This is a genomic window from Chitinophaga cymbidii, assembly GCF_007992715.1.
Classification (GTDB): domain Bacteria; phylum Bacteroidota; class Bacteroidia; order Chitinophagales; family Chitinophagaceae; genus Chitinophaga; species Chitinophaga cymbidii.
Genome location: NZ_BKAU01000001.1, coordinates 1,784,127 through 2,245,499 on the forward strand (window position 1 = coordinate 1,784,127; position 461,373 = coordinate 2,245,499).

At 52.0% G+C, this 461,373-nt stretch carries 410 protein-coding genes, 1 tRNA gene, 2 pseudogenes and 1 riboswitch (2 of these 414 running past the window's edge); of the genes and pseudogenes, 231 read left to right on the forward strand and 182 right to left on the reverse strand.

The genetic code is table 11. The annotated features are described in order from the left end of the window. Positions 1-227 carry the 5' portion of a septal ring lytic transglycosylase RlpA family protein gene (locus tag CCY01nite_RS26850; protein WP_146859195.1) on the reverse strand. 130 nt of this gene lie to the left of the window's left edge, so 227 of the gene's 357 nt are visible here — the first part of the coding sequence; the start codon lies at positions 225-227; the stop codon falls past the left edge of the window. Continuing rightward, entirely contained in the window at positions 224-706 is a 483-nt protein-coding gene (locus CCY01nite_RS07265; protein ID WP_146859197.1) for a GNAT family N-acetyltransferase, read from the reverse strand. Before CCY01nite_RS07265 ends, CCY01nite_RS26850 begins: the two co-directional genes overlap by 4 nt. A gap of 60 nt (positions 707-766) precedes the next feature. Here CCY01nite_RS07265 and CCY01nite_RS07270 point away from each other — a divergent pair, with 60 nt between their 5' ends. Continuing rightward, entirely contained in the window at positions 767-1,837 is a 1,071-nt protein-coding gene (locus tag CCY01nite_RS07270; protein WP_146859199.1) for a lipase family protein, read from the forward strand. Here CCY01nite_RS07270 and CCY01nite_RS07275 read toward each other — a convergent pair. From CCY01nite_RS07275 to CCY01nite_RS07295, 5 genes are all read right to left on the reverse strand, one after another. Next, positions 1,834-2,391 carry a putative glycolipid-binding domain-containing protein gene (locus tag CCY01nite_RS07275; RefSeq protein WP_186830952.1) on the reverse strand — a complete coding sequence of 186 codons (558 nt, stop codon included), beginning with the start codon at positions 2,389-2,391 and terminating at the stop codon, positions 1,834-1,836. The genes CCY01nite_RS07270 and CCY01nite_RS07275 overlap by 4 nt on opposite strands. Before the next feature lie 25 nt (positions 2,392-2,416). Continuing rightward, complete coding sequence (gene ypfJ, locus CCY01nite_RS07280) at positions 2,417-3,259, reverse strand: KPN_02809 family neutral zinc metallopeptidase (RefSeq protein ID WP_146859203.1); 843 nt, start codon at positions 3,257-3,259, stop codon at positions 2,417-2,419. Between the two features lie 317 nt (positions 3,260-3,576). Further along, positions 3,577-5,052, reverse strand: a complete 1,476-nt coding sequence (locus CCY01nite_RS07285) for a glutamate synthase subunit beta (protein WP_146859205.1) — start codon at positions 5,050-5,052, stop codon at positions 3,577-3,579. Between the two features lie 91 nt (positions 5,053-5,143). After that, the gene (gene gltB, locus CCY01nite_RS07290; protein ID WP_146859207.1) at positions 5,144-9,673 is read right to left on the reverse strand and encodes a glutamate synthase large subunit; all 4,530 of its coding nucleotides are present in this window, start codon (positions 9,671-9,673) and stop codon (positions 5,144-5,146) included. 299 nt (positions 9,674-9,972) lie between these two features. Further along, on the reverse strand, positions 9,973-11,511 hold the full coding sequence (locus tag CCY01nite_RS07295; RefSeq protein ID WP_146859209.1) for a glycoside hydrolase family 10-like protein: 1,539 nt from the start codon (positions 11,509-11,511) through the stop codon (positions 9,973-9,975). A gap of 160 nt (positions 11,512-11,671) precedes the next feature. Between CCY01nite_RS07295 and CCY01nite_RS07300 the strand changes: the two genes are divergently transcribed. Then, a complete protein-coding gene (locus CCY01nite_RS07300) occupies positions 11,672-12,835 on the forward strand; it encodes a DUF3500 domain-containing protein (protein ID WP_146859211.1) in 1,164 nt (387 codons plus the stop codon). 143 nt (positions 12,836-12,978) lie between these two features. Here CCY01nite_RS07300 and CCY01nite_RS07305 read toward each other — a convergent pair whose 3' ends face one another. Further along, positions 12,979-13,431 (reverse strand): methylglyoxal synthase, encoded by a 453-nt coding sequence (locus CCY01nite_RS07305; RefSeq protein ID WP_146859214.1) that lies wholly within the window; start codon positions 13,429-13,431, stop codon positions 12,979-12,981. Between the two features lie 18 nt (positions 13,432-13,449). On the opposite strand from CCY01nite_RS07305, the gene CCY01nite_RS26605 reads away from it, so the two are divergent. The 5 genes from CCY01nite_RS26605 to CCY01nite_RS07325 all read left to right on the forward strand — a co-directional run bounded on the left by CCY01nite_RS26605 (position 13,450) and on the right by CCY01nite_RS07325 (position 17,312). After that, on the forward strand, positions 13,450-13,623 hold the full coding sequence (locus tag CCY01nite_RS26605) for a hypothetical protein (protein ID WP_186830953.1): 174 nt from the start codon (positions 13,450-13,452) through the stop codon (positions 13,621-13,623). A gap of 197 nt (positions 13,624-13,820) precedes the next feature. Next, positions 13,821-14,402 (forward strand): NifU family protein, encoded by a 582-nt coding sequence (locus CCY01nite_RS07310; protein WP_146859217.1) that lies wholly within the window; start codon positions 13,821-13,823, stop codon positions 14,400-14,402. Between the two features lie 96 nt (positions 14,403-14,498). Further along, entirely contained in the window at positions 14,499-16,169 is a 1,671-nt protein-coding gene (locus CCY01nite_RS07315; RefSeq protein WP_146859219.1) for a PNGase F N-terminal domain-containing protein, read from the forward strand. Positions 16,170-16,176: 7 nt separating this feature from the next. After that, positions 16,177-16,800, forward strand: coding sequence for a nicotinamide riboside transporter PnuC (pnuC, locus tag CCY01nite_RS07320; protein ID WP_146859221.1), 624 nt, complete (start codon positions 16,177-16,179; stop codon positions 16,798-16,800). Then, on the forward strand, positions 16,797-17,312 hold the full coding sequence (locus CCY01nite_RS07325; protein WP_146859223.1) for an AAA family ATPase: 516 nt from the start codon (positions 16,797-16,799) through the stop codon (positions 17,310-17,312). Before pnuC ends, CCY01nite_RS07325 begins: the two co-directional genes overlap by 4 nt. A 154-nt stretch (positions 17,313-17,466) precedes the next feature. Here CCY01nite_RS07325 and mtgA read toward each other — a convergent pair whose 3' ends face one another. Then, a complete protein-coding gene (mtgA, locus tag CCY01nite_RS07330; RefSeq protein ID WP_146859225.1) occupies positions 17,467-18,207 on the reverse strand; it encodes a monofunctional biosynthetic peptidoglycan transglycosylase in 741 nt (246 codons plus the stop codon). Positions 18,208-18,300: 93 nt separating this feature from the next. On the opposite strand from mtgA, the gene CCY01nite_RS07335 reads away from it, so the two are divergent. Continuing rightward, positions 18,301-18,918, forward strand: a complete 618-nt coding sequence (locus tag CCY01nite_RS07335; RefSeq protein ID WP_146859227.1) for an L-threonylcarbamoyladenylate synthase — start codon at positions 18,301-18,303, stop codon at positions 18,916-18,918. Positions 18,919-18,983: 65 nt separating this feature from the next. Here the strand turns inward: CCY01nite_RS07335 and CCY01nite_RS07340 are convergent, their stop codons facing one another. From CCY01nite_RS07340 to polA, 3 genes are all read right to left on the reverse strand, one after another. Further along, a complete protein-coding gene (locus CCY01nite_RS07340) occupies positions 18,984-20,129 on the reverse strand; it encodes a C1 family peptidase (RefSeq protein ID WP_146859229.1) in 1,146 nt (381 codons plus the stop codon). Between the two features lie 51 nt (positions 20,130-20,180). Beyond that, positions 20,181-20,735, reverse strand: coding sequence for a GNAT family N-acetyltransferase (locus CCY01nite_RS07345; protein ID WP_146859231.1), 555 nt, complete (start codon positions 20,733-20,735; stop codon positions 20,181-20,183). 155 nt (positions 20,736-20,890) lie between these two features. Next, positions 20,891-23,710, reverse strand: a complete 2,820-nt coding sequence (polA, locus tag CCY01nite_RS07350; RefSeq protein ID WP_146859233.1) for a DNA polymerase I — start codon at positions 23,708-23,710, stop codon at positions 20,891-20,893. Between the two features lie 128 nt (positions 23,711-23,838). On the opposite strand from polA, the gene CCY01nite_RS07355 reads away from it, so the two are divergent. Next, positions 23,839-24,198, forward strand: coding sequence for an arsenate reductase family protein (locus CCY01nite_RS07355; RefSeq protein ID WP_146859235.1), 360 nt, complete (start codon positions 23,839-23,841; stop codon positions 24,196-24,198). 13 nt (positions 24,199-24,211) lie between these two features. Here CCY01nite_RS07355 and CCY01nite_RS07360 read toward each other — a convergent pair whose 3' ends face one another. Continuing rightward, positions 24,212-25,312, reverse strand: a complete 1,101-nt coding sequence (locus tag CCY01nite_RS07360; protein ID WP_186830955.1) for a glycosyltransferase — start codon at positions 25,310-25,312, stop codon at positions 24,212-24,214. A gap of 438 nt (positions 25,313-25,750) precedes the next feature. Between CCY01nite_RS07360 and CCY01nite_RS07365 the strand changes: the two genes are divergently transcribed. The 3 genes from CCY01nite_RS07365 to CCY01nite_RS07375 all read left to right on the forward strand — a co-directional run bounded on the left by CCY01nite_RS07365 (position 25,751) and on the right by CCY01nite_RS07375 (position 28,256). Beyond that, complete coding sequence (locus tag CCY01nite_RS07365) at positions 25,751-25,999, forward strand: hypothetical protein (RefSeq protein ID WP_146859239.1); 249 nt, start codon at positions 25,751-25,753, stop codon at positions 25,997-25,999. 156 nt (positions 26,000-26,155) lie between these two features. Then, the gene (locus CCY01nite_RS07370) at positions 26,156-27,295 is read left to right on the forward strand and encodes a formimidoylglutamase (protein WP_146860934.1); all 1,140 of its coding nucleotides are present in this window, start codon (positions 26,156-26,158) and stop codon (positions 27,293-27,295) included. Positions 27,296-27,377: 82 nt separating this feature from the next. Continuing rightward, complete coding sequence (locus CCY01nite_RS07375) at positions 27,378-28,256, forward strand: alpha/beta hydrolase (protein WP_146859241.1); 879 nt, start codon at positions 27,378-27,380, stop codon at positions 28,254-28,256. Positions 28,257-28,331: 75 nt separating this feature from the next. Here the strand turns inward: CCY01nite_RS07375 and CCY01nite_RS07380 are convergent, their stop codons facing one another. Together CCY01nite_RS07380 and CCY01nite_RS07385 are read right to left on the reverse strand one after the other, a co-directional pair. Continuing rightward, positions 28,332-28,961: a GDSL-type esterase/lipase family protein gene (locus tag CCY01nite_RS07380; protein ID WP_146859243.1), complete on the reverse strand. Its 630-nt coding sequence runs from the start codon at positions 28,959-28,961 to the stop codon at positions 28,332-28,334. Between the two features lie 12 nt (positions 28,962-28,973). Beyond that, positions 28,974-29,897, reverse strand: coding sequence for a hydroxypyruvate isomerase family protein (locus CCY01nite_RS07385; protein ID WP_146859245.1), 924 nt, complete (start codon positions 29,895-29,897; stop codon positions 28,974-28,976). A 220-nt stretch (positions 29,898-30,117) separates the two neighbouring features. On the opposite strand from CCY01nite_RS07385, the gene CCY01nite_RS07390 reads away from it, so the two are divergent. The 3 genes from CCY01nite_RS07390 to CCY01nite_RS07400 all read left to right on the forward strand — a co-directional run bounded on the left by CCY01nite_RS07390 (position 30,118) and on the right by CCY01nite_RS07400 (position 33,946). Beyond that, positions 30,118-31,083 carry a formylglycine-generating enzyme family protein gene (locus CCY01nite_RS07390; protein WP_146859247.1) on the forward strand — a complete coding sequence of 322 codons (966 nt, stop codon included), beginning with the start codon at positions 30,118-30,120 and terminating at the stop codon, positions 31,081-31,083. Between the two features lie 112 nt (positions 31,084-31,195). Next, positions 31,196-32,536, forward strand: coding sequence for a Gfo/Idh/MocA family oxidoreductase (locus CCY01nite_RS07395; RefSeq protein WP_146859249.1), 1,341 nt, complete (start codon positions 31,196-31,198; stop codon positions 32,534-32,536). Between the two features lie 108 nt (positions 32,537-32,644). Continuing rightward, positions 32,645-33,946: a D-alanyl-D-alanine carboxypeptidase/D-alanyl-D-alanine-endopeptidase gene (locus CCY01nite_RS07400; protein WP_146859251.1), complete on the forward strand. Its 1,302-nt coding sequence runs from the start codon at positions 32,645-32,647 to the stop codon at positions 33,944-33,946. 58 nt (positions 33,947-34,004) lie between these two features. On the opposite strand, the gene CCY01nite_RS07405 is transcribed toward CCY01nite_RS07400, so the two are convergent. Continuing rightward, on the reverse strand, positions 34,005-36,146 hold the full coding sequence (locus tag CCY01nite_RS07405) for a S46 family peptidase (RefSeq protein ID WP_146859253.1): 2,142 nt from the start codon (positions 36,144-36,146) through the stop codon (positions 34,005-34,007). Between the two features lie 105 nt (positions 36,147-36,251). Between CCY01nite_RS07405 and CCY01nite_RS07410 the strand changes: the two genes are divergently transcribed. Together CCY01nite_RS07410 and CCY01nite_RS07415 are read left to right on the forward strand one after the other, a co-directional pair. Continuing rightward, positions 36,252-36,731 carry an META domain-containing protein gene (locus CCY01nite_RS07410; protein WP_146859255.1) on the forward strand — a complete coding sequence of 160 codons (480 nt, stop codon included), beginning with the start codon at positions 36,252-36,254 and terminating at the stop codon, positions 36,729-36,731. Between the two features lie 32 nt (positions 36,732-36,763). After that, the gene (locus CCY01nite_RS07415; protein WP_146859257.1) at positions 36,764-37,204 is read left to right on the forward strand and encodes a sll1863 family stress response protein; all 441 of its coding nucleotides are present in this window, start codon (positions 36,764-36,766) and stop codon (positions 37,202-37,204) included. A 91-nt stretch (positions 37,205-37,295) separates the two neighbouring features. Here CCY01nite_RS07415 and CCY01nite_RS07420 read toward each other — a convergent pair whose 3' ends face one another. Further along, positions 37,296-38,744 (reverse strand): Gfo/Idh/MocA family protein, encoded by a 1,449-nt coding sequence (locus CCY01nite_RS07420; protein WP_146859259.1) that lies wholly within the window; start codon positions 38,742-38,744, stop codon positions 37,296-37,298. 222 nt (positions 38,745-38,966) lie between these two features. On the opposite strand from CCY01nite_RS07420, the gene CCY01nite_RS07425 reads away from it, so the two are divergent. Next, on the forward strand, positions 38,967-40,607 hold the full coding sequence (locus CCY01nite_RS07425; protein ID WP_146859261.1) for a peptide MFS transporter: 1,641 nt from the start codon (positions 38,967-38,969) through the stop codon (positions 40,605-40,607). A gap of 6 nt (positions 40,608-40,613) precedes the next feature. On the opposite strand, the gene CCY01nite_RS07430 is transcribed toward CCY01nite_RS07425, so the two are convergent. Next, positions 40,614-41,300, reverse strand: a complete 687-nt coding sequence (locus CCY01nite_RS07430; protein ID WP_146859263.1) for a gluconate 2-dehydrogenase subunit 3 family protein — start codon at positions 41,298-41,300, stop codon at positions 40,614-40,616. A gap of 4 nt (positions 41,301-41,304) precedes the next feature. Continuing rightward, positions 41,305-43,041 carry a GMC family oxidoreductase gene (locus CCY01nite_RS07435; RefSeq protein WP_146859265.1) on the reverse strand — a complete coding sequence of 579 codons (1,737 nt, stop codon included), beginning with the start codon at positions 43,039-43,041 and terminating at the stop codon, positions 41,305-41,307. A 99-nt stretch (positions 43,042-43,140) separates the two neighbouring features. Between CCY01nite_RS07435 and CCY01nite_RS07440 the strand changes: the two genes are divergently transcribed. Next, the gene (locus tag CCY01nite_RS07440; protein ID WP_146859267.1) at positions 43,141-44,628 is read left to right on the forward strand and encodes a gluconokinase; all 1,488 of its coding nucleotides are present in this window, start codon (positions 43,141-43,143) and stop codon (positions 44,626-44,628) included. Between the two features lie 5 nt (positions 44,629-44,633). Here the strand turns inward: CCY01nite_RS07440 and mutL are convergent, their stop codons facing one another. Next, positions 44,634-46,469 (reverse strand): DNA mismatch repair endonuclease MutL, encoded by a 1,836-nt coding sequence (gene mutL / locus CCY01nite_RS07445; RefSeq protein ID WP_146859269.1) that lies wholly within the window; start codon positions 46,467-46,469, stop codon positions 44,634-44,636. A gap of 266 nt (positions 46,470-46,735) precedes the next feature. On the opposite strand from mutL, the gene msrB reads away from it, so the two are divergent. Beyond that, complete coding sequence (gene msrB, locus CCY01nite_RS07450; protein ID WP_246129877.1) at positions 46,736-47,200, forward strand: peptide-methionine (R)-S-oxide reductase MsrB; 465 nt, start codon at positions 46,736-46,738, stop codon at positions 47,198-47,200. Between the two features lie 93 nt (positions 47,201-47,293). On the opposite strand, the gene CCY01nite_RS07455 is transcribed toward msrB, so the two are convergent. Beyond that, positions 47,294-47,575: a YciI family protein gene (locus CCY01nite_RS07455; RefSeq protein WP_146859273.1), complete on the reverse strand. Its 282-nt coding sequence runs from the start codon at positions 47,573-47,575 to the stop codon at positions 47,294-47,296. 172 nt (positions 47,576-47,747) lie between these two features. On the opposite strand from CCY01nite_RS07455, the gene CCY01nite_RS07460 reads away from it, so the two are divergent. From CCY01nite_RS07460 to CCY01nite_RS07475, 4 genes are all read left to right on the forward strand, one after another. Then, positions 47,748-49,463 carry a DUF4836 family protein gene (locus CCY01nite_RS07460; protein ID WP_146859275.1) on the forward strand — a complete coding sequence of 572 codons (1,716 nt, stop codon included), beginning with the start codon at positions 47,748-47,750 and terminating at the stop codon, positions 49,461-49,463. A 107-nt stretch (positions 49,464-49,570) separates the two neighbouring features. Then, entirely contained in the window at positions 49,571-50,221 is a 651-nt protein-coding gene (locus tag CCY01nite_RS07465) for an ATP-binding cassette domain-containing protein (protein ID WP_186830956.1), read from the forward strand. A 2-nt stretch (positions 50,222-50,223) separates the two neighbouring features. Then, positions 50,224-51,411 (forward strand): transporter, encoded by a 1,188-nt coding sequence (locus CCY01nite_RS07470; protein ID WP_146859280.1) that lies wholly within the window; start codon positions 50,224-50,226, stop codon positions 51,409-51,411. Between the two features lie 26 nt (positions 51,412-51,437). Then, on the forward strand, positions 51,438-51,896 hold the full coding sequence (locus CCY01nite_RS07475; RefSeq protein ID WP_246129878.1) for a Dabb family protein: 459 nt from the start codon (positions 51,438-51,440) through the stop codon (positions 51,894-51,896). An 18-nt stretch (positions 51,897-51,914) separates the two neighbouring features. Here CCY01nite_RS07475 and CCY01nite_RS07480 read toward each other — a convergent pair whose 3' ends face one another. Genes CCY01nite_RS07480 through CCY01nite_RS07490 form a run of 3 tightly spaced genes read right to left on the reverse strand, consistent with a single transcriptional unit; the run spans position 51,915 to position 56,802 of the window. Then, positions 51,915-54,455, reverse strand: coding sequence for a DUF3857 domain-containing protein (locus CCY01nite_RS07480; RefSeq protein ID WP_146859282.1), 2,541 nt, complete (start codon positions 54,453-54,455; stop codon positions 51,915-51,917). Between the two features lie 20 nt (positions 54,456-54,475). After that, the gene (locus CCY01nite_RS07485; RefSeq protein ID WP_146859284.1) at positions 54,476-55,567 is read right to left on the reverse strand and encodes a DUF2891 domain-containing protein; all 1,092 of its coding nucleotides are present in this window, start codon (positions 55,565-55,567) and stop codon (positions 54,476-54,478) included. Continuing rightward, positions 55,564-56,802 (reverse strand): NAD(P)/FAD-dependent oxidoreductase, encoded by a 1,239-nt coding sequence (locus CCY01nite_RS07490; RefSeq protein ID WP_146859286.1) that lies wholly within the window; start codon positions 56,800-56,802, stop codon positions 55,564-55,566. The genes CCY01nite_RS07485 and CCY01nite_RS07490 overlap by 4 nt, the downstream gene beginning before the upstream one ends. 66 nt (positions 56,803-56,868) lie before the next feature. Here CCY01nite_RS07490 and CCY01nite_RS07495 point away from each other — a divergent pair, with 66 nt between their 5' ends. Next, positions 56,869-57,183: a YbaB/EbfC family nucleoid-associated protein gene (locus CCY01nite_RS07495; RefSeq protein ID WP_146859288.1), complete on the forward strand. Its 315-nt coding sequence runs from the start codon at positions 56,869-56,871 to the stop codon at positions 57,181-57,183. Between the two features lie 77 nt (positions 57,184-57,260). On the opposite strand, the gene typA is transcribed toward CCY01nite_RS07495, so the two are convergent. Further along, positions 57,261-59,075 carry a translational GTPase TypA gene (gene typA / locus CCY01nite_RS07500; protein WP_146859290.1) on the reverse strand — a complete coding sequence of 605 codons (1,815 nt, stop codon included), beginning with the start codon at positions 59,073-59,075 and terminating at the stop codon, positions 57,261-57,263. 168 nt (positions 59,076-59,243) lie between these two features. Here typA and CCY01nite_RS07505 point away from each other — a divergent pair, with 168 nt between their 5' ends. Continuing rightward, positions 59,244-60,233, forward strand: coding sequence for an alpha/beta fold hydrolase (locus CCY01nite_RS07505; protein ID WP_146859292.1), 990 nt, complete (start codon positions 59,244-59,246; stop codon positions 60,231-60,233). On the opposite strand, the gene CCY01nite_RS07510 is transcribed toward CCY01nite_RS07505, so the two are convergent. Together CCY01nite_RS07510 and CCY01nite_RS07515 are read right to left on the reverse strand one after the other, a co-directional pair. Beyond that, complete coding sequence (locus tag CCY01nite_RS07510; RefSeq protein WP_146859294.1) at positions 60,202-62,466, reverse strand: patatin-like phospholipase family protein; 2,265 nt, start codon at positions 62,464-62,466, stop codon at positions 60,202-60,204. The two genes, CCY01nite_RS07505 and CCY01nite_RS07510, sit on opposite strands and share 32 nt — an antisense overlap. Before the next feature lie 66 nt (positions 62,467-62,532). After that, positions 62,533-63,561, reverse strand: a complete 1,029-nt coding sequence (locus CCY01nite_RS07515; RefSeq protein WP_146859296.1) for a COX15/CtaA family protein — start codon at positions 63,559-63,561, stop codon at positions 62,533-62,535. A 96-nt stretch (positions 63,562-63,657) separates the two neighbouring features. On the opposite strand from CCY01nite_RS07515, the gene rnhB reads away from it, so the two are divergent. From rnhB to recA, 4 genes are all read left to right on the forward strand, one after another. Next, complete coding sequence (gene rnhB / locus CCY01nite_RS07520; RefSeq protein ID WP_146859298.1) at positions 63,658-64,269, forward strand: ribonuclease HII; 612 nt, start codon at positions 63,658-63,660, stop codon at positions 64,267-64,269. 12 nt (positions 64,270-64,281) lie between these two features. Then, positions 64,282-65,769 carry an RNA polymerase factor sigma-54 gene (gene rpoN / locus CCY01nite_RS07525; RefSeq protein WP_146859300.1) on the forward strand — a complete coding sequence of 496 codons (1,488 nt, stop codon included), beginning with the start codon at positions 64,282-64,284 and terminating at the stop codon, positions 65,767-65,769. A 6-nt stretch (positions 65,770-65,775) separates the two neighbouring features. Then, entirely contained in the window at positions 65,776-66,438 is a 663-nt protein-coding gene (locus tag CCY01nite_RS07530; RefSeq protein ID WP_146859302.1) for a hypothetical protein, read from the forward strand. A 281-nt stretch (positions 66,439-66,719) separates the two neighbouring features. Beyond that, complete coding sequence (recA, locus tag CCY01nite_RS07535; RefSeq protein WP_146859304.1) at positions 66,720-67,721, forward strand: recombinase RecA; 1,002 nt, start codon at positions 66,720-66,722, stop codon at positions 67,719-67,721. A gap of 308 nt (positions 67,722-68,029) precedes the next feature. On the opposite strand, the gene CCY01nite_RS07540 is transcribed toward recA, so the two are convergent. Next, entirely contained in the window at positions 68,030-68,791 is a 762-nt protein-coding gene (locus tag CCY01nite_RS07540) for a DUF72 domain-containing protein (RefSeq protein WP_146859306.1), read from the reverse strand. Between the two features lie 187 nt (positions 68,792-68,978). On the opposite strand from CCY01nite_RS07540, the gene CCY01nite_RS07545 reads away from it, so the two are divergent. Further along, positions 68,979-70,187: a DnaJ domain-containing protein gene (locus CCY01nite_RS07545; RefSeq protein ID WP_146859308.1), complete on the forward strand. Its 1,209-nt coding sequence runs from the start codon at positions 68,979-68,981 to the stop codon at positions 70,185-70,187. Here the strand turns inward: CCY01nite_RS07545 and CCY01nite_RS07550 are convergent. From CCY01nite_RS07550 to CCY01nite_RS07560, 3 genes are all read right to left on the reverse strand, one after another. Further along, a tRNA-Thr gene (locus CCY01nite_RS07550) sits at positions 70,187-70,260 on the reverse strand. The genes CCY01nite_RS07545 and CCY01nite_RS07550 overlap by 1 nt on opposite strands. A gap of 8 nt (positions 70,261-70,268) precedes the next feature. Continuing rightward, positions 70,269-71,276, reverse strand: coding sequence for a GTPase ObgE (gene obgE, locus CCY01nite_RS07555; protein ID WP_146859310.1), 1,008 nt, complete (start codon positions 71,274-71,276; stop codon positions 70,269-70,271). A 208-nt stretch (positions 71,277-71,484) separates the two neighbouring features. After that, positions 71,485-72,078 (reverse strand): adenylate kinase, encoded by a 594-nt coding sequence (locus CCY01nite_RS07560; protein ID WP_146859312.1) that lies wholly within the window; start codon positions 72,076-72,078, stop codon positions 71,485-71,487. Positions 72,079-72,423: 345 nt separating this feature from the next. Between CCY01nite_RS07560 and CCY01nite_RS07565 the strand changes: the two genes are divergently transcribed. Next, positions 72,424-75,444: a serine hydrolase domain-containing protein gene (locus CCY01nite_RS07565; RefSeq protein ID WP_146859314.1), complete on the forward strand. Its 3,021-nt coding sequence runs from the start codon at positions 72,424-72,426 to the stop codon at positions 75,442-75,444. A 203-nt stretch (positions 75,445-75,647) separates the two neighbouring features. Here the strand turns inward: CCY01nite_RS07565 and CCY01nite_RS07570 are convergent, their stop codons facing one another. The 3 genes from CCY01nite_RS07570 to CCY01nite_RS07580 all read right to left on the reverse strand — a co-directional run bounded on the left by CCY01nite_RS07570 (position 75,648) and on the right by CCY01nite_RS07580 (position 81,305). Next, a complete protein-coding gene (locus CCY01nite_RS07570; RefSeq protein WP_146859316.1) occupies positions 75,648-76,109 on the reverse strand; it encodes a hypothetical protein in 462 nt (153 codons plus the stop codon). Between the two features lie 350 nt (positions 76,110-76,459). Then, a complete protein-coding gene (locus CCY01nite_RS07575; RefSeq protein ID WP_146859318.1) occupies positions 76,460-78,217 on the reverse strand; it encodes a RagB/SusD family nutrient uptake outer membrane protein in 1,758 nt (585 codons plus the stop codon). A 10-nt stretch (positions 78,218-78,227) separates the two neighbouring features. Next, a complete protein-coding gene (locus CCY01nite_RS07580) occupies positions 78,228-81,305 on the reverse strand; it encodes a SusC/RagA family TonB-linked outer membrane protein (protein WP_146859320.1) in 3,078 nt (1,025 codons plus the stop codon). Positions 81,306-81,511: 206 nt separating this feature from the next. Between CCY01nite_RS07580 and CCY01nite_RS07585 the strand changes: the two genes are divergently transcribed. Beyond that, on the forward strand, positions 81,512-82,153 hold the full coding sequence (locus CCY01nite_RS07585) for a hypothetical protein (protein ID WP_146859322.1): 642 nt from the start codon (positions 81,512-81,514) through the stop codon (positions 82,151-82,153). Here the strand turns inward: CCY01nite_RS07585 and CCY01nite_RS07590 are convergent. From CCY01nite_RS07590 to rlmD, 8 genes are all read right to left on the reverse strand, one after another. Further along, a complete protein-coding gene (locus tag CCY01nite_RS07590; RefSeq protein WP_146859324.1) occupies positions 82,146-82,763 on the reverse strand; it encodes a DNA-3-methyladenine glycosylase family protein in 618 nt (205 codons plus the stop codon). The genes CCY01nite_RS07585 and CCY01nite_RS07590 overlap by 8 nt on opposite strands. A gap of 3 nt (positions 82,764-82,766) precedes the next feature. Further along, positions 82,767-83,729, reverse strand: a complete 963-nt coding sequence (locus CCY01nite_RS07595) for a M28 family peptidase (RefSeq protein WP_146859326.1) — start codon at positions 83,727-83,729, stop codon at positions 82,767-82,769. Between the two features lie 16 nt (positions 83,730-83,745). Then, positions 83,746-85,242 (reverse strand): cysteine--tRNA ligase, encoded by a 1,497-nt coding sequence (gene cysS, locus CCY01nite_RS07600; RefSeq protein ID WP_146859328.1) that lies wholly within the window; start codon positions 85,240-85,242, stop codon positions 83,746-83,748. A 280-nt stretch (positions 85,243-85,522) separates the two neighbouring features. Further along, positions 85,523-86,638, reverse strand: coding sequence for an endonuclease/exonuclease/phosphatase family protein (locus CCY01nite_RS07605; protein WP_146859330.1), 1,116 nt, complete (start codon positions 86,636-86,638; stop codon positions 85,523-85,525). 71 nt (positions 86,639-86,709) lie between these two features. Then, on the reverse strand, positions 86,710-87,804 hold the full coding sequence (locus CCY01nite_RS07610; protein ID WP_146859332.1) for an endonuclease/exonuclease/phosphatase family protein: 1,095 nt from the start codon (positions 87,802-87,804) through the stop codon (positions 86,710-86,712). 47 nt (positions 87,805-87,851) lie between these two features. Next, positions 87,852-88,814: a rhomboid family intramembrane serine protease gene (locus tag CCY01nite_RS07615; RefSeq protein ID WP_146859334.1), complete on the reverse strand. Its 963-nt coding sequence runs from the start codon at positions 88,812-88,814 to the stop codon at positions 87,852-87,854. A 38-nt stretch (positions 88,815-88,852) separates the two neighbouring features. After that, complete coding sequence (locus CCY01nite_RS07620) at positions 88,853-89,680, reverse strand: rhomboid family intramembrane serine protease (protein ID WP_146859336.1); 828 nt, start codon at positions 89,678-89,680, stop codon at positions 88,853-88,855. A 24-nt stretch (positions 89,681-89,704) separates the two neighbouring features. Next, on the reverse strand, positions 89,705-91,114 hold the full coding sequence (rlmD, locus tag CCY01nite_RS07625; protein ID WP_146859338.1) for a 23S rRNA (uracil(1939)-C(5))-methyltransferase RlmD: 1,410 nt from the start codon (positions 91,112-91,114) through the stop codon (positions 89,705-89,707). Between the two features lie 42 nt (positions 91,115-91,156). Here rlmD and CCY01nite_RS07630 point away from each other — a divergent pair, with 42 nt between their 5' ends. The 4 genes from CCY01nite_RS07630 (at position 91,157) to CCY01nite_RS07645 (ending at position 95,091) form a co-directional block, all read left to right on the forward strand. Continuing rightward, a complete protein-coding gene (locus tag CCY01nite_RS07630) occupies positions 91,157-92,554 on the forward strand; it encodes a TlpA family protein disulfide reductase (RefSeq protein ID WP_146859340.1) in 1,398 nt (465 codons plus the stop codon). 102 nt (positions 92,555-92,656) lie between these two features. After that, the gene (locus tag CCY01nite_RS07635) at positions 92,657-93,358 is read left to right on the forward strand and encodes a porin family protein (RefSeq protein ID WP_146859342.1); all 702 of its coding nucleotides are present in this window, start codon (positions 92,657-92,659) and stop codon (positions 93,356-93,358) included. A gap of 85 nt (positions 93,359-93,443) precedes the next feature. Continuing rightward, a complete protein-coding gene (locus CCY01nite_RS07640; protein WP_146859344.1) occupies positions 93,444-94,067 on the forward strand; it encodes a porin family protein in 624 nt (207 codons plus the stop codon). A 322-nt stretch (positions 94,068-94,389) separates the two neighbouring features. Continuing rightward, a complete protein-coding gene (locus CCY01nite_RS07645; RefSeq protein WP_146859346.1) occupies positions 94,390-95,091 on the forward strand; it encodes an outer membrane beta-barrel protein in 702 nt (233 codons plus the stop codon). Positions 95,092-95,288: 197 nt separating this feature from the next. Here CCY01nite_RS07645 and metF read toward each other — a convergent pair whose 3' ends face one another. Next, positions 95,289-96,242 (reverse strand): methylenetetrahydrofolate reductase [NAD(P)H], encoded by a 954-nt coding sequence (metF, locus tag CCY01nite_RS07650; RefSeq protein ID WP_146859348.1) that lies wholly within the window; start codon positions 96,240-96,242, stop codon positions 95,289-95,291. Between the two features lie 181 nt (positions 96,243-96,423). On the opposite strand from metF, the gene lptB reads away from it, so the two are divergent. The 3 genes from lptB to fabG all read left to right on the forward strand — a co-directional run bounded on the left by lptB (position 96,424) and on the right by fabG (position 99,552). After that, positions 96,424-97,188 carry an LPS export ABC transporter ATP-binding protein gene (lptB, locus tag CCY01nite_RS07655; protein WP_146859350.1) on the forward strand — a complete coding sequence of 255 codons (765 nt, stop codon included), beginning with the start codon at positions 96,424-96,426 and terminating at the stop codon, positions 97,186-97,188. 28 nt (positions 97,189-97,216) lie between these two features. Continuing rightward, the gene (locus CCY01nite_RS07660) at positions 97,217-98,740 is read left to right on the forward strand and encodes a GH3 auxin-responsive promoter family protein (RefSeq protein WP_146859352.1); all 1,524 of its coding nucleotides are present in this window, start codon (positions 97,217-97,219) and stop codon (positions 98,738-98,740) included. A gap of 62 nt (positions 98,741-98,802) precedes the next feature. Beyond that, positions 98,803-99,552, forward strand: coding sequence for a 3-oxoacyl-[acyl-carrier-protein] reductase (gene fabG, locus CCY01nite_RS07665; protein ID WP_146859354.1), 750 nt, complete (start codon positions 98,803-98,805; stop codon positions 99,550-99,552). Between the two features lie 57 nt (positions 99,553-99,609). Here the strand turns inward: fabG and CCY01nite_RS07670 are convergent, their stop codons facing one another. Further along, complete coding sequence (locus CCY01nite_RS07670; protein WP_146859356.1) at positions 99,610-100,488, reverse strand: SMP-30/gluconolactonase/LRE family protein; 879 nt, start codon at positions 100,486-100,488, stop codon at positions 99,610-99,612. Positions 100,489-100,547: 59 nt separating this feature from the next. Between CCY01nite_RS07670 and CCY01nite_RS07675 the strand changes: the two genes are divergently transcribed. After that, on the forward strand, positions 100,548-101,600 hold the full coding sequence (locus tag CCY01nite_RS07675; RefSeq protein WP_146859358.1) for a nucleoid-associated protein: 1,053 nt from the start codon (positions 100,548-100,550) through the stop codon (positions 101,598-101,600). Between the two features lie 4 nt (positions 101,601-101,604). On the opposite strand, the gene CCY01nite_RS07680 is transcribed toward CCY01nite_RS07675, so the two are convergent. From CCY01nite_RS07680 to CCY01nite_RS07720, 9 genes are all read right to left on the reverse strand, one after another. Beyond that, positions 101,605-102,996, reverse strand: a complete 1,392-nt coding sequence (locus CCY01nite_RS07680) for a rhomboid family intramembrane serine protease (protein WP_186830957.1) — start codon at positions 102,994-102,996, stop codon at positions 101,605-101,607. 229 nt (positions 102,997-103,225) lie between these two features. Beyond that, positions 103,226-104,704 carry a PSP1 domain-containing protein gene (locus CCY01nite_RS07685; protein ID WP_246129880.1) on the reverse strand — a complete coding sequence of 493 codons (1,479 nt, stop codon included), beginning with the start codon at positions 104,702-104,704 and terminating at the stop codon, positions 103,226-103,228. Positions 104,705-104,960: 256 nt separating this feature from the next. Next, entirely contained in the window at positions 104,961-106,097 is a 1,137-nt protein-coding gene (locus CCY01nite_RS07690) for a DNA polymerase III subunit (RefSeq protein ID WP_146859364.1), read from the reverse strand. A gap of 51 nt (positions 106,098-106,148) precedes the next feature. Then, on the reverse strand, positions 106,149-106,688 hold the full coding sequence (locus CCY01nite_RS07695) for a hypothetical protein (RefSeq protein ID WP_146859366.1): 540 nt from the start codon (positions 106,686-106,688) through the stop codon (positions 106,149-106,151). Between the two features lie 6 nt (positions 106,689-106,694). Continuing rightward, positions 106,695-107,216, reverse strand: a complete 522-nt coding sequence (locus CCY01nite_RS07700) for a glutathione peroxidase (protein WP_146859368.1) — start codon at positions 107,214-107,216, stop codon at positions 106,695-106,697. 64 nt (positions 107,217-107,280) lie between these two features. After that, positions 107,281-107,907 carry a recombination mediator RecR gene (gene recR, locus CCY01nite_RS07705; RefSeq protein ID WP_146859370.1) on the reverse strand — a complete coding sequence of 209 codons (627 nt, stop codon included), beginning with the start codon at positions 107,905-107,907 and terminating at the stop codon, positions 107,281-107,283. A gap of 19 nt (positions 107,908-107,926) precedes the next feature. Next, a complete protein-coding gene (locus tag CCY01nite_RS07710; RefSeq protein ID WP_146859371.1) occupies positions 107,927-109,384 on the reverse strand; it encodes an Ig-like domain-containing protein in 1,458 nt (485 codons plus the stop codon). Positions 109,385-109,437: 53 nt separating this feature from the next. Then, positions 109,438-112,599 carry an ATP-dependent helicase gene (locus CCY01nite_RS07715; protein WP_146859373.1) on the reverse strand — a complete coding sequence of 1,054 codons (3,162 nt, stop codon included), beginning with the start codon at positions 112,597-112,599 and terminating at the stop codon, positions 109,438-109,440. Between the two features lie 3 nt (positions 112,600-112,602). Continuing rightward, the gene (locus tag CCY01nite_RS07720) at positions 112,603-113,721 is read right to left on the reverse strand and encodes a DUF3298 and DUF4163 domain-containing protein (RefSeq protein ID WP_146859375.1); all 1,119 of its coding nucleotides are present in this window, start codon (positions 113,719-113,721) and stop codon (positions 112,603-112,605) included. A gap of 98 nt (positions 113,722-113,819) precedes the next feature. Between CCY01nite_RS07720 and pdxH the strand changes: the two genes are divergently transcribed. Then, the gene (pdxH, locus tag CCY01nite_RS07725) at positions 113,820-114,467 is read left to right on the forward strand and encodes a pyridoxamine 5'-phosphate oxidase (protein ID WP_146859377.1); all 648 of its coding nucleotides are present in this window, start codon (positions 113,820-113,822) and stop codon (positions 114,465-114,467) included. A 77-nt stretch (positions 114,468-114,544) separates the two neighbouring features. On the opposite strand, the gene CCY01nite_RS27095 is transcribed toward pdxH, so the two are convergent. The 5 genes from CCY01nite_RS27095 to CCY01nite_RS07750 form a co-directional block, all read right to left on the reverse strand. Continuing rightward, a complete protein-coding gene (locus CCY01nite_RS27095; protein WP_120517705.1) occupies positions 114,545-114,661 on the reverse strand; it encodes a 30S ribosomal protein THX in 117 nt (38 codons plus the stop codon). A gap of 97 nt (positions 114,662-114,758) precedes the next feature. Next, a complete protein-coding gene (locus tag CCY01nite_RS07735; protein ID WP_074241463.1) occupies positions 114,759-115,028 on the reverse strand; it encodes an HU family DNA-binding protein in 270 nt (89 codons plus the stop codon). 296 nt (positions 115,029-115,324) lie between these two features. Continuing rightward, positions 115,325-115,627 (reverse strand): DUF4286 family protein, encoded by a 303-nt coding sequence (locus CCY01nite_RS07740; RefSeq protein WP_146859379.1) that lies wholly within the window; start codon positions 115,625-115,627, stop codon positions 115,325-115,327. Positions 115,628-115,629: 2 nt separating this feature from the next. Next, the gene (locus tag CCY01nite_RS07745; protein ID WP_146859381.1) at positions 115,630-116,394 is read right to left on the reverse strand and encodes an exodeoxyribonuclease III; all 765 of its coding nucleotides are present in this window, start codon (positions 116,392-116,394) and stop codon (positions 115,630-115,632) included. Between the two features lie 109 nt (positions 116,395-116,503). Continuing rightward, complete coding sequence (locus CCY01nite_RS07750) at positions 116,504-116,785, reverse strand: hypothetical protein (RefSeq protein WP_146859383.1); 282 nt, start codon at positions 116,783-116,785, stop codon at positions 116,504-116,506. A 383-nt stretch (positions 116,786-117,168) separates the two neighbouring features. Between CCY01nite_RS07750 and CCY01nite_RS07755 the strand changes: the two genes are divergently transcribed. The 3 genes from CCY01nite_RS07755 to CCY01nite_RS07765 all read left to right on the forward strand — a co-directional run bounded on the left by CCY01nite_RS07755 (position 117,169) and on the right by CCY01nite_RS07765 (position 120,323). After that, entirely contained in the window at positions 117,169-119,064 is a 1,896-nt protein-coding gene (locus tag CCY01nite_RS07755) for a sensor histidine kinase (protein ID WP_146859385.1), read from the forward strand. Positions 119,065-119,182: 118 nt separating this feature from the next. Further along, a complete protein-coding gene (locus CCY01nite_RS07760) occupies positions 119,183-119,383 on the forward strand; it encodes a hypothetical protein (RefSeq protein WP_146859387.1) in 201 nt (66 codons plus the stop codon). Positions 119,384-119,816: 433 nt separating this feature from the next. After that, positions 119,817-120,323, forward strand: coding sequence for a hypothetical protein (locus CCY01nite_RS07765; protein ID WP_146859389.1), 507 nt, complete (start codon positions 119,817-119,819; stop codon positions 120,321-120,323). A 255-nt stretch (positions 120,324-120,578) separates the two neighbouring features. On the opposite strand, the gene pyrH is transcribed toward CCY01nite_RS07765, so the two are convergent. The 6 genes from pyrH to CCY01nite_RS07795 all read right to left on the reverse strand — a co-directional run bounded on the left by pyrH (position 120,579) and on the right by CCY01nite_RS07795 (position 125,268). Next, positions 120,579-121,292 (reverse strand): UMP kinase, encoded by a 714-nt coding sequence (gene pyrH / locus CCY01nite_RS07770; protein ID WP_146859391.1) that lies wholly within the window; start codon positions 121,290-121,292, stop codon positions 120,579-120,581. Positions 121,293-121,488: 196 nt separating this feature from the next. Further along, complete coding sequence (gene tsf / locus CCY01nite_RS07775; protein ID WP_146859393.1) at positions 121,489-122,313, reverse strand: translation elongation factor Ts; 825 nt, start codon at positions 122,311-122,313, stop codon at positions 121,489-121,491. 122 nt (positions 122,314-122,435) lie between these two features. After that, the gene (gene rpsB / locus CCY01nite_RS07780) at positions 122,436-123,416 is read right to left on the reverse strand and encodes a 30S ribosomal protein S2 (protein WP_146859395.1); all 981 of its coding nucleotides are present in this window, start codon (positions 123,414-123,416) and stop codon (positions 122,436-122,438) included. 42 nt (positions 123,417-123,458) lie between these two features. Continuing rightward, positions 123,459-123,848, reverse strand: a complete 390-nt coding sequence (gene rpsI / locus CCY01nite_RS07785; RefSeq protein ID WP_119077863.1) for a 30S ribosomal protein S9 — start codon at positions 123,846-123,848, stop codon at positions 123,459-123,461. Positions 123,849-123,861: 13 nt separating this feature from the next. Next, on the reverse strand, positions 123,862-124,305 hold the full coding sequence (gene rplM, locus CCY01nite_RS07790; protein ID WP_146859397.1) for a 50S ribosomal protein L13: 444 nt from the start codon (positions 124,303-124,305) through the stop codon (positions 123,862-123,864). Positions 124,306-124,575: 270 nt separating this feature from the next. Continuing rightward, a complete protein-coding gene (locus tag CCY01nite_RS07795; protein WP_222614326.1) occupies positions 124,576-125,268 on the reverse strand; it encodes a zinc metallopeptidase in 693 nt (230 codons plus the stop codon). Positions 125,269-125,835: 567 nt separating this feature from the next. Here CCY01nite_RS07795 and radA point away from each other — a divergent pair. Beyond that, on the forward strand, positions 125,836-127,212 hold the full coding sequence (gene radA / locus CCY01nite_RS07800; protein ID WP_146859399.1) for a DNA repair protein RadA: 1,377 nt from the start codon (positions 125,836-125,838) through the stop codon (positions 127,210-127,212). Between the two features lie 12 nt (positions 127,213-127,224). Next, a complete protein-coding gene (locus CCY01nite_RS07805) occupies positions 127,225-127,902 on the forward strand; it encodes a ComF family protein (RefSeq protein ID WP_146859402.1) in 678 nt (225 codons plus the stop codon). A gap of 173 nt (positions 127,903-128,075) precedes the next feature. On the opposite strand, the gene CCY01nite_RS26610 is transcribed toward CCY01nite_RS07805, so the two are convergent. Continuing rightward, complete coding sequence (locus CCY01nite_RS26610) at positions 128,076-128,252, reverse strand: hypothetical protein (RefSeq protein WP_186830958.1); 177 nt, start codon at positions 128,250-128,252, stop codon at positions 128,076-128,078. 440 nt (positions 128,253-128,692) lie between these two features. Here CCY01nite_RS26610 and CCY01nite_RS26615 point away from each other — a divergent pair, with 440 nt between their 5' ends. Then, complete coding sequence (locus CCY01nite_RS26615) at positions 128,693-129,709, forward strand: homocysteine S-methyltransferase family protein (RefSeq protein ID WP_186830959.1); 1,017 nt, start codon at positions 128,693-128,695, stop codon at positions 129,707-129,709. A 26-nt stretch (positions 129,710-129,735) separates the two neighbouring features. Next, positions 129,736-132,444, forward strand: coding sequence for a methionine synthase (gene metH / locus CCY01nite_RS07810; protein WP_186830960.1), 2,709 nt, complete (start codon positions 129,736-129,738; stop codon positions 132,442-132,444). A gap of 41 nt (positions 132,445-132,485) precedes the next feature. On the opposite strand, the gene CCY01nite_RS07815 is transcribed toward metH, so the two are convergent. Further along, positions 132,486-132,995, reverse strand: a complete 510-nt coding sequence (locus CCY01nite_RS07815; protein WP_146859404.1) for a hypothetical protein — start codon at positions 132,993-132,995, stop codon at positions 132,486-132,488. Positions 132,996-133,270: 275 nt separating this feature from the next. Next, on the reverse strand, positions 133,271-135,250 hold the full coding sequence (ispG, locus tag CCY01nite_RS07820) for a (E)-4-hydroxy-3-methylbut-2-enyl-diphosphate synthase (protein ID WP_146859406.1): 1,980 nt from the start codon (positions 135,248-135,250) through the stop codon (positions 133,271-133,273). A gap of 145 nt (positions 135,251-135,395) precedes the next feature. On the opposite strand from ispG, the gene CCY01nite_RS07825 reads away from it, so the two are divergent. Further along, a complete protein-coding gene (locus tag CCY01nite_RS07825) occupies positions 135,396-136,250 on the forward strand; it encodes a helix-turn-helix domain-containing protein (RefSeq protein ID WP_186830961.1) in 855 nt (284 codons plus the stop codon). A gap of 166 nt (positions 136,251-136,416) precedes the next feature. On the opposite strand, the gene CCY01nite_RS07830 is transcribed toward CCY01nite_RS07825, so the two are convergent. From CCY01nite_RS07830 to kbl, 4 genes are all read right to left on the reverse strand, one after another. Next, a complete protein-coding gene (locus tag CCY01nite_RS07830) occupies positions 136,417-137,178 on the reverse strand; it encodes a tetratricopeptide repeat protein (protein ID WP_222614327.1) in 762 nt (253 codons plus the stop codon). Next, positions 137,178-138,218: a VWA domain-containing protein gene (locus CCY01nite_RS07835; protein ID WP_146859410.1), complete on the reverse strand. Its 1,041-nt coding sequence runs from the start codon at positions 138,216-138,218 to the stop codon at positions 137,178-137,180. The genes CCY01nite_RS07830 and CCY01nite_RS07835 overlap by 1 nt, the downstream gene beginning before the upstream one ends. Positions 138,219-138,325: 107 nt before the next feature. Then, a complete protein-coding gene (gene blaOXA, locus CCY01nite_RS07840) occupies positions 138,326-139,129 on the reverse strand; it encodes a class D beta-lactamase (protein WP_146859412.1) in 804 nt (267 codons plus the stop codon). Between the two features lie 126 nt (positions 139,130-139,255). Further along, positions 139,256-140,455: a glycine C-acetyltransferase gene (gene kbl / locus CCY01nite_RS07845; RefSeq protein WP_146859414.1), complete on the reverse strand. Its 1,200-nt coding sequence runs from the start codon at positions 140,453-140,455 to the stop codon at positions 139,256-139,258. A 137-nt stretch (positions 140,456-140,592) separates the two neighbouring features. On the opposite strand from kbl, the gene CCY01nite_RS07850 reads away from it, so the two are divergent. The 7 genes from CCY01nite_RS07850 to CCY01nite_RS07880 all read left to right on the forward strand — a co-directional run bounded on the left by CCY01nite_RS07850 (position 140,593) and on the right by CCY01nite_RS07880 (position 147,652). After that, positions 140,593-140,787 carry a hypothetical protein gene (locus CCY01nite_RS07850; RefSeq protein ID WP_146859416.1) on the forward strand — a complete coding sequence of 65 codons (195 nt, stop codon included), beginning with the start codon at positions 140,593-140,595 and terminating at the stop codon, positions 140,785-140,787. 55 nt (positions 140,788-140,842) lie between these two features. Further along, a complete protein-coding gene (locus CCY01nite_RS07855) occupies positions 140,843-141,361 on the forward strand; it encodes an RNA polymerase sigma factor (RefSeq protein ID WP_246129881.1) in 519 nt (172 codons plus the stop codon). 27 nt (positions 141,362-141,388) lie between these two features. Then, complete coding sequence (locus tag CCY01nite_RS07860; RefSeq protein ID WP_146859418.1) at positions 141,389-142,546, forward strand: hypothetical protein; 1,158 nt, start codon at positions 141,389-141,391, stop codon at positions 142,544-142,546. 43 nt (positions 142,547-142,589) lie between these two features. Further along, on the forward strand, positions 142,590-143,519 hold the full coding sequence (locus CCY01nite_RS07865) for an outer membrane beta-barrel protein (protein ID WP_146859420.1): 930 nt from the start codon (positions 142,590-142,592) through the stop codon (positions 143,517-143,519). An 82-nt stretch (positions 143,520-143,601) separates the two neighbouring features. Continuing rightward, complete coding sequence (locus CCY01nite_RS07870) at positions 143,602-143,931, forward strand: hypothetical protein (RefSeq protein ID WP_146859422.1); 330 nt, start codon at positions 143,602-143,604, stop codon at positions 143,929-143,931. A 114-nt stretch (positions 143,932-144,045) separates the two neighbouring features. Continuing rightward, a complete protein-coding gene (locus tag CCY01nite_RS07875) occupies positions 144,046-146,982 on the forward strand; it encodes a M16 family metallopeptidase (RefSeq protein ID WP_146859424.1) in 2,937 nt (978 codons plus the stop codon). 115 nt (positions 146,983-147,097) lie between these two features. Further along, entirely contained in the window at positions 147,098-147,652 is a 555-nt protein-coding gene (locus tag CCY01nite_RS07880) for a L,D-transpeptidase family protein (RefSeq protein WP_146859426.1), read from the forward strand. A 122-nt stretch (positions 147,653-147,774) separates the two neighbouring features. Here CCY01nite_RS07880 and acs read toward each other — a convergent pair whose 3' ends face one another. The 4 genes from acs to CCY01nite_RS07900 form a co-directional block, all read right to left on the reverse strand. Continuing rightward, positions 147,775-149,688, reverse strand: coding sequence for an acetate--CoA ligase (gene acs, locus CCY01nite_RS07885; RefSeq protein WP_146859428.1), 1,914 nt, complete (start codon positions 149,686-149,688; stop codon positions 147,775-147,777). Positions 149,689-149,803: 115 nt separating this feature from the next. Next, the gene (locus CCY01nite_RS07890; protein WP_146859430.1) at positions 149,804-150,949 is read right to left on the reverse strand and encodes a tetratricopeptide repeat protein; all 1,146 of its coding nucleotides are present in this window, start codon (positions 150,947-150,949) and stop codon (positions 149,804-149,806) included. 127 nt (positions 150,950-151,076) lie between these two features. Next, on the reverse strand, positions 151,077-151,361 hold the full coding sequence (locus CCY01nite_RS07895) for a hypothetical protein (RefSeq protein WP_146859432.1): 285 nt from the start codon (positions 151,359-151,361) through the stop codon (positions 151,077-151,079). A gap of 65 nt (positions 151,362-151,426) precedes the next feature. Next, positions 151,427-151,669 (reverse strand): hypothetical protein, encoded by a 243-nt coding sequence (locus tag CCY01nite_RS07900; RefSeq protein ID WP_146859434.1) that lies wholly within the window; start codon positions 151,667-151,669, stop codon positions 151,427-151,429. Between the two features lie 124 nt (positions 151,670-151,793). On the opposite strand from CCY01nite_RS07900, the gene CCY01nite_RS07905 reads away from it, so the two are divergent. The 7 genes from CCY01nite_RS07905 (at position 151,794) to CCY01nite_RS07935 (ending at position 161,914) form a co-directional block, all read left to right on the forward strand. Further along, the gene (locus CCY01nite_RS07905) at positions 151,794-152,375 is read left to right on the forward strand and encodes a helix-turn-helix transcriptional regulator (RefSeq protein ID WP_146859436.1); all 582 of its coding nucleotides are present in this window, start codon (positions 151,794-151,796) and stop codon (positions 152,373-152,375) included. Between the two features lie 259 nt (positions 152,376-152,634). Beyond that, positions 152,635-153,078 (forward strand): hypothetical protein, encoded by a 444-nt coding sequence (locus CCY01nite_RS07910; RefSeq protein ID WP_146859438.1) that lies wholly within the window; start codon positions 152,635-152,637, stop codon positions 153,076-153,078. A gap of 108 nt (positions 153,079-153,186) precedes the next feature. Beyond that, complete coding sequence (carB, locus tag CCY01nite_RS07915) at positions 153,187-156,003, forward strand: carbamoyl-phosphate synthase large subunit (protein WP_146859440.1); 2,817 nt, start codon at positions 153,187-153,189, stop codon at positions 156,001-156,003. Positions 156,004-156,077: 74 nt separating this feature from the next. Further along, a complete protein-coding gene (locus CCY01nite_RS07920; RefSeq protein WP_146859442.1) occupies positions 156,078-158,261 on the forward strand; it encodes a ComEC/Rec2 family competence protein in 2,184 nt (727 codons plus the stop codon). A gap of 13 nt (positions 158,262-158,274) precedes the next feature. Next, the gene (gene purH / locus CCY01nite_RS07925) at positions 158,275-159,789 is read left to right on the forward strand and encodes a bifunctional phosphoribosylaminoimidazolecarboxamide formyltransferase/IMP cyclohydrolase (RefSeq protein WP_146859444.1); all 1,515 of its coding nucleotides are present in this window, start codon (positions 158,275-158,277) and stop codon (positions 159,787-159,789) included. A 92-nt stretch (positions 159,790-159,881) separates the two neighbouring features. Next, positions 159,882-160,424, forward strand: a complete 543-nt coding sequence (locus tag CCY01nite_RS07930) for an RNA polymerase sigma factor (RefSeq protein WP_246129882.1) — start codon at positions 159,882-159,884, stop codon at positions 160,422-160,424. Beyond that, positions 160,424-161,914 (forward strand): carboxypeptidase-like regulatory domain-containing protein, encoded by a 1,491-nt coding sequence (locus tag CCY01nite_RS07935; protein WP_146859446.1) that lies wholly within the window; start codon positions 160,424-160,426, stop codon positions 161,912-161,914. Before CCY01nite_RS07930 ends, CCY01nite_RS07935 begins: the two co-directional genes overlap by 1 nt. Before the next feature lie 49 nt (positions 161,915-161,963). On the opposite strand, the gene CCY01nite_RS07940 is transcribed toward CCY01nite_RS07935, so the two are convergent. From CCY01nite_RS07940 to mutY, 6 genes are all read right to left on the reverse strand, one after another. After that, positions 161,964-163,340 carry a LutB/LldF family L-lactate oxidation iron-sulfur protein gene (locus CCY01nite_RS07940; RefSeq protein WP_146859448.1) on the reverse strand — a complete coding sequence of 459 codons (1,377 nt, stop codon included), beginning with the start codon at positions 163,338-163,340 and terminating at the stop codon, positions 161,964-161,966. A gap of 32 nt (positions 163,341-163,372) precedes the next feature. Continuing rightward, the gene (locus CCY01nite_RS07945; protein WP_146859450.1) at positions 163,373-163,948 is read right to left on the reverse strand and encodes a DUF3109 family protein; all 576 of its coding nucleotides are present in this window, start codon (positions 163,946-163,948) and stop codon (positions 163,373-163,375) included. A gap of 7 nt (positions 163,949-163,955) precedes the next feature. Beyond that, positions 163,956-164,555 (reverse strand): gliding motility lipoprotein GldD, encoded by a 600-nt coding sequence (gene gldD / locus CCY01nite_RS07950; RefSeq protein ID WP_146859452.1) that lies wholly within the window; start codon positions 164,553-164,555, stop codon positions 163,956-163,958. A gap of 7 nt (positions 164,556-164,562) precedes the next feature. Next, a complete protein-coding gene (gene gldE, locus CCY01nite_RS07955; protein ID WP_246129883.1) occupies positions 164,563-165,867 on the reverse strand; it encodes a gliding motility-associated protein GldE in 1,305 nt (434 codons plus the stop codon). Between the two features lie 172 nt (positions 165,868-166,039). Further along, positions 166,040-166,504 carry a single-stranded DNA-binding protein gene (locus tag CCY01nite_RS07960; protein WP_146859456.1) on the reverse strand — a complete coding sequence of 155 codons (465 nt, stop codon included), beginning with the start codon at positions 166,502-166,504 and terminating at the stop codon, positions 166,040-166,042. Between the two features lie 164 nt (positions 166,505-166,668). After that, positions 166,669-167,727 (reverse strand): A/G-specific adenine glycosylase, encoded by a 1,059-nt coding sequence (mutY, locus tag CCY01nite_RS07965; RefSeq protein ID WP_146859458.1) that lies wholly within the window; start codon positions 167,725-167,727, stop codon positions 166,669-166,671. A 225-nt stretch (positions 167,728-167,952) separates the two neighbouring features. On the opposite strand from mutY, the gene CCY01nite_RS07970 reads away from it, so the two are divergent. The 4 genes from CCY01nite_RS07970 to CCY01nite_RS07985 all read left to right on the forward strand — a co-directional run bounded on the left by CCY01nite_RS07970 (position 167,953) and on the right by CCY01nite_RS07985 (position 172,989). Then, on the forward strand, positions 167,953-168,240 hold the full coding sequence (locus CCY01nite_RS07970) for an HU family DNA-binding protein (protein WP_029464490.1): 288 nt from the start codon (positions 167,953-167,955) through the stop codon (positions 168,238-168,240). Positions 168,241-168,264: 24 nt separating this feature from the next. Beyond that, positions 168,265-169,113 carry a tetratricopeptide repeat protein gene (locus CCY01nite_RS07975; protein ID WP_146859460.1) on the forward strand — a complete coding sequence of 283 codons (849 nt, stop codon included), beginning with the start codon at positions 168,265-168,267 and terminating at the stop codon, positions 169,111-169,113. A 440-nt stretch (positions 169,114-169,553) separates the two neighbouring features. Next, entirely contained in the window at positions 169,554-171,104 is a 1,551-nt protein-coding gene (locus CCY01nite_RS07980; RefSeq protein WP_146859462.1) for an Rne/Rng family ribonuclease, read from the forward strand. A gap of 211 nt (positions 171,105-171,315) precedes the next feature. Continuing rightward, a complete protein-coding gene (locus CCY01nite_RS07985; RefSeq protein ID WP_186830962.1) occupies positions 171,316-172,989 on the forward strand; it encodes a L,D-transpeptidase family protein in 1,674 nt (557 codons plus the stop codon). Here the strand turns inward: CCY01nite_RS07985 and CCY01nite_RS07990 are convergent. Beyond that, positions 172,975-173,742, reverse strand: coding sequence for a CPBP family intramembrane glutamic endopeptidase (locus CCY01nite_RS07990; RefSeq protein ID WP_146859466.1), 768 nt, complete (start codon positions 173,740-173,742; stop codon positions 172,975-172,977). The genes CCY01nite_RS07985 and CCY01nite_RS07990 overlap by 15 nt on opposite strands. Positions 173,743-173,860: 118 nt before the next feature. On the opposite strand from CCY01nite_RS07990, the gene CCY01nite_RS07995 reads away from it, so the two are divergent. The 7 genes from CCY01nite_RS07995 to CCY01nite_RS08025 all read left to right on the forward strand — a co-directional run bounded on the left by CCY01nite_RS07995 (position 173,861) and on the right by CCY01nite_RS08025 (position 179,022). After that, positions 173,861-174,241: a RidA family protein gene (locus CCY01nite_RS07995; RefSeq protein WP_146859468.1), complete on the forward strand. Its 381-nt coding sequence runs from the start codon at positions 173,861-173,863 to the stop codon at positions 174,239-174,241. A 4-nt stretch (positions 174,242-174,245) separates the two neighbouring features. Then, complete coding sequence (locus CCY01nite_RS08000; protein ID WP_146859470.1) at positions 174,246-174,902, forward strand: 3-hydroxyacyl-CoA dehydrogenase family protein; 657 nt, start codon at positions 174,246-174,248, stop codon at positions 174,900-174,902. Next, positions 174,880-175,653 (forward strand): tRNA (adenosine(37)-N6)-threonylcarbamoyltransferase complex dimerization subunit type 1 TsaB, encoded by a 774-nt coding sequence (tsaB, locus tag CCY01nite_RS08005; protein ID WP_146859472.1) that lies wholly within the window; start codon positions 174,880-174,882, stop codon positions 175,651-175,653. The genes CCY01nite_RS08000 and tsaB overlap by 23 nt, the downstream gene beginning before the upstream one ends. Positions 175,654-175,957: 304 nt before the next feature. Next, positions 175,958-176,317, forward strand: a complete 360-nt coding sequence (locus CCY01nite_RS08010; protein WP_074241384.1) for an ArsR/SmtB family transcription factor — start codon at positions 175,958-175,960, stop codon at positions 176,315-176,317. Between the two features lie 156 nt (positions 176,318-176,473). Beyond that, the gene (locus tag CCY01nite_RS08015) at positions 176,474-177,880 is read left to right on the forward strand and encodes an MBL fold metallo-hydrolase (RefSeq protein ID WP_146859474.1); all 1,407 of its coding nucleotides are present in this window, start codon (positions 176,474-176,476) and stop codon (positions 177,878-177,880) included. A 229-nt stretch (positions 177,881-178,109) separates the two neighbouring features. Next, positions 178,110-178,604 carry a BON domain-containing protein gene (locus CCY01nite_RS08020; protein WP_146859476.1) on the forward strand — a complete coding sequence of 165 codons (495 nt, stop codon included), beginning with the start codon at positions 178,110-178,112 and terminating at the stop codon, positions 178,602-178,604. 43 nt (positions 178,605-178,647) lie between these two features. Then, positions 178,648-179,022 carry a LysM peptidoglycan-binding domain-containing protein gene (locus CCY01nite_RS08025; protein ID WP_146859478.1) on the forward strand — a complete coding sequence of 125 codons (375 nt, stop codon included), beginning with the start codon at positions 178,648-178,650 and terminating at the stop codon, positions 179,020-179,022. A 109-nt stretch (positions 179,023-179,131) separates the two neighbouring features. Here CCY01nite_RS08025 and CCY01nite_RS08030 read toward each other — a convergent pair whose 3' ends face one another. Genes CCY01nite_RS08030 through CCY01nite_RS08050 form a run of 5 tightly spaced genes read right to left on the reverse strand, consistent with a single transcriptional unit; the run spans position 179,132 to position 185,054 of the window. Next, the gene (locus CCY01nite_RS08030) at positions 179,132-180,016 is read right to left on the reverse strand and encodes a lysophospholipid acyltransferase family protein (RefSeq protein WP_146859480.1); all 885 of its coding nucleotides are present in this window, start codon (positions 180,014-180,016) and stop codon (positions 179,132-179,134) included. A gap of 24 nt (positions 180,017-180,040) precedes the next feature. Next, positions 180,041-181,639, reverse strand: coding sequence for an L-aspartate oxidase (nadB, locus tag CCY01nite_RS08035; protein WP_146859482.1), 1,599 nt, complete (start codon positions 181,637-181,639; stop codon positions 180,041-180,043). A 26-nt stretch (positions 181,640-181,665) separates the two neighbouring features. Further along, on the reverse strand, positions 181,666-182,331 hold the full coding sequence (locus tag CCY01nite_RS08040; protein WP_146859484.1) for a lysoplasmalogenase: 666 nt from the start codon (positions 182,329-182,331) through the stop codon (positions 181,666-181,668). Between the two features lie 40 nt (positions 182,332-182,371). Continuing rightward, on the reverse strand, positions 182,372-183,706 hold the full coding sequence (locus CCY01nite_RS08045; protein WP_146859486.1) for a sensor histidine kinase: 1,335 nt from the start codon (positions 183,704-183,706) through the stop codon (positions 182,372-182,374). A 1-nt stretch (position 183,707) separates the two neighbouring features. After that, positions 183,708-185,054: a sigma-54-dependent transcriptional regulator gene (locus CCY01nite_RS08050; protein ID WP_146859487.1), complete on the reverse strand. Its 1,347-nt coding sequence runs from the start codon at positions 185,052-185,054 to the stop codon at positions 183,708-183,710. A gap of 313 nt (positions 185,055-185,367) precedes the next feature. Here CCY01nite_RS08050 and CCY01nite_RS08055 point away from each other — a divergent pair, with 313 nt between their 5' ends. The 8 genes from CCY01nite_RS08055 to CCY01nite_RS08090 all read left to right on the forward strand — a co-directional run bounded on the left by CCY01nite_RS08055 (position 185,368) and on the right by CCY01nite_RS08090 (position 194,722). After that, positions 185,368-186,615, forward strand: a complete 1,248-nt coding sequence (locus tag CCY01nite_RS08055; RefSeq protein ID WP_146859489.1) for an efflux RND transporter periplasmic adaptor subunit — start codon at positions 185,368-185,370, stop codon at positions 186,613-186,615. 18 nt (positions 186,616-186,633) lie between these two features. Further along, the gene (locus tag CCY01nite_RS08060; protein ID WP_146859491.1) at positions 186,634-187,323 is read left to right on the forward strand and encodes an ABC transporter ATP-binding protein; all 690 of its coding nucleotides are present in this window, start codon (positions 186,634-186,636) and stop codon (positions 187,321-187,323) included. A 4-nt stretch (positions 187,324-187,327) separates the two neighbouring features. Further along, the gene (locus CCY01nite_RS08065) at positions 187,328-187,522 is read left to right on the forward strand and encodes a hypothetical protein (protein ID WP_146859493.1); all 195 of its coding nucleotides are present in this window, start codon (positions 187,328-187,330) and stop codon (positions 187,520-187,522) included. Positions 187,523-187,531: 9 nt separating this feature from the next. After that, on the forward strand, positions 187,532-189,931 hold the full coding sequence (locus CCY01nite_RS08070) for an ABC transporter permease (protein WP_146859495.1): 2,400 nt from the start codon (positions 187,532-187,534) through the stop codon (positions 189,929-189,931). A 12-nt stretch (positions 189,932-189,943) separates the two neighbouring features. Beyond that, entirely contained in the window at positions 189,944-190,606 is a 663-nt protein-coding gene (locus CCY01nite_RS08075) for an ABC transporter ATP-binding protein (RefSeq protein WP_146859497.1), read from the forward strand. Between the two features lie 136 nt (positions 190,607-190,742). Beyond that, a complete protein-coding gene (locus CCY01nite_RS08080; RefSeq protein WP_186830963.1) occupies positions 190,743-192,185 on the forward strand; it encodes a TolC family protein in 1,443 nt (480 codons plus the stop codon). A 28-nt stretch (positions 192,186-192,213) separates the two neighbouring features. Beyond that, entirely contained in the window at positions 192,214-193,581 is a 1,368-nt protein-coding gene (locus tag CCY01nite_RS08085) for an efflux RND transporter periplasmic adaptor subunit (RefSeq protein WP_146859501.1), read from the forward strand. A gap of 121 nt (positions 193,582-193,702) precedes the next feature. After that, entirely contained in the window at positions 193,703-194,722 is a 1,020-nt protein-coding gene (locus CCY01nite_RS08090) for an NAD(P)H-dependent glycerol-3-phosphate dehydrogenase (RefSeq protein WP_146859503.1), read from the forward strand. A 44-nt stretch (positions 194,723-194,766) separates the two neighbouring features. Here CCY01nite_RS08090 and hemW read toward each other — a convergent pair whose 3' ends face one another. Then, positions 194,767-195,891 (reverse strand): radical SAM family heme chaperone HemW, encoded by a 1,125-nt coding sequence (gene hemW, locus CCY01nite_RS08095; protein ID WP_146859505.1) that lies wholly within the window; start codon positions 195,889-195,891, stop codon positions 194,767-194,769. A 139-nt stretch (positions 195,892-196,030) separates the two neighbouring features. Between hemW and CCY01nite_RS08100 the strand changes: the two genes are divergently transcribed. The 9 genes from CCY01nite_RS08100 (at position 196,031) to CCY01nite_RS08140 (ending at position 206,572) form a co-directional block, all read left to right on the forward strand. After that, positions 196,031-196,912, forward strand: coding sequence for a DUF4271 domain-containing protein (locus CCY01nite_RS08100; protein WP_146859506.1), 882 nt, complete (start codon positions 196,031-196,033; stop codon positions 196,910-196,912). A gap of 133 nt (positions 196,913-197,045) precedes the next feature. After that, complete coding sequence (locus CCY01nite_RS08105) at positions 197,046-197,735, forward strand: uroporphyrinogen-III synthase (protein WP_246129884.1); 690 nt, start codon at positions 197,046-197,048, stop codon at positions 197,733-197,735. 239 nt (positions 197,736-197,974) lie between these two features. Continuing rightward, entirely contained in the window at positions 197,975-200,020 is a 2,046-nt protein-coding gene (locus tag CCY01nite_RS08110) for a thioredoxin domain-containing protein (RefSeq protein ID WP_146859510.1), read from the forward strand. 434 nt (positions 200,021-200,454) lie between these two features. After that, on the forward strand, positions 200,455-201,711 hold the full coding sequence (gene porK, locus CCY01nite_RS08115) for a T9SS ring complex lipoprotein PorK/GldK (RefSeq protein ID WP_262713319.1): 1,257 nt from the start codon (positions 200,455-200,457) through the stop codon (positions 201,709-201,711). 120 nt (positions 201,712-201,831) lie between these two features. Beyond that, positions 201,832-202,560 (forward strand): type IX secretion system motor protein PorL/GldL, encoded by a 729-nt coding sequence (gene porL / locus CCY01nite_RS08120; protein WP_246129886.1) that lies wholly within the window; start codon positions 201,832-201,834, stop codon positions 202,558-202,560. A gap of 56 nt (positions 202,561-202,616) precedes the next feature. Next, positions 202,617-204,149, forward strand: a complete 1,533-nt coding sequence (gene porM / locus CCY01nite_RS08125) for a type IX secretion system motor protein PorM/GldM (protein WP_146859514.1) — start codon at positions 202,617-202,619, stop codon at positions 204,147-204,149. 23 nt (positions 204,150-204,172) lie between these two features. Next, positions 204,173-205,222, forward strand: a complete 1,050-nt coding sequence (gene porN / locus CCY01nite_RS08130) for a type IX secretion system ring subunit PorN/GldN (protein WP_146859516.1) — start codon at positions 204,173-204,175, stop codon at positions 205,220-205,222. An 86-nt stretch (positions 205,223-205,308) separates the two neighbouring features. Further along, positions 205,309-205,881 carry a Crp/Fnr family transcriptional regulator gene (locus CCY01nite_RS08135; protein ID WP_146859518.1) on the forward strand — a complete coding sequence of 191 codons (573 nt, stop codon included), beginning with the start codon at positions 205,309-205,311 and terminating at the stop codon, positions 205,879-205,881. Positions 205,882-205,945: 64 nt separating this feature from the next. Next, entirely contained in the window at positions 205,946-206,572 is a 627-nt protein-coding gene (locus CCY01nite_RS08140; protein WP_146859520.1) for a DinB family protein, read from the forward strand. 272 nt (positions 206,573-206,844) lie between these two features. On the opposite strand, the gene uvrC is transcribed toward CCY01nite_RS08140, so the two are convergent. The 4 genes from uvrC to gpmI all read right to left on the reverse strand — a co-directional run bounded on the left by uvrC (position 206,845) and on the right by gpmI (position 212,297). Continuing rightward, positions 206,845-208,656, reverse strand: a complete 1,812-nt coding sequence (gene uvrC / locus CCY01nite_RS08145) for an excinuclease ABC subunit UvrC (RefSeq protein WP_146859522.1) — start codon at positions 208,654-208,656, stop codon at positions 206,845-206,847. Continuing rightward, positions 208,653-209,243 (reverse strand): hypothetical protein, encoded by a 591-nt coding sequence (locus CCY01nite_RS08150; protein WP_146859524.1) that lies wholly within the window; start codon positions 209,241-209,243, stop codon positions 208,653-208,655. The genes uvrC and CCY01nite_RS08150 overlap by 4 nt, the downstream gene beginning before the upstream one ends. Before the next feature lie 109 nt (positions 209,244-209,352). Continuing rightward, positions 209,353-210,624 (reverse strand): LVIVD repeat-containing protein, encoded by a 1,272-nt coding sequence (locus CCY01nite_RS08155; RefSeq protein WP_146859526.1) that lies wholly within the window; start codon positions 210,622-210,624, stop codon positions 209,353-209,355. A 149-nt stretch (positions 210,625-210,773) separates the two neighbouring features. Then, the gene (gene gpmI, locus CCY01nite_RS08160) at positions 210,774-212,297 is read right to left on the reverse strand and encodes a 2,3-bisphosphoglycerate-independent phosphoglycerate mutase (RefSeq protein WP_146859528.1); all 1,524 of its coding nucleotides are present in this window, start codon (positions 212,295-212,297) and stop codon (positions 210,774-210,776) included. Between the two features lie 224 nt (positions 212,298-212,521). Between gpmI and CCY01nite_RS08165 the strand changes: the two genes are divergently transcribed. The 4 genes from CCY01nite_RS08165 to CCY01nite_RS08180 all read left to right on the forward strand — a co-directional run bounded on the left by CCY01nite_RS08165 (position 212,522) and on the right by CCY01nite_RS08180 (position 215,111). Further along, positions 212,522-212,917 (forward strand): DUF4783 domain-containing protein, encoded by a 396-nt coding sequence (locus CCY01nite_RS08165; RefSeq protein WP_146859530.1) that lies wholly within the window; start codon positions 212,522-212,524, stop codon positions 212,915-212,917. Positions 212,918-213,014: 97 nt separating this feature from the next. Continuing rightward, a complete protein-coding gene (nadC, locus tag CCY01nite_RS08170; RefSeq protein ID WP_146859532.1) occupies positions 213,015-213,875 on the forward strand; it encodes a carboxylating nicotinate-nucleotide diphosphorylase in 861 nt (286 codons plus the stop codon). A 4-nt stretch (positions 213,876-213,879) separates the two neighbouring features. Further along, positions 213,880-214,764: a diacylglycerol/lipid kinase family protein gene (locus CCY01nite_RS08175; RefSeq protein ID WP_186830964.1), complete on the forward strand. Its 885-nt coding sequence runs from the start codon at positions 213,880-213,882 to the stop codon at positions 214,762-214,764. Between the two features lie 11 nt (positions 214,765-214,775). Then, a complete protein-coding gene (locus CCY01nite_RS08180) occupies positions 214,776-215,111 on the forward strand; it encodes a translation initiation factor (protein ID WP_146859536.1) in 336 nt (111 codons plus the stop codon). A 12-nt stretch (positions 215,112-215,123) separates the two neighbouring features. Here CCY01nite_RS08180 and CCY01nite_RS08185 read toward each other — a convergent pair whose 3' ends face one another. The 4 genes from CCY01nite_RS08185 to CCY01nite_RS08200 all read right to left on the reverse strand — a co-directional run bounded on the left by CCY01nite_RS08185 (position 215,124) and on the right by CCY01nite_RS08200 (position 218,381). Continuing rightward, positions 215,124-215,438 carry a helix-turn-helix transcriptional regulator gene (locus CCY01nite_RS08185; RefSeq protein WP_146859538.1) on the reverse strand — a complete coding sequence of 105 codons (315 nt, stop codon included), beginning with the start codon at positions 215,436-215,438 and terminating at the stop codon, positions 215,124-215,126. After that, entirely contained in the window at positions 215,425-215,991 is a 567-nt protein-coding gene (locus tag CCY01nite_RS08190) for a hypothetical protein (RefSeq protein ID WP_146859540.1), read from the reverse strand. The genes CCY01nite_RS08185 and CCY01nite_RS08190 overlap by 14 nt, the downstream gene beginning before the upstream one ends. A gap of 228 nt (positions 215,992-216,219) precedes the next feature. Then, complete coding sequence (locus CCY01nite_RS08195; protein WP_146859542.1) at positions 216,220-217,203, reverse strand: aldo/keto reductase; 984 nt, start codon at positions 217,201-217,203, stop codon at positions 216,220-216,222. A gap of 410 nt (positions 217,204-217,613) precedes the next feature. Beyond that, positions 217,614-218,381: a biotin--[acetyl-CoA-carboxylase] ligase gene (locus CCY01nite_RS08200; protein WP_246129887.1), complete on the reverse strand. Its 768-nt coding sequence runs from the start codon at positions 218,379-218,381 to the stop codon at positions 217,614-217,616. 126 nt (positions 218,382-218,507) lie between these two features. Between CCY01nite_RS08200 and rsfS the strand changes: the two genes are divergently transcribed. The 4 genes from rsfS (at position 218,508) to CCY01nite_RS08220 (ending at position 222,504) form a co-directional block, all read left to right on the forward strand. Continuing rightward, a complete protein-coding gene (gene rsfS, locus CCY01nite_RS08205) occupies positions 218,508-218,912 on the forward strand; it encodes a ribosome silencing factor (RefSeq protein ID WP_146859543.1) in 405 nt (134 codons plus the stop codon). 73 nt (positions 218,913-218,985) lie between these two features. Further along, a complete protein-coding gene (gene ftsH, locus CCY01nite_RS08210) occupies positions 218,986-221,019 on the forward strand; it encodes an ATP-dependent zinc metalloprotease FtsH (protein ID WP_146859545.1) in 2,034 nt (677 codons plus the stop codon). A 6-nt stretch (positions 221,020-221,025) separates the two neighbouring features. Next, a complete protein-coding gene (locus tag CCY01nite_RS08215) occupies positions 221,026-221,664 on the forward strand; it encodes a LutC/YkgG family protein (protein ID WP_146859547.1) in 639 nt (212 codons plus the stop codon). A gap of 27 nt (positions 221,665-221,691) precedes the next feature. Beyond that, complete coding sequence (locus CCY01nite_RS08220) at positions 221,692-222,504, forward strand: UDP-2,3-diacylglucosamine diphosphatase (RefSeq protein WP_246129888.1); 813 nt, start codon at positions 221,692-221,694, stop codon at positions 222,502-222,504. On the opposite strand, the gene recO is transcribed toward CCY01nite_RS08220, so the two are convergent. Then, positions 222,501-223,235 (reverse strand): DNA repair protein RecO, encoded by a 735-nt coding sequence (recO, locus tag CCY01nite_RS08225; protein WP_146859549.1) that lies wholly within the window; start codon positions 223,233-223,235, stop codon positions 222,501-222,503. The two genes, CCY01nite_RS08220 and recO, sit on opposite strands and share 4 nt — an antisense overlap. Before the next feature lie 18 nt (positions 223,236-223,253). Beyond that, a complete protein-coding gene (porZ, locus tag CCY01nite_RS08230; RefSeq protein WP_146859551.1) occupies positions 223,254-225,425 on the reverse strand; it encodes a type IX secretion system anionic LPS delivery protein PorZ in 2,172 nt (723 codons plus the stop codon). A gap of 98 nt (positions 225,426-225,523) precedes the next feature. Here porZ and CCY01nite_RS08235 point away from each other — a divergent pair, with 98 nt between their 5' ends. From CCY01nite_RS08235 to CCY01nite_RS08260, 6 genes are all read left to right on the forward strand, one after another. Beyond that, complete coding sequence (locus tag CCY01nite_RS08235; RefSeq protein ID WP_146859553.1) at positions 225,524-227,920, forward strand: efflux RND transporter permease subunit; 2,397 nt, start codon at positions 225,524-225,526, stop codon at positions 227,918-227,920. Positions 227,921-228,167: 247 nt separating this feature from the next. After that, the gene (locus CCY01nite_RS08240; protein WP_146859555.1) at positions 228,168-228,869 is read left to right on the forward strand and encodes an IS1595 family transposase; all 702 of its coding nucleotides are present in this window, start codon (positions 228,168-228,170) and stop codon (positions 228,867-228,869) included. 445 nt (positions 228,870-229,314) lie between these two features. Then, on the forward strand, positions 229,315-232,524 hold the full coding sequence (locus tag CCY01nite_RS08245) for a SusC/RagA family TonB-linked outer membrane protein (RefSeq protein WP_146859557.1): 3,210 nt from the start codon (positions 229,315-229,317) through the stop codon (positions 232,522-232,524). A gap of 107 nt (positions 232,525-232,631) precedes the next feature. Continuing rightward, the gene (locus CCY01nite_RS08250) at positions 232,632-234,071 is read left to right on the forward strand and encodes a SusD/RagB family nutrient-binding outer membrane lipoprotein (RefSeq protein WP_146859559.1); all 1,440 of its coding nucleotides are present in this window, start codon (positions 232,632-232,634) and stop codon (positions 234,069-234,071) included. Positions 234,072-234,226: 155 nt separating this feature from the next. Further along, positions 234,227-237,067, forward strand: coding sequence for a SusC/RagA family TonB-linked outer membrane protein (locus CCY01nite_RS08255; protein ID WP_146859561.1), 2,841 nt, complete (start codon positions 234,227-234,229; stop codon positions 237,065-237,067). 18 nt (positions 237,068-237,085) lie between these two features. Continuing rightward, on the forward strand, positions 237,086-238,477 hold the full coding sequence (locus CCY01nite_RS08260) for a RagB/SusD family nutrient uptake outer membrane protein (protein WP_146859563.1): 1,392 nt from the start codon (positions 237,086-237,088) through the stop codon (positions 238,475-238,477). Positions 238,478-238,536: 59 nt separating this feature from the next. Here the strand turns inward: CCY01nite_RS08260 and CCY01nite_RS08265 are convergent, their stop codons facing one another. Both CCY01nite_RS08265 and gatB read right to left on the reverse strand, forming a co-directional pair. Next, the gene (locus CCY01nite_RS08265) at positions 238,537-239,682 is read right to left on the reverse strand and encodes a TlpA disulfide reductase family protein (RefSeq protein ID WP_222614328.1); all 1,146 of its coding nucleotides are present in this window, start codon (positions 239,680-239,682) and stop codon (positions 238,537-238,539) included. Positions 239,683-239,868: 186 nt separating this feature from the next. Further along, positions 239,869-241,335, reverse strand: a complete 1,467-nt coding sequence (gatB, locus tag CCY01nite_RS08270; RefSeq protein WP_146859565.1) for an Asp-tRNA(Asn)/Glu-tRNA(Gln) amidotransferase subunit GatB — start codon at positions 241,333-241,335, stop codon at positions 239,869-239,871. Positions 241,336-241,425: 90 nt separating this feature from the next. On the opposite strand from gatB, the gene CCY01nite_RS08275 reads away from it, so the two are divergent. Beyond that, the gene (locus tag CCY01nite_RS08275; RefSeq protein WP_146859567.1) at positions 241,426-242,799 is read left to right on the forward strand and encodes an aldehyde dehydrogenase; all 1,374 of its coding nucleotides are present in this window, start codon (positions 241,426-241,428) and stop codon (positions 242,797-242,799) included. Positions 242,800-243,178: 379 nt separating this feature from the next. On the opposite strand, the gene CCY01nite_RS08280 is transcribed toward CCY01nite_RS08275, so the two are convergent. Together CCY01nite_RS08280 and alaS are read right to left on the reverse strand one after the other, a co-directional pair. After that, the gene (locus CCY01nite_RS08280; protein WP_146859569.1) at positions 243,179-244,162 is read right to left on the reverse strand and encodes a PDZ domain-containing protein; all 984 of its coding nucleotides are present in this window, start codon (positions 244,160-244,162) and stop codon (positions 243,179-243,181) included. Between the two features lie 227 nt (positions 244,163-244,389). Then, entirely contained in the window at positions 244,390-247,062 is a 2,673-nt protein-coding gene (gene alaS / locus CCY01nite_RS08285) for an alanine--tRNA ligase (RefSeq protein WP_146859571.1), read from the reverse strand. A gap of 252 nt (positions 247,063-247,314) precedes the next feature. Here alaS and CCY01nite_RS08290 point away from each other — a divergent pair, with 252 nt between their 5' ends. The 3 genes from CCY01nite_RS08290 (at position 247,315) to CCY01nite_RS08300 (ending at position 249,417) form a co-directional block, all read left to right on the forward strand. After that, positions 247,315-248,286, forward strand: a complete 972-nt coding sequence (locus CCY01nite_RS08290; protein WP_146859573.1) for a M23 family metallopeptidase — start codon at positions 247,315-247,317, stop codon at positions 248,284-248,286. 92 nt (positions 248,287-248,378) lie between these two features. Beyond that, positions 248,379-248,897 (forward strand): MerR family transcriptional regulator, encoded by a 519-nt coding sequence (locus tag CCY01nite_RS26860; protein ID WP_246129889.1) that lies wholly within the window; start codon positions 248,379-248,381, stop codon positions 248,895-248,897. 10 nt (positions 248,898-248,907) lie between these two features. Next, positions 248,908-249,417, forward strand: coding sequence for a hypothetical protein (locus CCY01nite_RS08300; protein ID WP_146859575.1), 510 nt, complete (start codon positions 248,908-248,910; stop codon positions 249,415-249,417). 54 nt (positions 249,418-249,471) lie between these two features. On the opposite strand, the gene CCY01nite_RS08305 is transcribed toward CCY01nite_RS08300, so the two are convergent. Further along, positions 249,472-250,572, reverse strand: a complete 1,101-nt coding sequence (locus CCY01nite_RS08305) for a mechanosensitive ion channel family protein (protein ID WP_146859576.1) — start codon at positions 250,570-250,572, stop codon at positions 249,472-249,474. After that, entirely contained in the window at positions 250,565-251,713 is a 1,149-nt protein-coding gene (locus tag CCY01nite_RS08310) for an amidohydrolase family protein (protein ID WP_146859578.1), read from the reverse strand. The genes CCY01nite_RS08305 and CCY01nite_RS08310 overlap by 8 nt, the downstream gene beginning before the upstream one ends. A 109-nt stretch (positions 251,714-251,822) precedes the next feature. Between CCY01nite_RS08310 and prfA the strand changes: the two genes are divergently transcribed. The 3 genes from prfA to CCY01nite_RS08325 all read left to right on the forward strand — a co-directional run bounded on the left by prfA (position 251,823) and on the right by CCY01nite_RS08325 (position 254,427). Further along, positions 251,823-252,899, forward strand: a complete 1,077-nt coding sequence (gene prfA, locus CCY01nite_RS08315) for a peptide chain release factor 1 (protein ID WP_146859580.1) — start codon at positions 251,823-251,825, stop codon at positions 252,897-252,899. Positions 252,900-253,026: 127 nt separating this feature from the next. Next, the gene (locus CCY01nite_RS08320; RefSeq protein WP_146859582.1) at positions 253,027-253,602 is read left to right on the forward strand and encodes a hypothetical protein; all 576 of its coding nucleotides are present in this window, start codon (positions 253,027-253,029) and stop codon (positions 253,600-253,602) included. Between the two features lie 141 nt (positions 253,603-253,743). Next, entirely contained in the window at positions 253,744-254,427 is a 684-nt protein-coding gene (locus tag CCY01nite_RS08325; protein WP_146860968.1) for a YiaD family glycine zipper/OmpA-like lipoprotein, read from the forward strand. 74 nt (positions 254,428-254,501) lie between these two features. Here the strand turns inward: CCY01nite_RS08325 and CCY01nite_RS08330 are convergent, their stop codons facing one another. Then, complete coding sequence (locus CCY01nite_RS08330) at positions 254,502-255,686, reverse strand: aspartate aminotransferase family protein (protein WP_146859584.1); 1,185 nt, start codon at positions 255,684-255,686, stop codon at positions 254,502-254,504. A gap of 34 nt (positions 255,687-255,720) precedes the next feature. Here CCY01nite_RS08330 and CCY01nite_RS08335 point away from each other — a divergent pair, with 34 nt between their 5' ends. Both CCY01nite_RS08335 and CCY01nite_RS26620 read left to right on the forward strand, forming a co-directional pair. Then, positions 255,721-256,242: a gamma carbonic anhydrase family protein gene (locus CCY01nite_RS08335; RefSeq protein WP_146859586.1), complete on the forward strand. Its 522-nt coding sequence runs from the start codon at positions 255,721-255,723 to the stop codon at positions 256,240-256,242. Positions 256,243-256,290: 48 nt separating this feature from the next. Continuing rightward, entirely contained in the window at positions 256,291-256,440 is a 150-nt protein-coding gene (locus CCY01nite_RS26620) for a hypothetical protein (protein ID WP_186830965.1), read from the forward strand. A 172-nt stretch (positions 256,441-256,612) separates the two neighbouring features. Here the strand turns inward: CCY01nite_RS26620 and rsgA are convergent, their stop codons facing one another. Genes rsgA through CCY01nite_RS08360 form a run of 5 tightly spaced genes read right to left on the reverse strand, consistent with a single transcriptional unit; the run spans position 256,613 to position 261,477 of the window. Then, positions 256,613-257,542, reverse strand: a complete 930-nt coding sequence (gene rsgA, locus CCY01nite_RS08340; RefSeq protein ID WP_146859588.1) for a ribosome small subunit-dependent GTPase A — start codon at positions 257,540-257,542, stop codon at positions 256,613-256,615. 18 nt (positions 257,543-257,560) lie between these two features. After that, entirely contained in the window at positions 257,561-258,571 is a 1,011-nt protein-coding gene (locus CCY01nite_RS08345) for a vWA domain-containing protein (RefSeq protein ID WP_146859590.1), read from the reverse strand. A 7-nt stretch (positions 258,572-258,578) separates the two neighbouring features. Next, positions 258,579-259,577: a hypothetical protein gene (locus CCY01nite_RS08350; RefSeq protein WP_146859592.1), complete on the reverse strand. Its 999-nt coding sequence runs from the start codon at positions 259,575-259,577 to the stop codon at positions 258,579-258,581. Between the two features lie 18 nt (positions 259,578-259,595). Beyond that, positions 259,596-260,462 (reverse strand): DUF58 domain-containing protein, encoded by an 867-nt coding sequence (locus CCY01nite_RS08355; protein WP_146859594.1) that lies wholly within the window; start codon positions 260,460-260,462, stop codon positions 259,596-259,598. 13 nt (positions 260,463-260,475) lie between these two features. After that, positions 260,476-261,477, reverse strand: a complete 1,002-nt coding sequence (locus tag CCY01nite_RS08360; protein WP_146859596.1) for an AAA family ATPase — start codon at positions 261,475-261,477, stop codon at positions 260,476-260,478. Between the two features lie 248 nt (positions 261,478-261,725). Between CCY01nite_RS08360 and CCY01nite_RS08365 the strand changes: the two genes are divergently transcribed. The 5 genes from CCY01nite_RS08365 to CCY01nite_RS08385 all read left to right on the forward strand — a co-directional run bounded on the left by CCY01nite_RS08365 (position 261,726) and on the right by CCY01nite_RS08385 (position 264,247). Continuing rightward, entirely contained in the window at positions 261,726-262,061 is a 336-nt protein-coding gene (locus CCY01nite_RS08365) for a hypothetical protein (RefSeq protein WP_146859598.1), read from the forward strand. Positions 262,062-262,066: 5 nt separating this feature from the next. Continuing rightward, a complete protein-coding gene (locus CCY01nite_RS08370; protein WP_146859600.1) occupies positions 262,067-262,729 on the forward strand; it encodes a peptidylprolyl isomerase in 663 nt (220 codons plus the stop codon). Positions 262,730-262,772: 43 nt separating this feature from the next. After that, positions 262,773-263,153, forward strand: coding sequence for a glycine cleavage system protein GcvH (gcvH, locus tag CCY01nite_RS08375; protein ID WP_146859602.1), 381 nt, complete (start codon positions 262,773-262,775; stop codon positions 263,151-263,153). A 33-nt stretch (positions 263,154-263,186) separates the two neighbouring features. Then, complete coding sequence (locus CCY01nite_RS08380) at positions 263,187-263,570, forward strand: VanZ family protein (RefSeq protein ID WP_186830966.1); 384 nt, start codon at positions 263,187-263,189, stop codon at positions 263,568-263,570. Positions 263,571-263,821: 251 nt separating this feature from the next. After that, a complete protein-coding gene (locus CCY01nite_RS08385; protein WP_146859606.1) occupies positions 263,822-264,247 on the forward strand; it encodes a helix-turn-helix domain-containing protein in 426 nt (141 codons plus the stop codon). Positions 264,248-264,354: 107 nt separating this feature from the next. Here the strand turns inward: CCY01nite_RS08385 and CCY01nite_RS08390 are convergent, their stop codons facing one another. Next, positions 264,355-266,775: a DUF5686 family protein gene (locus tag CCY01nite_RS08390; RefSeq protein WP_186830967.1), complete on the reverse strand. Its 2,421-nt coding sequence runs from the start codon at positions 266,773-266,775 to the stop codon at positions 264,355-264,357. A 542-nt stretch (positions 266,776-267,317) separates the two neighbouring features. Here CCY01nite_RS08390 and CCY01nite_RS08395 point away from each other — a divergent pair. The 3 genes from CCY01nite_RS08395 to CCY01nite_RS08405 are packed head-to-tail and all read left to right on the forward strand — an operon-like array spanning position 267,318 to position 268,725. Further along, positions 267,318-267,974 carry a hypothetical protein gene (locus tag CCY01nite_RS08395; protein WP_146859610.1) on the forward strand — a complete coding sequence of 219 codons (657 nt, stop codon included), beginning with the start codon at positions 267,318-267,320 and terminating at the stop codon, positions 267,972-267,974. 28 nt (positions 267,975-268,002) lie between these two features. Then, positions 268,003-268,299 carry a winged helix-turn-helix domain-containing protein gene (locus CCY01nite_RS08400; RefSeq protein WP_146859612.1) on the forward strand — a complete coding sequence of 99 codons (297 nt, stop codon included), beginning with the start codon at positions 268,003-268,005 and terminating at the stop codon, positions 268,297-268,299. A gap of 54 nt (positions 268,300-268,353) precedes the next feature. After that, a complete protein-coding gene (locus tag CCY01nite_RS08405; protein WP_146859614.1) occupies positions 268,354-268,725 on the forward strand; it encodes a diacylglycerol kinase family protein in 372 nt (123 codons plus the stop codon). A gap of 51 nt (positions 268,726-268,776) precedes the next feature. Here the strand turns inward: CCY01nite_RS08405 and CCY01nite_RS08410 are convergent, their stop codons facing one another. Then, positions 268,777-272,145, reverse strand: a complete 3,369-nt coding sequence (locus tag CCY01nite_RS08410) for a ShlB/FhaC/HecB family protein (protein ID WP_146859616.1) — start codon at positions 272,143-272,145, stop codon at positions 268,777-268,779. A gap of 57 nt (positions 272,146-272,202) precedes the next feature. On the opposite strand from CCY01nite_RS08410, the gene CCY01nite_RS08415 reads away from it, so the two are divergent. Then, positions 272,203-272,865, forward strand: a complete 663-nt coding sequence (locus CCY01nite_RS08415; RefSeq protein ID WP_146859618.1) for an MBL fold metallo-hydrolase — start codon at positions 272,203-272,205, stop codon at positions 272,863-272,865. A 14-nt stretch (positions 272,866-272,879) separates the two neighbouring features. On the opposite strand, the gene CCY01nite_RS08420 is transcribed toward CCY01nite_RS08415, so the two are convergent. Both CCY01nite_RS08420 and arfB read right to left on the reverse strand, forming a co-directional pair. Next, positions 272,880-274,361 carry a lipopolysaccharide biosynthesis protein gene (locus CCY01nite_RS08420; protein WP_146859620.1) on the reverse strand — a complete coding sequence of 494 codons (1,482 nt, stop codon included), beginning with the start codon at positions 274,359-274,361 and terminating at the stop codon, positions 272,880-272,882. Positions 274,362-274,381: 20 nt separating this feature from the next. Next, a pseudogene (gene arfB, locus CCY01nite_RS08425) lies at positions 274,382-274,768 on the reverse strand (alternative ribosome rescue aminoacyl-tRNA hydrolase ArfB); the annotation flags it as partial. A 121-nt stretch (positions 274,769-274,889) separates the two neighbouring features. Between arfB and dtd the strand changes: the two are divergent. The 4 genes from dtd (at position 274,890) to CCY01nite_RS08445 (ending at position 278,528) form a co-directional block, all read left to right on the forward strand. Then, positions 274,890-275,342, forward strand: a complete 453-nt coding sequence (gene dtd, locus CCY01nite_RS08430; protein ID WP_146859624.1) for a D-aminoacyl-tRNA deacylase — start codon at positions 274,890-274,892, stop codon at positions 275,340-275,342. Between the two features lie 25 nt (positions 275,343-275,367). After that, on the forward strand, positions 275,368-275,694 hold the full coding sequence (locus tag CCY01nite_RS08435; protein WP_146859625.1) for a nucleotide pyrophosphohydrolase: 327 nt from the start codon (positions 275,368-275,370) through the stop codon (positions 275,692-275,694). 69 nt (positions 275,695-275,763) lie between these two features. Then, positions 275,764-277,194 (forward strand): glycine--tRNA ligase, encoded by a 1,431-nt coding sequence (locus tag CCY01nite_RS08440; RefSeq protein WP_146859627.1) that lies wholly within the window; start codon positions 275,764-275,766, stop codon positions 277,192-277,194. Positions 277,195-277,289: 95 nt separating this feature from the next. Continuing rightward, positions 277,290-278,528 (forward strand): ATP-binding protein, encoded by a 1,239-nt coding sequence (locus tag CCY01nite_RS08445; protein ID WP_146859629.1) that lies wholly within the window; start codon positions 277,290-277,292, stop codon positions 278,526-278,528. An 11-nt stretch (positions 278,529-278,539) separates the two neighbouring features. Here CCY01nite_RS08445 and CCY01nite_RS08450 read toward each other — a convergent pair whose 3' ends face one another. Continuing rightward, positions 278,540-279,265 (reverse strand): ferredoxin--NADP reductase, encoded by a 726-nt coding sequence (locus CCY01nite_RS08450; RefSeq protein WP_146859631.1) that lies wholly within the window; start codon positions 279,263-279,265, stop codon positions 278,540-278,542. 109 nt (positions 279,266-279,374) lie between these two features. Between CCY01nite_RS08450 and mfd the strand changes: the two genes are divergently transcribed. Both mfd and CCY01nite_RS08460 read left to right on the forward strand, forming a co-directional pair. Then, on the forward strand, positions 279,375-282,746 hold the full coding sequence (mfd, locus tag CCY01nite_RS08455; protein WP_146859633.1) for a transcription-repair coupling factor: 3,372 nt from the start codon (positions 279,375-279,377) through the stop codon (positions 282,744-282,746). Between the two features lie 176 nt (positions 282,747-282,922). Beyond that, a complete protein-coding gene (locus CCY01nite_RS08460) occupies positions 282,923-283,606 on the forward strand; it encodes an SIMPL domain-containing protein (RefSeq protein ID WP_222614329.1) in 684 nt (227 codons plus the stop codon). A gap of 190 nt (positions 283,607-283,796) precedes the next feature. Here CCY01nite_RS08460 and CCY01nite_RS08465 read toward each other — a convergent pair whose 3' ends face one another. The 3 genes from CCY01nite_RS08465 to CCY01nite_RS08475 all read right to left on the reverse strand — a co-directional run bounded on the left by CCY01nite_RS08465 (position 283,797) and on the right by CCY01nite_RS08475 (position 288,367). Beyond that, entirely contained in the window at positions 283,797-284,297 is a 501-nt protein-coding gene (locus CCY01nite_RS08465; RefSeq protein ID WP_146859636.1) for a hypothetical protein, read from the reverse strand. 258 nt (positions 284,298-284,555) lie between these two features. Continuing rightward, the gene (gyrB, locus tag CCY01nite_RS08470) at positions 284,556-286,535 is read right to left on the reverse strand and encodes a DNA topoisomerase (ATP-hydrolyzing) subunit B (RefSeq protein ID WP_146859638.1); all 1,980 of its coding nucleotides are present in this window, start codon (positions 286,533-286,535) and stop codon (positions 284,556-284,558) included. A 143-nt stretch (positions 286,536-286,678) separates the two neighbouring features. Then, the gene (locus tag CCY01nite_RS08475) at positions 286,679-288,367 is read right to left on the reverse strand and encodes an AsmA family protein (protein ID WP_146859640.1); all 1,689 of its coding nucleotides are present in this window, start codon (positions 288,365-288,367) and stop codon (positions 286,679-286,681) included. A 112-nt stretch (positions 288,368-288,479) separates the two neighbouring features. Between CCY01nite_RS08475 and CCY01nite_RS08480 the strand changes: the two genes are divergently transcribed. Then, complete coding sequence (locus CCY01nite_RS08480) at positions 288,480-289,406, forward strand: helix-turn-helix domain-containing protein (protein WP_146859642.1); 927 nt, start codon at positions 288,480-288,482, stop codon at positions 289,404-289,406. A gap of 634 nt (positions 289,407-290,040) precedes the next feature. Here the strand turns inward: CCY01nite_RS08480 and CCY01nite_RS08485 are convergent. Next, a complete protein-coding gene (locus tag CCY01nite_RS08485; protein WP_146859643.1) occupies positions 290,041-290,505 on the reverse strand; it encodes a PepSY-like domain-containing protein in 465 nt (154 codons plus the stop codon). A gap of 230 nt (positions 290,506-290,735) precedes the next feature. On the opposite strand from CCY01nite_RS08485, the gene ileS reads away from it, so the two are divergent. Beyond that, positions 290,736-294,059: an isoleucine--tRNA ligase gene (ileS, locus tag CCY01nite_RS08490; protein ID WP_146859644.1), complete on the forward strand. Its 3,324-nt coding sequence runs from the start codon at positions 290,736-290,738 to the stop codon at positions 294,057-294,059. On the opposite strand, the gene CCY01nite_RS27020 is transcribed toward ileS, so the two are convergent. Next, positions 294,039-294,692, reverse strand: coding sequence for a hypothetical protein (locus tag CCY01nite_RS27020; protein WP_307726076.1), 654 nt, complete (start codon positions 294,690-294,692; stop codon positions 294,039-294,041). The genes ileS and CCY01nite_RS27020 overlap by 21 nt on opposite strands. On the opposite strand from CCY01nite_RS27020, the gene CCY01nite_RS26870 reads away from it, so the two are divergent. Then, complete coding sequence (locus CCY01nite_RS26870; RefSeq protein WP_146860971.1) at positions 294,691-295,134, forward strand: TraR/DksA family transcriptional regulator; 444 nt, start codon at positions 294,691-294,693, stop codon at positions 295,132-295,134. The two genes, CCY01nite_RS27020 and CCY01nite_RS26870, sit on opposite strands and share 2 nt — an antisense overlap. 549 nt (positions 295,135-295,683) lie before the next feature. Here the strand turns inward: CCY01nite_RS26870 and CCY01nite_RS08500 are convergent. From CCY01nite_RS08500 to CCY01nite_RS08510, 3 genes are all read right to left on the reverse strand, one after another. Further along, positions 295,684-295,953 carry a hypothetical protein gene (locus CCY01nite_RS08500; RefSeq protein ID WP_146859645.1) on the reverse strand — a complete coding sequence of 90 codons (270 nt, stop codon included), beginning with the start codon at positions 295,951-295,953 and terminating at the stop codon, positions 295,684-295,686. A gap of 181 nt (positions 295,954-296,134) precedes the next feature. Beyond that, positions 296,135-297,655: a glycosyltransferase gene (locus CCY01nite_RS08505; protein WP_186830970.1), complete on the reverse strand. Its 1,521-nt coding sequence runs from the start codon at positions 297,653-297,655 to the stop codon at positions 296,135-296,137. A 134-nt stretch (positions 297,656-297,789) separates the two neighbouring features. Then, on the reverse strand, positions 297,790-299,622 hold the full coding sequence (locus tag CCY01nite_RS08510) for an ABC transporter ATP-binding protein (RefSeq protein ID WP_146859649.1): 1,833 nt from the start codon (positions 299,620-299,622) through the stop codon (positions 297,790-297,792). A gap of 120 nt (positions 299,623-299,742) precedes the next feature. Here CCY01nite_RS08510 and rbfA point away from each other — a divergent pair, with 120 nt between their 5' ends. After that, the gene (rbfA, locus tag CCY01nite_RS08515) at positions 299,743-300,108 is read left to right on the forward strand and encodes a 30S ribosome-binding factor RbfA (protein WP_146859651.1); all 366 of its coding nucleotides are present in this window, start codon (positions 299,743-299,745) and stop codon (positions 300,106-300,108) included. Between the two features lie 4 nt (positions 300,109-300,112). Continuing rightward, positions 300,113-301,345, forward strand: coding sequence for an FtsX-like permease family protein (locus CCY01nite_RS08520; protein ID WP_146859653.1), 1,233 nt, complete (start codon positions 300,113-300,115; stop codon positions 301,343-301,345). 101 nt (positions 301,346-301,446) lie between these two features. Here the strand turns inward: CCY01nite_RS08520 and CCY01nite_RS08525 are convergent, their stop codons facing one another. Continuing rightward, positions 301,447-302,283 carry a transketolase gene (locus tag CCY01nite_RS08525; protein ID WP_146859655.1) on the reverse strand — a complete coding sequence of 279 codons (837 nt, stop codon included), beginning with the start codon at positions 302,281-302,283 and terminating at the stop codon, positions 301,447-301,449. A gap of 159 nt (positions 302,284-302,442) precedes the next feature. Between CCY01nite_RS08525 and CCY01nite_RS08530 the strand changes: the two genes are divergently transcribed. Both CCY01nite_RS08530 and frr read left to right on the forward strand, forming a co-directional pair. Beyond that, a complete protein-coding gene (locus CCY01nite_RS08530; protein ID WP_146859657.1) occupies positions 302,443-303,591 on the forward strand; it encodes a glycosyltransferase family 4 protein in 1,149 nt (382 codons plus the stop codon). Positions 303,592-303,684: 93 nt separating this feature from the next. Continuing rightward, on the forward strand, positions 303,685-304,248 hold the full coding sequence (gene frr / locus CCY01nite_RS08535; RefSeq protein WP_146859659.1) for a ribosome recycling factor: 564 nt from the start codon (positions 303,685-303,687) through the stop codon (positions 304,246-304,248). Between the two features lie 45 nt (positions 304,249-304,293). Here frr and CCY01nite_RS08540 read toward each other — a convergent pair whose 3' ends face one another. After that, positions 304,294-305,163 carry a DMT family transporter gene (locus tag CCY01nite_RS08540; RefSeq protein ID WP_146859661.1) on the reverse strand — a complete coding sequence of 290 codons (870 nt, stop codon included), beginning with the start codon at positions 305,161-305,163 and terminating at the stop codon, positions 304,294-304,296. A gap of 68 nt (positions 305,164-305,231) precedes the next feature. On the opposite strand from CCY01nite_RS08540, the gene CCY01nite_RS08545 reads away from it, so the two are divergent. From CCY01nite_RS08545 to CCY01nite_RS08600, 12 genes are all read left to right on the forward strand, one after another. Continuing rightward, positions 305,232-305,984, forward strand: coding sequence for a PPK2 family polyphosphate kinase (locus CCY01nite_RS08545; protein ID WP_146859663.1), 753 nt, complete (start codon positions 305,232-305,234; stop codon positions 305,982-305,984). Between the two features lie 45 nt (positions 305,985-306,029). After that, on the forward strand, positions 306,030-306,404 hold the full coding sequence (gene mscL / locus CCY01nite_RS08550) for a large-conductance mechanosensitive channel protein MscL (RefSeq protein WP_146859665.1): 375 nt from the start codon (positions 306,030-306,032) through the stop codon (positions 306,402-306,404). Between the two features lie 80 nt (positions 306,405-306,484). Beyond that, positions 306,485-307,426 (forward strand): DUF3078 domain-containing protein, encoded by a 942-nt coding sequence (locus CCY01nite_RS08555; RefSeq protein WP_146859667.1) that lies wholly within the window; start codon positions 306,485-306,487, stop codon positions 307,424-307,426. 64 nt (positions 307,427-307,490) lie between these two features. Beyond that, complete coding sequence (locus tag CCY01nite_RS08560; RefSeq protein ID WP_146859669.1) at positions 307,491-308,282, forward strand: segregation and condensation protein A; 792 nt, start codon at positions 307,491-307,493, stop codon at positions 308,280-308,282. Between the two features lie 10 nt (positions 308,283-308,292). Then, complete coding sequence (locus CCY01nite_RS08565; RefSeq protein WP_186830971.1) at positions 308,293-309,195, forward strand: helix-turn-helix domain-containing protein; 903 nt, start codon at positions 308,293-308,295, stop codon at positions 309,193-309,195. A 109-nt stretch (positions 309,196-309,304) separates the two neighbouring features. Continuing rightward, positions 309,305-310,180 (forward strand): pirin family protein, encoded by an 876-nt coding sequence (locus CCY01nite_RS08570; protein WP_146859673.1) that lies wholly within the window; start codon positions 309,305-309,307, stop codon positions 310,178-310,180. A 39-nt stretch (positions 310,181-310,219) separates the two neighbouring features. Continuing rightward, on the forward strand, positions 310,220-310,747 hold the full coding sequence (locus CCY01nite_RS08575; protein ID WP_146859675.1) for a YceI family protein: 528 nt from the start codon (positions 310,220-310,222) through the stop codon (positions 310,745-310,747). Between the two features lie 44 nt (positions 310,748-310,791). After that, complete coding sequence (locus tag CCY01nite_RS08580) at positions 310,792-310,980, forward strand: nitroreductase family protein (RefSeq protein WP_146859676.1); 189 nt, start codon at positions 310,792-310,794, stop codon at positions 310,978-310,980. 127 nt (positions 310,981-311,107) lie between these two features. Then, complete coding sequence (locus tag CCY01nite_RS08585; RefSeq protein ID WP_146859678.1) at positions 311,108-311,518, forward strand: OsmC family protein; 411 nt, start codon at positions 311,108-311,110, stop codon at positions 311,516-311,518. Positions 311,519-311,642: 124 nt separating this feature from the next. Beyond that, positions 311,643-312,356, forward strand: coding sequence for a pirin family protein (locus tag CCY01nite_RS08590; RefSeq protein WP_146859680.1), 714 nt, complete (start codon positions 311,643-311,645; stop codon positions 312,354-312,356). A 198-nt stretch (positions 312,357-312,554) separates the two neighbouring features. Next, entirely contained in the window at positions 312,555-313,499 is a 945-nt protein-coding gene (locus CCY01nite_RS08595) for a mechanosensitive ion channel family protein (RefSeq protein WP_186830972.1), read from the forward strand. 208 nt (positions 313,500-313,707) lie between these two features. Then, a complete protein-coding gene (locus CCY01nite_RS08600) occupies positions 313,708-314,082 on the forward strand; it encodes a hypothetical protein (RefSeq protein WP_146859684.1) in 375 nt (124 codons plus the stop codon). Here CCY01nite_RS08600 and CCY01nite_RS08605 read toward each other — a convergent pair. The 3 genes from CCY01nite_RS08605 to dxs all read right to left on the reverse strand — a co-directional run bounded on the left by CCY01nite_RS08605 (position 314,071) and on the right by dxs (position 318,381). Continuing rightward, a complete protein-coding gene (locus CCY01nite_RS08605) occupies positions 314,071-315,255 on the reverse strand; it encodes a PAS domain-containing protein (RefSeq protein ID WP_146859686.1) in 1,185 nt (394 codons plus the stop codon). The two genes, CCY01nite_RS08600 and CCY01nite_RS08605, sit on opposite strands and share 12 nt — an antisense overlap. A gap of 49 nt (positions 315,256-315,304) precedes the next feature. Then, on the reverse strand, positions 315,305-316,357 hold the full coding sequence (locus CCY01nite_RS08610; RefSeq protein ID WP_146859688.1) for a ferredoxin--NADP reductase: 1,053 nt from the start codon (positions 316,355-316,357) through the stop codon (positions 315,305-315,307). A 95-nt stretch (positions 316,358-316,452) separates the two neighbouring features. Continuing rightward, positions 316,453-318,381: a 1-deoxy-D-xylulose-5-phosphate synthase gene (gene dxs, locus CCY01nite_RS08615; RefSeq protein WP_146859690.1), complete on the reverse strand. Its 1,929-nt coding sequence runs from the start codon at positions 318,379-318,381 to the stop codon at positions 316,453-316,455. Positions 318,382-318,559: 178 nt separating this feature from the next. On the opposite strand from dxs, the gene CCY01nite_RS08620 reads away from it, so the two are divergent. Together CCY01nite_RS08620 and CCY01nite_RS08625 are read left to right on the forward strand one after the other, a co-directional pair. Continuing rightward, positions 318,560-319,585 carry a sensor histidine kinase gene (locus CCY01nite_RS08620; protein WP_146859692.1) on the forward strand — a complete coding sequence of 342 codons (1,026 nt, stop codon included), beginning with the start codon at positions 318,560-318,562 and terminating at the stop codon, positions 319,583-319,585. A 209-nt stretch (positions 319,586-319,794) separates the two neighbouring features. Then, on the forward strand, positions 319,795-320,523 hold the full coding sequence (locus CCY01nite_RS08625; RefSeq protein WP_146859694.1) for a LytR/AlgR family response regulator transcription factor: 729 nt from the start codon (positions 319,795-319,797) through the stop codon (positions 320,521-320,523). A 545-nt stretch (positions 320,524-321,068) separates the two neighbouring features. Here CCY01nite_RS08625 and CCY01nite_RS08630 read toward each other — a convergent pair. Continuing rightward, a complete protein-coding gene (locus CCY01nite_RS08630) occupies positions 321,069-321,830 on the reverse strand; it encodes a phosphoglycerol geranylgeranyltransferase (RefSeq protein ID WP_146859696.1) in 762 nt (253 codons plus the stop codon). Between the two features lie 289 nt (positions 321,831-322,119). Between CCY01nite_RS08630 and CCY01nite_RS08635 the strand changes: the two genes are divergently transcribed. After that, positions 322,120-325,440, forward strand: coding sequence for a vitamin B12-dependent ribonucleotide reductase (locus CCY01nite_RS08635; RefSeq protein ID WP_146859698.1), 3,321 nt, complete (start codon positions 322,120-322,122; stop codon positions 325,438-325,440). A 688-nt stretch (positions 325,441-326,128) separates the two neighbouring features. On the opposite strand, the gene CCY01nite_RS08640 is transcribed toward CCY01nite_RS08635, so the two are convergent. Further along, positions 326,129-326,875, reverse strand: coding sequence for a Dph6-related ATP pyrophosphatase (locus tag CCY01nite_RS08640; protein ID WP_146859700.1), 747 nt, complete (start codon positions 326,873-326,875; stop codon positions 326,129-326,131). Between the two features lie 86 nt (positions 326,876-326,961). Between CCY01nite_RS08640 and CCY01nite_RS08645 the strand changes: the two genes are divergently transcribed. From CCY01nite_RS08645 to CCY01nite_RS08655, 3 genes are all read left to right on the forward strand, one after another. Then, positions 326,962-328,314 (forward strand): alkaline phosphatase D family protein, encoded by a 1,353-nt coding sequence (locus tag CCY01nite_RS08645; protein ID WP_146859702.1) that lies wholly within the window; start codon positions 326,962-326,964, stop codon positions 328,312-328,314. A 194-nt stretch (positions 328,315-328,508) separates the two neighbouring features. Next, entirely contained in the window at positions 328,509-329,003 is a 495-nt protein-coding gene (locus CCY01nite_RS08650; RefSeq protein WP_146859704.1) for a hypothetical protein, read from the forward strand. 43 nt (positions 329,004-329,046) lie between these two features. After that, complete coding sequence (locus tag CCY01nite_RS08655; protein ID WP_146859706.1) at positions 329,047-329,550, forward strand: YcxB family protein; 504 nt, start codon at positions 329,047-329,049, stop codon at positions 329,548-329,550. On the opposite strand, the gene CCY01nite_RS08660 is transcribed toward CCY01nite_RS08655, so the two are convergent. Together CCY01nite_RS08660 and prs are read right to left on the reverse strand one after the other, a co-directional pair. Further along, positions 329,526-329,957, reverse strand: coding sequence for a GNAT family N-acetyltransferase (locus CCY01nite_RS08660; protein WP_146859708.1), 432 nt, complete (start codon positions 329,955-329,957; stop codon positions 329,526-329,528). The two genes, CCY01nite_RS08655 and CCY01nite_RS08660, sit on opposite strands and share 25 nt — an antisense overlap. 9 nt (positions 329,958-329,966) lie before the next feature. Beyond that, the gene (prs, locus tag CCY01nite_RS08665) at positions 329,967-330,899 is read right to left on the reverse strand and encodes a ribose-phosphate diphosphokinase (protein WP_146859710.1); all 933 of its coding nucleotides are present in this window, start codon (positions 330,897-330,899) and stop codon (positions 329,967-329,969) included. Between the two features lie 119 nt (positions 330,900-331,018). Between prs and CCY01nite_RS08670 the strand changes: the two genes are divergently transcribed. Further along, positions 331,019-331,774, forward strand: coding sequence for a carboxypeptidase-like regulatory domain-containing protein (locus tag CCY01nite_RS08670; RefSeq protein ID WP_146859712.1), 756 nt, complete (start codon positions 331,019-331,021; stop codon positions 331,772-331,774). Here the strand turns inward: CCY01nite_RS08670 and CCY01nite_RS08675 are convergent. The 5 genes from CCY01nite_RS08675 to CCY01nite_RS08695 all read right to left on the reverse strand — a co-directional run bounded on the left by CCY01nite_RS08675 (position 331,755) and on the right by CCY01nite_RS08695 (position 338,336). Continuing rightward, positions 331,755-332,414, reverse strand: a complete 660-nt coding sequence (locus CCY01nite_RS08675) for a hypothetical protein (protein WP_146859714.1) — start codon at positions 332,412-332,414, stop codon at positions 331,755-331,757. The genes CCY01nite_RS08670 and CCY01nite_RS08675 overlap by 20 nt on opposite strands. Before the next feature lie 74 nt (positions 332,415-332,488). After that, entirely contained in the window at positions 332,489-332,671 is a 183-nt protein-coding gene (locus CCY01nite_RS08680) for a hypothetical protein (protein WP_146859715.1), read from the reverse strand. Positions 332,672-332,767: 96 nt separating this feature from the next. Then, positions 332,768-334,096 carry a TolC family protein gene (locus CCY01nite_RS08685; RefSeq protein ID WP_146859717.1) on the reverse strand — a complete coding sequence of 443 codons (1,329 nt, stop codon included), beginning with the start codon at positions 334,094-334,096 and terminating at the stop codon, positions 332,768-332,770. A 14-nt stretch (positions 334,097-334,110) separates the two neighbouring features. Then, entirely contained in the window at positions 334,111-337,239 is a 3,129-nt protein-coding gene (locus tag CCY01nite_RS08690) for an efflux RND transporter permease subunit (RefSeq protein ID WP_146859718.1), read from the reverse strand. A 20-nt stretch (positions 337,240-337,259) separates the two neighbouring features. Then, a complete protein-coding gene (locus CCY01nite_RS08695; protein WP_146859720.1) occupies positions 337,260-338,336 on the reverse strand; it encodes an efflux RND transporter periplasmic adaptor subunit in 1,077 nt (358 codons plus the stop codon). Positions 338,337-338,815: 479 nt separating this feature from the next. On the opposite strand from CCY01nite_RS08695, the gene CCY01nite_RS08700 reads away from it, so the two are divergent. From CCY01nite_RS08700 to rnc, 3 genes are read left to right on the forward strand one after another with little or no spacing between them, the layout of a single operon-like run. Next, entirely contained in the window at positions 338,816-339,052 is a 237-nt protein-coding gene (locus tag CCY01nite_RS08700) for an acyl carrier protein (protein WP_012788038.1), read from the forward strand. A 23-nt stretch (positions 339,053-339,075) separates the two neighbouring features. After that, the gene (gene fabF / locus CCY01nite_RS08705) at positions 339,076-340,329 is read left to right on the forward strand and encodes a beta-ketoacyl-ACP synthase II (protein WP_146859722.1); all 1,254 of its coding nucleotides are present in this window, start codon (positions 339,076-339,078) and stop codon (positions 340,327-340,329) included. A 55-nt stretch (positions 340,330-340,384) separates the two neighbouring features. Further along, positions 340,385-341,062 carry a ribonuclease III gene (gene rnc, locus CCY01nite_RS08710; RefSeq protein WP_246129891.1) on the forward strand — a complete coding sequence of 226 codons (678 nt, stop codon included), beginning with the start codon at positions 340,385-340,387 and terminating at the stop codon, positions 341,060-341,062. Positions 341,063-341,065: 3 nt separating this feature from the next. On the opposite strand, the gene CCY01nite_RS08715 is transcribed toward rnc, so the two are convergent. Then, the gene (locus CCY01nite_RS08715) at positions 341,066-341,668 is read right to left on the reverse strand and encodes a GyrI-like domain-containing protein (protein WP_146859726.1); all 603 of its coding nucleotides are present in this window, start codon (positions 341,666-341,668) and stop codon (positions 341,066-341,068) included. 58 nt (positions 341,669-341,726) lie between these two features. Then, a complete protein-coding gene (locus CCY01nite_RS08720; protein ID WP_146859728.1) occupies positions 341,727-342,716 on the reverse strand; it encodes a helix-turn-helix transcriptional regulator in 990 nt (329 codons plus the stop codon). A 689-nt stretch (positions 342,717-343,405) separates the two neighbouring features. On the opposite strand from CCY01nite_RS08720, the gene CCY01nite_RS08725 reads away from it, so the two are divergent. Then, positions 343,406-345,460, forward strand: a complete 2,055-nt coding sequence (locus CCY01nite_RS08725) for an ATP-binding response regulator (RefSeq protein WP_146859730.1) — start codon at positions 343,406-343,408, stop codon at positions 345,458-345,460. A gap of 9 nt (positions 345,461-345,469) precedes the next feature. Here CCY01nite_RS08725 and CCY01nite_RS08730 read toward each other — a convergent pair whose 3' ends face one another. Together CCY01nite_RS08730 and CCY01nite_RS08735 are read right to left on the reverse strand one after the other, a co-directional pair. After that, the gene (locus tag CCY01nite_RS08730; protein WP_146859732.1) at positions 345,470-345,688 is read right to left on the reverse strand and encodes a hypothetical protein; all 219 of its coding nucleotides are present in this window, start codon (positions 345,686-345,688) and stop codon (positions 345,470-345,472) included. Between the two features lie 65 nt (positions 345,689-345,753). Next, on the reverse strand, positions 345,754-346,137 hold the full coding sequence (locus CCY01nite_RS08735) for a response regulator (protein ID WP_146859734.1): 384 nt from the start codon (positions 346,135-346,137) through the stop codon (positions 345,754-345,756). A 368-nt stretch (positions 346,138-346,505) separates the two neighbouring features. After that, positions 346,506-346,701: riboswitch (cobalamin riboswitch) on the forward strand. A gap of 142 nt (positions 346,702-346,843) precedes the next feature. Here CCY01nite_RS08735 and metE point away from each other — a divergent pair. The 3 genes from metE (at position 346,844) to CCY01nite_RS08750 (ending at position 351,762) form a co-directional block, all read left to right on the forward strand. Beyond that, complete coding sequence (gene metE / locus CCY01nite_RS08740) at positions 346,844-349,150, forward strand: 5-methyltetrahydropteroyltriglutamate--homocysteine S-methyltransferase (protein WP_146859736.1); 2,307 nt, start codon at positions 346,844-346,846, stop codon at positions 349,148-349,150. A gap of 200 nt (positions 349,151-349,350) precedes the next feature. Next, on the forward strand, positions 349,351-350,673 hold the full coding sequence (locus tag CCY01nite_RS08745) for a PQQ-dependent sugar dehydrogenase (RefSeq protein ID WP_146859738.1): 1,323 nt from the start codon (positions 349,351-349,353) through the stop codon (positions 350,671-350,673). Positions 350,674-350,988: 315 nt separating this feature from the next. After that, complete coding sequence (locus CCY01nite_RS08750; protein ID WP_146859740.1) at positions 350,989-351,762, forward strand: DUF4350 domain-containing protein; 774 nt, start codon at positions 350,989-350,991, stop codon at positions 351,760-351,762. 177 nt (positions 351,763-351,939) lie between these two features. Here CCY01nite_RS08750 and CCY01nite_RS08755 read toward each other — a convergent pair whose 3' ends face one another. Continuing rightward, the gene (locus tag CCY01nite_RS08755) at positions 351,940-353,019 is read right to left on the reverse strand and encodes a metallophosphoesterase (protein WP_146859742.1); all 1,080 of its coding nucleotides are present in this window, start codon (positions 353,017-353,019) and stop codon (positions 351,940-351,942) included. A gap of 258 nt (positions 353,020-353,277) precedes the next feature. On the opposite strand from CCY01nite_RS08755, the gene CCY01nite_RS08760 reads away from it, so the two are divergent. After that, positions 353,278-354,726, forward strand: a complete 1,449-nt coding sequence (locus tag CCY01nite_RS08760; RefSeq protein WP_146859744.1) for a capsule assembly Wzi family protein — start codon at positions 353,278-353,280, stop codon at positions 354,724-354,726. On the opposite strand, the gene CCY01nite_RS08765 is transcribed toward CCY01nite_RS08760, so the two are convergent. Both CCY01nite_RS08765 and CCY01nite_RS08770 read right to left on the reverse strand, forming a co-directional pair. Continuing rightward, the gene (locus tag CCY01nite_RS08765) at positions 354,723-355,103 is read right to left on the reverse strand and encodes a response regulator (RefSeq protein ID WP_146859746.1); all 381 of its coding nucleotides are present in this window, start codon (positions 355,101-355,103) and stop codon (positions 354,723-354,725) included. The two genes, CCY01nite_RS08760 and CCY01nite_RS08765, sit on opposite strands and share 4 nt — an antisense overlap. Positions 355,104-355,129: 26 nt before the next feature. Beyond that, positions 355,130-356,209 (reverse strand): sensor histidine kinase, encoded by a 1,080-nt coding sequence (locus CCY01nite_RS08770; protein ID WP_146859748.1) that lies wholly within the window; start codon positions 356,207-356,209, stop codon positions 355,130-355,132. A 351-nt stretch (positions 356,210-356,560) separates the two neighbouring features. Between CCY01nite_RS08770 and CCY01nite_RS08775 the strand changes: the two genes are divergently transcribed. The 21 genes and pseudogenes from CCY01nite_RS08775 (at position 356,561) to CCY01nite_RS08875 (ending at position 379,621) form a co-directional block, all read left to right on the forward strand. Further along, positions 356,561-357,193, forward strand: a complete 633-nt coding sequence (locus CCY01nite_RS08775) for a response regulator transcription factor (protein WP_146859750.1) — start codon at positions 356,561-356,563, stop codon at positions 357,191-357,193. Positions 357,194-357,444: 251 nt separating this feature from the next. Continuing rightward, a complete protein-coding gene (locus tag CCY01nite_RS08780) occupies positions 357,445-358,155 on the forward strand; it encodes a polysaccharide biosynthesis/export family protein (protein ID WP_246129892.1) in 711 nt (236 codons plus the stop codon). 89 nt (positions 358,156-358,244) lie between these two features. After that, positions 358,245-360,584 (forward strand): GumC family protein, encoded by a 2,340-nt coding sequence (locus CCY01nite_RS08785; protein WP_146859754.1) that lies wholly within the window; start codon positions 358,245-358,247, stop codon positions 360,582-360,584. A gap of 155 nt (positions 360,585-360,739) precedes the next feature. Next, complete coding sequence (locus tag CCY01nite_RS08790) at positions 360,740-361,249, forward strand: UpxY family transcription antiterminator (protein WP_146859756.1); 510 nt, start codon at positions 360,740-360,742, stop codon at positions 361,247-361,249. Between the two features lie 22 nt (positions 361,250-361,271). Beyond that, on the forward strand, positions 361,272-362,288 hold the full coding sequence (locus CCY01nite_RS08795) for a mannose-1-phosphate guanylyltransferase (protein ID WP_186830973.1): 1,017 nt from the start codon (positions 361,272-361,274) through the stop codon (positions 362,286-362,288). A gap of 11 nt (positions 362,289-362,299) precedes the next feature. Beyond that, entirely contained in the window at positions 362,300-363,253 is a 954-nt protein-coding gene (fcl, locus tag CCY01nite_RS08800; protein WP_146859760.1) for a GDP-L-fucose synthase, read from the forward strand. 105 nt (positions 363,254-363,358) lie between these two features. Then, positions 363,359-364,693 (forward strand): UDP-glucose dehydrogenase family protein, encoded by a 1,335-nt coding sequence (locus CCY01nite_RS08805; RefSeq protein ID WP_146859762.1) that lies wholly within the window; start codon positions 363,359-363,361, stop codon positions 364,691-364,693. Next, entirely contained in the window at positions 364,690-365,787 is a 1,098-nt protein-coding gene (gmd, locus tag CCY01nite_RS08810) for a GDP-mannose 4,6-dehydratase (protein ID WP_146859763.1), read from the forward strand. The genes CCY01nite_RS08805 and gmd overlap by 4 nt, the downstream gene beginning before the upstream one ends. Positions 365,788-365,841: 54 nt before the next feature. Next, positions 365,842-367,332 (forward strand): lipopolysaccharide biosynthesis protein, encoded by a 1,491-nt coding sequence (locus CCY01nite_RS08815; RefSeq protein ID WP_186830974.1) that lies wholly within the window; start codon positions 365,842-365,844, stop codon positions 367,330-367,332. A gap of 18 nt (positions 367,333-367,350) precedes the next feature. Further along, positions 367,351-368,349: a nitroreductase family protein gene (locus CCY01nite_RS08820; RefSeq protein WP_146859767.1), complete on the forward strand. Its 999-nt coding sequence runs from the start codon at positions 367,351-367,353 to the stop codon at positions 368,347-368,349. After that, entirely contained in the window at positions 368,346-369,590 is a 1,245-nt protein-coding gene (locus CCY01nite_RS08825; RefSeq protein WP_146859769.1) for a polysaccharide pyruvyl transferase family protein, read from the forward strand. The genes CCY01nite_RS08820 and CCY01nite_RS08825 overlap by 4 nt, the downstream gene beginning before the upstream one ends. Continuing rightward, a complete protein-coding gene (locus CCY01nite_RS08830) occupies positions 369,587-370,741 on the forward strand; it encodes a glycosyltransferase (protein ID WP_146859771.1) in 1,155 nt (384 codons plus the stop codon). The genes CCY01nite_RS08825 and CCY01nite_RS08830 overlap by 4 nt, the downstream gene beginning before the upstream one ends. Next, a complete protein-coding gene (locus tag CCY01nite_RS08835) occupies positions 370,734-371,987 on the forward strand; it encodes a hypothetical protein (protein ID WP_146859773.1) in 1,254 nt (417 codons plus the stop codon). The genes CCY01nite_RS08830 and CCY01nite_RS08835 overlap by 8 nt, the downstream gene beginning before the upstream one ends. A gap of 460 nt (positions 371,988-372,447) precedes the next feature. Then, positions 372,448-372,588 (forward strand): annotated as a pseudogene (locus tag CCY01nite_RS27100) (DapH/DapD/GlmU-related protein); the annotation flags it as partial. Positions 372,589-372,613: 25 nt separating this feature from the next. Beyond that, positions 372,614-373,399: a glycosyltransferase family 2 protein gene (locus CCY01nite_RS08845; protein ID WP_186830975.1), complete on the forward strand. Its 786-nt coding sequence runs from the start codon at positions 372,614-372,616 to the stop codon at positions 373,397-373,399. Positions 373,400-373,404: 5 nt separating this feature from the next. Beyond that, positions 373,405-374,562, forward strand: a complete 1,158-nt coding sequence (locus tag CCY01nite_RS08850; RefSeq protein WP_146859778.1) for an XrtY-associated glycosyltransferase XYAG1 — start codon at positions 373,405-373,407, stop codon at positions 374,560-374,562. Further along, the gene (locus CCY01nite_RS08855; RefSeq protein ID WP_146859780.1) at positions 374,559-375,467 is read left to right on the forward strand and encodes a glycosyltransferase family 2 protein; all 909 of its coding nucleotides are present in this window, start codon (positions 374,559-374,561) and stop codon (positions 375,465-375,467) included. The genes CCY01nite_RS08850 and CCY01nite_RS08855 overlap by 4 nt, the downstream gene beginning before the upstream one ends. 13 nt (positions 375,468-375,480) lie before the next feature. Next, on the forward strand, positions 375,481-376,107 hold the full coding sequence (locus CCY01nite_RS08860; RefSeq protein ID WP_146859781.1) for a WcaF family extracellular polysaccharide biosynthesis acetyltransferase: 627 nt from the start codon (positions 375,481-375,483) through the stop codon (positions 376,105-376,107). After that, a complete protein-coding gene (locus CCY01nite_RS08865; RefSeq protein WP_146859783.1) occupies positions 376,100-377,326 on the forward strand; it encodes a WcaI family glycosyltransferase in 1,227 nt (408 codons plus the stop codon). The genes CCY01nite_RS08860 and CCY01nite_RS08865 overlap by 8 nt, the downstream gene beginning before the upstream one ends. A gap of 4 nt (positions 377,327-377,330) precedes the next feature. Next, positions 377,331-378,716, forward strand: coding sequence for an undecaprenyl-phosphate glucose phosphotransferase (locus tag CCY01nite_RS08870; protein ID WP_186830976.1), 1,386 nt, complete (start codon positions 377,331-377,333; stop codon positions 378,714-378,716). Between the two features lie 200 nt (positions 378,717-378,916). Next, positions 378,917-379,621: a nitrogen regulation protein NR(II) gene (locus CCY01nite_RS08875; RefSeq protein ID WP_146859787.1), complete on the forward strand. Its 705-nt coding sequence runs from the start codon at positions 378,917-378,919 to the stop codon at positions 379,619-379,621. A 2-nt stretch (positions 379,622-379,623) separates the two neighbouring features. Here the strand turns inward: CCY01nite_RS08875 and CCY01nite_RS08880 are convergent, their stop codons facing one another. Together CCY01nite_RS08880 and CCY01nite_RS08885 are read right to left on the reverse strand one after the other, a co-directional pair. Beyond that, on the reverse strand, positions 379,624-380,835 hold the full coding sequence (locus tag CCY01nite_RS08880) for a M56 family metallopeptidase (RefSeq protein WP_146859789.1): 1,212 nt from the start codon (positions 380,833-380,835) through the stop codon (positions 379,624-379,626). Beyond that, positions 380,832-381,200, reverse strand: a complete 369-nt coding sequence (locus CCY01nite_RS08885; protein WP_146859791.1) for a BlaI/MecI/CopY family transcriptional regulator — start codon at positions 381,198-381,200, stop codon at positions 380,832-380,834. Before CCY01nite_RS08885 ends, CCY01nite_RS08880 begins: the two co-directional genes overlap by 4 nt. A gap of 103 nt (positions 381,201-381,303) precedes the next feature. Here CCY01nite_RS08885 and CCY01nite_RS08890 point away from each other — a divergent pair, with 103 nt between their 5' ends. Continuing rightward, entirely contained in the window at positions 381,304-382,788 is a 1,485-nt protein-coding gene (locus CCY01nite_RS08890) for a glycosyltransferase family 39 protein (protein WP_146859794.1), read from the forward strand. A gap of 40 nt (positions 382,789-382,828) precedes the next feature. On the opposite strand, the gene CCY01nite_RS08895 is transcribed toward CCY01nite_RS08890, so the two are convergent. The 6 genes from CCY01nite_RS08895 to CCY01nite_RS08920 form a co-directional block, all read right to left on the reverse strand. Then, entirely contained in the window at positions 382,829-383,953 is a 1,125-nt protein-coding gene (locus tag CCY01nite_RS08895) for a DUF4998 domain-containing protein (RefSeq protein WP_146859796.1), read from the reverse strand. An 18-nt stretch (positions 383,954-383,971) separates the two neighbouring features. After that, positions 383,972-385,138, reverse strand: coding sequence for a DUF4959 domain-containing protein (locus tag CCY01nite_RS08900; protein ID WP_146859798.1), 1,167 nt, complete (start codon positions 385,136-385,138; stop codon positions 383,972-383,974). A 26-nt stretch (positions 385,139-385,164) separates the two neighbouring features. Continuing rightward, positions 385,165-387,057 carry a RagB/SusD family nutrient uptake outer membrane protein gene (locus CCY01nite_RS08905; RefSeq protein WP_146859800.1) on the reverse strand — a complete coding sequence of 631 codons (1,893 nt, stop codon included), beginning with the start codon at positions 387,055-387,057 and terminating at the stop codon, positions 385,165-385,167. Positions 387,058-387,069: 12 nt separating this feature from the next. Further along, positions 387,070-390,519, reverse strand: a complete 3,450-nt coding sequence (locus CCY01nite_RS08910) for a SusC/RagA family TonB-linked outer membrane protein (protein ID WP_246129893.1) — start codon at positions 390,517-390,519, stop codon at positions 387,070-387,072. Positions 390,520-390,672: 153 nt separating this feature from the next. Continuing rightward, on the reverse strand, positions 390,673-391,629 hold the full coding sequence (locus tag CCY01nite_RS08915) for a FecR family protein (RefSeq protein WP_146859802.1): 957 nt from the start codon (positions 391,627-391,629) through the stop codon (positions 390,673-390,675). A gap of 179 nt (positions 391,630-391,808) precedes the next feature. Next, complete coding sequence (locus tag CCY01nite_RS08920) at positions 391,809-392,393, reverse strand: RNA polymerase sigma-70 factor (RefSeq protein WP_222614332.1); 585 nt, start codon at positions 392,391-392,393, stop codon at positions 391,809-391,811. 231 nt (positions 392,394-392,624) lie between these two features. Between CCY01nite_RS08920 and CCY01nite_RS08925 the strand changes: the two genes are divergently transcribed. After that, complete coding sequence (locus CCY01nite_RS08925; protein ID WP_146859806.1) at positions 392,625-395,618, forward strand: glycosyl hydrolase; 2,994 nt, start codon at positions 392,625-392,627, stop codon at positions 395,616-395,618. Here the strand turns inward: CCY01nite_RS08925 and CCY01nite_RS08930 are convergent. The 7 genes from CCY01nite_RS08930 to CCY01nite_RS08960 are packed head-to-tail and all read right to left on the reverse strand — an operon-like array spanning position 395,597 to position 403,633. Beyond that, positions 395,597-396,169, reverse strand: coding sequence for a nucleotidyltransferase family protein (locus CCY01nite_RS08930; protein ID WP_146859808.1), 573 nt, complete (start codon positions 396,167-396,169; stop codon positions 395,597-395,599). The genes CCY01nite_RS08925 and CCY01nite_RS08930 overlap by 22 nt on opposite strands. Positions 396,170-396,175: 6 nt before the next feature. Beyond that, a complete protein-coding gene (locus CCY01nite_RS08935) occupies positions 396,176-397,303 on the reverse strand; it encodes an XdhC family protein (protein ID WP_146859810.1) in 1,128 nt (375 codons plus the stop codon). Positions 397,304-397,318: 15 nt separating this feature from the next. Next, positions 397,319-398,491 carry a cysteine desulfurase family protein gene (locus CCY01nite_RS08940; RefSeq protein WP_146859812.1) on the reverse strand — a complete coding sequence of 391 codons (1,173 nt, stop codon included), beginning with the start codon at positions 398,489-398,491 and terminating at the stop codon, positions 397,319-397,321. Next, positions 398,488-400,617, reverse strand: coding sequence for a xanthine dehydrogenase family protein molybdopterin-binding subunit (locus CCY01nite_RS08945; RefSeq protein WP_146859814.1), 2,130 nt, complete (start codon positions 400,615-400,617; stop codon positions 398,488-398,490). Before CCY01nite_RS08945 ends, CCY01nite_RS08940 begins: the two co-directional genes overlap by 4 nt. 8 nt (positions 400,618-400,625) lie before the next feature. Continuing rightward, the gene (locus CCY01nite_RS08950; protein ID WP_146859816.1) at positions 400,626-401,078 is read right to left on the reverse strand and encodes a (2Fe-2S)-binding protein; all 453 of its coding nucleotides are present in this window, start codon (positions 401,076-401,078) and stop codon (positions 400,626-400,628) included. Between the two features lie 3 nt (positions 401,079-401,081). Next, positions 401,082-403,175 carry a xanthine dehydrogenase family protein molybdopterin-binding subunit gene (locus CCY01nite_RS08955; RefSeq protein ID WP_146859818.1) on the reverse strand — a complete coding sequence of 698 codons (2,094 nt, stop codon included), beginning with the start codon at positions 403,173-403,175 and terminating at the stop codon, positions 401,082-401,084. Between the two features lie 17 nt (positions 403,176-403,192). Continuing rightward, complete coding sequence (locus CCY01nite_RS08960; protein ID WP_146859820.1) at positions 403,193-403,633, reverse strand: (2Fe-2S)-binding protein; 441 nt, start codon at positions 403,631-403,633, stop codon at positions 403,193-403,195. 110 nt (positions 403,634-403,743) lie between these two features. On the opposite strand from CCY01nite_RS08960, the gene CCY01nite_RS08965 reads away from it, so the two are divergent. From CCY01nite_RS08965 to CCY01nite_RS08980, 4 genes are all read left to right on the forward strand, one after another. Then, positions 403,744-404,325, forward strand: coding sequence for a hypothetical protein (locus tag CCY01nite_RS08965; protein ID WP_146859822.1), 582 nt, complete (start codon positions 403,744-403,746; stop codon positions 404,323-404,325). A 63-nt stretch (positions 404,326-404,388) separates the two neighbouring features. Then, positions 404,389-404,922, forward strand: coding sequence for a hypothetical protein (locus CCY01nite_RS08970; protein WP_146859824.1), 534 nt, complete (start codon positions 404,389-404,391; stop codon positions 404,920-404,922). Between the two features lie 57 nt (positions 404,923-404,979). Continuing rightward, on the forward strand, positions 404,980-405,879 hold the full coding sequence (locus CCY01nite_RS08975; RefSeq protein WP_146859826.1) for an IS1595 family transposase: 900 nt from the start codon (positions 404,980-404,982) through the stop codon (positions 405,877-405,879). A gap of 88 nt (positions 405,880-405,967) precedes the next feature. Continuing rightward, positions 405,968-406,159, forward strand: coding sequence for a hypothetical protein (locus tag CCY01nite_RS08980; protein WP_146859828.1), 192 nt, complete (start codon positions 405,968-405,970; stop codon positions 406,157-406,159). 2 nt (positions 406,160-406,161) lie between these two features. Here the strand turns inward: CCY01nite_RS08980 and CCY01nite_RS27105 are convergent, their stop codons facing one another. Further along, positions 406,162-406,380: a helix-turn-helix domain-containing protein gene (locus CCY01nite_RS27105; protein WP_222614333.1), complete on the reverse strand. Its 219-nt coding sequence runs from the start codon at positions 406,378-406,380 to the stop codon at positions 406,162-406,164. A gap of 100 nt (positions 406,381-406,480) precedes the next feature. Here CCY01nite_RS27105 and CCY01nite_RS08990 point away from each other — a divergent pair, with 100 nt between their 5' ends. Beyond that, the gene (locus CCY01nite_RS08990; RefSeq protein ID WP_146859830.1) at positions 406,481-406,867 is read left to right on the forward strand and encodes a hypothetical protein; all 387 of its coding nucleotides are present in this window, start codon (positions 406,481-406,483) and stop codon (positions 406,865-406,867) included. A gap of 957 nt (positions 406,868-407,824) precedes the next feature. Here the strand turns inward: CCY01nite_RS08990 and CCY01nite_RS08995 are convergent. The 6 genes from CCY01nite_RS08995 to CCY01nite_RS09020 form a co-directional block, all read right to left on the reverse strand. After that, positions 407,825-408,574: a hypothetical protein gene (locus CCY01nite_RS08995; protein WP_146859832.1), complete on the reverse strand. Its 750-nt coding sequence runs from the start codon at positions 408,572-408,574 to the stop codon at positions 407,825-407,827. Between the two features lie 127 nt (positions 408,575-408,701). After that, positions 408,702-409,619: a helix-turn-helix domain-containing protein gene (locus tag CCY01nite_RS09000; RefSeq protein WP_146860983.1), complete on the reverse strand. Its 918-nt coding sequence runs from the start codon at positions 409,617-409,619 to the stop codon at positions 408,702-408,704. 17 nt (positions 409,620-409,636) lie between these two features. Beyond that, complete coding sequence (locus tag CCY01nite_RS09005; RefSeq protein WP_146859834.1) at positions 409,637-410,401, reverse strand: SDR family oxidoreductase; 765 nt, start codon at positions 410,399-410,401, stop codon at positions 409,637-409,639. Between the two features lie 17 nt (positions 410,402-410,418). Further along, positions 410,419-411,321, reverse strand: a complete 903-nt coding sequence (locus CCY01nite_RS09010) for an NAD(P)H-binding protein (RefSeq protein ID WP_146859836.1) — start codon at positions 411,319-411,321, stop codon at positions 410,419-410,421. A 144-nt stretch (positions 411,322-411,465) separates the two neighbouring features. Continuing rightward, entirely contained in the window at positions 411,466-412,086 is a 621-nt protein-coding gene (gene folE, locus CCY01nite_RS09015) for a GTP cyclohydrolase I FolE (protein WP_146859838.1), read from the reverse strand. Between the two features lie 3 nt (positions 412,087-412,089). Continuing rightward, positions 412,090-412,464 (reverse strand): hypothetical protein, encoded by a 375-nt coding sequence (locus CCY01nite_RS09020; RefSeq protein ID WP_146859840.1) that lies wholly within the window; start codon positions 412,462-412,464, stop codon positions 412,090-412,092. A gap of 122 nt (positions 412,465-412,586) precedes the next feature. Here CCY01nite_RS09020 and CCY01nite_RS09025 point away from each other — a divergent pair, with 122 nt between their 5' ends. Together CCY01nite_RS09025 and CCY01nite_RS09030 are read left to right on the forward strand one after the other, a co-directional pair. Continuing rightward, positions 412,587-413,228 (forward strand): sigma-70 family RNA polymerase sigma factor, encoded by a 642-nt coding sequence (locus tag CCY01nite_RS09025; protein WP_146859842.1) that lies wholly within the window; start codon positions 412,587-412,589, stop codon positions 413,226-413,228. 190 nt (positions 413,229-413,418) lie between these two features. Beyond that, entirely contained in the window at positions 413,419-414,915 is a 1,497-nt protein-coding gene (locus tag CCY01nite_RS09030; protein ID WP_222614334.1) for a Fic family protein, read from the forward strand. Between the two features lie 309 nt (positions 414,916-415,224). Here the strand turns inward: CCY01nite_RS09030 and drmB are convergent, their stop codons facing one another. From drmB to CCY01nite_RS09060, 6 genes are read right to left on the reverse strand one after another with little or no spacing between them, the layout of a single operon-like run. Next, positions 415,225-417,102 carry an MrfA Zn-binding domain-containing protein gene (gene drmB / locus CCY01nite_RS09035; protein WP_146859846.1) on the reverse strand — a complete coding sequence of 626 codons (1,878 nt, stop codon included), beginning with the start codon at positions 417,100-417,102 and terminating at the stop codon, positions 415,225-415,227. A gap of 2 nt (positions 417,103-417,104) precedes the next feature. Continuing rightward, positions 417,105-420,473, reverse strand: a complete 3,369-nt coding sequence (locus CCY01nite_RS09040; RefSeq protein WP_146859848.1) for a helicase-related protein — start codon at positions 420,471-420,473, stop codon at positions 417,105-417,107. 1 nt (position 420,474) lies between these two features. Then, positions 420,475-422,211: a nuclease-related domain-containing DEAD/DEAH box helicase gene (locus tag CCY01nite_RS09045; protein WP_146859850.1), complete on the reverse strand. Its 1,737-nt coding sequence runs from the start codon at positions 422,209-422,211 to the stop codon at positions 420,475-420,477. Continuing rightward, positions 422,211-424,751, reverse strand: coding sequence for a DrmE family protein (locus tag CCY01nite_RS09050; RefSeq protein WP_146859852.1), 2,541 nt, complete (start codon positions 424,749-424,751; stop codon positions 422,211-422,213). The genes CCY01nite_RS09045 and CCY01nite_RS09050 overlap by 1 nt, the downstream gene beginning before the upstream one ends. A gap of 21 nt (positions 424,752-424,772) precedes the next feature. Continuing rightward, positions 424,773-426,077, reverse strand: coding sequence for a DNA cytosine methyltransferase (locus CCY01nite_RS09055; protein WP_246129894.1), 1,305 nt, complete (start codon positions 426,075-426,077; stop codon positions 424,773-424,775). Continuing rightward, entirely contained in the window at positions 426,032-426,490 is a 459-nt protein-coding gene (locus CCY01nite_RS09060; protein ID WP_246129895.1) for a very short patch repair endonuclease, read from the reverse strand. The genes CCY01nite_RS09055 and CCY01nite_RS09060 overlap by 46 nt, the downstream gene beginning before the upstream one ends. Before the next feature lie 161 nt (positions 426,491-426,651). Between CCY01nite_RS09060 and CCY01nite_RS09065 the strand changes: the two genes are divergently transcribed. Both CCY01nite_RS09065 and CCY01nite_RS09070 read left to right on the forward strand, forming a co-directional pair. After that, positions 426,652-427,668, forward strand: coding sequence for a recombinase family protein (locus tag CCY01nite_RS09065; protein WP_146859856.1), 1,017 nt, complete (start codon positions 426,652-426,654; stop codon positions 427,666-427,668). Between the two features lie 151 nt (positions 427,669-427,819). Next, positions 427,820-428,125 carry a hypothetical protein gene (locus tag CCY01nite_RS09070; protein ID WP_146859858.1) on the forward strand — a complete coding sequence of 102 codons (306 nt, stop codon included), beginning with the start codon at positions 427,820-427,822 and terminating at the stop codon, positions 428,123-428,125. Positions 428,126-428,717: 592 nt separating this feature from the next. On the opposite strand, the gene CCY01nite_RS09075 is transcribed toward CCY01nite_RS09070, so the two are convergent. The 6 genes from CCY01nite_RS09075 to CCY01nite_RS09100 all read right to left on the reverse strand — a co-directional run bounded on the left by CCY01nite_RS09075 (position 428,718) and on the right by CCY01nite_RS09100 (position 431,891). Further along, positions 428,718-429,746, reverse strand: coding sequence for an SDH family Clp fold serine proteinase (locus tag CCY01nite_RS09075; protein ID WP_146859860.1), 1,029 nt, complete (start codon positions 429,744-429,746; stop codon positions 428,718-428,720). 64 nt (positions 429,747-429,810) lie between these two features. After that, complete coding sequence (locus CCY01nite_RS09080) at positions 429,811-430,002, reverse strand: DUF2158 domain-containing protein (RefSeq protein ID WP_146859862.1); 192 nt, start codon at positions 430,000-430,002, stop codon at positions 429,811-429,813. Between the two features lie 75 nt (positions 430,003-430,077). Then, positions 430,078-430,446 (reverse strand): hypothetical protein, encoded by a 369-nt coding sequence (locus CCY01nite_RS09085; RefSeq protein WP_146859864.1) that lies wholly within the window; start codon positions 430,444-430,446, stop codon positions 430,078-430,080. 92 nt (positions 430,447-430,538) lie between these two features. Beyond that, the gene (locus CCY01nite_RS09090) at positions 430,539-430,790 is read right to left on the reverse strand and encodes a type II toxin-antitoxin system RelE family toxin (protein WP_146859866.1); all 252 of its coding nucleotides are present in this window, start codon (positions 430,788-430,790) and stop codon (positions 430,539-430,541) included. A gap of 1 nt (position 430,791) precedes the next feature. Further along, positions 430,792-430,992, reverse strand: coding sequence for a hypothetical protein (locus CCY01nite_RS09095; RefSeq protein WP_146859868.1), 201 nt, complete (start codon positions 430,990-430,992; stop codon positions 430,792-430,794). 119 nt (positions 430,993-431,111) lie between these two features. Beyond that, positions 431,112-431,891 (reverse strand): helix-turn-helix transcriptional regulator, encoded by a 780-nt coding sequence (locus CCY01nite_RS09100; protein ID WP_186830977.1) that lies wholly within the window; start codon positions 431,889-431,891, stop codon positions 431,112-431,114. Positions 431,892-432,051: 160 nt separating this feature from the next. Here CCY01nite_RS09100 and CCY01nite_RS09105 point away from each other — a divergent pair, with 160 nt between their 5' ends. The 21 genes from CCY01nite_RS09105 (at position 432,052) to CCY01nite_RS09205 (ending at position 444,824) form a co-directional block, all read left to right on the forward strand. After that, positions 432,052-432,288: a hypothetical protein gene (locus CCY01nite_RS09105; protein WP_146859871.1), complete on the forward strand. Its 237-nt coding sequence runs from the start codon at positions 432,052-432,054 to the stop codon at positions 432,286-432,288. A 1-nt stretch (position 432,289) separates the two neighbouring features. Next, positions 432,290-432,496, forward strand: a complete 207-nt coding sequence (locus tag CCY01nite_RS09110) for a hypothetical protein (RefSeq protein WP_146859873.1) — start codon at positions 432,290-432,292, stop codon at positions 432,494-432,496. A gap of 99 nt (positions 432,497-432,595) precedes the next feature. After that, positions 432,596-432,826, forward strand: a complete 231-nt coding sequence (locus CCY01nite_RS09115; RefSeq protein ID WP_146859875.1) for a hypothetical protein — start codon at positions 432,596-432,598, stop codon at positions 432,824-432,826. Continuing rightward, the gene (locus CCY01nite_RS09120) at positions 432,826-433,266 is read left to right on the forward strand and encodes a hypothetical protein (protein ID WP_146859877.1); all 441 of its coding nucleotides are present in this window, start codon (positions 432,826-432,828) and stop codon (positions 433,264-433,266) included. The genes CCY01nite_RS09115 and CCY01nite_RS09120 overlap by 1 nt, the downstream gene beginning before the upstream one ends. Beyond that, positions 433,263-433,673, forward strand: coding sequence for a hypothetical protein (locus CCY01nite_RS09125; RefSeq protein ID WP_146859879.1), 411 nt, complete (start codon positions 433,263-433,265; stop codon positions 433,671-433,673). Before CCY01nite_RS09120 ends, CCY01nite_RS09125 begins: the two co-directional genes overlap by 4 nt. 8 nt (positions 433,674-433,681) lie before the next feature. Next, positions 433,682-434,032, forward strand: a complete 351-nt coding sequence (locus CCY01nite_RS09130; protein ID WP_146859881.1) for a hypothetical protein — start codon at positions 433,682-433,684, stop codon at positions 434,030-434,032. Beyond that, complete coding sequence (locus CCY01nite_RS09135) at positions 434,025-434,324, forward strand: hypothetical protein (RefSeq protein ID WP_146859883.1); 300 nt, start codon at positions 434,025-434,027, stop codon at positions 434,322-434,324. Before CCY01nite_RS09130 ends, CCY01nite_RS09135 begins: the two co-directional genes overlap by 8 nt. Before the next feature lie 31 nt (positions 434,325-434,355). After that, positions 434,356-435,204: a phage replication initiator YdaU family protein gene (locus CCY01nite_RS09140; RefSeq protein WP_186830978.1), complete on the forward strand. Its 849-nt coding sequence runs from the start codon at positions 434,356-434,358 to the stop codon at positions 435,202-435,204. Then, complete coding sequence (locus CCY01nite_RS09145) at positions 435,204-437,003, forward strand: toprim domain-containing protein (RefSeq protein WP_146859886.1); 1,800 nt, start codon at positions 435,204-435,206, stop codon at positions 437,001-437,003. The genes CCY01nite_RS09140 and CCY01nite_RS09145 overlap by 1 nt, the downstream gene beginning before the upstream one ends. Position 437,004: 1 nt before the next feature. Next, positions 437,005-437,319: a UBA domain-containing protein gene (locus tag CCY01nite_RS09150; protein WP_146859888.1), complete on the forward strand. Its 315-nt coding sequence runs from the start codon at positions 437,005-437,007 to the stop codon at positions 437,317-437,319. A gap of 314 nt (positions 437,320-437,633) precedes the next feature. Then, on the forward strand, positions 437,634-438,647 hold the full coding sequence (locus CCY01nite_RS09155; RefSeq protein ID WP_146859890.1) for a glycosyltransferase family protein: 1,014 nt from the start codon (positions 437,634-437,636) through the stop codon (positions 438,645-438,647). After that, positions 438,644-439,168: an RNA polymerase sigma factor gene (locus tag CCY01nite_RS09160; protein ID WP_146859892.1), complete on the forward strand. Its 525-nt coding sequence runs from the start codon at positions 438,644-438,646 to the stop codon at positions 439,166-439,168. The genes CCY01nite_RS09155 and CCY01nite_RS09160 overlap by 4 nt, the downstream gene beginning before the upstream one ends. 268 nt (positions 439,169-439,436) lie before the next feature. Further along, complete coding sequence (locus CCY01nite_RS09165; protein WP_146859894.1) at positions 439,437-439,766, forward strand: hypothetical protein; 330 nt, start codon at positions 439,437-439,439, stop codon at positions 439,764-439,766. Beyond that, positions 439,756-440,301, forward strand: a complete 546-nt coding sequence (locus tag CCY01nite_RS09170) for an LbetaH domain-containing protein (protein ID WP_186830979.1) — start codon at positions 439,756-439,758, stop codon at positions 440,299-440,301. Before CCY01nite_RS09165 ends, CCY01nite_RS09170 begins: the two co-directional genes overlap by 11 nt. After that, entirely contained in the window at positions 440,298-440,681 is a 384-nt protein-coding gene (locus CCY01nite_RS09175; RefSeq protein WP_146859898.1) for a DUF7448 domain-containing protein, read from the forward strand. The genes CCY01nite_RS09170 and CCY01nite_RS09175 overlap by 4 nt, the downstream gene beginning before the upstream one ends. Further along, positions 440,678-441,409, forward strand: a complete 732-nt coding sequence (locus CCY01nite_RS09180) for a glycosyltransferase family 2 protein (protein ID WP_146859900.1) — start codon at positions 440,678-440,680, stop codon at positions 441,407-441,409. Before CCY01nite_RS09175 ends, CCY01nite_RS09180 begins: the two co-directional genes overlap by 4 nt. Positions 441,410-441,561: 152 nt before the next feature. Continuing rightward, the gene (locus CCY01nite_RS09185) at positions 441,562-442,011 is read left to right on the forward strand and encodes a terminase small subunit (protein WP_146859902.1); all 450 of its coding nucleotides are present in this window, start codon (positions 441,562-441,564) and stop codon (positions 442,009-442,011) included. Further along, entirely contained in the window at positions 442,011-443,177 is a 1,167-nt protein-coding gene (locus tag CCY01nite_RS09190) for a PBSX family phage terminase large subunit (protein ID WP_146859904.1), read from the forward strand. Before CCY01nite_RS09185 ends, CCY01nite_RS09190 begins: the two co-directional genes overlap by 1 nt. A gap of 11 nt (positions 443,178-443,188) precedes the next feature. Further along, positions 443,189-443,419 (forward strand): hypothetical protein, encoded by a 231-nt coding sequence (locus CCY01nite_RS09195; RefSeq protein WP_146859906.1) that lies wholly within the window; start codon positions 443,189-443,191, stop codon positions 443,417-443,419. Then, the gene (locus CCY01nite_RS09200) at positions 443,419-444,027 is read left to right on the forward strand and encodes a hypothetical protein (protein WP_146859908.1); all 609 of its coding nucleotides are present in this window, start codon (positions 443,419-443,421) and stop codon (positions 444,025-444,027) included. Before CCY01nite_RS09195 ends, CCY01nite_RS09200 begins: the two co-directional genes overlap by 1 nt. Before the next feature lie 143 nt (positions 444,028-444,170). Continuing rightward, complete coding sequence (locus CCY01nite_RS09205) at positions 444,171-444,824, forward strand: hypothetical protein (protein WP_146859910.1); 654 nt, start codon at positions 444,171-444,173, stop codon at positions 444,822-444,824. Here the strand turns inward: CCY01nite_RS09205 and CCY01nite_RS09210 are convergent, their stop codons facing one another. After that, entirely contained in the window at positions 444,825-445,214 is a 390-nt protein-coding gene (locus tag CCY01nite_RS09210) for a hypothetical protein (RefSeq protein ID WP_146859912.1), read from the reverse strand. A 27-nt stretch (positions 445,215-445,241) separates the two neighbouring features. Here CCY01nite_RS09210 and CCY01nite_RS09215 point away from each other — a divergent pair, with 27 nt between their 5' ends. The 14 genes from CCY01nite_RS09215 (at position 445,242) to CCY01nite_RS09280 (ending at position 460,099) form a co-directional block, all read left to right on the forward strand. After that, a complete protein-coding gene (locus tag CCY01nite_RS09215) occupies positions 445,242-446,444 on the forward strand; it encodes a hypothetical protein (RefSeq protein ID WP_146859914.1) in 1,203 nt (400 codons plus the stop codon). Positions 446,445-446,489: 45 nt separating this feature from the next. Beyond that, the gene (locus CCY01nite_RS09220) at positions 446,490-448,679 is read left to right on the forward strand and encodes a hypothetical protein (RefSeq protein WP_146859916.1); all 2,190 of its coding nucleotides are present in this window, start codon (positions 446,490-446,492) and stop codon (positions 448,677-448,679) included. A 65-nt stretch (positions 448,680-448,744) separates the two neighbouring features. Further along, positions 448,745-449,233 carry a hypothetical protein gene (locus tag CCY01nite_RS09225; RefSeq protein WP_146859918.1) on the forward strand — a complete coding sequence of 163 codons (489 nt, stop codon included), beginning with the start codon at positions 448,745-448,747 and terminating at the stop codon, positions 449,231-449,233. A 1-nt stretch (position 449,234) separates the two neighbouring features. Beyond that, on the forward strand, positions 449,235-451,232 hold the full coding sequence (locus CCY01nite_RS09230; RefSeq protein ID WP_146859920.1) for a phage tail tape measure protein: 1,998 nt from the start codon (positions 449,235-449,237) through the stop codon (positions 451,230-451,232). Positions 451,233-451,248: 16 nt separating this feature from the next. Further along, on the forward strand, positions 451,249-451,845 hold the full coding sequence (locus CCY01nite_RS09235; protein WP_146859922.1) for an XkdF-like putative serine protease domain-containing protein: 597 nt from the start codon (positions 451,249-451,251) through the stop codon (positions 451,843-451,845). A 70-nt stretch (positions 451,846-451,915) separates the two neighbouring features. Further along, positions 451,916-452,545, forward strand: coding sequence for a hypothetical protein (locus CCY01nite_RS09240; protein ID WP_146859924.1), 630 nt, complete (start codon positions 451,916-451,918; stop codon positions 452,543-452,545). 67 nt (positions 452,546-452,612) lie between these two features. Further along, a complete protein-coding gene (locus tag CCY01nite_RS09245; RefSeq protein ID WP_146859926.1) occupies positions 452,613-453,581 on the forward strand; it encodes a hypothetical protein in 969 nt (322 codons plus the stop codon). Between the two features lie 54 nt (positions 453,582-453,635). Then, positions 453,636-454,160 (forward strand): hypothetical protein, encoded by a 525-nt coding sequence (locus CCY01nite_RS09250; RefSeq protein WP_146859928.1) that lies wholly within the window; start codon positions 453,636-453,638, stop codon positions 454,158-454,160. A 173-nt stretch (positions 454,161-454,333) separates the two neighbouring features. Continuing rightward, complete coding sequence (locus CCY01nite_RS09255; RefSeq protein WP_146859930.1) at positions 454,334-454,684, forward strand: hypothetical protein; 351 nt, start codon at positions 454,334-454,336, stop codon at positions 454,682-454,684. Further along, positions 454,674-456,545 (forward strand): hypothetical protein, encoded by a 1,872-nt coding sequence (locus tag CCY01nite_RS09260; RefSeq protein WP_146859932.1) that lies wholly within the window; start codon positions 454,674-454,676, stop codon positions 456,543-456,545. The genes CCY01nite_RS09255 and CCY01nite_RS09260 overlap by 11 nt, the downstream gene beginning before the upstream one ends. Then, positions 456,542-457,108: a DUF6712 family protein gene (locus CCY01nite_RS09265; protein WP_146859934.1), complete on the forward strand. Its 567-nt coding sequence runs from the start codon at positions 456,542-456,544 to the stop codon at positions 457,106-457,108. Before CCY01nite_RS09260 ends, CCY01nite_RS09265 begins: the two co-directional genes overlap by 4 nt. A 60-nt stretch (positions 457,109-457,168) precedes the next feature. Then, positions 457,169-457,597 carry a hypothetical protein gene (locus CCY01nite_RS09270; protein WP_146859936.1) on the forward strand — a complete coding sequence of 143 codons (429 nt, stop codon included), beginning with the start codon at positions 457,169-457,171 and terminating at the stop codon, positions 457,595-457,597. Positions 457,598-458,114: 517 nt separating this feature from the next. Next, complete coding sequence (locus CCY01nite_RS09275; protein WP_146859938.1) at positions 458,115-459,080, forward strand: sigma-70 family RNA polymerase sigma factor; 966 nt, start codon at positions 458,115-458,117, stop codon at positions 459,078-459,080. A gap of 20 nt (positions 459,081-459,100) precedes the next feature. Continuing rightward, complete coding sequence (locus tag CCY01nite_RS09280; RefSeq protein ID WP_186830980.1) at positions 459,101-460,099, forward strand: sigma factor; 999 nt, start codon at positions 459,101-459,103, stop codon at positions 460,097-460,099. Between the two features lie 104 nt (positions 460,100-460,203). Here CCY01nite_RS09280 and CCY01nite_RS09285 read toward each other — a convergent pair whose 3' ends face one another. The 3 genes from CCY01nite_RS09285 to CCY01nite_RS09295 all read right to left on the reverse strand — a co-directional run. Continuing rightward, entirely contained in the window at positions 460,204-460,476 is a 273-nt protein-coding gene (locus tag CCY01nite_RS09285) for a helix-turn-helix domain-containing protein (RefSeq protein WP_146859942.1), read from the reverse strand. Positions 460,477-460,484: 8 nt separating this feature from the next. Continuing rightward, positions 460,485-460,748 carry a hypothetical protein gene (locus tag CCY01nite_RS09290; protein WP_146859944.1) on the reverse strand — a complete coding sequence of 88 codons (264 nt, stop codon included), beginning with the start codon at positions 460,746-460,748 and terminating at the stop codon, positions 460,485-460,487. 240 nt (positions 460,749-460,988) lie between these two features. Continuing rightward, a protein-coding gene (locus CCY01nite_RS09295; protein WP_146859946.1) for a tyrosine-type recombinase/integrase crosses the window boundary here: on the reverse strand, positions 460,989-461,373 show its 3' portion. 869 nt of this gene lie beyond the right edge of the window; the window shows 385 of its 1,254 coding nt (coding positions 870-1,254); its start codon lies beyond the right edge, outside the window — the gene reads right to left on this strand; it ends in the stop codon at positions 460,989-460,991.

Consider the following 461,373-nt stretch of genomic DNA (forward strand, 5'->3'; position numbering starts at 1 on the left):
ATGCTGCGGCCGTTGGAAAGATTGGTGACCCGCACCTTCGTGCCGAAAGGCAGGGTTTTGTGCGCCGCGGTCATCCGGCGCTGCCGGAAGATTTCCCCGCTGGCCGTTCTGCGGCCCTGGAACTTGTCCGCATAATATGAAGCTTTGCCGCTTTCAGTGATCTTGCGCGCGCAGGAGGAAAAGAGGAACAGGGAGATGATGGAAAGTAGGTAGAGTAGTGGTTTCATAGATCCATTTGCATGATAGTATCGTTCATAAAATATCCGTTGCCGATATCGATGTCTTCTTCCCCGGTTTTTCTGAAGCCGAACCGCTCATAAAATCCGGTGGCTTTGTTATGGCGGTTTACGTTGAGCCATACCTGTTGCATGCCCGCTTCCTTTGCGATGCGCGCCACTTCCGTGAGCAGCGCTTTGCCCACGCTTTTGCCCTGCATCGAAGGGAGGATGTAGATCTTGTGCAGCTTGCACACCGCTTTTCCCTGGTAGTTCAGTTCATACGAAGCAAAGCCGCCTGACTCCGCGAGCAGGAATACATGTCCGCTGCGCATCTGCCGCCGCAAAGAAGCGTCATCGTACATCATCTGCAGCATATAGCGGATCTGCTCCGGTGAAAGAATGTCCCTGAATGTCTCCGGCCAGGTGTTCCGCGCGATCTCCTGTATCTGCGGAATATTTTCTTCCCCTGCCTGAATGATCGTTAACATGTCCGCAATTTACGGCTTATCAACATTGCCCCGTCTTTTTTGTTATTTTATAAAAAAAACATGCGCAGCTTTCTATGTGGACTACTGGCCTGCATCTATCTGCCATTGCAGGCGCAGCACCTTCAACCCGGATTTGACCCTGAAGAATGTATGGGGCTGATACAGCTACCCATGCAGGAAGACAGCATCACGAATAAAAAATATCCTGAAAATTATACGCCGCTCTACATCAGCCCCGAGGTAGGCTTCTACAACCGCTGGTTCCTGTGGAAGCGGTCGGACGGGGTGGCTGTTATACAGATCCGCGGTACCATTGGCAAGCTGGAAAGCTGGCTGGCGAACTTCTACTCGGCGATGATACCCGCGAAAGGTTCGCTGCAGCTGAATGACAGCACCCGTTTTGATTATCAGCTGGCGGCGGATACTGCAACGGCGTTCGTGCATGTGGGGTGGACGATGGCGCTTGGCTTTATGGCGCCGGATATTGTGGCGCATATCCGGGAATTGTATGCGGAGGGGGTGAAGGAATTTATCATCACCGGTTACAGCCAGGGCGGAGCGATCGCTTTTCTCACACGTTCTTATCTTGAATACCTGCCGGGCATGCCGGAAGATATTGTGTACAAAACATATTGCTGCGCCGCGCCGAAGCCCGGCAATCTTTATTACGCATATGATTTCGACCTGATCACCCGCAATGGATGGGGATACCGTGTGGTGAACAGCGCGGACTGGGTGCCGGAAACCCCGCTGTCGCTGCAGACGGTAAAAGATTTCAACGCCGTGAACCCTTTCATCAATCTGAAAAACGGCCTGAAGAAACAGAAATTTTTTGTGCGGCTGTACGGCAACATGGTATATAACAAACTGACACGCGCCACCGACCGATCTGTGCGGCGCTTCCGGAAATACCTCGGCGGCACGGTGTACAAGATCTCCTCTAAAGGTCTGCCGCAGTTAAAGCAACCGGCATACGCCCACAGCAATAATTACATGACGGCCGGCACGCCCATCATCCTGATGGCGGATGAAGCCTACCACCAAAAATTTCCTTTTGACGGGGAGAATGTATTTGTGCACCACATGCCTGATAAGTACCGGTACCTGCTGAAGCAGTATTATCCGTACTAGATCTTGTTCAGCCGGACGAAAAGCCCCTCATAGTTTTTCACCAGGCCCTCGTCGTCTACCGTGATCTCGGCTTTGAAGTCTTTCGCCACGCCTTCGTAGAGGTATTTGTTGTCCGCGAGGCGGGTATACCATTGTTTGACGGGTTTGATCTCGCCCTTGAAGATGTTGATGTAGAGCACTTCTATTTGCCGGCGTTGCTGCAGCTCCTGGGAGAGGCGGCGGATGGGAAGGGTGTTGGTGAGCGGGGTGAGGGAAATATCGATGTCGATGCAGTCTTCCCATTCAGGGCGGCTGTGGCCGCTTTGGGTCCAGTGTTCGCCGGGCTCGCGCTGCAGCGAGACCCAGGAAGTTTCGCCCGATTTTTCGATGGCCATTTCGAGGGAAGTCACCTGCCAGAGCCGGTCCGTGATAATGTCATACGTAACGGAAAAAGGCGTGTCTTCCCCATAGCCGACGATCGTGCCGTCAATTCGTATGTCTGTATCCGTTATTTCAACGTTACAGTATTCCATCATCTCGTAATGTAAAGCTTTCCAAACGAGTTGTCTTTTCATGTCAGCCTTATTGGTAGATGTGTGATCATTGCAATTCGTTAAATGTATCACCCTGGCGTATATCGCCGGTATCAAATCCTTTCTTGAACCAGTACATGCGTTGTTGTGAGGTGCCGTGCGTGAATGCATCCGGCACCACATATCCCTGCGCCTGTTTCTGCAGGCGGTCGTCACCAATGGCATTGGCCGCGTTCAGCGCTTCTTCTATATCGCCCGGCTCAATGATGTTCTGCAGTTTTTGCGTGTGATGCGCCCATACGCCGGCGAGGAAATCCGCCTGCAGCTCCAGTTTTACGGAGAGCTTGTTATATTCCGCCTGGCTTACACGGCCGCGCATGTGCTGCACTTTTTCAGAGATGCCGAGGATGTTCTGTATATGATGCCCCACTTCATGCGCGATCACATAGGCCATCGCGAAATCCCCCGGGGCATTGAGCTTGTGTTGCAGCTCGTCGTAAAAAGAAAGGTCGATGTACACCTTTTCGTCGGCGGGACAATAGAACGGCCCGGAAGCGCTGCTGGCATTGCCGCAGGCGGATTCCACGAGGCCGGTAAAAAGCACCAGCGTTGGCTCCCGGTATTGCTGGTTCATTTCCGAAAAGAGCTTGTTCCACACGTCTTCTGTTTCAGCGAGCACCACTTTCACGAAACTGGCGGCTTCTTCTTCAGCGGCCTGCTGCTCCGGGGAAAGTTGCTGCTGGGGGCCGGACTGCTGCATGTTCATGACCTGGGAGGGGTCGCCGCCGAGGAAATAGATCAGCAGGGCTATAACAATGCCGCCAATGCCGCCGCCAGCGATGAGCCCGCCACGGGAACCGCCGCGGCGATCTTCTACGTTACCGCTTTCGCGGCGTCCTTGCCAACGCATATGGGATGAGGTTTTGGTTAGTTGTATAAAATTAAGAAATAAAGTACATGTAAAGACGGGGCGGGACTTAACACCCGGCATAAAAATGAATAAAATGAACAGCGCGCGGGGTGTGGACTTCCAGTAAATTGCTCCTGTAATTCATAGGCATAGATTCCATAAGTGGGGTTTAACATTTTGAATCTTGGCGGGCCGGTATCTACCGCCCGCTTGTTTTTGGAGGATCACCCAAAGCAAAAGGCCGGGTAAAAACCCGGCCCGGCTGAAGGTTACAACAAAATCTAAACCTGCTTATGAGAAATCTTGAAAAAATCTTTTTAAATGGACAATGCCATCACCGAATGGTCCTTGCTTTCCAGCTGGGAGCTGCCCATCAGGAACTCGTCCACCTTCCTTGCACATTCCCGGCCTTCGCTGATCGCCCATACCACGAGAGACTGGCCGCGGCGCATGTCGCCGGCGGTGAACACCTTCGGAATGGAAGTCTGGTAAGCCTTTTCGGTCGCTTTCACATTGCCGCGGTCGTCTGTTTCCACACCCAGGTCGTCCAGCATACCTTTATGTTGCGGGTGGAGGAAGCCCATGGCCAGGAACGCCAGCTCGCAGGGAACTTCCCTTTCAGAACCCGGCACCTCCGAAAAGCGCGCCGGCCGGCCGTCTTCGCTGGAAGTCCATTGCAGGTCTACCAGCAGCAAACCTTTCAGGTTGCCTTTATCATCACCCACAAAAGCCTTGGTGGCAATCGCCCACTGGCGGTCGGCTCCTTCGTCATGAGAAGAAGAAGTTTTCAGCACCATGGGATAAGTGGGCCAGGGCATGTACGGCGTACGTTCGCCCGGAGGTTTCGGCAACAGCTCCAGCTGCGTGATGCTCACCGCACCATGACGGTTGGAAGTGCCCACACAGTCGGAACCGGTATCACCGCCACCGATCACCACCACATTTTTGCCTTTGGCAATAATATCTTCTCCTTCTACTTTTAAATTGCTGACACGTTTGTTCTGCTGCTTGAGGAAGTCCATCGCAAAATGCACGCCTTTCAGCTCACGGCCGGGGATCGTAAGATCACGCGGGATCGTGGAGCCGCCGGCCAGCACAACCGCGTTGTATTCACGCAGAAGGTCGTTCACACTAACGTTCACGCCTACGTTCGCATTGCACTGGAACACAATTCCTTCTTCTTCCATCAACGTGATCCTGCGGTCGATCACCCATTTTTCCAGCTTGAAGTCAGGGATGCCGTAGCGGAGCAGTCCGCCGGGCTTGTCGTCACGCTCAAACACGGTCACGTTATGGCCGGCGTAGTTCAGCTGCGCCGCCGCGGCCAGTCCAGCGGGACCGGAGCCGATCACCGCCACTTTCTTGCCGGTGCGTACGCGCGGCACTTTCGCTTTCGCCAGTCCTTTATCAAATGCGATCTCGATGATATGTTTTTCTATTTCCTCGATCGCTACCGGCGGCTGGTTGATGCCCAGTACGCAGGCGCTTTCGCAGGGGGCCGGACAAATACGGCCGGTAAATTCGGGGAAGTTGTTGGTGGACGTAAGAATATCATACGCCTCCTGCCAGTCCTTCCGGTATACGGCATCGTTAAATTCCGGGATCACATTGCCCAGGGGGCATCCGCTGTGGCAGAAGGGTACGCCGCAGTTCATGCAGCGCGCGGCCTGCTGGTTCAGCTTCGGCTCCGGGAAGCGTTCCACGAATTCATTATAATGTTTGATCCGCGCTTTCGGATCAGCCTTGCCGGGAAGCTCCCTTGTAAATTCCAGAAATCCTGTAGGTTTACCCATATCTCTTTGCCCCGTGAGGGGACGCTTTTTAAAAGTGAATCAAACCGTTCATCGCCTGCGCCCGTCCGGCGCACCGATGATGAAAACCGCGTCAGACCTTGTTCTTCACGCCTTTTTGCGCTGCCGCTTTCAGCGCCGCCTTGTATTCTTTCGGGAATACTTTCACGAAGTGACGGAGCTGGTTCTCCCAGTCTTTCAGGATGAACTTCGCCACCGTACTGTTCGTATAGGCGTGATGTTTGGTAACCAGGTCCTGCAGTTGCGCTGCATCTTCCTCGTCCAGCGGGTCCAGATCGATCATATCTTTATTGCAACGGCCGGAGAAGGTGCCATTCACATCGTACACGAAGGCGATACCGCCGCTCATGCCCGCACCAAAGTTGCGGCCCGTTTCACCGAGGATCACCGCCTTGCCGCCGGTCATGTACTCACAACCGTGATCGCCGGTGCCTTCCACCACTACGGTTGCGCCGGAGTTCCGCACGCAGAACCTTTCGCCGGCCTTGCCGCGGATGTATGCCTCACCGGAAGTAGCGCCGTAAAGGGCCACGTTGCCGGCAATGATATTTTCTTCAGCCTTGAAACCCGCTTCGGTAGACGGATAGAGCACCAGCCTGGCGCCGGACAGCCCTTTACCGAAGTAGTCGTTCGCCTCACCTTCCAGCTCCAGCATTACGCCTTTTGTATTGAAGGCGCCGAAGCTCTGCCCCGCGGAGCCATTGAATTTGAAGTGAACGGTATCTTCCGGAAGCCCTTCGCTTTTATAGCGCTTGGATATTTCGTTGGAAAGAATGGTGCCGATGGTACGGTCCGTGTTCTTTACCTTGAACTGTCCGAATACGCGGGTCTTGCTTTCCAGCGCGGGTTTGGCGGCTTTGAGCAGCTGCCAGTCCAGCACTTCTGCCAAACCGTGGTCCTGTTCTTCTACTTTGTACAGCGCGGTATCGTCGGAAGCCGGCTCGCGGTACAGGATCGGAGACAGGTCCAGGTGCTTGTATTTCCAGTGGGAAATATTATCCCGTACTTTCAGTGCTTCCACTTGTCCCACCATTTCCTGCACGGTACGGAAGCCCAGTTCCGCCATGATCTCACGGAACTCCGCCACCAGGAAGTGGAAGAAGTTCACCACGTGCGTGGGGTCGCCGGCAAAGCGTTTACGCAGCTCGGGGTCCTGTGTGGCTACGCCAACGGGACAGGTGTTCAGATGGCATTTGCGCATCATGATACAACCTTCCACCACCAGCGCGGCGGTAGCAACGCCCCATTCTTCGGCGCCGAGGAGGGTAGCGATGGCAATGTCGCGGCCGGTTTTCAGCTGGCCGTCCGTTTGCACGGTTACGCGGCCTCTTAATTTATTACGGACAAGTGTTTGATGTGTTTCCGCGAGGCCCAGTTCCCAGGGCAGGCCCGCGTGCTTGATAGAGCTGATCGGAGATGCGCCGGTACCGCCGTCGTGGCCGGATACCAGGATCACGTCCGCATGCGCTTTGGCAACGCCTGCGGCGATGGTGCCTACGCCGGCCTTGGATACCAGCTTCACGCTGATGCGGGCCGCGCGGTTCGCGTTCTTCAGGTCAAAGATCAGCTGCGCCAGGTCTTCGATAGAATAAATATCGTGGTGTGGCGGCGGGGAGATCAAACCTACACCAGGTGTAGCGTGACGTACCTTGCCGATCCACTCGTCCACTTTATGGCCCGGCAGCTGACCGCCTTCACCGGGTTTCGCGCCCTGCGCCATCTTGATCTGCAGCTCGTCCGCATTCGTGAGGTAATAGCTCGTTACGCCGAAACGCGCGGAAGCTACCTGCTTGATCGCGGAGCGCATGGAATCGCCGTTGGGCAGCAGCTCGTAGCGGATTTCATCTTCACCGCCTTCACCGGTATTGCTTTTCGCACCGATGCGGTTCATGGCGATGGCCAGCGTGGAGTGCGCTTCGTGGCTGATGGAGCCAAAGCTCATTGCGCCGGTAGCAAAACGTTTCAGGATGCTTTCAGCGGATTCCACTTCTTCCAGCGGCACAGAAGGACGGGTACGGTTGAACGTAAACATGCTCCTGAGCGTAGCGGCTTTTTCGCTTTGGTCGTTGACAGCCTTGGAATATTTTTTAAAGATGTTGTAGTCGTTCATCCGTGTTGAATACTGCAACAGGTGGATGGTGGTGGGATTGAAAAGATGGAACTCGCCTTTTCTTTTCCACTGGTACACGCCGCCGGTGTTGAGGCGCTGAACGGGCGTTTCCTTGCGGCCATAGCTCGTCCAGTGCTTTGCCAGCGTTTCCTGTGCGATCTGGTCCAGCCCCATGCCCTGAATGCGGGAAACGGCGCCGGTGAAGTATTTGTCAACAACAGATTTATTAATACCGAGTATCTCGAAGATCTGCGCGCCCTGGTAAGATTGCAGGGTGGAGATGCCCATTTTGGAGAAGACCTTCAGCAATCCTTCGCAGATCGCTTTGATGTAGTTCTTCTTCAGTTTGTCCACATCCAGGTCTGTCTGGATCTTGCCGTTGAGGCGCATGTCGCGGATAGTGCTCAGCGCGAGGTACGGGTTGATGGCCGTAGCGCCGAAGCCGAGCAGGCAGGCGATGTGATGCACTTCCCAAACGTCGCCGGCTTCCACAATCAGGCCAACCTGGCCGCGGTAACCTTTGCGGATCAGGTGGTGATGCACAGCGGAAAGCGCCAGCAGCGAAGGAATGGCGGCGTGCTCGGAATCAATGGCGCGGTCAGACAGGATGATCACTTCAAATCCGTCTTCCACCGCATCCACCGCATAACGGCACAGACGGGCGAGACCTTTTTCCAGGGAACCTGGCTTGCCGTCCGCCTTGAAATAAGTATGGAGCGTTTTAGCCTGGAAGATGCCGGTATCAATGCTGCGGATCTTTTCCAGGTCGTAATTGTTCAGGATGGGATGGGGGAGCGCAACGCTGTGGCAGTGCAGCGGATCTTCATCCAGCAGGTTGCCGTTGTTGCCCACGAACGTAGCGAGCGACATCACCAGTCTTTCCCGGATGGGGTCGATCGGCGGATTGGTCACCTGCGCGAACAGCTGCTTGAAGTAGCTGCTCAGGTGCTGCGGCTGATCGCTCAGCACGGCCAGCGGCACGTCCGTACCCATGGAACCGATCGGTTCTTTACCGTCGATCGCCATCGGCGCGATAATGGTTTCCAGGTCTTCCGTGGAATAACCGAAAGCGCGCTGGTATTTGAAGATCTGCTCCTGCTCGAGGTGCGTGAAGGTCACGCGCGGTTCGGGCAGCTCGTCGATGCGGATCTTGTATTTATTGAGCCATTCTGCATAAGGCTGTTGAGAGCAGATGGATTGTTTCAGTTCCTCATCACCAATGATGCGGCCCTGTTCCATGTCTACCACGAACATCTTGCCCGGCTGCAGGCGGCCTTTTTCTTTTACATTTTTCGGATCGATGGGTAATACGCCGGCTTCAGACGCCATGATCACGCGGTCATCTTTCGTTACCACAAAACGGGAAGGGCGGAGACCATTACGGTCCAGCGTTGCGCCGATCAGCTTACCGTCTGTGAAGGAAATGGAAGCCGGGCCGTCCCAGGGCTCCATCAGGGAAGCGTGATATTCGTAGAACGCTTTCTTCACCGGGTCCATATCCTCGTTGCCGTCCCATGCTTCGGGGATCAGCATCATCATTACATGAGGGAGGGAACGGCCGGTAAGGTTCAGCAGTTCGATCACATTGTCCAGGCAGGCGGAATCGGACTGACCATCTTCCACGATGGGGGAGAGCATTTCCATCTCTTCACCGGAGAAGTATTTGGTCAGGAAGCTGCTTTCGCCGGCGCGGAGCCAGTTGAGGTTGCCTTTGAGCGTATTGATCTCCCCGTTGTGCGCAATGAAGCGGAACGGATGCGCCAGCTTCCAGCTGGGGAAGGTGTTGGTCGCAAAGCGGGAGTGGATCAGCGCAAAAGCGGAAACGGCGCGCTCGTCGCGGAGGTCTGTATAATAATGACCTACCTGGTAAGTGGTCAGCTGGCCTTTATATACAATGGTCCGGGAAGACAGGGAAGCGAAATAGATCTCCGCTTTGTCTTTCGGAATGGAGTTGCGTACCGTTTTGGTAATATAATTACGCAGCACGAACAGCTTGCGCTCGAATTCGTCCTGGTCGGAGATCTGGTAAGGGCAGGCAATGAACAGCTGTTCTATTTCCGGTTCAACGGACAGCGCGGTTTCACCGATACCATCGGGACGAACGGGCACCTTCCGGTAGCCGAGAATGTCCAGGCCGATCTTTTCCGCACAGCGTTGTATGATCTCGCGGCACTCTTCGCGCCAGCGCGGTTCTTTCGGAAAGAATACCATCCCCACACCATATTTACCGGTTTCAGGGAGGCGGATACCGAGTTTAAGACATTCGGCATAGAGAAATTCATGGGGCATCTGGATAAGGATGCCGGCACCGTCGCCAGTAGTGCGTTCACATCCGCAGGCGCCACGGTGTTCCATGTTTTCCAGCATTGTTAAAGCATCCTGGATGATCTGGTGGGATTTGCGTCCCTTGATATGGGCGGTAAAGCCCGTACCGCAGGCATCATGTTCAAATTCCGGTCTGTACAAACCTTGCAATTGGCTCACTTCACGCATTGGCTTAGATTTTTTTTCCTTTATCAGATACCACTTCACGGCAGGCATTGCCTTTCGTGGAACAGTACCGTAATTGTCTTGGGAACGTTTAAAGATACTAATAGAATGCGGTATTTTTTACAGAACGTGCTATTAAACCCTAAAAATTTAGAAAAATATAAAAACGGGCGGGAGTTTATTTAAAAAATATCAAAAATTAAACGGTCATTTCGGGGCTGGCGGGCGCAAAAAAGGCGACGGCATAAAGATGAAAACGGCCTTCGGAGAATCCCCGCTAATGAAAATTTTGCCGTTGATGATCAGGGATCAAAGTGGAATTTCGGCCTGCCGCCGATGATTTCCATCCATAAAGGATAGCTCTGGAGGCTCTCGTTTTGCATACGGTCCAGCGCCGTAACCACATAAGTATATACCCGGCCTTTAATGTATGTGCGGTCCATCCATACGGGGTCCGGCATCTGCGGTACGATGGCCAGGATCTTTGTGGGATCGTTGAGGTTAGCGGGTTGTTGCGCATCGAAGCGGTATAATACATATTGACGGGTTTGTCCGGACGTATCATCGTCTGACCAGTGGATCTCCAATCCTTCCGGTCTTTCGAACGCATCAATAAAATAGGGGGCTTGTGGCGCTACATCGTCCAGCCAGGGCATGGTGGGGCGCAGGGCGGGGTAGCGGTAGAAATGGTTCCGCAGGGAATCCGTAAAGCCCAGGGGATTGTCCGCGAAGGATTTGGAGCTGTAGAAAATGCTGCCTTGTATGGTGTTCAGGGCGCGGGTGGCCTGTATCTGGCGGGGCATTTCCTGCGGGCTTCTCCAGCCGGCGGAGCTGCCGATGCGGTAGGGGGCGTGGCCAATATACATATGACGGCCGTACGCATGCTCCGCCCACCAGTTCACCAGCACTTCAAACGGCACCAGGCGGTGGCCGAATTCCCAGTAGAGCTGTGGCGCGAGGTAGTCGATCCAGCCGAGGCGCTGCCATTTGATCACGTCTGCGTAGAGGTCGTCGTAGTTGGTGAGGCTTCCGGTGGTGGGGGTGCCATCGGGATCTTTATCGCGGCTCCGCCATACGCCGAACGGGCTGATCCCGAATTTCACCCAGGGCTTTTCCGCCTTGATGGCGGTGCCCAGCATCTGTATGATCGTGTCTACATTCGAGCGCCGCCAGTCCGCCACATTTTTCCCGCGTCCGTACATGCGGTAGGAGCGGCTGTCCGGGAAGTCGCGGTTGGCAATGCGGTAAGGGTAGAAATAATCGTCGAAATGTACGGCGTCGATATCGTAGCGGCGGACAACGTCGCGGATCACATTGGTAACGTAGGTGCGCGCTTCGGGGATGCCCGGATCGAAGTATTTGTTATCGCCGTACGTCACAAACCACTGCGGTTGCAGGATGGAAATGTGATTGGGCGCTATCCTGGCCGTGCGGTAGTTGATCACGGCGCGGTAGGGGTTGAACCAGGCATGGAATTCCATTCCCCGTTTATGCGTTTCCGTGATCATGAATTCGAGCGGGTCGTAATACGGTGAGGGGGCGCGGCCCTGTGCGCCGGTAAGGTATTCGCTCCAGGGCTCGTATGGCGATGGATAGAATGCATCCGATGCCGGCCTTACCTGGAAGATAACGGCATTGATACCGTCGCGCTGGTAATCGTTCAGCAGTTCGATCAGCTCCCGTTGCTGTTCCGCGGTGCTCAGACCTTTACGGGAGGGCCAGTCGATATTGCTGACGGTGGCGATCCACACCGCCCGGAACTCCCGTTTGGGCGGCATCTGCGCCCTGCCTTGCTGTATAATGCCGCATATGATTAATCCTGCCAGAAGAGATTTCAACATTAACTGAACTGTTTTACCGGAAATGGTTATGCCCTAAAAAAGTGCGAAAATAAATGTCTGCGGCTAATTCCCAATACGGAAGCAGCTCATTTCCAGCAAAAGAAGCGCCATATTTTACAAGCGGTAAAAGATTTGTACTTTGTTGGAAGCATCCGCGGTTATGAAACGAAATCCTTTGCATTATGTTGTTGCGGCGTTGCGCCGGTTCTTCATCCGTGCTGTGCATCTCGCCGGCAACGTTATTTGCCGCCCGCAGCAGGCGTTGTACAGGCTCTTCTGCTTTATTGGAAATATTGGAAAGCCTCCTGCCGCTATTCTGCTTGTTTCCGGGATGCTTTTCCTGTATTCTTTTCCAGCCCTCGCCCAGTCCACTTCCCACGATATGGAGGTTGCCGCACAGCAGTTCATCCGCTCGCTGGATACTACATTACGCGCGCAGGCTTGTTTTTCCTGGGAGGATAATGAGCGGTTCAACTGGCATTTTGTGCCGAGGGAGCGGAAGGGGCTGCCGCTGAAAGCAATGAGCCCGGCGCAGCGGGATAAGGCGTACCGCCTGCTGAAGATCTGCATGAGCAACAGCGGGTACCTCAAAGCGCAGGCGATCGTGGCGAATGAAGAAATACTGCGGGCGCTGGAAGGCCGCGGAACAGATGACGGTTACCGCGATCCGGGGAAATATTACTTTACGGTCTTTGGGAACCCGGCGCCGGGGAAGCCCTGGGGCTGGCGCATGGAAGGCCACCACCTGTCCCTCAATTTTTCGGCGGTGGATAAAAGCCTCGTGGCCGGCACGCCCGCGTTCATGGGCGCCAACCCCGCCATCGTTCCGGACGGCCCCGCAAAAGGCCGGCAGATCCTGAAAGAAGAATCCTCCCTCGCCTTCGATCTGCTGCATTCGCTGGACAGCGGGCAGCTCCGGCAGGCGCTCATCCAGGAAAAAGCCCCGGCGGACATCATCACTGGCAATAAAAGAAAAGCCTGGCTGCTGGACCCTCCCGGCCTCGCTTACAGCCACCTCACAAAAGCGCAGCAACAGCAGCTGAAACGGATTGTGGCGGTGTATGTGGACAGATACACGAAACTGATGGCGGACATTCTCTGGAAAGAAATAACGGCCGCCGGCTGGGAAAACCTTCATTTCGCTTGGGCGGGGGCGCGGCAGTGGGGAGCAGGGCATTACTACCGCATTCAGGGACCCACCTTTGTAATAGAATATGATAACACGCAGAACAATGCCAACCACGTGCACACTGCGTTCCGGGATTTAAAGAATGATTTCGGGGAAGACATGCTGCAACAGCATTATGAGAGGTCGCACCGGTAAAAGGCGGAAAAGCGGAACGTCCGGGGGAAATCCCTCGGGACAAGGCGCGAACGCTACAGCGTGGTAAAAAGCAGGCTCCCACTGCTCTGCAACATCATGAACAAGTTTGTGGAATTTTGCCGGAAAGTCTTACTCCCGTGGGCCTAGACCTTTCTGCCGAGGTATTGCCCGTAATCCGGAAGAATGGCGTCATACTCCTGGTGCATCAGCGGCGAGGTCAGCAGAAAATCCGCGGAAGCCCGGTTGCTGGCCATGGGGATGTTCCATACCACACCGAGCCGCAGCAGGGCCTTGATGTCCGGGTCATGCGGCAAAGCCTCCATCGGGTCCCAGAAAAAAATGATCACATCTATTTTTCCTTCGGCCACCAGCGCGCCGATCTGCTGGTCACCCCCCAAAGGCCCGCTTAACAGCTTGCGGACAGACACGTCCAGCGTATCTTCCAGTAGTTTTCCCGTGGTTCCGGTGGCATAGAGCTCGTGGCGCTTCAGAACGGTCTTGTTATAAACAGCCCATTCCATCAGTTCCGCCTTTTTGTGGTCGTGCGCAATCAGAGCGATCCTTTTGCGTGCTTGCAGGGTCTTGGTTTGTACCATATCACAAAAATAATCAAATTGATCACAGTTGGATGGCCGTCCTCTGCGGGCAGTCTCCGCGCCAGCAGGCGTTCGGCGGACAACAATGATATTATTTTGCGCCACCTGCCGGAGACCTGCCTGCCGGATGCCGGACAAGGCCGGGAATCGGCCATGGTCACTGATGGAGAAGACCAGGTATGGTGGACGTGAGGTGGAGATGAGGTGGACTTGATCTGCCATTGACCCATGTTAATATCCTATCAGACAGGACTTCCGGCTTTTATCAGCCCCTGCGCCGGCGGCGGCAAAACAACAAAAAGAAGTTTCGACTGAAACTCCTGCCGTTGCGATTTAGCCCGGGAACTCTCGTCAAATTTTGCTAAATTTGCAGTAGAAAATTGTTAATAATGATTAAAACAGGAAATCCCATCATCAGTATCTATACGGAAATGACGCCAAACCCGGAAACGATGAAGTTTGTGGTGAACAAGCTCCTGTATCCGAATAAATCGATAGATTTCCCTGATGCGGCCAGCACCGGTCCGTCTCCCCTGGCGGCCGAGCTGTTCACGTTCCCCTTCATTCGTGGTGTGTTCATCTGCAGCAACTTTGTAACGCTTACAAAAACGGCTGAAACAGACTGGACAGATGTTATCCCGACCATCAAGCAATTCCTGAAGGAATACCTGGAAGATAACCGCGCGGTTATCAATGAAGAAGATATCGTGTCCAACATCACCCTGAGCGGCGATGAAACCGAAGTGGTGCAACGCATCAAGGAATTGCTCGAGAACTACGTGAAACCTGCAGTTGAAATGGACGGCGGCGCCATCCAGTTCAAGGATTATCACGAAGGTGTGGTAACCCTCGCCCTGCAAGGCTCATGTTCAGGCTGCCCCTCTTCCATGATCACCCTCAAAGCCGGCATTGAAGGCATGATGAAGCGGATGATCCCGGAAGTAAAGGAAGTGGTGGCCGAAGCAGAATAAGCCATAGTTGAGTGAATGATAGTGTTATAAGCGCAGCAGCAGGCTGCGCTTTTTTCGTTTATGATCCTTAGCTTTACAGCCTTCAAACAACCAGCTATGAGAGGAATTATCATCGCCTGTGCGCTGTGCCTGCTGGCAGCACCACTGTCCGCGCAGCAGGAAGCCGTGGTCACCTACGGTTTCCGCAATAACGGGAAGGCGTCCAGGGGAGAGCAGCAGCTGTACATCCGCGGTAACAGGATAAAAGTAGGAAATGCCGGCAGGCAGATGGAGCAGCAATTCCTGCAGCTGGCGGACAAAGCGAGCTACCAGGTACTGAAAAGTAACGGCGCCGTATATACGTTCAAAAAGCCGTTCAGTGAATATATCAGGCCGGAACTCCTGCCCGGCGTGGATACCATCCTCGGCATCCCCTGTAAAAAGGCAAAAGCGATCATCCGCTCCAACACCATCGAGATATGGTATACGGATGCGCTGAAAATAAAAGGCACGCCGAACATCACGGTGGCGCCGGGCCTCGGGCTGGTGCTGAAGATCGTGCGCAACGGCAATTCGGAGACCTTCGCCAAAAACATCGAATACCGCAAAGTGAGTGATGCGGAACTGGACTGGCCCGCGCAATGGGGGCGCATCGTGGACGAGCCCACTTACCAGCGCCAGATCATCGAAAGCAGGTATACCACCCTTACTATCTTTGACCGCGAGCAGATCAGCTTCGGCCATGAAATTAAAAACCCCGCAGATGATCAGCGGGATGTGACCTACCGTTTTTCCGGCGGCACGGTGATCCTCAAAAAAGTAAAGCTGCCCGCTGCAAGGCGCGGCCAGCAACTGTTTGCGGAGCTGGTGCAGTATTCCAACGGCGATGCGTACGACCGCACGGGATCTGTATTCATGATACCCGCGGACCAACCGCTTTCTTTCCTCAACGGACTGAAAGATGGCGTAGCCGCATTGCCGGTGTATGCCGGGCGTAACGGCAAAAAATACCAGGGCGTTGTTGCTACGGAAAACTATCTGCCGCCGCTGGAGCTGATGCGTTTCTTCACGCCTTTCGGCGTGCGGCATTTCAATGCGCAGGCAAAGATCAAAGGATACGACTGGGCGGATTCCGCGGTATACAAACAGGATATTACCGCGCTGCTGCCGCGCCTGCAGGGCGATGTGTGGATCGGCGTGTTCATCGGGAATTACGATAAAGGCGGGCACAAGGCCAGCCTTCAGTTCAAATACTATCCCGGTTTTGGAGATGGAGAGGCGCCGCCGGCGGAAAATAAAACCTGGCTGATGCCGGTTTTCAACAGCACGAATATCATGGAAATGGCGGGACAGGAGTATGGTACGATGTTCGACCAGGATTCGCTGACCGTTACGGTAGATATTCCCGCGGGACTGAAGAACCTGAAGCTGCGCTACATCACTACCGGCCACGGCGGATGGGGCGGAGGAGATGAGTTCAACCCGAAGCAGAACGAGATCTTCGCGGATGGCAAAAGAGTGTACCACTTCATTCCCTGGCGGGAAGATTGCGGAACCTACCGTTTCCTGAATCCCGCTTCCGGCAACTTTGGCTCCGGCCTTTCGTCTTCCGACCTGAGCCGTTCCAACTGGTGCCCCGGTACGCTGACCCTGCCGGTAGACATTCCGCTGCCTGACCTCGCGCCCGGAAAGCACACGCTGCAGGTAGCCATTCCTTTAGGTAAACCGGAAGGCGGCAGCTTCAGCGCCTGGAACGTGTCCGGTGTTTTGATCGCAGAAAAAGAATAATCCCTTCATGGAAAATATCTGGCAGGAAATTATGACGGGCTTCCAGCACATGACCTGGCTGGAAGCGGTCGCCGTGCTGTTCGGTGTGCTGAGCGTGCTGTGCTCGCGGCAGAACAGCGTGTGGGTGTACCCCACCGGGCTGGTAAGCACCGGCATCTATACCTATATGCTGGCGCAGCAGCATTTCAGGTTGTACGCGGAAGCGGCGCTGAATGCCTATTACTTCATCATGAGCGTGTACGGCTGGTATTACTGGGCAAGAAAGAACCCGGCAAAAAAAGAAACGGCTATAACGCGGATGGATAAACGTGAATTGGGTATCGCCACCGGCATTGCGGGTATCGGGTGGATCGTGATCTATACCCTGCTGCGCAATTTCTCCAATTCGGACGTGCCCGTGCTGGACGCCTTTGTGTCCGCCACCGCCTGCAGCGGCATGTGGCTGCTGGCAAAGCGCAAGGTAGAGAACTGGATATTCCTGAACATTTCCAACTTTGTGGCGGTGCCGTTGTTGTTTTACAAACATCTTGCGCTAACAGCGCTGCTCACCATTTTTTTATTCATCGTAGCAGTGACGGGATATTTCCACTGGTTGAAGATCTACCGTCAGCAGCAATTGGCAGAACATTGAAAAAAGTAGTGGTCATCGGTCCGGAATCTACCGGCAAAAGTACGCTCAGCGAACAGCTCGCCAGTCATTACAAAACGGTCTGGGTGCCGGAGTTCGCACGGGATTACCTGGAAACGCTCGGCCGTCCGTATACACAGGAAGACCTGCTGCGCATTGCGGAAGGTCAGCTGCAGTCGGAAGATGACATGGCGGTAAAAGCGAACGGGCTGCTGATCTGCGATACGGACCTGCAGGTGGTGAAGGTATGGAGCGAAGCGAAGTATGGCGATTGTGATCCACGCATTTTAGCGCTGATCGCCTCCCGGCAATACGATCTGTATCTGCTGACCTATATTGACATGGACTGGGTGGACGATCCCCTGCGGGAGCACCCCCATCCGGATGAACGGGCGCACTTCTATGCCGTGTACCGGGACATTGTGGTGAACGCGGGCCTGCCCTGGGCGGACGTTCGCGGGAGTTATGCGCAGCGGTTGCAAACAGCGATCGGAGCGGTAGATAAAATATTATAAGATGAGAAGATCAACGAGGTATATTCCGATGATCGTTTTGCTGGTATTTCTGGCGATAGCATTGATCATTGTGCTGGTAAGCAGATGATATCTTTTACGCAGGGATGGAAGGTGGCCGTTAGCCGGAATGCAGATAATTGCAGGGGTTGTTTTATCATGGCTTTTCCTTGCCCGAAGCGGGTTTCGGGTCCGTCACCAATTCCGCGATATCCGGGTCAGGCGCAATATTGCGCATCTGCAGCAATATCCTCCGCTGCCGCCACACGGTGATCCTGGCAGGCGGAACTACGGTATATTTAATAGGGTTCGGCAGGCAGGCCGCTATCATGGCCGCTTCTTCACGGTTCAGCCGCCCGGCGGGTTTATGATAATAATTTTGCGCCGCCGCTTCAATGCCAAAGATCCCTTCTCCCATTTCGGCTACATTGAGATACATTTCCAGGATACGCCGCTTGCCCCAGATATGCTCGATCATAAACGTAAAATACACTTCCAGCCCTTTCCGGAACCAGCCGCCATGCTGCCAGAGAAAAACGTTCTTGGCCACCTGCTGGCTGATGGTGCTCGCGCCGCGCATGTTCTTGCTTTTCCGGTTATGCTTCATCGCTTTTTCAATCGATTTGAAATCAAAACCATTATGGTCCGGGAACAGCTGATCTTCACTGGCGATCACCGCCAGCCGGGCATGCTGCGAGATCTCCTCCATATCCACCCAATCCTTTTGCAATGATTTATCCGTTCCCCACAGGCTGAACCAGCTGCTGATCATAGTAATGGTCACAGGCGGGTTCACCCAGCGGAGCAGGACGATGTACAACAGTTGCGCAATAAAAAGTACGATGAATATTTTCTTCAGTAACCTCCAGGTTCTGGGGACAATACCTTTTAATTTCATACCGGCCGGCAAGTTAGGAAGATTAATTCGTATTTTCCGGCAGGCAACCTTGCGCTGCCGCCGATTGTTATAACTGTAGCTAAAACCAGGATCATGCTGTTAGAACTTCACCCGCAGAACCCTCATCCGCGAAATCTGAAAACGGTCATCGAGTGCCTGAAAGACGGCGGGATCGTGATTTACCCGACCGATACGGTATACGGAATGGGCTGCGATATTTTTTCGGGCAGTGCGGTTGAACGGATATGCCGGATCAAGGGGATCGATCCGAAAAAAGCGCATTTTTCTTTTATCTGCTACGACCTCAGTCACCTGACCGACTATACGAAAAGTGTGGACACGCCGCTCTTCCGCATACTGAAGAAGGCGCTGCCGGGGCCATATACCTTCATCCTGCCCGCGAGCCGTCAGGTGCCGAAAATGCTGAAAGCAAAGCGAAACACGGTGGGCATCCGCGTACCGGACAACCTCGTTTGCCGCACCATCGTGAAAGAACTGGGAAACCCCATCATGAGCACTTCCCTGCCCATCGAGGAGTATGTGGAAGAGTATACGGACCCGGAGATCATCCATCAGAAATTCGGGCATCTCGTGGATATTGTGATCGACGCCGGCGCGGGCGGCTTAACGCTGTCCACCGTGATCGATTGTACGGGTGATGAACCGGAGCTGGTGAGGGAAGGAGCGGGAAGCTTTGAAGCGCTGGTGTAAAAGAACCGCCAAATAAAAACGGGGCGCACCATTGCTGATACGCCCCGCATCCATTCAAATATTTTTTACAATCCCATTTTCTTCGCAATATCTTTCGGGATCGCCTTTTTATTCACCATAAAACAGGTGGTCTTGTAAGCGAAATAAGGCATGGACGCAAAGAAATAGCCGTCACATTCATTCGCGGTGCCCCAGGAGTTCTTCACCCGGAAGAACTTGTTGCCCTGCTGGTCTTTCACGATGCCGGTGATATGCATGCCGTGATCGTCCTGCGTTTCAAAATTATCGAATGCCAGCTGGCGGTTTTCCTGCGTGATCACTTTTTCCTTTACGGGGCTGGTGAACAGGTCGCGGCGCTCGGCTTCCGTATAGTCCGCCCAGTCTTTTTCCGGCACGATCGCCAGGCCATCCTTGAAAGAAAATCCCCTTTCGCTCACATCCGCGGCCCAGGCCAGCGTGTAGCCGTTCAGCACGGCCTGCTCGGCGATGCTGGTGAATTCTTTCAGGGGAACGTTGTATACTTTTTCCCAGTTCCAGTTATCCGGCACTTCCAGCACGAACTGTTCGTAAAAAGGATGATGGGAGAAAGAAGAGATGATCACATAATCATCCGCATTCAGCCCAAGCTCTTTGGCGAAAGATTGCGGCGTGTATGTTTTACCGTTATACTCGAATTTCTCGGGAGTTGCGCCGATGTACGCATCCAGCACGCCATCGAAAGCTTTTTGCCAGTTGGGGTTGACTGCTTTGGCATCGCCGAGGCTTTTCACCATTCCTTCCAGCAGGCCCACCATTTCAGCGTGGTTGTAGGAATCTCCGCGGTTGCCGTCGTATGCTTCCTGCGGCACGAGGCCGTAGTTTTTCAGGCAAAGCAGGTCATCCGGAAAGCCGCCGCCTTCACCGAAGTTGGCTTTGCCGTGCATGCGCACATAGTTCGTTGCTTTCAGCGGGTACATTTTGCGCACCACGAACATTTCGCTCAGGTTCAGGTTTTTGCCTTTGCCGTTGCGCAGCAGCTCGGATTCAAAAAAGGAAAGCCCGGAAAAAGACCAGCAGGTGCCGGTTCTGCCCTGGTTCTGCACATCAAAGGCATCCTGGCTTTTGAGAACGGTGAATTGGTATTTGCTACCCTCTTTGTTGGTAAGGGTTGCATCCTGTGCAACCGCGGCCATGCTGAACAGCAGGGCTGCGCCAACCATCAATTTCTTCATGCGGTTTAGTTTGTTGTTAAATGATGACAGCAAATGTAATGGTAAAACGCATTATTGCAGCCCCGAGGATTGATGAGCGGTAGCGGCGGCCTCATATTGTTCCCGGGTGATCTCCCAGCGCCAAAGCTCCCCCACGTCCGTTCCGTTCACCGCACCGGCGAAGCGGAGGCCGCATTTCTGCAGCACTTTTACGGCCGCGTTGTACTCTTCCAGCGTATGCGCGATCACTTTGGAAACGTAAGGATGGCTGAATGCAAAGCGGATCAGGGCCAGCCCCATTTCTGTGGCGTATCCCTGCTCCCGGTAGTCCGGCGACACCTCATAGCCGATCTCCACAACCCCTTCGGGCGTGGGCCGGCCTTTAAAGCTGGCAGTGCCAATGAGACGATTATCAGCCTGGTGTACGGCCAGGTAAAAAAACCATCCCGTCAGGGACGGATCATTGCGTAATTTATCATAAGCCACCAACACCATTTCAGGATATTCGGTCCAATTTTCTGGCACGTCTACCCCCAACGTTTGGGCCAATGCTTCATTCCCGTGCAACAACGCCTCAAAATGCTGTAACGTGCAAGTCAACAATTGTAACCTCAAGGTTTGGATCATATGCGAAAACTAGTAAACGATTTTGGGAAAAACAAGGGGCTTACCGGGAAGTAACCAGAGATTTTTTATCAGGAAAAAAGACCGGCGGAATTGGTAAAGCGGGTGGACTAAATTGCGCCCGCATACAGCATTCCGCCGGCCTGTAAAAATCATTATCAGTGGGCCTCCAGCCAGTTTTTGCCGGTGCCGATCTCCGCTTCCACGGGCACGGCGAGCGGCATGGCATTCCGCATGCCTTCGATGATCAGCGGTTTGATGGTTTCCACTTCATCGATGTGGGCGTCGAACACCAATTCGTCATGCACCTGCAGGATCATGCGGGAGCGGAGGTTGTGTTCTTTGAAGGTTTTGTGCAGGGAGATCATGGCCAGCTTGATCATGTCTGCCGCCGTGCCCTGTATGGGCATGTTGATGGCGTTCCGCTCGGCATAACCGCGCACCACGGCGTTGGAAGAGTTGATGTCTTTCAGCCAGCGCTTGCGGCCCAGCAGCGTTTGCACGTAGCCGGTTTTCTGCGCGAACTTCACCTGGTCTTCCATGTATTTTTTGATGGAGGGATATTGGGTGAAATAGTTATCGATGAGCACTTTCGCCTCGCTGCGGGCGATGCCCAGGTTCTCGCTGAGGCCGAAGGCACTCACGCCGTAGATGATGCCGAAGTTCACGCTCTTGGCGTTGCGGCGCATGTCAGGCGTAACGTCCGCGATCTCCACGCCGTACACCTTGGCTGCGGTGGCGGTGTGGATGTCCAGCCCGCTGCGGAATGCCTCGATCATGTTGGCGTCTTCGCTGATGGCGGCGATGATGCGCAGCTCGATCTGTGAATAGTCCGCGGAAAGCAGCGTGTATTCAGGGTTCCGCGGCACAAAAGCCTTGCGCACTTCGCGGCCTCTTTCCGTGCGGATGGGAATATTCTGAAGGTTCGGGTTGTTGGAACTCAGCCGTCCCGTTACCGCCACCGCCTGGTTGTAGGACGTGTGCACCCGCTGTGTGCGTGGGTTGATCATTAACGGCAACGCATCTACGTAAGTGGATTTCAGCTTGCTCATTTCCCGGAACGTGAGGATGTTTTCCACGATGGGATGTTTGCTGGCGAGCTTGGAGAGCACGTCTTCTCCGGTGGCGTACTGGCCGGTGCGGGTTTTCTTGGCCTTGGGGTCCAGCTGCAGCTTTTCGAACAGCACTTCCCCGAGCTGTTTGGGTGAGGCGAGGTTGAAGCGTACGCCGGCTTGCTGGTACACGCTTTCCTCCGCTTTGCGGATCTCGGTTTCCAGCTCGCGGGAGTAGTCCGCCAGCGTTTGCGTATCTATTTTGATGCCTTCATATTCCATGTCGGTCAGCACCTGCACGAGCGGATTTTCCACATCGTAAAACACTTTTTCCACTTCGCGCTCTTTCAGCAGCGGCTGGAATTTGCTTTTCAGCTGCAGGGTGATGTCCGCATCTTCGCCCGCATATTCCTTGACCTTTTCAATTTCCACGTCCCGCATATTGCCCTGTCCTTTTCCCTTTTTGCCGATGAGCGTTTCGATGGAAACCGGCATGTACTGGAGGTACTGGGCGCTGAGCAGGTCCATGCTGCGGCGGCCTTCGGGCTCAATGAGGTAGTGGGCGAGCATGGTGTCGAAGAGCTGGCCTTTTACCGCAATGCCGTACCATTTCAGCACGATCATGTCGTATTTGATATTCTGGCCTACGAAGACAACGTCTTCGCGGTCAAAGACGGGCCTGAACCGTTCGAGGATATCGCGTACGGCGGACTGGTCCGCCGGCAGCGGCACGTACCAGGCTTCGCCAGGTTTCACGGAGAAGCTCATGCCCACGATCTCGGCGATGTTGGGATCGGTGCCGGTGGTCTCGGTGTCGAAGCAGATCTCCTTTTCCTTCATCAGCGCGGCCACGAGGGCGTCATATTTTTCGGGCGTATCCGCCAGTTCGTAGTTGTGCGGAGTGTTTTCGATGTTCTTGTCCGCCGCCAGCCCGAAATCCAGCGTTTCCGCTGCGGGTGCGGCCACAGGTGGGGCGGGCGCTTCGGTGGCGTTGCCGAAGAGGTCCGTCTGCACCGGTTTTCCGGCAGCGGGCTCGGCGCCGAGGGCGCTGTAGCCTTCTCCGAGTATCCTTTTGCCGAGGGTCTGGAATTCCAGCTCCGCAAATATTTCCGAGAGCTTTTCCCTGTTCAGTTCCGTGCAGCAGTAATCATCTTCATGAAAGCTCACCGGCACGTTGGTGATGATGGTGGCCAGCTTTTTGGAGAGGATGGCGCTTTCCGCGCCGGCGCGGATCTTCTCGCCCATTTTGCCGCTGATCTTGTCCGCGTTCGCCAGCACGTTTTCCAGCGAACCCCATTCCGCCAGCAGTTTCATGGCGGTTTTCTCGCCCACGCCGGGAATGCCGGGGATGTTGTCCACCGCATCGCCCATCAACCCGAGAATGTCTATTACCTGGTTGACATCTTTGATCTGCCAGCGCTCGCAAACCTCTTTGGGGCCGAGCACCTCCACTTTGCTGCCCAGGTAAGGCGGCTTCCAGATGAACACATTATCTTTTACCAGCTGGCCATAATCCTTGTCAGGCGTTACCATGTATACTTCATAACCCTGCGCGGCGGCCTGCCAGGCCACGGTGCCGATGATGTCGTCCGCTTCATAGCCGTCCACTTCCAGCACCGGGATGTTGAACCCTTCAATGATGCGTTTGATGTCCGGCAGCGATGAAAGAATATCTTCCGGGGCCTCTTCGCGGTTGGCTTTGTAATCCGCAAAATCCGTATGCCGCTCGGTAGGGGCATGCGTATCGAATGCCACTGCTATGTGTGTGGGTTTTTCCTTGTTGAGCAGGTCCAGCAACGTAGTGGTAAACCCGAACTGGGCATTGGTGTTGCGCCCCTTGCTGGTGAGCCGCGGGTTCCTGATCAATGCATAATAGGCGCGGTAGATAAGCGCCATGGCGTCTAGTAAGAAGAGTTTTTTGCTCATGCGGTAAAAGTAAACAATTACCGTTATGCGCAACACCGGATTTCCTAATTTTGCGCCTGGAAACCAGAACGGTTTGCCGGATAAAGCGGGATGCCCGTCCGGCAAACGGAACGACAAACAATTATCGAATGAAGAGGATGTATTATTTATCGACCTGCAGCACCTGCAAAAAAATACTGGAAGAAACGAACGCAGTAGGAAAGGGGTTTGCGTTGCAGGACATCAAGAAGGAAAAGATCACGCCGGAGCAGCTGGACCAGATGAAGGAAATGACCGGCAGCTATGAATCGCTTTTCAGCAGGCGCTCGCAGAAATACAGGCCCATGGGGCTGGATGAGCGGGACCTGACGGAGGAGGAATACCGGTCGCTGATCCTGGAAGAATATACTTTTCTCAAACGCCCGGTGACCATTGCGGGCAAAAAGATCTTCGTGGGGAACGATAAAAAGACGGTGGAAGCGCTGAAAAATTTCGTTAATCAATCGTGAATGCCGCTTTTTTCTAAAGCGTTTTTACGAAGTCCGCCACTACTTTTTTATAGGCTTCCATGTCCTGCCCATGTTGAAAAGTGGCAAACGGAAAAGATTTAACATTTTCTAAAGCTTTGGCGAGCGTGAACTGATGCTGAGGCACGCTGTAGAAGTAGCCCTTTTCCATCAGGTATCTGCCGAGGTATTCCTGCTCGGACTGGCCGGGCGTGGGGATGAGGATGGCTTTTTTGCCGAGCTTGGCGAGGTCCATCAGCGTGGTGTACCCGGAGCGGCTCAGTACCATGTCCGCCGCCAGCATGGCTTCGTTCAGTTCTTTTGCATTGAGGTGGCTGACCTGCCAGATGCCCGGCGCCACTTCTTTTTTCTCCGCCTGGTCAGGCCGGCCGCTCACTACGAGGGCGGAAATGCCGGGCATTTGCTGCAGCTGGGCCAGGAGCAGTTGTTCCAGGTTGGTGCGCTGTGGCTCGGGGCCGGAGATCAGGGCAAGCAGATCGTATTTGCGGGGCACGCCGGCGATGGGCTCGAAGCGGGACAGGCAGCCGAGGTACGTCGTATTTGGTGGGAGGCTCGTGGGATGGGCCAGTTCGCCGCTGAGGTTGGGCTCGCCCGCGAAATCGGGTATCCAGCAGGCGGAATACCGGCGGATGAACCGGTAGTTGATCTGCTGCAGCAGGCGCTCGGTAAAGCCGCCGAATGGCGTTTTGATGAGCAGCTGGTGGGAGATGAAAATACAGGGGATGTCCCGATGATAAAGCCCGAAGCGGTTGTCAGAGATCACGGCGTGAATGCCAAGCTCCGCCACTGTTCTGCGCAGCCAGGCCTGCTCGTACTGCACGGCGCGCCAGATCTTGGGGATCTGCCGGATGATCTTGAGGCCGAAAAAGAGGCCCTTTTGGGAATAGCGGATGTTGTAGCCGGGCAGGGGAAGAATGGTGAGCTGCGGGAACTCCCGGGACAGCAGGGCGGCGTGCTTTCCTTCAGCAGCAATAACCACCTCGCAGCCAGCGTTTAATAGTTCGTGGATCAGCGGAATGTCGCGCGTGGCGTGACCAAGCCCCCAATCCAGCGGTACGATGAGGACTTTTTTTTGCACCTGGGAGTATGTGGACAAATAAATAGAAATTTTTTGCGAAAATAGTTTAATTTAGAAATGACCATTGTTAAGAAAAGGTAAACTCTCTCATCGTACGGCTGACTTTATTGAAGATTTTCTATCATGCAATACGGAACGACCGGGCAGAGAAGTTTCCCGAAAGAGGGAATAAAAGCAGAGAAAATAAACTGCCCGGTAAAAACAACGATGAACAGATGAAAAAGTTTAAATGGTTATTATTATTTTCCCTTTTCGTAGGGAGCGTAATGTGGGAAGGTTGCAGCGTGTTGAAGAAAAATGATTGCGGATGCCCATCCAGTCCCAAAGGGCGAATGAGACATTAAAAAATCAAACACACTATACCTGGCTCGAACTGAAAACCTGAAAAGTAAAACAGGGAGGGTACACGTTATGAACAATGTCAACAAAAAGAGAAACTATCAAACGTAATTAAGCATGAAGCCTGTAGAGAGGGATTTACTCATCTTGTTACATGAAGACCGTTACAACGAGCAGGAGATCCAGCACGAAGTGAAACAGATCAGCGATATGTTATCGTCTGTTGAAACCATGGAATACCTGACAAGCGCCACAGAAGTGGCCGACTGTAACAGGCATCGCGTCAGCAGCAAGCGCCGCGTGCTGGAGCGTGCGTTCTTCCGCAAGGAACCCAAAGCATTTGAGTTCATCATCCACAAAAACTAACCGGTTTTTCCTGTCTGTCCGGCCGGTAAATCCCGCCCTCATTTCTGTCTTATCTATTCACGCGGCCCGGTCTCTGCATCGACCGCCAGCATATACCCCTGTGTTTTTTTCTGAAATTCTTGTTGTAGGTTTGCGACCAAACCAATATCCGTTGTGATGATAGATTTTACGCACTTACAAGACTTCCTGACGCCGGTTTCCAAAGCACAGCTGAATGACGATGAAGTTTATGACGACCTGCAGATCGGCCGGATGATCGATCTTTATGAAGACGATCACATCCCCGACCTGGACGCAGCGGACGTAGTGCTGCTCGGCGCGAACGAAGCCCGCGGCAACGGCATGCCCAACAGCAAAAAATCCACTCCGGACATCATCCGCCGGCAATTCTACAAACTCTATCACTGGCACCGCGATGTACGCCTCGCGGATGCGGGAAACCTCCAGACAGGCCGCTCCGTAGCGGATTCCTACGCCGCCCTGAAAGCCGTGGTCACCGAACTGATAGACGGCGGCAAAACGGTGATCATCCTCGGAGGCTCCCACGACCTAACCTACGCACAATACCAGGCCTACGCCACCAAGAAATATATCATCGAGGCTACTGTGGCGGATGCGTTGATAGACCTGCAGGAAACCTCCTCGCTCCGGTCAGAACGCTTCCTGCTGGACATGTTCATGGAACAGCCCAATTACCTCCGTCACTATAATCACATCGGCTTCCAGAGCTACTTCGTGCAGCCGCGCATGCTCGAAACGCTGGACAAGCTGCGGTTCGACTGCTACCGCCTCGGCAAGGTACGCGAGAACATCGAGGAGATAGAACCGGTGCTGCGCAATACCGACCTGTTGAGTGTGGACATCAATATGATCAAACACACGGATGCGCCCGCCAGCTCCCTTTCCCCCAACGGCTTCAGCGGCGAGGAAGCCTGCGCGCTTTCCCGCTACGCCGGCATGAGCGCACAGCTCAGCACCTACGGCATTTACGGATACAACCCGGAAAAAGACAAAGACGACCTCACCGCCAAACAGATCGCGCAGATGCTCTGGTACTTTATGGACGGGCGTTCCGTAAAGAACAAGGAAGCACAGCTGACCGAACGCGAATCCTTCCTGGAATTTCATATAGCCTTTACCGATATAGACACCGTATTCCTGAAAAGTAAAAAAACAGGCCGCTGGTGGATGCAGCTGCCGGACAAGGAATTTGTTCCCTGTGCGTACAGCGATTACCTGCTGGCCAGCAATAACGAGATCCCCGAGCGGTGGCTGCGCAGCCAGGAGCGGTTGTAACTCCGGCCAAAGTAGTCCCGCGCCATGATGGTATTGAAAAAGCCGGGGAAAAAGCGTTTATTGTGAAAACAAATTCCATCAGATGAAACACAGCATCGCCGCAGCACTGCTTATGATGACCATTACCGCATCCGCACAGGAAAGAATCGACCTGTACCCCGGCCAGCCGGAGCTGCAGATCGCAGGAGGACGAAAAGTGGCAGATGTGCCGCATATCGATTACTACAAAGCTCCCGCCGATAAGAAGAACGGCGCGGGCATACTCATTTGTCCCGGTGGCGGCTACACGCACCTTGCCACCGGCCACGAAGGAAAAGACATCGCGGAATTTTTCAACGCACAGGGCTATGACGCCATCGTCCTGCATTACCGCCTGAACGACAGCGAGCAGAAAGGCTCCCGCTTCCCGGCGCAATACAACGATGTCACCAATGCCATGCGCCTCGTGAAATCCAAAGCGGCGTCCTGGCAGATCAACCCGGACAAGATCGGCGTGATCGGCTTTTCCGCAGGCGGGCACCTTGCTTCCACACTGGCAACGATGATCATCCCCGCCAGCCAGCAACCGAAGAACGAGCTGGAGAAATGGAGCAGCCGCCCCGCTTTCGCCATTCTCATATACCCGGTAATCAGCATGTCCGCCAGCTACATGCACAAAGGCAGCATGCTCAATCTGCTCGGCCCGGATGCCAGCGCCGCCATGAAAGATTCGCTGTCCACAGACAAACGGGTGACGGCACAAACGCCGCCCACCATGCTCGTGCATTCTACAGACGACAAGACGGTTCCCGTAGAAAACAGCCTCTCGTTCTACAGCGCATTGAAAGCGCATAAGGTTTCCGCTTCCCTGCACGTGTATGATCACGGCGGGCACGGCTACGGCATGGCGCCGAAAGACGCTGTGCTGAACAGCTGGCCGGGTCTGTGCATCAGCTGGCTGAAGGACGTAGTGTTCAAATAATATAGCTCCCAACCGGAACGGCATAAAAAAGTCGGGCACAAACAGACGTGCCCGACTTTTTTTATAGAAGATATCTTAGCGGATCGCTTTGTGCACCGCCTCCGCGAGCAGCACCGCGCCCTGCTTGTTGGGATGCACACCATCCGGGAACAGGTTTCCATGCCCCGTCAGCGCCTTGTACAGATCGATCAGCTTCACCTTTTCCGCTTTAACGATCTTTTTGATGGCGGGAATGATCTCGTTTTTCACCACCGCTTCGCGGATGCTGAAATTATCCTTGAATACCGGCACCGGGTAGCACACATAGATCTTCGGTTTGGAAGCCAGCGTTTTCCATTCCTGTATGAACGCCCGGTAGTCCGGAATAAAGTCCGCTTTGTTGGCGTCCCAGTTATGCGGTTTGGAATCGTTGGTGCCGAGTTTGATGATCACAATATCCGGCTGCCACTCCTTCGCTTCGGTAAATTTCTTTTCGATCCAGTAGGGATGATCGCCTTTTTTCAGCAGGGTCCTTGCGCCGATGCCATAGTTGCGCACGTCGTAACCCTCGCCCAGCAAGCGTTGCAGATGTTTGGGATAGGTGCTGTCTCCCAGGCCACGGCCCGCGGTGATGCTGTTGCCGATGCAGGCGACCTTGATCTTTTGCTGCGCCTGTATGGAAAGTACGCTGCATACGAGTAGCAGCAGGAAGCATATTTTTTTCATGCAGAATATTTATCAGAGAAAATTATCGCTGTCGCGGTAAGCTTTTATCAGCGCCTGTTCGCCTTCTTTTCCGGGTTTTGCATTGCCATGCTCCATGCCCATCACACCTTTGTAGCCTTTGTTATAAAGATGTTTAAAGACGTTCCTGTAGTTGATCTCGCCGGTGCCGGGCTCTTTACGGCCGGGGTTATCGCCGATCTGGATGTAGGCGATCTCGTCCCAGCACAGATCGATATTGGGGATCAGCTGCCCTTCATTTTTCTGCATGTGGTAGATGTCGTAGAGGATCTTGCAGGAGGGGCTGTTCACGGCGCGGCAGATCATGTACGTCTGGTCGGAGGTGCGGAGGAACAGCTCGGGGGTGTCGCTGAGGGGTTCCAGCACCATGGTGAGACCGCCTTTCTCCAGTATTTCGGAGCCGCGGCGCAGCGCGTCGATCACGTGGCCGGTCTGCACGCCAATCGGCAGTTTCCGCTCAAAAAAGCCCGGCACCACGGTGGCCCATTTGGCATTCACACGTTTTGCCAGCTCCACGGAGCGTTCGCAGGTTTTCAGGAACACGTCCAGGTGCTCTTTTTTGCCCGTTGTGAGCGACACTTTCCAGTTTTCGCCGCCGTCTATCACAAAAACGCCCATCCGCATGTTCAGTTTGGCCAGCAGGTCGCCGATCTTGTTCTGCAGGGCCGTTTCGCGGCCGAGCATGCCGTTGTCTTCAATGGAACGGAAGCCCTGGTCGTGCATGAAGCGTATCTGGTCCAGGAAGTCGTCTCCCGCACTGTTCTTGAACATGCCGGCATGCGGCGCGTAGTCCAGGTTAAAGGTCTTTTGCGCAGCGCCCTGCCGGGTTTCTGCGGCGGCTGCCGTTGCGGCGCCTCCGAAAGTAAGGGCTGAAATGCCGGCCAGCGTGCTTTGCTGGAGGAAGGTTCTTCTTTCCATAGCGTGTTTTAATTGGATAAAGGGTGGATGATCGTTTGCGATCCGAAATTTAATCGCTTTTAAAGGGAAAACCCAGCGATTTGATAAAAAAATCCCGAATGAGCGAATTTTGATATAAAATGCAAGGATTTTACCGTTTTGTTGACGCTCATAAAAAAAAGGTTGCTTTCATACCCCGGAATTGATAAATTCACACGCTTAATATTTCAGCAGTATATCAATGACAAAGAAAACAGTGGCCATGTTGCTCGGTGGACTCATCACCAGCGCAGCCTTCGCACAGAACGGGGAATCATTTGAAGCCTACGAGCAAAAGATCCCGGGATCGGACGTAAGCATAAAAATGGTACCGGTAAAAGCAGGCGAGTTCCGGTTTGGAAGCCCTGCAAAGGAAAAAGGCCGTAATGCGGACGAAGGCCCTCAGAAGAAAGTGAAGGTAGATGCTTTCTGGATGGGCGCTTACGAAGTCACTTTTGATCAGTTTGATATTTATGCCGATGCGGAAAAGGATAAAACGCCGCTGCCCGACGGGATGACCCGGCCCAGCCCTCCTTATATCGACCTTACGCTCGGCATGGGCAAGAGCGGCGGATATCCCGCAAACAGCATGAGCCAGTACAGCGCGCTGATGTATTGCCGCTGGCTGTACAATAAAACAGGCGTGTTCTACCGCCTGCCCACGGAAGCGGAGTGGGAATATGCCTGCCGCGCCGGATCGTCCACAGCCTACCCTTTCGGGGACGATAGCGGGCAGATCGATGAATATGCATGGACGGCCGCGAACAGTGGCGAGGTATACCATAAAACAGGCGAGCTGAAGCCCAATGCCTGGGGGCTTTATGATATGCTCGGCAATGTGGCGGAATGGACGCTGGACCAGTATGATGAAAAAGGCCTGCAAAAAGCGGAGGCTTCCAATCCCTGGAACAAGCCCACGGACAAAACGCCCCGCACCATCAAAGGCGGGCATTACCTGGATGCCGCTTCGGCCACCCGCAGCGCTTCCCGCCTGAAATCCGAAGAGTCCTGGAACTTCCGCGACCCGCAGATCCCCCGCAGCAAGTGGTGGAATGCAGACGCTCCCTTTGTGGGCTTCCGGCTGGTACGCCCGCTGAAGCAGCCTACCAAAGAAGAAGCGGAGAAATTCTTCGCCGATGTGGTGGACAAATTCGTAGGCGCCCGTTAAGCCCTCCATTTGTAAAATCTCTGCGAACGCATGGATTTACCAAAAGGATGTTGTAATTTCTAAGCACGATCTTTCTTAATCTAATACGCTTCCCGGTAAAAAAATACCCAACATGGAAAACGAAAAATTACCATCATTCCACGATCAAAGCCGCAGAGACTTTGTAAAGAAAACTACCGTACTGGCAGGCGGGCTCATTGCAGCACCATACCTGTCTTCCCAGGCTAATTACTTTTCCGGCGCACCGGACGTTATTAAAATAGCGTTGATCGGTTGCGGCGGACGCGGCACCGGCGCCGCCGTACAGGCGCTCAGCACCAAGCAGAACGTGCGCCTTGTTGCCATGGCGGACGCTTTCCGCGACCGGCTGGACGGCAGCTATGAGAACATCAAAGAAGCCACCAAGGCTACGCCGGACCGTTTGCAGGTGTCGGAAGAAAATAAATTCATCGGCTTCGATGCCTATAAAGAGGCCATTGCCAAAGCAGACGTGGTGATCCTCACCACCCCTCCGGGTTTCCGCCCCATTCACTTTGAGGAGGCCATCCGCCAGGGCAAGCACGTGTTCATGGAGAAACCCGTGGCCACAGACCCCGCCGGTATCGCCAAAGTGCTGGCCACCGCGGAGATCGCCAAGCAAAAGAAACTGAACGTGATCGTGGGCCTGCAGCGTCATTACCAGACCTCGTACCGCGAGCTGTACAAACGCCTGAAAGACGGTATGATCGGAGATATTCTCTCCATGCAGGTATGGTGGAACCAGGGCGCGCTGTGGGTGAAACCGCGTAAACCGGAATACACGGAAATGGAATACCAGATGCGTAACTGGTATTACTTCAACTGGCTTTGCGGAGATCATATCGTAGAGCAGCATATCCACAACATTGACGTGGGCAACTGGTTCATGGGCGAAACACCCGTGACCGCCGTAGGTATGGGTGGCCGCGCCATCCGCACCGGTAAAGAGTATGGCGAGATTTACGATCACCACTTCGTGGAGTACCGCTACAAGAACGGCGTGGTGATGAACGCGCAATGCCGTCACTGGAAAGATTCCGTAAGCCGCGTGGACGAAGAGATCGTGGGCACCAAAGGCCGCATGATCTGCGACCGGGGCGTGATCCTCGACCACAAAGGCAAAACGCTTTACCAGTTCGACCGGAAACAGCACAACCAGCCTTACCAGCAGGAGCACGATGAGCTGTTCGCCGCCATCGCGAAAGGAGAGTACAAGTTCGCAGACGCGCAAAGAGGCGCCGAAGCAACTTTGTCCGCCATCATCGGACGTATGGCTACCTACTCCGGCCAGTCTATCGCGTGGGACAAAGCGCTGGCTTCCGGCATCAACATCCAGCCGGAAAAATATGCGTTTGACGCGCCGCCGCCGGTAATGCCGGATGCAGACGGTAACTACGCCTATGCGAAGCCGGGGATTACGAAATACTTTAGCTGATTTATCAACGAACTTAGGATAAGAGATGGCCTCCTGTATTACAACGGGAGGCCATTTTATGTTTCCCAGCCCACCCATCTTTCCGATAAATGTTTTAACTTGATAAGCATGAGATCATTCCTGCTTTTCCTTCCCGCATTCCTGCTCATGGCCGCGGCACAGGCGCAGCCCAAGAACATCCGGAAATGGGCCAACGAAGAGATCCTTCTGAAAAAAGACATCCGCAACGCCCACACCGGCATCTGCATCCTCGACCCCGCCACCGGTAAATACTGGCTGCAGTACCAGGACGATAAATTCTTCATGCCGGCATCCAATACGAAGATCTTCACGCTTTTCACGGGGCTCCGGCTGCTGGGGGATTCCCTGCCCGCCATGCGCTACGCGGAAGACGACACCGCCGTGTACATACAGGGAACGGCAGACCCATCCTTTCTCCACCCTGATTTTACCTATCAGCCTGTAAAAGATTTCCTAACACAAACGGATAAACGAATTTGGCTCGCCCCGGCCATCATCAAAAATAAACGCTTCGGCCCCGGCTGGGCCTGGAGCGACTACGCGGATTACTATCAACCCGAACTGAACGCCTGGCCGATGTACGGGAATGTGGCCCGCATCAATATCACCGGCAGCGCGTACACGGTAACGCCGGAATATTTTGCGCGGGACCTGCAGCTGGTGCGGGAAACCGCGCCAACGGAAGTGCTGGCGGACAGGGATGAACGCAGCAACCGTTTTGTTTTGCATTACCGTACGGACGACCGGAGCAGCCACGACTTTGAAGTGCCGTTCATCACCGGCGGAAACGAACAGCTGGCGCAGCGCCTGCAGGACACGCTGCGGAAAGCAGTAGGATTGCTCGACAAACCCGTGAGCGCGCAAAGCAGCATCCTTAAAAGCATTCCGGTGGATACGCTCTTTGAACCGATGATGCACCGCAGCGATAATTTCTTCGCGGAGCAGATATTGATGATGTGCTCCACCATGCTCGGAGATACCATCGATACACGGAAGACGATCCGGTACATGCTGGACAGCGTGCTGCAAGACCTGCCGCAGCCGCCGAGCTGGGTAGACGGTTCGGGCCTTTCCCGTTATAACCTGATCACGCCGCGCGATTTCGTATATGTGCTGGAAAAGATGTACAAGACCTATCCCAAAGAAAGGCTGTGGCCGCTGTTCCCGGGCGGCGGCAAGGGCACGCTGCGGAGTTACTACCAGCAGCTGCCGGGGCGGTTGTATGCGAAAACGGGCACGCTCAGCGGTTGCGTGGCGTTGAGCGGATACCTTGTAACGAAGTCGGGAAAAACACTGGTGTTCAGCGTTCTGGTCAACAATCACGATACAACGTCTACGGTTGTACGAAGAGCCGTGGAGCGCTTTCTGCTGAAAGTGGCGAATGGATAAAAACGAACAACCCGGCCTTTAAGCGAGGCCGGGTTGTTCGTTTTACCTGTAAAGCGGGTTACTTCACCAGCTTCAGTTCATCGATAATATTTTTCGCGCCGCCGAGCTTGTCAATGCACCAGAGCACATAACGCACGTCCACGCAAATGGTGCGGTTGTAGGTTTTGTCGAACTGGATCTTGTGGCTCAGCGCTTCGTAGTTACCGTCGAACGCAAGGCCGATCAGCTCGCCGTTCCCGTTGATAACGGGAGAGCCGGAGTTACCGCCGGTGATGTCGTTGGTGGTGATGAAGCCTACCACGAGATCTTTTCTTTTCGCATCGATATACTGGCCGAAATCTTTTTTCTTCACCAGCTCCGCAAAGCCCGGCGGCAGGTCAAACTCATAATCACCCGGCACGTATTTTTCCATCACGCCTGAAATAGTGGTCACATAATCATACGCCACCGCATCGCGGGGTGCGTAGGGTTTTACCTGGCCGTAGGAAAGGCGCATGGTGAAGTTCGCATCCGGGTAGCGGGATGCTTTGGGCTGCTGCTGCATCACGCCTTTCAGGTACTGGCGGCCCAGCTCGTTGTTTTCGGCGGTGAACTGCTGGTAGAGCGGCAGGTATTTGCCTACATAGTTTTTCATGAAAGCGGAAGCATAGGCGTAGGCCGGATCTTCCTGGAGCACCACGGCATCCGGGTTAGCGGTGAAAGCCTTCCATTTTGCATCGTTGAAGATCATGGTATTGGCGAACACGGAAGCCGCCCAGGTCTGGTAGGTTTTTTCCTCGCTCAGGCTGCCGTAGGATTGCAGGCTTTCGTAGAAGCCGATGGGATGCTGGTCTTTCGGAATGTCCTGGTAATACCGTTGCGCCATGGCCGCGAGTATTTTCTGGTCGCTGGGTTTGTTCTCGTCTTTCAGGAAGTTGGCGCGCGCGGCGTCTGCCGCTGCTACGGCCGCTTTCACATCACCTTTCCCGAGAATGGCGTTTTCCACGGCAGCCAGGCTGGAAGCGTAGGCTGCGAGTGGAGAGCCGAAGATGCCTTCGTTCAGGTACACACGTACTTTGGCGTAAGGGGCCCAGGCTTTGTAGATCTTTTCGTATCCGGGGAAGACGGATTCAAATTCAGGCTTGCCTTTGGCCCACTGGATGAAGGCGGCTTCCTGCTTTTGTTTGTCTTCGTACACATGATATTTGATCAGCTGTTTGCTTTCGCCGTCGTAGAACTTCCAGTAGTTGGCGATGCCGGCGTAGGAGGGCGCCAGCTGCAGCTTTACGGCCGGGTCTTTTTTCATTTCCTCGAACATGTACTTGAGGCGGATGTCGCGGAGGCTGACGGTGGAGGGGTTTTCCACATCGAGCTTCAGCTTTACGCCGTAAGAAGTTTCATAACGGTTGGTGCCGCCGGGATAGCCGAAGATCATGGCGTAGTCGTTTTCCTTTACGCCTTTGATGGATACGGGCAGGAAATATTTCGGCTTCATGGGAATGTTGTCCGCCGCATATTCCGCGGGCTTGCCGTCCTTACCGGTGTACACGCGGAAAACGGAGAAGTCGCCGGTGTGGCGGGGCCACTCCCAGTTATCGGAATCACCGCCGAATTTACCTACGCTCTCGGGCGGAGTGCCTACCAGGCGGATATCTTTATAACGCTCGTACACGAAAAGCAGGTACTGGTTGCCTTTGAACATGGCGTTCACGCGGGCTTCGTAACCATTGCCGCTGGTCGCCGCCTCAATGATCGCGCCCGTTACGGCCTGCAGCTTTTGCGCACGTTCCGCGGAGGAAGCGTCTTTGAGCGCGGAATCTACTTTGGCCGTCACATCTTCCACCCGTACGAGGAATTGCACGGAAAGACCTTTGGACGGAATTTCTTCCTGTTTGTTACGGGCGTAAAAACCGTCGCGCAGATAATTTTTTTCCATGGTGCTGGCGCTGGCAATGGCGCCGTAGCCGCAGTGGTGGTTGGTGAAAATGAGCCCTTCCTTGCTTACTATTTCGCCGGTGCATCCGCCACCGAAGATGATGATGGCGTCTTTCATGGATGATTTGTTGATGCTGTACAATTGTTCTTTGGACAGCTTGAGTCCTTTTTTCACCATGTCCGCATACACTTGCTGGCCGAGGAGGTAAGGCAGCCACATGCCTTCATCCGCCCTTACCAGCTTCACGGAAAGCAGCAGGAGCAGGAGAAACAGATTTTTCTTCATATTGCAGGTTTTGTAAAAAGAGGCCCCAAACCTACCGAATTTTCGGAATATTCAACAATAAGGCTTGATTCTTGTTAGGATTCGATATACCATAAAACCAATGCTATGAAGCAATTATTAAGCTGTTGCACCATCGGCCTGACGGCCCTGCTTTTCGCCTGCCAGGGAACGAACAAACCCACCGGGCAGGACACTACCGCCATGAAAGACACTGCTGCGTCTATGGACTGGAAGCTGGAAGGCACCCGCTGGAAGCTGAAAGAATTCCCTGCCCGCACCACCCCGTTACCCGCCATGGAAAAGGAAGTGTTCATGGTCTTCGAAGATTCCACCTCGGCTGTGAAAGGCTTCCTGGGATGTAACGGTTTTGGCGGCAAGTACGTGGCGGACGCCAGCGGCGGGCTGGTGATCACGAACGTGATGCATACCATGATGGCCTGCCCCACGCTGGATGTGGAGAATGAATTCGCCAAAGCGATGGAGATCACCAACCGCTATACGATCGAAAAGGACCTGTTGCGCCTGCAGAAAGGAGATTCCGTGATGGCCACCTTTGAAGCCAGGCCCGCGCAACCCGTAGAATAAAACCCATCATTCATCACCAAAATAAACAAGTCATGCAAAAGTATTTTCTCTTCCTGGCCGCGGCGACTTTAATGGCCTGCCAGGGAAACAGGAATGCCAACTCCTCCGATACCGCTACTGAAAAAATGCAGGAAGGCGTGGAGGAGATCCGGGAAGGCGCTGAAATGAAAGCGGATTCCGCCGGCGCGTATTTCAGGGAGCAGCGGGACAAAGCCGCAAAAGAGATGGAAGAAAGAAAGGCGGAGCTGGATGCGAAGATCGAGGAGCTGAAGAAGGACGGCAGCGCGAAAAGCGAGAAGGCCCGCAAGCGGCTTGAAAAGGTACGCGATGATCTTGGACAGAAGCTGGAAGAAGTGAAGAACAGCACCGCGGAAACGTGGGACGATACAAAGAAAGGGATTGACGAAACGATGAAGAAAGCGGATGACGAATGGCAGGAATTCAAACGTGATTTTAAAGAGCTGTTCCGTTAGTTGCAAAAGCTTCATTCCTATTAACCGGATACAAAAAAAACGCTGCGAACTAAAGCTCCGCAGCGTTTTTCTATTTCAGATACCGGAGTGCTTACACACCCAGTGACCAGCCGTCGCGGTAAGTACGCTTCACGAACTGGTTGGCATCGTCGAAGTTGGTGATCTTCATGTTCGGGCCATCCCACATCAGTTTGATGTAACGTCCGGGATAGTTGAAGCCTTTGCCGTCTGCTTTCGGCTTGCGAACGTCGTAGCTGCGGATCGCGAGGTTGCCCATCAGGATGGTTTCTGTCAGCGGGCCGGAGATATCGAACGGAGCGCTCAGCTCTTTCTTGCCGTAACCGGCGATAGCGGCGTTCACCCATTGCACATAGTGACCTTCGGGTACGCGGGCGATCGTTTGTTTCACATTCACTTCCTTGTTGCGGGAAGAGGGCAGCAGGGAAGGATACATACCGTAGGTGCCGCACATCATCTTTCCTTTTGAACCGATGAAGATGGCGCCGTTGCCGCCGTCGCCCATTCTTTCGTTCGGGCCCAGCTCTTCGGGGCGCGCGGGCTGAATGCCGCCGTCCATCCAGTGCAGCTTGATGTCCGGTTTACCGTTCTTGCCCTCAAAGTTCATGATCACGTGGGAAGAAGGAGGACAGCTGTCCGGGAAATATCCCTGTTTGAATTCATCTACGTATACGCTGCCCACGCTTGCTTCCGCGGAAGTGGGGTAGCCCAGGCCCAGTACACGGAAAGGCGGTTCCACGATGTGGCAGCCCATGTCGCCGAGTGCGCCGGTACCATAATCCCACCAGCCGCGCCAGTTGAACGGCACCAGCTTGTCTACATAATCCTTTTTCGGCGCAGTACCCAGCCAGAGGTCCCAATCCAGTTCTTTCGGAATTTCCGCTTTCTGGGAAGGCCAGGGAAGGCCCTGCGGCCAAACGGGACGGTTGGTCCAGCAGTACACGGTATGCACGTCACCGATCAGGCCGGCGTTGTACCATTCCATCAGCTGGCGTACGCCGTCTCCGGAAGCACCCTGGTTGCCCATCTGGGTCACCACTTTATATTTTTTGGCAGCTTCGGTGAGCATGCGCGCTTCATAAATATCGTGTGTGAGCGGTTTTTGCACATATACGTGCTTGCCCAGCTGCATCGCGGCCATGGCCTGAACGGCGTGGTTGTGGTCGGGCGACGATACGGTTACCGCATCGATGTTCTTGTGCTCTTTTTCGAGCATTTCACGGTAGTCCTTGTAGTACTTCGCTTTCGGGAAGCGCTTCACGGAACCTGCCGCGCGGCGGTCATCCACGTCGCACAGCACAACAATGTCAGACGGGCCTTTAGAGATCTCGGACAGATCGCTTTCGCCTTTACCGCCGACGCCAATGCCGGCCACTCTCAGTTTGTCGCTGGGTGCGGTGTAGCCTTTACCTCCTAGTACATGACGTGGAACGATCATAAAACCCGCAGCCGCCGTGGCGCTGTTCGTTAGAAATGATCTACGAGAAATCTGGTTTCTTTTGTTATTTTTTTCCTGAACCATGATTTTATAAATTTTCGTTCAATATAATAGAAAAATAGTCGCGATTATTAAAAATATCTATGAGTGGCAGAACGTGCTAAAACGATTTTTATAACGGTCCTGTGGCAAAGGCTTTCGCAAACGGCCATCCAAGTTAATAAATTGACGAATTAAGCAATCATTAAATTTGGCCCCAATGCTGTTTGTTGTTATTTTTAGCAGATCACCAAAACAGGTCCCGATATGCCATCCAACCAAAAACATCCGGCCGCGCTGCCTTTTCTGTTCTTTTCCGAAATGTGGGAGCGGTTCGGTTTTTATCTTTTGCTGGCCATCCTGCAGCTGTACCTGACGGATGCGGAAACCGGCGGTTGGGCAATGGACCGGAGCAAAGCGGTAGACATTTTCGGTACCTTCATCGCTTTTGTATACCTCACGCCGTTCGTGGGCGGCCTGCTGGCGGACCGGAAGCTCGGGTACGTCAGGTCCGTTATCATCGGCGGCATTTGCATGGGCATCGGGTATATGGGCCTGGCCGTGCAAAACCTCACGGTGTTTTATCTTTCGCTGGCGCTGATCTGCGTGGGCAACGGTTTCTTCAAACCCAATATCTCCACCCTGCTCGGCAATGTGTACAACGATGAAAAATACCGCGCCCGCAAGGATACGGGCTACAATATCTTTTACATGGGCATCAATATCGGCGCCTTCATCTGTACGTTTTTCGCCGCCTACCTCCGGAACAGCATCCACTGGGGCGCGGCGTTCATGGCGGCCGGCATCGGGATGTTCCTGGGCGTGGTGATCTTTATCGTGGGGCTGAAACATTACCGGCATGCGGACGTTCGCAAACCCGAGCAGCCGGGAGACATGCCGCTGGGCAGCATCTTCGCGCAGGTGTTCCTGCCCGTGCTGGTGGCAGGCTACATCGGCTGGCTGATCCCCGGCGATATTTTCGGGTCCGATTCCACGGACGCTTTCATCTTCGCCTGTCTTCCCATCATCTATTTCTTTACCAACCTGCTGCGCAAGGCCAGCGCGGGCGACAAGCAGCCGGTGAAAGCATTGCTCGCCATCTTTGCAGTGTCTGTCATGTTCTGGGCGGTGTTCAAGCAGAACGGCACGGCACTCACTACCTGGGCGCAGTTCTATACGGACAGGGAACTGCCTGCGGCCATAGAAGGCCCGGCCAGGGGGCTCTACCTGGCGGGAACGGTGACCAATAAAACAGATACGGTAGTGGCGTACGATGAAGAATTCAGGGTGATCAAGGATGCGCAGGGCGAGCCGGTAACAGAAATAGGCAAGCCGGTATATCTGAAAAATGTGGCGCCGGAAAAAATGCCGCCGGAAGGAGCCACCATCGGCGTGGTGAACACAGAGCTTTTCCAGTCTGTGAACCCTTTCTTTGTAATTGTGCTCACGCCGCTTATTGTGGCGTTCTTTGCGATGCTGCGGAGGCGCAACCGCGAGCCATCCACGCCCACGAAGATCGCGTGGGGATTGCTCATTTCTTCCCTCTCTACTTTCATGATGGTGGGAGCGGTCGTTTATTGCAACAACGGCGCGGAGAAAGCTTCGTTGTGGTGGCTGTTCGGCTGTTACGGCGTGATCACGGTGGGAGAGCTGCTGCTAAGCCCTATGGGCCTTTCGCTGGTATCAAAACTAAGCCCGCCGCGGCTGACTTCCCTGATGATGGGCGGTTGGTTCCTGGCTACTTCTATCGGGAACAAGTTGTCCGGCATCCTCGCTTCGATGTGGGATACCTATGATAACAAGGTGAATTATTTCCTCGTGAACTTCCTGCTGCTGGGCTTTGCGGCGGGACTGATATTCGTGATGCTGAAGTGGCTGAACAGGATCTTCCGGGAGCATACCACCTGAGTTACATCAGGCCTCGTTCCAGGTCATGAGCTTGCCCCTGTCTTCCGGCTTCAGGCATTCCTGCAAAGTTTTCTCGTCATACGAAAGATCGTACTGCGCCAGCACTTCCGCGGGCACGCCGTCCCATACGTTGGGCTGATTGCCTTTGTATTCCAGGTCTTTAATGCCCATTTCACTGGTGAAAAAGCCGGTGGCCGTGAGATTGCGCATGGTGCTGAAGAAAGCAACGCCCTGGCTTAGCTCCGGCGCGGCGTTGTATGGATAGGCGATCTGGTCGATGATCTTTTTCTGCTGCTCTTCGGACAGTTCGGAAAAGCCTTTATTGTGGGCTTTCAGGCTGAACATTTCCAGCCAGCGCAGGCCGCCGCGCATCGGCGTCTGGTATTCGGGCATGTCTTTTACGATGAAGGCGATGAACTCCGGCACTTTTGCATCCGATGCGCTGCCGGAGCGGTCGTCTTTCGGAATGATGATGTCCGCCAGGATGGTGATGGTTTTCATTTCCGCATCGGTGAAAAAAGTTTCATCGGCAAGTTGCCCGTCGCGCTGCACTTCATCCGGCGTGCGGCCGTAATCTTTGAACACGCCTTTGCCAACGGGTCCTTTATCACCCTTTGGTTCGCAGGCCGATAAAATAACGCCGGTGGATACGGTGCCTACCAGCAGGGCTTTCAGCGATTCTCTTCTGTCCATCTTCTTAAAGATTTTGTTTTTTCAACTCACTTACAATGTATTCAGATGCGCGCATGGACAATGCCAGGATCGTCCACGTGGGATTTTTATCCGCCTGCGAAACAAAAGCGCCGCCATCCACCACAAATACGTTCTTCACATCATGCGCCTGGTTGTATTTGTTGAGCACGGAGCGGGAGGGATCGTCGCCCATGCGGGTGGTGCCTACTTCGTGAATGATGCGGCCGGGATTTTCGAGACCGTACATCGTGTCCGCGCCGGGCTTTTCACCCAGCGGTACGCCGCCCATTTCGTGGATGAGCTTTTCAAAAGTATCCTGCATGTGTTTCGCCTGTTTGATCTCGTGCTCGCTCCAGGTGTAGTGGAAGCGCAGCACGGGAATACCGAATTTGTCCACCACATTGGGGTCGATCTCGCAGTAGTTATCCGCCCGCGCAATGGCTTCGCCTCTGCCCGCGAACCCGACGGTAGAACCCCAGAACCGGCGATAGTCGTCTTTCAGCGAAGCGCCATAGCCACCAGGCATCTGGCTGGCCGCGCGTTTGGGATCGTTGCGCTGCAACCGCTCGATACCGAATCCGAAGCCGTACATGGGCATGGAGAGGCCGCCGCCCATTTCTATGTGATAGCCGCGCGCGAAGTCCAGCTTCTTGTTATCCAGCCACCAGGGCACATACACATGCATGCCGCCCACACCGTCTTCGTTATACCGCTTGCGGTCCATCAGCCTGGGAATAAATGCACTGCGGCTGGCGCCGGTGGAATCATGCAGATATTTACCCACCACGCCGCTGGAATTGGCAAGACCGTTCTTATGCACCGATGATTTCGAGTTCAGCAGCAGCCGCGCGGATTCGCAGGCGCTGGCCGCCAGTACGATCACGCGGGCGTTCACCTGGTATTCCTGCAGGTCGTTGCGGTCCACATAAGAAACGCCGGTGGCTTTGCCCGTGCTGTCTGTGAGCACTTCCCGCGCCATCGCGTCTGTATAAAGGTCCACGTTCCCGTTTTTCATCGCCGGCTTCACGAGGCAGGTGGAAGACGAGAAGTCGCCATACACCGTACATCCGCGGTTACACTGGCTGCAAAAGAAGCAGGCGCCGCGGTCTTTATTGACCGGTCTTGTGAGAATGGACAAACGGGATGCGATCACGGGCAGCCCCATCTTTGCGCCCGCCTGCCGGATCAGCAGCTCGTGCAGGCGCGGCTTCGGCGGCGGCAGGAACAGGCCGTCCGGCTCGTTATAGATACCTTCCTTGCTCCCGAACACACCAATGAGCTTGTCCACCCGGTCGTAATAAGGCTTCACATCATCATAAGAGATCGGCCAGTCATCACCATGCCCGTCAAGACTATAATGTTTGAAATCGTTCGGCCCGAAGCGCAGTGAAATGCGGCCCCAGTGGTTCGTTCTGCCGCCCACCATGCGCGAGCGGAACCAGTCGAACTGCGTACCGTTCTTTTTCGTGTATGGTTCACCGTTAAGTTCCCATCCGCCGTAGGCGGCGTCAAAATCCCCGAAGGGGCGGGTGGTGCCTGCGCCGCGGCGCGGAGATTCGTAAGGCCATTTCAGCTGCGTCTGTTGCTTTGGATCGGCGGGGTCGTATTTGGGCCCGGCTTCCAGCAGCGCTACTTTCAGACCTGCTTCGGAAAGGACCTTCGCCGCCATTCCACCGCCTGCGCCGGAGCCAATGATACATACATCATATGCCTTCGGCTGTTTTTTTATCTCGAATGCCATTGAAACGTGGATTTTGTAAAAGATTTGACCTGTAAGTATTTAAATCTATAAATTATATGCGGAAAATGGAAGCTGTTTTTTACTTTAGGCGTGTATTCTATGACAACTACTAACACAGCACCTTATATCCTTGGGGTAGATATTGGCACGGGAAGTGCAAAAGCGGTGGCGGTAACGCCATCCGGACAAATACCGGCGTCGCGCCGGCAAACGTATGCCACGGAACATCCGCAGCCGGGCTTCAGTGAGCAGGACCCGGAAATCGTGATCGCCGCTATCATCGCCGCCATCCGCGAGACCGTAGCAGAAATGGGCAGCGCCCCCGCGGCCATCGCGCTGAGCTGCGCTATGCACAGCTTTATGGCGGTGGATGAACATGGAAAAGCACTGACGCCGCTGATGCTCTGGTCGGACAGCCGCAGCGAATCATTCGCCGCCGCGCTGAAGAACAGCGAAGCGGGCATGCGGATCTACAAGGCCACGGGCACGCCCATCCACCCGATGTCCCCATTCTGCAAGCTGCAATGGATGAGGGAACATGAACCGGAGATATTCAAAAAAGCGGCCTGTTTTATCGGCATCAAGGAATTGTTCCTGCACCGCTGCTTCGGGGAATTTATCATCGATCATTCACTGGCTTCCGCTACCGGCATGTTTGACATCCGGGCGCTGGACTGGCATGCGGAAGCGCTGGAAATTGCCGGCGTTACAGATGAGCGCCTGCCGATACCGGTGGAAACGACACGTTTACTCATAGGCATGGACCCCGCTATGGCGGAGGCTTTGGGCGTAACGCCGGAAACGCTGATCCTCGCGGGCAGCAGCGACGGTTGCCTGGCGCAGCTGGGCAGCGGGGCGGTGCAACCCGGACAGGCGGCGCTGACCATCGGCACCAGCGGCGCCATTCGCATGATGACGCCACGGCCCGCGGAAGATGCCGGGGAGCGTTTGTTCTCGTATGCGCTCACGCCTTCGCATTACGTGTGCGGCGGCGCGATCAACAACGGCGGCGGCGCTTTGCAGTGGTTTACGCAGAATTTCCTGCCCTGGTCTGACTACAACACTTTCGTGAAAACCGCGCTCTCCGCGCCCCCTGGAGCGGATGGGCTTTTATGCCTGCCGTACCTGCTCGGGGAAAGAGCGCCCGTTTGGGATAGCCGTTCCCGTGGCGCCTTTGTGGGCGTGCAGCAACAACATACCGCGGCGCATTTTCAGCGCGCGCTGATAGAAGGCATTTGCTTCGGATTGTATAATGTGGGCGAAGCGCTGGCGCAATCATTGGTGCCGATCGAGGAGGTGACCGTCAGCGGCGGGTTCACCGCTTCACCGCTCTGGATACAATTGCTGGCGGATATTTTTCAGAAGCCGATGCTGCTGCACCAGGACGAAGACGCTTCGGCCCTTGGCGCCGCGCTGCTCGGCTGGCATGCGCTGGAAAAGATAGACGCATGGAAATTCAGCCCCGCCGCGGCCGCGCGCGTGTTCGAACCGTCGGAAGAACATCATGCGGTATACATGCGGAATTACAAAGCGTACTCCTTACTCTATCATCAGTTAAAAGATGTGATGGAAATATTGCGCGGATAAAAAAACTATGCCCCCCGCTCAAACATCCTTTCCAGGTCATTCAGCTTGAAGGAGATGAACGTGAACCGCCCGCCCGGGGAAACATTGGGCGTGGAGCAGGCGAACAGCTCATCGATGATGTTCTGCATTTCCCGCGTATCGAGCGATCTTCCGGGGGGAATGGCGTTATTGCGCGCCATGGAACGCACCAGCTTTTCCCGCCGGCTGAGCTTCAGTTCGTTGCTGAAGTGCTTGAATTGTTCCAGCAAACCTTCTATGCTGGCCTGTTCATTCCCTGTTTGTATGTCCGCCGGTGTGCCGCGGACCACGAAAGTGTGCTGGCCGAAGGGTTCCAGGTCGTATCCCAGCGCCTGCAGGTCCGGCAGCATTTCCGAGATGATGATGGCGTCCGCGGGCAATAGCTCCAGCGTTTGCGGGAAGAGGCTTTGCTGCGTGGCCATCGGTTTTTCGGCCAGGGCGCGCTGATAGCGTTCGTAGAGAATGCGTTCGTGCGCGGCGCGCTGGTCTACCAGGATGAAGCCTGATTTTATTTGCGAGAGAATGAATTGCTGGTGTACCTGTACCGGCACTTTGTGATCGGTGGCGGCTTCCTGCCAGCGCTCGTCTATGACGGAGGCCGTTTCCGTATGCGCATGCGTTGGTTTCTCGGGGGCAGGGGGGCCTTCATAAAGGTCTTTCCAGTGACGGAGATTGCTGGCCTGGTCGATGACATGCGCCTGGTTGGCGTGCATGAATGTTTTGTAGATGGAAGTGTTGGCGGACTGCGCTTTCTTTTGCTCGGTGAAAGGTTGCGTGACGGCATCCAGCTGCTGGATGCCCGGGTCCAGCTCGAAGTCCAGCGCCGGTGTTACGCTGAATTGCGCCAGCGCGTGTTTGATGGCGGACTGCACAAAGGCGTAGAGGATCTTTTCGTCGTCGAACTTGATCTCCTGCTTGGTGGGGTGCACGTTGATGTCTATATGCGCCGGGTCCAGGTCAATGAAGAGCACGTACAGGGGATAGTTCTCCGCGGGGATCATTTCGGCGAAGGCGTTCATCACGGCATGATGCAGGTATCCGCTTTTGATGAAGCGGTTATTGACGAAGAAGAACTGGTCGCCGCGTGTTTTCTTGGCGGTCTCCGGTTTTCCTACGAACCCGTTGATATTCATGTAGTCCGTGCTTTCTTTCACGGTCACGAGCTTGGAGTTGTAATGCTGCCCGAGGATGGCGATCACCCGTTGCTTGAGCGAGCCTTTTTCCAGGTGGAACATTTGCTGGCCGTTGCTGTTGAGCGAGAACTGGAGGTGCGGGAAAGCGAGCGCTACGCGGATGAACTCGTCCACAATATGCCGCATTTCCGCGGCGTTGCTTTTCAGGAAGTTACGCCGGGCGGGCACGTTGAAGAAGAGGTTCTTCATGGCGATGCTGGTGCCCACGGCGGTCTGGCAGGGCTCCTGGCGCTTGACGAAGCTGTTGTCTATTTCAATGAAAGTGCCGATCTCTTCCGTGTGCATGCGGGATTTAAGCTCTACCTGCGATACCGCCGCAATGGATGCGAGCGCTTCGCCGCGGAAGCCCATGGTGCGGATGTGGAAAAGATCGTCGATGGACTGGATCTTGGAGGTGGCATGACGTTCAAAGCACATGCGCGCATCCGTTTCGCTCATGCCGCTGCCGTTGTCGATCACCTGCACCAGCTCTTTGCCGGCGTCTTTTATAAAGAGTTGAATTTCCGTTGCTCCGGCGTCTACGGCATTTTCCAGCAATTCCTTGACTGCCGATGCCGGCCGCTGAATAACTTCGCCCGCTGCTATCTGATTCGCTATGTTGTCCGGTAACAAATTGATAATATCCGCCACTTGCCTGCCTTTTGGCGTAAAGTTAGCAAATTTTACGCAGGCGAAACCAGGCGTGCCGCTCGGGAAAATATTGTTAACGGGAGCTGCGGGGCAAACTATACGCCGGTTCGTTTCGTACCTTTAGTATAGACACATTGACCAGGTGTTAAAACATAGTTAACGCACAAGCACAGATTGAAATGAGGGCCAGGAATCTTCTAATTTTGGGGCTGACTTTATTTACCAGCCATTGTACATACCCGCAAAACGGAGTTAAAAACAAATCGATGGAAGAAAAAAAGAATCCGGTGTACTCCCGCACGGATACTAGTAAAGTAAACCTTACAGACGCAGAGTGGAAAAACCTTTTATCAAAAGAAGTGTATGATATTGCCCGCGAAAAAGGCACAGAATGGGCGTTTACTGGAAAATACTGGAATCACAAGGAACAAGGCACCTATTATTGCGCAGCATGTGGTAATCCGCTGTTTGTATCGGATACCAAATTCGAAAGCGGCTGCGGATGGCCGAGCTTTTACCAGCCGGTCAGCAAAACGAGTGTGCTGTATGCACCGGACAATTCACATGGAATGCAGCGAACAGAAGTAGAATGCGGAAGATGCAAGGCCCACCTGGGCCATGTTTTTGACGATGGCCCGCCGCCAACAGGGCTGCGCTATTGCATTAATTCCGTGATCCTTGACTTTGACAAGGCGCAGGACGCGGAGAAGAAGTACAAGGAGAAAGAATGAAGGCCCTGCAGTGCTTATGAAAGAGGTTTCAATGCCAGCTCCTCCTGCATAATCATAATGATGCTCCCCCGCAGAAAAGTGGATTTTCGTTTATCATGAACTGATGCCGGCCATCTCGAAGGTGTTCGGCTCGAACTCGATGATGTCGTACACGGCCAGCTGGAATTTGTCGAGCGGATCTTCCGCGAGAATGTTTTCTACCTCCCGCCTGCTGGCGGCCTTGCAAAGGATGATACCACCTGTGCGGGGCTTGCGGCGGCCGGAAAGAATGAAGCGGCCTTCGCGGGCCTGCTTTTCAAGGAACGCATTATGCGCGTCAATGTAGTGGTCTATAGCCGCCACCGGGCGGATATATTGTACGAGGATGAGGTACATAGCTTAGCGGTCTTTCAGTAAGTAAATGGTTAAAAATCAGAATATTTGCAAAGGTAGATAAATTGTTGATAGTAGCCGCTTTCCTGCCGGATATCAATAAAATTAAACGTATTAGCAAAAAACCTTGTATTTTTACCCGTAATTTTCAAATCCATTTAACATTCACCTCTTTATGAAAAGAACGCTTACAAGGGCACTCCTCTCTATGACCGGAGCCGCCATGCTGTTGTTAGCCGCATGTTCCAAAACCCCCGAACAAGGAAAACACATTCCGAAATCGGCAGCACTGGTACTCGGGATCAACTCCAAACAAATACAGCAAAAGCTGGTGACAGAAGGCCTCACTGTGGAAAAGCTCTTCGAATCCCTCCAGCAGAAAGATACCAGCAACGCAATGACAAAAGCCATGAAGGAAGCGGAAAATTCCGGCGTGGACCTGCAAAGCGATGTGTATGTCGCCATGGTGCCCGGTGAAAGCGGACCGGCTTATATTGCTGCATACGCTGCCCTGAAAGACGCTTCCAAATTCGAAGCGTTCATCAAGGAAAAATCAAAGAAAGAAGTAAAAGCCGGTACCGACTTTAAATATGTAGCGGATGAAAATGGCAATGGTGTGCTGGGTTTCGACAAGAACATGGTCATCGGCATTTTCGGCTTCGACCCGAACAGCGCCCGCTTTGGCGGCAGAGATCAGACCCCCGGCGGGCTGGACGAGAAAAGCGCTACCGACATACTGAATAACCTCTTCCATATGAAAGCGGACGAATCCATTGCGGGCGTTGAGTCTTTCAAAGCGGTACACAAAGAAAAAGGAGACGTGGTATTCTGGATGAGCAGCGAGCAGATCTATGCCTTCAATCCCGGTACGCCTACCGGTATGGGAGCGCTCATGTCCAACAATATGAAAAAGCTCACCGCCGGCTCTTTCCAGACAGCCGCCGTGCATTTCGAAAACGGCAAGATCCGGGTGAACAGCCTCTCTTACGCCGGCAAGGAAATGCAGGATATCATGAAGAAATACCCGATGGAGAAAGTGAACATCAGCATGCTGGAAAACTATCCTTCAGAGGATATCTTCGGTTTTGCGCTGCTGAACTTCGACCTCCGCATGATCGGCGATATCATCAAGCTCGTTGGAATGGACGGCCTCGCGAACGTGGGCCTGGCGGAAGCCGGTCTTACGCTGGACGATATCCTGAAAGCCTTCAAAGGCGAACTGGCGCTCATCGGCTCTGACTTCTCCGTGAAAAGCCAGCCCTCCGAATGGGACTCTTCCTATAAAGTGACCAAGCCCGAACTGAAATGGGTATTCAATATGAAGGTGGGCGATAAAGCCGCTTTTGAAAAAGTAATGAACTCCCCGATGGTGGGACAAATGTTCACCAAACAAGGTGAGGAGTACGTGCCGAACCAGCCGCTCGGTCCCGTTGCCGTGTCTATCAACGACAAACGCATCCTGGCTGCTTCAGACGCATCCCTGCTCTCTGCTTACGATGCCGGTAAAGGCAAGGCCAACGTGGAAAGCAGTGTGCTGAGCAAAACGAAAGGAAGCGTAATGAGCATGTACCTGAGCGTGGAAAAACTGGTGAACAACATTCCCGCGGAAGAAATGAAGCTGCCGGACAGCGTGCTGAACGATCTGAAAGGTCTGCTGAAAGATTTCACCGTGGTAACCGAGCCTTCCAGCGGAAAAACACAGAAATCCGTACTGGAACTGAATTTCAAGAACGAAAATCAGAACACGCTCGTGCAGATCACCAACTTCACCACCAAAATGTACAACTACTACATGGCGAAGAAAGCGGAAGAAGATGCGATGTGGGGCGAACCAGTAACCGACACTACAACGGCCATCGTGGATTCTGCCATTGCGGTACCAGCTCAATAAAAATATCCGATGTTATAGAAAAGAGGATGTCCAGGCTGCGACATCCTCTTTTTATTTGCCCGTATTTTACTTTATATTTATTCTTCATCGCCCATCAAACAGATAACATGGAGATCCAGCTTTCTGCGGTGGTGCCCGTTCCGCTGCGTGAAAAAGTGCTACAGCAGCAGTCGGACATCTGGAACCGCGACATCCGTTTCCTGCCCGCACAGACCATCAAGATAAAAGCGCCCTCGGGCACCGGCAAAACCACGCTGGTGCACTATCTCTATAATATCCGTTACGATTATACCGGCAGCATTTCGGTGGATGGAAAGCCCTGGTCTTCCTTCAGCAAAGATCAGCTGGCGGCCATCCGGCAGCAACAGATCAGCGTGGTGTTCCAGGACCTGCGCCTGTTCGATCAGCTGACAGCGCTGGAAAACATCGAGCTGAAAAGAGTGATGAGCCCGCAGCCTTACCATCCGCAGGAAAAGATTCGCGAAATGGCGGACCGCCTCGGGGTCAGCCATGTGCTGAACCAGAGCAGCGCCACTTTGTCCTACGGCGAAAAGCAGCGCATCGCCATCATCCGCGCGCTGATGCAGCCGTTTCAATGGCTGATGATGGACGAGCCTTTCAGCCACCTGGACGAAGCCAATACGGAAAAGGCGGCGAAGCTGATCGCCGAGGAATGCCGCGCCCGCAATGCGGGCTTTGTGCTCACGGACCTGGACCACGATAACCATTTTGATTACCAAGTGACCTATCTTCTTTAGCCATGCATTTTTACCAGATACTGAAAAAGATCATCCGCACCGGCGTTGGAAAAGGGCGCTTCCTCATGGCGGCCGTCGGCCTGGGAATAGCCATGCTGCTCATCCTGGTGGCGCTGCAGGTACATCATAATTTCAATGAGCTGCTTTATGGCGAACGCAACCAGAATGAGCGGGCGGACTTTCTGGTGATCAATAAAACGATCACCAATGAAATGATGGGCAATAACGCGCTGAGCACATTTACGCCCGCGGAGATCGACGATTTTAAAAAGCAGCCTTTTGTAGATGACTTCGGCGTTATCACAGCGGGCGCTTACAATGTAAAAATGGTGGCGAACCAGCTGGGCTTTTCCACCGAGCTTTTCTTTGAAGCGGTGCCGGACAGTTTTATTGATGTGAAAACGGACCAATGGAAATGGCAGCAGGGCCAGCAGGAAGTGCCTGTGATCGTGCCCAGCGATTTCCTGGATATGTTCAACTTCGGTTTTGCGATGGGCAACAACATCCCGCAGTTCTCCGAAGAAACCGTGTCTTCCCTCTCACCCGGCATCGTCATCAGCCAGGGCATGCGCAGCAGCCAGTTCAACGGGCGCATCGTAGGGTTTTCAGACAGGATCTCTACCGTGCTGGTGCCTTTGTCTTTCATGGAGTGGGCGAACAGCGTTTACGGGGAAGGACAGGCGAAACCACCTTCGCGGGTGATCATCAAAACAAAAGACCCCAGCAATCCCGTGCTGACGGATTACCTGGACCAACACGGCTATTCCACCAACAAGGAAAAGACCAAATACAGCAAAGTCCGCGTGATCGTGCAGACGATCGTAAGCGTGGTAGGGTTCTTCGGCATTGTATTGCTGATGTTCGCCCTGCTGGTGTTCAGCATGTTCATTCAGCTGGTGATCGCTTCCTGTAAAAAGGAAATACGGCTGCTGATCACGCTGGGCGCGGCGCCGCGGCAATTGCAGCGCTACCTGCTCAAACAGTTCGTGCCGCTTTACATTGTGATCGGCCTGCTGGCACTGGTGCTGGTGGCAGGGCTGCAGTGGTGGGCAGCGGGGCTGCTGGCCAAACACCAGATGTTCGTGCCCTCGCTGCCGGGTGTGATCACCTTCGCGGCTGCCGTGACCATCCTGGTGCTGGTGTATCTCGTGAACCTGTTCGCCGTGAAAAAGCATATCGCCGGAATGTAAACACTTCAATCATCAAATACTGGACAATGAAAAAAGCCCTTATCGTTTTATTCACCCTTGCCGCCTGCCAGAGCGCTCCCAAAGAGGCTGCGCAGCAGGACAGCTTGACTTTTCAGGACGGAAAAGCTAACTTGTCTCCCGTTCAAAATACATTAGCCATGCCCGCAACAAAAAAATTCGTGCACGTTGTAAATTTTTATCTGAAACCGGGCCTTTCTCCGGAAGACGTAAAGAAGTTTGAGGACGGTGTGAGCACGCTCGGTAAAATTGAAAGCCTGCTGGTGTTCAACGTAGGCAAACCGGCGGGCACAGACCGCCCGGTGATCGATAAAAGCTACAGCTACTGCCTGCTCACGGTGTTCAACGACAAGGCCGGCCATGACCTTTACCAGGAAGCGCCCATCCATCTTGAGTTTATCAAGAACTGCGAGCATCTTTGGGAAAAAGTGGTGATCTTCGATTCGGAAACGATCGACTACCAATAATACGGAAACGGGGTCTTGTCAGGCCCCGTTTTCTTCTTCATAGGGCACTACAAATGTGTGTTTCGACCGTTCGGAAGTAAGCAGGTAAGGCACGCAGAACGCGGCGGACACCACGGGCAATACAAGGTCTTTGTTGTGAAGCGCCAGGTAGCTGCCGCCCTGCAGGAGATCCGTCAGCACATAATCCAGTATCATGGCCGCGGGGCTGAAGATCAGCAGAAAACTGAAAGTGCGCGGGAAAAGATCGCGGCGCCGGAAGAACAGGAGCACCACAAAGCCGGCGAGCACCAGCATAAAAACCGCGAACACGGCTTCCGCCAGCATCAATAGCTGTATCACTGAAATGTTCCTGCCGGGATTGGAGGCATACAGGTTTATCCAGTACCGGTTCTGAAACGTTTCCATGTCCAGCACCGTTGCGAACATAACTAACGGGTACAACACCACGAAAAACCCGATCACCACCATGCCGCGTGTGATGTCCCACGGCTCCTGCGTGGGATATACCTGCGGCACGGAACGCCGGTAAAAGCGCCGGCATCCATAGATAAACAAAGCCGTGCAGGCGATCGCTACGCCCAATACCATCCAGTTAAGGCCGCCACCCACGGTTTTCCCCACTGCACCAGGCTTCCAGGTAAAGCGGAACCCGCACAGCTTTTGCAGCTTGTTCATATCCCGCACGTATTGCGTTATCTCGTCCGGCCGCAGATGATCCCTCAGCGTAACGAGCTGGTATTGCAGCGATACGGAGTTTTCATATACTTTGGGCGCGAAGGTGAGATCGTATGCCGCTTGTTTGATGGACAAAGGAGGATCGGCCAGGCTCCATTTTTTCGGGAATTTGATGTGGATGTACTGTTTGATGTTGCAGGGATAGGGGAGGCCCAGCGGCTCCGTGCGGCTGTCGTCCGTACTTACGATCTTGTCCGTCAGCAGATGCGCGGAGGTGTTGAAAACCCAGAGGTCAGGCTGCAGGCTGTCTGCTTTCCAGGGGTTGCTGATCCGGTAGCGCTCCTTCACCCGGATGATATTCTCCACTTCATCATCTGCAATGCTCATAGAATCTTCCAGCTCCGCATCGCCATACAGATCAGAATAGAAATCCCTGTAGGAAGTTTGCAGACTGTTCCGGCTTTGCTCCGCGAGAAGGTTGCGCAGGTTGTCCGCATGATACCCGGAGTACTCGGTGCTGACTTCCAGCATGGCTTCGCCATTTCGTGTATCCGGTAGTGTTATATTCTCTTCCGCGAAGATGCCGCCGGTTTTCCTGACCGGTATCTGCGAAAGGCTTGTGGTGGTATCCGTAATCACCAGCGCCAGTCCGTATGCGGGATTATACCGGTCTTTCAGCCGGCCGCGCTGGTAGCTGGCCGTGGCGTCTACCCAGTACGTATCGTCATGGAGGCGGATGCGGGTGATCGCGTGATTGAAGCGGTCCGGGCTGGGCAGCTTGCCGGCTATTTTATCGCGGTATTCGGTGTGCACGTAGGCCATATCGGCTTCGATGCCCACGGCGCGGAGCAGGGCGCAGAGCAGCAGGGATTTATCCTTGCAGTCGCCGAAGCGCTGTTTGCAGACTTTCTCCGGGGCGTTCGGCTGATGCGAGTATTCGCCCATTTCAATGCCCATGTACCGGATATCGTCCTGCACAAAGCGGATAGCGGCCAGCAGGTATTTTTCCTTGCTGCCGTCCGCCTGTTTTTTAAGCGAGGCCACCCGCGCGTTGATCTCCGGGCCGGACAGCGGGATGTTGCTTACCTGCAGGCCCCATTCCGCCACCTCTTTCCAGTTCTGAAACTCGCTGACCTGCGTATGCGGATAACTGGTATACCAGCGCGGAAGGTTTCCCCGATCGTCGTCCGTTATGTGAACGGTATCCTGCAGGTCCCATTCATACAGCACCAGGCCGTTATAATTTCTTTTTTCCGGTTCCGGCGAGCCGTTGATCTTTTTAAAAGACAGCTGCCGGGATGGACTGACCAGCATCGTCTTGTAAAAATTCATGATCGGCTCATAAGCGGTGAAGTAGAACGTATGGCTGAATTTGTTTTTGTAGATGGGGTTTTCGCCGATGATGGAATAGGCGTATTCGATCTGGTCGCCTTTGCGCACGTCTTCCACGATGAGATAGGCGCTGTGGATGCCGCTGTAGATGAACATGGACAATTCCGTTTCCTGCTGCAGCACCTTGAATTTGGAGGGGTCCAGCCGGTTGATGACCTGGCCGTTGCGGCGGATGACCACCTGGTGAAACTGCAGCTTTTCGTAGGAAGGGTCATATTCCACGGTGATCTCCGAGCCGTTCTGAATCCCCGCTTCCGACACGATCTGGCGGATGATATGGCGGTAAACGGTCTGCTTTTCCACATGCCGCTGCTCTTCGAACAGCAGCTGGTAATATCCTTCGCTGATCTCTTTCAGATTGGCCCTGCGCGTGAGGTCCGGCTGATAGGGCACCAGCCAGGCTGGTGCCGGCGCGGTGGAAAAGTTCCTGCCCTGTGCGCACAGCAGCGCAGGGAGCAGCAGGAGGCTTAGCAGGAAGGGATAAAGGCGCATGAGATAAAATATATCGTAAACTAGTATTCTACCGTCAACGCATATACGGCGAAAGTGGCCAGCCAGTGTTCACCGGCATAGTCGCCACTGGCTACATGCGGCAGGGCTGCATGCAGGTGGCGGTTGGCCATTTCCCGGATGGCGCCGCTATTGGCGCCGGCGTGCCGTGCAATGCCGTAGAGGCACCACGCGCGGCTCAGATTCAGGCCGTCCAGGTGCACCAGCTTGCCGTCCGTACGGTCATTCACGGTAGCGGTCTGGAACAGTGATGTTTCTTTTTCGAACAGTCCGGGCAGAAATGCTTTTACCCAGCGCTGGTATTCGCCGGCCGGCAATATCCGCCACATCAGGTCCGCTTCTTCGAGGCAGGGAGAGAGGAAGTCGTAGCCACCCGGTTCCCAGGCAGCGGGACAATCACGGTCCTTTGCATAGAAGCGCATCGCGGCATCGCGGATGGAGGATTGCAAGGCGGTATCTTTCGTGAGGCTTGCGTAATCCCAGGCCAGGCGCAGGCCAAAGGCCAGGTTGGTATGCTCGCCCACACGGATCGGGTAAGCGATCTTTTTGAGGAAATCCTGGTAGGCCTTGCTGAAGAACCACGCCAGCGGCGCGATGTTGCGCCGTAGTTCCCTGGCCATCGGATCGTTCCAGGTGATCAGCTCGGACTGCAATTGCAGCAGCCAGCTCCAGCCGTAGATCCGTTCAAAGCCTTTGTTATCCTTGCTCCGGAAGATCTCCAGTTCTGTGCGGATGTTTTCGGCGGAGAGATTTTCCGCCAGCTTTTTTCGTATCAGCGTGGCATTCGGCATGTCCGGAAAGGTCTTTAATAACCGTATCAGCATCCAGTGGCCATGCACGCTGCTGTGCCAGTCGAAGCAGCCATAAAATGCAGGGTGATAGGTTTTGGGCGATTTGATCAGGGAAGTGTCGGGGAACACGATGCCCGTTTTGTAGGGGAACTCGTGCTGCATGCACTTCAGCGGCAGCTGTGCAAAATGCATGGCGCCTTCGGTGGTCAGGCGCAGTTGCCCGTTCTTCTCTTCGTATAACGGCGTTTGTGCGTAAACGTTTGCCGCGAAAAAGCAGGTGATCAGCAGGGATGGAAATTTCATCGGTTCAATAAAAGTTTGAAGTAAAAAGACGGCCTGGTGAGCTTCTTGCGAAGGTCTACTTCATAGAACATGCAGGAGATCACGTCCTTCAGTTGTTTATTTTTCATGCCCATTTTCATCAGCCAGTTGAACAGGCGGGGATATCTTACCAGCTGCTGCAAACGGTGGCTGAGCTTCAGTTCCGGGCCAAGCACGCGGTATACGCTTTCATCATATGCCATCATCGCTTCGCCGGAAAAATTGCCGGCTTCCAGGCAGGCGGCGGCCTGTTTTGCCGCAATGGCGCCGCTGTACACGGCATTGCCGATGCCTTCGCCCGTAAACGGATCGATCAGGAAAGCGGCATCGCCCACGAGCATGTAGCGTTCGCCGGAAAGGCGGCGTTTCCGGGAGCCGAGCGGGAGGCCGTAGCCATCCAGGCTGCTGGTCATTTCAGCATCGCGGAAGCGTTCCGCAAAGATCGGGTCCTGCTTCAGTGTATCCGTGAGGAGTGTTTTCAGGTTTACTTTCCGGTCGCGCACGGCGTCACTCAGCATGTCCATGCCTACATTGGCTTCGCCGTTTGGCAGCGGGAAGATCCAGAGATAGCCCGGCAGCAGGTTTTTCAGGAAGTGCAGTTCTATGAAGCTGTCCGCATGCATGCCCTTCACGCCTTTGTAATAGGCGCGGATGCCGGCCGCGTAGTATTTCGGTTCCATGCGGATGCCTGCTACGTCGCGGGTGAAGGAGGAATGCGCGCCGTTGGCGATGATGATGAGGTCCGCTTTCACGGTGAAGGTCCCTTTTGCGTCGGAGAGGAGGTAACCGTCTTCTTCCTGTGTATATTTATCGATGCTAACGCCTTCGAATAAACGAATATTTGGACTGCGTTTCAGTTCGTCCACCAGGAAGTTGTCGAAGTGGATGCGTTTGCAGACGAAGCCGATGGGGGCGTCCTGTGTTTTGTTGTAGTTCGGTTTGTAGGGAACGTCGAGGCGCTGGCGGCCGGGGGAAACGAAGGTCACGCCCCAGCTGTTCTCTTTTTCAATGAACTGCCGCAGGCGTTCCGCGATGCCTTTATCGATCTTTTCCAGGCCGGTGATCACTTTGCCGCTCAGGCCGTCTCCGCAGACCTTGTCGCGGGGAAAAACAGCCTTGTCCACGACCACGCAGGAAATCCCCAGGCGGTCCAGCTGCAGCGCCGCCGTTGCGCCACCCGGGCCTGCGCCGATAATACATACTGATGTGGTTATCATAATTCGCCAAGATACGTATTCTGCCGCCGCGGAGGAAATATATATCTTTGCCCGAAACCTATCAATATGTTCGGAGATCTGTTTGGAAAGCTGCAGGAGGCGCAGCAGAAAATGAATGACAGTAAAGAGCGCCTGAAACACATCACCGTGGAAGGGGAGGCCGGCAGTGGCCTGGTAAAGGTGATCGTGACCGGTAACCGCGAAGTGAAAAGCCTGGAGGTAGATCCTTCGCTTTTGCTGGCGGAGAAGAAAGAGGAACTGGAAGACCTGCTCATTACCGCCCTGAACCGCGCTTTGAAGAATGCGGAGAATGCGTGGGACAGCGAGATGAAGAACGTTGCCGGGGGGATGCTTGGCGGGATGGGATTGCCGGGGATGTGATCCGTCCGTCATCGAAAACGAATCATAAAAAAAACCGGGCATAACACCCGGTTTTATATCCTTTAAATCTGAATTGCTTAACCTACCTCTTCCGCTTTCATCAGCTTCTGGAACTTCTTCCTTTCTTCTTCGTCCAGGATGGTCTTACGCATGCGCGTATGGTTCGGCGTCACCTCAATGCACTCGTCCTGCTGAATGTACTCCATACATTCTTCCAGCGTCATCAATATCTTGGGCGCAATGTTGGTGGCAGCATCACTACCGCTCGCACGCATGTTTGTCAGTTTCTTGCCTTCGTTCGGGTTTACCACCAGGTCACCAGGCTTGTTGTTCTCGCCGATGATCATACCTCTGTACACCTCTTCTCCCGGATCTACGAAGAACGATCCCCTGTCCTGTAATTTATCCAGTGAATACCCCGTGGTGGTACCGCCTTCTTTTGCGATCAGCACACCGTTGTTGCGGCCGGGGATGGGGCCTTTCCAGGGTTTATAGTCGTTAAAGCGGTGGGCCATTACGGCTTCACCGGCAGTATTGGTCAGCATTTGCGTACGGAGACCGATCAGGCCGCGGGAAGGGATCTCGAACTCCAGGTGTTGCATTTCACCTTTCGTTTCCATGATGAGCATCTCACCTTTGCGGCGGGTCACCAGGTCTATCACCTTGGAAGCGAATTCCTGCGGAACGTCTACTACCAGGGTTTCGTACGGTTCACATTTTTTGCCGTCTATTTGTTTCAGGATCACCTGCGGCTGGCCTACGGTCAGCTCATAACCTTCGCGGCGCATGGTTTCCACGAGCACGCCCAGGTGAAGGATACCGCGGCCATATACCAGGAAGCTGTCCGCCGAATCCGTATCTACTACGCGCAGCGCCAGGTTCTTTTCCGTTTCTTTCACCAGGCGGTCGCGCAGGTGGCGGGAGGTCACGAACTTGCCGTCTTTACCGAAGAAAGGAGAGTTGTTGATGCTGAACAGCATATTCATGGTCGGCTCGTCCACGCTGATCACCGGCAGTGCTTCGGGGTTCTCGAAATCAGCGATGGTGTCGCCGATGCCGAAATCTTCCAGTCCCACTACCGCGCAAAGATCACCGGGCTGCACTTCTGTTACACGCTTCTTGCCGAGGGATTCGAACACGTACAGTTCGCGTACGCGGGATTTCTTGATGGAGCCGTCTGCCTGTACGAGGGAGATGGGCTGGTTCTCCGCGATCTTTCCGCGGGTTACTTTACCTACGGCGATACGGCCGAGGAAGGTGGAGTAATCCAGGGAAGTGATCTGCATTTGCAGGGAGCCTTCGGATATTTTGGGTTCCGGCACGTGCTCGAGGATACCGTCGAGCAGCGGCAGAATGTCTTCGCGGGGGGTAAGTGAATCGTTGAACCAGCCGTTCTTGCCGGAGCCGTAGTAGGTCGGGAAGTTCAGCTGCTCTTCGGTAGCGTCCAGGTTGAAGAACAGTTCGAACACGGCGTCGTGCACTTCATCGGGACGGCAGTTTGCTTTGTCCACTTTATTGATCACCACAATGGGCTTCAGGTTCAGGTTCAGCGCTTTCTGCAGTACGAAGCGGGTCTGCGGCATGGGGCCTTCAAAAGCGTCCACCAGCAGGATCACGCCATCCGCCATTTTCAATACGCGCTCCACCTCTCCGCCGAAGTCGGCGTGGCCGGGGGTGTCGATCACGTTGATCTTCACATCCTTGTACACTACAGAGGCGTTCTTGCTGAAGATGGTGATACCACGTTCCTTTTCCAGGTCGTTGTTATCCATTATCAGCTCTCCCGTTTCCTGGTTGGAACGGAAAACGTTTGTAGAGTGGAGGATTTTATCCACCAGGGTAGTTTTACCGTGGTCTACGTGCGCAATAATGGCGATGTTTCTAATTTGCATGTGAGTTGTGTGTTTCAGCCGCTTTTTTTCCCGGCGGCCCTAAAAGAGGCGCAAAGGTACGAATAATAAGGAAACTTTGATGCAAACACGTCTTAAATAACTGTGAAATTACAGTCCGGACGGGCATCATATTTGCGGTGGACATTACTCATTTATAATCAATTAATTATGAGATTTTTATATGGTTTGATGGGCCTCCTGCTGGCAGCATCCGCTGTAAAAGCCCAGGAGTTAAAACCGCTGGACGCCGACCTGAGCACTTACCGCTATCCTTATCCTGTTAAATTTTATACCGTTCACGCCCAGGGACAGCAGTTGCGGATGGCGTATATGGATTTGCAGCCGGCGAAGGCGAGCGGGAAAACGGTGATGCTGTTGCATGGCAAGAATTTCAATGGCGCGTATTGGGACAGCACGGCCGCAGCCCTTGCTGCAAGCGGGTTCCGCGTGATCATGCCGGACCAGGTGGGGTTTGGCAAGTCTTCCAAGCCCGCCCATCTGCAATATTCCTTCCAGTTGCTCGCGCAGCAAACCAGGGGACTGCTGGATTCCCTCGGCATTACCAAAACGGCCGTGCTGGGGCATTCCATGGGCGGGATGCTGGCCACCCGCTTCGCGCTGATGTACCCGGAGATCACGGAAAAGCTCATCCTCGAAAATCCCATCGGGCTGGAAGACTGGAAAAGGGTGGTGCCTTACCAGTCCGTGGACCAGTGGTATAAAAACGAGCTGTCGCAGAATTTTGAAAAGATCAAACAATACCAGCTGACGAATTATTACGCCGGCCAGTGGAGCCCCGCGTACGATAAATGGGCGCGGCTGCTCGCGGGGTGGACGGCGCATCCCGATTACCCCAAAGTAGCCTGGAACGCGGCATTGACCTATGACATGATCTTCACGCAGCCCGTGGTTTATGAATTTGAAAACCTCAAAATGCCGGTGCTGCTCATCATCGGTCAGCGCGACCGCACGGCGCTGGGCAAGGCCAGTGCGCCGGAAGCGGTGCGGGAAAAGCTGGGGAATTACCCGGAACTGGGCCGCAGTACGGCAAAGAAAATTCCACAGTCAAGGCTGGTGGAGCTGGAAGGCGTAGGCCATTTGCCGCATATCGAAGCGTTTTCGCGGTTTATCGGTCCGCTGATAACTTTTCTGCAGTGACCGCCGGCAGGGCTTCCTGCAGCAGCCGGAAAGCCTGCTGGTTCGCGGGGTTGTCCAGCGCCCTTGCAATGTCCTGCTTCTCGCGCGGCGTCAGGTGCCAGCTAAGCGCGGCCGCTTTGTCTGCCTGCTGCGGCACATACTGGAAAATGAGGCGTTTGAACTTGCCGGGGAAATATCCTTCCATGTAATTGATCAGGTGGTCCTGGTGGAAATCCTGCATAGACATCCAGTGGGCCTGCATGGAGAACAGCGGCTCAAAGAGGAGGTCGCTGAGGTCTTTATGCTGTTTGATGGGCGTTACATCGTTCTTGCGGGTGTCGCGGATCTGTAGGAACACCACACCGCCGGTGTTTTCATTGATCCAGTTGCGGAACGTATACAAAAAGCGCAGGCTCGTTTCCTGCCCGAAGTTATCGCGGATGCCCGCGTCCATCACATCTACGATAGGGTTGCTGGGGAGAAAAACGTTTGGCAGCACGTAAGGGAATGTAGCGCTCATGCGGATCGCGCTCGTCACCTTCAGCTGGTCCGCATGCTGCCGTGAGAAGAACTGCAGGAAATCCACGCCGTCCACATCGCGCATGCTGCGGGTAGGATAGCGGTAGTCCGCCGCGCAGAGGTAGCTGACCGGTTGCGGGGAGATCAGCAGCCGGCGCCCGTCCGCATTGATGGTCGCGCACCAGATCAGCATGGGTATCCGCGCCTGGTATTCCGCTTCGCGGTAGGCGCCCACGGTTTTGTTCAGCACATTGTCCGTGTTGATGTTGAGCTGCATTTCAAAGGCGTACCCACGGTCTTTCGCGTAGGTGTTCTGGCCGATGCTGAAGTGCCGGAACGGCGTGATAAAATCGTTTACGGCAAAGGAGCTGAACACGGAATTGAGCAGGTCGCGGGAGATCTTTTCACAATAGAGGCTGTCGTACAGGTTCCGTGAAGTAGGCAGGTTGCTGTTGAGCTTCCGGAGGTATAGCTCGCGGAAATAGGTAGCGCCAAGCATGCCGCCGGAAGCGCCCGTCATCAGCATGGTATGTTTGAGCAGGCGGCCATGCAGCAAGCTGTCGTACCGCTGCAGTACGTTCATCGTCCATGCCGCGGAACGGCTGCCGCCGCCGCTGGTGTTGATGATGATCAGCGGAGGTTTCGTGCCCGCGGGGAATTTGGCTTTCCAGTTTTCGAGGATCTGCAGGGTATGCTTTTCATCCGCCTCGCTGCGGGGCGCTGTAAAAAACTCCTGCAGGTGATGCACACTATATTCCGGCCGGTCTTCCTTGTCCCGGTAATTCAGTCCGTACGCCTTGTTGCGGTTGTCGATCCACTGGTTCGTCACCATCCAGTTCAACCCGAGTATCAGCACCACCAGCACAGGGATGGCCCAGCTTTCCAGCAGGTAGGCATATGCGCCGGCCACGCCGATCAGGAATGCAAAGAAGATCAGCACGCTGGCGCCGGCGGGAATGCGGAAAGCATTGTAGTCCATCAGGTAGGCCATGACCACGAGGAACAGCAGCGCGAGGCCGACGGTGATGATGGCCGCGAAGTGATGCTGCCGGAAGATGTTATCAAGATAATGTTTGTTGTAATGGTCAACATTGCGGGCGCGCCGGATGCGCCAGGGGCTGGAAAAGTAATTGATGACCGGCAGCGCGTTCTCGTCTCTTTCCTGGTTGGGCTTCATCACCGTACGTAGGAAGTTGCGCGGGTTGCCGAACTTCTTCATCAGCCTGCGGCCGATATTTTTGTCCGCATTGAAAAAATAGAAAAAGGAAAAGAAGATCACTGCGAGATATCCGCAGATAAAACCTTCCGCCAGCAATAATATCTGCGGGATGGTATTCAGTTCCTGCCAGCGCTGGTACTGCCATCCGCGCCAGAGCAGGCAAAGCAGGAAAAGAGTGGGGATGATGGAATTATTGAGGCAGTAGCGGAAAAAAGGCTGCGAGGTGGTAGCGAGGAATTTGAAGCGGCCGCTGTGCAGGATGAAGGTGGTGATGTTCCAGCTCATGGTGAAAACAGCGGAGGCAACGCCCAGTACCGTGGTGCTGTAGAAGTTCACTTTGCCCAGGTATTCCGGCGCCAGGAACAGCGCATCTCCGCCGAACAGCTTGGCAAAGCCGCCATTGATGGTGCTGAATAGAATGGCCCAGAAGATCAGCAGTACCTGGTACTTGCGGAAATGCAGCAGCAGGAGCTGAATAGGGAAAGAATAGAAGGTCCTTGACCAGAATCGTTTCACTAAATTAAATTACGAATTATCCGCTACGAATAACGTAAGGATTTATATAATAAACAAATTCGTAATTTATTTTTTTGTCAGATACCGCGCCCAGACCATCACCATGAGCAGGAGCATGCCGGTGAACTGGTGGGCGAGCGCAAAGCCCAGGGGAATTTTCACGTCGCTGTTCATCACGGTCAGCACACCCAGGAAAACCTGCAGCAGCACTACCAGCAGCGCTATTGCGCGAACGGCGGTCAGCTGCGGATATACCCGGCTTTTAATGTACCAGATGGCGATCAGCAGGGTTAGCAGGTAAGCCAGTCCGCGGTGAATGAATTGAATGGTGATCTGGTTGTGCGTAATATCTTCCAGGAAACCGCCCTGCGCGAACATGCCCGCCGGCCACCACATGCCGTTGATGGTGGGCCAGGTGCTCGCCGCCAGCGCCGCGTGGAGCCCGGCCATGAAAGCGCCGTAGATCAGCTGCAGCGTCAGCAAGCCCAGTATCCAGCCGGAGAGTTTCCGGAGGGAGGGAGCGGAAACGGTCTGCTGTGGCGGAATGCTCAGCTTCAGCGCAAACCAGAGCGTGTACCAGAGCAAGCCGAGCGCCGCCATAAAGTGAATGGCTAAACGAATATGGCTCACATACAGGTCTTCCTCGTTCAGCCCGCTCTGCACCATCACCCAACCGATCAGCCCCTGCAGCCCGCCAAGCAGGAAAAGGACGATCATGGGGTTGATCATGCTTTTGTCGATCTTCTTCTTAACGATAAAATAAATGAAAGGCACCGCGAAAACAACGCCGATCAGCCGCGCCCAGTTGCGGTGCAGCCATTCCCAGAAATAGATCCATTTAAAATCGGCCAGCTCAAAATGGCTGTTCACATATTTATATTGCGCAATCTCCTTGTACTTTTCAAAAGCCGCTTTCCAGGCATCCTCGTTCATCGGCGGCAACGCGCCCAGAATGGGTTTCCACTCCGTGATGGAAAGGCCCGAGCCCGTCAGCCGCGTGATCCCGCCCAGCAACACCTGCACAATGATCATGGCCACGCCCGTAAAAAGCCAGATGACAATAGCTTTGTTCTGCTTATTTTGCTGTATCTCCATAAACCCTGCAAAATTAGGGGTAAATCGGAGAGCAGCGGGATGATTTTTGTCAATCCCTTTGATTTTGTAATTTTAGCGCCGACAAAAACTGTTAACTTGTTACTGCCATATTACCAGGATGCATTGACGGAAGCCGGCTGCGACGAAGCCGGAAGAGGTTGCCTCGCGGGACCCGTGTTTGCCGCCGCGGTAATATTGCCAAGGGATTTTCGCCACCCCCTGCTCAACGATTCCAAGCAGATGAAAGAAAGCGACCGGGATATGTTGAGAGTGGTGATCGAAAGGGAAGCGATCGCGTACGCGGTAGCCAGCGTATGCAATGAGGAAATAGACAGGATCAACATCCTGAAAGCCTCGTTCAAGGCCATGCACGAAGCTTTGGCACGATTATTGCTACAGCCCCAGATGTTACTGATAGACGGTAACCGTTTTCATCCCTACGGCAATATCCCGCATACCTGCGTTATCCAGGGCGACGGTAAATATGCATCCATAGCGGCAGCTTCTATCCTGGCCAAAACTTACCGGGATGAATATATGCACCAGTTGCACGAACAATTCCCGCACTATGGCTGGAGGGAGAATAAAGGATACCCGACCCGCCAGCACCGGGATGCCATCCGGGAACATGGAGATACGCCCTACCACCGGAGGTCGTTCCGCCTGTTACCGGACCCGCTGAGCCTTGACGAGGATGAAAAGTGGTAAAAGAAACGAGCCATGTTAAAGCAAACGCAACAACAGAAATTATTACAGAAATTATCTCCCCAGCAGATTCAGCTCATGAAACTGTTGCAGGTTCCCACGGCCGTGCTCGAAGAACGCATCAAGGAAGAGCTGGAGGAAAACCCAGCGCTGGAATACAGCGAAGACGGTCAGGAAGATGATTTCAAGGACAACAGCGAGGAATTTGAAGCAGGAGAAACGGAAGACGAGTTTGAACCCGATGGCAGCGAAAACGAATACGACAACATCGATATATCCGAATACGTTTCTGAAGGAGATGACGAGATCGCGGACTACAAGCTGCGCGACGACAATTACCCGGACCCCGACGAAAACCGCACCATCCCCATCCGCGTGGAAACCACTTTCCACGACCACCTGCTGGCGCAGCTCGGCATGCTCAGCCTGGACGACCGTCTGCAGCGCATCGCGGAGCAGATCATCGGCAGCATTGATGACGATGGCTACCTCCGCCGCGAAGTAAGCGCCATCGTAGATGACCTCTCCTTTTCCCAGAATGTGCAGACAGACGAAGAAGAGATCCGCCAGCTTATCAAGCTCATCCAGCAGTTCGACCCCGCCGGCGTTTGCTGCACAGACCTGAAGGAATGCCTGCTGCTGCAATTGCGGCGCAAGAACCCCGAAGATCCCGGCGCGATCACCGCCACCCAGATTCTCGACAATTATTTCGACGAGTTCACCAAAAAACATTACGAAAAGATCCAGCGCTCGCTCAACCTTTCGGACGAAGACCTGAAGGAAGCGATCGGACAGATCATCAAGCTCAATCCCAAACCCGGCGGCAATTACAGCGTGCTGAATAAAGCGGAGAGCTATGTGATCCCGGATTTTTTCATCCTCAATAATAACGGCAAGCTCGAACTGTCCCTCAACAGCAAAAATGCGCCAGACCTGCGGATCTCCGAAGGCTACCGCGAAATGCTCAAGGAATATGACCGGGGAGATAAAAAGGACAAACGCCAGAAAGAAGCCGTGCTCTTCATCAAACAGAAGATAGACGCTGCCAAATGGTTCATTGACGCCATCAAACAACGCCAGCACACGCTGCTGAGCACGATGGAAGCGATCATGAACTATCAGTACGACTTCTTCCTCACCGGCGACGAAACCACCATGCGGCCCATGATCCTGAAAGATATCGCGGATGTTACACAGCTCGATATCTCCACCGTCAGCCGCGTTGCCAACAGTAAGTATGTACAGACGGAGTTCGGCACCTTCAAGCTGAAGTTCTTCTTCTCCGAATCGCTGTCCACAGACAGCGGCGAGGAAGTATCCACCCGCGAGGTGAAAAAGATACTGGCCGATATGATCGGAGGGGAGAACAAACGCAAGCCGCTGAGCGACGAAAATCTCACCAAAATGTTGCAGGACAAGGGTTACAACATCGCGCGCCGCACCGTGGCGAAGTACCGCGAGCAGCTGAACATTCCCGTAGCACGTTTACGCAAAGAATTATAAATTTTCATGGAAGAGCGCACCAACGTTAGTTTTTCGCCCGGCTTGCGGGCAGCCGCACAGGTATTTTCTTACCTGCTGCATCCCCTGTTCATACCCCTGCTCATTACGCTGATAGCCGTTACCGCGCTGCCCGAGTACTTTGTGAGCTTCAAACAGATCAGCCTGCGCTTCCCGTACGACGCGCTCTTCATCCGCGTGATCGTCACCTGCCTGCTGTTTCCCTTGCTGGTAGTGGTACTGGCGCGGCTGCTGAAGTTTGTGGACAGCATACAGCTCAGCGGTCAGCGGGACCGCATCATTCCATATGTAGGCACAATAATTTTCTATTTCTGGGCTTTCTACACCTTCAAACGCCAGGGCCTCAGTCCCGGTTTTTATAACGCATTTTTCCTCGGCATCTTCATTTCCGTCGTCGTTTCCTTCGTAGCCAACAGCTTCGTGAAGATCAGCATGCACACGGTAGGCTGGGGCGGCGTGCTCGGCTTCCTGATGGCCCTGATGTGGGGCATGGGCATGAACGTGTCCCTGCCGCTGGCGGTGGCTTTCGTGCTCGCCGGTTTCGCGGCCACGGCACGCCTGGTGCTGAACGCGCACAGCCCGGGCGAAGTGTATGCAGGCTTCATCGTAGGCATTCTCTCGCAATTGATCGCGTACGCCATCGTCGGGTAATTTTTTTTGTAGTCAGCGGCTGTGCACGGCTCAGCCGCCGTTGCGTCGCACTCTTCAGCTTTCTTTTCGCTGTCCGGACAGCCTTCAAAAAATTTTTTTTCGCTGCGCATATTCCGTGCGTAAAAGCGATGCATCTTTGCATTGTCCGTTGCGTGTTACCCCAATTAAAACAAAACACCGGATACTATTAATATTAGCAAGGAAATGCTAAAATTTTTAGGACAATTCGAAAATTGAATTATATTTGCAAAACCAATAACTACTAACCTAAACGTACGAAGATGTCAAACGTTAATACTGATAAGCTGAAGGCCCTTCGCCTTACGATGGACAAGATTGAAAAGGATTTCGGGAAGGGTTCCGTGATGATGATGGGCGAGAAGGCAGAAGCCCCGATGGAAGTGATCTCCACAGGCTCGCTGGGCCTGGATATCGCACTCGGTATCGGTGGTTTCCCCAAAGGCCGTATCGTTGAGATCTATGGTCCTGAATCTTCCGGTAAAACCACGGTTGCTATACATACAATTGCCGAAGCGCAGAAGAAAGGCGGTATCTGCGCCATTGTGGACGCGGAGCATGCATTCGACAGCTCTTATGCCCGCAGATTGGGAGTGGATGTGGATTCCCTGCTGATCTCCCAGCCTGATCACGGCGAACAGGCCCTCGAAATAGCGGACCGCCTGATCCTCTCCGGCGCCGTAGATGTAGTGGTGATCGACTCCGTGGCCGCGCTGGTGCCGAAAGGCGAGCTGGAAGGCGAAATGGGTGAAAGCAAAATGGGTCTGCAGGCGCGCCTCATGTCCCAGGCATTGCGGAAGCTCACCGCCACCATTTCCAAAACAAACAGCTGCTGTATATTCATCAACCAGCTGCGTGAAAAGATCGGCGTGATGTTCGGCAACCCCGAAACCACTACCGGCGGTAACGCACTCAAGTTCTATGCTTCCGTGCGACTGGATATCCGCCGCATGAGCCAGATCAAGGACGGCGATGAAGCAGTCGGTAACCGTGTAAAAGTAAAAGTTGTTAAAAATAAAGTTGCACCTCCCTTCCGTCAGGCCGAGTTCGACATTATCTATGGCTTAGGCATCTCCAAAGTGGGTGAGCTGATTGATATGGGCGTGGAGTATGGTATCATCCAGAAAAGCGGTAGCTGGTTCAGCTATGAAGGCAACAAACTGGGCCAGGGCCGCGATGCCGTGAAACAACTGCTGCTGGACAACCCTGAGGTAGCCACCGAAGTGGAAACCAAGATCAAGGCGAAACTGGCAGAACAGGCATAAAGAATTGCTGGCAGCGCGACGCTAACCCTTTAACCAGGCGCTGTACAGAAGAAGAGTTTAAACGTTAACAGAAGATTAAACGTTTGTTTGGGTTAGTTAGTAAAAGGTCCGTTTTCCAGCGGACCTTTTCTTTTTCCTTTGTACCTCGCAGCGCCGCGCCGCTCCCGGAACGTCCGCACCAAACCTTCTCTTTTTCGCCGCATCCGCAGCTCTTCTCTTGCGCCGCTCCCGGAACATCCGCACCAAACCTTCTCTTTTTTTCCGCATCCGTAGCTCTTCTCTTGCGCGGCCCCCGGCTAATCCCCGCGTCATTCTCCTAACCCCTCACGGATATACTTTTCCAGCAACCGCGCATTCTCGATCGAATACCCGAAGTAGTCATTATTAAAAAAGATCCAGAGCTTATGCCCGTCCCGGAGCCACCGGACGCATTTGCGGGCGTAAGCCCGCATGGTATTGGGATGATATTTTGATGCATATAGTTTCCCCGGCCCGTGAAAACGCAGGTAAACATGCTTCGCCGTCAATATCTCATGATAAGGATAAGGCATGCCCGATTGCGCAATCACCAGGGAGATATCATACTGTTGCAATAATTGCACACTTTGTGGCTCCAGCCAGCTGTCATGCCTGATCTCCAGGGCAAATTCATAATCAGCATAACTTTTTTTCAACAAAGCAAAAAATGCTTCCGCCACATTTGCCTGAAAAGGCACCTGCGCCGGCAACTGAATCAGAACAGGCCCCAGCTTTTCCTTCACCGGATCAAAAAGGTCAAAGAACAGGCGAAGGCTTTCCTCCGCATCGTGGAGTTTCTGGTAATGGCTGATATACCGGCTGAGCTTGGGGCAAAAGCGGAAATCATCCGGCACCGCGATCGTCCAGTTGATCACCGTTTTTGCTTTCGGCAAATGATAAAAACTGGTATTGATTTCCACACATTTAAATTCCCGGCTGTAGTAGTGCAGGTATTGAATGGGCTTGAGTTTTTCCGGGTAGTAAAGCCCTTTCCAGTCCTTGTAGCTCCATCCCGAAGTCCCTATATGCACGTTTTTCATCAGGTTCCGCATACTGCCTTTTCGGTGATTGATCCAATATTGATGCCTGTTGCGCAACAGCCGCTGTTTCATATCGGCAGGTGGCGCAGCATTGAACAATCACGGGGTTCATGCCCCATCCACCTTCGTTCATTCCCGCGGCGGCGGGATAGCAATAAATGAAGGGATTATACCGTTCGTTTTTGTATGTTGTGTACCAATGCGTGATTTTTATTACATACTCGGCGTAGATGAAAACGCTTCCCCTGACCAGATCAAAAGCGCATTCAGAAAGCTATCTATGAAATTTCATCCCGACAAAAACAACGGGGAGAAATTCTATGAAGATCAGTTCAAAGCCATCCTGGAAGCCTGGGATACATTATCCGATCCCGCAAAGAAAGCACGTTACGATGAACAACTGAAAAGATACAAAGCCGCCGCGGCCAACATCGCTTACAAGGATGCACTTATCCGGAAATATGAAGAGGAGCTGAAACGGCGCGGTGGCGCAGCGCATGCGCCCTACCAGCCACCGGTGCAGCCATCAGCGCAACCAACATCACAGCCCTACAACATACCCCGGCAGATGGTTATTATTACCGGCGCCATCATGTTGCTGTTCTTCGTTTCGCTATACCTGTTCGCACCAAGGGAGAAAAGGCCCATTGTCCGCTATCAGGAAGTGAAATTGCCGGACACGACCCGCAGACTGTTCGTGACAAACAACGAAGCGCCTGTTCTTCCCGCAGACCCCTCGCTGGTGCTGGATGGTCAAACTTCCACATTAAAGCAGTTCCTTAACAACGAAGCGCACCTCCGCAGTAATTATTCGGTAACAGACATCGATAACGATGGCATGCCCGAACTGTTGCTGAGCTATCATACCGGTGGCGCGCATTGCTGCAATGTGGATCATCTTTTTGTATTCGGGGAAGGCGGCCGGTTTGACCTCGTCTTTTCTTACACCGGCGGCCTGTATGCATCGGGTAACAAACTGTCCCTGTACTATTACCAGGACATTGGCTATTACCACAGCTGCTACAATTGCACCATTACGGAAAAACTGCCGCGGCAGGACGTGAATGCCGAGATCAACATCATTTTTGACAAAGGAAAATTAACACCGGCCCCAACGAACGCGCAGCTCAATGAATCGATCGTTATCAACCTGGCCTATCTCTCCAGCCGCGGCATACCGGCGCTGGACGAAGAAGGATGGGACGATGGCAGCCGCAAGGAGATCATGCTGCATATGATCGCCTATCATTTCAATAACCGGGACATCACAGCAACAAAAGCATTGTTCGACCAGTATTATAGCTGGAATGATCGTGCGGACAGGTGGAAAGACCTGGTTGAACTGATCAGAAAATATGAGGAGATCATTTTCTCCAACGCCGCCTACCGGGAGAAGCGGACTTTCTGAGCCACCCATCGGGATCGAACCGACGACCTGTTATTTACGAAACAACCGCTCTGACCAGCTGAGCTAGGGTGGCTTGTAATTTTATAAGGAAGACGGGCTTACTTCCGCATTCAGCGCGTCCCACAAAACATCTTTCAATTCCTGCAACCCGGTTTGTGTGACCGAGGAGATGAACACATGTGGAACATTCGGCGGAAGTTCCGCTGCTATAGCGGTTTTCAGCTCATCGTCCAGCATGTCGCTTTTGCTGATGGCAACCAGGAACTGCTTGTCCAGCATCTCCGGATTATATTGTTCCAGCTCATTCACCAGCACATTGTATTCCTTGCGGTGGTCCGCACTGTCTGCCGGAATCACGAACAACAATACGGAATTTCTTTCAATATGCCGAAGGAATCTGTGTCCCAGACCTTTACCTTCATGCGCGCCTTCTATGATGCCCGGAAGATCGGCCATACAGAAGGATTTATTGTCCCGGTACTCCACCATGCCCAGCTGCGGCGTGAGCGTGGTGAAAGCGTAATTCGCGATCTTGGGTTTTGCTGCCGTGATGGCTGAGAGGAGGGTGGATTTCCCGGCGTTGGGGAACCCTACCAGCCCTACGTCCGCGAGTACTTTCAGTTCCAGCAGTTTCCAGCCCTCGCGGCCCGGCTCTCCGGGTTGAGCGTATTCCGGGGCCTGGTTGGTGGCGCTTTTGAAATAGGCGTTTCCGCGCCCTCCCTGCCCCCCGGGCATGAAAATCACTTCCTGCCCGTGTTCCAGTATCTCCGCTTCCACTTCCCCGGTTTCCTCGTCACGAACGATCGTGCCCAGCGGCACTTCAATGACAATATCTTTTCCGTTGGCGCCGGTACAATTGTCCCCGCTGCCGTTTCCGCCGTTCTCCGCGATCACGTTCTTATACCAGCGTAAATGCAGCAGGGTCCACAGCTGTGAGTTGCCCCTTAGGATCAGGTGACCGCCACGGCCACCGTCGCCGCCGTCCGGGCCGGCCATCGCCTTGAACTTCGTGCGCATGAAATGCCTGCTGCCCGCGCCTCCGTGGCCGGACTTACAAAATACCCTGATATAATCTACAAAATTCTCCATTGTTCAATATCACGCGCTTGTGACGGCTTCAAAAATAACCTGTAAAAGATCCGCCGCAAAATGCGCAAAAGCAAAACGCAAAGATCGTAAAGTTTCGCCTTACATGATCTTTGCGTTTTAAACAATTATAATTCGTTGCTTAAAGGACTATAGCTAACGCGATAGTTTCGCGTTCCGGCAAGGGGTCAAATCCACTGTGCCTGCCAGGTCAAACCCGCTCCCTTTCGCCTATCAGCTCGTCAATTTCCTTGCTGAGCAGCACGAAAGTGGCCTCGATGCTGCCATCGCCCTTCACTTTCCTGAATTTGCCGAATTTGGCGTAGTGGTCCGCTACCGGGGCCGTTTTGTTGTGATATTCCACGATGCGGTTCTTCACCACTTCTTCACTGGCATCGTCGCTGCGGCCGGAGGTCAGCCCGCGTTCCAGGAGGCGGCGCACCAGCTCGTCTTCCGGCACTTCCAGGCTCAGCACCATGGAAATAGATGTTTTCTTCAGGGCCAGCAGCTTGTCCAGTGCCTCGGCCTGAGCCGTTGTACGGGGAAAGCCGTCGAATATAAAGCCCCTTGCTTCGGGGTTTGAATCCAGTTTTGAGCTGATCATCCCGATCACCACTTCATCCGGCACAAGGTTGCCCTGATCCATGAATTTCTTTGCTTCCAACCCAAGCGGCGTTTTGTCTGCGATCTCGGAACGCAGCAAATCCCCGGTTGACAGGTGGAGAAGTCCGTATTTCTCAATAATGTTGGCACTCTGCGTTCCTTTCCCGCTACCGGGAGGGCCAAATAAAATAAGATTGACCATGTTCTTCTATAATGTGTTCAATTCGTAAGCCGGGGGCTTACCTGTAAGATAAACAAGTTACAGTTCTTCCGTAACTTCCGTAAGGTGCAAATATAACAAACAATTGAATGTATCGGTAATTAAAATTCAAATTGCTTAAATAACGAATAATAATAATGAAAAATAATAAATAGTATTCAATAAATCAAGCAAAACGATAGAGGAAATTAAAAACATTCTCGCTTAACACGGTAAACATTCCCGAGATGGTCTTTTATATGAAGCATGGCTGTAATGTATTAACCGCCAATCACTTTTATCGCTGCTCCGGCGCTTTTAGCAGCACAAATTTTGTAAGTTTATAGCATGATGAAGCAATTATTGGTATTAGGACTCTCCGGGATGCTACTCACCGCAAACGGGAACCCGGTCCCGGCATCAGATAACAAACCCGTATATTCCGATAAGCCCGCCGCAACGCCCGCAGAGCGTTGGGCAGACAGCGTGTTCAATACCCTCAGCCACGAGGAGCGCATTGCCCAGCTCATCATGATCCGTATGCATTCCAACTTGGGAGCGGACCATGTGGCGTCTGTCATGGCCGATATCCGGAACAATAAAATAGGTGGACTGGTTACTTTCCAGGGCGGGCCGGTAAGACAGGCCCACCTGATAAACAGGTACCAGGCCATCAGCAAAGTGCCGCTGCTGGTGGCGACAGACGCGGAGTGGGGACTCGGGATGCGGTTTGTGGACAGCGTGATCGCTTTTCCGCGCAACCTGATGCTGGGCGCCGTGCAGGACAGTACGCTGATCTATGAAGTGGGAAAGGCGATCGGGGAGCAGTGCAAGCGCATGGGCATCCAGTATAATTTCGCGCCGGTGCTCGACGTGAACAACAACCCCAACAATCCCGTGATCAACGACCGCTCTTTCGGGGAGGACAAATACCAGGTGGCACGCCACGGTGTGGCCATGATCAAAGGCATGCAGGACGTAGGCGTCATGGCCTGCGCCAAGCACTTCCCGGGCCACGGCGATACCGATGTGGATTCGCATTACGATCTGCCGTCCATCAATAAATCGTTGAAAGAGCTGGATTCGCTGGAGCTGTACCCTTTCCGCCGGGCCATTGAGGCCGGCGTAGGCTCCATCATGATCGCGCACCTTTACATCCCCGCGATCGATAGCAAAGCCAATACACCCACCTCCATTTCCTACAAAACGGTCACCAACCTGCTGAAGAAAGACATGGGGTTTGACGGGCTCGTTGTGACCGACGCGCTGGAAATGAAAGGGATCTCCAAATATTACAGCAAAGGCCAGGAATCCCTGCAATCCCTGCTGGCGGGCAACGACCTGATGGAACTGCCCTCCACGGCCAAAGGGAGCATTGCCGCCATCGCGCAGGCCATTAAAAAAGGCAGGATCAGCCGTGATGAAGTTTACCGCCGCGTGAAAAAAGTACTGCGCGCAAAATATGAGCTCGGCCTCGCCCATCTTCAACCCATCGACCCGGCCAATATCACCAACGACCTGAACGCCGCTGTGCTTCCCTTACGGGAACGCATATCCGAAAATGCCATCACACTGCTCCGCAACGATAATCATCTGCTGCCTTTCAAAACGGAGGACGCCGAACAGAAGATCGCCGTAGTATCTGTAGGGACGGACGGCAACAATACTTTCCTGGACGCGGTGAAGCAATACCGGAAGGACGTGGATTCCTATATATTCTCTTCCCGCCAGCCGGCGAGCCAGATACCCGCGATGGTAAAGCGCCTGAAAGACAACTACCAGGCGGTGATCATCGCGGTGCAGAACTACAGTCGCCGCCCGGCGAATAACTACGGGCTTAACAACGCTTCCCGCATGCTGATCAACCAGCTGCAGGAAGAAATGCCCGCTGCCACCATTGCGTTCGGTAACCCGTATGCGATCCGTTATTTCTGCGACGCCACTACCATTATTGCTGCGTATGAAGACGACAGCATCACGCATAAAGCAGTAGCCAAAGTGCTCTTCGGGCAACTGGAACCGAAAGGCAAGCTGCCGGTGACCGTTTGCGAAAACTATCATTTCGGAACAGGCATCACGTCCATCATTCCTCCCCCGCCGCCCGCATTACTGCAATCTGCGGCGCCCGAATCAGTGGGCCTGAACAGCCAGATACTGCAACGCATCGATTCGCTGGCGTATGATATGATCGACAAGGGCGCGGCTCCCGGCTGCCAGATACTGGCGCTGAAAGACGGCAAGATGGTCTATAACAAAAACTTCGGGTACTACGACTACAGCCAGCGTGAAAAAGTAAAGGAGAATTCCGTATACGACCTCGCTTCCGTGACCAAGATCTGCGCTACCACCTTATCCGTCATGCGCCTGTACGACGAAGGAAAGCTGGATCTGGACAGCACCCTGGGCAAATACCTCATATGGGTGAGAGGCAGCAACAAGGAAAATCTCCGCATCCGGGACATCCTGCTGCACCAGGCGGGCCTCGTAGCGTGGATACCATTTTACCGCGAAACGCTGTATCCCAACGGCTGGCCGGATACCTCGCTTTACAAACCCATCCTCGATTCCACACATACCGTCCGCGTAGCGGAAAGCCTCTACATGGCGCCCGCCTTCATCGATACCATTAAACGGCGGATACTGGACAGCCGGCTGCTTCCTCCCGGCAGGCATTACATTTACAGCGACAACGATTTTATTTTCCTCGGCAAAGTGGTGGAGTCCATCACGGGCATGCGCCTGGACCGCTACGTGCGGGAAACTTTCTATGAGCCGCTGGGCCTGGTGACAACGGGCTTCCAGCCGCGCAGCCGCCTGCCGCTGAAGCAGCTTGTGCCCACGGAGTTCGAAAATTATTTCAGGGTGCAGTGGATACGCGGCGATGTGCACGACCCGGGGGCGGCCATGTTCGGCGGTGTTGCGGGGCATGCGGGACTTTTTTCCAATGCCACGGACCTCGGTGTGGTGATGCAGATGCTGCTGAACGGCGGCAGCTTTAACGGGCAGGAATATATTAAACCGGAAACCATCCGGCTGTTCTCATCTTATGGCAGCAGCATCAGCCGGCGCGGACTGGGCTTCGATAAGCCTGAAAAAGATAATGCCATCCGCCGGCCAACCAACGCCTACCCCTGCAAAAGCGCTTCCCCGCTTACGTTTGGGCACACCGGATTTACGGGCACCTGCGTGTGGGTAGACCCGCAATACAACCTGGTATTCGTTTACCTGAGCAACCGCGTATGCCCTAACGGCGGCGCCAACACGAAAATATCGCAGCTGAACGTGCGCGGCAATATGATGGAAGTGCTGTACGATGCTATGGTAGACAGAAGTGCGATGAGCAACGGGCTTTTGTCCGGCAATTTTTAATAGCAGAAAGATACCTGCATAAAAAAGACTGCCGCAGCCGGCAGTCTTTTTCGTTCAACGGCTTCAAGGCTGCCTAAACGATTCGCATATTCAGCAACCTTTTCGTTCATAACTTCAAGGCTGCCGGAAACGCAGTCTTTGTCGTTTCATAAGTCCGGTAGCTGGGAGAAGCCGTTCGCATATTCAGCGGAACAGGGATCGATCTATTCTACAGAAGCCACGGAGGCTACGCGGTTGATGATGGTTTCCGTCCGGATGTCGATGGCTTTTTCCAGTTTGCTTTTGCCATTGCGGATCTCGAACGTGTACGCACCATCATCCAGCTTGTCCATTTTATAACGGGCAACAATCCTGGGTGAAGCCGGGTCCAGCACTTCTTTGTGCAGGGTGTTGTTATTGGCGTCTCTTATAAAGAGGGTCAGCTTTTCTCCGGCGGGGTTGTCGATCTGCACAACGAAGCGGAGATCTTCCACATTTTCCTGCTGGATGTTCAGCTTGTATCCTTTTTTGATCATGTCGTTGGTTTCCACAGGAGCAGCTTTTGTTTTGCTGCCCTTGCCGCCGGCGTAGGCAAAGGTTTCCTGCTGCGCGGCTGCCTGCAGGGAAAGGGCCAGTGCTGCGACTGTTAAAAGATGTTTTGGTGAGAAAACAAAACTGTGTTTCATGGTGATTTGGATATTTAATTAGTTAACTCTGCGGGTCCTGTAAGTAAGTTTTACAATGCAAAGTTCTGAGGCTGTCGTTAACGTAACATTAAGGGCGCATTAAGTAAATATGAGCAGATAGTTGTCTTAATGTTATGACCGGGCTGACGTGTCTTTTTATCGGGATTCTTCTTAAGCTATTTCTTTTCGATGAGGTTAATGTTTTGTTAACCGGAAAACGAAAGTACGATTTCCTGTGATTCAACAATCAAAATGAATAGAAAATTTTCAAAAACAAATGTGTGTTTTATACACAAACACTGGAGCCGGCCCTGAAGCAATTGCTCCCGGACCAGCCCCAGCGGCGGGATTTAATACAATGGATTCTGGATCATCTTGTTATTTCTTCTGATCTCTTCCGCCATGATGGGCAGGAGGTAGTGCTTTTCGGTGAACTTGCGTTCCTGCACACCGGATGTTAATACTTTGTAAGTGTAAACGAGTGTATTACCGTTCAGTTTGCCTTCGATGTCGATCGCCTTGGCGGGACCGCTGAACACGGTGGTGGCGATCAGCCAGCGGCGCGCGTCGAAGTAACGGTGTTCCTCAAAGGCCAGTTCATACCGGCGTTCATAGCGGTACATCTCCGTCAGCGCGTCACCGGTTACGGAAGCGGCCAGCGCCGGCATGCCCGCACGGGTGCGTACTTCGTTGATCGCACTGCGGGCGGAGGGCTCGTCGCCAAGTTCCAGGGAGGCTTCCGCGAAGTTCAGCTTGATCTCCGCATAACGGAAGAACAGCCAGGACTGGTCGCCGCGGAAGAACTGCGCATCCAGGTTGATGTCCATGAACTTGCGGAGATAGTAGCCGGTGTAGGTGCCGTTCCAGTTTTCGATGGGACTGTTGCGCGTATCCAGCCCGTTGACCATTTCAATAGTGCCGTCCGCTCTTCTCCGTTCATAGCGGGCCGTCTGGATAACGCCTACCGGGTCGTTGGCCTGCGCATCGCTGGGGCGTTTTTTCCAGGGAGCGCCATTATAAAGTATGGTGGCGTAAAAGCGGGGATCGCGGCCAACATAGGGCTGCTTTGCCATGTCGGGATTGTTCCAGTTGAACGGCGTGCCGTCTGCCATCTGGTATCCTTCCACAAAATTTTCCAGCGGAACGTTACCACCCCAGTTGTGATAGCCATTCGGACCGTTGTACAGATCATGCGAAGTGCCGAGTTGCTGGCGGTTGAAGTATTTGCAGAAGATCACCTCCGGGTTGTCTTTGTCAAGAAAGATCCGCGTATAGTTCTCCACCGGTGATGTGGAAGGTTTGTACAAGGAGAACACATTGCTGTCGATGATCGCTTTGGCGGCATCCCTTGCCAGTATCCAGCGGGCCTGGCGGTCACCGCCCACATACCCAAAGGCGGGCTCGGTATTGCCGGGCCGGTTGAACAGATCGCTGGCGGCATACAGCAGCATCCTGGCTTTCAGGGCCATTGCGGCGTAGTTGGTGGCGCGGCCGGTGTTATCTCTTTCATGTACTGCCGGCAGCAATGCAATGGCGCTGTCGCACTCATCGGTAATATACTTTACGCATTCTTCGAAGCTGTTGCGGGAGAGCAGCATGGCTTCCCCGTCATCCAGCTTGAATATCTGCGTTACCAGCGGAACGCCGCCCCAGTATTTCACCAGCATCTGATAGAAATAGGCGCGCAGGAAATGCACTTCGCCTTTGAGCCGCGTGCGCTGCGCATCATCTTTAAAAGGCACTTTATCTACCATTTCAAAAAAGATGTTGCAGTTGCGGATGGCTTTGTAATGATCGCCCCAAAGCCCGAAAAGGTTCAGCGCGCCGAGGTCTTCGGGAGACATGGCTTCGGTTACCGAAGTGGTGGTGCCGTAGTTGTGAATGAAACGACTTTCATCCGTCATGGAAGACAGCATGACTTCGTTGAACCCGTGCCGCATTTTGGTGTACAGGTCGTTCACATAAGCCTGTACCAGGTTCGGGTCATTCCATACATCGTCTTCTGTAAACTCGGTGAGTGGTTTCTTTTCCAGGAAATCCTTGTTGCATGCGGTGGTGAAGGCCAGCAGCGTAAGGGTTATGATGAATGTATTGATCGTCTTGTTCATAGCGCATGATTTAGAAGGTTACGTTGAGGCCGGCGTTGAAGATCCTTGTCTGCGGATAGAATTGTCCGCTGCCGGTGGGTGATTCAGGATCGAAGATCTTCACTTTGTCGAATGTGAGGAGATTCTGTCCGCTCACATAGAAGCGCAGTTCTTCCATCCCTACCCGTTTGCGCAGGCGCTCTGAAATAGAGTAGCCCAGCTCAACGGTTTTCAGGCGCAGGTAATCGGTATCCCACAGCCAGAAAGTGTTCTGGCGGCTTACCCAGTATTCGCGGTCGCGGTCATAAGGGCGCGGCATGGAGGCGTCTATGTTTTGCTCCGTCCATCTGTCCGCCGCGATCTTCATCGGGAAGTTGCCGATCAGTCCGGATTCCGTGCGGATGTACTGGCTGGAGCCGGTGGCGCCCTGCCATAACATGGTGAGGTCAAACCCTTTGTAATCGGCGCCCAGCGTGAGGCCGTAGTTCCAGGTCGGGTATTCGGAGCGGTTCACGCGGATGCGGTCCAGGTCGTTGATCACACCGTCTTCATTCACATCCCTGAAAATAACGTCACCGGGCACCGCGCCGCCGATGTGCGGATAGTCGTCTATCGCTTTCTGGTCGCGGAAGATGCCGATCGCATCGTAATAAAGGTTGGCGCCGATCTGTTTGCCGGTGGAGCGCTGCCACTCGGGCACATTCGGCACTTCATCCCAGAATACGATCTTGTTGCGGGCATGCGAGATATTGGCTACCACCTCGTAGGTAAATTTTTTCACCGTGCGTTTGTGCGTGAGATGCAAGTCGATGCCCTGGTTCTTCACTTTCCCGATGTTTTCATCCGGCAGCGTGAGGCCGGTGTAGATGGGGATGGAAGCGGATCTTGGGGTGAGGATGCTGTAGCGGTTGGTGTAGAAATATTCCGCTTCCAGGCCGATCAGCCCGTTGAAGAATTTCGTTTCGATGGCTATATCCAGGTTGTTCGATACTTCCCAGGTGATGTTCTCGTTGGGAATGCGCAGTGCGTAAATGCCCTGGTACACTTTTTCTCCGAATACCATGCCGCCGGCGGGGATGTTGAAGGTATTCAGGTACTGGAATGCGGCCACCTGGTCGTTACCCATTTGTCCGTATGAAGCGCGGACCTTGAAGTAATCCACCGTAGTGCCGATGGCGCTTTTCCAGAAGTTCTCGCGGGAAAGCACCCATCCGGCGGATACGCCGGGGAAGAAGCCGAAGCGTTTGTTAGACGGGAAGTTCTGCGAGCCGTCGTATCGCCAGTTGAAGTCGAAGAGATATTTCTCATCGAAATTATAGGAAAGCCTGCCGAAGTAGTTGAGGCGCGCATAATCGAAACCGCCGCCGGTGTTATCCTTTTCTTCATTGCTGCCGGCGAAGAGCTGATCTACGGCGTCTGACATGAAATAGCGCCTTCTGGCCCAGAGGTTATCCCCTTTCGATTCATTGCGTTCGATTGCGACGATGGCGCCGACATTGTGTTTGCCGAAACTACGGAGGTAATTGATCTTGGCGTTGATGGTGATGCTTTGGTTCTGGTTAAACCATTCCTCCAGTTCGGGTGAAGCAATGCCGCGCTGGGAGGCTTCGAGCTGCGGCTGGTCGTTGGCGTCGAATCCCTGCAGGGTGTAGAGCGTCCAGGGTTTGATGAAGCGCTTGTTGAAATTGAAGTTCTGGTCCAGCGCAAAGTTGCCGTCCACAAAAAGCCCTTCCACGCCCGGTATGTACAGCATCACGCCGAGGTTGGAGTTGATGACGTAGGTTTTGTCCCGCTGATAGCCGATCTCGTTGGTGCTGGTCACAACGGGATTATCACCGTACTCGATATCCGGACCGGGCAGTCCGTTCGGCCAGACGGCCGCTTCTGTGGGCCTGCCGCGGAGCAGGGCGCGGAAGATAGACCCGGCGCTGCGCGGCGGGAAGTTACGGTCTTCCAGCCTGCCCGCGAGGTCGAGGCGGATGGTGAGGTACTTGTTCACGTTCGCGTCCAGGTTAGCGCGGATCTGGTGCTGTTTGTAGTTGGTGGCGCTGTTCCTGTAAATGCCGTCCTGGAAAAGGGTGCCGAGCGAAACGAAGTACACGAATTTGTCCGACCCGCCGCGCAGCGAGAGGTCGTGCCGGCTTTGGCTGGACAAAGGCTTGACCACTTCGTCTATCCAGTCGGTGTTGGGATAGCGCCAGGGATCGGAGCCGTCCGCGAATTTCTGGATCTCTTCTTCTGTGAATTTGGGCTGATCGCCGCCATTCACGTTGATCTCGTTCACAATGCGCGCGTAGGTAGGCGCATCGGCCATCTCGGGCAGGCGGGTGGCTTGTGTAAGGCCCTGATTGAAGCTGTAGCTCAGCAGGGGTTTACCGGTGCGGCCGCGCTTGGTGGTGATGAGTATCACACCGTTGGCGGCGCGGGAACCGAAGATGGCCGCGGAAGCGTCTTTCAGCACGGAAACGTTCTCGATGTCGTTCGGGTTGAGGCGCTGGTAGCCGTCGCGCGGAATACCATCGATCACCACGAGCGGATCGGAGTTGCGGAAAGTGCTGCGTCCGCGGATGAGGATGCGGGAGCCGTCGTAGCCCGGCTCACCGCTGCTGTTGATGGCCATAAGACCGGAAACTCTTCCCACGAGCGCGTTTGAAACGTTCACGGTAGGAGCCTGCTTGATCTCCGAGCCTTTCACGGTGCTCACGGAGCCGGTCTTGGTCACTTTTTTGGTGGTGCCGTAGCCGGTCACCACATACTCGTCCAGCTGTTTTTCAGTTTCCTTCAGCAGAATGTCCAGCGAGGACTTTCCGCCTACAGGGTACTCCAATTGTTCATAGCCGATGAACTGCAGTACCAGCGTGGCTTGCGGGTCTACGTCCGTGAGGGTGAAATTCCCTTTTTCGTCCGTAGCAGTCCCTTTCTGCGTGCCTTTGACCATCACGGTAACGCCGGGCAGGGAAAGATTTTTTACGTCTTTCACTTTGCCTTTCACCGTGATGTTCTTTGATTGCTGGGCCTGCGTGTTCTGGGCCTTGGAAACGGGCATGTTTCCGAAAAGGGCGAATGCCGCCATCAGGATGGCGCCGCCATAACGTGGAATCGGTCGCATAAAGATTAGGTTGCTTTGGGTTAAAAAATAGTAACGATCACTGTTTGTTGCTGTTTCGTATGCTCTTTTTATGGTTTTTCAAACGGGTTATTCTTATCTAGTCAAGTTATCTAGTTTTTCTTTAAATTTTTTCGAAAAATAAGCGTCGTAAGTACGCCGTTTGTTAAAAAACATTGGGTAACTTCATTACAAGAATCCACAACGCTATGAAACTGAGGTATCTGCCTGGTTTGATCGCTTTTGTCGTTGTAGCTGCCTGCGGAAAGGAACAAAGCCTCGAGGGGCCTTACCGCAGCAATGTCTGCGACTATGCTCCTTATGCCGAGGGTTCTTTATTTGAGTACGAACAGACCGGCGGTACGCCGGCGGACACCATTCACTATACTTTACGGGCAAGCGGGGACACGTCTTTGAACGGGGAGCCGTATATTTTGCTGGAAGACGATGCTACGGGCGGGTTTTCCCTGTTCCGCTGTAATGGCGGCGAATACATGCAGCTGGTGGATGTGAGCAGCCTGCCCAATGCGCCGGAGGAACCGGTGAGAACGGTTTATCTGCGTGATGATCTGCCGCGGGGCGGAAGCTGGACGGAAACGCTGCCGCTGACGGTGCCCGGTCTTGGCGAATTAGCGCTGACGCTGCGGTATACCATCGTGGAGAAGGGGACGGTGAAAGTGGTGTTGGGAAAGGAATATAAAGATGTGATCGGCGTGCAGATGGACGTATCCATGCCGCCATTGGTGTTGCCGCAGGTGTTGAGCACGAGTTTTTTTGCGAAAGGGGTGGGGCTGATCCAGGCGGATACGGAGGAGGATACTACGCGGTTGAAGGCGTATACGATCAGGTGACCGGCACCGCATCTTTCCAGGCCCAGAGATACCGGCAGGCGTGCGTTCTGTAGGGCGCCCATTTTTCCGAGAGCTTCATCAGTTTTGCGCGATAGGCTTTTTTATCCGCCGTATCGAGCTTGTACAGCTTGTTCATGGCTTGCTGCAGGCCAAGGTCATCGCAGGCGAATACATCTTCCCGCCCGAGATAGAACATCAGCAACATCTCCACTGTCCATCTGCCTACGCCTTTGATCTGCGTCAGGTAAGCGATCACTTCATCATTACCAAGCTTGTGCAGTTTCGCGTCGGTGAGCTTTTCGGCGATCACGAAGCGGGCTACGTTGTGCACGTAGCTTACTTTGGCGTTGGAAAGGCCGATGGCGCGGAGGGTTTCCGGCGGGGTGTCCAGGATTTGCTGTGGTTTGGGTTCTTTGCCGCCATACAATTGCAAAAATCGTTTGTAGATCACCGCAGCCACTTTCACGGAAAGCTGCTGGCTCATGATGGAGCCGATGAGCTTCAGCGCGATGTTGCGGCGCACCGGTAATACTTCCAGCGGCCCCGGGATGATCGTTTTCAGTTTTTTATCCTTGTGCAGGTGCGGTATGTAAACGTCGTGCGGTGTCATGGGTTAATAATTGAAAGGCTGACCGTAGATCACGTTCAGGAGCGTTTGTCCCACTGCCTGCAAGGTCCTGCGGTCTATCACGGCAATATTGTCGTTCGTGGTGTGATGATGCGGCATGAAGTTCCCGTTCGGCTGTGTGGCAATGATGTCCAGCGTGGGAATGTTCGCGATCGTGTTGATGTAATAGTGATCATCTTCCGCGCCCGCGCCATTGTTCTCATACCGGAAATAATCCGAGAACCCGCTCCGGTTCCCCACGTCCCAGATCATTTTCATTTGCGCGGGGGCGTATTGCCGGGAGAAGCTTTCGTAGTAGAAAGCGGAGTTGCGTCCGCCCACCATGTCCAGCAGCACACCGTAATCCGCTTTATAACCGGGGATGTGCGGATGCTTTGCCCAGTATTGCGCACCGAGGCAGTAGCTGGCTTCCACGCCGGATTCGCCATAATCTTCCACGTCCGTCAGCAGGATGTCTATGCCCGCTGAAGGTTTCTCCAGCCCGAACTGACGCGCCATTTCCAGCAGTACGGCCACGCCGCTGGCGCCATCGTCCGCACCGTCGAATTGTTTGCTTTTATCGAAGGCGTCTTTATCCGCATATGGGCGGGTGTCCCAGTGTGCGAGCAGCAGGATGCGTTTTTTGGCGGCGGGATTGAAGGAAGCGATGATGTTGATGCAGGGCAGTGATTTTTGCTTCGGGGCCGTGACGGTAGTGCGTTGCACGTACACGGTATCGGCGAGCGCCCGCAGGTATGCGGTGAGCCAGGCGGCGCAGGCTTCCTGTTCCGGTGTGCCGGGGATGCGCGGGCCGAAGGCCAGTTGCTTTTCAACACAGGCGTAAGCTGAATCGGCTGAAAAGGCAGGAGCGGCCGCTGTTCCGGAATCGTTATCCGTCTGCGAGCCCTGCCGGTTGCCCTGGTTACAGGCAGCAAACGTGATCGCGGCCAGTATGATCATCCTCCTCATAAAATATTATGCTGATTTAGTCGATGGCATAACTCACGGTACCGTCTTTCTCGTCCTTCAACTGTATGCCGATGGAGAGTAGCTGGTTGCGGATCTTGTCTGACGTAGCGTAATCCTTTTTGCCTTTGGCTTCCTTGCGGATGTCTATCAGCAGCTGCAGCACGCCGTCCAGCTTGTTGCTATCCTGCGCTTTTTCCGGCTTCAGCCCGAGGATATCTATGAGATAGGTTTGCCAGGTCTGCTTCAGAAATTCAAAGGTGCTTTCATTCAGCTCGTGCATTTTCACCTGTCCGCCGCGGAGGGAGTTGATGACCGGCGCCAGCTCGAACAGGTTGGCGAGCACTTTGGCGGTGCTGAGGTCGTCGTTCATGGCGGTTTCACAATCGCGGCACCAGGCGATCACCTGCGCGTCCAGCTCTTCGTTGATGGCTGCGCCGTTGCTCACGTAGGTGAGTTTCTGCAGCACTTCGTAAGCGTGCCAGAGGCGCTGCAATCCTTTCTCTGCGGCCTGCAGGGCTTCATTGGAGAAGTCGAGCGTGCTGCGGTAGTGTGTTTGCAGGATGAAGAAGCGGATGGTCATGGGGCTGTAGCCTTTTTCCAGCAAGGGATGCTGGCCGGAGAAAAGCTCGGTGAGGCGGATCTGGTTGTTATAACTTTTGCCCATCTTCTTGCCGTTGATGGTGATCATGTTGTTATGCACCCAGTAGCGCGCCATCATTTCGCCCTGCGCAATTTCGCTTTGCGCGATCTCGCATTCGTGGTGCGGGAACTGCAGGTCCATGCCGCCGCCGTGTATGTCGAACTGTTTGCCGAGGTATTTGCTGCTCATGGCGGAGCATTCGATGTGCCATCCCGGGAACCCGTCGCCCCAGGGGCTTGGCCAGCGCATCAGGTGCTCCGGCGGCGCTTTTTTCCAGAGGGCGAAATCCACTTTGTTCCTTTTCTCGTCCTGTCCGTCAAGGTCACGGGTGGTTTCCAGCTGGTCTTCGATCACACGGCCGCTGAGGATGCCGTAGTGATGGCCTTCGGAATATTTTTTTACATCGAAATAAACGGAGCCGTTCACCTCATAGGCGAAGCCGGCGTCCATGATCTTTTTGATCATTTCTATCTGTTCCACGATGTGCCCGGTGGCGGTAGGCTCGATGCTTGGCGGGAGGGTGTTGAACTGCTCCATGGCCCAGTGGAAGAGGTTGGTGTACTTCTGCACCAGCTCCATGGGTTCCAGCTTTTCGAGCAATGCGCCTTTGGCGATCTTGTCTTCTGCCGCACGGCCTTCTTCCTCAAAATGGCCCGCGTCTGTAATGTTGCGCACATAACGCACCTTGTAGCCAAGGTGGAGGAGATAGCGGTACAATACATCGAAGGTGATATTGGGCCGCGCATGGCCGAGGTGCGATTCCCCTGAAACGGTAGGGCCGCACACGTACATGCCCACGTGGCCGGGATATAGCGGAGTAAAGATTTCTTTTTGCCTGCTTAGGGTATTGTGTAGTTTAAGCTGTTCTGACATATCTGATATTTCGGACCGGCAATTTCGGACTTTCTATCCCGAATTTCGAATTTTTTAAGCAAAAAGCTGCAGGATTTGTCAATTTCAAATGATGTACGGCATTTGCTGCGGGGGGGTCGAATGCCGGGTGCGGAGCAGGTATTCCCGCCTGCGCATGATACCGGCGGGCCGCCTGCAATCTGTCTGCAGCGGTGGTAGCGGTTCTGGGCATGCAGCCTGCTGTTCGTCTTGATCGGGGTAATGGTCGCCGGGTTTGCATCGGGCGTGCGGATGGCCCTCCTTATTTCCGCAGCGTCACGTTCGTGATCACTGGGTAGTGATCGCTCAGGTCCGCATGGAGCGTGCGGAATCCGTTCACCGAAAAACGTTTGTCGGCAAAAATGTAATCTATCCGCAATGTGGGTGAAAGACCGGAAAACGTTCTGCCGATGCCGCTGCCTTTCCGGAGGAAAGCGTCCTGCAAAGCGCCTTTTACGGTAAAGTAGGTGTAAGATGCGGGCGTGTCGTTAAAATCTCCGCAAACGATCACGGGATAGGGGCTGGTCTTGATGAAGTCCGCCACGATATTGGCCTGGCGGCTGCGGCGGATGTAGGCGTCGCGCATTTTATTCATGATGCCTTTGGCGGCCACGAGGCCGGTGTCTTCCTGTTTTTTTATTTTTTCGATGGATTGATAATCCTGGGCATTGAACCGGTAGGATTCCAGGTGCATGTTCACAATGCGCAGCGTATCCCCGTTCCGCACAATATCCGCATAGATGAGGCTTTCGCCCATCGGGCCGGGAGACATCTTCACTTTGTCCGACTGGATGATGGGATACCGCGAAAAGATGATGGAGCCCCAGTGCTGGCTGCCCTGCCGGTTGAAATCGCTCGAAAAAAAACGGTGCGGCAGTTTCATTTCTTCGGAAATGTCTTCGCGGTTGTTGAAATCGTCTTTCTTCTCACTGGTATAAAAGTCCTGCAGGCAAAGGATATCCGGTTTTTGCGCTTTGATCAGCCGGAACATGGCCTCGCGGGTGGGACGGCTGTTCTTTTGCGCGTACAGGCCAAACAGCGCTACGTTGTAGCTCATCACATTAAAGCTGCCTTCCGGTTTGTCGTTCGTGTTCCAGCTGGACGGCCAGCGGAAGGCGATGAAAGCGGAAACGGACTTCCAGCCGATCAGCAATGCGAGCAAGGGGATCAGCGCATACCTTGGGTGAAACACGAGCCAGAAGATGAGGAACAGCAACAGGATAACAAGCATGAACGGGAAGCCGAGCGTCAAAAAGCTGATAGGCCAGAACCGCACCGGTGAAATGAACGGTGCGAGGCAGGCCAACAGGAAAAATAGCACTGTAACAATGTTCACGATCAGGAAAAATCCCTTTGTAAAAAGTCGCAAAAATCTCAAAAGGCATATAGTTTGACCGCCATAAATTTAACGCATTAACAAACAACACGTTAATAAATTTGGGCCGGCCATTATTTCTGTATCGTTAATCTTGCCATGACGGGGAAATGTTCAAATCCCTTACTTCTCCATATTGAAAAATCTTCCACCGTTATCCGTTTGTCCGGCAGGATATAATCGATGCGGAGCGTGGGCGATAATGCGGCGAACGTCCGTCCGAAGCCGGCGCCCTTTTTCAGAAAGGCGTCCTGGAGATCGCCGCGGATGGTGCGGTAGGTGTAGGATAGCGGGATGTCGTTAAAATCGCCCACCACGATCAGCGGTTCCGTGGTCTGGTCTATTTCCCGCCGCATGAGCTTTGCCTGCGCGGAGCGCAGCCGGAAAGAGCGTTTCATTTTGGACATCACGCCTTTCACCTTGTCTTTGTCCGGCGTGGCCACCACGTTATAATCTTCCTGGTCCAGCCGGTGGCTTGCCAGGTGGGCGGATATGACGCGCACGGTATCTCCGTGAATGAGCAGCCGGGCGGTCAGCAGGTCTTCCTGGGATGATCCGCCGCCCATGTCTACCATAGACGAATCCACGATCGGGAACTTCGAAAAGAGAATGGTGCCGTAGTGCCAGCTTTTCCAGTGCGTCCGGTGCTTCACGAAATAGTGATACGGATATTGGAACTGCAGGCGGAGGCTGTCAAAATTATTGGTCTTCTCCGGGTGATCGTTGGTGTAAAATTCCTGCAGGCAAAGAATATCCGGACGGGCTTTATGTATTTCCTCGTATATCCGTGAACGTATGTGCTGGACGTTCTTGTATTCTTTCAGGCCCATGCTGCTGCAGTTAAACGACATGATGGTGAAAGAGCGGTCAGGAGGGTTGGAGGAGCTGCCCGGCAGGTGAAAGCCCCAGGTCAGCAGCAGCGCGGGAATGGTGAGCAGCAGGCCGGCAAAAGAGATCAGCCAGTAACGGAGGCGGTACAGCAATAACCATATGGCGGCCAAAAGGAGGCATGCGATCCAGAGAAAAGGAAATGTGAGACCGGCGAATCCGGCGATCCAGAAAGTACCCGGGTCCAGGTACCGGAGCCAGGCGGAGCAGACAAGGGCGATGACGAGGAGCACATTACCCCAGAGCAACAAACGCCGGATGATGACAGGGATGTATTTCACGTAAGGGAATAATTATGCAGATGAAAATAGGAAAAGTTGGGCGGAAATTAAAACTCGCCGCTCTTTTCCTTACTGGCGCGGAGCAATGTTTCCTTTTCTTCAGGAGTAAGGCTTTCCATTCCTTCCGCGTTGATCTTGTCCAGTATCTCGTTCACTTTTTGCTCACTCACGGAAGGTGCGCCTACTTTCGTGAACGGCGCCGGAGAGGTTCTGGCGCGGAAGGAAGCGCCGGGCGGGGGTGTTTCCGCTTTGCGGGCTTCCCGGATGGATTTGGGATGGAACAGATGGGAGATGGCAAAGAACAGGTTGTTGATGCCGTTGCCCCAGTTGTAGCCTCTTTTGAATTGCGCGATGAACATGTAACCCATGAACGCGCCGCCGAGCGTATACAGCAGGGACGTATAGCTGATTTCGGTGCTGCTGAAAATAGCGAGGCCGTTCAGGGCGAGATAGATCAGCGTGATGACCCACACGGGCATGCCGCCTTTCATCAATAGCGGAAATACGCGGTTGTTCGGCGCCAGTACGGTAACGCCAACGGCCAGGGCCATTACACCTGCTCCGGCGCCCATGATGCCGCTTCCGGCCACCAGGGGCTTGAAAGCAGGCACGAGGTTCATGCCGGCGATATAGAAAGCGAAGCCAGTGAGGCTTCCGAAAATGTATAAAGGCACTACGAGGCGGTGGCCGGAAATATTCTGCAGGAGGGAGCCGAAGCAGAACAGCCAGACGCCGTTGCTGAAAATGTCCCAGAACTGGATGTGTGCGAATTGTGCGGTGATGATGGTCCAGGGTTTCTGCAGCAGCAGCATGGGGTCAGCGGGAACGTGGGTATTGCTGAGAACGTCCCGGTTGAAGGCCGGTACGCCATAATCTTCCATCTGGTAAATGATCCTGATAAAATACAGCAGGATGAAAACGGTGATATTCAGTATAAGCAGCTGCGTCACCATATTCTTCTCCTCGCCGAGAGAAAGGCGGGGCATTCGCTCTTTTTCCGTTAACTGCATGGCTCAATAATTTGTATTACAAAATTAGGCATTTTGCCTCAATAGAACGTCCGCCGGTTGCGTTTGTTCCAGATCTTCAAAAGGATGTATGCAAATAGCACGCCACCAAGGTGTGCGAAGTGCGCAACATTGTCTCCCGCAGAATTCCGGAAGCCCAGGAACAGCTCCATCAGGATGTAAAAGCCTACAAAATATTTTGCCTTGATAGGGAAGGGGATGGGAATGATGAAGAGCATGGCGTTGGGGAACAGGTAGCCGAAAGCGAACAAGACGCCGAACACAGCCCCGGAAGCGCCGACGGTAGGCATGTTGCGGTATACCTCCAGGTATTCGCCGAGGTAATATTGGCCCAGCTTGATCATTTCGGGGCTTTCTGCCGGCCTGACGCTCCAGGCTTCGTAGAAACTCTGCAGACTCTGTATCTCGAATTTTTGCTGGAATGCCGCAAAGGTGTCAAAAGACGGATTGGCAAAATAAGCGGCTACGTAGTTGGAAAGCTGGATATTGTCATACGTGAGCACCAGCATATGGCAGAACGCCGCGCCGATGCCGCAGATCATATAGAAAATGAGGAAGCGCTTGGGCCCCCATACGTTTTCCAGCGTGCTGCCGAACATCCACAATGCAAACATGTTGGACAGCAGGTGGAAGAAAGTGCTCGGGTCGTGCAGGAACAGGTGGGTCACGAACTGATGAGGCATGAAAAGTTCCGAGCCCCAGTAATGGAGACCCAATAAAGCGGAAAGATCATAACCATTCATCTTTTCCAGCGTTATCTGCGCCAGGTATACCAATCCGTTAATGATCAACAGGTTCTTGATAACCAGGGGCAACATCTGGAATCTGCCGGGCCTAAACTCGCTCATTTTCGTGTATACTTAATCGTTAATCTAATATCTACGTTTCAGCAGCACTACATTTTCAATGTGGTGGGTATGCGGGAACATGTCCACCGGCTGTATTTTTTCTATCGTGTATTTTTCGTTCAGCAACGCCAGGTCGCGGGCCTGCGTGGCGGGATTGCAGCTTACATATACGATCCGCGGCGCGGCCACTTCCAGCAGCTTTGCCGTGAGCTTCTCGTGCATGCCGGCCCTGGGAGGATCTGTAATGATCACATCCGGCGCGCCGTGTTCGGCAAAGAACGCATCATCACAGATATCGATCACATCCCCTGCAAAAAACGTGGCGTTATTTACAGCATTGGCGGCGGCATTCTCCTTCGCATCGTCGATCGCTTCCCTGATCAGTTCTATGCCGATCACTTTTTTCGCCTGCCGCGACACGAATATGCCGATGCTGCCGGTACCACAGTAAAGGTCATACACCACTTCACTGCCTGTAAGCCCTGCAAAATCACGGGTAACCTTGTACAAAACCTCGCCCTGGTAAGTATTGGTCTGAAAGAACGATTTCGGACCGATCTTAAAAGTAAAGTCTTCCAGCTTTTCTTCCACATAACCTTTGCCGGCGTAAACTTTGGGTTCCAGGTCAAAGATACTATCATTCTTTTTGGGATTGATGGTATATAACAAAGTGGTAATACCGGGAACGGTTGCCAGCAGGTGGTCCAGCAGCGCAATGCGCGCCGCTTTGTCCTCATAATGGATAACGAGGTTCACCATCACTTCCCCGGTGGTGCAGATGCGCAGCACCAGGTTGCGCAGCCAGCCTTCCTGGCGGCGGATATCATAAAAGGAAAGCGAATGTTTTTCCGCCCATTCCCTTACGGTATTCTTGATAAGGTTAGCGGGCTCCTCCTGCAGGTGGCAGGTACGGATGTCCAGCACCTTGTCAAACAGCCTGGGTATATGAAACCCCAATGCGTTGCGTTTGGGCCACTCCTCGCCTGCAGCGCGGATCTCGTCGTCTGTCAGGTACGCTTTATTGGAAAAGGTGAATTCCAGCTTGTTGCGGTAGCGGCGGGTTTTGGATGCGCCCAGGATGGGGTACATGTCCGGGAATTCAAGATGCCCGATGCGCCGCAGATGATCTTCCACCTGCTGCTGCTTGTATTCCGCCTGTTTCTCATAAGGCAGCATCTGCCATTTGCAGCCGCCGCAGAGCCCGAAATGCTCGCAGAACGGCTCCACCCGCTGCGGAGAGTAAGTATGGAAGAGCTGTGCTTTCCCTTCCGCCCAGTCTTTTTTATTCTTGCTGAGCCTTACATCCACCACATCTCCCGGCACAACGCCTCCCTCGATAAAGATCACTTTACCGTCCACCCGCGCTAATGCCTTGCCCTCGGCGGCATAGCCTGTTACGGGAACTTTTTCCAGAACTACGTTTTTTTTCCTCACGGGTGCAAAGGTAGGACGGTTTTCCTTACTTTTATTGCACCTATGCAAAATCTGCTATGCTTATTATGCTGCCTTTGCAGCGCTTTCTCCCTGCAGGCGCAGGGATATGAGATCACCGTAAAGATCAGGGGTTATCAGTCGGGGTACCTTTACCTCGGCCACTACATGGGCAAAACGACCTATGTGATGGACTCCGCGCGCATCAACGAGAATGGCGTGGCCGTTCTGAAAGGTGCGGAAAAACAGCCGGGCGGCATTTACCTCATCGTTCTGCCGGGCAAGAAAAAGTATTTCGAAATGCTGATGGACGAGGTGCAGACCTTTTCCGTGGAAGCCGATACCAGCAGCCTGCTGGAAAAAACGGTATTTTCCGGCTCGGCGGACAACGAGATGTTCACGGCCTATAACCGCTTTTTATCGGCGCAGGGCCCCGCGCGCGAAGAGATACAGCGGCAGCTGGCCGCGGCCCGCACAGCGGCGGACTCGGCCAAAGTGGCCCCGCTTTCCGAACAACTCGGCAAAAAACTCCAGGAATACCGCAACAACGTAGTAGCCAAACATCCGAAGTCGTTACTGGCCGCCATTTTCCGGTCCATGCGCGAACCGGAAGTAAAGCCGATGCCAAAGAAAGCGGACGGCACGCTGGACTCCACCTATCCCTACCGCTATTACAAAGCGCATTACTGGGACGATGTGGACCTGGCGGACGGACGGCTCGTGCGGACGCCCATCATCGAAACAAGACTGAACCGCTACTTTTCACAACTGGTAGCGCCGGTGCCGGATTCGGTGATCTCGGAAGCGGACGCGCTGATCGCAAAAACGGGGAACGACAAGGAGAGCTTCAAGTTCCTGGTATGGTGGCTGACGCTGCATTACGAATCCTCGCCCATCATGGGCATGGACGCGGTGTTCGTGCACCTGGTGGAGAAATATTACGTTACAAAACGGGCTTACTGGGTAACGGACGAGCAAAACGAAAAGATCATCAGCCGCGCCTATACCATCGCTCCCAACCTGATCGGGCAGAAAGGCGCGCCCTTGCCACTGCAGGACACCTCCGGCAAATCCGCGTCCCTGTACGATATCAAGGCAAAATATACGATCCTCGTTTTCTGGGACCCAACCTGCGGGCATTGCATCACCGAAGTGCCAAGGCTGGACTCCGCTTTTAATGCCAGCTGGAAAAAGAAAGGCGCGGTGATGTTCGGCGTGAAAACGGAAGGAACGCAGGAAGAATGGCTAAAGTTTATCCATGATAAAAAACTGAAAGGCTGGATACATGCCTGGGACCCCGGCTATAAAAGTAACTACCGCCGCTTCTATGATGTTTACAGCACGCCGCTCGTATACCTGCTGGATGAAAACAAGAAGATACTCGCTAAACGGCTCGGTGTGGAACAACTGGAAGAATTCCTCCAAAGGTCATCCAACCACTAGTATATTTGTCTTGTAACAAAATGATTCTCAACCGGCTATAAGCCTTTAACATTCCTTTGGCACAGTCTTTGGATTTGTCTTCGTACATCAAAACTATTGGTTATGAAGAAAGAGATTGTGCTCTCACTACTGGCGGTTGGCGTTTCGGCGGCAGCCATGGCCCAGGTGCGGGTTGGTATCAAAGGCGGGCTTAACGTGGCAAATATCACCACTACCAACAGCGGCGCTGTTGACGACAGTAGGTCTTTATCATCTTTTCATATAGGCGCCATTGCGGACCTGCCTCTTTCCGAGATCCTTTCCATCCAGCCGGGCGTTTTTTATACCGGTAAAGGTTCCAAGCTGGAAAGAGGGGATGAAGGCAGCACCACCTATTTCAGATCAGAAACCAACCCCCGTTACATCGAGATTCCCGTAAACTTCGTCGGCAAGATCCCCGTAGGCGGTGAAACCAAGGTATTCCTCGGCATCGGCCCTTACGCGGCATTTGGCGTAGGCGGGCAGAATAAATACACTTTCAGCAACCCTGTTCTCGGCGAAGTAAAAGGCGAAGACAACATCAAATGGGACGACGATACCCCCTTCAACGACGACGACCCCAACCAGGGCTATGACAAATACAAACGCTTCGATTACGGCGGCAACATCCTGGCTGGCGTGGAGTTCGGCAATTTCCTGCTGTCTGCCCAGTATGGAATGGGCTTCGGTAAGATCCTGTCCGGTTCGGACGATGGCAATAACGACAAAAGCAAGAACAGGGTCTGGGCTTTCTCCGTTGGTTATCTTCTTGGAGGCAACCGTTAAACAATTTTTGCAAAAAGGCATTATTTAAATAGCATACCATTTCATCCTGACATATAAAGTTTTTCTAAAACAACAAAAGCAAATCATGAAAAAAGTACTGTTTTCCGTAGCTGCACTGCTCATCGCCGGTGCATCCTTTGCACAGGTAAAATTCGGCGTGACGGCAGGGCCCAGTTTCTCCAGTTACACAGGTAAAGAGGCAGGAGATAAAGAAACCAGCAAGCTGATCACCGGCCTGCGTGCAGGCGTAACCGTAGACCTGCCGCTGGCAGATGAGTTTTACATCCAGCCAAGCCTGCTTTATGTAGGGAAAGGCGGGAAATTGACAGATGGCGACGTGGACCTGAAGACCCGTCTGAATTATCTTGAGCTGCCTATCAACTTCATGTACAAGCCGGAGGTTGGAGCAGGTAATCTTTTCATCGGCCTTGGCCCCTACCTGGCTTACGGCCTTAGCGGCAAGACGAAAGTCGACGGTGGCGACAATGAGGCCAGCACCGACATCGAGTGGGGGAGTGACCCCGGTCAGCTCAAAAGGCTGGACGCCGGCGCTAACTTCCAGGTCGGATATGAATTTCCGATGGGCTTCAACGTGGGCCTGCATACAGACCTCGGACTGGTGAACGGCCTTGGTGATGGCGACAACGACAACTCCTTCCGGAACACTTCTTTTGGCGTGTCCGTTGGATATAAGTTCGGCGCCCGCTAATCCTTAATGAATTAATGATCCGGCTGGTTAGGCATTGCAATAATCTATAATGCCAGGCCAGCCGGTTTTTTTTACCACGTTATGAACCATTTCCTCTTTGCCGATGTTATAATAACCCTGGCACCCATGAACTGAGTTATTTTATTATTATTTGACCGTCGCTGTCTGAAGGGTGCTTTTATTTTGAATATTATTGCTGTATGTTTGACCTGAATTCTCGAGAGGCATACAGGACAGGCATACATCTACGATCTCCGTTGCATCCATATCCGCAGCGGCACTTACTTTCCTATTACTTAAACCCCCTATTAAAAACCTCCATATGAAAAGAGTTTTACTGCTTTTTATTGTATCGATCTTTACATTTCATTCAAAAGGACAGGTAAGTATGGGGCTGCGGTCCGGCTACACGGCGGCGGACCTGGAAATGACCGGGAAGACCGGCTCTAACCTCGATGGGGACCACACGACATTTCACGGCTGGCATCTGGACCTGGTCATCAACGTACCGGTGTACGAAGGACTGTACTTTCAGCCGGTGATCCGCTATATCACCAAGGGTACCAATTACAACGCCGAGCGGCCGGTGAAGCCTGAGCTGTCCGGCGCATACCTGCCTGCCGGAAGCAGGTTGCAACTCAACTACCTCGAGCTGCCCCTGAATTTCGTGTATAAGTTTACGTTACCCGGCGGCAAGATCACCGCGGGCCTGGGCCCATATATCGCAACCGGCCTGCGCGGGCGGTATCATTACGATATCGTTCAGAATGGACGTAACGTCAGCAACGATTCAAAGGAGGTGCAATTTTCACGCGAGGCGAACGATAACCTGGCCGTGGTGCGCATGAATCCCTGGGATGCAGGCGCCAACTTCGCGGTCGGTTTTGAATTCAATAACGGCATCATGCTCGGCGCCAATTACAGCCGGGGCATGACGGATGCGGACAAAAACGATCTTACTACCAGCAGGAACAGGTATTTCGCGGTAAGTGTGGGCTTTCTCTTCAACCGGGAGGATTACTGATCCGCGAAAAAATATAACAGGAAAGCCGTCCCGTTTTTGACGCGGGACGGCTTTCTTTTTTTGTGCCGGATGGGGGTAAAGACATCCTGCGGCGTCTTAATAGCAGCAATACATTCTTCACCAATAAGTTTTTCAAACAAAAGGTGTGACAGTTATAGGGAAAAAATGCCATCGCGTATCTACGCATGGCAATTTTTTTATCTGATAGCTTCTACTACTTTGCGGATCACATGGGGCTTGCCCAGGGTATAATAGTGGAGCACGGGCACGCCCGCGGCCTTCAGTTCTTTTGACTGCTGGATGAGCCATTCCGTACCGGCCTGCTCCACATCTTTGTCCGTTTTGCATTTCAGCGCTTCAACGGCCAGGTCATCGGGCATGTCCACATGAAAAGTGCGCGGCAATATCGTCAGCTGTTTTTTGGTGGTGAGCGGCTTGAGGCCGGGGATGATAGGCACTTTGATGCCCGCTTCGCGGCATTTGGCCACAAAATCGAAGAATTTCTGGTTGTCGAAGAACATCTGGGTGACGATGTAGTCCGCGCCGGCTTCTACTTTCCGCTGCAGGTACTTCATGTCCGTAGCCATGTTGGGGGCTTCGAAGTGTTTTTCCGGGTAGCCGGCCACGCCGATGCAGAATTTGGTTTTGACGCCGCCCATGAGGTCTTCTTCGAGATAAATGCCGTTGTTCATATGCGCAACCTGCTGAAGCAGATCGATGGCATAGCGGTGGCCGTTGGGATGGGGCTCGAAGAAGGTTTCATTCTTCGGTGCGTCCCCCCGCAGCACCAGCACGTTGTCGATGCCGAGGAAGTTGAGGTCTATCAGGGCGTTTTCCGTTTCTTCCTTGCTGAAGCCGCCGCAGATCAGGTGGGGCACGGCGTCTACCGTATAGTGGTTCATGATGGCGGCGCAGATGCCTACAGTGCCGGGGCGCTTGCGGATCTCCACCTTGTCGAACGAGCCGTCCGCCCGTTTTTTGAACATATGCTCGCTGCGGTGGTAAGTTACATTGATATACGAAGGCTTGAACTCCATTAAAGGATCCAGGTGATCGTAGATAGACTCAATGCTCTTGCCTTTGAGCGGCGGCAGTATCTCGAAGGAGATCAGCGTGTCCTTTGCCTGTGCAATATGTTCAGTGACTTTCATCAGTTAATAATTGATTTTCTAGCGACCTGATGGAACCTCGCATTATCATGCTCGGTTTCATATCAAAAAGGATGTTCGTCTAAAACCCCGCAAAAATAGTATTTAGCGCAATAATTAACTAATAGCGGCCCAAACCGCTCTCCATTCACCTATTTTGTTATTTTTGCTAAGTTTCAATCATATGGCATTAAGAATACATACGCAGCAGCTGGTAAAGCGTTACCGTACCAGGACGGTGGTCAACCACGTGTCCGTGGAGGTTACGCAGGGTGAGATCGTGGGCTTGCTGGGCCCGAACGGAGCGGGGAAGACCACAACGTTTTATATGGTGGTGGGGCTGATCAAGCCGGATGAAGGGGAGGTGTTCCTGAACGAGGAGAACATCACCAAGCTGCCCATGTACAAGCGGGCGCAGATGGGCATCGGTTACCTGCCCCAGGAAGCCAGCGTATTCCGCAAGCTGAGCGTGGAAGACAATATTGCCGCCGTACTGGAGATGACGAAACTGAGCAAGGCGCAGCAGAAAGACAAGCTGGAATCCCTCCTCAGCGAATTCCGCCTGCAACACGTGCGTAAAAGTCCGGGTGACGTACTGAGCGGCGGTGAGCGCCGCAGAACGGAGATCGCCCGTGCCCTGGCCGTAGACCCCAAGTTTATTCTCCTGGACGAGCCTTTCGCCGGGATCGACCCCATTGCCGTGGAAGACATCCAGGGCATCGTGGCGAAACTCAAGTACCGGAACATCGGCATCCTCATAACAGACCACAACGTGCAGGAAACACTTTCCATTACAGACCGGGCCTACCTCCTCTTTGAAGGCAAGATCCTCAAAGCCGGAACAGCCGAGGAACTGGCTGAAGATGAACAGGTAAGAAAAGTGTATCTTGGTCAGAATTTCGTTCTTCGCAGGAAAGATTACCTCGATGAAGCAGCTAAGAATCAATAACCTATCAAAACCCTAGTTAAAACCTGGTATGAAGATTTTAAGTCCAGCGCTGTCACAATTGGCCAGAATACGCATGGGCCGCATTGAGCACTTTATGCAATACCCGCTGCAGGTTCAGCAGCAGGTATTCCAGAACCTGCTCAGCGCTGCACAGTACACCGAATTTGGCAAACAATACGGTCTCTCCAATATCTTTAGACTGGATGAATTCAAACAAAGGGTGCCCGTTCACAACTACGAAGCCATGAAGCCCTACATCCAGCGCGTCATGGAAGGCGAACAGAACGTGATCTGGAACACCCCCATCAAATGGTTCGCAAAATCCAGCGGCACCACGGCAGACAAAAGCAAGTTCATCCCCATCTCCCGCGAAAGCCTCGACGAATGCCACTACCGCTCCGGCCGCGACGTTTTTTCCCTCTATTATAACAACTTCCCGGATTCCGATGTGCTCACCGGCAAATCCCTCGTGATAGGAGGCAGCCACCAGGTGAACAGGCTCTCGCCGGACAGCGACAGCTATTATGGCGACCTGAGCGCCGTGATGCTGCAGAACATGCCGTTCTACGGGCACATGATCCGCACGCCGGACCTGTCCATCGCGTTGATGGACGAATGGGAAGAGAAGATAGAACGGATGGCCAACGTGGTGATCCACGAAAATGTAACTTCCATCGCCGGTGTTCCCACGTGGACCATCGTGCTGATCAAAAGAATATTTGAGCTGACGGGAACGGACAACCTCGCGGACGTATGGCCTAACCTCGAACTCTACGCCCATGGCGGCGTGAGCTTCACGCCGTACCGCGAGCAGTTCAAAAAGCTGATCCGCAAGCCGGGCATGAGCTACCTGGAATCCTACAACGCTTCCGAAGGGTTCTTTGCCGCGCAGGACGTGATCGGTGAAGAAGGGCTGCTGCTGTTCCTCAACCATGGCATCTTTTACGAATTTATGCCGATGGAAGAATACGGGAAGGATTTCCCGCGTACCCTGCAGCTGCACGAAGTGGAGCTGAACAGGAATTACGCCCTCATCATCAGCACCAACGGCGGCCTCTGGCGGTACCTCGTGGGAGATACTATCCAGTTCGTTTCCCTGTCGCCGTTCCGCATCCGCGTCAGCGGCCGCACCAAATCTTTCATCAACGCATTCGGCGAAGAGCTGATCGTGGATAATACGGACAAAGCCATAGCGAAAGCCTGCGAAGAAACAGCCGCCACCGTGAACGACTATACGGCCGCGCCGATCTATTTCAGCGACGCCGGCAACGGCGGGCACGAATGGCTGATCGAATTCGAGAACAGGCCCGCCGATATGGAACGCTTCATTGATGTGCTGGACGGCACGCTGAAGGCCATCAACTCGGACTACGAAGCAAAGCGGCATAAAGACATCGCGCTGCACCGCCCCACCGTTCATGTGCTGGACGCCGGCACCTTCACGGAATGGCTGAAAAGCAAAGGCAAGCTGGGCGGCCAGCATAAAGTGCCGCGCCTGAACAATGAAAGGAACGTGCTGGAAGAGATCCTGCGTTTTATTGAAAAACACTGAACGATGGTATAATTTTCTATTACCTTCGTTCATCAAATTAAAGCTAAACCTATCTGTTAAAAATGAAATTACTCAACAACAAAGTAGCCATCGTAACGGGGGCCAGCCGCGGGATCGGTGAAGCGATCGCGCTGAAATTTGCGGATGAAGGCGCCCATGTTGCATTTACTTATGTTAGCTCGGACGAAAAAGCAAAAGCGCTGGAAGCGAAGCTCATCGCCAAAGGTGTGAAAGCAAAAGCCTATAAAAGCAATGCCGGCGTATTCGAAGATTGCGAAGCGCTGGTAAATGATGTGGTGAAAGAGTTTGGTACGGTTGACATCTGCGTCAACAACGCCGGTATTTCAAAAGACAACCTGCTGCTGCGCCTCAGCGCCGAGCAGTGGGACGAGGTGATGGACATCAACCTGAAGAGCGTTTTCAATATGACGAAACTGGTGATGCGCCCGATGATGAAAGCCAAAAGCGGCAGCATCATCAATATGAGCTCTATCATCGGCATCAAGGGAAATGCGGGCCAGAGCAGCTATGCCGCCTCCAAAGCAGGCATCATCGGCTTCTCCAAATCCATCGCACAGGAGATCGGCAGCCGCAATATCCGCGTGAACGCCGTGGCGCCCGGCTTCGTGGAAACGGACATGACCCACTACCTGAAAGACGGGGAAGGCGCGAAAGCCTACCTGGACCAGATACCGCTCGGCAAGTTCGGATCACCGGAAGATATCGCGAACGTGTGCCTGTTCCTGGCTTCCGATATGGGGGCGTATGTGACGGGGCAGGTGATCAGTGTTTGCGGGGGGTTGAATACGTAAGAATTTCTATCGCAATATTGGGCCGCGGGTTTTTAGCCTGCGGCTTTTTTTATGAAGTCAATACCCCTTCCCCGCAATCTCCACCCTGAACATCTCCATACACTTCCTGTCCTGCAACGTCACAAAAACCGTCTTCCCATCCTCACCCCCAAACACCAGGTTACTGCATAATTTCCCTTTCAGCGGTATCTCCCGTATCTGGTCACCGGCGGGAGAAAGCACTACTACGGTGCCTTTACCGTGACGGGTGATGTAGAGGTTGCCGGCTTTGTCGCACTTCATGCCGTCCAGGCCGAAGTCGGGGAAAACGGCCAGGAGCTTTTTGTTGGAGATGGCGCCGTTTTCCGCCACATCGTATCTCCAGACTTTGCGCTGCACGCTTTCGTTGAAGTACAGCACTTTTTCATCGGGGCTCAGCTCTATGCCGTTGGTGGTGCCCAGGCTGTCCGCCAGCAAAAAGGGGCGGCCGCCTTTGAGGATCGCCCAGATCTTGCCGGTGCCGTTCTTCCAGTTGGGGTCGGAGGCGTAGAGCATATCTTTTTTGTTGATGCACAGGTCGTTTGGCTGGTTGAATGCGGGATTGTGCAGGTAGGTGCTGATCTTTTTACTTTTCATGTCCACCTTCAACACTTTATGTCCCTTGAAATCCGCCAGGAACATATCTCCGCCCTTGCGGGAGAACTGAATGCTGTTTGCAACGCTCCCTTCCGGCAGGGTAACGAATACTTCGCCGGTGCCGTCTTTGCTGATGGCGCCCACGGTGCCGTCCTGCCCGAAATTCACGACGTAGAGATTCCCGGATTTATCAAAGGCGGGGCCTTCGATGTTACTGGAAAAAAGATTTTCTGCGGTAAAATCCTTCGCGGTGTACAGGGCGTCCTGGGCCGAGGCGGAGGTCACGCCAAGCAGGCAAATGGCGGCAAGTATATTTTTCATGGGAGTAAATTAATTTTTTTTGATGTAAAATTTCCAAATGCGCCTAATTTGCAGCCCGTATGATTCACGTATCGGACATAAAAGACCTGGAAAGGCTTACCATCCACAAGGTGGGCAACGCCACGAACGAAGATCCGCTGGTGCTGTCGCAACAGCCACTGGAGCTGAAAGACGAAACCATCGGCACCCTGCTGCTGAGCTATTTCATCCAGCCATTCACCAATAACGCGGAATATTTCAGGTTTTATCATGAGGCGGACATCCAGCTGAATGAAGTATATAAATATTGCAGCCTGATCTTCGACGACGCGGAAAACTTCCAGGAGCAGTCGGTCAACATCGCCAAGCATCTTTATAAACATTCCACCCACCCCAAGATCAAGGGCGGAGAGCTGTACATCGTGCATTTTTCCAAATGCCAGGTAGACGGGGAAGAGGTGGAAGCGATCGGCATTTTCAAGTCGGAGAACCGCGATACCTACCTGAAGGTCTTTCTCAGTAATGACAACTATGAAGTGAATTATGATGACGGGATCAACATCAACAAGCTGGACAAAGGCTGCCTGGTGTTCAATGCCGGCCGTGAGGAAGGGTACAAGGTGAGCATTGTGGACAGCATCAGCAAGCAGAACGAAGCGGTCTACTGGAAAGATGCGTTCCTGCAGGTGCAGCGGCGGGAGGACAGCTATCACCAGACCGAAACGATGGTGAACCTCTGCCAGCAGTTCATCCAGAAAAAACTGCCGGAAGAATTTGAGATGAACCGGGTAGACCAGATCGAGCTGCTGAAAAAATCCGCCACTTACTTCAAGGAAAAAGAGCAGTTCCAGGTGGAGGAATTTGCGGAAGAAGTACTGGGCCACCCGGATGCGGTGGACGCTTTCCGCAATTACCGCGAGCATTTCAGGGATGAATACCGGCTGGACGTGCCGGATGAATTTGATATTTCAAGCCCGGCCGTTAAAAAGCAGCAGCGGGTGTTCAAGAGCATTCTCAAGCTGGACAGGAACTTCCACGTTTACATCCACGGCAACCGTGAGATGATCGAAAGGGGGTATGATGATGAGCGGGGCATGCACTATTACAAGCTGTATTTCGAGGAGGAAAAATAAGCACTTACCAGTTCAGCTCTTTCCGCATCCTGCTCATGTCGTGCAGCGCGTCGATGATCTGTTTGTCGTACGCATTCCTGCCCTCGCGCAAGGTCTTGTAGCTGTAGGCGAACATATTCCGTTGCGTAAGAAAAAGCTGCCGCATGATCCTGTTCCGTTCACGGGCGTCCCTGCTAAGGGATAGCGCATCGATCTCGTCCATAATGCGCAGGTTTTCATCCATATAATAAATGCCGAAATTCTGCAGCCATTTTTCCCGCGCTTTTTCCGAGCCCACGCTGTAGCTGCCCTGTGCCATGGTGAAGTTATATCCGAGCGTTTGCACTTTTGTAATGTAGATGCTTACATCGCGGGGGAGGATGAAGTAAACGGAACCGGCTATCGCCAGAACGATGGAAGCCGCCGCCAGTGTGCTTTTTGCCTGATGAAGCGGATTATTCAGACCGGCGTACATGAGCTGCGCGAGGAGCATGCCTGTCAGCAGTCCGCTGATATGCGCCGCGTGATCGATGTGGCTGGCGAAGAAAACGAGGGACAGGCGCAGGGCGATGTAGATGCCGATGCTGATCAGCAAGGCGCGGCGCTCGCCGGGTGGCAGGAACCGGCGTAACAGCAAAGTGAAAACAAACCCGAACAGGCCGAACAGCGCGCCGGATGCGCCGATGGACGGCGTGATGTCGTACCACCAGAGGCTGCCCAGCCCCGCGATGATGGCGCAGGAAATATATACCAGCAGGTACCGTCCTTTACCCAGCAGCGGTTCGAGATACACGCCGCAGATCATGATACCGTACATATTGAAAAACAGATGCAGCACGTCCGCATGCAGGAAAGCCGCGCTGAGCAGGCGCCACGGCTCCCCGAACAGGGTTACTTCCTTGTAGTTGGCGCCGAACCTTTCCAGCAGCTCCGTATCGATCATCCACCAGGAACCTCCCCGGTACAGCGTGACCAGCGCCAGCAACAGGTATATGAAAACATTGATGCCGATGAGGATGGGGGTGATGAAATATCCGCTGACGGGTTTGAATACGCCGAATGGTCCCTTTACCACCGGCCTGCTGTGGCTCAGGCGGTGCGTGGCGATGGCGGGAATTTCCGCGGCTGCTTCTTCGGGCGTGAAGGTTTCCGCTACCTGCTCAATGGCGCCGAGCAGCCGTTTGATGTTCTGTCGGTTACGCCCGAAGTCGAGCACCTGCGCGCCGGTGGACGCGCTGAAAAGGCTCAGCTCGCCGTCTTCCGTGAATGCGGCGCTGACCTGCTCGTTCCAGGAACGGAAGCTGAAGCGGGTGAATGCGGTGATGTTTTGCGGGCTGACTTCGGAGATCTCCCATCCCAATTGCTCCATGGCCCTGCGGGTAATGCGCAATTGCTCCGCGGGGCTGCGGTCTTCCATAGTGATGATGGTACTATGCCGGGGAGGGAATCCGATCATGCTGAAAAAAGAGGATCAAAAGTAAATACAGGTCCTGTAAATCTCAGGAGCCTGAAAAAAACTTATGCGTAAATACCAGGCCCTGTAGATCGCATACACTGAAACCGGCGCTAAACAGGAACCCGAATAAAAAGAGGCTGTATCGATTGTTGATACAGCCTCATCCTATAATACGGTCTGATGGTAACTTTTATTGTTTGGCATCCGGTTTCCGTGGCGGCCGGTTGCGGTTCCTGTTGTTACCGCCTTGTCCGCCAGGCTGTTGCGGTTTGGGCTCACGCGGCTCACGTGGTTCGCGCGGCTCCCGGTTTTCGGGGCGCGGAGGGCGCTGTTCGCGGCCTTCCCGTTGTTGCGGGCCTTGCTCACGTTTTTGTTCACCGCGGTTCTGGCGTTGTTCGCCACCTTGCGGCTGCTCACGTTTCTGCCCTTGCTGTTCGCGCCTGTCGCCTTTCTGATCCGGACGGTCAGGACGATCGGGGCGCTGCTGCTGTTGCGGGCGTTCGCCGCCTTTTTGCTGCGGGCGTCCTCCTTCACGGGGCGGTTTCTGCTGGCGGTTATCCTGCCCACGTTGCCGTTGCTGCTCTTTTTGCTCGCCGCGGGGCTTTTGCTCTTGCTGTTTTTGTCCCCCTTTGCCTTTATTGTCTTTCTGCTGTTGCTCTTTGTGTTTCTCGCGGGATTTCTGCTTGCGCTTCTGCGAGGCTTTTTCCAGTGAACGAAGGCTGATCTGGCCTACCACGTCCGCAAAACCAAGATCGGTTTCCTTGGGTTTGGTGGTCACCACTTCCACGGCTTTCAGCTCTTCCGGCTTGATCCCCTGCTTGTTCTGCTGGCGGATCTCCTTCACGCGGGAAATGGTCAGCGGGTATTGCTTGCTGCTGTTGTCGTAGGAATACCACATCAGGCTCTTGAAGATATCGCGCTTCTGCAAGGTGGCCTTGCCGCCGGAGGTTTCTATGGTATCGCAGTCGTCGGGGAAATCTTTCAGGGCGTCCAGGTAAGTGTCCAGCTCATAGTTGAGGCAGCATTTGAGGCGGCCGCACTGGCCGGAAAGCTTGGCCTGGTTGATGGAAAGGTTCTGGTAACGCGCCGCGGTGGTGTTCACGGATTTAAAATCGGTGAGCCAGGTGGAGCAGCAAAGCTCGCGGCCGCAGCTGCCGATGCCGCCTACCTTGCCGGCTTCCTGGCGGGCGCCGATCTGGCGCATTTCCACCTTCACCCGGAATTCGGAGGCATAGATCTTGATCAATTCACGGAAGTCCACACGGTCGTCCGCCGTATAGAAAAAAGTGGCTTTACGGCCATCGGCCTGAATTTCCACTTCAGCCAGCTTCATTTCCAGCCCAAGATTGCGGGCGATCACACGCGCTTTGATAAGGGCGTCATGCTCGCGTTTCTTGTTCTCGGACATGCGGTTCATATCTTCCTGAGACGCGCGGCGCAGCAGTTTTTTCACTTCGGGCGTATCTTCCACCCGTTTTTTCTTCATCTGCAACTTTACCAGCTCGCCGGTAAGGTTGACCATGCCAATATCAAAACCACTAATGCCCTCCACGGCCACCATTTCGCCTTTTTCAAAGACCTGTTTGGTGGAATTGCGAAAGAAATCCTTGCGACTTCCGTTATTGAAACTAACTTCTAAAATGTCAAATGGTGCTAAGCTATCACTCAAGGGTATATTGGACAACCAGTCGAACACGTTCAATCTGTTACAACCTCCGCTGCTGCATCCTCCATTACTCTTGCATCCCGACGGCTTCCCTTCCGCACCCGTACCACATCCGGCACAAGCCATATATTACGGTTTATTTTTTTATGAAAAAATGATTATCCCTGCATTCCCAGGTCACTAAAAGTACATATTTACTTTCATAATCAAAAGTGAGCATAGGGAATGAAGGGACAAAGGTAAGGGAAATTGTTGATAGCTAGACCGGCAGGGGCTTTCCCTTAAAAATGTACTGCAGGCGGATGGACAGCGCATGGAAGAGGATCTTGCCGTTGGCGTTCCTTTCAATATGATAGAAAGCATTGTCCAGCGCCTCCATCAGCTGCTGCATCTGCCCGAGATCGGCCAGTTTTTTAAGTTTTTCCGCAAAATCCACCTCTTCGTCCGAGAAGGCCAGCTGGCTTTTGTCCATATACTGCAGGCGGAGGCTGTGTTCGAGCACATTGATAAAGTACCGGAGGAACTGTTTCTGATTTTCGCGGCCCATTTTGGCGCTGGCGATGTTATCCACCCATTCCTGCAACCCTTTCCGGTTTTGCATGAAAATGCAATTGAGCCAGGCGCGCAACATTTCGTGGTAATCGTTGTCGGAATGTTGCAGCAGTTGCAGCGCTTCGCGGTAATTGCCGGAAGCGATGGTGGCGATCTGCCGGGCGCGTTGTTCCGGCGCCTGGTTACGTTCCGTGAGGGCTTTTACCACGTCGTTTTTCGACAGGGGATTTATTTTGATGAGTTGCGTGCGGGAGAGGATGGTGGCCAGTATTTGTTCCTGGTTTTCGGCTACCAGTATAAAAATGGTTTGGGCCGGCGGCTCTTCTATCAGCTTCAGCAGGCGGTTGCCTTCATTGCCGAGGTATTCCGGCATCCACATCAGCAGTATCTTGAAGGGGCTTTCGAAGCTTTTCAGGCTGAGTTTGCGGATGATGTCCTGGCATTCATGCGCGGTGATATTGCCCTGTTTGTTTTCTGCCCCGATGAACTGCAGCCAGTCGTACGCATTGCCATAAGGCTGCTGCGCGATGAACTCCCGCCACTCGGCGGCATAGTCGCTGCTGAGGGGCTTGTCGCCGGCTTTACGGGGGATAACGGGATAGGAGAAATGAATATCCGGATGAATATACTGAGCGGCTTTCTTGCAGGCGGCGCATTCACCGCAGGCGTCCTGCTCCCGGCGGTCTTCACACACGAGGTATTGCGCAAAAGCAAGCCCTACGGGCAATCCCCCGGCGCCTTCGGGCGCCAGCATGATCATGGCGTGACTGAGACGGTTATGTGTAACGGCATGCAGCAGCTGTTGCCGCGTTGCATCCTGCCCGATGATGTCTGAAAAATACATGGGCGTAAAAATACTTCATTTTGCTATTCGGAAGGAGGATAACGCAGCGGCTTATTGTATGGAGAGAAAACAGACTTCCGAGAAATTGCCGGTGGCGGTCACTACCGGTTCAACGGTGCGGAGGTAATAGTTCCCCGACACGGTACGCCTTTCAATGTCTACGGCTGTGATGTTGACGGACGCGGAGTCCGTTGTATGATACCGGTATTCCTGCCCGCGCCGTACGCCGATCAGTACGCGCCCGGTGGTATCGCTGCCGGCCTTCCGGGAATAGGTGTACAGGCGTACGCCAATGGAATCCATGCGCAGCTGGTCGTTACTGAAGGCGGAAACATCCGCTACGTTGATCACTACTTTGACCGTATCTATATATGCTTCCACACTGAGCAGCTTGAACCGGCCCATGCTGCCGGCGGGCCGGAGGAGGGTGGAGCTGAGTATTTTCAGGGGATAGAACTGGTTGTTGACATGGATATTCGCCATTGAATTTTCGCAGTTTTGCAGCGAAGGATCATCGGATTTCGAGCAAGTGGCAAAAAACAGGATCACGCAGCCGAAGGCTACGGATAAGTACAGTAGGCGTTTGGTCATGTATGGTTATTTTTCGATCGCGGCAATTATTTCCGGCGAATCCGGTTGCGTCCGGGGCTTGAAAACGGCTATCAGCTCGCCTTTTTCATCCAGCAGGTATTTCTGGAAGTTCCAGGTCACCTCTTCCGGATCAAACTGTTTTTCCCGGCTTTCTTCCTGCAGCCATTTGTACAAAGGGTGAATATCGTCCCCCTTCACGGAAATCTTGGCCGCCATCGGGAAAGTAACGGCGTATTCCTTTGTACAGAAGGCTTTGATCTCCTGGTTGGAGCCAGGTTCCTGCCCACCGAAGTTGTTCGCCGGAAAACCGACGATCACCAGCTTATTTTTGTATTTCTTGTACAGCTTCTCCAACGCTGCGTATTGCGGCGTGTTCCCGCACATAGACGCGGTGTTGACGATCAGTATCTTTTTGCCTTTGAATTTAGAGAAGTCTATCTTACCACCTTCCAGCGATTCCACCTTAAAATCGTAGACATTGCCGAAGGCGAATGAAAAGAACGCGGAGAGTAGTATTAATTTGAACATGGCACGGATGATTTACATTGTATATCATAAAGTTAAACAACCTTGCTGTAAAATCCATGTTATTCTACCGTGATCCCTGCTGCAGGTAATTTTCCAGCGGCAGGCGGTTGGTCAGGGAGCGGGCCAGCGTCATTTCGTCCGCATATTCCAGCTCACCGCCGAATGCGATGCCCCGGGCGATGGTGGTGATCTTCACCGGCCATTCCTTCAGCTTTTTGGAAAGATAGTAGATGGTGGTATCGCCTTCGATGGTGGGGCTGAGGGCCATGATGACTTCTTCCACGCCCTGCTGCTGCACTCTTTCCACGAGGCTGTGGATGTTCAGCTGCTCGGGACCGATGCCGTCTATCGGGGAGATGATGCCGCCGAGCACATGGTACACGCCGTTGAACTGCTGGGTGTTCTCGATGGCGATCACATCGCGGATGCTTTCCACCACGCACACCACGTTCGTATGCCGCGCGGGATTGGCGCAGATGCTGCAGGTTTCATCGTCAGACACGTTGTGGCAATGTTTGCAGAATTTGATCTGCCTGCGCATGCGCGCTACCGTTTCGGAGAACAGCTCCACCTGTGCCGTATCCTGCTTGAGCAGGTGCAGCACCAGTCTTAACGCTGTTTTCTTGCCCACACCCGGCAGCCTGGCAAATTCATTAACGGCATTTTCTATCAATGCGGAGGAAAAGATCATGTCACAAAGTTACAGATAACTATAGATTCACGTTAACGGGTACCGTCCAGTTCTTTTTGATGTTGATCACGTCCCGGATGGGGAATACTATTTCCGGCTGTCTGCGGGGCTTGCGGTAGTAGGCGCCGGTGTCCCAGATGCCGTTGCCGTCGGTGTCAACGAGCACGCGGATCTCGTATTCGCCGGGCTGGACCAGTCCGCGTTCCCAGGCGCCGTTGCGGATCACGCCGGAGTATTTGATCTCTTTGTTGGATACCATCTGCACCACGAACTGGTAGCCGGTGTCCGCCGGCAACACCCTGCGGGCGCTGTCCCCGATGGTGAGCTTCACCTTCACGATCCCGTAATCGTCCAGCCCTTTTGCCGCAAAGTCAATGGTATCGGCTTTGGCCGCCTGGCCGGAGGTGTCTGTGGCAAACCCTTCCGGCAGAATGAGCCGGTAAGGCTTGGAGGGCTTCCAGTCGTACGCCAGCTTGAAATTTTTCGCGGTGGTATCCGCCCGGTGGAAAGCAAAGGTCACCGGTTTGAAGGTGGTGTCTTCCTGCAGCAGTATCCGCGAGGAGTCGATCGTGCTCAAAGGCAGGTTGAACTGCAGCACGAGGGAATCGCCCAGTTCCTGCTTGCCGCTGCTGAGCACGGCGCTGGCCTGCAGCTTTGGCTTCCGCGCGGGCTTTTTGTTGGCGGCGGAGCGGGGCTCTTCTTCCACGGGCTCTGGCGGTTCTTCGGGGTACAGCACGGTATCTCTTTCCTTGAAGAGCGCCAGGTTTATGTCGCTGAGATTTTCAGTGAGATGTACGAGGCTGTCGGAATACGCGATCAGCTCCGTGGGCTGTGTGTATTGAAAATCCCGGTCTTCTTCCTTGAGGGCGAAAATGCGGTAGGTGCCGGGTTTCAGGTTTTTGAAACGATAGATGCCGCTACCCTTGGTCTTTGCCACGTAGAGCGGTTTCTCTTTGGACACGGCGGAATCTTCCAGGTTGGCATACAGCATCACGGCCACGTTGCTGTCCGGCAGGCCGGTTTCCGCGGTGATCAGCTTGCCGGTGAGCTGCAGGGAATCCAGGTAGGTGCCGGTGGACACTACGTACTGGAAATCTTCTATCGGGTTGCGCTCGTTCACGTCCTTCACGGCATCGCCGAAGTTGAAGGTATACGTGGTATTGGGCTGCAGGGAGTCTTTGATCTCTATGGTGATGGTGCGCAGCTTGGCCGTGATGGTGGGTGTACGTTTGAGGGTGGGGGAAACGATGAGCTTTTCGATCACATTGTCCAGCTCCACATACTCATTGAACCGGAACACCACCTGCTTACTGGAAAAATTCAGCGACGAGTCCTTCGGCGCAACGCCCATCAGGCGCGGGGGCAGGGTGTCCCTGGGCCCGCCGCCCGGCGGCACGATGTTCGCGCATTGGGAAAGGCAACTGCATATAGCCAGTACGATCAGTGAGCAAATCCAGCCCCGGAGATTCAGATTCATTTTTTCCTAACCTGTGAATTAAATTTAAGTGCAAACTTACTGTTTGTTACCGATTATTCTTCTTCCTCCTCTTCCACCAGCGAATGCAGCGCCACCTGCAGCTTGTTGTCCTTCACGAAATTGCACCATTTGCAATCATCCTTTCCGCAACCGGTATAGAATTCCTTGTTCTGGATCTTCGCCCAGGTGTCTGTGATCTGCTGGGTGACAGTGGTGGTATCCTGCGGAGTGATGGTGATCTTCTCCCGGAAATATTCTTTTTGTTTGTTCGGCTCAATGAAATCAAATTCCGTGCTAACCACCTGCCAGTTCTTCTGTTTGTAATTATCTAACAAAATTTTATAAAATACGCCCTGCCGCCAGTAGTCGCCGCCATCCGGGTTACGCTCGTTGGGCGGATCGAATTTCTTTAGGTCTTTCTTCGTTTTTTCAAAGTCGCCCGTTTTATAATCCACCACGTTCACTTCCTTCCCGTTGAATTCCAGCTTGTCGATCTTGCCTTTCACGGGCACGCCGTTCACGATCACGTTGCGGATGTTCCGCTCGATGCTCACCACTTTATTCCAGGAATCGATGTACTTGTCGTAATACGCCGTTAAAATATCCTTCCCGTATTCCATCCTTCTTTCAAACGCCTCCCTTGTGAAGCATTCGCGGTTGCGCAGCATGCTGTAGGAGAAATCGCGGATGAACTCTTCTTTGGACGGGAAGATGTTGTTGTTGTTCTGCATTTTCTGGAAAAGCTTTTCCAGCGCGAAGTGCACGGCGGAGCCGAATTCCGTGCTTTCGGAACGGCCTACGGGCACCCGTACGAGGTTCTGGTAGAAGAAGGCGAGTGGACAACGGAGGTAGTTGTTGAGCGCGGTCACGTTCATGACGAAGTTGCTCAGCAGGGTGTCGATAAAAAGCTGGTCCACTTTCTCGATCTCCGGCGCGGACTCCTTGCCGTATTGCAGTATCTCGAACTGGAAGAGGTCTTCTTCCGGTAAAACGATCTTTTGTTCGGGGAGGATGTGCGATTGCAGTATTTCGGAGATGAACATGCTTGGCTCCAGCGGTTTGCCGTCCTGCCGGAACTCCGGGTAGCTGATGAACAGGTACTTTTCCGCGCGGGTCATCGCCACATAAAAAAGCCGGCGCAGCTCCTGTTCGTCGGTAGACGTGGCTTGTGTGGAGAAAACGGTATCGGGGAAATTGAAGCCCGAGGCACTGCGTTTCTTCTTTTCCCAGAGATGGGAGTTGGTGCCGGCCATGAACACATATTCAAATTCCAGCCCTTTGGCGCCGTGCGCCGTGAGCAGGTTCACGCCCTTTTCATTGCCTGCTACTTGTACCAGAGGGATGGGCAGGCTGTTGCTTTCCATGAGGGACACGGTTTCCATCAGGGTGATGATGTTCAGGTCCGGGTTGCGGTGCGTTTCTTCTTTCACAAAGTCGAACAGCGCCTGCAGCATTTTCATCAGCCAGATCTTTTCCGGCGAGGCCATGACGTAGGAAAGGATGCCGCCTTCGCTGACGATTTCGGCGAACAGCTGCTGAAGGGTAATGTTGTGGGCGTCGCCGATCCATTTCTCAAGGAGGTTGCCGAGGCGCATGGCTTCGTCGTGCGGGGCGAGGGAGAAGAGCGTAGGGTTGCGGGTCTTGTTCCAGTCCTGCAGGTATTTGCGGATGGAGGTCTTCTCGCTGTACCCTTTCTCCGCCACTTCTATGCTGATGCGCGCCGCTTCGATGGGCGGCAGCCTGTAGAAGTCATAGTGCATGATCTCGAACAGCAGGTCGTCACCGCTGTAGGGCGTTTCCAGCTCATTGGCGATGTACTGCAGGATGTGTATCACTTTGCGGGCGAAGGGCTGTTCGAAAAGATTGATGTTGCGTTTGGAATAAAAGGGGAGCTGCTTCAGGCGGAAGTATTGCGCCAGCTCTTCGCCGTATCTGTTCTCTTTGTAGATGACGGCGATCTTGCCGGGCTGCACGCCCATTTGCAGCAGCTGTTCCACTTCCAGGGTGATGGCGGCCATTTCATCGCGCGGGGTGTTGTACCGGCGGATGACGGGCGGAATGTCCAGCCCGTTGAGCTTGCCATTAGCCGCCACCAGCTGCTTGCTCAGGCCGGGCAACTGGTCTACCAGCCGGGAGCCTTTGTTGTTGCCGATGAGCGTCATGGACACGTCCAGCACGTTCTGCACGGAGCGGTAGTTTTGCGTGAGCACAACGGTGAGCAGGTCTTTTTCAAACCCTTCCGCAAACTGCTCCATGTTCTCGATATTGGCGCCCTGGAAGCGGTAGATGGACTGGTCATCATCCCCCACCACGAACACGTTCGGCTTTTCTTCGCCCGCTGTCAGCAGCGAGATCAGCCGGTTCTGGGTACCGCTGGTATCCTGGTATTCATCTACCAGTATATATTGGAACCGTTCCTTGTAATCGGCCAGCAGGTTGGGATTTTGCTCAAATGCCCGGATCACCCAGTTGATCATATCATCGAAATCATAGCGGTTGGCCTTGTGCATCAGCTGCTGGAAGATGTCGAACTGCTCTACGGCGGCCAGCAGCCGCGCCATCTTTTCTTTTTCACCGTTGAGCTTGTCTTCTTTCAGATCGCCTTTTTTAAAGCGTCCGCTGGCTCTTTTATAGATAAAGTCCTCGCGCTCCGGCAGGCTTTCCACGTATGCTTCCACTTTTTCGCGGATGAACGCCACGGTCCATCCTTCCCTTTTCATGGTAGAGAAAAGGTTGGCGAGGTTGCGCATGTCGAAATACACATCACCGCGGTAGCGCTTGAGCGGGTTGTCTTTGGAGAAGCCGTCGATGAGCGTTTTGAGCAGCTGTATCTTTTCGAGGTCGGAAATGGGGTCCAGTACGTTCTTTTCGAAGAGGGACAGGTTGTCCTGTATCACTTCATTACAAAAAGAGTGAAAGGTGTGGATGTTGACGCGGTAGGCATCCGGACCGATGAAATCCGTCAGCCGCTTGCGCATGGCCACGGTGCCGGCATCCGTATAGGTGAGGCAGAGAATGTTGTGCGGCAGGAAGTCCGTATCCCGCAGGATCTTGCCGATGCGGGATGCGAGTATCTGGGTTTTTCCCGTACCGGGACCGGCGATCACCATCACGGGGCCTTCGGTGTTGTCCACCGCCAGCCGCTGGCGTTCATTCAGCCGGTTATACACCTCTTCGAACCGTTGATTATATTGTTGCGGATCTCTTGAATTCATATGTTATTGCAGGTAAGCTTCATTCACAAAGTCTTTCACGTCGTTGAAAGGGACAAATAAATTGATCTGCCCGAAGACATAGGCGGCGATCTCATAGGGAGTATAGCAAAAGGTAACGCCTTTGCTGGTGATAAAAAAATTATCGTTCGGGCGGATGTTTTTTTCGAACAGGAAGCCGTCGCTCAGCGCTTCGCCGGCGGGCACTTTGTATTTTTTGCGGAAGGATGCTTCCAGTGCCTGGCCGATGGCTTTTTCGTATCCGGGCTTGAACACGTCGGCCGGCTTCAATACTTTTTTGCGGGAGAGGTCGATCACGGAAAAGATGCTGCCGTAGTTGCCGTGCGCGCCGCCGGTAAATTCATAGCTGGCGGATTCCAGCACCAGGAGCGGGTACTGGTTCCAGACGATGCGGGTGCGGGTTTCGGCGTTCCAGTTCCAGGAAGCGCCCATGCCGGATTTCAGCTCGTTGGTATCTACTTCGTCCCGGTTCTGTTTGTATTGCAGCAGGAAGCTGTCCACCGGCGCTTTTACGATGCTGTCGGGGTTGTTAAGCCCCTGCCCGATGAATTGCCGGACCACGGCGAGCGCTGCTTCATCGGCGCCGCCCACGGGCCATACGATACCGGCGGAAGCCAGGGCCATGGGAGATCGCGGGTCATTGTAAAACAGGTTGGCGGAGTCGGAAAAACTGAATACGTCAAACAGCACCGCATCTTTTTTATCTTCCTGAAAATCGAATTCAAACTGGCGGCTGCCTTTCCAGATGCCCTTGAAATGGCCGTCGTCCGTGAGCTTTCCGGTGAAGAACTGATTTTCATCCGGATCGGAATTTTCCACCAGCGTGATCTGGCCGGATGAATCCTGCTGATAATATAAAGGGATGGGATCGCCTGTTTTATCGTAATAATACCAGCCTTCATATTGCGCGTTGCCGTAGCGGATGAGCTGCATGGTGACAGGTTGGCCGGCCAGCATGCCTTTCAGCTGCGTGTAGAAAGCCGTGCGCTGCGTGAGCGGCGTGGCAGTGGCCGTGGTGTCCTGCGAGGCGGAAGGTTGCTTCGCGGGTTGCTGGCAGGCTGCGAAACACAGCAGGGAGGCTAATAAACAGGCGTATGTTCTCATGAGATCCGGTATTAAAACTGATGTAAATTACCATTTATACAAATACTGGTCAGCATCTGTGGATAGATATGTGTTAATTTTGAACAAATATTTGTTCCATGATCAATCAAAAGATAGCGGCGCTGCGGCAGGATTACAAAAGGGCGACGCTGGATGAGCAGCATGCGGCGGCAGGCCCTTTGCCGCAATTTGAGCGCTGGTGGCAGGAGGTGATAGACAGTGAGCTGGAAGAGCCTAACGCGATGACACTGGCTACCAGTACGGCGGACGGACGGCCGTCTGCGAGGATCGTGTTGCTGAAGAGCTTTAACGAGGAAGGGTTTCTTTTCTTTACGAATTACGAGAGCCGCAAGGGGCATGAGCTGGCGGAGAACCCGCGGGTTACGCTGTTATTCTTCTGGAAGGAGCTGGAACGGCAGGTACGTATAGAGGGCACCGTTAGTAAGGCAAGCGCGGCGGTGAGTGATGAATATTTTCAGTCGAGGCCGCTGGGCAGCCGGATAGGGGCGATCGCCTCGCCGCAGAGCCAGGTGATACCGGGCCGGCAGGTGCTGGAAGAAAAGGTGCAGGAGCTGGAAAAGGCGTATGCTGAAAACGGTCCGCAGCGCCCGGAGCACTGGGGCGGATATGTGGTGAAGCCGGAATTGGTGGAGTTCTGGCAGGGCCGCAGCAGCAGGCTGCATGACCGGTTGCGGTATGTGTTGCAGAAAGATAACAGCTGGAAGATGGAGCGGCTGGCGCCGTGATGTTGAAGCGGGGTGCCCGGACCTTAAATATTAAATCCCGGATACTTGTTTACAGGTACCCGGGATTTTTTTATCTGCTAGGCTTTCTTTTCAGCCTTAGGCGCAGCAGTTTTCTTGGTCTTGGCAGGACGGCTTTTGCCGAAAGACCCGTTAGAGATCTTGCCTTTTTTGGTTTTGATATCTCCTCTACCCATGATTTAAGTTATTAATGATGAATGATAATGTTCTGCAAAAATAAAAAAAGCAAGAAACAAAAATGTTCCTTGCTTAAATAAGTTGGGTCTCCAACTCCTAGAGCTTGTCAGACAGTGCTTTACCAGCTTTGAATTTAGCAACTTTCTTAGCTTTGATCTTGATGATCTGGCCAGTCTGGGGGTTTCTACCGTTACGTGCAGCACGTTTGGAAACAGAGAAAGTACCGAAACCAACCAAAGTTACTTTACCACCTTTTTTCAGGGTATCAGCAACAGCTTTAGTGAAAGAATCCAAAGCATCGTTAGCTTGTGTTTTAGTAACGCCAGCATCTTTGGCGAGTTTGTCGATCAATTCGGCTTTGTTCATAGTTAGTTAAGATTTAACTAGTGAGAAAATGTTTGATGTGAGCAAATATAAAGCGTTTTATGAGATTGCCAAATTTTTAAAATAAATTTTTACACGCTGAAAAACCCTACAGGTAACGGTTAGAGCAGATTGGGCCTTTTCTCCTGCTAAACTAAAAATCAATCACCGGCATCCCAATCCCTTTACTGCATTGAGTTTTAATGACTCTTGCTATAAAACGCCGTTATTCTTCAACTATTGTACCAAAGCCCGGAGCCCTTGAAAATAGTGAATTTCCTGTGGATAAGTTTGCCCGTCTACACCACCTGCATCACGGTTCTGAAGGCTACGAACTGATCTCCGAAAGCGTCGAAACTCTTCTGCCGCAGGAGGCTTGCGTGTTCCTGCAGGTACGTATGATAGTTTTCCAGCGTATCGGTGAAGTACTGCACGGCGTAGGTGGGCCCTTCGGAATCGTCCTGGTCCAGCAGCCTGCAGATGCGGTAGTCATGGAAAAGGCCGGTGGCCATGATCTCGGGGATATGTTCTTTTTTCATCCATTCCAGCCAGCTTTCATGGATCGCCGGCGATACTTTGATGGTTACATTATAGATGAGCATTCTTATGATTTCAGTTGGAGATAAACGGGGCAGTGGTCCGAATGTTTCACGTGCTGCCAGATGCTTGCGTCCGCGAGGCGGTTTTGCAGGGGGGCGGTTACATTGATATAATCGATGCGCCAGCCTTTGTTATTGTTCCGTGCGTTGGCGCGGAAGCTCCACCAGCTGTATTGGTCCGGCTCGGGGTGGAAGTGCCGGAAGGTATCCACGAAGCCGTTTTCGAACAGCTTGGTCATCCACGCCCTTTCTTCCGGCAGGAATCCGGAAGAATCTTTATTGCTTACCGGGTTGTGTATGTCGATCGGTTTATGCGCAATATTATAATCCCCTACGACCACGAGGTTGGGGCGTTCTTTCCGGAGCTGATCGAGGTATCCGTAAAATTCGTCGAGCCACTGGTATTTATAGGTCTGTCTTTCTTCCCCGGTGGTGCCGGAGGGGAAATAGGCGTTGATGAGGGTGATGTCCCCGTAATCGGCCCGGAGCACCCTTCCTTCGGCATCGCTTTGCATGTAGCCGTTGCCGTATTGAACGTGGTCTGGTTTTACTTTGGAAAGGATGGCCACGCCGCTGTAACCTTTCTTTTGTGCGGGGTACCAGAAGTCCTGGTATCCAAGCTTTTCGAACTGCAGGTAGTCCACGTTTTCGCGGTGTGCTTTCACTTCCTGCAGGCAGATGATATCCGCGGGATCGGTTTTGAGCCAGTCGCAGAATCCTTTTGTCATGGCGGAGCGGAGGCCATTCACGTTATAGGTGACGATTCGCATGGGAGTATGAGTTTATAACAAAAATAAAGGTTGTCCCGTTCAGAGACAACCTTCAGGTGTAATTCGGTAAAGGAATGTGGCGCCCGGAGGCGCCACGTTGATAAAATGATTACAGGCGCAGCAGACCACCGCCTAAGCCGCCGAGGAGGCCGTTCAGCAGGTTGGTTACCGGAGCCAGTAAATCTCCCAGACCGCCAAGGCCGGGTAAAGATCCGCCACCGCCAGTGCCGGGCAGGCCGGAGGTGAGCGCGTTAGTGTCCAGCTGGGCACCAACGGTGATCTTGCCGTCTACATTGGTGATGCTGAAGGCGAGAAATCCGCCGTTAACGTCTTTTGCATTGGTTGCGTCCAGTTCCTGGCAACCATAGTTGTGTGCTTGCAAGCTTTCCATATGATAGGATTTTGGTTAAAAACAGATTTAGGACATGGGGACCGGTATTTTCTTTTCAGGAAAACGAACCAGGTGTTTGAGGCGCCTGGCGTGGGGAACCATGATCATTTCTATGACGGAGCGAATTTAAGATACCAATAGTGTAAAAACGCTGTTCATTTTGTTCATTTTCAAAGGGTTGTCATCGTCATGTTCATTCCATCCAAAATCATCCATTTACAAATAATTAACAAAATATTTCAGAAATAGCCATGATATTGAGTTACATGATGGGTTTCCCGGCCTTTCAATACCAAACAACGCAATTTCGGCATACCTTGCGCCCCGGGAGCCTACAGCACCAGCATTAACATTTACTTAGCCTTGCATACTTGTATATAGATATGGGAAAGATCCTCCTCTTCTGCTTGTTGTTCTGCATGCCTTATACCCTCTTTGCACAGAAGCAGGTGATCCGGCAATTGAAAGAAACGCTGCCCGCGCAGGGGACGGACAGCCTTCAGTATGCAGACGCTCTCAACCAGCTTTCCCTGCTGTATCTTCCACAGCAGCTCGACAGCAGCTTCCGGTATGCACGGGCCGGCCATGCGCTCTCGCTCAGGCTGCGCTATCACAAAGGCATCGCGGACGCCAATATGAACCTTGGCGCCTGCTTCACGTTCCAGCATAATAACAAGCTGGCCTACCGCTTTTACCGGGAAGGTCTGCAACGCTACCAGCTGCTCGGCGACTCCGCCGGTATCTGCAAAGCCCTGTACAGCATTGGCATGTACTATCATTTCCAGCAGCGTAACGACCTGGCGCTGCCTTATATGAACGATGCGATGGGCATCGGCAGCCGCCTCCTGCATGATTCCGCCTGGGCGCCCATGCTGGCCAATTATTATATGGTGTTTGAATCCGACAGCACACGGCTGGATTCCATACAGTGGGCGCTCGGCAAGGCGCGGGAGATAGCGGGCAGGTATCACGACAAACGATTGCTCACCTATACCGGGTTCTTTCTTGCGAACGAACGGCTCCGTAAAGGAGAGCTGAAGCCCGCGATGCAGGATTTGCTCAGGCTGGCTTCCGGCGCGGAGGAAGATGGGTTTGTGTACCTCTCGGTGTATGCTTACGCGCAGCTCGATCTGTATGCGTCCTATTACCATCTGCCGGATACATTGCTGTACCGCCGGAAGATGATGGAGGCCGCTATGGAAGGCGGGTACAAGCAGCTGCTCATCCGGCCGGCGGCGTGGCTTTATAAATACTACAGGAAGCAGAGCGCCGCCGCTGCTGCTCCGTATGCGGATGTGCTTTGCGAGATCGTGGAACACCAGGAAGATATGCGCAGGCAGGGCGGCGAAGATTATATGGAAGAGTTTCTGCAGGAGCAGGAACGGAAGGCACAGCGCCTCAGCAGCGCGCTGCAGCAACAGAACCTGATACGGGAATCGCTGGAATCCCGCAACCGGAACATGCTTGTCGCTTTCTTTGTTGTGGGCGGCTTGCTGCTCGCGGGACTGGTGGTTGTCAACTACCTGCTGCTCCGTTCCACCCGCCGCAGCGCGAAGCGGCATGCAGAGCTGAACAGGAGCGTCAACGAGCAGAACAAAAACCTGAAACATCATGATGATTTCAAGAACAAGCTGCTGAGCATTCTGGCGCATGACTTCCGGTTGCCGCTCGGGCATATCATCAACGCTTCGCAGCTTTTTGCGCGGGAAGACATCCGGAACGAAGAGATGCGCGAGATCTCTTCCAGCATCGCGTCCATGGCAACCGAAACGCTTCACCTGTTCGAGAACGTATTGCGGTGGGTGAAATCGCAGCTGGCGGGCTTTGAATATGTGCCGAAGCCGTACCTGCTGCTGGACCTGTGGATGGAAGTGCAGGAGCCGCTGGCGGAGGATATCAGGGATAAAAAGCTGGAGCTTGCGCTGAATATTCCGGCGGACCTGGTGGTGCATGCGGACAAGGAAATGCTGCAATTCGTGAACCGGAACCTGCTGCATAATGCGGTTAAATTTTCTCCCCGCGGCAGCCGGATCATGATAGAAGGATATCATGAAAAAGAGCGTTTATTCGTTTCCGTTACAAACGAAGGCGGTGGGATTTCGGCGGTGGACATTCCTTATGTTTTTGACTACAAGATCGTGGGTCGCTATGCCCGTGAAACCGGTCGTGGTGCGGGTATTGCGCTGATCATCTGCAAGGATTTCGTGGAGCGGATGGGAGGGGTGATTACGGTGCGGAGCGACGGGAAGAACTTCACGACTTTCGAGTACATGCTTTAACTGCGGGTGTTAACACCCGCGATTTAAATGAATAAAATGAACGGCTTTTATATCGATCCTGCTCATTAAATTGCACCTGTTATAATTATTTGTTTAACCCGAAACCAGCATCTTTTTTATGAGCAAAGCCAAAACAATCTCTGTTTTAAATGGCCGTCTTTCGCAAAGTATTTTCCTGGGCGGCGTTCCTCCTGATCATGAACCGCGGAAAGGTTTAAGCAGGATTTTGATGCAGTTATCATCATCTTTTTTTTCACGTAAGGCATCTGTGGATAAGGATGCGGAGAACAGCAAATTATCCGGTGGCCGGCGGGAATAAATATTTTATGACCGGGATTTGATGCTCTGCTATTATCTCTTTTCCTCACCCTTCGGAGAAGTATTAATTATGGGTCTGCCTGTCATTCATGATGGGACGGGCAGGGGCGGCCTTTGGGTAGATGCCTGCGGATGGTATATGCTCATAATGGACGCCTGGGGAAAAGATTCCGGTCATATGAACGATCACAATTGTCAAAAGGCTTGCTGATGTTGGGTGGTTAACCCGCCGGCGGGCTGCATGGATGCGTGATAGCGTGGGAATTAGCATTCTTCATATCAAGGGGTTGTATTCATTGCATACGGGCGCATCTGCGCCGGCCATTAAAGCGGGAGGCCACCCGCCATCAGCAGCACTTTTGACTTTATCTGTCACCGCCTGCACCTGACCACCGTTGAACAGGGATAGCATGATATCCTTCATCTGAAAAAACATGGAACACTTTTCGGCCTGTTGCCGCCATGGGACGCTGCTGTTCCGTGACGACCACCATAAGCAGATCTTGCTGAACAGCCTGGCCTTTATGGCGCTGAACAAACGTATATGGCTATACGGTTTTGTGATCCTGGAAGACGAGGTTCACCTGCTTTGGGAGAAGCAGCCGGACTGGAAAGCGCGGAACGTCCGCCAGATGCTCCTGAAATTCACGGCCCAGCAGATCAAGCACCGGCTGCGGGATAACCGCTCGAAGGAGCTGGACCAATACAAGTGCCACCGGCATGACCGGCAGTTTCAGTTCTGGGAGCCAGCTTCATTCACCGTTGATGTGCCGGACAGGAGCACTGCAGCGGAGAAACTGACCCAGATGCATGAAGCGCCGTTCACCAGCGGGATCTGCCCGCCCGGAAGCCCGTACCCGTATTCTTCGGCGGCATTTTATCATTCCGGGGAAGATCCGCACAGGATCATGACGCACTATCATCAATACTTTCCACCTTGATCGCCTGGAAATTGGGGTAACATTATCCATCCTGGGTATATAACGTCTTTATGGATGGATGAAATGCCGGGAGAATCTTCTCCTGGCTTATCCTGTGCGGGGATGTAAGATCGTGAATGGAACAGCACGGGCGGCTGTGAGGAGCTTCCCGTATGCCGGTGATCAACGCAATGCATCCCCGCCAGGAAGTGAAGCCATAGAAAAGGCCGGGAATGTCAAGCATCCCGGCCTTTAATGTTGTATGCTGAAAAGCGGTTATCCTTTTACCAGGGTACCTACATTCTGTCCCATGATCACATGGAGGAGGTTTCCCGTTTTGTTCATGTCAAATACAATGATCGGCAGCTTGTTTTCCTGGCAAAGCGTAAAGGCCGTCATATCCATTACGTTCAGTGATTTTTGATAAACTTCAGAGAAGGTAATGGATTCGTATTTGGTGGCATTCGGGTCTTTCTCCGGATCTGCGGTGTAAATGCCGTCTACCCGTGTGCCTTTCAGGATCACGTCCGCCTGGATCTCGATTGCCCGTAGTGAAGCAGCGGTATCCGTGGTGAAGTAGGGGTTACCCGTACCGGCGCCAAAGATCACCACGCGGCCTTTTTCCAGGTGGCGGATGGCGCGGCGGCGGATGTAAGGTTCCGCTATTTGTTCCATCTTGATCGCCGATTGCAGGCGGGTGTACATCCCGGCCCTTTCCAGGCCGCTTTGCATGGCCATACCGTTGATAACGGTGGCCAGCATGCCCATATAATCCCCCTGCGCCCGCTCAATACCCGTTTCCGCTTCATTCATCCCGCGGTAAATATTTCCTCCGCCGATCACGATCGCCACCTGCACGCCAAGGTCGGTTACCGCCTTGATATCGTGCGCATACTGGGCTATTACTTTCGGGTCAATTCCATAATTACTATCTCCCATCAGAGATTCACCACTCAGCTTGAGCAGAATTCGTTTGTACTTTGGCAACATGTCAGCTATGATTATTGTAAGTTCTAATTCCTCTTTTCTCCCGAACATTCTTCAGCCGGATGTACCGTTGGGGTATTCCGGTGCAGCCTTCCGGTACTAAATATACAAATCCTCCTCAAAAATATTCCCCGGAAGTGTATATGCAAAAAAAAGGAGAGAATTTTTACATTCTCTCCTTTTGAATTATCTGGTAAGACTATCCCAAAGCCACGCGCTTGAAGGAAGTTACCTTCAGTTCGGCGTCCAGTGACTTCAGGTGGTCTGCTACGGACTTGTTGCCGTCTTTTACGAAGGCTTGCTGCAGCAGGGTGCTTTCTTTGTAGAACTTGTTGATCTTGCCGGCAGCGATCTTCTCGGCCATTTCAGCCGGTTTGCCTTCCGCCTTGATCTGTTCAACGGCGATCTCTTTTTCGCGCGCGATCAGCTCGGCAGGAACGCCTTCCGCATCTACAGCGATCGGGTTCATGGCTGCGATCTGCATGGCGATGTCTTTACCCGCTTCATCGGAAACAGGCTTGCTGAAACCAACCAGTACGCCCATACGATAGTTACCGTGGATGTAAGCGGTTACAGCGGCGGCTTCGATCCTTTCAAATTTGCTCAGGGTGATCTTTTCACCGATCTTGGCAACCTGGTCGTTCACTTTGTCTGCCACTGTAGCGCCATCCAGCGGGGCGGCGTTCAGTTCTTCGGCAGACTGCACGTTGTTGGCCAGTGCAAGGTCAGCAATAGACTGTGCGAATTTCACGAAATCTTCATTCTTGGCCACGAAGTCGGTTTCGCAGCTCAGCAGCACGATCACGCCTGCTTTACCGTCTGCAGTGGTCTTTGCGATCACCACGCCTTCTTTGGTTTCACGGTCGGAACGCAGTGCGGCTACCTTTTGTCCTTTTTTACGGAGGTAATCAACTGCCTTTTCAAAGTCACCGTCGGTTTCCACCAGCGCCTTCCTGCAATCCATCATACCAGCTCCGGTTTGCTGACGCAGTTTGTTTACATCAGCGGCTGTAATTGTTGCCATGGTATATAATTCAGTTTAGAGTTATTGTTATTGAGAGAGCCCCTTTCGGGGAATATTTATAATGTGAATCGTGAACGACAGTATCATTCACGATTCACATTATCCTTTATGTATTGTGCTGATTATCTGGAAGGACCAGGTCTGCCTGCACCGGAGGGACGGAATCCGCCACCACCGCCGGGGCGGTTGCCACCAGGACGGTTACCACCGGGGCGATTGCCGCCACCGCTTCTGCCGCCACCGCCACCGCGGTTGCCTGCTCCACCGCCACGGTTACCACCGGGACCGCCGGTTCTGCCACCGGGGCCGGGCCTGCGGCCTCTTTCACCACGCTCTTCGCCGCCTTCCAGCTCGAATTTGCGCAGTTTGTTGTCAGTTTCTTCTTCCTCTACCTCGTCGGTCTTTTCAACCGCTCTTTCTGCCAGACCTTCTGCAATAGCCGCAGCGATATAGCTTACGATGATCGCGATGGATTTGGTAGCGTCGTCGTTCGCGGGGATCGCGAAGTCAACTTTGGTAGGATCGGAGTTGGTATCCACCATACCGAATGTAGAAACACCGAGGCGTTTAGCTTCCGCCAGGGCAATGTGCTCATGGCTGATGTCTACGATGAACAGGGCAGCCGGAACACGTGCCAGCTGTGCGATACCGCCGAGCACTTTTTCCATTTTGTCCTTATCACGGGAAAGCGTCAGACGCTCTTTCTTGGTGATGTTGTCGAAAGTACCGTCCGTCAGCATCTTTTCAATGCTCTGCATTTTCTTTACGCTCTTGCGGATGGTAGCAAAGTTGGTCAGCATACCACCTAACCACCTTTCGGTTACGTAGGGCATGTTAACACGTTTCGCAGCTTCGGCAACGATCTCTTTCGCCTGCTTTTTGGTAGCAACGAACATGATCTTCTTGCCGCTTTTTGCGATGGATTTCAGCGCTGCCGCTGTCTCCTGCAGACCTTCAACAGTTTTGTTCAGGTCAATGATATGAATACCTTTCTTTTCTGCGAAAATATAAGGCAGCATCTTGGGATTCCACTTTTTCTTCAGGTGACCGAAGTGTACGCCGGCTTCCAGTAACTGCTGCTGTAATGAAGTATTATTTTCCATGTTGTTAAAGTCGAATTGATGTTCAGGAATTGAATGCAAACATTAACGTTTAGAGAACTGGAAGCTTCTTCTGGCTTTAGCTTTACCTGGTTTCTTACGTTCAACTGCTCTCGGATCACGTTTCAGCAGGCCGGCAGCTTTCAGCGCAGGGCGGAACTCGGGATTGATCTCGCACAGTGCGCGCGCAATACCCAGTCTTACTGCTTCAGCCTGACCTTTGATACCACCACCCTGTGCATTCACTTTTACATCGAATTTATCCAGCGCGTCAATGGTTTTGAAAGGTGCTTCTACCTGGTTCTGCAGGTAGATCAGGGAGAAATATGTTTTATAGTCCTTGTCGTTCACCAGGATGGTGCCGGTACCTTTGCTCACGTATACGCGGGCAACTGCTTCCTTACGACGACCGATAGTATTTTTTTGTTTTTCCATTATTCAGGTGTAATTAGAAAGTTAAAGTCTGCGGTTTCTGAGCAGCGTGCGGATGTTCAGCACCGGCGTAAACAAAGAGTTTTTTATACATGGCGCGGCCCAGACGGTTCTTCGGCAGCATACCTTTCACAGCCCTTTCAATCACCACTTCCGGACGGCGGCGGAGCAGGTCTTTCGCTGTTTCGGCTTTCTGGCCACCGGGGTAGCCGGAATAGGTCTGGTATTCCTTATCGTTCAGCTTGTTGCCAGTGAAAACCACCTTGTCAGCATTGATCACGATGATATTGTCGCCACAATCCGTGTGAGGAGTGTAGTAAGGCTTGTTCTTGCCTCTCAGGATCGCTGCGATCCTGGCGCTCATTCTGCCCACTGTCTGATTGGTAGCATCTACAATGTACCAGTCGCGCTTAACATAAGCGTCATTGGCAGATTTTGTTTTGAAACTTAAAGTATCCATTGCTTAATAGAATAAAATTTAATCTCGCCCTATTTGGGACGGCAAAGCTAAGATGGAAAAACAGAATAACCAGCGTTTTTGGGTTATTTTTTCCGACCACCTTTTATAATGAATTGATTTTCAATAAAAAATTTGACAAAGAATTATCAACAGGTTATGCAGGGCCTGTTTTTACTGGTGTTTTCGGGGGAGGAACGGACGTAATCCGCTGCCCGCAGGCATAAAAAAGGCGGGCCGGAGTGCAGCCCGCCTTTCAGATATCAATAATTTTTAATTGTTCCGGTCCCGCGCGCCGAGATATATCATTAAGTACTGGAACAGGATCACGATGGAGGATACGGCCGCCACCACATAGGTCATGGCCGCCCACCACAGCGCATCTTTGGCCTGCTCGTGCTCTTTCTGATAGGTGATGCCCGCATTGTCCAGCCACTTCAGGGCCCGGTTGGAGGCGTCAAACTCCACCGGCAGCGTGATCACCGAGAAAAGGGTGGTCACCGCGAACAGGATGATACCGCCCAGCAGCAGCTGCGGGAACACCTGGACGAGCAGAATACCCGCCAGCAGCACCCATTGCACCAGGCTGGAGCTGACCTGCACCACCGGCACCAGCTTTGAGCGAAGGGTCAGCCAGGTATAGGCGGTAGCATGCTGCACGGCGTGCCCGCATTCATGGGCCGCCACGGCCGCCGCCGCCACGCTGTTATTATGATATACCTCCGGGCTCAGGTTCACCGTTTTGGTCGCGGGGTTATAGTGGTCGCTGAGATGCCCTTCAACAGATACTACTTTTACATCATGTATACCGTTGTCACGCAGCATCTTCTCCGCTACCTCCCGGCCGGTCAGCCCCGCGGAGGTAGGTACCTCGCTGTATTTCTTGAATTTGCTCCGCAAACGGAAGCTTACCAGCATGCTGATCCCCACGAAGATCAGCGAAACGATCATTATTCCAGGTGTCATAGTTGTTCTCGAAAATTGAGTCCTTGTAAAATTACCCTTATCCTCTATCAAAACCCTTACCAGCGAGCAGATTTAACAATTTTTACAGGAAACCACCCGGTTACAGGAGTATTTTGACAGCAGCAAAAAATTAACACTGACAGTTTGGCGCAAGAAGCACTTTTCCACACCCTATACATGATGATTTTATATGTTTATTTATTATTATAATATATCGATATATTAATATATGAATGCTTGTGTTACCGCCCCTCTCTATCAATAATTTACGAAAGTTTGCGGAAAATTACTTGGAGGCGAAACAGGCTACAATAGGGGGTTACAGCCGATGGACTGCCAAAGGAATTAACACTTTAAAAGTTATTAACATCCTTCAAATAAACTTTTTTATTCTCATCCCATTTAGTAATTTAGTCCTGAATTTAATGGGTTAGTAAGTAGAAAGAGTCAGCGGAATCTTCCGTTGGCTCTTTTCTCATTTATGCATTTTCTGCTACCGTTTTTACTTCCTTCCATCAACACAAAATATATCGATGAGCGCGTTGCTTTATTATTTTACTTTGCTGCATGAGTAAAATCAGAACGGCATTTTTTTGTCAGAATTGCGGATATGAATCAGCGAAGTGGACGGGTAAATGTCCTTCCTGTAATCAATGGAACACATTTGTAGAAGAAAAGGTTCAGAAGGAAATACCCTTGCGGCAACAGGAATGGAAAACGGAAACGGCCGGCAACGCGCGCGCGCCGAAAGTAGTGAACCTCGAAGCGGTGGAAGGCATTGAAGAAAAAAGATGGCTTACGCCTGACGCGGAGCTGAACAGGGTGCTGGGAGGCGGCATTGTAGCGGGTTCGCTGGTGCTCGTGGGCGGTGAGCCCGGCATCGGGAAGTCTACCCTGTTCCTGCAGAACGCGCTTTCATTAAGCAACATCAAAACCCTTTACATCAGCGGGGAAGAAAGCGAACAGCAGATCAAAATGCGGGCGGACCGCCTGCGCATCCGCAACGATCAGTTTTACCTGCTCACGGAAACATCCACACAGGTCATCTTCCAGGAAATTAAAAAGCTGGAACCGCAGCTGGTGATCATCGATTCGATTCAAACACTGCAATCGCCGCTGATAGAATCCGCGCCCGGCAGCGTATCGCAGATACGGGAAACCACCGCCGAAATGCAGCGTTTCGCCAAAGAAACCAATACCCCTGTTTTTCTCATCGGCCATATAACGAAAGACGGCGTGATAGCCGGACCGAAAATACTGGAACATATGGTGGACACTGTGCTGCAGTTCGAAGGCGACCAGCATTATGCCTACCGCATTCTGCGCACCATCAAGAACCGCTTCGGCTCCACCTCCGAGCTGGGCATTTACGAGATGACGGGGCAGGGGCTCCGGCAGGTCAGCAACCCCTCCGAAATACTCATCTCCCAGCGGGAAGACATGCTGAGCGGCGTTGCCATTGCCGCTACCATTGAAGGTCTGCGGCCGATGCTCGTGGAAGTGCAGGCGCTCGTTACCCAGTCCGTGTACGGCACGCCGCAACGCACCGCCACCGGCTTCGATCTCCGGCGGCTGCAACTGCTGCTGGCCGTGCTGGAAAAACGCGGCGGCTTCCACTTCGGTGTGAAGGATGTTTTTCTCAACATCGCGGGGGGCCTGCGGGTGGAAGATCCTTCTATCGACCTGGCCGTACTTTGCGCATTGTTATCCTCTTACGAAGATGCCGGCATCCCGCACAAATACTGCTTTGCGGGCGAAGTGGGCCTCAGCGGCGAAGTGCGCGCCGTCAACCGCATAGAGCAGCGCATCGCCGAAGCGGAGAAACTCGGCTTTGAGAAAATTTTCATATCCAAATACCATAAAAAAGGACTCGATTTCAGTAAATTCAATATTGAAGTGGTGCCTCTCGGAAGAGTAGAAGAGGTATACCGGCTTCTGTTTTAAAGCAAACACCTTATGCTGAAACCATTGTTGCACCTGTTATACCCCCACACCTGCGAAGCGTGTGGCCTCGACCTGTCCCGCACGGAAGAGATATTATGCGCCGGCTGCGCGCACCGCCTCCCCGCCACCGGCTTCCAGCTTACGGCAGGAAACCCGGTAGAAAAAATATTCTACGGACGCATCGCGCTGCAACATGCCACTGCCGGCTATTATTTCGCGCGGCAGGGCAGCCTTCAGCAGCTGGTGCACCAGTTCAAATATCACGGGAGAAAAGACATTGCATTGTATCTCGGCCGGCAGCTCGGCCTGCAACTGCGGCAAAGCGGCTGGTGGCAAAAAATATCCACCGTCATTCCCGTTCCATTGCATGCCGTCAAACAACGGCACCGAGGCTACAACCAGGCAGCCCTGCTGGCGGCGGGCATCGCGGGCGTACTGGAATGCCACACCGCCGACGGCCTCGAACGCATTCCCAATTCCTCCACACAAACCCGCAAGTCAAGGACCGAAAGATGGGAAAACGTATCCGCCGCTTTTGCCTTGAAAGAACCCGCGCAGGGACATGTATTGCTGGTAGATGATGTGTTGACAACCGGCGCAACGCTGGAAGCCTGCGCCAGGGCCGTAATGTCTGCCGGGAATGTGGAAGTGAGCATTTGCAGTCTTGGTTATGCCAGCAAACAGGCATGAAAGGCATTCGCCAGCCTTACCCAGTGCCGGCAAACAGGTATGAAAGGGGCATTCCATCAGCCTTACCCAGCACCGGCAAACAGGCATAAAAAAATACAGGTGTTCGAAAACACCTGTCTCTGGTAACTATTCCACGTTATGAATACGCAATTGTTGCATTATGTCAACTACAGCTATGAGGAAGTATCTTTTTTCTTTTTACCAGGTACCGCAGCCTGCTGCTTCACCTGCTTGTTCACATACACCACCCTGAACGAATCGTCCGCCAGTGAATTCTCCACATACACCTCCCGCAACCCTAACTTCGCCAGGTCACGGCTCAACGCCCTTAATTCATTTTTAATAGTCATACTGATAGATTTACCGGTTTATAATTACTGTACCATCGCTGCATAAAATATCAGCAACACATGTAAGAACAACCGGCAGCAGAACGGTGGTGGTAGGAAAAAGCCCGCTGCTGGTAAACTCGACGTTGTTGTAACGTTTCTGAAAGCATGATCTGAAAAAGTTAATGGTTGGTTCTGATTTTAATTCCTTTCTAATACTCTACAAATTTAGTAGACTTTGTGGACTAACCAAAATTCTTTTGATATTTTTTTATGAATAAATTTATTTGTATTGAATATCAACGGATTGAGATTTGAAAAAAGTTGGAAGCACCGGGAAAAAATGCGTTATACGGTTATTAGCGGGGACTTTTCTATCTTTGCAAACGCCAGCAGGTAGATTTGTTTATTGTTCGGCCTGCGGGTTTGATTTTTAACCGTAACTAATAAACGTTATAGCCATGAAATCTTTGCAACAGTGCGCCAGCGAGCGCATCCTTATAATTGACGGTGCAATGGGCACCATGATCCAGCGCTACAAACTCCAGGAATCCGATTACAGGGGAGAACGTTTTAAAGACTATCACACGGATGTGAAAGGCAATTCCGATTTGCTCTCCATCACCCAGCCGCAGATCATTGAAGCGATCCACCGCGAATACCTGGAAGCAGGTGCGGACATCATCGAGACCAATACCTTCAGCAGCACCGTGATCGCGCAGGCGGACTACGACATGCAGGACCTTGCCGCTGAAATGAACACCGCCTCCGTGACCATCGCCCGGCGCGCTGCAGATGATTACACCCGCCGCAATCCGGACAAACCCCGCTTCGTGGCCGGCGCCATCGGCCCGCTCAACAAAACCCTCTCCATTTCCCCGGACGTGAACAACCCCGGTTTCCGTTCCGTTACTTTCGATGAAGTGGTGAACGCTTACTACGAACAGGTAAAAGCCTTGTCGGAAGCAGGCGCGGACATACTGCTGATAGAAACCATCTTTGATACACTGAATGCAAAAGGCGCCATCTTCGCCATTAAAAAATATTTCCGCGAGTCCGGCAAACCGGAATTGCCGGTCATGATCTCCGGCACCATCACGGATGCTTCGGGCAGAACATTAAGCGGCCAGACGCTGGAAGCGTTCTACATTTCAGTGATGCACGCAAAGCCCTTCTCCATCGGTCTGAACTGCGCCCTCGGCGGCAACCAGATGAGGCCCTACATCGAAGAGCTTTCACAGATCGCCGGCTGCTATGTCAGCTGCTATCCCAACGCCGGACTGCCCAATACATTCGGTGAATATGATGAACAGCCGCATGAAACGGCGCATATAATTGAGGAATTTGCCCGCGAGGGTTTTGTAAACATTGTTGGCGGTTGTTGCGGAACTACTCCGGATCACATCCGCCATATGGCTGAACACGTAAAATCCATTCAACCGCGTCCCTTACCGGTGAAGGAAGCTACGTTGGCATAATCAGCATATGAACCAGAGGAATTGTAATGAACACTACCCGTACGATCAAACCGTACTTACGCCTGAGCGGCCTGGAGCCGCTGGTGGTAAGGCCGGAAACCAACTTTATCAATGTCGGTGAGCGCACCAACGTTACCGGCTCCAAGAAATTCGCAAGGCTTATCCGCGAGGGATTGTTTGAGGAAGCACTGTCCGTTGCCCGCCAACAGGTAGAAAGCGGCGCGCAGGTGCTCGACGTGAATATGGACGATGCGCTGCTCGACGGAGAAAAAGCCATGACCACCTTCCTCAACCTGCTGGCCTCCGAACCGGACATCTCCCGCATCCCGGTCATGATAGACTCCAGCAAATTCAGCGTTATTGAAGCCGGTCTTAAATGCCTCCAGGGCAAATGCATCGTGAACTCCATCAGCCTCAAAGAAGGGGAAGAAAAGTTTATCGAGCAGGCCGTTATCTGCCAGAGCTACGGCGCATCAGTAGTGGTGATGGCCTTTGATGAGAACGGTCAGGCCGATACGCTCGAAAAGCGCGTATCATTCTGCCACCGCGCGTACAAGATACTGGTGGATAAAGTAGGTTTTGATCCGCAGGACATCATCTTCGACCCGAACATATTTGCCATTGCCACCGGCATTGAAGAACATAATAACTATGCGGTGGATTTCATCGAAGCGTGCCGGCAGATCAAGCAGCTGATGCCGTTAGCGAAGATCAGCGGCGGCGTCAGTAACGTATCTTTCTCTTTCCGTGGGAATGACGTAGTGCGCGAAGCGATGCACTCCGTGTTCCTGCTTCACGCGATCAAAGCGGGGCTGGACATGGGCATCGTCAATGCTGGGATGATACAGATCTACGACGAGATCGAACCGCAGCTCCGCGAACTGTGTGAAGATGCGATCCTGAACCGACGGGAAGATGCCACGGAAAGACTGATCAATTTTGCCGAAACCGTAAAGGCCAAAGGCAAAGTGGTGGAGAAAGACGAAGCATGGCGTAACGGCACTGTGGAAGAAAGGCTCAGCCATGCGCTGGTGAACGGCATTACAGATTATATCGAAGCAGATACGGAAGAAGCCCGTTTGAAATATCCGCGTCCCCTTGAAGTGATTGAAGGCCCGCTGATGGATGGCATGAACATCGTGGGCGATCTGTTCGGCAGCGGCAAAATGTTCCTGCCCCAGGTCGTAAAAAGCGCGCGCGTGATGAAAAAATCCGTGGCGGTGCTCACCCCTTACATCGAAGCGGAAAAAGCGAAGCTCGTGGCGGAGAATGGCGGCCAGATCAAGTCCGCCGGAAAAATACTGCTCGCCACCGTGAAAGGCGACGTGCATGATATCGGCAAGAACATCGTAGGGGTTGTACTGGGATGTAACGGATATGATATCATCGACCTTGGTGTGATGGTGCCGGCCGAAAAGATCCTGCAGACCGCGAGAGAGCAGGAAGTAGACATCATCGGCCTCAGTGGCCTGATCACGCCGAGCCTGGACGAAATGGTGCACATCGCGCGGGAACTGAAGCGCCAGCAATTCAACATTCCACTGCTCATCGGCGGGGCCACTACCTCCCGCACGCATACCGCCGTGAAGATCGCGCCGGAGTACGAAAATGGGGTGGTGCACGTACTGGACGCTTCCCGCAGTGTAACCGTTACCGGTAACCTGCTCAACAAAGCCCTCAACAAAAACTTCCTTGAAGAAGTTAAAGGCGAATATGTGAAGCTGAATGAAGCTTTCCGGAACAAAAGGCCCGTAAAACAATACCTGCCGATAGCCGAAGCCAGGAAGAACAAGGTGCAGATCGACTGGGAAAAGTTCAATCCCGTGAAGCCCGCGTTTATCGGAACCAAAACGTTTGATCATTACGATCTCGCGGAGATCGTGAAATATATCGACTGGCAGCCCTTCTTCATTTCATGGGAACTGCACGGCAAATTCCCGCAGATACTGGAAGACGCTGTGGTAGGCAAAGAAGCCACCCGCCTTTTCAACGACGCGCAGGAAATGCTCCGGCGTATCGTGGAAGAAAAATGGCTGCGGGCCAGGGCAGTGATCGGTATTTTCCCGGCTAACAGTAACGGTGTGGATACGGTGCATGCCACTACGGAAGACGGCGCTGTGATCCCGCTGGAATCCCTGCGCCAGCAGGTCAAAAAAGCACCGGGACAACCGAACTTCTGCCTGGCGGACTTTATCGCCCCCGCTTCCACCGGTAAACAGGATTATATCGGCGGATTTGCTGTAACCGCCGGCGAAGGCATTGAAAAGCATCTGGATAAATTCAAAGCGGAGCACGACGACTACAGCAGCATTATGCTGAAGGCGCTGGCTGACCGCATGGCGGAAGCTTTCACCGAGCTGATGCATGAACGTGTGCGGAAGGAGTTCTGGGGATATGCCAACCAGGAACACCTGAACAACGACCAGCTGATCAAGGAAGAGTACATGGGCATCCGTCCCGCTCCGGGTTACCCCGCCTGCCCCGAACATACAGAAAAGTACAAGCTGTTCGACATGCTCGGCGCAACGGAAGCCACCGGTATTATATTAACGGAATCACTGGCCATGTACCCGGCTTCCAGCGTAAGCGGATGGTATTTCGCCCACCCGGAATCCAAATATTTCGGGCTTGGTAAGATTGAAAAAGACCAGCTGGAAGATTATGCGGAAAGGAAAGGCTGGACGATTGAAGAAGCAGAACGCTGGCTGCGGCCCAGTCTTGAATACGATATTTAAAATGCGAAACGCCCGTTGTAAAGGAACAGCGGGCGTTTCAGTTATTTGTCGAGGTGAATGGTTTCTATCCGCTCATCTCCCCGGTAGAAATTTATCTTTTTCATCCCTTCAGATCTGGGCACGAACCCCACCCAGACAGCAGCGGAATTATGTGTTCTTTTCGGCGTATCGATTTTGATAGCGAAATGAAGGTTGGCCTCATCGGCCGTCTGCGTAGCGGAACGGAGCGTTAATTCCTGCGTCAGGCTGGATGGTGTGAGGGTTACGACCGCCATTACCTCTTTACTGAAATCCGGCGTGTCGATCACATTGTTCATGGTCTTTGCAATGCCCAGCACGCTATCCCTTTCGGCAGCCGTTTCAAGTACCCAGCAGGCAATCGTATCGTTCTGTTTGATATCGTTCCGGGCAAAGTAGCCCGCGGCGGGCTTTACAGTGAGCTCCTGTTGAACAGCACTGTCACTTGACGATACCCGTCGTTCGGAAGTCTGGGAAGTATTGGGGCCGCATGCCATCAGCAGCAGGGTTCCGGCGATCAGCAGATTTTTCATATAAGATCGTTTTTAATGGAGGAGCAAGCAGGATGCCAAATCTCAAACAACCATGCATCCTGAATAGGGGGAAAATACGCAACATTTTGCGTATAACTACGCTTGACCTACCCTCTGTTGGGTAGTATTTTTGTGTCACGCTATTAATGCTATTAACCCCAAATCCCTAACGGGAAAAGTTCAGAACAAAAAAAAGTTAAGGTACACACTGCTTTTGTTAACCCCAGTTACAGTTTTGGAGGCTGACCAGTATTGGCCGGCCTCTTTTTTTCCTGCTACTTTGCCTCCACCCACATACCGTTATCCCGGATCAGGTTGATTAGCTCGTCCACCGCAACATCGCTGCTGAGGCCGCGTTTCACCACTTCCTTACCGCGGTACAGCGTGATCTTTCCCACGCCGCTGCCAACATACCCGAAATCAGCGTCGGCCATTTCACCGGGACCGTTTACGATGCATCCCATGATGGCGATCTTCACGCCTTTCAGATGGTTGGTCACCGCGCGGATGCGGGCGGTGGTTTCCTGGAGGTCGAACAGCGTGCGGCCGCAGGATGGGCAGGAGATATATTCTGTTTTGGAGATCCTGGAGCGGGTGGCCTGCAGGATGCCGAATGCGATGTTGTTGATCAGCGCCGTTGGTTCGGTTACAGGAGCGGGTTGATGCTGAATGGTCAGATCAGGCTGCGCTTTCAGCCAGAGGCCGTCCCCAAAGCCGTCCAGCAGCAAGGCGCCGGTTTCTGTGGCGTAGTGGATCAGGTCTTCGTCCGCATTCCCGTGCCCGCTGTTGCAGAACAGGATAACGGGCTGGGCTATACGTTTTTCCATGATGCCGGCCAGCGCTCTTCTCACGGTAGCCATGGCATGTGAAGAATTGGAGTATACAACAGGTACTGTATCATCCTGCAGCTGTTCCAGGAAGGCAGTGGTTTCTGCTTTGACATAGTCATCCGCGTTCAGCGCCACGAAGTTGATCCTCGACAGGCGGTTGTTCGCGCGGGCGGCGAGGTAGCCGTGGATGTCCATCCAGGGAAAATATTTTTCCTTGTCTTCCGCCTGCAGCCAGGTATGATATTGTACGATCACCTTCAGCGTGCCCGGTAAAGCGAAGGGCAGCACCTGGTTGCCGGTGAAGATGTAGTCCGCCGCCGCATCGCCGATGGTCCATTTGTCGGTCGGCTCATCGTAGGTATAACCGATGGATGGCAGGTCTTTGTGTGTAATGGTATGCAGATGGCTGAAATCGGCCACTACGACGGGCACCTGTTTCCCGCCGATATTGTCTACGGCCAGGGTATCCCGGCGCCGGTAGGTGAAGGGGGAATAAGGCAGCTTGTTTTCGTTCAGTGGCTCGATGGCGGGATGAGATACCCGGTGTGTGTAGCGTTTCACCAGGTCGCGGCAAACGGGCAGCTCAAATTCGGGATCTTCCGTGAGGGACACACGGATGGTGTCGCCCACGCCGTCTTCCAGCAGGGTGCCGATGCCCACGGCGGATTTGATCCGGCCGTCTTCCCCGTCGCCGGCCTCTGTAACGCCGAGGTGCAGCGGGTAGGCGTGGCCCAGCTCCTGCTGCATGGTCTGCACCAGCAGGCGGTAAGCCTGCACCATCACCTGCGGATTGCTGGCTTTCATGCTGAGCACGATGTTCCGGTATTGCAGGTCTTCCGCGATGCGCAGGAATTCCATGGCGCTTTCCACCATGCCCATTGGCGTATCGCCGTAGCGGCTCATGATGCGGTCGCTCAGAGAGCCGTGGTTGGTGCCGATGCGCATGGCCGTACCATATTCCTTGCAGATCTTCACCAGCGGCGTAAAACGGTCGCGGATGCGGTCTATCTCTTCCTGGTATTCAGCATCGGTGTATTCCAGCAATTCAAATTTTTTCTTATCGACATAGTTGCCGGGGTTGACCCGCACTTTTTCCACGATGCGGGCCGCTATTTCGGCGGCGTTGGGTGTAAAGTGGATGTCGGCCACCAGCGGGGTATTGTAGCCCCGGCGGCGCAGTTCGTTCTTGATGGGAAGGAGGTTTTCAGCCTCGGATTTGCTGGGCGCCGTGATCCGCACCAGCTCGGCGCCGGCGTCTATACAGCGGATGGCCTGCTCTACGGTCGCCTGCGTGTTCATGGTGTCCGTAGTGGTCATCGTCTGGATACGGATGGGATGGAAATTACCGATCGTCAGGTCTCCTACCTTTACTTCCAGCGTAGCCAGCCGTTTATATTGAGTCAGTGAATGGCAATATAATTGCATGAATGATCAGAATAGATGTAGGGACAAAATTAGTAAATCCCGGCGGGACATACAGTTTTGTTATTTTATATGAACGGTAAAGAACATGACCGGGAAATGTCTAGTTTTACCCGGATACGCTGTTTGTAGCCATTATACTTATCTCGTGGACACCATACCCTATCAGCAATTGCCCTTCAGCGGGCAGTTCAGCATTTTTGAAGTGGAGCATTTCCATAGTGAGCTGACCACACAGCCTCACCGGCACCACGACTTCCAGATCGTGTGGCTGACCCGGGCTTCCGGCGAGCATATTGTTGATTTTGTGTCTTACGGGCTGGAGGACAATATGATCTTTTTACTGGGGCCGGGACAGGTGCACCAGTTGCTGGACGCCAGCATTTTCGGCTTCAGCGTCACTTTCACGGAGGAGTTTTATTTCAGCAACCGGCACGACCGGGAATCGCTATACGATTTTACCACCCTGTTCGATTCATCGCAGGCATATGCGCCGATACGGGTCAGCCATCCCGCGGCAGCCAATTTTTCGCAGCTGATCGCGCTCATGCGCAACGAGCTGTCCGTTCAGCTGGAAGGCAGCAACAGCAGCGTGATCAAGCATTACCTGAATGCTTTTCTTTTACTGGTGGAGCGGGAGCGGAAGCATAACGTAGCCAATTCGCCGGCGCTGCAGCATCACGACGCGCGCATCGTAAAACTGCGGCAGCTGGTGGAGAAGCATTTCCGCCAGGAGCATAAAGCGGATTTTTATGCGCAGCATTTTGCGTTGACATCCAAACGGCTCAACGAAATTACGCGGGAGGTGCTGGGTAAAACGGTAACGGATATGGTACATGACAGGTTGGTGCTGGAAGCGAAGCGGCAGCTGGCTTTTAGCCACCGGAGCGTGAAGGAGATCTGCTATGAGCTTGGTTTTGAGGACCCTGCGTATTTCAGCCGGTTTTTCCGGAATCATACCGCGTCTTCACCGCATGAGTTCCGGGAAGCGATGTTCAAATAGTACCATTCAATCGCCGGTTTGTCCAAACATCGGCGGCGTATACCGCGTAATTTTACATATCGTTTGAACGGAAACTATGTTTTGACGCGCGTTAACTCACGCGTTTTTTATTTGGAGAGGAAAGTACAGAAAGCCGCCTTGTTCACTGCACAGGCGGTTTTTCTATTTACCAATCCTTCTCCACCATGCCCGGACTTGCTTTCGCCTTCTTCATCTTGTCTTCCTGCAATTTCTTTTCCTGCTGCGCAAGGGCCTGCAACAAGCGCTTGGCCTCTTCCTGCGTCAGCTTGCTGGGTTTGGGCTGATTCTTTTGCTGCTCTTTATCCTGCTGCTCCTTGTCTTTCTGCTGGTCCTGTTTATCCTGATCTTTTTTGTCCTGGTTTTTCTGCTGATCGTCTTTCTGATCTTTATCCTTATTCTTCTGGTCTTTTTTATCGTTCTTGTCTTTATTGTTGCCGCCGCCCTGCTGCTGGTTTTGCTGCTTTTTCAGCATGGCCTGCGCGTAGGCAAGGTTATAGCGGGCCTGTTCATCCGCGGGATTGGCTTTCAGCGCGGCTTTATAAGATTTGATGCTTTCTTCCCATTTCTTGTCTTCCATGAAAGTGTTGCCGATGTTGTAATTGGCGTCTGCTTTCACTGCTTTGCCCGCTTCTGTTTTGAGCGTGTTGGCGTATTGCTGGCGGGCGGCCTCGAATCTTTTCTGTTCATATAATGAATTGCCGAGATTGTAATGGCCGGCCACGGATCTGGCGTTGCGTTCCAGCGCTTTCTTGTAGCTGGCTTCCGCGTCCGCATACTGCTGCTTTTTATATTGTTCGTTCCCTTTCCGGATCAGCTTGTTGGTGCCTTCCTGCGCGGATGCGGCGAGCGTGGAGCAAAGCAAAATACCGATAACGGCAACGGGCATATGAAATAAACGGTACCTCATTATCTGTTCGCGGTTTTTAATCCCGGCAATGCGTTGGCATCGGCGTTCTTTTTCCGGCCTTCCGGCACGAAAAATTCGAGCAGTATCAGCAGGAGGCAGATACCCAGGAAGTATTGAAAATAGCTGTTATAGTCGGTGAAGACGTTTTCCCCGAATTCTTTTTGTTCCATGCTGTCGATCTTCGTGGAGAGGGCTTCCACCACATCATCCGTATTGTTCATCAGGTGGAGGTACATGCCTTTTCCGGTGGATGCGAGGGATTTGAGGGCGTCTTCATTCAGTTTCGAGATAACGGTGTTGCCGTCGCGGTCTTTTTTCAGTCCGCCTGCGGCGGGATCGGGCAGCGGAGCGCCGGTGGGGGAGCCGATCCCTACGGTATTGATCACCACGCCATTTTCCAGCGCTTTTTTCGCTTCGGCCACGGCGCCTTCATTATGATCTTCCCCATCGGAAATGATGATGAGGGCTTTGTGCTTGCGTTCTTTTTTGTTGAAAGCCTCGTCGCTGATGCGGATGGCCTCGTTGATCTCCGTGCCCTGCTTCGGTATCAGGTCCGGCGTGATGCTGTTGAGATACATGCGGGCGGCGGAATAGTCCACCGTCAGTGGCATCTGGAGGTAGGCATTGCCGGCAAAGACCACCAGGCCCACCCGGTCGTTATCGAGTTTCTCCATCAGCCTGGTTACCAGCTGTTTGGCGCGCGTCAGCCGGTCCGGCTTGGCATCGGTGGCCAGCATGCTTTTGCTCACATCCAGCGCAATGATCACGTCTACGCCTTTGCGGGTGATCTTTTCCAGGCGGCTGCCTTTCTGCAGATTGGCGAGGCCGATCACGCCGAAGAAAAAGGCGACGAAGACCAGCAGGAACTTGATGGTGAACAGGCGGCGGGAATAGCCGCTGAACAGTTTTTCCACCATGGCCGGATCGCCCATGCGCCTTACGGAACGCCGCTTCCACCAGGAAACCCATGCGAAGGCCAGCACTAATACAATGAGGAGCACAAAGGCCCAGAGGTATTCTGTATGTTGAAATCTTAACATGGCTAAAATGACGCACCCCGGTCAGCGCCGGGGCGATAGTCAAAAATAATTTTTTTGTAACGTATTACAAGGGTGCGGGGGAAGGATTTATAAGTTTTTTAACAGGCTTATTTCTCTCCTTTGAAAAATCCTTCTTCGGCAAGAATGCCGCGCATCAGCTCGTCCCGCACCGCGGTAATGTCCAGCGAAGGGTCTTCTGTTTCGAAGTTCAGCACAAAAAAGCTGGGATGCCTGTTCTCTTCGATCCAGCCGGTCATCCAGCCGATATGTTTGGCGCCGGAAACGCCCCATCCGGATTTGTAGGCCAGCTTGTATTTGGGCGTTGATTCCTGCAGCATGACGGCGGACACCAGCTCCTGGGCGCGGCGCTGAAAGGGGAGCTGGTTGAAATAAAGCTGCTTTACGAGGCCCAGTTCCTCGTCCGGCGAAACCTGCAATGAATTATCCAGCCAGAAAGTATCGATGCGGCTGATCTTGCGGTTGCCGTACTGCACGGAGTCCAGCCAGTGCTGCATGGTATCGCGGCCGATGCGGCGGGCCACCTCCTGGAAGTAGGGTACGGAGGAAAGGCGGAAAGCCTGGGCCATGGTCAGGTCAGTGTTCCAGGAGGAGTTTTCCCGGGGAATGCTGTCCCAGGGGATGACCATGCTGGTATCGCGGATGGCGCCGGTTTGCAGGCCAACGAGCGCGTTGAATATTTTGAAGGTGGATGCAGGCGTAAAGCGTTGCTTGGCCCGGTCAATATTATAGACCTTAAAGGTGCCCTGACCATTGTCGAACAACATGAAACAGCCTTCCAGCTTGTATTTGGTAAAATACTTCTCCCAGCTTTTTTCTTCTTTCACGTTGTTGGGCGAGCAGGCGCCGAGAAAAAGGGCGGCGGCAAGCAGTAGCAGGCTGAACGGTTTCATGGGTGTTTGTTTTTCGATGATGTGCAAAAGTAAGGCTTGAAGAATGGATTTGGCGCAAAAAAGGGGACTGATTTTGGTCAGTCCCCTGTTGTGGATATTTTAATGGTGGTAGTATCGGTGATATCGCTAAGCGGTGGCGGCTTTCAGCACACCCAGCTCTTTGCCTACTTTGGTAAATGCCGCAATGGCTTTGTCCAGGTGCTCCTGTTCATGCGCGGCGCTGAGCTGTACGCGGATGCGGGCCTGGCCTTTGGGCACCACGGGATAGAAAAAGCCGATAACGTATATGCCTTCCTGCAGGAGGCGGTCCGCAAACTGCTGGCTGAGCTTTGCGTCGTAGAGCATGACGGGTACGATCGGGTGGTCGCCGGGTTTGATGTCAAAGCCGGCCGCGGTCATTTTCTCGCGGAAATATTTTGTGTTGAATTCCAGTTTGTCCCGCAGTTCGGTGGTTTCGCTGAGCATGTCCAGCACGGCGATGGATGCGCCTACGATGCTCGGGGCCACGGAGTTGGAGAACAGGTAGGGGCGGCTGCGCTGGCGCAGCATGTCGATCGTTGCCTTGCTGCCGCTGGTGAAGCCGCCGGAAGCGCCGCCGAGCGCTTTGCCGAGGGTGCCGGTAATGATGTCTACCCGGCCCATTACATTGCGGTATTCGTGCGTTCCGCGGCCCGTCTTGCCCAGGAAGCCGGAGGAGTGGCTTTCGTCTGACATGACGATGGCGTTGTATTTATCGGCGAGGTCGCAGATCTTGTCGAGCTGCGCAATGGTCCCGTCCATGCTGAAGGAGCCGTCCGTTACGATGATCCGGCTGCGGGCGCTTTGGGCTTCCTGCAGCTTAGCTTCGAGGTTGGCCATGTTATTGTGCTCGTAGCGGAAGCGCTGTGCCTTGCAGAGGCGTACGCCGTCTATGATGGATGCGTGGTTGAGGGCGTCGGAGATGATGGCGTCCTGCTCGGAGAACAGGGGCTCGAATACGCCGCCGTTCGCGTCAAAGGCCGCTACGTAGAGGATGGTGTCTTCAGTGCCGAGGAACCTGGAGATCTTCTGTTCCAGCTCGCGGTGAATGTCCTGCGTGCCGCAGATAAAGCGCACGCTGCTCATGCCGTAGCCATGGGTGTTGATGGCTTCTTTGGCCGCTTCCACCACCTTGGGGTGGGATGAGAGGCCCAGGTAGTTGTTTGCACAGAGATTGATCACCGTTTTTCCGCCCACTGCGATCTCCGCGCCCTGCTCGGACGTGATGATGCGCTCATGCTTGTACAGGCCGGCGGTCTGTATCTCCTCCAGCTCCTGCTGTAACCGTTTGATAAATTCCTGGTTCATTTGACAAAGTTATGGCATTAAATGTATCCCGTATTTTATATGTGTAACGCGGGATTTTGCGGAACTGTAAAAAGTTTGACCGATGTGTAACATTTATCCGCCGGTTTGCGTCATATTATTATCATGGACGGTAGATTATGACGAAAAGTACTGTACGTTTACTCATCCGGAGGTGGCCGATATTTGTCTGTACGGCAATACTGGCGGGCTTCCTGGTGCTGACCTGGTTCGCTACGGTGCCAGGAATTCCCTGGAAAACCGGGGAAGAACGTCAGTTGCCGGAGATCGTCAGAAGCCTGCGCATCGTTGAAATATTGTCATGGAGCTGGTAGAAAGGGCCATTTGCGCCATCCTGGTAAGGGGCTAAGGCGAGGCTTTTCAACCAAAATGTCGGAAATTGCACAAAAGACCTGCCACCGGATGACGGAAAAGGAGTACAACAAATGCGTGGACCTGTACAGCGATAACCTCTTCCGGTTCATAGTTAAGAACCTGGAGCATGCGGAAGATTCAAGGGACGTGGTACAGAATGCGTTTGAAATATTATGGAAGCATTGTAGTGATGTGCCTTTTGAAAAGGCCAAGAGCTATTTGTTTACCGTAGCGTACCATAATATGATCGATCATGTGCGGAAAGTGAAACGGATCACGCTGGTGGAAGAATTCAAGGAAGAAGCGCGGGTTTCGGAGCAGAAAGTGCACAACGCGCGGAACGTCATAGAAAAGGCGCTGAAAAAACTGAGCGATGTACAGCGGTCCCTCATTCTCCTGAAAGATTATGAAGGGTACAGCTACGAAGAAATTGGAGAGATCATGCAGCTCAACCCTTCGCAGGTAAAGGTATATTTGCACCGGGCAAGGGCTCATTTGAAGGAATACCTGGTAAGAATGGAAAATGTGATCTGACAACAGGTATTCATCAAACAACATTTTATGTCGACAGACATCAACATATCAAACTACGAAAGCTACCTCTACTGTTATGTGGACGGAGAGCTGAACGCGGACGAAAAGGCGGCCCTGGAACGCTTTGCCGCCGCAAATCCCCAGGTACGCGCGGAGCTGGACCTTCTCCTGGCCACCCGCCTGCAGCCGGAAAACATCGTATTTGATAACAAAGCCTCCCTGTACCGCGGGAGCGAGATCCATTTACAGAATTACGAAAGCTACCTGCTGAGCTATATCGACGGGGAACTGAACCCTGAAGAGGAACTGGCCTTTGAACAGTTCATGGCCCGCCATCCCAAAGTACGGCAGGAGCTGGTGATGTGGCAGGGCACCAAGCAGCATGCGGACCCCTCCATCCGGTTTGAAGATAAATCACTCCTTTACCGTCATACCAAAACCCGCACCATACGGATGCGCCCGGCCTACTGGTGGGCCGCCGCGGCGATGGTAGCGGGAGTGCTCGCGTTCTTCCAGCTGTCTGACCGGAGTGTGGCGGATCAAACGCCGGTGTTGGCGGATGTGGAAAAAGTGCAGCCGGCAACAAAAGAAGAGGGAGCAGGCGGGCAAAAGACGGATCAAGCGCATTCCGCGGTAACGGACGAACCCGGCGGACAGGCTGCCAGCCCCGAATCCGGCAATCCGGCAGCATTGGCCGCAACATCAGACAACAAGCCGGACGAACAGGTGGCATATCAAAAGCCCGCAACAAAAACGCCGTCAGGGAATCAGACAGCGGATGACAAGCGATCATTGCCCGCAAAGCCGCCTGTCGCCACAAAACAACTCATAGCCGCCGCGCCGCAGGCAAAACAGCCGGAGGTTACCGGGGAAGCGCCGGCAACGTCTATGGACCTGGCCAGCATCCGGACAGAAAAAACAACGGCGATCGAAATAGACAAACAACAACTGGAAGCCACCCTGAGAACACCGCTGAAAGAAGTGCCCCGCACGGAAACAGCCATGGCGTCCGGCGCGCGGCCATCCCTTGAAGATCAAACACCGCCGGCAACGCTGGCAACACCAGCTCCCGCGCCTGCGCCACCGGGAGAGCTGATCATGTCCGTTACCGGTAACGGGCTGGAAAGCAAGGTGCTGGACAAAGTGACGAACGTGGCAAGATTTTTTGCCCGGAAGAAAAAATAATAACAAGCGGAGTTGCCGCTTATGAGAAAACAGGCACAACAATATGAAGCATAAAATTTTACTCACTCTCCTTACCATGATCCTGGTGCTGGGCGCAAAGGCCCAGCAGGCGGCGCTGGACACGATCCAGATAAGAGGGTTGATCATGGTGAAAGGCAAGGACGCCGCCGGCAAGAATATTTTCAGGGCCTACCAGGATACAGCATATGCCCGCAACAAGCTCAAAAGGAACCTGCATACCCGTTGGCTCGTGTTTGACGTGGGATTCAATAATTATCGCGACCGCAGTGATTACAGCGCGGCGATGATCATGTCCCTCTACTACCCCGGGCAGCCCAACAACCTTCCGGCATATGCGGATTACATTGTTGCCGACAAGCGATATGATTATTCCGGCAGCGCGCTCAATACCTTCGCGCCCCGGAATGCCAGTGAACCGCTGACGCCTTCGGAGTTCAAGCTCATCCCCGGCAAGTCCATGAACTTCAACATCTGGCTGCTGATGCAGCGGCTGAACATCCACAAACACAAGCTGAACCTCGTTTATGCGCTCGGCGTGGAAATGAATAATTACCGGTATGCGCGCAGCATCACCTATGTGCCCGGTTATCCTACGACCATTATCCGGGACTCCATCGAATTCTCCAAGAACAAGCTGTTTGCGCAATACCTGACCATCCCTGTCATGCTGAACTTCAACTCCAACCCCGCCCGCCCCGGACGCTCCTTTGAGCTGAGCCTCGGCGTTTCCGGAGGCTACCTCCTGAAATCCCGCACCAAACAGGTAAGCGAAGAAAGAGGAAAAATGAAGCGTACAGATGATTTCAACCTGAATAAGTGGCGTTTTGGCCTTACCGGCGAGATCGCTTACGGCCCCATCAAGCTGTACAGTAATTTCGCCCTCACGCCTTTGCACGACTACGGCCTGGAGCAATATCCTTTTGCTGTAGGCTTCCGGTTTAACGGTTTTTAGAAAAAAAGAACCAACTTAGGGGTAACAATTCGCCCGGCGTATTTATCCTATTTAAAACTATAGAACCAAATCCAAGACCATTATGCGTTCAATCCTGTCATTTGTAGCCGTTGTGAGTGGAATCATCTTTATCCATGCCAGCAAGATCAAACTACCCCAAACCCCCACCCCGGAACGCCCTGCGGAGAACCTGAACATTCCCGGTTCCATGCACAAGCTGCCCGCTCCCGCCGCCACAGAAGCGCTGGTATACATGGACGACAGCCTTTTTCAGTCGTACCGCGGAAGCCGCGGCTTCTTTGTGACCAACCACTACCATGTGCTGTATGTTAAAACAGACTCTGTGTACATCACCGCCCAGTCCCCCGCATCCCGCAGATACGTGAATACCCTCCACCTCCTATACCAGTAATTCCCCCATTTTTCCGTTTATCCAGCCCCTGCCATAAAAATTGCTGCCCGGCGCGCCGAATGTGCCGCGGCATTTTTATATTTGGAAGAACAATAAAATTTCAAACCCAACCACATGAGAAGCTTTTCACTTTTTTTATTCCTGGCCCTTGCCGCTTCGCTGCAATTGTCCGCACAGGGCAAATACGAATGGAAGGAAGCCAGCTCAGGAGGCTATACATACCGTTATGTTACCGGCGATCCCATGCAGGCCCGCTATTACAAGCTGAAAAACGGGCTGACCGTTATTCTCAGCGTAAATAAAAAAGAGCCCCGCATCCAGACGCTCATCGGCGTGCGCGCCGGCAGCAACAGCGACCCGAAAGACCATACCGGCCTCGCCCACTACCTGGAGCACCTGCTCTTCAAAGGCACCGCGCAATACGGGTCGCTGGACTGGTCAAAGGAAAAACCGTACCTGGAACAGATCGAAGGGCTGTACGACACTTACAATAAAACCACGGACGCCGCGCAGCGCAAAGGCATCTACCGGCAGATCGACAGTGTTTCCGGCCTCGCCGCGAAATATGCCATCGCCAATGAATACGACAAGATGATGAGCAATATGGGCGCGCAAGGCACGAATGCCCATACCTGGGTGGAAGAAACGGTGTACCAGGAAGATATTCCTTCCAACTCCATCGATAAATTCCTGACCGTGCAGGCCGAACGCTTCCGCGATCCGCAGTTCCGCATCTTCCACACAGAGCTGGAAGCCGTATATGAGGAAAAGAACCGCGGGCTGGACAATGACGGCCGCAAGATGTACGAAAAAATGCTGGAAACGCTGTTCCCCACCCACAACTACGGGCAGCAATCCACCATCGGCACGGTAGAGCACCTGAAGAACCCTTCCCTGAAAGCGATCCGCCAGTTTTACAACGAATATTACGTACCCAATAACATGGCGATCATTTTCGCCGGTGACTTTGATCCCGACTACGTGATCAAGCGCGTGGACGAGAAGTTCAGCTATATGCAGCCGAAGCCCGTGCAGGAATACAAAGCACCCGTTGAAGCGCCCATCACAGCGCCGATCGTGAAAGAGGTGTTCGGTCCGGATGCCGAGAACGTAAACCTCGCTTTCCGCATGCCCGGCGCGCTGGATACGAAAAATTCCGTTATCCTTACGGTGATCTCGCAAGTGCTTTCCAACGGCAAAGCCGGTCTGCTCGACCTTAACCTGAACAAGCAGCAGAAAGTTCTCGGCGCCGGTGTTAGCATCATGCCCTGGAAAGATTATACGGTATTCGCATTGAGCGGCCGCGCAAAGCAGGGGCAGTCGCTGGACGAGGTGAAAGACCTGCTGCTCGGCCAGCTGGAAATACTGCGCAAGGGCGAGTTCGATGAAACCCTCATCACCGCGATCGTCAACAACTTCAAGCTCTACGAGATACAGGGCCTGGAAAGCAACGGCAACCGCGCCAACACGCTGATGGACGCTTTCATCAAGCATCGCGGCGATAACTGGCTGTACGATGTAGCTTATATCGATGACATGAGCAAGGTCACCAAACAGCAGATCGTGGATTTCGCCAACACCTGGCTGAACAACAATTACGTGCTGCTCTACAAACGCAAAGGGGAGGATAAGAACATCGTGAAAGTAGACAAACCGCCGATCACGCCGGTGGAAGTGAACCGCGACGCACAATCGGAGTTCCTGCAAACCGTAGCGGCCATGCCCGCCACCGCCGTGAAGCCCCAGTGGCTGGATTACAGCAAAGACATCCAGAAAGGCAAAGCCGGCAATGCGGACATGCTCTACGTGCAGAACAGTGACAACAGCCTCTTCCGCCTGTATTATCATTTCGATATGGGCGCATGGAACAATAAGAAGCTGCCCTTCGCCGCGCAATACCTGCAATACCTGGGTACCGACAAATATTCTTCCGAAGAGATCAGCAAACAATTTTATAACATCGCCTGCTCTTTCAACATCTCCGCCGGCTCCGAAGAAACAACCGTTTCCATCTCCGGCCTCCAGGAGAATTTCGACAAGGCGGTAGCGCTGTTCGAGCACCTGCTGCATAATTGCAAGGCAGATGACGAAGTGCTGGCCGGTTTCAAGAACAGGATACTGAAACAACGGGCGGACAACAAGCTGAACAAAGGCCAGATTCTCAACGGCCTTCGTTCTTACGCCACCTACGGCGCTAAAAACCCGTTCAACAACCAGCTCAGCAACCAGGAGCTGGAAGCCGTGACAGCCGCGGAACTGGTGAACATCCTGCATGATCTTCCCAATTACAAACACACCGTGATCTATTACGGCCCGCAAAGCCTCGCGGACGCATCCGCCGCTGTGAAACAGATGCACACGCTGCCGGCTTCCTTTAAAGCATATCCTCCCGCACAAAAATTCGAAAAATCCGTACAGACCGCCAACAAAGTGTTCTTTGCGGATTACGATATGGTGCAGGCGGAAGTGAGCTGGGTGCGCAACGGCAATGTGTATGATCCCGCCAATACCGCTGTGGTGAACCTTTTCAACAACTACTTCGGCGGCGGCATGGGCTCTATCGTATTCCAGACCATCCGGGAATCCAAAGCGCTGGCCTATTCTACATATGCTTATTATGCAACGCCCAACAAGAAGAACGACCGTTACGGCGTGATGGCCTACGTGGGCAGCCAGGCCGATAAAGTGAATGACGCGATCGCGGGGATGAACGAATTACTCAATACGCTGCCGCAATCCGAAAAAGCATTCGAAACCGCGCGCAGCAGCATGAAGAAGGATATTGAAACACAGCGCATCACGCAGGACGGGATTATCTTCAGCTACCTGAGCGCCCGCAAACTGGGACTGGATACAGACATCCGCAAAAGCGTTTACGAAAGCATCGATAAGCTGAAATTTGACGATCTTAAAAAGCTGCATCAGCAGAATATCTCCGGGAAACCTTATTCATACTGCATTGTAGCTTCCGAAGAGCGCGTGAAGCCGGAAGACCTGAAGAAATATGGTGAGGTGCAGAAGGTGACGCTGGAAGAGATATTCGGATATTGATAATTATTTTTTACTATACAAAGGGGCGGCCGCTGATAATATCGGAGGCCGCCCCTTCATACAATATTCGCTTTACCCCCGCCGTTAAATGTTTCGAAAAACCTCCTGAGCAACCATGTGGCGCTATTGCTTCCTGATCGTCGTGTTACCTTTATTTGCGTTTGAGCATAACGCTGTGGACCTGTATAATGTACGCCTGAACCCGTCATCCATCGATGAAACAAAAGTTTTTCTGCTGGTGGATAAAAGTGATTACAGGATGTACCTGTACGAGGACGCTACCCTGCTGAAGATCTATAAAGTTGTTTTCGGCAACAGGGATATCTCCGATAAATATATGCAGGGCGACCGGCGCACGCCCAACGGCACTTTCCGTATTCTTTCCAAACGGGCGGACAACCGCTGGAGCCGCTTTCTGCTGCTGGATTATCCCAACCAGGAATCTTACCAGCGCTTTCAGCAACGCCAGGCGCAGGGCCTGATCAGGAAAGATGCGGACATTGGCGGCGGCATCGGGATACATGGGGTGGAAACGGCGTCAGGCATCCGCGATTATTATGTGGACCGCCGCATCAACTGGACGCTCGGATGCGTGAGCATGAAGAACAGCGATGTGAATGAATTGTATAACGTGGTGATCGTTGGAACGCCGGTGGTGATACGGCCGTAAAAATATTGGGAGAACTAAAAAGTAAAAAAGGGCTTTAAGAATCGTTTAGGCGATGACAGCCGCCATCAGGTACCCGAAAAAATTAGGGCTGACCATTTCCTTCCTGGCCAGCCCCATTCTTTTTATAATCTTCCCTGTTTGATCTCTTCCACCACCGCAGGGTCCAGCAGGGTGGAGGTATCTCCGAGGTTATCCAGTTCCCCTTCCGCTATCTTTCGGAGAATGCGGCGCATGATCTTGCCGGAGCGCGTCTTCGGAAGCCCCGAAACGAACTGTATTTTGTCCGGCTTCGCAATAGGCCCGATGATGCGGGAAACCGTCTGAATGATATCTTTTTTCGTCAGCTCCAGGTCGTGATGCTTTTTCTCCGTGATCACGAACGCATAGATGCCTTGTCCTTTAATATCGTGCGGATACCCAACCACGGCGCTTTCTACCACACCTGCGTGCATGTTGATCGCATTTTCCACTTCGGCCGTGCCGATGCGGTGGCCGCTGACATTGAGCACATCGTCCACACGGCCGGTGATGCGGTAGTAGCCATCTTCGTCGCGGAGGCAGCCGTCGCCGGTGAAGTAGAGGTTTTCGTAAGTCGCGAAATAGGTGGTGCGGCAGCGTTCATGATCGCCGTAAGTGGTGCGGAGCATGCCGGGCCAGGGGAATTTGATGCAGAGGTTCCCGTTCACCCCGTTTCCTTCTATCTCGTTGCCGTTCTCATCCACCAGGATCGGCTGAATGCCGGGCAGCGGCAAAGTGGCGTATCCGGGTTTTTCTTTCGTGATGCCCGCCAGCGGCGCGATCATGATACCGCCCGTTTCGGTTTGCCACCAGGTGTCGGTGATGGGCGCCTTGCCTTTGCCGATCTGGTCTTTATACCAGTGCCATGCTTCTTCGTTGATCGGCTCGCCCACAGTGCCCAGGGTGGTGAGGGAACTGAGGTCCTTGTGGTTCACCGGTCCCAGCCCGAAGCCCATGAGGCTGCGGATAGCGGTTGGCGCGGTGTAGAGCACGTTTACACGGAACTTGTCCACAATATCCCAGAACCTGCCCGCGTCAGGGTAAGTGGGAATGCCTTCAAACAGCACGGTGGTGGCGCCCGCGCTCAGCGGACCGTATACAATGTAGCTGTGGCCGGTGATCCAGCCGATATCAGCCGTACAGAAGTAGACCTGGCGGGGCTTGTACTGGAAAGTGTTGATAAAAGTATAGTTGGCGTATACCATGTATCCGCCGCAGGTGTGCACAACGCCTTTGGGCTTGCCGGTGGAGCCGGAAGTGTAAAGGATGAAGAGCGTGTCTTCCGCATCCATTTCTTCGGCGGGAGCGGGAGGATTGCCCATCGTTTCTACCTGCTTGATCTCGTCTTCCCACCATACGTCGCGGCCTTTGAGCATGCTCACCGGGGTGCGGGTACGGGTGCAAACGATCACTTTCTTAACAGACGGGCAGGCCATCAAAGCGTCGTCAATAACGGATTTCAGAGGGATGTCCTTGCCGCCGCGGAAAGCGCCGTCGCAGGTGATCACAAGGCTTGCCTGTGCGTCCTGTATACGGTCGGCGATGGATTGGGCGCTGAAACCGCCGAACACCACCGAATGGATAGCGCCTACGCGGGCGCAGGCCAGTACGGCGATCGCCAGCTCGGGGATCATGCCCATATAGATACAAACCCGGTCGCCCTTCTTCACCCCATTATTCTTGAGCACGTTGGCGAACTGGCAAACTTTGTTATATAATTCGCGGTAAGTAAGAATGCGATGCCTTTCTTCCGGATCATTCGGCTCCCAGATGATGGCCGGCTGATTGCCGAGGGTGCCGAGATGCCTGTCCAGACAGTTTTCCGTGATGTTGAGCTTCGCGCCGGTGAACCATTTTACATCCGGCTCTTTGAAATTCCATTCCAGCACTTTGTCCCATTTACGGCGCCAATAGAAATGGTCCGCCACATCGGCCCAAAATCCTTCCGGGTCTGTTACACTGTGCTGCCATGCTTGCTGATATTCTTCGAAATTCTTGAGTTGGTATGGGTACGACATGATTCCCAAATAGATTTAAAGAGTTTATACAGTTTTTTAACGGGGCTTAAATTTAATAAAATAATCCCGGCTTTTTTTAGCCGGGATTTTAGCATGATCGTGTCCATAGTTGTGTTTACAGCGTTTTGACCCTTTCTTTTACATAAGCATGGATGGAAACTTCGTTCTTGCTTTCCGGTTTGGCGAGCTTGAGGTATTGCTGATAATGCCTTTTGGCTTTCAGCGGGTCCTGAAGGGACTGGTCATATATTCTGCCGATGCCGTACAGCCGCATGGGGTCTTTAAAAAGATAGTAGGCCGTATCGTAGTGTGCGATCGCTTTTTTGAACTGTTTCATCTGCTCGAAATTATCCGCCATGCCCGCATAGTACGAATCCAGGTTCTTTGATTTCGCGAGGTCTATGCAGGCCAGGTACATCTGGTTGCTCTGATCGTATTTGCCAAGAGCGGCATATGCCACCGCGGCGTAGTACATCACGGATTCCGGCGCACCGTCCGCAAGTGCTATCATTTTATCATGCACACGGATGCAGCTGTCGTATTTTTTCGTTTGCAGGTAAGTAGCGGCCAGGTAGATGCAGGTCATCGGGTCGATGATATTGGCGCTTAACAAGCTTTCACCATATTTCACGGCCTCCGCATATTTCTTTTCCAGGAAAGATAGTTTCACCAGTAACGCGGTGATGCTGAGCTGGCTGCTGTCCATAGCATAATAGGTTTTCAGCACGCTGTCCGCTTCCGCATTTCGCTTCCGCGTCATCAAACCCGCCGCCATGGAGGATACCACAGATACATCTTTCGGGTTAAGCCGGTACGACTGCTGCAGGAAATAAAATGCTGTATCCTGCAAAATGGCGATATCCTCACAAACACGGCTGAGTTGTTTATAGTACGCCGCGTTGCTGGGCCGCAGCGCCACCAGCTTTTCAAAATGCACGAAGGCGGTCATCATCTGCCGCCGCTGCTTCGCGATGTTGCCCAGATTCTGATGCGCTTGGATGTGATTGGAATCCTTCGCCAGCACCTGTTCATAATATTTCTCCGCCTCCGGCAGCTGTCCGTTCTGATAATAGGCGTAAGCCAGCAGCCCCAACCCGTAAGCCTCTTGCGGCTTCACCGTTTCTTCGAGGTACAGGATCGCTTTGTCATATTGCTGCTCCTGGAAGTAGTCCATGAGCAATGTCTTGTCCAGCTGATCCTGCGCTACGCCCGCCATGCTGCCGGCCATGAGGATCATCAAAAGAAAGGTAATACGGCTCATCAGTTCAAGTTTCTATAAAACTAACAATTTAGTTTTAAAAAGAAAAAATTAGTTGAACGATGGCATAAAAAAAGCTAAAAAGCGGGAAGTGCTTTTTAGCTTTTTCCATAATGTGGAGCATGGTTGGTCAGGCTGGCTGCTTTTGGTTGTCGGTAGCCACCAGCGTGATGGTGCTGGAAATAGGAGCTTCCACGTCCATATCCTGGTAGGAAAGGGTGGTAACTCCCTGTATTTTCCTGACGGAAATGGCGTTGACGCTGCGGCTATCGGAGAAAAATGCAGGGTCGCCGTGCAGGGTAAGCGTTACATGGCGGATTGCATAGCCGCCGACTTCATAGAGCTGTTGAATGAACCGTGCGATGATATTACGCAGCTGTTCTTCTTGCAGGGATGATTTGCTGATTGTTTGCATGAGTTTGAAGGTTTACGCAATGGAAATGCTCATAGTGTGAGGGATTTTTACGCTTTTGTGTTCAGCTAACGCCCTCTGAGTTTGTTGTTCTGCTCCCAGACACTTTTTAACAAGGTGTCTGCTACTGCCAGGATCTTTTCTTTTTCGGCGTTGCTGAAAGTGTTTTTTCCTTTGGTCTTTCTGTAGAACGTAGCCTCGCTCCAGCCACACTCCTCGCAGACGCTATCCCGGAAGCTCCTCGGAAGCTGTATCAGCCCCGAGTGCGTTTCCATGAGCAGGTTGGTGGATGAAAGTTTCTTCGCTTGCATTTGATAGAAATTTTATCAGTTTAACAATACAATTATCCAAATGTCAATAAAAATGTTATATTGATATAGAGATCGTCATACAATCCCTTGACATTCAGTACAAGTATAACAAAATTTATTTACAGTGGAAGCTGTCTCCAAAAATATTATTCATGAAGGCGCGCGGTTGAAACAAATTGTGCGGGACAAGAAGATGAAGATTCTTGCTTTTGCGGAGACCGCCGGTTTTTCCAACCAGATAGCCCATTATTATTTTCGCAAGGAAGCCATCAAGCGGTCCACTTTACTGGAGTTTTGTACGCTGCTGGGCATAAGCCTGGAAGAATTTTATGCCTGGAATCATCCCCGCAAGTTATCGCCGTCTCCGCCCGATTTTCATCATGGCCAGCGGCTTGGCGCGCTCATCGAAGAAAAGGGATTGAACAAAACGAAACTGGCGGAACGCATGGGGCTGAGCCGCCGCGCGCTGTACAACCTGCTGGAAAAAGCGGTGTTCACGCCCGAGCAGCTTAAAAAAGTTTGCCAGGTCATGGAGATTACGCAGAAAGAGTTTTACGGCAACTGGCAAACGGACGATGGGGGCGAGGATATGCAGGAAGTGGATAGCTGGAAGGACAAGTATTACAGGTTGCTCGAAGACCACAACAAGGCGCTGGTGGAATTAGCGCGGTTGAAAGAACAGCTGCAGCAAGGCCCGGTTAAATAATCGCCCCTAAGAAAAGATGCCATTGCGCAGGCAATAGCATCTTCAGGGTTATCATGGGTAAGGAAGATGAAGGGTTTGTTGTTAACATAGAAAGGATGAACGATGGGTGCAAGTTAGGAGCCTTCCTGTAAATACAGTCCTCCGATCGGGAAAATATTATACGATCGCTACCCCCTGCAAATCAATAAATTTTTTTAAAATTCATACAATTTTACATATATTAGCAATAATATATCTGTAACCACCTATCCCTGTGACTATGAAATGCGGTTTACTATCCCTGTTTCTCTGCCTGCTGCTCCTCGGCGGAAAAGCGCAAATGCCCGATGAGCCCGCCCTCAAGGAATTTGAAGCCTTCTGGAAAAAACTGTATACAGCTATCATAAAAAAAGATTACTCCGCCGTCAGCCAGTATATCGAATTCCCTCTCGTGGTCAAGGAAAACCTGGCGGATACCTCCGTTCAGATCATCCATAAAGAAGAATTCAGCAAATTCTTTAATATCTACCTCGCGCTGCCCACCGCGGAAACATTCCCCAACAAATACGAGCTGCTCCGCGCCCGGAAAAGCCTTACTGACGACGATCTCGCCCTCCTTTCCGACGACTCCGCCACCATCGGGGACTTTGAATTCCAGAAAATAGACGGGGAATGGAAACTCGTATACCTCTACGCCACAGACGCCCCCTCCGCCATTTTTTAAAATTTAATCTCCCTAAAAACCAATTATTCCCGTAATTTTGCACGATTTTTTTGTACGATCGTACAGGAGATCGCATGGTTTTTCATTATCAATAGCTAATAAAAAAAAATGCCCAGAGACACCTCCATCAAATCTGTCCTTATTATCGGCTCCGGTCCCATTATTATTGGTCAGGCCTGCGAATTTGACTATTCCGGCTCCCAGGCGGCACGCTCGCTGCGGGAAGAAGGAATTAAAGTGATATTGATCAATTCCAACCCGGCTACTATTATGACGGACCCGATGATGGCTGACAGGGTGTACCTGCTGCCGCTCACCGTGGAAAGCATTGAGCAGATACTGGAGGAAAACGAGATAGACGCAGTGCTGCCCACCATGGGAGGCCAGACCGCCCTCAACCTCTGTAAGGACGTGGACGAGCTTGGAATATGGGAGAAAAACAATGTCCGCCTCATTGGGGTAGACATCAAAGCCATCGATAAAGCGGAAGACCGTGAACAGTTCCGCCAGTGGATGATCGAGCTGGGCATCCAGGTAGCGCCGGCCCGCACCGCAAACTCCTTCCTCGAAGGCAAGGAGTTTGCGCAGGAGATCGGCTTCCCGCTGGTAATCCGCCCTTCTTTTACACTCGGCGGCACCGGCGGCGGCTTCGTACATACGAAAGACGACCTGGACGAAGCGCTGGACCGCGGCCTGAAAGCATCCCCCATCCACGAAGTGCTGGTAGAAAAAGCCGTACTGGGATGGAAAGAATATGAACTGGAGCTGCTGCGCGACATGAACGATAACGTGGCGATCATCTGTACCGTGGAGAACCTCGATCCGATGGGCATCCACACCGGCGACTCCATCACCGTGGCCCCCGCCATGACCCTCAGCGATACCGCTTACCAGGACATGCGGAACAAAGCCATCGAAATGATGCGCAAGCTCGGCAACTTCGCCGGCGGATGTAACGTGCAGTTTGCCCTCAATCCAGAGAACGAAGAACTGATCGCCATCGAGATCAACCCCCGCGTAAGCCGCTCCTCCGCGCTGGCGTCCAAAGCAACGGGTTATCCCATCGCCAAGATCGCCGCAAAGCTGGCTATCGGCTACAGCCTCGATGAACTGAAAAACCAGATCACCAAAACCACCTCCGCTTACTTTGAGCCCGCGCTGGACTATGTGATCGTGAAAATGCCCCGCTGGAACTTCGACAAGTTCAAAGGCGCGGATGATACGCTCGGCCTGCAGATGAAATCCGTAGGTGAGGTGATGGCTATCGGCCGCACATTCCCCGAAGCCATTCAAAAAGCTTGTCAAAGCCTCGAAAACGAAGCGGTAGGGCTTGGCTACTACGGCAAATCGCTGATGAAAAGCGAGCAGCTGGTAGAAAAGCTGAAACGCCCCACCTGGGACCGCATCTTCCGCATCAAAGACGCGCTGATGGAAGGGATGTCCGTAAAATCCCTGCACCAGGCCACACAGATAGACCGCTGGTTCCTGCACCAGATCAACGATATCGTTACCATCGAAAAACAACTGATGGAACATGACCTCGAATCCGTACCGGAGGGCCTGTTGAAAGAAGCCAAGCAAATGGGCTTCTCCGACAAACAGCTCGCCCTGCTGTTTGGCAACTGCGAGGAAGAGGAAGTATATGAAAAGCGGAAAGCCGCCGGCATCGTGCGCACCTACAAAATGGTAGACACCTGCAGCGCGGAGTTTGAAGCGAAAACACCGTATTTCTATTCCGCTTTCGACACCGAAAACGAAAGCATCCCCACCGAAAAGAAAAAAGTGATCGTGCTCGGCTCCGGTCCAAACAGGATCGGCCAGGGCATTGAGTTTGACTACTGCTGCACCCACGGCCTGCAGGCCATCCAGGAATGCGGTTACGAAGCCATCATGGTGAACTGTAATCCCGAAACAGTGTCCACCGACTTCGATATGGCGGACAAGCTGTACTTCGAGCCCGTATTCTGGGAACACCTCTGGGAGATCATCGAACTCGAAAAACCGGAAGGCGTGATCGTACAGCTCGGCGGGCAAACCGCGCTGAAGCTCGCCAAACACCTCACTGAAAAAGGAATAAAGATCATCGGTACGTCTTTCGATAATATGGACATCGCGGAAGACCGCGGCCGTTTCTCCGACCTGCTGAAAGAACTGGGCATCCCCTACCCGAAATACGGCACCGCTTACAATACAGACGATGCGATAGAAGTGGCGAAAGAAGTGGGATACCCCGTACTGGTGCGCCCCTCTTACGTTTTAGGCGGTCAGCGCATGCGGATCGTGATCAACGAAGAAGAGCTGGAACAATCCGTACTGAGCCTGCTGAAACACCTCCCCGGCAACAAGATCCTGATCGACCACTTCCTGGACCGCTGCCAGGAAGCCGAGATAGACGCCATCTTCGACGGCGAGAACTTCCACGTGATGGGCGTGATGGAACATATTGAGCCCGCCGGCATCCACAGTGGCGACAGCAACGCCGTGCTGCCAGCGTTCAATCTCAGCCACATGATCGTTACCACGATGGAATATTATGCGGAAAAGATCGCCAGGGCGCTGGACATCCGCGGCCTGATCAACATCCAGTTCGCCATCAAGGACGGACAGGTATTCGTGATCGAAGCCAACCCCCGCGCATCCCGCACCACGCCGTTCATCGCAAAAGCGTACCAGGTGCCTTACCTGAATATCGCTACCAAAGTGATGCTCGGCGCCAACAAGCTGACCGATTTCAAAATAGAGAAGAAGCTGAAAGGCTTTGCCATCAAGGAACCGGTGTTCTCTTTCAATAAATTCCCGGGCGTGAACAAAGAGCTCGGCCCTGAAATGAAATCCACGGGCGAAGCCATCCGCTTCATCAAAGACCTGAGAGATCCTTACTTCAGAACGCTCTACAAAGAAAGGAGCATGCACCTGAGTAAATAAATTTTCAAGAGGCGTATCAAAAAAAGGTACGCCTCTTTTTTTCCGTACCTTGAAGTAACAAAACCATTGTTTGCATGTTTGTTAATCTCTGGAAACGCGCGCCGTTCCTGCGTTTGATCATACCGCTCATCAGCGGCATGATCGCCGGCCTGTATATTCGGCTCCCTTTTATTCCCATCTGTTTTATTGTTTTCATAACGGTATCGCTGCTGCCGATGCCCGTCACCTGGCGCTTTGCGCTGCGGAATGTCCGGGGCGCTTGCCTGCTGCTGGCCGTTGCCTGTTTCGGGCTGTTGCTCATGCAATGTGCGGACGCGCGGCGTTATCCCGGTTGGGTAGGGCACCATGCAAAAGATACCTGCCGCCTGATCGCCGTGCTGCAGGAGCCGCCGGTGAAAAAAGCAAATTCATGGAAAGCGGAAGTGGAAATTACCGCGCTGGTGCAGGATGAAAAAGTGCAGCCCGTACGCGGCCGAGCCTTGTTTTACTTCCGCGAAGAACCGCCGCTGCAGTATGGCGACCGGCTGCTGGTGCACACGGTGTTGCGACCCATCAAAGGAATGGGCAATCCCGGTGAGTTCGATTACGGCAGGTATTGCAGCTACCGGAATATCTTCCACCAGGCTTTCCTGCGTAACAGCCAGTGGCGGCAGCTGCCAGGCACCGAAAAGAACTGGTTGAACGACCGGCTTTTCCGCGCCCGGGAATTTTGCCTGCTGACGCTCCGAACGTATATCCCTCACCGTGAGGAATACGGCATTGCGCAGGCATTGCTGATAGGCTATCGTGAGGAGCTGGACAAAGAGATCGTGCAAGCCTATACGAACACCGGCGTCGTGCATATCATCGCCATTTCCGGTCTGCATCTCGGGCTGATCTATGTAACACTCCTGCAGTTATTAAAATGGATGCCGAAAAGAAGATGGATGGAAGTATGTAAGGCACTGCTGCTCATACTCGTGCTGTGGGCCTTTTCGCTGCTCACCGGCGCTTCCGCCTCGGTGCTGCGCTCCGCCGTAATGTTCACCACCATCGCGGTGGGCCAGTTCATGATCTCCCGGCATACGAACATTTACAATACGTTGGCCGCAGCGGCTTTTCTCCTGCTTTGCTATAATCCCTACTTCCTGCTGGACGCGGGTTTCCAGCTGTCTTTCCTCGCCGTGGCGGGCATCGTCCTTTGTTACCGGCCGGTGTATGACTGGTGGATGATCAAAAACAAATGGCTGGACAAGCTCTGGCAGATGATCGCTGTTTCACTGGCGGCACAGGTTTTCACATGGCCCGTTTGTCTTTATTATTTTCATCAGTTCCCCAATCTTTTTCTGCTGGCAAATGTCATTGCCGTACCGCTTTCCACGATATTGTTGTATGCCGAAATATTGCTGATGTGTTTTGCCGCCTGGCCGTTGATCGCGGGCTGGTTGGGCAAGTTGACGGAATGGGGGATTATGGCGATGAACACCCTCATTCAGTGGATCGATCGCATTCCCGGCGCGGTAACCAGCCAGATTTATATCGACCTGGTGCAAACGATTTGTCTGTATGGAATGACGATAGCCTTGTGCGCCTGGCTGCTGGCAAAATGGAAGGCCGGCTGTTACTGGCTGCTCGGGATCAGTTCGGTCTTTGCCGGGTGGCTGGCATCCGTGCGGATTTCAGCGAAACAGCAGCAGCGGATTATTGTCTATAATGCACCGCGCCTGACGGCTGTTGAATGTGTAAGCGGGCAAACAAGCAGGTTGTATGCGGACAGCCTGCATTTATTGCAGCGGCAGACGGAGGCTGCCGCCGCGTTTTACCGGGTAAGACATTCTTCCGTTATACAAACGGCTGCCAGGGAGCAGCTATCGCCAGCTCATCAAAGCATTAGATACCTTTCCGGCCAGGCCGCTAATGCATCCTACCGGCCTTCCGTTAACAAAAACCGTGTACCCGTCCTTTACCATGAGATCAACTCCACTTCGTATAGCCATCCCAGTGAATTGATCTCCTTTGGCAACAAAACTCTGCTCCGCCTGACCCAGCCGCTGCCTAAAAGATCACCCCTCCGTCCCATGCGGATAAATTATATTTTATTATCACACAATTCAAAGGTCGATATCAGTCGTTTGCACGATTTTTTTATATACGACGTAATAATTTTTGACGCTTCCAACGCAGCTTTCCTCATCCGGAAGTGGAAAAATGCTTGTAACGAACTACCTTTGCGCTGCTTTTCGGTTCCGGATGAAGGGGCCTTTGTTATAAATCTCTAATTATAATTGTTGCATGCAGAAGCAAATCAAATCGGCTTTGATCTCCGTATTCTATAAAGATAACCTGGAGAATATCGTTAAAACATTGGGCCAGCAGGGCGTGACCATTTATTCCACCGGTGGTACGCAGAAATTTATTGAAGACCTTGGCGTGAAATGTGTAGCCGTGGAAGATCTGACTGCTTACCCTTCAATCCTCGGCGGACGGGTGAAAACCCTCCACCCTAAAGTGTTCGGCGGTATCCTCGCGCGCCGTGAGAACCCCCAGGACCTGGAACAGCTGAAACAATACGAGATACCTGAAATAGACCTGGTGATAGTAGACCTCTATCCCTTCGAGGAAACCGTAAAAAGCACCAGCGAAGAGCAGTCCATCATAGAAAAGATCGACATCGGCGGCGTTTCCCTGATCCGCGCGGCCGGCAAGAATTATAAAGACGTGGTGATCGTGGCGTCCAAAAACCAGTATGCGGACCTGGAGAAAGCACTGGTAGATGGCAACGGCTCCACCACCCTGGAACAGCGCCGCAAGTTCGCCGCAAAAGCTTTCGAAGTGTGCGCCCACTATGATGTGGCTATCGCCGGCTGGTGGATGCGCGACGAAGAAAAAAACAACTTCCAGCTGTCCGCGCACCCCGGCCAGGTACTCCGCTACGGCGAAAACCCCCACCAGAAGGGAGTTTTCTACGGCAACCTCGATGAGATATTCGACAAGCTGCATGGCAAGGAGCTTTCCTACAACAACCTGGTAGACGTAGATGCCGCCGTACAGCTGATCGCTGAGTTCACCGAAACTACTTTCGCCGTTATCAAGCATACCAACGTTTGCGGCATTGCCAGCAGGCCCACACTGGCCGCTGCATGGGAAGCCGCACTGGCCGGCGACAAGGAAAGCGCCTTTGGCGGCGTACTGGCCTGCAACAAGCCCGTAGATGCCGAAACAGCTAAAGCCATCAACGAAATATTCTTCGAAATACTGATCGCGCCCGCATTTGAACCCGCGGCGCTGGAAATCCTCCAGGCAAAGAAAAACCGCATCCTGCTGCTGCAGAAACAACCGGTGAAAACGCCGCAGATGTTCAAGAACGTGCTGAACGGCGTACTGGTGCAGGATAACGACAACGGCAGCTTCGATACCTGGAACGATACCGGAGCGCAACCCGCCACCGCCGCCCAGAAAGCGGACCTGGAATTTGCCAACATCGTTTGCAAGCACCTGAAATCCAATGCTATCGCACTGGTGAAAGACCAGCAGCTGGTAGGTAAAGGCTGTGGCCAGACCTCCCGCATCGATGCGCTGCGCCACGCCATAGAAAAGGCGCATCAGTTTGATTTCAGCCTGAAAGGCGCTGTCATGGCCTCCGACGCATTCTTCCCCTTCGACGATTGCGTACGCATCGCGCATGAGCAGGGTATTAACGCTGTAATCCAGCCCGGTGGCTCTATCCGCGACAATGATTCCATCAACTACTGTAAAGAAAACGGTATGGTGATGGTGATCACCGGCATGCGCCACTTCCGTCACTAAAAAATGGTTCCATAGCATATAGGAAAGGCTGTTGAAAGACAGCCTTTTTTTATGTAGTATTGCCAACACAGATGCCTTTCCTGCAGCAACATATGATGAAGGATGCCGATGACGCCGAACTGGTCCGGAGCTACAAAGAAACCGGCCAATTGGAGTTCCTGGCAGCGTTGTATGAACGGTATATGGACCTCGTGTATGGCGTCTGCCTCAAGTACCTCGACGAAGAATCCGCCAAAGACGCCGTCATGCACATTTTTGAAGAGCTGATCGGCAAAGTGAAACAGCATGAGATACAAAATTTCCGGGGCTGGCTTCACGTGCTGAGCCGGAACCATTGCCTGATGAAGATCCGGGCCACCAAAGGCAGGACCGTTTCCATTGACGAGCACGTATTTATGGAAACCGGCGAAAATAATCATCCTGATAACGGATTCAGCCTGGAAAACAACCTCCAGGCCATGGAAAAATGCCTGGATATCCTGCCGGAGGAGCAAAAACGCAGCGTAGACCTGTTCTACCTGCAGGAAAAAAGCTACCGCGAGGTGGCGGATATTACGGGATACGAAATGAATAAAGTAAAAAGTTATATTCAGAACGGTAAACGGAATCTGAAGATCTGCATGGAGAAAAATTAATGGCTGATAATAAATTACATATCACCGCCGCGCTCATCCGCCAGTACCTCGAGGGAAAACTGGATGACCGGACCATGCATGCCATTGAAAGGCAGGCGCTGGACGATCCCTTCCTGGCGGAAGCGCTGGAAGGATATGCCCGTCAAAATGCCGATCAGCGCCCCGCTTTGGCCGACCTGCAAAGCAGGTTGGAAAAACGGGTGCAGCCACCGAAATCCGGCGGCATCCTGCGGAAAATGGAATACCGCTGGCTGGCCGCGGCTTCCGTACTGATACTGTTATGCATTACGGCTGTTATGTTGATGAACAGGACGGGACGGAAGGATGTGGACATTGTGCAGGCCGATCCGCTGAAGAAGGAGGATACGGCTGTAACGCGGGCGGAAGAAAAAGATACAGCCGTTCCACGGCCGATGCCGCCCGGCGAGCAAACCCCGGCGCACCAGCCAACGCAAACAACGGCACCGGATTTAGCGCAGGCGTCTGAACAGCAACCGGAACAAAGCGCCGCTAAAAAACAGGCCGCCGCTAAGAAAACACCACCGCCTGCTCCCGTCAGAACAGACGAAAAACAGGAGGCGGCTGACCTCGCCGGCCTAAACACGGCCCGGCAACAGGAAGCAGCTGACCTTGCTCGCGCAAACGCTGCCCGGCAACAGGAAGCAGCGAAAGCCGCCCGCGTAAACACTGCCCGGCAGGAAGCCGCAGCAGACATCGCCCGCGCAAACGCTGCTCCATCCGTCATGGCAAAGCAACCCCGAAAGATAGATACCATCATGATCCGCGGCATATCATCGGTGCGGGACAGCCAGCAACTGATCGCCAAAGAAGGCGAAAAAGTGGAAGGATACATTTCCGGCGAACCCTCGAAATATTCCAACGCCCATACAGATGAAAACGTTCGCCTGATCAGCGGCGTGGTGATCGATGAAAAAACGGGAAGCAGGCTCCCCGGCGTAATTGTATCTCTCAGCGGCACCAACCGCGGCGTGATAACGGATACAGCCGGCGGATTTGCATTGCAGGTGGACAAAAAGGAAAAAGTGAACCTCGCCTTTTCTTATATAGGATATGAGCGGAAAAATGTGACGGTTGCGCAGAACACCAGCAAGGTAAACGTTGCGCTGCCCGCAAATGACGCCGCCCTGAACGACGTAGTGGTGGTAGGATATGGCGGCAAAGCGAAAAAGCCCGTCATCCCCCCATCGCCGGCAATCGGAGAAGATGCGTATCAGGCTTACCTGCAATCAAAGAAAATAATACCGGTAGAAGGGAATATAACACCGGTTTCCGGAGAAGTACATATATCCTTTACCGTTATGCCGGACAGCACGCTGCGGAATTTCAGGGTCATCCGGAGCCTGAGCCGGGAAGCGGACAAGGCGGCCATCAACATCGTTAAAGAAGGCCCGAAGTGGAAGCCTGCCGCCGGCAAAAGGCGCGGGACCGCGGAGGTGAAGGTGCCCATCGTTATACAGCAACGACCATAAAAAAAGGCATCCTCTTAAAGAACGCCTTCCCTGAATATCCTGATCAAACTTATTTATTCCTTTCCTTCCACAGCTGGTTGAAAGACTTCGGCGCAAATACCGGCAGCGCGCGATCATCCCCCCATGCTCTTCCGAACAATTTCCCGATCACCAGGTTCTTCGTTTTCCCGCCTACCAGGTTCATCATCCTGCGGCTCAAACAAGCCTGCTTCCAGCCATACCAGCCGATCTTTTCACCGCCGGAAGTATGATGCTCCTCCACGGCCTTGTGGCGGTTATGCAGCAGCAGTTCGTGCAGGTTGATACGTACCGGGCAAACCTCCGTGCAGTTACCGCAAAGGGAAGAGGCGAAGCTCAGGTGCATGTATTTTTCGATACCCTGCAGGTGAGGCGTGATCACCGCGCCGATGGGACCGCTGTAAGTGGTCTTGTAAGTATGCCCGCCGATGTTCTTGTAAACGGGACAGGCGTTCAGGCAGGAGCCGCAGCGGATGCAGTACAGGCTTTCGCGGGCCACTTCGTCTTTCAGGATGTTGGTGCGGCCGTTGTCCATGAAGATCACGTACATTTCTTCCGGTCCGTCTATTTCACCTTCCTGGCGCGGGCCGGAGAGGATGGTGTTGTAGGAGGTGATCTGCTGGCCGGTGCCGTAAGTCGCCAGCAGCGGCCAGAACAAAGCCAGGTCGTTGATGGAAGGCAGCACTTTCTCAATGCCCACCAGCACGATGTGCGTTTTTGGAAAGGAGGTGCTCAGCCTGGCGTTGCCTTCATTTTCGGTCACCGCAATGCCGCCGATGTCCGCAATGATAAAATTGGCGCCGGTGATGCCCACTTCCGCGTCCAGGTACTTCTGGCGGAGCTTGTCGCGGGCTACGAGCGTGAGCTGTTCCGGGTTGAAGGAAGGGTCGCTGCCGAGCTTTTCGTGGAAGAGCTGCGCGATCTGCTCCTTGCTTTTATGCATGGCCGGGGTTACAATGTGGTAGGGCGGCTCATCGTCCAGCTGCTGGATGTATTCGCCGAGGTCCGTTTCCACGCTCTCGATATTGTTTTTCTGAAGGAAATCGTTGAGATGGATCTCTTCGGTGGCCATCGATTTGCTCTTCACAACGGTCTTGCAGTTTTTCGCTTTACAGATGGCGAGTATCTCTTCCCGCGCCTGTTCCGCGTTCTCGGCCCAGATCACCTTTCCACCTCTTTTCATGAAGTTCATCTCGAAATCTTCCAGGTGTTTGTCCAGGTTCTCGATCGCCTTCCACTTCACGTTCTTCGCCCGCTCACGCGCGGTGGGCAGCTCGGCGAACTGCAGCTTGCCGTTTTTTACCGCGGCGTTGTATTTGCCGATGTTGAAGTTGATCGTATTGCGGTGACCGAGATCAGCCGCTTTTATTTCACTTTCGGAAAGAAAGGTGCTTGCCGTCTTATTCATGTCTGTAAAGATAGTCAAAAAGTGATCCGCTGTTATCCTGCACTGTACTGCTTTTGCGCTATTTTGTCCAGCACCTCGTAGAACTCCGCGCCATACTTGCGGGTAATGGCTTCCTGCAGAAATTTGTAAACCGGTACCTGCAGCTGATTCCCCAGTTTGCAGGCGGGCTTGCAGATGCTCCATTTATCGTAGTTCACCGCGTCGAAGCTCTCGTACTTTGTGATGCGGATGGGGTAGAGGTGGCAGGAGATGGGTTTTTTGAAATCCACCACGCCGTCCTTATAAGCCTTTTCGATGCCGCAGCCCACATGGCCGCCTTCATCGATGGTAGCGTAGGCGCAGATGGCGCCGTTCACGATCGGCGTTACATGGCCGTGCTCATCGTCCCACGTGTGCAGGCCGGTTTGCTCTATTTCCCGGATGCCTTCTTCGCGCAGGTACGGTTTGATCTTCGGGTAGATCTTTTTCAGTATTTTCAGTTCCGCTTCTTCCAGCGGCGCGCCGCAATCTCCCGCCACGCAGCAGGCGCCCTTGCAGGCCGTGAGGTTGCATACGAAGTTTTTCTCCACCACCTCGTCACTGATGTATTTATCATCTATCACTATCATCGTTCTCTCAGTTAGCTTTCCATTTCAGCGTTTCCACCATATGCCACATGTCTTCCTCCAGGAATTTGTGCATCGGCGCCAATGAATCCGCATTGGGCGGTGCGTAAAAATACAACGCTCCGCGCAAAAAATGGCGGGTGGAATCCGTTACAAAGAACTGCTTTGCGGAAGCGGCGTTACCGCCTACTTCGTAGAACAGCCCGTGGGCATGGTTGGTGGTATTGATGTCGCTTTCCTCGATGGATTCCGCTTTGGCGGTATGCTTGTAAGTGAGCTTGAACGCATCGCGGACGAGGTTGTCCAGCGAATTTTGCGCGCCGATGGCTTTATAGCTCATATAGATCTTTCCGTTCAGTTCGGGGAAATCCACGTTGATCCACCAGGGATTTTCGGCCTTTGCATCGAAGAAGAGCGTGTCTTTCACGATGTTGGCGTAAACGGGATATTCGAAGGAGTAGGGGTAGCCGGGCTCGTCGAAGAGGCGGTATTGCTTTTCAGGAAGATCGATCCTGAAATACCCGCGTGGCTTGGGCGTGAAGCTTTGCTGCTGGCAGGCGGTAAGGGCGGGCAGCAGGGCCGCGATGAAAATGTAAATTACTTTGTTCACAACTCGCTCATTCAGTTTCCGTTCCGGGTTTGAAGCTCACCTGCACTTTCTGGATGCGCATCTTCGTCACCTCGAGGATGGTGAAATCATATTGCTCATAGCTGAGCACGCTGTTCTCTTCGGGAAACTTCCCGGAAAGCTCGAGGATCAGTCCGCCGAGGGAATCGCTTTCGCCTTTGACGGCTTCGAAAGTATCCGGCGCAATGTTCATGATGCGGCAAACGTCATTCAGCATGGTCTTGCCTTCAAACACGTAGGTATGATCATTGACTTTTGAAAAATTGAATTCCTCTTCATCAAACTCGTCCTTGATATCCCCGATCACTTCTTCCATGATGTCTTCCAGCGTAACAATGCCGGAAGTGCCGCCAAACTCGTCTACCACCACGGCGAAGTGCATATGGCGGGTCTGGAATTCATTGAGCAGGTCTTCGATGAGTTTGTGCTCGTGCACGAAGAACGGCTGGCGCAGCACTTCATGCCAGTCGAAGTTGTCCTGTTTGTTGAGATGCTGCAGCAGGTCTTTGGTATGTACAACGCCTACAATGGTATCCAGATTGTTTTTGTACACCGGCAGGCGGGAGTAGTGGAGATCGGCTACGGTTTTGATGACCTCGCGGAAGGGCATGTCGTATTCGAGGCCGCTTACGTCCAGCCGTGTGCGCTGGATCTGCTTTACGGCGATGTTGCCGAATTTGAGGATGCCGCGGACGATGTTCTTTTCTTCCTGTGAGGCGCCCGGCTCCACGCTCATTTCGATCACTTCATCGATCTCGTGGTAGTTGATGGGGCGCGTGCTGCGGTGGAAAAGCCGCGCTTCAATGCCTTCGCTCATGCTCACAAAGAAATTACTGACGGGTTCCAGCGTGGCGTGAATGATATGCACGAACCAGGCGAAGTAGGTGGCAAAGCGCATGTTGTGCTGCGTGGCCCATACCCTCGGCAGTATCTGCCCGAAGAACAGCAGTACCAGGGTGATGATGGCAATGCGCACGATGAAGGAAAGGAACTCCCAATCCCGCAGCGATTCCACCTGCGCTATCAGGTAGTTGGTAATGAAGATGAAAGCGATGTTGAACAGGATGTTGGCGATCTGGAGGGATGCCAGCAATGATTTGGGTTTTTCGAGCAGGCGGGTGATCATTCTGCCGGCGTTGCTCTGCCGGGTTTTCAGCACGTTCAGGTCCTTGTAATTGAGGGAAAAGAACGCCACTTCGGCGCCGGAAACAATGAAGGTCAGCAGCAGCAATGTGAATATGACCAGCAAAAACACGACCACGTTGGGCGCAGGTGCCGCCAGATCTTGTAACAAAACACTCTTGAATGGTAAAATGCTAGCCGATAGGTAAGCCAAGATATTTAAGCTTTGGTCAAAAATAATGGGAAAGTAATTCAGGTCTTGAATGATTGAATCGCTTTCCCGCATGCAAATATAAAGAATGTACCGTTACGGAAGATAGTATGTAAAAACTTAATTTGATGGGTCAGAAGGGCAGGTCATCCGCGGGTTCGCTCATGGGCGGTATTTCGACGCCTGTGTATCCTTCGCCGTGTGATCCGGAGCCTTGTCCGCCGCTGTGGTGATGTGCGGCCGGGTGGTCTCCGTTGTTAACGTCCATCCGTTTGTCGAGCATAACAAGGTTATCGCCTACCACTTCGGTAGCGAATTTTTTATTGCCTTCTTTATCTTCCCAGCTGCGCGTACGCAGGCGTCCTTCGATGTAAACAAGGCTGCCTTTATGGAGGTATTTTTGGGCAAGTTCGGCCAGTCCCCTCCATAGCACAACGGTATGCCATTCTGTTTGTGAGATCAGTTTGCCGGCACGGTCTTTAAAAGTTTCTGTTGTGGCCAGGGAGAATTTGGCCACGGCGATATTGCCTTCCAGGAATTGAACATCGGGGTCTCTGCCAAGATTGCCAATCAGGATTACTTTATTAACACCTCTCATAATTGTAGGTTTTAATCTGTCCTATTAATAATTCTTCTCTACGGTCAACCTTTCTAAAGTTAATGCTTTTTTCAAATCAACGAATAGAATTTTTGCCGTTCGCATTGGCCGCTAACGCCTTGCCAATGCGCTCTTTGTGACAATCTTGCTAAAAGCATGCCCGTTTACCGCTGGAGGTAGTCAACAATGATCTTGGGGAAGGCGTACTTTTTCAACTGGGTGGTTGCAACGGGCTGAAAGCCGTCCGGCGCCGGGAAAGCGGCGCCTACGGAAAGCCGGATGAAGCGGGCGTGAATGGTCTGATGCGTCAGCTGCTGCTTTATTTCCGCAGTGGAACCGACGATCCTGTAGCGGTGTTTCCCCAGGAGGCGGCGGCATGCGGGGGATTGGAGAAGGTCTGTATCATTGGCGGGCGCGGGTGTTTCCAGGAGAATGAATTCATGGAGGTTCTGCCAGATATCTTTTTCGGTGCGCTTGCGGATGTACACGTGGTCCTGCTGTTCCAGGAGCAGGTAGTGAAAGAATCTTTTTTTGATGACCAGCTTTTTGGATTTCACCGGCACCAGGTCCGTCAATCCCTTTTGATGGGCCTCGCAGCGGGAGGCGAGGGGGCATGCTGTGCAAAGCGGCTGCTGCGGCTTGCAGACCACCGCGCCGAAATCCATGATGGCCTGGTTATAGGTCGCCGGCTGGTCTTTGGCCAGCACTTCCTGCGCCAGCTGTGTGAAGAGTTTCTTGCCGGCGGTCGTATCCGTAGGCGTATCGATCCCGAAGAAGCGGGCCAGCACGCGGTACACGTTGCCGTCCAGCACGGCATGCGGGAGGTTGAAGGCGAAGGAGGCGATGGCAGCTGCCGTGTAGGCGCCTACGCCTTTCAGGGAAGTGATGCCTTCGTATGTATTTGGGAACGCGCCTTTATGTTTGCCGGCGATCTCCCGCGCCGCGGCCAGCATGTTCTTGCAGCGGGCGTAGTATCCGAGGCCCTGCCAGAGGCGGAATACTTCTTCTTCCGGAGCCGCCGCGAGCTTTTCCACCACCGGGTAATTTGTTATAAAGCGTTCATAATAAGGCCAGCCCTGTTCTACGCGGGTTTGCTGCAGGATGATCTCTGATAACCAGATCTTATAGGGATTTTTTTCACCTTTCCAGGGCATGCTGCGGCTGTTATGGAGGCGGTTCCAGGTAAGGAGACAGTCCGTAAAAAATCTCTTTGTATCGGTCATTTGCCCAAAATAATTTATATATGTTGCTATTTTTTTATATATTCGTGTTCCCGAAGTCTTCGTTAGTACTGGATTAGAGCGGATTATGCCTGCTCCGGGAGCACAAATAAACGTATTTTTAGCGGCTGCTATCCATAATAAAAAAAGATAAATTTTATTTGCTTGAAAATTCAGCAATTAAAATTTTTTTAATAACTTTGAAAACAAGTAATCCTCCGCTTCATTATGAGAAAAGCTGATTTGATTAACAACATTGCTGAAAAAACCGGCATTCCGAAAGTAGATGTGTTAGTAACACTCGAAGCCATGTTCAAGGAGGTAAAGGAAGCGTTGGCAAATGGCGAGCATATCTACATTCGCGGATTTGGCAGCTTCATTACCAAGAAACGTGCAGCCAAGATTGGCCGGAACATCAAAAAGAATGTTGCTGTGGAAATCCCAGAGCACTACATTCCTGCATTTAAGCCATCTAAAGAGTTTGTTGCCGAAGTAAAGAAGCTTAAAAGTTCTTAGATTTGCATCCTAACATTTTTTAGGATGCGAAGAAATCAACTACTCCTCATTGGCCTTGCTGTTGCTGCTGTAACGGTACTGTACGCATTTGGCCGTATCACGCCAAAGGTGCAAGAGCATGATCATGCACATGCTTCTGGTGGCGCTATGCCGCAGGGCCAGGCTGCTGTAGCGGATTTTAAGGATTTACTGCAGAAAGCGAAAGAAAGAGTGCCGGCAGAAAAGCTGGCCGAGATCACCGGTCTCGAAAATACCGTCGTGCGGGGCGATGTGAAATCCCAGCAGATCACCGCCTACATGCAACTTTACACCCTTTGGGACAGCCTGAACGAGCTGCCCGTAGCGGCATATTACCTCGCTGAAGCCGCTAAGTTGGAAAATTCCGGAAAAAGCCTCACCTTTGCAGCCAATTTATTTTTAGACCATCTCTCGCACACCCAGGACGCGGGCGTAAGAATGTGGGAGGCGAACAACGCCATGGAATTGCTGGATAAGGCTATCGCGCTGCAACCAAACAATGACACACTGAAAATAAAGCTGGGTTCCCTGTTGGTCAGCAATACCAATGAGCCCATGAAAGGGATCGCAATGTTAAGGGATGTGGCGGAAAGGAACCCTGATTTCCTGGACGCGCAGCTTACATTGGCGAATTTCAGCATTACCTCCGGACAGTTCGATAAAGCGATCGAAAGAATGGAAACGGTGCTGAAAAGCCGTCCCGACGAACCAAAAGCATTGTTCCTGCTGGCCGTAGCTTATCAGAACAAGGGTGAGAAAGACAAAGCGGTAGACCTGCTCCGGCAGTGCCGCAAGCTCATTAAAGACCCTTCCCTGGCGGCAGAGATCGATGAGTACATTAAAAGCATTCAATAATACATTTTAAAACATTAAAAATTTTTTTAGCATGCCCTGCGGAAAGAAAAGAAAGAGACATAAAATAGCAACCCACAAACGGAAAAAAAGGCTGAGAAAGAATCGTCATAAGAAAGGCAAGAAATAATTGCTTCTGTTTCCCCGCCATTTATACTGTTCAGGTATAAGTTGAAGGAACGGCAGACCAGATAAATTTTTTTTGTAATCCTGCATGGTTTTAGCGATAATCATTAAATTGCTGAAGTCATGCAGGTCGTTTTCGTAGGTCGGCCCATATAATCCGTACTTTACCTGTATATCACTGAACCCTTTGCAATCCTCGTCATCTCGTAGTGAAGCCGGTCCCTTCCCGTACCGGTAAATCATTTGGGCATGCTGTACCCTGTTCTTTAGCAGGAGGAAGCATTAAAGTGAAGTATTTATGGATAAAATTTTGACGCTTGAATAAGGAATTGATTATAAATGCCGCACCATCCGGTGTTGAAATTGCATTGCTGGAAGATAAAAAATTGGTCGAGCTGCACCACGAAAGCGGTAACCCCAATTTTGCAGTGGGGGATCTTTATTTGGGCAAGGTAAAAAAGCTCATCCCCGGGCTGAACGCAGCCTTCGTAGATGTCGGTTTTGAAAAGGACGCATTCCTGCATTATACCGACCTGAGCCCTTACATCCGCTCCATCCTCAAATTCACCCAACAGGCCATCACCGATAAATCCGAAACGTTCGACTTTGCCAAGTTCAAGAATGAACCGGAGATCATCAAAACAGGCAAGATCACCGAAGTGCTGGGCGGCAAACCCAACATCCTCGTACAGATCCTCAAAGAGCCCATCTCGTCGAAAGGCCCCCGCCTGAGCTGTGAAATATCGCTGCCCGGCAGGTTTATCGTGATCACCCCGTTCAACAACGTGGTAGCGGTTTCCAAAAAGATCCACTCTTCAGAAGAAAGAAAACGCCTGCAGAAGATCGTGGAAGCCATCAAGCCGCATAACTTCGGCGTGATCGTACGCACCGCCGCGGAAGGAAAGAAAACCGCGGAGCTGCATGAAGACCTCACCACGCTCGTGAACACCTGGAAGACCATCCAGGAAAACCTGCGCAACTCCCAGGCCCCGCAAAAGATACTCAGTGAGCAGACAAAGACCACCAGTATCCTCCGCGACCTGCTGAACGAGAGCTTCAACCGCATCGTGATCAACGACAAGAACATCTACACCGATACCAAAACATATATCCAGAAGATTGCGCCCGAGAAGCAGGACATTGTGACCTACTACCACAACGGCGCCCCCATCTTCGATCATTTTGGCATCACCCGCCAGGTGAAGGCTTCCTTCGGGAAAACGGTGAACCTGGACAGTGGGGTGTACCTCATTATTGAAGCTACCGAAGCCCTGCACGTGATAGACGTGAACAGCGGCTACAAAAGCTCCAGCAACAACCAGGAACAGAACGCCCTGGCCTCCAACCTCGAGGCCGCGGCCGAAATCGCGCGCCAGTTAAGGCTCCGCGATCTGGGTGGCATCATCATCATCGATTTCATCGATATGAAACTGCCCGAAAACAAAAAGAACGTATACGAGGCCATGGAGAAATTCATGGCGCAGGACCGGGCCAAACACACCATCCTGCCCATCTCCAAGTTCGGCCTGATGCAGATCACGCGCCAGCGTGTGAAACCCGAGATCACCATCTCCGTTGCGGAAGATTGTCCCGCCTGCAAAGGCACCGGCAAGATCGGCGCTTCCATGCTCATTGTGGAAGACATCGAAAAGAACCTGCTCTACCTGCTCAACCACCAGCACAAGGGCCTCACCATCCGCATCCACCCCATCCTCCACTCATACCTGACAAAAGGATGGTTCCTCAGATCGCGGCAGTGGCAGTGGTACTTCAAGTACAAAAAGTGGATCAAGCTGCGGGCGGACTCCAACTACCACCTCACAGAATACCGGTTTTTTGACGCAAACGACGAAGAGATCAAACTATAAGGTTACATTACACAACAGAAAATATTTAAAAAAGGAACAGCGCCTGTCTGTTCCTTTTTTGTTGATGCAAATACGGATGTGTTGAAGCCGGGCGAAGCCGCCGCCTGCTGAATTGTTCCGCATAATTTACATTTGCATGATTGTTGATATCATTGAAACACAACATACTGAACATATTATTGTTATCCTCTTGGGAAAAACATTCGCCTTTATGAAGAAACTACACCTGTTACTGGCCGCCGTTGTTTTATTAGCCGCCTGCCGCCAAGGCGGAAGATCCGGTAAACAACCCGTGCTCCGCGATACGAGCCATTATACCAAACAGGAATACATCAATATTCCGCTGGACAGTAACAAGGTGGGAGAATTCCTGCAAAAGCACGCTGAATACGCCCAATATGGCGAACAGATGCGGGAATTTTACCGCAAACGCGGCTATCACTTCGCCTGGATCAACGAGGAAGGCATTACCGAACAGGCCGGCGGCCTTATCAATATGATGCGCAGCGATGTGAACGACGGCATCAGCGTAGACAGCTCCCTGGAAAAAAGCAAGCTGCAATCCCTGTACGACACCATGGCCCTGCGCGGCGCCAACGTGAACCGCAATGATCCTGTGGTGGCTACCACCGAGCTGACCCTCACCGGGCAGTTTTTCGTATATGCGAACAAGGTATGGGGCGGCATGACCAGCGACTCGGCGCGCGACCTGGAATGGTACATCCCGCGGAAAAAGATCGATGTGAACAGCGTGCTGGACACGATCATCGCCAATCCGAAGAAAGTGCTCTCCGTGGAAGAGCCCGTGAACCGGCAATACAAGCTGCTGCGGGACGAGCTGCAGAAAATGGCTACGCTGGTGAAATCCCATCCCCGCTGGGACTCCCTGAAGATCGAAAAGAAAACCGTCACCTTTAAAAGCGGCGACTCCTCGGCGGTGATCGCCGGCGTGAAAACGCGGCTGCAGCTGCTGGGAGACCTGAAAGAAAAAGACACCACTTTCCTGTTCACGCCCCTGCTGGATTCCGCATTGAGGAAATATCAGTACCGTATGGGGCATAAAGTGGACGGTGTAATCCGCCAGCAAACACTGGATGCGCTCAACCGTCCCCTAGAACATTACATGCACCAGCTGCTGCTCAATATGGAGCGCCTGCGCTGGGTGCCGGTGGAAGTATCCACGGACTATATCCTCGTGAATATTCCCGAGTTCAAAATGCACGTGTACGAAGGCGGCAAGCTGGCATGGTCCTGCAACGTGGTGGTGGGCACGCCCGGCGCCAGCACGGTGATCTTCAGCCGCGAAATGAAATACGTGGTGTTCAGTCCATACTGGAACGTGCCCCCCGGCATACTCGGCAATGAAGTGCTGCCCGGCATCCGGCGCAGCGGCGCGTCTTACCTCTCCCGTCATAATATGGAAGTGGTGGGCGCCAGCGGCAAGGTCATCTCCCCCGGATCGATCAACTGGAATCAGTACAAAGGCTCCAACTTCCCGTATATCGTGCGGCAGAAACCCGGCGGCGCCAATTCCCTCGGTAAAGTGAAATTCCTCTTCCCGAACGAATACAATATTTATCTGCACGACACGCCGTCCCGCGGCCTCTTCACTGAAACCAAACGCACTTTCAGCCATGGCTGCATCCGCGTACAGGAGCCGAAGCGCCTTGCACAATGGCTGCTGCGCAACGATTCCAGCTGGACGGAAAAGAAGATCGACCAGGCGATGAATGCCAGCAAGGAAAAGTATGTAACGCTGAAAGAAAAGATACCCGTGTTCATCGGGTACTTCACCGCATGGGTGAACAGCAACGGCCAGCTGAACTTCCGCGACGATGTGTACGGTCACGATGCGAAGCTCGCCAAGCTCTTATTTGGTAAGTAGCACGGTAAATTTCTTCAACAGGAAATACCCTGTGCACAGCACCAGCACGCCCGCAATGAGCAGGCCGTAATAGAACTGCGGCTCCATGGTGCTGAAGAACAGCGAACTGTTCAGCATCATAATGGCGGTGACCACGTTGGTGGTAAGGTGGATGAAGAAACACATGCACAGGTCGCGCTGCCGCAGGTAGAAATAGCCGGTCAGCAATCCGAGCAGGAAAGCGCCCGGCATCTGCGAAGGATCGGGGTGCGCCAGCATGAAAAGCAGGGAGCTCTGCAACAGGGCGATCCTCCCGGAATAGCGTTGCAGCAGGGCTTCCATGATGATCCCCCGGAACAATATCTCCTCCATGAACGCGGCGAGCATCACCGAACCGGCAATGCGGTACAGGGAGCCCGTGTCCACCGCCGTGAAGGATACTTCCGGCCAGTAGGGCAGCGGCAGCCACTGCGTCACCGCATCTTTCAGCACGATCAGCGAAAGCCCCATCAGAAAGGCCAGCGCCATTGTTTGCGCCGTTACGTGGATCTGCGGTACAAAGCGGAAGTTCTCTTTTTTCACAACAAGCGCGTAAAGGATCACCGCGGTGCCGCTCAGCAGATGGATCGTTAGTAAAAGGCCGGGATATTGCAGGAGGCTGTGCCCCATAAAAAGAAACGCCAGCGCGGCGCAGGCCATCCACCCGGCATAAAGCCGGAGCTGCATTTGCCATGCTCCGTTCAGCGAAAGACCATTCAGGGTTTTGACATACATAATCGAAAGATGATGTTGCAAGATGGTTTTTCAAATAACGTCAGAATGCTAATATAAGCTTTTTGAATATCTGATGCAACACGTTATTGCCAACGCTAAAACCTTATTTTTGCGCTATATGGAAAAACTGGTCATTAATACAAACAGCGCGCCCGCGCCCATTGGTCCGTATAACCAGGCCGTTAAAGCCGGAAGCATGCTTTTCGTATCCGGACAAATTGCGTTGAATGCCGAAACGGGGCAACTGGTGAAGGACGACATCATTGCGGAAACGCACCAGGTGATGCAGAACCTGCGCAACATTCTTACAGAAGCGGGAATGGACTTCAGCGATGTGGTGAAAAGCACCATCTTCATTATGGACATGAATGATTTTTCACAGATCAATGAAGTGTACGGTAAATATTTTACCGGTTACTTCCCCGCCCGCGAAACGGTACAGGTAGCAGCGCTGCCGAAAGGCGTGAACGTGGAGATCTCCGTGATCGCCATCAAATAACGTCATGCGGATACTTATTACAGGAGAAACGTCACGGCAGGAAGAGCTGCGGAGCAGCAGGGATTTCGGATCGCATGAGCTGATCTGGTCCCCGGGTTTTGTGCCCGGAACGGAGCTTGTTATTGATCTTTCGCTGGACGAGCACCCCGAACGCCTGGTGCTTTATGCTGCGCAGCCGGACGTGCCTGTGCTGGGATGTATGGTGAAGAACGTGTACGATCAACCCGGCGTTTACGGCTGCAACTGGCTGCCCGGATTCCTGGGGATGCCGCGGCTGGAAGTGGCGGCAACACCCTCCGCCGACCTTGCGAAGCTGGACGCCCTGATGCAACAACTCGGATGGCTATACGAAACGGTCGCCGCAACGCCCGGCCTCGTAACGCCACGGGTGGTTTGTATGATCATCAACGAAGCCTATTTCACCGCCGCGGAAGGCACCGCTACGCGGGACGATATAGATATTTCCATGAAACTGGGTACCAACTATCCCGCCGGTCCGTTTGAATGGAGCCGGAAGATCGGTATCCGCCACGTGTACGAAGTACTGCAGGCCGTGCATGCATGTACCGGCAACGAACGGTATCGCGCATGTTCCATGCTGCAGGAAGAATACACCGCAAATAAAAAATCAGCAGAGCTTGGCACTGATCCTTCATATTGACACGGCAACGGCGATCGGTTCCGTTTGTCTTTCCCGCAATGGCGAGGTTTTGGAAACGATGGAAAATGCAGATCAGAAAGATCATGCGGCAACGGTCACGCTGTTTATCCGCGAGCTGATGCAGCGTCATCATATTTCGCCGGAAGCGCTGGATGCGGTGGCGGTGAGCGCGGGGCCGGGGTCTTATACCGGGCTGCGGGTGGGCGTTGCCACGGCAAAGGGACTTTGTTATACCTGGAACAAGCCGCTGATCGGTATATCTACATTGCAGATGATGGCGAATGGAATGTTACAGCGCTTAAAGGAGGATGAAAGACCGGATGCAGGTCCGCAAGTAGATGGAAAACCGGGAACAGGCTTGCAGCAGCATAATCAACCGGATGAAAGAACCACGATCCGGCCGGATGATATTTACCTCGTTCCCATGATCGACGCAAGACGAATGGAAGTGTTCACCGCCGTTTACAACACAAAACTCGAACCCCTGCTCACACCGCAGGCCATGGTACTCGAACCAACCTCCTACCAGCCCTTTATTGCGTCAAAAAACATCTATTTTTTTGGCGACGGCGCCGCAAAATGGCAGCAGTCAGCCGCTTCTTTCCCCAATGCCCGTTTCCCCGAATACCATATGTCAGCCGCCCACATGGTGCCCCTTGCCGAAAAAGCTTTTGCAGACAAGGATTTCAAAGACGTAGCCTACTTCTCCCCGGACTATCTCAAAGCCTTTTTCTTCCCCGGCAAAAAGTAACATCCAATAATTTTTTAGCAGATTTTTAGCATTTCGCCGCATCATATTACGTATCTCTATTCGTTAATATTTGAAAGAGGCAGGATGGCCTGAAAAACAGGCCAGTTGTGTCACGGCAGTGTCAAATTACAGAAAAATGCGGTATATCCGCCACGATATATTAAAAAAGAAGGTATAGAAATTTTTTTTATTGTGACAGATATTATAATTTTGTGTAATCAATATCCGTGATTATTGTCTAATAGTCGCGTTTTACTGTCCGTTGATCCCTGTCATTTCATTATTTTTTTAAAACTATTTTGCGATGGAAAAACAATTATTAACGACCTCTTCTAATACTCTTATTATTTCTAGAGGCAACAATGAAAAAGATCAGATCAAATTGGATTACATTGCCGTTAAGAAAGCCGCGATGGTGTTGAGAGCGATCAACCACAAGCTGCGCCAGCAAATGATCAAGCTGCTGGAAGACCACAAGCGCATGACTGTGACGGAGATTTACGTAAAGCTGCGTCTGGAGCAATCCGTTGCTTCACAGCACCTGGCTATCCTGCGGCGCGCGGGTATCGTGATCACCGAGCGGGACGGCAAGTTCATCCACTACACGATCAACAAGCAACGCATTGCTGAAGTGGCTAAATTTGTCGAGGAACTGGTTGGTTAATCCACTCGTCTTTTTCAATTCCGAGGGCCGGACGGCCCTGCACCATACTGAAAGCCCCGGGCATCCCCCGGGGCTTTTTTATGTTTGACCCCCAATTGACAACCGTCATCGTTCACTTCTGAACTTCTTTGTATTTTTGTCAAAATCAAAAACCATATGTTCATTAAGCAATTGTATACAGGATGCTTGTCCGAAGCCGCGTACTTTATCGAGTCAGATGGTGTGGCGGCCGTCATCGATCCCCTTCGTGACATAGAGACATACCTGGATCTGGCCCGTGAGCGGAATGCCACCATTAAATATATTTTCGAAACGCATTTTCACGCGGACTTTGTGTCCGGCCACCTGGACCTCTCGGCAGCCACCAAAGCGCCCATCGTATACGGGCCCAATACTACCACCAGCTTCCCGGTCCACATCGCTGCGGACGGAGAGGATTTCAAAATTGGCAAGCTCACGCTGCGCGCACTGCACACGCCGGGCCATACCATTGAATCCACCTGCTACCTGTTGTTCGATGAAAAGAACGAGCCGCATGCCATCTTCACCGGCGACACGCTGTTTGTGGGAGATGTAGGCCGTCCCGATCTTTTCAGCGGCGACCAGAGCAAGGAAGAGCTGGCTGCTTACCTGTTTGAATCGCTCAATACAAAGATCAAGACCCTGCCGGACCATGTGATCGTATATCCCGCGCACGGCCCCGGATCGGCCTGCGGCAAGAACCTTGGACCGAACACCTACAGCACCATCGGTGATGAAAAAAGCACCAACTACGCGCTGCTGGCGGAATCCCGCGAAGATTTCATCCGCCAGGTGACCGAAGGGCTGAGCACGCCGCCGCAATACTTCCCCATCAATGCAAAGATCAACAAGGAAGGATATGATGCGCTGGGCACCCTCATGGAAAGAAGCCTGCAGCCCCTGTCCATCCCCGATTTTAAAGCAAAGGTGAAAGCGGGCGCCGTGATCCTCGATACCAGGAACGCCAATGTTTTCACCGAAGGTTTTGTACCCGGATCTGTCAGCATAGGTCTGGAAGGCCGCTTCGCGGAATGGGCCGGCAGCCTGCTGCCGTTTAACAAACCGCTGGTACTGGTCACCGACGCTGGACAGGAACAGGAAACCATCACCCGCCTCGCGCGCGTGGGCTTCGACAAAGTGGAAGGCTACCTGGAAGGAGGTTTTGAAAACTGGAAAGCAGCGGGAGAGAAGATAGACATGATCATTTCCGTAGATCCCGATGAACTGGCGATGGACCTGCCGCATGATCCCAACCTCGTGGTGGTGGACGTGCGCAAGCCCGCGGAGTATGCGGATGGCCATATCAAAGGCGCCGTGAACATCACGCTCAGCGATCTCACCGATCCCGCTGGTTCCCTCGCGGACTTTGAGGACAATCATAACCTCTATGTACATTGCCAGGGCGGCTACCGCAGCGTGATCGCCTGCTCTATCATGAAACGCGAAGGCATCCATAACCTGCGAAATGTTAATGGCGGCTACGGTAAAATGAAAGATCAGAAAGGACTGGAGGTTGTGCAGGAAAAAAATGTGCTGAATTGATCACTTTATCATAAAATTTCAGGAACCGGGATGCGTCATCCCGGTTTTTTTATGCCCTATAACCCTAACGGATAAACGCGCATATAGTTTATCAATAAAATATATACGATTTAATTCATTTATATTAAATGAATACTTTCATTATATCTAATTGCTTAACAATTATTTAAATGAAAATATAATTGTTATTTGGCGCAGGATTTGCTAACTTCTGTTAAAATTTTAACTTATGAAACAGCGCAAATCCTTTTTGATCGCCTGTCTCGCGTTGATGATGGGTGTATTCTTTTACGCTTGCAAGCCAAGCGACGCCAAAGTTCAGAAAGAAGTGAACGACAAACTTTCTACTGCAGCGCCCGGCGTGATAGCAGAAGTGAAGGATGGTGTAGCCACATTAAGTGGCGAAGTGGTGGATGAAGCTGCTAAAACCACTGCCGAAGACGCTGCAAAAGGAGTAAAAGGCGTTAAGTCGATTACCAACAACATCATGGTGACCCCGCCGCCGCCCCCGCCGCCTCCCGTTGTGATCAACCCTGACGACATTCTGCGAAACAGCGTGGACTCCGCATTCCAGGCCAAGGGCATTACCGGCGTGACCGCCACCGTTGCCAATGGTGAAGTAACATTGACCGGCACCATTAAACGGGCAGACCTGAAGAAAGTCATGCAGGCCGCCAACGAGATCAAGCCGAAGAAAGTGAACAATAAACTGACACTGCAGTAGTGCCGGCTTTTCATTCAAATTTTAACCTTAAAAAAGTAACATCATGGCATTACAGGAAAAATATGCCGAGCTGATCCAGCAGGCTAACAGCAACGGTGTAACAGGGTTACAGGTTGCGGAACAGAACGGTGTGCTGTACGTAACAGGCACTGCGCCTTCCACCGCGGTAAAAGACCAGCTGTGGGGCACTTATGAAAAGCTGGACCCGGACATGCGTTCCGGTGACGTTGTGCTGAACATCTCCGTGGCCGCCGGCGCTGAAGAGGAATATGAAGTGAAGTCAGGCGACAGCCTGAGCAAGATCGCGAAGAATTATCCGGGCCTTACCTGGCAGAAGATCTATGAAGCCAATAAGGACCAGATCAAAAATCCTGATATCATTCATCCGGGCCAGAAGCTGAAGATACCTTCTGCCTGAGGCGGGATTGGAAAAATAAAACGGGGCGATCTCTGATATGAGATCGCCCCGTTCTGATTTATTACATGCGCAGGCCGCTATTCAGTACTCCTCACAGAAAAGCTTTTGTTTATTCCCCATGCCCCGGCTCATCGTACTCCGGCTTATATTCATGCTTCCAGCGGCGGTGGCTCCACACCCACACTTCGGGCTGCTCGTGGATATTTTTTTCAAGATATCGTACAAACGCTTCCGTGATCGCACCTTCCGGTTCCCGCTCGGGGTTTTCGAAAGCCAGCGTTAGCTGCGCCTTGTAATAGCCGCGTTTGATCTTGCGGATGTCAGCGAACACCACAGGGATATTATACCTGCGCGCGCTCATTTCGGGGCCTTTATAAAAAGCAGTTTTCTTGTTGAGGAAAGGGTACCAGTAGCAGCGCCGCGGATTGCCGGGGTTCTGGTCCGCCACCAGCGCCAGCAGGTATTGCCTGCCTACCCAGGGCGCCATGCCGTTCCGCATATCGTTCGCGGGGATCAGCTTTGTGCCGAACTTCTCGCGGAAGTGCCGGAACATCCGGTTCACGGCCTTGTTGCTGATAGGCATGAACACCACGAGGAAAGGGAACTGAACGCCCTGCATGCAGAAGAGGTTCGCCCATTCCCAGTTGAAGTTATGCCCCAGGTGCAGCTGGCAGCTGCGGCCTTCATCGTACAGTTTTTGCAGCACGGAAAGATCGCAGATAAAACGCTTTTGCAGCGAGCGTTTGCTCATGGTGAGCAGCTTGATGGTCTCCACCATCATGTCCGTAAGGTTGCGGTAATATTTTTTGGCGAGCGCACGCAATTCGGCCTCCGTTTTTTCCGGAAACGCCTGTCTGAGGTTATCCATCACCACTTTACGGCGGTAGCCGATCACGTTATATACCAGGAAGCGCAGCCCGTCGCTGATGATGTACAGCAGCCATAAGGGAAGCAGGGAAAAGCCGTAACAAAATGCCAACAGAATATAATACATGGTCCACTCGCTCTTTTAGTCAGGTTACAGGATGATGTTCTGCACCAGCTCGCTCTTGTCAGGATAATCGGTATTGAAGTGCAGGCCCCTGCTTTCCTTGCGGAAGCTGGCGCCTTTCACGATGAGATAGGCGGCGGTGATGAGGTTCCGCAGTTCACATAGCTGCGGGGATACGGCGGTTTCCCGGTACAGCGCCTCCGTTTCCTCATGCAGGATGTCCAGCCGCCGCATGGCGCGCTCCAGCCTCACGTCTGTACGAACAATGCCCACGTAGTCGCTCATGATCTGTTTCAGTTCCTTGAGGCTTTGCGTGATGAGGATCATTTCTTTCGGCGCGTTGGTGCCGGTGGCATGCCAGTCCGGTACGTTTTCTCCTAATGGAATGGTGTCGATGATCTCCACCGCATGCAGGTAGCAACGGTGTGCGAACACCATGGCTTCCAGCAGGGAGTTGGAGGCGAGCCGGTTGGCGCCGTGCAGACCGGTGCTGGCGCATTCGCCGCAGGCATACAGGTGGCGGATCGATGTACGGCCAAACTCGTCCGTTTTAATGCCGCCGCAGCTGTAATGTGCCGCCGGTGCAACGGGGATCATGTCTTTTGTAATATCGATGCCGATGGATTTGCATTTTTCGTAGATGTTGGGGAAGTGATGAAGGAGCTTCTCTTTGTCCATATGCCGGCAATCGAGATACACATGTTCCGTACCCGTGATCTTCATTTCACTGTCTATCGCGCGGGCCACGATGTCGCGCGGGGCGAGCGAGAGGCGCGCGTCGTATTTATGCATGAAGTCTTCCCCGCTGATGTTGCGCAGGATGCCGCCGTCGCCGCGCACTGCTTCCGTGATCAGGAAGGAAGGGTTTTCACCCGGCTGATAAAGCGCCGTGGGATGGAATTGAATGAACTCCATGTTCTCGATGCGGCCCTTGGCGCGGTAAACCATCGCTACGCCGTCGCCGGTGGCGATAACGGGATTGGTGGTAGTGCGGTATACCTGGCCGTTGCCGCCGGTAGCCAGCAACGTCACACGGGAAAGTATCTTTTCGATCTTGTTCGTTTTGAGGTTGAGCACGTAGATGCCGTAACACTCAATGTCCAGCGTGGACTTTGTAACGAGATAACCAAGGTGGTGCTGGGTGATGAGGTCTACCACGAAGCAGTGCGTGATCAGCCGGATATTCTTTTTACCGCGGATGGCTTCCAGCAGGGCGCGTTCTATTTCCCGGCCGGTCACGTCTTTATGGTGGATGACGCGGAACTCCGAGTGCCCGCCTTCTTTACCGCGGGAGAGGTCGCCGTCTTTTTCCTTGTCGAAATTAGCGCCCCAGGCAATCAATTCATTGACCCTGTCCGGCCCCTCTTTCACCACTATTTCCACGATCTTTTCATTGCAAAGGCCGTCGCCGGCAATGAGGGTATCCTCTATGTGCTTTTCAAAGCTGTCGTTCTCCAGGTCGTTCACCACGGCAACGCCGCCCTGTGCGTATTTGGTATTGGTTTCGTCCTCGCGGGTCTTGGTAATGATCGTCACCGTTTTATCCGGACATTGTTCGGCCACTTTCAGTGCGTAAGTGAGCCCTGCAATCCCCGAGCCTACTACCAGGAAGTCTGTCTGATGCATATGGCACCAAAATTAGGCAATTATTTTCACGCCTCCACTTTCAAATACCGGGTGCTTCCCTCCACGATCATCCACTGGGCGCAGCCATAGGTTAGCATCACCAGCCCGCTGCCGCCGGGGAATTCCATGTAAAACTTCTCAATGGCCAGCATGGAATCCGAGAACACGAAGAGCACCGCCCCCGATACACAAAGCCGCCCCGCCTGCGTGCCGTTCAGCCCGAACGCCCCGATAGACGACAGCAGCATAAAGCTGAGCACCACCGAATAGGCGACCACAGCCGGTTTAAGCCCGCCGAGGTGCGGAGCGAGGAACCACACTAACCCCGTGGCATACACGGCCACCAGCGCCATGGACACCGCGTCTTTCCCGTTCATCGGCGATCTGCGTTTCACCAGCAGGAAGAAGATGCTGTAAAGGATATGCGCCGCCAGGAAGCTGGCCAGCCCTTCCACGAACAGCTCGTCGAACAGCAGCAGCACATCGCCCCACCAGGAAAAAATGAGGGCGATAAAAATAAGATTACGCGCACGGAGCTGCAGCGCTCCCACCTGTGACCAGCAATAGCAACCCAGCGCGATCATCAGTAAAGGCTTCGAAACATAACGTGCTTCCGGGACATCCAGTGCTATCAGGCAAATATCCGCCAGCAGCAACAGGAAGTAAACTACTCCCCATGAAATTGATTGCATAAGCCAGGAGAAATATATTCCTACAACTTACTACATTTTATCAATTATTCAGTAACACAAAAAAGGAGGTCCCTTTGTCCGGCAGGCTGCTCACTTTCAGCTGCCCGCCATGCATCTGTATGATCTGCTGGGAGAGGCTCAGCCCGATGCCGGAGCCTTTTTTCTTCGTGGTAAAGAAGGGGATGAAGATCTTTTCCATGGCTTCCGGTTCAATGCCCGGGCCGTTGTCCGTGATCTCGATGATGATCTGTGAGCCGCTGCCCAGCGATCCTTTTACGGTGATCCAGGGCTGGTCCGTATGTTCCAGTGCGTCCATCGCGTTTTTGATCAGGTTGATCAGCACCATCTGCAGCTGCGCCGTGTCTGCCAGCACAACGATGTTATCGGGCGCAACATGGGCGCGGTAGGTGATGCCCGCCGCTTTCATTTCCGGCAGTAACAAATTGCTGATCGTATTGAGCAGCTGTTTCAGGTTGATGTTGGTGAACTGCGGCTTGGGCAGTGTTGTATAATCGCGGTAGGCGTTCACAAAATTCATGATGCCCTTGCTGCGGCTTTCGATGGTCTGCAGCGCTTCGCGCAAATCGTCCACCGCCTCGGTTTGCGCGGAGCTGGCGGGAATATCATGCTCCACGATGTCCTGCATGGTGCCGATGAGGCTCACGATCGGCGTAACGGAGTTCATGATCTCGTGCCGTAATATTTTGGTGAGGTTCTGCCAGGCTTCCAGCTCTTTTTGCTGTAGTTCGGAATGAATGTTTTGCAGGGAAATGAGCTTCACAAATCTTCCCTGCAATCTTACGGAAGCAGCGTGGATAGAAAGCTGCTGGCCGTTTTGCGTGGCATACAGTGTTTTTTGTCCCGCGGGCAGTCCCTGTAGTAATTCGGACAATTGGGGATGCGCGTTCTTTAATTCGTCCAGGTAGCGGAGGCGGTAAATGCCCATCAGCCGGAAAGCCGCGGGATTGATCAGTTCTATCTTTCCTTCACTGTCGAAAGAAAGGATGCCGATGCTGATATGCTGGATGATGGTGTCGATGTATTTGAGGTTGGCCTCGCGCTCCGCGCGCGTTTGCCGGAATGCTTCGAGCACTTCGTTGAACTGGTGGTTCAGCGCGCTGAAGCTCTTGCCCAGTTTATTGTCCGCGCTGAAGCGGATGGAAAAATCCTCATACCGGATCGCTTCCAGGAACAGCGTGAGCTTCCGGTTCACGCGGTTGAGGTAATGATAGAGCGCGAACACCTGCATGAGCAGCAGGGGAATGACGAGGATCACCACCAGCTGGTAGCTGTTCCACCAAAGCCAGCAGCCCGCCGTGATGGTGAGTATCAGCAGCAGGATGCGCAGCAGTATATTAACGCTGAAGCGGTTCATATCAGAGATTGTATTTTTCCATGCGCCGGTACAGGGCGGCGCGGCTCAGGCCCAGTTCTTTTGCGGCGTCCGTGATATTGCCATTGCATTTTTTCAACGCCTGCGATATCATGTTGCGCTCCATTTCCTCGAGATTGAAACCCGTATCCAGCTGTTCGGCGGCGGGGCTCGTTTTCACGAACACGTCTTTCGGCATCAGGGTTTTGCCCTGGCAGAGGATCACCGCTCTCTCAATGGCGTGCTGCAGTTCGCGGATATTGCCGGGCCAATCGTATTGCTCCAGTTGCGCGACGAGCGTATCGTGCAGGAACGCCACGGGCCGGTTGTATTTTTTGCGGTAGAGGCCGAGGAAATATTCCGCCAGCGGCACGATGTCTTCTTTGCGGTCGCGGAGCGGGGGGAGGTGTATTTCGATGGTGTTCACGCGGTACAGCAGGTCCTGCCGGAACAGCTGCTGCGCGGCCATTTGTTGAATGTTGCGGTTGGTGGCGCAGATGAGGCGCACGTCCACCGGCACTGTTTTGTTGGAACCCACGCGCGTCACGGAGCGGTTTTGCAGCACGGTGAGCAGTTTGGCCTGGAAGGGCAGGGCGATGTTGCCGATCTCGTCTAAAAAAATGGTGCCGCCGCTGGCTTCTTCAAAGCGCCCGCTGCGGTCTTCCCGCGCATCGGTGAAAGCGCCTTTCACATGTCCGAACAGCTCGCTTTCAAACAGCGTTTCGCTGAGCGCCCCGAGGTCCACGCTCACAAATTTTTTATCCTTTCGCTGGCTCAGGGCGTGGATGTGCCTGGCCAGCAAATCCTTTCCCGTGCCGTTCTCCCCCAGCACCAGGATGTTGGCGTCGGTGCCGGCCACGCGGGAAACGGTTTCCATCACTTCCTGCATGGCAGGACTGTCGCCGATCAGCACATTGTCCGTATGCAGCGTAGCGCCCCCGGCCTTCTTTTCCTGTGCCGCCTGGTGGGTCGCCACGGCGGTCTGTATGGTAGCCAGCAGCTTGTCGTTTTCCCAGGGCTTCAGCACAAAGTCCACCGCGCCGGCTTTGATGGCGCGCACGGCCATTTCCACATCGCCGTAGGCAGTGAAAAGCACCACGGTAGCTTTGGGGTTGATGTCCAGTATCCTGTCCAGCCACTCAAAACCCTCCTTCCCGCTGCTGAGGTCGCGGGTAAAGTTCATGTCCAGCAGGATCACGTCGTAATCAAAGTTCGTGACCAGGTAGGGGATCTTCTGGGGATTTTTCTCGAAGTCCACCTGCGCAAAATGTCTTTTTAAAAGCAGCCTTGCTGCGCGGAGCACATCTACATCATCATCAACGATCAGGATTTTTCCTTGCTGAGTATTCATCTTTTGAATAAATTATTGTTCCGAAATGGTGATCGCAAAACGCATTCCGTTCCGGGGTGAATGCGGCAGGCTCACGTTGGGTTAAAGCGGGGAAACGGCCCGGGAGCAATATTAAACAAAGATTTTTTTGCGGGGATGGGTTATTTTCAGGCTGGCCGGGCGTCCGGTAATTTGTCCGATACCGGACACCCCTTGTCCGCTTTGGAACAGGCCCCCCGGCGGAGGGTTGCGCAAGACGGGCCACAGTATTGCGTTTGCGCGTTTGGCACGGCTTGGCACATGGATTGGATATCTTCCCGCAGCAATTAAGATCATGGACAGACAACTCAAAAAGAAATTCTGGAACAAACAACGCATCTTCCTGACGGGCGGCGGCGGGATACTCGTGCTGCTCATTCTCTGGGGGTTCATTTTTGCCGATAAAAGAAGCAAGCTGAATGTGGAGAAGGACAAGATCACTATTTCCGCCGTTACCAAAGGCACGTTTGACGAATATATCGTGGTGACCGCCGTGGTGCACCCGCTCAAGACCATCCGGCTGGACGCCATCGAAGGAGGGTATGTAGCCAATAAATTCCTGGAAGGCGGCAGCATGGTCAAGCAGGGCGATTCCATCCTCCGGCTGGAAAACCAGCGCCTGAGCATGGAGTTCGTGAACCGGGAAACAGAAATGTACCGCCTGATCAACGAGCTGCAGAACACGCGGCTCCGGTTGAAGCAGGACCGCTTTGCGCTGGAAAAAACGTTGAGCGACCTGGATTACCAGGTAGACCAGGCGAAAGACATTTATGAGCGTAACGACAAGCTGTTCAAAGACAAAGTGGTGGCCGAACAGGAATACCTGAAAACGAAGCGCGACTATGAAAAGCTGGTGCGCCAGCGCGAGATAGAAGTAAAGTCGCAGGACTACCAGATCAAAAACTCGGTGACGCAGATTGAACAGCTGGAAGGCACGATCGCGCGTACGCAGCGCAACCTGCAGATGATGAAGGACAACCTGAACAACCTGGTGGTGCGGGCGCCGGTAGACGGCCAGCTGTCATCTATCAACGTGGAAGTAGGCACCAGCATCCAGGCGGGCGAGAACATCGGTCAGATAGATGACATGAACGGGTTCAAGCTGCGCGCGGAGGTAGACGAACACTACATTTCCCGTGTGTTTACCGGCCTGAAGGCCAACTTTGAATTTAACGGAAAGAATCATCCGATGACGATATCCAAAGTATATCCGGAAGTAAAGAACGGACGTTTTGAAGTAGACATGAACTTTGTAACGGCAGCGCCGGAAGGCATCCGCCGCGGGCAATCCTCTCCTATCCGCCTTGAATTAGGAAAATCATCCGAAGCAGTATTATTGCCCGCTGGCGGCTTCTTCTCCGATACCGGGGGGAACTGGGTGTATGTTGTGGACAACAGCGGAAAGCGCGCGGTGAAGCGCAATATTTCCCTGGGCCGCAAGAACCCCGTTTACTTCGAAGTGCTGGAAGGGCTGCAGCCCGGTGACCAGGTCATCACGTCTTCTTACGAGAATTTTGGTGACAAGGAAGTGCTCGAATTTTAAATTATCAATCTAACAAAAATGATCAGAACAGTCAACTTGCAAAAACTTTTTACAACGGAAGAAGTGGAAACCACGGCGCTGAACGGCATCAATATGGAAGTGCAGGATGGTGAATTTGTAGCGATCATGGGGCCTTCCGGCTGCGGGAAATCCACCCTGCTCAATATACTCGGGTTGCTGGACAATCCCTCTGACGGCGAGTATCATTTCTGGGGGAAGGAAGTGGCGAGGATGAGCGAACGCCAGCGCGCGCAGCTCCGCAAAGGCGCCATCGGCTTCGTGTTCCAGAGCTTCAACCTGATAGACGAGCTGACCGTTTTTGAAAATGTAGAACTGCCGCTGCTCTACCTGAAAGTGCCATCCAGCGAAAGAAAACAAAGAGTGGAGGAAGTGCTGAACCGCATGAACATCATGCACCGCCGCAATCACTTCCCGCAGCAGCTCTCCGGCGGCCAGCAGCAGCGTGTGGCCATCGCCCGCGCCGTAGTGGCCAAGCCGAAGCTCATCCTGGCGGACGAGCCCACCGGTAACCTGGATTCCACCAACGGCGAAGAAGTGATGAAGCTGTTGCAGGAGCTGAACGAAGCCGGCACTACGCTCATCATGGTAACGCACTCCCCGTACGACGCAGGCTTCGCGCACCGCATCGTGAACCTGTTCGACGGTAAGGTGGTCACCGAGAACATCAAGGAACAGTTTCATGTATAATGCTATGGAAAACTCATTCTCTTGTTTCGTGAACAGGCTGATAGAAGTACCGCTCTATTCCGGGCAGGGCTTCTCCTACTCCGGGTGGGACGTGATGCAGATCATCCCCTGGATGGCCGTTCCCCTGCTGCTGGTGCTGTTTGCGGGGCTTTATTGCATGAGCCTCACAAGAAGAAAACATCCGCAGTTACATTCATAAATCCCCACCATGTTCAGGAACTACATCAAAATAGCATGGCGCAACATATGGAAAGCAAAGCAGGTTTCCTTCGTGAATATCACGGGGCTCGCTGTGGCGATTGCAGTGGCGCTGCTGTTATGCCTCACCGTGTACAGGGAATTCACCTTTGATGATTTCCATGAAAAGAAGAAAGACATCTACCAGGTGTACATGGACGAATATTACCCGGAACGCACCAGCTCCAAAGCCAACATGCCTTACCCGCTTGCGCCGGCCCTGGAACAGGAAATACCGGGAATAAAGGCCGTTACCCGTTATGCGAACGATGGCACCCATGTGCGGGTGGATGACATAATGGAGGATGTGAGCATCCGTTGTGTAGACAGCAGCTTTCTGCAGATGTTCACGTTCCCCGCCGTCCGCGGGCAATTGCAACTGGGGCTGAACGATGTGATCATTACCGAAGAGACGGCCTCGCACTTTTTTAAAGAACAAGATCCCGTAGGCAAGACCATGACCCTGAGCCGGGGAGACAAATGGGAAAGCTACCGCGTTTCCGCCGTGCTGAAAGATCCGCCGTCAAATTCCAGCCTTGATTTCGACATGCTGATGCGTATAGAGCAATGGGCATATTACGCGGAGAACCACGACGAATGGGAAAATTTCAGCCTCGCCACTTTCGTGCAGCTCATGCCCGGCGTGCAACCGGAATCCTTTTCCGCCAATGCCAAAGCCTTCCTGGACAAACACTACGCGAAGAAGCTGCACAATATGAAGAACGACGGCGCCCGGCCCGGCAAATACGGTGGTTTGATGCATCTCGGGCTGATTCCCCTGAAAGAAGTGCATTTCAGCAAGATTAGTTCGCTGGGCAATTCCAACGAAACAATGATGTTCATGATGTTCTTCGTGGCCGTGTTCCTCCTTTTCATCGCCAGCACCAACTTCATCAACCTTACCGTGGCAAGGGCTTTCACGCGCGCCCGGGAAGTCGGGATGCGGAAGATGATGGGCGCGGGGAAAACACAGGTGGCCCTGCAATTCTGCGGGGAGGCGCTGGTGCTGTTCTTCATTGCGCTGGTGCTCGGCGCCCTGCTCGCATTTATCCTGTTGCCGCAATACAACGCATTGCTAAACTATGAGCTTTCGTTCAGCATCCTGAAAGAACCCAAAGTGCTCGCGGGAATTGCCGGCGCCTTCCTGCTGGTGACGCTGCTGGCCGGCGGCTATCCCGCCTTGCTGCTGGCGCGTTCCGGCACCTTGCAGATATTGAAGGGCAAGATCAGCACCGGGAAAAATAATTACTTGCGCAACTCGCTCATCGTTGTACAATTTGCTTTTTCATCATTGCTCATCTGCTGCACATTGATCGCCTGGCAGCAGGTGAACTACCTGCGCAGCAAGCCGCTGGGATTCAATACCGAAGAGGTAGTGAGCGTTCCGCTCGGGAATGTACAGCAGTCGTTGCAGGTGGTGGAAAGGATGCGCATGGAGCTTGCGCAGCGGCCGGGCGTGATCAGCATTACCTCCGCGGATAATAATTTCGGCCGTGGCAGGGATGGCAGCACTACCGTAGCCAAGGTGGGCTTCCGGCATAAAGACCGCGAGCTGGAATCCAACTGGCTGAATATCGGGTACGACTATGTGAAAACGATGGACCTGCAGCTGACCGGCGGCCGTGATTTTAACCGGAACATGGGAACGGATTCCAGCGGCCTGGTGATCAATGAGCGGATGGCGGCAGAACTTGGGGAGAAAGACATCATTGGCTACCGCTTTCGTTTTGATGAAGGCGAACGGGAATATCATGTGCTGGGCGTGGTGAAAGATTTTCACTTCCAGTCGCTGCACAAGCGGATAGAACCCATTATCATGCTGATGCAGGGCCCGCCGGCCTACCTGTTCGTAAAAGTGAGGTCCGGCAACCTGGAAGCATCCATGAAAACGGTCGAAAGAGCCTGGAATGAAATCGTTCCGGGTGCGCCGTTCCTCGGTTCTTTCGTCAACGAGAATACGAACCGGCAATATAACCGCGATAGAAAACTTTCACAGATATTTGTCGCCGGCGCGGTGCTCACCATCATCATTTCGTGCATGGGGCTGTTTGCCATCGCCATGCTGGCCATTGGCCAGCGAACGAAGGAGATCGGCGTCCGCAAAGTGCTCGGGGCCAGCGTGCTGGGCATCACCACGCTGATATCCCGGGATTTTCTGAAGCTGGTAGGCGTGGCGATCCTGATCGCTTCGCCGCTGGCGGCATGGATGATGAACGAATGGCTGAAAGAATTTGCGTACCGCATTGGCATCAGCTGGTGGATATTTGCGGTGGCCGGGCTGATGGCCATTGTCATCGCCGCCATTACCATCAGCTTCCAGAGCATCAGGGCCGCATTGGCCAATCCTGTAAAATCATTACGTACTGAATAATCTATCTATATTATGATCCAACTGCGCAACATTACCAAGCATTATCCCGTAGGATTCGGAAAGCATGAAATTCTGAAAGATGTGGACCTCACCATTCACGAAGGCGAGTTCGTGTCCGTCATGGGACCTTCCGGCTCGGGGAAATCAACGCTGTTGCACATCCTTGGTCTGCTTGAAGAGCCATCCAGCGGGGAATATCTTTTCCAGGGAGAGCTGGTGCACCGCATGAATGATAAAAAGCGCACCCAGCTGCACCGGGGCGCTATCGGCTTTGTGTTCCAGGCTTACCACCTGATAGATGAGCTGACCGTATACGAAAACATAGAAACCCCGCTGCTATACAAGAACATGCCGTCGTCCGAACGCAAAAGCAAGGTGGCGGACATCCTGGACCGGTTCAACATCGTAGCCAAGAAAGACCTCTTCCCCAACCAGCTTTCCGGCGGCCAGCAGCAACTGGTAGGCATTGCCCGCGCTATTGTGGGGGAGCCCGCCGTGATCTTCGCCGATGAGCCCACCGGCAACCTGCATTCAGACCAGGCCCGGGAGATCATGGAACTGTTCGCTGAACTGAATAAAAAAGACAAGATAACCATTGTACAGGTAACCCATTCTGACGTGAACGCTGCTTTCGGTAACCGGATCATCCGGATACGCGACGGGCAGGTGCTGTAATTTTCTGCTTTTAAAAACTCATCATATGATGTTTTGCCTTAAATTCGTGTGGCCCGGTGCCATACCCACCCAGGTTTTGCCATTTATCAAGAACATGGGAATAGTCACCACTCAATTACAATATTTTTGTCAGGCTATGAGAATAAAGACCCTCGCCATTGTGTCCTTGCTTATCTTGCTGTTCGCCGCCCCATCGTCTGTGGTTGCACAGGACAGCTGGACCTATCAGCGTTGCCTGGAGTACGCCCTTTCGCATAACCTCACGCTGCAGCAAAGCGTATTGCAAAAGCGGCTGGCGGAGTTGACCCTCAAGCAGAACCGGCTTTCCCAGTTGCCCACGATCAATGCGGGCGCCAGCGGCGGATACCGCTTCGGCCGTTCCATCGACCCTACGTCCAACAACTTCGTGACCCAGTCCCTCTTCAACTCCGGCTTAAGCCTGGACATCAGCGCGGACCTTTTCGGATGGTTCACCAAACAGAACAACATCGCCGCCAGCAAATACCAGCTGTACGCCAATAATTTCCTGCTGGAGAAAGCGCGGAACGATATGGGCGTGAACGTAGCCAATGCCTTTTTGCAGATATTGCTCGCCAATGAACAGGTGAAACTGAGTAAATCCCAGGTGGCTTTGAGCCAGGCGCAGCTGGACAATACAAAGAAACTCGTTGCCGCCGGCTCCGTGCCGGAAAGCAACCAGGCGGACATGGAAGCGCAGCTGGCAAGGGACAGCTCCACGCTGGTGGACGCGCAGAATAACAGCATTGTAAGGGTATTGCAGATGAAAGCCTTGCTGAACCTGGACTTTGCCGTGCCGTTCGCTACCGTATTACCCGAAAACATTGAATCCGTGCCCATGCTGAACCTCTCCGAAACAGCGCCGGAAATGGTGTTCAGCGCGGCATTGGCGGCACAGCCGCAATATAAGTCGGACGAAATGATGGTGAAGGCCGCAGAACGCACCCTGGCCTCTGCACGCGGGGCGTTGTTCCCGAGCCTGCGGTTCAGCGCCGGCGCCAGCACCAACTACGCCAACACGAACTTTGAGCCCTGGGGCCCGCTCCGGCCCACGGTAGACACCATCGGGCTGGTAACGGTCAACGGTACCGATTATAAAGTAATACGGCCGAGCGCTACCAGCGACATCCGTAAAGTGCCGTTCACCGATCAGCTCAGCAACAACTTCGGCCAGAACATCGGCCTCTCCCTCAGCATCCCCCTGCTCAATGCCTGGCAGCTGCGGGGTAATGTGGAACGGGCGAAGATCGACATAGAAAACAAACAGCTGACGCTTGACATCAACAAGCAACAGCTCCGCCAGGACGTATACACCGCGCATGCGGATGCCGTGGGCGCTTTCCAGAAATACCAGGCCGCCATTTCCACCGAACGCGCATCGCAAAAGGCATACGATTTTGCGACGAAGCGATTCAACGTGGGCCTGATGAACACCGTGGAATACATCACCACGCAAACGAACCTGTTTAAAGCACAGATCGACAAAGTATCAGCATTGTACGATTATATATTTAAAATTAAACTGCTGGAGTTCTACCGCGATCAGCGAATATCGCTGTAAGTCCGGCTGCAGCAACACAATAGCGTATATGAAGAAGAAGAAACTCCTTTGGCTTATCGGCATCCTGGCCGTACTTATTATTATCGTGATGATCATCCGGGGAGGAGGGAAGGATGAAGGCGTGAGGGTGTCTGTGGATAAGGCCGCGAAAAAGGACATCATAGAAGTGGTATCCGCCAGCGGAAAGATCTATCCGGAAATAGAGGTGAAAGTAAGCTCTGACGTATCCGGCGAGATCACCGACCTGCTCGTGCAGGAAGGCGATTCCGTGAAGAAAGGGCAGATACTGGCACGCATATACGCAGATATTTACGGCTCCATGCGCGATCGTGCAGCCGCCGCCGTTAGCCAGTCGGAAGCCGACCTGGCGAACAGCTCCGCCGCCGTGAATGCGTTCAAAGCGCGGCTCGATCAGGCCAAGGCCGCCTACGACCGTAACAAGGAGCTGCTCGACGATAAAGTGATCTCCCGCTCCGAATTTGAAACAGCGGAAGCTACCTATAAAGCGGCATTGTCCGACTACAACGCCGCCGTACAAAGGATCAACAGCAGCCGGTTTGCCGTGGCCAGCGCCCAGGCGAACCTTACCGAGGCCAACAAGAACCTCGGCCGTACCACCATCGCCGCGCCCATGGGAGGCACGGTGTCCCTGCTTTCCGTGAAGAAAGGGGAACGTGTGGTAGGTACCGCACAGATGACCGGTACGGAAATGCTGCGCATTGCAGACATGAGCACGATGGAAGTGCAGGTAGACGTGGGAGAGAACGACATTCCCAAAGTAAAGTTCGGCGACTCCGCCATCATCGAAGTAGATGCTTACAACGCCCGCAAGTTCAAAGGCGTGGTAACACAGATCGCCAGCTCCAGTAAAGGCGCGGCCACCGCCACCGCTTCCACCACTTCGGCGGAGCAGGTGACGAACTACATCGTGCATATCCGCATTATGCCGGAATCTTATGCGGACCTGATGGAGCCCGGCAGCAGGCGCTTCCCGTTCCGCCCCGGTATGAGCGCGAGCGTAGACATACAGACCCGCACGGAAAAACAGGTGCTGGCCATTCCCATCAACGCAGTGACCACCCGCAACCCTTCCGATACCGGCAAAACGAAAGAGGCTAAACCGGCGCCCGGCAGTCCCGCCCCTCCCTCCGCCGCAACCGGCGAAGAGAGAAAGGATTTCATGGAAGTCGTGTTCATTTTGCAGAAAGACGGCACGGTGAAGCTGGCGCAGGTGACCACTGGCATCCAGGATGATAATAACATCCAGATCACATCCGGCCTGAAGGAAGGTGAGGAAGTGATCAGCGGGCCTTACACCGCGGTTTCCCGTACGCTGGAAAACGGGAAAAAAGTGAAGGTGGTGCCCAAATCCGAACTATTCGAAGCCAACAAATAAAGATACTTTTCACAACGAAGGCAGGCATATCGCAGGGTATGCCTGCCTTTTTTATGCGCTCACTTTTGGCGTTGGCCCGTCGATTTTTTACATTGCAGAAAATTCAGAGAAAAAGTTGAGCATGGACAATCATATCGGAATTATCGGAAGCGGCAGTTGGGCTACGGCGCTGGCAAAGATATTGACGGACAACAACCGGCACATCCACTGGTGGATACGCAACGAAGACACCATCCGTCATATGCAGCAGCGTCATCACAACAAACATCACCTTAACTCCGTATACTTCGATACCCGTCTTTTACAGCTGAACAGCAGTGCGCAGGAAGTGGTGGCCGCGAGCGACACCATCATCCTGGCGGTTCCTTCCGCGTTCCTGCGGAGCGTACTGGAATCGCTGCCTGCGGATGCGCTGAAAGGGAAGAAGGTGGTTTCCGCCATCAAGGGCCTCGTATCCGGCACCAACCAGCTGATCAACGATTATCTGGCAGAAACTTTCGGCCTGCCGCCGGAGCAATATTTCACTATTACCGGTCCCTGCCACGCGGAGGAAGTGGCTAACGAAAAATTATCTTATCTCACATTCTCCGGCGTGGAGCCTGACGCTACGGAAAACATCGCCGCGATGTTCAACAACAGCTACCTGCAAACGATCGTGAACAGGGATGTAACGGGCGTGCAGTTCGCTTCCGTGCTGAAGAATATCTATGCCATGGGCGCAGGCATTGCCCATGGCCTGGAATACGGCGATAATTTTCAGAGCGTGTTTATCACCAACTGCTTCCGGGAAATGCAGGAGTTCCTGGAAAAATATGAACAGGCGCAGACCGGCTCCGGCCAGGAACCCGCCGTGCATAACTACAATGCCAGCGCTTACCTCGGCGACCTGCTGGTGACCTGTTATTCATTACACAGCCGCAACCGCACTTTCGGGAACATGATCGGCAAAGGGTACAGTGTGAAGGCCACTCAGCTGGAAATGAACATGGTGGCGGAAGGATATTACGCCAGCCGCAGCGTCTTCGAGATCAATAAAGAAATTGGCGCTTACATGCCGGTGGCGCAGAAAGTATATGCTATCCTGTGGGAGCAGCTGCATCCGGAGGAGGCGTATATGGAGTTGGAGAAGGGGTTTATTTGATGCATAGCGCCCCGCTAAAGGAATACGCTTTTGCATAGCGCTTGCTAAAAGAACATCGCCGCGGCGATCCCGTCCGCAAAGAACTTTCCTTCATTGGTGAGCTTCAGCATGCTCCCCTCGCGCCGCATCCAGCCCTTTTCCTTAAACTCTTTGGCGGCGGCAAGTATCTGCTCGCTTTTGTCCTGCCCGTACCGTTCGGTCACCCGCCCCAGGTCGCAGCCTTCGGAGGTCCGCAATGATATCATGATATATTCGTTCAGCGCCATTTTCGGGCTGAGCATTTCAATCTCCGAGGGAACGATGCCTTTGCGGATGTTCTGCATGTAGAGGGAGTTGTTCGCCACGTTCCACTGCCGGGAGAGGCCGTTGAACGAATGGGCGGAAGGGCCGAGGCCGAGGTAGGGGCGGCCTTGCCAGTAGCTGCTGTTATGCCGGGAGTGCTTGCCGGGTTTGGCGAAGTTGGAGATCTCGTAGTGTTCATATCCCGCGTCTTCCATCCATTGCATCAGCATTTCAAAGTGATGCGCGGCCCTGTCCGGATCAACCGGCGGCACCTTCTGATGCTGGATGAAGTGGTCCAGCGCCGTGCCGGGCTCTACGGTCAGCGCATAGCAGGAGAGGTGGGGGATGTTCAGCGCGATGGCTTTTTGCACGTTCTGCTCCCAGTGTTCGTCTGTCAGCGTGGGGCCGCCATAGATGAGGTCGATGCTGATATTGTCGAAACCTGTTGCCGCGGCAAGCTCCAGGCAGCCGGCAGCCTGGGCGGCGTTGTGGGCGCGGTTCATCCAGCGGAGGTCTTCTTCGAAGAAGGATTGCACGCCGATGCTCAGGCGGTTGATGCCCGCTTTGCGGAGAGAGGCGAGCGTGGAGGCGGTAAGATCGTCGGGGTTAGCTTCCAGTGTGATCTCCGAGCCGGCACTAACGGCGTAGTGGGTACGAATTTGTTCCAGCAGGCGAGTAATGTCCGCCGCGGGCAGCAGGCTGGGAGTGCCGCCGCCGAAATAGATGGTCTCTACCGCATGGCCAGCGAGATAATCCTTTTGCAGCGCGGTTTCTGTGAGCAGGCATTGCACCATTTCATCGCGGTATTGCAGGGAGGTGGAGAAATGAAAGTTGCAATAGTGGCATGCTTTTTTACAGAACGGAATATGAATATAAATACCTGCCATGAGTTGATTTAAGAAAGAATCGCCGCGAATATTTGCAAACCTCGAAAATACATCTGAGTTTTGTTGATATTTTTGGAACAAGAATAGTTAATTGCATTACCAAACATTGCCCTCGTTGCGTACTCTCTTGTTATTGATAATGATGATCTGCATCTCGCTGGCCCCCAGGGCGCAGTCGGCCGATACATCTTCCAAAGTTAAGCCAGATTCTTCGCAAGCCGCTGCGGTATTTGCGCAGGACTCCACAAAAGCCGTCCGGGTGCACATGTATGATACTGTCATGGCGCAACTGGCGAAAACGAACCGGTACTTCAACACCGAAGGCAAAGCCTTGCAGTACGACATCAATCCTGTTCGCCCGGACCCACAGCAGGACTGGCTGGTGTACCTGGTCGGGGGCGTATTGCTGTTACTCGGTATAATACGTACAACCTACCTGAAATATTTTTCAGACCTCTTCAGAGCTTTCCTGAATCCTACGCTGAGCCAGCGCCAGCTGAAGGACCAGCTTTCCCAGTCGCCCTTCCCCAACTTCCTGCTCAACGCCTTCTTCGTGGTCAGCCTCGGTCTCTACCTGTACCTGATGATGTACCGGCTCAATTACCCTACGGACGCCATCGCCTGGATGCTGATCCCCGGACTTATGCTGCTGGTGGGCATCATATACGCCGTGAAATATATTGTGCTGCGCTTCTGCGGATGGCTGTTCGGTAACGAAGACCTGATAGACGCCTACGTTTTTATCCTCTATCTCATTAACAAGATCCTCGGCGTGCTGCTCGCGCCGTTCCTTGTGATCCTGGCATTCTGCGAGCCGCAAATTGCGGTTACAAGTCTATATATATCGGTATTCTTTATTGTATTACTGATTGTATACCGATATGTAAGGTCCTATTCACTGGTCCGTCAATACTTGTCTTTTAGCAAATTGCATTTTTTTCTTTACCTTTGCGCATTCGAAGTAGTGCCGGTATTGATAATTACCAAGGTATTACTGATATGGTTAACTGGTAATCCGTAGATTACTGCGATTGTTAACACAAGAGCAAATACGTATGATTAAAGGCGGGTCAAAAAAAGATTTGCAGGAGAAACAACTAACGATCCTAATTTCCCAACCTAAGCCAGAGACAGAGAAATCACCTTATTTCGACTTGGCAAAGAAATTCAACGTGCGGTTGGATTTTCATCCTTTTATCAGAGTGGAAGGAGTAGCGGGTAAGGATTTCAGAAAGCAGAAGGTGGATATCATGAACTATTCGGCCGTGATATTTACCAGCCGCAACGCTGTTGACCATTTCTTTCGTGTATGCGAAGAATTGAAGGTGAAGGTGTCCCAGGATTGCAAGTATTTTTGTATTACAGAGGCGGTTGCGCTGTACCTGCAAAAGTTCATTCTCTACCGCAAGCGGAAGGTGTTCTATGGAGCTGATGGCTCCACCAGGAGTTTGCTGGAAGTCATGAACAAACACCGGGAGAACGAAAAGTTCCTCTTCCCCAGTTCCGATAGTCAGAAAAAGGACATTGAGGAATGGCTCAAGGCGAACAAATGTGAGTATGCCACCGCATCTCTTTACAAGACCGTTTCCAACGATGTAAAAGAAGTGCTGGCGCAAACGGAATACGACCTGATCGTGTTTTTCAGCCCCTCCGGCGTAAGATCGCTCTTCGAGAACATGCCGAAATTCCAGCAGAACGGTACGCATATCGGCGCTTTCGGTCCCACTACTTCCGCAGCGGTGGAAGAAGCCGGCCTGAGGCTGGACATCAAGGCCCCCGCGCCGCAGGCGCCCTCCATGGTGGCCGCGCTGGAGCAATACCTGCTCGGACTGAACAAGAAATAATATCACAAACATATTGCAGAAAGGAGCGTGAGAACGCTCCTTTTTTATTGCAGCGGTGTACCGTTGCGCCGCGGAAAACTGCGGTACGGTTTGCTGCATCCTGCTTTGCGGCCGCGCAAAAGACAGTGCGTTTTTTTGCAATGAATGATAACAGCCGCAAGGTTTGGCACAAAGAATGATGCTTTCATGGGATATTTTATAAGTATCTGATTCTTAACTTGCATCCGTATTGACCATCTATGACGAACCGACTAGCGAAGGAGACCAGCCCCTACCTGCTGCAACACGCTCATAATCCTGTGGACTGGTATCCCTGGGGAGAAGAAGCGTTCCGCAGAGCGGAAGCGGAAGACAAACCGATCCTGGTGAGCATTGGCTACGCAGCCTGCCACTGGTGCCACGTTATGGAACGGGAGAGTTTCGAGGATGAGGCTACCGCCCGCATCATGAACGAACATTTCATCAACATCAAAATAGACAGGGAAGAACGGCCGGACATCGATCATATTTATATGGATGCCCTGCAGGCCATGGCCGGCTCCGGCGGATGGCCGCTCAACATGTTCCTCCTTCCCAACCGCCAGCCTTTTTACGGCGGTACTTATTTTCCACCTAAGCAGGCTTACAACAGACCCTCCTGGCAGGAAGTACTGCTCGCCGTCTCCGACGCCTTCAAAACAAAAAGGAAAGACCTCGAGGAACAAGCCTCCAACCTCACCCAACACCTCCACCAAAGCAACCAGTTCGGCATGGAAGCCGTGAACATCCAGCTTCCGAAAGAAGAACTGTTCACCGCCGCGCAATGCGATGCCATGACGCTGGCCATCATGGGCCAGGCGGATAAGGAGTGGGGCGGCTTCGGACGCGCGCCGAAATTCCCGCAGTCATTCACCATACAATATCTCCTGCGGTACTGCCGCAATACGAAGAACGGCGAAGCGCTGCAGCAGGCTTTATTGTCGCTGGACAAAATGATCGACGGCGGCATATACGACCAGCTGGGCGGCGGTTTCGCGCGGTATTCCACCGACGAAAAATGGCTGGCCCCGCATTTTGAAAAGATGCTGTACGACAATGCGCTGCTCATAGATACACTCTGCGAAGCTTACCAGCTCACAGGCAACGAACGGTATGCCACCGTCATCCGTCATACGCTGGCCTTCATCCGCCGGGAAATGACCGCTCCGGAAGGCGGCTTCTATTCCGCGCTGGACGCGGATTCCGAAGGGGAAGAAGGGAAGTTCTACGTATGGAGCGAAGAAGAGATCAACACGGTACTCGGCGAAGATGCGCCCGCATTTTCCGCTTACTATGATATCAGCCGCCAAGGCAACTGGGAAGATCATAACATCCTCTGGGCGCCGCGCCCGCTGGAAGAAGTAGCGGCCGGGCTTGGCATGGAGCCCGCGCAGCTGGAAGCCCTGCTGGAGCGGAGCCGCGCAAAGCTCATGCCCGTGCGGGACCAGCGCATCCGCCCGGGGCTGGACGATAAGGTGCTCATGGGATGGAACGCCCTGATGATCCACGCCTGCTGCAAAGCCTTCGCGGCGCTCGGCGAAAAAACCTTCCTGGAAATGGCGGAGGCCGCCATGGAATGCATCTGGAAAAAAATGCGCCGGAGCGAAGCATCTTACAGCTTCTGGCATACGTATAAAAAAGGGGATGCACGCTATCCCGCTTTCCTGGACGATTATGCGTATCTCGTGCGCGCCATGATTGCTTTACAGGAAGTTACGGGGAACCTGGACTGGCTGCGGAAGGCAAAAGCGGTAACAGAATACGTGGCGGAACAATTTGGAGATGAAAGCGCGCGTTATTTCTATTACACTGCCGCCGCGCAGGAAGACGTGATCGTTCGTAAAAAAGAAGTCTATGACGGCGCTGTGCCCAGCGGAAACGCGGTGATGGCGCATAATCTCTGGTACCTGGCCGTAGTGTTTGACCGGCGGGACTGGGCGGAAAGGGCTGTGGCGATGACCGCCAGCCTGTCGCAGTCCGTTACAAGATACCCCACCTCCTTTGGCATGTGGGCATCCATGATCCTGAAAATGGTGCAGGGAACGCCGGAGCTGGCTGTGTCCGGCCCCGCGTACGGCGCAAGGATGGAAGAACTGAACCGGCTCTATGTGCCCGGGAAGGTTTTGCTGGGCGCGGAGCATGACCAGGAAGACATGCCGCTTTTACAGCAAAGGGAACAAAAAGGCAAAACGCTGATCTACCTGTGCCGGGATTATCATTGTGTGAAGCCTGTGGAAGATATATCGGAAATACGTAATTTAATATGATATTTGTTGTAAATTGCAAGCCCTTTGATTAAATTGGGTTTAGAGCGGAAAATTAACATCGGGATTTCGAAAATAAATATTATATTTATCTTAAATGCGTCTATAAGTCTGACAGCAAAGCGTTTATAGATTCCCCGAATAGGTATCCCGCCGTGGTTAAATAACAAAACCAGTTGCGGATTACATAATAAAATGTTAAAAGCCGCGTTTAAATTAGTTACGAAGCACGGCGTAGAGGACATGAAAAAGTTGTGTAAAAACTAACTACGGATTAAAAATAATTATTACATTTGCTATCTTTCTGATAAACAACCAGGTGAAAAGTGTGACTAAAAATGATATCTTGCGCGTGGGCCAATACATCTGGCAGGTTAAAGAAAAATCGTATTCTAATGAAAGTCACCCTTATGAAGCTTAATTATTGTAGTGGGCTGATGGTTGTATTGCTGCCACTTATACTGGCGAGCTGCGGTGGTGGTAAGACCCCTAAAAATGCTCAAGGACAGTTGATAGGTGTAAGTCCCCGGCCTAAGTACTCCCCCCCCGTACCTTACGGAATGGTCTATGTGCCCTCCGGAACCTTCCACATGGGCCCGAGTGACGAGGATGTGAACTACGCTTATACGGCGCGGAACAAATCCATCTCCATTTCGGGTTTTTACATGGACGCTACCGAGATCACGAACAACGAATACCGCCAGTTCGTAAACTGGGTGAGGGATTCGATTGCCCACATTTTGCTCGGCCATGTAAAGAATGATGACGGACAGGATTATATCGACTGGAAGCAGAAGATCGACTGGAAAGATAAGGCGACCTACGAGAAGATAGATGCGATGATCTATTCCGCGGAAGACCGCCTGTACGGCCGGAAGGAAATAGACATCCGCAAGTTGCTCTATCACCAGGAAACCTTTAACTGGGAGAAAGCAAAGATCCGCGAGAACAAGGACCTTCCGCGCTCCACCTTCATCGAGAAAAAGGACGTAGCCATTTATCCGGACACATTGTGCTGGATACGCGACTTCTCCTATGCATATAACGAGCCCATGACGCGCATGTACTTCTGGCATCCGGCGTTCGACGACTATCCCGTAGTTGGCGTAACCTGGCACCAGGCGAACTCGTTCTGCGAATGGCGAAGCAAATTCTGGGAAGACTACCGCGCTTCCAAGAAGCAGTTCACGGAAGACAAATTCCAGCTGCCCTCCGAAGCGCAGTGGGAATACGCAGCCCGCGGCGGACGTGAACAGGCGCCATACCCCTGGGGCGGTTACTACATCCGTAACAAGAAAGGCTGTCTGCTCGCGAACTTCAAACCCGGCCGCGGTAACTATCCGGAAGACGGCGGCTTCTATACCGTACGCGCCGATGCTTACTGGCCCAACGATTACGGCTTGTACAACATGGCCGGCAACGTAGCGGAATGGACGCAGGACATCTTCTATCAGAATGCTTATTCCTTCACTTCCGATATGAACCCCTATCTGAAAATGGATATTCCGGACGACGCGGCGCCAAGAATGAAACGCAAGGCAGTGAGAGGCGGCAGCTGGAAAGATATCGGCTACTTCCTGCAGAATGGTACACGTTCCTACGAGTATCAGGACAGCTCCAAATCCTACATCGGCTTCCGCTGTACGATCGCTTTCCTGAGCAGGTCTAAAAATGATTTCAGCAAAAGAAAATAGGTATTAATAGCTAACCTCTGGTGATGAAAAACCTCCAGGCAAAATCACAGATCATGGCAAATTTGAAACGAGCTTTTAACCATCTAAACAATTATAAAATTTAAATTTTAACCTATGGCTATGAATCCTAAAACAGCGAAATGGCTTAACTTCTTTGTATGTATCGGCGCATGCGTCGTGATCATCGGAGCTTTGTTTAAAATCCAGCACTGGCCCGGCGCAGACGTTGCGCTGATCGCAGGTCTCAGTGTGGAAGCCGCAATCTTCTTCGTGTATGCATTTGTTCCGTCAGACCACGGTCCCGAAGCGCCTCCCGCAGCTGCCGGCAGCCCCGCACTGGCGAATATGGACAAAATGCTCCAGGAAGCAGACATTACTCCCGTAAATCTTGCGCGACTGAGCGATAATTTCACTAAACTCGGTACAACTGTAGATAAAATGCGTGACATCAGTGATGTGGTAGCAGCCACCGGCGATTACACGCAGAAAACACGCGAAGCCGCCTCCGCGATCGGCTCCGTAACACAGGCTTATAACAGTGCCGCCGAAGCGGTATCTTCTTTCAATAACGCATCCGAATCTACCCGTAGCTTCCATCAGCAGGTGCAGTCCATGACCAAAAACCTGGCCTCCCTCAATGCGATCTATGAACTGGAACTGCAGGACACCAATAACCACCTGAAAGCAATGAACGGTTTCTACAGTAACCTGCTCTCTGCTTCACAGGCTATGTCCGGCAGCGTGGAAGACGCCAAGAAAACGCAGGAGCAGATTTCACTGCTGGCACGCAACCTTGGCAACCTGAACACCGTTTATGGTAACATGCTGACAGCTATGCAGGGCAGATAAGGTAACGCTAATAGTAACAGAAACAAGAGACATTCATTTAAAACTTGTAATTCACTATGGCATTACCCAAAGACCCCAGGCAGAAGATGATCAACTTCATGTACCTGGTGCTGACAGCTATGTTAGCGTTGAACGTATCCGCCGAAATTATTAATGCATTTGATATTGTAAACGATTCAATAAAAACTTCCAATTCATCTATCGATAGCAAAAACAACCTTACATATAATCAATTCACCAAGCTGATGGCTTCGGACGCCGCGAAAGTAGGCCCCCTCAAAGCCAAAGCCGACCAGGTAAAGAAATTGTCTGCCTCCGCGGTAGCTTCGATCGAAACGCTGAAAGGACAGATCATCGCCGCCAGCGGTGGCCTGAACGAAAAAGGTGAGATCAAAAAGAAAGATCACCTGGATGCCGCCACCCATGTGATGGAGAACGAGAAAAAGGGCCCGGCCCTGCAGGCGCAGCTGAAAAAGCTGCAAAGCGATATGCTCGCGCTCGTAAACCCGAAAGACAGGGACGCGATCGCAAAACAGCTGCCTTTGCAGGTAGACGAGCCGCCGCATAAGAAAGGATCGGTAAAAAAGAACTGGACGACGTATCACTTCAACATGGTACCTACCATTGCGGCAGTAACCATTTTGAGCAAGTTCCAGAACGATATCAAGAACTCTGAAGCCATGATCATCGACAAGCTGCTGAAAGAAGTATCTGAAGATGATTTTGTGTTCGACCAGCTGGACGCCTTTGTGTCTTTGAACTCAAAGAACTTCACAGCCGGCCAGACGCTGACCGCCACCGTGGTGATGGGCGCTTACAGCAGCACTGTAAACCCCACGATCGTAGTGAACGGTTCCCCGGTGCAGGCTACTGCGGGCAAGGGCGTCTATTCCCTGGAGATCGGCAGCGCCCTCGGCGAACATACCATCTCCGGTACGGTGCAGTTGACCAAACCGAACGGCGAAGTGATCAACAGGCCATTCACGGAAACGTACAATGTAGGGGCATCCGCCACCTCCATTTCTGCGGATAAAATGAATGTGCTCTACATCGCGCTGCAGAACCCGATCTCGATCTCCGCCGCCGGCGTACCCGCTGAAAAGATCCAGGCATCTATCAGCACCGGTTCGCTCACAAAAACCGGCGCAGGCCAGTACATTGCTACCGTAAGCTCCGGCACCAAGGCCACCATCAGCCTTTCCGCGGAAGTAGATGGAAAAGTAAAGAACCTGGGCTCGAAAGAGTTCCGTATCAAGAATATTCCTGACCCGATCATGAAAGTAGGTTTCAACAAGGGACCTTCCATGAAAGCGGCAGAGTTTAAAGCACAGGGCGGCCTCCGCGCCGATCTGGAAGACTTCCTGTTCGACGGGGTGAAATATGCCGTAGTAGGCTACCGCATGGGTATTGAACCAAAAGGTCGCGATTATATCGAAGGTGACGCCACCTCCGAATACTGGCCCAAAAGCCTGACCGGCGCGATCCAGTCCATCAAACCCGGCGATAACATTTACTTCGATAACATCAAGGTGAAAGGCCCGGATGGCAGAGTTCGCTCTATGCAGAACATCAATTTCAAGATCAATTAACGAACACATTAATTACTGGGTTTATGCGAGCAGTAATATTAAAAAGACTTGGTTGGAGCGCGTTCCTGGCGGCAGTGGTAATTTCTTCGGCGGATGCGCAATCCCGCCGCCGTGGCAGCTCAACACCTGCCAACAATCCACCGGAGCAGGAGCAACAGCAACAGAATGCACCGGTCACCAATCCGGCTACCGGCAATCCTGTGCAGGTTCCCGCACCCCCGCCCACAGACCCCTCCGGCGTAGCCCCATCGCTGCGTCAGGACGGTGTAGGCACGCCGGTGGATACGCCCCGCAGGTCCCTGCGTATAGACGGTGTTTCCGAGAGAAGTCCGAACCGCGACCGTGTGCCCATCACGTATGACCACATCCGCGAAGACGACAAGTTCTGGGAAAAACAGATCTGGCAGGTGATCGATGTACGCGAGAAGATGAACATTCCCTTCCAGTACAACGTGGAAGACGAGAATGGCGTCAACCAGCTGCTGATCAATATTCTGCTCGAAACTATCAAAAACCAGGAGGTAGAAGCCTTCAACCCGATCGACGACCGTTTCAGCACGCCGATGTCCTACCAGGAGATCATGACGAAGCTGACCGGCGAAGTGAGAACGGTGCGAAGCATAGACCCCGTAACCGGTGAAGAAAAGCTGGTGGAAACAAGGGACGAGTTCAATCCCGAAACCATCCGTCAATACAAGATCAAGGAAGTATGGGTGTTCGACAAGGAAGCCTCCGCGTTGAAAGTGCGTATCCTGGGCATCGCGCCCATGGTAGCCCGCCTGAACGACGACGGCTCCGTACGCGCCTCCATGCCGCTGTTCTGGGTGTATTATCCTGACCTGCGCCCCGTTCTGGCCAAATACGACGTGTATAACCAGAACAACGACGCAGCCACGATGACCTGGGAAGACCTGTTTGAAATGCGCTTCTTCTCCAGCTTCGTAGTGAAGGAAAAGAACGCCTTCAACCGCGAGATCCAGCACTATATTAAAGATGGTGTAATGCGCCTCCTCGAAGGCCAGGCCATCAAGGACAAGATCTTTAATAAAGAGCAGGACCTGTGGCAGTATTGATCTGCAACAACGTTCAAATCCTGTTGACAATAATCAAAAGCTGCCTTCCGTATGGAGGGCAGTTTTTTTTATGATTATCTTGCAATATGCAGATGCTCCGCTCCGCCATTAATGCCGTGCTGCCTTTCCCGGAAGAAGAATGGGAAGCGATGGCCGCATGCTGGCACCCGGTATCTTACAAGCGCAAGACCGTGATCACCGCCGCCGGCGACACGGAGCGGTACGCTTACTTTGTGACGGAAGGCGTGCAGCGCGCGTTCTGTCTTGCCGAGGGGGAGAAAGACGCCACCCTCGTATTTTCCTATACCGGCTCGTTTGCAGGCATCATCGATTCCTTCTTTTTACAGCAGCCTTCCCGGTATTATTTTGAAACCCTCACCCACAGCTCCTTCCTGCGCGCCTCCTACACCGATATCCGGCGGCTGATGGACGCCTATCCGCTGATCGCGCGATGGATACACCTGTCTACCATGCACGCCATGGCCGGCATGATGGAACGGCACATCGAAGCGCTCACGCTCAGCGCCGAACAAAAGTTCCGCCGCCTGCTCACCCGCAGTCCGCACGTGCTGCAGCTCATCCCCCACAAATACCTCGCCTCCTACCTCGGCATCGATCCGGCTACTTTCAGCAAGCTGCTCGGCGGCACCCGCCTGTAATAAAATCTTGGCGGAGGCAAAGATTTCAGGTAGCCTTATCGCCTAGTTTTGCAAATAAAACGGCATGCCATCATTTAACACCCATGCGCTCCTGCAAGACCTCCGCAGCGACGTTAACGCCATACTAAACGTAACGCACACACGTATAAAGGACCAGCCGGAGGCAGTGAACCTGCAGCAGCCGGCGTCCGGCAAATGGAGCGCGGTGCAGTGCCTGGTGCACCTCAACGGTTACGGCCGGTATTATATTCCGCAGTTACAGGCCGCACTTCAAAAGGGAGAACAAAAGCAGCTGGCGGCGCGCCCCGTGTTCCGCAGCAGCTGGCTCGGCAACTATTTCACCAGTTTGATGAAGCCGCAGGAAGACGGCGCTTTGCGCAGCACCATGCAGGCGCCAAAAGGCTACCGCCCCGCGCCGGAAGCGGACGCGCAGGCCGTGATCGCGGAGTTTGTACAGCAACAGCAGCAATTGCTGGAACTGCTGGACCGCGCGGAAAAAACAGATATCGCGCGGTTGAAAGTGCCCACGTCGCTGTCGAAATTCATCCGGCTCTCCACCGGTGATACACTTCGTTTTCTCATCGCGCATGAGCAGCGGCACATGCTGCAGGCGCTGCGCGCATTACTTGTTGTAACAGGAAGTTCCGCCACTGCGATATCGATGCAGTCACTTTCCGGAGAAGTCCGTTGATAGCTGCATTCCGCTGTAAGCTGCTCCTGTCGCTCATTCCGGCGGGAGCTTTTTTTATGTACCGATAACAAATACTTAACAACTGTCAAGCGGTTGGTATATTATTTTAGTGATGGAAACAGGATAACAACTGTGACTGCAACAACAAAGAAGATGACCGGCTGCGCCGGGATTTAAAATAAATCTGTGTCTTTTAATGGTTAACTTGGGGAAAGGAGCCTGGTTGTCAAACCGGGCTCTCTCTTTTATAGAACGTTGTAATTAACATCCTGTTATGCGTCTTCTCCGTGAAAATGCTGCCATATCAATTGCGCCTTGCGCTGCCCTACTTCCTTCACCAGTTCCTCCATCGGCAGTTGTTTGATCCTGTTCACGGAGCGGAAGGTCTGCAGCAGCTGTGTGGCCGTGTTTTCGCCAATGCCTTTGATCTCTTCCAGCTCGTTTTTAAAGGTGCCCTTGCTGCGTTTCTGTCGGTGGAAGGTGATGCCGAAGCGGTGCACTTCGTCACGGATGCGGCGGATCAGCTTCAGGCTTTCGCTGTCATACGGTAGTTTGATGCTGTCCTTATCACCCGGAAAAAATATTTCCTCTTCGTTCTTCGCAAGCCCCACCACCGTCATGCTGCCGATCAGGTCCAGCTTGCGGATGCTTTCCATCGCGGCGCCAAGCTGTCCTTTGCCGCCGTCTATCACCACCAGTTGCGGTAATGGCTGCTGTTCATTCAACAGCCGGTTATAACGTCTGAAAACCACTTCCGTCATGGATGCGAAATCGTTGATGCCTTCTACCGTTTTGATATTAAAATGACGGTAATCCTTTTTGGACGCCACGCCGTCTTTGAACACCACGCAGGCGGACACCGGGAAACTGCCCTGGAAGTTGGAGTTATCGAAGCATTCGATATGCACCGGCAGTTCCGGCAGCTCAAGGTCTGCCTGCAGCTGGTACAATACTTTTTTCCGCTCGGCGTCGGTTTTACCTTCGAGGTGAAGGATCTTTTTCTTGTATAGTTCTTCGCGGAAGTAATTCACGTTTTTCGTGGAGAGGTCGAGCAGCTTCTTTTTATCGCCGCCTTTGGGAACGGTGATGGTAATGCCTTCCTCGGGATATTCCAGCTCAAAAGGCAGCACTATTTCGCGGGCGAGGCTGTTGAACGCTTCCCGCATATAGGCGATGGCGTACTGCATCACTTCTTCATCCGATTCTTCCAGCTTTTTTTCCAGCGTGACCGTTTTCGTATCGGCAATGGTGCCGTTCAGCACGCGCAGGTAATTCACATAGGCAAAGTTGCCTTCGCTGATCACCGTGAACACGTCCAGGTTGCCCACCCTTGAGCTGACGATGGTGGAGCGGGCCTTGTACGCCTGCAGGCTTTCGATCTTTTTGCGCTGTATCTCCGCTTTCTCGAACTCCATGTTGGCGGCGTGTTCCTGCATGCGCGAACGGAAAATATTCAGTACGGGCGACAGGTTGCCGCGCAGTATTTCCTTCACCTGCTGCAGGCCGTCGCGGTAATCTTCTTCCGTTTGCAGCCCCTCGCAGGGGCCTTTGCAGTTGCCGAGATGGTATTCGAGGCAGACCTTGTATTTGCCTTTTTTGATGTTCGCTTCGCTGAGGTTCAGCGTGCAGGTGCGCAGCGGAATGTTGTAACGGATCACTTCCAGCACTTCGCGCACGCGGCCTACGGAGGTAAACGGACCAAGGTATTCGGAACCGTCCTTGATGATGCGGCGGGTCAGGAAAACGCGCGGGTAGGGTTCGTGTTTGATGACGATGAAGGGATACGACTTGTCATCTTTCAGGTTGATGTTGAAACGCGGCTGGAATTGTTTGATCAGGGAGTTTTCCAGCAGAAATGCGTCCTGCTCCGAATCCACGATCGTAAATTCAATATGATGGATAGATTCCACCAGCTTGCGCGTCTTGAAATTGTCGTGATTCTTTACAAAATACGAGCTGATGCGCTTGCGCAGGCTTTTCGCTTTACCGATGTAAAGCAGTTCGCCTTCCGTGCCGAAGTATTTGTAGATGCCGGCCTGTACGGGCAAAGTATGTGATATCTGTTGAAACTCCGCTGCTGTCATATCCTCGGTGTTGACGGGTAGAAGTACGTTTCCACTTCCATGTTCTCCGGTTTCAGGAAGATGATCTGCTGGAAAGTGGTTACCCGCAATGCTTTATGTCGTTCGTAAAAAATATCCTGTTTATAGTCGTACATCAGGTTACTGGTGTGCGAGGTCACCTGCGCAGTTTTGATGCGGCCGCTGCTGTCTACGTCCAGTATCAGCTGATAGGGCCAGGTTTGTTTGCCCAGTGAGCGGATGATGAAAGTGGTATCGTTGCTGAACTGGTTGGCGATGGTATCCGTCTTATAGGCATCCGCCAGCGAAGGGTTGCTGATATCCGCGTCCATCAGCGGGCGGAACAGTGCCGCCAGTCCCGTGCTGTCTTTCACCATTACGGAATCCGCCTGCCCGTTGATGCGCACGATCTTCCGGGCCTGCAACTGCTGTTGCCGCAGCTGCGCGATCTCGTCCCACTGATAGCTGCCGAGCGCACGGTGGCCGGTGCCGGCCGGCAGCTGAACAGGTGTTTCGGGCAGCATATGGCAGCCGGTTGTCAGCAGGCTGCATAAAAACAGTTGGATTTGAATGGCGAACAGGTGTTTCATTTCAGCAAATTTAATGGCGAATCCACAATCGGCCTATAAAAAATAATGCGCCGTGAAAACGGCGCATCTGATGCATGAGCAAATCTGTCGAGAGCACTAAAAAAGTAAACTATTTTGCGGCTGTGCTGATCTTGCTGAGCAGCACAGGATTATTGATGTTTGTATAATCGTACTGGTAGATGCCGCCCCTGGCGCTGACCAGCAGATGCTGGTCGTAGTAGGGGATGACATCATATGCATCCAGTCCTTCCACCAGTTTGGCGGTGGTTATTTTCAGCGGTTCCGGCGCATTCATGAACCGCAGGCCGAACGGCCCTTCGCACACGAACAGCTTGCCGTTATCTACGCCCAGTCCGTACGGGCCTTTCATCTGGTAGGTGGCCAGCTTCACCGGGTTGTCCACATCCTTTACATCGAACACCTGCAGCTCGTTCAGGTTGCCTGCGCAGATAGTGCCGGTGCGGAGGGTCACATATGCCGTGGTGCCTTCCACCACCACCGGGTCGCAGGCCCTGAAGTGCGTCACCTGGGAGCGTCTTGCCGGAGATGCCGGGTTGATGATATCATAGATGTACATCGCGTTCCTGCTGCCGATGAAAAGATATTCCCCGTAAGGAAAGATCGTTTCAATGTTCCCGCCTACCTGCTGGTCGCTTTTATGCAGCGGGCTGGCGGCGTTGGCAAGATCGAACGACTTCAGCTGCGAATGATTGACCGTATACAGATAATCTTTCGCGATGGTAAAACGGGCCATGGAGCCGCCTTTCCCGCTGCCTCCGCTGTTGTTGCTCTTCAGGCTCGATGCGAAGGAGGCTACGGCTGCGTCGAAAAAGATCATCCTTTCCGGCGTGGTGCAATCCAGGTCGTACACCGTGTCGCGGGAGGTATATCCCGTGATCATGAACGGCGACTGCGGGATCTGGTAGCCCAGCGTGAGCCCGTCCGCGTTGTACGGGAAGTTCAGCACGGAGCCGACGCGCTTTTCCAGTTTTATCTGCCGCGGATCGCTGATGTCGAACACCAGCAGGTCGCTGTAGCTGTCCGCGTACAGGTAATTCCCTTTCGCGGCAATGTCAATGTTTCCCGGCACGTTGATGAAGGATACCGCTTCCGGCGCCTTCGGATCGCTGTTGTCGATCACGTGAATGCCTTTGTAAATCTCGTTTACGAACAGGAGGGTGCCTTTTGCATAAATTTTTCCGGCCTGTTCGATCGCCCTGGGTTCCTCCGCTTTCACAGAGGCATAGTAGTCCGCTGTAGCAGTATAGACAGGGGTAAAAATCTTGGTTTTGAATTTTCTGCTGCACTTTTCTTTCACACATCCGCTAAATGCCATCATTACGGCGAGTGCCGCCGGGATAAAAGTGTAAATAACTCTCATAGGGCAATGGATTTGGAAGTAGAACGGGGGCGGGGGAGGGAAAGTTACAGGAAGGGAAAAATAAAGGCCGTCCGGGGTGGACGGCCTGATAATAGTTTGAGTAGTAATATGATACGGCGTAACTGGCCGTTAGTACCGGTTTTCTATGGTTACACCAGCACGTTCCCGGTCATTTCCTTCGGAATGGGCAGGCCCATGAAATGCAGGATGGTCGGTGCGATGTCGCCGAGTTTGCCGCTTTTCACGGCGCCTTTGAAATCCGCGCTGATGATGAAGAAAGGCACGAGGTTCAGGCTGTGCGCGGTGTTCGGCGTACCATCGTCATTCACCATGTAGTCTGCATTGCCGTGGTCTGCGGTGAGGAACACGGTATAATTGCTGAGCAGCGCGGCGGTCACTACCCGGGCTACGCAGGCGTCCACCGTTTCCACGGCTTTGATAACGGCCGGCCAGACGCCGGTATGGCCCACCATGTCCGCATTGGCGAAGTTCAGCACAATGAAGTCAGCCGTTTTCTGTTCCAGCTCCGGCACGATCAGGTCGGTCAGCTCAGGCGCGCTCATTTCGGGTTTGAGATCGTAGGTGGCCACTTTGGGAGAAGGCACCAGCAGGCGTTTTTCCCCTTCGAACGGCGTTTCGCGGCCGCCGGAGAAGAAGAAGGATACGTGCGGATATTTCTCGGTTTCCGCGATGCGGATCTGTTTTTTGCCGTTTTTCTCGAGCACTTCGCCCATGGTCATCTCCAGGTTATCGTTATTGAAGATCACATGTACGCCGCGGAAAGACTTGTCGTATTCCGTCATGGTCGTATAGTGCAGGTGCAGGGGTTGCATGCCGAATTCGGGGAAGGCTTCCTGCGTGAGGGCTTCCGTGATCTCGCGGCAGCGGTCTGTGCGGAAGTTGAAGCACAGCACGGCATCTCCTTCCTGTATGGTGGCGATGGGCAGGCCCAGGTCGCTGGTGGTCACGATCGGTTTGATGAATTCGTCCGTAATACCCTCGGCATAAGAAGCTTTGATGGCAATAGGCATGTTCTGGGTCGGTGTGCCGGTGCCGTGCACCATGGCGTCATACGCCAGCTTCACCCGCTCCCAGCGCTTGTCGCGGTCCATCGCGTAGTAACGGCCGGTCAGCGAAGCAATTCTGCCCGTGGTCTCCCGCATGTGCTGTTCCAGTTCTTCGATGTACGCCAGGCCGCCTTTCGGGTCCGTATCGCGCCCATCTGTAAAAGCATGTACAAATACCTTCTGCAGGCCGCGCTGGTGGGCTATGCTGAGAAGGGCTTTCAGGTGATTGATATGGGAGTGCACACCACCGTCGCTCACGAGGCCGATCAGGTGCAGGGCTTTATCATTCTGCTGCGCGTAATCCATGGAAGCCTGCAAAGCAGGATTGGCGGCCAGTTCGCCGGTGCGGATCGCAACGTTGATGCGCTGCAGCTCCTGGTATACGATGCGGCCCGCGCCGATGTTCAGGTGGCCTACTTCGGAGTTGCCCATCTGCCCCTCCGGCAGCCCTACGTCCTCGCCGCAGGTGATGAGGGTAGCATGCGGATATTGTTTGTATAAGCTGTCTACAAAGGGAGTATTCGCGTGTGCGATAGCGTCTGCGGCAGGGACCTGTCCCTGTCCCCACCCATCCATGATGATCAGGATCGCTCTTTTGTTTTCCATACTTGTCCGTTAAAACTATTGTGATTTAGAATCGAACGGTGAAATTAAACAACAAATCTGTTATGCATAACACTTTAGTTTAATTTCACATGTCAAACATTTATTATAAATTGGCTCCGCCTTGATAGCACAATAATGTGATTTAGCTTGACCATCAACAGTTTGGCATAGTTTTAGCCATTCATGCAGTTGATAAAAGTATAATTCGACTTAAATAACGGATAATGAAAAAGTTAATCTTTGGCTTGGGGGTTCTGCTAGCTTGTGGTATGTTCACGGCCTTTACCTTGATGGCCGGACCTTTTGAAGATGTGGTCGCCGCCCTGAAAAAGGGCGATGTAACCGCGTTGAGCAAACAGCTTGATAAAACGGTGGAGATCAACATAGGAGGCCGGTCCAATTCCTACAGCAAGGCGCAGGCGGATATCATCCTGAAGGACTTTTTTGAGAAAAACCAGGTAAAATCCTTCGAGTTGATACATCAGGGTGAAGCAGGCGGCGGCTCCCGCTTTGGCGTTGGCAAGCTGGTGACCTCCGGCGGGGAATTCAGATTGTCGTTTTTCCTGCAAAAGAAAGGTGATGTGCTCGTATTGAATGAATTACGATTTGAAAGTAAATAACGGAAATTAGCTTAGGAAGATAGAACTGAAGGGCTGCTCTGCGAAGGGCGGCCCTTTTTTAAGTAACTTGCCGCTTTATTACAAACCAGCAGTTGACATGTTACAAAAAGAAGCATTGACGAACTTTATCAGCAGCGCGCTGGCCGAAGACATCGGCAGCGGAGACCATAGCACCCTTGCCTCCATACCGCCCACCGCAAGAGGCACGGCAAGACTGAAGATAAAGGAGGACGGCGTGCTGGCCGGCATGGAAGTGGCGGAAGCTGTTTTCCGGTACCTGGACATGTTCACCGTATTTTCGCCCTTCAAAAAAGACGGTGATGTAATGACCGCGGGCGAGCTGGCCTTTGAAGTAGAAGCGGCGGTGCATACCCTGCTGATGGCGGAACGGCTGGTGCTGAACTGCATGCAGCGCATGAGCGGCATCGCCACGCTCACCCGGCAATACACCAACAAGCTGGCCGGCTACCACACCAAAGTGCTGGACACCCGGAAGACCACGCCGAATTTCCGCATGCTCGAAAAAGAAGCCGTGCGCATCGGCGGCGGCGTGAACCACCGCATGGGGTTGTATGACATGGTGATGCTGAAAGACAACCATATCGATTTCTGCGGCGGCATTGCGCCCGCCATCAACAATGTGGTAGCTTACCTGGAACGCACCGGGCTGGACCTGCAGATCGAAGTGGAAGCGCGGAACATGGAAGACGTGAAGCAGATACTGGAAACAGGAAAGGTGCACCGCATCATGCTGGATAATTTCTCCCCTGAACAGATACCCGCCGCGCTGGAACTCATCAAAGGCCGTTATGAAACGGAAGCCTCCGGCGGCATTACGCTGGAAAACGTGGACGCTTACGCCAAAACGGGCGTTGACTTCGTGTCCGTCGGCGCCATTATTCATCATGCGGTAAGCCTTGACCTGAGCCTGAAAGCCGTTATCCATCCCCACACATAATATCGTGAGAAAAATACTGATCATCATCAACCGCAAGGCCGGAACAGACCGGGAAAAGCGATTGGGCGCGGCGGTCCGTGAGCACCTTCCCTCACCGCAGTTCTCGGTGGAAACTACCTACCTGCAATATCTCGGGCATGGTACAGACCTCGCGCGGGAGGCCGTGCAGCGCGGGGTGGACACGGTAGTGGCCGTGGGCGGTGACGGCTCCATCAACGAGATCGCGCAGGGACTGCTGGGCGCCCGCACCGCACTGGCCATTGTGCCGCTCGGCAGCGGCAACGGCCTGGCGCGCGCATTGAAGATCCCGCTGGATGCCGCCGTTGCGTTGCAGATCGTTGCGGCGGGACATAAGCGGCCGATGGATGCAGGCTTTGCGAACGAACATCTTTTCCTGAGCAATGCCGGCGTAGGCTTCGATGCACTGATAGCCGACCGCTTTCAGCACAGCAAGAAGCGCGGCCTGCTGAATTATGCGCGGCTGGTGATCGGCGGATTCTCCGCTTACCGACCATCGAAATACCGCATTAATGTAGACGGCGCGCAGCGCGAACAAAAAGCATTTCTGATGACGGTCGCCAACGGCAACCAGTTCGGCTACGAATTCAAGCTGGCTCCGAAAGCCAGTGTGCACGACGGTTTGCTGGACGTTTGCCTCGTGCCTCCCGTGCGCTTCTGGGACCTGCTGCCGCTGAGCCTCCGCTCGCTGCGCGGCAACATCGACGAAAGCCGTTATATGGAACATTTTACCGGCCGGGAAATTGAAGTCAGCAGCGATGAGCTGTCCTGCCTGCAGGTAGACGGCGACGCTGTGCCGCTCAACAATGGCAAAACGGTGTATTTTCGCATTGCGCCCGGCGCATTACAGGTGATCGTACCGGAACCATAAAAAACTGTGTTATGAGCAAGAAAAAGCACTCCTCCTCCAATGGCATCGTATATTCTACTGACCCGAACTTTTCGTATCCCGAAGAAGAGCGTCAGGACCAGGACACACTTCCTCCCGCGCAACAGCAGCTGAAAGTGAAGCTGGACACGAAGCAGCGCGCCGGCAAAACGGTGACCGTGGTAGATGGGTTTATCGGCAAAGACGAAGACCTTGAAAAACTCGGCAAGGAATTGAAGACGAAATGTGGAACGGGCGGAAGCGTGAAGGATGGGTTGATCCTCATTCAGGGGGATTATAGGGAGAAGGTGGTGAAGTGGTTGGGGGATTGGGGGTATCGGGTGAAGTAGATTTGCTTTATCTCATGCCGCGGCATCGTCCTGCTCCTCTTTGATGATAAGAATGCCAAGTGCTTTTTCAAGATTGGTTATGGTTTCGAGCGTCAGGTTCTCATGGCCTTTTACAATCTTATTGATCTGTTGAGGAGAAACACTCATCTTTTCAGCAAGATCCTTTTGTGTTAAACCCTGCGCCTTCAGCGCTTTCAATACTCTCAGGGCAATGATGGCGGATTTTTTCAGCCAGGCCTTGTTTTCGCGACGGAACCGGGCTTGCTCCATCCAGTTGGAAGGCTTGCCGGAAGCAATTTTCTCAAGTTTCTTATTAATGCTGGTCATCGTAATAAGTATTTAAATCTTCTGGATAATGTATTTCCCGCTGCCGGAGGAATGCTTTTGTTTGCCCCAGCTTTTTTAACTCATGCTGCAAGTGATCTCTTTGCATATCGGGCGTTAGTTTGATTGCTCCACCTGTTACTATAAAACAGTTCCAGTCAAGGCGGATCGCATATAACCTTAACCATCCATTTCTAAGTCGTGCTTTACTTTTCTGATAGAGCGAAATGACGTACTCGTGATTGTTCAATGGTTTGAAAATAGACTGTAACCTGGCGCCGTGACCACTGAACCCCTGCTGTGTGAAATCATACAGCGCATTTTCCATTTCTTCCGCTTCACTCATGGTTTTTACAACCGCATCGTCAACTGTCATCTTTCCAAAAAAACCACTGTTCAGATCATCATGATGGAGAGAAAAAAAACCATGCAGCCACACGATATCATTCATCCGCTCAAAGAATCTTTCAAATTCATTTTGTAAGGCTGCGTCTTTAAAAATTGACCAAAGGCCATTCTCCGAATCTTCTGCCACAAATATACGAACAAGTTCCATGAAATTAACTTATAGGTTAATATTTTTTCAACAATTTCCGGCTTTTGCATTCCCGGGTTAATGAATGATGGCTCATTGTAGATTGTAACAGGAGAGAATAGATTTGGGGCTTATTGATGCTGGAAACAAATATACGGTTATATAAGATCGGAAAATAAAAAAGTACATCCGGAGCATTTCAATACTTCGGATGTACTTTGTCTGTTGTGAATTTGCTAAGAAAACAACTTACCTGTTCACCAACTTCATCCCCCCTTCGGAATACCGCTCCCCACTCACACTATACCCCGCCATCAGCCCTTCGATCTCCTGCACATCGGTAGCAGACAGCTGCACGTCCACTGCCGCGGCGTTTTCCCGCAGGTATTTCCGGCGCTTGGTGCCGGGGATGGGAATGATATCATCTCCTTTCGCCAGCAGCCATGCAAGCGAAAGCTGCGCCAGCGTGCATTGTTTGCCGGCGGCCACTTTTTCCAGCGCTTCAATGATCTTCACATTGTTCGCGAAGGCTTCTTCCTGGAAGCGGGGAAGGCCGCGGCGGAAGTCGGATGCGTCTAGGTTGCTGATGTCTTTCAGGGCGCCGGTCAGTGCTCCGCGGCCGAGCGGGCTGTAAGGGATGATGGCGATGTTCAGCTCGCGGCATACGGGCGCGATTTCCTTTTCGATGTCGCGCACCCAGAGGGAGTACTCGCTTTGCAGCGCGGCGATCGGGTGCACGGCGTCCGCTTTACGGATGGATGCGGCGGATGCTTCGGAAAGACCGAGGTAGCGCACTTTTCCTTCTTTCACCAGTTCGGCCATCGCGCCTACTGTTTCTTCGATGGGAACGGAAGCGTCCACGCGGTGCGCGTAGTAAAGGTCGATGGTGTCAACGCCCAGTCTTTTCAGGCTGGCTTCGCAGGCTTTTTTCAGGTAAGCGGGCGATCCGTCGAAATAAGTGCTGTTATCATCGCGGTAGCGGAAACCGAATTTGGTGGCGAGGAAAACGTCTTTCCTGCGGGAGGCCAGCACTTTGGAGAGCTGTTCTTCGTTCAGCCCTTTGCCGTACATGTCCGCCGTGTCCCAGAAGTTGATGCCGAGGTCCAGCGAAAGTTCCAGCGTAGCCTGCGATTCCGCGTCATCTCTTTGTCCGTATGCAAAGGCCATTCCCATGCATCCCAGCCCGATCGCGGATACTTTTTCACCTGATTTGCCAAGAGTTCTGTATTGCATTATAATAGGATTTTGTGATACAAAGGTACCGAAGCAGGAGCGCGGGTTATTGCACTTATCAAACAATTAGTTGCAAAATTCAAGGCGGGAGGGATGAAATTGCAACAACTGTTGCAATTTATTTTTTGGTCAATTTCAAAAGAATGTACATCTTGTAACCCTCCATTTATTGACCAAGATACGGGGTATTCCCCCATGCTGGCGTTTTTGGAGAAGCTGAACGTTTGTCTTTACAATTTCCACTTCTCCAGAAGCCAGTTTATCCGACTGGCTTTTTTGCTTTGTTACCGCGATGGACGCCACCGGCCGGTTGCATGCTATTTTACCGCTTTTTGCTAAACGTTTACCTTGTGTTCTCCTTGGGCTCTCCTTGGGTTGAGGTTGCTCCACGCCATAACGTTAATCCTGCATCATTTTGCAATCACAAATTCCACCTCCCCGAACCCCAGTTCCAGCACCTCCCGTCCTTTTTCCAGGCACAGCCGTCCATCGGGCAGCACATCCCGGATCACCCCCTGGAAGATCTCGCCGTCCTTCTTATACAGCCCCGGCTCGTTGAACCGGTAAAGGCATGATTTATATTCCTCGAGCCATTCATCGAAAACGGCCGGATGCAAACGGCTGTACCGTTCCTCAAGGCAATGGCAAAGCGCCCGCGCCAACTCCACGCTGTTCCAGGTGCGGCCGGTGATCTGCAGCAGGGAAACAGGATTCACGAGGCCCTCCGGGAACTTCGAAGTGTTAATGTTAATGCCGATCCCGGTAATGGCATATTGCCAGACGCTTCCGCGTAAAACGTTCTCAATGAGGATGCCCCCTGCCTTTCTGTCACGCCAGTAAATATCATTGCTCCATTTGATGCGGGTTTCGTCGCCGGCATAGCGGGAGAAGAAGTCGTACGCGCCGAGAGCCACGGCCATGCTGAGCATGAACTGCTGCTGGAGGGTTAAAGCCGGTTGCAGTACGGTGGTGAGCATGATATTCTCACCGGGGGCGGAATGCCATTGCTTGCCGCGCTGCCCTTTTCCCGCAGTTTGCTCCATCGCAAACCACGTGCTGCCGTCTGCCACAGGCCCGGCATTTACCTGCGCCATGGCATAGTTATTGGTGCTATCTACCGAAGCCAGCACCTGAAATGGGTTACCTATCACGAAGCGTTTTTTAGAAATTGCAGACAAAGTAATGGATTTTAACAATTTTTTACCGCTTCATTCGTCATCCATAGATGAAGCGTCAGTGATATTTTGGCGCTGGTTTAGTAATTTTGGAGATTAAAGTTTATTTTTAACGAAAACAGCATTTTATTGGCACCCTTAACCATTCTAAATTCCAGGAAAAAGGCGGTAACACGCATTAACAGGAACAGCAAAATATTTACTACCATCATAAAGGCCATCCAGGAAAAAAAGGGAGAAAATATTGTTTCCCTTGATCTTCGCAAGATCCCTGAAGCTGTAGCTGACTTCTTTATCTTATGTGAGGCCAATTCCAATACTCAAGTTAAGGCAATTGCAGACTTTGTGGAAGAAGAGGTGAAAAAGTTTACGGATGAGACGCCCTATAAACACGAAGGGTTCACCGCCCAGCAGTGGATATTGGTTGATTATGTGAACATTGTAGTACACATCTTCATCCCCGAGACCCGGAAATTTTACAAGCTCGAGGAGATGTGGAGCGATGCTGAACGGATGGAACACCTTGAAAACTGAACAAAACCACCGGTTTTGTATTAATTATTTGTATAACAAAGACAACTCTCACTCGTAAAGGAGCGAACGAATCATGGAAAAAGGAGGCAACAACTATAACAAGGGGTCCGAAAAATCTCCCAAAAAAGGCCCGAAGTTCAATATATACTGGGTCTATGCCTTCATCGGCATAGCGCTCCTGGCAATGAACCTGTTTGATTTCAAAAATCACACAAAGGAACTCAGCGGCTTCAAGGAATTCCAGCAACGGCTCCTGCATACCGGGGACGTGGAAAAGCTGGTAGTGGTGAATAAAAAGGTCGTGGAAGTCTATATCAAAAAAGACCGCCTGACCGATCCCCGCTACGAAGAAGTATCCAAAAGCCGTTTCGGAGCACAGAACCCCGGCCCGCACTACCAGTTCACCATCGGCAGCGTGGAAAGTTTCCAGAAAGAGCTGGATAAAGCACAGACAGACATGCCACTGGCAGACCAGATGAACGTGTCCTACGCGGACCGCCAGAACTGGTTTGACCCGCTCATGCAGATATTACTCCCCATCCTGCTGCTGATAGGCATGTGGATACTGCTGATGCGCAAAATGGGCGGCCCTTCCGGGGGAAGCGGCGGGCCCGGCGGCATCTTCAACATCGGAAAATCCAAGGCTACGTTATTCGACAAAGGCACCCGCGTGACCATCACATTTAACGATGTGGCCGGTCTGGACGAAGCCAAAGTGGAAGTAATGGAGATCGTGGACTTCCTCAAAAACCCGAAAAAATACACCGCACTTGGTGGTAAAATACCCAAAGGCGCATTGCTCGTAGGTCCTCCGGGTACCGGTAAGACCCTGCTGGCAAAAGCCATGGCCGGAGAGGCGCAGGTGCCCTTCTTCTCCATGAGCGGTTCCGACTTCGTGGAACTGTTCGTGGGCGTAGGCGCCAGCCGTGTGCGCGACCTGTTCAAGCAGGCCCGTGAAAAAGCGCCCTGTATCATCTTCATCGATGAAATAGACGCCATCGGCCGCGCCCGTGGCAAGAACGTGATGATGAGCAACGACGAACGCGAAAACACCCTCAACCAGCTGCTGGTGGAAATGGATGGTTTCGGAACGGACAGCGGCATCATCATCCTGGCGGCGACCAACCGTCCCGATGTGCTGGACAGCGCCCTGTTGCGCCCCGGCCGTTTCGACCGCCAGATATCGATCGACAAACCGGACCTCGGCGGCCGTGAGCACATCTTCAAAGTGCATCTCAAACCCATCAAAACTTCGCCCAATCTTGACATCCTGAAGCTGGCCTCCATGACCCCCGGTTTTGCCGGAGCGGACATTGCGAACGTCTGCAACGAAGCCGCCCTCATCGCGGCGCGCAAAGGCAAGAACGAAGTGGAAATGGAAGACTTCAACGATGCGATCGACCGTGTGATCGGCGGCCTCGAAAAGAAGAACAAGATCATTTCTCCCGAAGAGAAAGAAGTGATCGCCTATCACGAAGCCGGCCACGCCATCTGCGGCTGGTACCTGGAGCACGCCAACCCCCTGGTGAAAGTGACCATCGTACCGCGCGGCGTTGCTGCCCTCGGTTACGCGCAATACCTGCCCAAAGAACAGTACCTCTATAACACCGAACAGCTGCTGGACGATATGTGCATGACCCTTGGCGGCCGTGCCGTGGAGGACCTCGTGTTTGGCAAAGTGTCCACCGGCGCGCAAAACGACCTGCAGGTGATCACCCGCATGGCCTACGCTATGGTGACCGTATACGGTATGAACGAAAAGGTAGGGAATGTATCCTTCTATGATCCGAACAGCGATCAGGCTTTTACCAAGCCTTATTCCGAGGAAACGGCCAAGATGATTGACGAGGAAGTGCGCCTGCTGATAGAAAAGGCGTACGCCCGCACCAAAGCGCTGCTGTCCGAGAGAATGGAAAACGTGAAGCTGCTGGCGCAGGAACTGCTGAAAAAGGAAGTGCTGTATAAAGACGACCTGGAAAGACTGATCGGCAAACGCCCTTACGATACGCACAAGGAACACCTGGTAGCCAAGGAAGGCATGACCACCGATGGCGTGCATCCTTCCGATATCATCAATCCTTCACCCGCCAACGCTATTTCAGAATAAGGATTTATGAAAGTATCTCCTGCCAAGGAAAATATCCTGAAAAGAGTCAGGAACGCGCTCAGCCAACCGGTGCAGATGCCTTTTCCCAACGCGGAAGGCAACAACTCCGTGTTCGAAACGGCGCACGAAGGACTTGAGATCAAGTTCGCCGAAGAGTTCACCAAACTGCAGGGCAAGTTCATCTTCTGCTCCTCTTACGATGAGCTGGCCGAAAACCTGCAGGCGCTCGTAGAGAACAAGGAATGGACGCATGTGCATTGCAAAACGCCTTCCCTGCAGAAAGTACTCGAGCCCTACAAGCCGGCGTACCTGAACGTAGGAGATGAACGCACGCTCGATGCCGCCATCACGGACTGCGAATACCTGGTAGCCCGCACCGGCACCATCATCATGAGCGCGGCACAGCCTTCCGGCAGGGCGCTCCCGGTATATACGCCGGTACATATCGTGATCGCGCACACGCATCAGCTCGTATTCGACCTGAAAGACGGCATCGCCAGGATGAAAGAAAAGTATCCCGGCCAGCTGCCTTCCATGATCTCCTTCGCCACCGGCCCGAGCCGCACGGCGGACATCGAGAAAACACTGGTGGTAGGCGTGCACGGCCCGAAAGAAGTGTATGTATTTCTGCTGGACGAAGCGTAAAAATTTACCTGATATATCATTCGTAAAATGCAAAAGGAAATCATCACTTTTGCATTTTACATTTATAGCAATACCATGGAGATTTTATTACCACCGGATAAACGCATTTACTTCGCTTCGGACTTCCATCTCGGCGCGCCCGATATGCAGAAGAGCCGTGAGCGTGAGCGGCTGGTGGTACAATGGCTGGATGAAGCTGCGAAAGATGCGGCGCACATTTTCCTGGTAGGCGACCTCTTTGATTTCTGGTTCGAATACAAACATGTGATCCCCAAAGGCTACGTGCGCCTGCTCGGCAAACTCTCCGAGCTGCGGGACAAAGGCATCGGCATTTCCGTTTTTATCGGTAATCATGATATGTGGATGAACGGCTATTTTGAAGATGAGCTGGACATTCCCGTGTACTACGAACCGCAGCAATACACCATCGCCGGAAAGAAATTCTATATCGGGCATGGGGACGGCCTCGGGCCCGGCGATCATGGTTATAAATTCCTCAAAAAAGTATTCCGCAATCCCGTCTGCCGCTGGCTGTTCTCGTGCATCCATCCCGGCTGGGGCATTTCCATGGCGAACTACTGGAGCCGCAAAAGCCGCGCCGCCACCGGTTCCCAGCTGGAACAGTTCCTCGGGGAAGACGATGAATGGCTCGCGATCTACAGCAAGGAGATCTTGCAGCAGGAGCATTTCGACTATTTCATTTTCGGCCACCGGCATCTGCCGCTGGACCTGAAAGTAGGGGAGAACAGCCGCTACATCAATCTTGGCGACTGGCTGAATTATAATTCCTATGCGGTATTTGACGGGAAAACAGCGGAGCTGAAATACTACGGGCGTTAGCCCAATATTTCATGCAGTATCGGCGGAGAATGCAGCTCCGTGAAATCAGGCAGGTGCAGCTTGTAAAACTCAAGATAAGCGTACAGCATATTCCTTCTCCTTTCTTTATTCAAGGCAACTTTTTCCAGGTCGGCAGGATGCGTGATGCGTTGCAAACGATCGGTGATCTCGCTGGAAGTTTCATCCAGGTATTGCGTATGATGTGGGGGAAGATCGGTGAACATGCCTTCCTGCAGATCGAGGTAAGGCGTGTAGGCCGAGTAATGTCCCGCGAAATGGAAACCCAGGTGGGCCGCCAGCTTCAGCGTGAAATACAGAGGGAGGTTAGCCGCAACCGTGTTCGATTCCGTGTCCAGCGCGCGGAACACGCTTTCCGCAAAATGATACAGCTCCGGGGTATGCTCCGGCTGCTTCAGACATTTTTGTAACAGCTCGATGAGATACAACGCCACGGTGTTCTTCACAATACTCACATGCATCGACGTATACACATGCCCGAGCTTGAATTCTGAAATGCGCTGCAGGTTCTTCTGCTCATGATGATATACCACCAGTTCCAGGATGTTGCCCGGCTGCAGCAGGTTGCCCTTCGCCGCTTTGGGTTTGGAAGAACGTACGCCGTTAACGATGTATGACTGTATGCCGAACAGTTCCGTGAAGATGCTCAGGATCACACTGGTATCGCCGTATTTAACGCTGCGCAGAACTATTCCGGGTGTCTTGTGGAGCATGTTTGCAAAAATCGGATATCAATGGATAAATACCAGCTTTGTGACTAATTTTTCCCTGCCCGTTTCATCCGAAGCAAAAACAAGGTATACGCCGCTCTGCGGGCGGTGGCCGGTGTAGTCTTTGCCACTCCACACCGCTTGCCCGCCCTGGGCACGGGTTTGAAAGACGAGTTTGCCCGTTACGTCTGTGATCTTCACGTATGCGTTTTGCACCAGGCCGCGGATGGCGATGGTGCCTTCATATCCGTGCGGCACCGGGTTCGGGAACACCAGCGCATCACTGCCCTGCTTGTTTGTTCCCTCCGTGGCGGTGCCCCGCCAGGAAAGCAACCCCGCCGCCGTGGCAAAGAACACTTCGCCGGAAACCGGATGTACGATAATGCGGTGCACAATGTTGCTGGAAAGGGGGCTGTTGCCGGTATTAAAATGACGGATGATCTTTTCGCCGTCCGCGCTCACCAGCCATGCGCCGTTCTGCGTGCCCACCCACTTCTGATCCGCGCCGTCCACCGCAATGGTGTTCACCTGCTCGTTCTGGAAGAGGTAACCCGCGAAGTTGTCCTGCCGCACCACCGGGAGATAGGCATCGCATTGCTCCCGCGGGCATTGCACCACGGCCACGCCGCGCGCTGTGCCGATCCATATCCATCCTCTTTTGTCCTTCGCCACGCAGCGCACGTCCGCGCTCGGCAGGTTGCCGCGCCCCGCGCCGGTTTCGTATAGTTTCCATTTGTCGTCCGCCGTCTGCTCCAGGCTGCCGCCGTGGTTGAAAACAAAAACGCCGTTGTTGCGTGGGGACACGATCCATTTCTGGTCCGCGTCATCCACCAGTATCTGGCTAACGGCATTGGATAAATGAAAGATGGGAATATGAAAAGATTGCCAGCTGTCGTCTTTCTTTTTAACGAGCAGGTTATCCGCGGAGCCGAATGCGCTGACCCATAGATTGCCGGCCTTGTCCGCCGCCAGCCCGCTGATGAGGTTGGGCGGAGAGGGTTTGTACACTGTACTTTGGCCGTCCACCGCCACCAGCCCGCCGCCGAAAGACCCGGCATACACCGTTCCCTCCACGCCCGCCACGGTGATAATATCCGGCAGTGAATCCGGGAAAATATGGTCCTCCCATTCCTCCTGCGCAAACCGGTACAAGCCGTTTGTATTGCCGGTGCCCTGCCAGTTGTCCGTTACGCTGCCCGCCGCCGCCCACAACGATCCATCGATAACGGCCATCTCGCCGGTGACGATCCCCCGCGGCGCATTGGGCGTGAAATTGCGGTAGCTGCCGTCATATTCCACCAGCCCGTTCTGCCCGTCCGCGAACCAGCAGTTGATGCCAGTCATCAATACATCCGAAGGAGCGGGAATGGCGTTGTTGAGAAAAGTATTGGTTTCCGGAAGCAGCTCCATCACCCGGTCCGCCTGCACGGCGAACAGCACGCCGCCGGAAGCGGTGATGCGTTTTACCGGTTGCCCGTTTTCATACAAGCGTTGCCAGTGATCGTTCTGCCAGGTGTACACGGTATCCCGCTGCAGGCAGGCCAGCTGCGTGCCAGCCAGCGCGAGTCCGGTTACCGCGCCCGCGCTCAATCCCTGCGGTACAGGTTCCCAGTTCGCGGGGTCCGCCAGGTTACTTCCCTGCAAAGGCCCGCGCCATACGCCGGTGGAAGTGGCCGCATATAAATAGCCATCGTACGCCGTCGCCGCGTAAACGCTGCCCAGTGTATACGTATCCGTTATCTCCTGTTTTTCAAGATCAACGGCAATGATGCCGATGCCGGTGGACAGGTAGGCGTGGAAGCCGTGGAAAGCGATGTGGCGGATGCGTTTGTCGCCCGGCACCGGCTGCTGCAGGATATCCGGTATATTGATGATGTTCTCCTGCCGCAGGATATCCAGGTTGCTGTTGTCATACGCGATCACGAGCGACTGCGTGCTTTCATGAAACCCGATGGCCGCGATCCCCGCGTCGTGCAGCCCGTTCACTTTGCTGTAACGTGTCAATGCATGATCATCCACCGAAACGGAAAAAAGACTGTAAGGCGTTGCGCAGTATACATGTCCGCTGCCCGCCGCCAGGGCAACCGCCTGCCGGTAAGGAAAATGCTCGCGCCACTGCCCGATGGGAACGGGCTGCGACCGGGCGCCGGAAGCAGCGGCCAGCAGGCAAAGCAAAAACAGGAAACGGAACATGCTTCAAAAATAACGGCTTTGCATAAATTATTTTGATTATTCATAATTTATAATTCCTTTATTACCTTTATGGCCTTTACCAAACCAAAGCAATATATATGTGGCAACGCCTGGCAGGTTTTGTTCTGAAGTCCCGATTATGGCTACTGGCTTTGTTATTGATAGGCACCGGATTTATGGCCTACCATGCCAGCAAGGTTCAATTATCTTACGATTTTACCGGCGCGATCCCGCGCGATAATGAAAAGTTCCTGCAGTACCAGGAGTTTAAAAAGATGTTCGGGGAAGACGGGAACATGATGGTGATCGGCATCGAAACAGACAGTCTTTTTAAACTGGATTTTTTCAGGGATTACGTACAACTGAACAACGATATCCGCCAGATACCTGCGGTGGAAAATACGCTCGGCATCCCCGTGGCCGTAAACCTCGTGAAAAACGACAGCACCCGCAAACTCGCCGCTGTAAACCTTTTCCAGCCGCTGCCGGAAAACCAGCAGGCGCTGGACAGCCTGAAGGATATATTCTATACCCTGCCGTTCTACAAAGGATTGCTGTACAGCGAAAAGGGCAACGTTTTCATGATGGCCGTGCAGATCAACAAAGACGTGCTCAATTCCGCCAGAAGGATAGACGTGGTGCAAAGCGTTTCCCGCGTGGCAATGGCTTTTGGCGCCAATCACAATATTGACGTAAAGCTGAGCGGCCTGCCCATGATCCGCACGATCATGGCCACCAAGGTAGCGGACGAGCTGAAGATGTTCCTCGTAATATCTTTCGTGCTCACCGCCCTGATCCTGCTGATCTTCTTCCGCTCTTTCAGCGCCGTGCTCATGAGCATGATCGTGGTGGCGATCGGCGTGATATGGTCCGTAGCCACCATTGTGCTGTGCGGGTACAAGATCACTTTGCTCACGGGACTGATCCCGCCGCTGATCGTAGTGATCGGGATTCCTAACTGTGTGTACTTCCTCAATAAATATCATACGGAATATGCGCTGCATGGTAAGAAGAACGAGGCGCTGGTGCGCATGGTGCAGCGGATGGGGATTGTGACGCTCTTTACCAACCTCACCGCGGCCATCGGCTTTGGCGTATTCTATTTTACGAACAGCGCGCTGCTGAAGGAATTTGGCGTGGTAGCCGGAACGAACATCATGCTCATCTTCCTGATCTCGTTCATTTTCCTGCCCTCCGTGCTCAGCTATCTGCCGCCGCCGAAAACGAAGCATACCAGCTACCTGGAAAACAAAATGTTCCTGGCCGTGCTGAACTTCCTGAACAACCTCGTGTTCAAATACCGGCCCATGGTATACCTGTTCACCGGCATTATGGTGATCGCCGCGATCCTGGGTATGATGCGCCTGCGGCCGGTCGGCTATATTGTAGACGACATCCCGAAATCCGACAAGCTGTATACCGATCTGAAGTTCTTCGAGCGTAATTTCAAAGGCGTGATGCCGCTGGAAATTGCGGTAGACACCAAAAGAAAGAACGGGGTGGTCAGCCTCAGCACGCTGCAGAAGCTGGACGAGCTGAGCAGTATCATCAAGGTGCAACCGGCTTTTGCGCGGCCTTTGTCCGTTGCCGAAGGCATCAAGTTTGCCAAACAGGCTTATTATAACGGGGACAGCCTCAACTATGCCGTTCCCAACCAGTTCGATATCGGCTTCCTGGCGCCGTACCTCCGGATGAAAGGCACGGGAGACAATGCCTCCACTTTCACCCGGCTCGTTTCTTCGTTTATGGACAGCACCCGGCAGGTCGCGCGGCTGAGCGTGAACATGGCCGATGTAGGTTCCGTGGAACTGCCCCGGCTGATAGATTCCCTGCGCCCGCACGTCAACGAAATTTTCGATACCGCCCGCTACAAGGTCACCTTCACTGGTACCAGCATCATCTTCCTGGAAGGCAGCCGGTTCATTATCAATGGATTAGCGGAGAGCATCGTGCTGGCTTTCGTGCTGATCGTATTCTGTATGCTGTACCTGTTCCGTTCCTGGCGGATGCTGCTCATTTCGCTGATCCCCAATATTATCCCGCTGCTGGTAACGGCCGGCGTGATGGGCTGGCTCGATATTGCCATCAAGCCGTCCACCGTACTGGTATTCAGCATTGCGCTGGGGATAGCCATAGACGTTACCATCCGCTTCCTGGTGAATTTCAAGCAGGAGCTGCCGCTGAATAATTACGACATCTCGGCTACCGTTCGCCAGACCATCAACGAAACAGGGCTGAGCATCATCTATACCTCGCTGATCCTCTTTGCTGGCTTCATGATCTTCGCATTTTCGGAGTTCCAGGGCACAAAGGCGCTCGGCTGGCTCACCTCGCTGACCCTGATCATGGCCATGGTCACCAATCTGACCATTTTGCCGGCCATGTTGCTGTGGATGGAAAAGGCGCTGCGGAAAAAGGCCCGGAAAAGGGAGCCGACGCCGGTGGATGAGGAGGCGGACCTGCCCATGAAAGACATCGGGCTGGAAGATGAGTGATTTTCACTTATCCTGATTTTTTACCGTTCACAAAAATTAATAGAAAAGGGGCATGATAACTATTTTTCACGCCCCTTTCCCAAAACCTTAGTCCGTGGCCCAAAGCCACGGATTTTTTTATTTCAGCCCCGTATTTTAATCTAGTAGGGTGCGTTCATCATGAACAAATCACCGTTTGTAATAAACCGCTATATATACCAGAGAAAAAGTAAGAGGTTTAGCATGCCATTTTAATACCTCTTAGTCCATGAAAAATAAGTTCCTGAAAGGCGCTCATTTGTCCGAGCGCAAGTTTAAGGAGATACTTAAATTATTCTCCGAGGATTTGACAGCCACGCAGATTGCAAACATCAGCGGGGTAAGCAGGGTGACCATCAACAGTTACCTGAAAAAGATCAGGCTGCAGATCGTAAAATATTGTGAGTCGCTGCAGCCGGAAAGTTCCACTACCGGGTCGTCCTGGGTTCACAGGGGACATCCTCTCTCTAACGGGCACGATGCCACCGTTGCCGTTAAAACAGATGTAGACCGCATCATCAAGCCAGTCATTTTCGGAATTTACAAGCTGGACAATAAAGTGTTCACGGAGATCCTGCCGGATGTCAGCCGGTCCATGATCCAGGCCATTTCACGCGGACGTTCCGTCCTTGAAACCGTAGGAAGCGCCGAGCGTATCCGCCGTTTCAACGGTGTGGTGGACCTGGGGCAATACCGCCTGTACCATCTGGGAAACCACCATCATGATCCTGACGCCGGTAAATCAACACTGGATGATGTAGACGGGTTCTGGGGACTGACCAAGCACAGGCTGGCCAAGTTCAAAGGACTGAACAGGAATACCGCGTACCTCCATCTGAAGGAATGCGAGTTCCGCTACAACTACCGGAATGAAGACCTGTACAATGTTCTGCTGAATCTCCTGAAAACATTTCCCCTGAATTTATCCTAACGGGTAGTGGCTGATGCCGCTTATGAAAAGACATTACGAATACAACAGATATGGACGTTTAAATCCATATCATCGGGTAACCTGCCGGATAGTGCGTGGTTAGCCGGAAACCCTTTGCTGACAAGCATTGTGGAAGACAAAAGAATAATACGCGGATCAAATATCTGCGTTCAGAATATCATAAAGAATCTCGATTTAGATTTTGGTTGATGATAAGCGGGTGATAATCTTGTCGCCTGCTTTTTCTTTTTGATACATCCCCAAACGCCCCATGGCTGCAAGTTACAGCCGGTCTTCAACAATACGGAACTTATCTTGATTTGCTTTACCAACAACAGGAAATCCACCGGACCGCTTAAAAAATTTACAGGACGATTGCGTTAAGGAATCTTTAAGAGTCTTATCTTTGACTGTTAAAATTTCGTTAAACAACTAAATTATGCTTATGAGGAAAGGTCTAACAGCCCTTATCCTGCTCCTGGTATGCCTCTCAGGACAGGTGCTGGCGCAAACCCGTACCGTTAAAGGGAAGGTCACGGCTGCAGAAGACGGTTCACCAATTCCAGGTGCAACCATTATCGCTAAAGGAACAAATGTTGGAACTGTAACAAACGCAGAAGGTAACTACACGCTGAATGTACCCCAGGGCGTGACGGTGCTGCTGGTGAAGTTCATTGGTATGAAAGATGCCGAAGTAACCATCACCGGAGATACCCACGATGTTGTATTGAGCGCCGATGTAACCACGCTGACGGAAACCGTGGTAACGGCGAACGCTATACGAAGGGAAAAACGCTCCCTCGGTTACGCAGCCTCTACGGTAAAGGGCACCGAGCTGACCCAGGGCCAGAGCACCAGCGTGCTCAACGGCCTCTCCGGTAAAGTGGCCGGTGTGAACATCACCAGCACCGCCTCCGCTCCGGGCAGCTCCTCCCGTGTGGTACTGCGCGGCGGTTCTTCCATTTCCGGGAACAACCAGGCGCTGATCGTGATCGACGGTATCCCCATCGATAACTCCAGCGTGATCGGCGGTGGCGACAGCCGTTCCGCGATCGACTTTGGTAACCGCGGTAACGACGTAAACCCCGATGACATTGAATCTATCTCTGTACTGAAAGGTCCCGCCGCCGCGGCATTGTACGGTTCACGCGCTTCCAACGGCGCCCTGATCATTACCACCAAATCAGGCAGAGGTGGTTCCAAAAAAGGACATGAGATCACCTACTCCACCTCCGGCACCTTCTCCAATGTGCTGAAGCTGCCCGACTTTCAGAACCAGTTCGGACAGGGCTACAACAAACAGCCCGACCGAATGGAGAACTTCAGCTGGGGCCCCGCATTTACCGGTGAGCTGGAAGAATGGGGTCAGGAGATCAACGGTGTACGCCTGAGCAAACCGTACGTAGCGGAAAAAGACAACATCCGCAAATTCTTTGAACTCGGCAAAGCCTGGAACAACAACCTCGCGCTGTCAGGCGGTAATGAGAAATCTTCCTATTACCTTTCCCTGAACGCGCTGAACTCCGACGGGGTGATGCCGGGTAACTACGACAAGTACAACAAGTACAGCGTACGTTTCAACGGCAGCACGGAGCTGAGCAACAAATTCTCCACTTCCGTTGGTATCAACTACGTAAAGATCAACAGCAACATGATGCAGGGTGGTCAGGGTGACGGCTCTATATACGACAACGTGCTGCAGACGCCCCGGGATATTCCCCTGCACAAGATGGGCGACCTGAACAACCCTTACTACAGCATGGGCGATGTGCTGACGGACGCCGACGGTAACCCCGCATTCGGCTTCTATGGCCAGTATACCAACAGCCCCTACTGGGTATTGCGGGAATACAAGAACTACAATGATGTAGACCGCATCACCGGTAACTTCACCATCAACTATAAGCCGACTACCTGGTTAACGGTTGTGGAAAGACTGGGTGCGGACGTTTATTCAGACCGCCGCCGCTATCATCAGCCTAAATTCTTTTTCCTGCCGGCGGATGAATCCGGATTTGGTTATTATGAGAAAACCGATCCCGGACAATATGCCGAGAATACCATCAACCTCAGCGAAGTGGTGCATGACCTCATGATCACCGCGCAGAAAGATTTCACTGACGACTTTAGCGCCAGCCTGATGGTGGGTAACAACATTCGCCAGCGCGTACTGACGCAGCTGGATGCGGCCACGAATACTGCCGGCCTCGTAGTGCCCGGATGGTACAACCTGGCGAACAGCCTCGGCCCCGTAGAATCAGAGAACTATTACAGCAAGCGCCGCCTGGTCGGCTTATACGCGGAACTGAACCTGGGATACAAAAACATGCTGTTCCTCGGCGCTACCGCGCGTAACGACTGGTCATCCACGCTGCCGGCTTCCAGCAGGTCTTTCTTCTATCCGAGCGTGAACGCTTCTTTCGTGTTCACCGAACTGCTGAAAGACACCAGGTTCAGCGAGATCATGAACTACGGTAAGGTCCGCGCGAGCTGGGCTTCCGTGGGTAACGACGCTGATCCCTACCTGCTGCGTAACTACTATGTGAAAACGATCGTTGCCGGCGGTTTCTCCGAAACCCGCTTTCCTTTCGGCAGCGTGCCCGGCTTTACGATGGACAACACCATCGGCAACCCGAACCTGAAACCGGAAAGAACGGACGCATTCGAAGTAGGTACGGAAATGAACTTCTGGAACAGCAGGATCTCCGTTGACTTCTCTTACTACCAGAACCGCTCCAAAGACCAGATCCTCGCCGCGCCCATCGCGCCGTCAACAGGATTCACCAACGAGGTGATGAATACCGGCGTGGTAGAGAACAAAGGTGTGGAACTCGGTCTGCGCGTTACGCCCGTTCGCAGCTCTTCAGGGCTGACATGGGAACTGTTCGGCACTTACACCCGCAACAAGAACACCGTAGTATCACTGTTGCCAGGTGTAGACCAGGTGATCATCGGCGGTGTGAGCGGCATGAGCATCGTGGCCGCTGTAGGCCGTCCCTATGGTACCTTCTACACCATCGATTACCTGCGTGATGAACAGGGCAGAATGGTCATCAATGAAGAGACCGGCCTTCCGGAAAGAACAGATGCGCCTGTTTACCTCGGTTCGTACAATCCGAAATACATGGCCTCATTCGGCACCAACCTCACGTACAAAGGGCTTAGCCTGAACGTGCTGTTCGATACCAAGCAGGGCGGGCAGTTCTACTCCCGCACCAGCGATATCATGAGCTTTGTGGGTACTTCCCCGATCACCGCGCTGTACAACCGCGAGCCGCTCGTGATGCCGAACACCGTGATCGACGACGGAACCGGCAAATACGTACCGAATACAGATGTTGAAACGAACTGGCAGAGCTTCTGGACTTCCCAGGCGAACGTTCCGGACGCACAGCACGTATACGACGCTTCCTATATCAAGCTGCGTGAAGTAAGCCTCACTTACCGGTTTCCCAAAGACCTGCTTCGCAGAACTCCCTTCGGCGATGCAACCGTAGGGCTGTTCGGTAACAACCTCTGGATCCATACACCAAAAGAAAATACGTATGCGGACCCCGAAATGAACTCCGGCGGCGCTACCAACGAGCAAGGTTTCGACTTCACGGCCCAACCTTCTCTCCGGAATTTTGGCGTGAACCTGAAAGTGAGTTTCTAACCTAAGCAGAAAAAAGAGAAATTATGAAACCGAGCATGAATAGACTTTCCACAAGGACATGTTACTGCGAGGTTCCATCTGATCTTTTAAAAAATAAATATTGACAGATGAAAATTACAAGCATAAAAACAACACTGGCGGCTATTGCACTCGCAGCGGTGATCTTACCGGGGTGTAAAAAGTTCCTGGATGTGAACGATAACCCGAACGCCACCGAAAAGGTAGATCCCGAACAGATATTACCTTCGGCACAAGCGGCGGTGATGCACGTGATCAACAGCCAGTATCAAACCTTCGGTAACTTCTGGGCGCAGTACTGGACGCAACTGCCCAACTCCAGCCAGTTCCGCAGCGTGGAACAATATTCTTCCGGTCCCGCTGATTTTGACCGTGCCTGGGGAATACTGTATGCCGGCGCATTGACGGACACCGATTCCCTTATTGTGAAGCAGAACCAGGCGAGGTATGCGCAATATGCGGCCATCGGATGGATACTCCGTGCCTATTCCTTCCAGCTGCTGACCGACGGTTTCGGGGATGTTCCCCTGAAAGACGCCCTGATGGGCACCGCCAACCGCAGCCCCCGCTACGATACGCAGCAGGAAGTGTACGACAGCGTTTTCAGCTTTATTGATCACGGTCTGGCGCTCATGGACCCGGATTCCGATTACCATCCCGGTGATGATGATCTGCTGGCCGGCGGCGACATGGAAACATGGATCAGGATCGCGAACACGCTCAAGCTGCGCGCATACCTCCGTCTCACGGAAGTGGATGCCGCCAAAGCACAGGCCGGCGTAGAAGCGTTGTATAGCGACGGCGCGCTGTTCCTGGAAGACGATGTTACCCTGGCGTATACTTCGCAGGGCGGTAACCAGAACCCGCTGTGGGCCGAAGTAGTGGCGCTTAATACCCGTAACCAGGGCGCCAGCTCCACTATTATGGACCCCCTGAAAGCGAACGACGACCCCCGCATCACGCGGTTCTACCAGCTCAGGGTTGATTCCACCACCTACCGCTCCACACCGCAGGGCACCTTCGACCAGATCGCCAGCAACATCGCGCTGTCCTATCCGAACAGCGCCACCGTGCTCGGCCCCACTGCCCCCGGCGTACTCATGTCCGCCGCGGAAAGCTACTTCCTGCAGGCGGAAGCCGCGCAGAGAGGATGGGGCAGCGGTAACGCCGCAGAGCTGTACCGTGATGGCATCCGCGCCAGCTTTGCTTTCCTTGGCCTGGAAGATGACGAGGCTACCACCTACATCAACAGCGCTCCCGCTGCGCAGTGGCCGGCCAATCCTGCCGACAGGATCGGCGCGATCATCACGCAGAAATGGTTCGCCATGTGTGGCTCTCAAGGCTTTGAAGCATGGACGGAATACCGCCGTACCGGGTACCCGGACTGGATAGAGCCCTCCGCGGCATCCATCCTCGGCCCCGGTAACATGGCGCAAAGATTCGTTTATCCGCAAACAGAACTGACCAGGAACGGGAACTTCCCCGGCCTGAAGCCCATTGGCGAGCGGGTTTGGTGGGATACCAAATAAAGATACATACCGCTGTATAGTACGAGGAAGCCGGCAATTTTGCCGGCTTCCTCGTTTTTTTACGTTATATTTTCATGTAACATATTCGTGTACTACCATTAAGCTCTGAAACACAGTATCTTGTGCGCTTTCCGGAGGGTTTAAACATACTTCTTATGAAACACGCGCTATCCTTATGGTCCCTTTTTACTGTAAGTTTTACCAGCGTTGCACAAAAGCCAACACAACCAGATACCGCTATCCGCAAGGTTCTGGACGAGGTCGTTATCACCGGCTATAACACCGCTACCCGTAAGCAATACACCGGCGCCGTATCCACCGTTGGAGCGGAGCAGATCAACCATGTTCCCATAGCCTCCTTCGACCAGATGCTGCAGGGCCGGGTTCCCGGCCTTTATGTGGCTTCCGGCAGCGGGCAGCCCGGCGCTGCCGCCAGGGTGCTGATACGCGGGCAGGCTACCAAAGGAGGCCTCGTATCGCCATTGCACGTAGTGGACGGCATTGCCGTGGAAAGCGGCGTATTCATGACGATGAACCCGGCGGACTTCGCGTCCGTCAGCGTACTGAAAGATGCCAACGCTACGGCGCTCTATGGCTCGCGCGGTGCGAACGGTGTGATCCTCATCACTACCAAAAGAGGGAAAGCCGGTGATGTGCAGCTTTCTTTTCATACGCAGCATGGCGTGTCCATGCCTACGCGCGCCCGCTTCAACATGATGAACACCGCGGAGCGGCTGCAGTTTGAAGAAGAAGTGGGTCTTGAAAACGGCCGCAATATCGGCGCCGGCTGGCGCTTTTCTCCGCTGAACCCGGCTAACGCCAATCTCTCCGCCTCCGAAAAAGCACGCTACGCCGGCATTCTCGACAGCCTGCGTCATATCAATACGGAATGGGACGATATCTTCCTGCGGCGGTCAGCGCCTTTCCATGAATACGAGCTGAGCGCATCCGGCGGCTCGGACGCCATCCGTTTTTATTCTTCCGCCAACTATTATACACAACAAGGCATCGCGCTGCGCTCCGGCATCGAGCGCTACAGCTTCCGCACCAATCTCGATGTGAAAGCGAAACGTTTTACGGCAGCGATCAATATGGCCGTGGGGTATTCCAAGAACGACCTGATCGAGAACGAGAACTATGCTTCCGTGACCAATACTTTCGCGGCGGTGTATTACGCCCTGCCTTATGAGCAGCCCTATGTCAACGGTCAGCTCGTGCATTCCGGCAACAAGGCCCGTTTCGGCGGCGTGTATGATACCCGCGAAGGCTCCGATGCGCTGGAACGGCTGCAGAATACCACCTACCGCGTAAACCAGATCAAAGGCGCGCTGACCACCAACCTGCGCTATCATTTTTCAGATAACCTTTACGCCTCTACGAACCTCGGCATCGATTACCGCGATAATGCGGACACCCGTACCATCGCTCCCGGCTCCTACAGCGGCAGCCTGCCCGCGGTACCCGGTCGGCAGGGCTCGCATCGCGAGGAATCCGCCCGGTATTACCAGTTCACCGCTACCAGCGGGCTGACTTACGCCAAAACTTTCCGGCAGCGGCACGATCTCACCGTGGCGGGCTTTTATGAGTTCAACAGGATGAAATCTTCCGTGTACAACTTCACTGGTTACGGGATCACACCCGGACTGGCCGGCACGGTATCCGGCATTACGCAGGGCTCCGCGCTGAACGGCTTCATACCGGTCGTGGGCGGCGGCAAAACAGGCGCGGCGCTGGTTTCCTGGGTGGGGCTTGCAAGGTATGTGTACGATGATAAGTATACGCTTAACGTTACCTTCCGCAGAGATGGTTCGTCTACCGTTCCAAAGAAGAACCGCTGGCATAACTTTTACTCCATTGGCGCGGGCTACGATATCAAAAAAGAAGCATTCCTGCAGCCGCTCACCTGGCTGAACACCCTTCGCCTGCGCAGCAGCTTTGGTACTTCGGCTTCGCCGTTCTCCGGCAACTTTGCGTACAGCGCGGGGTACGGCGGCACGCGGTACGACGGCATGCCCGCCATTGCGCCGGTATCTGTCGGCAACAAGGATTACGACTGGGAATACACAAAGATGCTGAACGTGGGGTTGGACATCCTGCTGCTCAACGACCGTATCCGCCTGATCGCGGACTGGTATAACAAACGCACCGAAGGCGTTTTTGTGGACGAGCAGCTGTCGCAAACCAGCGGCTTCTCAACCCGCACCATCAACGCCGGTGTTATCCGCAACCGCGGCATAGAGCTGGACCTGAGCGGCGACATCATCCGGAACAAAGAATTGACCCTCACCGCCGGATTCAATTTCGCGTATAATAAAAACAAAGTGCTGAGCCTCGGCGATGCCAACGAATTTACACAGGGCGCCAGCATCATTCGTGTAGGGTTGCCCGTTAACTCGCACTACATACAGAAGTGGGGCGGTGTGGACCCGCAGACCGGCAAATCCAGGTACTACGACCAGAAAGGCAACCTCACCGACGTTTATGATCCGGTAACGATGAGTGTTGCGGAGTTCGGCACATGGGACCCTCCGTATACCGGCGGCTTCTTCACCCGCGCCACGTGGAAAAGGTTTTCCGCCGATGTATTCTTCAGCTTCGCGCAGCAGTTCTACCGGTATAATTCAGAGGAATATTATGTGCTGAACAGCAACCAGAACGCGCTCAGCAACCAGTCCCGCAAGTGGCTCGACCGCTGGCGGAAGCCCGGTGATATTACGGACCAGCCCGCATTTTCGGAACCCCGTACCTTCACATCCCGCGATGTGCAGGATGCTTCGTACGTTCGTTTACGTAATGTGCAGATCGCCTACAACATACCGTCCGCGCTGGTGGAAAAGTCAAGGATATTCCGCGGCGCCACGATATATGTACAGGGCCAGAACCTGTATACTTTTACCAGCTGGACGGGTTTTGACCCGGAAGACAACAACGGCACGGCGTTTTTTGAATACCCCGCGGCACGGACCATCACCGCCGGTGCGCGCGTGCAATTCTAACCATTCAATCTGCAAAACATGAGATCCTTACGTTTACATAATTTGCTCTTTCTTACTTTGCTGGCGTCCTGTATGGCGGACCTGGATGTAAAGCCGACGGAAAGCATCGACCAGGGCGTTGCCTTTCAGTCGGTGGACGATCTGAATGCAGGCGTGCTCGGCGTGTATGCAGCGGTATCCACCAGTACCATCAGCGTGAGCTCTTTGCTCTCCGATGAAGCGATGTGGCCGCTCGAAAATAACACCAACAGGGGCACGCAGACTTTCAGCTGGAAGCAGGACGGGCTGACCGCGGATGTCATCGTCGCCTGGGCGAACTATTACCAGGTGCTGGACCGCGCCAACCGCATTCTCGAAGTGATAGACAACGTATATGCCACCACGTTAGAATCGGATACGAAGCGGCAATTGAAAGGAGAGCTGCTGGCATTGCGGGCTTTCTGCCACCTTGAGTTGCTGCGTCATTATGCGGTGGATTACAAGCCTGCATCCATGGGCATTCCTTTGATGTTAAGGTCGGAGGTCGGCAAGCCCGGCCGGGACACGGTACGCAGGGTATATGAGCAGATCAACATTGATCTTGCCGCCGCGAAATCCCTCATCCCCGCCGGCTTTTCCAACAAAAACCGCATTACCAACATGGCCGTGAGCGCATTGCAGGCGCGCGCGGCGCTGTGGCAGCAGGATTGGGACGCGGCGATCACCGCCAGCACCGAAGTGATCGATGCCATGCCGCTGGCGGACAGAACGGAGTTCCCGGACGTTTGGCTGGACAGAAGCAATGCTGGCGTGATCTGGAAGCTGAAGCGCGAAGCGCAGGACGCGAAGTTCGGCGACTTTTACCGGGACGGCGCCAACCGCGTGTTGTTCGCTCCTTCATTCAAACTGATCAGCACTTTCGATGCCGCGAACGATGTGCGCTTCGATGCATATATAAAAGATCTTGCGCCGGGAGAGCCCGAGCGGAGATGGACGGTCAACAAGTACGTAGGGGGACAGGCGGCGCTCGTCAATCTTGCGGACATCAAGCTCTTCCGCGTAGCGGAAATGTACCTGGTCCGCGCCGAGGCATATGCCGCGAAAGGCGTAACCGGCCTCGCTTCCGGAACGAAAGACCTGAACGATCTGCGCGCGCAGCGCATCAACGGATATCTCCCGCAGGTTTTCGCAACGCCTGCTGACCTCCTGGAAGCCGTGCTGCTGGAGCGTTATAAAGAGCTGGCGTTTGAAGGCCACCGGTATTTTGACCTGCGGAGGAAAGAAAGGAATATTGAAAGATGGGCGGCGGATGTGGCGCAGGCGCCCACCGCATTGACCTTAACGCCGGATGACAGGGCGTATTACCTGCCCATTCCGGCGAGGGAAAGGCAGGCGAATGAGAATGTTTCACAGCATCCGAAATACCCGTAAAAAGCAAACGCGCGTTGTACTACGGAAGCACAACGCGCATTTGTTTACGACAGTAATTATTATTGCAATACGGTGCTTAGCTTTTCTTCCAGCGCGCGGCCCCGGAGGTTCGCCGCTACGATCTTGCCCTGCGGGTCTACCAGTATGTTGGTAGGAATGCCGGAGATACCGTACAAAGGCACAACGGCGGATTCCCAGAACTTCAGATCACTCACATGGCTCCAGTTCAAACCGTCGTCTGCGATAGCTTTCAGCCATGCATCCTTCGTTTTGTCCAGCGACACGCCGAGGATGGTAAAGTTTTTATCCTTGTATTTGAGATAAGCTTTCACTACGTTCGGGTTTTCCTGGCGGCAGGGACCGCACCAGCTTGCCCAGAAATCCACCAGCACATATTTCCCTTTGAATGAGCTGAGGCTCACCTGCTTGCCGCTCGGGTCAGGCAGCGAAAAGTCCGGCGCCTGCTGGTTGATCATGGATTCCGGTCCGCTGGCGGCGCCTTGTGTTTCTTCTTTTTCCACGTCCGCCAGGAAAGTGGCCATGTCTTTCACCATCGCATTTTCCGGGAAGCGTTTGATAATGTTTTCGAATTGCGCTTTATGGCCCAGGAGGTCCTTGGCATCGTCGAAACGTACCAGCTGCATGGCAAATACTGCGGGAACGGGATGTTTGGTCTTCTGCGCCGCATCCAGGAAATACTGGCGGTTGCTTTCAGATACCTGTTCGAATGCCTGGCGGCGCGCTTCCAGCAGGCTGTCCGGTGTTTTAGCCATGCGCATGCTGTCCAGCACCTGTATTTCGCGGCTCATGGCCTGTGCTTTTTCGCTGTATGTGTTGAGGAGTTGCTGGATCTCGGAGGTGGCTTCAGAGCCTTTCACGCTGATCTTTTCCAGTTCGTTATAATCGCCGTTGATGCTCATATCTCCCGCATCAAGACCAAGCACGATGTATTTGCCATTTTCAAAACGGATGCGGTACAGTCCCTGTTCGGTCACCATACCGTCCAGCTCGAATTTTCCGCTGGCATCCTTCACGGCAGTAGTATCCACTACTTTCGGCGCCTCGCCGGTCAGTTCTTCCAGGTACACTTTTTCAAGCGGCGCATTGGCCAGCTGTACATCGATCGTGAATGCTCCTTTTTCCGGGTGCGAGTTACAGGCAGCAAAGAAGGCTGCGGCTGCAAAGCATATGGCTAATTTTTTCATCCTTTTCCTGTTTTCTGTGATGTGTTCAAAATTAGGGTTAAAAATCGGTCGCTCTTCAGCGAAATTGTTAAAATTATGTAGCCGGTTCCGGCATGTTACGGAGATATAGTGAACTTATGGCAATAGACAGCAGTGGCGTTGCTGTGGCATCTCCGGCGTTCACGCCGAAATGGATGAACGGCTTTTCTAGCTGTTCAAACGCTTCATTAACAGTTCGTTTGTCAGCTTCGGGTCCGCTTTTCCGGCGCTGAGTTTCATCACTTCTCCCACGAACAGCCCGATCAGGCCTTTCTTTCCGGCTTTGAACTCCGCCACCTTGCCCGGGAATTTCGCCAGCACTTCTTCTATAACGGGCAGGATGTTTCCCGCATCGGTGTCCTGTACCAGGTTCAGCGCCGCGGCGATCGCCGCCGGTTCCTTACCCGGTTCTTCGATCATCGCGGGAAGGATGCGGGAAGATGCGATCGAGAAGTTCACTTTGCCGTCCGCTATCAGGGCGATCAGCGACGCGAGCGAGGCGGGGGAGAGCGGGAATTTTTCCATGTCCGCGTTCTGCCCGTTCAGCCAGGATTTGACCGGCCCGAGCATCCAGTTGGCGGCGGCTTTGTGATGCGGGGTAGCGGCGATCAGCGCTTCAAAATAGGTGGCCGTCGCTTTATCGTCGCAGATCACGCGCGCATCATATTCCGGTAACCCGAGCTGTTGCGTGTACCGGGTGATCATTTCTTCCGGCAGCTCCGGAAGGTCTTTGCGGATCTTGTTGAGAAATTCGTCTGACAGATTGAACGGCGCGAGGTCCGGCTCGGGGAAGTAGCGGTAATCATTCGCCTCTTCCTTGGAACGCAGCGGGAAAGAGCTGCCGTTGGAAGCATCGAAGCTGCGTGTTTCCTGCACCACCCGTTCCCCGTTCTCCACCAGTGTTATCTGCCGTTTGATCTCACTTTCGATGGCGCGTTTCACGTTGCGGATGGAGTTCATGTTCTTTACTTCCACCTTGGTGCCGAGCGATGTGTCGCCTTTCAGGCGGATAGAGATATTGGCATCGCAGCGCATGCTGCCTTCTTCCATATTGCCGTCGCAAACGTCCAGCCAGCGCACCAGCCGGCGCAGTTCCGTGAGGTATGCGTAGGCTTCGTCGCTGTTATGAAGGTCCGGTTCGGTTACGATCTCCACCAGCGGCACGCCGGCGCGGTTGTAATCTACCTGTGTGTTGTCCGGGTCCTGGTCGTGCATGGATTTGCCGGCATCTTCTTCCAGGTGGATACGGTTCAGCCGGATGTTACGGCCTTTACCGTCCTTGCTGTCCACGAACACCGGCACATGACCGCCGATGCAGATCGGCGCGGTATGCTGGCTGATCTGGTAACCTTTGGGGAGGTCCGGGTAAAAGTAGTTCTTGCGGGCGAAGAAATTTTCCCGCGCTATTTCGCAATGGCAGGCAAAACCCAGGCGTATGGCCAGTTCTACCGCTTTTTTGTTCAGGAAGGGCAGGGTGCCGGGGTGACCGAGGGTCACCGGGCTGATATGGGTGTTGGGCAAACCGCCAAAAGCAGCGCTGTCGCTGCTGAAGAGCTTGCTTTGCGTCAAAAGCTGGGCATGTACTTCCAGGCCTATCACCGCTTCATACTTGTTATAATCGATGCTCGCGCTCATATTGAATTGTCCGGACTGATTCGCACAAAGATATTCAAACTGCAAAAAAGCAGGGAATTTTCGCGAAATTGTAACAGATAATCTTGTCCTATGGCTTCTATCGCAGAGATATACACCGCACAGCGCAGCTTTTTCGGCTCCGGCGCCACCCGCTCTTACGCTTTTCGCCGGTCACAGTTAAAAAAGCTCAAATCGGTATTGAAGCAGCATGAGCCCGCGATCCTCGAAGCGCTGTATGCGGACCTGCGCAAGCATCCCATGGAAGCGTTCGGCAGTGAAGTGGGGTTGCTGTACGACGAGATCAACAATACATTGACCAATCTCCGCAGCTGGATGCGCCCTCAGCCCGTCACCTCGCCGCTGCTGCAATATCCCTCCGCCAGCAAGGTGTACCGGGACCCTAAGGGCCTGACCCTGCTGATCGGCCCCTGGAACTACCCGTTCCAGCTGATGATCGCGCCACTCATTGCCAATATTGCCGCGGGAAACTGCGCCATCCTGAAGCCTTCGGAGCTGGCCCCCGCTACAGCCGCCGTAACGGAAAAGGTCATCCGCGAAGCGTTCGATCCCGCCTATGTAACGGTTATCAGCGGCGAAGGGGAGCAGGTGATCCCCGCCGCCATGGAGCACCGCTTCGATCATGTGTTCTTCACCGGCAGCGTCGCCGTGGGCCGAAAAATACTGGCCATGGCCGCGCCGCACCTCACGCCCGTAACGCTGGAACTGGGCGGCAAAAGCCCCTGCGTCGTGGATAAGGGAGCGGATATAAAGACCGCCGCCCGGCGCATCATCTGGGGGAAATGCTGGAATGCGGGGCAGACCTGCATTGCGCCGGATTACGTGCTGGTGCACGAAAAAGTGATGGAGCCGCTGGTAAAGCAGATGAACGCCGCCATCCGGCAGTTCTTCGGCGAAGATCCCTTCCGGAGCGCCGATTACGCGCGCATCATCAACGAAAAACGATTCGATCAGCTGGCCGGTTATTTACAGCAGGGCCGCATTCTCGCCGGCGGCGAAACCGACCGCGCGGATAAATACATCGCGCCCACCCTGCTGACAGATGTGCCGCCCGACGCGCCAATCATGCAGGAGGAGATCTTCGGCCCGCTGCTGCCGCTGATCCCGTATAAAACAACGGAAGAGGCGCTGGCCGTCATCGCCCGTCATCCCAATCCTTTGTCACTCTACGTATTCACCAAAAGCCGCCGTACCGAAAGAACGTTTATTGAACAGGTGCCCTTCGGCGGCGGGTGCATCAACAATACGCTCGTTCATTTCACTAATCCGGAGCTGCCTTTCGGCGGCGTGGCGCAAAGCGGAATGGGAAGGTATCACGGGCGCGCGGGGTTTGATGAGCTGACGCAGGTGAAGAGCGTGATGAAAACAGGCACCTGGCTGGATGTGCCGGTGAAGTACCCGCCGTTCGGGAGCAAGCTGAAGCTGGCGAAGATGATGATGAGGTAGCCGGCTGTTGGGCTTTTGTCAGCCGCCGTTGTGTCACTCACTTCAGCGGTTGTAGCTATAAAAAACGGCCCGCATTATACGGACCGCTTTTTTTTGCTTTACACTTAAACTATAATCAAACTTTACTTGCATGTTGGGGGCGCGCTATTGCAGCTTCATGGCATGTGCGGAGCAGGTTGCATGTATACTGTAACTACAGCTTCATGGCGTGTGCGAAGCAGGCATGTGTTCTGTAACTACGGTTTCATGGTGCATGCGGAGCAGGCATGTGTTCTGTAACTACAGCTTCATGGGTGCATGCGGAGCAGGCAGTGTTCTGCAACTACAGCTTCATGGCGTGTGCTGAGCAAATCCCATGTGTTTTGCCGCCGGTTGCAGTTTACAGGTTCTCCGTGTTCAATTGCTTCGGCACGGTGATATTCAGCGTTTGCACGTTCCCGTTACGTTTCACTTTTGCGGTAATGGCGCCTTTGTCTTTATTGTCGCGGTAGCTTTCTACAACGTCTTTCGCGTTCTTTACTGTTTGCCCGCCGATCTCCGTGATGATGTCGTTTTCTTTGAAACCGGCTTTGGCGGCGGCGGAGCCGGATGTTACGCCCAGTACTTTAGCGCCGGTGTTGTCTTGTGTGTCCTGCACGGAAAGCCCTAGGCGTGTGCCGCTGTTCCCGCGGAAGAAGTCGCCGAACGGCGATCTGCCGCGCTGGTCCGGTGTGCGGAAGCGGAAGAAATTATTGTCCTGCCCATCCGGCATGATCCGGAAAGAACGCGGTTGTGTATTTTCTCTTTTTTGCAGCGTGGCGGTTGCTTTATTTTCCTTGCCGTTACGTTTATACGTCACCGTTACCTTGTCGCCGGGTTTCAGTTCACCAATGGCTTCATACAGTTCCTGCGGTTCGTTGATCGCTTTGTCGTTCACGCGGGAGATCACATCGCCGGCTTTCAGTCCTGCTTTTTCCGCTGCGGAGCCTTCGGAAACTGTCGTGATGGTGGCGCCGACGGCTTCCTGTTTTTCTGTGATAACGCCTAGCACGGCGGGGTTGGGTGTGATGGATGACCATGCGTTATCGCCCATGCCGGGGAAAAGCATTTCGCCGCTTTCGGGGGCGTTGCCGTTCCTGGGAGTGATCACCCGGTGCTGTACGATGACGCTGCCGTTTTTGTAATCTTCGATCTTTTTACCGTCTACCAGCACTTCACCGTCTTTGATCTCTACGGTTACTTTCGCGTTCTTATTGCCGTCTTTCCTTTTGATGACGATCTCATCATATTCGCCCATTTTATCAGAGCGGTTGTCCTGTGCAGCGGCCGGCAGTGCCAGTGCTGTGATCGCCGTGAAACCGAGGGTATATAAAAATCTGCGCATGAGGCAAATTTAGGGGCTGGAAGGGGTAAAGAAATGTTAAAAACGGCGATGGTTTTTTAAGGGATTGTTAAAAAATGGATGAAGGAAAAGCCAATAAAGAAGGCCCTCCGCAGGGAGAGCCTTCTGAAAGAATAAGTTGTTGTTTTTACACTTGATACGCCTTGCCGGTCACTTTTCGATCACCTGTTCCGGTGAACTGCACCCTGCCTGTCTGTGCCAGTGGGGCATCAAAGCAGCGCTTTCACTTTCTCAACCACCTGGTCCAACTGCCCGGCATCCTGTCCGCCCGCGGAGGCCAGCACCGGCTGCCCGCCGCCGCCGCCTTTGATCAGCGGCGCCACCTGTTCCTTGATGATCTTCTGCGCATTCAAGCCTTTCTCTTTCACCAATTGCTCGTCTACCAGCACGGTCACCTGCGCTTTCCCGCCGATGTTGGCGCAAAGCACGGCCAGGTAAGGCGCCGTTAAGAGATCTTTCACCGCCAGCGCAAGCTGTTTGAGCATTTCAGCGTTGCCGGCTTCCACAACGGCGCCAAGGAAATGTACGCCGTTCACCGCGACTGCTTTCTGTGGCAGGGTGGTGGCGAACTGCTGTACCTGCTTCAGTTCCAGGGCTGCCAGCTGTTTTTCCAGGGCTGCTTTATCGTTCACCAGCTGGTCGATCGCTTTGGTAAAATCTTTCGGGTTTTTCAGGAGCGCTTTTGCTTCTTTCAGCTGTTGCAGATGTTCGTTCACATAAGCTTCCGCTCTTGCGCCGGTCACCGCTTCAACACGGCGTACACCAGCCGCTACGGCACTTTCCGCAGTGAACTTGAACAGTCCCAGTTCTCCGGTGCTGCCCACGTGTGTGCCGCCGCACAGCTCTACGGAATAGGCGGGATCGATGGTCACTACGCGAACCGTTTCACCGTATTTTTCCCCGAACAGCGCCATAGCGCCGAGTTTGAGGGCTTCTTCGCGGGGAAGTTCCTTTATCACCACGGGAATATTTTCCCGGATCTTTTCATTGATGATCGCTTCGATCTGCGCCAGTTCTTCGTCCGTCACTTTTGCAAAATGGGAAAAGTCGAAGCGCAGGTAATCCGCATTTACCAGTGATCCTTTCTGCGCTACGTGCGTACCCAGTACCTGGCGCAATGCGGTATGCAGGAGGTGCGTGGCCGAGTGGTGACGGGCAATGCTTTGCCGTTTGGGGGCATCCACCGTGGCGGTAACCGTGCCTTCCACGTTCGCCGGCAGGGCGTCCACAAAATGCACGATGAGATCGTTTTCCTTTTTGGTATCCGTTACGGCGATCGTTTCGTTACCGAAAGCCAGCGTGCCGGTATCACCCACCTGTCCGCCGCTTTCAGCGTAGAAGGGCGTTTTGTCCAGCACCAGCTGGTATTGCTCTTTGCCTTTTGCTTTGATCTTCCGGTATTTCAGCACTTTGGCCGCTGTTTCCAGTTCAGTATATCCTACAAACACGCCGGAAGGCTGGTCCTGCAGAATGGTCCAGTCCCCCATATCCAGCTCGGTGGCCGCGCGGGAGCGGTCTTTCTGCTTTTTCATTTCCGCCTCGAAACCGGCCATGTCCACCTGGTAGCCTTTTTCAGATGCGATCAGGTTGGTGAGGTCGATGGGGAAACCGTAGGTATCGAACAGTTCGAAGGCGATCTTACCGTCGATCGTTGCTGCGGTAGTGGCGGCAGAACTTGTTATTTTGTCGTCAGTCGTTGTAGTGCCGGCATTAGATGCCTTTGCGTTCGTAAGCGCTTCGATCCTGCTCAGGCCGCTGTCCAGCGTACGCAGGAAGCTGTTTTCCTCTTCGAATACTACTTTCTTTACAAAGTCCACCTGCTGTTGCAGCTCCGGAAACACATGAGCGAACTGGTCTGCCAATGTGGGCACCAGCTCATGCAGCAGCGGCTTTTTCACTTCCAGAAAAGAAAACGCATACCGCACGGCCCTGCGGAGGATGCGGCGGATCACGTACCCCGCGCCGTTGTTGGCCGGCAGCTGCCCGTCCGCGATGGTAAAGCAGATGGCGCGGATATGATCGGCGATCACGCGGAAGGCGATGTCCGTCTTTTCCGTTTCACCATATTTTTTGCCGCAGAGCTTTTCCGTGGCATGGATCACGGGCATGAACACGTCCGTATCATAATTGCTTTGCTTGCCCTGCAATACGCGCACCAGCCGCTCGAAGCCCATGCCAGTATCCACATGCCTCGCGGGCAGGGGTTCCAGGGTACCGTCTTTCAGGCGGTTGAACTGCATGAATACGTTATTCCATATTTCAATGACCTGGGGATGGTCGTTGTTCACCAGCTCGTGGCCGGGCTTTGCGGCCCTTTCGGCATCGGTGCGGCAGTCCACATGAATTTCCGTGCAGGGTCCGCATGGCCCGGTATCGCCCATTTCCCAGAAGTTATCCTTCTTGTTGCCCATCAGGATGCGGTCTTCGGCGATATATTTTTTCCATTCCCCGGCCGCTTCACTGTCCGCCGGCAGCTTTTCTTTCGCATCGCCTTCAAAAACAGTCACATATAACCGGTCTTTCGGGAGCTTATATACTTCCGTGAGCAGCTCCCAGCTCCAGGCAATGGCTTCCGGCTTGAAATAGTCGCCGAAGCTCCAGTTGCCGAGCATTTCGAACATGGTATGATGGTAGGTATCGATGCCCACTTCTTCCAGGTCGTTGTGTTTTCCGCTGACCCTCAGGCACTTCTGGGTATCCGCCACCCTTTTGTAAGGCGCCGGCTTGTTACCGAGGAACAGGTCTTTGAACTGGTTCATCCCCGCGTTGGTAAACAGCAGGGTAGGATCGTTTTTCACCACGATAGGGGCTGAAGGCACGATATGATGGCCTTTGGAAGCAAAAAAATCCAGAAACTGTTGTCTGATCTCGGCTGCGGTCATAAAATATTACTACGTATTAATATCTAATTTTAATTTTATAATTGCGTCAATCCCAAATTTGGCTTTTATTTGTGATCGATAAAAAGGCCACTAACAAAATTGACATTCAAAAGGTTGCCGTTTTAGCCTAATTCTATTAGGTTTGTGAGCTCCTGAAGAAACCGTATCCGTTTTTCGCGAAGGTTGAACGCGGTGCAAAAATATTGAAATAATTAAAACATAGGGTGCACCCTCATTAAGCCAACAAGGTCCATGAAGAAGATCAAATATTTTTATAATACACAGACGCTCAAATATGAAAAGCTGGTAGTGTCTGTGCGCGTGAAAATCTTGAGGGTCCTGGGCTTTATCTCCGCTGCCATCGTTACCGGCATCCTTTTTCTCTCCGTGGCCTACCGCTTCCTGGATTCCCCTAAAGAAAAGATGCTCCGCAGCGATATCGACAATATGAAGGAGGAGTATAATGCTCTGCAGGGCAGGCTTTCTGAACTAAGGGGGCAGCTGGACGAGCTGCAGCACCGGGATAACGAGATCTACCGGGTGATATTCGAGGCGGCGCCGATCCCGGACAGCGTCCGCGCCGGCGATAACCGGAAAGACGAGGAGCTGGCGCGCCTGCAGACAAAACCCAACGAAGTCATCATCAACGCTACCTCCAAAATGCTGGACGAGCTGGTAAACAGGGTAGCCATCCAGGAGAAATCTTACATCCAGATAGAAGACCTGATCAAGAACAAGCAGAAAATGCTGGCTTCCATCCCGGCCATACAGCCGGTGGCGAATAAGGACCTGGACCGCATCGCATCCGGTTTCGGCTACCGCATCGACCCGATCTATAAAACCATGAAGTTCCACAGCGGCCTCGACTTCGCTGCGCCTTCCGGCACGCCCATCTACGCCACCGGCGACGGGAAGGTGGAGGAAGCGAGCCTGAGCGATGTGGGCTACGGCAACCACGTGGTGATCAATCACGGTTATGGTTATAAATCCCTGTACGGCCATATGTACCGCATCAAGGCGAAACGCGGGCAGACCGTCAATCGCGGCGACGTGATCGGATGGGTGGGCAGCACCGGTAAATCTACCGGCCCGCACTGCCACTACGAGGTCAGCAAGAACGGCATCAAGGTAGACCCGGTTTACTTTTTTTACAACGACCTTACGCCTGAACAATTCGACCGCATGCTGAAGATCGCCCGCTCCGGCAACCAGTCATTCGATTAATGGAATGATTATTGAAGGAAAAGCGCGATTGTGCATGAAAGCTATTCCGTATTATTGTATCCGTATTCTCTTTCAAAACAATTGATTTCGGTATGATGCAGCAACTGGACTTATTTGGAGGCGAGCCGCAGCAAGTGGCCCCTGCAAAGCCTGCGTCAGCGGCGCAACCCGTAAAGGACAAGAACGACGATGCATCCGCGGCGGCACTGCCCCCAAAAGGCAAGAAGCGCGGCCGCAAAAGTCTGAAAGAGCTGGCCGGCGACCCGCATGTGATACAGGAACTGGAAAAAATGACGCTGGACAAGCAGTACTATTCCATCAGCGAAGTGGCGGGCATGTTCAGGGTCAATACTTCCCTGGTGAGGTATTGGGAAAATGAATTCGACATCCTGCAACCGAAAAAGAACCGCAAAGGCGACCGCCTTTTCCGGCAGGAAGACATCCAGAACCTGAAGCTCATCTACCACCTGCTGCGCGAGCGCAAATACACCATCGAAGGCGCCAAGCAAAAACTGCGTGAGGACAAACGGGTAGCTTCCCGGAATTTTGAAATGGTAAAGTCCCTCCAGAAAGTGCGGCAATTTTTAACAGAATTAAAAGATCAATTATAAAATACAAACTATGCGTTTACACACAGTATTATTAGGGTGCGGCTTGTTACTGTCTTCAGTGGCAATGGCGCAGAACGGGAACGGTGCCGGGCAACTGAAAGGCAAGATAAAGATGAAGCAGCTGATCAGCGATTCTGCTTTCGCCTGGTTCTATACGGGCGTAAACAAATACCAGGTGAATGAGAACATGGTGAATTACATCAAGACGAACAAGGATAAAGTGCAGCTTGTTGCGCTTGTAAATACTACGGATCAGGCCAGCAAGGACCTGCTGACCAAATTCTATAAAGTAATGATCCTGTCAAGCGTTCCCGAAGAAAGCATCCACCTTTACGGATTCGACAACAGCGGCAGTTCCGGTGACGCTACGGCGGACGGCTACAAGGCAAAAAGACTGCCGGTTATCATCGTTATGCGCGACGGCAAGGAAGAAGGCCGGATCAGCGGTACGCCGAAAGAAACCGTAGAGCAGGACCTCGCCCAGATCATTATGAAGATGAACCGGAAGGAGGAGAAATAATTCATCGTATTGCTGAAAAAGGAGCGTGTACCGGAAAGGTGCACGCTCCTTTTTTTATGCCGCCGGCGTATCCGTTCTGGCCGCCAGTTTTACCCCGTTGCTTTCCAGTATCCGCACCAGCTCCAGGTTCACGTTCTCCCGCATGTTCACGTAAGGCGTATTATCCAGGATATTGGTCATGTAGATGATCTGCAGCACGAAAGAATCTTTTCCGAAATCGAAAAGGCTGACGGACGCGCCCTTTTCTACGTCTTTGTGATTGTCGAGGTAATCCTGCAGGCTTTTTACCACCGCCATCACGCTTTCGGACGGCGTATCAGGCGCCAGTTCCAGCTTCAGCGCCACCCGTTGCTGCGTGCGCAGGGAAAGGTTATCCAGCACGCTGTCCACCATCTTTTTATTCGGCACCGTTATAAATGTTTTGTCCAGCGTGCGGATGCGGGTGCTGCGCAGCCCGATCTTTTCCACTGTTCCCTGGAAGGAATCCACCTTAACGAAGTCGCCTACACGAAAAGGTTTGTCGAAGAAAATGATGAAAGAGCCGATGAGGTTTTCAATGCTTTCTTTTGCGGCGAGGGCGAGGGCTGCCGCGCCGATACCGAGGCCGGCCACCAGCTTTTCTACCAGGCCGCGTCCGAAAAGGATGTTCATCAATGCAATGAAGCCGATGATAAAAATGATCGCTTTGAAGAAATCCCGGAAGAAAACAACGAACTGGTTATCGGTTTTGTCTTCTGTGAGGTCCGCTTTCTTTTCGAGGATCAGCGCAATGAAATCTATCAGGCGCAGCACGATCCATATCACAGTGCAGGTGAAGGTCACTTTCACGAGGAGGTCTGTGAACATCTTCAGCGTGTAGGGCTCGCCGGTGCGGTTGTACAGCGTGATGTTCAGCTCCGGCGGGAATACCAGGTGGTTGCTGGCCATGATAAAGGCGGTCAGCAGCAGGAAGTATTCCAGCGGCTTGAGCAGCAGCTCCACAAATTCCCGCTCCGCGATCTGCGGCGACCAGTGGCGGATCAGCCGGAAGAGCCAGGCGGCGATGTTGCGGGAGAGGTAACGGCGGATGAAATAAATGAAGAGCACAATGGCGAGCACGATGCCGTAGTTGCGGAGCGTGTTGCCCATGATGTCGGTATTCAGGAACTCATTCATATAGCGTGTATGCTTTAGCGTTATTATCTACGATCTGCACGATGCCGGGGCGTTTTCCTTTTTCGAAGCTGCCGAGCGTATCCGCCAGTCCGAGTGCTTCGGCGCCGTTGATCGTTGCCCATTGCAGCACTTCCTCCAGCGGGATGTGGGGATAGTGGCGGCGTACGGTCTGCACTTCCTGCCAGATGGACAACTGGTGGTTGGACGCGAGGCTGTCCGTTCCCAGCGCCGGTTTTACGCCGTTGCGCAAAAAGGCGGGAGTGTCCGGCAGGCGGTTTTCGATATAGGCGTTGGCATTGGGGCAGAAGCACCAGGAAACGTTGGCGTCGGCCGCGAAGCGGATATCTTCTTCGGAGGTGAACGTATTATGCACCAGCAGCAGGCGGGGAGCGTCTTTCAGATAGGGCAGCCAGCTTTGCAGGCTGCTGCGGCCGGTGGCTTCAAAGTTGTCGGTTTGAATGCCGAAGTGCCGGAAAAAATCCATGAAAGCGCCTGTTTTTTGCCGGTAAAGCTCGTCTTCCGCCGCGCATTCCTGGTTGTGGATGGTCAGCGGCGTATTGTTGTCCATTCCGGCGATCAGGCGGAACAGGGTGGCGGAAACGGAATAGGGGGCATGCGGCGCCAGGGAAACGGGGAGGTGCTGCGCCCTGAATTGCGCGTAGATGGCGGCGGAGTGTTCCAGGCGCTGGGGGGCGGTGGCGTCCACAAAGCCCATGCATTCTATGAAGCTGTGCCAGTAAAGCGGGGATTTCAGCTTGTAGGGCAGGGTGGCGGCGGTGTTGCAGATATCGCCCACGGCTACGATGCCTTCGGCCTGCATAGCCTGCCCGGCTGCTTCGATGGCCTCCTCCAGTATTTCGGGGCCGGGGGGCTGCCGCTGCTCCATAACGCGCGTCAGAAACGCCGGGAGCCCCGTATGCTCCGGGATGCAGCCTTTCATATGCGACAGTTCCAGGTGGCAGTGCGCGTTGATAAATCCCGGGCAAAGCCATCCTTTCAGCTGCTGTATGTCGTCACCCGCCCAGGAGCGCGGCACCACGGCCGTTACCGCGCCGGAAGCATCCAGCACCAGCACGCGGTCGGGACCGAGAAAACGCCTTCCATCGAAAATATCATCGGCTGCCAGCTTGATCATCTCCATACTTATTGTCCGCCCCGTTCTTTTTAATAGGCAAAAATGTAATTTTGCAACCCGAAGCAATTACGAAATAAGGATTTTTCCTTGGTAATTGATAATTCGTTCAACACTTATGATAGATAAATTAGATGCCATCCGGGGAAGGTACGAACAGGTAGAGCTGGCGCTGACCAATCCCGAGGTTGTAAAGGATAACAAGCAGTTCAGCAAGCTGAGCAAGGAATTCAGGCAGCTGGAAAAGATCGTAAAGGCTTACGATGCTTACCGCAAGCTGCTGGATACTATTGCCTTCAACAAGGAAGTGCTGGAAAGCGGGGATGAAGAGATGCGGGAACTGGCGAAGGAGGAAACGGAATCCCTGGCGGAGCAGAAGGAGAAAGCGGAAGCGGACATCCGCAACCTGCTGATCCCCAAAGACCCGCAGGACGAGAAGAACGCCATCCTGGAGATCCGCGGCGGCACCGGCGGCGATGAGGCCAGCCTTTTCGCGGGCGACCTGCTGCGCATGTACCTGCGTTTCTGCGAGAATAAAGGATGGAAAACATCGATCATGAACGAAAACCCCGGCGCCGTGGGTGGTTATAAGGAAGTAGTGGTGGAAGTGACCGGGGATGATGTATACGGCACACTTAAATTTGAATCCGGCGTACACCGCGTGCAGCGTGTTCCTGCTACGGAAGCGTCCGGCCGCGTGCATACCTCCGCTGCTACGGTGGCCGTGCTGCCCGAGGCGGAAGATGTGGACGTGGAGATCCGCGAGGCAGACATCAAAATGGATACCTTCCGTTCTTCCGGCGCGGGCGGTCAGCACGTTAACAAAACGGAATCCGCCGTACGCCTGACCCACATCCCCACCGGCGTGGTGGTAGAATGCCAGGAAGGCCGCAGCCAGCACTCCAACCGCGACATTGCCATGCGCATGCTCCGCACCCGCATCTACGAAGCGGCCGTACGCAAGCATGAGGACGCCATCGCATCCCAACGTAAAAGCCTTGTTTCCACTGGTGACCGCTCCGCGAAGATCCGCACCTATAACTACCCCCAGGGCCGTATCACTGACCACCGCATCGGGATGACCATGTATAACATGGACGCCTTCATGAACGGCGACATCCAGGAAATGGTGGAAGCCCTGCAGTTCGCGGAGAATGCCGAGAAAATGAAGTCCGGCGACCAGATGGTAATGTAATTTTAATATGCCGGGAAACAACAATTTGCGGAAACGGGTGTTATTTATCCTACAATAGTCCGGATCAGTCGATTGAGCATTTGTACCTGTATCATATCTATTTCATTCCATCTTAAACTATTACAACATGTTGGACCAATTATTACAACTGGTGCGCGATAACGCCCAGGATGCCGTGGTGGCTAACCCCGCCGTACCCAATGACCAGAATGAAGCTGTCATCGGAGAAGCTACCAAAACCGTTGCAACCGGCCTGCAGGACGCCCTTGCCAGCGGCAATCTGAAAGACGTGATGGGACTGTTCAACTCCAACGGCCAGGTGGACAATAGCAACCCCGTTGTGAACAACATTTCCGGCAACCTCATCGGGAACCTGCAGGAAAAATTCAACCTGAACGGCGGCACCGCCGCTTCTATCGCCGGCTCACTCATTCCCGCCGTGCTGGGCTCCCTCGTAAAAAAGACCAACGATCCCAACGACAACGGTTTCTCGCTGGACGGTATTTTCAGCTCCCTGACCGGCGGCTCCACGCAAGGGCTTAACCTCGGCGGACTGCTCGGCAAATTTGCGGGCGGGCTGGACAAAGACGGTGATGGCGATGTGGACCTGAACGACCTTACCAGCATGATCAGCAATGGCGCCAAACAGCAACAGAGCGGTGGCGGCCTGGGTGGTTTGCTCGGCGGCCTCTTTGGCAAGTAATCCGTTTCTTTCTAATTGCTTACCAGGCATTTACATGTGGAAAACCGATATTGGCAAACTATTTGCAGAAGCAACTTTGCATTGAAAAGAAGGCAAGCAAATTTTCCGATAAATCTCTATTAATGTTAAAACTTAACTATGATGAAAAGAATGAATGCAATGGTGGCGTTAGCTTTGGCGGGGACCTTGTTATTGGGTAGCTGTAGCACCTGGCAGGGCATGAACAATACTAAAAAAGGCGCGGTGATCGGCACAGGCGGCGGCGCAGCTGCCGGCGCGGCGATCGGTAAAGCTGCCGGTAATACGGCGCTCGGCGCTATCATTGGCGCTGCCGTAGGTGGTACCGCGGGTGTGCTGATCGGTAAGAAAATGGACAAGCAGGCGGAAGAGATCAAGAACGAAGTTCCCAACGCCACTGTAGAACGTGTGGGTGAAGGTATCAACGTGACCTTCAACTCCGGCGTGCTGTTCGGGTTCGATAAATCAGACCTGACATCCACCGCGCAAAGCAACATCCGTGAGCTGGCACAGGTATTGAACAAATATCCTGACACGCATGTACGGGTGGAAGGCCATACGGACGACACCGGTGCGGATGCTTATAACTACAGCCTTTCCGAGCGCCGCGCGAAATCGGTAGCAAACTACCTGATCGCACAGGGCGTTGCCTCCGGCCGTGTACAAACATTCTGGTATGGTGAAACGCAGCCCAAGGTTGCTAACGACAGCGAAGCGAACCGTGCGCAGAACCGCCGTGTTGAATTCTCCATCTACGCCAATGAAAAGATGAAGTCAGAGGCGAAGAATGAAGCCGGCAAACAGTAATCAGCGTTAGTTTTTATTTCTCATAAGCAATTAGGAGTGATCCTCCCGGTTTACCGGGAGGGTTTTTTTTATGCTTATACGAGCTGGTCAAGCCCCGCCAGGATGATCTTGCAGGCCGTTCTGATCTCTTCTTCGGTAATGATCAGCGGCGGAACGATGCGCAGGCATTGCGGTGCAAACAGGAACCAGTCGGTGATCACGCCGTTCGCGATGCAGTAGTCGATCACTTTTTTGTTGGAAGGAAAATCTTCCAGTTCAACGGCCAGCATCAATCCTTTTGAGCGGACCGCCTTTATCTTTGGATGCTGCAGCAATTGCAGGAAGAGCTGTTCTTTGGCCGCCACGCCGGCGATGAGGTTTTCGGCCAGCAGCGTTTGCATGCCCGCCAGTCCAGCGGCACAGGCCACCGGATGCCCGCCGAAAGTAGTAATATGACCGAGCACGGGCTGATGCGTGAGGCTCCACATCACTTCACGGTTGGCAATGAAAGCGCCCATGGGCATGCCGCCGCCGAGGGCTTTGCCCAGGAGCAGGATGTCCGGCACGATGTCATATTGCTCAAAAGCCCAGAGCGAGCCGTTGCGGCCAAGGCCGCATTGTATCTCGTCCAGTATCAGCAAGGTACCCGTTTCTGTACATTTTTTGCGTAAAGCGTGTAGCCATTCCCGTTGGGGAGCGAGTACGCCTGCTTCCGCCTGCACGGTTTCCGCGATCACGCAGGCGGTACGGTGCGTGATTTGACCGATCGCTTCCATGGCGTTGTGCGTGAGGTGCTGTACGTCCGGCAGCAGGGGGCGGTAGGCATTGCGCCAGTTTTCATCTCCCATGATGCTGAGCGAGCCTTGTGTAGAGCCGTGGTAGCTGTTTTTGAAGGCAATGATCTCCGTGCGGCCGGTGTATCGCTTGGCGAGCTTCATGGCGCCTTCCACCGCTTCCGTGCCGGAATTGGTGAAATACACGCTATTGAGATTGGCGGGCAGATGTTCCGTCAGGTACTTTGCGTAAGCCACCTGCGGCGACTGCACAAATTCCCCATATACCAGCAGGTGCATGTAAGTGCCGGCCTGTTCGCGGATGGCCTCCACCACGGCGGGATGGCAATGCCCGATGTTGCAGACGCTGATGCCCGCGATCAGGTCAAGATATTGCTTCCCGTCCGCATCCCACATGTACATTCCCTGCGCTTTCACGATCTCCAGTGCCAGCGGCGCGTCGGAGGTCTGCGCAACATGCTGTAAAAAAAGCTGCCTGTTATTCATTGGCGCGAAGTTAGTGAAGTTCTATATTTGTAGCATGCCAGTAATATTACCAGTTAAAGGAGTATCTCCGCAAATGGGCGAGCATTGCTTCATTGCGCCCAACGCCACCATTGTTGGCGACGTGATCATGGGAAAGGATTGCAGCGTATGGTTCAACGCCGTTGTGCGCGGCGATGTGAACAGCATCCGCATGGGCGATAAGGTGAATGTACAGGATGGCGCCGTGATCCACGCCACGTATGAGAAAACGAAGACCATCATCGGCAATAATGTGTCCATCGGTCATAACGCCATCGTACATGGCTGTACCGTAGAGGATAATGTGCTGATCGGGATGGGCGCTATTGTGATGGACAACGCCCACATCGGCAGCAATACCATCATTGCCGCGGGGGCGGTTGTGCTGGAAGGCACCATCGTGGAAGCCGGCACCATCTATGCGGGCGTTCCCGCGAAAAAGGTGAAGAATGTCAGCCAGGAGCTGATCCACGGCGAAATCGACCGCATCGCGAATAATTATATCATGTACGCGGACTGGTTCCGGGACCAGGTATAATCATGTTATAAAAAAATACTATATTGTGTAGGCTAATTCCCTGTCCCTATGAAAAGAAAATGGTTCTTACTGCTCTGGCTGGCCTTTTTGTTGGCCGGCTGTGCTTCCCAGAAAGCCGGTTGCCCCGGCAGCACTTTTTACAACAAGAACAACGCGAAACAGAACGGCAGGGCGGCGAAACAAATGAAATTATTCTAAACCATGCCGTTATGCGCAGATTGTGTTGTTTATTGATGCTGACCGCCGGCCTTGTTATGACGGGCTGCCGTACGCAAAAAACCGGTTGTAAAGTTCCCAAACGGAATATGGGCGCGGAGCGAGTGATGGATGAAATGAATCAGCCCAAAAAGAGAGGTTTGTTTAACAGAAATTAATAGCTGTTCTCTTCAATGCTGTGCCAGATAGCAACATAGCTCAGGTAGCGTTCCATGTCCAGATTTCCCGCTTCCACGGCTTCTTTCACCGCGCATCCCGGCTCGTCCAGGTGCTGGCAGTTATTGAACTGGCATTCGGTGATGTAAGGCTGCATGTCCAGGAAGTAATGCGACAGCTCGGCGCGGGGAATATCCACGATCCCGAATTCCCGCACGCCCGGCGTATCTATCAGCGTACCGCCATCCGGCAGGTCGAACATCTCCGCAAAAGTGGTGGTATGCAATCCTTTCCCGCTCCATCCGCTCACATTTTTTGTGCGCAGTTCCAGGCCGGGCACCACGCGGTTGATGAGGGTGGACTTCCCCACGCCGGAATGCCCGGAAATAAGCGTGGTCTTACCTTTCAACAGTTCCCTCACCTCATCCGTTCCTTCATCCAGGCTGGCGGCGGTCAGCACAACGGTGTAGCCGATGCTTTCATATACGGCTTTCCAGTGCGCGAACTTGTCCATTTCCTTCGCTTTGTAAACGTCTTTTTTGTTGAAGATGAGGATGACCGGCACGTGGTAGGCGGCGGCCGTGACCAGGAAGCGGTCGATGAAACCCTGCGAGGTGCGCGGTTCCTTTACGGTGCAGACCAGCGCCGCCTGGTCCAGGTTAGCGGCTACGATATGTTTTTTGTGCTTGCCCTGCGGGGAACTGCGGACGATGTAATTTTTTCGTGCGGCGATGTCCGTTATTACGGCCGTGCCCTGCTCGCCTTCTTCCAGGCTGATGGTCACTTCATCGCCCACGGCAATAGGGTTGGTGGAAGTGATATCTTCGTCCTTTTTGAAGATGCCCTTCATACGCGCCTGAAAAACGTCGCCTGTAGCGGTTTTGACAGTGTACCAACTGCCGGTGGATTTGTAGATCCTTGCTTGCACGGGGCAAAGATAAGCCAATTAGGGAAGTCTTTTGAAGAGCGTGTACCGCAGCACCACTTCCAGCAGCAGGCAGGCCAGCGCGATCATGGCAAGCGGGAAGAAATGTTCCTTAAAACGCCGGTAGGAGGTGATCTCCACCTTGGTGCGTTCCAGCTTGTCGATCTCGTGGTAGATGTTCTGCAGGGAAGCGTTGTCCGTAGCGCGGAAGTAGCGCCCGCCGGTTTCGGAGGCGATCTTTTTCATCAGCGGTTCATCGATCTGCACATCGGTCATCTGCATTTGAATGCTGCCGTCCGGCATGGTGGTGGGGAAGGGCGCTTTGCCGGTGGTACCTACGCCCACGGTGTATACCTTGATCTTGTATGCTTTCGCTATTTCCAGCGCTGTGAGCGGATCTACGAGGCCGGTGTTGTTCACGCCGTCTGTCAGCAGGATGATCACCTTGCTTTTTACCTTGCTGCTGTGGAGGCGGTCCACCGCGGTGGCAAGGCCCATGCCGATGGCGGTCCCATCCTGCAGCATGCCGCTGCGGACCTGCATGATCTGTTGTTTCAGCACGGTATGGTCCATTGTGATGGGGCACTGGGTGAAGCTTTCGCCGGAGAAGATCACGAGGCCGATGCGGTCGCTGATGCGGCTGTCCACGAATTCCATGGCGGTTTTCTTGGCGGCTTCCATGCGGTTGGGGCGGAGGTCTTCCGCCAGCATGCTGCCGGATATGTCTATGCTCAGCACGATGTCTATCCCTTCACTGTCGATGCTTTCTGAAGTATTGGATGTTTGCGGGCGCGCCAGCGCTATCACGAGCGCGGTGAACGCGATGATGCGCAAAGCCGGCAGCAGTGGCCGGAAACGCACTTTCCAGGATACGGGCAATCCTTTCAACCCTTGCAGGGACGATACCTGCAGGGAGCCCTGGAATTTGCGGCCCGCTTTAATGGTCCACCAGATCATCACGGGGATGAGCAGCAGCAGCCAGAAGAAGGCCGGGTGAGCAAATTCAATATTTTTCCAAAGTTCTGCGTTCATCGTTGATCTACTGGTTTGTACTGTTGTCTGCCGGGTTGTTCGCCGGCATGGCGGTGGCTTTCGTCCATTCCACGATGGCAATGGCCTTCTGCAGGCAATCTTCATGCTCCTGCGGCGAGGGCTGCATCTTGGCGAATTTCGCCAGGTCCGCCACCACCAGGATCGCCTGCAGCTTGTCGCGCTGCTGGTTCAGGATGGTCACCGGCTTGATGTTCTGCAGCAGCTCGGCGCTCGTTTGTTCCAGCGCGGCAATGTGGAACTGTTGTTCAAAATATTGCCGGAGGATATCGGTGAGCTGTGTATAATATGATTTAACGTCCGTGTTCCAGGGCTTGTCTTTCCCGAGCTGTTCAAGCTGCTCCATCGCCAGCTGGTAGGGCGGTTTGGAAGGTTTCGGCGGCGCGGGCGGCGTCTGGGGCTTCCGTTTGCGCCAGAACACGAAGTAAAATACGATCAGTACGGCGAGCACCAGCGCGGCCAGCAGGTAAGGCCAGTAGTCCAGGATGTTCCAGGCAACGGACCGTAACGGCTTGATGGGCTTGAACGCTTTGGTGGTATCTACCGCCACGGTATTCACGTCAATGAAGATCGGGTCTGTGAAAACGGAATCGTAGGAGCCGTCTGTCACGGAGAACACTTCGAACTTCATGGGCGGCAGTTCCCAGCGGCCGGAATCGAAGCTGGTGAGGGTGATCGTCTGTTTCCATACTTTCTGGTTGGCGTCGGAGCCGATAGTGTCCAGCGGTGTGCGTTCCACGATCTCGAGGTGGTTCAGCGAATCGGGAAGGTTGGGGAACACTACCTTGATCTGGGCGCCTTTGAGCGCGTAGATCATCACTTTGGCGGTGACCGATATTTTAACGGCTTCGCCTATACGTATTTGAGTGGTGTCCGGTATTGCTTTCACCTGGAAGTAGTCCTGGTACTGTTCCTGCGCCATCAGCGGGCTGGTGGTCCATAAACATCCCAGTAAAGCGAAAACGAATATTTTTTCTTTCAGTCTCATCCGGTGTAACAGTGAAGCTTATACCCTGTTCAGGAAAAATGTCTGTAATACTTTTACGTAATCTTCATCGGTGCGCACGCTGATCAGTTCCGCGCCGCTTTTCACGAAGGCGCTGCGGCAGTACTGCGCATGCTGCTGGAATTGCCGGGCATAGTACTCGCGTACGTTTTTGTCGCTGGTGTCTACCCATTGCGAGGCGCCTGTTTCGCCGTCCGTCATCTTGATCATCCCTACCGGCGGCAGCTCTTTGTCCCGCGGATCGTACACCTGCACGCCTACTACGTCGTGGCGTTTGGAGGCGATGTTCAGCGCGTCCTGGTAATTGCCGGAAAAGAAGTCGCTGAGCAGGAACACGATGCTGCGTTTCTTGGTGGCGTTGTTGAAGAAGCGCAGTGTTTCGGAGATGTTCGTTCCTTTTCGTTTGGGCGTAAAGGATAGCAGCTCGCGGATGATGAAGAGGATGTGCGATTTGCCTTTTTTGGGCGGGATATATTTTTCCATCCCGTCACTGAAAAAGATCACCCCTACCTTGTCGTTATTCTTGATGGCGGAGAAGGCCAGCACGGCGCAAAGCTCGGTGACGAGGCTGCGTTTGGAATGCTGGGCGGTACCGAAAGATTCGCTTTCGCTCACGTCTACCAGCAGCATCACCGTCAGCTCGCGTTCTTCTTCAAACACTTTCACATAGGGATGATTAAAACGTGCGGTCACGTTCCAGTCGATAGACCGTACATCGTCCCCGAAGTGATAATCGCGTACTTCGCTGAAAGACATACCGCGGCCTTTGAAGGCGCTGTGGTATTCTCCCGCGAAGATGTGATTGGTCAGCCCTTTGGTCTTGATCTCCAGCTGGCGTACCTTTTTGAGTATTTCTGAAGTCTCCATGTTTGTTGCAGGTTTATGGCACTTCCACCGCGTTCAGTATCTCGCTGAGGATGTTCTCGCTGGTCACGTTCTCGGCTTCGGCTTCATAGGTGAGCCCCACGCGGTGGCGCATCACATCGAAGCATACGCTGCGCACGTCTTCCGGAATTACATATCCCCTGCGTTTCATGAAAGCATATGCTTTGGAAGCGAGGGCCAGGTTGATGCTGGCGCGGGGAGAACCGCCGTAGGCGATGAGCGGCTTCAGTTTGCCGAGCTTGTATTCATCGGGATTACGGGTGGCAAACACCACATCGATAATATATTTTTCGATCTTTTCATCCATATACACTTCCCGTACGAGCTTGCGCGCATGCAGTATTTCCTGCGGGTCTACAACGGGCTGTACCTTGGCCTGGCCTTCCGGCTGAAGGTTCTGGCGGATGATATGACGTTCTTCTTCTTTGGTGGGATAGCCGATCACTACTTTCAGCATAAAGCGGTCTACCTGCGCTTCCGGCAAGGTATAAGTACCTTCCTGCTCGATCGGGTTCTGGGTGGCCAGTACGAGGAAAGGCTCTTCCAGCTTGAAAGTGGTATCTCCGATGGTCACCTGTTTTTCCTGCATGGCTTCCAGCAGGGCGCTCTGCACTTTCGCGGGGGCGCGGTTGATCTCGTCCGCCAGGATGAAGTTGGCGAAGATCGGTCCTTTACGGACCATGAACTCGTTGCGCTGCTGGTTGTAGATCATGGTACCTACAACGTCCGCCGGCAACAGGTCGGGCGTGAACTGTATACGGGAAAAACGTGCGTTAATGGCGGATGACAGGGATTTGATGGACAGTGTTTTAGCCAGCCCCGGCACGCCTTCGAGCAGTACATGCCCCTGTGCCAGCAGGCCGATCATCAGCCGCTCAACCATGTACTTCTGGCCTACGATCACCTTGTTGATCTCCAGGTTAAGAAGATCAACAAAAGCGCTGGCCTGATGGATCTTTTCGTTCAATTGACGGATGTCGTACGATGTATTTTCCATGTATTTGCATTTCGAATTCGCTAAAATACGTTTTCTGGGCTTAAACCTTCTGCCAGCGCGGGACCGCCATCGTTAAAATGCTGTTAAATCGCTCTCCTGTAGCGCCTTCCCGGCAGACAGATATGGTTTAAAAAAAATTCCAATTTAAGAAAGCAGTTTGATATTTACAGCAATTTTTTAGGTAAACCGTACATTTGTCGCCGTTAACGGCTGCAATCGGTATGCCACAGATCATTAAAAACCAATGAATGAACAACGACGACTTTGATATAAGATGGAAAAAAGTGGAAGACATGCTGACGGAGCGTTTTGGCAAAACCCCGAACATGGAGGCCATCCTGATGCTGATAGGGATACAGGAGCTGAACAGCGTCAAAAAGAAATTTACCAAGGAACAGAAGCAGGACCTGATGCATATTGCGGTGTGCTCACTGCTGAGCCAGAGCGGTTATTACGAGGCCGAGGGCAGGGATAAGGACGGATGGCCGCATTTCAGGGAGCTGACGCCGGTGCCGAAAATGGGGCTGGAAGAGCAGGAACGTTTCCTGAAAGAGCATGTGATCGCCTATTTCGAAGAAGAATAAAAAATATGAAGAGAACGCTACTACTGTCCATTTGCCTGTTTACCGCCTTCGCCGCCAGCGCGCAACGCAACCGTAAAGTGACCGTATCCACGGATTTCGGCACCATGGTGATCCGGCTGTATGACCAGACGCCTTTGCACCGCGATAACTTTATCAAACTGGTGAAAAGGCATTTTTATGACAGCCTGCTGTTCCACCGCGTGATCGGGCATTTTATGGTCCAGGGCGGGGACCCGGAATCAAAAAGGGCCAAACCCGGGGCGCAGCTGGGCAATGGCAGCGTGGGATATACGGTGCCGGCGGAGTTCCAGCTGGACCTGTTCCACAAAAAAGGCGTGCTGGCCGCGGCGCGGGACAATAACCCCGCGAAAGCCTCGGATGGTTGCCAGTTCTATATCGTACAGGGAAAAAAGTTCACGGACGGCCAGCTGGATACGCTGGAGCAAACGCGGCTCGGCGGGCGCAAGATTCCGCTGGACCAGCGGGAGGTGTACAAAACGATCGGCGGAACGCCGCATCTGGACCAGAACTATACCGTCTTTGGCGAAGTAGTGAAAGGGATGGAGGTGATCGACAGCATCGCCGCGGTGAAGACGGACAGGAACAACCGGCCCTTGCAGGACGTGCGGATGAAGGTGCGGCTCAAAAAGAAGTTTTTATTTTTCTGAACATAATCTTTCTTTAATTTTACCGCTTAAAATCAAAATCAACATGAATTTTCCGTCACAGTTGCGTTACACCAAAGACCACGAGTGGGTTTTGCTGGAAGGAGATACCGCTAAAATAGGTATCACAGATTTTGCACAGCGCGAGCTGGGCGATATTGTTTTCGTGGATATCAATACCGTGGGCAAATCCCTGCAGGGCGAAGAGATCTTTGGCACCGTGGAAGCGGTAAAGACCGTTTCAGACCTGTTTCTGCCGGTATCCGGCACAGTTTTGGAGATCAATCCGCAACTGGAAAGCAATCCTGAACTGGTGAACAGCGATCCGTACGGTGAAGGCTGGATGGTGAAAGTCCAGGTGAACAACCCTGCCGATGTGGAAGCGCTGCTGACCGCGGATGCTTATAAAGCACTGGTGGGTGAATAATTGATGAATGAAATCAAGACAAAAAATATCAGCATGAGGATGATCCGTTATTATCTGCCAGCAATGGGATGGATCATCCTCATCCTTTTTTTATGCACGATGCCGGGCTCTTCGTTGCCGAAGGCGTCGTTGTTTGACAAGCTGCATGTGGACAAGATGGTCCACTTTTTTCTGTTTGGCGGAACGGTGATCCTGCTGGCATACGGGTATTTCCGGCAGCGGGGGCGCATCAGCGGCGCGATGCTGCTGTTGCTCGCGCTGGTAGCCAGCTTATATGGCCTGGCCATAGAGTTTATTCAGAAGTATTACACGGCCAACCGGAGCTTCGAGATCATGGATGTGGTGGCGGATACGTTGGGCGCTTTTACGGGCGTGCTGATCTTCCGGTTTATCGGGAAACGGTTTTTGAAGAAGTAATACAGCTGGTGTTTGAAATGAATGCATGCGTCCCGCGGGGCGCTTTTTTTTTGCCTGTATGCGTGTATGCGTGAAAAGAAGGTCGCAAATTTTTGCTCTTTTCAACAAAATGTTTGGATTTCGAAGATGGCATTAAGCAAGTCTGATATTTTCTCGGTATTGACGTTTTAAATTTGGCCGCGGTATTGAATTCCCCTAATTTTATCCGGTATTAAAGACTGATTATTAACCTATTAACTGAATTAACCCCTATGAGTATAGGTCCCACCATTAGAAAGATCCGCGAAGCAAGGAATGTTACACAGGAGTATATGGCGTCCCGCTTGAAGATAGGCGTAACGGCTTATGGAAATATTGAGCGGAGCGATGTCAAACGGTTGCCCGTGCAAAGGATTTTTGAAATTGCTTCCATACTGAATGTTGATTATACCGATATCTGTGGCCGCCCGGATAAGTCTGCCGCTAATCCGGATGAGCGGTTAAAGATGCATGCCGCCATTTTAGGGTTGATGGATTATTTCAGTAAGGACAAACAGATGCTTTGTGAACTGTTGAAAATTTATAAAGAAACGCATGAGCGCACCGATGCGATGTTGCAGGATCATGCGAAAGCGATGGTAAGGGTGATGAAGATGCAGCAGGAAATCCATCAATATCTGCTGACGATGAAGAAATAGGTTGCTGCTCGGATCGATTTTCGGGTTTTATGCAGGCATACTTCATCCGCTGCGCGCACGGATTTTTCTGCACAATATCGCAGGCAGACCGGGAAGGTATGCGTTGATCAAAATTGCAGCTTGAAGCTGCCGAAGATACCGAACCGCCGCTCATACGCTTCGTCCGGCAAGGGGCGTGGGGCCAGGCGCCATACAAAGTCTACCCGGATGAATTTGAGGATATTTTCAATGCCGGTGCCGACTTCCAGGTAGGGATTGCCCTGCAGGGTTTTGAAGGGATAACCGTGGTCCAGGTTCAGCGCCTTGTTGTCGTCGGACAGCTTGCCGATGATGCCTTTCGCCGTCCAGAACTGGCGGAACTTCAGTTTGCGCACAAGTGGTATGTAATTGAAAATGCCGCTGCCAAGCGTGTGCTCAATATTAAAGCCAGCGTATTCATCGCTGAGGAACTCGAAGCGGTTCATCATGTTGAATGCGTACTTGTTGTAGTAATAGATCTCGTTGCCCGGATGCACTTCCAGCAATGTATAAGGCATGGCCGGTCCGAAGATCTTTCCGCCGAATACGTTGTAGTAAAGACTTCCGAAAGGCGGCAGCTTTACCTGATCGGAAACGGTAACGCCGGCTTTGTGATAGTGGTAATTGCTTTTCATAATGCCCTGCACACCTACGGCATACTTGATCTCCACGATCGGATACTTGCTGCCGAGGCTGAAGCGGTAGTAGTTTCCTTCCAGGAACTCCTCGCGGAAGGCATAACGCAGCTTCACCGCCACTTCCATGTTCGTCATCGGATCAAGGCCATTGCCGTGATGAGGGTATAAGCTGGCGGCAGGCAGCGGATCAAAAGGCAGGAACTGTTTATGCACCAGCGAGAAGTGATGTGAAAAACCGGAGTAATATTCCTTATAGAACTCCGCGCGTTTCTCATCTATGAGCATGAACTTCTGCGGTACGTTCGGCTTGCGGATCGCGAGTGAGAAAATGTTGTCGGTGCCTACTTCGTCGTAATAGGTGGCGCCGTTGTCGAGGTCCCGGGTGAAGGATCCGTAAACATACATGCGCGGATGACGTTTCAGCAGCCAGAGCGCGGAAAGCTTTCCCTTGAAACGGTCGTCACCAAAGCCGTAGGCCAGGTAGCCGTTCAGGTAAAGGTCCTTGTGGAACTGCGGCGTGGTGCCCAGGTCCAGCCGAACGCGGAAACCTTCCAGGCGGTTCTGGGAAAAGAGATAAAAATAAGGGCCCCATTCCAGCGGACCGAAAGGTTTGTAACCCGTGGCGAGGAAGCGGATGGTATTGGAATACTTCTGGAACAGGGGCATCTTTTGCAGGGTATCCACCATTTTGTAGATCGCCTGCTCATTCACGGAAAGGCTTTCATGGCGGTTGCTGGCCCAGAAAGAATCCGGGCGGTTCCGCGCGCTGTCCGCCACCACAATGTTCTGCGGGTAGCGTTTCTCCGTGAAGATGTTGGTGGCGGCCGTATCGTTTGCTACAAAGTCGCTGTAGGTGGTGGTTTTGCGGCCGATAAAATCAATGGTTTTGGTTGGCTTCGGGCTGGGCGTCCAGAAGTCAACAATGAATTTGTCTTTCGCAAGATACCAGCGGCTGCTGTCCCGGAAAGGCTTGAACTCCTGTACCAGGCTCACTTTGCGGACGAAGTTGATGTTCGCGTCGCCGGGAACGGACATGCTCATTTTCTGGATGGCAAAGGTCGAGTCCTGCACCCACAGCTCGCCAACAAAAACATTTTCGCCCTTGCGACGCGGCTCGAAGTTCATCTTGATGAAGCGATGGTGGTGAACGTATTGGGTATCCGTAATGCGGTAATTGTAAAAAACAGCGCCGCTGTTGCTGATCGGGCTCACAAAGCTTTTGTCGAATACCGGGATAAAATTGTCGTACACATTGATGTTCTGGTACATCCCGCCGAGGAACTTCGTCACGCTTTCATTGTCCAGTCCCGAGGTGCGGCTCGCCTTGATCACTTCTTTCGTTTTCTTCGGGCTCCGCTGGAAATAATAGTCTGAAATACTTTCCGTCAGAAAGACCGGCAGGAAAGGCTGGGCTTCGGTGGTGCTGTCTATATTCTTCAGGATAAAAGAGAAAGGCTTGGTAAAACGGTTGCGGGATAACTTGATGGTATTGAGGTTCTTAATGTCGAGTTCCAGTTTGTTATAGATCTCGTATTTGTAGCTTTCAAGCCGCTCGTAGTTATTTTCCGGCTTTCGGCGGATGATGTGGCGGAGCAGTATCAGCGCAAAGTTCACGTTTGCTTTTACTTCATATTGCTTGAGGGAAACGTCCCCGCGGCTGATCTCGAAGTTGATGGTCTGGTCGCGGAGGTTGCGGTCTACGAACATCACGGTGCGCTGATAGCCCATTACTCTCACCAGCAGCGAATCCGCAGGAATGGCCGTAAGGTCGAAAACATAAGCGCCCTCCGCATCTGTGACCATGCCGGTGTTGGTGCCAACAAATTGAAGGGTGGCAAAGGGGATCACTTCCTGGGTATGCGCGTCTTTCACAATACCACTGATCTTATATTGAGCGCTAAGAGGGAAGAAACTGATGATGCAAATAACAAAAGCTATGGTTCGTTTCCAACCGGTCATACACGAGGCAAATTAGATATTTTCATATTAACAACGTTAGATCGGGTCAAAAGAGACAGTTTTATAACAAAAATTTAGGTTTGTTGAACGACGGTTGATAGCCCGGCCGAAGCTGGGTTTTGTCAGACCGTGGTGGTCTGCTGCTTTCTGCCGGCCGGCAAACTGTTTTCCCCACGTTCCGCCAGACTGTTGACGAATGAGCGGCCGTTTTATTGTATAATCGCCACTTACATTCAGGTAACCGGCCTATCGTTCTTTAAAACCGCCCCCTATACTATCATGTAACCGGTCTATCATTCTTTAAGACGGCTTTCTCACCAGCATCCTACACTATCATTTATCATGTAACCGGCCTCCTCATGTTCTTTAAGACGGCTTTCCCTCCGCCATCCCCTACACTATCCTGCAATAGTGTGCCAATTTTTTCTAACTTTGATGCACAAAGTGCTTTTCTCATGAACGAGCAACAACATCTCGACACCCTTAGCGACATCAAACGCATCATGGAGCGGTCTACCCGCTTCATGTCCCTCAGCGGCCTCGGCGGCATTTGCGCCGGCATCAGCGCGCTTGCAGGCGCCTGGTTTGCACAGCGCATACTGGCAGATTATAAAGCGTCTACCGGCAGGAACGGCTACGATGTGGTGGCCGGTGGCGCGGGTTCACCGGCCATGGAGCTGTTTGCAAAGCTTATGCTGGTAGCCGGACTGGTACTGGTTGCAGCTTTGGCGGCGGGCTTTTATTTCACATGGCGCAAGGCGCGGCGGCAGGGGCTGCCCGTTTGGGACGCATCTGCGCGGAAAGTGTTCGTGAACCTTGCCATACCCTTATTTTCCGGCGGGCTCTTCATTGCGGGCCTTCTGTATAACGGGTTAACCGGACTGGTAGCGCCCGCCTGCCTGGTGTTTTACGGACTGGCGCTCGTGAACGCCAGCAAATACACGATAACGGATATACGATATCTCGGCCTGGCGGAGATCGCGCTTGGCATCCTCGGCCTGTTCAACCCCTACAACGGCCTCTTTTTCTGGGCCCTGGGATTCGGCGTGCTGCACATCATCTACGGCACGCTGATGTGGTGGAGATATGAGCGCCTTCCCGCGGAACGCTAAATGTTGGTTGTCCAAAAAAAGTATGGTCATGAACCCGATCGGTAATCTGAATAAAATATTTGAAAGTCGCATACGCCTGGGGGTGATGAGTATGTTGATGGTCAATGAAGAGATCAGCTTCAACGACCTCAAGGAAATGCTTGAAGTAACGGACGGCAACCTGGCTTCCCATCTTTCCACACTGGAAGAAAATGGCTACCTCAAAGTGCACAAGGGCTTTATCGGCAGAAAGACGAACACCACCTACTCCATTACAAAGAACGGCGAAAAGGCTTTCAAAAGCCACCTGGCCGCGCTTGAGGCCATGATCCGGTTCAACCAGTAAACGATTACTCCTGCTTATCCCGTAAAATTGCAAACCCTCGCATAAAACATTCTTATGTCTTCCATTGCCAGAACCATCACCAAACGCCTCCAAAGTTTCGCCTTCGCGTTCAGCGGGCTGGGCGCTTTCCTGCGCAGCGAGCCCAACGGCCGCATTCACCTCGTTGCCACGGTGGCGGTGATCATCCTGGCGGTAGTGTTTCATTGCAATACCGGCGAATGGGCGCTGCTCGTGATCGTCATGGCAATGGTCTGGTGTACGGAACTGCTCAACACGGCCATTGAAAAGACCATGGACCACCTCAGCCCGGACATCCATCCGCGTGTGAAATGGATCAAGGACGTGGCGGCGGGCGCTGTGCTGGTGGCGGCTATTGCCGCGGCGGTGGTCGGCGGATTGATCTTCATCCCCAAGTTTGCCGCATAAAAAAAGCGCTGTGATATCACAACGCTTTTCCTTATTGTTTACAATTCATTATCAGAAGTCAACGCCTAACGCAAAGTAAAGCATCGGCTTGCCGCGGAAGAATCCTGTCATCGGCCAGCCGGCGTCGAAGCGGGCGAAATAGCCGAGCAGCGTTGTTCTGGCGCCAAAGCCGTAACCACCTACGAACGGCCCGAGGAAACCTTCCTTGATCCTCACGGTGATGCCGTCTTCACTGGTGTAAGTAGTATAGTTCGCATCCTTGAAGCTCAGCTTCTGGTTCCATGCCGTGCCGATATCTACGAACGTGGTCAGCTGGAAGTTGCGCAGGAACGCGGAGTTAATCGGTTTGTCGATGAACGTGGTGAATACGGGTAAACGTAATTCCGTGTTCATCAGCATAACGTTATTACCATTTTTGATGTTCTGCTTATACCCCCGCATGTTCACGGCCAGCGTCTGGTATGCGTAGTTGTCGCGATTCATGGGCGTATTGGTGTGGATGGAGGGTGTGAACATCCAGTTATCTACACCGCCGAGGAAGTAAATGAGCTTGCGGGAGCCCCATGAAACGTCCGCCGCAAAGCGGGTGGCCCAGATGAAGTTCCGTTTGATCTCCACATAATGACGGAAATCCACGCCCATGTTATAGGTGAACTTACCTTTCGGCACATTCTCGTTGAAGAGCGCATTGCGATTGCCGGATATCTGCGACATCAGGTCCGCATACACTTTATACCGCGTGCCTTTGTAGATATTGATAGCGGGATTGAGCGTGTTGTCGTGCACATATTCCAGCCGGCCCAATGCGTAGGTTTCCTTGTAGTTGGGTTCTTTGAGGGACAGCTCGTCGTTCGCCAGGATGTCCAGGTCATCTGTACGCATGCCCACGGTAAGGCGGAGGCTGCGCACCACGTCAAACGGATAGCGGATCTCTGCCTGGTAGATATTGGTCTTGTTCTTCACCGGGTAGCCGATGTAGGAGTTGTCGATCTGCACGCCCAGCTCTCCTTTATCTACTTTGCGGTAGTAGGTGAGCTTGTAATCGAAGCGCTTCTTCAGATAGGAGAAGGAGAACATGTACTCGCTGCCGTCCAGTCCGGATGGAACGCGGAAGGCGCCGTTGAACTTGTAATCTTCCATGAGGTCGCTCACGCCGATGCGGATCATGCCGTTAACGGGATCGGTAAGCCGGATGGGGGAGGACGGCCTGCCGCCGAATGGCTGGTACCGGTTCATCAGCACCGAGTTATCGAGCTGCGCCACCAGGTAATCCGACGAAAACCGCAATTTATAATTGCTCAGCCTGGCCGATTTCAGGATAGGCGGCTCTTTGGGCTCCGGCTCCATTTCCTGCGCCAGCACGCTGCTGTCTACCGGCTCATTGGCGAACTCGCTCTGGAAGAAATCGTCCTGTTTCTGCGCGGTATCTTTCTGATAATAATCGGGCAGCCCCATTTTGATGCTGTCCTCCCGCATCTTGCGGGCCATGAAGCGTGTGGGCCTGGCCGTTACATTCCTTCTGCGGAGGGTGTTGGTATCTACCTTCAGCTTGTACAAACGTTTATAATCGCCTACCTGTATCACTTCAGACACCAGCCCCTGGTCGCCGGCAATGCGGGATTCGCGGATGCCGTACTGGTAGTTGGTGATGGGGAACACGTAGGTGGAATCATTGGTGATGGTGATCACCTGCATGGAATCCGGCGCGGTGGCGCCATAGTCCGCCAGTGCGGAGTCCAGTTCCTGCTGGTCAGGGTTGTGCAGTATTTCCGCGCCTACGAAAAAGAGGGAATCCACACCCGCTCTTTCCGCTTTAAAGAAGCCGGCGTAGCGGTTGTTGATACCGTTGGCGTCGCTCACGAAGGTGAAGTGCGTGGTATTGTACTGCACCGGCATGCGGGCGTTGCCGTATTTAAGATCTGTCAGCTGGGAGATCTGCTTTTCGGAAGATTTGTTCCAGTTGTCGATCAGGAAAACGTTGTAGTTATTATGCGGCAGCACGGTGTCCGCGCTGCGGGCTTTCGGCGAGGGGCGGTTGGAAGAATAGATGATGCCGCTTTTGCCGGGGAAGGCCACGAAGGAAGGATCGAGGTCGTCGTACACGTCATTCGTGATCTGGTCGGTTTTCCCGTTGCTGATGCTGTAGGTGAAGATGTCGGTGTGCCCGTTCTTCACAGCGGAGAGCAGCAGGGAGTTATCGAATTCAAAGAAATATTTCATGTCGATCACCCGGTCGAACTGCGGGAGGTCCTGGCGGATCTTGATCTTGGTGATCAGGTCGTATACGAGCAGTTTGTTCTTGCCTTCGTGTTCGTAGATCACGGCAAGGCGGTTGCCTTTCTGGTTCCAGGCCAGGAGGGGATAGTTGGGATCGAGCTTGGAGGTCAGCTGGCGCACGCCGCTTTTCAGCAGCACCTTGTTGGTCCGCCAGCCCTGGTTGATCTCCACCTGGTACAAACCTTTGGTGTATTTGATCACCGCGTAGGTATTGTTCTTGGGATTGGCCTGGTAGCGGTAGTAGTCCGTCTTTTTAGTTACTTCGTTGGATATCACCCCGGTGCCGCGCGTTACCTGGCGCCGGCGGCGGTTATCTTCCTGGTAACGTCTGAGGGTGTGGATCATGAAATCCTTTTGCGCATCTTTCGGTTTCATGCGCAGTACCTGTTCAAAGCCTTTTTTCAGTCCCCGGTTGATGCGGGTGATATACATGAGGTAAGGAACGGCGTCCTTTCCATACTTTTCTTCCACATAATACCAGAAAGCCTGTCCCGCCAGCAGGGGCTTGTCGTATGCCAGCTGGTTAAAAGTGCGGTATTTCCCGGAAACCATGATCGCTTTCAGCTCTTCATCCAGCTTTGCGTTCCAGTTTTCAGCGGCATAAGCGATAAATCCGTCGGTGAACCAGTTGGGAAAATCGATGAGTACGGCGTTGCCGGCAAACTCCCCGATATCTTCGCCGAACAGCAATGTTTCGAGCATTACCCGGGCGATGCCCTGGCGGATCTGTTTGCGGAGATGCTCGTGATCGCCATCGAAATAAACCAGTAATTTATTGCCCACCAGCTTGGTCACCCCGCCGGTGTTCTGCCAGTCGATGCCGATGCCGATGTTGGACTGCTTGAATTCGCCGAAGTTGTTATACACCACAATATTCACTTTCTGGCGAAAGGTAAATTCCATGAACTCCTCCATGGAAGGCAATTCTTTTTCCGCGGTCTGGGCTACATACTTGCCAAGTTCAAGTCCGTTCTGGGAGAAATAGGTATTAAAATGACGGGTCGTATAGAACCGCCATTTGAAATTCTTGAATTGGACCCTGTTCTGACCGAACTCCACTGTATTCGTTTGTGCCTGAACGCCTGACGTGCCAATCAATAGGATACCAAAGAAAAAGAATGACCTGGTAATAAATCGGTTCATACGGAAAGTATTGATAATATTGTGTTCTGAATTAAAATTAGCAAAAATCGGTCAACAATGTTTGAAATCAAATATTTCACGGTTAATCCCCTTCAGGAAAACACGTACGTTCTTATAAACGGTAAAAAGGAGTGTATCATTATAGATCCGGGCTTTTATTATCAAAATGAACGGGAGGAGTTCCTGCAATTTATACGGGATAACGGGCTGACCGTTGCCCGTCTGCTGAATACCCATTGTCACCTGGACCATATTTTTGCCAATAACCTGGTAGCGAAGACGTTCGGGGTGGGGCTGGAGATTCACCGGAAAGACCAGGTGGTGCTGGACCGTTCCCCGCAGTCCGGGTTAATGTACAACCTGCCGTTTGAGCCGTCGCCGATGCCGAAAAGTTACCTGGAAGAGGGGGACAAGGTGGTGTTGGGGGATGATGTGCTGGAGGTGCTGCTCACGCCCGGCCATTCTCCGGGCAGCATTTCCTTTTACTGTGCGGCTCAGCAGTTTGTGATCGCGGGGGATGTGCTGTTCCGCCAGAGTGTGGGGCGGTCCGATTTCCCGGGCGGCAACTTCGAAACCCTGGCCCGCAGCATCCGTGAAAAGCTTTACACCCTGCCGGACGAGGTAGTCGTTTACCCGGGGCATGGCCCTTCCACTACCATCGGGTTCGAGAAAGCGCATAACCCCTTCGTGCCGGAAGACCCGTCAACCCGCTTTGCGTAAGTTGCCGGTTCTCATTACGCTTTGCGCAACAGCAACCGCCTGAAATCCGCCCTTTCCATCCACAAAACAACAGCCCCATAAATCCCCAGGCCCGCCACACCGCAGGCATGAACGATCCAGATACCCGGCTGCAGCGACCGGATGTAATGATGTACAAGGTAAATTCCCGCCGCCAGCGCGAGGTAGAACAGCACACGGGGAACATTATACGGCACGGGGTAGTACTTCTGCCCAAGCAGGTAAGACGCCACCATCATAAAGGCATAACATATGAAAGTGGCCCATGCGGAGCCGGTATAGCTGAAGTACGGTATCCACCAGATGTTCAGCAGGATGGTGATGACGGCTCCGCCGAGGGTGATGTAGGCGCCGGTCAGGTTCCGGTTGGTGAGCTTGTACCAGATGGAAAGGTTGTAGTAAATCCCGAGGAACACGGTGCCCATGGTCAGGATTGGCACAATGTTCAGCCCTTCCGCATATGCCGGGTCTTTACGGGTGATCAGCACTTTCCAGACATCCAGGAACAGCGATACCACGAGGAACACCGCCCCGCAGGTGAGGGTAAAGAACTTCATAACGCGGGCATAGGTGAAGCGCGCGTCCTCGTTTTTGCTTTGATTGAAGAAAAAGGGCTCGGCGCCCATCCGGAACGCCTGTATGAAAATGGTGATCAGCACCGCCAGTTTGTAATTCGCGCCGAAGATGCCCAGTTCCCTTAATTTCTCCTTGGCGGGCAGCATGGAAACCTTTGTATACACCAGCCTGCTCAGCATTTCATTGATCATGCCGCCGAACCCTACGATCACCAGCGGCATGCTGTAACGCATCACGTCGTTCCACAGCGCCTTGTCGAATGTCCAGCGGAACGCCGCCAGCTCCCGGTAGAGGAATACCAGGGCGAGGAAGCTGGCCAGCATATTGGCGATCAGGATGTACCCCACGCCGAAGGACATATCGTACCAGGCAAACAGCGGGTTGCCGGTGAACTTCGGGCAGATGACCAGGAAAAAGATGGTGAGCAGTATCTGGCTGACGATGGTGAGCACTTTCACCAGGGCATATTTGCGTGGCCGGCCTTCCTGCCGCAGTTTGGCGAACGGCAGCGTGGCGAGGGTATCGAAGAAAACGATCCAGCCCATGTAGATCACATAATCCGTTCGTCCTTCGATCTCCAGGAAATCCGTCAGTGGCCCCGCCCCCGCGAAGATCAGCAGGGTCAGCACCGAGGTGGACGCCAGCATGGAAATACAAAGCGTGTTGTAGAGCTTTGTTTTATCAGTTTGCTGTACAAACCGGAAATAGCTGGTCTCCAGCCCGTAAGTAAAAATAATGTTGAGAAAAGGGATGAATGCGTAGATCTGGGTGATCACGCCAAACTTTTCCGGCGCAAAAACGGCGGTGAAAAAAAGCTGGAGAATAAAGCCGAGGAACCGGGCTGCGATCGTGGGCAAACCATACCAGATAGTCTGACCCGCTAGTTTCTTGATACTTCCCAAAACACGTAGTTTGTGCTAAATTAATCGTTTCCAAATTGATTGCGGCGGTTGCTTTTCTTTTCGCTCAGCCGCTTTTTGAACTGCAGTCTTTTTTCGATCATCGCCTTCGTAGGTTTTACCTTGATGCGTTTTTTGGGGACGATCAGCGCCTGCTGCAACAGCCGGTTCATCTTTTTGATGACCTCCATTTTGTTCCCGAGCTGGCTGCGCTCCGTTTGCGACCGCACCTGCAGCAGCCCTTCCGCATTGAGCCGGTGGCCGAGCTTTTCCAGCAGCCGTGCTTTCTGCTCTTCCGTCAATATCACCGAAGCGGCTATATCAAAATAGCCTTCCACCATGGTTTCCACCTTGTTCACGTTCTGCCCGCCCTTACCGCCGCTGCGGGCGGTCCTGAATTTTATTTCCGATGATACGTCCGGCATAAAGCATTTCTTATCTTTAAACACAAATTTAACGGGATTACACGGAATATGTGAAAACGGGCATGGCAAATGCGGGATTTCCATCTGACCGTGCAAATATTGACAGATGAAAACGGTGATACAAAGAGTCACAAATGCGGACGTTACGATCAATGGCGCGGTGAAGTCCGCCATACAGCAGGGATTGCTGGTATTGCTGGGAATAGAGGATGCGGATAACGCGGAAGACATCACCTGGCTCAGCAACAAGATCGTGAACCTGCGCATCTTCAACGACGAAAACGGTGTGATGAACCGCAGCATACTGGAAGCCGGCGGAGACATTCTCCTGATCAGCCAGTTTACGCTTCATGCGTCGACGAAGAAAGGCAACCGCCCTTCCTACCTCAAAGCCAGCAAGCCCGATGTGGCCATCCCGCTGTATGAAAAAATGAAGCAGCAGCTGGAAGCCGATCTCGGCAAATCCGTTGGCACCGGGGAGTTCGGGGCGGACATGAAAGTGTCCCTTTTGAACGACGGCCCCGTGACCATCATCATCGACACAAAGAACCGCGAATAATTCACGTTATCTAAAACACATGAACATGACCATCAAAGAAGCCCAGGAGAAGGTGGACCAATGGATCAGGACCACCGGCGTACGTTATTTTTCGGAACTAACGAACATGGCTATACTAACCGAAGAAGTAGGAGAAGTGGCCCGGGTGATCGCGCGGCAGTACGGGGACCAGTCGTTTAAGGAATCGGAGAAAAAGAAGGAGCTGGCGGATGAACTGGCGGACGTGCTGTGGGTGCTGCTTTGCCTCGCCAACCAGACCGGCATCGACCTGACGGTGGCGCTGGAAAAGAATTTCGACAAGAAGACGGTACGCGACGCAAACCGCCATCGGGATAATGAAAAGTTAAGATAATAATCGATTTACAAGTGTTGTTTTAATTTAATACGACTTATCAAATTTCAAATTTATCTTTGCGCGACTATGGCAACAGATCAGAACAAGTTCCAGGCGATCATTTCGCACTGTAAAGAATACGGTTTCATTTTTCAATCCAGCGAGATATACGATGGTTTGAGCGCGGTATATGATTATGGGCAGTATGGCGCGGAGCTGAAGAGAAACATCCGCGACTACTGGTGGAAGAGCATGACGCAAATGCATGAAAACATTGTAGGGATCGATTCCGCGATCTTCATGCACCCGACGATATGGAAAGCTTCCGGGCACGTGGATAATTTCAGCGACCCGATGATCGATAATAAAGACAGCAAGAAGCGCTACCGCGTGGACCACCTGATCGAAGGTCATGCGGACACGCTGCCGGAACCGGCCAAAGCCGCGCTGATCCAGAAGATGGAAGACCTGCTGAAAGAGAACGACTACGCCGGATTAAAAACACTGATAGAAGAAGAGAAGATCAAATGTTCCGTAAGCGGCACCAGTAACTGGACGGAAGTACGGCAGTTCAACCTGATGTTCTCCACCCAGCTGGGCAGCGTAGCGGACGACGCCAGCGAAGTCTACCTACGCCCCGAAACAGCGCAGGGTATTTTCGTGAACTTTCTGAACGTGCAGAAGACCGGCCGCATGAAGATACCCTTTGGTATTGCGCAGGTGGGCAAGGCTTTCCGTAACGAGATCGTGGCGCGCCAGTTCGTATTCAGAATGCGCGAGTTCGAGCAGATGGAAATGCAGTTCTTTATCCGCCCCGGCACGCAACAGGAATGGTATGCATACTGGAAAGAGGAAAGGATGAAATGGCACAAGAGCCTGGGCCTGAAGCCGGAGAACCTGCAATACCACGATCACGTGAAGCTGGCGCACTACGCGGATGCGGCGGTGGATATTGAATATAATTTCCCGATAGGGTTTAAGGAGGTGGAGGGGATTCATTCCCGTACGGATTTTGACCTGAGCCAGCATCAGAAATTTTCTGGTAAAAAAATGCAGTATTTCGATCCGGAAATCAATCAAAACTATATCCCTTATGTGATAGAAACATCAATTGGTTTAGATCGCTGCTGCCTGATGATTTTAAGTGAAGCATACGAGGAAGAGGATTTAAGTACACCAGAAAAACAGGATAGCAGAGTTATCCTGAAATTCCCGGTGAAGTTAGCACCCATTAAACTTGCTATTTTCCCACTGACCAAAAGAGATGGCCTGCCGGAAATAGCAAAGGAACTAATGGCTGATTGCAAGAAGAATTTCTATTGCTTTTATGAAGAAAAAGATGCGATCGGCAAACGCTACCGCCGCCAGGACGCGATCGGTACGCCCTTCTGCGTAACGGTTGACCATCAGACCAAAGAAGACGGCACCGTTACCATCCGTCACCGTGACAGCATGGAGCAGGAGCGCATTCCGATGAGCAGTGTGAAGGAGCTGGTGATGAAGGCGATGATGGATTAGCTTATTACGTAGCACGAGTACAGAATTACCCATAAAAAGGTACAAATTTACCCATCGAATAGGTGTTTTAGGAATAAAACACCTATTTTTGTTACATGTTTACCCGCTTTGCAAACCAGTCTATAGCAGATGCTTTAAAGGACACGCCCGTTGTTCTGATAACAGGCGCCCGGCAAACAGGGAAAAGTACGCTTTGCCGGCAGCTTGTGAAAGACGGGATTTTTAAAGGCGAATCTGTCACTTTGGATGACCCGGCCACGCTTGCTGCGGCGCTCGCCGATCCATTGGGCTTTTTGCTGGATCTGGGCAAACACGTGATTATCGATGAGGTGCAAAGGGCTCCGGAATTGTTTTTAAGTATTAAGAAGCTGATAGACGAGGATAGAAAAGGGCGGCGAATTATCCTGACCGGATCAGCCGATGTTATGATGTTGCCTAAGGTAGCAGACTCACTGGCCGGACGTATAGAAATTTATCATCTTTGGCCGCTGGCACAAAGTGAAATTCACGGTAAACCATCCGGATTTCTAAAAACACTGGTTTCCAAGGATGCGCATTTTCCGAGCAGGAAAAGTAACTGGGAGCAAATTATACAAATCATCAAAGCCGGCGGATATCCCGAAGCTGTGCAGCGGGAAAGCGAGGCTCGCAGAGCAAAATGGTTTGAATCTTACATTATTGCGGTATTGCAAAAGGATATCAGGGACCTTGCCAATATTGAGGGGCTAACACAACTGCCTAACATTCTGCAGTTAATAGCAACGAGGGTTGGCAGCACGATTAACCTTTCAGATATTGCCCGGCTCTCGGGAGTAAAAAATACCACTCTTCAACGATACACGGCACTTCTGGAGCAGGTTTTTCTGATCCTCAGAATACCCGCCTGGACGCCTAACGCAGAGGGGCAATTTGTAAAATCTCCCAAAATAGTCCTTAATGATACAGGACTTCTTTGCCACTTGAGAGGTGAAGGAGAGAGCCTGATCGAAAACAGAACAACGGCAGGAAGTTTTTTGGAGAATTTTGTGGTCATGGAAATCATTAAACAGCTGGGCTGGTTTGATGATTTCTTAAAACCGTATCACTTTAGTATTCATAAGGGAGCTGAAGTGGACCTGGTGCTTGAAAATCGGAAAAAGCAACTTTACGGTATTGAAATAAAATCTACCGCAACAGTCCGGGAGAGTGACTTCAGAGGATTGAAGCGACTGGCTGAACTGGCGGGTGACAAATTTCAAAAAGGAATTGTACTTTATACAGGAGAACAAACGCTCGGAGGATTTGGTGGAAAAAATCTGCATGCAGTGCCCGTTTCTGCATTGTGGGCACCCTAGCATTAACTACATCACCCATACAACTCCAGATGCACATCATGCCGGTCATACCCCATCGCCTGAATCCGCTGCCGCGCTTCATCGATCATCGCTTTCCATCCGCATAAATAGAAATGCGCCGGCCGCTTGTCTGCCAGCAGCTCTTCGTACACGGCATGCACATATCCTTTTCTTCCCGCCCAGGAAGTATCTTCCTCCCGCGACAGGGTGGGGATGTACTGGAACCCCGGCATTTCCTGCTGCAATTGCATCATTTCCGATTTATACAGCAGATCGCCTTCTTTCCGGGAACCGGATATCAGGTAAATATTGGGGTGTGGAATATCGTGCAGTTTGAGATGATGTATCATGGAGCGGAACGGCGCGATGCCGGTGCCGGTGCAGATCAGGAAAAGGTCTTTTTCCATCTGATCAGGGAGAGTGAATTTTCCGAGGGGGCCTTGCAGCAGCAGTTCGCTTCCTTCCTTGATTTCCGTAAAAAGATAGGTGGAGCCGGCTCCGCCTTCCAGCAGCACGATCACCAGCTCGATCTCGTTGCTGCCATTGGGATGGGACGCAATGGAATAGCTCCGCCAACGCTTGTTTTTCTTTTCGTGGATCGGCAGGTCGAGGGTAATAAATTGTCCGGGTTTAAAATCGAACGTGGCTTTTTCGGGTACGCGAATCCAGAACCTTCTCGTGTTATGCGTCTCGTTCACAATCTTCGTGACCACGCCAGTATACCATTGTTCCAGCATGCAGCAGCGATTTATGCATTATCATTCCCTTATCAGATCAGTATTTTATCAATTTACATAAAAAACTACAATATCGCTCATCCCAAAATGCATTATCTTTGCATCCTTCATGAATTTGCAGGGAGTTTTACAGTTGTTTGATCGCGATAACCGTCTGAAATCACTGGCGGCCGGGATCGCATTGCCTGAACCCCGGTATTTTCACCTCACCGGCCTCTCCGGCAGCGCCGCGAACTTCGTGGCGGCCCACGCCTGGGGCAGCACGGATGTGAATCACCTCATCATCCTGAACGACAAAGAGGAAGCGGCCTATTTTCATAACGACCTCGAGCAGCTGACGCAGGCGCTGGACATTTTCTATTTCCCGGATTCCTTCAAGAAAACGGGCCAGTTCCAGGAGCTGAACAGCAGTCACAGCATGCTTCGCACCGAAGCGCTGATGAAGCTCACCGGCCAGAACGCCCACAAAAAGATACTCATCACCTACCCCGAAGCCCTCTGGGAAAAAGTCGCCGGCAACACCGCGTACAACGCCAACATGGTGCACGTGAAAGTAGGCGAAACGCTGAAAGTGGACGCCCTGCTGGAAAAGCTGGTGACCTGGGGCTTTGAGCACACGGACTTCGTATACGGTCCCGGCCAGTTCGCGGTACGCGGCGGCATTGTAGACATCTACTCCTTCGGCAACGAGAAACCCTACCGCCTGGAACTCTTCGGGGAAGAAGTGGATTCCATCCGCCTGTTCGACCCGGAAACGCAGCTCAGCGAACGCAAGCTCATGCAGGTGACGCTCATCGCCAATATGGATACCCGCGCCACCACGCACCTCAAAATGAGCCTGCCGGACTTCCTGCCGGAGAACACCGTGGTATGGATCAAAGATCCCGCATACGTGCAAGGCGTGATCGCACAGCTGGAACAGAAGCTGGACGACTGGCTGCAAACCGGTCATAAAGTGAAAGCGGGCGAGGAAGAAGAAATGGAGCTGACGGAAGCCGATTTTGAAAAGAGCGGCCCCATGATGGAGCAGCTGCTGCGCCGCTCCTGCGTGGTGTTCGGACAAAATTTCTCCTTCGAAAAAGTACCCGCTGCCGTACAGACGATCGACTTCAGCACCGCCGGACAACCGGTGTTCAACCGCCAGTTCGACCTGTTGATCAAAGACCTCGCTCAACATAACAACAACAAATATTCCCTTTTCATCTTCTCCGAAAATCCGCGCCAGCTGGAACGCCTGCGCAGCATCTTCGAAGACCTGAAAGCGGATTTCCTCTTTTACCCCATACCCGTGGCCATCAGCGCGGGATTCATTGAACACGACCTGAAGATCGTGTGCTACACCGATCACCAGATCTTCCAGCGTTACCACAAATACAAGGTGAAGCAGGCCTACAACAAGAACAAGGCCATCACCCTGAAAACGCTGCGGGAGCTGCAGGCGGGCGATTTTGTTACGCATATCGATCATGGCGTTGGCGTGTACAGCGGCCTGCAGAAGATAGAAGTAGGCGGCAAGATGCAGGAGGCCATCCGCATCATCTACAAGAATAACGACCTGCTGTATGTGAACATCAACTCCCTGCACAAGATCAGCAAATACACCGGCAAGGAAGGCGTGGAGCCGAGAGTGAACAAGCTCGGCAGCGATGCGTGGGACAAGCTGAAGGAAAAAGCCAAAACACAGGTAAAAGACATCGCGAAAGACCTGATCAAGCTCTACGCCGCGCGCAAGGCGCAGCAAGGGTTTGCGCATGCGCCGGACACCTATCTGCAAACAGAGCTGGAAGCCTCTTTCCTCTACGAGGATACGCCCGATCAAAGCAAGGCCGTGTCTGACGTGAAGCGCGATATGGAATCGCCCGCGCCGATGGACCGGCTGGTATGCGGCGATGTGGGATTCGGCAAAACGGAAGTGGCCGTTCGCGCCGCTTTCAAAACCGTCGTGGACGGCAAACAGGCCGCCGTACTGGTGCCTACCACCATCCTCGCCTTCCAGCACTATAAAACATTCTCGGACCGGTTGAAGGATTTCCCCTGCACGGTGGACTACATCAACCGCTTCAAATCATCCAAAGAGAAAAAGGAAACGCTGCAGCGGCTCGCGGACGGGAAAGTGGATATCATCATCGGTACACATGCACTGCTGGGAAAGGACGTAAAGTTCAAAGACCTCGGCGTGATGGTGGTAGATGAAGAACAGAAATTCGGTGTGGCGGCGAAGGAAAAGCTCAAGACGCTGAAGGTAAACGTAGATACGCTGACACTAACGGCAACGCCTATACCAAGAACACTGCAGTTCTCCCTCATGGGCGCGCGCGATCTGTCCGTCATCAACACACCGCCGCCGAACCGCCAGCCTATCGAAACGGAAGTGCTGGTGTTCGACAAAGATGCCATCCGCGATGCGATCTATTATGAAACGGAACGCGGCGGGCAGGTGTACTTCATCCATAACCGCGTAGCCGGCCTCCGCGAAATGGCGGGCCTGATACAGGAGCTTTGTCCGGATCTGAGCATTGCCACCGCGCACGGCCAGATGGAAGGACACAAGCTGGAAGAAGTGATCCTCGATTTCATAGACCGGAAATATGACGTGCTGGTATGCACGAATATCGTGGAAAGCGGGGTGGACATTTCCAACGCCAACACCATTATCATCAACAACGCCCATCACTTCGGCCTCAGCGACCTGCACCAGCTGCGCGGCAGAGTAGGGCGCAGCAACAAGAAAGCGTTCTGCTACCTGTTTGCACCGCCGATGAGCACGTTGCCGGCGGACAGCCGCAAACGCCTGCAAACGCTGGAACAGCACAGCGAACTGGGCAGCGGCTTCCAGATAGCGATGCGCGACCTGGACATCCGCGGCGCGGGCAACCTCCTGGGCGGCGAACAAAGCGGGTTCATCGCGGAGATCGGTTTCGACATGTACACCAAGATCCTCGATGAAGCCATCCGCGAGCTGAAACAAACGGAATTTAAAGACCTGTTCAAAGAGCAGCTGGAAGAGAAACGCGACTTCATCAGCGATTGCACCATCGATACGGACCTGGAAATACTCATCCCCGATTCCTATATCGAAAGCATCCAGGAACGCCTCAATCTTTACCAGGAGCTGGACAATATCACGCAGGAAAACAAGCTGCAGGAGTTTGAAGCCGGACTGGAAGACCGCTTCGGCCCCGCCCCCGATCCTGTTAAAGACCTGTACACCACCATTCGCTGCCGGTGGATGGCCATTGAGTTAGGATTTGAAAAAATGATCCTGAAAGAAGAAACGCTCCGCTGTTATTTTATCAATAACCCCGACAGTCCATATTTTGAATCCCCCACTTTCCAGCATCTGCTGCATTATATCCAGACGCGCACCAACAACGCGCGGTTGAAGCAGGTAGGGAAGAATTTCATGCTGATCGTGTCCCGCATCAAAACAATGGATAACCTCCACGCTTTCCTCAAAGCGATTATTGATGCGCGCGGATAAAAAAATGTAACATATTTTTGCGCAGAACGTTACACCCATCAAAACAAGATCAAAAACATAAAGAAAAGTTAAAGCCTGCCAGGGCATATGGAAACAAACCTCAACCCTGCATCCTGACATTGAATTTAAAACTCAAAGCAATGAAAAAATTGACCGTATTATTAATGGGACTCTTTATGACAGCAACATCTTTCGCACAGACCACCGATAACAAACCCCCGGTGAAGAAGATCGAAGTGAACGGCTCCGCTGAAATGGAGATCACGCCGGACGAGATCTTTATTAACATCACCCTGCGCGAGTATATGAACAAGAACTCCAAGGTGGGGATCACCAAACTGGAAGCGCAATTGCAGAAAGCAGTGCAGGACGCCGGCATCGCGAAGGAAGACTTTACCATCGAAAATGTATTCGGCTACAACTATGACCAGTGGTGGCGCAAGAAGAAAAAGGATGAAGACTTCCTGGCGCGCAAGCAGTACAGGTTGAAGCTGAACCGGCTGGACAAGATCAATGGCATCCTCGCGGCGGTGGACGAAGAAGGTATTGAAGCCGTAAACGTTGCTTCCTACACGCACAGCAAAATGGAAGAGTACCGCAAGCAGGTGAAGATGGACGCGCTGAAAGCAGCGAAGGCAAAAGCGGAATACCTGCTCGGCGCGATCGATGAAAAGATCGGTGGTGTGCTGGAGATACAGGAGTTCAACACAGATCAGTACAGCGATGTGCGCCCTGAAATGGCGAATGTAAGGATGTATGCTGCAAAGGCTTCGGATGCTGCAGGCGTACCGGATTCCAATATCGATTTCAAGAAGATCAAGATACGCGCGGAAATAAAAGCCGTGTTCGGTATCAAATAATAAGGCGGAATAGTGAATATAAAAAGAAGGGCTGCCAGTCGTCACTGGTAGCCCTTCTGCTGTCTGAATAAGTTTGGTCACATGGCGGCAGATGCCGCGTGACGCTGTTTTACTGTCGTTAAAATTGTCACATTCCTATTTTGCACTGTCGTGTAATAGGGGGTAAAGGGATAAATAGAACAGTTATAGGTTATTTCAATGCCAATACGGATACTTCAAATTTTCCTTCCGTGACCGTTTTCTTCAACGCGGGATCTTCATCATTGACGATCACACCGGAGAAAGTGCCTTTTGCTTTGGTCTCGGAAATTGTTTCCAGCTTGATGACCGCTTCGCCGCCCTTTCCCGTATCGTCGGCGGAATAGATGCCGGTGTACAGGCGTTGGGTCCAGGCGATGGAGTTGAGCGTTTCGTTGCTGAGTATATACGTTCCCGGTTTCAATTGTTTGTCCGGGAAAATGACGTTAACGGTGACCATATTATTCTGCGCGGTAAGGCCGGATATCACGAGGAAGGAACCGGTCCTGGCCGTATCGTGCAGGGTAGCGGTGAGTTGTTTATTAACGGTATATAGCGTGTCGTTGATCTTCAGGGAGAAAGTGCCGGCGGGAACATCCGTTTCCTTTTTGCAGCTTGAGAACAAACCGGTAACCAGGAGGCCAAGGGCCAGGGCAAGGTGATTTAATTTCATAGGATAAATAAAAAATTGAGCGATTAAATAGCTAAATATATGTGTCATCAGAAAAGCCCTTTTTGAGCGGCCCCCTGGTGCGGTTTTCATATGTCATCGCTTCGTGCGTTTGATTGTTCTGATTCCGGCCTGCAATATACTGCATATATATAGATTATGAAAATTAATTATAGATAAAATTTGATATTTATCCAAAATTGATGCAAAAAGGGCCGTTCCTGTGAAAAAACGGCCCTTTTACTATGATCTATAAATGTGTTATGCGTCGATTTTAGCGTATTTGGCGTGTGATTCGATGAATTCCCGGCGCGGGGGTACTTCATCGCCCATCAGCATGGTAAAGACGCGGTCGGCTTCAAATGCGCTGTCGATCGTTACCTGTTTCAGGGTGCGGACATCCGGGTTCATGGTAGTGTCCCAGAGCTGTTCCGCGTTCATTTCACCGAGACCTTTATAACGCTGGATGGTCACGCTTTCCTCCCTGCCTCCGCCGGCGAGCTTTGTCACCGCGGCTTTGCGCTGTTCTTCATTCCAGGCATAGATATGGTCCTTGCCTTTTTTCACCTGGTACAGCGGCGGCTGGGCGAGGTATACAAAGCCTTGTTCCACCATCGCTTTCATGTAGCGGAAGATGAACGTGAGGATGAGGGTGGCGATATGGCTTCCGTCCACGTCCGCATCCGTCATGATGATCAGCTTGTGATAGCGGAGCTTGCTGAGGTTGAGGGCTTTATCGTCTTCCGGTGTGCCGATGGTCACGCCCAGTGCGGTAAAGATATTTTTGATCTCTTCGTTTTCGTAGATCTTGTGTTCCAGCGCTTTTTCCACGTTGAGGATCTTACCGCGCAGCGGCAGGATGGCCTGGAAGTTCCGGTTGCGGCCCTGTTTGGCCGTACCACCCGCGGAGTCCCCTTCGACGAGGTACAGCTCGCATCTGGCGGGGTCATTGTCGGAGCAGTCCGCCAGCTTGCCGGGAAGACCGCTGCCGGTCATCACGCTTTTGCGCTGCACCATCTGGCGGGCTTTCCGCGCGGCTTCACGCGCCTGTGCGGCGAGCACCACTTTATTGATGATGGTCTTTGCTTCGCGGGGATGCTCTTCGAGATAAGCGTCCAGCACATTGGCCACGGCGCTGTCCACAATGCCCATTACGTCGGAGTTGCCGAGCTTGGTCTTGGTCTGCCCTTCGAACTGCGGCTCGGGCACTTTCACGCTCACGATACAGCTGAGCCCTTCGCGGAAGTCGTCACCCGTTACCTCCACCTTTGACTTCTCGAACATTTTGTTCCTGTCGCCATAAGATTTGAAGACCCTGGTGATGGCCCTGCGGAAGCCGGCTACGTGCGTACCGCCTTCGATCGTGTTGATATTGTTAACGTAAGAAAAGATATGCTCGTTGAAAGAATCGTTGTACAGCATGGCTACTTCCACGGCTACGTTGGAAGCCGCGTCATGTGTTTCGATGTAGATGGGCTGCGGCACGAGCGGGTTACGCCGTCCGTTTTTGTCCATCAGCTCCACGAATTCGATGATACCGCCTTCGCTGTAGAATGTTTCGCTGAACGCATTGCCGTTCTCGTCTTTTTCGCGCTCATCGGTGAGCGTGATACGGATCTTCCTGTTCAGGAAGGCGAGTTCGCGCAGGCGGCCGGCGAGGGTTTCGCGGTTGTAGACGGTTTCCGTGAAAATGGTGGCGTCCGGCTTGAAATGCGTGATGGTACCGGTGATGTCGCTGGGGCCGATCTCGCGGACGGAGTACAGGGGATGCCCCATTTTGTACTCCTGTTCGAAGATCTTGCCTTCGCGGTGAACGATCACGTGCAGGGGGTCGCTCAATGCGTTCACGCAGCTTACGCCCACGCCATGCAGACCGCCGGACACCTTGTAGGTATTCTTGTCGAATTTACCGCCGGCGTGGAGTACGGTCATCACCACTTCCAGCGCGGAGCGTTTTTCCTTGGCGTGCATGCCGGTGGGGATACCGCGGCCATCGTCCTTCACACGGATGGAATTGTCCTCGCAGATAGTTACTTCAATGTTCTTGCAATAACCGGCGAGGGCTTCGTCGATGGAGTTGTCCACTACTTCATATACCAGGTGGTGGAGCCCTTTCACGCCAATATCGCCGATATACATGGCGGGACGTTTCCGTACGGCTTCCAGACCTTCCAATACCTGAATGCTACCCGCATCATAGCCATTGCTAGGGGTAGTTGCTTGCACTAGTTCTTCACTCATATTATTAGCTGAAAATCTTTTTTAAACAAATCAGTAGACAATCCAGCAAAAATAAGCAAAATCGGGCTAATTTCCATGAAAAACCATGCATATTTGAGAGGGGTGGATACCGTGTGGATATCGCATATGCAGCCGTTAAAATATTATTTTTTTCGTTTACCCATTGTTTCCAGCAGCGGGGTTCCCACGGTTTCTTTTACGCCGGTAAAGATGGTTTTCCAGACGAGGTTGAAGAATGTTTTTTGGATGTCCCGGCGGTAGGTGGGTTTGGCGATCCGCACGGCTTCGCCGGGGGAGGGGTTTTCATTCTTGATGGCGAGCAGGTTGGCGAACAGGGAAGCCAGCCCTTTTTTCTTTTTATTTCCGTCTTTATCCTCTTCATCCTTCAGCATGGCGATCTTCAGGTTGGAATACAGCAGCTTTAGGGTGCCGGAGGCGGTTCTTTCGTTGCCTTTCATGCTGAATTCCAGCTCTTTGATGAGCGCGGAGCGGATCTGGATGTTGCCGAGGGCCTTGGTCACCTGGTTGAATTCCTTGCCGTCCATATCTTTCAGCTGGCCGGACACGGCAAATACTCCTGTAGTGTCTGTCAGTGAAAAGTCGAAATGCGCCCTGAGCTTGCCGGTCTTCATCAGGATGGCATGGAGGTCTATCAGGCAATGGCCTTGCCGCGCGATCAGGGAATCCACGTTGGTGATGTTCCGGAAAATGCCGCCGGCGTTGTGGAACTCAATTTTGCCGGGGTCCCCGCTTTCGGGGTGCAGTTCCGTATAGGAAATATCCACGCCTTTCGCCCTGATGGTGTCTATCAGCAAAGGCATTTGCAGCTTGCGCAGCAGCTGGTTGGGGAATTGTCCCAGCTTGTTGCCCGGCGGCATGGGCAGCCCGCGGTTGCGGTAGATGTTCAGCTCGCCGCCGTTGATGTCCATTCTTTTTACGAAGAACTCCTGCCGTTGCAGCAGGCTGATGAAGGGGATGCCCTGCAGCCGCAGTTCCCGGAACGCAAGCTGGTAGCGGTCTTTCTGCGTTTTTATCTTTTTGTCGAAATCCGCTTTGTTATACCGCGGGTCCAGTTTCACTTCGGCTACGTTCAGCTCCCGCGCCACCGCGTTGTAGCTGATCCCGTTCACATGCATCCAGTACAGGCTGTCCGGCGTGCGGTAGTCCCATTTCTTCAGCTCCAGGTCAAAGTTCCGGGCATAGAGGAAACGGGCGGGGTCCTGTTCGCTGATCGAATCGATCTCCAGGCCGCGGATCTTCATGGTCACGCCTTCCAGCTGGGTGATGACCTTGCTGCTGTCTTTCCGGATCTGCGTAAATGTCAGTTTGGTGTCTTCAAGGTCGATCCGGCCCACGCTGAAGCTGCGGATATTGTCATGCAGCGATTCGTACAGACTTCGTTTGGGCGTGGTATCGGTGCTGCGCTGATCGTCGATAATGGTGATCTCGGGGTCTTTTACCACGAAAGCGCCTGCGTTCACCTTCTTTTTCAGAAAATAGCTGATAATGTTCATGCCACTGATCTGCAGGCTGCTCATTTTGGCGTTGTAGACGGTGGTGGGCGCCCGCTGTTCGGCCACCATACGGGCATATACCGCACTATCGGGCAATAATACCACGTTTTCTATTCCCACGCTGCCGGTGAGCAGGTTGAGGTGGATCTCTTTATAGGCCAGGGTGTACAGGCTATCCGAACTTTCCTTGACGGAACGGCTTAACTGCTTGTCCAGCAAGCCTTTCCAATGAACACTCAGGTACCATGCGGCGCCCAGTATAAGGACAATAATTCCTGCCAGCGAGATGAGTATGATCTTCCAGGTACGCTTCATCATAATGGGGTGTTGCTAAATCTGTACCAAATCAGCCGTGGGGAGCTAGAATTGTAACGTGTTTGTAAAACTGATAATATTATAACAACGATTTGTTAGTTTTGTGAGGCTTTACATGAAAGAAGTACAGGAGATATTATCACTTGCCATTCCGCAACCAGCTTTGAGCGACCAGTTGCAACTCGCAGAAGCGGATACCGTTTCCGTTCCTGATTGCCTGGATTACAACCTGCAGCGCTACGTATATGAGCGTCCGTTGCCGGTGGAGGATGTGGCGATGGTGGTATATCAGCCCGCAAAACGTGGTCAGGCCGCCGCAATCGAGCTGCGTTACTGCGTAGCGGGTAATAAATACTGCAAGAACCCCAACTGCACGGACCAGGTTTGTGCCGGCGGGCATAAAAAGGATGACTGTAACGAGAAGCTGCCTTCGGTGGACATGATCACCGTTCGCTTTCAGCCGGCTTTCATTCAATCCCTGCAGAAAGGGAATACTTCTTCCACGCTGTTTGAAATGCAATCCCGGAAGCCTTTTGTGAAGACCATTCAGCTTTGTACCAAGTCCAAAGCGGTGCTGGAGCAGATGGTGCACAATAATTATGAAGGCGTTCTCAGAAATATTTTCCTGCAAAGCAAGTCGCTGGAGCTGCTTCTGTTCAGCTCAGACCAGTTTATCCAGAATGATCCGGATGAGCGCTATGGTTGCCGCTTCCTTACCCAGATGGAAGATCGCGGGAAGATCGAGAAAGCGCGCAGTATTCTGCTGGAGCAGCTGGATGCGCCGATCACCATCCGCGAGCTGGCCCGCCGTGTAGCGATGAACGAATGTTACCTGAAGAAAGGTTTCAAAGCGATGTTCGGCACTACGATCTACGATTATTTCCAGAAAGAAAGAATGGAAAAAGCGAAGGGCCTGTTATATGAAAAGGGGCTTTCTGTTTCGGAAGTGGCCATTATGATGGGATATTCCTGTATTTCGCACTTCTCCACCGCCTTTAAAAAGCACACGGGCCTGAAGCCCTGCGAGCTGCTGCTGCGATAGTTTCCGCTGAAATGCCCATCCCTGCTGCATTTCCTGATCTGTTTCCCCCGTTATTTACACATTTTCCTTTTACGATCATTTGTTTTCCCGATTTCGAAAACCGTTTCGCGGGCTTTGTAGTTTCTTTGTGATACGATCACTGGATATCTATCCTTGGTTCCTCATAAGCTTCCTTATCAGATTTGACCTAAGGAAAAGCTTGCAGACGATAGTAAAGCCATTATAACGCAGTGCCTAACAAACACCACATGACCTTAAGAGCGGGCACTGCAAGTCAGTAAGTTTTTCCACCGTAATTTGCATAGAGCCGTTACTTTTCAAGTAGCGGCTTTTCGGTTTTTGGGAGTTCTGTAAATGAATTGTGCTGCGCGGTAATGTGGACGAATTGCGTTATGGTTGTTAATGGTATCCGATATATGTGAGCCGGCCGTTTTTTGCTAGAGATAATCAGCAGGATATAAAGGGGCATAACCAGCGGGATGTAAAGGGACACAATCTGCAGGATATAACCTGCAGGATATAGAGGGAGATATAACCTGCGGGATATAAAAAAGAAAAACCCCGCCCAAAAGAGCAGGGTCTGTCCTATTTATCCCTATACCTATGAAATACTTAATTAAAGTTCTTTTATTTCCTAATCAACAATAGTGCCAGCATCATTTAAAAGTACGGTTTTGGCAGCACCGTTGTCGTCAATATTTATCTTATAGTAAGATGCCACATCAGACCTTTCGATCTTCCATCCATCTTTAACAACTGCCGAAGGATATTTGTTCTTTAAAGTGCCCAAAACAGTTTCAGGCAAATTACCGTTGCCATATTCGCTGCGGGTAGCTACCCAGGCGCCTTCGGCATTATACTCTGCGGCTGTTTTAACTCCTTCCTTCTCAAAAGATGCGATCCAGTTTCCTGACGCGGTCTTTTTCCACGATGCATCAGCGGTCCCGGCGAATTCCCCGTTTTGCTGGAAAGCTTCTTTCACAACAGCGGGAGCCTCCACTTTTTTCGCGACGGCTTTGGATTTAGATGATTTCTTTTGCGAAAACGCTACTCCGGAAGAAAAAATAGCAGCGCATATGATTAACGTTACTTTTTTCATAAAAGATATGGTTTATACTGCGTGTACTCTTCTTCAAATCAACCAATAACAATGCCAAAAACGCAAAGAAAGCATAGTTTATTGTAAAATAGTTAACTTTTGGCGGATTTTATTCACGAAACCTGTTATTTTTTATGAGCGGTAACGCCGCTCCGAATCCTCCCTGTATTTTCGTAACTTTGCAGACTTTTAAATACCGTTGTTATAACAATAAAGGATAGGGATTGTTTATGTCCAAATATCAGGAATATAGTCAACTGAATTTACCGCAAATAGAACAGGATATACTGCAAGCGTGGGAACAGCACCAGATTTTCGAGAAAAGTGTGTCCAACCGGGACGGCGCCACGCCGTTCGTGTTTTATGAAGGCCCCCCGAGCGCCAACGGCCTCCCGGGCATTCACCACGTGATTTCCCGCGCCCTGAAAGACCTTGTTTGCCGGTATAAGACGATGCAGGGATTCCAGGTAAAACGCAAAAGCGGATGGGATACCCACGGCCTGCCGGTAGAGCTGGGCGTTGAAAAAGCGCTGGGCATTACCAAAGAAGATATTGGAAAAAAGATCTCCATCGCGGAATATAACGACACCTGCCGCCGCGAGGTATTGAAGTATAAGGACCGCTGGGAAGAACTGACCCGCAAAATGGGGTATTGGGTAGACCTGGAACGGCCTTACATTACTTTCGATAACAGCTATATCGAAAGCCTCTGGTGGTGCCTACAGCAGTTATATAAAAAAGGACTGCTGTACAAAAGTGTGAGCATCCAGCCGTATTCTCCCGCTGCCGGTACCGGGCTTAGCTCGCATGAGCTGAACCAGCCGGGAACTTATAAAGACGTGAAGGATACCACTGTGGTGGCCATGTTCAAAGCGGTTGACGCGGACAACTCCCGGTTTTTATTTGAAGCGGCCGGCTCCGACCAGGTATTTTTCCTAGCCTGGACCACCACTCCCTGGACGCTTCCGTCCAATCTCGGCCTGACCGTTGGCGCCAACATCGAATACCAGCTGATCAAGACGTTCAATCCGTATACCCATCTGCCGATCAATGTCATTCTGGCAAAGGACCTGGCGGGTAAATATTTCAAGGGAGAAGGGGAAAACGCTGATTTTGAAGCATACAAGCCGGAGGACAAAGTCCTTCCCTGGAAGGTGCTCACCTCCTTCAAAGGCAGCCAGCTGGAAAACATCCGCTACGAACAGCTGTTGCCCTACGCGCAGCCGGAAGAGGGCGATCCCTTCCGCGTGCTGATCGGCGATTTCGTGACCACCGAAGATGGTACCGGCATTGTACATACCGCTCCGGCCTTTGGTGCGGACGACAACCGCGTAGGTAAAAAATATGGCATCGGCATCCTCACGCTGGTAGACAGGCAGGGCAAGTTCCTGGATAATGTCGGCGAGTTTGCCGGCCGTTATGTGAAGGATTATAAAAATGATCCGGATTATAAAGATGTGGATGTTGACATTGCGGTTAAACTCAAAAAGGAAAACCGCGCTTTCAAAGTAGAAAAATATGAGCACACGTACCCGCATTGCTGGCGTACGGACAAACCCGTATTATATTATCCCCTCGATGCCTGGTTCATCAAAACCACCGCCGCGAAAGACCGGATGGTGGAACTGAACAAGACCATCAACTGGAAACCCGCCGCTACCGGCACGGGCCGTTTCGGCAACTGGCTGGAAAATATGGTGGACTGGAACCTCAGCCGCAGCCGCTACTGGGGTACTCCGCTGCCCATCTGGCGTACGGAAGACGGCAGCGAAGAGATCTGCATCGGCAGCATCGCCGAGCTGAATGCCGGCATCCGCCTCGCCAATGAAGTACTGGGCGGTGATGTGAACAAAAATTACCTCCACGAAGGTATCCTGGACCTGCACAAACCGTATGTGGACGATATCATCCTCGTCAGCTCCACCGGCAAGCCCATGCGCCGCGAGCCCGATCTGATAGACGTGTGGTTTGACAGCGGCGCCATGCCCGTGGCGCAATGGCACTATCCCTTCGAGAACAAGGAGCTGATAGACAACGGCTCCGCGTTCCCCGCGGATTTCATTGCGGAGGGTGTGGACCAGACCCGTGGATGGTTCTACACACTGCATGCCCTGGCCGTGATGCTGTTCGACAGCGTCGCGTATAAAACTGTGGTATCCAATGGGCTGGTGCTGGACAAGAACGGCAACAAAATGAGTAAGCGCCTGGGCAACGTGGTAGATCCGTTCGCCACGATCGACCAGTTCGGCGCGGACGCTACCCGCTGGTACCTCATCACCAATGCGTCGCCGTGGGACAGCATGAAGTTCGATGTGGAAGGCATCAGGGAGGTACAGCGTAAATTATTCGGCACATTATATAATACCTATAACTTCTTCGCGATGTACGCCAACCTGGACAATTTCAGGTTTTCGGAAGCGTACATTCCGCTGGACCAGCGTCCGGAGATCGACCGCTGGATCATTTCACTGCTGAACACCCTGGTGAAACAGGTGGGCGCCAGTCTGGATGATTACGAGCCCACACAGGCCGGCCGCGCGGTTCAGGAGTTTGTAGACGAGCATCTGAGCAACTGGTATGTAAGGCTTTGCCGCCGCCGGTTCTGGAAAGGGGAGTATGAGCACGACAAGATCTGCGCTTACCAGACTTTATATGAATGCCTGGAAAAGATCGCGCAGCTGATGGCCCCGGTGTCGCCCTTCTTTACCGACTGGCTGTACCGGAACCTGAACAATGTCAGCGGCAGGCAGGCAGCTCCTTCCGTTCACCTGACCGATTTCCCGGTAGCCGATGCAAAAGCCATCGACACTGATCTGGAAGAGCGGATGCAGCTGGCGCAGGACGTTTCATCGCTGGTACTGTCCCTCCGGAAGAAGACGAACAACAAGGTGCGCCAGCCACTCCAGAAGATATTGATACCTGTGCTGGATCCTCATACGCGGGAGCAGCTGAGCCTCGTGGAACATTTGGTAAAAAGCGAAGTGAATGTAAAAAGTATTGAGTATCTTACGGAAACGGAAGGTTTCATCAAGAAAAAGATCAAGCCGAACTACAAAACGCTGGGTAGCAGGATGGGTGCCAGGATGAAAGCAGTGGCCGGCGCGATCAGTGCTTTTTCCCAACATGATATAGCCACGCTTGAAAAAGAGGGCGAGTTTGGCTTAATAATTGATAATGAGCGTATTCCAATCTTGTTATCAGATGTCGAGATAATTTCTGAAGATATCCCGGGATGGACGGTCGCCAACAAAGGTGCGCTGACGGTGGCCCTGGATATTACTATCACCCCTGAGTTACTGGATGAGGGCAATGCCCGTGAGCTGGTTAACCGGATCCAGAAGATACGGAAAGACAGTGGTTTTGAGTTAACTGACAGGATTGCTGTAAAAGTGCAGGAGGTAGATAGCCTGAAGTCGGCGATAATTAACTTTAATGACTATATTTGCACGGAAATTTTGGCAGATAGTTTGGATGTAGTGACGCAATTACAGGAGGGCATTGAAGTAGAAGTTAACGATCTTAAATTTAACGTATTAGTTAACAAAAAAAGCTAATCCCATGGCAACAAAGAAGAAGGTTGCTAGTAAGACTACCAAGAAGGCGATACCTGCCAAGAAAACTGTAGCGAAGAAAGCAGCACCGGCGGCCAAGAAACCCGCAGCAAAACCCGCGCCTGCCAAAAAAGCGGCCGCTCCCAAGAAGGCGGTTGGCAAAGCAGCGCCCAAGGCCGCAAAACCCGCTCCCAAGAAGGCAGCAGTAAAGAAAGCGCCTGTGAAATCAGCACCGAAGAAGGCGGCCGCCAGGAAACCCGTGGCAGCGCCGAAGAAAGCAGCCGTTGCCAAAGCACCAGCCAGGAAAGCAACGCCGGCCGCCAAAGCGCCGGCAAAGAAGTCAACTCCGGTGAAAGCAAAAGCATCCGCAAAGCAGGCACCCGTGACGAAAGCGCCGGCAGCAAAACCAGCTCCGGCAGCCAGAAAGCCAGCAGCGCCGAAAACAATTGCAAAACCGGTTATTTCTAAACCAGTAGTAAAAGAGGATATAATGCCAGCAAAGAATAAACAGGAAAAACCAGAGAAAGAAACAGCCAGGAAATCCGGTAAAACAGAAGAACCGGTAAAACGGGCATCTGAAAAAGCGGTTTCCAGACCTGCTTCCAGCAGATCTTCCTCTACCTCCAGGCCGGCCATGAAGACCGTTACCTATGCGCCTGAGTTCACCAAATCCGTGCTGGACCAGCCGGATGCGCCTTCCGGTCCGATTTACCGCTACAGCGATCCCGAACTGCAGGAGTTCAAAGAGATCATCCTGAAGAAACTGGAAGCTGCCAAAAAGGAACTGGTATACCTCCAGGGCCTTATCACCCGCAAGGATGAAGCCGGTACGGATGATACCGAGAACAAATACATGAGCATGGAAGACGGCAGTGGCTCCCAGGAACGCGAGCAGCTGAACCAGATGGCCAGCCGCCAGATACAGTTCATCGATCACCTGGAAAAAGCGTTGATGAGGATCGAAAACAAAACATATGGTATCTGCCGTGTTACAGGCAAGCTGATCGATAAAGCGCGCCTGAAAGCAGTACCGCATGCCACACTTAGCATTGAAGCAAAACTGGCTAAAAGCAAATAGCCGTTTGTTTGTATACAAATAATTGAGAGGGCTGTTCAGAAGAACGGCCCTTTTTCATTTGACTTGCTTTTATCCTCAGTGCTTTTTCTAAGCAATCTAACTTTCTGAATAGCGAACATACCCGGGTAGCATAAAACCTTCATCCGGATACTGATTCCCGGCGGACTATAATTCCAGCCGAACTATAGTCCCCGGCGAACCATGATTTTAATGAACCAACCCTGGCAACTACTTTTCCGCTCAATAACGATCTTCGGTAAAACGAAGCCGGGAGAACCCGGCCCCCCGTAAAAATGTGGGAGCTTAGGCAACATCTGGTCACACCGCGTAACCAGGTTGCCGCTCCCTTATGTGAATCTACAATGAGGCTGCGCCGCTAACCTCCTTCTCTCAGTCCTCTACACTTCACCGTTCAGCATCCATCCCATCAGCGTTCCACGCTTCACCATCCAGCATCTATCCTCATCAGCCCTCTACGCTTCACCGTTCAGCATCTATCCTCATCAGCGCTCTACACTTCACCCCTCCACCATCCATCCCCCTAACTCCCTACTTCGCCGCCATCCGCGCATTCCTGATCTTCTGCATCACTTCCACCGCCGCCCGGGCCTGCGCTATCAACTCATCCAGCATCTCATCGGAAGGGCCGCTCTCCGCGGAGGCCTCCGCATCACTGATCAACTCCCGGACCTCCTCCAACGTTAAATACTCACTCTTGCTGATCTCCAGCGTTGTCATATGAAACTGCTGGATAACCTTTTCGTCTGTGGCAAGATCAATTGCTTCATGCAACCGCTCCCGCATTGTCGAAACATTCATAACGTTTTTATTTTTTACGAATGTAGAAGCAAAGCCGGAAAACAGCGCTGAAAAAGAGCGAGAGTTTGTTATCTGAAACCGACAATTTCTCTGCTTTTTCAAACATTATTTGCGCAACAGGCAAAAAAAATGCTTCCCGGGAAAAGCCGGAAAGCATCGTTCGAAATTGAAAAATAATATTTTATACCACTTCCTCAGCAGGCGCCATCGCTTTTCTCACCTGTCTTGCCGCCAGGTATAAAAGTCCCGCCGTAGCCACTACCGCCAGGCTTCCCAGCCCGATGTTGCGCACCTGCCGTTTGGTAGGCCAGCGCTTTCCCTGTTTTTCCGGGCTCGCCTGCGCAATATCCAGCAGCGGCGCCATACAGGGGTCCTCGATCACCTTGTCCGCCAGGGATTCCACTTCCACAAATTGTGGATGGTACGCCACACCGATCCCCGCCTCCTGCAACATAGCGCGGTCACTTTCCCCGTTACCCACATAGATGATGTTCTGTGACGGAATGTGATATTTCTCCGAAATGTATTTCAGGATATTGCTTTTATCATAGGTGAGCCTGTTGCCTTCCGTTTCCAGGAAATATTCCGGGATGGTCAGCTCGCCGGTTGCAACGCTGTGGATGAGGTGCAGGCGGTTGGCAAATGCGAAGTCTGCCCCCAGCTTGTTCTTCATATGCTGCGCCACGCATTCAAAACCGTCTGTAATGAACCCGCAGACATAGCCGCGTTTCTTCAGCTCACGGATCACGTGACGGATGTCTGGCGTATATGGAATATTATCCGCCACTTCCAGCAGCTCCGCCAGGTTTCTGCCCTGGAAGAGCGCTGCCGAACGTTCCAGGATGGAAACCGGATCGGAATAATGTTGCAGTATCTGTATCAATGGTTCTTCCTGGTCGAAGGCCGCCGCGGCGAGGTAAAGATAGTTTTGTGTGAACACCGCTTCGTCCAGGTTAAAGATCACCATCTTCTCCAGCTTGTCGATCGATTCGAGGATGGAATATTCCATTTGCTCGCGGATGATATTGATATTGCCAAGCGTTTCCAGGTTTTGCAGGGGAATGCTTTCCGCCTTGCGGAGAATGGTGCGGGATACTTCGCGGGACATCTTACTGAGTTGCTCCCAGGTCTGCATCGCATTTTCCAGCCGGCCGATGTTCACTTCCTTTATACGCGCATTTTGCTGGTATACATCTATCAGCAGACCAATGTCCACACCATAATCATTTTCAAAATGAACTTTTTGTAAAAGCGATTTGCGCGCGGCGATCATACCGCTGAGCGGTTGCTGAAAGTTGGCGAGCCCCGGAAAGAGAATGCTCAGCAGCGGCTTGGCCACCAGTTGCGTGACCCTTCCCGCCTGTCTTTCAAAAAAAGATTTTACAAAATCCGCTTCGTCGTTCACAATATCATCGGTCAGCAGTTCAACAAGACCATCCGGATAGGTAAGAATATCTCCGTCCACATACATAATAATATCATGCTTGGCCGCCATCATTCCTTCCCGCATGGAAATGCCTTTTCCGCGCTGGCTGCTTGTGATCACGCGCACTTTATCTTTCATTGCTTCCTCTACGGTATTATCTGTTGAATTATCATCTACAACAATGATCTCGATAGGTCGGGAAGTTTTCCTGATTGTTTTTATGACCTGGCGTATGGTGGCGCCTTCGTTAAGCACTGGTATAACTACAGAAATCACAGGTGCAATTTTAAATGAACAAATAAGGTTCCTTCTGGCACGCTCAAAGTACCAAAAATAGTACCATCTAACTAATAAAAATGAAAGCATCCCCGCAAATGAGAAGATGCTTTTATAATGTGAAAATTTTTCTACTATTTAAACTCCTGCATCTCTACCAGCTTTTTGTAAATGCCGTTGGCAGCGAGCAATGCGTCATGCTTGCCTCTTTCAACGATCCTGCCTTTATCCATAACAATAATTTCATGCGCATGCTGGATGGTGGAAAGCCGATGCGCGATCACGATGGTGGTGCGGTTCTGCATCAGCTTGTCCAGCGCCTCCTGCACGAGCTTTTCAGATTCCGTGTCCAGTGCGGAGGTGGCTTCATCGAGAATGAGGATCGGTGGGTTCTTGAAGATGGCGCGCGCAATGGTAAGCCGTTGCCGCTGGCCTCCGCTGAGCTTGCTGCCGCGGTCGCCAATGTAAGTGTCATAGCCGTTTTCCAGCTGCGTGATGAACTCATGCGCATTGGCGATCTTCGCCGCTTCAATGACCTTTTCACGGTCCGCCTCCTGTTGTCCGAATGCGATATTGCTGAACACCGTATCGTTAAACAGGATCGCTTCCTGCGATACGATGCCCATCAGCTGGCGCAGATCTTTCAGCTTGAGGTCGCGCACATCTTTTCCATCGATCGTCAATCTGCCTTCCGTTGCATCATAAAAGCGCGGCAGCAGATCGGCCATGGTGGATTTTCCCGCGCCGCTTTTGCCGACCAGCGCTACCATCGTGCCTTTTGCGATGCGGAGGTCGATGTTTTCCAGCACATATTGCTGATCGTATTTGAAGGACAGATGATCGTAGGTGATATTGCTGTCGAAAGACGATACCGCCTGCGCATCCGTTTTGTCTTCGATCACATTCGGCTCGTCCAGCAGCGCGAAGATCCTTTCTCCGGCAACGATGCCGCGTTGCATGGACGTAAATGCGTTGGAGATATTTTTGGCGGGCTGAAGGATGGTGAAATACAGGCCGAGGTAAGTAATGAATTGCTCCGCCGTCAGTCCCTGGTTATCCTCCGGCATCAGGATCATGTATCCGCCGACCATCACCAGCACTACCACGAGTATCACGCCGAGCGCTTCCGAAACCGGAGAAGCCATTTCACGCTGGTTGTAAATTGCTTTACTGAGTTTGGTGAATGCACGTGTGACTTCGCCGAACTTCCGCTGCATGTATGTTTCCGCGGTAAAGCCTTTGATGATGCGCACGCCGCCGAGTGATTCTTCCGAAATGTTGAGCAGCTTGCCGAGCATTTCCTGGCTGTAATATCCTTTCTTGCGAAGCTGCTTTGAGATGTAAGCAACGAGGAAGCCGGATATGGGGAAGAAAACGAGTGTGAACAAAGTGAGCTTGACGGAGATGTAGAACAGCGCAAAAAATGTAAAGAGGATGATGAAGGGATCGCGCAGCAGCACCTGTATGGAGTTGGCGATGGTATATTCCACTTCGGATACGTCGTTCGTCATGACCGACAACAGGTCGCCTTTCCGGCGCTGGTTGAAGAAGGAAAGCGACTGCGAAGTGATGCGTTCGTATAGCCGGTTCCGTATTCTTTCAAGGATGTTCATGCGCAGGCGTACCATCACACGCACGCTGAGATAACGGCCCATGTTGGCTATCAGCGTACTGGAAGCGATCACGATGCAGACAAACCCCAACGCATATATTTTCCCGTTCTCCGTGGCGAACTTTTCGAAATAATAAGTGAAAAGATCCGTGAAGTAGCTGATCGTAAAGGAAAATTCCGGCAGCACGGTCACCGTGGTCGCCTCCGGCGGATCAAACAGCACCTGTAGCAAGGGGATCAGCATCGTAAAGTTGATCAATCCGAATATGATCCCGATCATGGCATAGATCACGTACTCGGGTACATAATGATGCAAGGGCCTGACGAACCCGAGCATGCGCTTAAAAGTCTTCATTCCTCTGAATTGATGATCCGCAAAAGTACGCCAAAAAGGGCTTTTACGGATAACCGGCTAAATTGGTTAATTTTGGCCGGATTCATGTGTGGTACATTGTACATGATTAAACCGGGAAAAATGCAAGAAACAAAAAGACAAAAGCAGGTGGGACAGCTGGTACAGCAGGAGCTGAGCGATATTTTCATCCGCATGGGATTCAACGTTACAGAAGGCGGCATGATCTCCATTTCATCTGTGAAGATGACGCCGGACCTGCTGGAGGCGCGGGTTTACCTGAGCATGTTCCAGATAAAGTCTCCCGAGGAAATGCTTGTGCGCATAAAAGACAAGATGGGAGAGATCAGGCGGGAGCTGGGCAACCGGGTGGCAAAGCAGCTGCGCCGTGTGCCGGAGCTGGTCTTTTTCCTGGATGATACGCTGGACCATGTGTTCCGGATGGAAGAACTGTTCAAAAAGATCAACGAGGAAAAAAACCGGCAATGATACAATGATCTGGCAATTCGCTTTACGTTACTTTCGCGCCCGCAAATCCACCAGCGCCATCAACATCATTGCATGGGTAAGCGTGGTGGCCATTGCCGTAGGCACCGCGGCGCTCATCACCGTGCTGAGCGTTTTCAACGGGTTTACGGGCCTTGTGAAATCCCTCTATTCTTCTTTTTATCCAACGCTTAAAGTAGTGCCGGCCACCGGCAAAACCATATTGCTGACCGCGGCACAGTTAAAAGAGATCGCCGCCGTGCCCGGCGTGGCGCACCTTTCCCAGTCCATCGAGGAAAAGGCCGTGCTGCGTTATGGCGAAGATCAGACGATCGCCGTGCTGAAAGGGGTGGACGATCAGTTCATGAAAGTGGCGGGTGTGCAGGACAAGATCGTGCGTGGCGACTTTGACCTGGGCGCTGAGAACGGCTACCGCGCGGTGCTTGGTATTGGCATTGAAACCGCCCTGGGCGTGGATGTGGAGCATAGCCTGGTGCCCGTGAACGTGTACATGCCGAAGCGCGACGCCGGTATTTCCTTCAATGCCGCCATGCCGGAGCAGTCGCTGAACAGCGGCGTGATCTATCCTTCCGGCACCTTTGCCATCCAGCAGGAATTTGACAGTAAATATGTGCTGGCGGACATCAGGTTTCTCCGCAACCTGATGAACCTGCGGCCGGGAGAAGTTTCATCGCTGGAGATCTCCCTGCAGCCGGACGCATCCGAGAAGCGGGTGAAACGAAAGATACAGGCGCTGCTCGGCGATGCCGTGAAAGTGCAGACCCGCGTAGAGCAGAACGCCACCATCTACAACGTGATGCAAACGGAAAAATGGGTGGTGTACGTATTCCTCAGCTTCATCCTTGTGATCGCGGCGTTCAATATGATCGGCTCGCTGTCCATGCTCGTGATAGAGAAACAAAAGGATATCACCATCCTGAAGGCCATGGGCAGCCGTGACAGCCTGATACAGCGGATATTTTTAGGGGAGGGGCTGATCATCGCCGGCGCGGGCAGTGTGCTCGGCTTCACGATCGCGATCGCCATCTGCCTGGTACAGCAGCATTTCGGGCTGATCAAGCTGGGAGGCGGGTCTTTTCTGATCGATGCTTTCCCGGTGGAGATGCACTGGCAGGACTTTGTGCTGGTGAGTGTGACGATCCTGGTGATAGGGGTGCTGGCGAGCTGGTATCCGGCGAGCAGGGCGGCGAAGCAGGTGATCACGCTGAAAGCGACGTAGGGGAAGGGGATGATAAAAGAGGTATCACGCAAGCAGTTGCATAAACAAACAAGGGGCTGACCAGGATGATGGTCAGCCCCTTGTTATGTAATATCATCAGATCAATAATCTCCGAGCGTTTCCGGCAATTGCGCCAGGGCTTTGGCCAGCTGCTCGTCGTTCGGAGCGATGCCGTGCCATTCGTGGGAACCTTCCATGAAGTCCACGCCCTTGCCCATTTCCGTCTTCATGAGAATAACGATCGGTTGCCCCTTGCCGGTCAGACCCTTGGCCTTTTCCAGGGTGGCTACCACTTCGTCCATATCATTGCCGTTCATGTTCATCACCTTCCAGCCGAAAGCTTCGAACTTCGCGCCGAGGTCGCCGAGGCCCATAACCTTGCTGGTTGGCCCGTCGATCTGCTGACCGTTGTAATCCACGGTGGCAATGATGTTATCCACTTTATGATGCGCGGCGAACATGATGGCTTCCCAGTTCTGTCCTTCATCCAGCTCTCCGTCGCCATGCAGGGAATACACCAGCTTGCTGTCTTTATTCAGTTTCTTGGCAAGCGCCGCTCCCAGTGCAACGCTCATGCCCTGGCCCAGGGAGCCGCTGGCGACACGTACGCCGGGCAGATGCTCGTGGGTGGTGGGGTGGCCCTGCAGGCGGGAATCGATCTTGCGGAATGTGGCCAGTTCTTTCACCGGGAAATAACCGGAACGCGCCAGTGCGCTGTAGAACACGGGGGAGATGTGGCCGTTGGACAGGAAGAACACGTCCTGGTCTTTACCATCCATGTCAAACGGCTCCGGACGATGTTGCATTACCTTGAAATACAAGGCCGTAAAATAATCCGTACAGCCCAGGGAACCGCCGGGGTGCCCGCTTTGCACTGCATGTACCATCCGTACTATGTCCCGCCGTATCTGGGAGGCAATATCTTTCAGTTCTGGCATGATAATTGGCGTTTTAGAAGCGCAAAAGTAATAAGAAATTGCCCGGAATTACATCGTGTCAGATAAAATTTTACCAGAGATGGTTAAAAACCATGGTTTTTAAAATTTATTGATACGCATATCACTGAAATTAATATCTTTGCAATCACAACCCCCCGTATGGAGAATGTAATTATCGCGACTGTCCTGAGTTTCGTTATAACCTACTTTGCTATCCCCGTGCTGATCAAAGTGGCGGAGTTGAAGCACCTTTATGACGAGCCGGACGAGCGCAAATCACATAAGTCCCGTATCCCGACCCTGGGCGGTCTGGGCTTCTTCGCCGGCTTCCTGCTGGCGACTGCTGTGTGTGCCCCCGCGCAACAGGCATTCCCGTTACAATATCTGCTCGCTGCTTTCTTTATCATTTTCATTGTGGGAATGAAGGACGATATCGTAGGACTTTCACCCGTAAAGAAACTTATCGGCCAGCTGATAGCCGCTTTCGCGATCATCTATCTCGGCAACCTCCAGATACAAAGCATGTACGGCTTCTTCGGCATCGGGCAGCTGCCTTACCACTTCAGCCTGCTGCTGACCTATTTCACCTTCATCGTTGTGATCAATGCGTTTAACCTGATCGATGGAGTGGACGGACTGGCCGGCAGCATCGGCATGCTGGTGTCCGCTGTGCTGGGCGCCTATTTCCTGTATTCCAACGAGCTGCTGTACGCTGTAATGGGCTTTTCCATGGCGGCGGGCCTGGCGGCGTTCCTGATCTATAACATCACTCCCGCGAAGATATTCATGGGCGACACGGGCTCACTGCTGGTGGGGCTGGTCAATGCCACGCTGATCGTGAAGTTCATCGAGATCGCCGGCAACCCGGCGAGCAAAATGCCGTTGCAGGCCGTTCCCGCCATTGCATTCGCCATTCTCATCGTGCCTTTGTTCGACACGCTGCGGGTGTTTGCGATCCGGATGTCCAGGGGGCGTTCTCCCTTTACGGCGGACCGCCACCACATTCACCATTACATGCTGGCCCTGGGGCTCAGCCACCGTCAGACCACGCTGGTGGCGGTGTTATTCAACATTTGCTTTATAGGGATGGCCTATTCCCTGCAAAATATCGGCAGTACCTGGCTGCTGACCCTCGTTGGCGGCACCGCCTTTGTGCTGACCAGCGTGCTCTTTGTGCTGAAGAGAAGGAAAGAAACCGTTAAAGCAGCCGCCACCGTTGTGGTCGCCGAGCCGGTGGAAGTTCCGCAAACCATCACCAAGCCGAAGATCCTGCGCATGAACCCCGAAGGCGTGCTGCAGGACAAATGATCCTCCGGTTTTGCTTCCTCATTTCAACAGCAGTCATCCTTTGATGATTAAAAGATTTCATGTAGGTTTGCAAGCACTCAAGTAATATTTCTTATGCAAGACGATCTAAATTTAATTCTGGAGGATGCGACAGATTCCATGCAGAAAGCAATTTCCCACCTGGAAGCGGAGCTCACCAAAATTAGAGCCGGCAAGGCAAATCCCGTTATCCTGGATGGCATTACGGTGGATTACTATGGTGCTCCCACCGCACTGAACCAGGTTGCCAACGTCAGCGTAGCGGATGCCCGCACCCTTACCATTCAGCCCTGGGAAAAGAATATGCTGCAGCCTATCGAACGCGCGATCATCGCAGCCAATATCGGCCTCAACCCGCAGAACGACGGACAGATCATCCGCCTCTTCCTGCCCCCGCTGACAGAAGAGCGCCGCAAGGAACTCGTTAAGAAAGTGAACGCGGAAGGCGAGCATGCCAAGGTAGCGATACGCAACATCCGCCGCGATGCGATCGAAGCCATCAAAAAACTGCAGAAAGACGGACTGAGCGAAGATTCCGCGAAAGATTCAGAAGCGGACGTGCAGGCGCTGACGGACAAATATATCGCCGCGGTAGAGAAACATTGCGCGCAGAAAGACAAGGAGATCATGGCCATTTAAGCCATCAAAAAATAATCGTAAAGGACGGGCCCGCGCCCGTCTTTTTTATTTGCGGTTCACCATATAAACGCCGCCCATGATCAGCGCCAGGCAAAGCACCTGCAGCATGGTCACATATTCCCCGGCCAGCAGTCCCCATCCGATGGCCACCACCGGCAACCCGTAAGTCACCATCGAAGCGAAGATGGCGCCGGCAGAGCGGATCAGCTGGTAAAACAGGATCGATGCAACCCCCGTGCCCATAATACCCAGCACCATGCTGGCGCTCAGGCTGATCCAGGGCTTATCTCCCGCCCCGGCGAACAATGAGAAGAAATTACCGGAAAGCAGTACCGGCAAAGCAAAAAGCCCCATGAAGAAAAGCGATATAGACACCAGCTGCAGCGATGCAAACCCTTTCAGGTAATGATGCACCAGCACAATATTCAACCCGTAACAGGCCGTTGCCAGCACCACGAAGAAACCGTAATACCAGTAAGCGTTGGTGTTGATCCCTTTGGCCAGGAACAGGAAGATCACGCCCACAAACCCTACGGCCAGACCCCCCAGCTGCCGCCCCGTCACCGGCGCGCGGAAGATCAGTAGTCCGAACAATAGCGCGAACACCGGCGTGAATGAATTCAGCATGCCCGCCAGGGAACTGTCGATCTTCGTTTCCGCAATGCAGAAAAGATAAGCGGGGATGCCGTTGCCGAGCAGGCCGGACAGGATGATGACCGGCACCTTGCGCACCGGCGTCTGCCGGATGAACCGGAAAAAGAAAGGCAGGAGAGACAGCCCCCCGGATATCAGCCGGATGCTCGCCACTTCATAAGGCGTAAAGGCCTCCAGCCCCAGCTTCATCAATATAAAAGAACTGCCCCAGGTAAGGGAAAGCAGGAGAAATATGCCCCAGTTCTGCAAGCGATGGTCCATACGGATGCAAATATACAGTTTCCCGCAGTCTGCATCATTTTACTTAAATTAGTGTATAACTAACGCATATGCCTACTGTAAAGCTTCAAAACATCGCCTCTACCGCCCCGAAAAAAATAACCAAAGAAACCGTCAAAGAATCCATGCAGAAGGTATTGGAGGAGCTGGACGAGCTGCAAAATTTGCTGTATGCTGAACATAAACACAGTTTATTGGTTGTATTACAGGGAATGGACGCCAGCGGAAAGGATGGCGCGATCAGGGACGTTTTCGGGCAGCTCAATCCCCTGGGGGTAAAAGTGCAGCCTTTCAAGGCGCCGACGGAACTGGAAGCCGATCACGATTTCTTATGGCGTATTCATCAGCATGCTCCGGCAAAGGGAATGATACAGGTGTTCAACCGCTCCCATTACGAAGATGTGCTGGTGCAAAGAGTGCATAAATGGGTGGATGAAAAAACGATCCGCAGGCGGATGGATGCCATCAATGACTTCGAAAAGCTGCTGGTCACGCATAACAATACGCAGATCCTGAAATTTTACCTGCACGTTTCACAGGAAGAGCAGCAGAAAAGGCTGAAAGAGCGCACCGAAGATCCGCGCAAGATGTGGAAGTACAACGAAAAGGATATAGCGGAAGCGAAACTGCGCAAGTTGTACTGGAAAGCATATGAAGATGTTTTTTCGCACTGCGGGAAAATACCGTGGATCATTGTTCCGGCAGACCAGAACTGGTACAAGGAATGGCTGATCGCTAAAACGGTAAGGGATACACTAAAATCGCTGAAGATGAAATATCCGAAGCTACCAGCAAAAAAATAATATTTTTGTCAGAGCACATTTCTTAACGATTAAAACCTGTAACGTATGTCTTTTTTCAGTGAGTTTAAAGCCTTCGCCATGAAAGGCAATGTAATTGACCTGGCTGTGGGTGTGGTGATCGGAGCGGCTTTCGGAAGCATTGTAAAATCCCTCGTAGATGCGATCATTATGCCGCTGGTAGGCATCTTGCTGCAGGGGATCGATTTCAAGGAAAAGATGATCAAGGTAGGCGCCGCTGAAGTCAAATATGGCTTGTTCATACAGGCGCTGGTTGAATTTATCATCATAGCCTTCGCGATCTTCCTCTTGGTAAAGACCATCAACAGATTCAAAAAACCGGAAGAGCCTGCAGCACCCGCCGGCCCCACTGCCGAAGAGCAACTGCTCATGGAAATCAGGGATGAACTGAGAAAAAAATAAACTAATTTTACGACCCGATAAACGGTTGGTTGTACTACAGCCAACCGTTCAGTTATTACACCATTTAATCCACAAGTATAATGAAGAAGATCTGTTTGTTCCTCTCGCTGTGTGCGCTGTCTTTCTATTCGGCACAGGCACAGGATGACAGCATGAAGAAACTAAGAGAAGAAGCCGCCAAGAAACTCAAGGAGCAGGAAATAGACAGCGGCCGGGTATGGTATAAAGGCGCAACATTAGGCCTTACTTTTAACCAAGGCTCATTAACCAACTGGGCTGCAGGTGGTGACAAGCTGTCCCTCTCCCTGCTCGGTACCATCAATCTCATGGCTAATTATAAAAAAGGAAGGCACTCCTGGGATAATAACCTGGATCTCGCTTATGGCTATGTGAATACCACCAGCCTTGGCAGCCGGAAGAACGAAGACCGCATCGATCTGACCTCCAAATATGGATACGAGATCGGTAAAAACTTCTATCTGAGCGGACTTTTCAACCTGCGCACGCAGTTCGACAAAGGATACCTCTATCCTGCGGATACCACGCCGGAACTGATCTCCCAGTTCTTTTCCCCGGCATTCATCGTTTTATCTCCGGGTATAGACTTTATGCCGAACAAGGAGTTTTCGTTGTTTGTGTCCCCCGTTACTGCGCGCTGGGTGGTTGTAATGAATGACTCCCTGTCCGCCAAAGGTTCCTACGGCGTAGATACCGGCAAACATGTAAAAAGCGAGTTTGGCGCATATATGTCCGCCACCTGGAACAAGGATATCACCAAAAGCATTAACTACCGTTCCAAGCTGGAGCTTTTCTCGAATTACAAGCATAATCCCGGGAATGTAGACGTTTTCTGGACGAATGCCCTCACATTGAAAGTCAGCAAGCTGATTTCGGCCGTTGTGAGCGTGGATATGATATATGATGATGATGTAAAGGTGTTCGAGAACAAAGAAACCGGTGTTCTCGGGCCGCGCCTGCAGATCAAGCAGACCATCGGCGTCGGGTTGACGGCTAAATTCTGATTCAACGGATTTTTCTTATTTTTGATAAACCTGTCGGGCACTCCGGCAGGTTTTATTGTTAATTATGAGCAACGAACAAGATATTTACAAGATCAAACTACCCCAGTTCGAAGGGCCGTTCGATCTGTTGCTGTTCTTTATCGAACGGGACGAGCTGGATATCTACAATATCCCCATCAACAACCTGACGAAAGACTTCCTGGAATATATTCACCATATGGAAACGCTGAACATTGAACTGGCCAGCGAATTCATCCTTTTCATCTCCACCCTCATGCGCATCAAGGCGAAAATGCTGCTGCCGCGCAAGGAGCTGGACGAAGCCGGCAATGAAATTGACCCCCGGCAGGAACTGGTGGACAAGATCCTCGAATACAAACGCTACAAACAGGCCGCCGCCGAGCTGGCCGAGCAGGAAGCCGAACGCATGCTGCTGGCCAAACGCGGTAATATCGCCAGGGAACTCGCCATCATCGGGGAAGTGACCAGCGAAGGCACCGAAGTGCAGACCCTCACGCTCTTCAAGCTCACCAAAACCTTCGAAAGGGTGATGCAGCGCGTGAAAGAGCGCACCAACAAGCCGCAGCACGTAGTGTACAAGTATGACTACACCATGGAAGGCTCCCGCGAATATATGATGGACCTCGCCCGGTCGGAAAAAACGATCGCGTTCGAAAAGATATTCGATCACTGTAAAGACCGTGTGCACGCCATCTTCCTGTTCCTCGGCATGCTGGAGCTGGTGCAGGCCAAATACCTCAGCATCATGGTGGGAGACGGCCGCAACAACTTTATCATTGAGTATGTGGACCCTTCCGAAAGACCGGAAGGAGAACCCGTTGTGTTTGAAGAATGACCTGATAACAATGGCAGAAAAAAAAGAACATATCGAGATCGTGTCACTGCCGGAATACGCGCATGGCACACATGAAGACACAGGCTTTAGCGTGTCTACCCTCTGTAACCTGGGGGAGCCGTTCTTCGAACATCAGTCCGCCCCCCACCGCCACGACTTTTACACCATCTTCTGGATCAAAAAAGGCCAGCTCACCCATACCATCGATACCGTTACCCACGTGGTGAAACGCAATACATTGTTCTTTCTCGCACCGGGACAGGTACACCAGATGAAGTTTTCCGAAAAGGTAGACGGATATATGATCGCCTTCCACGATTCGCTGATGTGCCCCAGCGAACAATCCGTGATGGTGAATGTGCGGAAAGGCCTGTTCGTGAACGCCGAGTTCAGTTCTGTCATTCATCTTACGGATGAAAATGATGAAAGAGAGATGGAATGGATGGTGCAGCGGATGATCCGGGAAGTGGCGGACAAACAGCCGAACTACGAAGTGGTATTCCAGAACCTGCTGCAATACTTCCTGATCATGGCGTCCCGCCACGCGGAAAAGGCCGTGCAGGTTGTTCCGGACTACCATGCGAAGCACAACAGTGCCATCTTCATGAACTTCAAATCCCTGATAGAAGAGAAGTTCAGGGAGCTGAAGAACGTATCCGACTACGCGGCGATGCTGCATGTGAAACCCGTGCTGCTGAACGAGATCAGCAAGCAACTGTCCGGCATCACGGCAGGGGAGCACATCCGCAACCGCGTGATCCTCGAAGCGCAGCGTTATCTTTATAATACAGACCTCACCGCAAAAGAGATCGCTTACAAACTCGGCTTTGAAGACCCTCATTACTTCAGCCGGTTCTTTAAGAAGTACACGAACCAGTCGCCTTCAGGGTTCAAGGAACTGGCAAAGGTGTAAGTTACCCATCCCCAAAAAAAGTGCACCGATAACAGCAAACAATCCATTCTAATTAGGTGTTGTAACATGTAATTTTGTGTTGTCATTAAGAAAAAAGGAGAAACAAATTATGACAGCCATCAAAAAAGTAGCACATGTTTACAAGGGCGCCGCAGCCCACATGGTGGGCGACGGATTCAAGGTGCAAAACCTCTTCCCCAACGGCAACCGCATGATCGGGAAGCAGCTCAGCCCCTTTTTCCTGCTGGATTACGCAGCTCCCAGCTACTTCCCTCCGTCTGACAAGCCCCGGGGCGTGGAAGAACATCCGCACCGCGGCTTCGAAACCGTTACCATCGCCTACCAGGGCGCTTTGCAGCACCGGGATTCCGGCGGCAACGCAGGACGTATCGGTCCCGGTGACGTACAGTGGATGACTGCCGCCTCCGGCGTGGTGCATGAAGAGAAACACGACGAAACGTTTACAAAGACAGGCGGTACGCTCGAAATGGTACAATTATGGGTGAATCTGCCCAGGGCACATAAAATGGACAAACCCCGCTACCAATCGCTCCTGAACGAAAACATTCCCGTAGTCCGTTATGAAGACGGCAGCTACGTAAGAGTGATCGCCGGGGAGTTTGAAGGGCAGCCGGGCGCCGCCAAAACTTTCACGCCGCTCAACCTGTTCGACATACAGCTGAAAGCCGGCAAAACCATCCAGCTGCAGCTGCCGGACGGCTACAACACCGGCCTGGTAGTCATGAAAGGAAAAGTGAACATCAACGGCAGCCACGACGCAAATGGCGTGGAAATAGCGGTATTCGAACAGGCCGGGGAACAGATCACCATCACGGCCTTGGAAGATGCTTCCCTGCTGCTGCTGAACGGCGAACCGATCCGCGAATCCATCTTCGCATACGGCCCGTTCGTGATGAACACCAAGGAAGAGATCATCACCGCCATCGATGATTTCAACAACGGCAAGATGGGCCGTTTGAACTAGACCACTCTATCATTTCATAAACTTAAAAAATCTAAAAAAATGGCAACCTGGAAAATTGACCCTGCACACAGCGAGATCGAATTCAAAGTAAAACACCTGATGATCACCAACGTAACCGGGCACTTTGCCGGATACGACGCTACGCTGAACAGCGATAAAGACGACTTCAGCGATGCGAAGATCAGCTTCGAAGCAGATGTGAACAGCATCAGCACCAAGAACTCCCAACGCGACGAGCACCTGAAAAGCCCCGATTTTTTTGATACCTCAAAGTATCCGACAATCAGCTTTCAGTCCACCGGCGTGAAGAAAAAAGACGACGAGAACTTTGTACTGTCCGGCGACCTCACCATCCGCGACGTAACCCGTCCCGTTGACCTGGACGTGGAATACACCGGCACCCTGGTAGATCCTTACGGCCAGACCAAAGCAGGCTTTGAACTGAAAGGAAAGATCAACCGTAAAGACTTCGGCCTTACGTGGTCAGCCACCACAGAAGCAGGCGGACTCGTGTTGAGTGATGACGTGCGTCTTGCACTGGCGGTACAAATGGTTAAACAGGCATAAACAGACATGGATAATATTGCCGGTACCGGCAACTGGAAAGAGATATGCTGACTGGATTTGAGAACGTGATGGAAGGATTCGATGCATCTGCATACGACGGGATTTCAGAATGGAAGGAAAAGGACCTGCGAACGGTAGTAATTGCGGCGGTTGGATTTCGCGCAGCGGAAGACGGTATGCAGCATGCAAAGAAAGTGAGAATGCCCCTGGAAGATTTTGTTGAAACAGTGTAGGTGAAATGTCTAGGGTTTTAGGTAAGACCGGGCGCTTTGTCGCCCGGTTTTTTTATGCATGCATTGATGATAATTCATTAATTTTAGACCTCTCATTTTAACATTCACCCAATAAAATAGCATCATTATGAAAAGATCCGCATCCGCCAATTGGAAAGGTACCGGCAAAGAAGGAAAAGGCACCGTTTCAACAGAAACCGGCGTTTTAAATAATACACAATATTCCTTCAGCAGCAGGTTCGAAAATGGCACCGGCACCAATCCGGAAGAGCTGATCGCCGCGGCGCATGCCGGTTGCTTCAGCATGAAGCTGAGCTTCATCATCTCCGGCGCGGGCCTCACCCCCGGCAGCATCGATACCAAATCCATCGTTACTTTCGAGAATGGCGCGATCCCCAACATTCACCTGGAAGTAACCGCCAGCGTGCCCGGTCTGGATGCCGCAAAATTCGCCGAGTTCGCGGAAGATGCGCGCGCTAACTGCCCCATCTCCAAACTGCTCAACACCAACATCACCATGGACGCGAAACTGGTGTAACCGAACGTTGCATAAAAAATATAAAAAGGGTCGTTTCAGATGATGTTGAAACAGCCCTTTTTTGTGCACGCTTTTATCCATATTGTCCATTGCCCGCAGCGAAGAATACACCGAAATTTGTAGTATGAAAAAAATAATTCACCGCGGTAATACCCGTGGATTCGCGGACCACGGCTGGTTGCAGTCTTTTCATACTTTCAGCTTCGCAGGCTATTACGATCCCGAACGGCTGCATTTCGGCGCCCTGCGCGTGCTGAACGACGACACCGTAAAAGGCGGAATGGGCTTCGGCGCGCATCCCCACGACAACATGGAGATCGTGAGCATTCCGCTGGAAGGCGCGCTGGAACACAAGGACAATACAGGCCGCCACAAGATCATCAATCAGCACGATGTGCAGATCATGAGCGCAGGTTCCGGCATTCAGCACTCCGAGTTCAACGCATCACGAACGGAGCCGGTGAAGTTTTTGCAGATATGGCTCTTCCCGAAAAAGAAAGACATCGCGCCACGTTACGATCAGCGGGCATTTGATCCCGCATCCCGACAGAACCAGCTGCAGACGGTGGTTTCACCGGATGGTCAGGATGGCGCGCTGACCATCAACCAGGATGCATGGTTCTCACTGGCTGCCTTCGATAAAGACAGATCGGTGCGTTATACACCTAAAATAAATGGTAACGGTGCTTATCTTTTTGTGCTGAAAGGAAAAGTGGAAGCAGGTGGAGAGGTGCTCGAAAACCGTGATGCACTGGGCGTTTCAGACTATGATGAACTGAACATCACAGCGCTCGAAGATGCGGAATTTCTCCTCATCGATGTGCCGATGCTGCAATAGTGCATGTTAATTATATCATAAAAACCTGTGTCTTTCCGGCACAGGTTTTTATATTTGCCGCAGGACCAAACACTGATTTGAATTATGAATGACGTTTTACAACAGCATTTCTTAGGCAACAGCGTGCAATCCTGGATCATTGCTTTATTGATGTTTCTTGGGGGATTGGTAATTATCAGGCTGTTTAGAAAGATTTTATTGTCCGTTCTGAAAAAATGGGCAGATGGCACAGAAGGACGATTCGATGATTTCATTGTGGAGGAAACCCGCCGCTCCATCGTTCCATTGCTTTACTACGGCGCATTTTATGCGGCGGTCAACTACCTGGAGATCAGCCCGCGCGCAGGAAAAGTATTACATGTTGTTTCACTCCTGTACCTCACGTTCTTTGCGGTGCGCCTCCTGATCACCGTATTGCGCTTTATACTGATGCAATATCTTTCCCGCCAGGAGAACGGCGCGGAAAAACAGCAGCAGATACGCGGCGTGATGGTGATCGTTTCAGTGATCATCTGGGCGCTGGGGCTCGTGTTCCTGATGGATAACTGGGGCTTCGACGTAACGGCCATTATCACCGGCCTCGGCATCGGCGGTATCGCCATCGCACTGGCCACACAGCAGATACTCGGCGACCTGTTCAGCTATTTCGTGATATTGTTCGACAGACCTTTTGAAGTGGGGGATTTTGTGATCGTGCAGGACAAGATCGGCACGATCGAGCACATCGGCATTAAAACCACCCGCGTGCGCAGCCTGTTTGGCGAAGAAGTCATATGTTCCAACACGGACCTTACCAATTCGCGCATCCACAATTATAAGAAAATGGAGCGCAGAAGGATCGCGTTCAAAGTGACCGTCACCTACCAGACGCCCGCCAGCACTTCCGCGCGGATCGCCGGCATGTTGAAGCAGATCATCGAAAAGGAGCCGAATGTGACATTCGACCGCGCGCACCTGTTCAACTTCAGCCAGTCAGGGCTGGAATTTGAATGCGTTTATTATGTGAGCACCGGCGATTATAACATATACATGGACGCGCAGCAGTCCATTAACATTGGCATCATCCGGAAATTCGAAGAAGAAGGAGTGGAGTTTGCTATTCCCGCGCAGAATGTATTCCTGCAGGAACGCCAGACAGCTTAATATTTTTAACGGGATGGGTGGCGTGTAAAATGAAAATTGTCGTAAATTAGAAGTGAAAGGCAGTTTCACACCCAAAGTTCTCAGACCACTTGGTTCCTTCTCTGAAGGAAAAGCTATTGTTTTGTAACAACACAGGATGATTGACACATAAGCATGGAATGTATGATGGACGAACAGTTCCGCATCATTTAACTTAAATCAATACATCATGGAAGTACCAACACAGTCCGCCGACCTGCAGGAGCAGATCATCACCTGGAAAGGTGAAGTAGATAACGTGCGCAGTGATTTGCGTGCTATGCGTTGCAGGTTGGAAGAAATGGCTCCACACCAGGCCAACCATGAAAGAATGGTGCAGGTAGAACATTTTCAGAACCAGTTCATCAGGCAGCTGGAAGTAGCGGATGAAATGTTCCACGACCTCAAGCAATCCGCCAGGAGCATGGGAAATGGCCGTCCCGCTATTGTGCACCACGACAGGCCGGTGGACAATTACGATGCCCTGCAGGACCGCATGGAAATGTTTCACAAACTATATAGTGATTTGAAAGGGGACTTCTCCCGGTTTGAGTCATTCCGGTGAATGGTTGTCCCGTAGCTGTTTCAGCTTGTCGCGGATCTTGAAAAGCACGGCATCCAGCTCGCAGGTGCTTTCCTTCAGCATACCGAACAGCTCCGTGTTGAGCGATGTTTCATTCTTCAGATCGATGACGGCAATGATGCCCAGGATGGAGGCAACAGGTTTCCTGATCTCATGTGAATTGATCCGGGCAATCTCCCGCAGCACATCGTTCTGATGCTGCAATTGCTGGATGAACCGCTTTCGCTCCGTAATATCCTGTATTACACCTATTACGCGAACGGCGTCCTGCTTTTCGTTGTAGACGATGTGCCCGCGGTCGTGTACATATTTGTAACTGCCGTCCGCGCAACGGAACCGGTATTCCGCTTCCCAGTTGGGTTGCCGGCCTGCCGCCGCTTCGCGGAAAGAAACCATCACATCGGCCGCATCATCCGGATGAACCCTTTCCATCCACCAGCTGCTTTCTTCGCGTATATCTTCCTCCTTATAACCGAACATGGAAGAAGGGCCGTGATTGCGCGTGACCTGGCCGGACTGCATGTCCCAGTAATAAATGGAATCCTGCGTAACCCTTGCCAGCAGGTCGTACCGCGTACCGATATCTTTAGCGATGATGGTGGAGCGGATCTCCGCTTCAATGTCTACCGCCATTACGAGGCGGGCATCGCGGCCTGCGTACCGGGTGCTGTGGGAGTAGATCTCAACGGGAAACGCTTCGCGGTTCTTTTTGCGGTGCTGCCAGATGCCGCGGTACGTCAGGTCCTGCCGCGTGCCCTTCACATCGTCCAGCACCTGCTGAATAGTGGCCGGATCGCGGATATGCAGGATGGTCATGCGCAGGAATTCTTCTTCGCTGTACCCGTATTTTTGTACCGCCGCTTCATTCACCGCCAGGAAACGGAGGGTTTTCCAGTCGTATATCCACATGGGGACTGGATGCCCGTAAAAGAGCTGCCGGTATTCATGTTGATTTCCAGGATAGGTTCTCGCCAGCACATAAATGAACACGGCCGACACCGTGATAAAAACCGCATGCAGTAAATATTCCAGCAAAGCGGGGCTAACCTGGGGCAATTGTGCTGAAAGAAAAAGCCATATCCCGCGATAGCTGCCGAGCCATATGATCCCCAGCAGGAGATAGAGGCCGGCTGCTCTCAGAGCAGTATAGCTCATTGTAATAGTTTGATTGAAATTATGGAATTTTGAGAATCTGGCAAACTTCTTACCATGCCAGCGTCACCTTGCTGCTTTGCGCGTAACCGGTGCAGGTGAGCACCAGTCCCTGCGACAGTTCCCGGTCCGTCAGCACTTCATTGACAGACATCCAGACCTTGCCTTCCGCGCATCGCGCGATGCAGGAGCCGCATACGCCGCCTTTGCAGCTGTAGGGAAGCTCTATGCCCTGACGCAGCGCGGCATGCAGGATGGTTTCATTGCCGGGTACGGGAAAGGTGGTTTCTTTTCCGAGATGTTGGAGTAATACCTGTTTGATGCTGCTGTCCTGCGGGATCTCCGTTTTAGCGATCTGCGCTTCCGTGTTCACCACGAAATTTTCCTTGTGCAGCTGGGATTTGCTGAAACCCATGAAAGTGAGGGTGAATTGCACCATCCGCATGTACGCGCTCGGGCCGCAGATGAAGAACTGCGCTTTGTCGCGCTCATATTTCAGATGCTGCGGGGCGATCATTTCCAGCAGGCCGTTGTTCATCCGGCGGTAGGTGGTGACGGTATCCGCCGGATCGCTGAGTATCCAGAGGATGGTGAAGCGGTCGGCAAACCGTTGTTGGAGGTCCAGTATCTGCTGGCGGAAGATGGTATTTTTTTCGTCGCGGTTGGAGTAGATGAGGGTGATATGCGCGGCGGTTTCGCGGTGCAGGGCTTCCTGCAGAAGGGAAAACAGGGGTGTGATGCCGCTGCCGGCGCCGAGCAGGAAGATGTCGCGCTTTGTATCCGGCATGCTGTCCAGCGTGAACCTTCCGGAGGGCAGCAGGGATTTCACTTCGTCGCCTACTTTCCAGGTGCGGTGGATGAAGCGGGAGATTTCGCCGTTGGTGATCCGTTTGATGGTAACAGCCATGAAGGGATCGATGCCGGGCGTGGAGCAGAGCGAATAGGAGCGGCGGTATTCCTCGCCATGCAGCTGTATAAGAAAGGTCAGGAACTGCCCGGCTTTGTAGGGCACGGGTTTACCCTGTACTTCTTCCAGCCGGTACGTCAGCGTGTCCGGTGTTTCCTGGATAATGGCCGTAATGCGAAGTTGTATATACAGGTCCATGATGAGAAGCGGGAGCGGGTTCAAGTGGATTAAAAGCTTGAAAAGCCCCTCTTTTTATTTGGAACGGCTGGGGAACATGACATGATGCTCCCGGATCAGCTTGCGTGAACGGTGATGGTGCTTTTGAGCATTTCCCTGACGGCATTGGCGATGGCGGGCGCGTCGTAGCCGCATTCGCGTTGCAGCTCCGCGGGTTTGCCGTGCTCTACCAGCCGGTCCGGGATGCCGAGGCGCCTGATCTCGGCCTTATAGTCGTTATCCGCCATGAATTCCAGCACGGCGCTGCCGAAGCCGCCCTGCAGGGCGCCGTCTTCCACGGTGATCACACGGTCGTACCGCTGGAAGATGTCGTGCAGCATATCGGTATCAAGCGGCTTTACAAAGCGCATATCGTAATGAGCAGGTTGCAGCCCGTCGGTCATCAGCTCTTTCAGCGCTTCTGTTACGAAGTTGCCGGGATGGCCGAGGGAGAGGATGGCAATGTCGCGCCCGTCCTGGATCTTGCGGCCGGTACCGATGCGGATGGCTGAAAAGGGCCTGCGCCAGTCCGGCAGCACGCCTTCGCCGCGGGGATAGCGGATCACAAAGGGCGAATTGTTTTCCGGCAGCTGGGCGGTGTACATCAGGTTGCGCAGCTCCACCTCGTTCATGGGGGCGCTGATCACCATGTTGGGAATGCAGCGCATGTAGGGAATGTCGTACGCGCCGTGATGGGTTGCGCCGTCTTCTCCCACCAGTCCCGCCCGGTCAAGGCAGAAGATCACCGGCAGGTGCTGGATGGCTACATCGTGTACCACCTGGTCGTACGCCCTTTGCATGAAGGAAGAGTAGATATTGCAGAATACGCGCATGCCCTGGGTGGCCAGGCCCGCGGAAACGGTAACGGCGTGCTGTTCGCAGATGCCCACGTCTATGGCGCGGTCCGGCATTTTCTCCATCATGAATTTGAGGGAGGAGCCGGATGGCATGGCGGGCGTGATGCCCATGATATTTTCGTTCTGTTCGGCCAGTTCTATGATGGTGTGGCCGAATACGTCCTGGTATTTGGGTGGTTGGGGGGCTTCCACGCTCTTTTTGAAGATCTCGCCGGTGATCTTGTCGAACAGGCCGGGCGCGTGCCATTTGGTCTGGTCCTTTTCCGCGAGCGCGTATCCCTTTCCTTTGGTGGTAACGATGTGCAGCAACTTCGGGCCGGGAATGTCCTTAAGGTCCTGCAGGGTATCTACCAGCTTGGTGATGTTGTGGCCGTCGATCGCGCCGAAGTAGCGCAGGTTGAGGCTTTCGAACAGGTTGCTGGAACGGGAAACCATGCCTTTTACGCTGGCTTCCAGCTTGGAAGCCATGTCCCGCGTGAATTTCTTGCCTACCGGCAGCTTGCCGAGGAGGTTCCACACATCGTCCCGGAACTTGTTGTAAGTATGGGAGGTGGTGATGTCCGTCAGGTATTCTTTCAGCGCGCCCACGTTCGGGTCGATGGACATGCAGTTGTCGTTCAGGATGATCAGGAGGTTGGCATTGGCCACGCCGGCGTGGTTCAGCGCCTCAAAGGCCATGCCCGCCGTCATGGCGCCGTCGCCGATAACAGCAATATGCTGGCGGTCGTGCTCGCCTCTGTTTTTGGAGGCGATGGCCATGCCCAGCGCCGCGGAGATGGAGGTGCTGGAATGCCCTACGCCGAAAGTATCATATTCGCTTTCACCGCGGTTCGGAAAACCGCTGATGCCTTTGTATTTACGGTTGGTATGGAAAACGTTCTTGCGCCCGGTCAGGATCTTGTGGCCGTAGGCCTGGTGCCCCACGTCCCACACCAGCTGGTCGTACGGAGTGTTATACGCATAATGGAGGGCAACGGTAAGCTCCACCACGCCAAGGCTTGCGCCGAAGTGACCGCCATGCACGCTCACTACGTCGATAATGAACTGGCGCAGCTCGTCGCACACCTGGTGCAGTTGCTCTCTGTTCAGTTTTCGCAGATCAGAGGGGTATTCGATCTGGCTCAGTAATTGACCGGCCGTAATTTCCATATTCGCATTAGGGTTTAATGCCCAAAAATACAAGTTTTTACGCTATTTCCCGGCTCCCATTTAAACGCCCATTCCACCATTGATAAAAATTGCCTTCAGGGAGCGGTTGTCAGGTGCTAATTTTGAAATAAGCGCCCCGGTGTGCATAAAGTCGCAGGAGTTTGCTAACTTTTCATGAATGTTTAAACGTTTGTCAAAATATTGGTGGTGCCAGATCCTGGGGTGGGGAGCTTATGCCTTTTTATACTTCTTCTTCGGCTTCTTTTTCGGTATACTGGATTTGTTATGGGTGAAATACGTCCTGTCCGTTGTGGTACTGGGCATCCTCATCACGCATGCTTTCCGGGCAATTATCGTCAAATACAAGTGGATCAGGATGCCATTTGAGAAGCTGGCCATCTATTTTTTCTTTGGAGTGCTCATCTGCTCTACCATTCAATCGTTCCTGCTGACCTTGCTGGGAACGCTTTTCAACGATGATCAGCATAACTTTTATGATATATGGGGCCGGTCTTTCCTGCATCAGACGGTTTTCCTGTCCCTGTGGGCGGTGATCTATTTTCTCTGGCATTACGTGGAGGAAAGCAGGAACTCCCAGATGGGCAACCTCCAGCTGGAAGCTACCGTAAGAACGCTGGAACTGAAAACGATCAAATCGCAGCTCAACCCGCATTTTATCTTTAATGCGCTGAACAGCATCCGGGCTTTGGTAGACGAAAATCCGCGCCGCGCCCGCACCGCCATTACCGAGCTGAGCAATATCCTGCGCAGCTCCATGCAGGCGGACAAAGCGGAGACCGTGAGCCTGGAAAACGAACTGAGTATCGTAAAAGATTATCTTGCACTGGAAACCATCCGCTTTGAGGAAAGGCTGAAAGTGGAATTTGATATAGACCCGGAAACAATGGAATTGCCTGTTCCGCCCCTGATGCTGCAAACCCTGGTGGAAAACGCCATCAAGCACGGGATCTCAAAAGAGGTAAAGGGCGGGCATATCCTGATCGGATCGCAGGTGCGCAACATGCAGCACGAGATCACTATCCGGAACACCGGGCAGATCGTAGAGAACCTGAGCGGCAACGGCTTCGGCCTGATCAGCACCCGGCAGCGGCTCGGACTGCTGTTCGGCAAAAGGGCCTCCTTCGAGATCTATAACCTGGACCCGGCAACGGTGGAAGCAAAAGTGCAGATGCCGCTGCTGTAAGTATCGGTCATCAACCAAAAAAAACAGTTTGAAGCCGGCACGGCTCCATCTGACCCGTAAAAACTAAATATGGACAGATGAAATCGAGCATGAAAATTATTCCATACCGGGAAATGATAATGCGAGGTTCATCTGTTCATGGAAGCGCAAAGCGTTCACTGAAGCAAAAAGCAAGACATCGTGAACGAATAAAATACAAATATTGACAGATGAAAAAAGCATTGATCATAGACGACGAAAGACTGGCCAGGAGCGAGCTGAAAAAGCTGCTGGCGGATCATCCCGAGATCGTGGTGGTAGGAGAGGCGGTGAATGCAAAAGACGGGATCGAGAAGATAGAAACCCTTCGTCCCGACCTGTTATTCCTGGACATTCAGATGCCTGATAAAACGGGCTTCGACCTGCTGGCCGAGCTGGAAAGATCGCCGCAGGTGATATTTACCACGGCGTATGACGAATATGCCCTCAAGGCGTTCGAGTACAATGCGCTGGACTACCTGCTCAAGCCGGTAGAGCCCAAACGCCTGGCGGACGCCATCCACAAGCTGCATCAGCAGGATGAAAAAGAACGCCTGGCCGCCGCTTCCGGCATCCGGAACATTCTCGGGGAAAATGACCAGGTGTTCGTGAAGGACGGGGACCGCTGCTGGTTCGTGAAGCTGCAGGAAATACGGCTGTTCGAAAGCGTGGGCAACTACGCGCGCGTTTACTTCGAAACGAACAAGCCGCTGATCCTGAAATCGCTCAACGCGCTGGAAGAGCGCCTGGACGAGAAAGTGTTCTTCCGGGCCAACCGCAAGCACATCGTGAACCTGCGGATGATAGAGCGTATCGATACCTATTTTAACGGCGGGCTGCTGCTGGAAATGCGCGGAGGGGAAAAGATCGAGGTAAGCCGCAGGCAGGCCGTAAAGTTTAAGGAGATGATGAGCCTTTAAGGCGCAGACTGAACCGGATGCAGGCATAAACAGGGCGCGAACGGCGCCCGCAAACATACATGGCAGGAAGCACAGCTCCTGCAGATGAAAGGGACGATTCCAGGCGGAAGATCGTCCTTTTTCATTTAAACAAAGGAGCCGTCCTTGAAAGGACGGCCCGGCTAAATTATGCTTATGAAAAAAGGCCTTGTGGGCCATAACTTATGACTACGTTTATTCGTTCCGGTTAGTAGCATGCTGCCGGCGCCCATGCATCTTTCGCCGATGCTGAACATTGCCGCATGCATATAACCAACATACCCTTTTTACAGGGATATCCGGAATCCGCTCAGGTCGATTAACAAGGGAATGAAAAAAATACGTTGATCTCTGCTGGATGGACTAATTCTTTCACGGGAGCATACTTCACGGTTATGCCAGGGATCGGTTGGTTTGTTCTGTCTGGAATTACTAGCTCTAAATTTCGGTGCTAAGATAAATAACCTTCGTGAAGTTTTTATTACTTTCTGTGAGAAGGCCAATAATTTTTGTGGTACTGGAAAAGATCAGCGTTTTGAGGTAACGGGCGTGCCATGTACGGCGTCCGCAATTTCGCGGATCAGGGAGATATCTTTTTCAATGGCGTTGCCAACAACAATGATGTCTGCTCCGGCTTTACAGTTGAGATATGCTTTTTCCGCATCCCTGATGCCACCGCCGACGATCACCGGCACTTCCACCTGGCTGGCTACCCGGTGGATCATGCTTTCTGTAATGGGTTTGCGCGCTCCGCTGCCGGCGTCCATATAGATCACCTTCATGCCGAGCATGTCTCCCGCCATAGCGGTGCACATGGCAATATCATCCTTATCTGCGGGAATGGGAGTGGCGTTGCTGATGTAGGAAACAGTCGTGGGCGCGCCGCCGTCGATCACCATGTAGCCGGTGGAGATCACCTCCAGCCCGCTCTTTTTAACGGCTGCGGCAGACACCACATGCTGCCCGATGAGCAGCTCCGGGTTGCGGCCCGAGATCATGGAAAGGTAAAGCAAAGCATCGGCATACCGCGAAACCTGCGACGGGCTGCCGGGGAAGAGGATCACCGGAATAGAGCAGGTAGCCTTGATCTGCTGAACCACTTCATCGAGATGATTCGTAATAACAAGACTTCCTCCCAGGAAAATATAATCGACCTTAGCTTCGGTACATTTGGCGGTCAGATCAGCAATTCCGGTAGGTGTAACCTTGTCGGGATCAATCAAAACCGCGAATGACTTTATACCTTTTGCCTTTCTCTCGATAAAGGAACTGTATATTTTTCTGTACATTAATTTTACATTGTTCCGGTTGTTCGCAAATGTATAAATTTTTTTCTAATAAGGTACAGGCTTTAATAAATATGTATGGTGTTGAATTTCCACAGAAATCAGCGCTAAAAGGATGCCAAATCTTCATTTTCCGTCTTTAATTGTTAATGCCGGACGCTGCGGTGCTTATGCACACGCTGTGGATAATAAAAGTAGGTGCAGCGGTCATTAAAAATTATTTTAGTAATCCTGCATAGAGAGTTATTTATGAATAGATTTTGCTAATCCTGTTAATACAAATCATTAGGGCATGAAAAATCAAGTTACCAAGGCTGGCGGCCTGGCGTTTACCCGTCACTTTACCCGGGAAGGCGTTAGCCCCTACGATCAGTTTGAATATGACCTCCGTACCTCTGTGATCCGGAACCCGGGCGGAGATGTGGTATTTGAGATGAATAACGTGGAGGTCCCGAAATCGTGGTCGCAGATCGCCACGGATATCCTTGCTCAGAAATATTTCCGCAAAGCGGGCGTACCACAGCCGGACGGCTCGTCGGGGCGCGAAACCTCGGTGAAGCAGGTCATTCACCGCATGGCGAACTGCTGGCGCGCCTGGGGCGAAAAGTATAATTATTTCGCGTCCAGAAAAGACGCGCAGGTATTTTACGAAGAGCTGGTGTATTGCATGCTGAACCAGGGCTGTGTACCGAATTCCCCGCAATGGTTCAATACCGGCCTCCACGAAAGCTACGGCATCACCGGCAAGCCGCAGGGCCACTATTACGTGGAGCAACGCACCGGCAAGCTGGAAAAATCCACTTCCGCCTACGAGCGCCCCCAGCCGCATGCCTGCTTTATCCTGAGCGTGAGCGATGACCTGGTGAATGACGGCGGGATTATGGACCTCTGGGTGCGGGAAGCCCGCATCTTCAAATACGGCTCCGGCGTGGGCACCAATTTCTCGCAGATCCGCGGGGAAGGTGAAAAGCTCAGCGGCGGCGGCACTTCCAGCGGCCTGATGAGCTTCCTCAAGATCGGCGACCGGGCTGCCGGCGCCATCAAATCCGGCGGCACCACCCGCCGCGCGGCCAAAATGGTGTGCCTGGACCTGGACCATCCCGAGATACTGGAATTTGTGAACTGGAAAATGGAAGAGGAAAAGAAAGTGGCCGCCCTCATCGCCGCGGGCTATTCCTCCGACTACGAAGGAGAAGCCTACCGCACCGTCAGCGGCCAGAACTCCAACAACTCCGTGCGCATCCCCAACAGCTTCTTCCATGCCCTGGCGGAAGACGGCGAATGGGAACTGAAAGGGCGCATGAACGGTAAAACCGTCAAAACCGTGAAGGCAAGCGACCTGTGGAACCAGATCGCCTATGCCGCCTGGCGTTGCGCGGACCCCGGCACGCAATACGACACCACCATCAACGAATGGCACACCTGTCCACAGGGCGGCCGCATCAATGCCTCCAATCCCTGCTCCGAATATATGTTCCTGGACAACACGGCCTGCAACCTCGCTTCCGTGAACCTGCGCCGCTTCTTCGATGAAGAAAACGCCCGGTTCGATGTGAGCGGGTTTGAATATACTGTAAGGCTGTGGACCGTAGTGCTGGAGGTGTCCGTACTGATGGCGCAGTTCCCCTCGAAGGAAGTGGCGCAGCTCAGCTACGACTACCGCACGCTGGGCCTCGGCTACGCCAACCTCGGCTCCATGTTGATGGTGAGCGGCATCGCGTACGACAGCGAAGAAGCCCGTGGTATCGCCGGCGCCATCACCGCAATCATGACCGGCATTTCTTACAAGACTTCCGCGGAACTGGCCGCCCACCTCGGCCCCTTCCCGAAATATGAGGAGAACAAAAACGACATGCTGCGCGTGATGCGCAATCACCGCGCCGCGGCCTATGACGCCACGGATGCTTATGAAGGGCTGGAGATCAAGCCCCAGGGCATCAATGCGCGCTTTTGTCCGGATTACCTCCTGAAATCCGCCACCAAAGCGTGGGACGATGCCGTGAAGCTCGGAGAGCAGCACGGTTACCGGAATGCGCAGTCCACCGTGATCGCGCCCACCGGCACCATCGGCCTGGTGATGGACTGTGATACCACCGGCGTGGAGCCCGACTTCGCCCTCGTGAAATTCAAGAAGCTCTCCGGCGGCGGGTATTTCAAGATCATCAACCAGTCCATTCCCACCGCGCTGCGCAACCTCGGATATAAGGAGAACGAAGTGAAAGCCATTGTGGATTACGCCAAGGGCACCGGCAGCTTCGCGGGGGCGCCATACATTAACATCCAGACGTTAAGTGAGAAAGGATTTATCGGGGAGGAGCTGAAGAAGCTGGATGCTGCGGTGGCATCTTCTTTCGATATTGCGTTTGTCTTCAACGTATACACGCTCGGCGAAGAATGCCTGCAACGCCTGGGATTCAAGCCGGAACAGTATTTCAGCCTGGAATTCAGCCTGCTGCATGAGCTGGGCTTTACCGATGAGCAGATCGATGCCGCCAACGATTATGTTTGCGGTACGATGACGGTGGAAGGGGCGCCTTACCTCAGGGAAGCTCATCTTCCGGTGTTCGACTGCGCCAACAAATGCGGCAAGAAAGGCGAACGCTACATTCATCCGCATGGTCACATCCGGATGATGGCCGCCGCACAGCCGTTCATCTCCGGCGCAATTTCAAAGACCATCAACCTGCCCAACGAGGCCGTGGTGGAAGAGATCGCGGATGCTTACAAGCTGAGCTGGGAACTGGGCCTTAAAGCCTGCGCGCTGTACCGCGACGGCTCCAAGCTGAGCCAGCCGCTGAGCAACAAAAGCGACAAGCGTAAAAAGACGGAAGACAGCGCCGAAGCCACCGAAAGCAGCGCGCAGATCATCGATATGAACCAGCTTACGATCGACGAACTGCTGGAAGAGCTGAACAAGCGCATGCTGGCCAGCGCGGATACCTCCCTGAAACGCGCGCTGAGCCGTATTGTGGAGAGGAAGACCCTGCCCGCCAAGCGCCGCGGCTTCACCCAGAAGGCCAAAGTAGGCGGCCAGCCCATCTTTCTGCGCACCGGCGAGTACAACGACGGCACACTGGGAGAGATCTTCATCGATCTTGCAAAAGAAGGCTCCACCCTGCGCAGCCTGATGAACTGCTTCGCGATCGCCGTGTCCGTTGGCCTGCAATACGGTGTGCCGCTGGAAGAGTTTGTAGACAAGTTCGTGTTTACCCGCTTTGAGCCCGCCGGCATGGTAGATCACCCGAATATCAAATCATCCACTTCGCTGATCGATTACATTTTCCGCGTACTCGGATACGAATATCTCGGCCGCACGGACCTTGTGCACATCCTGGACGCGCCTGGCAATACCGGGGAAGACGAATGGGATGAGCCCGTTGCAAAACCGGAATTATCCAATGTAAGGATCATCGGCGCAACGCCGCCGGCCGCATCGCCGAAAACGGTGAAAAGCCAGCCCGTAGCGGCTACCAGCGGAGAAAGCGGTACGCAGGAATACATGCGCAGCATGCAGAGCGATGCGCCGGCCTGTAATACATGCGGACATATCACCGTTCGTTCCGGCACCTGTTACAAATGCCTGAATTGCGGGAACAGCATGGGTTGCAGCTGATGAAAACGGTATTTAGTTTAGGAATGTTTAACAAGCGTAACAAGGAAAAATGGTTTTTGGCTGATCGCTGAAAGCTGCGGTGGTACCGGGTTTGTGAGGTATATATGATAAAAAAACTTTGTTAATTATTTGTTATTCGGACTTAAAAATTTCAAATAAAGTTAATATAGATATACCTTTGATTTTAAATAGGGTTTTCATAGGATAGTAACAAATTGAGGGCGCTTTTCTAGGTGCCCTTTTTCTTTTCCCTTTATTGAAAAAATGCCCTTTTTTACCCCATATCTGCCCGCAAGCACCCAAATAAAAATAAACTGCATCTGCACCCGGTACTTTATAACAACGCCATCTGATACTGTTGCAAATAACGCCATGATTCTACTGCGGTGAAAAAATCTCTCTGCCTGAAGAAGTATACTTTTTTGAAAAACATTCAATAATCAGCCGCTATTTTCGTATTTATTCATTTTATTCAACATATTTTGCAGTTTTTGAATATTACGAATTAGATGAATTTATTTATTTAATTAATTTTATATTTGTTAAAGTATTAATTTTTATATGGTTACTGTCCTATGAAAAACCAAATATTCCTACACCGCGAGAATCTTCTTGCATTGTAAATGACTCTCGAAAGCAATGGATTTTTCCATTGCTTTTGTTTTTTCAGACGATTTAATAACGATGATCAACCCGGCAGCAGGTCGCAGAAGAAGAAACGGGTGTCCCATTCAGCAGGGGCAGCACGGAAGCAATCATTGTCACCCTCTTTATAACAATCACTTCCATTATTACCGGCAGGCGTATAGGAACGTTCTACCGTTTCGCCGGTTGTAAAGGCCACCGGCGCCTTGAATATTGGCCCATCGAACACAAAACTGTGGAATTCACCGTTTTCCCCGCAGGGATCAACCCCGGCCGGAAGATCGGCCAGGAAAGACGCATCTATCAGCCGCCCGGCGAACGAGGCCGGCAGGTATTTCGCATTAACACATACGATCACCGCTTTGAACCCCGCGGCAATGAATTCTCGCACCAGCCCCGCGCTATCCCTCTTCCACAGTGGAAACACCCCCTGCATGTCCACCTGCGCCAGCTGCGTTTCGCGGTACGCCCGCAGGTCTTCCAGGAAAATATCCCCGAAAACGGCCTGCCGCACCCCCTCGGCCCGGAACCGGGAAAGCCGCTCCCGCATAATACCATTGTAATCCTCCATGGAAGCATTCTCCGGCAACCATGCTTTCACCAGCTCAATACCGGTTTGCCGCGCCTGCTCGTCCAGCAGCTCCTCCCGTACACCGTGCATGGACACGCGGCGGTGCGCCGCGCTCAGCGTGGTGAAGAGGTAACGGATATCGTATTTCCCTTCCTGCTGCAGTTGCCACAGGGCTAAAGAGGCGTCTTTGCCTCCGCTCCAGTTGATATATGCATTCATTTAACGTAAAATTATTCAAAATCCCGCTACCGGCGCTACCCGCCGCTGTCCGGAATACAATATATTTGAAAACATAATTTTCAAGTATGGCACATCGTTACCTGTCCCTCTTCCTGCTGGTCTGCATGACCATCAGCGTTTCCGCCCAGAAATCCCTCGTGGCCGGCCCCATGGCCGGATCTGTAGAGCTGCGCGACGCCATCATTTGGCTGGAAGTGTCGCCCGCCGTGAAACGGGCCGCTATCCGCTATTACATCAAAGGAAAACCGGCCGCGGCACAGACAGAAACCTACAAAGGCGAGCTTGGCAACAGGTATAACCCGCTGAAGATCACCCTCGTAAACCTGCAACCCGGCACCACCTACCAGTATGAAGTGCTGCTGAACGGACAAAAAACACCGCTCCCCGCGCCGCTGACCTTCACCACGAAATCATTGTGGCAGTTCCGCACCCCCGCGCCGGACTTCTCATTCCTCACCGGCTCCTGTGCCTATTTCAACGAACCGGCATTCGACCGTCCGGGTAAACCCTACGGCAACGATTCTTCCATTTTCGAAACGATGGCCCGCACCCCGGCGGATTTTATGATCTGGCTCGGCGATAACTGGTATACCCGCGAAGTGGATTACAGCTCGGTACCAGGACTGGAATACCGCGCCCACCGGGACCGTTCCTTGCCCGTGCTGCAGCGCTTCCTGCAGGTGATGCCGCATTACGCTACATGGGACGATCACGATTTTGGTCCCAATAACTCCAACAAATCCTTCATCTTCCGCGCCGATTCCCGGCGGGTGTTCTCGCAATACTGGCCCAATCCCAGTTTTGGCGAGAAAGGAGAGGGCATCTACACCAAATACAGCTACAGCGATGTGGATTTCTTCCTGCTGGACGGCCGCTACTGGTCCTCCGCCGGGGAAATGCCGGACAGTATTGACGGAAAGCCGAACCCGGACAAAAAAATGTATGGGGACGGGCAGATGGAATGGTTGCGGAACGCCTTGCTGCAGAGCAACGCCTCCTTCAAGGTCATTGTCACCGGCAGCCAGGCCCTGAATCCCATCTCGATCTTCGACAGCTTTCATCATTTTCCTATTGAATATGAACCGTTTATGCGTTTTCTGAAAGATCACGACATTCCCGGCGTGCTCTTCCTGACCGGCGACCGGCATCATTCCGAGGTGATCCGTTTTCCCCGCGAAGGCACTTATCCTTTATATGATATCACCAGTTCGCCCCTTACTTCCGGTGTGGGCGGCGTATTGAGAGGGAATGAGAAAGACAATCCCTACCGCGTGCCCGGCACCCTGGTGGTCACCCAGAATTTCGCCAGGGTCAGCGTAACGGGGGAGAAGGGGAAACGCCGGCTGAAAGTGATATTTATGGACCGGGACCAGCGGGAACTTGCCGCTTTTGAGGTGTCGCAGGAAGAGCTGAAATAGCCTGAAAATGAGGACGCCGGAAAAAATCCCCGCATCTTTTGCAACTTTTTAAAGCGCCGCTCGTCTTTTTAATATACGACCGGAACAGTTCATACCGTTAATATCACTGTTTATACCGCCGGAAGGCGGATTTGTACCGGGGAGATATTTTATATGAATTATTTTGTATTTTTAGGTCATTAAAATTTACCCTTATGAAAAAGCTGTTGTTCTTGCTGATGCTCGTTACGGTAGCAGCCACTGCAGCGGTCGCTAAAAACGGCGGCAACGAAAATAATGGTGACAAGCCTGATAAAGGTGCAAAAGCCAGGTCTGCCAGCGCAAACGCCAGCAGACTGGAGGAATTCATCTGGACGCTTCCACAAGCCGCCAAAGTGCAAAAGGTAGACGAGTGCGAAATGCAAGAAGCAATGGTCGATCTTTATAAATGGTATCTGCAGAATGAAACCCGCATCAACAACAGCCCTGTAATACAGGGTGATGATCAGGACGCCGTAGTTGCGCCGTTCAAGGTAGACCCGAAAGTGTTGCAGCAATACCTGAAATTTATCAAGAAGAATTTCCCGGGTCTCAATGAAGACGACCTTTCTGATAGATCTGCCTCCACATCTGCAAAGAAAAAGAATGCTCCGGTATCCTATCGGGATGACCTGGACGCACCCATTTCTGTGACCGCTTCTCCCAGGTAAATACCACCTTTGCCTGAAAATTTTTTTTTCGTAAGTTCGTTGAATGCACTTTTTGCAGTTCACTTACAATCGGGAAGAGGTTATTAATGCATTGCGTTTCCACTTTCTCCGGCGCGGCGAGATCAAAGTGTTCCGTAACACGCTGATCATCCTGCTGGTTGCTGCTGTTACGGGGTATCTTTTCAGCGTGGTCAATTTTAATGCATTACTGGGGATCTGTGTGATGATGATCATCATCGGGTGGGCTTTCTGGTATCTGCTGCCGGTATCTACCTACAACAAGGCCGCCACTTTCAAAGATAATATCCGCCTGCGCTATAACGAGGAAGGCATGGCCATTTCCACCGCTAACACCGGTGAGCGCGCACTTTCCTGGCGCAACTTTTCGCAGATCGTGGAAACACGTTCTTTCTTTTTTCTTTACCGGGACAAACGCAGTTTTTTTCTCATTCCCACCAGCGCTTTTGAAAACGAGGACGCCCGGAATGCTTTCAGCCGGCTGCTGCAATCCATCTTCTCCGACTACAGCCGCTTGAACATCTCATAATGCGCGATGCCCACTTCTTCAAATTCATCTCCCCTCACTTCGTATCCGTTCCTGCTGTAAAAGGGAACCGCCACCTTGCGGGCATGCATCATCAATTCGGAAAAGCCGTTGCTGCGCGCCTGCTCTTCCGCGAAGGCCAGTATGCTGCTGCCGGTGCCCTTGCCCTGTAAATTCCCGTCTACCGCCATTTGCCGGAGCTGCACGGTGGTTTCGTTCAACGGCGTCAGGATGCAGCATCCGAGCATGCGGCCCTCGTCAAAACAGCCGATCAGTATATCGTTGATTTCCTGCCGGAGATATTCGGGGGAAAAAGTAAGGCCCAGCGGTTGCCGGAGGATGCTGTCGCGGAGCTGCACCATTTCCTGGTAATCGCAGCTGCCATATTCGATGATACGCAAAGTGCCCATCCTGCAAAATTACTGCGGAATATGCTGAAAATGATCAACGATGAGCGGCGCCACGGACTGTACTTTCAGCAGCGGATCATTGACCAGCAGGGCATTGGGATGCGTGTCCGTACAAACGACCTGCTGAATGAGCCCGCTGTCGCGGATCTCCCCGAAGCCGTCACCAGCGAAGATCCCGTGCGTGGTGATCACCGCAATGGCGCTGGCGCCCGCATTACGGTATGCTTCCGCCGCATGCAACAGGGAGCCGCCGGTGCGCACCATATCATCATAAATGATCACCAGCTGGTCCCGCACATTGGCGCTGATAGCCGTGATATGCGTTTCTTCCCCCGAAACGCGGCGTTTGAAAACAAATGCGGCGGGCACGTGAAGGTCATTCGCCAGCGATTCCACCCATTTTGCACGGCCGGCGTCCGTACTGGCCAGCACAAAAGGCCGGCCCTGCGCGAATTCCAGCGCCGCTTCGCGCACGAAGTGTTTGCCGTACAGGTGCACGGGGCGCACGTTGCTTTCAAAATAGTAGGAGATGCCGTCCACATGCAGATCGATCATGATCACTTTCGTGCCCAGCGAAGTGGCGGGCAGCGCGGAAAAAAGCAGGGCGCGGGTCTTGGCCTTTACGATCTCGCCCGGCTGTACCGCCCTTTCCATGGTGGAATAGCCGAAATAGGGGATGATGAGGTTCATGCACAAGGCGCCGTTCTGGATACAGCCGTTGGCAATGTCGAACAGCTCCAGCGTTTCCTTGTCATCTATCGTGCCGCCGATCAGCAGTACTTCCTTGCCGCTAACGCTGCTGGTTATACGATGATAATGTTCGCCGTCCGGGAAGTCGCGGATGTTGATATCGCCGTTTTCCCAGTTTTCGGGGGCAAGCGCCAATATCCGGTCTTTCAGGTACTGGTAACGTTGTGTGGCGAACAGGATTTTTTGCGGCATGGCACGATATTCGGATGATGATCCCCGAATTTATGCAAATCCCGGTTAGGTGGATTGATATAACTGAATTATTTTTAACGTTTCATTTGGAGCGGGAACGCTAAATTTGAAAGATTAGTATGAAGAATCTGTTTCGATACGCTGTCGCATTACCTGTATTGATATTGTGCCTGCTGCAGGATGCTGCCGCCCAGGTGCGCATTACGGGTATGGTTACGGATGCCGACAGCCGTGCGGGCCTGCCCTCTGTGAGCATCTGGAATAAAAGAACAAAAGTAGGTACGGTCAGTAATGAAACCGGCAGGTTCTATATTGAAGCGATGCCCGGCGATACGATCGAATTTTCCATGCTGAGCTATGTGCGGCATCAGATCATAGCCAGCGGTATTTCCTCCGTGCAGAACGTGGCGCTGAAACGGCAGATCTTCGGGCTGCAGGGCGTGAACGTACGGGGGCGCATCTATCACCGCGATTCGCTGGCCATACGCGATGAATATGGCGGATATTTCGGCTATAAAAGGCCCGGCGCGATGGACGTGCTGAAAACATTGCCTTCCAATCCGATCACCGCCCTCAGTTACCTCATCCCCAGCAAAGCGCGCAAACGCAAGGAGAAATTCGGCGAGCAGCTGGTGTACTGGGAAAAGGAAAAGCACATCGATTACCGCTATAACCCCGACCTGGTGTCGAAGCTCACCAAACTGGAAAGCCCCGAGCTGGATACTTTCATGCTGGCGTACCGGCCCAGTTACAACTTCCTGTTAAGCGCATCGGATTATGATCTGATGTTGTTCATCAAGCAATCTTATGCGAAGTATGTGAAGCTGAAGGGGCTGAGGCCGGAGGATGGGGATACTACGACTGCACAACCCTAGCGCATTCATGATATTGCGCTAGATGTCCGTCAATATCAATTTCATAACGCGGCAGGAAAAATCCCAGGATGCAATCCGGGTTTCTGATGCAGATTTGAATATGCGTGCCGTGATGAAATCCCGCATTTTCATATAAAGGTTCTCCTTCAATGAATGCACTTCTGACAGAATCGAAAGTCTTTAAGGTTGAATCGCCTTGCTGCATATTATAAATAGAGCCATGCATGTATTCAATCACTGCGCAATCAAGTTTCCTTAATACCTTGTCCTGCAATAACGTTCCCGGCGGCGCTGAATTTTGAGGCAATGGAGTGCCGGATTGGAGATAGTCCCGCGTCATTGTTTGATAATATTCGTCCAGCATCGTTATATATTTCTTGTTCAGCAGATCGCAGCAGTGATTCAAGTTAACGACAGCTCCGATCACGGCAGCCTTTTTGATTATTCCTTTCTTTTCCTTCTGGGCGGCCCATTCATAGGCCCTTTCGAGATTATTCTCCCATAAGTAAAATCCGTTTCCAAGCCAGTCATAAGGCTTTGTGCTGATCCTGATTTCATTGGGATTGTTCAACAGTTGTTGGCATACCGCTTCATCGCAGCCATGAAATCCAATGATAAGGTTTGGTCTTACATCATACATAAAATGACATTCAAATTAAAACCTGAATCTTACATTGTAGATCAAATACGGGAGGGCAACTGGCTGCGCGTAGACTAATTCCGGGGGTTCAAAGCAGGAACCTGTTCCAGCTCTTTGTATTCGGGGTGGAGCTTGCCGTTTTCATCCAGGATGCCGGCGCGCTGAAGAGAGCGAATAGCTTCTTCCTTTGTACGTGGCTCTTCTCTCAACTTCCGTGCGAGATTTATTAAAGCCTGTATATCTTTATCTGTCATCATAACACAAAAGTACCGCAATCAATTTAAAACAAAACAATCAAAATGAAAGCCGGCCACTTTCGTAACCGGCTCTTCGCATTCGTCATTTCCGTTTAATTATTTTAACAAGCCACCCTTCAAACGCATCAGTTCCGTTTCCGCCACTTTCGTATTGTACCTCGCCTGTATCAGCCGGTATGCAGCCAGCTCAAGGCTTTCCTGCGCTTCCTTCACTTCCAGTGTGGTAGACACGCCCTGCCTGAAACGCTCCAGTGCCACCATCACATTTTCACGCGCGAGTTCCACGCTTTCTTCTTCGAGCGTAAGCGCCTGCTTGTAATATTCATAATCCCTGAACGCATTGCGCAGCAGCAGGTTCACCTGCGAATACTGATTGTCCAGCGACAGTTGTTGATATTGTATGTCCAGCTTCGCGGCCTTCATTTGCCGGTGCGCGTTCAATCCGTTAAAGATGGGCACGGTAGCGGAGAAGCCGTAGTTAAATCCCCTGTTCTGGTTGAACACCGGGCTGAACTGGTTCACGGCGGCGCTGGCGCGGGACTGGTTGAAGTTGTAAGCGGAGTTGAAAGAGAGCACCGGGAAGAAATCACCGAAGCGTTCTTTCAGCGTGATGCGTGATATTTCCAGGTTTTGTCGTGCTACCTGCAGCTGCGGGTTGCTGTTGGAAAGATTCTCCAGGATGGCGCCGTAGGAGAGGCTGAGGTTGACGGGAATGGTATCCAGCACATCGTAGTTCGTGCTTTCATCCGCGATGGCCAGCAGCTGGTTGAGCGCGGCCTTGCTTTGCTCGATAGTCGTTTGCTGACGCAGCCACATGGCGCGTTGCGCATTGTAATCCACTTTCGCCTGCAGCCAGTCCGTTTTCGGCGCAAGGCCCGTCTGGAACTTCGCGTCGGAGAGCTTCACCCTTTCATTGGAGATATCCATCTGTTCCGCCAACGCCCGCAGCTGTTGTTTTTGCTGCGCGATGTTGTAATAGCTGTTGATGATATCCGCGATGGTATTTTCCACCTGGTTCTTCACGCTCAGCTCGCCCAGCACTTCGATGGCCTGGAAGCGCTGGCGCGTGGCGAACATTTTAAGACCGTCGAACAGCGTCCAGTTGAGGTTGACGGAAGCCTGCCACTGGCGGTTTTTCAGGCCGCTGGTATCTCTTTTATTACCATTGCCGAATTCCTGTTTGGTAGCGGTGGTGCTCCATGTTTTAGCGGCAGTGCCATTGATGCGCGGCGCAAAAGCGAAGTTGGCGTAAGCCATGTCGTTCGCGGCCACTTCCGCATCGTTGCGGGCCATGCGTATATCGTAGTTATTCTTCAGCCCCAGGTCTATTGCCTGCTCCAGGGTAAGCACCTGCTGCGCGGCAGCCGCCTGTGTGAGCAATATGAACATGCATCCTGTTGCAAAAAGCTTTCGTGTCAGTTTCATCTTGATTTTATCTTTTATGCGTGTGCCGCTGCTGCAGCCGCTTCCGGGTTTTCCGCACGGAGCGCGTCTTCATATTCAACATTCTTTTTCCTGCGGCTCAGGAAAACGTACATCGCCGGGATCACGTACAACGTGAGCACGAGCGAGAACATAATACCGCCTACGATCACGATGCCGAGCGGGATACGGCTGGTAGACGCCGCGCCGAGGCTCATGGCGATGGGCAGCGCGCCCAGCGCCATCGCGAGGCTTGTCATCAGAATGGGACGGAGGCGCATCACCGAACCGTCCACAGCGGATACCGTTTTGTCTTTACCCGCGTCGCGCATGTGGTTGGCGAACTCAACGATGAGGATACCATTTTTCGTCACCAGCCCGATCAACATGATTACTCCGATCTGGGAGAAAATGTTCCATGTTTGTCCGAATACCCAGAGCGATAACAGCGCGCCCGCGAAGGCCAGCGGCACTGTGAGCATGATAATGAAAGGGTCCACCCAGCTTTCGAACTGCGCCGCGAGCACCAGGTAGATCAGCACGAGGGCCAGCACCAACGCGAACATCGTATTGGAGCCGCTTTCCGCATAGTCGCGGGAAGAGCCGCTGAGCGCGGTATCAAAAGAATCATCGATCACCTTTTCCTGCTTCAGCTTGTTGTAGATGCCGCGCATGGCTTCAATGCCGTCGCCGATCGTTTTGCCGGGGGCCAGGCCCGCGGAGATGGTGGCGGATTTCATACGGTTATAGTGATAGATCACAGGCGGACTGGTTTCTTCCTGTATCGTTACCAGGTTATCCAGCTGGATCGGCTCTCCTGCGGTGTTACGCACATAGATGCTTTGCAGGTCCACCGGATCATCGCGGTCATTGCGGAACACCTGGCCCATGACCTGGTACTGCTTGCCGTTGCGGATGAAGTACCCGAAGCGGCGATTGCTCAACGCCAGCTGCAGGGTGGAAGAAATATCTTCTACGGAAACGCCCAGCTCCGTTGCTTTTGCGCGGTTGATGTGAACGCGCAGTTCCGGTTTATTAAATTTCAGGTCTACGTCCACGCCCTGGAACACAGGGTTATCACTCGCTTCATCCACGAAGCGTGGGATCACGGAGGAGAGCTTTTCGAAGTTCACGTTTTGCAGCACGAAAGCTACCGGCAGGCCGCTGCGGCGCCCTACCTGTATGGTTTCCTGTTCAATGGCAAATACTTTCCCCTGCGGGAAGCGGTACATGTTGCGGTTCACCATGTTCACGATGTCATGTTGCGAGCGCGTTCTGTCCGCCGGCTCCGGCAGCGTTACGAAAGCAAAGGCAGAGTTCACCGCGCCTGCTCCCGAAAATCCCGGCGCCGTTACGGAGAGGATGATCTCCTTTTCAGGGATGGAATCTTCCAGGAATTGCGTCAGGCTGGTGACATACGAATCCATGGCGTCATACGCCGTACCTTCCGGTGCGGTGATGGATAAACGGAAAGTGTTGCGGTCTTCCTTCGGCGCCAGCTCCGATTGCAGGTTGCTGAACAGCAGGTAGATCATGCCGAGGCAGACCACGATGATGGCAACGGCCACCCAGCGGGCTTTCATGAATGCGGAAAGCGAGCTGCGGTAGCTTTCCTCCATCCAGCGGAAGAAAGGTTCCGTTTTTTCGAAGAACCAGGAATGTTTATGTGTTTTACGTGCCAGCTTTACGTTGAGTACCGGCGTAAGCGTCAGCGATACGAATGCGGAGATGAGCACCGCGCCGGCCACCACGATCCCGAATTCCCGGAACAGGCTGCCCACGAACCCCTGCAGGAAGATGATCGGCAGGAACACGAAAGCCAGTGTGATGGACGTGGCGATCACCGCGAAGAAGATCTCTTCCGCGCCCTCCTTGGCCGCGCGCATTCGCGGATAACCCGCTTCGATCTTCTTATAAATATTTTCCGTTACCACAATACCGTCATCCACCACCAGCCCCGTTGCGAGAACGATCGCCAGCAGGGTGAGGATGTTGATGGTAAAGCCGCAGATGTACATAATAAAGAATGCGCCGATGAGCGAAACCGGGATGTCCACGATCGGGCGGAGCGCCATCAGCCAGTCACGGAAGAAGAGGTATACGATCATGATCACCAGCGTGAGGGCGATCAGGAGCGTTTCCTGTACTTCGTGTATACTTTTGGTAATGAATGCGGTGTTGTCGCGCGCGATGTTCAGCACAAAATCTTCCGGCACTTCCTTTTTCAGGTCCTCATACCTTTTATAAAATTCTTCCGCGATGGCCACGTAGTTGGAACCGGGCTGCGGAATGAGCGCCAGGGCGATCATGGGAATGCCGGATTCCTTGAGCTGTGTTTCTTCATTCTCCGGGCCGAGCACGGCCTGGCCTACGTCGCGGAGGCGTATTTCCGCGCCGTTCACGTTTTTGATGATCAGCTCATTGAATTCCTCTTCGGTGTCCAGCCGCCCGAACGTGCGCACGGTCAGTTCCGTGGCGTTGCCGGCGATCTTCCCGGAGGGCAGCTCCACGTTCTCCCTTTGCAGGGCCAGTTGTATGTCGCCGGGCGTCAGGCTGTAAGCCGCGAGGCGGGCAGGGTCCATCCATATGCGCATGGCATATCTCTTTTCCCCCCATATCTGGATGGCGCTCACGCCGGGGATGGTCTGCAGTTTTTCCAGCAGCACGTTGGTGGCGTATTCGGTCACTTCCAGCTGGTTCCGCGTGTTGCTTTGCACGGTCATGGAAATGATAGCGTCCGAGTTGGCGTCCGCTTTCGTTACCACGGGTGGCGCTTCCAGGTCCTGCGGCAGGTTGCGCGAGGCCTGGGAAACTTTGTCGCGCACATCATTGGTGGCGGCCTCCAGGTCTTCTCCCAGTTCAAACTCCACGGTGATATTGCTGCTGCCCTGGCTGCTGAGGGAAGATATGTTCTTGATACCGGCCACACCGTTGATCGCTTTCTCCAGTGTTTCGGTGATCTGTGTTTCAATAATGTCTGAGTTGGCGCCCGGGTAGGAGGTACGCACATTCACGATCGGAGGGTCGATGGCGGGGAAGTCCCGCACCCCGAGGAAAGTAAAGCCCACAAGGCCGAAGATCACGATGATGATGTTCATCACGATGGCGAGTACGGGCCGCTTGAGGGATATGGAAGGTAAGCTCATGTTCTGTGTTTTGACGTTCGTTACTGCACCTTGTTGTACTTGAATGGCATGCCTGGCTTGAGTTGCAATATGCCGGTGGTGATCACGGTGTCGCCAATTTGCAGGCCGCTCGTGATCTGTACATTACTTTCGCTTCGTATGCCTGTTTCCACTACCACGAACTTCGCCCTGCCGCTGTCCGCCACGATCACCTGCTTGTCGCGGGTGCCGGGGATCACGGCCTGGGAGGGTATCATGATAGCATTCGGGTTGTCTTTCAGGGAAAGGGTGGTCTTGGCAAAAGAGCCGGGGAACAGCCGGCCTTTCGGGTTCGGCACCAGCGCCCGTATCCGGAGGCTGCGCGTGGACAGGTCGATCTTGGGATCGATGGCATAGATGCTGCCGGTATATTTATCCGCATCGCCTGTCACCGTGAAAGTCACCACATCATTCTTTTTAATGGAGTTGCGGTATTTCTCCGGCACGGAAAAGTCGATTTTCAGCGGGTCCAACTGCTGCAGGGTGGTCATAATGGTGGCAGGCCCCACAATGGCGCCTTCACTCACGTACCGCAGCCCGAGGGTGCCGCTGAAAGGCGCGCGGATCTCTGTTTTCTGCAGCTGCGCCTTGTTATATTCAATGTCCGCTCCATAGGCGCTGACCTGGTTGGCCGTTACGTCCACGTCCTGCTGGCTGATGCCGTTGATCTTCAGGAGGTTTTCCTGGCGTTCGAGGGTGGTCTTTGCCAGTTGCCGCTGCAGTTCCAGCTTCTGGATCTGCGCGCGGATGTCCCCGTCATATAATTTGATCAGCAAGGTGCCTTTTGCCACGTTGACGCCTTCCTTAAAATAAATGTTGGTGATACGGCCGGTGATCTCCGGCTTCAGCTCCACTTCTTCATTGCTCTGCAAGGTACCGCTGGCTTCGATGCTTTCGTCCAGCGTAACGGGTTTTACTACATAGGCATCCGCCAGGATGGTCCTCCCCGCGGGTCTGCCGCCTGCCGCCGGGCCAGCGGGCGCGGGCTTGTCGCTTTTGGCCAACAATCTATAGGTAAAATAACCGGCTGCTATCAGGACCAGGAACAAAAGAACGATTCGTATTGTCTTATTACGCATGTTGAAACAGTATAAAATATAGTATTGATGCTATTCAGTTTTTCCGTTTAAATGATCTGTAAAGTGAGTGCTTATCGCTAATGTTCGTCCGGCTAACTGCAAGTTACGGGATTTCGTAGCTGGACAAATTTAATAATTGGACGTTACGCCGCTAGCAGTCCGGTTTTAAATATGGTTAAGTGGCGGAATGGCGGTTTGAATGGTCAACTTAAGTGTCGTAACACTTATATGTCATATAAACGTATATTTGGAGGCGGATACCATATATATAATGGTATAAAGCGGGGTAAAGACATAAGCTTTTTTACGTATATGGAAAGACGTGAAAGTAGTGTATAACCCGCCACAAGTGCGATTCACGGGGGATTGAGGAAGTTAACTAATTGGTAAATTATGGGGTAAAATTTGGTGATGGTCTTGGCAATTCAATAAAAATTATATTTTTGCAGTCAAGTTTTAAACCAAAAACACTTAAAATTATGTCAGACATTGCATCAAGAGTTAAAAAGATCATTATTGACAAATTAGGCGTTGACGAGGCCGAGGTAACTCCTGAAGCCAGCTTTACCAACGACTTAGGCGCTGACTCTTTGGATACTGTAGAACTGATCATGGAATTCGAAAAAGAATTCAACATCTCCATTCCTGACGAACAAGCAGAAACTATCACAACTGTTGGCCAGGCAGTAGCTTACCTGGAAGAACACGTAAAATAATCCAACTAATCAGAACTGTTTTAATGCAACCAAGACGAGTAGTCGTTACAGGTTTAGGTGCGCTGACACCGCTCGGTAATTCTGTTGAATCTTTTTGGCAGGGATTGGCGAGCGGTGTATCCGGCGCTGACTTCATCAAGCAGTTCGACGCTTCTAAATTCAAGACCCGTTTTGCCTGTGAGCTGAAAGATTTTGATCCGGCTAATTACCTGGACAAAAAGGAAGCCCGCAAGATGGACCCTTTTACGCAAACAGCCGTTATTGCAGCCGACCAGGCCGTGTCCGACGCTAAGGTGGACCGGAATAGTGTGGATGTGGACCGGGTGGGTGTGATCTGGGGGACCGGTGTGGGTGGAATGATCAATTTCAGCCATGAGTTAAAGGAATTTTATGCCGGCGACGGAACGCCCCGTTTCAGCCCTTTTCTCATCACAAGGCTGATACTGGACATTGCCGCGGGGCATATTTCCATGCGGCACGGATTCAGAGGCCCCAATTTTTCAGTTGTTTCTGCGTGTGCTTCGGCTACGAACGCGATCATCGATGCCATGTACCACATCCGTTGGGGCAAGGCGGACATGATCATCACAGGAGGATCGGAGAACATCATCAATGAGCCTTGTGTTGGCGGTTTCAACGCCATGAAGGCCCTCAGCGAAAGAAATGATGATCCTAAAACAGCATCCAGGCCGTTTGACCTGGACCGCGACGGGTTTGTAATGGGCGAAGGCGCCGGTGCGCTGGTACTGGAAAGCTATGAACATGCAATGGCCCGTGGCGCAAAGATCTACGTTGAACTGGCCGGCGGCGGCGCTACGGCTGATGCCCATCATATCACAGCCCCACACCCGGAAGGACTGGGCGCCATGAACGTGATGAGAACAGCCCTCAACGACGCAGGCATGAAGCCGGAAGACATAGATTACATCAATGTACACGGCACCTCCACTCCGCTCGGCGATATTGCGGAAGTGAAGGCCATTCAACAGGTATTTGGCGAAGCTGCATATGCTTTGAATATCAGCTCCACCAAATCCATGACAGGGCACCTGCTGGGTGCAGCAGGGGCAGTGGAGTCCATCGCCGCCATCAAAAGTATTCTGGAAGGCCTTATTCCTCCTACCATTAACCATTTTACAGACGATCCCCAACTGGATCCCAAGTTAAACTTTACCTTTAACGTCGCACAACAGCGAAAAGTAAGAGCAGCCTTCAGTAACACCTTCGGGTTTGGCGGGCACAATGCCTCTGTTATTTTCAAATCATTTGTTCCTTGATTGTGTGAAAATACTTCCAGGTTTTTTATATAAGCTCGTTTATCGTAAAAGGCAGTTGTACAAAGACCTTTATAATTTACTCGGGTTCCACCCCGGTAACCTGGCTTTGTACGAAGTAGCCCTGAGCCACCGCTCCAGCAAAGAGAAATTCCTCGAAAGCAACGAACGGCTGGAATACCTCGGCGATGCCATCCTGGGAGCTATCATCGGCGACTACCTCTTCAAAAAATACCCCTACAAAACAGAAGGCTACCTCACAGAAATGCGCTCCAAGATCGTGAACCGGCAACAGCTGAACGATATCGCTATCAAAATGGGATTGCGCAAACTCACCATCTACGACAAGTACAACAGCTTTCTCAAGATCAGCCAGATATTCGGCAATACCCTCGAAGCCCTTGTGGGCGCGGTGTACCTGGACCGTGGCTACAACCAGACGAAGCAGTTCGTGCACAAACGCATCCTCGTTCCGTACATCGATCTGGAAGCCCTGGAAACGGTGGAGATGAACCACAAGAACAAACTCTACGGCTGGGCCAACAAACATGGCAAAACGCTGGAATTTGAACTGATCGAAGAGCAGATGGACAATGGCCGCCGCATCTTTACCGTCGGCGCCATGCTCAATGGTGAGCTGATCTGTACCGGCAAAGCCTTCAACAAGAAAGACGCCAGCCAGATCGCCGCCTCCCAGGCCATTGAACTGCTCGGCATCGGCGGCGATGATAAATAACGATCACTTCTTTCTCACCTCGATCCGCAATATCGTTTTCAACTTTTCCGGCTGCGTTCTCAATGCGTTGCTAAGATATATTTCGTGATGCAGGCCGCTTGTTTCAAGATGGTGTTGCCTGATATATTCCAGGAGCTTCATGATATTCGCGGTTTCCCCGCTGTAAGGGCCGGTATGCAATATCTGCACCGCCAGGCCACCCGGCAGCCGCTCGAACTGCAGCTCGTTCAGGTGCGCTGTTTTTTTATTGCCCGCCAGCGCCACCGCCTGCCTGCAATCATGAATGGTCACAAACTCCGGCATCTGCATCACCAGCTTCCAGCGCCATTCGTCTTTGGGAACGTCTATCACCTGCTTCCCGCTATCCGTCCACCAGTAGCCTTCAAAAGCAGGCACTTTAAAATCGTTCCCCTGCAGCCTGAAGATCTTTTTGACAGTGTAGGCAACGGTGTAGATGGCCTTCACTTTGGCGGCGAACAACGGGCCGTTGGGGTCGCCGGCGCCTTCAATGGTGAGGAAGTCCGCCGGGGCAATGGTCACCAGCTCCGGCGTGGTCTTCGCTTTGTAGTAATGTTTCTGTTCTTTGGAAAGGTCCGTCTTTTGCATAAAGTATAAGTTTATGCAAAGGAAAGAAGGGAGGTTGACAACCTTATGTCAGCAGCCGTCAGCGATGTAACGCCGGTTGCGCGGAAAGCACTACTTCGCAATGATGCTCCGCCAGTTCCGCGATTTGCTTGCGCACAAGTATTTTCAGGTCTTCCGGCTCCACGATGGTCGCGCATTTGCCCATCATCAGCAGCCAGCGGGCGAAGTGGCCGAGCTGGTGATACAGGAAGCTCATCTCTACATATTGCTCTTCCACTTTTTCCTCCACGATGCCGTAATAATATTTCTGTTCTTTCATCCAGCGGGCCTGGTCATGCGTAAACCGCACTTTGACCAGCGTCGGCTGGTCGGGGTCGGATTCAAATTCATGCGTGATATATTCCTGCAGGCTGATGCGGCTGCTTTTGTCGAACGTATTTTCCGTAAGCGTGAGGCTTTTAATGCGGTCCGCCCGGAAGTCGCGGTAATCCTGCCGCAACCTGCAAAAGCCGATCAGGTGCCAGCTGCTGTTCATATGAAAAATACCGATGGGCTCCACATCGCGGCGGGAAGTGGAATCGCTGTAGAAGGAGTAATATTCGATGGATAGAACGCGCTGCCTGGCCAGGGCCTCCTGTATCTCGCTCAGGAACCTGTTCGGAAATTCGCTTTCGCCCCGGTTGCTGCGCAACACTGCAATATTGCCGTCCAGCGATTCCAGGAAATCTTTGTCGCTGCCCCGGAGCACGGCCCTGATCTTTTGCATGGCGTTGCTGAACTGTTGCTGGTTGGAATGATCGCTATGTTTTTCCATCAACTTTTCCCCGGTCAGCAAAGCCGCCGCTTCCGTGCGGTTGAACATCACCGGCGGCAGGTGATAGCCGTCCACAATATAATACCCCGTACCCGCCTCCGCGCCGATCGGCACGCCGGCCTCCATCAGCGCCTTTACGTCCCGGTACACGGTACGGAGGCTCATGCCGAAGCGGTCTGCAATTTCCTGGGCCTTTACAATTTTCTTACCCTGTAGCTGTATGAGGATGGCGGTAAGCCGGTCGATGCGGTTCATACCCCAAATTTACATTTTCCGGGCAGCCGTGATAAAAATAGATGGTGCCACGCACATGCTTTTTGCAAAAAGACCGTCTAAATAGTATATCCCTCCCTGTTTTCTCCATTTTAAGACATAAAAATACTAGTTGCTGTTACAGCATATAGTTAGGTTAAATGGTAAAGCCCTGGCAATTCCTTGCCGGGGTTTTTCTTTGCTGTCACTTTACGATAACATACTTTTAACAACAATGCCCTTGTCACTGGCCTATATTTGAACCGTATAGCAAGCTGTTGGCAGGCTAAGACTGCATAACAGCACGGCTATCGGTTAATTGGAGCGTATTAAACAGGTCTGGGGATCTCCCCGGACCTGTTCGTTTTATCCTGCCCTGAAATTTTAGTTAACGAGTGTTTAACAATTCTTACCATTTTGTGTTATTATCTTGGCCGGGCAGGGCACCGGAAAGCCCATTTACCATTGAGATTACCAGTAAAAGTTCAATCATAAATTGGAGAGTAAATTTCAAATGGCCCGATCTTCATCGGGCTAATTTTTTGCCAACGCCGTCTTTGTTAATCGTTTGTTGCTGTTTTGATGGAAAAATAAACAACGTTTCGATATAACTAATTAATAAACAACATTTTAAGATTAAATACCCACCCATTCCAAAAGTTGATCGTATGTGAAAAAGACTTACATTTGGAATGGGTAGTTTTGAAAAGATGATCAGCCACTGGCTAAATATCATTAAGAAAACGGGCCTGACTTCTGCGGTGAAAGATGACGAAGCGAGAAGGATCATGGTGGTGAACGCTTTCAGTTTTATTACGGCCCTGTTGTGCACCCTTTACGGGGTGATGCTATCCCTTATATCCGGTCAATGGATCATTTGTTATACCGCCATGGCTTTTGTGGCCGGTTTCTTCAGCGTCCTGCTTTTAAACAGAAAAAGATGGTATTCCCTGGCCAAGCTCGGTCTAACGCTGGTGTTCTCCACCGTAATGCTTTATTACGGCGTGATGTTCGGTGAAAATACACAGGTGCATTTCCTGGGTCTTTTCCTGATATGCGTGCCGCTGCTGGTGTGTTCCCGCCACGACAAAGTATTGCGCTGCGTTTGTATCGCCCTGCCCATCGTTAGCATGGTGACGCTGGAAGCAAATTATTATTACGAAGTATTTGAACCGATGGTGCTCTCCGCGGAAGAAAGCAATTTTTTCCGCTGGCTGATCATGGCGGTGGTAGTGTTCCTCCAGGGCCTCGTGATCAGCTTCCACCAGGGCAACCTCAGCAACCTGCTCCGGACGCTGCACGTGCGCAACGATGCGCTGAAGCAGAGCCACGACAAGATCGCATTCAAGGAAGCGGAACTGCACGTAGCGTACCACAAGCTGGAAAACTATAACCAGACCCTCGAAAAGGAAGTAGAGCAGCGCACCTTCGAGATCAACGAGAACAGAAGCATGGTGGAAGGCATTCTGCGTGACCTGCAGAGCAGCCACGACGAGCTGCTGCTGAAAGACCTGCAGCTGGAACAGCATGTAGAAGAACTCGAGGAACTGAAGTGCAATCTTATCAGGGCGAAAGAAGAAGCGGAACAGGCCAATCTCGCCAAATCCGCTTTCCTGCGCGAGATCAGCCACGAGATCCGCAATCCGCTGAACGCCATCACCGGCATCAGCTACCTGCTGCTGAACGATCCCGGTAATAAAAACAAGATACCGCGCAGCGTGGTAAATTATATCGAGAACATCCACGCCGGCAGTCAGAGTTTGATGGAGATCATCAATAATGTACTGGAGCTTGCGAAGATAGAAGCGGGCCGTACGGAAGACCTGCAGCTGGAATCTTTCCAGCTCCGGGATTGGGTACGCGGCGCCGTGAACATCTATCAGAATGCCGCCCGGATAAAAGGCGTGAGCCTGCAATGGAAGATCGATCCGAAACTGCCCGGATATATTCTGGGGGACCGGCTGCACCTGGCGCAGATATTGAATAACCTGCTTACCAACGCCATCAAATTTACGCCCGCGGGAAAAAAAGTAAGCCTGTATTTCGGCTGCCAGGAACCGGATCAGTGGAGCATCTGTGTGGCGGACGAGGGGATGGGCATCCCGGGAGAAAAGCTGCCGGTGATCTTCCAGCCGTTCGAGCAGGCGGACCAGTCCGTTTACCGCAGGTTTGGCGGCACGGGCCTCGGCCTCGCCATTTCACGCCGGCTCGCGGCGCTGATGGACGGCAGCATCCACGTGCAGAGCAAGCCGGGAGAAGGCGCCGTGTTTACCGTTATCCTTCCTTTGCGGAAAGAAAGCGGGGGACAGCTGGAGCAACAGGAAGCAGACAGGAAAAGGTATGCCAGCATACCCGCCGGGAAGAAAGTGCTGCTGATGGAAGACAGTGAAGTGAACCAGATGATCATGGACCGGTTCTTTATCAATATCGGCCTGCAGATCACGATCGCCGCCAACGGGGAAGACGGCCTCCGCAAAACGCATCAATGCATGCCGGACCTCATCATTATGGATATGCACATGCCCCGGCTGGATGGTTATGATACCCTGCGTATGATCCGCCAGGACCCGCTGCTGCGGCACATTCCCGTGATCGCCGTATCGGCGGACGCCTTCAGCGAGCAGCAGGAAGCCGCGCTGTCAGCCGGCGTCAACGAATACCTTACAAAACCTGTGAACTTCGACCGCCTGTACGAGCTGGTGAAAAAATACCTGCAGGGCCAGCATCAGCCGCAGGAAATCGCATAAGCATCCATATCATTTCGAAAAATGCCGTGTGATCGCCTCCGCCAGCTGCTCCACCAGCCCGGGATTCACCGGCTCGCCCGAAGTGCGCGCCCTTAGCTGGTCCTCTTCATCCAGCTCAAAAAATATCATGCTATCTTCCGCCGTCACCTGTAGGGAAACCGTATAGCCTTTCACGTAAGGGGTAACTTCATAAGCCCGGTCGTTGACAAAGACGGTGAATGGTTCCATGTATACACATTTCCGTAAAGATAGACATTAAAGCGGGGTAACTTACAACAGATGGAAGGCCGGCATTATACCTCTACCCGCCCGTATCCCAACAGGCGGTTCACCTTTCCGGCGAGGTCGTACGGGGAAACAGGCTTGTGCACAAACTCGTCCGCATCGATCCCGAACCAGCTGCTGACGCTGCTTTCCAGGAATGACGAGATCAGTATCACCAATACGGGGAAATAACGCGCGGACTGACTGGCGCGGAGCTGCTCCACCATCTCCTTCAAATCCAGGAAAGGCAGCTTCAGGTCGATCAGCATAAGATCGTATGTATTCATTTTAAGACTCAACGCGGCTTCTTTCCCGTTCATTACCGTATCCGCTTCGTATCCCTCCCTCCTGAGTATCATTTCAATCACCCGAAGCATCAGCAGGTCGTCTTCTACAACAAGTATCCTGTTCATATACAAATTCTTCAGTTTCCGTTGGCATGGCACACATATCGCCGGCTGCTGATCAGCGGCATTCGTGGTGCTTCCGGATATGTTTAATATTATTACTCTCCCGAGGTGTAGCGTGTGTATGTCTCCGTTAGGTTAATATAATACGGGATATACATGGCCATAGGTTATTTCAGGATGTTCAAAAAATTGTTAGGTCTCCTATGCAAAATGCATTTTGCTGCGAAGATATTTGCATATACTATGCCAAAATCATGTTGTTAATCATGCTTAACAAGATCAGGGTTTTGTTTCATGTATTTAACCCTCACTTAACAAAATATGGAAAAGATCCGGCAGCTTCCTATCTTTGCTCCGAGTTCTTTACTTATTTCTTTCTTTCTACAGCGTGGCAGGCGATGAAAGTCGCCTTTAATAAGGAACCGTGTGCAAATCACGGGCTGTCGCGCAACTGTAAGTAACTACCTGAATTATTGCCGGTATTGTCCATTGTCCTGACCTGAACAGGATGAGAAGGACGGTAATAATGTTACAAGCCAGGATACTTGCCCGCTGTATAAGACAAATGCTTTCGCGATTTGAAGCAGTAGTCGGGAAGGGACAGGTGTGCCCTGTCTTTTCATTCCTCACCTTCTACACAATTCCTGAAAGCGTACCGGAAACTGTAAGGAGCATTAATGCACATTAATGTTTTAAAAGTTTTATGCGTATGCTCAAACACAACCTTGGCTATCCCAGGATGGGAAGCCGCCGCCAGCTCAAGACAGCTTGCGAACAGTACTGGCAGGGCCAGATCGGCCGCAGTGAATTATTTTTGGCCGCCAAACGGCTGCAGGAAGAACACTGGAAGATCCAGCAGGACGCTGGTATGGACCTCATCCCTTGTAATGATTTCAGCTTTTATGACCAGGTGCTGGACATGAGCCTGCTCCTCGGCGCCGTGCCCGAACGTTATGCGCCTGTTGTAACAGACGTGGACAGCAATGCGGAGATCGATCTGTATTTCGCCATGGCGCGCGGGTATCAGCAACATGGACTGGACATCACGGCCATGGAAATGACCAAGTGGTTCGACACGAACTATCATTACATCGTTCCCGAGTTTACCGCACAGCAACAGTTCCGCCTGTTCTCCAACAAGGTATTCAACGCCTTTGACGCCGCGCGCCATTTTACCGGCACTGTTCCGAAGCCGGTGCTGATCGGCCCAGTGTCTTATCTCCTGCTCGGAAAAGAAAAGGGCAGCGGGTTTCATCGTATCGCGCTGCTGAACAGGCTGCTGCCCGTATACATCGAAGTGCTGCAAAAGCTGCAGGCGCAGGGCGCTGTATGGGTGCAGCTTGATGAGCCTTTCCTGGCAACCGACCTCACGGAAGAGGAAGCAGCCGCTTACCGCACGGCTTATGAAGAGATCGCCCGTAAATGCAAGGGACTGAAGCTGATCGTAGCCACTTACTTCGAAGGGCTGAAAGAAAACACTGCTCTCGCCGCCGGTCTGCCTGTCTGCTGCCTGCACATCGACCTTACGCGCGCGCCGCAGCAGCTGGAAAAAGTGTTGCAGGCGCTGCCGCCGAAGACCTCTCTGTCGCTCGGCGTAGTGGACGGAAGGAATATCTGGAAGAACGATTATGAAACCTCACTGGCATTTCTCCGGAAAGCGGTGGCAGCGCTCGGAGAAGCCCGCGTGATGATCGCGCCGGGATGCTCGCTGCTGCACACGCCCGCGGACCTGGAACTGGAAACGGAGCTTGATCCGGAAATGCGTTCGTGGATGGCATTCGCCCGGCAGAAATTACAGGAAGTGCAGGAGCTGGATGCCATCCTGCAGGGTAACACCGCTTTGCTGGAAGCCAACCGGTCCGCCATCCTTTCCCGCCGCACATCGCCGCGTATCCACAAACAGGAAGTAAAGCAACGCACCGCCGCCATCACCGACGCGGATGCAACGCGCCAAAGCCCCTTCCCGCAAAGGCAGGCGGTACAGACAGCGCGGTTCAGACTGCCGTTGTTCCCTACCACTACCATCGGCTCTTTCCCGCAAACAGACGACATCCGCCAGCTGCGCGCGCAACTGCGCAAAGGAAGTATCACACCGGAAGCCTACGATGAGAAAATTGCGGAGGCAACGGTGTCGGCCATACGCTGGCAGGAAGAGATCGGTCTGGATGTTTTGGTGCATGGGGAATTTGAGCGGAACGATATGGTGGAATATTTTGGTGAACGGCTGGATGGATTTGCGTTTACCCGTAACGGTTGGGTGCAGAGCTATGGCAGCCGTTGCGTGAAACCGCCGGTGATCTATGGCGATGTCAGCCGTCCCGCGGACATGACCGTGAAGTGGACGAAGTACGCGCAATCACAAACCCAACTACCCATGAAAGCCATGCTCACCGGTCCCGTGACCATCCTGCAATGGTCTTTCGTGCGGGACGACCAGCCGCGCTCCGTGACCACCTACCAGATAGCGCTGGCTATCCGCGACGAGGTTGTGGCGCTGGAGAAAGCCGGCATCGGCATCATCCAGATAGATGAACCCGCCATCCGGGAAGGCTTGCCCCTGCGGAAAGCAGACCGCGAGCAATACCTCCAATGGGCCGTCCGCGCATTCAGGGTGGCCGCATCCGGCGTGAAAGATGCAACACAGGTGCACACGCACATGTGCTACAGTGAGTTCAACGACATCATCCGGCATATTGCCGCGATGGATGCGGATGTGATCACCATTGAAACCTCGCGCTCACAGATGGAGCTGCTGGAAGCCTTCGCGGATTTCCGCTACCCGAATGAAATAGGTCCCGGTGTATACGATATTCATTCGCCGCGGGTGCCTACCCAGGCGGAAATGCTGGCGCTGCTGCAAAAAGCCGCTGAACGTTTGCCGGTGCGCAATCTGTGGGTGAACCCCGACTGCGGCCTGAAAACCCGGAAGTGGCCGGAAACAAAGGCGGCGCTGGCTAATATGGTGGATGCTGCACGGGAAGCCCGCATGGCGATAAAAGATACAGTGGGAGCGTAAGTTTAAAGAGCTGTGCCGGAAAGAAAGATTGCTGCGTTTCCACCGGCACGGCTCTTCTTGTTAAATCCCCCAACATGAGGACAATTTCATCATCCTGAGCAATGACCTGAACAAGGCATTTGTCCGCATGGCCCCAGGCCGCTTTCATAATAAAACTGGCAGCATAGTTGTGAACACTATATCACATCAATGCCTGTTTTATGAAACAACCCTTATCCATTCTCGCAATACTGGCCGTAACGGCCTGCAATAACGCATCCCGCACCAAAACCGCGGAAGACAGCAGCGCAGCCGGCGGCGCCTCAACCGGCAACATCGTTCAGATAGACTCACTTCCACAGCCGTATGCAACACCTTCCGTAAAGAACTTCTCCAAAGTGCTCGGCTGGCCCGAAGGGAAAACACCCGTGGCGCCTCCGGGATTTGTAGTCACCAAGTTTGCAGACAGCCTTGAAAACCCCCGCTGGATATATGTGCTGGCCAACGGCGATGTGCTGGTAGCCGAATCATCCACCGAAAACAATGTGATCAAAAAGGCGGGAGAAGTACTGTCGGGCAAAGCCAAATCCGGTAACAGCAATAGCGCCAACCGCATTACATTATTCCGCGATGCGAACCAGGACGGATATGCGGAGTTCCGGAAGATATTCCTGCAAAACCTGCGACAGCCTTTCGGCATGCTGGCGATCGGGGAGCAGTTCTATGTGGCGAATACGGACGGCCTGATGGTATTTCCTTTCAAGCCCGAAAGCTCTGTGGCGCTTAGCACAGGCAAACAAATATTATCGCTTCCCGCCGGTGGATATAACAACCATTGGACGCGCAATATCATTGCAAACAAAGACAACTCAAAGATCTATATCGCCGTCGGTTCCGGCAGTAATGTTGGGGAGAATGGCATGGACCACGAGAAGCGCCGCGCCAACATCCTCGAGGTAAACCCTGACGGCACCGGCGAACGCATTTACGCCTCCGGGCTGCGGAACCCTGTGGGCATGGACTGGGCGCCGGGAACCAGTACGCTCTACACCGCTGTGAACGAACGTGATGAGCTGGGCGATGAACTGGTACCCGACTATCTGACGAGCGTGCAGCCGGGCGGATTCTACGGCTGGCCGTACTATTATTTCGGCAGCTATGAAGATCCCCGGATCAAAAGCACGGATACCACACTGAAGCAGCGCACCATCACGCCGGACCTGGCGCTGGGCGCTCACACGGCATCGCTGGGCCTTACCTTTTACGAAGGCAGCAGCTTCCCGGCGAAGTACAGGGGCGGCGCTTTCATCGGGCAACGGGGCTCCTGGAACAGGGCTTCGCTGAGCGGGTATAAAGTGATCTTTGTGCCTTTCAATAACGGCCGTCCTTCCGGTGAACCGGAAGATTTTCTCACCGGTTTCATTGCGGATTCCGCAAAAAGCGAAGTGTTCGGCCGGCCGGTTGGCGTGGCGGAAATGAAAGACGGCGCGCTGCTGGTGGCGGACGATGCCGGTAATACGGTGTGGTGTATCCGGAAACAGTGATCCGGAAACAGAATCTGAACGCAGACCGGAAACATAATCCGAACGCAAATCGGAAACATGATCGGGAAACAGAATCCGAATGTAAGCCGGAAACAATGATTCGGAAACAGAATCTGAACGCAGATCGGAAACATAATCCGAATGTAAACCGAAAACAGAATCCGAAGCAACCACCCGAGCCGCACCCGGGTTGGCTGACCCGCTGACCCGCACAACCCCCGCATCAATCCCCGAAAATCAGCTACAGCCTTCAATTCCATCCGATTTACTGCAAACGTTTGCATATTCGGCGAAACTGTAGTAATTTGTTGTATCATGAAAGCAGTTTTATATACCACGTTGATGATCGCCTCCCTGCAGGCGTCTGCCCAGACCGTTGTGCTGGACAGCTATTTTAATAATGAACAGAAGAAAGGCGCGGACGGCGCGCTCCATTCCTGGCACTATAAATGGGCGGAGAAAGAGATGAGCGGCTTTTCCATGTTAGGCGACCTGTTCCTCAAACACGGCGCCGATACCGCCACGCTGTACGAAGCCCCCACCACCGCAAACCTCCGGCAGGCGGACGTGTACATCATCGTAGATCCCGATCACGAAAAAGACAACCCGAATCCGAATTACATTCAGAAAGCACATACCAAGGCCATTTACAAATGGGTCAAAGCTGGCGGCGTACTCGTGCTGATGGCGAACGACAGCGCCAACGCAGAACTGAAACACTTTTCGGAATTGTCCGGCCGCTTCGGTATCACGTTCACCAATAAAAGCAGGAACATGGTAAAAGGGAAAGATTTACCTACGGGCGCCGTGCACATTCCCCCGGGGCATTTCATCTTCCCCTCCATAAAAAAAGCATATCTCAAGGAGATCAGCGTACTGACAGTAAAATCACCCGCCAAAGCCGCCATCACCGAGGGTGGCGACGTGATCATGGCCGTCGCGAAAGTGGGGAAGGGAACGGTGTTTGCTGTAGGCGATCCCTGGTTATACAATGAATACGTAGATGGAACAAGGCTGACGCCGGACTACGAAAACCCTGCCGCCGCGGAAGACCTGGTGAAGTGGATATTAAAGCAGGTAAAGAAATAAATAGCAGAAAGCGAAAAAAAAATGCGCCTAAAAGTATCTAACTTTTAGGCGCATTTCAAAATAACGGGCAGCCTCTTTTTATCCGGGTAACCTGATGGCAAGCAGTTACAGGCCTCTCAAAATGCTTTCTGCCGCGGTTTAATCCGAGGAAACGTCAAACTCCTCATACGCCGCAATTTAATCCAGCGAAAACTCAAACTCGTCATATGCCGCCGTCCGCCAGGCAAACTGCTGCGTGGTAGGAGAGATCGCAAACAACGGCGAGAAAGTTTTCACCTTCACCGTATTGGCGGATGTAAACTCCAATATCCGCAACCAGCCATCACCGCCATTTCCATACCATCCACCGCCCAGCGCCTGCGCGTTGAACACCATCTGCTGCACTTTTTTGCCGCCGGCATTCACATCCGTTCTGAAAGCAATATGCCCTTTGGGATCGTCCGGTTTGCCGATGTGCCCGCCGAACACCATGCGGATATTTTTGGAAGGTTTGATCAGCCGCTCGAAAATGGCTGCGCCGTAATTGCGGTCTTTCAGTTTGTATTTTTCCTCTTTAATGTGCTCGTTGTTGCTGTTCATATAGGAATGCGTCAGCGCGATCACGAAGTGATCCTTGTAGCGCGGCTCGTCCACCAGATCCTTCGCCCAGGTGAGGATCGTGTCGCGGGGCGCAAATTCCAGGTTCAGCACCAGTATTTTTTTTCCGTGCGGGGAGGTGAATTCAAAGGAAGCGTTTTCCATGGTGGGAATGCCTTCGCCATTGAGCGCCACGTCGCGGATCATTTTCTGGGTCAGGAAATTCTTGTCCACCGGGAAATACGTGTTGTACTGCGTTCTTCTCACTTCCGCGCTCCGGTAGCCATAATCATGGTTGCCGGATGCGTTCACGTACGGCACTTTGCCGTCCAGCCGCGAAAACGAGCGGGCAACAGATTCCCATTGTTTTTTACTCGGCTGGTTCACCTTGATGCCGTCTGGGTTGATAATGTCGTTCTGCTCCACCAGGTCACCGGTGCACATCACCAGCTTGATGCGCAGTGAATCGATGTTTTCAGCGATCCAGCAGGTCATCAGCTCGAACACCGGCTGGTTACGCTCGAATTTTACATAACTCTGCGGGTCCGGCAAAAGGATCATGGACCAGGAATCAGGTTTGCTTAACGATGGCGGCGCATATTTCTTTTGCGCGTGTACGTGGGAACCGGCCAGCACAATAAAGAGCAGCATGCAAAGGCCGCGGAAAAACTTGCGTGTCATGGGATACATAATTTTGAACAGCGGAAGATAGCAGCAATATTCGACGGGCGCAATATTTCAGCTTTAATTTTATTTAAAATCATTAAAAACGCTTTATTCTTCCTCCCTTTAGTATCATTTTTCCGCTGTGGAAGTCGATTTATACTAGTTTAAGTATCATCCCCGCCGCGCGAAGGGGGGTAACTTGCACTTATCCGGGTGTTCCTGTTGGCCGTTGTGAAAAGCGGCCGGGAAAACGGCCGGAATAAATCAATCGGGATGAAACGGGCAGGTATTTTTTGGACCATATCTTTTTTCCTGCTGACCACCGTAGCGAAGGCGCAGTTTGCGGACTCGCTGGATGTGCGTGTAGGCACCAACGCAACGCTGGCCACAAGGGATTATCAGCCGCTATGGCTGGTGTCCAACCGTTTTGGCACCATCAGCGACCGTAAATCCGATCTCTCCACATTCATCCGCGTCAACAACCATCATGTGCTGGACGCCGCAGAAAATTTCCATCTGCGCTACGGCCTCAGCCTCTACAATAACAACCGTTTCGGAGATGTGCTGTTGCAGGAAGGGTATATCAAGGCGGCGTATAAGAAGTTGGAGTTAAGAGCGGGCAGGTATGAAGAGATCATCGGGGAGATGGATAAAGACCTTTCCAGCGGCTCGCTCGGGTTGAGCGGCAATGCCATGCCCATCCCCAAGATCAGCATTGCATTGACGGATTATGTGAATATTCCTTTTACGAACGGATGGGTGCAGTTCAAAGGCCAGTTCAGCCACGGCTGGATGGGAAACAGGCAGTACATCAAAAATGCCTTTTTGCATGAGAAGACCTTTTACCTGCGGGTGGGCAAGAACAGGCTGAAGCTCTTCGGCGGCGTACAACACTATGCCGTATGGGGCGGCAACCGCAGCGACCTGCTGAAGATCAAAACAGATTTTTCAGATTACCTGAACGTGGTCTTTGCAAAAGAGGCGGACGATGGAACGGTGAATAGCGACGAAGTACTGCCCAATCGTCCCGGTGACCACCGCGGCGTAGTGGAAGGCGGCATTGACTGGGAAAATGATGACATGCACCTGCGTCTTTTCAACCAGACGCCCTTTGAAACCGGTCAGGGTATCGACTTCCGGAACATCGACCGGCTGCTTGGTTTTGTTTATACCAACAAGAAAGAAAATCCCGTTCTGGAAAAGGTGACCGCGGAGTTCATCCACACCAAACAGATGAACGACTTCTATCACATTCAATACCGCGAAAGCTATTATAACAACGGCATCTATCTGACCGGCTGGGAGTACCACGACAGAATACTGGGCACGCCGCTGTTCATCAACCGGCAACGCGGCAGTAAATATTTTGAAGAGATAAAGCCGTTCGATTGGGATGCGCCGAAAGATTCCATCAGCGGCAGAGGCTGGAACATTATCAATAACCGGGTAACAGGTTTGCACCTCGGCGCGCTGTATAACATCGGCGCTTCCGTGTCCGCCAGAACGCTGCTGACTTACACGAAGAATCACGGCACTTATCACAGCGGCATGTTCAGCCCGGCCAGAACGCAGTGGTATGCCTTGCAGCAGGTCAATTACCGGACGCCCGTGAAAGGCTTGTCCCTCACCGGCGGTGTGGGGCTGGACTGGGGAGATATCAGCGACAACGCGGGTTTTATGCTGGGGGTGCAATGGCAGTTCAACCGGCGGGAAGCGGATTAATGACTGGGCACTGATTTCAATGCCTTCCGGATCACCGCGTGCAGGTTTTTGAAAAGGAACGGTTTGGTCACATAACCCGCCGCGCCTTTTTTCATCGCCAGGTTGATCTCGTCTATTTCGGTTTTGGCAGACAGCATGATCACAGGAATGTGCTTCAGCTGTTCATCTTTTTTGAAAAGTTCCAGCATGTCGTATCCGTTCAGCACCGGCATGTAGATGTCGCTGATGATCAGATCAGGACGGTGGCTGCGGGCGAGCCTGGCGCCTTCATCGCCGTTAACGGCCGTGATCACATCATAGCGATGCAGCTCCAGCAATGACTTCAGCGTTTCAGATAAGCCAGGCTTGTCCTCGATGAGCAATATTTTTCTGTTCATTGTTTTGTCTTTGGAATCCCACTACCTTAATCCTCTTCTGTATACCTGAAGGCCAGGGTGAATGTCGTTCCTTTGCGTTCCTCGCTTTCTACTGAAATCGTGCCGTTATTGGATTCAACAAAAGTTTTGACAATCGCAAGACCCAGCCCCGTTCCCTCAATGCTGTCAACATTACTGCCGCGGTAAAAAGATGTAAAGAGATGCGGAAGGTCCTTCTGCGGGATGCCGATGCCATGATCGCGCACCTTCACCACCAGCTTGTGTTTGTGGTAGGAAAGCAGGATGGCCGGATTTTTCTTTTCGGAGTATTTGAAGGCATTCCCGATCAGGTTATTGAATATTTTCGCCAGGTGGTCCTTGTCCACGAACACATTACGCGGCTTTCCGGCTACTTTTATGACAAGCGAACGCCCGTCTTTCCGGTTGGAAAAATACTGGCATTCCAGCGACGAGATCACTTTGTGAACGTCTACGGCTGTTTGCCGTGGCGAGAAATTGTTAGACACGATCTTGCTCAGCGTCAGTATTTCATCGAGCATCGTGTTCAGGGAAAAGATCTCGTCCGATATCTTATGGATGTTGTGCCGGTAGAACTCGCTGAACTGGTTGTCCAGCTGCAACCTTGTTTCCAGCAGGTCAATGGACGAAGCGATGGCCGTGAGCGGCGTTCTGAATTCATGCGAAGCCATAGACATGAAGCTGACCTTCATCTCATGCAGCATTTTTTCTTTTTCGAGATGTTGCAGCTGCAGTTTGAGCGTCTGCTGTTTTTCCACCGTTCTGCCGATCGCGAGCCAGTAGGCTTTGCGGTGGATCTTTATTTTGCTCACCCTGAAATCGATCAGCTGCCTGCGCCCTTCAGGATACACCGGTAACAGGAAAGATGCGGGAAGCGGAACAGGCATGTCGTCTTTTTGCAGGGAACTGCCGCGGTAAGAGGATTGCAGGGGTTTGCCGGTAATATTGGATGCTTTGCCATTGCCCAGGATGGCGAGTGCGGGTTTGTTTGCTTTTAATACGGTCTGCTCATCGGTGCTGATGACCAATGCAGGTTCTTTTATCCCATTCAACAAATGGGAGATCCTGATATGCTGGTTCGGTTTCATCCTCAAAAAAAAAGATATGGTTCTCGTCGCAAAAATAAATCTCAGCGAAAATTCTTCCACGGAAGTTAAGCATTGCCCGCCGCATTTTGTGGAAAACTTTTAACATTTTCTTATGAAGCCCTTTTGCAGCAACAGTATATGTATTTCCTTAATATAATTTTTTTTAATTTATTACTTAGATTAATAATTAATCGAATAGTGCTGTTTATTGAACAGTTATCAATAAATTAAACTATACGATAACGAACTTTTAATTTTTGGACTTATCTTTGATAATACACAATCCTTGGAACCGTATTTAATAGCTAGGCAATAGCTTTTGAGAAAAACCATATCAACGTTAACCATAATATGATTACTATAGGCATCATTGAAGACAATCATTTTCAGCTCAATAACTATAGAGAATTTCTAGAAGATTTTCAGGAGTGTAAAGTTGTTTTTGCATGCAGGTCCATGGAAGAGTTTAAAGCGCTGCCGTATAAAGATCCGGATGTGAAAGCAATTTTGCTGGATATTTCCCTGCCCGGCGAGTCGGGCATCCAGGGAATTGAAGAATTAAAAAAAACTTTTCCCGACGCAAAGATCATCGTGTTGTCCGGCCACGACGGCCAGCAATATGTCATAGAATCCATCATGAACGGAGCCAGCGGTTATATTATTAAAACCAGCCGGCTCATGGAGATCTATCATTCCATCCTCGACGCCGTGAACCAGGGAGGCACCCTTTCTCCCAAAGCGGCGCACATGCTCATCAATCACATCAGCAAAGATCCGCTGGAGAGTATCAAAGACAAGCTCACCAAACGGGAGTACGAGTTGCTCGCACTTTTGAAGGAAGGCCATACTTATAAGGAAATGGCGGAGAAACTGTACGTGACCGTTTTTACGATCAATCAGCACCTGAAAAAGATCTATCAGAAGCTGAATGTGGCATCCAAATCAGAACTGATCTCAAAGATCTGGTCCAATAACCTTTTCTGAAATATATGCTGCTGGCGGCATCTTACTTTAATGAGTAAAGGCATTTTGGTTGATCGGTGGTTTTATACTTCAGTAAGTAGTATTGTTGGCGCACGACTTGATTTAATATTGTAGTGTGAAGATGAAAAGTAGCACGCTTAAAATAAATCGAGTTTATGCGACAGAAGCGGGGACCACATCTTTTTTTGAAAACCATATTGATAACCTTAACCGGCGGGACTTTAACCTCCTGCGTCAGTACAAAGAACGCCGTGTATTTCAACAATGTGAACGACACGACGGTGAAAACGGTGAACACGGCCTTTGAGCCGCTTATTCAGAAGAACGACATACTGCAGATAACAGTCAGTAGTTTGAACCCGCAGGAAGCAGTCATCTATAACCTTCCGAACGCCAATACCGGCGGCGCTGCAACAGGCACAGGCGGTACAGCGGCAGGAACGGGCTTCCTGGTAGATCAGCAAGGCTTTATACAGTATCCTGTATTTGGCCGGATAAAGGTGGAAGGTCTGACCACCAAAGCGCTGACAGATACATTGCGCAACCAGTTCGAAGTGCGCAAATTACTTTTAAATCCCGTTGTGAATGTACGTTTCCTCAATTACAGGGTAACTGTATTGGGAGAAGTGGCGAAGCCTACTGTGGTGAATGTGACGAACGAGAAGATCTCCATCCTGGAGGCGTTAGGTATGGCGGGAGACATTACCGTATATGGGAAAAAAGACAACGTGATGCTCATCCGGGAAGTGGAAGGAGAACGCACCATCAAACGGCTGAATCTGAACGAAGGGACAATATTTACATCGCCATATTATTTTTTGCAACCCAATGACATCGTATACGTAGAACCCAATAAATCGAGAGTGGCAAGTGCTGAAAGATCGAGACAGGTGCTGCCGGTAGTGTTGAGCGGGCTTTCCCTGCTCGTCATTATCCTGGACAGGCTGGTGATAAATAACTAGAACGGATATACGTACATTGTTGAAAAACCGTACCTGGACACATATACCATGTGCCGGGGAGGAAGAACCATATATTGAAGAAACCATTTATGCAGCAGACAAATTCACATAAGCGCGTACAACCCCAGGAGCAGGTAGATCTGCTTGCCCTGATCCGGTACCGGTACCTGGCATACTGGCCTTTGTTCCTGCTGGCGATCGCGATCGCCCTCGGAGGCGCCTACGCTTATCTCCGCTACGCAACGCCGGTATATAAAATATCCGCATCGTTGCTGGTGAAAGATGAATCGAAAGACCTCAACGACACGAACATACTCAACTCGCTGGACCTCTTTGGTTCCAAAAAGAACATCGAGAACGAAATACAGATACTCACCTCCCGTACGCTGGCGCGCGATGTGGTGCGTAACCTGAACCTCTACGGCGAGATATTCCAGCAGGGAAATATCCGGGACATCATCGCTTACAAAGACGCACCCGTGCAGATGAAGTTCCTGGAACCCTGGAACATCCGCAACAGCGCGCCGGAGATCGTATCCCTGCAATACGATTCCGCGCACCGCAAGATCACGCTGAACAACAGGGCCTACCCGCTCAATGATACCGTGGCAACGCCCTGGGGTAAAATGGTGATCGTTCCGCGGCCGGGCGTGGAAGTGCCGGAGAAATCCTGCTACCTGCGCATCACCAACGAAAAACAAACTATGGCCGCTATACAAAGCCGCCTGAAAGTAACGCCCATCTCCAAGCTGGCCACCGTGATAAAGCTGGAATACAGCGATGTAGTGCCGGCCCGCGGAGAAGATGTGCTGAATAACCTGATCGCGGAATACAACAAGGCCGCCGTTGCGGACAAGAACAGGCTGGCCGCCAGCACTATGGCTTTCGTGGAAGAGCGCCTGCGGATCGTAACAGATGAGCTAAGCCAGGTGGAAAAGGACGTGGAACGTTTCAAGAGTAGCGCCGGTATTGTGGACATGAGCGAGCAAAGCAAACTGTTCCTTACCAGCGTGCAGGAGAACGATACCAAGATCAGCGAGGCCAACATGCAGCTCTCCGTGCTGGACGCCGTGGAGCGGTATGTCAGCGGAAAAGAGGCAGGCGTGAACGTAGTACCGGCCACCATGGGCATCTCCGATCCTGTGCTGCTGGAGCTGGTGAGCAAGCTCTATGAAACCGAGCTGGAAAAAGAAAGACTGAAAAAGACCACCGCGGAAAATAGTCCGGTTATGCAAAGCCTCAACAAGCAGGCGGAAATGCTGAAGCCCGGCATCCTCGAAAATATCCGCAGCCAGCGCGCCAATATCATGGCGGGCCGCGAACGGCTGGAAGCCGCCAACGGCCGTTTCATGGGCATGCTGCGCACTGTTCCCGGAAAGGAAAGAGGCTTGCTGGAAGTAAGCCGCCAGCAGGTGATCAAGAATAACATCTACACCTTCCTCTTACAGAAAAGGGAAGAAACGGCGCTGGCTTATGCCGCGGCTATTTCAGACAGCCGGATCGTAGATGCCGCCGAATCCGCCTCCGCGCCATTCAGCCCCCGCCGCATGATGGTCATGGGTATTGCGGCGCTGGCGGGCATCGTGGCTGTAGCCGGCTTCATTACGCTGAAAGATATGCTGAACCGGGAGGTTACATCCCGTGCGGATATAGAAAAAGTTACTTCCGCGCCGATCGTTGCGGAGATCTTGTTTGACGAAAGCAAAGAGCCGGTAGTGATTGCCGATGGCAGACGCAGTCTTGTAGCAGAGCAATTCCGTTCCCTCAGAACTTCGCTCTCCTACATCGGGCTGAACGGAGATAATAAAACGCTGCTTGTTACGTCCTCCATCTCCGGGGAAGGCAAGAGCTTTATTTCCCTCAACCTGGCTACCAGTCTCTCTTTGCTGCGCAAAAAAGTAGTGCTGCTGGAATTTGACCTGCGCAAGCCGATGCTGAGCAATATGCTCGGCGTGCAGCGGGACCCCGGCATCACCAACTACCTCGTCGGCAAGTCCTCCCTCTCCGACGTGATCCGCGCCGTACCGGGCAACGAATACCTGTTCCTGCTGCCCGCGGGCGTGATACCGCCGAACCCGACGGAGCTGATCCTCAACGGACGGCTGGAAGAAATGATCCGCCACCTGCGCGCCATGTTCGATTATGTGATCATAGATACCGCGCCGGTGGGGCTGGTTACGGACGCCCGCCTGCTGGCGCCGCATACGGACGCATGCCTGTACGTCATGCGTCACCAGGTAACGCCAAGGCTGTACCTCAAGCTGATAGACGAGCTGTACCGCAATGGCGAAGCAGGCAAGCTGAACCTGGTATATAACGGTGTGAAGCCGCGCGGAGTGGCCGGTTATGGCTACGGCCACGGCTACGGATATGTGGATGAACAGAACGGCAAACCGAAAAAATTTATACGGAACATCTTTAACATCTGATGATAAAGAAACCATGTATGCTATTGAAAAACTCATCATGTGACTGAGAAGGCGAAGCTGTGCAATGACCCGGCACAACTCCCTTCACCCGCCTTTAACTATTCCACGTTATGAAAAACCAAACCAGCTATCCGTTAACCATAAAATTGAAACTTATGCAACAGGAAATGCATGCTTGGTATGCAGTGTATACCAAAGCAAGATGGGAAAAGAAAGTAGCCGATCTGCTCGCCCGCAAGCAGTTGGAAAGCTATTGTCCGCTTAACCATGTTGAACGGCAATGGAGCGACCGCCGCAAGCTGGTGCAGGAACCACTGTTCAAATCCTATGTATTCGTGCGTATCCCTGAAAGCAAGAAGAACCTGGTACGCGAAACAGAAGGCATCATCAACTTTGTTTACTGGCTCGGGAAACCGGCCGTGATCAATGATTACGAGATCGACCTCATCAAACGCTTCCTGCGCGAATACAAAAGCGCCACCCTCGAACAATTCCCTATCCGCCAGAACGATCTCGTGGAGATCACCGCCGGTCCGCTGATGCACCAGCGCGGCAGGATACTGGAAGTAGGAAAGAACAAGGTAAAGGCTGTGCTGAACAGTCTCGGATTCGCCATGATAGCCACTGTGCGCAACAATGAAGTGGCTGTGCTGGACTATGCATAACATCAAAAAACCTCGCATACACATGCAGCATATTATTCTTTGCGGTGGCTCCGGCACCCGCCTGTGGCCGCTTTCCAACCGGCACACGCCCAAGCAGCTATTGCCGCTGTTTGAAGGCCGCAGCTTATTGCAACTGACATACCTCCGGAACAGCGCCGCCTGCTCCGGCGTAATGGCCATCGCCAGCGAACAGCAGGCAGACGTGATCGCGGAACAGCTGCTGGACGCCGGCGCTTCCGCGCGCCGGATCGCAGAGCCCGTTGGTCGCAATACCGCCGCGGCTATTGCGCTCGCGGCTTTCATCGCGGAACCGGAAGAAGTGCTGCTCATCACGCCCTCCGATCACCTCATCGGCACGCCGGACATTTATGAGGCTACCATCGCATCCGCCCGGCAGCTTGCCGAAGCTGGATACCTGGTGACCATCGGCCTGCGGCCCGCATACCCGGAAACAGGGTACGGCTATATCCATTACGATGGCCATGATGTGATCCGCTTCGTGGAAAAACCGGACGCCGCCAACGCGGTACGCATGCTCGAAAGCGGCGACTACCTCTGGAACAGCGGCATCTTCTGCAGCAAAGCCTCCGTGATGCTCGACGAGCTGAAACAATACGCCCCGGAAATATATGCCGCCAGCCAAAGAGCCGCGGAGGAACTGGTGCGCACCGGCAGGATTTCACTCGCCGCCATGGAAGCCATTCCGTCCAACAGCATCGACTATGCCGTGATGGAAAAAAGCCATCGCGTAAAAGTAGTGCCCAGCACCATGCAGTGGAGCGACGTGGGCAGCTACGAAGCGCTGACGGAAGCCCTGATGGAACGCTATCAGTACAGCAACCAGCAGGCGGTATTCATTGAAAGCAATCCCCGCAACAGCATGGTGATCGGCAAGGAAAAACTCGTCGCCCTCGTGGGGGTAGACAACATGGTGGTGGTAGACACCCCCGGCGCCCTGCTCATCATGCAAAAGGGAAAAGGACAGGAGATCAAACAACTACATAACTGGGTAAAAGAAAACCGCCCGGAATTACTTTAAAAACCGCATCAATGGAATTGAAATCCAGGATCTACATAGCCGGCCACCGCGGAATGGTGGGCGGCGCGATCAAAAGAAAGCTGGAAACAATGGGATACCAGCATATCATCACCCGTACCTCCGGCGAGCTGGACCTCCGCGACCAGCAAAACGTACAGTCGTTCTTCGCTGAAGAACGGCCCGAGTACGTTTTCCTCGCCGCCGCCAAAGTAGGCGGCATTCACGCCAACAATACCTACCGCGCGGAATTCCTGTACGATAACCTGATGATCGCTTCCAACATCATCCATGCCGCATGGCAGCAGCAGGCGAAAAAGCTGATGTTCCTCGGCAGCTCCTGCATCTACCCGAAACTGGCGCCGCAACCGCTGCGCGAAGATTACCTGCTCACCGGTCCGCTTGAAGCCACCAACGAGCCCTACGCTATCGCCAAGATCGCCGGCATCAAGCTCTGCGAAGCTTACCGCGATCAGTATGGCTGCAACTTCATCAGCGTGATGCCTACCAATCTATACGGCATCGGCGATAATTACCATCCCGAAAATTCTCATGTGCTGCCTGCGCTGATCCGCCGGTTCCATGAAGCCAAGCAAAATAACACGCCGGTAGTCACCGTGTGGGGCACGGGAAAGCCTAAACGCGAATTCCTGTACTCGGACGATCTCGCGGACGCCTGCGTGTTCCTCATGCTTAACTACGATGGCCGCGAGCTGGTGAACATCGGTTCCGGCGAAGACCTGAGCATCCGCGAGCTGGCGGAGATCGTGAAAGAAGTGGTGTGCTACGAAGGAGATATTGAATTCGATACTTCCAAACCGGACGGCACGCCGCGCAAGCTGATGGATGTTTCAAAGATCCACTCGCTTGGCTGGAAGCACAGCGTAGACCTGAAACGCGGCATCGCGCTGGCTTACGGCGATTTCCTCAAGGGGCAGTATCACTCCATGAATGCCATGCATCACTAAACATACAGACACGGATGAAACCAGGTTCCATCTGGCCATTTAAGATCAATTATTAGCAGATGAAACAAAGTTCCATTTGACCATTGAAAAATCAATTACGAACAAATGAAAGTAGTTGTCATAGGAACAGGATACGTCGGCCTCGTAACAGGCGCCTGCCTCGCGGAAGTGGGAACGGAAGTGGTTTGCGTGGATGTGGACCAGCAAAAGATCAGCAATCTCCGCAACGGCATCCTGCCCATTTATGAGCCCGGACTGGAAGAAGTGGTAACCCGCAATTACCAGAACGGCCGCCTGGCCTTCAGCACGAATATCACGGAAGCGCTCCCCGGCGCGGAGGTGGCGTTCATTGCGGTAGGCACGCCTCCCGGCGAAGACGGCAGCGCGGACCTGCAATATGTGCTGCAGGTAGCAAAAGAGATCGGCACGCACATGACCGGCCACCTGGTGGTAGTCACTAAAAGCACCGTGCCCGTAGGCACCGCCGTAAAAGTGAACCGCGCCATCAAGGAAGCCATGCTGGAAAGAGGAACGCTGATCGATTACGATGTAGCCTCCAATCCGGAATTTCTGAAAGAAGGTGCCGCTGTGGCGGACTTCATGAAGCCCGACCGGATCGTGGTGGGCGTGAACACCGAACGCGCGCAGAAAGTGCTGGACCAGCTGTACTATCCTTTTCTGCTGAACGGCCACCCCATCATTTTCATGGACATCGCTTCCGCTGAAATGACGAAGTACGCGGCCAACGCCATGCTCGCCACAAAAATTTCCTTCATGAACGATATCGCCGGGCTCTGCGAACTGGTCGGCGCCGATGTGAACAAAGTACGCAAAGGCATCGGCAGCGATCCCCGCATCGGCCACCGCTTCATCTATCCCGGCATCGGGTACGGCGGTTCCTGCTTCCCGAAAGACGTGAAAGCGCTGGTAAGAACAGGCATGGAATATGGCCGCAGCCTGCGCATCCTCGAAGCAGTGGAAGCCGTGAACGACGATCAGAAGAAAGTGATGTTCGACAAGATCGACCGGCATTTTGAAGGCGACCTGCGCGGAAAAACCTTCGCCATCTGGGGCCTTTCCTTCAAGCCAAATACGGACGACATGCGCGAGGCGCCATCACTGGTGCTGATAGACGCACTGCTGCAGGCGGGCGCGCTGGTGCGTGTATTCGACCCCGTTGCCATGCACGAAGCAAAAAAAATACTGGCAGACAAAGTGGCCTGGTGCACCGATCTCTACGATGCCGCCGCCGGCGCGGATGCGATCGCCCTGGTAACGGAATGGAACGAATTCCGGCTGCCGGACTGGCAACGCATCAAAGCCAGAACAGTCTTCGACGGCAGAAACATCTACGACGATGTAATGCTGCACAAAAAAGGATTTACCTACTACGGTATCGGAACAACACAACATACACTTACTAAAATCATGACCACATGAAAGTTGCTTTAATTACTGGTGTTAACGGGCAGGACGGCGCCTACCTCGCAGAGCTGCTGCTGGAAAAAGGATACATGGTGCATGGCGTGAAACGCCGCGCCTCCCTGATCAACACTGAAAGGATCGATCACCTGTACCAGGACCCCCACGGCGAGGATGTCCGCTTCAAACTGCACTACGGCGACATGACGGACAGCACCAACCTCATCCGTATCATACAGGAAACCCAACCGGACGAAATATACAATCTCGCCGCCATGAGCCATGTGCGCGTGAGCTTTGATACGCCTGAATACACCGCGAATGCGGACGGCATCGGCACCCTGCGCATCCTCGAAGCGCTGCGCATCCTGAAAATGGAACAGAAAACGCGCGTGTACCAGGCCAGCACTTCAGAACTCTACGGCCTCGTGCAGGAAGTGCCGCAAAGGGAAACAACACCGTTCTACCCCCGCAGCCCGTACGCCGTGGCAAAACTGTACGCCTACTGGATCACCGTGAACTACCGCGAAGCATACGGCATGTATGCCTGCAACGGTATCCTCTTCAACCACGAAAGCCCGCTCCGCGGCGAAACCTTCGTGACCCGGAAGATCACCCGCGCCGCCGCCGCCATCGTGCTCGGCCTGCAGGAAAAATTATATCTCGGCAACCTCGATGCCCGCCGCGACTGGGGCCACGCCAAGGATTACGTGGAAGCCATGTGGCGCATCCTGCAGCAGGACGAGCCGGAAGACTACGTGATCGCCACCGGCATCACCACGCCCGTACGTGATTTTGTAAGAATGGCGTTCGACGAGTTGGGCATTGAGCTGGAATTTCTCGGCGAAGGCGTCAATGAAGTAGCCGTAGTGACCGCCTGCCGCAATAAAGATTATCTCCTGCCCATAGGCAAGGAAGTGGTAGCGGTAGACCCGAAATATTTCCGGCCTACGGAAGTGGACCTGCTCATCGGCGACCCCACCAAATCCAAAACAAAGCTCGGCTGGGAACCAACGTACGACCTGCCGGCGCTGGTAAAGGAAATGGTGGCGATGGACGTAGAGCTGTTCCGCAAAAAAGATATTGCTCAGTTTGAACACCTGATGGGATAATACATGCAGGCTGCAAATAAAGTAGTACTTAATACCGGATTTTTGTACGGGAAGATGATAGTCTCCATGTTCATCGCGCTGTATGCAACGCGGCTTGTGCTGCATGCGCTCGGTGCGGAAGACTACGGGATCTTCAACCTGGTGGCCGGCGTGGTGGCGCTGCTCTCTTTTCTGAACGGCGCCATGACGCTGGCTACGCAAAGGTATATGTCCTATTCCCTGGGCGCGGGCGACCGCAACCAGCTGAAGAAGGTCTTTAATTCCAGCGTGCTGCTGCATCTCATCATCGGGATAGCGGTAGTGCTGCTGCTGGAAATAGTGGGGATGTACCTCTTCGGCAACGTGCTGAGCATTCCGCCGGAACGTTTGCATGCGGCGAAAAGCATTTTCCATTTCATGGTGGTCACTGCTTTTTTTACGATCGCTTCCGTGCCTTACGATGCCATTATCAACACAAACGAAAACATGCTCTTCGTAGCGGTGCTGGGGATCATTGAGTCGGTCGCGAAACTGAGTCTTGCCATCTACCTCCCTTATGCTTTCAGCGACCGGCTCATTTTTTACGGCGGGGCGCTCGCCATACTGGCGGTGCTGCTGCTGATCGTGAAGCGGATCTACTGCGCCAGGAAGTACGATGAGAGCCGGATACGAAGGCATGCGCTGGACAAGGGTCTGATAAAAGAAATGTTCGCCTACGCCGGCTGGTCCACTATCGGAGCATCCGGCGTGATCGCTAAAAGCCAGGGCGTAGCCGTTATATTAAATGTATTCTTCGGGGCAGTGATCAATGCAGCATTTGGTATCGCCAACCAGATCAACGCACAACTAACATACTTCTCGGTGACCATGCTGCAATCACTGAACCCGCAGATCGTAAAAAGCGAAGGCAGCGGCAACCGCCGGCGGATGATACAGCTGGCGATGATGGCCTGCAAGTTTTCGTTTTTCCTGCTTGCTTTCTTTGCCATTCCCGCGATTATCGAAATGCCGTTCGTCCTGAAGCTCTGGCTGCACAACATCCCGGAACACACCGTTGTCTTCTGCCGGCTGATCATTATCGCTTCGCTGATCAACCAGCTGTCTTCCGGCTTACAGATCGCCGTACATGCCGTTGGCCGGATCAAAAAATACCAGGTGATCATCAGCATCCTGCTGCTGCTGAACCTGCCGGGCTCCTGGCTGCTGTTGCGCGCGGGCTTTCCGCCTTTTACCGTAATGGTGTTCGCCATTTTCGTGGAGGTCATTTCCTGCGGGTTCAGGGCGCTGGCGGCAAGGCGGCTGACGGGGTTGCAGATCAGCGACTATCTTTTTAAAGTGATATGGCAGGCGCTGGTGCCGGTGACCGTAGCGGCAGGTATTGCGGTTATTCCATCTTTATTCATGGATGAAGGGTTCTTCCGGCTGCTGCTCACGGGCATCATCAGCTCGCTTTCCGTCATCCTCTGCATTAAATACCTGGGACTAACGTCTTACGAGCATGAAAAGCTGGAAGAAATGCTGGAAAAGGCGATCACAAAAGTAAGTACAAGACTGAAACCTGTTTAAAACCTGAAAATACCTTTTATGTCGGTGAGAAACCTGGTGGGCCGGATGATTCCCGGAGATCTGAAATATTACATGTATTCGCTCAATTATTATTGGGAGGATATCAGGCGGTATAAAAAATACGCCAACGGCTATTTGTCCCCCAACAAAGAAAAAATATTGCTGGGCAAGATCATTGTCACCTATCATATCATAGAAAAAGGACTGACCATGCCGGACATGCGCGCCGGCTTCGGAAAGGACGCGCTGCATACGTTGATCGGTCTTTGTAATACTTATATCGATAAACAGTGCAACCAGCAGGACGACCACTTTCTGCACGCCGTGAAGCTGCTGAACGAATATGTCCGCGTGCACCACGATCTGCAATTCGCGCTCGATCCCGTGCTGGTGAACAAGATCAAAACGCTGAGCGAAAGAACGAAGGTGGTGGATACCTGTTCCCAACTGGGATGTGACAACGATGAATATTTCAAGCATGCGGACAGCTCCTTCCGGGATTTTGCTTTTTCCCGTCACAGCATCCGCAACTTCATCGATAAGCCGGTAGACCGCAACCTGATCCTCAAAGCGGTGGAGATCGCGCAGAAAAGCCCTTCCTCCTGCAACCGCCAGCCCAACCGCGTGTACATCCTCGAGAACAAGGCCAACATACAATGGCTGCTGGAAAGCCAGAAAGGCAACCGCGGTTTCGGGCAGATGATCGACAAAGTGATCGTGCTCACGGCGGAGATAGGCGTGTTCAATGGTTTTACGGAAAGGAACGAAGCGTTCCTCAACTCCGGCATGTACGCCATGAGCCTGCTGTACGGCCTGCACTATTACCGCATCGGCGCGGTATCGCTGGCATATGTGCGCGTATCGAAAGAAGATGATAAAAAGCTCCGCGCGCTGTGCGGCATCCCGGATTCGGAAGTGGTATCCATGCTCATTGGCTGCGGCCACGTTCCCGGCAAACTTTCCATTGCAAGTTCACCGCGTTACAAGGTGGATAAAATCGTAAAAGTTGTATCATGAGAGATTACAAAAGAATAGGCATCCTTACCTACCGCTCCGTTTATAACTTCGGCGCGAACCTGCAGGCCATGTCCACTGCCGGATATCTCCGCAAGCAGGGATATGATCCCATTTTCATTAACTGGATACCCTTTGACCTGGAGAAACAATATCTGAACGCGGTGCCCGTGGAACAGGCGGAGGCGCATCATGCCGTGCAGGACATGCATCTGCCGGCAACGGCGCTGTGCCGCACGGACCAGGATATTGCCGATGCCATCGAGAAATATAACATCAAAGGCATCATAACCGGCAGCGACGCTGTGATGCAACACCGCCCGGTGCCCCTGAAGCAGCGCCTCTACCTTTCCCGCAACGTGAAGCCGCCCACCAGCGACCGCATGTTCCCGAACCCTTTCTGGGGCAGCTTCTTCCCGTTGCTGAAAGAACCCGTTCCGCTCGCCATCATGTCCGCCTCCTCGCAGAACGCGCCTTACAAGCTCTTCGAAGAAGAGAAGAAGCAGGGCATGCGCACTAACCTGGATTATTTTTCCTACATCTCCGTGCGCGACAAGTGGACGCAGGGCCTGGTAAAATATGTGACCCGCGGCGCGGTCATCCCGCCGGTAACGCCCGATCCCGTTTTCGCCTTCAATCATAATATAGATGAATCGCTGTACAGCAAACAGCTGATCGAACGGTTCAACCTGCCCGAAAAATATTTGCTCATCAGCTTCAAGAAAAAAAGCGTGCCGGACGAATGGATGCGCACTTTCAGAAGACTGGCGGAGGCGGAAGGATATACGCTGGTGGGGCTTACCTATCCTGAAGGATTCGCGGATTACGGTCTTGATATCAATATCAGGATACCCATCGATCCGCTGGAATGGTATTCCCTCATCCGTCACTCCGGTGGCTATATCGGCCACAACATGCACCCGATCATCGTTTCGCTGCACAACGGCGTGCCGTTCTTCAGCTTCGATAACTACGGTATTGTGAAGTACCGCTTTTTCGTGAACAAGGATTCCAGCAAGATCTATCACATCCTGGACAAAGCGGGCTTCCTCGAAAACCGCTGCTCCGTGCTGGGGTATTCCCCCGAAAAAGTAAGTCCCGCGCAGGTGCTGGACCGCATCGTGCGGTTCGACAGGCAGCGTTGCCTTGCCTTCAGCGCGGCATATTATCATGAATATGTGGAGATGATGGCCGGCATTGAATCGGCACTGGAACATCAACACAGTAATCTGCTGGTGTCATGAATATCCTGTTCTTCACCACCATATCGCCCTTTCCGCAGAACGGCGGCGAAAAGATCCGGAGCTACTACCTCCTGAAAGCGCTGGCCGAGCTGGGCCACCAGGTGTTTGCCATCATCCGCAACGAGGAGCAGGCAGACCTCCGGCAGTACCGGATCGAAGGCGTGGAATTTCTCACGCACCGCAAGCTGCCGCTCGGCATGATGGACCGCATTACCGGCAAACACTACTTCCAGCAGTCCGGCGAAGTGCTTCGTTTATTCAAGACCGTTTGCACCAACTACAAAATAGATGTGGCCTTCCTGGATTATGGCTTCATCGGCCAGTACATGCGGTTCTTCGCGGACCGCGGCATACCCGTGATCCTCGGTACGCACAACGCGCAGGCCATGCACACGTTGCAGGTGCCCGCGCATAATTTCATGCAGAAGCTCCGCCGCTCGCAGCTTGTGGCATTGGAGAAAATGCATGAACGCAGGTATTTCCGGCAGGCCGCCGCTGTGCTGGTGGTCAGCGAGCACGACAAAGCCTATCATACCGGTTTCATCGATCCGGAGAAAGTATTTGTAGTGCCCAACTTCCTCGATGAGCGCGAATACAATGTGCAGGAGCAGAGAGATCCCCGCCTGCTGGTGATGACGGCTAACTTCGGCATGTTCATGAACAACCAGGGACTGAAGTGGTTCATGGACGAGGTGTGGGACGATGCGCTGGCGGAAAAGTTCGAGCTGTGGCTGGTAGGGCGGCAGTCGAAAGAAACGCTGATACGCTTTACCGGCAAATCAAAATGGAAAAATATCACCGGTATCGGTAAGGTGGAAGACATGAAGCCTTACATCGCAAAAGCCGCCGCGGTGATCATACCGCTGCTGCACGGCAGCGGCACCCGGCTGAAATGCCTGGAGGCCATGGCCCTGCGGACGCCCGTGATCGCCACGTCAAAAGGCGTGGAGGGGGTGCAAAGCAGTCATTTTATCATTGCGGACACCGGCAGGGCATTTAAACAAACCCTGCAGTCCTTTCACGACGACGGCCATACCGGCGCGGCATTGCGGGAGGATTTTATGAAGGAATACAGTGCGGACGTGAACCGGCAGCGGCTGGAAAGCATCCTGCAATTCGTGTACGACAAACAAAAGGTAGCGCATGTCTAACATGTATAAGAAGATCGGCGTGCTGCTGTATACATTGCTCAGCACCATCGATGTGAACGTGGTCGGGCAGCTGCGGCTGAACGAAGTGGTGGTACTGCTGGCGGCGCCTTTCGTGTTCCGGCAGACGGACCTGAAAGAATATCCGTACCTGAAAAAGGCGCTGGCGGCTTTGCTCATGCTGCTCGTTTTCCAGATCATTACAGACGTGCTGGTAGTAGGCGCCTCGCCGCAGAACTTCATGCGGGGATGGGCCGCCACCATCATCTCCATGCTGTCCATCGTCTTCCTTTTCAAAACGCTGAACGATCAGTCTACCATCCTGCTTTTCATCGGCCTGACCATTCTGCGCAACATCATTTATACGGACGAGATCGTGGATTCGGACATGAGTTATTTCAAGTTCAAGATCGCCCCGATCCTGTCCTATACCGTATATCTCATTATTTTCTGGCTGTACGCGCGCAATGAACTGAAACTGGTGATGACGGTAATGATCGCCTACAGCCTGCTCTGCTTTGCGTCAGACACCCGGTCTACCGGCGTGATCTTCTTCCTTTCCGCCGTGATCATCTGGTTCATGAATACGAAAGCCACGATCTCCGGGCGCCGCATCGCATTTTTCGCCGTCATCTTCGCCGCGCTCTTCCAGGTAGCGTATGTTTTTTATGTGAACGCGGTGATGAACGATGAAATAGGCGGGGAACATTCCAAAGCCCAGATCGCGCGGCTGGACAATCCATACAATCCCCTCGGGCTGCTGATGACGGGCCGCGCCGAAACCTTCGCCGCCGCCACCGCCATTGCGGACGCGCCGCTGTTCGGGCACGGTTCCTGGGCGGTGGACAAAACGCTGAAGTATTACATGATCCTGCTGGCTTATCATGATGAGGATATGAATGTGATGAAGGCATATGAGAAAGACCGGCTGATACCCAGCCACTCGGTGGTGATGGGAGCCTGGGTGAATGCGGGTTTGGGTGGATTTATCGCTGTTGTCTGCCTGTTCTTTTTCCTGATGAAGATGGGGTTGTACATCGTGCGGAACGGCCAGGAGCTGCAACTGTATCCTGTGCTGGTGTTGATGGTGATCGGGTTGATATGGACGTTCCTTTTCTCGCCGATACAACATTTACGCTTCAATATTCCCGCCATCGCAGCCATTGTGATGACCACCTATTACGAACTGACAGGCTCTGTTTCCCAGCAGGCCGAAGAAATGAACATACCTGAACTCAACCCGATATAACATGATCACCGAACAACTATTTGAAGAAAAAACGGATGCCAAAACAGGCAAGGTGAAGATGTACCGGGACAATCCCCTGTACTTCCTGAAACGCTCCAACATCTCGCTGAAGAAAAGCATTCTGTTGTACCTCTACTACAGCGTGGCCATCTGGCTGCCCGATCCGCCGCGGCCGATCGGCGGCCTTTGCCTGTCGTTCCGCACCTGGCTGGCCTCGAAGATCTTTCTGAAAGCGGGCGAAAATATCAAGGTAGGCCGCAATACCCGTTTCGGCAGCGGCGCCAACATTGTGATCGGTTCATTCACCGGTCTGAATACCGGCGGCTGGATCGGGAATGACACCATCATCGGAAACGATGTAATGTTCGGCCCGGAAGTGACCATTCTTTCCGGCAGCCACAATTTTGAACGGACAGATATTCCCATGCGGGAGCAGGGCGCCACGCAGCGCAAGCCGGTCGTGATCGGCGATGATGTCTGGATCGGCACGCGCGCCATCATCCTGCCGGGAATCAAGATAGGCTCACACTCCATCATCGGCGCGGGTTCCGTTGTAACGAAGGATGTTCCGGAATATGCCATCGTTGCAGGGAACCCCGCCGTTATTAAAAAATTCAGAAAATAATATGGCGAAGATCATATCCATTATCGTACCGGTATATAACGGTGAAGAATATATTAAAGATACGCTGGACAGCATCCAGCGGCAGACTTTCCGCGACTTTGAGCTGATCGTGGTGGACGGTCTGTCTAAAGACAACACGCTGGAAGTGGTAAAGAATCATCCGCAGCCGGTAGACATCCTGCTGTCCGAAAAAGATGAAGGCATGTACGACGCACTGCGCAAAGGACTAGACCGCGCCAGCGGAAAATACCTTTGTTACATTAATGCGGACGACCGCCTGCTGCCGTACACGCTGGAAAAAGTGGTGACGAAATTTGAAAAAGGGAATTACGATATCGTATTCGGAGATGTGAACTACATCTCCGAAACCGGCGCTATCGCATACACTTACAAAGGCGTGAACCTCAGCCACCAGGCCATCCGCAATCTGCGCCGCGTACCCTTCGCACAACAAAGCTCCTTCTGGACGCGCGAGATCTACGACCGGAAAGGCGGTTTCGACAAATCCCTGAAATACTCCGCGGATTCCAAATTCCTCCTTTCCATATGCCTCGATCCCTCCGTGAAGAAAGGCTATATCCCGCACCCCCTCGGTGAATACAGGATGCACGGCAACTCCTTTTCCGTGTCCGTCACCGACCGGATGACGGCGGAGAACCAGCGCATGAGAAAAGACCTCGACCTCGGAGATAGTAACATCGCCCGGTACTTCTACGAAATGATCACCAAAGTGATAAACGCCCGCGGCATCTACAAAAAACTAACCTATAAAGGCACGAAATTCTAAAAAGCATGAACATCCTTTTTATAGTCCCTTCGTATAAACCCGCGTATATCTATGGCGGCCCCATCGTTTCCGTTGCCCGTCTGGCTGAAAGCCTGGTGCAGATCGGCCATTCGGTGACCGTGTACACCACTACGGCCAACGGCAAAACGGAGCTGGACATGCCGCTGAATGAACCGGTGATGATGGACGGCGTACAGGTAAGGTTCTTCAAACGCATCACGAAAGATCATACGCATGTATCTCCCTCGCTGTGGAAAGAAACCTGGTCCACCGTAGACCGCTATGACGCCGTGCACATCCATTCCTGGTGGAACTTTCTCATCATGGGCGCATCGCTCATTTGCACCATGAAAGGCGTCAAGCCGGTGCTGAGCCCCCGCGGCATGCTCTGCGAGTATATTTTCAACAGTAAAAACCAGCTGAAGAAAAAGGTGCTGCACAATGTGATCGGCAGATACCTGCTCTCCAAAACCTACCTGCATGTTACCTCGCAGGTGGAATGGAATGATTGCATGCGGCTGAACAACACCTGGCGCGGCGGCCTGATCTATAATATCGTTGACCTTCCATATCTCCCCGAAGAAAAAATAAATGGAAAGGACGACGGCATTTTCACGATCAGTTTCCTTTCCCGGGTAGACCCGAAGAAGGGGCTGGACATCCTGCTGCATGCCCTCGCGAAAGTGGACTTCAATTACCGGCTGCGCATCGCCGGTTCGGGTGAAGATGCTTATGTGGCATACCTGAAAGGCATCATCAGGGATAACGGAATGGAAGATAAAGTGGAATGGGTAGGATGGAAAGGCAGTGTAGAGAAGTTCAGCTTCTTCGCCGAATCCGACCTGTTTGCGCTCACCTCGCACAACGAAAATTTTGCGGTGGTAGTGATAGAATCCTTGTCCGTAGGCACACCCGTGCTGGTCAGCGAGCACGTGGGCCTCGCGAAGTACGTGCAGGAGAAAGGGCTGGGTTGGGTGACCGGCATCAGCGATGTAGAAGAGGTCAGGGAAAAGCTGCGGCAAGCCTGGCTCGCGCGCGACGAGCGCCGCCGCATCCGCACGGAAGCCGTGGAGGTCATCCGGCAGGATTTCAATGAATCCAAACTGGCAACGGATTATGCGGACATGTACCAGAACGTTAACGACATCAAAGTAAAAAGATGAACAAAATAGCAGTCATCATCCTCACTTTCAACGAATCAAAACACATCCGCCGCTGCCTGGAAAGCATGCGGCAGATCACGGATGAGCTGTATGTGATCGACGCCTATTCCACAGATGATACGCTCGCCATTGCAGAGGAATACGGCGCAAAGATCTTCCAGCGGAAATGGCTCAATCACGCGGACCAGTTCCAGTGGGCGCTTGACAACTGCGGCATCACCACGCCCTGGATCATGCGCATGGATGCGGACGAGTACCTGGAACCCGGACTGGTAAAGGAGATCAGGGAAAGAATGGGCAGTATTCCCGGGCAGGTAAGCGGCATTTACATCCGCCGGAAAGTATTGTTCAAAGGCAAATGGATACGCTACGGCGGCTTCTACCCGCACACGCTCATGCGCATCTGGCGCAACGCCAAAGGCAGCATCGAGCAGCGCTGGATGGATGAGCACATCGTAGTGTCTGAAGGCGAAACGATCATGTTCAGGGAACATATCGTGGACTACAATCTGAATTCGATCCACTGGTGGGTGAATAAGCATAACAACTACGCCATCCGCGAAATGATAGACCTCCTGAACATCAAGTACGGCTTTATGGAAGGCGACCAGCGGCTGCTGCAGGCCGGCAGCTCACAGGCAAAACGCAAGCGTTTCCTGAAAGAAAAGGTCTACGCCTCCATTCCGCCGGGAGCGCGGGCCTTCATGTACTTCTGCTTCCGCTACTTCGTCCGCTTCGGCTTTATGGACGGGTACCGCGGCTTCATCTTCCATTTTATGCAGGGGTACTGGTACCGTTTGCTGGTAGATGTGAACGTGAAGGAATTTGAACAGAAGCTGGAAGGGAATACCAGCAAGGAACGGTTGAAAGAAATACTGCTGACCGATTATAACATTGCCATCTGAAAAACCGAAAAGTATGCAAGACTTCATCCAGCCATTGACAAAACAGGTCGACAATGGAGTTCATCCGGGGCATAAGAAAGTGAAAACGGATTTGTCCAGCTTCCGCACCGGCGACTATGTGGCCGGCCCGAAATGGAAAGTGCTCGCCTGGTATTTTGTCAACTACTACGTGCTGAACAGCGCCTTCCCCTGGCCTTACGGCCTGAAAAGCGGGCTGCTGCGGCTTTTCGGTGCGAAAGTAGGGAAGGGGCTTGTGATCAAAACGAAAGTAAGGATAAAGAACCCCTGGCGCCTGAGCATCGGCGATCATTGCTGGATCGGTGAAAGCGTATGGATCGATAACCTGGAAAACGTAACGATCGGCGACAACGTATGCCTCTCACAGGGCGCGCTGCTGCTCACCGGCAACCATGATTACACGCGCAGCGATTTTCCGTACCGCCTCGGCGGCATTACGCTGGAAGACGGGGTATGGATCGGCGCGCAATCGGTGGTTTGCCCCGGTGTGCGCTGCGGATCGCATGCCATACTCACGGTGAATTCCGTGGCTACAAAGAAACTTGAACCCTGGCGCGTGTACGCCGGCAATCCCGCCGCGGCCGTCAGGGAACGGGTGATGAAAAATGAAGAACATGACTAAAAGATTATTGCTGATAGGAGGGAACTACGCACCGGAACCCACCGGCATTGGGAAGTTCAACGGCGAAATGATGAGCTGGCTGGCTAATAACGGATACGACTGTACGGTAATCACCAGCTATCCATATTACCCGCAATGGGAAGTGCAGAAGCCGTATGACCGGCTGAAATCCTGGTACCGGAAGGAGGAAGCAAGCGGCGGCAGGCTGAAGGTTTACCGCTGCCCGCAGTATGTGCCTGCCAAGCCGTCCGGCAAAAAACGGATCATGCTGGATTTCACTTTTGCCGTATCCGCTTTTTTCAAGCTGCTGCAATTGCTCCCCGGCAAGAAATACGACCTGGTGATCAGCGTGGTGCCCGCCTTCCATCTCGGACTGCTGGCCCTGATGTACAAAAAGCTGCGTAAGGCAAAATTCCTCTATCATATACAGGACCTTCAGATAGAAGCGGCGCGAGACCTGCAGATGATCCGTTCCAATAAGATCATCAACATGATGCTCAACCTGGAAAAATTCATCCTGCGCAAAGCGGATTACGTGAGCAGCATTTCCGGCGGCATGATGCGCAGGATCGCGGAGAAAGTGGATAAAGAGGTCAGCTTTTTCCCGAACTGGGTGGACGTAGAACAGTTTCATCCGCTGGACAACAGGGAGCAGCTGAAAAGCTATTACGGCTTTTCGCCGGGAGACAAGGTGGTGCTGTACTCCGGCGCCATCGGCGAGAAGCAGGGGCTGGAAGCCATTCTGCATGCCGCCGCCAGCCTGAAAGATATCCGGTTCGTGATATGCGGCTCGGGGCCTTACAAAGAGAAACTGATAGCGCTGGCGGAAGAGCTGGCATTGCAAAACGTGCATTTCCTGCCGCTGCAGCCGCTGGAAGAGTTCAACAGCTTCCTGAACATGGCGGACCTGCATCTCATTATACAAAAAGCCAGCGCGAGCGACCTGGTGATGCCCTCCAAACTCACAACGGTCCTGGCCGTGGGGGGGCTGGCGCTCATCACCGCCAATCCCGGTTCCAGCCTGTATGAGCTGGTAAAGGAACAGAACATGGGTGTGCTGGTGCGCGCGGAAGACCAGCAGGCGCTGACGGAAGGCATCCGCGAAGCATTGTCGGAGAATATGACGGAACAGCGGAGCAATGCCCGCGCCTATGCCATCGAACACCTGTCCATATCACGGGTCATGGCCCGATTTGAAGAAACCATCGTCAACCGTTAGAATTATGTTGTACAGATATCTGAAAATATTCCTTGTTCAGATCATAGTGCTTGATTTTATTTGTCTGAACGGCATCTTTTTCCTGGCCGGCTTCGGCCTGCGGCAGTATGACCTGCAGGTGCACCAGGGAGCGGACGCACTGCTGCTCGTATCCAACATCGCCTGGGCGATCTCCTTATATACATCGGGATTATATTCCGTGAGCCAGCAATTGTCATACGAGAAGATGGCGCGGAAAACAGCGCACAGCGTGCTGATGTATCTGTTGATACTGTTGCTGTTCCTCTTCCTTTACCAGCAGTTATACTCGCGCTTTTTTGTGATGATGTATTGCTCGATGTTCATCATCGCCGTGGTCATCAACCGGCTGTTGTTCTACTGGATCACGGATTCCATACGCCGGAGCAAGGGCGTGGAAAGGAAGATGGTGATCCTGGGATATAATGAAATGTCCAAACAGCTGGCGGACAACCTGCTGGCGGAAAAGAGCAACCTGAAAATGGAAGGCTACTTCGAGGAGTACAGTAAGGTGCATGAGCTGTCCTACTACCCGGTAATAGGCAATCTGAAAGATTGTGTGCCCTACGCGAAATCCAACAACATCCGGGAGATCTACTCCACGCTGTCGCCGGAGCAGTTCCCGTATTTGTACACGCTGGCGTATGAAGCGGAGCAGCATTTCATTCACTTCCGTTTTGTGCCGGACTTCAAGATGTTCGTGAACCGGCAGATACATGTGGATTACTTCAACAACATCCCGATCATTTCACTGCGCGCGGAGCCGCTGGACGATATTGCCAACCGCATCCGCAAGCGTATTTTCGATATTGTGTTCAGCACGCTGGTGATCGTTTTCCTGCTGAGCTGGCTCATTCCGCTGCTGGCGCTGCTAATACGGCTGGAATCGAAAGGGCCGGTGTTCTTCATCCAGCACCGAACGGGAAGAAATAACCGTTCGTTCCGCTGCCTGAAGATGCGCAGTATGTATGTGAACAAGGACGCCAATTCCAAACAGGCCACGCGGAACGACAAACGTTTCACGAAGATCGGCCGCATCCTGCGCAAAACGAACCTGGACGAAATGCCGCAGTTCCTCAACGTATGGCTTGGCGACATGTCCGTTGTAGGGCCGCGCCCGCACATGCTCAAGCACACGGAGGAATATTCAGCCATCATCCAGCAATACATGGTACGCCACTTTCTGAAGCCCGGCATCACCGGCTGGGCGCAGGTGAACGGCTACCGCGGCGAGATCACGGATACCCTGCATCTGCGGAAAAGGGTGGAGCACGATATCTGGTACATGGAAAACTGGTCCGTTTACCTGGATTTACGGATCATCTTCCTCACGGCCGCCAATACTTTGCGAGGAGAAAAAAATGCTTTTTAAAAAGAAGGCTGTCATTCAACATTTTATAGGAACAGACTGTTATAAGCTGTAAGGGCCAACGTTTTACTTATTGTTTATGATTATTTATAATATATCTTTGCGTCAGAAAAAATAGTATTTTGTAAGAACACGTTATGGCGACCAATGCCAGGCAGTCTAATTGAATTTTGAAACTGAATACAAAAAATAAGGGGTATATAATGAAATCTTCCACGGGAACACGCAATCTTCCTGAAAACAAGTGGCTGATCGATGATGTTTTTCATGAGTTACGGTCTATTCTCGCCGGTATACTTTCCAGTGTTGAGCTGATCGAAATGTATGGAGCAAAACCCGACTCGGCGGAGAAGATCAACCGGCAGGCCGGCTTCATCAAATTGCAGGTGATAGAGCTGGAATTCCAGTTACAGAATGTAAAGATCGTGCAGCATATCCTGAACAATACGCTCAGACCTCATCTTGCGCCGGTGAACCTCATCCATACGCTGGAAACATTTTTGCAGGACGAGCGCTATGCATTTTTGTTCGGGCAGGGCGTGTCGTTTGAGATGAATACGGACAATGAAGTAGCGGAGGTGGATGAGTTGCTGCTGAAGCAGCTGGTGCTCAACATGGCCTACCGGATGATGCGGAACGCGATGATGAACGACCAGCCGGTCCTCCGTTTTATTTTTGAGGAAGACCAGCTGATCATCAGCGGGCGGTACACGGCCAATGGCACCGTATCATCCACGCTTAAAACATTTACACCCGAGAACCTGCTGCATGCCGGCGCCTTCATGGACCAGCGGATCTGCCAGCTCATTGCTTTGATCGCAGAGATGCATGGCGGCAGTTTCGGGATTGAAGTGGAAGACGAGCGGAATGTGGAAATGCTGGTGAAGATACCTTATCAGGCGGATTGAATTTACAGGCCCTTCATTTCCTTTTCTGTCGCGCCGTGCACATATAATGTTTTTTCCACCCTGTTATAACCTATGACGATATAGCCGTTATTTTTTATCATGTAATCTATCCGGTAAACGCTCGCCACGCCGCCGTGGTTACCTTTCAGCGAAATCCCCAGTTCCTTCACACTATTATTTTCTCCCATCACTTTCGATGTGATCTGCAGCTGGCAGGTGTCTTCCAGGAATGCCGCGCGCAATTCCGGGAAAGTATTTTCCTCGAATTTTTCCAGTGCTTCCCAGGAAGCGCTTTCGCCCAGCAGCGTTCGTGGATGGATGATCAGCCGTTTTCCTTCTTTTTCTTTTTTCAGCACAACGCCATTGTCATTGGCGCTGCCGTTCGCAAGCGGCGAAAAGCTGTACATGGCCAGCGCAAAGCATGGCAGTATCAGCAGGTACAGAGATTTTTTCATTTGATGAGTATTTGATTGAAAGAGAGAATGGATTCTTTTTTTAACCGGATGTGCGCCGTAGAGGTTCAGCAACCGGATGTCTTTTGTGGTGGTGAGGCGTATCAGCAGGTGGGCGTAACCGGCTTTGCCATGCTGCTGTGCGGCGGCATGGTCTGCTTCATACTCATGCAGCTCTTTCAGCCGCCGGTGAAAAAGGTATATTGCGGGGTTGAACCAGCAGACCGTCTTCAGCAGTTCCATGAGGATGTTATCCAGGCTATGCAGTTGCCCGGCATGCGCGGCTTCGTGCCGGAGGACCATCGTTTCTTCTTCGGTGGGCAATCCTTTTTGCAGGAATACGGTGCGGAAGAAAGAAGCGTTGAGCGTTTCCGTCCGGATAATTGTCAGTGGCCCTGACCTTTCCTTTTCACCGGTTTGAAACAGGCGGTACAGCCGCCAGCCCTTCAGCATGAACGCGATCAACATCAACAGAAAACCAGCCCAATAAATATAGGCGATAATGTTAGTTGAACCGCCAGCGGCGGTGATCATGGCTTCGCTTGCGGTGTCCCCGACAGACGTGAATCCCGGTACTTGCCTGTACACCCTGGCTACCGGGCTTTCCGGCATCTTCAATAAAGGAAGGAGCAGGGAAAGCGCAATAACAGTGAGTATAAAGAAGCGGTTCCAGCGGTAAAAGGTGAGCCTGTGCAGCGCTACCGCATAAAGCGCGTAAAATAAAAGCAGGCTGCCGGTGGTGGTAATCAGGTAAGCGATCATGAGCGGGATTGTTGGTCGATGAATTTCTTCAGTTCGTCGATGTCTTTCCGGCTAAGTTTTTTTTCTGACACGAGGAAAGACAGCAGGCTGGAAGTTTTGTTGTCAAAGTATTGCTTCATCATCCGCTGGTAAGTACTTTTGCGGTACTCATCCCGGGAAATGGCGGGGTAGTACTCATGCGTTTTACCATATGCCTTGTGCGTCACGAACCCTTTGGATTCGAGTATCCGCACGATGGAGGAGATGGTGGTGTAAGGGGGGCGCGGCTCTTCATCCAGCCGTTCGATGATGTCCTTTACGAATCCTTTTCCCATGCTCCACAAGGCTTGCATGATCTTTTCTTCCGTTTTGGTTAATTCCTCCATGTATATTGATTGAATACTGCCGTGAAGGTATAACGTATTTTTCAGTTATACAACTTATTTATACGTTGATTCGTTATTTAACGATTATATTTATCTTGTTAATATGAATATTGCAGGTCTGTCAGCCTGGTTGAAGGAGAATAAGCTCATCGCGGCAGCGCTGTTTATTATCCTCGCACTAAGGATCATCTTTATTGGCGCCATGGGGCTCATGCCGCAGGACGCCTATTATTCTTTCTACGGCGAGCATCCCGCGCTTTCCTATTATGATCATCCTCCGGCCATCGCCTGGCTGCTGAAAGCATTCACCACCCTATTCGGGAAAAAGGTTTTTGCGATCAAGCTGGCGGATACCGTGGTTACAGGCCTTACGATGGTCTGCTTTTACCGCCTGTCCCTGCTGTTCCTCAGCCGGCACAATACGCAAAAAGCCCTGTTGCTGCTATTCCCCACGCTGATGATCACCATCCTTTCCCTGGTGTCTACCCCTGATGTTCCGCTGATGCTTTGCTGGGCGCTTACGTTGATCTGTCTTTACAAGGCCGTCTTTGAGGAAAGAAAAATATACTGGATCTGGGCGGGCGTGATGATGGGGCTGGCATTTGACAGTAAATATACCGCAGTGTTTCTGCCGTTCGGACTTTTATTGTTCCTCCTCTTTTCGGCACGGCACCGCAAATGGCTGTGGTCGCCATGGCCCTGGATTGGCGTGGTGATGCTGCTGCTGGTCAGCAGTCCCGTTATCATCTGGAACCTCCAGCACAACATGGCCTCTTTCAAATTTCAATCCACCGGCCGTACAGGCGGCATTGAAGTGCGGCCGCTGGACTTCCTGGGCGTAGTGGGCCACCAGGCTGCCATCCTCCTGCCGGTGCTGTTCTTCGGCCTGCTCGTAATGTTATATAAAACGGTACGCAAATACAGGCTGCGCATTGCCGCCGTGCCGCCGAAAAAACTTTTCCTGCTCTGCTTTTTTCTCCCCATGTTCCTCGGCTTCTTTGTGATCTCCCCTATCTACTGGGTAAAGCTGAACTGGATGATGCCGGCGTACATCAGCGGCATTATCTGGGTGAGCGTTTACTTTTCTTACAAGTACATCCGCTGGCAGCAGATCGTGGCGGTGATCGTGCATCTTGCGATGGCGGTGGAACTGCTTTTCTACCCGGTTCCGGTCAATTCGGATGATGTATGGATGGGCTGGGGCGACATGGCAAAGTCTGTTAAAACGCTGCGGGCGCAGTACCCGGATGATTTCCTGTTTTCCGCGGACAGTTACAAGACCAGCGCGGTACTGAATTTTTATTTTGATGAGATGGTCTACGGGCAGAACATCCTGGAAAAATCGGCTTTGCAGTTTGATTATGTGGGTACGGACCTGGATGCGCTGGCGGGAAAGAACGCGCTCTTTATCAACTCAACGCCGGAAGTAGGTGATGAGAAGGACGAAAAGGCGTTTGTGGCTACTTTGAAAGAATATTTCACCGAGGTGCATCCCCTGCCGCCGGTGATCTGTAAGAGAGGCGGCAAGGTAGTGCGGAAGTTCCTCGTGTACCGTTGCCTGAATTATCACCCTGACGGCATTGAATAAAAAAACGGGAGCCGGCCACTGCCAGCTCCCGTTAAAGAAATTATTGTATGACCCCGTACACCGCAAATTCCGCAAGGTGGGAATGGACGGTTGGGCCTTTGGTCATGTACACCCTGATGTGCTTCATCACCGGCGCTCCCGTGATGTTGAACGATTGCGGCCCCGTGATGTCCGGCAGCGCGAACGTTCCGTAAGTTACCCACGTATCACCGTCATCGCTTCCCTGTATGGAAAACTCCGTAAAGTCCGCATTCAGATAATCCGACCGCGAGATCAGTTCCACCCGTGTTACCTGCACGGCTGCTTTCATGTCAAATGCCAGCCAGTACGGGTATCCGGTGATGTTGGACGTGTGCCGGGAGTGCCAGTAGGTAGATGGGTCTCCGTCCAGCACAAACTCCGGCGGGCCGCCAACGGGCATCTGACCGGTTGCTTCAAAGGTGCTGGCGGTGGCTACCCATGCGGACCGGTCGATCTTTGACGCCGGCATCTGTTCCACAAAATCAGTATAGAACGTGTCGATCGCCAGCGAATCCGGCAGGAACAAAGTCCTATAGCTGTAAGGAGTGTTAGGCTGGTAATCTGTTATTTCCGTGGAATCGGTTTTCGCATCCACCCGTTTTGTTACCGCATCGCCGGCGGTGTTGGTATATCGTACCTCGGTGGCGATGGCTCCGCTCACGGTATCGGCGGCGCCCCATTCGATCAGCATGGTGCCGTCGCTGTTCAGGGTGCTGGCGTTCAGCGCTCTTGTCAGCAGGCTGCTTTGGTACCTTTCACCGAAGACGGTGCCGGAAACTTCCACCGGCACGGATGCATTGCCTTTTTCATCGAAGGTGCGGATATTGAAAGTATAGTCGTTCTCCTGGAGGCTGGTGAAAGTATACCGTATGGTATCCTCTTTTGCGCCGATGTTCAGCTCCACCGAATCCGTCCGGTTATTCCAGTAGATGCGCGCTTTCACCACCTGGGGGTCCGGCCCGCGGAGCCAGGAGATCATTGCGCGGTTGTTGCCGGGATGCACCTGCGGGTTCAGGGCGATGCCGGGATAGATGATGCCGCCCGGCTCCAGGAAATCCTTGTAGTTGTCGTCCATTTTCTTGCACGCAGCCAGCAGTCCGGCTACGATGCAGGTCATTATCAGGAAATATGATGGTCTTTTCATGTTGTTCGTTTTGTGTCGTTACTGTATCTGTCCCCAGAAGAAGATCTCCGCAATGGTGACCTGCGGCCCGCCGCCGTAGGTGGCCAGCGTTTTCCATCTTACGTAGCGGTATGCCGGCGGAACAAAGTCCAGGTCATGATCTTCCCCGAGCACATGCGCGGCGTGGATCTCTTCCGCGGTAGGCGTGCCGGAGGGCTGGTAGTTGGAAAACTTTCCGAGCAGCTGCCAGTTGTTCCATCCGCCGTCCGGATCAGGATCATTGGAACCCCATAACTCATACATCTTCACATTGCTGCCGGTGAGGGTATAGTTCGGGAGGCGCTGGTGCATTCTCACGCGGCTCAGCACCACGGGGGCGCCGAGGTCTATTGTGAACCACTGGGGAGTAAGGGTATTATGCTTGGAGGCGAAGATGCTGCCGATATCGCCGTCCCACATTCTCTCCACGGGGTACTGCGATTCTACCGGCTCATTCGTGTCTGTAGGGAGGCGCAGAATGGTAAATGGCTTGGGCACCGGTTCTTCGAAGAAGGGGGTGAGGGTGGCGAAGAGCGTGTCTGACCGGTTGTCCCAGCGGTCGCGCAGGTACACCGCGAAACGTTTTTCGGTGGGAGGCAGGCCGCGGAAAGACAATACGTCTTCCGGCGCGCGGGTGTAGAATGCCTGCAGCTCCGTCCAGAATCCCTGGCCGCTGGTATCCGCCAGCAACACCACCGCGAGGTTCGCTTCCTGCGGGTTTTTGAACCGCATCTTCACACCACCGAAAGCCGCTTCGATCGTCAATGAATCAAACACGGTACGCACCGGCGGCATCAGCGGAACAACCGACACCGTGATCGGCTCGGAGGCTTTTTCATTCTTGCCCACGCTGTACAGCCGGATGTCGTAATGGCTGGTATCGCCGAAGCCGCTTAGCTTCAGCGTATCGGAGTAGATAGAGGACTTCGATTCCATGCGCACGCCGGGCCGGATGTCATATTCCGCTTTCACATACAGCAGCCCCGGATCTTTGGGCAGGGTGTAAGTGAGGATCACGCCGCCGGGTGTGCCTGTTACTTTAACGTTGCTGATCTGTTGCGGAATGGCGGTAGAAGGATCGATATGGTCGAGCCTGTCCATTTCCTTGCAGCCAGCCCATAGCAAGAGGGCGGAACAGGTTGAGAGGGTATATAATAGTTGCTTCATGTTGTTTGCGTTTTAAGGATCAGTATTTACCAGCCGATATTCTGCACGAGGTTGCGGTTGTTCACGATGGTGGCTTCGCGTATCGGGAAGAAGTAATCTTTAAGGCTGAACGTTTGATTGATCAGTACTTTAGGGCGATAGTAGAATGATTCTACCGACTGCTGGATGTCCCATCCTTCCACCGGCCTTCTGTACTCGCTGATAGCGGTTTTCCAGCGGCGGAGGTCCCAGAAGCGCTGTCCTTCAAACGCCAGCTCTATCAGCTGCTCGCGCTGAATGATCTCGCGCAGGCCGTCCTGCGTAGCGTATTTGCCCGGGAATTTCGACCAGGTATCCCAGGAGTATTGCACGCCTTCCAGCCCCGCGCGTTTGCGCACCAGGTCAACATACTGGAACACCTCCGGCGAGGGCCCCTGCGATTCGTTCAGCGCTTCGGCAAACAGGAGGTACAGGTGCGCGAGGCGCATCATCGGCCAGGGATAGGAGGTGATGGTGTAGTCTGTTACGCCCGAGCTTTGGGTGTTCTGGAAATGCACGTACTTTTTGATGAAATAGCCGGTCATTGATCCTTTGTCCGGGTTCGTTTTGCCATTGGGCTGGCCTTTCTTGGCCGCCACGTAGTAAAGCGTGGAGGGCTGGGAATCGTCATACTGCCCCTGTCCGTACCATACGCCGCCGTCAAATCCCAGGCTGGCATAGAAGCGGGGCTCGCGCCGGAAATTCAGCGCAGACGACGTGTAGCCGTTCCTGATATGCAGCTCTTCGCCGGCGCCCGAGCTGCGCAGCGCGTATTTATTGGCGAACCATGTTTTGTCTTCCGTGATGGGAACGCCTTTATCCGTATAGAACATTTCAACGATCTTCAGCGGCGGCGCCAGTTCGGACACGATGCGCGGGTTATCGATATACCGGTGGTCCACATTGGGCGTGGCTACGCGCTGTATCAGGCTGGCGATGCTCTGTGTGTTGGCCCAGATGATCTCGCTATTCCACCGTTCAGTGAATACGTTCCGGAGGCTCAGCTGCGTGGTGGTGGTGTCCGTGAGCTTGTATTGCTGCACGTTCGGCCGGTATTCATATAGTGCGAGGCCCGCATCATGACAAACGGTGATCGCTTCGCGGCAGGCTACCACGGCGGAATCCCATTTGTCTTTGGAATACGTGGTGTTGAACAGCTGCACGCCGTTGTTATTTTTAAGGGTAGCCTGATCGCTGTTGCCGTTGAAAAGCGGGCTGGCGGCGGTTACCAGCACTTTTGCCTTGAGGGAGTAGGCGATCGGCCGGGTAATGCGCCCCAGCATTTTTGCGGGATTGTCGATGTTCAGGGGCAGCTCGTTCTTCGCTTCATCCAGCAGCTGTGTGATGTATTGGAAGCAGGAATCCACGGGATCGCGGTAGACCTTTACCTTCGCGATGTCCACATCTATCGGCAGATTTTCTTTGATGATGGGAATGGGGCCGTACATTCTCAGGAGGTAGAAGTGGTACCAGGCTTTGAGGAATTTCACTTCGGCGATCCATTCCTTTCTTTCGTTGATTTCCAGGTCGGGTACTTTCCCGATGTTTTCGAGGAAGATGTTGCAATCGCGCAGGCCCCTGTAGAGGCTTACCCAGGAGCCCTCGCCGTAGGGGTTCACCGTGTTCTGCAATCCTCTTGCGATGTTGAACATGTTATGGTCAAACTCCGGGAAGCCTGGATCTGTCAGCGCCCACATTTCATCCCCGCCCAGGATGGCAGGGTCCGCGGTGAGATCACCGTCCCTGGGCATATATGAATAACAGGTGTACAGGAACTTCTCCGCTTCTGTACGCATGGTAAATGCATTGTCTATCGTGGAAATATTATCGGGTACTACATCCAGGTATTTTGCGCAGGAGCCGAGAGCTGTCAGCGCAATGAGGATCATTATCTTTTTCATGTGCATGTCTGATTAGTTAAAGGTCACGTTAGCGCCGATGTTGAACACACGTTGTACAGGATATCCCAGTCCGTTACCGGCCATTTCCACATCCCACATCTTGAATTTGCTGAACAGCAGCAGGTTGGTGCCGGTGAGGTAGATGCGCACGTTGCTGGTGTGCAGCCGGCGCTGGATGCTTTGTGGCAGGGTATATCCCACTTCCACCTGTTTCAGGCGGATGAACGCGGCGTCGCGCATGAACCAGGTGCTGGTCTGGTTGTTATTGTTATTCACTGTTGCGCTGAGGCGCGGCCAGATGGCGTAGATATCCTGGTTGTCTTCAGACCAGTGGCTTTCCGCATAGGCTTTGAGCAGCTGGGTTTCATTCTGGGCGGGGATGTCTGTGTCCCGCTTGAAAGGTGAGGTGGCGTTGGCGTCTATCCAGAATGACTGGTGCGCGGCCCCCTGGAAGAAGGCGGACAGGTCGAAATACTTGTAACGCAGCGAAAAGCCCGCGCCATAGATGATCTCCGGCACCAGCGGATACCCGATGGGCACCTGGTCCGCTTCGGTGATCTTTCCGTCCCTGTTCACATCCATGTATTTGATATCGCCGCCGCCGTACACCGCGCCAAATTCCTGGCGGGGAGAATTGGCCGCTTCCTTGTCGTCCACAAACAGGCGCTCCGCGATGTAACCGAACTGCTGGTTGAGCGAATTGCCTACGCGGTAACGCCAGAATTCCGCGTACTGCGGCTCTTCATACACGCGGTATTTGCTGGTGGCATAGGTGAAGTTGCCGCGGACGGACAGCCAGAGGTCTTTTGTCCAGGACTGCCCGTAATCCAGCGAAAGGTCCACACCCTGGCCGGAAGCCTCGCCCACATTGGCCCTGATCGGCGCGGAAAGCCCCATTGTATTGGGAATGGCGTCGCGCGTCATCAGGATGTTGTTGCGGTATTCGGAGAAATATTCCGCGATAACATTGATCTTGCCGAAAAGCCCCAGCTCCATGGCGATATTCTGCTTCTTCGCGGTTTCCCAGCTGATCTCGGTGTTGGAATAGCGCGATACGGAAATGCCGTTCTTGAATTCGTCCAGCTCGCGCCCGAAACGCGCGCCCCTGCCGGAACTGTTCATGTCCACATTGGAAAGATAAAAGAAGCGGTCCTGCGCCGTGCCGATCTGGTCGTTGCCCACCAGTCCGTATGAGTACCGCAGGCGGAGGTTAGACACGGTGCGCAGCAGCGGTTCCCAGAACTTTTCACGGGAAACGCTCCATGCCACGCCGCCGGAAGGAAAGAAGCCGAAGCGGTTGCTTTTGTAGAATCTTTCGGAGCCGTTGTACCCGAAGTTGAACTCGGCGAAATAGCGGTTGTCGTAGGAATAGGTGGCGCGGCCGGACAGCCCCACGTTCCGCGAAGGGAGCGATTGCTGCAGGTCGCCGGCATTGGCGTTGAGGCTCTGGCGGGTGATGAATACCAGCAGGCCGCTGACGCCGTGTTTGTTGAACTCCCGGTTGTAGTTCAGCATGGATTCCATGTAGAAAGTGGAGTTCAGCGTTTTGGGGCCTTCGTTGTATCCCAGGTATTCCGTGCCGTCATCGTTGATCTTGGAGATGGTGTAGCTGTCGCTCAGGCGGTCGTAGCTGGCGATGTTGTACCAGAAAGGATTGTAGTAGCGGTTCACGTCGAAGTTGGACGTGCGGTTGGTGTTCACCATCGTTCTCACGGAAAGCCCTTTCACCAGCGCGCTGAGATCCTGCTTTACCTCGAATTGCGCGAGCATCTGGGCGCGGGACTGGTCCCGGTAGCCTTTCACCATGTCCGCATAAGGGTTCAGGTATTCTCCGCGTTCGCCATAGTTGCCGAACATGATATGCCGTACATGGATGTGCTGATCATCCACCGGGTAATAAGCGGGGAAAAGCACGGGATTGGCCTGCATGATCTTCCGGTACATGCCCGCTCCGCCGTCTATAGGTCCCGTATAGTCGTCGAAGTTACCACTGAGGCGTACGATCAGTTCGGTGGATTTTGTGAGGTCGATGTTGACGTTGGCGCGGAGGGAATAGTTTTTCAGATCTATGTTGTTGTTGAAGTTATTGCGTTTGTCCACTTTCAGGATACCGTTATCCCTGCTGAAAGAGCCGGCCACATAGTACCGGGCAACATTTCCGCCGCCGCTGACGTTGAGGTTCACGCGCTGGTTCATGGTGTTGTTCTTGAACAGCATTTCGCGCCAGTCGTTCGCGGGATAAACCAGCGGGTTCATGCCCGCGGCGGTGTTATCAATTTTTTCCTGGGTATAGGGAAGGGTGCCGAGCGGGTTGCGCGTGAGCACGGCTTCGTTATGCAGCTTCATGTAAGTGACCGGGTCGGCCAGCTCGATATTTTTTGTGGGGGCGGAGATCGAATTTTCGAGGCGGAAGGAGATCTTGGCTTTACCGGCGACGCCCTGCTTGGTGGTAACGAGGATCACGCCGTTGGCGCCGCGGGCGCCGTAGAGCGCGGTGGCGGTGGCGTCTTTCATGATGGAGAAGCTGGCGATATCGTCTGGCTGCAGGCGCGCGAGATCGGTGGTCGTCAGTTCGATGCCGTCTATGAGGATGAGCGGGCGGGTGTTGTTGCCGAAGGTGGTGATGCCGCGTACGAAGAAGTCCGCATTATCCGCGCCCGGCTCACCGCTGCGCTGGTAAGCGATCACGCCCGCCAGTCTGCCTGCCAGCGCGGTGGTCAGGTTGCTGGAGGGTACTTTCAGATCTTTCGGGTTGATGGTGGTGATGGAGCCGATCACGCTTTCTTTCTTTTGTACGCCGAAGGCAACGACGGTCACTTCCCCGAGGGCGTTGGCGGGATTGGGCGCCAGCTTCACGTCCAGCGTGCTTCGTTTGCCCACGGTGATCCGCTGTGTGATGAAGCCGAGGAATGAGAATACCAGTACCTCGTTGTCGTTATTGATCTGCAGGGTATACTTTCCTTCCGCATCGGTCACCGCGCCGCGGGTGGTGCCGTCTACTTTTACCGTTGCGCCGGGCAGGCCGCCGTTCTCATCGTAGATCTTGCCGGTGAGTACACGCTGCTGCACCGGAGCGGCCGGCGGCGATGCGGCGGCGTCGTATTGTACAAAGATTTCGTCGCCCAGCACTTTGTAGCTCAGTGGATGGCCGCTGAAACACTGGTCCAGCAATTCTTTCAGTCGGGTGTTCTTTGCGGATATGGTTACTTTGACGGGGCTGCCGGCTACTTTGCCGTTATAGGTGAACCTTACACCGGACGCTTTGGCGATCTTTTCGAGCGCCGGCCCAAGCCGTTCGTCTTTCAGGCTGATGGTCACCTGTTTGTCCAGCAACTCCTGGGCGTTTGCATAGCCTGCCAACACCGTCAGGGCAGTGGAGCACAGCAGGAAGAAAATAAAGAGGCCATGCTTCATGCAACACAGCACTTTACTCCTGCCCGGCAGGGCATAGTTTTTTTTCATACGTTAACGTGTATTTAAATGTTAGATAATGGCTGTAACGGATGGAGGCTGGTATTCGCACATCCGTTATGCGCTGATCGTGAAATGAGCTTCCCTGTTCATTCCCTGTTGCCGGCGCGGGGTATGAAAGGATTTTGGTCGATTGTTATTTTTTCATCGGCAATTCCCTTGCGTAATGATATACTGTTCTCCTTTTTTGATTAACCTCGCATTTACCACAATGCATAGCTTGCTGAGGAATGCATCGATATCCTCACCGTTTTTCAGCCTGCCGTAAAACACACATCCGCTTGTTGACGGATCGGTCGTTATTTTCACGCCGAACATCCGTTCCAGGTCTGTTGCCACGGCCGCTACGGTGATATTACTGTACGATATGTTGCCAGCCCTGCGTTCCAGCATGGCGGCCGCATCCGGGTAGCTGTAAGCATCGATCCCGCCTGTTGTTTTATGGAAGACGCCCTGTTCCAGCGGCCGGAGGTTCTGGCGGACCGTACCCTGCGTCAGCAGCACCGAACCGCTGAGCAAGGTCACTTTCACATCCGCATCGGCCGGATAGGCGTGAACGTTAAAGGACGTGCCGAGCACCTGGGTGCTGAGCTTGCCGGTGTGCACAAAGAAGGGGATTTCTTCATTTTTCATGACTTCAAAAAATGCTTCGCCTTCCATGGTGACTTCCCGTTTGCCGGCCATGAATTTTTCCGGATAGGTTAAAGTGCTGGCGGGGCCCAGCCATACCATGGTGCCATCCGGCAGCTGGATCTTTTTACGTTCCCCATAGCCGGTGGTGATGATCTGCGCCGATTGCTGCGCCGGTGTTTTATGGAACAGCTTGCGGGCGATCAGGCCGGAAAGTATGAGCAGAACGAATACAGCAGCATATTTCAGCATTGTGAAACGCTTGCGGGGCTTTGTTTTGCCGATGTGCTGCAATAGGTTGCCGAGCATCCGTTCTTTCAACAACGTCTTTTCTTCCGGTGATGCAAGCGGCCATTCCGATGTTTTACCGGCTTCATGGCGGTACCAGGTGAGCAATTCCTGCCGTTCTTCTTCGGTGGCTGTGCCGTTGAGGTATTTTCCGGCGAGTTCTTGAATTCTGTCTTGCATCATTAGAAAATCGATTTAGCAACTCAGGCCGTTATATAAGTACCATAACTGGCGCTGATCCCTTAGTGTGGGTGGAAAATTTTTTTCCGGAAGTTGCGGAGCTTTATAGGTGGCGTAGCAAATGGGGGCGGTTGCCTGCGGGCTGAACGGCTTAACCGTTTTTACGCAGCTGCTGGAAAACGTCATTGATTATACAGCAGCAGCAGAAGCATGGGAGCGGATTGCTTCAGGTTCAGCCGGATGGTTTTCAGCGCTTTCGTAAGATGCGCCTCCGCGGTTTTGGGGGAGATGTTCATTTTTTCGGAGATCTCGGGGATCGTAAGCCCGTCGCGGCGGCTATATTCGAATACCAGCCGGCATTTCTCCGGCAGCTGCTCTACGATCCCTTCTACATATTCTTTCAGAAAACGGGCATATATCTTTTCTTCTTCCTCATCCACAGACCACCTTGCATAATTATCCCTGACGATCTGAAGCCGCCGCCGCTGGCGGCCGATGTGTTTGAAGACGGAGAATTTGATGGCCGTGGCCAGATACCCGTTCAGCGTATCGATCTGTATTTCTTCTTTCCTGTCCCACAGGCTGATAAAAACCTCCTGCGTGATCTCCTCCGCCTGCACCTGATCCCGGGTGAGGTTATAGGCGATAGCAAAAAGCCTTTCCCAGTAACGATTATAGATTTCGGTAAAGGCGTCCTGCCTCCCCGTTACGAGAAGTCTGATCAGTTCCTTATCTGATAAAGTATCGCAGGATACTGTATTGGCCACAGTCGTGATTTTATATTCCCCCTGTATATTAAGCCTGTAGTTAGGTCTATCATCTGGCGGCATCATGCGCCGGTGATCGAGCTAAAGTTAGTACTTCATCTTATACGATGATAGCAAAAACAAAAAAGGACAGACAGTACAGGATGCCGATGTGTTTCAGATCATCGAACTTTAAAAAAGTTAAAAATTGTTTAATTTCCTTTTATTATTTGATCGCATATATTTAATACGATGCCTGTTTCCCGGAGAAAGTTTATCCAGTTATCCACGTTTTCGGCGGCCAATATCGGGCTGCTGGCTTTGGCCAATAAAGCAGGGTTCGCCCTCGGCGCCCCGCTTCCGGAAGAAGACCTTTACCGTAATTTCCTGTCCCCTTCGCAAGCATATCAGCCCGGATGTTACTGGTGGTGGTTCAACGGGCTTGTAAATAAGGAGGGGATCACCCGCGACCTGGAGGAGTTCAGGGCAAAGGGGTTTGGGGAAGTGTATCTTATTAATACTTCGGGCGGACTGGGCGGCGCGCAGGTGCCGCAGGGCGCAAAGTTCCTGTCGGCCGAATGGCGCGCTTTATACCGGCATGCGCTGGAAGAAGCCGCCAGGCTTGGCATTGTAGTGGGCGTGAATTTTTCTTCCGGATGGTGCATGGGCGGTCCGTGGATAACACCGGAGTTCGCGGGCCGGTGGTTCCTGCAATCGAAACTGGCTGTCAACGGCCCGCAACAATTTTCCGGCAAGCTGCCTTTGCCCGGTAACCGGGACGGGTATGATCATGTTTTCAATCCCCCGGGATTCAAGGAGTATATTGATCTGCCGCTGGAAAAACTCGATTACCGGGATACGGCGGTGGTGGCTTTCCGGGTGGAGGATGAAACGCTTTCGCGCCTGCGCGGACCGTTGAAGGCATCGCTGCCGGCAAAGACGAACCGGAAAGACGCCAGCAATTTCATCAAGGCAAAAGATGTAATGAACCCTGTGCTGGAACCCTGGACATCGCAGGATGGCGACCGTCCCATTGCGGTGCAGGATGTGATCGATATCACGGACAAGGTGGCTGCGGACGGGCACCTGGAATGGGATGTGCCCGCCGGCAAATGGATCATCCTGCGCACCGGCCACCGCATGACCGGCTCAAAGCTGCTGATCGCGCAGCCGGAAGCCAATGGCTTGTCGGTAGACTGGTTCAATGGCAAAGCGGTGGATATCCAGTTCGACAATCTGCATGCGCCCATCATCGGCGAAGCCGGCGCATTGACCGGCAAAACGCTGCAATACCTGGGCGATGACAGCTTTGAAGATGGCTTCCCTAACTGGACGCAAAGCATCCTGGAAAAATTCGCGTTTTACAGGAAGTATGATCCGAAGCCTTACCTCCCCGTGCTGAACGGATATATCGTTGGCAGCGCTGAAATATCAGACCGCTTTTTGCATGACTACCGCAAAACGGTGGCGGACATGATGGCGGATGAACATTACGCTCATTTCGCAAAGCGCTGCCATGAAAACGGCTTGCTGGTGCGGAATGAAGGCGCGGGCCCGAGCCGCTCCGGCACCATGTGCATGGATACGCTGAAGAACCTCGGCAGAAGCGACCTGCCTACCGGCGAATTCTGGCTTGGCCTGCGGCATGATGAAGAGGGGGGGCTGGACGAAAAGCAGTCCTACGGCATCACACGGCTGGAAGGCGGACAGAACAAGGTCACCAAAATGGTCGCCTCCGCCGCGCACATCTATGGAAAGAAAACCGCCTCCGCCGAATCATTCACTTCCTTCCGGCACTGGCTGGACTACCCGGGGAACATGAAGCAGGCGGCAGACCGTGCTTTTTGCGAAGGCATCAATCATTTCCTCGTGCACACGTCAACGGCTACACGTCCGGAGGATGGCAAACCGGGATATGAATATGGCGCCGGTACGCACTTCAATCCCAATGTAACATGGTGGAGCCAGTCGGCACCCTTCCTGGCGTATATCGCGCGTTGCCAGTACCTCCTGCGGCAGGGGCTGTTTGTGGCGGATGTGCTGTATTATAACGGCGATGCGGCGCCTAACATCGTGGAGCCTAAGCATACAGATCCATCCCTCGGCAAAGGATATGATTATGACGTATGTAACGAGGAAGTATTGCTGACGCGGCTGTCCGTCCGCAATGGCCGCATCATGCTGCCGGACGGCATGAGCTACCGCGTGCTGGTGCTGCCGGATGATAAACGAATGCCCGTTCCTGTTATAAGGAAGATAAAAGAGCTGGTACAGGCAGGGGCCACCGTCATCGGCCCGAAACCGGAACAGGCCTCCGGCTTGCATAACTATCCTGCATGCGACGCGGAAGTGCGGAAGATAGCTGACGAAATATGGACGAACAAACGGGTGCATGCGCAAACAGGTATTCGTGAAGTATTGCTGAAAGCGGGCGTTCAGCCGGACTTTGAATATGATGATGAGCGTGCGTTCATCGATTTTATCCACCGCCGCGACGGTGATACGGATATTTATTTCGTTGCCAACCGCAACAATCGTCCTGAAAAGGTGAAAGCTACTTTCAGGGTGAAGGGCAAGCAGCCGGTGTTGTGGGATGCGGTGTCCGGAAAGAAGCGGGAGCTTGGCGGCTGGGAGGCATCGTCCGGCAGAACTGTTATTCCGCTGGAGTTTGAGCCGTTCGGTTCCCTATTCATTATCTTTTCCGGCGCGGCGAAGACGCGCAAGATCGTAGACTTCCCGGCGATCACGGACTTGCAGGAGATCAAGGGCGCCTGGGAGGTGAGGTTTGATGAAAAGTGGGGAGGCCCGGCTGCGGTGGTTTTCCCGGCATTAACCGACTGGACGCAGCATGCCGACGAAGGGATCAAATATTATTCCGGCGCGGCTACCTATCATAAACAGTTTGATGTGGAGGCGATGCCTTCTCCCGGCACAAAACTGTACCTGGATTTGGGCGTGGTGAAGAACATCGCTTCGGTGAAACTGAACGGACAAGACCTAGGCATTGTATGGACGCATCCGTGGCGGGTGGACATCGGCAAAGCGGTGAAGGAGAAGAACAATGTGCTGGAAATAGAAGTGATCAACCTGTGGCCGAACCGTTTGATCGGTGACGCGCTGCTGCCGGAGGATAAGCGGTTGACCCGCACGAATATCAAATTGAAGAAGGATGCGGAGTTGTTGCCTTCGGGGTTGCTGGGGCCGGTGAAGATCTCCCGCGAAGATCAGTCTGTCAGACCCCGGTAAGCCTCCTCCGTATCAATATCAACAACCCCCTGCGGGAACGGCACCACTGCCGCATCCGCATATTTTTCGATGATATGCTTCGCGCCGGTATCGCCACGTAGCGCGAGCAGTTCCCGGAAAATAGTTTTGTCAAACAGTGCCGGCACGCCTTTTCTGTCCGCATAAAAACTGGCGGTGATCTTCGCGCCGGTGGCCTGGTGCTTTTTTAGCAGGGCGGAAAGGTGAGCTGCATTTACATGCGGCTGATCGCATACCATCAGGAGGATATGATCTGTTTTGTCTTCCAGGTATTGCACGCCGCAGCGGATGGAGGAGGCCATGCCTTCCGTGAATTGCGTGTTCAGCAGTACGGTTACATCCTTGTCTTTTATTTCATCTTTTAAAACTTCCGCGGCGGCGCCGAGCACTACTACCGTTTCGGCGGCATTTGCCTGCTTTGCGGCTTTGATAGCATTGTTGAGCAGGGAATCGCCGTTGAATTGCAGTAATTGCTTCGGTGTGCCCAGCCTGCTGGACGTTCCCGCTGCCAGTATGATAGTGCTGTACTTCATGAAAATTCAATGTGTGGATGAGGCTACGATCGCGGTGTTCCTGTCGTGGATACCGCCCGGAAGCTTGCGCAGGTGCACGCCGGTTTTTCCGGCGAAGACGGCTTTTATTTCGGCGGCGATGGCGAGCGCGATCTCTTCGGCGGTTTCCGCGCCAATGTCCAGTCCAACGGGACTAAAAATGCGGGACAGGTGTTCGTCCGCTACTTCCAGCTCGGAGAGCATCCTGGAAAGCTTCTTTTTCGGGCCCAACATGCCGATATAATTTACCGGCAAGGGCAACATGGCTTTCAGTATGGCTTTGTCGTACTCATAATTATGCGTCATCAGCACAACGGCGGTCTGATCATCCGGTACGAGATCGCGCAGCGCTTCTTCCGGTTTTGTAACGATGAGTTTGCAGGTCGGGAAGCGGCGGGCGTTGGCGTAATTCGGCCGTCCATCGATGAGTGTAACATCCCATCCGAGTACTTCAGCGATCTGCACCAGCGGGAACACGTCGTTCCCGGCCCCGGCGATCATGAGGGAAAGGGGCGGGGCGATGTATTCGATGAATGCGGAATCGCCGGTTGGATATTGAATGAAAGCGGGCGTTTTTGTTTCGAAGATGTTGGCGGCGTCTTTTGTTATTGCGGACAGCGTTGCCGGGAGGTCGCCGGCTTGCTTTGGCGTTTCGTTTTCTTTTAATAACAAGCGGGTGCCTTGCCGGGGGCTCCATTTTTCATCCATCGAAAAAAAAGTGACCAGCACGGATGGCTGTCTTTTCGCTATCACCTGTTGCAGCAGCGCCATCGGGCCGGCTTCATCTTCCGGTGCCAGTGGTTCTATCAGCACGCGGATGATGCCATTGCAGCCTAACCCCACGCCGATCACGGCATCCTCTTCATCCGAAGTATCATACGTGGTGAGCAAAGGCTTGCCTTCCATCATCACCGTGAGCGCTTTCCGCAGGGCGTCGCCTTCCAGGCATCCGCCGCTGATGGCGCCGGTCAGCATGCCGTCTTCTGTGATCAGCATGCGCGCGCCCGGCCCTCTGTAAGAGGAGCCTTCTACGTGCACCACGGTTGCCAGTGCGGCCCGCTGCCGATTTTTGCAGGCGAGCGAAAAGGCGTGGATGATCTGTTTTAGCTCCTTCATATCTGAATGTTTTACTTAATAGATTTCCCGTGGCGCCGGTTCCTGCTCCTGTTGCAGCTTTCGCGTCATTTCACTCAACAGCTTCACTGCAACATTGACTTCGGCTTCCGTTGTAAAGCGGCCGAGGCTGATGCGGATGGAATGTCCGGCCTCTTCCGGCGTGAGGCCCATGGCCAGCAGCACATGTGAAGGATGCTGCACCAGTCCGTTGCAGGCGCTGCCGCGGCTAAGCGCAAGGTGCCTGGACATGGCGAGCAGCAATTGTTCATTGTCTACGCCGGGAAACTGCATATTGCTTACATGCGGCAGCCGTTCGTTTTTTCCGTTGACGGATGATCCGGGGATGTTTGCGAGCAAGGCGTTTTCCATTTTATCCCGCAATGCTGTCAATGCAATGCTTTCATCCCGCATTTCACGGTAGCATATCTCGGCGGCCTTTCCGAAGCCCACAATGCCGGGGGTATTCTGGGTACCGCTGCGGATGCCTTTTTCATGGCTGCCGCCGTGATGTTGTTGGAGGATGTTGATCTTGTTCCGGATGAACAAAGCGCCTGTGCCCATCGGGCCGTACAGCTTGTGTGCGGAAAACGGCATCAGGTCGATGTGCGCGGAGGTAACGTCTACAGGGATCTTACCGACGGCCTGCGTGGCATCGCACATAAAATAAACGCTGTGTTTTTGCGCGATGTTCCCTATTTCCTTAACAGGATGAATGAGGCCGGTTTCGTTGTTGGCGTACATCAGTGCGATGCAGAGCGTTTCCGGGCTGATGGCCTGTTCCAGTTCATCAAGCGCTACACGGCCGTCATGGTCTACATCCAGGTAGGTAACGGTAAAACCTTTTGTTTCAAGGTAAGCGCAGGTGTCCAGCACCGCGCGGTGTTCTGTTTTTGCCGTGATGATGTGCTTGCGGCCGGATGGGTTTGCTTCGGCAAGACCTTTCAGTGCGAGGTTGATCGCTTCCGTTGCGCCGGAAGTAAATACGATCTGCCGGGGCGCGGCGTGAATCAGCCGCGCTACCTGTTCCCTGGCCTGCTCCACGGCTTCCCGCGCGAGCCAGCCAAAGCGGTGGTCTTTGCTGGCCGCATTGCCGAAACTTTTGGTGAAGTGCGGCAGCATGGCGTCTACCACGCGGGGATCGCAGGGCGTGGTGGCGCAATAATCAAAATATAACGGCGCTGCTGTCATGCGAACAAACCACTTTTAATAAAAGGCTGATTCTTCAGCCGCACGCCGGACGCGGCAAAAACGGCATTCGCCAGTGCGGCGCCCGCCGGTGGCAGGGCCGGTTCTCCGAGGCCGGTGGGGGCCGCTTTGCTGTCTATGAAATGTATCTCTACTTCCGGCGCTTCGCTCATGCGGATCATGCGATAGGCGTGGAAGTTGGTCTGGTCCGGCTTGCCTTTCGTGAGCGTCAGCTCCGCGTACATGGCATGCCCTATTCCATCAATGATACTGCCTTCCACCTGCGTTTCCGCGCCACTGGGGTTCACCACTGTTCCGCAATCTACCACGCAATACATCTTTTTGAGTTTGACTTTTCCATCTGCCTGTTTCTCCACTTCCGCCACCTGCGCCACATAACTTGCAAAAGAAAAATGCGCGGCAAAGCCCTGGAAGATATTGGCTGCTTTAGGCTTTCCCCAGCCGCTGATCTCCGCGGCTTTTCTGATCACGGCCGCAAAGCGGTCCGGCTCGTAATTCACTTTGCCCGCCGGATTGTTTTTGGCCTGCTCCAGCAGCTCCAGGCGCAGTGCTACGGGGTCTTTCCCGGTTTGATGGGCGATCTCGTCCATGAACGACTGCTCTGAAAATGCAATATAGTTGTGGGTGGGGCCGCGCCAGGGGGCGGTGCTCACGGGTGTTTCGTACGAATGCGTGTCTACCTGGTAATGAGCGACCGCTCCCGCGGGGAAGCTGTCCGGACTGGCGGAGCCGCCTACGCCGGCGGAATGGTGGTGCCAGGCGATCAGTTTGTTGTCTTTATCTATCGCGGCTTTGTATTTATAGCTGTACATCGGCCGGTAAAATCCTCCTGTCATATCATCCTCCCTCGACCATATTACATTTACCGGAATATTGCCCGCTTCGCGCGACACCAGCGCGGCTTCCTCCACAAAGTCCGTCATCAGCCTTCTGCCGAATCCGCCTCCCATCCTGGTCATCATCACCGAAATTTTTTCTTCTGGCAGCTTCAATAATTCGGCAATGCGCTTTCTGGCCCTTTCCGGCAATTGTATCGGCCCGTGCAGCTCGGCGCCGTCCGCTTTTACATGCGCGAAAAAGTTCATCGGCTCCATCGTATTGTGCGCGAGGAAGGGCGCATCAAAATCCAGCTCCACCACTTTTGCAGCGGAGGCGAAGGCTTGTGCAATATTGCCGTCTTTCCGCCTCGGTTTATCTTTGGGGGCTTTGGCCAGCAGTTCATGGAGCTTTTGCGTCATGTCCGCGGAGCTTTCCAGCGTGCCGTCGTCTTTCCATTGGGCCTTTATTTTTTTGGCTGCCTGCATCACTTCCCAGGTGGACCGCCCCAATACGGCGATCTTGTTTTCGATGCGCAGCACCTGGCTGACGCCGGCGGATTTTTTTGCTTCGCTGTCATCGAATGATTCAAGCGTCATGCCGAAGGCGGGCGGGCGGATGATGGTGGCGTATAACATGCCTTCCCGCTTGGTGTCGATGCCGTATTTGTATTGACCAGTGACGATCGCATGGTTGTCGATATTAGGAATGCGCTGGCCGATGAGCCTGAACGATCCTTCGGATTTCACTTTAACGTCCTTCGGTACTTCCAGTGTGGACGCGCTTTCTACCAGTTTGCCATAGCTCATTTTTTTGCCGTTCGTTTTGTGCACCACCATGCCGTTTTCGGTAGTGCATTCGCCGGGCGATACGGCCCAGGCCGCGGCGGCCGCGTTGATCAGCATTTGCCGGGCGGTGGCGCCCACCTGCCGGAAAGATTCCCAGCTTTCACGCACGGAGCCGCTTCCGCCGGCTACCTGCCGGCTATATTTTTCAGTATCCAGTCCAGCCTGTTCTACCTGCACATTTTTCCAGTCTACATCCAGCTCCTCCGCCACGAGCATGGGCAGTGATGTTTTCACACCCTGGCCGATCTCGGGGTTGGGGCTCATGATGGTGACCTTTCCATTGGTGTCGATCCTTACAAAAGCGTTCAGGTCGAATGCCTGGCCGCTGCCCTGCTCTGTGGTGCAGGAGGAAAGGAAGTAGTTGAATCCGAGTACCAGCCCGCCGCCCGTGAGCGCGCTGAGGCGGATGAAATTCCTTCTGTTGAGTGTTGCCTGTCCTTCCATCGTTTCAGTTATTTAGTGGATGCAAGTTTGATCGCTTTTTTGATGCGGTTGTAGGTGGCGCAACGGCAGATATTCGTCATCGCATTGTGAATATCCTCGTCGGAGGGAGCGGGATGGCTTTTCAGCAAAGCCGCCGCTGCCATGATCTGCCCGCTCTGGCAGTAGCCGCATTGCGGTACGTCTGTTTCCTCCCAGGCTTTTTGCACCGGGTGATCGCCTTTTTCAGACAATCCTTCGATGGTGGTTACCTTTTCCTGGCCCACGTTTCCCACGGGCAGTGTGCAGGACCGGACGGCGTTGCCGCCCACGTGCACGGTGCAGGCGCCGCATTGCGCGATGCCGCAGCCGAACTTTGTGCCGGTGAGGCCAATGACGTCACGCAGCACCCAGAGCAGGGGCATTTGCGGATCTACGTCCACATCATGTTTTTTGTTGTTGATCGTTAAGCTGAATGCTGCCATAATTTATGTTGTTTTCCGGAGCCCTTGCGGGATCAGGGGTAAAGCATGTAATTTGATGCCGGTGGCGTCCACGATGGCGTTGCGTATCGCAGGGGCGATGCCCACGATCGGCGTTTCGCCGGCGCCGGCGGAAGGAAGGTCTTTTCTGTCGATCAGCACAATGTCCAGCGGAGGGATGTCCGCGAACCGGGGCACGCGGTATGTGGAGAGCGAAGGATTCAGAATGCGCCCGTCTATAAAATCGATCTCTTCGAACAATGCCCCGCCGAGGCCCTGCAGGATGCAGCCCATCACCTGGTTTTCAAGGTGGAGGGGGTTGATGATCGCGCCGCAGTCGTATGCCGCCGTCAGGCGAAGCACTTTGAGCTGTTCGGCGGAGGGATCGTATGTAACTTCCGCACACATGGCGATGTAGGAATTTTTTACAAATCCGCATGCGATGCCATATCCATGTCCGGCTTTCTTTTTTTCTTTCCAGCCGAATTTTGTGGCGGCGGTTTGCAAAACGTTTTTCAGGCGTTCGTCTTTCAGGTTGAGCAGCCTGAATTCCAGCGGATCGCGCTGTAGTGACCTGGCGAGATCGTCCATTACGCTCTCAATGGCAAATATGTTCGCCGTGGCGGCGAGCCCACGGTAAGAGCCTTGTTTCAGCGGTGTTTTGGAGGGATGGAACTGTATATGCTCCACACCGGTTTCATAAGGCGTGTCGATGCCTGCGCTTCCGGAATTGTAGTTATGAAACTCCCAGGAAGTGAGCCGCCCGTCCCTGCCGGCGCTGGCCGCTGCTTCGATCAGTCCGCCGGGGCGGAGGTAGGCCCATTTAAATTCCTCTTCGCGCGTCCATACCACTTTCACCGGCTTGCCGGTTTTTTTCGCCAGCCGGGCTGCTTCAACCGCCGCTTCGCCGCTGTGTTTTCCGCCGTAGCCGGAGCCGGTGTCCGGCATGATCACGCGGACGTTGTCCTTTGACATGGAAAAGACCCTCGCCAGCTCTTCCTGTACGCCGAACGGCCGTTGTGTGCCGGTCCATACCGTCAGCTTTCCATCTTCCCAAACGGCGAGCGCCGCGCGGGGCTCCAATGGAACATGCGCGATATATTGTATTTCAAAATTCTGCCGTAGCTGTACGGGCGCGGTGGAGAAAGCCTGCCTGGCGGCTTCCTGTTTGCTCTCTCCGCGGTCGCGTTGCTCTGAATTATTTTTGAGATAGGTGAATATCTCCGCTCGTGATGGCTGTGGTGTGGTATTCCAGCGCGCGTCGATCTTTGCGAGCGCATTGGCCGCTGTCTGCGGGTCCGGCGCGGTGACGCCGATAAAATCATCTTCCTGTACGATCGTCACCGCGGAAGATATTTTCGCTTTTGTAACATCCGCGGATACCAGTGAGGCGCCGTTCGCCGGCGCGCGGAGTATCTTTCCGTATACCATGCCGGGCACGGCCATGTCTGATACATATTGATGTTTACCGGTTACGAAGCTTCTGCCGTTCACTTTTGGTACTGCCGTACCGGCGACGGTCCATTTATCCGCCGGCGTGAGTGCGGCCTGTTCATTCACCGGCAGCACGATCTTCTTGCCTTTGGTCAGCTCGGCGTACCCGAGGGATTTGCCGGCGTGTGTGATCCTGCCATCTTTCGCCTGCACCGCCTGTTTATCCACCTTCCACTGTTCTGCCGCCATGCCGGCCAGCGCTTCCCGCAGCGAGGCGGCGGCTTTCCGCAATTTCGGTCCCATCTGTGGTGTGGTAAGGCTGCCGTATGTACCGCGGTCGTAAGGCGTCAGCATGGTATCGCCCATGATCATGTCTATGCTGTCCACCGGCACGGCCAGTTCTTCCGCTACCACCTGCGCCAGTGAAGTACGGATGTTCTGCCCTACTTCCACCTTTCCCGTGAATACGGATATTTTCCCGTTTTCATGAATATGAATCCAGGCGGCAATCGATCCTTCGTCCGGTTTGGCGGAAAGCGATCTTGACAGGCCGTTGAGGTCGGTCCAGGTGAGCACGACGGCGACACCTCCACCTAGTACTTTGATGAAGTTCCGCCGGCTGATCCCGCGGCCGGAAGTTTTATCTGCTATGCCGGGTTTGTTCATGACTTTCCGTTTGATGATCAGGCTTTGCTGATCGCATTTATAATACGTGGATAGGTGCAGCAACGGCAGATATTGCCCTGCATCGCCTCTACGATCTCCTGGCGCGTGGGCTTCGGGTTCTTTTCCTTCAATGCTACGGCGGCCATGATCATGCCCGGAGCGCAATAGGCGCATTGGAACGCATCTTCATCCAGGAATGCCTGTTGTATGGGATGCAGTTTCCCGTCTTTTTCCAATCCTTCTATGGTGATAATGGCTTTGTGCTGTACGCTGGCGACGGGCGTGATGCAGGAGGGCGTGGCGTGACCGTCTATCAGTACCTTGCACGCGCCGCAGGCCGCTTCGCCGCAGCCGTACTTGGTGCCGGTCAGGTTCAAATGCACTCTTAATGCATCAAGGAGGCTGGTGTTATCCGGTACGTCCAGGGTATAATCCTTCGCATTTACATTGATTTTCATAAGAAGTGATTTGAGATTATCAATAATAACTAAAAACAGGGGGAATAGCAAGAATAGTTGATGTACGGTTCATCCTGGATTTGCGTATATTCATTCGACATTAAATACCTATGAATTTTGACTTTTACGAACAATTCCGGGAGTATCCCAACGTTGAGCTGCTGAAGATCATCGCCCAACCCGGTAATTACCAGCCGCAGGCGGTGGAAGCGGCCAGCCGGATATTGCAGGACCGGAATGTAACGGTGGAGGAAACGGAGGAAGCTGCGCAATATTTCGGGGAAGTGCAGGCAAAGGAGGAAAAGATGATGGCTTATAAGGAAAAGGCGAAGGATTTCCTGCAGCCCGTCATCCAGCCGGAAGCCACCATTCAGCCCGCCAAATGGCTGAAGATACTTTTGCTGCTGGTGTTGTTGGATTATCTCTGGGTGCTGTATGATGCGGCCCGTGATCTGGTATTATTCCTGCGTTGTGAGTACTGCGAATTCGATTCAGTTTTTTTCCTGTTGTCGTTGTTGGGGATACTTTACGTTCCGTTTATATTTTTCCTGTTGTGGAAACGGAAGCGCTGGGGCTGGATACTGCTTTTTGCGGACAGTGGTATCGCGGTTGTTTCGCGGCTCAGTTCCATGTTGCTGCTTTTTAAATATCGCAATTATATAAAATCCGCACCTAACGGCGGAATAAACTAAAATTTACAAATAATTTATAAATCAAAGCACGTCAGAAATGGTGTGCTTTCTTATTTAAAGGGTATGATGAAAACATTATATAAGCTGTATCTTTGTTTTGTATCAAATATAGAAAGAAAGATGCGCAAACTATCTGTTATTAAGGATTTGAAAGCGAATGCTATGTTATTTATAAACGACCTTGATAAATATATAAAAGAGCAGGAGAAAAACGAGGACGATTATTTACGGTGGATAGACAAAAAAGACTTTTCTATTGATTTTAACATTGGCCCCTATAGAGTATTTGTCGAAACAGATGTCTACCCATATCAAGTAAAAAAGGCTGTGTTTAAAGTATCTTTTATAGATATATTTAGTGGAGAGAAAGGGGAGCCTATAAGAGAGTTGTATTCTAGTTGTGGTACAGAAGGAAAAATAATCTTTGCTTCTCGTAAAACTAAAAATAAGACAGATGACTTCCCCCATGCGACGCCAGAAGAAATAGATGTTACTCAATTAGGGTATGTCGATAGCACAAAAGGTTTAGCGGAAGAATATATATTCCAAATTGAAAAATATATATCTAATAGATATTCAGAGGATCAATTCAAGTAAAACCTTTTATCCATAGCTGATTTTTCTGTATTTTTATAGCCTTAAAACCGGCTATTTTTGACGCAAAAATTCACCTCTTTAATAGAGTTTTTAGAGCGGTTTAAGGACGAAGAAGATTGTAGAGAGTATTTGGTTCAGATGAGGTGGCGGGGAGTTCCGGAATGTCCACACTGCAAAAGCACGAAAGTTTACGAATACCAATCCCGGCCTATTTACAAATGCCGGGATTGCAACAGACAGTTCCGCGTAACTACGGGAACTGTATTTGAAAGTAGCAATCTACCGCTCCGAAAGTGGTTCCTTGCTATGTATCTCCTTTCCTCGAATAAAAAGGGCATTTCCTCCATGCAATTAGCGCGGGAATTGAAGATCACGCAGAAATCGGCTTGGTATCTTGCGCATAAGATCAGGGAAATGCTGAATAACAAAGCTGCCCTAAAGAAATTACGCGGGATTGTAGAGGTTGACGAAACTTATGTAGGAGGTAAACGCCGCGGTTCCAAACGTGGCCGGGGAGCGGAGCATAAAACACCAGTATTCGGAATGCTGGAAAGAAACGGAACACTCCGCATTATGCCGGTAGAGAAAGTAAACGGGAAAACGTTAAAAGGGCTAATTAGTGGCAATGTCGTACGAGGGTCTACGATCATGTCAGACGAGTTTAAAGCGTATAACGGGCTAAATAAGTTCTACATACATAAAGTAGTACAGCACGGGATTAAAGAATATGTACGCGGTAATGTACACGTAAATTCATTAGAAGGAGCATGGTCACTGCTGAAAAGATCAATCCGAGGCATCTATCACCGCCCTAGCCGGAAATACCTAGATAATTATTGCGGGGAATTTGAATTTCGATACAATACACGGAAAAAGTGCATTGAAATGCGATTTACGGAACTGATGAAATGTTCCAAAATCAGGCTCAAACACATTGATATTAGGCGTACAGGCTAAGATTTTCAATTACAGTTTATTGTCCTATTTTTGTCTATACCGGCGGAAGCGGGATGGATATTTATTGTGGTTTGAAAATTAGAGTGTTATGCCAAAAAGAACAAAAAAGAAACCTAACATGCCAGATGTTACAATTGTACCGGAGGGAAAAGACTTCGATACGATGCTTTTTTTGGCTTTAAATACACCGCCGATCAAGAAAAAAGCACCGAAACCACCAAAGAAGAAAGCGGCTAAAAAAGCCGCAAAGCCGGACGACAAGGAAAAAGACGCAGAATAAGTCTAAAACTTCATTAGTTCGCTAGGGTGTACTTTCAACGCATCCGCTAAGGTCACAATAGTAGTAAGGGAAGTATTAGTAGTGCCGCGCTCTATGCGGCTGATATGACTTGGTTCAATGTCAGCCTCGAAAGCCAGATCGGTTTGTGTCATACCTTTGCCCTCCCTTAACCTTTTCAGATTAGCGCCAAATTTCTTTCTTATTGCCAAGTCCTTTTCCACGGACGCAATATATAATTGGTATGCATAATAAGTCTAGTTGTATAGAACTAGCTCTATAGAGCAATTATTTGTTTATATTTGCTTTATAAATCAAACCAAAATGAAAAAAGTAGTTTCTATTGTTCCTATGCTATTATTGGCATGTACTCTTTCATTCGCCCAAGACGCAAAAGGGTTGTCTTTTTATGGTCATTATGTAACAGCGCAGTCAATGATAAAATCTGCCATGAAGTATTCCGACCCTGAAAAGATAGCCCTATTCTTAAACGAAGCAAACCGGGCGACAATGAATGCAAAGGCAATGTTTAATACTGTCAAGAAAAAACTAACAACGAAGGAGGCAAATGATATGGACTTAGCACTAGATTTTTTGCTGAACTGGTCTAATAAGGAGTATTTCGAGGATCAGGATGTGATGAAAGCAGTGCTATGGTTTAATTTGAATGACACGAAGCAGCAAAAAACCATAGCCAAGCTATTGAAATAAGAAGGGGATTTGGATTTATAAAAGAACGGAACTAAAGCCTGTCGATTTTGACAGGCTTTTTTATTTACAAAAACTTATTAACATGAATAGAGAAGTAAATGCATGTATTATTGCGGCCTTAATCACTCTTATAATTGGCGCGTTACTATATCTATGGTACTTGCGAATAAATAAGTGGCTTAACGAGGACGAAAAGCTGTATAAGGAACCCAATAAAAAGGATAAGCATACCCCGCCGGAATAAAAGGGTGTTTTTCCTGTTTTTAGACATTGTTTTCAAATCTTCACCTGATGGGAATTGACCTATAGACACGTCAATTTTAGAGTTTGCTAAAAACATCATTACTACCCCGATGAAATTAAGAATGAAACCGATAATGTTTAATATTGCGATAGTCATTCTTGAATATACCAAAAGTCCGCCGAAGGGCGGAAATAAAGAATGGTTATCCAGATTTGTTATTGTAAAATTGCACTAAGGTGCGTAAAGTATATAATTACGTTAAATATAATAGTATATATGGCGTCAATATCACCACTGCTATTATTACTATTCTTATCCGGACGGGTTTTCTGATCTTTTTATGGCGGAAGGAGATTGCGGATTATTTTAGCGTTTCGGGGGAGGTAAAACAACGTGTGCTGATCTTTCTGGTGGTGATCTCCACGATTGCATTGGGTATTTCTTCGCTTCAGTTATTGTAACCAGCCTACTTCGTACAGGATCGATATCGGAATACAGAAGGATCACTAAGGGTAACGTGGACTTGATGCGGAGATGATCTGCCTTTGATCTGAAGTTGAAAAATCCGGGGGATGAGGGCAGGACGGAATATTGAGGCAAGGGAAGGTCTTCCGCAGGGATGCCTGCGGGAAACGGGATGGAAATATGAAGAAGGGAGGGTATGACGTTCAATGGATGCTTGTTCACCAAAATCAGCTTTCAGGCGGGATGAGCTATTCCCTTTGAATGAGTTGTGGCGTGGGGTTTAGTAATGACTGCAGCCGTTGCTGTAACGCTTCCTGCTGCGGGTGTTCCGGCTTGTGAAAGATCTCCGCTGTTTTGGGTTCCTTCACCGCCATGATGTCCGCAGCCAGGTATTTCCTGTTGCCGGAAGCATCTGCTCCGTACATGCCTCTTACCTGCAGGGTCACGATCAATGTTCCTTTACCCGGTACGTCCACGTCCAGCGCCGCGCCCGCGAATGCTTCCCGGGGATCGAGCGTGATCAGGGCGGTTTCCGTGCTTACTACTCGGCGTTCCGCGAAATTGATGCGGGTAGCGATCACTTTTACCTCCAGGGCGGTGATGCCTTTGAGCTGTGACAGCGTTTGCGCGGGAATGTGCAGGATGCCGTCTTGTGACAATATTGGCGCTGCATGGAAGAACCGGTCTACTCCCGTATGCTGGTTAAAGCGGAAGCCTGCCAGCGGGGCGTTGTTGTTCCTGCCGGCCTTGATCAGCAGCTTGTTGAGCCGGTTGATGTGCGTACCGTCGCAGCGGACATCCAGCTCATTTGCAAATGCGCTGCGGATGAGGCGGCTTTTCCTGCTGGCGAAGCCGAAGTGCAGGGCGGCGCGTTTGGTGGCGGCGGTCTGCCGGACGGTAGCCGGCATGCTGCGGAAATAATGTTTACCGTCCCGGTAATAACCGATCATATTGGCGGCTTTCCCGGTAAAGGTGAATAGTGAAGTTTGCCTTGCCATAAAACCTGATTTTGGTTACGGTGTAAAACTGTTTTGGTTGATATGAAGTTAACACTTTTTCAGTGCGAAAGTTCAGGTTTGGTTAAAAGGATTTGTGCCGCGGTTTTCGCCTGTAGTCCCCCAATTCTTAGTTAAACGAAGCCCTGAACTCCAACGGAGAGCAATTTGTTTTTGCTTTGAATAGTTTGCTAAACGATTGTGGATGCTCAAAGCCCAATTCGTAAGCTATTTCGCTGACGGATAGATCAGTAGTGGATAATTTTTCTTTTGCTTTCTCGATTATTTTGTTGTGTATGTGTTGCTGCGTGCTTTGCCCGGTCAACAGTTTGAGCAAACTGCTTAAATAACCCGGTGACACATTGAGCGCATCGGCGATGTGCTGAACAGCGGGTAACCCTGCCGCTGCCGGATTGTTGCTGCTGAAATGGTCATTGAGCAGCTTTTCCAGCCGGTCGAGGACCTGGTGATTGGATATTTTCCTGGTGATGAACTGCCGCTGGTAAAACCGGTCCGCGTAATTGAGCAAAGTTTCGATCTGGGAGATAATGATATTTTGACTGAACTGGTCAATGTTGGCGTGATACTCCCGCTGTATGTTTTGAATGATGCCGTTAAGCGTTGTTTCTTCCTGTTCGGAGAGGAATAAGGCCTCGTGCACGGAGTAGTCGAAATACTCGTATTGCCTGATGGCTTTGGCTAAAGGCGTGTTCCAGAGAAAGTCAGGATGGACCAGCAAGATCCATCCTGAACGTTTCGTATTGGTATCCTGACCTGGATTTACTCTCAGCACCTGGTTGGGCGCCATAAAGTACATGACCCCTTCATCAAAATCATACTTCTGCTGCCCGTAAAACATTTTGCCTACTCCTCTTTTGATGGAAATAGTATAGAAATCGAACACACAGGCCGGCGCATCTTCATCCGCCGCGATATTCATTTCTGAATAGTCTACCACACTTATCAAAGGATGCTTTGGTTGCGGCAGGCCTCTCAAGCGGTGAAATTCACTGATCGATTTTATTCTTACCGGTTTCTTGTTTGCCATCATGAATAAGTATTTTTTTACAAAGCCTGGCCACCGGAAACTTCCAGCCGCTGGCCGTTGATCCAGTATGCATCATCGGTACACAAAAACGCTACCACGCCGCCAATATCATCCGGTAAACCTACCCTGCCCAGCGCGGTAAGGTTGGCGATAGTTGTATTGATCTCTTTATTGTCCCGCGTACGCCCGCCACCGAAATCCGTTTCGATAGCGCCGGGGGCTACTACATTGGCCCGGATCTTCCTGGCGCCCAGTTCTTTCGCGAAGTAGCGGGTGAGCGTTTCCACCGCTGCTTTCAATGAGCCGTAAACAGAAGAGCCCGGCATGGTTATTCTTGTTAGTCCTGATGAAATATTGATAATGCCACCGCCTTCGTTGATGAAAGGCAGGGCTTTCTGTGTCAGGAAAAATACGCCTTTGTAGTGGATATTAAAAATGGCGTCCAGCTGTTCTTCGGAGGTGTCTGCAACAGGAGAATACAAAGCAGTTCCGGCGTTATTGATCAGGAAGTCGAAATTGGGGCTTCCGGTGTCCGCCTGCAATTGTTCAGTGACCTGCCTGATGAAGGTGTCGAACAGTTTTATGTTGCCGGTATCCAACTGGAATGCGTAGGCTTTTTGCCCGAGGGATTGAATTTCGTTTACCACTTCATCCGCTGCTGCTTTGTTGGTGTTATAGGTCAGCACAACATCTATTCCTTTTTTTGCAAGGGCGATGGACATGTTTCTACCTAATCCGCGGCTGCCGCCGGTAACTAATGCGATTTTATTTTCTTTGCTCATCTTGTTATGGATTTTAATTATTTATTGTAAGCAGCTGCAAAATCTTTTGCAAAGTCTGTCAGTTTTATTTTTCCCAATACTGGTCTGTTGCGATAATAGTCTTCATATACTACGCCACTGCGCTGGCTGGCCTGCATTTCCACAAAGCCTTTGGCTACTTCGGCATTCATTCCCGCGGCCAGCATGCCGTTCAGTAGCTGTTCGTCAGCAATTGCCGTCCATTTCAGGTCCGTTTTTCCGGTCGCTTCGCCCAGTACTTGTGCTATTTCATTAGGCGACACCTCATCGCTTGCGATATACCTGACCGTTCTGCCGCTGAAGGGCTTTTCCATTTCTTCCGTAATGACGGCGGCAATGTCGAGGGGCGAAACCCAGGGCTCCTTAACGTCGCCACCATAGTTCGATATAATAGCGCCTTGTTCTTTAATGCTTCTTACAAATGCGAACATATTGGTGTAGAAGCCGACAGGGCGCATGAATTTGATGGAAACATCTTCGGGCAGTTCTTTCAGCTTATTTTCCGCGTTGTAATGAAACCTGAGGATGCCGTTTCCTTTGTCCATATGGGCGCCAATGCTGCTGAGGTGTACTATGCGTTTTACCCCTGATTGCAGTACAGCCTGCTTGTAGTTGCTGCAAATCTCGTCAATAGCGGCGATGTAGTTGAGGTTTTTGGTAAAGAACCCTCCTGCTGCATCGAGTGTTTCCATTAAATAAACAGCGTCCGCGCCGTTAAAGTTCTTTGTGAGAAATTCCGCGTCTTCGATGCTGCCGATGGCGGCTTTTGCGCCGAGCGCTTCTATTTCTTTTTGTCTTTCTGGGTTACTGCTGATGACGGTTACGGAATGGCCTTTATGTACTAATGCTTTTGTGAGTGGTTTGCCGATATTTCCGAGGGAGCCTGTTAGTGTGATTTTCATTTGCTGCTATTTTTCAATAGCAAAGGTCAGTTATGGGGAATAAGGGGGCGTAGCCAAATCGGCTTTTATTGTAGCCGAAGATGAGGTGGGTTAGCATTAATGCTGCTACAACGGGCATATATCGGGAGCCCCCGGTTCGAAAAATTAAACAGCCAGCAAACTGACCAGTTTGCTGTAACCGGATTCCGAAACAAAGTGCCCATGCAAGCTGTTGGTCACGGTCGTGCATCCTGTGTGGTTAACGCCCCTGGAGGCAACACACAGATGTTCGGCCTTGACGATTACGGCAACGTCTTCTATTTGCATGGTACGTTTCAGGTATTCGGCGATCTGTATCGTTAGCCTTTCCTGTACTTGTGGCCGTTTGGATAGATAGTGGGTTATCCGGTTCAATTTTGAAAGTCCTATTACTTCGCCTTTGGATATATAGGCTATATGAACCTTGCCGATAATTGGAACAAAGTGGTGCTCACAATATGTAAACAGGGGAATATCCTTTTCCAATACCATTTCATTGTATTTGAACCTGTTTTTAAACAAGGTAATAGCAGGTTCGTTTGCCGGGTCTAAGCCGGCAAACGCTTCATTAACAAACATTTTTGCTACGCGCATCGGCGTATCTTTCAGGCTGTCGTTTTCGAGATCGAGCCCAAGGGTAACCATGATTTTATGGAAATGATACCTGATTGCTTCTATTCTTTCTTCCGTGGTCAGGCTTATTGCCTCCGTGTCAAGTAGTGCCTTTTCTTCTACAATCGTCCGCATTCTTTACTTTTTTTGTTCATTATAGATTTTGGTCAGCTGCGCAAGAACATAGGCGCCGACGGCCATAACCAGGTCCCGAACAGCTACATCAAAGTAATGGCCGCTTATTATCAATTGAAGCGCGATGCATGTCAGCCAGGCCATCACGATATATGCGCCTACGAGCGGGCGTAAGAGTACGAGAACCCCGGCAATGATCTCAATAACACCAACAATCTTCATAAATATGAAGGAGTCAAAGGGGATCATATGTTGAATTTGACCAACGTAATCAGTCCAATGAGTAAGAACATTGGTAAATTTGTCAAGCCCCGCTACGATTGGAACCACACCGAAAGTCACCTTCAGCACGGTCTGGAGTTGTTTGATAGTTGCCATGACGTATTAGTTTTGGTATATTGGTTAGAGCAATGACCGGATAAAAGGTTACAGATTCAATTGATTTTTATTGAAAGCCGGTAAAGGTTGTAACCTTTTGATTAAAGTTTCATCTAAATATTATGGCAGGACAGACGAAAGCGATTCCGATTCAACTTTCTGATGAGGAACTTATTTTAAGAATACTGACGGGTGAGAAGCGGCTGTTTGAGCAGCTTATCCGGAAGTATAATCAACGGTTATACCGTATTGGCATGTCTATCCTTGAAAGCGAACCGGAGGTGGAAGATGCGATGCAAACCACCTACATCAATGCTTATGAGCATCTATCCGGCTTCGAGGGACGTTCTTCATTCGGTACATGGCTGACGCGTATTATGTTAAATCAATGCTATGGGCAGAAACGAAAGGCCGCATACCGCTTATCTCATCATGTACAACTGGCTAATTCAGCAGATATGAATACTCCGGCAAATGAAATAGTAAATAAAGAGCTGGGCCGTGTGCTGGAACATGCCATTACCCGGCTACCGGAAAAATACCGGCTCGTTTTTGTATTGCGGGAATTGGAAGAATTGTCAGTGCGTGAGGCCGCTGGAGTGCTCGGCATTAACGAAACAAATATAAAGGTCCGCTTAAACAGGGCAAAGATTATGTTGCGGCAGAACCTTGGTGAGTATATGAAAGACCAGGTTTATGGGTTTCATCTTTCAAAATGTGACGTTATTGTAAGTAAGGTTATGAGGCATCTTCAGCTTGTGTGACTTCCTTCTTCTTGATAGACCGTATTCTGACCGGAAAACGATTTATTAATTATTTTTCATGCTACCCTGGCATATTAAATCATTTTGCATGATTTGTACTTAAATTTCATACATTTGATTTAACGGAATTGCATAAAAAATAATGAATAATAATCATTTTTCACAACTCTTAACTATTTTTCATAACAGAATGGCTCCTGAAGAAGGGTATTTGGCTGGATATGGTGCCATAATCAATACATACGACTTACAGGTTCCGCTTCCGGATATGCTATCCCTTATAAGCCGAAAGCATAAACGATATAAAACAGCAGAATGGATGGTGTTTACCCCAAGATACATGCCTGAAGATACATTAATGGGGCACCTGACTTTTGCGCTGAAGTATGAGGGAATTGAGTTGGCAATTCTTAAAAAGTTATTTGAAAAACTGGATATAAATGAGATAAGTCGGGCGATTGCCGATGAACCGACAGGGCAATATAGCAGGAGGATATGGTTTCTTTACGAGTGGCTGCTGGACAGAAAGCTGGATTTACCTGATCTTGCAATAGGGAACTATATTGATCTTGTAGATGACAGCATTCAATATGCGAGCAGGAAGGAGATAGAAACTTCAAAAAGGCATCGGATAAGAAATAATCTTCCCGGTGAAAGAGGTTTTTGTCCTATGATCAGGAAAACAGCTTTATTGGAACAATATATCGAGCTTGGTTTATCACAACAAGTAAAAAAGGTAATCGGGAAAATACACCCGGATGTAATGGCGAGGGCAGCAGCATTCTTGTTATTGAAAGATTCAAAAGCATCGTATGCTATAGAAGGAGAAAGGCCACCTCAGAACCGTGCCCAACGCTGGGGAAGAGCAATTGGACAGGCCGGGCAAAAATCTATTTCAAAAGAGGAACTGATCCGGCTGCAGCAAATAGTAATAGATAATCCCCGATTTACCAAAATGGGATTTCGAAAACAGGAAGGGTTCATTGGTGAGCACGATAGAAGATATGGAACGCCTGTTCCCGATCATATCTCTGCAAAATGGGAGGACCTGGACATGTTGATGGATGGACTGATCTTCACTGACCAGAAGCTGGAAAGGGACGATTCATTTGATGCGGTACTGGCGGCAACATTAATTGCTTTTGGCTTTGTCTTTATCCATCCCTTTGTGGATGGTAATGGCAGGATCCACCGGTACCTAATCCACCATGTATTGCTGCGGAAAAAATATGTATCGGAAGGAATCATCTTTCCGGTATCTGCAATTATCCTGGAACGACTGAATGAATATCGCAGTATTTTGGAACATTTTTCGAGGTCCAGGCTGGATTTAATAGAATGGAAACCTTCAAAGGATAACAACGTAGAAGTACTAAATAACACAATTGACCTATACCGTTATTTTGACGCTACAAAACAAGCCGAGTTTTTGTATAGCTGCGTCCGGGAGACTATTGAACAAACCATCCCGGAAGAAGTGGATTACCTCGAAAAGTATGATTTGATGAAAACATACCTCGATGATCATTTTCAGATGCCGGATAAGACCGTGGCTTTGCTTGTTCGTTTTTTGGAACAGGGAGAGGGGCACTTGTCTGAAAGAGCTCGATCAAAAGAATTCCAGGCGTTGACAGCAGATGAAGTGAGAGAGATAGAGAATAAATTTCAGAGGATATTCGAGATATGACTATAATTCGTAGCTGATCTTTCCGAACGGAATTATTTATGATCGGGAAAATGATGAATTTCGAACCTCCGAAGTAAATTTTATTTTCCGGCTAATCGCAAGTCTGACGGGGGATTCCGGGGAAAACGAAAAGGGGACAAACCATTTTTTGATGGTTTGTCCCCTTCAGCGGGGAAGGCGGGAGTGGGTTTGAACCCGTACAGTAAAAAATTAAATATTCCCTTAATATCTTTTGAGCTTTCTGTTCTTTGAAAAGTAAATCAAATGTGAGGATTTGAAGCATTCACCGGAAATCCGGGTCATATTCAATTACTTAAAGTTGAAATATCCCATGGAAGGATTATCTAATGCACCTATCAGCATCGTCCTGTCCAAAAGCATATTTGATTCCTCACAACAGGTTTCCGGCAACAATGCACAATTGTGGCAAGCGGCAAGATTGCAGGAATTAGGACCTTGGCCAGAGCTATCTATACAAATGGGATCGCTTGAGCACCATCTTGCATTTTCAATCGCATTATAGACGATCGTTTCCAGATTTCCGGGTTTGCCTTGTCTAACCAATCCTCCTAAGGAGCCTTCTGAATCACCGGAGGCGGTATATATCAATACCCCATTCATATTATCCTCCGGGAATTCCAAGTTGCAATAAATTCTCTCTCTTAAAGATGAACTACCATACCCGCACTCATAGCTGAATTGATTAATTATCAGGTGCGCGAAAGTATGAATCAGAATAAACTCAGGCGTTATCTCCCTTCGAGATCTTCCTTTCGCTTCTCTGGGTAGATTATAATTTCTGGATAGTATATTAGCTCTATTTATTATATCTTCTCTTCGGGACCATTCTTTAAGCTTCTTTTGACTAAATTCAAAAAAGACACCTTCGCCTCTTACTACGACAGCCGGTAACCAGTTGATACTCCTTCCCAACTTGATAAACTCTTTTCTTTCATCCAAATTTTTTCCGTCGTCGGGTAGCCATCGGGAAAACCCAACAAATGCTCTTGTTTCTCTTAGTTTATGCAGAAGAGCAATTGCAGAAAAGCCGTTTTTAATCAAAATGTTATCCGATTCGCTTTCATATTCCTGTGCTGAAATTCTTTCAGAATAAAAATCTTCTTTTTCCGACCCGGCGCCTGAAGTTATATATTCATACTCCATTTTTCTGTATTTCTCTTCATTGTCTCCAAACTCATTCAGATCAGGACCTTCATTTTTTTTGCCAGCTGCTGCAAGTAATTTTTCTGTGTAGAATTCCTTTTTGTCAGGATTAAATTTTTGCTCTGCAATCAGTTCAAACCTTAGCTTGTCAAATTTTCCGTCAACCATACCATTTGATAGGAATCCCCAGTTTTTCTCCAATACTTCAATAATTTTCCTGTCTGTTGATTTATTCCACTGCGGAAGATATATAGAACTACGTACCTGAGAAAAGTAAACATTGGATGCACCCTTTTGAACCACAACAAGTTCCTGTCCGCAATGAACAGTATTCCGTCTATCCGCTTCCTGCCCGAGCCAAGGTTTGCCACCGGAGCAAGTTATGCCCAAATTTGTAAGTGAATGTTCATTAAAAGCACCGCCCATCGTTTTCTGAGCTCCGCAGCTACAAGAAATTTCAATGCCGGATAATGCTCCGGAACTACGTCCTGCGCGCAACCGCAAATTATGTTGCCCTTCGGGTTTAAGCCCTCCGTGAATCCATTCCATGAATGGAAAATCTTCTATATGTCCGTGTGGGCATATGGCAATAAAACGAACGGGAATTAGCCTTTGCCTCTTTTTCTCGGGTATTTCATTGCACGATCTCCCGGAGCTAAACAAAGTGCCCGAACACGTTGGTTTTGTAGAGTCATATATAGATACTTTCTCCATATGCCCGCATCTGGTACAATAATGCCAGCGTGGAAACCGTACGAATGGAATCCGCAGGGAAGGATTGGTAACTCCCTGCCCGGGATCTCTGAAATCAGGCGGAAGTCTGAAGTCTTTTACGCCTAATCTTTTTGCCAGCCGATCCTCCGTTATAACAAACTCACCAGCCTCGGCTAAAGATCTGAGTTTATCCTCCCACATATCGAGTCCGACAACCATCAACGATTCATCTTTGGGGAAATTGATCATTTGTCCGATACCCCAAGGGGTTATTAATTGTGATTGTCTTATAGGTTTTTTGGCAGGCATAATTAGTTGTTGTCGATGTTTAGGTATTCGGCTGGTATTATGTATGCATCACAGGTAGAATCCACATTTCTCATTGACGTAGGAGTTGACCAGGCTCTGTCTTTAACATCTTCAGGCGGGTTTGTCCCGGCTGAGTATATTAGCGGAGTATCTGTTATTTGTCCAAAGGGTTTTCCATACACCATGGGCAACTCACTTTTCCAATATTCTATTTTTTCTTCCAGTAATTCAAGAGTTTTTTCATACTCACCTTCATCAATCAAATTCACTCTGTCGTAAATGATTTGTGTTACCCGCTCAATTACTTCTTCTGATGGAAAAGGCCGGGGTTTTTCCCTGCTTTCGGCTGCTGCGTAAAATCTGACTAAACCTATGAGAATGGCATGTAATGCCCTTTCCCTTGCGGGCGCTGAGAACGGTGTAACGCTTGTCGGCTCAACTCTGCTGTAGATTTTTGAATGATATCCTTGAAAATGTTCAAAATGTGAGCGATCCCTTGGTTTTGAGCAATTATAGATTGTGAAAACCAGCCCTGGCCCTTTTTTGGAACGACCTACACGACTTGTAGCCTGAATATACTCGGATGTTGTTTTAGGCTGACCAATAACGGTCATTAAACCTAAGCGTGGAATATCGACACCTACTGAGATCATGTTTGTCGCAAGGCAAACATCAACCGGATATTCCGATTTATCGCCTGTCCAGGATTTTGAAAGTTGTTCCAGGTATTCGGGAATGTCATTACTGTTAATACGACTAGTCAATTCTATATCTCTGTTAATAAATCTTCGCTCTTCACCTTTAATTGACTTACGGATCCAGATGGAATTCATGTACTCCCGTATGTCAGCACGGATTAATGTTGCAGCATGTCCTAACTCTCTTATACTATTAAAATAAGTAAGTGTTGTCCAATATGGGTCCCGGTCCTTCTCCTGAGCAGCCGGAATGGATTTTATGGATTGAAGGAGTGACGATAAAGTTCTTACTTGTGCTGTCGCATGGGAGGGAAGTGCAGAAGCAAATATACCGGCATACATTCTTCCGGTAGCTGCAGTATCTTCATAAGCAAAGAAAGAATTTCCTGCATTCAAACATTGCGCAGGAAAAATAGTTACATTACCCGCTCCTCTGCCATATAGGGCATTTATTTGTTCTTTGGCCCTGCTTATTGTTGCAGACGAAGCAATAATCTTAGGTTTTTTATTATCTCTTGTACACAATTCTTCAATCATTGTTTCATATAGTCCTACCATTGAACCAAGCGGACCAGAAATCAAATGTAGCTCATCCTGGATAATCAGTTCGGGTGGCGTCAGCCTCTCCTCGCCCCTAAAACCAAAAATAGTTCTGGCCTCCGGTCTCCAGGTAAGCATTGCAAATTTATCTACCGTTCCAATCAGAAGTGTAGGCGGATAGTCATAAATATCTTCATCGATGACAACAAGTGGCAGATTAAATTCAGGCTTTGAAAAATCGCAATCGCTATTGTCGCATTGATACACGATTGTTTCAGATGATCCGACTTTTCGCCTTTTGTAGCCCTTTACCTTATTGGATTTCGCATCTTTCAGATAGCCCATCTGTGCACCACACCATGGGCATTTTAATGCGATAAAGGGATTGTCCTCTTCTTTTCCCTGCTCCATATCCCTATAGGCCTTTCGGGCTTCATCACGTCTGTTGGGAGTCAATTCTCCAACCCAAAGCCCTATTGTAATTCTATCTGACCCCAGTTCGGATTCATGTTCTTTTCTTATTTTATCGCAGGCGCAAATAAGAGAGGCTGCCCTTTGAAATTGTTGCGCCGTAAGTAGCCGAAGCGTGTAACGCATCAGTACTGCGGTGCCTGAATCATTCTTGTCCTTTAATCTTTTTAGAAAGATAGTAAATGCTGATAATCCTAAATATGCTTCCGTTTTTCCACCACCGGTAGGAAACCAAATCAGGTCTACCATTTCCCTGTCCTGATGTTCAGCATCCAACATAGCATTAAGATTCATCAGAATAAAAGCCAGCTGAAAAGGGCGCCATGCACCTAAGCCGGTTTTCCATGTCGTGACGTCATTTATATCAGGAAGGATTACATTCTTTAAGCCTTTAATAATGCCTTTATCCAGAATCCAGTTCCGGGTCTCAATGCTATATTGGAGTTGTTGCAATAACATAGCGCGGTTCATCAACCTAAAAGCTCTGTTCGCACTTTCATTTGTTGTGAGCAATCCAACTCCTTCCTGCATTCTTTCCAAACATTTCCGGCAACTATCAATATGTCTCAGTGCAGTCTCCAACAGATCATCATTTAACGTTGTTGAGGCTATCTGTTCCTGTTGCTCTATCCATGACTCATATTCTTCGTTAAGCTTTACTAGATTTGTAGTTATATCGTTATCTGAGAGATCGCTCAGGTCAAACATTTTCAACTCCAGATTTGCCAGTTCTGTTGGTACGATCGGTTTGATCTCATAAACGGGTATTATTTCTGTTTTAATTGTAGTAGTATGTTCTGTGTCGGTATCGGCCCACGATGGGGAACAACCATGTCCGACAGCAAAGGTCTTTTTATTGCGAAACAAGAGACGATTTGATTTTTCATCATCTTTATCGGTTTTAAGTGCAGCTTCTTTATACGGATAAAAAGAAGGCTCATCAGATACAACAGAGAAAGAAACCTGAAAAAAGCAATCTTCGTTTCTAATATTTTCAATACCTCCAATATATTGATTAATCAGAGTAAAAGTGAGCAGATGAATTCCTGTACTGGAGTTGTCTTCATGAGTACGGTTTCTGATGTTTAATTTTAAATTAATTTCCTTCCCGTCTTTATCAGTCAGAAACTTGTCGACTGATTTCCCAGATTTAACTGGTATGTCACCTGTAGAAAGAATAATTTCCTGATCCAAGGGAACACGATAGTAGGCCGTCCTTGTAGTTGTTGTTCCATCCTCTCTCGGATAAGAGTAATCACCTGTATTATATATCGCTGCTGCAATGATAATTTTAAAACCATTTTGAGGAATCTTTGAAAAACAACTAAAGCCCATGGCAGAAGGGAGAAAACTGTTAGCTAAACCGATCTCTTCTTCAAATCCTTCTGACATATCTATGGGAACCTTGCTGTCTCCTGCCCTTATAGGATCATCCTCATTTCCATGTTCTCCTTCGGTGGTTTCAAAAACCTTTTCTTCATCAGCTGTTGTTGAATCGGCTTTTTTAAAGGTTGCTGCTTTCGGGAATAGAATCCCTGCTCCATATCTCAGTCGGGGAGGCTCATTAATTAATATTTCTTCACCGTTGGCCTGAATATGTGGCTTAATAGGATCCGGGCCAATAATCTCCTTTTTAATAAAATTCAGAATATTGTCTCTCATTTTATCTGAGTTTTCTTTTTAAAATTTCTTGATACTCCTTACGCATGGATTCGGAAATTAAAAGTATCAAACTATATTTCGCCCTGCTCATACCTACATATAGTAGCGATCTTGCTGCGTCACTTGTTATGTCCTCAATGTCGGTAATGATAACATAGTTGCTTTCCATTCCTTTGTAGGCCTGTATAGTTGAAAATGTCCAATAATTCTGATTGCTCTCTGTATCCGGCGCATTTTTAATTTCTTTTATCGTAACCCCCAAAGGTGAGGCGGCACAGGAATATTTCAATTTCCTGGGTGAAATAATAACCAATTCTTTTTCGGATAACTTTAGCTTATAAATCTTCTCCAGTTGTTCTGCCAGAAGCCTTTTCTGATGAGCATCATCTTGGTAAAAATGATACTCAACCGCTATTCCTTCAAGATGCTCCAGAAGAAATGGCGGTTGTTCAAATCCTGATATCAACGATGTCTCTTCACCTATTTGCCTTGTATTTCGACAATTTCTTGTTAGTAAGAAATTAGCATGCTGGCCTGCTTCGATGAGCAGACGAAACATTTCTTGTTTGGTAAGCTGAGCATAAATAGCCTGCTTTTCAAAATCACCATAAATTTCCCAGCTTCCTTTAGCCAAGCCATTTGTCAGCATTGCATCAAATAAAGCAAGGTATTCAGGCCGTACCAGATCCTGGCCTTCATCTATAATCAGTTTGTCAAATTTTTCATATATGCCCTTCTGATATATATCTTTCAACAGAAGCGGGAGATAATTATTATAGAAATCCTGATTATTATCCCGAGGTGTATCGTAATCGAAACCCTTTGATTGCTCAAATAGGAATAAGTGTAAACTAGATACTGTTATTTTGTCTTTCCATTGTTCCAATTGCCTTTGCATCCATTCCCCAATTAACCGGTTGTAACAGGTTAAAAATACACGTTTTCCTTCCGCCGCTGCCCTTACTGCTGACTCAATTGCGATCATTGTTTTTCCTGTTCCGGCACTTCCCTGTGTTATGCTTCTGTCATTGAGCCGGATGGAATCTAATATCCGGTGTTGTTCTTCTGTATATTTTTTGACTTCTTTATTAAATTCATTCAGGCGGTCTTTTGCAGTTCTTACTCTTTCAAAATCCCCTCTCAAAAAATCACAAAGTTCCAGAAGGTCTTTCTCGCCCGGCAGCGACTCATTTTTAGAAAACCATACCTGGCTACTGTGCTTTTGAATGGTTTGACTTGTCAATGTGCAAAAAAAATCTTCTGTTCCCTGTCTTAGAGTATCTTTATCCATTATCTGCCATGCTTCATACTCTACACTGCGCTTATCAAAACTGATATGCGGGAAAGCGCAAAAGAATCCGGATAGGATCCTGCTGAATCTGTGTTTTTTGCCGAACTCCTTTTCTATTGCGCCCTTTAGTGAAAACATTGCATCTCTGGCCTGATTGAAGGGGCTTTTATTCTTATTTACGTTTCCGTATCGGTCAGTAAAATACCATACGCCTTCGATACATTTCACATCTCCTCCTTTTACTTCCATTACATAGATACCTCTGTTGGGAATAAGAATAAGGAAATCAATCTCACCATAAAGTCGCACTGTATGTTGCGAAAGGTTGAGTGAATGGAGCACAATCCAATCTTTTGCAAAATGGCTGGTTTGAAATAGGTTAAAAATCATCTTCTCTGCACTGCTCTTGCAATCCCTGTCAATATATGGTGGTAGAAGTTTTGGCATTAAATCAATTCTTTTTGAAGCAACTTGTTAACAAATCGACTATCTATGAGTTGCCAATTACTCTGTATTTCAGCAACTTTCAGGATATTTACGACGCCCAGCTCCTCTACCTGAATTTTTGTACCAATAATAGAATGATCAGCCAGTCCATACAGCTTTTCTCTGATTTTGTTGCTGATGATATCCGACATTCTCATCCTCCAGCCGGTCATTCTTCTTACGGCATCCCGTACCTTGTCAATGTTGTCATGTAGTAAATCCGAGCCTGTAAGCATTGCTATACTGATCAGGTCCGAGTCATCGTCGGGCCCTATCCTGGATTCATCCAGCAGCCAGTTTTTAATGGTAGCTTCGTGTTTGGTACAATGGAATGTGCGCAATTTTTCAACTAGTTTTTTAAAGTCGTTTCCAACGGAAGCATAATACTCCTTTAAAAGAGTTTTCCAAAGTTGTATCCATTTGTTTACAGAATCCAGATCTTCAGGTCGTGTATTCTGCTCTACAAGACGCGCGAGTATTTCTCTATAAGCACTTATCAGTGCAATAACGTCTCCCGATATTATTGCATCGACCCTTTTTGTATGGAAAACCGGCCTTTTTCGTCTCTTTTCGATCAGTTCATTAATGACTAGGAATTTATGCGATTCAGTGGTATAAAAAAAACATTCGTTTTCAAAATCTATCCTTTTTGCCCTTTCACTTTCTGTCCGAACTCCTTTGGCAATGTATTTTGAATATTGAACACTGTCAAGCTCCAATTCGAATCTTAAAATATCGAAATCTGCTTCATGAGTTGACATAATATTTTCGTCATTTTTATAGAGCAGGCTGAACTCGTTATCCTTTGGTGTTTTTTCCTCTAGCCGGACGCCATTGCTGTTGACGGTTGCTTTTATACAGTTGCATTGTTTTTGATTTCTCCTTTGTAATGAATTAAAGTATCTGTTCTCAAAATGATAAAATAGAAAAGTGATTTCGGAAAATAAAAAAGACGTTAATAATCGGATTGTATTGCTGGATTTGGGCCAGCCAGTTAGTAATGCTGAGCTCGATTCACCAATAGTATTAGCCATACTGGCAATTTTACCTGCAGCTATTACTTTAGGTTTGTATGCCAATGGTTGCTTGCTAATAAAATTTTTTAGAGCAGCCACTTCAATCTCAGTGGGACATATAATGTAATCATAGCGTTTTTCCTGAAGCATTGACAACATCCGTATATACTTTTCAGATGGAGCTAACGCCAATTTGTCTATCAATAATCTGAGCAGCGCAGTACTTTCACCAATTGCTAAACCGGCATCGCCGAGCCAGCTGTTACTTTGCGCAGTTAATATTTCTATTTCATTCAACCTTGCGGTTAATTCTGCTAATTCGTCTTTAGTTAAAGGATGGACGACTGCCGATATTTTATTAGCAAGCTGAATCAGCCGAATTTTCAATATGTTCAGATCATTGTTTGATTCATCTTTCTCTATAGAGTGAATTTTATGGATCAGTGCGTCAAGGTCATCATTACTGCATAGCTCTTTTGAAAGAAGAAATGAAGTGTAATTTTTTACTTTTCTGTTCAGCAATTGAAAAGGAGAGTGATCTATTGGTTTCTCAACGACAAACTGGTCTTTAGTAAAATTATAGAATTCAAACCCAAAATCGCTGATATGCTCGAAACTCTCAATTTCGGATAGATCTGTAATAAGAATAGTAGGAATTCCCTTCGCATCAACATCGGAAAAATCAGTACGTCTTTCTTGAATTGCTGAAAAGCCGTCAATGATAATTTTAGAAATGGGGTTGACTATAGTGTACATCGTCAGATACGAAAGATTACCGGCGATAAGGAGGGGTGCGTTGGGAATTGATATGCCGGTATCACTAATTTTTTCAATCCGGAAGAAATCAGCGAGCGGTTGTTTATTCAGGTATATTTTTCCAAGCGATTCATCTGCGCTCTTTATTCTGGAAACAAGGCAGACCGGCTTCTTTAGAAAAACAAAGTTGCCTTTCGAAGATATGCCTAAGAGATCATCAACCGGATCATTTGATTTAGGTAACAGGTTTTCGTATACGGCCTTGCGGGGTGATAAAACTTTTCGGGAAGCGGGAGCCGGTTTAAGGTTGTCAATGCGTGATGTTTTTAAGGAAACGTAATCTCCATTTGTATCTTGCCAAGGAGCATTCTTAGACTCAGTACCTTTAGTTTTAAATACTATTTCTACTTCGTCTCCCTTTACCCATTCCACTACGGCTTTGTTATTAAGAAGCAGTTTTTGCCCCGGCTTATAAACTTTATAGGCCTCAAAAATATCCTGTCTATTTTCTCTGAATTCGGATTGAAGATGATCAAGAGAGAGATTCAGAGAAAGCCATTGTGCTACGTAATCTTTAGCTGGAAAAACGAGGCAGAGTTTATTGGAAGCAGCATGGGCAAAGAATTCTTCAATAAGTCGTAGCGAATTCTTCAGAAACGTAGGTAATGCATGGCCATCTGACTGGTTTTCACACGTATACAAAAGTTTGTGAATGAATTCTTGACTCATTTTATTCGCCGGGTAAAGGGGTTAAGCGTTTGACAATAGCTTTTTTATAGCTATTGCGATTTTTTCAGCCATCAGGGGGGGGACTGCATTACCAATTTGTTTGAACGCAGGAGTGCGGTTTATGCCTTCTTTTACCCCTTCGAAAAAATAATCATCGGGGAATGATTGCAGTCTTGCAGCTTCTCGGACAGTAAGTGAGCGATTTTGTTCTATGTCAGGATGGATATAGTAATGTCCATCTTTGGCAATATGTGCTACCACCGTTTGAGAAAACGGTTGATCGGCAGCTACTACTTTAAACCTGTCAAAAAACGAACTTCTGTTCTCATGGGTTTTAAGCCGTTCAGGCAAATCATTGTAGTTCAGTCTTTCCTTTTTATTATTCCATTTATTAACGGCAATACGATAAATTTCTTTATCCTGTTTGGTATGCGGACGGGCATTATGGTGCGTAAGAATTTCAATACCATTTCGAATAGAATTATTTTCGAGATAGCTGTTTGTTCTTGTTCTGTACCTCATATACCTGCCGGTATCTTCTCCCGCTTTAACAATCGGAAGGTCGTTAAGAACTGATTTGACATTATGACCAGAAGTTATTTTTATAGCTTCAAGATCAGGGATGGTAAATTCAATATTCTCCTGCCAGCCAATAATGATAATACGCTTTCTGTTCTGAAGTACACCGAAATTATTAGCCTCAATATTAAAGACTTTCATATCATACCCTTTTGACTTGAAAAGCTTTTTCATGTTTTCAAGGTATATACCGCTGCCTGCAGACAAAAGGCCAAGGACATTTTCAAAGACAAAAATCCTAGGCTTGTATCGTTCCAGATATTTGCCGTACTGAACATAAAGATAATTTCGCTGGTCGCCTTTCATACTATTTTTAGATCTGGCCCGACCTACCAGTGAATAGGCCTGACAGGGGGGACCACCAATAATCAAATCGACACAGGCTCCATTTAATTGCTTTTCGATAGCCTTATGTATTGTAGGATTATAGTCGCCGCTGATTGGTAAATTAATGACGGCACTCAGTAAAGTCTCTGGAACGGCTGCGTATAATTGATTTCTGGTTATTTCGCCTTTCAAATAAGATACATAAGTATTGTATTGCCCCGTTAATTTTAGATAATGATAAGCAGTACGCGTTTTCAGAGTAAAACATGCCGCTTGTTCCAGTTCGACATGTGCAATAGGCTCGAAACCGGCTCTGATAAATCCTTCAGACAAGCCACCGGCTCCGGCAAATAAATCTATGTATTTAAAACTCATTAGGCTAGTAGATTCTTTAGTAGTTTTTTTAATGTTGTTTCGCACAACGCGGGCTTTAAATCACATTCCCAAACAACCACCACCTTCCAGCCCGCTTGCTGCAAACGGGTATTACTATCTGTATCTTTTTTTTGGTTACCGCTAATCTTTGCCAGCCACCAGTTTGTTTTTGTTTTAGGTACTACGTAGTATTTACAGCCCTCATGGCCGTGCCAGAAACAGCCATGGATAAAAAGAACTGTTTTGTACTTCGGAAAAACCAAATCAGGTTTCCCCGGGAGTTTTTTATCGTGCAACCGGTACCGAAGACCATTTGAGAAAAGAAATTTTCTTACAAGCAGTTCAGGCTTTGTGTTTTTGCCCTTTATCCTGCTCATATTATAACTTCTTATTTCTTTGGTATGTACATCAGCCATATTTTCTAGACTTTCAACACAAATGTCGTAGAAATAGCTCAAATAGTGTACTCCTATATTAAATTCAATATAGTGAAAAAAAACTATACAATGTACAAAGGATGATTAGACGAATATGCGACTTTTGCTCCTGGGGCTGCTCTTATCTTTCTGAGCCAAATTTGAAATTAGATATGACCTTTGTCATATAAAAATGCAACAATATGAATGCAATAGGTTACATCCGGCTGAGCAGAAAAGACCAGTCAAAGTACTCCCTTGCTGGTCAGGAATCTGCGATCATATCCTACTGTACAAAGTATGGATTGCAATTACTGAACATTTTCACGGACAACGGACAATGTAGCGACACATTCGAACGGACTAACTTTAAAGCGTTGGAGTATTTTCTGCATCAAAATAAGGGGGTAGTGCGGTACTTAATTGTAATGGACCATGACCGTTTTAGCCGTGATCTTTCTCAGGCTCTCTCAAAAATTAATGAACTGAGGCGAAAGTATGGGGTAGATGTTCTATCCGTAGATGAGCCCATAGATTTGAACACATCGGACCCTCAGATTTTCATCAGCAGAACGCTGAAATATGCTATGGCTAATCTCGAACTTTTGAATATCAGAAAACGGCTGAGAAATGGAATAAGAAACGCCATGCAATCTGGCAGGTTCATGCAAAAAGCACCATTCGGATATCGTAACGGCTTGGATATTTCAGGTAAAAGTACACTTGTCGTTAAAGAAGCGGAGGCAACTATCGTTCGAAAAATATTTCAGGACTACCGGGCTGGCCTGCCTATGTATCTGATCTATGAAGCAGTCAAGCCACTGGGCTTCCCCAACACAGGCAACAGCGCTATCAGAAGGGTACTACAAAATTGTGTATATGCCGGACTAATCAGCATCGAGCCAACTTTTGAACAACAAAAGGTGACTTTTGTCAGAGCACTACATGAGCCTATTGTAAAGGAAGAAAATTTCTGGTTAGTACAGCATATGCTCAAGACGTCCCGAAATAAAGCTCAACCTCACAAAGACTTTCCATTACGAGGTCATTTAAGATGCAGTTGCGGCAGAAGTATGACTGCAGGTTGGAGCAAGGGTAGGAAAAAATATTATCAGTACTACAGATGCGTCCAGCATTCAAATATCAACCTCCCGGAACGGTGCTGCATGAAAAGTTTGAACGCTTATTGCATCACCTCACTTTACGGAACGACCAGTTAATATATCTGAAAAAAGCAGCAACATGTAAGCTCAAGAAAGCCCTGAACATTAACGCCAGGCTACTCATGGAACAACATCAGATGAAGCGCGAGGTTATGGGCAATATTGAAAAACTGGAGAACGATTTATCGCAGGGGAAATACCGGTAGACATGTTCAATAAATGGCAGGAGAAGTTCAAAACAGCCAGAGAATTGATAAATCGCCGGGCTAAACGATTGATGCAGGACCGGCAGGGCCGATTAAAAAAGATGGCGGAATTGCTGACCTACCTGACATCTGTTTGGGACGTTTATGAAAAAGCTTCCTGGGAGGACAGGTATGTGTTAATAAGTCAAATCTGCTCCGGCGGAATGAAGTTCGGAGATGGTGTCTTCAGATCGGGCGGGTTACATCCTGTTTTCAGACATACTAGAAGAGAACTCGAAGAAAAGAATCTACTCTACTCATCAGACTAAATAAAACTATATGGAAACGATACAGGAACCTGCAACATCGTTGCCTCGGGAAGAGCAGGAATTATTGAATACTATTGCAACGATAATTGTAGAAATCACAATGAATATCCGGCTTAATGAGAGGCCGGATGGGTTCAAACCACAATCCGGGAGTTTGAACCCTGTATTACCTTGAATATCAATAAACTTTTGTCTGTAAAATGAACAAAGGAGTCATTTCTCTAAGAAATAACTCCTTTGTTTTCAGTTCGCGGAGGAGAAGGGATTCGAACCCTTGATTCAAAAGATGCTCCGCCAAAATTTTATAGTTATTTGATTTTCATACTGCATCAAAGTGCTATTATTTTTAATTCTTCTATTTTTCAAACAATATTGTTTGACCTTTTATTTGACGGCAAAGATATGAGAATTGTGAGCAACAAAAAAGCCCGGAGGACCGGGCTTAAATTCTTATCGTTCGGAATGCAGGAATATCCGTTCCTCGAAACTAGGTGGGGCTTCCAAGCGTCGCCTCCTTGATTCCTCCTTAACCTCTTCATCTGCAATGGCGATTCCGATTCGTATTTCAGCCTCTGTATTGGTGGATACAATATCAAATAGCCTGGATTTCACCTTGTCCGTTGACTTCTGTACGGGATTGTGTTTTGCTTTCTTTTCCATTTTGTGCAAATTTAGGGTTTCGAGCTGATTTTACAAGTTTGGTGTCGGGTTTCTTTTTGGATATATTATTGTCCTGAACTGTAGCCTTTTTAGTGTCATGTATGAAACATACTTCATCTTCCGCATCACTCAAAACCAAATATAGGGATAATTCGGTTAAAATTGATTGATATTCCTCACCCCAAATTTTGGACTGTTTAACTATGTCCAGTTTTGACGAAATAAGTTCATAATCAATAATATACCCGTGATCCGGACAGCCATTAACCAGATAATCCACCACATCCCTATTCGTGTATTGATCAATGCGCGAATGGTACTGTGATAGTATCCTAGAACCATATTGGTAGCCAATGTCAAGCTTGCGCCGTTTATCGCCCAGCTTATAAGGGTCAATCTGCTTCATCAATGGTTCATAAAATTTGGCTAGGTTGTCCAGCAGTTGGCGGGACATTTCAGTTTTTGAAAGGTTTATTTTTTTATGCTCATATAGCCGGATATACATAGATTCATATACCTCTCGATATCTTTGTTCCAATCTTTTGAGCGAATATTCATCAATAAGAGCGCTCTCTCTGTCAAACTCGGGCCCATCTTCCCTCGTTTTAGCTAGTTGCACATCAAGAGGGCCCAGTTCCCCCGCCTCATCCATTACGATAATAGATCCGCCTAGCGCCATGAGCGTAGCGGCGCTTTTTGCCCAAAACGGCACAACAATATTGACAACCTTAAAATTACTCCGCAGTGTTCGGATGATTCTATATGCATCATCTGGCATGCCACCGGGGGAATGTACGATAACATCAATCTCTTCTACTTCCGGACTTTTCTTCTTCAGGTCGATAACTGCTTTCCGAACCTGCAGGAAACTGCCGGGATGGATTGGACAATAAAATATAAGCTGGGGAATACCTCCCCGTACGCGGGATAAAAGGCTGACCATTTTTTTAATTTGTTCCATAGCTTTGTTTTGGTTGAATAAATAGTTAGCAGGCTTCTCAATAAGGGGTAAAACTTCGGCTAAATCACTGGCTTTCTTTCACAGCCATATGGACTTCGAGCGCCCCCAATCCGACTTTTTCCCTTATTATCTCACCTGTTGCCCTGTTATACCACAGGCAATAAGCGTTACCCTCAGTGTCGAGATATTCAATTACCATCTTGGGGCCACCTGATTTTATAACCACTAGATCGCCTGCCTTAAATTGATTTTCCATGATCGTGAGTTTAAATTTTGGGTGTGTAAATAGGGGTTCTCCAATAGGGGTTAAAATTCTTTGCGGTTGAACATTCTAAAACCTGTAGACTATTGACGATCCGGTAAACTTCATCCCAGATACGCTCAGGCGCTTTGAGATATCTTTAGCTCCCTGACCGATCATTATGCCGCCAATGATAGCAAATGCAGCTCCAACCCCGGCACCGACATAAACCACCGTCTTTTCTTCGTTTTTTGTAATATTCAACGAATAGATAGCAGCACCGGCAGTTAAAGCGGTTCCTGCAGCAAGCAGCCCACCCCCGGTTCCTATTTTGTAGGCAGGGTTTGGCTTTCTCTTTTGCCACGTTTGGACATCTCCATAAACGTTATCGACTGATTTGCGTTGGGCATAGGTTATTGCTGGAATAACAAGAAAGGATAATAGCACTATTTTCTTCATAGATACAATTTACGAGGTCGAGCGCGGGGCGCCGTGGAAATATTTGTCTTACAGGGTATTGGTAAAAAGCAGTGTAATTTAAGGGATTTTTATCATTCATAGATATTCTTCCGGTCCCCCACATCTACGATCAGGACCGTCAGCTTTCCGTCCTCTATCAGGTAAATCACCCGGTAATCACCGATCCTGATCCGGTACCCCGGCCGGCCGGTGAGTTTTTTGCATCCTGGAGGTCGGGGATCAATAGCCAGAGTGTCTATTTTGGCCGATATTCTTTCTTGCACATTTGCTGGCAGCTTTGATAACTTTTTTTGCGCACTGGCGGTAATCGTAATCTGGTACATATCAGCGCTTCGATTTTTCTAAAGCCTCCTTTACTTTATCCCAGGGCAGAATTTCTTCCTTACCCTCTTTGATCTTCTTCATGGCCTTGTCAAAAGCCTTGATATCCTCCAGCTCTTCCGCTTTCGCCAGCAGCTTTCTGAACTCTTTCTCCGGCATTGATATCCGGTCACCTTTTATTTTTCTTACGTGTAATGTGGGCATAATTGTGAAATTAAGGAATTTTTGTAAATCAAGGCGATTCTTGGGGAGGGCATTTTCAAACACGTCGTTCAAAAGCCCTGAAATGGATTTTTAATTGCATAATGATTGGACAATCGCCTTTAATTTTTGCTAGTCAGCTCACTTATTCGAGCCTCCAGGATAGCAACTTTATCTTTCAATAACTGATTTATTTCTTCCAAATATTCGATCGTTTTATTCCCATTGGGGGCCTCTCTTGACGAATTATTTTCAAATAGGGATAATGCATTGTCAACTAATATAAGAGGAGATTCAATGCGAGATTTATAAAGGCGGTCTGTAATAAAATAAAGTCTGTCCTTATAGGATTTCAATACTATTTCATTTAGGTCAAGTTGTTTAAGTAACTCCTCCTCTTTCTTCTTTTTAACAGTCTCGTTTCGGTATTCTCCTAACGAATTGAGTGTTGAAACCAGTAACTCGGATCTGGACATTGCATCTTCCGTATGTAAGGCAAATTTTATAGCAAATAATGATAAACGGAAATCGTCTAGTGATGAATAGTCCACTTCATTCTCGTCTAATTTGAACTCTTCGACTTTGGGCCCTATGAATATGTCCAGTTTGTTAGCATTGTCATGCCCTAATGAATATCTGCCAAAAGCTCCGTCAACCGTACTGAATGTTACGGTTTTGCTCTCTTTGTCAAATTGCACCATCTCCAGGTCATGATTTAGCAGTAGGCCCATGGGAGCTTCATAAAGCTTTCTTAATGCTTCTAACACGACCACCCCCGGCGTATTTCTCCCATCTTCATATGCCTGATATGTAGTTCGTCTAATTTGAATGGCATCGGCAACATCCTTTTGAGAAAAACCAAAGGCAATTCTAAAGGCCCGCAAGTTCTTATGTAAAAACATTTCTATATGTTTAATACTTATGGTGTCAAATATTTTTAATAATGACACAAATAATGGCAAATAAATTTGGTTATGTCACTAATAATGACATAATTTTGAATCCTAGAACATTTATCAGTTTGATAAATGTCACCGGAAGTATCGCAAAAATACTGCAAATATGGAACAATTGCCGAATATGATTCCTAAGGGCTTGTTAATAGAATGGCATGCCGTCGCTTCGAAAGAATTGGAGGGGTTGAAAATCAATTATATAGCTAAAAAGGTGGGCTACAACTTCAGAACCGTGCAGCGGCTGCTTGAGCTGGATGGTACAGTGTTCAACGCCAGCCTGATCAGGGCTATTAATAAGCTGAGGGCTGATATAAAAAGGGAAGCTGAAGCATTAACCGCCTAGCATGAAAGGGGATCAAATCGATAAACTCGAAACAAAGGTATTAGCACTTCGGAAAATTGCTGATGACATGCTGGAGGAGGTGCGGCAAGCCCGCGCTTCTGTTCCAGCAGGTAAACGCAAAAAGCAGCTAATTGACCGGGAAGCGGATTTGATAGCAAGGCTGGCCTCGGGAAGGTACAAGCCGGCAGCGGCAAAGAATAAACCATAAATGATTAACAACCTTTTAGCAAAATAAAAAAGCCCGATGCGGTAACATCAGGCATGTTATTTAACCGCCCGCGAGGGCATTAAACTTCAATGTAAAGATATGAAAAATCGTAAGAAAAGCAAAAATCGTGTCCTTATCAGCCGCAAAGAACTTGCCTTATTGCGAGCAGCGGCCAGCCAGCAAGAGCCCCGCCCGTTGATTGTTAAGGTGCCTAAGTACATTCCTTTTGAATTACCCTTGGCAGATTACCTGGCCGTTTGCGGTATCGATGAATCTGGAAACCCTCTCGTTAAATCCTCTTCTTTTCCTCACCCTCAAACTGCTGCATAATGAAAAAACTACAAACACTTTCCGAAATGACTGAAGGCATGAACGAGTTTCAGAAGTTTCTCTTCTTCTCTGAAAAACAGAAGGAACGTGAAGAGTTCAGAAAAATTTTCTGGTCATTATATCTTGACGGAGGGATGGACTGTGATGAAATGCAGAAAGACATGCGTATTTCTCGCGTGGCCTGGAATCGTTACTATAATGGAGATATGCCGTTACCTAACGGCCTCTTGTTTAGAATTAAAAATCGGTATAAAGATAAAATAAAGGCGGTGGAATATTTGCAACGTAAAAGGAGTTTGGATGAGTATTTTAATTATCTGCGAGCCCCTATTCCAAAGTCAGAGGACATTCAACAATCTGGTGAATCCATGTTACCTGAAACATCTTGCACACCTACAGAAGCAAACCCCATTCCCTCACCTGAAAATGCCCTCGCATGAAAAAGTCATACGCAGCTCAATTTGGGCCCAACACACAATACTATCTCAAAAGCAATCTTTACCTGATTGTTGAGGCAAAGACGGAATGCCCACTTTTATGGGATGGCGAATCTCTGTATGGTTCTACACCGCCAGGTGGTGGTTATCCAGCGTCTATGCCCGTGGAATACTACGACATAGATACCGCAAAGTGGATCATCGGGGAGTATTATACTCGTTTTGCCTTAGATGGTTGGAAGAAAGAAAATCCCCCAAAAGAAGTTAAGCTGATACCTGTATTCGCACCTTTCGACACACGGTTTAAAGGTGAGTTCATAGAAGAAGTAGAAGTTGAAGATGATGATGATACCAGCCTTACCAAGCTTATCACCGTGCCATTTTCTAACCATAAAGATATGGTAATATGAGCGGGCAGATGAAATACTACATCGATCCGGGCGCTGTAAAGAAGGATCTAAAGGTAAGGCAGTATATGCAGGAACATGGGGCGGCGGGGTTTGGCCGGTTGTTTATTCTGATCAGCAATATACTTTCTTGCCCGAACGCCCGGTTGCCAATAGACGATAACTGGCAGGACATTACGGGACATTTCGCGTCGCAGTTCGGGTGTAGCACAAAGGAGGCAGCAAGATATATTCATGATATGGTTTATACCTATAGTTTGATCCAGCTTACAGCGGATGGTGATCTCGCTATTCCTTCTGATTCGGTGCTAGTTCAAATAGCGGTAAGCCGTGACATCTTAAAACCGGTTTTCAATGGATAACATATTGGATAGGGGGATCTATTACACGAAGATGCTCGGTGACCGCCTGCGGCCGGAGATCATGCACGGTGACGTGCTGGCTGGCCGTCAGGTCAGCGCCCCTGTATTCGGGGATCTGAATATTATCCAGGCATGCGGATATGGGGATGATATCGTGGGGTATGTTCTCCCGGACCCGGCCAATCCGAAACGGATCATTGTCAACGCGGCGCCAGGTATGCCGGGAACCCCGGTGCCACTCTCTCGCATCGTGGCCTTGTTCAGAGTGTCGGGATGTGTAAGGATGTATTAATTGAAAAAGAAGAGCCTAATTAGACATGGGAATGAAAGAAAGGTATTGGTTCAAACATGATTATAATGCGAGGCTGGACCCGAAATTACAGCGTGTGCTCATGAAGCATGGGCAGGCCGGAAAAGGCGTCTTTTGGGACTTACTGGAGATGCTTTATGAGGCTGAGGGTTACCTCTCCTTATCTGATTGTGATTCTTACGCCTTTAACCTGCGTACGGATGCCGATACCCTTCTTTCCATCATTACCGATTTCGATCTGTTTAAGCAGGATGATACCCGTTTCTGGAATGAACGGATACTTTCTGCCATTGAAACACGCCAGGCAAAGAGCGACAAGGCAAGAATAGGGGCAAAAGTAAAGTGGGATAATTATGCGAACGCATCAAAAAACGATGCGAACGTATTGCAATCGCAATGCAATCGCAATGCGACCGCTATGCTAGATAATAGAAGTAAGAATATAGAAAATAATAATCCCCCTTTATCCCCCTTGCAGGGGGAGGGCAGTGATTCTTCTTCGAAATTGCCCACTTCAGGTAAGCAGGCGGAAGCGGGGGCAGGCAAGCCCCTCAACAAGCCGCTAGAATTCCCATCACCGGAATTTGAAGCTATCTGGAAAGAATGGATTGAGTTCAAGCGAACGGAGAAGAGGAAGCGATATCGGACGCAGCTGGCAGAGCAAAAAGGAATCACACACCTGGTTAACCTTTCTGGCGGTGACTATTCCGTAGCGAAGCTGATTGTTGAACAAAGCATGGCGCAGAATTGGGAAGGGCTTTTTGCGTTGAAGAACGCGCCCGGTCTGCCGGTAGTAGACCAGCAGCAGGGTATTACGGAAACATCGGAACAAATTCGAGCACGGCTAAAAATGGTTTACTGATGCAGGAGAAGCTACCGACAGAATGGGCAGATGTGGGCATTACAGTGCCGGGCCATGCAAAAGGCCAGGTGAAGGTATTCTGCCCGCAGTGCCATGACCAGCGGCGAAATAAGACCGATAAAAGCCTTTCCGTCAACCTGGAGGAGCGTGTCTGGCAGTGCCATTACCCGCCCTGCTCGTGGTCTGGCCGCTTGTTCGATCAGGAGTTACTGCAGCAACGTAAAAAGCGGGTGTACACCCCGCCAGCGGAGCCGCCGCCACATCTTTCGGAGAAATCGAAAAAGTACCTGAACAGCCGCAGCCTTTCGGATAACACCATCCGGCGTTTCAAGATCACCGACGGCATGGAGTGGATGCCGCAGACGGAGAAAGAGCAGAACTGTATCCGCTTCCCGTACTACCGGAACGAGCAGCTGGTGAACATCAAGTACCGTGACGGGGCGAAGAATTTCAAAATGGCGAAGGACGCGGAGTTGATCTTCTTCCACCTGGACGCGATCGAAGGCGCGGAAGAGTGCGTGATCACCGAAGGGGAGATCGACTGCATGAGCGCGTATGAGGCCGGTGTCTACCAGGTGGTGAGCGTACCCAACGGCGCCAGTAAACCCGGTGCGGGCAAAGCAGCGCCGAAACTGGAATACCTCGATAACTGTTTCGAGTACTTCACCGTCATGAAGCGCATCGTAATCGCTACGGATGGTGACACAGCGGGCCGTTCCCTGCGTGATGAGCTCGCCCGCCGGCTTGGTCGCCACCGATGCGTCTATGTGGTCTACCCGGAAGGAACGAAGGATCTCAATGAGGTGTTACTTACGCATGGAAAGGACCGGGTAAAGCAGGTGCTATCAGAGGCCGTGGCGTTCCCGATTGAGGGTGTTCACACGGTTACTGATTTCGAGGCTGACCTGGATCAGCTTTACCTGGAAGGCATCAAGCGCGGCGACCAGATCGGCTATCCTGACTTCGACAAGCTGTTCAGCTTCAAGCGCGGGCAGTTCACCGTAGTGACCGGAATACCTAACCACGGCAAGTCCGCATTTCTAAACCAATGCTTGGTCCGGCTTTCCAGCCGCTACGGGTGGAAGCATGCGATATGCAGCTTTGAGCACCAGCCGGTCATGCATCACGCCGCTAAGCTGATTTCCTGTTTCCTGGGGAAACGCTTTGATCCTTCCACCATCAACACTACGCAATGGGCATGGGGAAAGCTTTTCGTGGACGAGCACTTTTACTTTTTCAACACCGAGGATATCGAGCTCACCGTGGGTAGCTTACTGGATAAGGCAAAGGAGCTGGTTATGCGATACGGTATCGACAGTTTCACCATCGATCCGTGGAACTACATTGAGTTTAACCTGGAAAGGGGAGAGACCGAAACGATGTTCATTTCCAGGGCGCTGACCCTCATTACCAAATTCAGCCGGGCATATGACGTTCATGTATTCCTTGTGGCACACCCGGCTAAAATGTCGAAGACCGGAAAGGGATTCGATATACCGAACCTTTATAGCATCGCGGGTTCCGCGCACTTCAACAACAAGACAGACAACGGTATTACAGTTCATATAGACGAGATGACAGGGAATCCGGTGGTTTATGTTCAGAAGGTGCGCGAACAGCCTTACACAGGCGTGAAGGGGCATAGCATATTTCGGTTTGAGGTCGGCACCGGGCGGTACGCTGAACTGGATACATCGTTCTCTGACGAAGTACCGCTTTACCTGGACCGGAAAGGATATGACTACGGATTGCTGGCAGATGATCCAATAAAATTTCCTCAAGACGAAATCATTTTCTGATATGCGACACAGATTTTTATCACCGCTTCCCAAATATGACTTCCAGGAACCGCTGAACAGTAGCCTCGAAGTCAAGATAAATGGCACTCTGAACACGAAGAGCTGGATACGGGGCAAGGAGCTTGCGGCGAACGGTTGCTGCCAGGTTGCCCTTCGTATGGCATTGGATACCTACCTCCGTACTTGTTTTGTAAAGGGTACGGATGATCATTCGATTGATGACGCGGTACGTGTACTCACCGAAATGGGGTACGCAGAGGACGAGATCAGGGAGGCTGCGAAGGACAGTTATTTCTCTGTGTTCTTTTACAAATGATGGAGCTTTCACACTGGTACATATCATCGACCGGTCGGATCTGCATAGCAGAGCGAGAGTATCAGTATGTCGCCTTATGGATATTCGAGGGCCGCTGCCGGGACGGAAGAATGCTCTGGAAAGTAATAAAGGGAGGGTAAACCATGAACGGACTAAAAACAATGATCATTATCGCAATCGGCCTCATCATCGGCAGATTATGGGGAGCACTGCCGGCAGTTATATTCCTGACGGCCGCGATATTACTTGACGATAAAACGCCACCAAATGACAATACGACAAATCGACCAACTGGTTGCTAAACGAGGCGAGACATGAGGATATTATCACTTGTAAACAAACAGTCAGGGTGTTGCTATCACCGGGTAAAACTGCCCGTGACCTACCTGATAAATGATGGACTGATCCAGGGGGTACCGGGAGGACTATCCTTCGAAGAAAGCTTGAAGCACTGTGATGTTTTGTTTTACAACCGTGTTCCCACAGGCTATACCATCGAGCAGATACTGCAGCTCCGGGCAAAGCACGGGTTCAAGATCGTGGTAGATATGGACGATTTCTGGCGGCTGTATCCTGGGCACTTCCTGGAAAAGATATGGGAACATCAGGGTTTGGAGCGGCAGTTTGTAAAGAACCTCACAGCCGCCGACGCCGTTACCTGTACCTCCGACCGGCTGCGCGAGAAGGTAATTCCATACAATCGGAACGTCCATGTGATCCCGAATGCCCTTCCTTTCGGGGAGATGCAGTTCTACAGCGACCGGGCACCTGCGGAGCGCATGCGGTTCATCTACGCGGGGGGGACATCCCATTTTTGGGACTTGCGGCTGCTGCGGCCGACAATGGACAAGCTGAGCAGGGATAAGTTCACGGGGGAGATAGTGCTTGCTGGCATAGCTCCAGGCGTGGATATTTACCGAAAGATGATAGACACAGTAAGCGCACGGGGTAAGCTCCGCCACTTCCGGACGATCACCTACCAACCTTTAGATTCCTACATGGATCTGTACAACGATGGGGACGTTGCCCTGGCGCCGCTAGTGGGTAACGAGTTCAATTCCTGTAAATCAAACCTGAAGGTACTGGAAGCGGGCAGTAAGAAGATGCCAATTATTGTTTCCAATACTGGCCCATACCGGGACGACCCCTGCCCGCACCTCATGCGGGTAGACACCCCCTCAGAGTGGTACAAGTGGATACGCTGGTGTGAGCAGAACCCAAACCACGTGATTGATATCGGCCAGGCTCTGCATACGTGGGTGCAAGAGCGCTATGATATCCGTAAGATCAATAATCTACGGCTCGAAGTTTTTAACAGCGTTGCATGACAAGGGATGAAATTATTGAGATAATAGCAAAGGATAAGGAATACATGACAATTTGCCGACAGGTGACGGCTCTGAAGGCCGACCAATACGCAGAAGACCTCTATCAGGAGTTGTTCCTGATCATCATGGCGTTGCCCGAACAGCGACTGAAAGATCTTTATGCTACGTGCTTCCGGTGCTATTACTATCGGATGGCGGAAAGGCAGTTTTACAGCGACAATAGCAGATTTCATAAGACTATGAGGAAACCTGGCACCTTCATTCGGGCCAGGTTGGAAGACATCGCTGCTTTCTATGATCATACTCCTATAGAACCGGAGGTGATCGAAAGGCTTAACCGGGCAATGAACGAGCTTCCGTTCGTAGATGGGGAACTTTTGAAACTCTACGCAGACCGGAAGTCTGTCAAGCAGGTGTCAAAGGATTCGGGCGTACCGATCAGGTCGGTTTACAAGATCATCTCCAACGCCAAACGAAACGTACAAATCAAGGTAGAACGATATAAACGCACTGAAAAATGAACAATTGGCTTTTAATTCTAGGGGCTGCCTGCGGGGCTCTTTTCGCTATTGAGATTGTGGGAGTACAACACTGGATAAGGTCCTTTATCTGTATGTGGAGGGTAGAAATATATACCGGACGGGTTAAGCCCTTTGACTGTCCTCCGTGCCTTTCTTTCTGGATCGGCACCATTTCCGCATTTTTTTTGGGTAAAAATGCACCTGAAGCGCTATGTATAGGTGTAATAGCATCAATTCTATCAGTTTTAATCAAGAAAACAATCGATAAATGAATTTCACAGAAGAACATATTCCGGTGATGGAACAGCACAGACACCACTGGACCGGCCTGCGGGATGTTCAGGTAATGAGGAACCTGGACCGGCCTGTGATCGATTCCCTACAGAAAATCTATAACGAGGCTGTAGGCCCGCAGCGGTTCACGCCCTGGTGCAGCGAATGTGTGGCCGACCTGGTGCGGCTTCTTTACACACAGTTTGAGAAATGGGAAGGCCAGCAGCAAAAAGCAGAAGATGGCACGAAGCCACCCGCCGAAGAAGGCAACGATGGTAAAGGAACCAGAGGTCGTAAACCCAAAAACAAACCCAATGGCAATTAAGATTCATCCAACCGCAAAAATCCACGAGACGGTGGTACTCGGCATGAACGTAACCATTGGTGCAAACGTTGTTATTGGCCCGTACTGTTTAATCGGCATGCCAGGAGAACACAGGGAGAAGTCTGCCAAGGATTATGGCGTGTACATAGGTGACAATACCACGCTAACCGGATTAGTGACAGTTGATTCCGGAGTGGAGGGAATAACCTATATAGGAGAAAATGTGTATGTCATGAAGCATGCGCACGTAGGCCATGACGCCATTATCCGCAATAACGTTACAATTTCCTGCGGGGTTAAAATTGGTGGGCACACGGAGATTGACCCCTTTGCCAATATTGGATTGAATGCGGTAATACACCAAAACCACCATATAGCCCATTGGGCAATGATCGGCATGGGGGCCGTAGTACCAAAAGGAGTTATTGTCCGTGCTGGCTTTACCTATGTTGGCAACCCGGCTAAGTGTATTGGTCAAAACAAAAAGGCTCCTGTAGATATGTTTACGATGTTCAGTCAAAACAGCGAAGTATGAAAGTCAATGTCATAAATGAACTAATTGGTAAAACTCCATTGCAGATTGACGTGCGGGAAGATTCAATCGTCTTTCATTTTGAAGATTCCAAATACGGATTTTTCCCGGATGAGTGCTACCTAAATGACGCAAGTATTTTTGTAGAAGATATTAACGGGGATGTTTTAGACCTGATCGGTCATCCGATATTAAAGGCGGAATCTACATCATCTACCGAAAGACCCAAAGGGTCAATGCCACATGATTCATATTCTCACCAGGAATGGACATTCTATCATATAGCCTCTATAAAGGGTAATGTAACAATAAGGTGGTACGGAGGCTCTGACGAATATTCAACTTCGGTATCATTCATTAAAATTAAAGACCAATCCTTATGAAAGTAGCCATCCTCATGCTCAGCTATGAGCGATTCGATACTTTATCCAAAGTCCTGCCGTCCAACATGGTCCATGCCGCCGGCGCCGATCTGTTTGTTCTGGACCAGGGCAGCACGGACCCGCGTGTTCTTCCTTTCCTGAAGGAATATGCGAAGGAGGTATTTACCCTCCCGGACAACGTGGGCATATCCAAAGGGTTCAACTTCCTCCTGAAATACTGCTATGACCTCGGATACGACGCCTTCCAATTCATAGCCAACGACATCATGGAGCCGGTCGGCTGGATCACTGAAAAGGTAAAGCACCTGCAGGCCATCCCCGAAAGCGGCATGGTATCAATCGCATTGGCGGACAGTGGCTACTGTACGAAGCGTGTAAACGGCATGTGGATACATCCTGGTCACGTGATCGGGCAGTTCATCATCAGCCGGGCAACCTACGAGAAATTGGGCGCTCTCCGCGAGGATTTCGGCATGTACGGCCCCATCGACCTTGACTACAATCTCCGTTGCGAGAAATTGGGGCTGATCAACTACTACATTCCCTGCTTACGAGCTGTCCATATGGATGACCGGGCAAACGACCTGTACGGGTACGACAAAGCCCAAAAGGTAAGTGATACCTGGCCGGAGTTCATCAACACCGTATCCCGGTATGAAGATCGATCGAACTGTCATATTCCGAACGGTGAGTACACCATCAACGCGGATCAATACCATGTGCAATAAAAGATGTCTGACAAAAGAGGAAGCAAAGAGCGCACTGGCGTTTATCCGAACCCACAAGGGAAAGAAGGCATGCAAGAGGCGCAGGGAGTGTAGATTTTATTTCTGTGAGGAACACAACGCTTTTCACCTAACAAGCATTAAAAAGAACCGATATGGCAAGACCCAAGGGCACATATAAGTTCACCGTGGAGCAGATTGAAACTGCATGGACAGAGTACAAACAGAAGTGTGACGACTTCTGTGTGTGGGAGGTATCTGCGGGGAAGAAGATAAAAGTACCCAACCCGCAAATTTATACACTTGAAAGTTTCCTTATATACTTAGGTATGGATGAGGACACTTTCGACAGGTATAAAGGAATCGCCCGTTTTTCCCGAACGGTCACGCGCATAAGGGCGGAAGTGTTCGCCTGTAAGAAAACAGCGATGGTGAACGGGTATGGAAATGTACAGGGAATCATGTTCGACATGCGGGCAAACTACAAGATCACGGATAAGCAGGATTTGGATGTGAACCTGGCCGCAACTATCACACAGGTGGTGCCGAAGGTGATAAATACCGGGGTGCCGCTGGCATCAAGTGAAAAGGATATTCAGGAGTAATGTTTGAAACGGGACCGCTATATCTGGAGAACCTGAACGCCACCGAGCCAGAGGTGGTGAATCAGGGGGGCACATCCTCCGGAAAGACGTATAGCATCCTTCAAGTTCTTTGCAGCAAGGCGGTAAGCGAGCCAAAGCGCGTGATCACGGTTGCCGGGCAGGATATTCCCAACCTGAAGAAAGGAGCGCTCCGGGATATGGAGCGCATCGTGGACGAAAGCGACCAGCTGCGGAAGCTGGTGAAGGGGTATAACAGGTCCGACCGGGTATATACCTTTCACAGCGGTTCAATGATGGAGTTCAACAGCTACGCGGATGCACAGGACGCCAAAAGCGGTAAGCGCCACTACCTGTTTGTCAACGAGGCGAACGGTATTGCGTACCCGATTTACCAAGAGCTGGCGCTGCGTACCACCATTCAGACGTTTATTGACTACAATCCGAATGCGGAATTTTGGGTACATGAGCACATACTGACAAAGGCATGGGGAGAAATGAGACTGATCATCAGTGATCACCGGCACAATCCGTTTTGCCCTCAATCCATCAAGAAAAAGATCGAGGCACTGAAGCACCAGGACCCGGAACTGTTCAAAGTGTACGGCAGGGGCAGGACCGGAAAGATCGAAGGGCTCATATTCCGCAATTGGTTCCTGTGTGATGATGTCCCGAAGGGTGCAAAGTTCATCGGCTACGGCCTTGACTTCGGGTTTACCAACGACCCAACAGCGTTGCCCGGTGTCTGGATGCAGGATGGTGAGCTGTGGATCAAAGAACTGATCTATGAAACAGGTTTGACAAACCCGGCAATTTGCCGCAAGTTGGAGGAGGTAGGTGTGGGGCGGAGGGATGATATTATAGCTGACAGTTCCGAGCCAAAGTCCATCACGGAAATATCAAACGGAGGCTTCCGGGTAGACGGTGCGTTGAAAGGACCAGATAGTGTGAAGGCTAGTATCGATATCCTGAAGCGGTACAAGATGAATATCACAAAGGATAGCACCAACCTGCGCAAAGAGTTGAGCAGCTACAAGTGGAAAACCACGAAGGACGGGAAGACACTGAACGAGCCGGTTGATTTCATGAATCACCTGATAGACGCCCTCCGGTATGTGGCTTTGAACAAACTGGCAACTACGAAGAAAGGTAAATACGTATTTAGTTAAAATATCATCATATGAACGCAAAAGAGTTTCTCAAATCAAAGGGCCAATTGGTACAGCCCAAAGTGCGGTTCCTGAATGCGGGAACGCCTTCACAGTATCCGCTGGAAGATCTGCTGGAAGAATACGCTGTGGCGGTAATGCCCGCCGTGCCAGTATACGACATTGACCCGCTGACCGGGCAGGAGGCGAAGGCATCCGGTAAACTGAAGGCCAGCAAGGATAAAGCGAAAAGAGGAAAATAATGTGGGATAAAATTACGGTGGGCAAGTTCCAGCAGCTACATGACATCATAGCCGGGCAGTCGTTCGAGAACGAACTGGACAAGCGCCTACATCTGCTGGCATGCCTGGAAGATAAGGAGCCGCAGCACTACGAGGACATGCCGCTGCCGAGGTTCATGGAAGAAGTGAAGAAAACGCATTTCCTATCCGTGAGTGACATTCCTTCCGTGAAAGCGAAGCGGGAACTCGTCATCGACGGCGCGAAATACCGTGTGTTGTATGACTTCCGCGATCTGACGGCCGGGCAGTTTATCGACGCGATCAACGAAACAAAGAACAAGGATGAGCACGTCCAGAAGCTACACCGGATACTCGCCGCCATATCGGTTCCAGAAGGGAAGAAATACGGCGACATGCCATTTGATGACGTGGCGGATGCCATGCTTGAAGTAGGTATACTGGATGCACAGGCTATTGCGCTTTTTTTTTGCGATCTCTGGAGCAGGTTCTTAAAAGATATTCCGGTCTATTTGGCAAAGAGGGTGAGGAAGGCGAAGAAGGGGGACTGGAAGAAGCTGGAAACAGCTTTACGAAACATTGGGGTTGGCTCCAATGTGCCTGCGATGTAGCAGAAATGGAGCGGATCACGCTTGAACAGGCGTATCAGCTCAGCGCGGTTAACTTCCTAAACGATTTGGCTTTCTTGAAGGACAAGCGGAAACATGATGAAATGGAGCGCAAACGCCTCCGGCAAAAACTAAACCTGAAGTAAATGGCTACGGAAGCGCAATTACAAAAACAACTCCTGGAAAGCGGGTTCCTCAATACCCTGGGAGCTAATGACGACAAGCTTGTCCTGAATGAGGTGGAGAAGATCTTCGTAAAGTGGATGGGGCGGCTGGTGGAGGTAATGCAGGAGCGGCTGAATACCGCCCGCGCTGACGGTACAGAGATTACCGCATCCGGCCGGCTGTCCGAATCTATCCGGTTTGAGTACGAGGTTTCCGGTACCGGGTACGAGGGCACGATCTTCATGGCTCATTACGCGGACTATGTGGACAAGGGGGTACAGGGTGTTGGCCCCAATAACCAGAACAGCACCAGCCCCTACAGTTTCAAGTTTGCCTTTCCGACAAAGAAGCACCAGGAGGCGCTGATCATGTGGGTGCGGCAAAAGAACGTACTCACCGACGTTACCGCTCCGAAGGGGTTACTCGGTAAGCACACCCGCGCATTCCTGCGGAACGACGCCCGCCGCAAGTCCCTGGCAATTTCCATCGGTGTAGCCAGTAAGCGGAAAGGTTTGAAGGCGCGGCCATTCAAGGCGGAAGCTATCGATGAAGTGCTTGCTGCCATGACAAAGGAGATTGCCCAGGCAACCGCAAGGGATGTCAAGATAAACGTGGAAACATCAGTTCTTAAATAGTCATTTATCACCGTGTAGTTTACGCTTCAGTGCTTCCAATGGATTTTCGTCGCGATCATGTTCATGGCAATTATTGTCCTGATCCTCTTCGAAAGACACTTCATCTGAATCATTTGAATAGTCGTAACTCTCCGTGTCGGAATAGTTTAATTTACTGATAAGGATGTCGCAGATTTTAAGCGCCTTTTTATTTCCTTCTTGGGAGTTATACTCAGAAAACTCATCCGGTATCCGAATGTGACCACCAATAAATGAGATTTCAAATGGCTTAGTTCTGAATAAGTCCGCGAGGGTTCCCGTCAAGCTAATTGTAAAGTGTCCATTATCTGAAGAAATGTGGGCAGACTGAATAACCCCTTCAAATTCAAAGTTTATGTTGTATGTGTGCATTAGATATAATTTATAACAATATAACAAATGGCAATTACAATACAGTCAAACCCCGGTAAGTTCACTCCGGCATTCAACTCGATCATATTCCGAATATCCTCGGACAATTACGCGCAGCCGGATTTCAAGTTTGTGGCTGACGTTTACGATGGTTCCGGTAACCTGGTGGCGACGCAGAAATATCAGCCCGCCGTGGTCGGCAGTAGCCCCATTGACATTGATGTATTTCGGACAGTACAGGAGCTTGTTGCCGCTGATTACTGCAAGTTCAATTCCGTGGTATCTCCCAACCTGGTAATAAATTCCGGTGGAGCGGTTGCCAGTTATAGTGTCCAGTTTGGCGAACAGTATAACGGGGTGGTACACGCCAACCTGACCAGTTACTCCGGGTACATCTTCAACGGCTCAATTCCCAATATCCGCTTTGCCTTCTTCCAGGCCAGTGACTACCTGAATAAAAAATTCCTGACCACCTTATCCCGGCAGGTAGTGCGGAAACGGGACAGCGCCATGCTATCCATTCTGCAGAGCGACACGACCGCGATCACCGGGTTTGATGTGGAGATTTTCGATCTGGCCGGGAACAGCATCTACACCGGAAACATTGAAAACCCCCTCACAAGTCTTTCGGCTACCAATAACCGCCTACTTCACGTTCATTGTGGGTTCGACTACCTTTACGCACAAATGGGCTTTAATTCGACCGTATACGCCCAGGCTGCGTATTACGTGATCAGTACTTCGCCCGGCGCGTCCATGCGGTTTGACCTTTACAGCCTTTGCGAAAGGTTCCCCGGCGTACGCCTGTACTTCCTCAATGACCTGGGCGGGTTCGATGCTTTCAACTTCATGCTGCCGGATCGCTGGTCACAGTCCAACGAGAAGAAGGTCTACCAGCGCCAGCCGCTTGACAAGCGATCATCCTATGACCCGACGAACAAACGGTTCGAGGCAACGGTGCGCAGTTACTACACCCGGTACGTGAACAAGGTAAAGCTGACCAGCGACTACCTGACAGACCAGGAAGCTCAATTACTCCTGCAGCTTGTACCGTCACCCCTCGTTTATATGGAGATCGATGCCACAGAATACGGCGGCACCGGGTTGTCCTTGCTTCCAGTAGATGTGAAGATGACCGACTACGAGGTGAAGAAAACCCGGCTGGACAAGCTTTTTACGGTGGAGATCAACATCGAGATCACGCAACCGAATTTCCGCCAGGCGGTTTAAGCAGTTTTGTTGGGTAAAAAATAGAAATTCTGCTATGTAGTGTTGATGGTACGATCAACAGTTATAGTAGAGGGATACGCGGTAGACCTGATCGAGGACGTAGCAACTGATTTCACGTTCTCGATCCAGGATATACGCACACCCGACAAACGGAATACCGGCTATTCCAAGGACATCGAACTGCCCGGCACCCCGAAGAATAACGCTTTGTTCGCCCATATCTTCAGCGTAAACAGTGAAAACGACTGGACGGCGGATCAGCCGAACATCGGGTACAACTTCAATCCGAATAAGGTAGCAAAAGCCCTGGTGCTGGTTGACGGTATACAGGTATTTCGCGGGGTGATCCGGGTAAGCAGGATAACCATACGGGACGGTGAGATTAAATACCATACTAATGTGATCGGCCGACTGTCCGATATCCTGTTTTCAATGGGGGATAAGAAGTTGGGGGATATTGATTTCAGTGATATGGAGCACGACCTGAGCCCCGCCCACCTTCAGGACGTATGGAACAACCCGCAGAATTACCGATACACCTATCCCATGATCGACTATGGCTACTCCACCGATGGTCGCCATTACCCGATCCAGAACTTTGCGCCGGCCATCTATGTAAAGGAGTACATCGACCGGATGTTTGCAGATGCGGGGTTTACCTACAATTGCCCATTTTTTCTTTCTCCTTACTTCCAGGCGCTGATCATACCCGTATCGCATAAGTTCGAGTTTACGGCGCCCGCCAATAAGGTGAAGTACCTGGAACTGCGTAGTATCAACCAGAACCTCGAAAACAACCGATCCGGCAACAACTGGCGTTTCGTTACAATCCCTTTCGCTACGGAGACGCTGGATAAATACGGCTGGCATGTTGGCGCAAACCATGATATCGTGATCACGCAGACCACTGAAGTATCATTTCAGTTCGATCTGAATTTCACATATAACAACTCCAAAGGCCGGGCAGCAGAGGTGTTTGTTTTGCTGAACAACGATCACGGTAACAGGCTAGTTGTGGAGACTGTACCAGCGAACGCTATCTACCGGAAAACTATTGAGATATCAAAAAGGAAGTGGGTAACGGGTAGCCGTATCACCATTGGTGTCAATATGCCTCCAAAGGGGCGTGTGTTTTTCAATACTCTGAGTAGGTGGTATGCACCATCTCCTACCGATGATAGTACCTATCCTTTGGATGTGGGTATTCCGGTAGATATGTCAGGAATGGTCAGCAAAGACATTGCACAAAAGGACTTTTTCAAGTCAATCCTCCTGATGCATAATCTGTATGTTTTCACGGACGAGAACAACGACCGGAACCTGTTCATCGTGCCCCAGGCATGGTTTTACAACAACTTCGCCGGTGACGCAGTGGACTGGACCTACAAGCTGGCGCATGACCAGCAGCAGGAGATCATACCTATGGGTGAACTCGCGGCGCGGGAATACCTTCTCACATACAAAAAGGACACGGATTATTACAACGACCAGCGATACTTCCAGATATACGGGGAAATCTACGGCCAGAAGCAGGCCATTGCGGACAATGATTTTGAAAAGGATACACAGAAGATAGAACTGATATTCAGTCCATCCCCTCCGGTACAGAACGAAGGCAACACCCGCGTCATGCCACACCTGTATAAAGTTGACCAGAACGAGGTAAAGCAACGCGATGCCTTCAATATCCGGATTCTGCTGTACGGTGGCCTGAAGCCGAGTAAAACCGGGTTTGGGTATGCCGATCCCTCCGCACCCTGGATACTGACCGACCTGTATGGTAATGATCTTGCCTCCTATTCACAATACCCCTATGCCGGCATGTGGGACGATCCTGTAGCCCGGTCCAGGGATCTTTGTTTCGGTCCTCCGCAGGAAACCTTCTACACTTACCCGGATGGAACCTACCCCGATGTTGGGCTATACAGGTTTTGGTGGGAGGGCTTTATCAGTGAGATCACCAACAAGGACAGCAAGCTGTTCCGCGCCATGTTCAGGCTGACCCCCAATGATATTAATCAGCTCGATTTCAAGCGGCTGGTAAAGGTTGACAACACGTATTACAAACTGAACAAGGTTTTCGAGTTCAAGCCGCTTTCGTCAGAGCTGACGAAGGTGGAATTATTTAAATCATCGGTGGCTGTAGAGGTAGAGCGTCCGGGCTTCCTGAAGTGGAGCGATGAAGGATACCTGCTGCACTCTGACGAATCACCGGCAAGAATCCCTCTCGCATAATGGCGGATAAAAAATTAAACCAGCTTGACCCGGCCAGTACGCTATCGGCAAACGATATAATCGGCTTGTGTCAGAACCTGAGCACCGGGGAGATGGTGTATGAAAGCCTGGGCGTGTTCAGGAGCTACGTCCTCGGCGGGGCGAATGCTGGCGCCCGGATATACTTCGTTTCCGGAGTGCCGAGTGATCTGCTCGGTGTGGACAACGACCTGGTGATCGATACCCAGGGGAAGAACTTCTATTTCAAGGAATCCGGAGCCTGGGTACTGAAAGACAACTACGGAGCCCCTGATACCGGAATCGGTGTGAAGCGCTTCACCTCGGTATATGGATCGGACGGGCTGGCGGCCGACGGGCTTAGCTACCAGGATGATGACCTGATCGGTGGTGACGTAACAGATGTGAGGGTAGAGGTTACGCCGCTGATCGCTGTGGAGGCATGGGGTACCACACCAGCTTTCGATGAATTTGATTTCGACGATACCACGGGCACTGTGCTATTCGGTGATCCTCTGCCTGCAGGTATGCGCATAACCATACTTTATTCCTTCTAACATGGCAGATGAAACAGCAAATGTAAGGGTCGGTGTCCAGGTAGACGGAGGAAAGACCGTGGGCACCTTGAAAAAGGATCTCCGGGACGCCCAGGGGGAAGCAATAGCGCTTTCCCGTGAATTTGGGGAACTGTCCCCGCAGGCTATTGCTGCAGCAAAACGAGTAGTGGAGCTGAAGGACGAAATGAACGACCTGAACGAAAGGGTGGCGCTGTTCGATCCGGGCGCAAAGTTCCAGGCCTTCGGTAACGTGGTCTCCTCGGTGTCCGCCGGCTTCACCGCTGCGCAGGGGGCGATGGCATTGTTCGGTAGCGAAAGCGAAGACCTTCAAAAGCAGCTCGTAAAGCTCCAGGGGGCGCTGGCGCTTTCGCAGGGGCTTTCCACTATTGCGGATAGCTGGAAGGATTTCCAGCGGCTCGGTGCCATCGTCCGGACACAGGTTGTCGGCGCTTTCACAACACTGAAGGGCGCTCTGGCGGCCACGGGAATTGGCGCCCTGGTGATTGCTATCGGTACACTGGTGACCAATTTCGAGGCTATTGAGAAGTGGCTGAAGAAGATTATTCCCGGCTTTGAGGGCTTCGGCGCAGTGTTCAACAAGGTAAAGGCAATTGCCTTTGGTACGTTCAACGCTATCACTGAAGGTTTCAAAGTGGTATGGGATGTTGTGTCCAACATCTTTACCGGGGATTTCTCCGCCGCGGCAGATGCCGCCCGCAATGCCGGCTCCCGGATAGGTGCAGCCTACGCTGAAGGGTTTAACGAGGAAGTAAAGAGCCAGGCGGAAGATGCCGCGCGGGAAATGATAAATGCCCGTATTGCCTTCCAGGAAAGAGAACTGAAGGTATTACAAGCTGGTGGTGAGAAGCGACTGAAGGAGGCACGAGCACTGGAACGGAAAATACTTGAAAACAAGATTGCCGCAGAGAAGGCTGGCACACAGGCCCGGTTTGACGCGGAAGCCGAACTGCGGGCATTTGATGCGAAAGCCGCCGCAGATCGTCAGAAGGCAGCAGATGACGCAGCGAAAGAGGCAGAGGCGAAACGTAAGGAGGCCGGGCAAAAGGCACTACAGCAACTTACCTCGCAGCAGGACCTGGAATACCGCCGCGCAGCTCTTGCCGGCCACGATCTTTATTTGTTGAAATCCCAACAACTGACGGCGCAGCTGGAGCTGGTTAAAAAGTACGGGCTTGACCTTGCAGCTATCCAGAATCAGCAGGCGTCCGAGGAACTGGCCCGCAGGGAAGCACTGAGTAAAACGCTGAAGGATAATGTTACAGCGACCACCGGCGTGATTTCTTCCGGCCTGCAGAATATCGGTGCTGCTCAGGCAAACTTCAACACAACCGTCAATAATGGCGCGATTGAAGGGGCAAACAAGATTGCAGAAGCTGAAAAGATGAAACAGGACCAGATGTTGGCTACGAACGAGCTTTTGTCTGCACTGGTTCAGGACCGGGAGAACCTTTCGGATATTGAAAAGGTGGCTGTGATGGCCTCTTACGTTACTACACTGTTCGCTGAGCAGGGCAAGCGCGATGCAATGGAGATGACGCAGGCTGCTTTGAAGATAGCAACGCAGGTATTTGGAGAGGAAACTGCGGCGGGTAAGGCGTTTGCCATTGCCACCGCTACCATCGAAACATACAAAGCCGCACAGATGTCATTTTCTGCCTTCGCTGCTATTCCCATTGTTGGCCCCGCGTTGGGTGCGGTAGCTGCTGCCGCTGCAATCGTAGCGGGTATAGCCAGGGTTCGGCAGATTACCAAAGTGAAAGTTCCGGGAGGGGGAGGTGCGGGTGGAGGCTCTACACCATCTCCCGATGCGAGTGCGCCGGCTATGCCACGGGTTCAAGGGGATACTGGCACGATGGTACAGCAGCTGGACCAGCTGAACAGCAACCAGCAGCAGCCAATCAGGGCCGTAGTTGTGGAATCCGATATTACCAATACACAGGACCGGGTGGCTAAGATAGAGGCGCTCGCTCAATTCTAACCGTAAAAACAAGCATATGAGTTTACCTACATACAAGCTGGTGATCAGCGACAACGAAAACGATAAAACGGAAGTGGATTTCGTGGGGCTCGTAGACCGCCCTGCCATTGAGCGGGATTTCCTGGCCTTCAAGGAGAAGCAAATGCTTTTTATCGAGGATGAGGATCAGCGGATCGTTACCGGACCGGCTATGGTCCCGGACATGCCTATATTCCGGAAGGACAAGGAGTACGGAGAATACTACGTCGTGTTTGAGGCCGACACAATCAGCAAGATTGTGCAGCGGTTCTTCAAAAAGGGCTACCAGGGAAATATAAACCTGGATCATAAGCGGAAAGATCTTGTGGCGGATAGTGTGTTCTTCGAAAGCTGGATTGTTGACCGCGAAAAAGGAAAGCAGCCACTGAAGGGAATGGACGACCTGCCGGACGGTACCTGGTTTCTCTCTGCAAAGATCAATAATGACGAGGCGTGGGAAAAAATCAAAGCCGGCGAGGTGAAAGGCTTCTCTGTGGAGGGTGTATTTGAGTTCCTGGAGGTTTCAGAACCCGATCCGGAGGAAGAAATGCTGGAGATGATATCCCAATACCTGGGGGAATCTGATGTAGAATAAAAAATTTTTTGGCACAAATCGCAGGAAGGGGATATGTAAGGTAAGTGAACCCAATAAATACAGGTTTATCATGAAGAAATCTCATAAAGAAGCATTTGAAAAAGTGGTTTCATCCATCCGGAAAAGCATTTTCGGAAAGGAAAAGTTTGAAAGCGGCAAGCTGTCAGACGGCACCACCATAGAATATTCCAGCCTGGAAGCTGGCGCCGAAATTTCAGTTACCGACGCAGAGGGTAACGCAACCCCTGCCCCTGTTGGTGAGTACGAACTGGAAGACGGCCGTATCGTTGTCGTAAGTGAAGTGGGTAAAATCGCTGAGATCAAAGAAGCTGCTCCCGAAGAAGGCGGGCAAAAGCCCGAAGAAATGGCCGAGGATGAGAAACCCGCAGCTCCTGCCGGCGGTGGTCTTGACTGGAGCCAGCAGATCGAGGACCTGAAGCGGAGTTTGGCATGGCAGGCTGAACGTGTCGCATCCCTTGTAACTGCGATCAATATGTTCAAGGCCGACGCCAGGGAGGTTTTCGAGGCTTTCCAGGAATATATCGAAGTGGATTCCGCTTCCAGTCAGGGCGGCGCCATCACGAAGCCGAAGCAGACGGTTTTTGGCGAGATCAAAGAGAAACGCGCTGAATCACGGGAAAGGGTTCTGACCAAATTCAAGGCGTTCAACGTGAAGCACAAAATTAATAAAACTGCCTGATCCCTTGCCTATGTGCTAAGAGAACGTCAGGAAGCGAATAATCCATTAAAACACAAAAATAACAGCTATGGCACTTGATTTAGATGCTTTAGAGAATTATACCCAACAGAACGCCGAGGACCTGGTTGTCGGTAGCCTTTTTGAGGCTAAAACGCAAAGGATCATCAAATCCGAGGGCGTTGTAGAAACAGGTATTAAATCAGCCCGGACTGTTAACCGTCTGGAAACTGATGTCATCTTCCAGGATGACGATGATTGCGGCTTCACGCCGTCCGGCACCACCAAAATTTCCCAAAGGGTGCTCGAAGTTGGCCCCATCAAGGTCAACGAGGCACTTTGCCCTAAGAAACTCAACCGCGTTTACCTGCAGCATGAAGTGAAGCAGGGTTCTGCCGATGACGAGATACCTTTTGAGGAAGAGTACTCCGAGCAGAAGATGCTCGGCATTGCCGCAGCCAATGAGGTTGCCATCTGGCAGGGTGACAAAGACGGTGTAGACGCGAACCTGAACAAATACGACGGGTTTATCAAAATCCTCGCAGCAGGTGACGTATCCGGCTCTGTTATTCACGCCAACGTTGCGCAGTTTATCTCCGGCGCCCCCCTGGGTTCCGGTACGGTTATCACCGGCGAGCTGGCGATCCAGATCGTTGACGGCATCTACAAGGCACTGCCGGCTAAAATCCTCAGCAAAAGAGATCTCCGCGTATGGTGCGGTTCCGATTTCTTCCGGACCTACGTGTTGGGCCTGAAGGAGAAGAACCTTTACCATTACGCTCCTGAGCATGATGATCTCGATATCAAGGTGCCGGCAACGAACCTTATCCTTACAGGCACTCATGGCCTCGATGGTACAAATAAGCTGTACGCACTTCGTACATCGAATATGCACCTCGGTACTGACCTGGAGGGTGAGGACGAAACCTTCAGCATGAAATATGCTGAGGAAGCCGAAGAAGTACGCTTCAAATCGGCCTTCAAGCTCGGTGTTCAAATTGCATTCCCTGACGAGGTTGTTGAGTTCCATCTCGGCTGATAACATATGGGCCGGTTCACGCCGGCCCTATCTTTAATCTGAAAATGCGTAAAGATGGCATCTTGTAATCTTACTCAAAATATCATGCTGGATTGCCGGGATTCAGCGGGCGGTGTCAAGGAAGTGTATTTCATCGAGTTTGACAACGTTACCGATGTAACCGAGGCTTCAGGGATGGTTACGGCGATCACCGTGGCATCCACTAAACAGTTCCGGCGCTACCAGGTACCCAAAGAAACATCCTTCTGGACCCAAACACTGAATAGCAGTGTACAGAACGGCACGATCTTCTACCAACAGGAGCTTACCATCGTGGCGAACAAAATGCAGGCGAACACCCGAAATGAATTGCAGTTGCTCGCTATGAACCGGCTGCTGGCTATTGTGAAAGACATGAACGACAAGTACCATTTGCTCGGTTGGGGCAACGCACTCGATGCGACTGCTGGCGAAGACGGCAGCGGTACAGCGACGGGTGACCGGAACGGATATTCCAGGACATTTACTGCGATGGAGCGGTTTATGGCCCCAGAGGTTCAATCCGGTATCATATCCGGCTTACTGTCGCCGGCAGCATAACAACGTAACCAAATAATATCAATAAATGTAAATCCTTTTTTTCACCAATACGCGGTAGTGTCGGTGTAAACTGAAGTGATAAATATAAGCAGTCCGCTACGACAAGAGGGGTGATATCTACCACCCCTCATTTTTTTTGGGTAAAAATCAGATTTTCTGCTATGTAATGATGTATGATCATTCTAAGAAGAGGAGAAATATCTACAGTTGCAGTGACAGCCTCTGAAACAGGCCACACTAGCAACAATTATACGTTTAAGTTCATCCACTCACTGACGAAGAGGGTGGTTAATGTAGAGTTGCCATACCAGGCTCATACAAAACGAGTTGATTATTTCCAGATCGATGTTGATCAATTCTTTTCCAACGAGGATGAAGGGGAATACACTTACGAATTGTACGCAAACTACGATTATGACCAACCTGACTATAAGCTTGAAGAGGGAATCATGCGCCTGATCGGGGAAAGGACAGTTTATATCCAGTATGAACCATCAATAGAATACGTTACTTATGGCGGATAAACAAGATAAAGTAATAAAGGTTAGTGAACGCTTTAGCCTGGTGGTGTTCGAGGATGAATCGCAGCCCTCATTTGTGGAGAAAAAGGGTAAACCGTATATCTATTACGGGAAGAAAAACGACTATCCGCAGTACTTACTATACCTGTATAATAATTCTTCAAAGCATATGGCCCTTGTCAATGGCAAGGTGAACTATATCATGGGCAAGGGGTGGTCATTTGACAAAAACCTCCCGGACCAAAGTAAAATAAAGGCATTCGTTGACAGCGCAAACAGTGACGGTGAGAACCTGTTTGAAGTCAGTGAAAAATGTGCGCTCGATATGGAGATTTTCAACGGGGCATATGTTCAGATTGAGTGGGGCAAAAACGGTGAGATAGCTTCGATATACCATGTTGACTACTCCACGGTCCGGAGCAACAAGGATAATTCCATGTTTTTCGTTTCAGACGAGTGGGTTACAGAGAAGTCAGACGGTACTATCGTTACGAATAGTCGGCCAAAATTCGAAGAATTTCACGCCTACAATCCTAAGAATACATCCGGTACCCAAATACTCTACATAAAGAAATACCATCCAGGAGTTGATACCTACACACTACCCACTTACAGGGGATCTAACACCTGGATTGAGATTGACATTGAGATAGGAAACTATCATCTGTCCAACGTAAAGGGCGGCTTCTTCGCTAACAAACTCATCAACCTGAACAACGGCCTGCCTTCCGAAGAAGAAAAGCAGAAAACGGAAAGCATGTTTAAAAAGAAGTTTTCAGGAGTGACTGGACAGCGGTTTGTTATCTGCTACAATGATACTCCAGAAGGGGCTGCAACTGTTCAGGATTTGAGTATTTCTGAGTCGGACAAGATTTTCGACCTTCTCAACAAAACTGCTCAGCAGGAAATACTCACCGGGCATAACGTTGTGTCGCCTATGCTTTTCGGTATCAAAACGGAGGGCCAGTTGGGGGGCAATAACGAGCTGCGGACCGCATACGAGATATTCCAGAATACATACGTTAGTAAAAAGCAGCAGTGGATAGAACGGACGATCAATATGATCGCTGCTAAGGCCGGCATTACTTCCCCCAATCCCCTGCAAATATTGCCGACGGAGCCGGTATCTTATCAGTTCACCGAAGCGACCCTTGCCAGGGTGATGACGGACGACGAGATACGGGAAAGGGCTGGCTTACCGCCCCGTTCTGTGGCGCCGGGTGCTACCCAGCAGTTCACTGGCTCCGAAGATGAAAAGGACGCCGATGTTTTCGCGGGATTCGGGTATGACCGAACAAAATATGAGGTCATAAAATCCTCTCAGGTCACCTTCATGAACGATGATGACGAGATGGAGCACTTCGCCTCAACTATGGGGGCCATTACCTCTATCCAGGAGCAGATACTCGCCATTCTGAAGAAAGACCCGCTCACCACACAGCAGGCACTCTCCGACAGCCTGGGGGAATCCCTTGAAATGATCAATGAGGCTATCTATGACCTGGTGTATAACGAACTGCTAGAAGTCAAAAAGGAGGTAAAGGATGGTGAAACCCTGGTCCGCAGGCAACCGATCAACAATGCCGACGAGCTGATCAAGAATATCGAGCCGGAAAACCGAAGTATACAGGTGCTTTACAGCTACGAGGGGCCAAAGGACGATAAAAACCGACCGTTTTGCAAGCGGCTCCTGGAGCTGAACAGGCTATACAGCCGGGCGGATATTGAAAAAATATCTACTCGTTTGCAATATTCTGTGTGGACCAGGCGCGGGGGATGGTATACTATCCCCGGAACTAACACTCACCGGCCATATTGCCGTCATAGTTGGAAAAGCAATGTTGTCGTAAAACGCAGATCATGAGTAAAAAGATCCTTTTTCTGTCTGAAAAATACATCAAAGAGAACTCTTTCGTTTCGGATAACGTGAATCCGAAGGATCTGCTGCCGACCGTCAAGGCAGTTCAGGACATTTACATACACCCGATGCTCGGCACCGCCCTGTATAACAAGTTGCAGGACCTGGTTATGAACCAGAATACGACGCCAATACCAGCCGATTATGTGTCCCTGCTGGATTATTACATACTTGACGCTCTTTTATGGTACGCTTTGGCCGATATGCCCATCCCGCTACAGATGAAGCTGGTAAACAAAGGGGTTGTTCAGCGGGCAGATGCTACGATTGCAGTTTCCAGCACTTCAGACAGGAAGGAGCTACATGATTACTGTAAGAGTAAGGCGGAATGGTACGCGCAACGGGCGATCAACTACCTGCGGGCCAATACGGACAAATATCCGGATTATATAGACCCCGGAACGGGCTGTGATGTTATCCTGCCGGATAGGACGCAGTTCAGTACAGGCATTTTCTTGGGCGCTTCAGCCGGCCGTCGCCGCCGGAATTTCGGAGATAAATATCAATGACGATGGCAGGAAAGAAAAACGAGAAGAAGCTTATTGAGTACCTGAAAAAAATCGGAAGGAATGACGTTAAACAACATCCTCGCCCTGTTAAAAAAGTTCGCAGACGACCATCTGCAAATTAACAGCTACGGCCAGGGACCCACGGACGATATGACAGTGAAGGACCAGCTTTATGCAGCCATGTGGGTTGCGTTGCTTCCATCTACGTATTCAGAGAAGGCAATGAACCACCGGATGGCTGTTATTTTCTATGACCGCCTGAAGCACGACAAGAGCAATGAGCTAGAGGTGCAAAGCGATATGCTATCCGTTGCGATGGACCTAGTGGCTTACTTGAGAGACAATCCGGACTTCGACATAAATCTTACCGGCGACCCATCTATAAACTACTTCACCGAGAGATTTACCGATTGGTGTTCTGGTGTTGAGATGACAATAACAATAAAAGATCCAAAACCTTTAGACAGATGCGTTATTCCTTTTTCTTGATCTTGCTGATCACTATCAGCAGTTTAGCTTCCGCACAATGGAGGCCGAATCCGTATTACTTCTATTTCAAAGGGCTGAAGGCGGACAGCGTAATGGTGGTTCCACGAGATACCATCAATAATAACCCTGCCGACAGCGGAAGTATTGCATTCAAAAATGGCTCCATGTGGTTCCGGAATAAATCTGCCTTCCGACAAATGGGTGTCATGGTGAGTTCCTACATAGGGACATTGAGCAGTGACTCAGTACTTTCTGATCCAAACCCACCGGGGAGTTATCTATTATATATCCAATCCGATACTTTAAAGGGTAAGACTATATTATTTGTTACGTCAGGACAAGAGAACCTTTACCCTGTCAACAGTCTTGATCTTGTTATATCTCCCTGGCCACCCAATCAACCGGCGCCATACTACTACGATAAAGTCAGGGGGCGAGTTTGGGTTCCAGCGTTCTATTCACCACAAGATTCTGTTAGCATAAACGTGATACTTGCCGATATGTAAAAATTGAATCGATGATAGGAGTATATAAATATACGGATACCGAAGCTCAGTTTGTGGAATTGATGAATAGATACAGGCGGTTGATCTTCTCTATAATAAATAAATACGCCTTCATCAAAGAACAAGAAAAGGAGGACTACTATCAGGAGGTTGTTTGTTTTCTATGGGAGAGATTTGAAAGGTTCGATCATACGAAAGGCGGTTTTGCTGTATGGATGTACCAAAATGCTGAATGGGCGATTCTCACATATCGTCGTAAAATTAGGTGGTATAGTGAAAAGGTAACCTTTTCGGACAGCATAGTTAGTTGGTATGATGCCGCTGATGATGAGTATGATGAAAGTAACATTCAGCAGTTGCAAAAGATAATATCCGAACTATCACCCAACCATCAGCGTATAGTACGAATGTTCCTGGAGGGTGAGAACCTTGCACAAAGATCGTTGGAGGATGGTAAATGTGCAACTGCTTACAGCTCCACACTCCATGCTATCAGGAAAAGGATTTTAAGTCAACATGGAAAATCGTTTGAGCAAATAGCAATCGACCCCCGCAAAACGATTGTTGTGCCGAATGGGAGGACAAACGAATTGCATGTCAACTCACGCCCGGTAGAGATGCGTGATATGAACGGAGCATTTATAAAATCGTTTCCTTCAGCATCGGAGGCTCATAGAAATGGCTTTAATGCATCGATGGTAGTAGCGGTTGCCAGAGGTAAACGATATTCTTACAAGGGGTATAAATGGAATTATGTTGGGGGCTCGGTGGACCGCAAGCCTATGCAATCTGGTAGAGCGAAGATTGCAGTCTTACAAAAGAGGATCACAGGTGAAATAGTTGCACGTTTTTCATGCCTAAGTGAATGCAAGGAAGCTGGGTTTAACCCGGACTCTATTTCCAAGAATATTAAAGGTAAGACCAAAGAATACCGAGGTTACGTATGGGTTAGGGAAAGCGAATCAATTGCTGTTTAAGTATTGCGGTAATGAATAATATGAACCTAAAGGAGCATTATGAGAAGCACAGGAATGACAATCTTCCCCGGCTGTGGCAGATGCATCAGGACGTAATTCGGCGTGTGCTTTATCGATACCCCTTTGTGAATATGCAAGATCATGAGGATTATACCCAAGAGATATTTTTATATATCTGGGAGCGTTATGATAAATGGCTGGACGCACAAACTATTGGAATATCATTCGCACAATGGCTATATGTGAAAGCGAAAACGTGTATTGTTGACTGTAGATGCAGGCAATTGGGTATAGGAAGGAGAAATCCGGAAAGACGGTACAGAGAACGAATGATCTATTATGAAGATATGGGTTCGTTTATCGTTTCAGAGATGGAGAAACCTTCAAACTATAGCGAAGAAAATTTCAGAGGGTTGGAAAGGGCCATTTCAGAACTGCGGGCGCCGGAAAAAAAAGTTATTAGCATGTTCATGGATGGCGAATGCATGACTGCCAAATCGGTCGAGCATGGCAAATGCCCATCCCGGTATAACACTGTTATGAGTTTGATAGTTAAGAAGATCAGGGCGAATGCTGCAGTTTACTTTGTTGACTATACAATCAAAGAAAAAGTACGCAAGGAAGGTGTAAAAGGGAATGATAATGTATTGTCAAAGGCGGTTTTTCAGTTGAAAATGGATGGCGAAGTTGTTAGATTATGGGAGAACGCCCTCGCAGCCGAGAGAGAGGAGGGATTCAAAAGTAGCAGTATCAGACAAGTCGCCAGAGGCGAGAAGTTTTCTTATCGCGGGTTTAGATGGGCATATGAATGTGACGGTATTTTGAAGGTTCTTTCCCGTACAAGGGGGGCAGGAAATGTTCGATCAATTTTGCAGCTCTCGCCTTCTGGAGAGTTGATTAAGAGATGGGAAACGGTTACAGCTGCAGTAACCGCCGGATATTCGGAAACGTGCATTCGCAGAGTGATAAGTGGTGAGCGCCCTCACTACAAAGGCTATAAATGGCAATATGCCAGTTAGCAAACTGTTCAAAGGGAATAAGCAATAATTATTCACATATCAGTTGAAAAGTCTAAAGGAAGAATCCGGCCTCCCTGTCTAAGGAGGCCGTTCTTTATAGTACATTACCGACGGCCTCTTATCCGCTTTAGGTCCTTCCGCTGAATAGTAATCTCCCTCCCGATTTTTGATCCTTTTATTCCAAACTCCAGCATCTTTCGCCGGACAGTAGCCTTGTGGCAGTTTAATTCAGATGCCGCTTGTTCGAGCGTCAATTCCTCGTAGTCTGACGGCGATTTCTGTGCTTCAATATACTTTTGGATAGCCTTTTCGCAGGCAGCGTCAAGCATGCGCTGTAACTCCGGCACTGTTAGACTAATAATTTCTATACGCTCCATTTCACATGTTATAGCTCGTCTATAAATTTTATCATTCGGGCCCTATGGTAAATTATTCCAGGTCTTTTGCGCTCTCCGACAGGTTTTTTAATATACTTCCAATGGTATCTAAACTCTAACGTGGCGTCACCACGCATATCGCGAAGCATATCTAGGCTAAAGGGAAATTCTTCAAGTGCCTTCTTTTCACTGATCCACTCGCAGCGAGGATATCCAAAAAGAATGTCAAGATAGCGCACAATTTCATGCGCAATTTTTCTTTCGTCTTTCATACATCAAATAATTTGATGTTACAAATTACGAGGTATATACATTCAGTCCTTATGGAGATTTGCTGACGGTAACTTTTCCCGGGCAGTGTTATTTCTGCGCATTCCAATGCATCAGGCCACCACAGCGGATTTAGTGATTGTTTAGTTTTTTTTATTGTTTGTAATGATATGATTATCAATATTTGCTTGGTGGGCCAATGTTTTGCTGTGCATGCGCCCCGGAATTCAGTACCGCGTCTATCAAAAATCCGGTGAATTCGCTATGATCTGTTTCCGCATGCGCTCGCCCTCTTTCTCCAGGTAGATCTTCGAAGTGTTCACCGAGGTATGCCCCCAGCCTATGGAGACCGCCGGCAGATCAACTCCTGCATCCCGTTTCGCGTCGCCGCCGGCGCCTTTGAAAGAATACAGGCTCACGTCCAGACCAAGTTGCACCTTCACATACTTATACCACAAGCGGGAAAGGTTGTTGGTAGTCAGGCTGCGTGGGCCAGACTGGAGCTTGCGGCCGAACAGGTAATTTGTGCCCGGCTGATCGCCCTGGCGCTCCCTGATCCAATCTAAAAGAAAAGTCGGTACCGGCACCAGGCGGAAAACCTTCGTTTTACCTACCTCGTAGCTCAGC

What these genes read in the sequence shown, in the direction of transcription:
- CCY01nite_RS07265 (WP_146859197.1), bottom strand. Translation starts at nt 706, where the DNA reads ATGTTAACGATCATTCAGGCAGGGGAAGAAAATATTCCGCAGATACAG.
- CCY01nite_RS07270 (WP_146859199.1), top strand. Translation starts at nt 767, where the DNA reads ATGCGCAGCTTTCTATGTGGACTACTGGCCTGCATCTATCTGCCATTG.
- CCY01nite_RS07275 (WP_186830952.1), bottom strand. Translation starts at nt 2,391, where the DNA reads ATGAAAAGACAACTCGTTTGGAAAGCTTTACATTACGAGATGATGGAA.
- ypfJ (WP_146859203.1), bottom strand. Translation starts at nt 3,259, where the DNA reads ATGCGTTGGCAAGGACGCCGCGAAAGCGGTAACGTAGAAGATCGCCGC.
- CCY01nite_RS07285 (WP_146859205.1), bottom strand. Translation starts at nt 5,052, where the DNA reads ATGGGTAAACCTACAGGATTTCTGGAATTTACAAGGGAGCTTCCCGGC.
- gltB (WP_146859207.1), bottom strand. Translation starts at nt 9,673, where the DNA reads ATGCGTGAAGTGAGCCAATTGCAAGGTTTGTACAGACCGGAATTTGAA.
- CCY01nite_RS07295 (WP_146859209.1), bottom strand. Translation starts at nt 11,511, where the DNA reads ATGTTGAAATCTCTTCTGGCAGGATTAATCATATGCGGCATTATACAG.
- CCY01nite_RS07300 (WP_146859211.1), top strand. Translation starts at nt 11,672, where the DNA reads ATGAAACGAAATCCTTTGCATTATGTTGTTGCGGCGTTGCGCCGGTTC.
- CCY01nite_RS07305 (WP_146859214.1), bottom strand. Translation starts at nt 13,431, where the DNA reads ATGGTACAAACCAAGACCCTGCAAGCACGCAAAAGGATCGCTCTGATT.
- CCY01nite_RS07310 (WP_146859217.1), top strand. Translation starts at nt 13,821, where the DNA reads ATGATTAAAACAGGAAATCCCATCATCAGTATCTATACGGAAATGACG.
- CCY01nite_RS07315 (WP_146859219.1), top strand. Translation starts at nt 14,499, where the DNA reads ATGAGAGGAATTATCATCGCCTGTGCGCTGTGCCTGCTGGCAGCACCA.
- pnuC (WP_146859221.1), top strand. Translation starts at nt 16,177, where the DNA reads ATGGAAAATATCTGGCAGGAAATTATGACGGGCTTCCAGCACATGACC.
- mtgA (WP_146859225.1), bottom strand. Translation starts at nt 18,207, where the DNA reads ATGAAATTAAAAGGTATTGTCCCCAGAACCTGGAGGTTACTGAAGAAA.
- CCY01nite_RS07335 (WP_146859227.1), top strand. Translation starts at nt 18,301, where the DNA reads ATGCTGTTAGAACTTCACCCGCAGAACCCTCATCCGCGAAATCTGAAA.
- CCY01nite_RS07340 (WP_146859229.1), bottom strand. Translation starts at nt 20,129, where the DNA reads ATGAAGAAATTGATGGTTGGCGCAGCCCTGCTGTTCAGCATGGCCGCG.
- CCY01nite_RS07345 (WP_146859231.1), bottom strand. Translation starts at nt 20,735, where the DNA reads ATGATCCAAACCTTGAGGTTACAATTGTTGACTTGCACGTTACAGCAT.
- polA (WP_146859233.1), bottom strand. Translation starts at nt 23,710, where the DNA reads ATGAGCAAAAAACTCTTCTTACTAGACGCCATGGCGCTTATCTACCGC.
- CCY01nite_RS07355 (WP_146859235.1), top strand. Translation starts at nt 23,839, where the DNA reads ATGAAGAGGATGTATTATTTATCGACCTGCAGCACCTGCAAAAAAATA.
- CCY01nite_RS07365 (WP_146859239.1), top strand. Translation starts at nt 25,751, where the DNA reads ATGAAGCCTGTAGAGAGGGATTTACTCATCTTGTTACATGAAGACCGT.
- CCY01nite_RS07370 (WP_146860934.1), top strand. Translation starts at nt 26,156, where the DNA reads ATGATAGATTTTACGCACTTACAAGACTTCCTGACGCCGGTTTCCAAA.
- CCY01nite_RS07375 (WP_146859241.1), top strand. Translation starts at nt 27,378, where the DNA reads ATGAAACACAGCATCGCCGCAGCACTGCTTATGATGACCATTACCGCA.
- CCY01nite_RS07380 (WP_146859243.1), bottom strand. Translation starts at nt 28,961, where the DNA reads ATGAAAAAAATATGCTTCCTGCTGCTACTCGTATGCAGCGTACTTTCC.
- CCY01nite_RS07385 (WP_146859245.1), bottom strand. Translation starts at nt 29,897, where the DNA reads ATGGAAAGAAGAACCTTCCTCCAGCAAAGCACGCTGGCCGGCATTTCA.
- CCY01nite_RS07390 (WP_146859247.1), top strand. Translation starts at nt 30,118, where the DNA reads ATGACAAAGAAAACAGTGGCCATGTTGCTCGGTGGACTCATCACCAGC.
- CCY01nite_RS07395 (WP_146859249.1), top strand. Translation starts at nt 31,196, where the DNA reads ATGGAAAACGAAAAATTACCATCATTCCACGATCAAAGCCGCAGAGAC.
- CCY01nite_RS07400 (WP_146859251.1), top strand. Translation starts at nt 32,645, where the DNA reads ATGAGATCATTCCTGCTTTTCCTTCCCGCATTCCTGCTCATGGCCGCG.
- CCY01nite_RS07405 (WP_146859253.1), bottom strand. Translation starts at nt 36,146, where the DNA reads ATGAAGAAAAATCTGTTTCTCCTGCTCCTGCTGCTTTCCGTGAAGCTG.
- CCY01nite_RS07410 (WP_146859255.1), top strand. Translation starts at nt 36,252, where the DNA reads ATGAAGCAATTATTAAGCTGTTGCACCATCGGCCTGACGGCCCTGCTT.
- CCY01nite_RS07415 (WP_146859257.1), top strand. Translation starts at nt 36,764, where the DNA reads ATGCAAAAGTATTTTCTCTTCCTGGCCGCGGCGACTTTAATGGCCTGC.
- CCY01nite_RS07420 (WP_146859259.1), bottom strand. Translation starts at nt 38,744, where the DNA reads ATGGTTCAGGAAAAAAATAACAAAAGAAACCAGATTTCTCGTAGATCA.
- CCY01nite_RS07425 (WP_146859261.1), top strand. Translation starts at nt 38,967, where the DNA reads ATGCCATCCAACCAAAAACATCCGGCCGCGCTGCCTTTTCTGTTCTTT.
- CCY01nite_RS07430 (WP_146859263.1), bottom strand. Translation starts at nt 41,300, where the DNA reads ATGGACAGAAGAGAATCGCTGAAAGCCCTGCTGGTAGGCACCGTATCC.
- CCY01nite_RS07435 (WP_146859265.1), bottom strand. Translation starts at nt 43,041, where the DNA reads ATGGCATTCGAGATAAAAAAACAGCCGAAGGCATATGATGTATGTATC.
- CCY01nite_RS07440 (WP_146859267.1), top strand. Translation starts at nt 43,141, where the DNA reads ATGACAACTACTAACACAGCACCTTATATCCTTGGGGTAGATATTGGC.
- msrB (WP_246129877.1), top strand. Translation starts at nt 46,736, where the DNA reads ATGGAAGAAAAAAAGAATCCGGTGTACTCCCGCACGGATACTAGTAAA.
- CCY01nite_RS07455 (WP_146859273.1), bottom strand. Translation starts at nt 47,575, where the DNA reads ATGTACCTCATCCTCGTACAATATATCCGCCCGGTGGCGGCTATAGAC.
- CCY01nite_RS07460 (WP_146859275.1), top strand. Translation starts at nt 47,748, where the DNA reads ATGAAAAGAACGCTTACAAGGGCACTCCTCTCTATGACCGGAGCCGCC.
- CCY01nite_RS07465 (WP_186830956.1), top strand. Translation starts at nt 49,571, where the DNA reads ATGGAGATCCAGCTTTCTGCGGTGGTGCCCGTTCCGCTGCGTGAAAAA.
- CCY01nite_RS07470 (WP_146859280.1), top strand. Translation starts at nt 50,224, where the DNA reads ATGCATTTTTACCAGATACTGAAAAAGATCATCCGCACCGGCGTTGGA.
- CCY01nite_RS07475 (WP_246129878.1), top strand. Translation starts at nt 51,438, where the DNA reads ATGAAAAAAGCCCTTATCGTTTTATTCACCCTTGCCGCCTGCCAGAGC.
- CCY01nite_RS07480 (WP_146859282.1), bottom strand. Translation starts at nt 54,455, where the DNA reads ATGCGCCTTTATCCCTTCCTGCTAAGCCTCCTGCTGCTCCCTGCGCTG.
- CCY01nite_RS07485 (WP_146859284.1), bottom strand. Translation starts at nt 55,567, where the DNA reads ATGAAATTTCCATCCCTGCTGATCACCTGCTTTTTCGCGGCAAACGTT.
- CCY01nite_RS07490 (WP_146859286.1), bottom strand. Translation starts at nt 56,802, where the DNA reads ATGATAACCACATCAGTATGTATTATCGGCGCAGGCCCGGGTGGCGCA.
- CCY01nite_RS07495 (WP_146859288.1), top strand. Translation starts at nt 56,869, where the DNA reads ATGTTCGGAGATCTGTTTGGAAAGCTGCAGGAGGCGCAGCAGAAAATG.
- typA (WP_146859290.1), bottom strand. Translation starts at nt 59,075, where the DNA reads ATGCAAATTAGAAACATCGCCATTATTGCGCACGTAGACCACGGTAAA.
- CCY01nite_RS07505 (WP_146859292.1), top strand. Translation starts at nt 59,244, where the DNA reads ATGAGATTTTTATATGGTTTGATGGGCCTCCTGCTGGCAGCATCCGCT.
- CCY01nite_RS07515 (WP_146859296.1), bottom strand. Translation starts at nt 63,561, where the DNA reads ATGGAGATACAGCAAAATAAGCAGAACAAAGCTATTGTCATCTGGCTT.
- rpoN (WP_146859300.1), top strand. Translation starts at nt 64,282, where the DNA reads ATGTTAAAGCAAACGCAACAACAGAAATTATTACAGAAATTATCTCCC.
- CCY01nite_RS07530 (WP_146859302.1), top strand. Translation starts at nt 65,776, where the DNA reads ATGGAAGAGCGCACCAACGTTAGTTTTTCGCCCGGCTTGCGGGCAGCC.
- recA (WP_146859304.1), top strand. Translation starts at nt 66,720, where the DNA reads ATGTCAAACGTTAATACTGATAAGCTGAAGGCCCTTCGCCTTACGATG.
- CCY01nite_RS07540 (WP_146859306.1), bottom strand. Translation starts at nt 68,791, where the DNA reads ATGCGGAACCTGATGAAAAACGTGCATATAGGGACTTCGGGATGGAGC.
- CCY01nite_RS07545 (WP_146859308.1), top strand. Translation starts at nt 68,979, where the DNA reads ATGCGTGATTTTTATTACATACTCGGCGTAGATGAAAACGCTTCCCCT.
- obgE (WP_146859310.1), bottom strand. Translation starts at nt 71,276, where the DNA reads ATGGAGAATTTTGTAGATTATATCAGGGTATTTTGTAAGTCCGGCCAC.
- CCY01nite_RS07560 (WP_146859312.1), bottom strand. Translation starts at nt 72,078, where the DNA reads ATGGTCAATCTTATTTTATTTGGCCCTCCCGGTAGCGGGAAAGGAACG.
- CCY01nite_RS07565 (WP_146859314.1), top strand. Translation starts at nt 72,424, where the DNA reads ATGATGAAGCAATTATTGGTATTAGGACTCTCCGGGATGCTACTCACC.
- CCY01nite_RS07570 (WP_146859316.1), bottom strand. Translation starts at nt 76,109, where the DNA reads ATGAAACACAGTTTTGTTTTCTCACCAAAACATCTTTTAACAGTCGCA.
- CCY01nite_RS07575 (WP_146859318.1), bottom strand. Translation starts at nt 78,217, where the DNA reads ATGAACAAGACGATCAATACATTCATCATAACCCTTACGCTGCTGGCC.
- CCY01nite_RS07580 (WP_146859320.1), bottom strand. Translation starts at nt 81,305, where the DNA reads ATGCGACCGATTCCACGTTATGGCGGCGCCATCCTGATGGCGGCATTC.
- CCY01nite_RS07585 (WP_146859322.1), top strand. Translation starts at nt 81,512, where the DNA reads ATGAAACTGAGGTATCTGCCTGGTTTGATCGCTTTTGTCGTTGTAGCT.
- CCY01nite_RS07590 (WP_146859324.1), bottom strand. Translation starts at nt 82,763, where the DNA reads ATGACACCGCACGACGTTTACATACCGCACCTGCACAAGGATAAAAAA.
- CCY01nite_RS07595 (WP_146859326.1), bottom strand. Translation starts at nt 83,729, where the DNA reads ATGAGGAGGATGATCATACTGGCCGCGATCACGTTTGCTGCCTGTAAC.
- cysS (WP_146859328.1), bottom strand. Translation starts at nt 85,242, where the DNA reads ATGTCAGAACAGCTTAAACTACACAATACCCTAAGCAGGCAAAAAGAA.
- CCY01nite_RS07615 (WP_146859334.1), bottom strand. Translation starts at nt 88,814, where the DNA reads ATGCAGTTAACGGAAAAAGAGCGAATGCCCCGCCTTTCTCTCGGCGAG.
- CCY01nite_RS07620 (WP_146859336.1), bottom strand. Translation starts at nt 89,680, where the DNA reads ATGAGCGAGTTTAGGCCCGGCAGATTCCAGATGTTGCCCCTGGTTATC.
- CCY01nite_RS07630 (WP_146859340.1), top strand. Translation starts at nt 91,157, where the DNA reads ATGCAAAATCTGCTATGCTTATTATGCTGCCTTTGCAGCGCTTTCTCC.
- CCY01nite_RS07635 (WP_146859342.1), top strand. Translation starts at nt 92,657, where the DNA reads ATGAAGAAAGAGATTGTGCTCTCACTACTGGCGGTTGGCGTTTCGGCG.
- CCY01nite_RS07640 (WP_146859344.1), top strand. Translation starts at nt 93,444, where the DNA reads ATGAAAAAAGTACTGTTTTCCGTAGCTGCACTGCTCATCGCCGGTGCA.
- CCY01nite_RS07645 (WP_146859346.1), top strand. Translation starts at nt 94,390, where the DNA reads ATGAAAAGAGTTTTACTGCTTTTTATTGTATCGATCTTTACATTTCAT.
- metF (WP_146859348.1), bottom strand. Translation starts at nt 96,242, where the DNA reads ATGAAAGTCACTGAACATATTGCACAGGCAAAGGACACGCTGATCTCC.
- lptB (WP_146859350.1), top strand. Translation starts at nt 96,424, where the DNA reads ATGGCATTAAGAATACATACGCAGCAGCTGGTAAAGCGTTACCGTACC.
- CCY01nite_RS07660 (WP_146859352.1), top strand. Translation starts at nt 97,217, where the DNA reads ATGAAGATTTTAAGTCCAGCGCTGTCACAATTGGCCAGAATACGCATG.
- fabG (WP_146859354.1), top strand. Translation starts at nt 98,803, where the DNA reads ATGAAATTACTCAACAACAAAGTAGCCATCGTAACGGGGGCCAGCCGC.
- CCY01nite_RS07670 (WP_146859356.1), bottom strand. Translation starts at nt 100,488, where the DNA reads ATGAAAAATATACTTGCCGCCATTTGCCTGCTTGGCGTGACCTCCGCC.
- CCY01nite_RS07675 (WP_146859358.1), top strand. Translation starts at nt 100,548, where the DNA reads ATGATTCACGTATCGGACATAAAAGACCTGGAAAGGCTTACCATCCAC.
- CCY01nite_RS07680 (WP_186830957.1), bottom strand. Translation starts at nt 102,996, where the DNA reads ATGGAAGACCGCAGCCCCGCGGAGCAATTGCGCATTACCCGCAGGGCC.
- CCY01nite_RS07690 (WP_146859364.1), bottom strand. Translation starts at nt 106,097, where the DNA reads ATGTATTTTTCAGACATCATCGGGCAGGATGCAACGCGGCAACAGCTG.
- CCY01nite_RS07695 (WP_146859366.1), bottom strand. Translation starts at nt 106,688, where the DNA reads ATGACCAAACGCCTACTGTACTTATCCGTAGCCTTCGGCTGCGTGATC.
- CCY01nite_RS07700 (WP_146859368.1), bottom strand. Translation starts at nt 107,216, where the DNA reads ATGTTCAAATTAATACTACTCTCCGCGTTCTTTTCATTCGCCTTCGGC.
- recR (WP_146859370.1), bottom strand. Translation starts at nt 107,907, where the DNA reads ATGATCTTTTCCTCCGCATTGATAGAAAATGCCGTTAATGAATTTGCC.
- CCY01nite_RS07710 (WP_146859371.1), bottom strand. Translation starts at nt 109,384, where the DNA reads ATGAATCTGAATCTCCGGGGCTGGATTTGCTCACTGATCGTACTGGCT.
- CCY01nite_RS07715 (WP_146859373.1), bottom strand. Translation starts at nt 112,599, where the DNA reads ATGAATTCAAGAGATCCGCAACAATATAATCAACGGTTCGAAGAGGTG.
- CCY01nite_RS07720 (WP_146859375.1), bottom strand. Translation starts at nt 113,721, where the DNA reads ATGAGAACATACGCCTGTTTATTAGCCTCCCTGCTGTGTTTCGCAGCC.
- pdxH (WP_146859377.1), top strand. Translation starts at nt 113,820, where the DNA reads ATGATCAATCAAAAGATAGCGGCGCTGCGGCAGGATTACAAAAGGGCG.
- CCY01nite_RS27095 (WP_120517705.1), bottom strand. Translation starts at nt 114,661, where the DNA reads ATGGGTAGAGGAGATATCAAAACCAAAAAAGGCAAGATCTCTAACGGG.
- CCY01nite_RS07735 (WP_074241463.1), bottom strand. Translation starts at nt 115,028, where the DNA reads ATGAACAAAGCCGAATTGATCGACAAACTCGCCAAAGATGCTGGCGTT.
- CCY01nite_RS07740 (WP_146859379.1), bottom strand. Translation starts at nt 115,627, where the DNA reads ATGCTCATCTATAATGTAACCATCAAAGTATCGCCGGCGATCCATGAA.
- CCY01nite_RS07745 (WP_146859381.1), bottom strand. Translation starts at nt 116,394, where the DNA reads ATGCGAATCGTCACCTATAACGTGAATGGCCTCCGCTCCGCCATGACA.
- CCY01nite_RS07750 (WP_146859383.1), bottom strand. Translation starts at nt 116,785, where the DNA reads ATGGAAAGCTTGCAAGCACACAACTATGGTTGCCAGGAACTGGACGCA.
- CCY01nite_RS07755 (WP_146859385.1), top strand. Translation starts at nt 117,169, where the DNA reads ATGGGAAAGATCCTCCTCTTCTGCTTGTTGTTCTGCATGCCTTATACC.
- CCY01nite_RS07760 (WP_146859387.1), top strand. Translation starts at nt 119,183, where the DNA reads ATGAGCAAAGCCAAAACAATCTCTGTTTTAAATGGCCGTCTTTCGCAA.
- CCY01nite_RS07765 (WP_146859389.1), top strand. Translation starts at nt 119,817, where the DNA reads ATGGAACACTTTTCGGCCTGTTGCCGCCATGGGACGCTGCTGTTCCGT.
- pyrH (WP_146859391.1), bottom strand. Translation starts at nt 121,292, where the DNA reads ATGTTGCCAAAGTACAAACGAATTCTGCTCAAGCTGAGTGGTGAATCT.
- tsf (WP_146859393.1), bottom strand. Translation starts at nt 122,313, where the DNA reads ATGGCAACAATTACAGCCGCTGATGTAAACAAACTGCGTCAGCAAACC.
- rpsB (WP_146859395.1), bottom strand. Translation starts at nt 123,416, where the DNA reads ATGGAAAATAATACTTCATTACAGCAGCAGTTACTGGAAGCCGGCGTA.
- rpsI (WP_119077863.1), bottom strand. Translation starts at nt 123,848, where the DNA reads ATGGAAAAACAAAAAAATACTATCGGTCGTCGTAAGGAAGCAGTTGCC.
- rplM (WP_146859397.1), bottom strand. Translation starts at nt 124,305, where the DNA reads ATGGATACTTTAAGTTTCAAAACAAAATCTGCCAATGACGCTTATGTT.
- CCY01nite_RS07795 (WP_222614326.1), bottom strand. Translation starts at nt 125,268, where the DNA reads ATGACACCTGGAATAATGATCGTTTCGCTGATCTTCGTGGGGATCAGC.
- radA (WP_146859399.1), top strand. Translation starts at nt 125,836, where the DNA reads ATGAGTAAAATCAGAACGGCATTTTTTTGTCAGAATTGCGGATATGAA.
- CCY01nite_RS07805 (WP_146859402.1), top strand. Translation starts at nt 127,225, where the DNA reads ATGCTGAAACCATTGTTGCACCTGTTATACCCCCACACCTGCGAAGCG.
- CCY01nite_RS26610 (WP_186830958.1), bottom strand. Translation starts at nt 128,252, where the DNA reads ATGACTATTAAAAATGAATTAAGGGCGTTGAGCCGTGACCTGGCGAAG.
- CCY01nite_RS26615 (WP_186830959.1), top strand. Translation starts at nt 128,693, where the DNA reads ATGAAATCTTTGCAACAGTGCGCCAGCGAGCGCATCCTTATAATTGAC.
- metH (WP_186830960.1), top strand. Translation starts at nt 129,736, where the DNA reads ATGAACACTACCCGTACGATCAAACCGTACTTACGCCTGAGCGGCCTG.
- CCY01nite_RS07815 (WP_146859404.1), bottom strand. Translation starts at nt 132,995, where the DNA reads ATGAAAAATCTGCTGATCGCCGGAACCCTGCTGCTGATGGCATGCGGC.
- ispG (WP_146859406.1), bottom strand. Translation starts at nt 135,250, where the DNA reads ATGCAATTATATTGCCATTCACTGACTCAATATAAACGGCTGGCTACG.
- CCY01nite_RS07830 (WP_222614327.1), bottom strand. Translation starts at nt 137,178, where the DNA reads ATGAGGTACCGTTTATTTCATATGCCCGTTGCCGTTATCGGTATTTTG.
- CCY01nite_RS07835 (WP_146859410.1), bottom strand. Translation starts at nt 138,218, where the DNA reads ATGTTAAGATTTCAACATACAGAATACCTCTGGGCCTTTGTGCTCCTC.
- blaOXA (WP_146859412.1), bottom strand. Translation starts at nt 139,129, where the DNA reads ATGAAACCGTTCAGCCTGCTACTGCTTGCCGCCGCCCTTTTTCTCGGC.
- kbl (WP_146859414.1), bottom strand. Translation starts at nt 140,455, where the DNA reads ATGAACCAGGAATTTATCAAACGGTTACAGCAGGAGCTGGAGGAGATA.
- CCY01nite_RS07850 (WP_146859416.1), top strand. Translation starts at nt 140,593, where the DNA reads ATGACGAAAAGTACTGTACGTTTACTCATCCGGAGGTGGCCGATATTT.
- CCY01nite_RS07855 (WP_246129881.1), top strand. Translation starts at nt 140,843, where the DNA reads ATGTCGGAAATTGCACAAAAGACCTGCCACCGGATGACGGAAAAGGAG.
- CCY01nite_RS07860 (WP_146859418.1), top strand. Translation starts at nt 141,389, where the DNA reads ATGTCGACAGACATCAACATATCAAACTACGAAAGCTACCTCTACTGT.
- CCY01nite_RS07865 (WP_146859420.1), top strand. Translation starts at nt 142,590, where the DNA reads ATGAAGCATAAAATTTTACTCACTCTCCTTACCATGATCCTGGTGCTG.
- CCY01nite_RS07870 (WP_146859422.1), top strand. Translation starts at nt 143,602, where the DNA reads ATGCGTTCAATCCTGTCATTTGTAGCCGTTGTGAGTGGAATCATCTTT.
- CCY01nite_RS07875 (WP_146859424.1), top strand. Translation starts at nt 144,046, where the DNA reads ATGAGAAGCTTTTCACTTTTTTTATTCCTGGCCCTTGCCGCTTCGCTG.
- CCY01nite_RS07880 (WP_146859426.1), top strand. Translation starts at nt 147,098, where the DNA reads ATGTGGCGCTATTGCTTCCTGATCGTCGTGTTACCTTTATTTGCGTTT.
- acs (WP_146859428.1), bottom strand. Translation starts at nt 149,688, where the DNA reads ATGTCGTACCCATACCAACTCAAGAATTTCGAAGAATATCAGCAAGCA.
- CCY01nite_RS07890 (WP_146859430.1), bottom strand. Translation starts at nt 150,949, where the DNA reads ATGAGCCGTATTACCTTTCTTTTGATGATCCTCATGGCCGGCAGCATG.
- CCY01nite_RS07895 (WP_146859432.1), bottom strand. Translation starts at nt 151,361, where the DNA reads ATGCAAACAATCAGCAAATCATCCCTGCAAGAAGAACAGCTGCGTAAT.
- CCY01nite_RS07900 (WP_146859434.1), bottom strand. Translation starts at nt 151,669, where the DNA reads ATGCAAGCGAAGAAACTTTCATCCACCAACCTGCTCATGGAAACGCAC.
- CCY01nite_RS07910 (WP_146859438.1), top strand. Translation starts at nt 152,635, where the DNA reads ATGAAATGCGGTTTACTATCCCTGTTTCTCTGCCTGCTGCTCCTCGGC.
- carB (WP_146859440.1), top strand. Translation starts at nt 153,187, where the DNA reads ATGCCCAGAGACACCTCCATCAAATCTGTCCTTATTATCGGCTCCGGT.
- CCY01nite_RS07920 (WP_146859442.1), top strand. Translation starts at nt 156,078, where the DNA reads ATGTTTGTTAATCTCTGGAAACGCGCGCCGTTCCTGCGTTTGATCATA.
- purH (WP_146859444.1), top strand. Translation starts at nt 158,275, where the DNA reads ATGCAGAAGCAAATCAAATCGGCTTTGATCTCCGTATTCTATAAAGAT.
- CCY01nite_RS07930 (WP_246129882.1), top strand. Translation starts at nt 159,882, where the DNA reads ATGATGAAGGATGCCGATGACGCCGAACTGGTCCGGAGCTACAAAGAA.
- CCY01nite_RS07935 (WP_146859446.1), top strand. Translation starts at nt 160,424, where the DNA reads ATGGCTGATAATAAATTACATATCACCGCCGCGCTCATCCGCCAGTAC.
- CCY01nite_RS07940 (WP_146859448.1), bottom strand. Translation starts at nt 163,340, where the DNA reads ATGAATAAGACGGCAAGCACCTTTCTTTCCGAAAGTGAAATAAAAGCG.
- CCY01nite_RS07945 (WP_146859450.1), bottom strand. Translation starts at nt 163,948, where the DNA reads ATGATAGTGATAGATGATAAATACATCAGTGACGAGGTGGTGGAGAAA.
- CCY01nite_RS07960 (WP_146859456.1), bottom strand. Translation starts at nt 166,504, where the DNA reads ATGAGAGGTGTTAATAAAGTAATCCTGATTGGCAATCTTGGCAGAGAC.
- mutY (WP_146859458.1), bottom strand. Translation starts at nt 167,727, where the DNA reads ATGACCGATACAAAGAGATTTTTTACGGACTGTCTCCTTACCTGGAAC.
- CCY01nite_RS07970 (WP_029464490.1), top strand. Translation starts at nt 167,953, where the DNA reads ATGAGAAAAGCTGATTTGATTAACAACATTGCTGAAAAAACCGGCATT.
- CCY01nite_RS07975 (WP_146859460.1), top strand. Translation starts at nt 168,265, where the DNA reads ATGCGAAGAAATCAACTACTCCTCATTGGCCTTGCTGTTGCTGCTGTA.
- CCY01nite_RS07985 (WP_186830962.1), top strand. Translation starts at nt 171,316, where the DNA reads ATGAAGAAACTACACCTGTTACTGGCCGCCGTTGTTTTATTAGCCGCC.
- CCY01nite_RS07990 (WP_146859466.1), bottom strand. Translation starts at nt 173,742, where the DNA reads ATGTATGTCAAAACCCTGAATGGTCTTTCGCTGAACGGAGCATGGCAA.
- CCY01nite_RS07995 (WP_146859468.1), top strand. Translation starts at nt 173,861, where the DNA reads ATGGAAAAACTGGTCATTAATACAAACAGCGCGCCCGCGCCCATTGGT.
- CCY01nite_RS08000 (WP_146859470.1), top strand. Translation starts at nt 174,246, where the DNA reads ATGCGGATACTTATTACAGGAGAAACGTCACGGCAGGAAGAGCTGCGG.
- CCY01nite_RS08010 (WP_074241384.1), top strand. Translation starts at nt 175,958, where the DNA reads ATGGAAAAACAATTATTAACGACCTCTTCTAATACTCTTATTATTTCT.
- CCY01nite_RS08015 (WP_146859474.1), top strand. Translation starts at nt 176,474, where the DNA reads ATGTTCATTAAGCAATTGTATACAGGATGCTTGTCCGAAGCCGCGTAC.
- CCY01nite_RS08020 (WP_146859476.1), top strand. Translation starts at nt 178,110, where the DNA reads ATGAAACAGCGCAAATCCTTTTTGATCGCCTGTCTCGCGTTGATGATG.
- CCY01nite_RS08025 (WP_146859478.1), top strand. Translation starts at nt 178,648, where the DNA reads ATGGCATTACAGGAAAAATATGCCGAGCTGATCCAGCAGGCTAACAGC.
- CCY01nite_RS08030 (WP_146859480.1), bottom strand. Translation starts at nt 180,016, where the DNA reads ATGTATTATATTCTGTTGGCATTTTGTTACGGCTTTTCCCTGCTTCCC.
- nadB (WP_146859482.1), bottom strand. Translation starts at nt 181,639, where the DNA reads ATGCATCAGACAGACTTCCTGGTAGTAGGCTCGGGGATTGCAGGGCTC.
- CCY01nite_RS08040 (WP_146859484.1), bottom strand. Translation starts at nt 182,331, where the DNA reads ATGCAATCAATTTCATGGGGAGTAGTTTACTTCCTGTTGCTGCTGGCG.
- CCY01nite_RS08045 (WP_146859486.1), bottom strand. Translation starts at nt 183,706, where the DNA reads ATGAACCGCTTCAGCGTTAATATACTGCTGCGCATCCTGCTGCTGATA.
- CCY01nite_RS08050 (WP_146859487.1), bottom strand. Translation starts at nt 185,054, where the DNA reads ATGAATACTCAGCAAGGAAAAATCCTGATCGTTGATGATGATGTAGAT.
- CCY01nite_RS08055 (WP_146859489.1), top strand. Translation starts at nt 185,368, where the DNA reads ATGGACAGACAACTCAAAAAGAAATTCTGGAACAAACAACGCATCTTC.
- CCY01nite_RS08060 (WP_146859491.1), top strand. Translation starts at nt 186,634, where the DNA reads ATGATCAGAACAGTCAACTTGCAAAAACTTTTTACAACGGAAGAAGTG.
- CCY01nite_RS08065 (WP_146859493.1), top strand. Translation starts at nt 187,328, where the DNA reads ATGGAAAACTCATTCTCTTGTTTCGTGAACAGGCTGATAGAAGTACCG.
- CCY01nite_RS08070 (WP_146859495.1), top strand. Translation starts at nt 187,532, where the DNA reads ATGTTCAGGAACTACATCAAAATAGCATGGCGCAACATATGGAAAGCA.
- CCY01nite_RS08075 (WP_146859497.1), top strand. Translation starts at nt 189,944, where the DNA reads ATGATCCAACTGCGCAACATTACCAAGCATTATCCCGTAGGATTCGGA.
- CCY01nite_RS08080 (WP_186830963.1), top strand. Translation starts at nt 190,743, where the DNA reads ATGAGAATAAAGACCCTCGCCATTGTGTCCTTGCTTATCTTGCTGTTC.
- CCY01nite_RS08085 (WP_146859501.1), top strand. Translation starts at nt 192,214, where the DNA reads ATGAAGAAGAAGAAACTCCTTTGGCTTATCGGCATCCTGGCCGTACTT.
- CCY01nite_RS08090 (WP_146859503.1), top strand. Translation starts at nt 193,703, where the DNA reads ATGGACAATCATATCGGAATTATCGGAAGCGGCAGTTGGGCTACGGCG.
- hemW (WP_146859505.1), bottom strand. Translation starts at nt 195,891, where the DNA reads ATGGCAGGTATTTATATTCATATTCCGTTCTGTAAAAAAGCATGCCAC.
- CCY01nite_RS08100 (WP_146859506.1), top strand. Translation starts at nt 196,031, where the DNA reads ATGATGATCTGCATCTCGCTGGCCCCCAGGGCGCAGTCGGCCGATACA.
- CCY01nite_RS08110 (WP_146859510.1), top strand. Translation starts at nt 197,975, where the DNA reads ATGACGAACCGACTAGCGAAGGAGACCAGCCCCTACCTGCTGCAACAC.
- porK (WP_262713319.1), top strand. Translation starts at nt 200,455, where the DNA reads ATGGTTGTATTGCTGCCACTTATACTGGCGAGCTGCGGTGGTGGTAAG.
- porL (WP_246129886.1), top strand. Translation starts at nt 201,832, where the DNA reads ATGAATCCTAAAACAGCGAAATGGCTTAACTTCTTTGTATGTATCGGC.
- porM (WP_146859514.1), top strand. Translation starts at nt 202,617, where the DNA reads ATGGCATTACCCAAAGACCCCAGGCAGAAGATGATCAACTTCATGTAC.
- porN (WP_146859516.1), top strand. Translation starts at nt 204,173, where the DNA reads ATGCGAGCAGTAATATTAAAAAGACTTGGTTGGAGCGCGTTCCTGGCG.
- CCY01nite_RS08135 (WP_146859518.1), top strand. Translation starts at nt 205,309, where the DNA reads ATGCAGATGCTCCGCTCCGCCATTAATGCCGTGCTGCCTTTCCCGGAA.
- CCY01nite_RS08140 (WP_146859520.1), top strand. Translation starts at nt 205,946, where the DNA reads ATGCCATCATTTAACACCCATGCGCTCCTGCAAGACCTCCGCAGCGAC.
- uvrC (WP_146859522.1), bottom strand. Translation starts at nt 208,656, where the DNA reads ATGACAGCAGCGGAGTTTCAACAGATATCACATACTTTGCCCGTACAG.
- CCY01nite_RS08150 (WP_146859524.1), bottom strand. Translation starts at nt 209,243, where the DNA reads ATGAAACACCTGTTCGCCATTCAAATCCAACTGTTTTTATGCAGCCTG.
- CCY01nite_RS08155 (WP_146859526.1), bottom strand. Translation starts at nt 210,624, where the DNA reads ATGAGAGTTATTTACACTTTTATCCCGGCGGCACTCGCCGTAATGATG.
- gpmI (WP_146859528.1), bottom strand. Translation starts at nt 212,297, where the DNA reads ATGGAAAACAAAAGAGCGATCCTGATCATCATGGATGGGTGGGGACAG.
- CCY01nite_RS08165 (WP_146859530.1), top strand. Translation starts at nt 212,522, where the DNA reads ATGAAAAAGTTAATCTTTGGCTTGGGGGTTCTGCTAGCTTGTGGTATG.
- nadC (WP_146859532.1), top strand. Translation starts at nt 213,015, where the DNA reads ATGTTACAAAAAGAAGCATTGACGAACTTTATCAGCAGCGCGCTGGCC.
- CCY01nite_RS08180 (WP_146859536.1), top strand. Translation starts at nt 214,776, where the DNA reads ATGAGCAAGAAAAAGCACTCCTCCTCCAATGGCATCGTATATTCTACT.
- CCY01nite_RS08185 (WP_146859538.1), bottom strand. Translation starts at nt 215,438, where the DNA reads ATGACCAGCATTAATAAGAAACTTGAGAAAATTGCTTCCGGCAAGCCT.
- CCY01nite_RS08190 (WP_146859540.1), bottom strand. Translation starts at nt 215,991, where the DNA reads ATGGAACTTGTTCGTATATTTGTGGCAGAAGATTCGGAGAATGGCCTT.
- CCY01nite_RS08195 (WP_146859542.1), bottom strand. Translation starts at nt 217,203, where the DNA reads ATGCAATACAGAACTCTTGGCAAATCAGGTGAAAAAGTATCCGCGATC.
- ftsH (WP_146859545.1), top strand. Translation starts at nt 218,986, where the DNA reads ATGGAAAAAGGAGGCAACAACTATAACAAGGGGTCCGAAAAATCTCCC.
- CCY01nite_RS08215 (WP_146859547.1), top strand. Translation starts at nt 221,026, where the DNA reads ATGAAAGTATCTCCTGCCAAGGAAAATATCCTGAAAAGAGTCAGGAAC.
- CCY01nite_RS08220 (WP_246129888.1), top strand. Translation starts at nt 221,692, where the DNA reads ATGCAAAAGGAAATCATCACTTTTGCATTTTACATTTATAGCAATACC.
- recO (WP_146859549.1), bottom strand. Translation starts at nt 223,235, where the DNA reads ATGCTCCACAAGACACCCGGAATAGTTCTGCGCAGCGTTAAATACGGC.
- porZ (WP_146859551.1), bottom strand. Translation starts at nt 225,425, where the DNA reads ATGTTCCGTTTCCTGTTTTTGCTTTGCCTGCTGGCCGCTGCTTCCGGC.
- CCY01nite_RS08235 (WP_146859553.1), top strand. Translation starts at nt 225,524, where the DNA reads ATGTGGCAACGCCTGGCAGGTTTTGTTCTGAAGTCCCGATTATGGCTA.
- CCY01nite_RS08240 (WP_146859555.1), top strand. Translation starts at nt 228,168, where the DNA reads ATGAAAAATAAGTTCCTGAAAGGCGCTCATTTGTCCGAGCGCAAGTTT.
- CCY01nite_RS08245 (WP_146859557.1), top strand. Translation starts at nt 229,315, where the DNA reads ATGAGGAAAGGTCTAACAGCCCTTATCCTGCTCCTGGTATGCCTCTCA.
- CCY01nite_RS08250 (WP_146859559.1), top strand. Translation starts at nt 232,632, where the DNA reads ATGAAAATTACAAGCATAAAAACAACACTGGCGGCTATTGCACTCGCA.
- CCY01nite_RS08255 (WP_146859561.1), top strand. Translation starts at nt 234,227, where the DNA reads ATGAAACACGCGCTATCCTTATGGTCCCTTTTTACTGTAAGTTTTACC.
- CCY01nite_RS08260 (WP_146859563.1), top strand. Translation starts at nt 237,086, where the DNA reads ATGAGATCCTTACGTTTACATAATTTGCTCTTTCTTACTTTGCTGGCG.
- CCY01nite_RS08265 (WP_222614328.1), bottom strand. Translation starts at nt 239,682, where the DNA reads ATGAAAAAATTAGCCATATGCTTTGCAGCCGCAGCCTTCTTTGCTGCC.
- gatB (WP_146859565.1), bottom strand. Translation starts at nt 241,335, where the DNA reads ATGAGCGCGAGCATCGATTATAACAAGTATGAAGCGGTGATAGGCCTG.
- CCY01nite_RS08275 (WP_146859567.1), top strand. Translation starts at nt 241,426, where the DNA reads ATGGCTTCTATCGCAGAGATATACACCGCACAGCGCAGCTTTTTCGGC.
- CCY01nite_RS08280 (WP_146859569.1), bottom strand. Translation starts at nt 244,162, where the DNA reads ATGCGCAGATTTTTATATACCCTCGGTTTCACGGCGATCACAGCACTG.
- alaS (WP_146859571.1), bottom strand. Translation starts at nt 247,062, where the DNA reads ATGACCGCAGCCGAGATCAGACAACAGTTTCTGGATTTTTTTGCTTCC.
- CCY01nite_RS08290 (WP_146859573.1), top strand. Translation starts at nt 247,315, where the DNA reads ATGAAGAAGATCAAATATTTTTATAATACACAGACGCTCAAATATGAA.
- CCY01nite_RS26860 (WP_246129889.1), top strand. Translation starts at nt 248,379, where the DNA reads ATGATGCAGCAACTGGACTTATTTGGAGGCGAGCCGCAGCAAGTGGCC.
- CCY01nite_RS08300 (WP_146859575.1), top strand. Translation starts at nt 248,908, where the DNA reads ATGCGTTTACACACAGTATTATTAGGGTGCGGCTTGTTACTGTCTTCA.
- CCY01nite_RS08305 (WP_146859576.1), bottom strand. Translation starts at nt 250,572, where the DNA reads ATGAATGAGTTCCTGAATACCGACATCATGGGCAACACGCTCCGCAAC.
- CCY01nite_RS08310 (WP_146859578.1), bottom strand. Translation starts at nt 251,713, where the DNA reads ATGGAGATGATCAAGCTGGCAGCCGATGATATTTTCGATGGAAGGCGT.
- prfA (WP_146859580.1), top strand. Translation starts at nt 251,823, where the DNA reads ATGATAGATAAATTAGATGCCATCCGGGGAAGGTACGAACAGGTAGAG.
- CCY01nite_RS08320 (WP_146859582.1), top strand. Translation starts at nt 253,027, where the DNA reads ATGTTGGACCAATTATTACAACTGGTGCGCGATAACGCCCAGGATGCC.
- CCY01nite_RS08325 (WP_146860968.1), top strand. Translation starts at nt 253,744, where the DNA reads ATGAAAAGAATGAATGCAATGGTGGCGTTAGCTTTGGCGGGGACCTTG.
- CCY01nite_RS08330 (WP_146859584.1), bottom strand. Translation starts at nt 255,686, where the DNA reads ATGAATAACAGGCAGCTTTTTTTACAGCATGTTGCGCAGACCTCCGAC.
- CCY01nite_RS08335 (WP_146859586.1), top strand. Translation starts at nt 255,721, where the DNA reads ATGCCAGTAATATTACCAGTTAAAGGAGTATCTCCGCAAATGGGCGAG.
- CCY01nite_RS26620 (WP_186830965.1), top strand. Translation starts at nt 256,291, where the DNA reads ATGAAAAGAAAATGGTTCTTACTGCTCTGGCTGGCCTTTTTGTTGGCC.
- CCY01nite_RS08345 (WP_146859590.1), bottom strand. Translation starts at nt 258,571, where the DNA reads ATGAACGCAGAACTTTGGAAAAATATTGAATTTGCTCACCCGGCCTTC.
- CCY01nite_RS08350 (WP_146859592.1), bottom strand. Translation starts at nt 259,577, where the DNA reads ATGAGACTGAAAGAAAAAATATTCGTTTTCGCTTTACTGGGATGTTTA.
- CCY01nite_RS08355 (WP_146859594.1), bottom strand. Translation starts at nt 260,462, where the DNA reads ATGGAGACTTCAGAAATACTCAAAAAGGTACGCCAGCTGGAGATCAAG.
- CCY01nite_RS08360 (WP_146859596.1), bottom strand. Translation starts at nt 261,477, where the DNA reads ATGGAAAATACATCGTACGACATCCGTCAATTGAACGAAAAGATCCAT.
- CCY01nite_RS08365 (WP_146859598.1), top strand. Translation starts at nt 261,726, where the DNA reads ATGAACAACGACGACTTTGATATAAGATGGAAAAAAGTGGAAGACATG.
- CCY01nite_RS08370 (WP_146859600.1), top strand. Translation starts at nt 262,067, where the DNA reads ATGAAGAGAACGCTACTACTGTCCATTTGCCTGTTTACCGCCTTCGCC.
- gcvH (WP_146859602.1), top strand. Translation starts at nt 262,773, where the DNA reads ATGAATTTTCCGTCACAGTTGCGTTACACCAAAGACCACGAGTGGGTT.
- CCY01nite_RS08380 (WP_186830966.1), top strand. Translation starts at nt 263,187, where the DNA reads ATGAGGATGATCCGTTATTATCTGCCAGCAATGGGATGGATCATCCTC.
- CCY01nite_RS08385 (WP_146859606.1), top strand. Translation starts at nt 263,822, where the DNA reads ATGAGTATAGGTCCCACCATTAGAAAGATCCGCGAAGCAAGGAATGTT.
- CCY01nite_RS08395 (WP_146859610.1), top strand. Translation starts at nt 267,318, where the DNA reads ATGAACGAGCAACAACATCTCGACACCCTTAGCGACATCAAACGCATC.
- CCY01nite_RS08400 (WP_146859612.1), top strand. Translation starts at nt 268,003, where the DNA reads ATGAACCCGATCGGTAATCTGAATAAAATATTTGAAAGTCGCATACGC.
- CCY01nite_RS08405 (WP_146859614.1), top strand. Translation starts at nt 268,354, where the DNA reads ATGTCTTCCATTGCCAGAACCATCACCAAACGCCTCCAAAGTTTCGCC.
- CCY01nite_RS08410 (WP_146859616.1), bottom strand. Translation starts at nt 272,145, where the DNA reads ATGAACCGATTTATTACCAGGTCATTCTTTTTCTTTGGTATCCTATTG.
- CCY01nite_RS08415 (WP_146859618.1), top strand. Translation starts at nt 272,203, where the DNA reads ATGTTTGAAATCAAATATTTCACGGTTAATCCCCTTCAGGAAAACACG.
- dtd (WP_146859624.1), top strand. Translation starts at nt 274,890, where the DNA reads ATGAAAACGGTGATACAAAGAGTCACAAATGCGGACGTTACGATCAAT.
- CCY01nite_RS08435 (WP_146859625.1), top strand. Translation starts at nt 275,368, where the DNA reads ATGACCATCAAAGAAGCCCAGGAGAAGGTGGACCAATGGATCAGGACC.
- CCY01nite_RS08440 (WP_146859627.1), top strand. Translation starts at nt 275,764, where the DNA reads ATGGCAACAGATCAGAACAAGTTCCAGGCGATCATTTCGCACTGTAAA.
- CCY01nite_RS08445 (WP_146859629.1), top strand. Translation starts at nt 277,290, where the DNA reads ATGTTTACCCGCTTTGCAAACCAGTCTATAGCAGATGCTTTAAAGGAC.
- CCY01nite_RS08450 (WP_146859631.1), bottom strand. Translation starts at nt 279,265, where the DNA reads ATGCTGGAACAATGGTATACTGGCGTGGTCACGAAGATTGTGAACGAG.
- mfd (WP_146859633.1), top strand. Translation starts at nt 279,375, where the DNA reads ATGAATTTGCAGGGAGTTTTACAGTTGTTTGATCGCGATAACCGTCTG.
- CCY01nite_RS08460 (WP_222614329.1), top strand. Translation starts at nt 282,923, where the DNA reads ATGACAGCAACATCTTTCGCACAGACCACCGATAACAAACCCCCGGTG.
- CCY01nite_RS08465 (WP_146859636.1), bottom strand. Translation starts at nt 284,297, where the DNA reads ATGAAATTAAATCACCTTGCCCTGGCCCTTGGCCTCCTGGTTACCGGT.
- gyrB (WP_146859638.1), bottom strand. Translation starts at nt 286,535, where the DNA reads ATGAGTGAAGAACTAGTGCAAGCAACTACCCCTAGCAATGGCTATGAT.
- CCY01nite_RS08475 (WP_146859640.1), bottom strand. Translation starts at nt 288,367, where the DNA reads ATGATGAAGCGTACCTGGAAGATCATACTCATCTCGCTGGCAGGAATT.
- CCY01nite_RS08480 (WP_146859642.1), top strand. Translation starts at nt 288,480, where the DNA reads ATGAAAGAAGTACAGGAGATATTATCACTTGCCATTCCGCAACCAGCT.
- CCY01nite_RS08485 (WP_146859643.1), bottom strand. Translation starts at nt 290,505, where the DNA reads ATGAAAAAAGTAACGTTAATCATATGCGCTGCTATTTTTTCTTCCGGA.
- ileS (WP_146859644.1), top strand. Translation starts at nt 290,736, where the DNA reads ATGTCCAAATATCAGGAATATAGTCAACTGAATTTACCGCAAATAGAA.
- CCY01nite_RS26870 (WP_146860971.1), top strand. Translation starts at nt 294,691, where the DNA reads ATGAAGACCGTTACCTATGCGCCTGAGTTCACCAAATCCGTGCTGGAC.
- CCY01nite_RS27020 (WP_307726076.1), bottom strand. Translation starts at nt 294,692, where the DNA reads ATGGCCGGCCTGGAGGTAGAGGAAGATCTGCTGGAAGCAGGTCTGGAA.
- CCY01nite_RS08500 (WP_146859645.1), bottom strand. Translation starts at nt 295,953, where the DNA reads ATGAATGTTTCGACAATGCGGGAGCGGTTGCATGAAGCAATTGATCTT.
- CCY01nite_RS08510 (WP_146859649.1), bottom strand. Translation starts at nt 299,622, where the DNA reads ATGAAGACTTTTAAGCGCATGCTCGGGTTCGTCAGGCCCTTGCATCAT.
- rbfA (WP_146859651.1), top strand. Translation starts at nt 299,743, where the DNA reads ATGCAAGAAACAAAAAGACAAAAGCAGGTGGGACAGCTGGTACAGCAG.
- CCY01nite_RS08520 (WP_146859653.1), top strand. Translation starts at nt 300,113, where the DNA reads ATGATCTGGCAATTCGCTTTACGTTACTTTCGCGCCCGCAAATCCACC.
- CCY01nite_RS08525 (WP_146859655.1), bottom strand. Translation starts at nt 302,283, where the DNA reads ATGCCAGAACTGAAAGATATTGCCTCCCAGATACGGCGGGACATAGTA.
- CCY01nite_RS08530 (WP_146859657.1), top strand. Translation starts at nt 302,443, where the DNA reads ATGGAGAATGTAATTATCGCGACTGTCCTGAGTTTCGTTATAACCTAC.
- frr (WP_146859659.1), top strand. Translation starts at nt 303,685, where the DNA reads ATGCAAGACGATCTAAATTTAATTCTGGAGGATGCGACAGATTCCATG.
- CCY01nite_RS08540 (WP_146859661.1), bottom strand. Translation starts at nt 305,163, where the DNA reads ATGGACCATCGCTTGCAGAACTGGGGCATATTTCTCCTGCTTTCCCTT.
- CCY01nite_RS08545 (WP_146859663.1), top strand. Translation starts at nt 305,232, where the DNA reads ATGCCTACTGTAAAGCTTCAAAACATCGCCTCTACCGCCCCGAAAAAA.
- mscL (WP_146859665.1), top strand. Translation starts at nt 306,030, where the DNA reads ATGTCTTTTTTCAGTGAGTTTAAAGCCTTCGCCATGAAAGGCAATGTA.
- CCY01nite_RS08555 (WP_146859667.1), top strand. Translation starts at nt 306,485, where the DNA reads ATGAAGAAGATCTGTTTGTTCCTCTCGCTGTGTGCGCTGTCTTTCTAT.
- CCY01nite_RS08560 (WP_146859669.1), top strand. Translation starts at nt 307,491, where the DNA reads ATGAGCAACGAACAAGATATTTACAAGATCAAACTACCCCAGTTCGAA.
- CCY01nite_RS08565 (WP_186830971.1), top strand. Translation starts at nt 308,293, where the DNA reads ATGGCAGAAAAAAAAGAACATATCGAGATCGTGTCACTGCCGGAATAC.
- CCY01nite_RS08570 (WP_146859673.1), top strand. Translation starts at nt 309,305, where the DNA reads ATGACAGCCATCAAAAAAGTAGCACATGTTTACAAGGGCGCCGCAGCC.
- CCY01nite_RS08575 (WP_146859675.1), top strand. Translation starts at nt 310,220, where the DNA reads ATGGCAACCTGGAAAATTGACCCTGCACACAGCGAGATCGAATTCAAA.
- CCY01nite_RS08580 (WP_146859676.1), top strand. Translation starts at nt 310,792, where the DNA reads ATGCTGACTGGATTTGAGAACGTGATGGAAGGATTCGATGCATCTGCA.
- CCY01nite_RS08585 (WP_146859678.1), top strand. Translation starts at nt 311,108, where the DNA reads ATGAAAAGATCCGCATCCGCCAATTGGAAAGGTACCGGCAAAGAAGGA.
- CCY01nite_RS08590 (WP_146859680.1), top strand. Translation starts at nt 311,643, where the DNA reads ATGAAAAAAATAATTCACCGCGGTAATACCCGTGGATTCGCGGACCAC.
- CCY01nite_RS08600 (WP_146859684.1), top strand. Translation starts at nt 313,708, where the DNA reads ATGGAAGTACCAACACAGTCCGCCGACCTGCAGGAGCAGATCATCACC.
- CCY01nite_RS08605 (WP_146859686.1), bottom strand. Translation starts at nt 315,255, where the DNA reads ATGAGCTATACTGCTCTGAGAGCAGCCGGCCTCTATCTCCTGCTGGGG.
- CCY01nite_RS08610 (WP_146859688.1), bottom strand. Translation starts at nt 316,357, where the DNA reads ATGGACCTGTATATACAACTTCGCATTACGGCCATTATCCAGGAAACA.
- dxs (WP_146859690.1), bottom strand. Translation starts at nt 318,381, where the DNA reads ATGGAAATTACGGCCGGTCAATTACTGAGCCAGATCGAATACCCCTCT.
- CCY01nite_RS08620 (WP_146859692.1), top strand. Translation starts at nt 318,560, where the DNA reads ATGTTTAAACGTTTGTCAAAATATTGGTGGTGCCAGATCCTGGGGTGG.
- CCY01nite_RS08625 (WP_146859694.1), top strand. Translation starts at nt 319,795, where the DNA reads ATGAAAAAAGCATTGATCATAGACGACGAAAGACTGGCCAGGAGCGAG.
- CCY01nite_RS08630 (WP_146859696.1), bottom strand. Translation starts at nt 321,830, where the DNA reads ATGTACAGAAAAATATACAGTTCCTTTATCGAGAGAAAGGCAAAAGGT.
- CCY01nite_RS08635 (WP_146859698.1), top strand. Translation starts at nt 322,120, where the DNA reads ATGAAAAATCAAGTTACCAAGGCTGGCGGCCTGGCGTTTACCCGTCAC.
- CCY01nite_RS08640 (WP_146859700.1), bottom strand. Translation starts at nt 326,875, where the DNA reads ATGAATGCATATATCAACTGGAGCGGAGGCAAAGACGCCTCTTTAGCC.
- CCY01nite_RS08645 (WP_146859702.1), top strand. Translation starts at nt 326,962, where the DNA reads ATGGCACATCGTTACCTGTCCCTCTTCCTGCTGGTCTGCATGACCATC.
- CCY01nite_RS08650 (WP_146859704.1), top strand. Translation starts at nt 328,509, where the DNA reads ATGAAAAAGCTGTTGTTCTTGCTGATGCTCGTTACGGTAGCAGCCACT.
- CCY01nite_RS08655 (WP_146859706.1), top strand. Translation starts at nt 329,047, where the DNA reads ATGCACTTTTTGCAGTTCACTTACAATCGGGAAGAGGTTATTAATGCA.
- CCY01nite_RS08660 (WP_146859708.1), bottom strand. Translation starts at nt 329,957, where the DNA reads ATGGGCACTTTGCGTATCATCGAATATGGCAGCTGCGATTACCAGGAA.
- prs (WP_146859710.1), bottom strand. Translation starts at nt 330,899, where the DNA reads ATGCCGCAAAAAATCCTGTTCGCCACACAACGTTACCAGTACCTGAAA.
- CCY01nite_RS08670 (WP_146859712.1), top strand. Translation starts at nt 331,019, where the DNA reads ATGAAGAATCTGTTTCGATACGCTGTCGCATTACCTGTATTGATATTG.
- CCY01nite_RS08675 (WP_146859714.1), bottom strand. Translation starts at nt 332,414, where the DNA reads ATGTATGATGTAAGACCAAACCTTATCATTGGATTTCATGGCTGCGAT.
- CCY01nite_RS08680 (WP_146859715.1), bottom strand. Translation starts at nt 332,671, where the DNA reads ATGATGACAGATAAAGATATACAGGCTTTAATAAATCTCGCACGGAAG.
- CCY01nite_RS08685 (WP_146859717.1), bottom strand. Translation starts at nt 334,096, where the DNA reads ATGAAACTGACACGAAAGCTTTTTGCAACAGGATGCATGTTCATATTG.
- CCY01nite_RS08690 (WP_146859718.1), bottom strand. Translation starts at nt 337,239, where the DNA reads ATGAGCTTACCTTCCATATCCCTCAAGCGGCCCGTACTCGCCATCGTG.
- CCY01nite_RS08695 (WP_146859720.1), bottom strand. Translation starts at nt 338,336, where the DNA reads ATGCGTAATAAGACAATACGAATCGTTCTTTTGTTCCTGGTCCTGATA.
- CCY01nite_RS08700 (WP_012788038.1), top strand. Translation starts at nt 338,816, where the DNA reads ATGTCAGACATTGCATCAAGAGTTAAAAAGATCATTATTGACAAATTA.
- fabF (WP_146859722.1), top strand. Translation starts at nt 339,076, where the DNA reads ATGCAACCAAGACGAGTAGTCGTTACAGGTTTAGGTGCGCTGACACCG.
- CCY01nite_RS08715 (WP_146859726.1), bottom strand. Translation starts at nt 341,668, where the DNA reads ATGCAAAAGACGGACCTTTCCAAAGAACAGAAACATTACTACAAAGCG.
- CCY01nite_RS08720 (WP_146859728.1), bottom strand. Translation starts at nt 342,716, where the DNA reads ATGAACCGCATCGACCGGCTTACCGCCATCCTCATACAGCTACAGGGT.
- CCY01nite_RS08725 (WP_146859730.1), top strand. Translation starts at nt 343,406, where the DNA reads ATGGGTAGTTTTGAAAAGATGATCAGCCACTGGCTAAATATCATTAAG.
- CCY01nite_RS08730 (WP_146859732.1), bottom strand. Translation starts at nt 345,688, where the DNA reads ATGGAACCATTCACCGTCTTTGTCAACGACCGGGCTTATGAAGTTACC.
- CCY01nite_RS08735 (WP_146859734.1), bottom strand. Translation starts at nt 346,137, where the DNA reads ATGAACAGGATACTTGTTGTAGAAGACGACCTGCTGATGCTTCGGGTG.
- metE (WP_146859736.1), top strand. Translation starts at nt 346,844, where the DNA reads ATGCTCAAACACAACCTTGGCTATCCCAGGATGGGAAGCCGCCGCCAG.
- CCY01nite_RS08745 (WP_146859738.1), top strand. Translation starts at nt 349,351, where the DNA reads ATGAAACAACCCTTATCCATTCTCGCAATACTGGCCGTAACGGCCTGC.
- CCY01nite_RS08750 (WP_146859740.1), top strand. Translation starts at nt 350,989, where the DNA reads ATGAAAGCAGTTTTATATACCACGTTGATGATCGCCTCCCTGCAGGCG.
- CCY01nite_RS08755 (WP_146859742.1), bottom strand. Translation starts at nt 353,019, where the DNA reads ATGACACGCAAGTTTTTCCGCGGCCTTTGCATGCTGCTCTTTATTGTG.
- CCY01nite_RS08760 (WP_146859744.1), top strand. Translation starts at nt 353,278, where the DNA reads ATGAAACGGGCAGGTATTTTTTGGACCATATCTTTTTTCCTGCTGACC.
- CCY01nite_RS08765 (WP_146859746.1), bottom strand. Translation starts at nt 355,103, where the DNA reads ATGAACAGAAAAATATTGCTCATCGAGGACAAGCCTGGCTTATCTGAA.
- CCY01nite_RS08770 (WP_146859748.1), bottom strand. Translation starts at nt 356,209, where the DNA reads ATGAAACCGAACCAGCATATCAGGATCTCCCATTTGTTGAATGGGATA.
- CCY01nite_RS08775 (WP_146859750.1), top strand. Translation starts at nt 356,561, where the DNA reads ATGATTACTATAGGCATCATTGAAGACAATCATTTTCAGCTCAATAAC.
- CCY01nite_RS08785 (WP_146859754.1), top strand. Translation starts at nt 358,245, where the DNA reads ATGCAGCAGACAAATTCACATAAGCGCGTACAACCCCAGGAGCAGGTA.
- CCY01nite_RS08790 (WP_146859756.1), top strand. Translation starts at nt 360,740, where the DNA reads ATGCAACAGGAAATGCATGCTTGGTATGCAGTGTATACCAAAGCAAGA.
- CCY01nite_RS08795 (WP_186830973.1), top strand. Translation starts at nt 361,272, where the DNA reads ATGCAGCATATTATTCTTTGCGGTGGCTCCGGCACCCGCCTGTGGCCG.
- fcl (WP_146859760.1), top strand. Translation starts at nt 362,300, where the DNA reads ATGGAATTGAAATCCAGGATCTACATAGCCGGCCACCGCGGAATGGTG.
- CCY01nite_RS08805 (WP_146859762.1), top strand. Translation starts at nt 363,359, where the DNA reads ATGAAAGTAGTTGTCATAGGAACAGGATACGTCGGCCTCGTAACAGGC.
- gmd (WP_146859763.1), top strand. Translation starts at nt 364,690, where the DNA reads ATGAAAGTTGCTTTAATTACTGGTGTTAACGGGCAGGACGGCGCCTAC.
- CCY01nite_RS08815 (WP_186830974.1), top strand. Translation starts at nt 365,842, where the DNA reads ATGATAGTCTCCATGTTCATCGCGCTGTATGCAACGCGGCTTGTGCTG.
- CCY01nite_RS08820 (WP_146859767.1), top strand. Translation starts at nt 367,351, where the DNA reads ATGTCGGTGAGAAACCTGGTGGGCCGGATGATTCCCGGAGATCTGAAA.
- CCY01nite_RS08825 (WP_146859769.1), top strand. Translation starts at nt 368,346, where the DNA reads ATGAGAGATTACAAAAGAATAGGCATCCTTACCTACCGCTCCGTTTAT.
- CCY01nite_RS08830 (WP_146859771.1), top strand. Translation starts at nt 369,587, where the DNA reads ATGAATATCCTGTTCTTCACCACCATATCGCCCTTTCCGCAGAACGGC.
- CCY01nite_RS08835 (WP_146859773.1), top strand. Translation starts at nt 370,734, where the DNA reads ATGTCTAACATGTATAAGAAGATCGGCGTGCTGCTGTATACATTGCTC.
- CCY01nite_RS08845 (WP_186830975.1), top strand. Translation starts at nt 372,614, where the DNA reads ATGGCGAAGATCATATCCATTATCGTACCGGTATATAACGGTGAAGAA.
- CCY01nite_RS08850 (WP_146859778.1), top strand. Translation starts at nt 373,405, where the DNA reads ATGAACATCCTTTTTATAGTCCCTTCGTATAAACCCGCGTATATCTAT.
- CCY01nite_RS08855 (WP_146859780.1), top strand. Translation starts at nt 374,559, where the DNA reads ATGAACAAAATAGCAGTCATCATCCTCACTTTCAACGAATCAAAACAC.
- CCY01nite_RS08860 (WP_146859781.1), top strand. Translation starts at nt 375,481, where the DNA reads ATGCAAGACTTCATCCAGCCATTGACAAAACAGGTCGACAATGGAGTT.
- CCY01nite_RS08865 (WP_146859783.1), top strand. Translation starts at nt 376,100, where the DNA reads ATGACTAAAAGATTATTGCTGATAGGAGGGAACTACGCACCGGAACCC.
- CCY01nite_RS08870 (WP_186830976.1), top strand. Translation starts at nt 377,331, where the DNA reads ATGTTGTACAGATATCTGAAAATATTCCTTGTTCAGATCATAGTGCTT.
- CCY01nite_RS08875 (WP_146859787.1), top strand. Translation starts at nt 378,917, where the DNA reads ATGAAATCTTCCACGGGAACACGCAATCTTCCTGAAAACAAGTGGCTG.
- CCY01nite_RS08880 (WP_146859789.1), bottom strand. Translation starts at nt 380,835, where the DNA reads ATGATCGCTTACCTGATTACCACCACCGGCAGCCTGCTTTTATTTTAC.
- CCY01nite_RS08885 (WP_146859791.1), bottom strand. Translation starts at nt 381,200, where the DNA reads ATGGAGGAATTAACCAAAACGGAAGAAAAGATCATGCAAGCCTTGTGG.
- CCY01nite_RS08890 (WP_146859794.1), top strand. Translation starts at nt 381,304, where the DNA reads ATGAATATTGCAGGTCTGTCAGCCTGGTTGAAGGAGAATAAGCTCATC.
- CCY01nite_RS08895 (WP_146859796.1), bottom strand. Translation starts at nt 383,953, where the DNA reads ATGAAAAGACCATCATATTTCCTGATAATGACCTGCATCGTAGCCGGA.
- CCY01nite_RS08900 (WP_146859798.1), bottom strand. Translation starts at nt 385,138, where the DNA reads ATGAAGCAACTATTATATACCCTCTCAACCTGTTCCGCCCTCTTGCTA.
- CCY01nite_RS08905 (WP_146859800.1), bottom strand. Translation starts at nt 387,057, where the DNA reads ATGAAAAAGATAATGATCCTCATTGCGCTGACAGCTCTCGGCTCCTGC.
- CCY01nite_RS08910 (WP_246129893.1), bottom strand. Translation starts at nt 390,519, where the DNA reads ATGAAAAAAAACTATGCCCTGCCGGGCAGGAGTAAAGTGCTGTGTTGC.
- CCY01nite_RS08915 (WP_146859802.1), bottom strand. Translation starts at nt 391,629, where the DNA reads ATGATGCAAGACAGAATTCAAGAACTCGCCGGAAAATACCTCAACGGC.
- CCY01nite_RS08925 (WP_146859806.1), top strand. Translation starts at nt 392,625, where the DNA reads ATGCCTGTTTCCCGGAGAAAGTTTATCCAGTTATCCACGTTTTCGGCG.
- CCY01nite_RS08930 (WP_146859808.1), bottom strand. Translation starts at nt 396,169, where the DNA reads ATGAAGTACAGCACTATCATACTGGCAGCGGGAACGTCCAGCAGGCTG.
- CCY01nite_RS08935 (WP_146859810.1), bottom strand. Translation starts at nt 397,303, where the DNA reads ATGAAGGAGCTAAAACAGATCATCCACGCCTTTTCGCTCGCCTGCAAA.
- CCY01nite_RS08940 (WP_146859812.1), bottom strand. Translation starts at nt 398,491, where the DNA reads ATGACAGCAGCGCCGTTATATTTTGATTATTGCGCCACCACGCCCTGC.
- CCY01nite_RS08945 (WP_146859814.1), bottom strand. Translation starts at nt 400,617, where the DNA reads ATGGAAGGACAGGCAACACTCAACAGAAGGAATTTCATCCGCCTCAGC.
- CCY01nite_RS08950 (WP_146859816.1), bottom strand. Translation starts at nt 401,078, where the DNA reads ATGGCAGCATTCAGCTTAACGATCAACAACAAAAAACATGATGTGGAC.
- CCY01nite_RS08955 (WP_146859818.1), bottom strand. Translation starts at nt 403,175, where the DNA reads ATGAACAAACCCGGCATAGCAGATAAAACTTCCGGCCGCGGGATCAGC.
- CCY01nite_RS08960 (WP_146859820.1), bottom strand. Translation starts at nt 403,633, where the DNA reads ATGAAAATCAATGTAAATGCGAAGGATTATACCCTGGACGTACCGGAT.
- CCY01nite_RS08965 (WP_146859822.1), top strand. Translation starts at nt 403,744, where the DNA reads ATGAATTTTGACTTTTACGAACAATTCCGGGAGTATCCCAACGTTGAG.
- CCY01nite_RS08970 (WP_146859824.1), top strand. Translation starts at nt 404,389, where the DNA reads ATGATGAAAACATTATATAAGCTGTATCTTTGTTTTGTATCAAATATA.
- CCY01nite_RS08980 (WP_146859828.1), top strand. Translation starts at nt 405,968, where the DNA reads ATGCCAAAAAGAACAAAAAAGAAACCTAACATGCCAGATGTTACAATT.
- CCY01nite_RS08990 (WP_146859830.1), top strand. Translation starts at nt 406,481, where the DNA reads ATGAAAAAAGTAGTTTCTATTGTTCCTATGCTATTATTGGCATGTACT.
- CCY01nite_RS08995 (WP_146859832.1), bottom strand. Translation starts at nt 408,574, where the DNA reads ATGGCAAGGCAAACTTCACTATTCACCTTTACCGGGAAAGCCGCCAAT.
- CCY01nite_RS09000 (WP_146860983.1), bottom strand. Translation starts at nt 409,619, where the DNA reads ATGGCAAACAAGAAACCGGTAAGAATAAAATCGATCAGTGAATTTCAC.
- CCY01nite_RS09005 (WP_146859834.1), bottom strand. Translation starts at nt 410,401, where the DNA reads ATGAGCAAAGAAAATAAAATCGCATTAGTTACCGGCGGCAGCCGCGGA.
- CCY01nite_RS09010 (WP_146859836.1), bottom strand. Translation starts at nt 411,321, where the DNA reads ATGAAAATCACACTAACAGGCTCCCTCGGAAATATCGGCAAACCACTC.
- folE (WP_146859838.1), bottom strand. Translation starts at nt 412,086, where the DNA reads ATGCGGACGATTGTAGAAGAAAAGGCACTACTTGACACGGAGGCAATA.
- CCY01nite_RS09020 (WP_146859840.1), bottom strand. Translation starts at nt 412,464, where the DNA reads ATGGCAACTATCAAACAACTCCAGACCGTGCTGAAGGTGACTTTCGGT.
- CCY01nite_RS09025 (WP_146859842.1), top strand. Translation starts at nt 412,587, where the DNA reads ATGGCAGGACAGACGAAAGCGATTCCGATTCAACTTTCTGATGAGGAA.
- CCY01nite_RS09030 (WP_222614334.1), top strand. Translation starts at nt 413,419, where the DNA reads ATGGCTCCTGAAGAAGGGTATTTGGCTGGATATGGTGCCATAATCAAT.
- drmB (WP_146859846.1), bottom strand. Translation starts at nt 417,102, where the DNA reads ATGCCTGCCAAAAAACCTATAAGACAATCACAATTAATAACCCCTTGG.
- CCY01nite_RS09040 (WP_146859848.1), bottom strand. Translation starts at nt 420,473, where the DNA reads ATGAGAGACAATATTCTGAATTTTATTAAAAAGGAGATTATTGGCCCG.
- CCY01nite_RS09045 (WP_146859850.1), bottom strand. Translation starts at nt 422,211, where the DNA reads ATGCCAAAACTTCTACCACCATATATTGACAGGGATTGCAAGAGCAGT.
- CCY01nite_RS09050 (WP_146859852.1), bottom strand. Translation starts at nt 424,751, where the DNA reads ATGAGTCAAGAATTCATTCACAAACTTTTGTATACGTGTGAAAACCAG.
- CCY01nite_RS09065 (WP_146859856.1), top strand. Translation starts at nt 426,652, where the DNA reads ATGAATGCAATAGGTTACATCCGGCTGAGCAGAAAAGACCAGTCAAAG.
- CCY01nite_RS09070 (WP_146859858.1), top strand. Translation starts at nt 427,820, where the DNA reads ATGTTCAATAAATGGCAGGAGAAGTTCAAAACAGCCAGAGAATTGATA.
- CCY01nite_RS09075 (WP_146859860.1), bottom strand. Translation starts at nt 429,746, where the DNA reads ATGGAACAAATTAAAAAAATGGTCAGCCTTTTATCCCGCGTACGGGGA.
- CCY01nite_RS09080 (WP_146859862.1), bottom strand. Translation starts at nt 430,002, where the DNA reads ATGGAAAATCAATTTAAGGCAGGCGATCTAGTGGTTATAAAATCAGGT.
- CCY01nite_RS09085 (WP_146859864.1), bottom strand. Translation starts at nt 430,446, where the DNA reads ATGAAGAAAATAGTGCTATTATCCTTTCTTGTTATTCCAGCAATAACC.
- CCY01nite_RS09090 (WP_146859866.1), bottom strand. Translation starts at nt 430,790, where the DNA reads ATGTACCAGATTACGATTACCGCCAGTGCGCAAAAAAAGTTATCAAAG.
- CCY01nite_RS09095 (WP_146859868.1), bottom strand. Translation starts at nt 430,992, where the DNA reads ATGCCCACATTACACGTAAGAAAAATAAAAGGTGACCGGATATCAATG.
- CCY01nite_RS09100 (WP_186830977.1), bottom strand. Translation starts at nt 431,891, where the DNA reads ATGTTTTTACATAAGAACTTGCGGGCCTTTAGAATTGCCTTTGGTTTT.
- CCY01nite_RS09105 (WP_146859871.1), top strand. Translation starts at nt 432,052, where the DNA reads ATGGAACAATTGCCGAATATGATTCCTAAGGGCTTGTTAATAGAATGG.
- CCY01nite_RS09110 (WP_146859873.1), top strand. Translation starts at nt 432,290, where the DNA reads ATGAAAGGGGATCAAATCGATAAACTCGAAACAAAGGTATTAGCACTT.
- CCY01nite_RS09115 (WP_146859875.1), top strand. Translation starts at nt 432,596, where the DNA reads ATGAAAAATCGTAAGAAAAGCAAAAATCGTGTCCTTATCAGCCGCAAA.
- CCY01nite_RS09120 (WP_146859877.1), top strand. Translation starts at nt 432,826, where the DNA reads ATGAAAAAACTACAAACACTTTCCGAAATGACTGAAGGCATGAACGAG.
- CCY01nite_RS09125 (WP_146859879.1), top strand. Translation starts at nt 433,263, where the DNA reads ATGAAAAAGTCATACGCAGCTCAATTTGGGCCCAACACACAATACTAT.
- CCY01nite_RS09130 (WP_146859881.1), top strand. Translation starts at nt 433,682, where the DNA reads ATGAAATACTACATCGATCCGGGCGCTGTAAAGAAGGATCTAAAGGTA.
- CCY01nite_RS09135 (WP_146859883.1), top strand. Translation starts at nt 434,025, where the DNA reads ATGGATAACATATTGGATAGGGGGATCTATTACACGAAGATGCTCGGT.
- CCY01nite_RS09140 (WP_186830978.1), top strand. Translation starts at nt 434,356, where the DNA reads ATGAAAGAAAGGTATTGGTTCAAACATGATTATAATGCGAGGCTGGAC.
- CCY01nite_RS09145 (WP_146859886.1), top strand. Translation starts at nt 435,204, where the DNA reads ATGCAGGAGAAGCTACCGACAGAATGGGCAGATGTGGGCATTACAGTG.
- CCY01nite_RS09150 (WP_146859888.1), top strand. Translation starts at nt 437,005, where the DNA reads ATGCGACACAGATTTTTATCACCGCTTCCCAAATATGACTTCCAGGAA.
- CCY01nite_RS09155 (WP_146859890.1), top strand. Translation starts at nt 437,634, where the DNA reads ATGAGGATATTATCACTTGTAAACAAACAGTCAGGGTGTTGCTATCAC.
- CCY01nite_RS09160 (WP_146859892.1), top strand. Translation starts at nt 438,644, where the DNA reads ATGACAAGGGATGAAATTATTGAGATAATAGCAAAGGATAAGGAATAC.
- CCY01nite_RS09165 (WP_146859894.1), top strand. Translation starts at nt 439,437, where the DNA reads ATGAATTTCACAGAAGAACATATTCCGGTGATGGAACAGCACAGACAC.
- CCY01nite_RS09170 (WP_186830979.1), top strand. Translation starts at nt 439,756, where the DNA reads ATGGCAATTAAGATTCATCCAACCGCAAAAATCCACGAGACGGTGGTA.
- CCY01nite_RS09175 (WP_146859898.1), top strand. Translation starts at nt 440,298, where the DNA reads ATGAAAGTCAATGTCATAAATGAACTAATTGGTAAAACTCCATTGCAG.
- CCY01nite_RS09180 (WP_146859900.1), top strand. Translation starts at nt 440,678, where the DNA reads ATGAAAGTAGCCATCCTCATGCTCAGCTATGAGCGATTCGATACTTTA.
- CCY01nite_RS09185 (WP_146859902.1), top strand. Translation starts at nt 441,562, where the DNA reads ATGGCAAGACCCAAGGGCACATATAAGTTCACCGTGGAGCAGATTGAA.
- CCY01nite_RS09190 (WP_146859904.1), top strand. Translation starts at nt 442,011, where the DNA reads ATGTTTGAAACGGGACCGCTATATCTGGAGAACCTGAACGCCACCGAG.
- CCY01nite_RS09195 (WP_146859906.1), top strand. Translation starts at nt 443,189, where the DNA reads ATGAACGCAAAAGAGTTTCTCAAATCAAAGGGCCAATTGGTACAGCCC.
- CCY01nite_RS09200 (WP_146859908.1), top strand. Translation starts at nt 443,419, where the DNA reads ATGTGGGATAAAATTACGGTGGGCAAGTTCCAGCAGCTACATGACATC.
- CCY01nite_RS09205 (WP_146859910.1), top strand. Translation starts at nt 444,171, where the DNA reads ATGGCTACGGAAGCGCAATTACAAAAACAACTCCTGGAAAGCGGGTTC.
- CCY01nite_RS09210 (WP_146859912.1), bottom strand. Translation starts at nt 445,214, where the DNA reads ATGCACACATACAACATAAACTTTGAATTTGAAGGGGTTATTCAGTCT.
- CCY01nite_RS09215 (WP_146859914.1), top strand. Translation starts at nt 445,242, where the DNA reads ATGGCAATTACAATACAGTCAAACCCCGGTAAGTTCACTCCGGCATTC.
- CCY01nite_RS09220 (WP_146859916.1), top strand. Translation starts at nt 446,490, where the DNA reads ATGGTACGATCAACAGTTATAGTAGAGGGATACGCGGTAGACCTGATC.
- CCY01nite_RS09230 (WP_146859920.1), top strand. Translation starts at nt 449,235, where the DNA reads ATGGCAGATGAAACAGCAAATGTAAGGGTCGGTGTCCAGGTAGACGGA.
- CCY01nite_RS09235 (WP_146859922.1), top strand. Translation starts at nt 451,249, where the DNA reads ATGAGTTTACCTACATACAAGCTGGTGATCAGCGACAACGAAAACGAT.
- CCY01nite_RS09240 (WP_146859924.1), top strand. Translation starts at nt 451,916, where the DNA reads ATGAAGAAATCTCATAAAGAAGCATTTGAAAAAGTGGTTTCATCCATC.
- CCY01nite_RS09245 (WP_146859926.1), top strand. Translation starts at nt 452,613, where the DNA reads ATGGCACTTGATTTAGATGCTTTAGAGAATTATACCCAACAGAACGCC.
- CCY01nite_RS09250 (WP_146859928.1), top strand. Translation starts at nt 453,636, where the DNA reads ATGGCATCTTGTAATCTTACTCAAAATATCATGCTGGATTGCCGGGAT.
- CCY01nite_RS09255 (WP_146859930.1), top strand. Translation starts at nt 454,334, where the DNA reads ATGATCATTCTAAGAAGAGGAGAAATATCTACAGTTGCAGTGACAGCC.
- CCY01nite_RS09260 (WP_146859932.1), top strand. Translation starts at nt 454,674, where the DNA reads ATGGCGGATAAACAAGATAAAGTAATAAAGGTTAGTGAACGCTTTAGC.
- CCY01nite_RS09265 (WP_146859934.1), top strand. Translation starts at nt 456,542, where the DNA reads ATGAGTAAAAAGATCCTTTTTCTGTCTGAAAAATACATCAAAGAGAAC.
- CCY01nite_RS09270 (WP_146859936.1), top strand. Translation starts at nt 457,169, where the DNA reads ATGACGTTAAACAACATCCTCGCCCTGTTAAAAAAGTTCGCAGACGAC.
- CCY01nite_RS09275 (WP_146859938.1), top strand. Translation starts at nt 458,115, where the DNA reads ATGATAGGAGTATATAAATATACGGATACCGAAGCTCAGTTTGTGGAA.
- CCY01nite_RS09280 (WP_186830980.1), top strand. Translation starts at nt 459,101, where the DNA reads ATGAACCTAAAGGAGCATTATGAGAAGCACAGGAATGACAATCTTCCC.
- CCY01nite_RS09285 (WP_146859942.1), bottom strand. Translation starts at nt 460,476, where the DNA reads ATGGAGCGTATAGAAATTATTAGTCTAACAGTGCCGGAGTTACAGCGC.
- CCY01nite_RS09290 (WP_146859944.1), bottom strand. Translation starts at nt 460,748, where the DNA reads ATGAAAGACGAAAGAAAAATTGCGCATGAAATTGTGCGCTATCTTGAC.